Source organism: Streptomyces sp. NPDC045967 (assembly GCF_056430495.1).
This window is the reverse complement of record NZ_JBWKLE010000001.1, coordinates 1-369,155: the sequence shown is the minus strand read 5'-3', so window position 1 is coordinate 369,155 and position 369,155 is coordinate 1. Positions and strand designations below refer to the sequence as shown.

General features: G+C 71.9%; 363 protein-coding genes, 9 tRNA genes and 3 pseudogenes. 108 read left to right on the top strand and 267 right to left on the bottom strand.

Features of this window, described 5'->3' with window-relative positions:
• Positions 1–169 precede the first annotated feature (169 nt).
• Both AC07FY_RS01875 and AC07FY_RS01870 read right to left on the bottom strand, forming a co-directional pair.
• A complete protein-coding gene (locus tag AC07FY_RS01875; RefSeq protein ID WP_478999131.1) occupies positions 170–403 on the bottom strand; it encodes a ferredoxin in 234 nt (77 codons plus the stop codon).
• Positions 403–1,866 (bottom strand): aldehyde dehydrogenase, encoded by a 1,464-nt coding sequence (locus AC07FY_RS01870; protein ID WP_478999130.1) that lies wholly within the window; start codon positions 1,864–1,866, stop codon positions 403–405. The genes AC07FY_RS01875 and AC07FY_RS01870 overlap by 1 nt, the downstream gene beginning before the upstream one ends.
• A gap of 202 nt (positions 1,867–2,068) precedes the next feature.
• Here AC07FY_RS01870 and AC07FY_RS01865 point away from each other — a divergent pair, with 202 nt between their 5' ends.
• The 7 genes from AC07FY_RS01865 (at position 2,069) to AC07FY_RS01835 (ending at position 10,399) form a co-directional block, all read left to right on the top strand.
• Complete coding sequence (locus AC07FY_RS01865) at positions 2,069–3,205, top strand: MBL fold metallo-hydrolase (protein ID WP_478999128.1); 1,137 nt, start codon at positions 2,069–2,071, stop codon at positions 3,203–3,205.
• Between the two features lie 283 nt (positions 3,206–3,488).
• Positions 3,489–4,742 carry a prenyltransferase/squalene oxidase repeat-containing protein gene (locus AC07FY_RS01860; RefSeq protein ID WP_478999126.1) on the top strand — a complete coding sequence of 418 codons (1,254 nt, stop codon included), beginning with the start codon at positions 3,489–3,491 and terminating at the stop codon, positions 4,740–4,742.
• On the top strand, positions 4,742–5,407 hold the full coding sequence (locus AC07FY_RS01855; RefSeq protein ID WP_478999124.1) for an SCO2322 family protein: 666 nt from the start codon (positions 4,742–4,744) through the stop codon (positions 5,405–5,407). The genes AC07FY_RS01860 and AC07FY_RS01855 overlap by 1 nt, the downstream gene beginning before the upstream one ends.
• A complete protein-coding gene (locus AC07FY_RS01850) occupies positions 5,404–6,687 on the top strand; it encodes an energy-coupling factor transporter transmembrane component T (protein WP_478999122.1) in 1,284 nt (427 codons plus the stop codon). The genes AC07FY_RS01855 and AC07FY_RS01850 overlap by 4 nt, the downstream gene beginning before the upstream one ends.
• On the top strand, positions 6,684–8,765 hold the full coding sequence (locus AC07FY_RS01845) for an ABC transporter ATP-binding protein (protein WP_478999120.1): 2,082 nt from the start codon (positions 6,684–6,686) through the stop codon (positions 8,763–8,765). Before AC07FY_RS01850 ends, AC07FY_RS01845 begins: the two co-directional genes overlap by 4 nt.
• Positions 8,762–9,643: an ECF transporter S component gene (locus tag AC07FY_RS01840; RefSeq protein WP_478999118.1), complete on the top strand. Its 882-nt coding sequence runs from the start codon at positions 8,762–8,764 to the stop codon at positions 9,641–9,643. Before AC07FY_RS01845 ends, AC07FY_RS01840 begins: the two co-directional genes overlap by 4 nt.
• 351 nt (positions 9,644–9,994) lie before the next feature.
• Complete coding sequence (locus AC07FY_RS01835; protein ID WP_478999116.1) at positions 9,995–10,399, top strand: aggregation-promoting factor C-terminal-like domain-containing protein; 405 nt, start codon at positions 9,995–9,997, stop codon at positions 10,397–10,399.
• A 241-nt stretch (positions 10,400–10,640) separates the two neighbouring features.
• On the opposite strand, the gene AC07FY_RS01830 is transcribed toward AC07FY_RS01835, so the two are convergent.
• On the bottom strand, positions 10,641–11,810 hold the full coding sequence (locus tag AC07FY_RS01830) for a steroid 3-ketoacyl-CoA thiolase (protein ID WP_478999115.1): 1,170 nt from the start codon (positions 11,808–11,810) through the stop codon (positions 10,641–10,643).
• A 243-nt stretch (positions 11,811–12,053) separates the two neighbouring features.
• Here AC07FY_RS01830 and AC07FY_RS01825 point away from each other — a divergent pair, with 243 nt between their 5' ends.
• Both AC07FY_RS01825 and AC07FY_RS01820 read left to right on the top strand, forming a co-directional pair.
• On the top strand, positions 12,054–13,298 hold the full coding sequence (locus AC07FY_RS01825; protein ID WP_478999113.1) for a cytochrome P450: 1,245 nt from the start codon (positions 12,054–12,056) through the stop codon (positions 13,296–13,298).
• Between the two features lie 150 nt (positions 13,299–13,448).
• Positions 13,449–14,885 (top strand): FAD-binding oxidoreductase, encoded by a 1,437-nt coding sequence (locus AC07FY_RS01820; RefSeq protein ID WP_478999111.1) that lies wholly within the window; start codon positions 13,449–13,451, stop codon positions 14,883–14,885.
• Between the two features lie 65 nt (positions 14,886–14,950).
• Here AC07FY_RS01820 and AC07FY_RS01815 read toward each other — a convergent pair whose 3' ends face one another.
• On the bottom strand, positions 14,951–17,002 hold the full coding sequence (locus AC07FY_RS01815) for a bifunctional glycosyltransferase 87/phosphatase PAP2 family protein (RefSeq protein WP_478999109.1): 2,052 nt from the start codon (positions 17,000–17,002) through the stop codon (positions 14,951–14,953).
• A gap of 118 nt (positions 17,003–17,120) precedes the next feature.
• Here AC07FY_RS01815 and AC07FY_RS01810 point away from each other — a divergent pair, with 118 nt between their 5' ends.
• Positions 17,121–17,495 (top strand): antibiotic biosynthesis monooxygenase family protein, encoded by a 375-nt coding sequence (locus tag AC07FY_RS01810; RefSeq protein ID WP_478999108.1) that lies wholly within the window; start codon positions 17,121–17,123, stop codon positions 17,493–17,495.
• A gap of 266 nt (positions 17,496–17,761) precedes the next feature.
• Here AC07FY_RS01810 and AC07FY_RS01805 read toward each other — a convergent pair whose 3' ends face one another.
• Positions 17,762–18,157: a nuclear transport factor 2 family protein gene (locus AC07FY_RS01805; protein WP_478999106.1), complete on the bottom strand. Its 396-nt coding sequence runs from the start codon at positions 18,155–18,157 to the stop codon at positions 17,762–17,764.
• A gap of 306 nt (positions 18,158–18,463) precedes the next feature.
• On the opposite strand from AC07FY_RS01805, the gene AC07FY_RS01800 reads away from it, so the two are divergent.
• Positions 18,464–18,892 carry a GNAT family N-acetyltransferase gene (locus AC07FY_RS01800; RefSeq protein WP_478999827.1) on the top strand — a complete coding sequence of 143 codons (429 nt, stop codon included), beginning with the start codon at positions 18,464–18,466 and terminating at the stop codon, positions 18,890–18,892.
• A gap of 60 nt (positions 18,893–18,952) precedes the next feature.
• Here AC07FY_RS01800 and AC07FY_RS01795 read toward each other — a convergent pair whose 3' ends face one another.
• Positions 18,953–21,025 carry an MDR family MFS transporter gene (locus tag AC07FY_RS01795; protein WP_478999104.1) on the bottom strand — a complete coding sequence of 691 codons (2,073 nt, stop codon included), beginning with the start codon at positions 21,023–21,025 and terminating at the stop codon, positions 18,953–18,955.
• A gap of 1,062 nt (positions 21,026–22,087) precedes the next feature.
• Between AC07FY_RS01795 and AC07FY_RS01790 the strand changes: the two genes are divergently transcribed.
• The 3 genes from AC07FY_RS01790 to AC07FY_RS01780 all read left to right on the top strand — a co-directional run bounded on the left by AC07FY_RS01790 (position 22,088) and on the right by AC07FY_RS01780 (position 24,122).
• Positions 22,088–22,582, top strand: a complete 495-nt coding sequence (locus AC07FY_RS01790) for a peptidoglycan-binding domain-containing protein (protein ID WP_478999103.1) — start codon at positions 22,088–22,090, stop codon at positions 22,580–22,582.
• A 107-nt stretch (positions 22,583–22,689) separates the two neighbouring features.
• Positions 22,690–23,043 (top strand): DUF5713 family protein, encoded by a 354-nt coding sequence (locus AC07FY_RS01785; RefSeq protein WP_478999824.1) that lies wholly within the window; start codon positions 22,690–22,692, stop codon positions 23,041–23,043.
• A gap of 377 nt (positions 23,044–23,420) precedes the next feature.
• Complete coding sequence (locus AC07FY_RS01780) at positions 23,421–24,122, top strand: HAD-IA family hydrolase (RefSeq protein WP_478999101.1); 702 nt, start codon at positions 23,421–23,423, stop codon at positions 24,120–24,122.
• Positions 24,123–25,051: 929 nt separating this feature from the next.
• Here AC07FY_RS01780 and AC07FY_RS01775 read toward each other — a convergent pair.
• Positions 25,052–25,633, bottom strand: coding sequence for a TMEM165/GDT1 family protein (locus tag AC07FY_RS01775; protein WP_478999099.1), 582 nt, complete (start codon positions 25,631–25,633; stop codon positions 25,052–25,054).
• Between the two features lie 498 nt (positions 25,634–26,131).
• On the opposite strand from AC07FY_RS01775, the gene AC07FY_RS01770 reads away from it, so the two are divergent.
• The 4 genes from AC07FY_RS01770 to AC07FY_RS01755 all read left to right on the top strand — a co-directional run bounded on the left by AC07FY_RS01770 (position 26,132) and on the right by AC07FY_RS01755 (position 30,236).
• The gene (locus AC07FY_RS01770; protein WP_478999821.1) at positions 26,132–26,776 is read left to right on the top strand and encodes an HNH endonuclease family protein; all 645 of its coding nucleotides are present in this window, start codon (positions 26,132–26,134) and stop codon (positions 26,774–26,776) included.
• A gap of 118 nt (positions 26,777–26,894) precedes the next feature.
• Positions 26,895–28,553: an alkaline phosphatase D family protein gene (locus AC07FY_RS01765; protein WP_478999097.1), complete on the top strand. Its 1,659-nt coding sequence runs from the start codon at positions 26,895–26,897 to the stop codon at positions 28,551–28,553.
• 247 nt (positions 28,554–28,800) lie between these two features.
• A complete protein-coding gene (locus AC07FY_RS01760; protein WP_478999095.1) occupies positions 28,801–29,463 on the top strand; it encodes a DedA family protein in 663 nt (220 codons plus the stop codon).
• Positions 29,464–29,660: 197 nt separating this feature from the next.
• Entirely contained in the window at positions 29,661–30,236 is a 576-nt protein-coding gene (locus AC07FY_RS01755; RefSeq protein WP_478999093.1) for a hypothetical protein, read from the top strand.
• A 32-nt stretch (positions 30,237–30,268) separates the two neighbouring features.
• Here the strand turns inward: AC07FY_RS01755 and AC07FY_RS01750 are convergent, their stop codons facing one another.
• The 3 genes from AC07FY_RS01750 to AC07FY_RS01740 are packed head-to-tail and all read right to left on the bottom strand — an operon-like array spanning position 30,269 to position 31,709.
• Positions 30,269–30,493 carry a DUF2277 domain-containing protein gene (locus tag AC07FY_RS01750; RefSeq protein ID WP_478999091.1) on the bottom strand — a complete coding sequence of 75 codons (225 nt, stop codon included), beginning with the start codon at positions 30,491–30,493 and terminating at the stop codon, positions 30,269–30,271.
• A gap of 15 nt (positions 30,494–30,508) precedes the next feature.
• On the bottom strand, positions 30,509–31,150 hold the full coding sequence (locus AC07FY_RS01745; protein WP_478999089.1) for a TRADD-N-associated membrane domain-containing protein: 642 nt from the start codon (positions 31,148–31,150) through the stop codon (positions 30,509–30,511).
• Between the two features lie 28 nt (positions 31,151–31,178).
• Positions 31,179–31,709 (bottom strand): hypothetical protein, encoded by a 531-nt coding sequence (locus tag AC07FY_RS01740; protein WP_478999088.1) that lies wholly within the window; start codon positions 31,707–31,709, stop codon positions 31,179–31,181.
• Between the two features lie 233 nt (positions 31,710–31,942).
• Here AC07FY_RS01740 and AC07FY_RS01735 point away from each other — a divergent pair, with 233 nt between their 5' ends.
• Positions 31,943–32,551: a hypothetical protein gene (locus tag AC07FY_RS01735; RefSeq protein ID WP_478999087.1), complete on the top strand. Its 609-nt coding sequence runs from the start codon at positions 31,943–31,945 to the stop codon at positions 32,549–32,551.
• A 72-nt stretch (positions 32,552–32,623) separates the two neighbouring features.
• Here AC07FY_RS01735 and AC07FY_RS01730 read toward each other — a convergent pair.
• A tRNA-Val gene (locus AC07FY_RS01730) sits at positions 32,624–32,695 on the bottom strand.
• Between the two features lie 117 nt (positions 32,696–32,812).
• Here AC07FY_RS01730 and AC07FY_RS01725 point away from each other — a divergent pair.
• The 3 genes from AC07FY_RS01725 to AC07FY_RS01715 all read left to right on the top strand — a co-directional run bounded on the left by AC07FY_RS01725 (position 32,813) and on the right by AC07FY_RS01715 (position 35,545).
• The gene (locus AC07FY_RS01725) at positions 32,813–34,057 is read left to right on the top strand and encodes a hypothetical protein (RefSeq protein WP_478999085.1); all 1,245 of its coding nucleotides are present in this window, start codon (positions 32,813–32,815) and stop codon (positions 34,055–34,057) included.
• Between the two features lie 501 nt (positions 34,058–34,558).
• Entirely contained in the window at positions 34,559–35,281 is a 723-nt protein-coding gene (locus tag AC07FY_RS01720; RefSeq protein WP_478999083.1) for a DUF4383 domain-containing protein, read from the top strand.
• Between the two features lie 33 nt (positions 35,282–35,314).
• Entirely contained in the window at positions 35,315–35,545 is a 231-nt protein-coding gene (locus AC07FY_RS01715) for an FmdB family zinc ribbon protein (protein ID WP_478999081.1), read from the top strand.
• Positions 35,546–35,626: 81 nt separating this feature from the next.
• On the opposite strand, the gene AC07FY_RS01710 is transcribed toward AC07FY_RS01715, so the two are convergent.
• The 4 genes from AC07FY_RS01710 to AC07FY_RS01695 are packed head-to-tail and all read right to left on the bottom strand — an operon-like array spanning position 35,627 to position 40,911.
• Positions 35,627–36,286 carry an O-methyltransferase gene (locus tag AC07FY_RS01710; protein WP_478999080.1) on the bottom strand — a complete coding sequence of 220 codons (660 nt, stop codon included), beginning with the start codon at positions 36,284–36,286 and terminating at the stop codon, positions 35,627–35,629.
• On the bottom strand, positions 36,255–37,124 hold the full coding sequence (locus AC07FY_RS01705) for an HAD family hydrolase (protein WP_478999078.1): 870 nt from the start codon (positions 37,122–37,124) through the stop codon (positions 36,255–36,257). The genes AC07FY_RS01710 and AC07FY_RS01705 overlap by 32 nt, the downstream gene beginning before the upstream one ends.
• On the bottom strand, positions 37,121–39,736 hold the full coding sequence (locus tag AC07FY_RS01700; protein ID WP_478999076.1) for a phosphoribosyltransferase: 2,616 nt from the start codon (positions 39,734–39,736) through the stop codon (positions 37,121–37,123). Before AC07FY_RS01700 ends, AC07FY_RS01705 begins: the two co-directional genes overlap by 4 nt.
• An 8-nt stretch (positions 39,737–39,744) precedes the next feature.
• A complete protein-coding gene (locus AC07FY_RS01695) occupies positions 39,745–40,911 on the bottom strand; it encodes an HpcH/HpaI aldolase/citrate lyase family protein (RefSeq protein ID WP_478999074.1) in 1,167 nt (388 codons plus the stop codon).
• A 193-nt stretch (positions 40,912–41,104) separates the two neighbouring features.
• Here AC07FY_RS01695 and AC07FY_RS01690 point away from each other — a divergent pair, with 193 nt between their 5' ends.
• Positions 41,105–41,872, top strand: coding sequence for a TerD family protein (locus AC07FY_RS01690; protein ID WP_478999073.1), 768 nt, complete (start codon positions 41,105–41,107; stop codon positions 41,870–41,872).
• Positions 41,873–42,008: 136 nt separating this feature from the next.
• Here AC07FY_RS01690 and AC07FY_RS01685 read toward each other — a convergent pair whose 3' ends face one another.
• The 6 genes from AC07FY_RS01685 to AC07FY_RS01660 all read right to left on the bottom strand — a co-directional run bounded on the left by AC07FY_RS01685 (position 42,009) and on the right by AC07FY_RS01660 (position 46,538).
• On the bottom strand, positions 42,009–42,752 hold the full coding sequence (locus AC07FY_RS01685; protein WP_478999071.1) for a TerD family protein: 744 nt from the start codon (positions 42,750–42,752) through the stop codon (positions 42,009–42,011).
• Positions 42,753–42,862: 110 nt separating this feature from the next.
• Positions 42,863–43,975: a DUF475 domain-containing protein gene (locus AC07FY_RS01680; RefSeq protein WP_478999818.1), complete on the bottom strand. Its 1,113-nt coding sequence runs from the start codon at positions 43,973–43,975 to the stop codon at positions 42,863–42,865.
• 34 nt (positions 43,976–44,009) lie between these two features.
• Positions 44,010–44,585, bottom strand: coding sequence for a TerD family protein (locus AC07FY_RS01675; RefSeq protein WP_478999069.1), 576 nt, complete (start codon positions 44,583–44,585; stop codon positions 44,010–44,012).
• A gap of 157 nt (positions 44,586–44,742) precedes the next feature.
• Positions 44,743–45,318 (bottom strand): TerD family protein, encoded by a 576-nt coding sequence (locus AC07FY_RS01670; protein WP_008739115.1) that lies wholly within the window; start codon positions 45,316–45,318, stop codon positions 44,743–44,745.
• A gap of 171 nt (positions 45,319–45,489) precedes the next feature.
• Positions 45,490–45,948: a peroxiredoxin gene (locus tag AC07FY_RS01665; protein WP_478999067.1), complete on the bottom strand. Its 459-nt coding sequence runs from the start codon at positions 45,946–45,948 to the stop codon at positions 45,490–45,492.
• Positions 45,949–46,106: 158 nt separating this feature from the next.
• Entirely contained in the window at positions 46,107–46,538 is a 432-nt protein-coding gene (locus AC07FY_RS01660) for a DUF3052 family protein (protein ID WP_478999066.1), read from the bottom strand.
• 458 nt (positions 46,539–46,996) lie between these two features.
• Between AC07FY_RS01660 and aceE the strand changes: the two genes are divergently transcribed.
• Both aceE and AC07FY_RS01650 read left to right on the top strand, forming a co-directional pair.
• The gene (aceE, locus tag AC07FY_RS01655) at positions 46,997–49,729 is read left to right on the top strand and encodes a pyruvate dehydrogenase (acetyl-transferring), homodimeric type (protein WP_478999064.1); all 2,733 of its coding nucleotides are present in this window, start codon (positions 46,997–46,999) and stop codon (positions 49,727–49,729) included.
• Between the two features lie 93 nt (positions 49,730–49,822).
• The gene (locus AC07FY_RS01650; RefSeq protein ID WP_478999062.1) at positions 49,823–50,632 is read left to right on the top strand and encodes a potassium channel family protein; all 810 of its coding nucleotides are present in this window, start codon (positions 49,823–49,825) and stop codon (positions 50,630–50,632) included.
• On the opposite strand, the gene AC07FY_RS01645 is transcribed toward AC07FY_RS01650, so the two are convergent.
• Positions 50,613–50,993 carry a peptidase inhibitor family I36 protein gene (locus AC07FY_RS01645; RefSeq protein ID WP_478999060.1) on the bottom strand — a complete coding sequence of 127 codons (381 nt, stop codon included), beginning with the start codon at positions 50,991–50,993 and terminating at the stop codon, positions 50,613–50,615. The two genes, AC07FY_RS01650 and AC07FY_RS01645, sit on opposite strands and share 20 nt — an antisense overlap.
• A gap of 389 nt (positions 50,994–51,382) precedes the next feature.
• Between AC07FY_RS01645 and AC07FY_RS01640 the strand changes: the two genes are divergently transcribed.
• From AC07FY_RS01640 to AC07FY_RS01630, 3 genes are all read left to right on the top strand, one after another.
• Entirely contained in the window at positions 51,383–52,078 is a 696-nt protein-coding gene (locus tag AC07FY_RS01640; RefSeq protein ID WP_478999058.1) for a TetR/AcrR family transcriptional regulator, read from the top strand.
• A 98-nt stretch (positions 52,079–52,176) separates the two neighbouring features.
• The gene (locus tag AC07FY_RS01635; RefSeq protein ID WP_478999815.1) at positions 52,177–53,406 is read left to right on the top strand and encodes an alpha/beta hydrolase; all 1,230 of its coding nucleotides are present in this window, start codon (positions 52,177–52,179) and stop codon (positions 53,404–53,406) included.
• Between the two features lie 75 nt (positions 53,407–53,481).
• On the top strand, positions 53,482–54,336 hold the full coding sequence (locus tag AC07FY_RS01630) for a DUF4429 domain-containing protein (protein ID WP_478999056.1): 855 nt from the start codon (positions 53,482–53,484) through the stop codon (positions 54,334–54,336).
• A gap of 63 nt (positions 54,337–54,399) precedes the next feature.
• Here the strand turns inward: AC07FY_RS01630 and AC07FY_RS01625 are convergent, their stop codons facing one another.
• Positions 54,400–55,449, bottom strand: coding sequence for an aldo/keto reductase (locus AC07FY_RS01625; protein WP_478999054.1), 1,050 nt, complete (start codon positions 55,447–55,449; stop codon positions 54,400–54,402).
• Entirely contained in the window at positions 55,446–55,838 is a 393-nt protein-coding gene (locus tag AC07FY_RS01620; RefSeq protein WP_478999053.1) for a MerR family transcriptional regulator, read from the bottom strand. Before AC07FY_RS01620 ends, AC07FY_RS01625 begins: the two co-directional genes overlap by 4 nt.
• A gap of 52 nt (positions 55,839–55,890) precedes the next feature.
• Between AC07FY_RS01620 and AC07FY_RS01615 the strand changes: the two genes are divergently transcribed.
• A complete protein-coding gene (locus tag AC07FY_RS01615) occupies positions 55,891–56,709 on the top strand; it encodes a serine hydrolase domain-containing protein (protein ID WP_478999051.1) in 819 nt (272 codons plus the stop codon).
• An 11-nt stretch (positions 56,710–56,720) separates the two neighbouring features.
• Here AC07FY_RS01615 and AC07FY_RS01610 read toward each other — a convergent pair whose 3' ends face one another.
• Positions 56,721–57,377, bottom strand: coding sequence for a pirin family protein (locus AC07FY_RS01610; RefSeq protein ID WP_478999049.1), 657 nt, complete (start codon positions 57,375–57,377; stop codon positions 56,721–56,723).
• Between the two features lie 82 nt (positions 57,378–57,459).
• On the opposite strand from AC07FY_RS01610, the gene AC07FY_RS01605 reads away from it, so the two are divergent.
• The 5 genes from AC07FY_RS01605 (at position 57,460) to AC07FY_RS01585 (ending at position 62,369) form a co-directional block, all read left to right on the top strand.
• Positions 57,460–58,677 carry a PucR family transcriptional regulator gene (locus tag AC07FY_RS01605; protein WP_478999047.1) on the top strand — a complete coding sequence of 406 codons (1,218 nt, stop codon included), beginning with the start codon at positions 57,460–57,462 and terminating at the stop codon, positions 58,675–58,677.
• An 89-nt stretch (positions 58,678–58,766) separates the two neighbouring features.
• A complete protein-coding gene (locus tag AC07FY_RS01600; RefSeq protein ID WP_478999045.1) occupies positions 58,767–59,684 on the top strand; it encodes an ACP S-malonyltransferase in 918 nt (305 codons plus the stop codon).
• Between the two features lie 19 nt (positions 59,685–59,703).
• The gene (locus AC07FY_RS01595; RefSeq protein WP_478999043.1) at positions 59,704–60,708 is read left to right on the top strand and encodes a beta-ketoacyl-ACP synthase 3; all 1,005 of its coding nucleotides are present in this window, start codon (positions 59,704–59,706) and stop codon (positions 60,706–60,708) included.
• Between the two features lie 55 nt (positions 60,709–60,763).
• Positions 60,764–61,012 carry an acyl carrier protein gene (locus AC07FY_RS01590; RefSeq protein WP_361760513.1) on the top strand — a complete coding sequence of 83 codons (249 nt, stop codon included), beginning with the start codon at positions 60,764–60,766 and terminating at the stop codon, positions 61,010–61,012.
• Positions 61,013–61,091: 79 nt separating this feature from the next.
• Positions 61,092–62,369: a beta-ketoacyl-[acyl-carrier-protein] synthase family protein gene (locus tag AC07FY_RS01585; protein ID WP_478999041.1), complete on the top strand. Its 1,278-nt coding sequence runs from the start codon at positions 61,092–61,094 to the stop codon at positions 62,367–62,369.
• Positions 62,370–62,442: 73 nt separating this feature from the next.
• Here the strand turns inward: AC07FY_RS01585 and AC07FY_RS01580 are convergent, their stop codons facing one another.
• Positions 62,443–62,937, bottom strand: coding sequence for a DUF3145 domain-containing protein (locus tag AC07FY_RS01580; RefSeq protein WP_478999039.1), 495 nt, complete (start codon positions 62,935–62,937; stop codon positions 62,443–62,445).
• Positions 62,938–63,186: 249 nt separating this feature from the next.
• Between AC07FY_RS01580 and AC07FY_RS01575 the strand changes: the two genes are divergently transcribed.
• Positions 63,187–64,080: an SGNH/GDSL hydrolase family protein gene (locus tag AC07FY_RS01575; RefSeq protein ID WP_478999037.1), complete on the top strand. Its 894-nt coding sequence runs from the start codon at positions 63,187–63,189 to the stop codon at positions 64,078–64,080.
• A gap of 109 nt (positions 64,081–64,189) precedes the next feature.
• On the opposite strand, the gene AC07FY_RS01570 is transcribed toward AC07FY_RS01575, so the two are convergent.
• A complete protein-coding gene (locus AC07FY_RS01570; RefSeq protein WP_478999035.1) occupies positions 64,190–66,670 on the bottom strand; it encodes a glycoside hydrolase family 3 protein in 2,481 nt (826 codons plus the stop codon).
• 203 nt (positions 66,671–66,873) lie between these two features.
• On the opposite strand from AC07FY_RS01570, the gene AC07FY_RS01565 reads away from it, so the two are divergent.
• Together AC07FY_RS01565 and AC07FY_RS01560 are read left to right on the top strand one after the other, a co-directional pair.
• Entirely contained in the window at positions 66,874–67,452 is a 579-nt protein-coding gene (locus AC07FY_RS01565; protein ID WP_478999033.1) for a TetR/AcrR family transcriptional regulator, read from the top strand.
• Between the two features lie 39 nt (positions 67,453–67,491).
• Positions 67,492–68,208 (top strand): carbon-nitrogen hydrolase family protein, encoded by a 717-nt coding sequence (locus tag AC07FY_RS01560; RefSeq protein WP_478999031.1) that lies wholly within the window; start codon positions 67,492–67,494, stop codon positions 68,206–68,208.
• Between the two features lie 120 nt (positions 68,209–68,328).
• Here AC07FY_RS01560 and AC07FY_RS01555 read toward each other — a convergent pair whose 3' ends face one another.
• From AC07FY_RS01555 to AC07FY_RS01535, 5 genes are all read right to left on the bottom strand, one after another.
• Positions 68,329–69,915 carry a DUF2142 domain-containing protein gene (locus AC07FY_RS01555; protein ID WP_478999029.1) on the bottom strand — a complete coding sequence of 529 codons (1,587 nt, stop codon included), beginning with the start codon at positions 69,913–69,915 and terminating at the stop codon, positions 68,329–68,331.
• Positions 69,916–69,928: 13 nt separating this feature from the next.
• Positions 69,929–71,623: a hypothetical protein gene (locus AC07FY_RS01550; RefSeq protein ID WP_478999027.1), complete on the bottom strand. Its 1,695-nt coding sequence runs from the start codon at positions 71,621–71,623 to the stop codon at positions 69,929–69,931.
• A 244-nt stretch (positions 71,624–71,867) separates the two neighbouring features.
• On the bottom strand, positions 71,868–72,701 hold the full coding sequence (locus tag AC07FY_RS01545) for an EI24 domain-containing protein (RefSeq protein WP_478999025.1): 834 nt from the start codon (positions 72,699–72,701) through the stop codon (positions 71,868–71,870).
• Positions 72,702–72,767: 66 nt separating this feature from the next.
• Positions 72,768–73,190: an organic hydroperoxide resistance protein gene (locus AC07FY_RS01540; protein WP_478999023.1), complete on the bottom strand. Its 423-nt coding sequence runs from the start codon at positions 73,188–73,190 to the stop codon at positions 72,768–72,770.
• 64 nt (positions 73,191–73,254) lie between these two features.
• Positions 73,255–74,277, bottom strand: a complete 1,023-nt coding sequence (locus AC07FY_RS01535) for an NADP-dependent oxidoreductase (protein WP_478999021.1) — start codon at positions 74,275–74,277, stop codon at positions 73,255–73,257.
• A 96-nt stretch (positions 74,278–74,373) separates the two neighbouring features.
• On the opposite strand from AC07FY_RS01535, the gene AC07FY_RS01530 reads away from it, so the two are divergent.
• Positions 74,374–74,796 (top strand): MarR family winged helix-turn-helix transcriptional regulator, encoded by a 423-nt coding sequence (locus tag AC07FY_RS01530; protein ID WP_478999019.1) that lies wholly within the window; start codon positions 74,374–74,376, stop codon positions 74,794–74,796.
• 23 nt (positions 74,797–74,819) lie between these two features.
• On the opposite strand, the gene AC07FY_RS01525 is transcribed toward AC07FY_RS01530, so the two are convergent.
• Positions 74,820–75,569: an SCO2400 family protein gene (locus AC07FY_RS01525; protein WP_478999017.1), complete on the bottom strand. Its 750-nt coding sequence runs from the start codon at positions 75,567–75,569 to the stop codon at positions 74,820–74,822.
• Between the two features lie 153 nt (positions 75,570–75,722).
• Here AC07FY_RS01525 and AC07FY_RS01520 point away from each other — a divergent pair, with 153 nt between their 5' ends.
• Positions 75,723–76,250: a hypothetical protein gene (locus AC07FY_RS01520; protein WP_478999812.1), complete on the top strand. Its 528-nt coding sequence runs from the start codon at positions 75,723–75,725 to the stop codon at positions 76,248–76,250.
• Here the strand turns inward: AC07FY_RS01520 and AC07FY_RS01515 are convergent.
• Positions 76,247–76,957, bottom strand: coding sequence for an esterase/lipase family protein (locus tag AC07FY_RS01515; protein WP_478999015.1), 711 nt, complete (start codon positions 76,955–76,957; stop codon positions 76,247–76,249). The genes AC07FY_RS01520 and AC07FY_RS01515 overlap by 4 nt on opposite strands.
• 221 nt (positions 76,958–77,178) lie before the next feature.
• On the opposite strand from AC07FY_RS01515, the gene AC07FY_RS01510 reads away from it, so the two are divergent.
• Complete coding sequence (locus tag AC07FY_RS01510) at positions 77,179–78,216, top strand: rod shape-determining protein (RefSeq protein ID WP_478999014.1); 1,038 nt, start codon at positions 77,179–77,181, stop codon at positions 78,214–78,216.
• Entirely contained in the window at positions 78,213–79,766 is a 1,554-nt protein-coding gene (locus AC07FY_RS01505; RefSeq protein ID WP_478999013.1) for a GAF domain-containing protein, read from the top strand. The genes AC07FY_RS01510 and AC07FY_RS01505 overlap by 4 nt, the downstream gene beginning before the upstream one ends.
• Positions 79,767–79,870: 104 nt before the next feature.
• Here AC07FY_RS01505 and AC07FY_RS01500 read toward each other — a convergent pair whose 3' ends face one another.
• The gene (locus tag AC07FY_RS01500; protein ID WP_478999010.1) at positions 79,871–80,308 is read right to left on the bottom strand and encodes an Lrp/AsnC family transcriptional regulator; all 438 of its coding nucleotides are present in this window, start codon (positions 80,306–80,308) and stop codon (positions 79,871–79,873) included.
• Between the two features lie 69 nt (positions 80,309–80,377).
• Between AC07FY_RS01500 and AC07FY_RS01495 the strand changes: the two genes are divergently transcribed.
• Together AC07FY_RS01495 and AC07FY_RS01490 are read left to right on the top strand one after the other, a co-directional pair.
• Positions 80,378–81,052: a hypothetical protein gene (locus tag AC07FY_RS01495; protein ID WP_478999009.1), complete on the top strand. Its 675-nt coding sequence runs from the start codon at positions 80,378–80,380 to the stop codon at positions 81,050–81,052.
• Between the two features lie 21 nt (positions 81,053–81,073).
• Positions 81,074–82,429 carry a carboxyl transferase domain-containing protein gene (locus AC07FY_RS01490; protein ID WP_478999007.1) on the top strand — a complete coding sequence of 452 codons (1,356 nt, stop codon included), beginning with the start codon at positions 81,074–81,076 and terminating at the stop codon, positions 82,427–82,429.
• On the opposite strand, the gene AC07FY_RS01485 is transcribed toward AC07FY_RS01490, so the two are convergent.
• Positions 82,415–83,677: an MFS transporter gene (locus AC07FY_RS01485; protein WP_478999005.1), complete on the bottom strand. Its 1,263-nt coding sequence runs from the start codon at positions 83,675–83,677 to the stop codon at positions 82,415–82,417. The two genes, AC07FY_RS01490 and AC07FY_RS01485, sit on opposite strands and share 15 nt — an antisense overlap.
• A gap of 216 nt (positions 83,678–83,893) precedes the next feature.
• Here AC07FY_RS01485 and AC07FY_RS01480 point away from each other — a divergent pair, with 216 nt between their 5' ends.
• The gene (locus tag AC07FY_RS01480) at positions 83,894–85,075 is read left to right on the top strand and encodes a carboxylate-amine ligase (RefSeq protein ID WP_478999003.1); all 1,182 of its coding nucleotides are present in this window, start codon (positions 83,894–83,896) and stop codon (positions 85,073–85,075) included.
• A gap of 26 nt (positions 85,076–85,101) precedes the next feature.
• Here AC07FY_RS01480 and AC07FY_RS01475 read toward each other — a convergent pair whose 3' ends face one another.
• The 4 genes from AC07FY_RS01475 to AC07FY_RS01460 form a co-directional block, all read right to left on the bottom strand.
• Positions 85,102–85,452, bottom strand: a complete 351-nt coding sequence (locus AC07FY_RS01475; RefSeq protein ID WP_478999001.1) for a hypothetical protein — start codon at positions 85,450–85,452, stop codon at positions 85,102–85,104.
• 182 nt (positions 85,453–85,634) lie between these two features.
• Positions 85,635–86,696 (bottom strand): hypothetical protein, encoded by a 1,062-nt coding sequence (locus AC07FY_RS01470; protein WP_478998999.1) that lies wholly within the window; start codon positions 86,694–86,696, stop codon positions 85,635–85,637.
• A 449-nt stretch (positions 86,697–87,145) separates the two neighbouring features.
• Positions 87,146–88,789, bottom strand: coding sequence for a site-specific integrase (locus tag AC07FY_RS01465; protein ID WP_478998997.1), 1,644 nt, complete (start codon positions 88,787–88,789; stop codon positions 87,146–87,148).
• Between the two features lie 67 nt (positions 88,790–88,856).
• Positions 88,857–89,438 carry a helix-turn-helix domain-containing protein gene (locus AC07FY_RS01460; protein WP_478998995.1) on the bottom strand — a complete coding sequence of 194 codons (582 nt, stop codon included), beginning with the start codon at positions 89,436–89,438 and terminating at the stop codon, positions 88,857–88,859.
• 102 nt (positions 89,439–89,540) lie between these two features.
• Between AC07FY_RS01460 and AC07FY_RS01455 the strand changes: the two genes are divergently transcribed.
• Positions 89,541–89,795 carry a DNA-binding protein gene (locus AC07FY_RS01455; protein WP_478998993.1) on the top strand — a complete coding sequence of 85 codons (255 nt, stop codon included), beginning with the start codon at positions 89,541–89,543 and terminating at the stop codon, positions 89,793–89,795.
• Positions 89,796–90,111: 316 nt separating this feature from the next.
• The gene (locus AC07FY_RS01450; RefSeq protein ID WP_478998991.1) at positions 90,112–90,792 is read left to right on the top strand and encodes a pentapeptide repeat-containing protein; all 681 of its coding nucleotides are present in this window, start codon (positions 90,112–90,114) and stop codon (positions 90,790–90,792) included.
• Between the two features lies 1 nt (position 90,793).
• On the opposite strand, the gene AC07FY_RS01445 is transcribed toward AC07FY_RS01450, so the two are convergent.
• The 7 genes from AC07FY_RS01445 to AC07FY_RS01415 form a co-directional block, all read right to left on the bottom strand.
• On the bottom strand, positions 90,794–91,366 hold the full coding sequence (locus tag AC07FY_RS01445; RefSeq protein WP_478998989.1) for a MazG-like family protein: 573 nt from the start codon (positions 91,364–91,366) through the stop codon (positions 90,794–90,796).
• Positions 91,367–91,395: 29 nt separating this feature from the next.
• Complete coding sequence (locus AC07FY_RS01440; protein ID WP_478999809.1) at positions 91,396–92,109, bottom strand: exonuclease/endonuclease/phosphatase family protein; 714 nt, start codon at positions 92,107–92,109, stop codon at positions 91,396–91,398.
• Positions 92,054–92,824 (bottom strand): dTMP kinase, encoded by a 771-nt coding sequence (tmk, locus tag AC07FY_RS01435; protein ID WP_478998987.1) that lies wholly within the window; start codon positions 92,822–92,824, stop codon positions 92,054–92,056. Before tmk ends, AC07FY_RS01440 begins: the two co-directional genes overlap by 56 nt.
• Positions 92,821–93,936: a radical SAM/SPASM domain-containing protein gene (locus AC07FY_RS01430; protein ID WP_478998985.1), complete on the bottom strand. Its 1,116-nt coding sequence runs from the start codon at positions 93,934–93,936 to the stop codon at positions 92,821–92,823. The genes tmk and AC07FY_RS01430 overlap by 4 nt, the downstream gene beginning before the upstream one ends.
• Positions 93,937–94,090: 154 nt before the next feature.
• Positions 94,091–94,300, bottom strand: a complete 210-nt coding sequence (locus tag AC07FY_RS01425) for a hypothetical protein (protein WP_478998983.1) — start codon at positions 94,298–94,300, stop codon at positions 94,091–94,093.
• 115 nt (positions 94,301–94,415) lie between these two features.
• The gene (locus AC07FY_RS01420) at positions 94,416–94,961 is read right to left on the bottom strand and encodes a hypothetical protein (protein ID WP_478998981.1); all 546 of its coding nucleotides are present in this window, start codon (positions 94,959–94,961) and stop codon (positions 94,416–94,418) included.
• Positions 94,958–95,482 (bottom strand): hypothetical protein, encoded by a 525-nt coding sequence (locus AC07FY_RS01415; RefSeq protein WP_478998979.1) that lies wholly within the window; start codon positions 95,480–95,482, stop codon positions 94,958–94,960. The genes AC07FY_RS01420 and AC07FY_RS01415 overlap by 4 nt, the downstream gene beginning before the upstream one ends.
• Before the next feature lie 241 nt (positions 95,483–95,723).
• On the opposite strand from AC07FY_RS01415, the gene AC07FY_RS01410 reads away from it, so the two are divergent.
• Positions 95,724–97,031 carry an XRE family transcriptional regulator gene (locus AC07FY_RS01410; protein WP_478998977.1) on the top strand — a complete coding sequence of 436 codons (1,308 nt, stop codon included), beginning with the start codon at positions 95,724–95,726 and terminating at the stop codon, positions 97,029–97,031.
• On the opposite strand, the gene cutA is transcribed toward AC07FY_RS01410, so the two are convergent.
• Entirely contained in the window at positions 97,028–97,357 is a 330-nt protein-coding gene (gene cutA / locus AC07FY_RS01405; RefSeq protein ID WP_478998975.1) for a divalent-cation tolerance protein CutA, read from the bottom strand. The two genes, AC07FY_RS01410 and cutA, sit on opposite strands and share 4 nt — an antisense overlap.
• Before the next feature lie 152 nt (positions 97,358–97,509).
• On the opposite strand from cutA, the gene AC07FY_RS01400 reads away from it, so the two are divergent.
• Genes AC07FY_RS01400 through hemC form a run of 3 tightly spaced genes read left to right on the top strand, consistent with a single transcriptional unit; the run spans position 97,510 to position 100,005 of the window.
• Positions 97,510–98,484, top strand: coding sequence for a hypothetical protein (locus AC07FY_RS01400; protein ID WP_478998973.1), 975 nt, complete (start codon positions 97,510–97,512; stop codon positions 98,482–98,484).
• Positions 98,477–99,055 (top strand): O-methyltransferase, encoded by a 579-nt coding sequence (locus AC07FY_RS01395; protein ID WP_478998972.1) that lies wholly within the window; start codon positions 98,477–98,479, stop codon positions 99,053–99,055. Before AC07FY_RS01400 ends, AC07FY_RS01395 begins: the two co-directional genes overlap by 8 nt.
• A gap of 17 nt (positions 99,056–99,072) precedes the next feature.
• Positions 99,073–100,005 (top strand): hydroxymethylbilane synthase, encoded by a 933-nt coding sequence (hemC, locus tag AC07FY_RS01390; protein WP_478998970.1) that lies wholly within the window; start codon positions 99,073–99,075, stop codon positions 100,003–100,005.
• A gap of 42 nt (positions 100,006–100,047) precedes the next feature.
• On the opposite strand, the gene AC07FY_RS01385 is transcribed toward hemC, so the two are convergent.
• From AC07FY_RS01385 to AC07FY_RS01335, 11 genes are all read right to left on the bottom strand, one after another.
• Positions 100,048–100,425, bottom strand: a complete 378-nt coding sequence (locus tag AC07FY_RS01385; protein WP_478998968.1) for a hypothetical protein — start codon at positions 100,423–100,425, stop codon at positions 100,048–100,050.
• A complete protein-coding gene (locus AC07FY_RS01380; RefSeq protein ID WP_478998966.1) occupies positions 100,422–100,655 on the bottom strand; it encodes a holin in 234 nt (77 codons plus the stop codon). Before AC07FY_RS01380 ends, AC07FY_RS01385 begins: the two co-directional genes overlap by 4 nt.
• An 18-nt stretch (positions 100,656–100,673) precedes the next feature.
• Positions 100,674–101,594 (bottom strand): N-acetylmuramoyl-L-alanine amidase, encoded by a 921-nt coding sequence (locus AC07FY_RS01375; RefSeq protein WP_478998964.1) that lies wholly within the window; start codon positions 101,592–101,594, stop codon positions 100,674–100,676.
• Complete coding sequence (locus AC07FY_RS01370; RefSeq protein ID WP_478998962.1) at positions 101,594–101,860, bottom strand: hypothetical protein; 267 nt, start codon at positions 101,858–101,860, stop codon at positions 101,594–101,596. The genes AC07FY_RS01375 and AC07FY_RS01370 overlap by 1 nt, the downstream gene beginning before the upstream one ends.
• A 188-nt stretch (positions 101,861–102,048) precedes the next feature.
• Positions 102,049–103,026, bottom strand: a complete 978-nt coding sequence (locus AC07FY_RS01365) for a glycine-rich domain-containing protein (RefSeq protein WP_478998960.1) — start codon at positions 103,024–103,026, stop codon at positions 102,049–102,051.
• A gap of 2 nt (positions 103,027–103,028) precedes the next feature.
• A complete protein-coding gene (locus AC07FY_RS01360; RefSeq protein ID WP_478998958.1) occupies positions 103,029–103,319 on the bottom strand; it encodes a hypothetical protein in 291 nt (96 codons plus the stop codon).
• Positions 103,316–104,467 (bottom strand): hypothetical protein, encoded by a 1,152-nt coding sequence (locus AC07FY_RS01355; protein ID WP_478998956.1) that lies wholly within the window; start codon positions 104,465–104,467, stop codon positions 103,316–103,318. Before AC07FY_RS01355 ends, AC07FY_RS01360 begins: the two co-directional genes overlap by 4 nt.
• Before the next feature lies 1 nt (position 104,468).
• On the bottom strand, positions 104,469–105,710 hold the full coding sequence (locus tag AC07FY_RS01350) for a hypothetical protein (RefSeq protein ID WP_478998954.1): 1,242 nt from the start codon (positions 105,708–105,710) through the stop codon (positions 104,469–104,471).
• A 1-nt stretch (position 105,711) separates the two neighbouring features.
• A complete protein-coding gene (locus AC07FY_RS01345) occupies positions 105,712–108,963 on the bottom strand; it encodes a phage tail protein (protein WP_478998953.1) in 3,252 nt (1,083 codons plus the stop codon).
• Between the two features lie 95 nt (positions 108,964–109,058).
• Positions 109,059–109,268, bottom strand: a complete 210-nt coding sequence (locus AC07FY_RS01340) for a hypothetical protein (protein ID WP_478998951.1) — start codon at positions 109,266–109,268, stop codon at positions 109,059–109,061.
• A gap of 5 nt (positions 109,269–109,273) precedes the next feature.
• Positions 109,274–109,816, bottom strand: coding sequence for a hypothetical protein (locus tag AC07FY_RS01335; RefSeq protein ID WP_478998950.1), 543 nt, complete (start codon positions 109,814–109,816; stop codon positions 109,274–109,276).
• 204 nt (positions 109,817–110,020) lie between these two features.
• Here AC07FY_RS01335 and AC07FY_RS01330 point away from each other — a divergent pair, with 204 nt between their 5' ends.
• Complete coding sequence (locus tag AC07FY_RS01330; protein WP_478998948.1) at positions 110,021–110,911, top strand: hypothetical protein; 891 nt, start codon at positions 110,021–110,023, stop codon at positions 110,909–110,911.
• A 2-nt stretch (positions 110,912–110,913) separates the two neighbouring features.
• On the opposite strand, the gene AC07FY_RS01325 is transcribed toward AC07FY_RS01330, so the two are convergent.
• The 48 genes from AC07FY_RS01325 to AC07FY_RS01090 all read right to left on the bottom strand — a co-directional run bounded on the left by AC07FY_RS01325 (position 110,914) and on the right by AC07FY_RS01090 (position 156,611).
• On the bottom strand, positions 110,914–111,291 hold the full coding sequence (locus AC07FY_RS01325) for a hypothetical protein (RefSeq protein ID WP_478998946.1): 378 nt from the start codon (positions 111,289–111,291) through the stop codon (positions 110,914–110,916).
• A gap of 9 nt (positions 111,292–111,300) precedes the next feature.
• Positions 111,301–111,465, bottom strand: a complete 165-nt coding sequence (locus tag AC07FY_RS01320; protein WP_478998944.1) for a hypothetical protein — start codon at positions 111,463–111,465, stop codon at positions 111,301–111,303.
• Positions 111,462–112,058: a hypothetical protein gene (locus tag AC07FY_RS01315; RefSeq protein ID WP_478998942.1), complete on the bottom strand. Its 597-nt coding sequence runs from the start codon at positions 112,056–112,058 to the stop codon at positions 111,462–111,464. The genes AC07FY_RS01320 and AC07FY_RS01315 overlap by 4 nt, the downstream gene beginning before the upstream one ends.
• Positions 112,049–112,855 (bottom strand): hypothetical protein, encoded by an 807-nt coding sequence (locus tag AC07FY_RS01310; protein ID WP_478998940.1) that lies wholly within the window; start codon positions 112,853–112,855, stop codon positions 112,049–112,051. Before AC07FY_RS01310 ends, AC07FY_RS01315 begins: the two co-directional genes overlap by 10 nt.
• The gene (locus AC07FY_RS01305) at positions 112,855–113,565 is read right to left on the bottom strand and encodes a hypothetical protein (RefSeq protein ID WP_478998938.1); all 711 of its coding nucleotides are present in this window, start codon (positions 113,563–113,565) and stop codon (positions 112,855–112,857) included. The genes AC07FY_RS01310 and AC07FY_RS01305 overlap by 1 nt, the downstream gene beginning before the upstream one ends.
• Before the next feature lie 2 nt (positions 113,566–113,567).
• Positions 113,568–114,194 (bottom strand): hypothetical protein, encoded by a 627-nt coding sequence (locus tag AC07FY_RS01300; protein ID WP_478998937.1) that lies wholly within the window; start codon positions 114,192–114,194, stop codon positions 113,568–113,570.
• A 230-nt stretch (positions 114,195–114,424) separates the two neighbouring features.
• Complete coding sequence (locus AC07FY_RS01295; protein WP_478998935.1) at positions 114,425–114,577, bottom strand: hypothetical protein; 153 nt, start codon at positions 114,575–114,577, stop codon at positions 114,425–114,427.
• A gap of 10 nt (positions 114,578–114,587) precedes the next feature.
• Entirely contained in the window at positions 114,588–115,955 is a 1,368-nt protein-coding gene (locus tag AC07FY_RS01290; protein ID WP_478998933.1) for a hypothetical protein, read from the bottom strand.
• A gap of 62 nt (positions 115,956–116,017) precedes the next feature.
• Positions 116,018–118,039, bottom strand: a complete 2,022-nt coding sequence (locus AC07FY_RS01285) for a glycosyltransferase (RefSeq protein WP_478998931.1) — start codon at positions 118,037–118,039, stop codon at positions 116,018–116,020.
• On the bottom strand, positions 118,036–118,341 hold the full coding sequence (locus AC07FY_RS01280) for a hypothetical protein (protein WP_478998929.1): 306 nt from the start codon (positions 118,339–118,341) through the stop codon (positions 118,036–118,038). The genes AC07FY_RS01285 and AC07FY_RS01280 overlap by 4 nt, the downstream gene beginning before the upstream one ends.
• A complete protein-coding gene (locus AC07FY_RS01275; RefSeq protein ID WP_478998927.1) occupies positions 118,338–118,832 on the bottom strand; it encodes a hypothetical protein in 495 nt (164 codons plus the stop codon). The genes AC07FY_RS01280 and AC07FY_RS01275 overlap by 4 nt, the downstream gene beginning before the upstream one ends.
• Positions 118,833–118,834: 2 nt before the next feature.
• A complete protein-coding gene (locus AC07FY_RS01270; RefSeq protein WP_478998925.1) occupies positions 118,835–119,299 on the bottom strand; it encodes a hypothetical protein in 465 nt (154 codons plus the stop codon).
• A gap of 17 nt (positions 119,300–119,316) precedes the next feature.
• Positions 119,317–119,769 carry a hypothetical protein gene (locus AC07FY_RS01265; RefSeq protein WP_478998923.1) on the bottom strand — a complete coding sequence of 151 codons (453 nt, stop codon included), beginning with the start codon at positions 119,767–119,769 and terminating at the stop codon, positions 119,317–119,319.
• Between the two features lie 75 nt (positions 119,770–119,844).
• The gene (locus tag AC07FY_RS01260) at positions 119,845–122,652 is read right to left on the bottom strand and encodes a hypothetical protein (protein ID WP_478998921.1); all 2,808 of its coding nucleotides are present in this window, start codon (positions 122,650–122,652) and stop codon (positions 119,845–119,847) included.
• 44 nt (positions 122,653–122,696) lie between these two features.
• Positions 122,697–126,335 (bottom strand): hypothetical protein, encoded by a 3,639-nt coding sequence (locus tag AC07FY_RS01255; RefSeq protein ID WP_478998919.1) that lies wholly within the window; start codon positions 126,333–126,335, stop codon positions 122,697–122,699.
• A gap of 117 nt (positions 126,336–126,452) precedes the next feature.
• Positions 126,453–126,899: a hypothetical protein gene (locus AC07FY_RS01250; RefSeq protein ID WP_478999806.1), complete on the bottom strand. Its 447-nt coding sequence runs from the start codon at positions 126,897–126,899 to the stop codon at positions 126,453–126,455.
• Positions 126,900–126,904: 5 nt separating this feature from the next.
• The gene (locus AC07FY_RS01245) at positions 126,905–127,744 is read right to left on the bottom strand and encodes a cupin (RefSeq protein WP_478998917.1); all 840 of its coding nucleotides are present in this window, start codon (positions 127,742–127,744) and stop codon (positions 126,905–126,907) included.
• Between the two features lie 78 nt (positions 127,745–127,822).
• On the bottom strand, positions 127,823–129,460 hold the full coding sequence (locus AC07FY_RS01240) for a major capsid protein (RefSeq protein ID WP_478998915.1): 1,638 nt from the start codon (positions 129,458–129,460) through the stop codon (positions 127,823–127,825).
• 123 nt (positions 129,461–129,583) lie between these two features.
• Positions 129,584–129,769 carry a hypothetical protein gene (locus AC07FY_RS01235; RefSeq protein ID WP_478998913.1) on the bottom strand — a complete coding sequence of 62 codons (186 nt, stop codon included), beginning with the start codon at positions 129,767–129,769 and terminating at the stop codon, positions 129,584–129,586.
• Between the two features lies 1 nt (position 129,770).
• A complete protein-coding gene (locus AC07FY_RS01230; RefSeq protein WP_478998911.1) occupies positions 129,771–133,244 on the bottom strand; it encodes a phage minor head protein in 3,474 nt (1,157 codons plus the stop codon).
• Complete coding sequence (locus AC07FY_RS01225; RefSeq protein WP_478998909.1) at positions 133,237–133,563, bottom strand: hypothetical protein; 327 nt, start codon at positions 133,561–133,563, stop codon at positions 133,237–133,239. Before AC07FY_RS01225 ends, AC07FY_RS01230 begins: the two co-directional genes overlap by 8 nt.
• A complete protein-coding gene (locus AC07FY_RS01220) occupies positions 133,556–133,798 on the bottom strand; it encodes a hypothetical protein (RefSeq protein WP_478998907.1) in 243 nt (80 codons plus the stop codon). The genes AC07FY_RS01225 and AC07FY_RS01220 overlap by 8 nt, the downstream gene beginning before the upstream one ends.
• Positions 133,795–135,540, bottom strand: coding sequence for a hypothetical protein (locus tag AC07FY_RS01215; protein WP_478998905.1), 1,746 nt, complete (start codon positions 135,538–135,540; stop codon positions 133,795–133,797). Before AC07FY_RS01215 ends, AC07FY_RS01220 begins: the two co-directional genes overlap by 4 nt.
• On the bottom strand, positions 135,540–135,878 hold the full coding sequence (locus AC07FY_RS01210) for a DUF1360 domain-containing protein (RefSeq protein ID WP_478998903.1): 339 nt from the start codon (positions 135,876–135,878) through the stop codon (positions 135,540–135,542). The genes AC07FY_RS01215 and AC07FY_RS01210 overlap by 1 nt, the downstream gene beginning before the upstream one ends.
• A gap of 130 nt (positions 135,879–136,008) precedes the next feature.
• Positions 136,009–136,254: a hypothetical protein gene (locus AC07FY_RS01205; protein ID WP_478998901.1), complete on the bottom strand. Its 246-nt coding sequence runs from the start codon at positions 136,252–136,254 to the stop codon at positions 136,009–136,011.
• A 49-nt stretch (positions 136,255–136,303) separates the two neighbouring features.
• Entirely contained in the window at positions 136,304–136,654 is a 351-nt protein-coding gene (locus AC07FY_RS01200; protein WP_478998899.1) for a hypothetical protein, read from the bottom strand.
• Between the two features lie 58 nt (positions 136,655–136,712).
• On the bottom strand, positions 136,713–137,081 hold the full coding sequence (locus tag AC07FY_RS01195; RefSeq protein ID WP_478998897.1) for a DUF6292 family protein: 369 nt from the start codon (positions 137,079–137,081) through the stop codon (positions 136,713–136,715).
• A 209-nt stretch (positions 137,082–137,290) separates the two neighbouring features.
• Positions 137,291–138,868: a terminase large subunit domain-containing protein gene (locus tag AC07FY_RS01190; protein ID WP_478998895.1), complete on the bottom strand. Its 1,578-nt coding sequence runs from the start codon at positions 138,866–138,868 to the stop codon at positions 137,291–137,293.
• Positions 138,865–139,374, bottom strand: coding sequence for a hypothetical protein (locus AC07FY_RS01185; protein WP_478998893.1), 510 nt, complete (start codon positions 139,372–139,374; stop codon positions 138,865–138,867). Before AC07FY_RS01185 ends, AC07FY_RS01190 begins: the two co-directional genes overlap by 4 nt.
• Positions 139,375–139,538: 164 nt before the next feature.
• The gene (locus AC07FY_RS01180; RefSeq protein WP_478998891.1) at positions 139,539–140,474 is read right to left on the bottom strand and encodes a ParB N-terminal domain-containing protein; all 936 of its coding nucleotides are present in this window, start codon (positions 140,472–140,474) and stop codon (positions 139,539–139,541) included.
• A complete protein-coding gene (locus tag AC07FY_RS01175) occupies positions 140,471–141,823 on the bottom strand; it encodes a putative antirestriction adenine methyltransferase (RefSeq protein ID WP_478998889.1) in 1,353 nt (450 codons plus the stop codon). Before AC07FY_RS01175 ends, AC07FY_RS01180 begins: the two co-directional genes overlap by 4 nt.
• A gap of 136 nt (positions 141,824–141,959) precedes the next feature.
• Positions 141,960–142,033 (bottom strand) — tRNA-Gly (locus AC07FY_RS01170).
• 69 nt (positions 142,034–142,102) lie between these two features.
• Positions 142,103–143,047 carry a phosphoadenosine phosphosulfate reductase domain-containing protein gene (locus AC07FY_RS01165; RefSeq protein ID WP_478998887.1) on the bottom strand — a complete coding sequence of 315 codons (945 nt, stop codon included), beginning with the start codon at positions 143,045–143,047 and terminating at the stop codon, positions 142,103–142,105.
• A gap of 204 nt (positions 143,048–143,251) precedes the next feature.
• Entirely contained in the window at positions 143,252–143,947 is a 696-nt protein-coding gene (locus AC07FY_RS01160; RefSeq protein ID WP_478998885.1) for a hypothetical protein, read from the bottom strand.
• A gap of 88 nt (positions 143,948–144,035) precedes the next feature.
• Positions 144,036–144,995, bottom strand: a complete 960-nt coding sequence (locus tag AC07FY_RS01155) for a magnesium chelatase domain-containing protein (protein WP_478998883.1) — start codon at positions 144,993–144,995, stop codon at positions 144,036–144,038.
• 136 nt (positions 144,996–145,131) lie between these two features.
• Entirely contained in the window at positions 145,132–145,434 is a 303-nt protein-coding gene (locus tag AC07FY_RS01150; protein ID WP_478998881.1) for a hypothetical protein, read from the bottom strand.
• Between the two features lie 61 nt (positions 145,435–145,495).
• Positions 145,496–145,885 carry a hypothetical protein gene (locus AC07FY_RS01145; RefSeq protein WP_478998879.1) on the bottom strand — a complete coding sequence of 130 codons (390 nt, stop codon included), beginning with the start codon at positions 145,883–145,885 and terminating at the stop codon, positions 145,496–145,498.
• A 35-nt stretch (positions 145,886–145,920) separates the two neighbouring features.
• On the bottom strand, positions 145,921–146,235 hold the full coding sequence (locus AC07FY_RS01140) for a hypothetical protein (RefSeq protein WP_478998877.1): 315 nt from the start codon (positions 146,233–146,235) through the stop codon (positions 145,921–145,923).
• Between the two features lie 104 nt (positions 146,236–146,339).
• Entirely contained in the window at positions 146,340–148,091 is a 1,752-nt protein-coding gene (locus AC07FY_RS01135) for a DNA cytosine methyltransferase (protein ID WP_478998875.1), read from the bottom strand.
• Positions 148,092–148,257: 166 nt separating this feature from the next.
• Positions 148,258–148,677 (bottom strand): hypothetical protein, encoded by a 420-nt coding sequence (locus AC07FY_RS01130; protein WP_478998873.1) that lies wholly within the window; start codon positions 148,675–148,677, stop codon positions 148,258–148,260.
• A 100-nt stretch (positions 148,678–148,777) separates the two neighbouring features.
• On the bottom strand, positions 148,778–149,239 hold the full coding sequence (locus AC07FY_RS01125; protein ID WP_478998871.1) for a hypothetical protein: 462 nt from the start codon (positions 149,237–149,239) through the stop codon (positions 148,778–148,780).
• 83 nt (positions 149,240–149,322) lie between these two features.
• A complete protein-coding gene (locus AC07FY_RS01120; RefSeq protein WP_478998869.1) occupies positions 149,323–150,255 on the bottom strand; it encodes a hypothetical protein in 933 nt (310 codons plus the stop codon).
• Between the two features lie 83 nt (positions 150,256–150,338).
• Positions 150,339–150,782 (bottom strand): hypothetical protein, encoded by a 444-nt coding sequence (locus tag AC07FY_RS01115; protein WP_478998867.1) that lies wholly within the window; start codon positions 150,780–150,782, stop codon positions 150,339–150,341.
• 188 nt (positions 150,783–150,970) lie between these two features.
• Positions 150,971–151,801, bottom strand: coding sequence for a methyltransferase (locus tag AC07FY_RS01110; protein WP_478998866.1), 831 nt, complete (start codon positions 151,799–151,801; stop codon positions 150,971–150,973).
• Between the two features lie 209 nt (positions 151,802–152,010).
• A complete protein-coding gene (locus AC07FY_RS01105; RefSeq protein ID WP_478998865.1) occupies positions 152,011–154,962 on the bottom strand; it encodes a ParB/RepB/Spo0J family partition protein in 2,952 nt (983 codons plus the stop codon).
• A 65-nt stretch (positions 154,963–155,027) separates the two neighbouring features.
• Positions 155,028–155,327, bottom strand: a complete 300-nt coding sequence (locus AC07FY_RS01100) for a hypothetical protein (RefSeq protein ID WP_478998863.1) — start codon at positions 155,325–155,327, stop codon at positions 155,028–155,030.
• Between the two features lie 106 nt (positions 155,328–155,433).
• Positions 155,434–155,874, bottom strand: a complete 441-nt coding sequence (locus AC07FY_RS01095) for a hypothetical protein (RefSeq protein WP_478998861.1) — start codon at positions 155,872–155,874, stop codon at positions 155,434–155,436.
• 62 nt (positions 155,875–155,936) lie between these two features.
• The gene (locus AC07FY_RS01090) at positions 155,937–156,611 is read right to left on the bottom strand and encodes a hypothetical protein (protein ID WP_478998859.1); all 675 of its coding nucleotides are present in this window, start codon (positions 156,609–156,611) and stop codon (positions 155,937–155,939) included.
• Between the two features lie 180 nt (positions 156,612–156,791).
• Between AC07FY_RS01090 and AC07FY_RS01085 the strand changes: the two genes are divergently transcribed.
• Positions 156,792–157,088: a sigma-70 family RNA polymerase sigma factor gene (locus tag AC07FY_RS01085; RefSeq protein ID WP_478998857.1), complete on the top strand. Its 297-nt coding sequence runs from the start codon at positions 156,792–156,794 to the stop codon at positions 157,086–157,088.
• A 63-nt stretch (positions 157,089–157,151) separates the two neighbouring features.
• Here AC07FY_RS01085 and AC07FY_RS01080 read toward each other — a convergent pair whose 3' ends face one another.
• The 7 genes from AC07FY_RS01080 to AC07FY_RS01050 form a co-directional block, all read right to left on the bottom strand.
• A complete protein-coding gene (locus AC07FY_RS01080) occupies positions 157,152–157,595 on the bottom strand; it encodes a hypothetical protein (protein ID WP_478998855.1) in 444 nt (147 codons plus the stop codon).
• A gap of 267 nt (positions 157,596–157,862) precedes the next feature.
• The gene (locus AC07FY_RS01075; RefSeq protein ID WP_478998853.1) at positions 157,863–158,636 is read right to left on the bottom strand and encodes a hypothetical protein; all 774 of its coding nucleotides are present in this window, start codon (positions 158,634–158,636) and stop codon (positions 157,863–157,865) included.
• Positions 158,637–158,671: 35 nt separating this feature from the next.
• Positions 158,672–159,331: a hypothetical protein gene (locus AC07FY_RS01070; protein ID WP_478998851.1), complete on the bottom strand. Its 660-nt coding sequence runs from the start codon at positions 159,329–159,331 to the stop codon at positions 158,672–158,674.
• Between the two features lie 17 nt (positions 159,332–159,348).
• Entirely contained in the window at positions 159,349–160,206 is an 858-nt protein-coding gene (locus AC07FY_RS01065; protein WP_478998849.1) for a hypothetical protein, read from the bottom strand.
• Complete coding sequence (locus tag AC07FY_RS01060; protein ID WP_478998848.1) at positions 160,203–160,556, bottom strand: hypothetical protein; 354 nt, start codon at positions 160,554–160,556, stop codon at positions 160,203–160,205. The genes AC07FY_RS01065 and AC07FY_RS01060 overlap by 4 nt, the downstream gene beginning before the upstream one ends.
• A 217-nt stretch (positions 160,557–160,773) precedes the next feature.
• Positions 160,774–161,286, bottom strand: coding sequence for a hypothetical protein (locus AC07FY_RS01055; RefSeq protein WP_478998846.1), 513 nt, complete (start codon positions 161,284–161,286; stop codon positions 160,774–160,776).
• A gap of 64 nt (positions 161,287–161,350) precedes the next feature.
• The gene (locus AC07FY_RS01050) at positions 161,351–162,205 is read right to left on the bottom strand and encodes a hypothetical protein (protein WP_478998844.1); all 855 of its coding nucleotides are present in this window, start codon (positions 162,203–162,205) and stop codon (positions 161,351–161,353) included.
• Between the two features lie 145 nt (positions 162,206–162,350).
• On the opposite strand from AC07FY_RS01050, the gene AC07FY_RS01045 reads away from it, so the two are divergent.
• Complete coding sequence (locus AC07FY_RS01045; protein ID WP_478998842.1) at positions 162,351–162,623, top strand: hypothetical protein; 273 nt, start codon at positions 162,351–162,353, stop codon at positions 162,621–162,623.
• A gap of 9 nt (positions 162,624–162,632) precedes the next feature.
• Here AC07FY_RS01045 and AC07FY_RS01040 read toward each other — a convergent pair whose 3' ends face one another.
• From AC07FY_RS01040 to AC07FY_RS00990, 11 genes are all read right to left on the bottom strand, one after another.
• Positions 162,633–162,773: a hypothetical protein gene (locus AC07FY_RS01040; RefSeq protein WP_478998841.1), complete on the bottom strand. Its 141-nt coding sequence runs from the start codon at positions 162,771–162,773 to the stop codon at positions 162,633–162,635.
• A 125-nt stretch (positions 162,774–162,898) separates the two neighbouring features.
• Entirely contained in the window at positions 162,899–163,078 is a 180-nt protein-coding gene (locus tag AC07FY_RS01035; RefSeq protein ID WP_478998839.1) for a hypothetical protein, read from the bottom strand.
• Between the two features lie 89 nt (positions 163,079–163,167).
• Complete coding sequence (locus AC07FY_RS01030; RefSeq protein ID WP_478998837.1) at positions 163,168–164,550, bottom strand: hypothetical protein; 1,383 nt, start codon at positions 164,548–164,550, stop codon at positions 163,168–163,170.
• Positions 164,550–164,957, bottom strand: a complete 408-nt coding sequence (locus AC07FY_RS01025) for a hypothetical protein (RefSeq protein WP_478998835.1) — start codon at positions 164,955–164,957, stop codon at positions 164,550–164,552. Before AC07FY_RS01025 ends, AC07FY_RS01030 begins: the two co-directional genes overlap by 1 nt.
• A gap of 29 nt (positions 164,958–164,986) precedes the next feature.
• The gene (locus AC07FY_RS01020; RefSeq protein WP_478998833.1) at positions 164,987–165,973 is read right to left on the bottom strand and encodes a hypothetical protein; all 987 of its coding nucleotides are present in this window, start codon (positions 165,971–165,973) and stop codon (positions 164,987–164,989) included.
• Between the two features lie 5 nt (positions 165,974–165,978).
• Complete coding sequence (locus tag AC07FY_RS01015) at positions 165,979–166,653, bottom strand: nuclease-related domain-containing protein (protein WP_478998831.1); 675 nt, start codon at positions 166,651–166,653, stop codon at positions 165,979–165,981.
• Entirely contained in the window at positions 166,650–167,807 is a 1,158-nt protein-coding gene (locus AC07FY_RS01010) for a hypothetical protein (protein WP_478998829.1), read from the bottom strand. Before AC07FY_RS01010 ends, AC07FY_RS01015 begins: the two co-directional genes overlap by 4 nt.
• Positions 167,808–167,885: 78 nt before the next feature.
• The gene (locus AC07FY_RS01005) at positions 167,886–168,125 is read right to left on the bottom strand and encodes a hypothetical protein (RefSeq protein WP_478998827.1); all 240 of its coding nucleotides are present in this window, start codon (positions 168,123–168,125) and stop codon (positions 167,886–167,888) included.
• On the bottom strand, positions 168,122–168,247 hold the full coding sequence (locus AC07FY_RS01000) for a hypothetical protein (RefSeq protein WP_478998825.1): 126 nt from the start codon (positions 168,245–168,247) through the stop codon (positions 168,122–168,124). The genes AC07FY_RS01005 and AC07FY_RS01000 overlap by 4 nt, the downstream gene beginning before the upstream one ends.
• Positions 168,247–168,393, bottom strand: a complete 147-nt coding sequence (locus tag AC07FY_RS00995) for a hypothetical protein (protein WP_478998823.1) — start codon at positions 168,391–168,393, stop codon at positions 168,247–168,249. Before AC07FY_RS00995 ends, AC07FY_RS01000 begins: the two co-directional genes overlap by 1 nt.
• Complete coding sequence (locus AC07FY_RS00990; protein WP_478998822.1) at positions 168,393–168,944, bottom strand: hypothetical protein; 552 nt, start codon at positions 168,942–168,944, stop codon at positions 168,393–168,395. Before AC07FY_RS00990 ends, AC07FY_RS00995 begins: the two co-directional genes overlap by 1 nt.
• A gap of 159 nt (positions 168,945–169,103) precedes the next feature.
• Here AC07FY_RS00990 and AC07FY_RS00985 point away from each other — a divergent pair, with 159 nt between their 5' ends.
• Positions 169,104–169,448, top strand: a complete 345-nt coding sequence (locus AC07FY_RS00985) for a helix-turn-helix domain-containing protein (protein WP_478998821.1) — start codon at positions 169,104–169,106, stop codon at positions 169,446–169,448.
• 114 nt (positions 169,449–169,562) lie between these two features.
• Here AC07FY_RS00985 and AC07FY_RS00980 read toward each other — a convergent pair whose 3' ends face one another.
• The 10 genes from AC07FY_RS00980 to AC07FY_RS00935 form a co-directional block, all read right to left on the bottom strand.
• Entirely contained in the window at positions 169,563–169,733 is a 171-nt protein-coding gene (locus AC07FY_RS00980) for a hypothetical protein (protein WP_478998820.1), read from the bottom strand.
• 156 nt (positions 169,734–169,889) lie between these two features.
• On the bottom strand, positions 169,890–170,480 hold the full coding sequence (locus tag AC07FY_RS00975; protein WP_478998819.1) for a hypothetical protein: 591 nt from the start codon (positions 170,478–170,480) through the stop codon (positions 169,890–169,892).
• Positions 170,481–170,503: 23 nt separating this feature from the next.
• Positions 170,504–170,854, bottom strand: a complete 351-nt coding sequence (locus AC07FY_RS00970; RefSeq protein WP_478998818.1) for a hypothetical protein — start codon at positions 170,852–170,854, stop codon at positions 170,504–170,506.
• The gene (locus AC07FY_RS00965) at positions 170,851–171,303 is read right to left on the bottom strand and encodes a hypothetical protein (protein ID WP_478998817.1); all 453 of its coding nucleotides are present in this window, start codon (positions 171,301–171,303) and stop codon (positions 170,851–170,853) included. The genes AC07FY_RS00970 and AC07FY_RS00965 overlap by 4 nt, the downstream gene beginning before the upstream one ends.
• Entirely contained in the window at positions 171,300–171,854 is a 555-nt protein-coding gene (locus AC07FY_RS00960; RefSeq protein WP_478998816.1) for a hypothetical protein, read from the bottom strand. The genes AC07FY_RS00965 and AC07FY_RS00960 overlap by 4 nt, the downstream gene beginning before the upstream one ends.
• 162 nt (positions 171,855–172,016) lie before the next feature.
• The gene (locus AC07FY_RS00955) at positions 172,017–172,370 is read right to left on the bottom strand and encodes a hypothetical protein (RefSeq protein WP_478998814.1); all 354 of its coding nucleotides are present in this window, start codon (positions 172,368–172,370) and stop codon (positions 172,017–172,019) included.
• Entirely contained in the window at positions 172,364–172,690 is a 327-nt protein-coding gene (locus tag AC07FY_RS00950; protein ID WP_478998812.1) for a hypothetical protein, read from the bottom strand. The genes AC07FY_RS00955 and AC07FY_RS00950 overlap by 7 nt, the downstream gene beginning before the upstream one ends.
• Positions 172,687–172,917, bottom strand: a complete 231-nt coding sequence (locus tag AC07FY_RS00945; RefSeq protein WP_478998811.1) for a hypothetical protein — start codon at positions 172,915–172,917, stop codon at positions 172,687–172,689. The genes AC07FY_RS00950 and AC07FY_RS00945 overlap by 4 nt, the downstream gene beginning before the upstream one ends.
• Positions 172,914–173,417: a DUF6011 domain-containing protein gene (locus tag AC07FY_RS00940; RefSeq protein WP_478998809.1), complete on the bottom strand. Its 504-nt coding sequence runs from the start codon at positions 173,415–173,417 to the stop codon at positions 172,914–172,916. The genes AC07FY_RS00945 and AC07FY_RS00940 overlap by 4 nt, the downstream gene beginning before the upstream one ends.
• Positions 173,414–173,860, bottom strand: a complete 447-nt coding sequence (locus AC07FY_RS00935; protein WP_478998807.1) for a hypothetical protein — start codon at positions 173,858–173,860, stop codon at positions 173,414–173,416. The genes AC07FY_RS00940 and AC07FY_RS00935 overlap by 4 nt, the downstream gene beginning before the upstream one ends.
• Before the next feature lie 83 nt (positions 173,861–173,943).
• Between AC07FY_RS00935 and AC07FY_RS00930 the strand changes: the two genes are divergently transcribed.
• The gene (locus AC07FY_RS00930) at positions 173,944–174,291 is read left to right on the top strand and encodes a hypothetical protein (protein ID WP_478998806.1); all 348 of its coding nucleotides are present in this window, start codon (positions 173,944–173,946) and stop codon (positions 174,289–174,291) included.
• Positions 174,292–174,994: 703 nt separating this feature from the next.
• Here the strand turns inward: AC07FY_RS00930 and AC07FY_RS00925 are convergent.
• Entirely contained in the window at positions 174,995–175,591 is a 597-nt protein-coding gene (locus AC07FY_RS00925; protein ID WP_478998805.1) for a hypothetical protein, read from the bottom strand.
• A 78-nt stretch (positions 175,592–175,669) separates the two neighbouring features.
• On the opposite strand from AC07FY_RS00925, the gene AC07FY_RS00920 reads away from it, so the two are divergent.
• Positions 175,670–175,879: a type II toxin-antitoxin system Phd/YefM family antitoxin gene (locus tag AC07FY_RS00920; protein WP_478998803.1), complete on the top strand. Its 210-nt coding sequence runs from the start codon at positions 175,670–175,672 to the stop codon at positions 175,877–175,879.
• Between the two features lie 8 nt (positions 175,880–175,887).
• Here AC07FY_RS00920 and AC07FY_RS00915 read toward each other — a convergent pair whose 3' ends face one another.
• From AC07FY_RS00915 to AC07FY_RS00850, 14 genes are all read right to left on the bottom strand, one after another.
• Positions 175,888–176,205 (bottom strand): hypothetical protein, encoded by a 318-nt coding sequence (locus tag AC07FY_RS00915; protein WP_478998801.1) that lies wholly within the window; start codon positions 176,203–176,205, stop codon positions 175,888–175,890.
• Between the two features lie 86 nt (positions 176,206–176,291).
• Positions 176,292–176,594, bottom strand: a complete 303-nt coding sequence (locus AC07FY_RS00910; RefSeq protein ID WP_478998799.1) for a hypothetical protein — start codon at positions 176,592–176,594, stop codon at positions 176,292–176,294.
• Positions 176,591–176,884: a helix-turn-helix domain-containing protein gene (locus AC07FY_RS00905; RefSeq protein WP_478998797.1), complete on the bottom strand. Its 294-nt coding sequence runs from the start codon at positions 176,882–176,884 to the stop codon at positions 176,591–176,593. The genes AC07FY_RS00910 and AC07FY_RS00905 overlap by 4 nt, the downstream gene beginning before the upstream one ends.
• A gap of 199 nt (positions 176,885–177,083) precedes the next feature.
• A complete protein-coding gene (locus tag AC07FY_RS00900) occupies positions 177,084–177,230 on the bottom strand; it encodes a hypothetical protein (RefSeq protein ID WP_478998795.1) in 147 nt (48 codons plus the stop codon).
• Positions 177,231–177,321: 91 nt separating this feature from the next.
• A complete protein-coding gene (locus AC07FY_RS00895) occupies positions 177,322–177,669 on the bottom strand; it encodes a WhiB family transcriptional regulator (RefSeq protein ID WP_478998794.1) in 348 nt (115 codons plus the stop codon).
• A gap of 291 nt (positions 177,670–177,960) precedes the next feature.
• Positions 177,961–178,185, bottom strand: coding sequence for a helix-turn-helix domain-containing protein (locus tag AC07FY_RS00890; RefSeq protein WP_478998792.1), 225 nt, complete (start codon positions 178,183–178,185; stop codon positions 177,961–177,963).
• Positions 178,182–178,529 (bottom strand): hypothetical protein, encoded by a 348-nt coding sequence (locus tag AC07FY_RS00885; protein WP_478998790.1) that lies wholly within the window; start codon positions 178,527–178,529, stop codon positions 178,182–178,184. Before AC07FY_RS00885 ends, AC07FY_RS00890 begins: the two co-directional genes overlap by 4 nt.
• Positions 178,526–179,026, bottom strand: a complete 501-nt coding sequence (locus AC07FY_RS00880) for a RusA family crossover junction endodeoxyribonuclease (protein WP_478998789.1) — start codon at positions 179,024–179,026, stop codon at positions 178,526–178,528. The genes AC07FY_RS00885 and AC07FY_RS00880 overlap by 4 nt, the downstream gene beginning before the upstream one ends.
• A gap of 53 nt (positions 179,027–179,079) precedes the next feature.
• Positions 179,080–179,229 (bottom strand): hypothetical protein, encoded by a 150-nt coding sequence (locus AC07FY_RS00875; RefSeq protein WP_478998787.1) that lies wholly within the window; start codon positions 179,227–179,229, stop codon positions 179,080–179,082.
• 302 nt (positions 179,230–179,531) lie between these two features.
• A complete protein-coding gene (locus AC07FY_RS00870; protein WP_478998786.1) occupies positions 179,532–180,257 on the bottom strand; it encodes an exonuclease domain-containing protein in 726 nt (241 codons plus the stop codon).
• Between the two features lie 100 nt (positions 180,258–180,357).
• Positions 180,358–181,359: a recombinase RecT gene (locus AC07FY_RS00865; RefSeq protein WP_478998784.1), complete on the bottom strand. Its 1,002-nt coding sequence runs from the start codon at positions 181,357–181,359 to the stop codon at positions 180,358–180,360.
• Between the two features lie 3 nt (positions 181,360–181,362).
• Entirely contained in the window at positions 181,363–182,430 is a 1,068-nt protein-coding gene (locus AC07FY_RS00860; RefSeq protein ID WP_478998782.1) for a YqaJ viral recombinase family nuclease, read from the bottom strand.
• On the bottom strand, positions 182,427–183,503 hold the full coding sequence (locus AC07FY_RS00855) for a hypothetical protein (RefSeq protein WP_478998780.1): 1,077 nt from the start codon (positions 183,501–183,503) through the stop codon (positions 182,427–182,429). The genes AC07FY_RS00860 and AC07FY_RS00855 overlap by 4 nt, the downstream gene beginning before the upstream one ends.
• Positions 183,504–183,754: 251 nt before the next feature.
• Positions 183,755–184,102 carry a helix-turn-helix domain-containing protein gene (locus AC07FY_RS00850; RefSeq protein WP_478998779.1) on the bottom strand — a complete coding sequence of 116 codons (348 nt, stop codon included), beginning with the start codon at positions 184,100–184,102 and terminating at the stop codon, positions 183,755–183,757.
• 352 nt (positions 184,103–184,454) lie between these two features.
• Between AC07FY_RS00850 and AC07FY_RS00845 the strand changes: the two genes are divergently transcribed.
• Both AC07FY_RS00845 and AC07FY_RS00840 read left to right on the top strand, forming a co-directional pair.
• On the top strand, positions 184,455–184,715 hold the full coding sequence (locus tag AC07FY_RS00845; RefSeq protein WP_478998778.1) for a hypothetical protein: 261 nt from the start codon (positions 184,455–184,457) through the stop codon (positions 184,713–184,715).
• Positions 184,716–184,883: 168 nt separating this feature from the next.
• Positions 184,884–185,666, top strand: a complete 783-nt coding sequence (locus tag AC07FY_RS00840) for a hypothetical protein (RefSeq protein ID WP_478998777.1) — start codon at positions 184,884–184,886, stop codon at positions 185,664–185,666.
• A gap of 183 nt (positions 185,667–185,849) precedes the next feature.
• On the opposite strand, the gene AC07FY_RS00835 is transcribed toward AC07FY_RS00840, so the two are convergent.
• The 3 genes from AC07FY_RS00835 to AC07FY_RS00825 form a co-directional block, all read right to left on the bottom strand.
• A tRNA-Ile gene (locus AC07FY_RS00835) sits at positions 185,850–185,923 on the bottom strand.
• 184 nt (positions 185,924–186,107) lie between these two features.
• A tRNA-Asn gene (locus AC07FY_RS00830) sits at positions 186,108–186,180 on the bottom strand.
• 5 nt (positions 186,181–186,185) lie between these two features.
• A tRNA-Asn gene (locus AC07FY_RS00825) sits at positions 186,186–186,258 on the bottom strand.
• 145 nt (positions 186,259–186,403) lie between these two features.
• Here AC07FY_RS00825 and AC07FY_RS00820 point away from each other — a divergent pair.
• The 4 genes from AC07FY_RS00820 to AC07FY_RS00805 all read left to right on the top strand — a co-directional run bounded on the left by AC07FY_RS00820 (position 186,404) and on the right by AC07FY_RS00805 (position 192,031).
• Positions 186,404–186,706 (top strand): YtxH domain-containing protein, encoded by a 303-nt coding sequence (locus tag AC07FY_RS00820; protein WP_478998775.1) that lies wholly within the window; start codon positions 186,404–186,406, stop codon positions 186,704–186,706.
• A 49-nt stretch (positions 186,707–186,755) separates the two neighbouring features.
• On the top strand, positions 186,756–188,204 hold the full coding sequence (locus AC07FY_RS00815) for an FGGY family carbohydrate kinase (protein ID WP_478998773.1): 1,449 nt from the start codon (positions 186,756–186,758) through the stop codon (positions 188,202–188,204).
• A 174-nt stretch (positions 188,205–188,378) separates the two neighbouring features.
• Entirely contained in the window at positions 188,379–190,112 is a 1,734-nt protein-coding gene (locus AC07FY_RS00810) for an ABC transporter ATP-binding protein (RefSeq protein ID WP_478998772.1), read from the top strand.
• Positions 190,109–192,031 carry an ABC transporter ATP-binding protein gene (locus AC07FY_RS00805; RefSeq protein ID WP_478998771.1) on the top strand — a complete coding sequence of 641 codons (1,923 nt, stop codon included), beginning with the start codon at positions 190,109–190,111 and terminating at the stop codon, positions 192,029–192,031. The genes AC07FY_RS00810 and AC07FY_RS00805 overlap by 4 nt, the downstream gene beginning before the upstream one ends.
• Before the next feature lie 118 nt (positions 192,032–192,149).
• Here the strand turns inward: AC07FY_RS00805 and AC07FY_RS00800 are convergent, their stop codons facing one another.
• The 4 genes and pseudogenes from AC07FY_RS00800 to AC07FY_RS00785 form a co-directional block, all read right to left on the bottom strand.
• Positions 192,150–193,202, bottom strand: coding sequence for an RNA polymerase sigma factor (locus AC07FY_RS00800; RefSeq protein WP_478999803.1), 1,053 nt, complete (start codon positions 193,200–193,202; stop codon positions 192,150–192,152).
• A 792-nt stretch (positions 193,203–193,994) separates the two neighbouring features.
• Positions 193,995–196,073, bottom strand: a complete 2,079-nt coding sequence (locus AC07FY_RS00795; protein ID WP_478998769.1) for a molybdopterin oxidoreductase family protein — start codon at positions 196,071–196,073, stop codon at positions 193,995–193,997.
• Between the two features lie 132 nt (positions 196,074–196,205).
• Positions 196,206–196,518, bottom strand: a pseudogene (locus AC07FY_RS00790) (SDR family oxidoreductase); the annotation flags it as partial.
• Between the two features lie 189 nt (positions 196,519–196,707).
• On the bottom strand, positions 196,708–197,502 hold the full coding sequence (locus tag AC07FY_RS00785) for a SanA/YdcF family protein (RefSeq protein WP_478998767.1): 795 nt from the start codon (positions 197,500–197,502) through the stop codon (positions 196,708–196,710).
• A 329-nt stretch (positions 197,503–197,831) separates the two neighbouring features.
• Between AC07FY_RS00785 and AC07FY_RS00780 the strand changes: the two genes are divergently transcribed.
• The 4 genes from AC07FY_RS00780 to dnaG all read left to right on the top strand — a co-directional run bounded on the left by AC07FY_RS00780 (position 197,832) and on the right by dnaG (position 203,232).
• Positions 197,832–198,578, top strand: coding sequence for a sirohydrochlorin chelatase (locus AC07FY_RS00780; RefSeq protein WP_478998765.1), 747 nt, complete (start codon positions 197,832–197,834; stop codon positions 198,576–198,578).
• A 36-nt stretch (positions 198,579–198,614) separates the two neighbouring features.
• Positions 198,615–199,931 (top strand): deoxyguanosinetriphosphate triphosphohydrolase, encoded by a 1,317-nt coding sequence (locus AC07FY_RS00775; protein ID WP_478998764.1) that lies wholly within the window; start codon positions 198,615–198,617, stop codon positions 199,929–199,931.
• A 93-nt stretch (positions 199,932–200,024) separates the two neighbouring features.
• Positions 200,025–201,299 carry an NAD(P)/FAD-dependent oxidoreductase gene (locus AC07FY_RS00770; protein WP_478998762.1) on the top strand — a complete coding sequence of 425 codons (1,275 nt, stop codon included), beginning with the start codon at positions 200,025–200,027 and terminating at the stop codon, positions 201,297–201,299.
• Positions 201,300–201,333: 34 nt separating this feature from the next.
• Positions 201,334–203,232 (top strand): DNA primase, encoded by a 1,899-nt coding sequence (dnaG, locus tag AC07FY_RS00765; RefSeq protein ID WP_478998760.1) that lies wholly within the window; start codon positions 201,334–201,336, stop codon positions 203,230–203,232.
• Positions 203,233–203,239: 7 nt separating this feature from the next.
• Here the strand turns inward: dnaG and AC07FY_RS00760 are convergent, their stop codons facing one another.
• On the bottom strand, positions 203,240–203,683 hold the full coding sequence (locus tag AC07FY_RS00760; protein ID WP_478998758.1) for a gamma-glutamylcyclotransferase family protein: 444 nt from the start codon (positions 203,681–203,683) through the stop codon (positions 203,240–203,242).
• Positions 203,684–204,020: 337 nt separating this feature from the next.
• Between AC07FY_RS00760 and AC07FY_RS00755 the strand changes: the two genes are divergently transcribed.
• Positions 204,021–204,563, top strand: a complete 543-nt coding sequence (locus AC07FY_RS00755; RefSeq protein WP_478998756.1) for a hypothetical protein — start codon at positions 204,021–204,023, stop codon at positions 204,561–204,563.
• 131 nt (positions 204,564–204,694) lie between these two features.
• Complete coding sequence (locus AC07FY_RS00750; RefSeq protein ID WP_478998754.1) at positions 204,695–205,321, top strand: class F sortase; 627 nt, start codon at positions 204,695–204,697, stop codon at positions 205,319–205,321.
• A 48-nt stretch (positions 205,322–205,369) separates the two neighbouring features.
• On the opposite strand, the gene AC07FY_RS00745 is transcribed toward AC07FY_RS00750, so the two are convergent.
• Both AC07FY_RS00745 and AC07FY_RS00740 read right to left on the bottom strand, forming a co-directional pair.
• Positions 205,370–206,146, bottom strand: a complete 777-nt coding sequence (locus AC07FY_RS00745) for a sulfite exporter TauE/SafE family protein (RefSeq protein ID WP_478998753.1) — start codon at positions 206,144–206,146, stop codon at positions 205,370–205,372.
• 461 nt (positions 206,147–206,607) lie between these two features.
• Positions 206,608–207,903, bottom strand: coding sequence for a ferredoxin reductase family protein (locus AC07FY_RS00740; RefSeq protein WP_478998751.1), 1,296 nt, complete (start codon positions 207,901–207,903; stop codon positions 206,608–206,610).
• A gap of 157 nt (positions 207,904–208,060) precedes the next feature.
• On the opposite strand from AC07FY_RS00740, the gene AC07FY_RS00735 reads away from it, so the two are divergent.
• The 3 genes from AC07FY_RS00735 to nirD are packed head-to-tail and all read left to right on the top strand — an operon-like array spanning position 208,061 to position 212,158.
• Positions 208,061–209,302, top strand: coding sequence for an NAD(P)/FAD-dependent oxidoreductase (locus tag AC07FY_RS00735; RefSeq protein WP_478998749.1), 1,242 nt, complete (start codon positions 208,061–208,063; stop codon positions 209,300–209,302).
• 1 nt (position 209,303) lies between these two features.
• A complete protein-coding gene (nirB, locus tag AC07FY_RS00730; RefSeq protein WP_478998747.1) occupies positions 209,304–211,829 on the top strand; it encodes a nitrite reductase large subunit NirB in 2,526 nt (841 codons plus the stop codon).
• Positions 211,826–212,158: a nitrite reductase small subunit NirD gene (nirD, locus tag AC07FY_RS00725; protein WP_478998745.1), complete on the top strand. Its 333-nt coding sequence runs from the start codon at positions 211,826–211,828 to the stop codon at positions 212,156–212,158. The genes nirB and nirD overlap by 4 nt, the downstream gene beginning before the upstream one ends.
• A gap of 6 nt (positions 212,159–212,164) precedes the next feature.
• Here the strand turns inward: nirD and AC07FY_RS00720 are convergent, their stop codons facing one another.
• Together AC07FY_RS00720 and AC07FY_RS00715 are read right to left on the bottom strand one after the other, a co-directional pair.
• Complete coding sequence (locus AC07FY_RS00720; protein ID WP_478998743.1) at positions 212,165–212,575, bottom strand: VOC family protein; 411 nt, start codon at positions 212,573–212,575, stop codon at positions 212,165–212,167.
• 143 nt (positions 212,576–212,718) lie between these two features.
• Complete coding sequence (locus AC07FY_RS00715; RefSeq protein ID WP_478998741.1) at positions 212,719–213,180, bottom strand: group III truncated hemoglobin; 462 nt, start codon at positions 213,178–213,180, stop codon at positions 212,719–212,721.
• Positions 213,181–213,417: 237 nt separating this feature from the next.
• On the opposite strand from AC07FY_RS00715, the gene AC07FY_RS00710 reads away from it, so the two are divergent.
• Entirely contained in the window at positions 213,418–214,578 is a 1,161-nt protein-coding gene (locus AC07FY_RS00710; protein WP_478998740.1) for an alkaline phosphatase PhoX, read from the top strand.
• Positions 214,579–214,624: 46 nt separating this feature from the next.
• On the opposite strand, the gene AC07FY_RS00705 is transcribed toward AC07FY_RS00710, so the two are convergent.
• The 3 genes from AC07FY_RS00705 to dusB form a co-directional block, all read right to left on the bottom strand.
• Positions 214,625–215,677 carry an ArsR/SmtB family transcription factor gene (locus AC07FY_RS00705; RefSeq protein WP_478998738.1) on the bottom strand — a complete coding sequence of 351 codons (1,053 nt, stop codon included), beginning with the start codon at positions 215,675–215,677 and terminating at the stop codon, positions 214,625–214,627.
• A gap of 386 nt (positions 215,678–216,063) precedes the next feature.
• The gene (gene ppdK / locus AC07FY_RS00700; protein ID WP_478998736.1) at positions 216,064–218,772 is read right to left on the bottom strand and encodes a pyruvate, phosphate dikinase; all 2,709 of its coding nucleotides are present in this window, start codon (positions 218,770–218,772) and stop codon (positions 216,064–216,066) included.
• 364 nt (positions 218,773–219,136) lie between these two features.
• Positions 219,137–220,297: a tRNA dihydrouridine synthase DusB gene (dusB, locus tag AC07FY_RS00695; RefSeq protein WP_478998735.1), complete on the bottom strand. Its 1,161-nt coding sequence runs from the start codon at positions 220,295–220,297 to the stop codon at positions 219,137–219,139.
• Positions 220,298–220,330: 33 nt separating this feature from the next.
• Here dusB and AC07FY_RS00690 point away from each other — a divergent pair, with 33 nt between their 5' ends.
• From AC07FY_RS00690 to AC07FY_RS00680, 3 genes are all read left to right on the top strand, one after another.
• Positions 220,331–221,785 (top strand): MFS transporter, encoded by a 1,455-nt coding sequence (locus tag AC07FY_RS00690; RefSeq protein WP_478998733.1) that lies wholly within the window; start codon positions 220,331–220,333, stop codon positions 221,783–221,785.
• 408 nt (positions 221,786–222,193) lie between these two features.
• Complete coding sequence (locus AC07FY_RS00685) at positions 222,194–223,138, top strand: aldo/keto reductase (RefSeq protein ID WP_478999800.1); 945 nt, start codon at positions 222,194–222,196, stop codon at positions 223,136–223,138.
• A 20-nt stretch (positions 223,139–223,158) separates the two neighbouring features.
• Positions 223,159–223,752 carry a TetR/AcrR family transcriptional regulator gene (locus AC07FY_RS00680; protein WP_478998731.1) on the top strand — a complete coding sequence of 198 codons (594 nt, stop codon included), beginning with the start codon at positions 223,159–223,161 and terminating at the stop codon, positions 223,750–223,752.
• A 237-nt stretch (positions 223,753–223,989) separates the two neighbouring features.
• Here AC07FY_RS00680 and AC07FY_RS00675 read toward each other — a convergent pair whose 3' ends face one another.
• Positions 223,990–225,372 carry a glycine--tRNA ligase gene (locus tag AC07FY_RS00675; RefSeq protein WP_478998729.1) on the bottom strand — a complete coding sequence of 461 codons (1,383 nt, stop codon included), beginning with the start codon at positions 225,370–225,372 and terminating at the stop codon, positions 223,990–223,992.
• Positions 225,373–225,527: 155 nt separating this feature from the next.
• On the opposite strand from AC07FY_RS00675, the gene AC07FY_RS00670 reads away from it, so the two are divergent.
• From AC07FY_RS00670 to AC07FY_RS00655, 4 genes are read left to right on the top strand one after another with little or no spacing between them, the layout of a single operon-like run.
• Positions 225,528–226,517, top strand: a complete 990-nt coding sequence (locus AC07FY_RS00670; protein WP_478998728.1) for a metal ABC transporter substrate-binding protein — start codon at positions 225,528–225,530, stop codon at positions 226,515–226,517.
• 30 nt (positions 226,518–226,547) lie between these two features.
• A complete protein-coding gene (locus tag AC07FY_RS00665) occupies positions 226,548–227,339 on the top strand; it encodes a metal ABC transporter ATP-binding protein (protein ID WP_478998726.1) in 792 nt (263 codons plus the stop codon).
• Positions 227,339–228,202 carry a metal ABC transporter permease gene (locus AC07FY_RS00660; protein WP_478998724.1) on the top strand — a complete coding sequence of 288 codons (864 nt, stop codon included), beginning with the start codon at positions 227,339–227,341 and terminating at the stop codon, positions 228,200–228,202. Before AC07FY_RS00665 ends, AC07FY_RS00660 begins: the two co-directional genes overlap by 1 nt.
• Positions 228,203–228,244: 42 nt before the next feature.
• Entirely contained in the window at positions 228,245–228,673 is a 429-nt protein-coding gene (locus tag AC07FY_RS00655) for a Fur family transcriptional regulator (protein ID WP_478998722.1), read from the top strand.
• Positions 228,674–228,831: 158 nt separating this feature from the next.
• On the opposite strand, the gene AC07FY_RS00650 is transcribed toward AC07FY_RS00655, so the two are convergent.
• From AC07FY_RS00650 to leuA, 5 genes are all read right to left on the bottom strand, one after another.
• Entirely contained in the window at positions 228,832–229,653 is an 822-nt protein-coding gene (locus tag AC07FY_RS00650) for an isoprenyl transferase (RefSeq protein WP_478998720.1), read from the bottom strand.
• Positions 229,654–229,664: 11 nt separating this feature from the next.
• Positions 229,665–230,411 (bottom strand): DNA repair protein RecO, encoded by a 747-nt coding sequence (gene recO, locus AC07FY_RS00645; protein ID WP_478998718.1) that lies wholly within the window; start codon positions 230,409–230,411, stop codon positions 229,665–229,667.
• Positions 230,412–230,497: 86 nt separating this feature from the next.
• Positions 230,498–232,141, bottom strand: coding sequence for a nucleobase:cation symporter-2 family protein (locus AC07FY_RS00640; protein ID WP_478998717.1), 1,644 nt, complete (start codon positions 232,139–232,141; stop codon positions 230,498–230,500).
• Between the two features lie 586 nt (positions 232,142–232,727).
• On the bottom strand, positions 232,728–233,423 hold the full coding sequence (locus tag AC07FY_RS00635) for a TerB family tellurite resistance protein (protein WP_478998715.1): 696 nt from the start codon (positions 233,421–233,423) through the stop codon (positions 232,728–232,730).
• Positions 233,424–233,630: 207 nt separating this feature from the next.
• Complete coding sequence (gene leuA, locus AC07FY_RS00630; protein WP_478998714.1) at positions 233,631–235,394, bottom strand: 2-isopropylmalate synthase; 1,764 nt, start codon at positions 235,392–235,394, stop codon at positions 233,631–233,633.
• Between the two features lie 364 nt (positions 235,395–235,758).
• Here leuA and AC07FY_RS00625 point away from each other — a divergent pair, with 364 nt between their 5' ends.
• The 4 genes from AC07FY_RS00625 to AC07FY_RS00610 all read left to right on the top strand — a co-directional run bounded on the left by AC07FY_RS00625 (position 235,759) and on the right by AC07FY_RS00610 (position 238,860).
• Entirely contained in the window at positions 235,759–236,859 is a 1,101-nt protein-coding gene (locus AC07FY_RS00625; RefSeq protein WP_478998712.1) for a M4 family metallopeptidase, read from the top strand.
• Between the two features lie 9 nt (positions 236,860–236,868).
• Positions 236,869–237,138, top strand: coding sequence for a protealysin inhibitor emfourin (locus AC07FY_RS00620; RefSeq protein ID WP_478998710.1), 270 nt, complete (start codon positions 236,869–236,871; stop codon positions 237,136–237,138).
• Positions 237,139–237,191: 53 nt separating this feature from the next.
• Positions 237,192–238,025, top strand: coding sequence for a GNAT family N-acetyltransferase (locus AC07FY_RS00615; RefSeq protein ID WP_478998708.1), 834 nt, complete (start codon positions 237,192–237,194; stop codon positions 238,023–238,025).
• A 178-nt stretch (positions 238,026–238,203) separates the two neighbouring features.
• Positions 238,204–238,860, top strand: coding sequence for an SAM-dependent methyltransferase (locus AC07FY_RS00610; protein WP_478998706.1), 657 nt, complete (start codon positions 238,204–238,206; stop codon positions 238,858–238,860).
• Positions 238,861–238,910: 50 nt separating this feature from the next.
• On the opposite strand, the gene era is transcribed toward AC07FY_RS00610, so the two are convergent.
• The 4 genes from era to AC07FY_RS00590 form a co-directional block, all read right to left on the bottom strand.
• Entirely contained in the window at positions 238,911–239,861 is a 951-nt protein-coding gene (era, locus tag AC07FY_RS00605) for a GTPase Era (protein WP_478999797.1), read from the bottom strand.
• A gap of 401 nt (positions 239,862–240,262) precedes the next feature.
• Positions 240,263–240,835 (bottom strand): hypothetical protein, encoded by a 573-nt coding sequence (locus AC07FY_RS00600; protein ID WP_478998704.1) that lies wholly within the window; start codon positions 240,833–240,835, stop codon positions 240,263–240,265.
• Positions 240,832–241,410: a WxL domain-containing protein gene (locus tag AC07FY_RS00595; protein ID WP_478998702.1), complete on the bottom strand. Its 579-nt coding sequence runs from the start codon at positions 241,408–241,410 to the stop codon at positions 240,832–240,834. Before AC07FY_RS00595 ends, AC07FY_RS00600 begins: the two co-directional genes overlap by 4 nt.
• Positions 241,411–241,419: 9 nt before the next feature.
• Entirely contained in the window at positions 241,420–242,583 is a 1,164-nt protein-coding gene (locus AC07FY_RS00590) for a GlxA family transcriptional regulator (protein WP_478998700.1), read from the bottom strand.
• A gap of 71 nt (positions 242,584–242,654) precedes the next feature.
• On the opposite strand from AC07FY_RS00590, the gene AC07FY_RS00585 reads away from it, so the two are divergent.
• Positions 242,655–243,965, top strand: coding sequence for an MFS transporter (locus AC07FY_RS00585; RefSeq protein ID WP_478998698.1), 1,311 nt, complete (start codon positions 242,655–242,657; stop codon positions 243,963–243,965).
• 12 nt (positions 243,966–243,977) lie between these two features.
• On the opposite strand, the gene AC07FY_RS00580 is transcribed toward AC07FY_RS00585, so the two are convergent.
• From AC07FY_RS00580 to hrcA, 12 genes are all read right to left on the bottom strand, one after another.
• Positions 243,978–244,331, bottom strand: coding sequence for a cytidine deaminase (locus AC07FY_RS00580; protein ID WP_478998697.1), 354 nt, complete (start codon positions 244,329–244,331; stop codon positions 243,978–243,980).
• Positions 244,332–244,387: 56 nt separating this feature from the next.
• Entirely contained in the window at positions 244,388–244,750 is a 363-nt protein-coding gene (locus AC07FY_RS00575) for an MmcQ/YjbR family DNA-binding protein (protein ID WP_478998695.1), read from the bottom strand.
• The gene (locus AC07FY_RS00570; RefSeq protein ID WP_478998693.1) at positions 244,747–246,048 is read right to left on the bottom strand and encodes a hemolysin family protein; all 1,302 of its coding nucleotides are present in this window, start codon (positions 246,046–246,048) and stop codon (positions 244,747–244,749) included. Before AC07FY_RS00570 ends, AC07FY_RS00575 begins: the two co-directional genes overlap by 4 nt.
• A complete protein-coding gene (gene ybeY / locus AC07FY_RS00565) occupies positions 246,045–246,542 on the bottom strand; it encodes an rRNA maturation RNase YbeY (protein WP_362593749.1) in 498 nt (165 codons plus the stop codon). Before ybeY ends, AC07FY_RS00570 begins: the two co-directional genes overlap by 4 nt.
• A gap of 13 nt (positions 246,543–246,555) precedes the next feature.
• The gene (locus AC07FY_RS00560) at positions 246,556–247,599 is read right to left on the bottom strand and encodes a PhoH family protein (RefSeq protein WP_478998691.1); all 1,044 of its coding nucleotides are present in this window, start codon (positions 247,597–247,599) and stop codon (positions 246,556–246,558) included.
• Positions 247,600–247,794: 195 nt separating this feature from the next.
• The gene (locus AC07FY_RS00555) at positions 247,795–248,892 is read right to left on the bottom strand and encodes a carbohydrate kinase family protein (RefSeq protein WP_478998689.1); all 1,098 of its coding nucleotides are present in this window, start codon (positions 248,890–248,892) and stop codon (positions 247,795–247,797) included.
• 209 nt (positions 248,893–249,101) lie between these two features.
• Complete coding sequence (locus AC07FY_RS00550) at positions 249,102–250,013, bottom strand: ribonuclease Z (protein ID WP_478998687.1); 912 nt, start codon at positions 250,011–250,013, stop codon at positions 249,102–249,104.
• 3 nt (positions 250,014–250,016) lie between these two features.
• Entirely contained in the window at positions 250,017–250,376 is a 360-nt protein-coding gene (locus AC07FY_RS00545) for a histidine triad nucleotide-binding protein (RefSeq protein WP_478998685.1), read from the bottom strand.
• A 93-nt stretch (positions 250,377–250,469) separates the two neighbouring features.
• Positions 250,470–251,213: a 16S rRNA (uracil(1498)-N(3))-methyltransferase gene (locus tag AC07FY_RS00540; protein ID WP_478998683.1), complete on the bottom strand. Its 744-nt coding sequence runs from the start codon at positions 251,211–251,213 to the stop codon at positions 250,470–250,472.
• A complete protein-coding gene (locus tag AC07FY_RS00535) occupies positions 251,210–252,301 on the bottom strand; it encodes a nitronate monooxygenase (protein ID WP_478998681.1) in 1,092 nt (363 codons plus the stop codon). The genes AC07FY_RS00540 and AC07FY_RS00535 overlap by 4 nt, the downstream gene beginning before the upstream one ends.
• A gap of 145 nt (positions 252,302–252,446) precedes the next feature.
• Entirely contained in the window at positions 252,447–253,586 is a 1,140-nt protein-coding gene (gene dnaJ, locus AC07FY_RS00530; RefSeq protein ID WP_478998679.1) for a molecular chaperone DnaJ, read from the bottom strand.
• On the bottom strand, positions 253,587–254,603 hold the full coding sequence (gene hrcA, locus AC07FY_RS00525; protein WP_478998677.1) for a heat-inducible transcriptional repressor HrcA: 1,017 nt from the start codon (positions 254,601–254,603) through the stop codon (positions 253,587–253,589).
• Between the two features lie 146 nt (positions 254,604–254,749).
• Here hrcA and AC07FY_RS00520 point away from each other — a divergent pair, with 146 nt between their 5' ends.
• Together AC07FY_RS00520 and AC07FY_RS00515 are read left to right on the top strand one after the other, a co-directional pair.
• Positions 254,750–255,469, top strand: a complete 720-nt coding sequence (locus AC07FY_RS00520; RefSeq protein ID WP_478998676.1) for an MBL fold metallo-hydrolase — start codon at positions 254,750–254,752, stop codon at positions 255,467–255,469.
• A 34-nt stretch (positions 255,470–255,503) separates the two neighbouring features.
• The gene (locus AC07FY_RS00515) at positions 255,504–256,304 is read left to right on the top strand and encodes a DUF3097 domain-containing protein (RefSeq protein ID WP_478998674.1); all 801 of its coding nucleotides are present in this window, start codon (positions 255,504–255,506) and stop codon (positions 256,302–256,304) included.
• Positions 256,305–256,349: 45 nt separating this feature from the next.
• Here AC07FY_RS00515 and hemW read toward each other — a convergent pair whose 3' ends face one another.
• The 3 genes from hemW to lepA form a co-directional block, all read right to left on the bottom strand.
• Positions 256,350–257,582: a radical SAM family heme chaperone HemW gene (gene hemW / locus AC07FY_RS00510; RefSeq protein ID WP_478998672.1), complete on the bottom strand. Its 1,233-nt coding sequence runs from the start codon at positions 257,580–257,582 to the stop codon at positions 256,350–256,352.
• Positions 257,583–257,639: 57 nt separating this feature from the next.
• On the bottom strand, positions 257,640–259,529 hold the full coding sequence (locus AC07FY_RS00505) for an AMP-dependent synthetase/ligase (protein WP_478998670.1): 1,890 nt from the start codon (positions 259,527–259,529) through the stop codon (positions 257,640–257,642).
• Positions 259,530–259,768: 239 nt separating this feature from the next.
• Complete coding sequence (lepA, locus tag AC07FY_RS00500) at positions 259,769–261,634, bottom strand: translation elongation factor 4 (RefSeq protein ID WP_478998669.1); 1,866 nt, start codon at positions 261,632–261,634, stop codon at positions 259,769–259,771.
• A 221-nt stretch (positions 261,635–261,855) separates the two neighbouring features.
• On the opposite strand from lepA, the gene rpsT reads away from it, so the two are divergent.
• The gene (gene rpsT / locus AC07FY_RS00495; protein ID WP_030384651.1) at positions 261,856–262,122 is read left to right on the top strand and encodes a 30S ribosomal protein S20; all 267 of its coding nucleotides are present in this window, start codon (positions 261,856–261,858) and stop codon (positions 262,120–262,122) included.
• 206 nt (positions 262,123–262,328) lie between these two features.
• Here rpsT and holA read toward each other — a convergent pair whose 3' ends face one another.
• Positions 262,329–263,321, bottom strand: coding sequence for a DNA polymerase III subunit delta (gene holA / locus AC07FY_RS00490; protein ID WP_478998667.1), 993 nt, complete (start codon positions 263,319–263,321; stop codon positions 262,329–262,331).
• A gap of 76 nt (positions 263,322–263,397) precedes the next feature.
• On the opposite strand from holA, the gene AC07FY_RS00485 reads away from it, so the two are divergent.
• Complete coding sequence (locus AC07FY_RS00485; RefSeq protein WP_478998665.1) at positions 263,398–263,640, top strand: hypothetical protein; 243 nt, start codon at positions 263,398–263,400, stop codon at positions 263,638–263,640.
• A 14-nt stretch (positions 263,641–263,654) separates the two neighbouring features.
• Here AC07FY_RS00485 and AC07FY_RS00480 read toward each other — a convergent pair whose 3' ends face one another.
• From AC07FY_RS00480 to AC07FY_RS00415, 14 genes and pseudogenes are all read right to left on the bottom strand, one after another.
• Positions 263,655–264,536, bottom strand: coding sequence for a YceI family protein (locus AC07FY_RS00480; protein ID WP_478998663.1), 882 nt, complete (start codon positions 264,534–264,536; stop codon positions 263,655–263,657).
• 142 nt (positions 264,537–264,678) lie between these two features.
• A pseudogene (locus tag AC07FY_RS00475) lies at positions 264,679–267,057 on the bottom strand (ComEC/Rec2 family competence protein); the annotation flags it as partial.
• On the bottom strand, positions 267,054–268,061 hold the full coding sequence (locus AC07FY_RS00470; protein ID WP_478998662.1) for a ComEA family DNA-binding protein: 1,008 nt from the start codon (positions 268,059–268,061) through the stop codon (positions 267,054–267,056). The pseudogene AC07FY_RS00475 and the gene AC07FY_RS00470, both read right to left, overlap by 4 nt.
• A gap of 164 nt (positions 268,062–268,225) precedes the next feature.
• Complete coding sequence (locus AC07FY_RS00465; protein ID WP_478998660.1) at positions 268,226–269,071, bottom strand: DegV family protein; 846 nt, start codon at positions 269,069–269,071, stop codon at positions 268,226–268,228.
• Between the two features lie 198 nt (positions 269,072–269,269).
• On the bottom strand, positions 269,270–270,064 hold the full coding sequence (locus AC07FY_RS00460) for a hypothetical protein (protein WP_478998658.1): 795 nt from the start codon (positions 270,062–270,064) through the stop codon (positions 269,270–269,272).
• 122 nt (positions 270,065–270,186) lie between these two features.
• Positions 270,187–273,057, bottom strand: coding sequence for a leucine--tRNA ligase (leuS, locus tag AC07FY_RS00455; protein ID WP_478998656.1), 2,871 nt, complete (start codon positions 273,055–273,057; stop codon positions 270,187–270,189).
• A 343-nt stretch (positions 273,058–273,400) separates the two neighbouring features.
• A tRNA-Ala gene (locus AC07FY_RS00450) sits at positions 273,401–273,473 on the bottom strand.
• Positions 273,474–273,602: 129 nt separating this feature from the next.
• Positions 273,603–273,836, bottom strand: a complete 234-nt coding sequence (locus AC07FY_RS00445) for a hypothetical protein (protein ID WP_007264019.1) — start codon at positions 273,834–273,836, stop codon at positions 273,603–273,605.
• Between the two features lie 144 nt (positions 273,837–273,980).
• A tRNA-Ala gene (locus AC07FY_RS00440) sits at positions 273,981–274,053 on the bottom strand.
• Positions 274,054–274,175: 122 nt separating this feature from the next.
• On the bottom strand, positions 274,176–274,832 hold the full coding sequence (locus AC07FY_RS00435; RefSeq protein ID WP_478999794.1) for a histidine phosphatase family protein: 657 nt from the start codon (positions 274,830–274,832) through the stop codon (positions 274,176–274,178).
• Positions 274,829–275,275: a ribosome silencing factor gene (rsfS, locus tag AC07FY_RS00430; RefSeq protein WP_030008628.1), complete on the bottom strand. Its 447-nt coding sequence runs from the start codon at positions 275,273–275,275 to the stop codon at positions 274,829–274,831. Before rsfS ends, AC07FY_RS00435 begins: the two co-directional genes overlap by 4 nt.
• Before the next feature lie 119 nt (positions 275,276–275,394).
• Positions 275,395–277,095: an LCP family protein gene (locus tag AC07FY_RS00425; protein WP_478998653.1), complete on the bottom strand. Its 1,701-nt coding sequence runs from the start codon at positions 277,093–277,095 to the stop codon at positions 275,395–275,397.
• Between the two features lie 26 nt (positions 277,096–277,121).
• Positions 277,122–277,739, bottom strand: coding sequence for a nicotinate-nucleotide adenylyltransferase (gene nadD, locus AC07FY_RS00420; protein ID WP_478998651.1), 618 nt, complete (start codon positions 277,737–277,739; stop codon positions 277,122–277,124).
• Between the two features lie 55 nt (positions 277,740–277,794).
• Complete coding sequence (locus AC07FY_RS00415; RefSeq protein WP_167739571.1) at positions 277,795–277,962, bottom strand: hypothetical protein; 168 nt, start codon at positions 277,960–277,962, stop codon at positions 277,795–277,797.
• 140 nt (positions 277,963–278,102) lie between these two features.
• Between AC07FY_RS00415 and AC07FY_RS00410 the strand changes: the two genes are divergently transcribed.
• Positions 278,103–279,197, top strand: a complete 1,095-nt coding sequence (locus tag AC07FY_RS00410; RefSeq protein WP_478998649.1) for a M48 family metallopeptidase — start codon at positions 278,103–278,105, stop codon at positions 279,195–279,197.
• Here the strand turns inward: AC07FY_RS00410 and AC07FY_RS00405 are convergent.
• The 7 genes from AC07FY_RS00405 to AC07FY_RS00375 form a co-directional block, all read right to left on the bottom strand.
• Complete coding sequence (locus AC07FY_RS00405; RefSeq protein WP_478998647.1) at positions 279,181–280,359, bottom strand: SCO2583 family membrane protein; 1,179 nt, start codon at positions 280,357–280,359, stop codon at positions 279,181–279,183. The two genes, AC07FY_RS00410 and AC07FY_RS00405, sit on opposite strands and share 17 nt — an antisense overlap.
• Positions 280,360–280,426: 67 nt before the next feature.
• Positions 280,427–280,975, bottom strand: coding sequence for an SCO2584 family spore wall biosynthesis protein (locus AC07FY_RS00400; RefSeq protein ID WP_478998645.1), 549 nt, complete (start codon positions 280,973–280,975; stop codon positions 280,427–280,429).
• 76 nt (positions 280,976–281,051) lie between these two features.
• Positions 281,052–282,335 (bottom strand): glutamate-5-semialdehyde dehydrogenase, encoded by a 1,284-nt coding sequence (locus AC07FY_RS00395; RefSeq protein WP_478998643.1) that lies wholly within the window; start codon positions 282,333–282,335, stop codon positions 281,052–281,054.
• Positions 282,336–282,425: 90 nt separating this feature from the next.
• Positions 282,426–282,830: a hypothetical protein gene (locus AC07FY_RS00390; RefSeq protein WP_478999791.1), complete on the bottom strand. Its 405-nt coding sequence runs from the start codon at positions 282,828–282,830 to the stop codon at positions 282,426–282,428.
• An 84-nt stretch (positions 282,831–282,914) separates the two neighbouring features.
• The gene (proB, locus tag AC07FY_RS00385) at positions 282,915–284,042 is read right to left on the bottom strand and encodes a glutamate 5-kinase (protein WP_478998641.1); all 1,128 of its coding nucleotides are present in this window, start codon (positions 284,040–284,042) and stop codon (positions 282,915–282,917) included.
• A gap of 77 nt (positions 284,043–284,119) precedes the next feature.
• Complete coding sequence (locus AC07FY_RS00380; RefSeq protein WP_478998639.1) at positions 284,120–284,554, bottom strand: GtrA family protein; 435 nt, start codon at positions 284,552–284,554, stop codon at positions 284,120–284,122.
• Entirely contained in the window at positions 284,551–285,546 is a 996-nt protein-coding gene (locus AC07FY_RS00375; RefSeq protein ID WP_478998638.1) for a glycosyltransferase family 2 protein, read from the bottom strand. The genes AC07FY_RS00380 and AC07FY_RS00375 overlap by 4 nt, the downstream gene beginning before the upstream one ends.
• A 177-nt stretch (positions 285,547–285,723) precedes the next feature.
• Between AC07FY_RS00375 and AC07FY_RS00370 the strand changes: the two genes are divergently transcribed.
• Both AC07FY_RS00370 and AC07FY_RS00365 read left to right on the top strand, forming a co-directional pair.
• Positions 285,724–288,603, top strand: coding sequence for a bifunctional glycosyltransferase/CDP-glycerol:glycerophosphate glycerophosphotransferase (locus AC07FY_RS00370; RefSeq protein ID WP_478998636.1), 2,880 nt, complete (start codon positions 285,724–285,726; stop codon positions 288,601–288,603).
• Positions 288,600–289,748: a glycosyltransferase gene (locus AC07FY_RS00365; protein WP_478998634.1), complete on the top strand. Its 1,149-nt coding sequence runs from the start codon at positions 288,600–288,602 to the stop codon at positions 289,746–289,748. Before AC07FY_RS00370 ends, AC07FY_RS00365 begins: the two co-directional genes overlap by 4 nt.
• Positions 289,749–289,829: 81 nt before the next feature.
• Here AC07FY_RS00365 and galE read toward each other — a convergent pair whose 3' ends face one another.
• The 20 genes from galE to AC07FY_RS00265 all read right to left on the bottom strand — a co-directional run bounded on the left by galE (position 289,830) and on the right by AC07FY_RS00265 (position 318,370).
• The gene (galE, locus tag AC07FY_RS00360; protein WP_478998633.1) at positions 289,830–290,831 is read right to left on the bottom strand and encodes a UDP-glucose 4-epimerase GalE; all 1,002 of its coding nucleotides are present in this window, start codon (positions 290,829–290,831) and stop codon (positions 289,830–289,832) included.
• Between the two features lie 79 nt (positions 290,832–290,910).
• Complete coding sequence (locus AC07FY_RS00355; RefSeq protein ID WP_478998631.1) at positions 290,911–292,527, bottom strand: glycosyltransferase family 2 protein; 1,617 nt, start codon at positions 292,525–292,527, stop codon at positions 290,911–290,913.
• Between the two features lie 69 nt (positions 292,528–292,596).
• Positions 292,597–294,042, bottom strand: a complete 1,446-nt coding sequence (obgE, locus tag AC07FY_RS00350) for a GTPase ObgE (RefSeq protein WP_478998629.1) — start codon at positions 294,040–294,042, stop codon at positions 292,597–292,599.
• A 167-nt stretch (positions 294,043–294,209) separates the two neighbouring features.
• Entirely contained in the window at positions 294,210–294,464 is a 255-nt protein-coding gene (rpmA, locus tag AC07FY_RS00345) for a 50S ribosomal protein L27 (protein WP_069920265.1), read from the bottom strand.
• A gap of 13 nt (positions 294,465–294,477) precedes the next feature.
• On the bottom strand, positions 294,478–294,798 hold the full coding sequence (gene rplU, locus AC07FY_RS00340) for a 50S ribosomal protein L21 (RefSeq protein WP_030013082.1): 321 nt from the start codon (positions 294,796–294,798) through the stop codon (positions 294,478–294,480).
• Positions 294,799–295,064: 266 nt separating this feature from the next.
• Positions 295,065–299,147: an Rne/Rng family ribonuclease gene (locus AC07FY_RS00335; protein WP_478998627.1), complete on the bottom strand. Its 4,083-nt coding sequence runs from the start codon at positions 299,145–299,147 to the stop codon at positions 295,065–295,067.
• Positions 299,148–299,382: 235 nt separating this feature from the next.
• Positions 299,383–300,162 carry a TIGR03936 family radical SAM-associated protein gene (locus tag AC07FY_RS00330; RefSeq protein WP_478999788.1) on the bottom strand — a complete coding sequence of 260 codons (780 nt, stop codon included), beginning with the start codon at positions 300,160–300,162 and terminating at the stop codon, positions 299,383–299,385.
• A gap of 129 nt (positions 300,163–300,291) precedes the next feature.
• Positions 300,292–301,581 carry a hypothetical protein gene (locus tag AC07FY_RS00325; RefSeq protein ID WP_478998625.1) on the bottom strand — a complete coding sequence of 430 codons (1,290 nt, stop codon included), beginning with the start codon at positions 301,579–301,581 and terminating at the stop codon, positions 300,292–300,294.
• A gap of 117 nt (positions 301,582–301,698) precedes the next feature.
• Positions 301,699–303,624: a TIGR03960 family B12-binding radical SAM protein gene (locus AC07FY_RS00320; protein ID WP_478998623.1), complete on the bottom strand. Its 1,926-nt coding sequence runs from the start codon at positions 303,622–303,624 to the stop codon at positions 301,699–301,701.
• Between the two features lie 72 nt (positions 303,625–303,696).
• Positions 303,697–305,235: a CYTH and CHAD domain-containing protein gene (locus tag AC07FY_RS00315; RefSeq protein WP_478998621.1), complete on the bottom strand. Its 1,539-nt coding sequence runs from the start codon at positions 305,233–305,235 to the stop codon at positions 303,697–303,699.
• A 49-nt stretch (positions 305,236–305,284) separates the two neighbouring features.
• Positions 305,285–306,484, bottom strand: coding sequence for a rod shape-determining protein RodA (rodA, locus tag AC07FY_RS00310; protein WP_478998619.1), 1,200 nt, complete (start codon positions 306,482–306,484; stop codon positions 305,285–305,287).
• A 13-nt stretch (positions 306,485–306,497) separates the two neighbouring features.
• Positions 306,498–308,672 carry a penicillin-binding protein 2 gene (mrdA, locus tag AC07FY_RS00305; RefSeq protein ID WP_478998617.1) on the bottom strand — a complete coding sequence of 725 codons (2,175 nt, stop codon included), beginning with the start codon at positions 308,670–308,672 and terminating at the stop codon, positions 306,498–306,500.
• Between the two features lie 13 nt (positions 308,673–308,685).
• Complete coding sequence (gene mreD / locus AC07FY_RS00300; RefSeq protein ID WP_478998615.1) at positions 308,686–309,381, bottom strand: rod shape-determining protein MreD; 696 nt, start codon at positions 309,379–309,381, stop codon at positions 308,686–308,688.
• A 13-nt stretch (positions 309,382–309,394) separates the two neighbouring features.
• Positions 309,395–310,342: a rod shape-determining protein MreC gene (gene mreC, locus AC07FY_RS00295; RefSeq protein ID WP_478998614.1), complete on the bottom strand. Its 948-nt coding sequence runs from the start codon at positions 310,340–310,342 to the stop codon at positions 309,395–309,397.
• Between the two features lie 136 nt (positions 310,343–310,478).
• Positions 310,479–311,498, bottom strand: coding sequence for a rod shape-determining protein (locus AC07FY_RS00290; protein WP_008738981.1), 1,020 nt, complete (start codon positions 311,496–311,498; stop codon positions 310,479–310,481).
• Between the two features lie 289 nt (positions 311,499–311,787).
• Positions 311,788–312,198 (bottom strand): nucleoside-diphosphate kinase, encoded by a 411-nt coding sequence (gene ndk / locus AC07FY_RS00285; protein WP_478998612.1) that lies wholly within the window; start codon positions 312,196–312,198, stop codon positions 311,788–311,790.
• Between the two features lie 64 nt (positions 312,199–312,262).
• Positions 312,263–312,631, bottom strand: coding sequence for a DUF4233 domain-containing protein (locus tag AC07FY_RS00280; protein ID WP_478998610.1), 369 nt, complete (start codon positions 312,629–312,631; stop codon positions 312,263–312,265).
• A gap of 2 nt (positions 312,632–312,633) precedes the next feature.
• Entirely contained in the window at positions 312,634–314,181 is a 1,548-nt protein-coding gene (gene folC, locus AC07FY_RS00275; protein ID WP_478998608.1) for a bifunctional tetrahydrofolate synthase/dihydrofolate synthase, read from the bottom strand.
• A 248-nt stretch (positions 314,182–314,429) separates the two neighbouring features.
• Entirely contained in the window at positions 314,430–315,581 is a 1,152-nt protein-coding gene (locus AC07FY_RS00270) for a sensor histidine kinase (RefSeq protein ID WP_478998606.1), read from the bottom strand.
• 167 nt (positions 315,582–315,748) lie between these two features.
• Positions 315,749–318,370 (bottom strand): valine--tRNA ligase, encoded by a 2,622-nt coding sequence (locus tag AC07FY_RS00265; RefSeq protein WP_478998604.1) that lies wholly within the window; start codon positions 318,368–318,370, stop codon positions 315,749–315,751.
• Positions 318,371–318,498: 128 nt separating this feature from the next.
• Between AC07FY_RS00265 and AC07FY_RS00260 the strand changes: the two genes are divergently transcribed.
• On the top strand, positions 318,499–319,407 hold the full coding sequence (locus AC07FY_RS00260; protein WP_478998602.1) for a hypothetical protein: 909 nt from the start codon (positions 318,499–318,501) through the stop codon (positions 319,405–319,407).
• 69 nt (positions 319,408–319,476) lie between these two features.
• On the opposite strand, the gene clpX is transcribed toward AC07FY_RS00260, so the two are convergent.
• From clpX to AC07FY_RS00235, 5 genes are all read right to left on the bottom strand, one after another.
• The gene (gene clpX, locus AC07FY_RS00255) at positions 319,477–320,763 is read right to left on the bottom strand and encodes an ATP-dependent Clp protease ATP-binding subunit ClpX (protein WP_384538810.1); all 1,287 of its coding nucleotides are present in this window, start codon (positions 320,761–320,763) and stop codon (positions 319,477–319,479) included.
• A 153-nt stretch (positions 320,764–320,916) separates the two neighbouring features.
• The gene (locus tag AC07FY_RS00250) at positions 320,917–321,588 is read right to left on the bottom strand and encodes an ATP-dependent Clp protease proteolytic subunit (protein ID WP_478998600.1); all 672 of its coding nucleotides are present in this window, start codon (positions 321,586–321,588) and stop codon (positions 320,917–320,919) included.
• A gap of 52 nt (positions 321,589–321,640) precedes the next feature.
• The gene (locus AC07FY_RS00245) at positions 321,641–322,258 is read right to left on the bottom strand and encodes an ATP-dependent Clp protease proteolytic subunit (protein WP_478998599.1); all 618 of its coding nucleotides are present in this window, start codon (positions 322,256–322,258) and stop codon (positions 321,641–321,643) included.
• A gap of 275 nt (positions 322,259–322,533) precedes the next feature.
• Positions 322,534–323,922 carry a trigger factor gene (gene tig, locus AC07FY_RS00240; protein ID WP_478998597.1) on the bottom strand — a complete coding sequence of 463 codons (1,389 nt, stop codon included), beginning with the start codon at positions 323,920–323,922 and terminating at the stop codon, positions 322,534–322,536.
• Between the two features lie 188 nt (positions 323,923–324,110).
• Positions 324,111–324,187, bottom strand: a tRNA-Pro gene (locus AC07FY_RS00235).
• A 189-nt stretch (positions 324,188–324,376) separates the two neighbouring features.
• Here AC07FY_RS00235 and AC07FY_RS00230 point away from each other — a divergent pair.
• Positions 324,377–324,447: transfer RNA gene (locus AC07FY_RS00230), tRNA-Gly, on the top strand.
• Between the two features lie 69 nt (positions 324,448–324,516).
• On the opposite strand, the gene AC07FY_RS00225 is transcribed toward AC07FY_RS00230, so the two are convergent.
• From AC07FY_RS00225 to AC07FY_RS00175, 11 genes and pseudogenes are all read right to left on the bottom strand, one after another.
• Positions 324,517–325,680: a tyrosine-type recombinase/integrase gene (locus AC07FY_RS00225; protein ID WP_478998595.1), complete on the bottom strand. Its 1,164-nt coding sequence runs from the start codon at positions 325,678–325,680 to the stop codon at positions 324,517–324,519.
• On the bottom strand, positions 325,680–325,883 hold the full coding sequence (locus AC07FY_RS00220; RefSeq protein ID WP_468804994.1) for an excisionase family DNA-binding protein: 204 nt from the start codon (positions 325,881–325,883) through the stop codon (positions 325,680–325,682). Before AC07FY_RS00220 ends, AC07FY_RS00225 begins: the two co-directional genes overlap by 1 nt.
• Positions 325,876–327,252 (bottom strand): replication initiator protein RepSA, encoded by a 1,377-nt coding sequence (repSA, locus tag AC07FY_RS00215; RefSeq protein WP_478998593.1) that lies wholly within the window; start codon positions 327,250–327,252, stop codon positions 325,876–325,878. The genes AC07FY_RS00220 and repSA overlap by 8 nt, the downstream gene beginning before the upstream one ends.
• On the bottom strand, positions 327,249–327,434 hold the full coding sequence (locus AC07FY_RS00210) for a hypothetical protein (protein ID WP_478998592.1): 186 nt from the start codon (positions 327,432–327,434) through the stop codon (positions 327,249–327,251). Before AC07FY_RS00210 ends, repSA begins: the two co-directional genes overlap by 4 nt.
• Positions 327,435–327,524: 90 nt before the next feature.
• The gene (locus AC07FY_RS00205; protein ID WP_478998591.1) at positions 327,525–327,863 is read right to left on the bottom strand and encodes a SpdD-like protein; all 339 of its coding nucleotides are present in this window, start codon (positions 327,861–327,863) and stop codon (positions 327,525–327,527) included.
• 22 nt (positions 327,864–327,885) lie between these two features.
• Entirely contained in the window at positions 327,886–328,044 is a 159-nt protein-coding gene (locus AC07FY_RS00200) for a hypothetical protein (RefSeq protein WP_478998589.1), read from the bottom strand.
• A gap of 16 nt (positions 328,045–328,060) precedes the next feature.
• Complete coding sequence (locus AC07FY_RS00195) at positions 328,061–328,252, bottom strand: mobile element transfer protein (protein WP_478998588.1); 192 nt, start codon at positions 328,250–328,252, stop codon at positions 328,061–328,063.
• A 9-nt stretch (positions 328,253–328,261) separates the two neighbouring features.
• Complete coding sequence (locus AC07FY_RS00190) at positions 328,262–328,885, bottom strand: DUF2637 domain-containing protein (RefSeq protein ID WP_478998586.1); 624 nt, start codon at positions 328,883–328,885, stop codon at positions 328,262–328,264.
• 77 nt (positions 328,886–328,962) lie between these two features.
• Positions 328,963–330,325 (bottom strand): annotated as a pseudogene (locus AC07FY_RS00185) (FtsK/SpoIIIE domain-containing protein).
• A gap of 2 nt (positions 330,326–330,327) precedes the next feature.
• Entirely contained in the window at positions 330,328–330,666 is a 339-nt protein-coding gene (locus AC07FY_RS00180) for an SCO3933 family regulatory protein (RefSeq protein WP_478998584.1), read from the bottom strand.
• Between the two features lie 139 nt (positions 330,667–330,805).
• Positions 330,806–331,588: a GntR family transcriptional regulator gene (locus tag AC07FY_RS00175; RefSeq protein ID WP_478998582.1), complete on the bottom strand. Its 783-nt coding sequence runs from the start codon at positions 331,586–331,588 to the stop codon at positions 330,806–330,808.
• Positions 331,589–331,606: 18 nt separating this feature from the next.
• Here AC07FY_RS00175 and AC07FY_RS00170 point away from each other — a divergent pair, with 18 nt between their 5' ends.
• Both AC07FY_RS00170 and AC07FY_RS00165 read left to right on the top strand, forming a co-directional pair.
• Positions 331,607–332,071: an NUDIX hydrolase gene (locus AC07FY_RS00170; protein ID WP_478998580.1), complete on the top strand. Its 465-nt coding sequence runs from the start codon at positions 331,607–331,609 to the stop codon at positions 332,069–332,071.
• Positions 332,068–332,277, top strand: coding sequence for an e9imm peptide (locus AC07FY_RS00165; protein ID WP_478998578.1), 210 nt, complete (start codon positions 332,068–332,070; stop codon positions 332,275–332,277). The genes AC07FY_RS00170 and AC07FY_RS00165 overlap by 4 nt, the downstream gene beginning before the upstream one ends.
• 368 nt (positions 332,278–332,645) lie before the next feature.
• Here the strand turns inward: AC07FY_RS00165 and AC07FY_RS00160 are convergent, their stop codons facing one another.
• The 3 genes from AC07FY_RS00160 to AC07FY_RS00150 are packed head-to-tail and all read right to left on the bottom strand — an operon-like array spanning position 332,646 to position 336,324.
• Complete coding sequence (locus tag AC07FY_RS00160) at positions 332,646–333,725, bottom strand: hypothetical protein (protein ID WP_478998576.1); 1,080 nt, start codon at positions 333,723–333,725, stop codon at positions 332,646–332,648.
• Positions 333,726–333,736: 11 nt separating this feature from the next.
• Positions 333,737–334,336, bottom strand: coding sequence for a hypothetical protein (locus AC07FY_RS00155; protein WP_478998575.1), 600 nt, complete (start codon positions 334,334–334,336; stop codon positions 333,737–333,739).
• Complete coding sequence (locus AC07FY_RS00150; RefSeq protein ID WP_478998573.1) at positions 334,333–336,324, bottom strand: AAA family ATPase; 1,992 nt, start codon at positions 336,322–336,324, stop codon at positions 334,333–334,335. Before AC07FY_RS00150 ends, AC07FY_RS00155 begins: the two co-directional genes overlap by 4 nt.
• 272 nt (positions 336,325–336,596) lie before the next feature.
• Between AC07FY_RS00150 and AC07FY_RS00145 the strand changes: the two genes are divergently transcribed.
• Positions 336,597–337,928 (top strand): hypothetical protein, encoded by a 1,332-nt coding sequence (locus AC07FY_RS00145; protein ID WP_478998572.1) that lies wholly within the window; start codon positions 336,597–336,599, stop codon positions 337,926–337,928.
• Between the two features lie 242 nt (positions 337,929–338,170).
• On the opposite strand, the gene AC07FY_RS00140 is transcribed toward AC07FY_RS00145, so the two are convergent.
• From AC07FY_RS00140 to AC07FY_RS00125, 4 genes are all read right to left on the bottom strand, one after another.
• Entirely contained in the window at positions 338,171–338,497 is a 327-nt protein-coding gene (locus AC07FY_RS00140) for a hypothetical protein (protein WP_478998570.1), read from the bottom strand.
• Positions 338,494–339,222 carry a GntR family transcriptional regulator gene (locus AC07FY_RS00135; protein ID WP_478998568.1) on the bottom strand — a complete coding sequence of 243 codons (729 nt, stop codon included), beginning with the start codon at positions 339,220–339,222 and terminating at the stop codon, positions 338,494–338,496. Before AC07FY_RS00135 ends, AC07FY_RS00140 begins: the two co-directional genes overlap by 4 nt.
• Before the next feature lie 7 nt (positions 339,223–339,229).
• Positions 339,230–339,454, bottom strand: a complete 225-nt coding sequence (locus tag AC07FY_RS00130; RefSeq protein WP_478998566.1) for a hypothetical protein — start codon at positions 339,452–339,454, stop codon at positions 339,230–339,232.
• Between the two features lie 251 nt (positions 339,455–339,705).
• Positions 339,706–339,984: a hypothetical protein gene (locus AC07FY_RS00125; RefSeq protein WP_478998564.1), complete on the bottom strand. Its 279-nt coding sequence runs from the start codon at positions 339,982–339,984 to the stop codon at positions 339,706–339,708.
• A 79-nt stretch (positions 339,985–340,063) separates the two neighbouring features.
• On the opposite strand from AC07FY_RS00125, the gene AC07FY_RS00120 reads away from it, so the two are divergent.
• Entirely contained in the window at positions 340,064–340,819 is a 756-nt protein-coding gene (locus tag AC07FY_RS00120; RefSeq protein WP_478998563.1) for a GntR family transcriptional regulator, read from the top strand.
• Between the two features lies 1 nt (position 340,820).
• Here AC07FY_RS00120 and AC07FY_RS00115 read toward each other — a convergent pair whose 3' ends face one another.
• The 6 genes from AC07FY_RS00115 to AC07FY_RS00090 form a co-directional block, all read right to left on the bottom strand.
• Positions 340,821–341,294, bottom strand: a complete 474-nt coding sequence (locus AC07FY_RS00115) for a DUF4240 domain-containing protein (protein WP_478998561.1) — start codon at positions 341,292–341,294, stop codon at positions 340,821–340,823.
• A 29-nt stretch (positions 341,295–341,323) separates the two neighbouring features.
• Entirely contained in the window at positions 341,324–341,668 is a 345-nt protein-coding gene (locus tag AC07FY_RS00110; protein ID WP_478998560.1) for a hypothetical protein, read from the bottom strand.
• 375 nt (positions 341,669–342,043) lie between these two features.
• Positions 342,044–342,238, bottom strand: a complete 195-nt coding sequence (locus tag AC07FY_RS00105; protein ID WP_031145493.1) for a hypothetical protein — start codon at positions 342,236–342,238, stop codon at positions 342,044–342,046.
• Positions 342,239–342,329: 91 nt separating this feature from the next.
• Positions 342,330–342,875 carry an HD domain-containing protein gene (locus AC07FY_RS00100; RefSeq protein ID WP_478998558.1) on the bottom strand — a complete coding sequence of 182 codons (546 nt, stop codon included), beginning with the start codon at positions 342,873–342,875 and terminating at the stop codon, positions 342,330–342,332.
• The gene (locus tag AC07FY_RS00095) at positions 342,872–344,263 is read right to left on the bottom strand and encodes a pyridoxal phosphate-dependent decarboxylase family protein (RefSeq protein ID WP_478998556.1); all 1,392 of its coding nucleotides are present in this window, start codon (positions 344,261–344,263) and stop codon (positions 342,872–342,874) included. The genes AC07FY_RS00100 and AC07FY_RS00095 overlap by 4 nt, the downstream gene beginning before the upstream one ends.
• Before the next feature lie 117 nt (positions 344,264–344,380).
• Positions 344,381–345,523: a SpoIIE family protein phosphatase gene (locus tag AC07FY_RS00090; protein WP_478998554.1), complete on the bottom strand. Its 1,143-nt coding sequence runs from the start codon at positions 345,521–345,523 to the stop codon at positions 344,381–344,383.
• Between the two features lie 117 nt (positions 345,524–345,640).
• On the opposite strand from AC07FY_RS00090, the gene AC07FY_RS00085 reads away from it, so the two are divergent.
• Entirely contained in the window at positions 345,641–346,876 is a 1,236-nt protein-coding gene (locus AC07FY_RS00085; RefSeq protein ID WP_478998553.1) for a GNAT family N-acetyltransferase, read from the top strand.
• 31 nt (positions 346,877–346,907) lie between these two features.
• Here AC07FY_RS00085 and AC07FY_RS00080 read toward each other — a convergent pair whose 3' ends face one another.
• Both AC07FY_RS00080 and AC07FY_RS00075 read right to left on the bottom strand, forming a co-directional pair.
• The gene (locus tag AC07FY_RS00080) at positions 346,908–347,714 is read right to left on the bottom strand and encodes an Fpg/Nei family DNA glycosylase (RefSeq protein ID WP_478998551.1); all 807 of its coding nucleotides are present in this window, start codon (positions 347,712–347,714) and stop codon (positions 346,908–346,910) included.
• A 66-nt stretch (positions 347,715–347,780) separates the two neighbouring features.
• Complete coding sequence (locus AC07FY_RS00075; RefSeq protein WP_478998549.1) at positions 347,781–348,266, bottom strand: ribose-5-phosphate isomerase; 486 nt, start codon at positions 348,264–348,266, stop codon at positions 347,781–347,783.
• Positions 348,267–348,487: 221 nt separating this feature from the next.
• On the opposite strand from AC07FY_RS00075, the gene AC07FY_RS00070 reads away from it, so the two are divergent.
• Complete coding sequence (locus AC07FY_RS00070; protein WP_478998547.1) at positions 348,488–349,924, top strand: amino acid permease; 1,437 nt, start codon at positions 348,488–348,490, stop codon at positions 349,922–349,924.
• 100 nt (positions 349,925–350,024) lie between these two features.
• On the opposite strand, the gene AC07FY_RS00065 is transcribed toward AC07FY_RS00070, so the two are convergent.
• Positions 350,025–350,609: a biotin transporter BioY gene (locus AC07FY_RS00065; protein WP_478998546.1), complete on the bottom strand. Its 585-nt coding sequence runs from the start codon at positions 350,607–350,609 to the stop codon at positions 350,025–350,027.
• Positions 350,610–350,894: 285 nt separating this feature from the next.
• On the opposite strand from AC07FY_RS00065, the gene AC07FY_RS00060 reads away from it, so the two are divergent.
• The 3 genes from AC07FY_RS00060 to AC07FY_RS00050 all read left to right on the top strand — a co-directional run bounded on the left by AC07FY_RS00060 (position 350,895) and on the right by AC07FY_RS00050 (position 354,734).
• The gene (locus tag AC07FY_RS00060) at positions 350,895–352,292 is read left to right on the top strand and encodes an amino acid permease (protein ID WP_478998544.1); all 1,398 of its coding nucleotides are present in this window, start codon (positions 350,895–350,897) and stop codon (positions 352,290–352,292) included.
• Between the two features lie 198 nt (positions 352,293–352,490).
• Entirely contained in the window at positions 352,491–353,906 is a 1,416-nt protein-coding gene (locus AC07FY_RS00055; RefSeq protein ID WP_478998542.1) for an amino acid permease, read from the top strand.
• Between the two features lie 171 nt (positions 353,907–354,077).
• Complete coding sequence (locus AC07FY_RS00050) at positions 354,078–354,734, top strand: superoxide dismutase (RefSeq protein ID WP_478998540.1); 657 nt, start codon at positions 354,078–354,080, stop codon at positions 354,732–354,734.
• Between the two features lie 120 nt (positions 354,735–354,854).
• Here the strand turns inward: AC07FY_RS00050 and AC07FY_RS00045 are convergent, their stop codons facing one another.
• Entirely contained in the window at positions 354,855–355,502 is a 648-nt protein-coding gene (locus tag AC07FY_RS00045) for a mycothiol-dependent nitroreductase Rv2466c family protein (RefSeq protein ID WP_478998538.1), read from the bottom strand.
• A 127-nt stretch (positions 355,503–355,629) separates the two neighbouring features.
• Here AC07FY_RS00045 and pepN (AC07FY_RS00040) point away from each other — a divergent pair, with 127 nt between their 5' ends.
• Together pepN (AC07FY_RS00040) and AC07FY_RS00035 are read left to right on the top strand one after the other, a co-directional pair.
• The gene (gene pepN / locus AC07FY_RS00040; RefSeq protein ID WP_478998536.1) at positions 355,630–358,206 is read left to right on the top strand and encodes an aminopeptidase N; all 2,577 of its coding nucleotides are present in this window, start codon (positions 355,630–355,632) and stop codon (positions 358,204–358,206) included.
• Between the two features lie 182 nt (positions 358,207–358,388).
• Positions 358,389–359,348: a hypothetical protein gene (locus AC07FY_RS00035; RefSeq protein ID WP_478998534.1), complete on the top strand. Its 960-nt coding sequence runs from the start codon at positions 358,389–358,391 to the stop codon at positions 359,346–359,348.
• Here AC07FY_RS00035 and AC07FY_RS00030 read toward each other — a convergent pair.
• Together AC07FY_RS00030 and AC07FY_RS00025 are read right to left on the bottom strand one after the other, a co-directional pair.
• The gene (locus AC07FY_RS00030; RefSeq protein WP_478998532.1) at positions 359,324–360,214 is read right to left on the bottom strand and encodes a pyridoxamine 5'-phosphate oxidase family protein; all 891 of its coding nucleotides are present in this window, start codon (positions 360,212–360,214) and stop codon (positions 359,324–359,326) included. The two genes, AC07FY_RS00035 and AC07FY_RS00030, sit on opposite strands and share 25 nt — an antisense overlap.
• Positions 360,214–360,672, bottom strand: coding sequence for a VOC family protein (locus AC07FY_RS00025; RefSeq protein ID WP_478998530.1), 459 nt, complete (start codon positions 360,670–360,672; stop codon positions 360,214–360,216). The genes AC07FY_RS00030 and AC07FY_RS00025 overlap by 1 nt, the downstream gene beginning before the upstream one ends.
• A 127-nt stretch (positions 360,673–360,799) precedes the next feature.
• On the opposite strand from AC07FY_RS00025, the gene AC07FY_RS00020 reads away from it, so the two are divergent.
• The 4 genes from AC07FY_RS00020 to pepN (AC07FY_RS00005) all read left to right on the top strand — a co-directional run bounded on the left by AC07FY_RS00020 (position 360,800) and on the right by pepN (AC07FY_RS00005) (position 368,993).
• A complete protein-coding gene (locus AC07FY_RS00020) occupies positions 360,800–361,360 on the top strand; it encodes a CGNR zinc finger domain-containing protein (RefSeq protein ID WP_478998528.1) in 561 nt (186 codons plus the stop codon).
• A gap of 272 nt (positions 361,361–361,632) precedes the next feature.
• On the top strand, positions 361,633–364,965 hold the full coding sequence (locus AC07FY_RS00015) for a S8 family serine peptidase (RefSeq protein ID WP_478998527.1): 3,333 nt from the start codon (positions 361,633–361,635) through the stop codon (positions 364,963–364,965).
• Between the two features lie 222 nt (positions 364,966–365,187).
• Positions 365,188–366,216 carry an aspartate-semialdehyde dehydrogenase gene (locus AC07FY_RS00010; RefSeq protein ID WP_478998525.1) on the top strand — a complete coding sequence of 343 codons (1,029 nt, stop codon included), beginning with the start codon at positions 365,188–365,190 and terminating at the stop codon, positions 366,214–366,216.
• A 188-nt stretch (positions 366,217–366,404) separates the two neighbouring features.
• Positions 366,405–368,993, top strand: a complete 2,589-nt coding sequence (pepN, locus tag AC07FY_RS00005; RefSeq protein WP_478998523.1) for an aminopeptidase N — start codon at positions 366,405–366,407, stop codon at positions 368,991–368,993.
• Positions 368,994–369,155: the final 162 nt, after the last annotated feature.

The following is a 369,155-nucleotide window of genomic DNA, read 5'->3' as shown; positions in this document are numbered from 1 at the left end:
AGTACGACTGTGACTCCAGGTACGCCGACCAGCTCTGGAAACTCTGACACCACCCCTGAAAGCCACTCCCCGCCGCACGTGGGGGGTGGCTTTCGGCACTGTGGGCCGTCTCCCACACAGCGGCCCGGCGGAACCTGAGCACACGTCGTGCCGTCGTGCGGTTCCGCGCCTATTCCTCCGGGGGGAAGACCGGTTCGCCGGTTGCGGCCAGGGTGATCGTGATGGCTTCCACCGGGCAGCCCTCCGCCGCCGTCAGGACCGGCTCGTTGGCGTCCGGGTGCGGGGTGCGGGGGTGGGACTGGCGGGCCGCGTCCAGGACGAAGCCCTCCGGGGCGTGGTTGACGCACATGCCCGAGCCGATGCAGACGCCCCGGTCCACCTCGACCTGCCAGCGGTCCCCCATCAGGCACCCGCCCCGTAGCCGGCGGGCAGGTGGATCATCTTGTGCTCCAGGTACTCGCCCAGGCCCTCCGGCCCGAACTCCCGGCCCAGGCCGCTGTTCTTGTAGCCGCCGAACGGGCCCAGCATGTCCAGGCTGAAGGTGTTCACGTTGAAGGTGCCGGTGCGGACCCGCCGGGCGAAGCCGATGCCGTGCTCCACGTCTGCCGTCCAGACGCTGCCGCTCAGGCCGAACTCCGAGTCGTTGGCGACCCGTACCGCCTCCGCCTCGTCCCCGTAGGGGATCAGGCAGACGACCGGTCCGAAGATCTCCTCGCGGGCGATCCGCATGGAGTTGTCCACGTCCCCGAACAGGGTCGGCTCCACGTACCAGCCCCGGTCCAGGCCCGCCGGGCGGCCGCCGCCGGACAGCACCTTCGCCCCCTCCTCCTGGCCGATGCGGATGTAGTCCAGGGAGCGCTGCTGCTGGCGCCGGGCGACGAGCGGGCCGAGTTGCGTCGCCGGGTCCAGCGGATCGCCGACGACCAGGGCGCCGGCCGCCGCCGCGAGGGCCTCGGCCACCTCCTCGTACCGGCTGCGCGGGGCGAGGATCCTGGTCTGCGCCACGCACGCCTGGCCGTTGTTCATCCAGGCCGCCGGGACGATCCCGGCGACCGCGCTCTCCAGATCGGCGTCCGGCAGGATCACCGCGGCGGACTTGCCGCCCAGTTCCAGGGTGACCCGGGTGAGGTTGCGCGAGGCCACCTCCATCACGCGCCGGCCCGCGGCGACCGAGCCGGTGAAGGCGACCTTGTCGATGCCGGGGTGGCCCACCAGATACTCGCTGACCTCCCGGTCGGCGGGCAGGATCGACAGCACACCCTCCGGCACCCCGGCCTCGCGCGCGATCTCGGCGAGGATGTAGGAGTCGAGGGGAGCCTCCGGGGAGGGCTTGAGGATGACGGTGCAGCCGCTGAGCAGCGCGGGGGCAAGCTTGGCCGCCGCGACGAACTGCGGCACGTTCCACGGGATGACGGCCGCGACGACCCCGACCGGCTCGCGCCGCACCAGGATCGGGCCGAGGGCGCCCTGGCGGTGCTCCTCGTAGGGGTAGGCGCGCGCGACGGTGATCGCGGCGTCGTAGACCATCATCGGCCCGAGCGCCTGGGCCAGCACGCTCCAGGAGTAGGGGGAGCCGTTCTGGGAGCTGATCGAGCGGGCGATCTCCTCGTGCCGGACGGCTATCGCGTCCTTGATCCGGGAGACGACGGCGATGCGCTCCTCGAGGGTCATCCGGGGCCAGGGCCCCTCGTCGAAGGCCCGGCGGGCGGCGGCCACGGCCCGGTCCACGTCCCCGCGGGAGGCGTGCGGGACGGAGCCGATGACCTGCTCGGTGTGGGGCGAGACGATCCGGATCGTGTCGGTGCCCAGCGGATCCGTCCATTCCCCGCCGATGAACAGTTGTCCGTGTTCCACGAGCTCGGTCATGGCTGAGGCCTCCTGCGGCTTGGGCGTTGCAGAACTGATACCAGTTCTAGTTGGAGGAGTCCACGGCCAGGACGGAACCGCCCGGGAGGCGGTCCGGAAGATCGAACGACTAGTCAGGGGAACGGGAAAGTGGTCGACTTGGGCTACTACTGAAACAAGTTCTCGTGAGCGGGTCGAGCAGCACGAGCGGGCAGGAGATCGCATGCCAACGGACGAGACACCGGGTACGCGGCAGCATCCGGAAGGGGCCACCGAGCCCGGCACAGCCCGGCAGCCGGACGCGCCGCCCCCCGCACCCCCCGTCACCGATCACGGCGGCGGAGTGTGGGGGATCAAGGTGCCCATCCCCGACAACCCCCTCGGCCACACCCTCGTCCACGTCCTCGACACCGACCGCGGGCCGGTCCTCGTCGACACCGGCTGGGACGACCCCGACTCCTGGGACGCCCTCGCCGCCGGCCTCGCCGCGCTCGGCATCCCCGTCGCCGACGTGCACGGCGTCGTCATCACCCACCACCACCCCGACCACCACGGCCTGTCCGGGCAGGTGCGCGAGGCATCCGGTGCCTGGATCGCCATGCACGCCGCCGACACCGAGGTCGTCGTACGGACCCGCTCCGCCGAGCCGGGCGTGTGGTTCGACTACATGAGCGAGAAGCTCGCGGCCGCCGGAGCCCCCGAGGAGCACATCGCCCCGCTGCGCGCCGCCCGCGCGAGCGGCCGGCTGCGCACCCTGCCCGGGCTGCGCGCGGCCGTCCCCGACCGGGAGATCGTCCCCGCCGAGCTGCTCCCCCTCGCCGGCCGCCGGCTGCGCGCGATCTGGACGCCCGGCCACACCCCCGGCCACGTCTGCCTGCACCTGGAGGAGGCCCATCCGGCGAACCTCCCCGGCAACGGCCGCCTCTTCTCCGGCGACCACCTGCTGCCCGGGATCTCCCCCCACATCGGCCTGTACGAGGCCCCGGACGAGAACGGCGTCACCCGCGCCACCGACCCCCTCGGCGACTACCTCGACTCCCTCGAACGCATCGGCCGCCTCGAACCGGCCGAGGTGCTCCCGGCCCACCAGCACGCCTTCACCGACGCCGCCGCCCGCGTACGGGAACTCCTCGCCCACCACGAGGAGCGCCTCGCGGGCCTGCGGGAGCTGCTGGCCGAGGCGCTGACCCCGTGGGACCTGGCCGAGCGGATGGAATGGAACCGGCCCTGGGAGCAGATCCCGTACGGCTCGCGCAACATCGCCGTCTCCGAAGCCGAGGCCCACCTGCGGCGGTTGGTGAAACAGGGCCGCGCCGAAGCCGTCCCGGGCAGCGACCCGGTGACGTACCGCGCGCTGTAGCGCCGGGCCCGCGCCCCGGCCGCGCACCCTACGGGCCGGTAGAGTGAAGGCGTCGTCCACACTTCCGTACGGGGGAAAGCCGGTGCGAATCCGGCACTGACCCGCAACCGTGACCCGCCCCGGCCCGCCCGGCGGCGGGGAGTCGGAACGCCCCGTGTCGGAGGTGCGCGGCTCGCGCCGCCGGAAGCCTCCGGCGGCCGGCACCGTCGAGGTATACGGGGCCGGAGCCCGGTGCCCCAGCGTGCCTGCCTCCGGCTCCCCAGCAGGAGAGGCACCCGCCCCCATGAACGTCCGCCGCAGCGCCGCCGCGCTCGCCGCCTCCGCCGTGCTCTGCGCGGGCGCCGCCCCCGCAGCCCTCGCCGACACCGCGCCGCCCGCCTCCCCCTCCGCCCCGCCGGTCGTCCCCTCCGGGCTGTACGGCAAGAACGACCCGACCTACGACGGCGTGTGGCGGCAGTCCTTCGCGCTGCTCGCCCAGCACGCCGTCGGCCTGCGGCCCGCCGCGCAGGCCGTGGACTGGCTGGAGGGCCAGCAGTGCGCGAACGGCGGGTTCGCCTCCTTCCGCGCCGAGCCGGGTGGGGCGTGCGCGGCGACGACCGTGTTCGACACCAACGCCACCGCCGCGGCCGTGCAGGCTATGAAGGCCCTCGGCGACCGGGACGCGGCCGTCACCCGGGCCGTGGACTGGCTCAAGTCCGTCCAGAACGAGGACGGCGGCTGGGCCTACGTGCCCGGTTCCCCCAGCGAGGCCAACTCCACCGCCCTGGTGATCAGCGCTCTCGCCGTGGCCGGCGAGAAGCCGGCCGAGGTCAGGTCGAAGGCGGGCAGGTCCGCCTACGAGGGTCTGCTCGCCTTCCAGCTGGGCTGCTCCGCCGAGCCGGCCGCCGACCGCGGCGCGTTCGCCTACCAGCCGGTCGACGGCAAGCTGCTCGCGAACGCCGACGCGACGGCCGCCGCGACCCTGGCCGGCCTCGGCAAGGGCACGGCCGTCGTCCCGTCCACCACCGACACCCCGGCCGCCCCGCTCGCCTGCCCGGCGACCGGCGCCGCGGACCCGGCGGCCGCCGCGCAGGGCGCCGCCGGCCACCTGGCGCGGGCGCTGGAGAAGGACGGTCACCTGACGGCCGTGACCCCGGGCGCCGAACAGCCGACACCGGACACCGGCAACACCGCCGACGCGGTCATCGCCCTGGCCGCGGCCGGCCACAAGCAGTCGGCGACCGGCGCGCTGGAGTGGCTGAAGACCCATTCCGCGGAGTGGTCGAAGGGCAGCCCGGCGGCCCTGGGCACGCTGATCCTCGCCGCGCACGCGACCGGCACCGACCCGAAGTCCTTCGGCGGCACCGACCTGGTCGCGGCGCTGAACGCGACGGGCCCGGCCCCGCAGGGCGCGGACACCTCCGCGACGACGGTGGACAGCGAGAAGGACAAGCCGTCCGGCGGCCAGAGCGTGTGGTGGGTCGTCGGCGCGGGCACTGCCGCCGGCATCGGCATCGGCATCCTGCTGAGCGGCCGCCGCAAGAAGAACCAGCTCTGATGGGCGGCCGCCGTCTCCTCGCCCTCGCCCTCGCCTTCGGCGTCGTCCTGGCCGTACTCGCGGCCGGGCCGGCCGCGGCCGCGAGCTACCGCTACTGGTCGTTCTGGGACGGCGCCGGCGGTACGTGGGCGTACGCCACCGTCGGGCCCTCGATGGCCCGCCCGGCGGACGGCTCCGTGCAGGGCTTCCGCTTCGCGGTGAGCAGGGACGCGGCGGCGGAGGCGGCGCGGCCGCGGGCGGCGGCGGACTTCACCGCGATCTGCGGAGCGACCCCGGCGGCCGAGGGCCGCAAGCGCGTGGCCCTGGTCATCGACTTCGGCCTCCCCGAGGACGCCCCGCAGGACGAGGCCGCCCCGCAGGCGCAGCCGCGAACGGCCTGCGCCCAGGTGGCCCCCGACGCCACGGCCGCCGAAGCCCTGGCCTCGGCGGCCGCACCGCTGCGCTACAACAGCGCCGCCCTGCTGTGCGGGGTGTCGGGCTACCCGAAGCAGGGCTGCGGCGAGCCCCTCCCGGACACGCCCGCGCAGCCGGAGACCGCCGAGGACGCCAAGGCCGCGGAGGACGCCGGCGCGGGCCCGTCGGCGGGCCTGCTGGCCGGCCTCGCGGCGGTGGCGGTCCTCGCCGCGGCCGCCGTCCGGCAGTCCCGCCGCCGCACCCGACGATGACGAACCCCCCACCCCCGGACCGCACCGCCGACCCGAACACCCCCACGGCCGCACCGGACGACCCGACCCGCGCCCGGCCCGCCCCCACCGGCCCCGCCACCGGACCGGCACCCGGCGACACGACCCCGACCCGGCGGAGCCGGCCCGGGGCGCAGCGTCCCGAGCCCCGGTCGTCGTACGAGAAATGGCGGGCCCCGCTCGCCCGCCGCGCCACCGCCCTGCACGCCGGGGCCTGGTGGCTGTGGGCCCTCGGGCTGGCCACCGCCGCCTCGCGGACGACCAACCCGCTGCTCCTCGGGCTGATCACCGCCGTGGCCGGCTACGTCGTCGCCGCCCGCCGCACCAGCGCCCCCTGGGCCCGCTCCTACGTCGCCTTCCTGCGGCTCGGCCTCTTCGTCATCGGCCTGCGCCTGCTCTTCTCCATGCTCCTCGGCTCCCCCATCCCCGGCTCTCACCTCCTCTTCACCCTCCCCGAGGTGCCCCTCCCCGCCTGGGCGCAGGGCATCCGCTTCGGCGGCCGGGTGACCGCCGAGCAGTTGGTCTTCGCCTTCTACGACGGCGCGAAGCTGGCCACGCTCCTCGTCTGCGTCGGCGCCGCGAACGCCCTCGCGAACCCGGCCCGGCTCCTGAAATCGCTCCCGGCCGCCCTGTACGAGGCGGGGGTCGCCGTCGTCGTCGCGATGACCTTCGCACCGAACCTGGTCGCCGATGTGGTCCGCCTGCGGACCGCCCGGCGGCTGCGCGGCCGCCCCACCGGCGGGATCAAGGCCGTCCTCCAGATCGGCCTGCCCGTCCTGGAGGGCGCCCTCGAACGCTCCGTCGCGACCGCCGCGTCCATGGACGCGCGCGGCTACGGCCGCACCGCGCAGGTCCCGCCCGCCGTCCGGCACACCACCAACGTCCTCACTCTCGGCGGCCTGCTCGGCATGTGCGCGGGCACGTACGGGCTGCTCGCCGCCGAGGGCGCGGTGTACGGCCTGCCCGTCCTCCTGATCGGCCTGGCGCTGGCGCTGGCCGGGCTGCGCCTGGGCGGCCGCCGGTCGGTGCGGACCCGCTACCGGCCCGACCGCTGGGGCGCGCGCGCCTGGCTGGTCTCCGGATCGGGCGCGGCCGTCGCCGCGCTCCTGATCCACGCGGGCAGCGTCGACCCCGCCGCCCTGCACCCGGGCGTGGTCCCGCTGGCCGCGCCCGCGTTCCCGCTGTGGCCGGCGGCCGCGGTCCTGATCGGCCTGCTGCCCGCCTTCGTGGCACCCGTACCGCCCGAGGAGGCGTCCCCGTGATCCGGTTCGAGCAGGTCTCGGTGACGTACGAGGGCGCGGCCCGGCCCTCGCTCCAGGGCGTCGACCTGGTGATCCCGGAGGGCGAACTGACCCTCCTCGTCGGCCCGTCGGGTGTCGGCAAGTCGACTTTGCTGGGCGCCGTCTGCGGTCTGGTCCCCCATTTCACCGGGGGCAGGCTGCGGGGGCGGGTCACGGTCGCGGGCCGTGACACGCGCACGCACAAGCCGCGGGAACTCGCGGACGTGGTCGGCACGGTCGGCCAGGATCCGCTCGCGCACTTCGTGACGGACGTGGTCGAGGACGAACTCGCGTACGGGATGGAGTCGCTGGGCCTGGCCCCCGCGGTGATGCGGCGGCGGGTCGAGGAGACCCTGGACCTCCTTGGCCTGAACGAGCTGCGCGACCGCCCCATCGCCAGTCTGTCCGGGGGCCAGCAGCAGCGGGTGGCGATCGGTTCGGTCCTGACCCCGCACCCGAAGGTCCTGGTGCTGGACGAACCCACCTCCGCCCTCGACCCGGCGGCGGCGGAGGAGGTCTTGGCGGTGCTCCAGCGGCTGGTGCACGACCTCGGCACGACCGTCCTGATGGCGGAGCACCGGCTGGAACGGGTGGTCCAGTACGCGGACCGGGTGCTGCTCCTGCCGTCCCCGGGCGCGGCGCCGGTACTGGGCACGCCGTCGGAGATCATGGCCGTCTCCCCGGTCCACCCGCCGGTGGTGGCCCTGGGCCGCCTGGCGGGCTGGTCCCCCCTCCCCCTCTCCATCCGCGACGCCCGCCGCGAGGCGGCCCCCCTCCGCACCCACCTGTCGGCTCCCACCGGGGCCCCGCGCCCTGCCTCGGCTGCGACCGGCGCGTCTCCCGCCACGGCTTCCGCCGGAGTCCCGCGCCCTGCCTCGGCTGCGGCCGGCGACTCCCAGGGCTCCGCCCCGGACCGCGCGCCTCAAACGCCGGCGGGGCCGGAATCCCCCTCCGGGCGCTCAGCCGACGTCCGGCCGGGGCCCCACCCAGCCTCGCCGGCGTTTGAGGCGCGGGTCCGGGCGGAGCCCGGTTTCGGGAAGGGGCGGGGTGGGGAAAGCCGCCCGCAGGGCCCCCACCCCACCCCACCGGCGCCCGAGGCGCAAGGCTCCAGGGACCGGACCCGGACCGGCCACGGCGCCGCCCGACTGCTCGCGCGGCTCCTCCGCCGCGCCACGCCCAGCCCGGACCCGACCACGCCCCCGGCCACACCCCCCGGCACACCGGTAGCCACGGCCCGCGGCCTCGGCGTCCGCCGCACCCGCACCGACGTGCTCCGCGACATCGACCTCACGGTGGCTCCGGGCGAAACCATCGCCCTCATGGGCCGCAACGGCGCCGGCAAGTCCACCCTCCTGGCCGCCCTCACCGGCACCCTCGCCCCCTCCACCGGCACCGTCACGGTCGCCGGCGCCACCCCCCACACCACATCCCCCGCCCGGATGGTCCGCCGCGTCGGCCTCGTCCCGCAGGAGCCCCGCGACCTGCTGTACGCGGACACCGTGGCGGCCGAGTGCGCGGCCGCGGACTCCGACGCCGCCGCGCCCCCCGGCACCTGCCGGGACCTGGTCTCCGCCCTGCTCCCGGACGTACCCGACGACACCCACCCCCGGGACCTGTCCGAGGGCCAGCGCCTGGCCCTGGCCCTGGCGCTGGTCCTCACCGGCCGCCCGGCCCTGCTGCTCCTCGACGAGCCCACCCGCGGTCTGGACTACGCGGCCAAGGCCCGCCTGATCGACATCCTGCGGACGCTCTCCGCGCAGGGGCACGCCGTCGTGCTGGCCACGCACGACGTGGAGCTGGCCGCCGAGCTGGCCCACCGGGTGGTGATCCTGGCCGGCGGGGAGATCGTCGCGGACGGCCCGACCGCCGAGGTCGTCGTCTCCTCCCCCGCCTTCGCCCCCCAGGTCGCGAAGATCCTGGCCCCCGGCCACTGGCTCACGGTGAGCCAGGTCGCAGCCGCCCTCGCGACCGCACCGACCCGCACCACCCCCCGTACTCCGCCCCCCGGCGCCTCCCCCGACGAGGCCCCGGGTGCCGCCCCCGGGCAGGCCCCCGCATGAGCCGCGCCGCGACCGGCGCGTCCCGCCCGGCCCCGTCCCGCCCGGCCCGCCCCGTCCGCATCGGCCCCCGCGCCGCCGCGGCCCTGGTCCTGGTCACCCTCATCGGTGTCGCCGCCTTCGGCTGGCCGCTCCTCGCCGACCGGCAGTCCGGCCTCGCCCACTCCCAGGACGCCCCCTGGCTGTTCGCCGCGCTGCTGCCGCTGCTCGTCGCCGTCGTCGTCGCGACCATCGCCGACGACGGCATGGACGCCAAGGCGGTGGCGATGCTCGGCGTGCTGGCCGCCGTCGGGGCGGCGCTGCGGCCGCTCGGCGCGGGCACGGCCGGCCTGGAACCCATGTTCTTCCTGATGGTGCTCAGCGGCCGCGTCCTGGGCCCCGGCTTCGGCTTCGTGCTCGGCTCGGTGACGATGTTCGCGTCCGCCCTGCTGACCGGCGGAGTCGGACCGTGGATGCCGTTCCAGATGCTGGCCATGGGCTGGTTCGCGCTGGGCGCCGGCCTGCTTCCCGGCCCGGGTCGCATCCGGGGCCGGGCGGAGCTGCTGATGCTGGCGGCGTACGGCTTCGGGGGCTCCTTCGCGTACGGCACGATCATGAACCTCCAGGGCTGGGTGCTCCTGCAGGGCATGGGCCAGGGCATCTCCTTCCACCCCGGTGACCCGCTCGGCGCGAACCTGACGCGCTTCGCCGCCTACTGCCTGGCGACCTCGGTGGGCTGGGACCTGGGCCGGGCGGCGCTGACGGTCGTACTGACCCTCGCGCTCGGCGGGACGCTGCTGCGGGCGCTGCGCCGGGCGACGCGCAAAGCAGCGTTCGACGCCCCTGTCGCCTTCGATTCGGGGGCGGAAGGTGGCCCGCACCACACCGACAAAAGGCATTAACCGGACACATAGGGTGAGATCGGGGCGGCCTGGCGGTGACCCGCCCCACAGGACCCACGTCACATACGAGCCGCGGTAGTAGCCGCGGCAGGTCCCTCACCGGCCCCCGTGCACGCCCCGCCGCCTGCCCGGCATCGACTTCCCCGCCGAGGGGCCATCGGCCCCCTCCTGCGAGGCCGGGTAGTAACAAAGCTCGTTGCCAGCGGGGTGGGCGGTCGGTAGAACTGGATGAGTCGCACGGCGGCCGGGGTGCTCCACTCCCCGCCGACGAACCCCTCTCCTTCGCGTGAGTGGCTCACGCATGCCTCGGCATGCCGCGACCGCCCCCGTCCCCTTCGGAAGGTCTCCTCCGTGTCCCACGCCGTCATCCGCCGCATCGCCGCTTCGAAGAAGGCCCTCGCGGGCAGCGCCCTCGCCCTGGGCGTCGCCGGCTCCATGCTGGCCGCCGTCCCCGCGCAGGCCGCTCCCACCAGCGCCAAGGCGATCGCCCGGCAGATGATCAAGGACCCGGCCCAGTTCGCCGCCTTCGACAAGATCATCTCGCGCGAGAGCGGCTGGAACCACACCGCCACGAACTCCTCCTCCGGCGCCTACGGCCTGGTCCAGGCCCTGCCGGCCTCGAAGATGGCCTCGGCGGGCTCGGACTGGAAGACCAACCCGGCCACCCAGATCAAGTGGGGCCTGACCTACATGAACGAGCGCTACGGCAGCCCCGTCGGCGCCTGGAAGTTCTGGTCCGCCAACCACTGGTACTAAACCGCCGGCCGGCAGCCCCGCACCCGCGCCGCCCCGCCCCGCCGATCAAGCACGCGGCGCACACGAAGGCCCCGGCGGCCGACCTCCCCAGGTCCGGCCACCGGGGCCCTTTCGCATCCCATCCCACGGGGTCTGCGGGCAGCGCCTCTCGGGCCACAGGCGCTGGCCTCGGCGGCCACAAGCGCTGGCCTCTGCGGCCACAGGCACTGGTCCAGGTGGCTACAGGCACGGGTCTCGGCGGCTACAGGCGCTGGATGATCGTTCCGGTCGCCAGCGCGCCGCCCGCGCACATGGTGATGAGCGCGAACTCCTTGTCGCGGCGCTCCAGCTCGTGCAGCGCGGTGGTGATCAGCCGGGCGCCGGTGGCGCCGACGGGGTGGCCCAGCGCGATGCCCCCACCGTTGACGTTGACCTTCTCCAGATCCTGGTCGAAGACCTGCGCCCAGCTGAGGACGACGGAGGCGAACGCCTCGTTGATCTCGACGAGGTCGATGTCCTTGAGCGACATGCCGGCCTTGCCCAGCACGGCGCGCGTCGCGTCGATCGGCCCGTCCAGGTGGAAGTGCGGGTCGGCCCCCACCAGGGTCTGGGCGACGAGCCGCGCGCGGGGCCGCAGCTTGAGGGCGCGGGCCATCTTGCGCGAGGCCCACATCACGGCGGCGGCCCCGTCGGATATCTGCGAGGAATTCCCCGCCGTGTGCACGGCAGTCGGCATGACGGGCTTGAGCCGGGCCAGCGCCTCCATGGAGGTGTCGCGCAGCCCCTCGTCCCGGTCGACCAGCCGCCACATGCCCTGTCCGGCGGCCTGCTCCTCCTCGGTCGTCGGCACCTGCACGGCGAAGGTCTCGCGCTTGAAGCGCTCCTCGGCCCAGGCGGCCGCGGCCCGCTCCTGCGAGAGCAGTCCCAGCGCGTCGACGTCCTCGCGGGTCAGGCCCCGGTGGCGGGCGATCCGCTCCGCCGCCTCGAACTGGTTGGGCAGGTCCACGTTCCACTCGTCCGGGAACGGCTTGCCGGGCCCGTGCTTCGATCCCGACCCCAGCGGTACGCGGCTCATGGCCTCGACGCCGCAGGCGATGCCGATGTCCATGACACCGCCGGAGATCATGTTGGCGACCATGTGGTTGGCCTGCTGGGAGCTGCCGCACTGGCAGTCCACCGTGGTCGCGGCGGTCTCGTACGGCAATCCCATGGCGAGCCAGGCGTTGCGGGCGGGGTTCATCGACTGCTCGCCGGCGTGGGTGACGGTGCCGCCGACGATCTGCTCGACGCAGTCGGGCTGGATTCCGGTACGCGCGAGGAGCTCCCGGTAGGTCTCGCCGAGCAGGTAGGCGGGGTGGAGGTTGGCGAGCGCGCCCCCGCGCTTGCCGATGGGGGTGCGTACGGCTTCGACGATGACGGGTTCCGCGGCCATGAGCTCGTCCTCTCCTGCACTGCGACAGCGCGGCGGGCCGTCCCGGCGCCCCGCCTTGAACTAGTACGCGTTCTAGTTCTCCCCGCAGTCTTATGACCTCAAGCCCCGGCACGCAAGGGTCTTGCACGCGCCCTGCACGTATTCCCCACGCACCAGTTGGCGCGCGGACCCTTGTCACTTGTAGAACTCGTTACTACCTTCAAGCCAAACTTCTGATGGGCCGTCAGACTTTGGAGTCGCCCGATGTCCTGCCCCGCGCTGCCCGAAGGCTTCGACGCAACCGACCCCGACCTGCTCCAGAGCCGGGTCCCGCTCCCGGAGTTCGCGCAGTTGCGGCAGACCGCCCCCGTCTGGTGGTGCCCCCAGCGCCGCGGCATCACCGGCTTCGACGACGAGGGCTACTGGGCCGTGACCCGGCACGCGGACGTCAAGTACGTCTCGACGCACCCCGAACTCTTCTCCTCCACCACCAACACGGCGATCATCCGCTTCAACGAGCACATCCAGCGCGACCAGATAGATGCCCAGCGCCTGATCATGCTGAACATGGATCCGCCGGAGCACACGCGCGTGCGCCAGATCGTGCAGCGCGGATTCACCCCGCGGGCCATCCGCGGGCTGGAGGCCGCCCTGCGCGACCGGGCCCACAAGATCGTCGAGGAGGCGGCGGCCGGGGCGGAGGACGGCAGCTTCGACTTCGTCACGCGTGTGGCCTGCGAGCTGCCGCTGCAAGCCATCGCGGAGCTGATCGGCGTCCCGCAGAAGGACCGCACCAAGATCTTCGACTGGTCCAACAAGATGATCGCCTACGACGACCCGGAGTACGCGATCACCGAGGAGGTCGGCGCCGAGGCGGCGATGGAACTCATCGGCTACGCCATGAACCTGTCCGCCGAGCGCAAGGAGTGCCCGGCCCAGGACATCGTGACCCAGCTGGTCGCGGCGGAGGGCCAGGGCAACCTCGGCTCCGACGAGTTCGGCATGTTCGTCCTGCTCCTGGCGGTCGCGGGCAACGAGACCACGCGCAACGCCATCAGCCACGGCATGCACGCCTTCCTCACCCACCCCGAGCAGTGGGAGCTCTACAAGGCGACCCGGCCCGCGACGGCGGCGGAGGAGATCGTGCGCTGGGCCACGCCGGTGGTCTCCTTCCAGCGCACGGCCACCCAGGACACCGAAGTGGGCGGCCAGAAGATCAAGGCGGGCGACCGGGTGGGCCTGTTCTACTCCTCCGCCAACCACGACCCGGAGGTCTTCACCGACCCCGACGTCTTCGACATCACCCGCGACCCCAACCCCCACCTGGGCTTCGGCGGCGGCGGCCCGCACTTCTGCCTCGGCAAGTCCCTGGCCGTCATAGAGATCGACCTGATCTTCAACGCCCTGGCCGACACCCTGCCCGACCTCCGCCTGACCGGCGAACCCCCGCGCCGCCTGCGCGCGGCCTGGCTCAACGGCATCAAGGAACTCCGCGTCAGCCCCTCCTGACACACCCATCCCGAACCGGCAGGGCCCCACCTCCCACGCCCGGGCCCTGCCACCCCGGCCGGCCCGAGCCGATCCCGGCCGAGCACGACCGACCCGGGTCGATCCCGACCGACCTCGGGCCGCCGGGCCGAAACGTGCCAGACTGAAACCATGACCACGCTCAGCCAGTCCTTCCGGGGGCGGCTGGTGCAGCCCGGGGACCCGACCTACGACGAGGACCGCCGGGTCTGGAACGGCTCCGTCGACCGCTCCCCCGCCCTCATCGCCCACTGCACGGGCGTCGCGGACGTCATCGAGGCCGTGCACTTCGCGGCGGGCCCCGCCGCCGGCCTGCCCGTCGCGGTCCGCGGCGGCGGACACAGCTTCCCCGGCCAGTCCGTGTGCGACGGCGGGATCGTCGTCGACCTCTCGCCCATGCGCGGCATCCGGGTGGACCCCGACGCCCGGACCGTCCGGGCCCAGGCCGGGGTCCTGCTGGGTGAACTCGACCACGAGACACAGAAGTTCGGGCTGGCCGTACCGGCCGGGATCGTCACCCACACCGGCCTCGCCGGGCTCACCCTCGGCGGCGGGATCGGCTGGCTGATGCGCAAGTACGGACTCACCGTCGACCAACTGCTCTCGGTGGACCTGGTCACCGCGGACGGCTCCTTCCTCAAGGCGAGCGCCGACGAGAACCCGGACCTCTTCTGGGGCGTCCGCGGCGGCGGCGGGAACTTCGGGATCGTCACGGAGTTCACCTTCCGGCTCAACCCGCTCGGCCCGGTCGTACTCGCCGGCCCCGTCATCTGGCCGATGGAGGAGTCCCCGCGGCTGCTGCGCTTCTACCGCGAGTGGATCACCGCCGTGCCGGACGAGCTGACCACGGCCGTCATCCACCGCAAGGCGCCTGCGACCCCGTACCTGCCGGCCCGCCTGCACGGCAAGCCGGTCGTGATGGTCGTCTGCTGCTACGCGGGCCCGGTCGAGGAGGGCCAGGAGGTACTGCGGCCACTGCGCGAGGACGCGGGCACGGCGCCCCTCCTGGACCTGTGCACGCCCAAGCCGTTCACCGAGCACCAGGCGATGTTCGACCCGTCCTTCCCGCACGGCCGCTGGTACTACTTCAAGTCGTGCGACGTCGCCCGGCTCACCGACGAGGTCATCGACCGCACGGCCGAGCACGCGGCCCGTATCGCCTCCCCGCTCACCGCCTTCCCGATCTTCCAGCTCGGCGGGGCCGTCGCCCGCGTCGGGGAGGAGGAGACCGCCTTCGGCGGACGCGGCGCCGGACACACCTTCAACATCAACGGCACCACGGAGGGCGCCGAGGGCTTCGAGCGGGAGCGGGCGTGGGCGCGCGGCCTGTGGTCGGCGCTCGCACCGCACCACACCGGGGTCTACCCCAACTTCCTGATGGAGGAGGGCGCGGAGCGGGTCGAGCAGGCGTACGGCCCGGAGAAGTACCGGCGCCTGCGCGAACTCAAGCGCCGCTACGACCCCGGCAACCTCTTCCGCCTCAACCAGAACATCCCACCCGCCGCCCCGGCGACCACCCCGGCCACCCCGACCTCCCCGCCCGCCCGGCGGACGGCCGGCGCGGGCTGATCACGGCTGATCACGGCTGATCCGGCTGCCTGATCCGGGCTGATCCGGACCGAAGCTCGCGCGGACTAGGAGGCTCGCACGCCCGCCGGAGCCTTGAGTCCCGGTCCCGTCCCGCCGTCCGGGTCGCCGCCGCCCGCCGTGCGCTGCGCGGGCAGCGGCGCCCGCAGCCGCCGCGGCCCGGAGAGCGCGTACACCAGCCCGAATCCGGCGCCGACGACGACCGCGCCGCCCACCGCGTCGAGGACCCAGTGGTTGGCGGTGGCGACGATCGCGCACACCGTGATCAGCGGGTGGAGCACGCCGAGCAGCTTCTGCCAGCCCTTCGGCGCCAGGACGACGATCACGATCCCGCACCACAGCGACCAGCCGAAGTGCAGCGAGGGCATCGCCGCGTACTGGTTGGAGATCGCGGTCATGGCCCCGTACGACGGGTTGGCCAGATCCTGCGGACCGTGGACGGTGTCGATGAAGCCGAGGCCGGGCATCAGGCGCGGCGGCGCGAGCGGGTACAGCCAGAAGCCTATGAGAGCCAGGACGGTCGCCAACCCCAGCGAGGCCCGGGCCCAGCGGTAGTCGCCCGGGCGGCGCCAGTACAGGACGGCCAGGATCGTCAGCGGGACCACGAAGTGGAAGGAGGTGTAGTAGAAGTTGAAGAACGCCTCCAGCCAGGGAGTGCCGACGACCGCGTGGTTCACGGCGTGTTCGATGTCCATGCCCAGGGCCCGCTCGATCCCGAGGATCTGGCTGCCGTTGCCCTCGGCGAGGTCGCGGCTGGTGGGCGCGGCGGCCCTGATGTGCGAGTAGAGCGAGTAGCCGACCCGTATCAGCAGCAGTTCCAGCAGCAGGTTGGGCCGGGAGAGCACGCGCCGCCAGAACGGCAGCAGCGGCACCCGCTGCCACCGGGCGGCCGCGGGCTTCCCGTACGCCGTCGGTACCGGCTCGCGCCAGTACGTCGAGGAGCGCGGCAGGAACGGTACGGCGCAGGCGGCGGCCAGCGCGGCGAGCAGCAGCACGTTGTCGCGTACGGGCGCCAGCGCGGCCAGGTTGGGCAGCAGCACCGCGCTGGGCAGGGTCATGATCAGGACGACGGCGACGGGCCACACGGGCCGGTCGGCGGCGCGCCTGCCGACCTTGCCCGCGACGGCGAGGAGCACCCACAGCAGCTGGTGGCGCCACCCGGCCGGGGACACCGCGACGGCCACGCAGCCGGTGATCGCGACGGCGAGCAGCAGCTGCCCGTCGCGGGCGTAGCGGACGGCGCGCCGCAGCCCGACGAAGGCGATGCCGGCCGCGAGGGCGGCGTAGAGCACGATCTCGGCGGGTCCGGTCAGGCCGAGGCGCAGCAGGGCGCCGTGCACGGACTGGTTGGCGAGGCTGTCGGGGCCCTCGCCGAGGCCGGTTCCGGCGAGGTGGTGGATCCAGTAGGTCCACGAGTCGCGCGGCATCGCCGCCCAGGACAGCGTGGTGGCTCCGGCGAAGGTGACGGCGGCGGCCCCGGCGGCGGGCCGGCGGCCGGTCAGCCACAGGAGCGGGGCGAAGAGCAGCAGGGCGGGCTGGAGGGCGGCGGCCAGACCGATGAGGAAACCCGCCTGCCGCCCGCCGCCGGGGACGCGGAAGACGCCCAGGAGCACCAGGAGTACGGGCAGGACGGCGGTCTGGCTCGGTGAGGCGGCGTCACGGACGGGCAGCGACACCATCATCAGGGCGGTCAGCACCGGCGCGGCGAGCAGGGCGGTGCGGCGCGGCACGGGGTCGGGCAGACCCCGGGCGGCGACCAGGCCGACCGCGGCGACGAACAGCAGCGTCAGGGAGATCCAGGCGACCTCCAGGGACGGCGCGGCGAGGGCTACGAACGGTTTGAGGACCAGCCCGGCGAAGGGCGTGCCGGTGAAGTGGCCGGAGTCGTAGAGCGAGCCCGGAAGACCGCCGGGGAGGTGGAAGCCGCTGAGCCACTGGCCCGGTGGGACGCTCAGCACGACGGCGGCCTGTCTGACGGCGAGTGCGCCCGCCAGCGCCCACAGCAGGAGGCGCGCCGCCCCCAGTCTGCTGTCGTCCCCGCTACCGCCTATGACTCCGGCATGTCCGTGCCCACCACCGTGCTCCGCCGCGTTAGCCACGCCTCGCCGGCCTCCCGCCCTGTTGACGCAACCCCGACTTCGCCCGGCTGCCGCGTTTCGTGCCCCGTTCCGTTACGGGGACGACGATATCCCGCGCGCGATACCTAGGATGGCCCGCATGAGCATCGTGAAGATCAACGCACTGACCGTGCCGGCCGAGCAGCGGGAGGTCCTGGAGCAGCGTTTCGCCTCGCGGGCGGGAACGGTGGAGAACTCGGACGGGTTCGAGTGGTTCGAGCTGCTGCGGCCCGTGGAGGGCACCGACCAGTACCTGGTCTACACGCGGTGGCGCTCGGAGGAGGACTTCCAGGCGTGGATGGAAGGGCCGATGAAGGCGGCGCATCAGGGCGGCGGCGGTGCGGGGGCCGGGGCTGGTGGTGCGGGTGCGGGTGCGGCCGGTGGCGAGGGCGCCGGGCGTCCGAAGCCGGCGGCCACGGGTTCGTCGGTGTGGTCGTTCGAGGTCGTGCAGCAGGCGGCGCCGAAGAAGGTGTGACGGTGGGGTGAGGAGCGGCGGGGCTTGTGACGGCCCCTCGGGCAGGGGCGCGCGAGCGGCTCTGGCCAGGGTGGCCGGGTCAGGCGGAGGCTTCGGGCCGGGCGGGCCGGGGCTACGGGTCGCTCCTCCTCCGCAGCTGCCGGCCGATCGGGGCTTCGGCCCGTCCGGCTGCCGTTCACCCCCGGTGGGCTGCCGGCCGGCAGCAGTCAGCTGTCGGCTTTGTCGGCTGTCAGGTTTGTCAGCCGTCAGCTGTCAGCTGTCGGCTGTCAGCTCCAGAAGGTGTCTTCCTCGTCGAGGTCGGCCGTGCACTGGTCGATGTCGGTGATCTTGTGGCCGACGATGGTGAAGAACAGGCCCTGCCGGATCTCGATGCCGCGGTCGCCGCGGTCAGCGCGCGCCGTGTGGAAACTCATGACGTGGCCGCGGCCGTCGGCGAGGACCGACTCGAGGTGGAGGTCGAGGGTGCCGCCGGTCTCCTCGCCGAGGCGGCGGTAGAGGTCCATGACGTTCTCCCGCCCCTTGTGGTGCCCGGAGAGCGGGTTGTCGCCGGGCACGTGGTGGATGACGTCGGCCGTCATCAACGAGGCCAGCACGTCCATGTCGCCCCGGGCGAAGGCCTCGTAGCCGCGGCGGATCAGGGCACAGTCGGGATGCTCGGACATGGTGTGTCACACCCTCCGGAACGCATGGTTTATCCGTTTTTCCCATCATCCGCCCGCGCCTGTGGATATTGCACGCCAGAGATCCGCAGCGAACTCCACAATGACGCCATGACCACACACAGCGAACACCCCGCACAGTCAGGTACGGGCGCGGCCCCTCTGACGGGCACGGCCCCTCTGACGGGCACGACCCCTCCCCCAGGGACCCCTCCCCCAGGGACCCCTTCCTCATGGACCCCTTCCTCATGGACCCGTTCCTCATGGACCGTCGCCCCCGAGTCCTTCACCACACCCGCCGCCACGAGCCTGCGCCGCGCTTACTACGCCGAGGTCGCCGGACGCTACTGGAAACGGTCCGTCACGGAGGCCGAGATCGATCAGGGGCTCCTGGACTTCCCCGACGAGGGCCTGGCCCCACCCACGGGGCAGTTCGTCGTGGGCCGGTTGGAGGGAGAGCCCCTGGCGTGCGGCGGCATACGCCTCATCGACCCGATCACCGCCGAGCTCACCCGGGTGTACGTCGACCGGCGCGCCCGCGGTACCGGCGGCGGCGCGGCCCTGCTCGAGGTCCTGGAGGAGCAGGCCCGCGCGCTGGGCGCCGAACGGATCCGGCTGGACACCAGGTCCGACTTGGTGGAGGCCCGAGCCCTGTACGCGCGGCAGGGGTATGCGGAGATACCGGCGTACAACTCGGGCCCGTATGCGGAGCACTGGTTCGAGAAGCACCTGGTCTGACGCTTCGCGGCCCTCCGCGGCCGGTCGAGCCGAGCCCCGGCCCGGCCCGCCCTCGACCGGCTAGTGCGCGGCGTGGTCGCGGCGCGACGCGGCGCGGTAGGGCTCCTCTTCGTCCGACCCGCACAGCTCGGCGTTGATCTCGTGGACGAGCTTGACCAGGTCGGTCGGGCGGTCGGGGCCCCACCAGTCGCCGAGGAGCTCGGCGAGGGACTCCTCCCGTGCGGCGGAGAGCCTGGCCGCCGCCTCGCGCCCCTGGTCGGTCAGGGTCAGCGCGAGCCCGTCCCGTACCGCCAGGTGGCGCCCCTCGACCTGGCGGGCGGCTTCGGTGATGGTCTTCAACGGCACGATGGTGCGCTCGGCCAGTACGGCGGGCTCCGCCGACCCGTACTTGTTGATCCGCAGCAGCAGCCAGCTCGCGGCGGGCAGCAGGTCGTAGCCCGCCTTCTCGGTGATCTTCTCGTACACGTGCCGACGGCCCTCCCTGGTGCCGAGCACCGACAGCGCCCGGGCGACCTCGTCCCGGGAAGACCGCTCGACGGGGTTCGAGGCGAGGGTCTCCGTCACATCGGGCGCGGTGACCGAGGCGCGCAGCTTGTCCTCCTTGAGGAACCAGGCGATCACGAACGCGATGAGGACGACGGGCACAGCGTAGAGGAAGACATCGGTGATGGAGGTGGCGTAGGCGTCGAGCACACGGGGTCTCGCTTCGGCGGGGAGCGCACTGATGGCCCGCGGGTCGGCCTCCAACTGCGCCGCTCCCGCACCGGGCGGCAGCGGGACACCCGCGAGGGCGGTGGCCAGCTCGCCGGCGAGACGGTTGGTGAAGATCGTGCCGAAGATCGCGACGCCGAAGGAGGCGCCGATGGAACGGAAGAAGGTCGCCCCGGAGGTGGCGACGCCGAGATCCGCGTAACTGACGGAGTTCTGCACCACCAGCACGAGCACCTGCATGACCAGGCCGAGTCCCGCACCGAAGACGAAGAAGTAGACGCTCATCTCCCAGGTGGAGCTGGTCCGGTGCAGTTGGTGCAGCAGCAGCAGGCCGACGGCGGTGACGGCGGTTCCGGTGATGGGAAAGACCTTCCACCGCCCGGTACGGCTGACGATCTGACCCGAGGCCGTGGAGGAGATGAGCATGCCGAGCACCATCGGCAGCATGTGGACCCCGGACATCGTCGGCGAAACGCCCTGGACGACTTGGAGGAAGGTCGGCAGATAGACCATCGCGCCGAACATGGCGAAACCCACGACGAAGCTGATCACCGAGCAGAGGGTGAAGGTGCGGATGCGGAACAGCTTCAGCGGGAGCACCGGCTCCGCGGCCCTGCGCTCCACGAGGACGAAGGCGACGAGCAGCACCGCGCCGAGCACGGCGAGCCCGATGATCTGGACCGAGCCCCAGTCCCAGGTGGTACCGCCGAGGGAGGCGACCAGCACCAGACAGGTGGCGACGGACGCGATGAGGAAGGTGCCGAGGTAGTCGATGGTGTGCTTGGAGGAGCGCACCGGAATGTGCAGCGCGGTGGCGATGACGGCGAGCGCGACGAGACCGATCGGGAGGTTGATGTAGAACACCCAGCGCCAGGACAGGTGGTCGACGAAGAGGCCGCCCAGCAGAGGGCCCAGCACACTGGTCGCACCGAAGACACCACCGAACAGGCCCTGGTACTTGCCGCGTTCACGCGGTGGCACGATGTCGCCGACGATCGCCATGGACAGCACGATCAGTCCGCCACCGCCCAGTCCCTGGAGCGCTCGGAAGCCGATGAGCTGCGCCATGTCCTGGGCGATGCCGCACAGGGCGGAGCCGACGAGGAAGAGCACGATGGCGTACTGGTACAGCTTCTTGCGCCCGTACTGGTCGCCGAGCTTGCCCCACAGGGGGGTGGCGGCGGTCGAGGCGAGCATGTAGGCGGTGACGACCCAGGACAGGTGCGCCATGCCGCCCAGCTCGCTGACGATGGTCGGCAGGGCGGTGGAGACGATGGTCTGGTCGAGAGCGGCGATCAGCAAGCCCAGCAGCAGGGCGCCGATGGAGACGAGAACCTCACGGGAGGCGCGCTCGGCGGCGGGTCCGGAGTTCTGCGGGCCCCGGCCGTGGCCCGCGGCATCCGTGGTCACATCCTGAGCCATCGATTCCTCCTCAGGGCGGATCAACATCTCCATCGTGCGCGGTGTGTCCGGTTATGGCCTGTCGGCGGGGCGGGCGGAGGGTTGGGAGCCGCCCGGCGGGTCTGCATAATGCCTGGCAGTGTCCAGGGAGGGATTCCAGTGAACGGTGAGCACTGTCCAGATTGCGGCGCCCGCAGTGCGCGCTGCCGGTGCGTGCCGGGTGCGGGTTTCGACCCCTTGCGCATCCGCCCGTACGTCTCGCTGCCCGACCCGGGCGAACCACACGCCGAGGACGAGCTGCCGCCACCGCCACCGATAGCCACCCCGATACGACCCGTCCGACCCGTCCAGCCCGTCCGACCCGTCGTGACGTCGGCCTCCGAGGCCGACACCCCGGTACACGGAACACCGGCGTTCCCCGGACCCCAGGCGCACCGGCCCTGGCCCGACATCGAGCCTGACGACCGCCGCCACGCCAAGGCCGAGACCCCACGGCACGACACCGAGCCGGGCCGGCGCGACGCCGAGGCCGAGGCCGGGCCGCGTGACGCCGGGGCCGAGGCCGGTCCGCGCGGGGCCGGGGGCGAGGCCGGGCCGCGTGACGCCGAGGCCGGGCCGCGCGGGGCCGGAGCCGGGCCATACGAGGGTCGGGCTGCGGAGGGCTGGCAGGACGGGAACGTCGGACGTGCCGGGCACGCCCCGGGCGACGGGCCCGCCCCGCGCGAGGCCGGGTACGCGCCGGACGCGAGCCAGGGGCTCGGGGCCGGGCAGGCGCCGCACGGAGGGCAGGAGCCGCCTGCGGGACAGGTACCACACGGCGGCCATGGGCCGCATGCCGGGCAGGCGCCACACGGTGAGCAGGCGCTGGACGCTGGGCAGGCGCCGCACGCTGGGCAGGCGTTGGACCCGGCCGAGACGATGCAGCTCCGTGCTGTCCCGGAGTCCGGGACGGTCCCGAGCGCATTCGGGGGCGGGGGGAGGGGAGGGGGAGGGGGCCCCGAGACGCGGACCAGCCCCGCCTTCCGCCGACTGCTCCCGCTCCTCATCGCCGCAGCCGCGGTGGTCGTCCTCGGGGGGACGGCCATGGCCCTGTGGGCGCTCCCGGGCTCCGCGGAGAAGGACACCGCCCTCCTGGACGCGAAGGCGTCGACCCCCGTGACGAGCGCCGCCCAGGCCGCCCCGTCCCAGAGCCCGACCACCACCGGCTCCGCCAGCCCCTCCCCCTCGGCCTCGGCTTCGCCGTCCCCGTCGCCCAGCGCGTCCAAGTCGCCCTCACCCTCCGCGAGCGCATCCCGCTCGTCGGCACCGCCTTCCCCCAGCGCCTCACCGAGCACCAGCCCGACCCCCAGCCCGACACCGCCTGCGGCGGCCCCCACCCTGCGCTACGGAGACTCGGGCGCCGAGGTCGAGAAGCTTCAGCGCCTCCTGGCCGCGAGGGGCATGTACACCGGCAAGATCAACGGCAGGTTCGACTGGAGGGTGGAGAACGCCGTGTCGACCTTCCAGTACCAGAACAACATCGACGACGAGGAATGGGGCGTCTACGGCCCGATCACCCGCAAGGCGCTGGAGGGCTGAGGTCCCCGCCGAGCGAGCACCGGCCACGCGCTCCTTTCGGGCCTACCGGGCCCGGCGGCGTTGTCAGTGGTGGCGTGCAGGATCAGGGCGTCAGTATTTCTGCGGAGATGGGAAGCGCCACGCCGATGACGAACCAGTTGGTAGCGGGACACACGTTTCTGCGGGAGATGTACCAGGACTCGTACTTCCCCGATCACATCGTCGACCGGGGTGCGGCGATCCTGTTGCGCCTCTGCGAGCGGGTTGAAGCTGAGCAGCCGTCGGACCTGGAGGCCCTCTACGCGCTCACGCAGGCCGCGACGGAGGAGTTCAACCTGCTGGACGCGGAGTTCGCGGCAGCCGGCAGCGGGATCGAGACGACGGCGCGTGAGGCGATCGCCGAGGGCTTCTGGTTCGTCGCGTCGGCGTACGGATTCGCTGACGCGGATGTCGAAAAGCTGATCGCCACCCGGGACTGGTGAGGACCGGAAGGCTGTTTGCCCGACCGGACGAGCTCACAGGTTGAGGGCAGCTCCGATCAGCATGCCGTTGTGGGGCTGACGGGCCTGCGGCACTTCCACCACCAGCCACCACCACCGCCATGGGCGCTTCCCATGCGCCCCCTCCTGCCCCCGGCCTGACCTCGCTTCCGCTCCCGCTCCTGGACACCACCGGCTGCGGGGGTTCCGAAGCCCGAAACGACAGGGCCTCAGGCCAAAGGGGACCGGCGTCACACCTCCGGTGGTGGCGCCGAGCGCCAGTATTTTGTATCGTGGAGGAACAAAGTGGTTCCGTCCTCACTCCCTGACCGGGGGACGGAACCACTTGTTCTCCTTTCCCACCCGTCTGGAGCCCGCCGATGCCGGCCAGCACCACCGCCACCAACGCCCCCACCACCGCACCCGTCGTCCTTACCGCCAAGGCCTTGCTGCTGGACATGGACGGCACCCTGGTGAATTCCGATGCGGTGGTCGAGCGTTGCTGGCGGGAATGGGCGGTGTCGCACGGCCTTGATCCGGAAGAGGCCCTCAAGGTGGTGCACGGCCGGCAGGGCTACGCGACCATGGCGATCCTCCTGCCGGACCGCCCCATGGAGGTCAATCACGCGGAGAACGCCGTGATGCTGGCGCGCGAGACCGCCGACACCGACGGCGTGGTACCGGTTCCCGGCGCCCCGGACTTCATGGCGTCCATCGCCGACCTGCCGCATGCCCTGGTCACCTCCGCCGACCTGGCCCTGGCGACGGCACGGATGTCCGTCGCGGCCCTGCCGATGCCGGCGGTACGGGTCACCGCCGAATCCGTCCACGCCAGCAAGCCCCACCCCGAGGGCTTCCTCAAGGGGGCCGCCGCCCTCGGCATGGACCCGGCCGACTGCATCGTCTTCGAGGACTCGGCCGCAGGCATCGCGGCCGGCCAGGCGGCGGGCATGCGCGTCATCGGCATCGGCCCCCGCGCGGCGGCGCACCACCCGACGGCCCACGTCCCGGACCTCACATCCCTCCGCGTCACGGCGGCGGCAGACGGCTCGATCGAGATCACGGTCCACGCGGGGGCCTGAGCGGGACGGGTGTGCGCCGGCGGGCATGAGCCGGTCGCGGGTGGCCTTGTTTCACTCGAGCCTGGTCAGCGAGGGTTCGGGATTTCCCGCCCGTCCCACTGCCTCGCCAGGTCGGGCCACCCCGCCAAGGGCGCTGCTCCTTCGTCGTCGCGTCGCTGCGCGATGGCCTGCGGCCGTCCTCGACAGGCCGTCCCGCCCCGGAACGACGAGGACAGGCGGGAACCCCCCAAGGAACGGTCCATTCGTGGAATCACGAAGGCACATCAGGGACCTACGCCTGGCTCCGGGGAGACAGCCGCCAGAATCCCGGCTCGGGGCGACAACCACCCGCTCCCGGTCGGGGCGCCCCAACCGCGCCTGGCCTCGACGAGATGCCCTTGGCAGCGAGGCAGCGGGGCGACGTGCGCGTCCGACCGCTGGGTGATTCTCGTCGCTCAACGTCCGAGGGCCGCCCTGGGCATCGGAACGGGGCTGCCTCGGATGACCGTGCGGCGGGTGAGGTGATCCGGCAGCGGTCAGTGCGGAACGGGCCGAGACGGGCGACGCCACGTGCGGTCATGGGGGCGTTGTGGATGACCGCGCCGGGGAGGACGTCCGCCTCATTCCGGCTTGGTACGTCGGGTTACCTGACGGATCCAGGGAGGCCGCCCGGGCTCCTGAGCAGGTAACCGTTCTGGTGCGTCCAGGCGCGTATGCGCGCGTGCTCCGCTGACTCCGGCTCACAGCGCAAGGATGTCGCCTTGACGGCTGAAGACCCGTCACCCCGCGTGCGGGCCTGCTGCTTCGCGTCCGTTGGTCGCTGATCGGTCATGTGTCGACCGTACGGGTTGGCACTGACAACGGGGCCGGGTGCGGGTGGGGGTGGGGCCGGCTGGGGCCGGGGGGGCCGGGGGGCCGGTTGCCGATGGTCCGGCCCCCGCCGCGCGGCGTCAGCCTGCGATGGCCTCGTAGAGCGAGAACGCCGCCAGGGCTGCCATGACAGCCGCCGCGATCTTGGTGATCAGGCGCAGCGGGACGTACTTCATCAGGGTGCGGCCGCCCAGGATGCCGATGCCCGCGACCGCCCACAGGGCGAGTACGGCGCCGATGCCGACGGAGACGGGGTTGTCGTAGCGGGCGGCCAGGTTCGCCGTCATGATCTGGGTCAGGTCGCCGAACTCGGCGACCAGGATGAGCATGAAGCCGGCACCGGAGACCTTCCAGAAGGACTGGTCGGCGGGCGGCTTGACCTCCTCTTCGCCGTCGTCCTTCTTCCACAGCAACATGGCCGCGCCCGCGAGGAAGAGGACGCCGACGACGGCCTGCACGAGACGGTGCGGGAGCAGGGTGAGGACGCTTCCGGCGGCGATGGCGAGGGCGACGTGGACGGCGAAGGCGGCCGCGACGCCCGCGAAGACGTACGAGGCGCGGTAGCGGGTGCCGAGCATCAGGCCGGCGAGGGCCGTCTTGTCGGGGAGCTCGGCGAGGAAGACGACGCCGAAGGCGATCGCCGTGACGCTGAAGCTGAACACGGGGTGGAACCTCAATCGGTCGGGCGGGGGCGCCGTCTTACCGAGAGACCTGGTGGTGCGTGTGCCAGGGGTCGCTTCGGCTCGGCGGCGCCCTGGCTGCGTATGCGCGCATACGCGTGGACAGGACACTGCGGCCGAAGGTCTCGCTGGCCGGCCGCTGTGCGGCCTGCCTCCGGGCGCCGGCTGGGGTGACCCAGCAGTATGTCGACGGTCCGGCGAAGAGCTACTCCCCTTCTGCTCGGACCAGGGTACGCGACGTCGGGGGGCGCCCGGAATGGGCCCTTGGTCCTGCTCTATACGCGGCATCGAGCCCCACGGCGACGGAATCCCAACTTCCGCTTGAAAGAACCGGGTTGCTTGGCTTGATCTGACGTGCCCATGTCGCCAGGCTGTCACCCGGCGCCCCTCCCCGCGACACCTGGCGCCGCGATCATGGCCGCGCCCCGCCGGGGCCGCACGGCCACACCCCCCGCACCCAGGGAGCCCCTCATGGCACTCATACCCACCGTCTACGCGCGTCGAATTGGCGTGTTCGCATCAGCCGTCGCTCTCGCGTCCCTCACCTCCCTCGTCAATGCCCCCGCCGCCCAGGCCGCCCCGCCGGCTCCCATCAGCGCGTCGGCCGCCCGCTCGTACCTGGCGACGGTGACCCCGCGCGCGGAAGGGTCCAGCAGTGGTTACAGCCGCGACCTCTTCCCGCACTGGAGCACGGTCTCCGGCAGCTGCAACACCCGCGAGACCGTCCTGAAGCGGGACGGCGTGAACGTCGTACAGGACTCCTCATGCGCCGCGGTGAGCGGATCCTGGTACTCCGAGTACGACGGCGCCACCTGGACGGCCGCCGCCGACCTGGACATCGACCACGTCGTGGCGCTTTCCGAGGCCTGGCGCTCCGGCGCCGCCTCCTGGACCACCGCCAAGCGCCAGCAGTTCGCCAACGACCTCACCCGCCCGCAGCTCATCGCGGTCACCGACAACGTGAACCAGGCCAAGGGCGACCTCGACCCCGCCGAGTGGATGCCCTCGCGCACCGCCTACCGCTGTACGTACGCGCGGATGTGGGTGCACGTGAAGCAGTACTGGGCCCTCAGCATGGACTCGGCGGAGAAGAACTCCCTTGTGAACGTCCTCAACGGCTGCTGATTCCGGGCGGGCAGGCCCCCTCCCCCGGGCGGGGGAGGCTTTCCCCCGCCAGGGGGAGGCTAGGCTCCCCCTCCACGTCGTACCGTGATCAAAGGGGCTACGGAGGAGGGGGAGTTACATGGCCGGATTGCGTCTGGGGCCGCTGCTGCGCCACGTCGATTGGGACACGGGCGGATCCGCCACGATATGGGTCGAGGCGGACCGCCCGTGCACGGCCGAGGTGCGGTGTGCGGGCGGGGCCCGAGGCAGTGCGCGCACCTTCCAGGTCGCCGGTCACCATTACGCGCTGGTACCGGTGACCGGCCTGACTCCCGGGACGTCCACGGCGTATGAGGTGCTGCTCGACGGGGTCCGGGTGTGGCCGCTGGAGGGCAGCGGATTCCCGCCGAGCACGATCACCACTCCTGGCATGTCCGGGAGCGATCCTGGTCTGCGCGTCACCTTCGGATCCTGTCGGCAGGCCGCGCCGCCCGCCGGGAAACGCGGGCCGCACGGGGCGGACGCGCTCGACACCCTCGCGGCGCACCTGGCCGCCGACCCGGAGGCGGTGCGCCCGGACGTCCTTCTGCTGCTGGGGGACCAGGTGTATGCGGACGCGCTGTCGCAGGAGACCCAGCAGTGGCTGGCGGCCCGGCGGGACTTGCGGGATCCGCCGGGCGCGCAGGTCGCGGACTATGAGGAGTACACGCGGCTCTACTACGAATCCTGGCTGGATCCGGAGATCCGCTGGCTGCTGTCGACGGTTCCGAGCCTGCACATATTCGACGACCACGACGTCATCGACGACTGGAACACGAGCGCGGCGTGGCTGGCGGAGATGCGGGCGACGCCGTGGTGGCAGGAGCGGGTCATCAGCGGACTGATGTCGTACTGGGTGTACCAGCACCTGGGCAACCTCTCCCCCGCCGAGCTGGAGGCCGACGGGTTGTACGGGGCGGTGCGTGACGCCCCCGACGGCACGGATCTGCTGCGCTCGTTCGCCTCCGCGGCCGACACCGACCCGGCGACGGTGAGCTGGAGCTACCGGCGGGACTTCGGCCGGACGCGGCTGCTGATGGTGGACACCCGCGCCGCGCGCGTGCTGGCCGAGGACGATCGGGCGATGCTCGACCCGGCGGAGCAGGGGTGGTTGCGGGAGAACGCGCTCGCGGGGCTCGGAGGATTCGACCATCTGCTGATCGGGTCGTCGCTGCCGTGGCTGATGCCGCCGTTGATCCATGACGCGGAGACGTGGAACGCCGCGCTGTGCCGCGGGGAGCGGGGGCCTCGGTGGGCGAGCATCGGTGAGAATCTGCGGAGGCGCAGCGATCTTGAGCACTGGGCGGCGTTCCCCGCCTCGTTCGCGGCGCTGACCGATCTGGTCGAAGAGGTCGGGACGGGGCCTCGGGCGCCGGCGACGGTGTGCGTGCTCTCGGGGGACGTGCACCACGCGTATGTGGCCGAGCCGCTCATACCCAGCACGGCGCGGGTGTTCCAGCTGACGTGCTCGCCGGTGCACAACTCCATCCACACGGCGGTGAAGCTGGGCTTCCGGCTGGGCTGGTCGCGGTGGGGGCGGTGGCTGGGGCGCGGCTTCTCGCGGCACGGGCGTACGGGGCGGCCGCCGGTGAGCTGGCGGCGTACGGGCGGGCCGTGGTTCGGGAACCAGTTGATGACGCTGGCGCTGGCGGGTCGGACGGCCCGGTTGCGGCTGGACCAGGCGCGCGGGGGCGACCGGAAGCAGGGCGGTGCCCGGTTGGTGACGGTACTGGACCGGGAGCTCACCGGGGCGGAGTAGGGTGCGGGCCTGCCGGAGGTGTCGCGCCGGGTGTGGGGTGCCGGGCGGGTGGTCTGCCGGGTGCGGTGTGCCGGTGTGACAGCGAGGTCTGACGCACCGGAGGTCCGGGGGCGCCCCGGGCATCCGGTGGGTGGACGCCGGGCGTACGCTGTGTGGCTGTCAAGCCGCTCCTGCCGCTCCTGCCGCTCCCCCGCGTCGTCGCGGCGCTTCATGCCGCTGCACGTCAACCGGACTGGGGAGTCCCGCTTTGTTTGAGACTCTGGGGTCGCTGACCGCGAGCCCATGGATCTACGCCGTGGTGGCGCTGTCCGTCGTGCTCGACGTGTTCCTTCCGGTTCTGCCGAGCGGGGTTCTGGTGATCACCGCTGCGGCGGCGGCCGCGGCCGCCGGGGCGGCGGGGCCGGTGGGGCCGGTGGGGCCGGTGGCGGTGCCCGCGCAGGTGCCGGACATCCTGGCGCTGCTCGTGATCGCCACGACGGCTTCGGTGCTGGGTGACATGGCCGCGTACCGGCTGGCTCGGCGCGGGGGTGCCCGCCTGGACCGGGCCATCGCCCGTTCCCGCCGGCTGTCCCGGGCCCACGAACGCCTCGGTACGGCGCTGGCCCGGGGTGGCGGCGCCCTGGTGGTGATCGCCCGCTTCGCCCCGGCCGGGCGCTCGGTGGTCTCGTTGGGCGCGGGCAAGACGCACCGCAAGGTGAAGGAGTTCCTGCCCTGGTCGATGCTGGCGGGAATGGCCTGGGCGGGGTACAGCGTGGCCCTGGGCTATTTCGGTACCCAGTGGCTGGGGACGCAGTGGCTGGGGACGGCCGTCTCCATCGTGGCGTTGTTCGCGGCGGGTGCGCTGGCGGCGTTCCTCGTACGGCGCCCGGCCGCGCCGGCGGCAGCAGCCGCAGCGGCGCCGGCGGCATAGACGGGAACGGACTCGACGGCCCCAGGGCGGGTGAGTGCTCGAGGCTCCCTCGGGTGGAGTAGTGGCTCACCCGTTCACCCGGCCCCGATCGCCTCCCCCGTCCTGGGCTTCTAGCGTCCAGAGCACGGTGCGCAAACGAAGCCGCGTCACGCCCGTGCCGTGGCCGCGCCGCGTCGAGGAGCCGAGGAGTTCTCTCCATGCCCGCCAAACCGCCCGCCACACCCCTCGCCGAGCCGTCCGTCCACCCGGCCGCCGATCCGGCCGTCCTGCCGTCGGTCCTGCCGTCGGTCCCGCGTGGCACGGGGGCGCGCCGCATGCTGGCCGCCGCGGCAGCGGCGCTCGCCGTCACCGCCGCCGCCCCCGCCACGCTGGCGTACGCCGCCCCCAGCGCCACCGTCGCCCCCAGCACCGTCGCTCCGGGCGGCCGGGTGTCCCTGAACCTCGAGGGCTGCGGCACGACGGTCGGCCGGGCCACCTCCCGAGCGTTCGGGGAGGTACGCCTGACCCCCGCGAACGGCCGGTCCAACAACCTCACCGGGAGCGCCACCGTCTACGGCAACGCCGGCCAGGGCATCCACCCCGTCACCTTCGAGTGCGCGCCCGGCGGTCTGCGCGTCACCGTGTCCCTGACGGTCGCCCCGGGCGGGGCCCGCGGCGGGATGGGCGGAAGCATCGGCTCCAGCAGCACGGGGCAGATCGCCGTGGGCGGCGCCCTCGCCGCGGGCGCGCTCGGGGCAGGAGTCTGGGTCCTGCGGCGACGCGCGTCCGCCTGACCGCGCGTTTCGCGGAACTGGCCGCCGCCCGGTCATGCGGAGGCGGCCTGCCCCCGTACGTGCATCCCGTCGAGCAGCGCGGCGGTGGCTTCGGCGATGGCGTCCACGGCGGCGTCGAACACCTCGCGGTTGTGGGCGGCGGGTGCCCGGAAGCCGGACACCTTCCGTACGTACTGCAGCGCGGCGGCGCGGATCTCCTCCTCGGTGGCCTTCTCGGGGATGACGGGCGGGCGCAGGGTCTTAATGGAGCGGCACATACTCCTACTATCCCGCTACCGGGGCAGCTCGGCCCCGGACAACTTCATGATCAGCCCGGCCTGGAGGCGGCTGCGGAGCTCCGGGTCGGCGACCTCGTCCAGCAGTCCGATGGCCTGCTGCGTGGTCTCGGCGGCCCGCCGGTCGTCGCGCAGCGAGGCGGTCTGGGCGGCCATGTGCCTGAGTGCGATGTCGGCGCGCCGGTGGAAGAGCTGTCCGACCAGGGTGGTGACCAGCCCGACGGAACTGGTCACCACCCCGAGGTACAGCTCGCCGCCGCTTTCCGCCTTCCAGACGGCCAGGGCGATCCCGGCGAGCAGGATCGCCGCGCCGACGCCGGCGAACCGCTGGCTGGTGGCGAAGCTGCTGCGGGCCTGGGTCAGCCCGTAGGCGTAGTACTCGACAAGGATCGGCGTGAACTCGTCCCGCCGGTCGCCGAGTTGGCCGACCGCCGGGTGCTGGATGCCGCCGACGTCATCGAACTTCGGATGCCCGGGCGGGCGGGCGGCGGGTTCGGCTACGTGCGCGAGCAGTCTGGACCTCTCCTCGGCCCGCTTGCGCTCGAAGCCGGCGCTGGCCGCCCGCTCCAGCATCACCAGTGCCGCCGACGCCGCGGCGACCGCCGCGACCACCCCGCCCCACGCGAGCCACTCGCCCATCCCCCGAGGTTCCCACGGCGGAGACGTCCTAGTAACCCCAGCGGGGCTGGCCGCCGTCCTGGCGGCAGTGGATGATGCGCCCGTTCGCGGCGTGCGTGGACCGTCCGACGTCGACCTTGCGGCAGAACTGGCCCGCGCTGTAGCAGTTACCGGCGTTGGAGACGATCTCGCACTCCACGTCGGCGGGCTGGGTTGCCGCCCTGGTGGGCGCCTGGGTCGGGGCCTTGGTCGTCGGCTTCGGGGCGGGCTTGGTGGCGACCGGTGCCACGGGCGCGGCGCCGGGCGCCTTCTGGTCGACCGTGGGCGACACGGTCGCCACGGGCGGCGGAGTGGGCGAGGGGGGCGGAGGGGTCGGGGTGGGGGTCGGCGATGCGCTGGTCGGCGCCGCCGAGGTGACGACGGGCGGCGGCGCGGACACGCCGGACCCCCCGCCCCCGGGCGGCCCGCACGCGACGGCGGCCCCCGCCACCACGACCACGACCACCGCCCGCCGCACGGCCCGCCCGACCCGCCCGGCCGGTCTGCTCCCTCTGCCGCCCTCACCGGTGTCGTTGCTCATCGGTACCCCCACCCTAGAAACGGTTCACACTTCAACGAAGGGCCACATCCTACGAACACCCGCACGACTCCGCTGACTTTTCCCGAAATCCCGCGAACTTCCCCACTCCCGACCGCAGTCGGGCCATGCGCGGCCCGCGCCCCCGTGCCCCCTTGCGCGCCCGCCCAGCCGCCCTCACCGTGTGAAAAGGGAACGCAGCTCGGCGTTCCGACCGCGCAGGGGGAGGGCGAGGCATGGTGAGTCCGGCGACGCAGTGGGCGACGAAGACGTTCGGCGCCGTGGCCGGCCGACTGGCCGAGACCGTACCGGCCTGCCTGGTGCAAGCCCATGCCCGGGCCCGTCACGCCCACGAAGGGGTCCACACCCAGACCCTGGAGGCGTACGGCCACGGTCTCCACGCGGCGCAATATGAAGCCCTCGCCGCGGGCCTGACCCCGATCGAGGGCACGAGCACCCGTCGACTACAAGGCCGCACCGTGGTGCTCGTCGGCAACAACGTCCTCTACCCGATCCGCTACGCGAAGCGGGACGTGCCGGTCACCGAGGCCCGCCTGCGCAAGGCGGCCGGCTTCCGAGCCGACCTGATCCGCCGCCACGGCCCGGAACCCATGCAGCAGGCACTCGACCTCGGCCTCGACGAACTGGACGAAGAGCACGTACACCCGGATGTGGCCCTGCTACCGCCCGACCTACGCCTGATCATCGTCGCCTACGCCTGCTCGATGGAGCGCGGCGTCATGCGCATCGAATGGGGCTCGGCCGAACTCCGCCGCGACGACCGCTACCTCCTGTGGCACCACCACGAACCCCTCCACCCCCCAACCCCCCGCCAGGCCGCCTGACCGCCCCCTCAAGCAACCACGCAAACGCCGGAAGGCCCCCGACCAAGATCGGTCGAGGGCCTTCTGATGCGGTGGGCGCGGACGGTTTCGAACCGCCGACATCTGCTTTGTAAGAGCAGCGCTCTACCCCTGAGCTACGCACCCGTGGATGAGTGGACAGCCTACATGCCGGGCGCACCCCCGACGCAAACCCCTTCGCTTGGGGGAGAATGGTCCGGGGCATGGTCCGGGGCATTGCGGACGCGGTACGGGAGAGGGATTGTGACGACGGCATCCCGGCGGTGGTTCGGTGGGCGGGACGAGAGTCGGCGGGCCGAGGCGCAGGCCGCGAAGGATGCCGCCGCCGCGGCCTTCTACGAGCTGGACAGTGCGCAGCGGGATCTGCGGATCTCGATCGAGACGATCGCCGCGGCGGATGGTTCGCCCGCCGGGCGGCAGGCGCGTGAGGGGTTCGCCGCGCTCGGGCAGCGGATCGACCAGGTCAGCCAGGTGTACATCGAGGCGGTCGACGCGCACGACCTGGACCGGGTGGATCTGGAGGCGTCCGCGGCGTCGCGGGCGCGGGAGGAGCTGACCCGGGCACGCGAGGAGCTGGTGCGGGTCCAGGGGGAGCTCGACCGGTTCGCGCAGGGGTTGCAGCCGCTGCTGGACAAGGCCGAGACGCAGCTCGCGCGGGTCGCGCCGGCTCGGGAGCGGGCGAAGGCCGCGCTGCTGGCGGCGAGTGACGCGCTGGATGGCGTACGGGCCAAGGGGATGCGGGCCGATGATCTGGCGGCTCGGCTGGCGGCGCTGGGTCCCGAGTTGACCAAGCTGAACGAGGGCGCGGGCCGGCACGGGGTGCAGGAGACCGTGCAGCGGGCCGACCGGATCCTGCGGGACGCGGAAGGCGTGCGGGCGGAGGCCGCGCGGCTGCCGGAGCGGGCCGCGGAGATCGACCGGCGGCTGGTGAGTCTGCGGACGCGCGCCCAGGCCCTGCGCAACCGGGCGGATCGGGTGGAGCCGGTCCTGAGCGAGCTGCGCCGGCGGTTCAGTGCGGCGTGCTGGCAGGACCTGCAGCAGGTGCCGGACGAGGCGATACAGGATGTGGCGAAGGCGGAGGACCGGTTGCGGGAGGCGTCGCGGGCCCGGGACGAGCAGCGCTGGGCGGATGTGGCGGTGCTGATCGACGCGGTCCGGGATGCGTTGGAGGCCACGGACGAAGCGGTGTCGGCGGCGCAGGACCGTCTGACGCGGCTCGAGGAGGTGGCGCGCGATCCGCGGGCGGAGGTGGACCGGACGCGGTTCGCGATCCGGGACGCGCAGCGGCTGGCGATGGCGGGCCGCAGTGTGCCGGATCCGCGGCACGCGCGGCCGCTGGACGAGTCGGTGGCCCGGGTGGAGCGGGCGCTGGCCGGGCTGGAGGGGCGGCATCCGGACTACTGGGCGTTCCTGCTCGAGATGCAGGACGTACGGGAGGCCGTGAATCGCGTGGTGAACGGGATCCGTGCTGAGCGGGGCCACGGCTGAGCCTGTAGGCCTTCCTGCCCCCTGCCATTCCGATCAGTCGCGTCGGGTGACGGGTAGGGCGCCGGGCTCCGGTGGGTCGGGGCTCGGCGACCGGCCGACGGGCGGTGAAGGCGCGACCGGCCGCTGCGACGGAGCCCGAAGGACTCCGGCTCGAGCCGAGTCGACCGGCCGGGGGCAGCGGCGGCATCCGACCGGCCGGCCGGCCGGGGTGTGCGAAACCGGCCGCTGGTGATGCCGGCGGCACATAGTCACACATAGCCGGCTGACCGGAACCGGCGGCGCCCGAAACCGACCCATGGGGGCGGGAGGGCACGGCCGGTCGCCGGAAAGCGGGGCTCGCAGCCGGCCGCTGGGCGGGCCCCAGCCGCCGGCCTGAGCCGAGCCGAGCCGGTCAGCTCGAACCGGGCCCGCCGGCTTGAGCAGGCTTGCCGCCGGTCGGGTTGTTTCCCTCGGGGTGGCGGCGGATGCTGGAGGGGCCTGGTATGAGCAGAGGAGGGCGCGATGGCTGCCCACACGTCGCCTAGGCGCAAGCACGACCTCCCGTCCGAGCATCCGCGCGGGGCGTACGCGCCGCACGCGCTCTACGGGTGTACCGAGCCCCACGAGTCCTACGCGCCCTACGTACCGCACGAGCCCTCCGCGCCCCGCGCGCCGCAGCAGCAAGGGCCCGGACTGTTGCAGCGCGCCCTGCACCCGGTCAACGCCCGGCTCGACGAGCATCTGCCGGTCCATCACAAGCTGAGCACCGTCTACCGGGTCGGGGCCGGTCTGACCGGGCTGCTGCTCGTGGTGTTCGGGATCCTGGGGCTGATCGACCGGGTCGGGTTCTTCGACACCGGCGGGGACACCGTGCTGACGCTCAACACGAACGGCGCGCTGAGCGTCCTGTCGATCGTCATCGGGGCGTTGCTGTTCGCCGGGACGGTGATCGGCGGGACGTTCGCCTCGACCCTGAACATCACGTTGGGCCTGCTGTTCATCGCGAGCGGGTTCGTCAATCTCGCGCTGCTGGACACCGAGCTGAACTTCCTGGCCTTCAAGATCCCCAACGTGCTGTTCAGCTTCGTCGTCGGCGTGATGCTGATGTGGTTCGGGATGTACGGACGGGTGGGCAGTGCGCTGCCGCACGACAATCCGTACTGGCGGGCCCGCCATCCCGAGCAGGCCGCCCGGGAGGACAGGGGCTACCGCCCGTACCGGGGACCCGCGCCGGGTCGCCCGTAGCCGTCGGGGCCGCGGCGGCATAGCCTTGGCCGCATGCCTCGATACGAATACCGCTGCCGGACCTGCGACGACACCTTCGAGCTGAGCCGGCCGATGGCCGAGTCCTCCGCGCCCGCCGACTGCCCCGCCGGTCATGCCGACACCGTCAAGCTGCTGTCCGCCGTCGCCGTGGGCGGGACGGGGAGCGGCAGTGCCCCCGCGCCCGCTCGTGCCATGGGCGGCGGGGGCGGCGGGGGCTGCTGCGGCGGGGGCGGTTGCGGCTGAGCGCTCACGGCGCCGGAGCCCCCCGGTCGCAGGCCCGGCGCTTCCCGCTCGCGGACAGCGCCCCGCAGCCGCCGGCCCGCGTTACCGCTTCCGGGACAGCGTCAGCCCGTCCGAGATCGCCAGCAGGATGGACTCCATTCGCGGATCCGCCGAGACGTGGTCGTTGAACGCGCGGACGCCGGCCGCCGAGCCGGTGGCCGACTCGTCGAGGACCGAGCCGTGGAAGAGCGTGTTGTCCGTGACGATCAGGCCGCCGGGACGCAGCCTCGGCACCAGTTCCTCCCAATAGGCGATCTGGCTCTCCTTGTCGGCGTCGATGTACGCCATGTCGATGTGCGGCTCGCCGGGCATCGCGCGCAGGGTGTCCAGGGCGGGCGCGATCCGCAGTTCGATGCGGTCCGCGACGCCCGCCGCCTCCCAGGCCGCCCTGCCGTACGCCGTCCACTCCTCGGAGACATCGCAGGCGATGAGGCGGCCGTCGGCGGGCAGTGCCTGGGCCATCGACAGGGAGGAGAAGCCGGTGAAGGTGCCCACTTCCACGATGTGGCGGGCGCCGGTCAACCGGACGAGGAAGGCCAGCAGCGGTCCCTGCTCCTGCGCCGACTGCATCCCGGCGACGTCGGGGAACTTCGCGTAGGTCGTCTCCACGAGCCCCCGCTGGACCTCGTCCAGCGGGGGGTTGTGGGCGAGCATGTACTGGTAGAGCTCGTCAGTGATCTTGGTGCTGTTGCCCTTGGTCATGCGGCCAGTCTCGCAACGCGGCGGCCGCGCGTGCGGTCGCTCGGCCGAATTCGCGGACGATTTCCTCGCCCGCCAGGACTCCCGCCGCGGCCAGGGCGGTGACGTTCGGGGCGTGCCACCGGGCGTCGGCGAGTTCGCCGTGGCCCGGGCGCCATGCCGCGTCCGCCGCGAGCAGCAGGTCGGCGTCCAGCAGGGAGTCGCCGGCGGCCAGGGTCGTGGTGGCGCCCGTACGGCGGGCCACTTCGCGCATGGCCGCGCTCTTGGTCAGCGGGCGCGGTACGGCGTAGATCTTGCGGCCCTGGAGGGACACCGTCCAGCCGCGCGGCTCGGCCCATTCGACCAGGGCCTTGAGCCAGGTGTCGGGGACGAGCGCGCGTTCCACGACGAGGTAGGCGAAGAGGTCCTCGGCCAGTCGCGCCTTGCGCAGCCAGGCCGGGTCGGCCGTGGTCAGCAGGTGGGCGTGGACCTCTTCCAGCGGGGCGCACTCCGAGGCGAGGCGGGCCGCTACCTGCCGCCGCCAGTCCCGGTCGGGCACCCCGTCGACCAGCAGCTGGCCGCCGTTGGCGCAGATGGCGTACGTGGCGGGGCGGCCGGGGAAGCGGATGCGCTGGTACTGCTTGCGGGTCCGGGTGGTCGTGGGGACGAACACGACCGAGGGGTCGGCCGTCAGGTCCGCCAGCAGTCCCGCCGCCGTCTCCGTCATGTAGGACAGCGGCTTGCTCTCGTGGACCTCGACGCACAGCAGCCGGGGGGCCACCGGGTCGGGCATGGTCAGTGCGAGGGCCGCCGCCGAGTAGATGAGCGTACGGTCGAGATCACTGGCTACCAGGACAGTCACTTCGAGGCCACAGCCTTTCCGTCGGCGCCGGTGGCGCCGCGCGTGTATCGGGGGTGGATGAGCCCGACGCAGCTGTAGGGCAGGCCGTCGACCTCCTCCACCGGGACCCCGCGCTGCTCGGCGAGCAGCCGTACGTGGTCCAGGTCGGCGCCGGCGCCGCGCTGGGCGAGGATCTTCCACGGCACCCGGCGCAGCAGGACGCGGGTGGTCTCGCCGACTCCGGGCTTGACGAGGTTGACGTCGTGGATGCCGTACTCCTCGCTGATCCGCTCGACGGCGGCCCAGCCCTCCCAGGTCGGGGTGCGGTCGGCGGCGAGGAGTTCCCCGACCTCCTCGGCGACGGCGCCGGCCACCTCGTCGAAGTGGGCGGCGACAGTGTCGACGAAGGCCGTGGAGACGTCGGCGCCGGCGAGTTCGCGGTAGAACTTCGCGCCGTGGAAGTCGGCGGGCCCGACCAGGTCGGACCGCAGGACCGTGCGCGAGATGAGGCCGGAGACGGTGGAGTTGAGGCAGGCGGAGGGGATCAGGAAGTCCTCGCGGGTGCCGTACGTCCGCACGCAGGAGCCGGGGTCGGCGAGGACGACGATCTCCGGGTGGAAGCCGGGGTACTCGGCGAGGGCGGCCGTCAACTCGCGGGTGATGGCGCCCTTGCCCGTCCAGCCGTCGACGAAGACGACGTCGGCCGGGTCGTGCCGGTCGGCCAGCCAGCGCACGGCGTTGGCGTCGATGCCGCGGCCGCGCACGATGGAGACGGCGTAGTGCGGCAGGTCCAGGCCGTGGCGGACCTGCGCCCAGCGGCGCATCAGGACGCCGACGGGCGTGCCGGCGCGGGCCAGGGAGACCAGGACCGGGGAGGGGCGGGGGCCGTTCCCGCGCCGGCCGCGGCGCAGGGGGACCTCGGCGAGGACGGTCTCGGTGACGATGCCGACGGCCCGGGCGATGCGGGCTGCGGAGGCGGTCAGGGCGCTCTGGTAGAGCTCCTGGTACTGGGGGGACGGCTGGTACTCGACGGGCAGGGACTCGGCGTAGTGCGCGCCGCCCGCCTGGATGGCCTCCTCGCGTTCCTCGGTCGGGGCTTCGAGCTCGACGTCGGAGAGGTCCTGCAGGAGCCAGCCGACGTCCTCGGGGGCGTAGGAGGAGAACGCGGGGCCGCGCAGCGGCTCGGGCAGGGGCTCGCGCCGGGAGGTGCCCGCGGTCGGGTCGGTCATGGTCGGCTCGTGCTCCTGCCGGTGGGGTGTGTAGGAGGGTACGACGGCCAGCAGGACCCGGCCGGTGTGCGGGGCGAGGCTCGCGAGCAGTCCGGCGTGCAGCTCGGGGGTGTCGCCGGTGGAGTCCACGACGGCGACGACGGCGTCGAAGCCGGCGCCGGCGACGTTGTAGGCGTACCGGTCGCCGGGGCCGTCGGCCGCGGGGGCGGCCCCGGCGGTGGCCGGGCCGTCGGCCGTGGCGGTGCCCCCGGCGGTGGACGGGGGTGCGTCGTGGGCGGGGAAGACGAGCCGGGTGCGGATGGCGTAGCCGGGGTCGTCCACGGCGAGGACGGGCGAGCGGGTGGTGGTGGAGAAGCGGACCTCGCGGGCGGCGCCCGCCTCCTCCAGGGCCTGCGCGAGGCGCAGGGGGGTGTACATCAGTTCCTCGGTGCCGAGTACGAGGACGCGGCCGGGGTCGTCGCCGAGGGCGGCGCCGAGCCGGGCGGCCAGGTCCGGCAGGGCCTTGTCGAGGGCCGCGCGGTGGGCGGGGGTGTAGCCGTGGCGGCCGCCGTCGGGCAGGTCGGCCGGCCAGGCCAGGTCCACGCGGGTGACGGGCCGCGGGCTCCGCTCGGTGCAGACGGCGGTGGCCGGGGTGCCGGTGGCGGCGGCCCGGGCTTCGTACTCCTCGACGAGCGCCTGCCCCTTGGCCAGCACCCCGTCCGGGAGGGTGACCGTGCCCGAGGCCAGGGATATGAGGTCGACGCGGGCGCCGAGGTCGGCGGCGAAGGCGGTGAGGCGGTCGCGGTCGGCGGGGGAGCGCATGTCGACGAGGGCGACGACCACGTAGTGGGTGCGCGGGTGGCGGGCGTGCAGGTCGCGGATGGTGTTCAGGACCGTGTTGCCGGTGGAGAACTCGTCGTCGACGAGGACCAGCGGGCCGCTGCCCGCGAGCAGCTGCGGGTCCTCGGGCAGCAGCAGGTGGGAGGTGGCGTGCGAGTGCGCCTCCTCGAAGCCGCCCGCGGGCCGCACGCCGGGGACGGGGCGGCGGGTGGAGTGCAGGTAGGGGGCGCTGCCCAGGCCGTCGGCGACGCAGTGGCCGAGGCCGGTGGCCGTCTCGGCGTATCCGAGGACGACCGCGCGGGCGGCGCCGTCGGCGCCGAGCAACGCGCGGACGCGTTCGCCGAGCCCGTACCCGGCGGCGTAGACGGTCGCCGGGGACTGCGGCACGTGCTTGCCCAGCACCTGCGAGACGAGCAGGTGCGCCCGCTTGGGATTGCGCCGCAGCGCCAGGCCGAGCAGTTCCTTGAGCCGCGGTGAGCCCGCGGTGGCGGCCTCCTCCAGGCTGACGCCCAGCCGGTCCGCGACCCAGGTTCCCGTCCACTGCGCTTCGATCGTCTTGCCTTTCCTCGTCGTCGATGCCGTCACCAGCGGGTTCACACCTGGAGTCCGGCCGTGAGGAGGTCGACGAAGCCGATCTCCTCCCTCGCCACACCGAAGACCTCGGCGCGGCGCATGGTGCGCTCGGCCCAGGCCCGGTGGGGCTTCACCTCGTTCATTTTGTTCGTATAAGCGGACCGCATGACGCCGCCGCCGCCGCGTTCGGGGCGCAGGATGTCCTCGGCGTCGCAGTACTCCTCGTGGGAGACCACGGACAGGGCGTGGACGGGCGGGACGTGGGCGGGGTGGATGCAGGTCTTGCCGAGCAGCCCGTTGGCCCGGTCGAGTTCGATCTCGCGCAGCAGCCCGTCCAGGTCGTGTTCGATCAGCGCGGTGCGCAGTTCCTCCACGCCCTCCGCGAGGAAGGGGCTGCGGCGCAGCTGGGGCTTGAAGAGGCGCTGCTGGCTGCGGAAGTACTCCCAGACGGGTCCGGTGACGGTGAAGCCGGTGCCGTCGGCACGACTGAGGACGTTGACCACGTCGGCGATGACGCCGGCGACGATCTGCACGTCGTAGGCGGTCATGTCGGGGGTGCGGCGCAGGCCGTAGGCGGAGCAGAAGTCGGTGACGCCGAGCCGCAGGGCCAGGACCCGCTCGCGGTGGCTGCCGACGGTGCGGGCGATGCCTGCGAGCGTCGCGGCGCGGGTTTCGAGGTGGAGCAGGTCCGGGGTCTCCAGAACGGGCATGGCGTACAGGCGGGCGTGGCCGCCGACGGCCTCGGCCTGCACCAGGGCGTCGAGGAAGGCGCTGCCGCTGCTCTCGTTGAACTTGGGGAGTACGAATCCGGACAGCCGGTGCGCGGAGCCGCCGAGGCGGCGCACCAGGTCCGGAATCTGCTCGGGGGTGCGGACCCGGATGAACAGCAGCGGCAGCTCGGTGCTGTCGGTGTCGAGGTCGGCGAACTGCCGGACGAGGTTCTCCTCGGCTCCGGCGACATCGCCGTCGCTGATGGAATCCTCCAGGCAGAGGACCATGGAGACCACTCCGCGGCCGGCCTGCTTGCGGATGTCGCGGGCGAGCTGGGGGCGGGTGGCGGGGCTGTAGAGGGTGGCTCCGAGGGCTGCGGCGAGGGTGTGGGCGGGGGAGGCTCCGGTGAATTCCGCCGGTTCCTGGTGGAAGAGGTCCTTACGGACCGTGGGCGATATGTGCCCAAAGTGACGCATGTGCTTCCCCCGTACTGCTCGGCGGCCCTACTGGCATGGCCGGTAATAGTACGTACGAACTTGAGTCAAGAGTTCCTCAAGCACATGAAGTTCAGATAACCCTCTTGCACCATGCCCAGCTCTCGCGTTCGGGACACGGCCGTACGGGGGGCCGCATTGTCCCGCCCGACCCGGGGAGGGCAGGATGACGGGCATGACGCACGCGATGCAGAAGGGCTCGAACATCCCGGTGGCCGCCGCAGCGGTCCGGGCGGTGCTGCGCTGGACTACCGGCCCCGAGGTGCCCGACGTGGACGCCTCCGCGCTGCTCGTGGGCTCCGACGGCCGGGTGCGTTCGGACGAGGACTTCGTCTTCTACAACCAGCCCCGCCACCCGTCGGGGGCCGTCTGGCGGCTGGGCAAGAAGCAGCTGGGCGAGGCGGTCACCGACGCCGTCCAGGCTGACCTGCGGACGGTGACCCCGGCCGTGGACCGGATCCTGGTGGTCGCCTCGGCCGAGGACGTGCCCTTCGAGCGGGTCCGCGACCTGCGGATCCTGCTGTACGACGCCACCGCGACCGGCGGCGCCGAACCGCTCGCCTACTTCGACGTACGCCCCGAGACCGGCGCGGAGACCGCGCTGATCTGCGGGGAGATGTACCGCAGGGGCGAGGGGTGGAAGTTCCGCGCGCTCGGCGAGGGCTACTCCGACGGGCTGGTGGGGCTGGCCACCGACCACGGGATCTCGGTCGACGAGAACGCCCCGGGCGCCGACGGCGCCGGGAGCCCGGCGGCCGGAAGCCCGGCGGCCGGGCCCACCGCCGACCAGACGGCCGCCATGGCGCCGCCCACCCAGGCGCCGCCGTCCTTCCCGCCCGCCTACGGCTACCCGCAGCCGGTGTCCCCGGCGCCGCTGCCCGGTCCGGGCGCCGACCCGTCGTTCCGGCTGCCGGTGCAGGGCCCGCAGTTCATCCGCCGCTGAGACCGCCGAGGCCGCCGAGACCGCTGAGGCCGCTGAGGCCGCTGAGGCCGCCGAGACCGCTGAGGCGACTGAGGGAATGCGCGAATGAGGCGAATGAGGCGACTGAGGCCGCGGCACCGCCACCGAGGGGCTTGCGTCAGGCCTTGGTGCTCTTGTAGCCCCGGCCCCACTGGAGCCCCCAGCCGTACAGCCGGTCCAGCTCGGCCTGGAACCCGTACACGAACTTCACCTCGCGCCGGACGATGAACTCCCCCTTGACGTGCTCCAGGGAGACCACCGCGCAGGAGCGGGCCTGCGGATGCCGCTCCTCCAGGGGGATCTCGACGCGCGGGCCGGTGACGGGGAACAGCGTGACCATGGCATGGGTGCGGTCGAACGCCGGGGTCTGGTCGTAGATGTAGACGAAGACCAGCAGTCGCTTGATGTCCCCGGCGTGGTCGAGGTTGACGTAGAGGGTCTCCCCGGACGCCGAGCCGAACCGGTCGTCCCCGCTGAGTTTCACGTACGGCGGGTCGTTGATGTCGCCCAGCAGGTTGCCGAGCGGCTGGACGACGCCCCGGGAACCGTCGTTCAGCTCGTACAGGCAGCCCATGTCGAGGTCGACGTTGACCACGCCCTGGGTGTGGGCCTGCACCATGTCGGGTTTGAACAGCTTGAACGGGTGGCGCAGCAGACTGCCGCTCTGCCCGTGGCTGCCCCCTCCAATGTCGGAGGTGCGCATGCGCCAGGACAGGTTCACGCGCAGATTGCCGTGCACCGCCCCCTGTTTGGTCAGTGACACCGTCGGCTGCCGCTTGGTCAGCTCGATCGCGTGCGACGAGGTGCTGCCCGACTGGAACTGCCTGGCCCGGCTGCCCATGATCCCGTCGAAGAATCCCATTCCCCTACCCCCCTGGTTCCCCTGCACCCACTACGGAAGCGGGGCGGCCCGCCGGATCCGTGGACCCGGCGGACCGCCCCGCCATGGAGCGTTCCGCATTACCGGCGCCGTCATGCCTCGGCGGCGGAACCCTCCCGCTCCAGGCGCTTGTTGCGGCGCACCGAGGACCAGAAGGACGCGGCGATCAGCACCACGCCGATGAGGCCGGTGATGATCTCGCTGATCTCGTGCTGGATGGTGATCAGCAGGATGACCGCGAGCGCGCCGATGGCGTAGTGCGCGCCGTGCTCCAGGTAGACGTAGTCGTCCAGCGTGCCCTGGCGGACCAGATAGACGGTGAGCGAACGGACGTACATGGCGCCGATGCCGAGACCGAGCGCCATCCAGAAGATGTGGTTGGTGATGGCGAAGGCGCCGATGACCCCGTCGAAGGAGAACGAGGCGTCGAGGACTTCGAGGTAGAGGAACAGGAAGAAGGCGGCCTTGCCGGCCAGGCCGACGGCGGAGACGGGCTTGCCCGCGGCCTTGGCCTTCTCCTCCTCCTCGTGCTCGCGCTCCTCTTCCTCCTCCAGCTTGTCCTCGAAGTACGAGGACAGGCCGCCGACGACGAGGTAGGTGATCAGGCCGGCGACGCCGGCGAGCAGCACGGTGGCGGACTTGTCCGCGTGGCCGGTGCTGGTGTGGGCGTGGACGGCGAAGGTCATCGCCGAGACCAGCAGCGCGATCAGGGCGATGCAGACCGACAGCATGTCGACCTTGCCGAGCTTGGCCAGCGGGCGCTCGAGCCAGGAGAGCCACTTGTGCTCCCGCTCCTCGAAGATGAAGTCGAGGAAGATCATCAGCAGGAACATGCCGCCGAAGGCCGCGATGGCCGGGTGGGCGTCGGTGACCAGCGCCTCGTACTGCTCGGGGTTGTCCAGCGCGAGCTGGACGGCCTCGATGGGACCGACCTTGGCACTGATGGCGACGATCGCCACCGGGAAGACCAGCCGCATGCCGAACACGGCGATCAGAATGCCGACCGTGAGGAAGATCTTCTGCCAGAAGGCGTTCATCTTCTTCAGGATTCCGGCATTGACGACCGCGTTGTCGAAGGACAGCGAGATCTCGAGGATCGACAGGATCAGTACGACCCCGAACGCCTCCCACCCCCACTGCCACGCGGCAAAGGCGAGGCCGAGCGCCGTGATGGCGAACGACCAGCCGAAGGTTTTCAGAACCACTGGCACCTGGCACCCCATGCGTCTTGTTGCGGCTTTACGAAACGTTGACCCCGAAGTCTAGAGCGATGCCCCTCAGGCCCGACGCGTACCCCTGCCCCACTGCACGGAACTTCCATTCACCTCCGTACCGGTAGACCTCTCCGAAGATCATCGCGGTTTCGCTGGAGGCGTCCTCGGAGAGGTCGTAGCGGGCCAGTTCCTGGCCGTCAGCCTGGTTCACGACCCGGATGAAGGCGTTGCTGACCTGCCCGAAGCTCTGCCGGCGGCTGTCGGCCTCGTGGATCGAGACCGGGAAGACGATCTTGTCGACACGCTCCGGCACCTTGGTGAGGTCGATGATGATCGACTCGTCGTCGCCGTCACCCTCGCCGGTGAGGTTGTCGCCCGTGTGCTCGACCGAGCCGTCGGGGCTCTTCAGGTTGTTGTAGAAGACGAAGTACTCGTCCCCGAGCACCCGGCCGCTGTTGCACAGCAGCGCGCTGGCGTCGAGGTCGAAGTCCGCGCCCGTGGTCGAGCGCGCGTCCCAACCGAGGCCGATGAGGACCCGGGTCAGGTTCGGTGCGGCCTTGGAGAGGGAGACATTGCCCCCCTTGGCGAGTGTGACGCCCATGTTGTGGTCCTCCCCGAACGACGGTGTGCCTGCGTGACGGTATGGCGGTGTGGCGGTATGGCTGCGTACGGCGTGCTGCCGGTCCGAAACGGGCCGCAAAGCCGGTCCGGCGCCGTACACACAGTGCACGGCGCCGGACGGACGAACTGCCTTGGGCTCAGACGTTGACGCCGAAGTCCTGCGCGATGCCGCGCAGGCCCGAGGCGTAGCCCTGGCCGATGGCGCGGAACTTCCACTCCGCGCCGTTGCGGTACAGCTCGCCGAAGACCATGGCGGTCTCGGTCGAGGCGTCCTCGGAGAGGTCGTAGCGGGCGAGCTCGGTGTTGTCCGCCTGGTTCACGACGCGGATGTAGGCGTTGCGGACCTGGCCGAAGCTCTGCTGGCGGCTCTCGGCCTCGTAGATCGAGACCGGGAATACGATCTTGGCGACGTCGGCCGGGACGCCGGCGAGGTTGACCTTGATCGCCTCGTCGTCGCCCTCGCCCTCGCCGGTGGTGTTGTCACCGGTGTGCTCGACCGAGCCGTCCGGGCTCTTGAGGTTGTTGAAGAAGACGAAGTTCGCGTCGCTGGCGACCTTGCCCTGGTCGTTGGTCAGGATCGCGCTGGCGTCGAGGTCGAAGTCGACACCGGTGGTGGTGCGAGCGTCCCAGCCGAGACCGACGATGACCGCCGTCAGGTTAGGCGCGGCCTTGGTCAGCGAGACGTTGCCGCCCTTGCTGAGGCTGACTCCCACGGGTCCTCCATTGGGTTCTGTGTGTGGGGCGGTGCCCCGTCGTGCACTGGCCCCCCGGCCGCGGCCGGGGGAGCTACCGGATCAACGTGTCGATCCTAGTGACGGGTTCCCGCCTGTATACGGTTTTCGCGACGGAACTGCGGCGAGGGGCCCGAGGGCCCCTCAGCGGCTTCAGAGGCTGTCGAGCGCCTTGATGTACTCGTTCAGGTCACGCGCGTCGGGCAGTCCGTTGACGACGGTCCAGCGGACGACGCCGTCCTTGTCGATGATGAAGGTGCCGCGGACCGCGCAGCCCTTGTCCTCGTCGAAGACGCCGTACGCGCGCGAGGTCTCCCCGTGCGGCCAGAAGTCCGACAGCAGCGGGTAGTCCAGGTTCTCCTGCTCCCCGAAGACCCTCAGGGTCGGCACGGAGTCGTTGGAGACGGCGAGCAGCTGGACGTCGTCGTTCTGGAACCGCGGCAGCTGGTCGCGCAGCTCGCACAGCTCGCCGGTGCAGACGCCGGTGAAGGCGAACGGGTAGAAGAGCAGCACCACGGCCTTCTCCCCCCGGAAGTCGGAGAGCCGTACCGTCGCGCCGTGGTTGTCCTTGAGCTCGAAGTCCGGGGCCTTGTCGCCGACCTCGATCGCCATCTGTCGCATCCCTTCGTTCCCGGGTTCCCCCGGATCGCCCCCGGTGGGCCGTTCGGGTGAGGCACAGCCTAGGCGGGGCGGGGCCGGGAACGCACACACCCCGCCGACCGGGGGCGACGGGGTGCGAAACGTGTCCGCCGGGAAGCGGAGGGCGCGGCTTAGCGCTTGGACTTGACGGCCGACTTGGGCGTCACCAGCTTGGTGGCGCCCCACTCCTTGCCGACGGGCAGCCCCTTGGCCAGCGAGAGCCCGGCGGTCTCCGCGGCCTCCTTGATGTCACTGGCCTCGACGTAGCCGGGGCGGCCGGTCTTGGGGGTCAGCAGCAGGATCAGTGCGCCGTCCTCGATCAGCTCGGTGGCATCGACCAGGGCGTCCGCCAGATCGGCGTCGTCGTCCTCCCGGAACCACAGCAGTACGGCGTCGGCGACGTCGTCGTAGTCCTCGTCGACGAGCTCGCCGACGAGGTCCTCGACGACGTCACGGAAATCCTGATCGACGTCGTCGTCGTAGCCGATCTCCTGGACCACCTGTTCGGACTGGAAACCCAGCCGGGCGGCCAGGTTCTCCGCGTGGTCCGCGGTCGCGCTCACGGGGTGCCTCCTGCTCATGTTCGGTGATTGTCTTCTGGCGGCGCGCGTACGCGCAGCATGGGACGTAGTCCACACGGGCGCGGCGGATCGCGCAAGTACCCGGCCGCCGAGACCGTCGAAACGGTGACGATTGCGGCCGTCTCGCCGCAACTTCCAGCCTTCCCGTACGGGGCTCTGGTGATTCATCCCACACCATTGCGGGTCATTCGGCATCATCGGCAACGCCTCGGGACTTTCCTACCTGTTTGAGGGACGAACGTCCTGCCCGGTTCGCCGGCCGGCGCCGACCGGCTTGGGCGTAAGGTTGCGATTTGGTCGGACCGCCTTCTGATCGCCGGTTCCGACTTCCTGCCGCCTCCAGGGATTACCCAGCGGTAAAGATGACGATTTCGGCCCAGCGTAAGACCATGGGAGGCGGCGAACCCAAGGCACGACTCCCCCGACAGCGAAGGAACAGCGTGGTTTCCGCATCCGATCGCAACCCGATCATCATTGGCGGTCTGCCCAGTCAGGTCCCGGACTTCGATCCGGAGGAGACGCAGGAATGGCTCGACTCGCTGGACGCGGCGGTCGACGAGCGGGGCCGTGAGCGTGCCCGTTACCTGATGCTGCGGCTGATCGAGCGGGCTCGCGAGAAGCGCGTGGCCGTGCCCGAGATGCGCAGCACGGACTACGTCAACACGATCGCCACCCGGGACGAGCCGTTCTTCCCCGGCAACGAGGAGATCGAGCGCAAGGTCCTCAACGCCACCCGGTGGAACGCGGCCGTGATGGTCTCGCGCGCCCAGCGCCCGGGCATCGGCGTCGGCGGCCACATCGCGACCTTCGCCTCCTCCGCCTCCCTCTACGACGTGGGCTTCAACCACTTCTTCCGGGGCAAGGACGAGGGCGACGGCGGCGACCAGATCTTCTTCCAGGGCCACGCCTCGCCCGGCATCTATGCGCGCGCCTACCTCCTGGACCGGCTCTCCGAGCAGCAGCTCGACGCGTTCCGGCAGGAGAAGTCGAAGGCGCCGTACGGCCTTTCGAGCTACCCGCACCCCCGGCTCATGCCGGACTTCTGGGAGTTCCCGACCGTCTCGATGGGCCTGGGCCCGCTGGGGGCGATCTACCAGGCCCGGATGAACCGGTACATGGAGGCGCGCGGGATCGCGGACACCTCCAAGTCCCACGTCTGGGCGTATCTCGGTGACGGCGAGATGGACGAGCCGGAGTCGCTCGGCCAGCTGTCGATCGCCGCTCGCGAGGGCCTGGACAACCTGACCTTCGTCGTGAACTGCAACCTGCAGCGCCTCGACGGGCCGGTGCGCGGCAACGGCAAGATCATCCAGGAGCTGGAGTCGCAGTTCCGCGGCGCCGGCTGGAACGTCATCAAGCTGATCTGGGACCGCTCCTGGGACCCGCTGCTGGCCCAGGACCGCGACGGCATCCTGGTCAACAAGATGAACACCACCCCCGACGGGCAGTTCCAGACGTACGCCACCGAGTCGGGCGCGTACATCCGCGAGCACTTCTTCGGGGACGACCAGCGGCTGCGCGCGATGGTCGAGAACATGACCGACTACCAGATCCAGCACCTGGGCCGCGGCGGGCACGACCACAAGAAGGTGTACGCGGCGTACGCGGCGGCCAAGGCCCACAAGGGCCAGCCGACGGTGATCCTGGCCCAGACGGTCAAGGGCTGGACGCTGGGCCCGAACTTCGAGGGCCGCAACGCAACGCACCAGATGAAGAAGCTGACGGTCGACGACCTCAAGCGCTTCCGCGACCGCCTGCACATCCCGATCACCGACCGGCAGCTGGAGGACGGCGCGCCGCCGTACTACCACCCGGGCCGCGACTCGCCCGAGATCCAGTACATGCACGACCAGCGCAGCTCGCTGGGCGGCTACGTGCCGACCCGTGTGGTGCGCGCCAAGCCGCTGCAGCTGCCGGGCGACGCGACGTACGCGGCCGCCAGGAAGGGCTCGGGGCAGCAGTCGATCGCCACCACGATGGCCTTCGTCCGCATCCTGAAGGACCTGATGCGGGACAAGGAGATCGGCAGGCGCTTCGTGCTGATCGCGCCGGACGAGTACCGCACCTTCGGCATGGACGCCTTCTTCCCGAGCGCCAAGATCTACAACCCGCTGGGGCAGCAGTACGAGGCCGTCGACCGCGAGCTGCTGCTGGCCTACAAGGAGTCGCCGACCGGCCAGATGCTGCACGACGGCATCTCGGAGGCGGGCTGCACGGCCTCGCTGATCGCGGCGGGTTCGGCCTACGCCACGCACGGCGAGCCGCTGATCCCGGTCTACGTCTTCTACTCGATGTTCGGTTTCCAGCGGACCGGCGACCAGTTCTGGCAGATGGCCGACCAGCTGGCGCGCGGTTTCGTCCTGGGCGCGACCGCCGGCCGGACCACCCTGACGGGTGAGGGCCTCCAGCACGCCGACGGCCACTCCCAGCTGCTGGCGTCGACGAACCCGGGCTGCGTGGCCTACGACCCGGCCTACGGCTACGAGATCGCGCACATCGTCAAGGACGGTCTGCGGCGGATGTACGGTCCGGACTCCGAGGACGTCTTCTACTACCTGACCGTCTACAACGAGCCGATCCAGCACCCGGCGGAGCCGGCGGACGTGGACGTGGAGGGGATCCTCCAGGGCGTCCACCGGGTGTCGCAGGGCACCGCGGGCACCATCCCGGCCCAGCTGATGGCCTCGGGCGTGGCGGTGCCGTGGGCGCTGGAGGCGCAGCGGATCCTCGCCGAGGAGTGGGACGTCCGGGCGGACGTCTGGTCGGCGACCTCCTGGAACGAGCTGCGGCGCGAGGCCGTGGAGGTGGAGGAGCACAACCTGCTGCACCCGGAGGAGGAGCAGCGCGTCCCGTACGTGACGCGCAAGCTGTCGGGTGCGCAGGGCCCCTTCGTGGCGGTGTCGGACTGGATGCGGGCGGTCCCGGACCAGATCTCGCGCTGGGTGCCCGGCCCCTACACCTCGCTGGGTGCGGACGGCTTCGGTTTCGCGGACACCCGCGGCGCGGCCCGGCGCTTCTTCCACATCGACGCCCAGTCGGTGGTGCTGGCGACGCTCACCGAGCTGGCCAAGGCGGGTCAGCTGGACCGTTCGGTGCTGAAGCAGGCCGTGGACCGCTACCAGCTGCTGGACGTCACGGCGGCGGACCCGGGCGCGGCCGGCGGCGACGCGTAGGCGCCGTCGCACCGGGGCGCCGGGAGCGCGGGTGCCGGTCCGGCTGAGCCGGGGCGGCGCCCGCGCTCCGTCGCGTTCCTTACGATGCTCGGCATGAAGGAACCCACCTCCCAGGCGCGCTGGGAGCGCCGCACCCAGGCTCCGCTGCTGGTGCTCGCCGTGTGCTTCGCCGTCGCGTACGCCGTGCCGATCGTCGTGCCCGACGCGCGTCCGTGGGTGCACCGGGCGTGCACCTACGCGGAGTGGGTGGTGTGGGCGGCGTTCGCCCTCGACTACCTGGCGCGGCTCGGCCTCGCCGCGGACCGCCGGCACTTCGTGCGGACGCACTGGCTGGACCTGTGCGCGGTGGTGCTACCGATGGTGCAGCCGCTGCGGCTGCTGCGGCTCGTCTCGACGCTGCTGCTGGTGGGCCGGCGGGCCCGGATGGCTCCGCAGATCCGGCTGACGACCTATGTCGCCGGCGCCGTCGTGGGGCTGCTGATGTTCGGCTCGCTGGCGGTGCTGAGCGTGGAGCGGGACGCTCCCGAGGGCAACATCAGGAACCTGGGCGACGCGGTGTGGTGGTCTTTCACCACGATGACGACGGTCGGGTACGGCGACCACTCCCCCACCACGGGCCTCGGCCGCGTCCTGGCCGTCGGGCTGATGCTGTCGGGGATCGCCCTGCTCGGTGTGGTGACGGCGAACATCGCCGCCTGGTTCATCGCCCGGTTCGAGCGGGACGACCGGGTGGAGCGGCTGCAGCTGGCGGCCATCGAGGAGCTCCACGCGGAGGTGCGGGCGCTGCGCGCGGAGGTGTCCCGGCTGGGCGGTCCGCAGGCCGGGCGGCCGGCGGCCCCGGCGCCGCGCGAGGCGCCGACGGGTCCCCCGGCCGGTCTCGGCGCTAGCTCTCCCACACCTTGAACGCCCTGACCTGGTAGGGGGACAGCGGGAGCCAGACCCCGTCGCCCGGGTAGGTCTGGAACTCGCCGGTCTCCGCGCACACGGCCGACTGGTAGGTGGTCACCGGGCGCCCGGTGCGGTTGGCGAGCGACTGCGCGCTGGTCCCGGCGGGCAGCGCGGTGCAGCTGTCGATCTCCAGGGTGCTCAGTTCATGGGTCTGCCGGGTTCCTTTGAACTCGGGTTTCGCCCACAGGCACAGCTGGCCCGTGGCGCATGTCCCGAGCGCCGCCCGGCCCGCGGCGTGCGCGGAGCCGGCCGTGCTCGGGATGAGGGCGGTCAGGGCGAGGGCGAAAGCGGCGAGAGGGGTGCTCCACGTACGCATGACGGATCGACTCCTTGTGGACGGGCGGCGCCCGGACCGTTTCCGGGGCTTCGCCGACACCACGCTGACCTGCGCGGACACCCGGGCGGAAGGGGGCTCGGCCGGGTCCACCCTGATAGGCGACGGCCCGGCCGGAACCGTCCGGGGGGCCCGGGTGCGCACGGAGTTGACGCCTCCGCGAGACCGCCGCCGGGCCCGCTCCCCCGGCGCCCGCCGGACCGCGCCGCGCTGCCGGCCGGCCCCGCCCCCGCTGCCAAAGGGACCGCACCGCGAGCCGGCCGTCCCCGAACGGGTTGCCGCCCCTTCACCAACGGCGCAACGGGACGGCCTGCGCTGGCGAGGTCACCGGTAGCCTGACCGCCCACCCGGCGTCAGAGAGGAGCCCCGCGGTGAGGACCTACGAGCGGACGGCACCGGCCCGACCGGCGGGGGGACTGCGCGAGCGCAAGAAGCGGCGCACTCGGGACGCGCTGCTGCGCGCCGCCCTGCTGCTCTTCGTCTCCCAGGGGTACGAGCGCACCACCGTCGAGGAGATCGCCGGCACGGTGCACGTCTCGCAGCGGACCTTCTTCCGGTACTTCGCGAACAAGGAGGAGGTCGCCTTCGCCGTGCAGGACCTGGTCGAGGCGCGCTTCCTCGCCGCCCTGAAGGCCCGGCCGGGCGCGGAGGGCCCGCTCGAAGCGCTGCGCGGTGCGGTGCTCGCAACCTGGGACACCCTCGACGAGGCCCTGGGCGGGGTGGTGCCCGTCGAGCTGTACATGCGCGGCTGCCGGCTGATCGAGCGCACCCCGGCCCTGCTCGCCGTGCACCTGCGCCGGTCCACGGCTCTGGAGGAGCGGATCTCCCGGCTGCTGGCCGCCCGGGAGGGCCTGGACGTGGACGCGGATCCGCGCCCGCGCGTCGCGGCCGCCGCGTTCTGCGGCGTGATGCGGGTCACGGGGCGGCTGTGGGGGCAGGGGGAGGACACCGGCGTGGCCTCGATCCGGCGGATGACCGAGGTCTACCTGGACCAGATCCGCCCGGCGGTGGCCGCCGACTGGCGCGACGCGCCCACCCGGTGCACGGCCGGGCCGGCCGGCCGCTGATCGGCAACTCGCCGTGTGACCGTCCCCGTTCGGCCGTGAGACCCGTCACCCGGCGCGCCCCGGCCGGAAACGGTCTCCTACGCTGGTCCCTAGTGAACCTGCCCGGCCTCGCCCTCCCCACCGCCCCCGGCGCCGACGCGCGCCCCGCCGCCCTGCGCACCCTGCTCGTGCTCGCGGTGGTCTTCATCATGCTGGCGACGACCGGCTGGACGGCCGTGCACCGCCCCGAAGGCGGTACGCCGCTGCGCGCCGCGGCCCTGGCCGCCTGGGCCGGCGCCCGTATCGGCGGCCGGCCGGTGCCGCCCGCGGACGCCCCCGCGGCGACGGTGGCCCGTTTCTTCGGCGGGCTCGACGGAGCCCAGCGGGCCCGGCTCGCCGACGGCTACCCGCTGGTCGTGGGGAACCTCGACGGGGCCCCCGCCACCACGCGCTACCGCGCCAACCGGCGCGGCCTGGAGCAGGCCGGCCGGGTCGAGGAGTCCCGCAGCCGCGACGTGGCGCTGGCCCCGGCCGACCGGGTCGCGGCCGCCCGCCGCGCCCACCGCTTCGCCTCGCTCGCGGAGCCGGGGCGGCAGATCCTCGCCTTCGACCCCACGGGCGGCGGCCTCGTCGCCGAGGTCTTCGGGGACCTGGACCGGGCCCGCCGGGTCTCGGTGGTCGTCCCCGGCGTCGACACCGACGCGGTCACCTTCGAGCGGACGCAGCGCCGGTTCAGCGCACCGGCCGGCATGGCCCGGTCCCTGTACGACGCCCAGCGCGCGACCGCCCCGGCCGGGCGGACCGCGGTCATCGCCTGGGCCGGGTACAGCGCGCCCGCCGGGGTCGGCGTGGACGCCGCCACCGGCCGCATGGCCTTCGTCGGCGCCGTCCGGCTGAAGTCGCTGACCACCGCGCTGCCCGGGCACTCCACGGTGGCGCTGTTCTGCCACAGCTACGGATCGGTGGTGTGCGGGGTCGCGGCCCACGAACTGCCGCGCCGGGTGACGGACGTGGTGGTGGCGGGCAGCCCCGGGATGCGCGCGCAGAACGTCGCCGGGCTGCGCACCTCCGCCCGTGTCTGGGCGACCCGGGACGAGGGCGACTGGATCGCGGACGTGCCGCACCTGGAGTTCGGCGGGCTGGGCCACGGAGCCGACCCGGTCTCGGCGGAGTTCGGTGCGCGGCTGCTGTCCTCGGCGACCGCCCGGGCCCACACCGGCTATTTCGAGCCAGGGACCGATTCGGTGGACAACTTCGCCAAAATCGGAACCGGCGCATTCGGTTCCGTCATGTGCGCGACCGGGGACGATGCCTGCCGGGACGGCCTGAGCGGCGCGGAGAGCGCCTGACGCGCGTAGAGGCCCGAAAAGTGGGGCCCGCGCCGAGGGGGACGCGCGAGGGGCCCGCCCTCTACCATGTGCCGCATGGGTGACGTACTGGCCGGAAACCATGCCGTCTGGGAGTTCGACTCGGACTCGGTGCTCATCCGCTTCGCACGGGGGATACGCACGCCGAGACAGCCGAGACTCCTGCACGCCCTGGGCGCGCGCCGGATCCCCCTGGAAGCGGTGTCCGAGGTGACCGTGACCGCGGGCAAGCGGGACACGGTGGTGGTGCGTGCCGTTCCGCGGCCGGGCGCCGATCCGCTGGTGGAGGCCGCCGCCGGGCAGCTGAAGGAGGTCTGCGACCCCTACCGGCTGGTGCTGCCGGCCGGTCGGGCGCCGGACGCGGAGGTCTTCGCCGAGACGCTGCGCTCCCGGCTCGGCCCGCGGGCCGCCGAACCCTGCGAGCACTTCCTGGTCGACGTCCCGCCGCCGCCGCTCCAGCTGAAGGCGTACGACGCCCGCGTGGCCTTCGACGGCTCGGCCGTCACCTTCCACTGGTCGCGGACGGGCGCCACCAGCACCAAGTGGAAGGCGGGCGACCAGTGTTACCCGCTGGCCGACCTCGCCGGCGTGGAGTGGAGCTCCCCGGACGGCCCCGGCGGCCACCTGCGGCTGCTGCCGCGCGAGCCCCGGGGCACCGGGGCCGATCCCCGTCCCAGCCACGACCTCGCGACGGCCGTCTTCGCGCTCGGCTACGGCTCGGTGCACGAGTCGCTGCCGTTCGCCGCGGCCGTGCTCGCCGCCCTGCGCGGCCGCACGCCCGTCGCCGCCCTGCCCGCGTCCCGGCCCGCCGGCGACCGGCTGGAGCACCTGAGCGAGCTGCACTCCGCCGGCCTGCTGACGGACGCGGAGTACGTGACGCTGCGGGACCGGTTCACCGCGGGCAGGCCCTGAGGGGCGGGGGCGGGGCCGCACTCACCGGGCGGTCCCTCGCCGCCGCGTTCCCCGCCCGGATCCTCAGACCTCCGCCTCGCGGGACGCCGAGGTGAAGGTCATGTCCGGGTACCGGTCCCCCGCCACCCGGGACGCGATCGGCTCCAGCAGCGCCAGCTCGGCCGCCGTCAGGGTGATCCGCGTCGCCGCCGCGTTCTCCCGCAGCCGCGCCGCCCTGCGCGTGCCCGGGATCGGGACGACGGCCAGGCCGTGCACCCGCGCCCGCTGGTGCACCCAGGCCAGGGCGATCTGCGCCGGGCTCGCCCCGTGCGCCGCGGCGACCTCCCGCACCGGTGCCAGCAGCGCCGCGTTCGCCTTCGCGTTCTCGCCGGTGAACCGCGGCTGGTGACGGCGGAAGTCCCCGGAGGCGAGGTCCGCCCCGGCGTCGGTGAAGGCCCCCGCCAGGAAGCCCCGGCCCAGCGGGGAGTACGGCACGAAGGCCACGCCCAGCTCGGCCGCCGCGCCCACCGCGCTGCGCTCCACGTCCCGGCTGAACAGCGACCACTCCGACTGCAGCGCGGTGATGGGGTGCACGGCGTGCGCCTCGCGCAGTTCCGCGCCGGTGACCTCGCTGAGCCCGAGGTGGCGCACCTTGCCCTCGCGCACCAGCTCCGCCATGGTGCCCACCGACTCCGCGAGGGGCACGGCCGGGTCGCGGCGGTGCATGTAGTACAGGTCGATGACCTCTGTGCCGAGCCGGCGCAGGCTGCCCTCGACCGCCTGCCGGATGTGGGCGGGGTCGTTGCGCACGCCCCGGTAGTGCGGGTCCTCGTTGCGCTCCACGGCGAACTTCGTCGCCAGGGTGATCTCGTCGCGGTGCGCGGCCACGAAGGGGGCGAGGAACTCCTCGTTGCGCCCCAGCCCGTAGGTGTCGGCGGTGTCGAAGAGGGTGACCCCGGCGGCCAGCGCCGCGTCCAGGGTCCCCCGGGCCGCCGCCTCGTCGGTGTCCCCGTAGAACTCGCTGATGCCCATGCACCCCAGGCCCTGGACGCCGACCAGCGGGCCGCCCTTGCCGAGTTCGACCTGCTCGACGGGTGTGCCGTCGTATTCCCGGACGGTTGTCGTGGCTGTCATGTCCTGCCCTTCCCCGCGACCGTGTTCATCGCATAAAGATCGATCTTGTAGTCCAGCACGGCGAGCGCGTCCGTCAGCTCCGAGATCCGCGCCCGTACGTCGCGCCGCGTGGCCTCCAGCAGTTCGCGGCGGTCGTCGCGGGTGTGCTCGCCCTCGCGGACCAGTTCCGCGTAGCGGACCATGTCCGCCACCGACATCCCGGTGGCGCGCAGCTTGCCCACGAAGGCCAGCCAGTCGAGGTCCTGCTCGCTGAAGCGCCGCTGCCCCGAGTGGGAGCGGTCCACGTGCGGCATCAGGCCGATCCGCTCGTACCAGCGCAGCGTGTGCTGGGTCAGACCGGTCCGGGCCTCGACCTCGCTGATCGTGTACCGCGTCTGCGTCAGGCTCATGGGCCACACGCTAAAACCCTTGAGCGCACTCCAAGCAAGTAGGCTCAACGCCATGCAGAGCTTGCGGATCATCGAGAACTGGCCGGTGCCGACGGCCGCCGCGGCCGTCGTACGCGCCGACGGCGCCCTGGCCGGCTCCCACGGACCCGTCGACCACCGTTTCGCACTGGCCTCGGTCACCAAGCCGCTCGCCGCGTACGCGGCCCTCGTCGCGTACGAGGAGGGGGCGATCGAGCTGGACGAGCCGGCCGGGCCGGAGGGTTCCACGGTCCGCCACCTGCTGGCGCACACCAGCGGGCTGGCCTTCGACGAGCACCGGGTGAGCGCGCCGGCCGGGCAGCGCCGGCTGTACTCGAACGCCGGTTTCGAGGTGCTCGGCGACCACATCGCCAAGGCCACCGGCATTCCGTTCGCCCAGTACCTGCACCAGGCGGTGTGCGAGCCGCTGGGGATGACCTCGACCACCCTCGAGGGCTCGCCGGCCAAGGACGGCGTCTCGACCGTCGCCGACCTCGTACGGTTCGCCGCCGAGCTCCAGGCGCCCCGCCTGCTCGACGTGCGCACGGTCGCGGAGGCCACCTCCGTCGTGCACCCCGGCCTCAAGGGCGTCCTGCCGGGCTACGGGCACCAGTCGCCCAACGACTGGGGTCTGGGCCTGGAGATCCGCGACGGCAAGTCCCCGCACTGGACGGGAACCTCCTCCTCCCCGCGCACCTTCGGCCACTTCGGGCAGGCCGGCACCTTCCTGTGGGTGGACCCCGACGCCCGCGCCGCGTGCGTGGCGCTGACGGACCGGGCGTTCGGGCCGTGGGCGGTGGAGGCGTGGACGCCGTTCACCGACGCGGTCCTCGCCGAGCTCCGCGCCGGCTGACCGGCTGCCGGTCAGGCCGGCAGTTCCCAGATGAGCAGCTCTCCGGGGGAACCGGCGACGATCTCCAGTCCCTTCTCGCCCGTGATCCGGGCCGCGTCACCCGGACCGAGCTCCTCGCCGTCCAGGCGCAGATCCCCGCGCACGACGTGCAGGTAGACGTGCTCCGCCGCCGGTACGGTGACCCGCTCGCCCGCGCCCGGCCGGCGCACGTGGAGCACGGCTCCCGCCCCCGGGACCTCGTAGGGCGTGCCGTCGCCGATGCCCCTGACCACCTCGTACGCGGGTTCGCCGCCCGCGGCGAGCGGCGCGAGCCAGGTCTGCACGAAGCGCAGCCGGGCCGTGCCGTCGTTGCGTTCCACGTGCCGGGCGCCGGATCCGGCGCTGAGCCGCTGCACGTCGCCGGGCCGGACCACGCCCTCCTCGCCGGTGTCGTCGCGGTGGGTGAGCTCGCCCTCGACCACCCAGGTGACGATCTCGGTGTGGCTGTGCGGGTGCTCGTCGAATCCGGCGCCCGGGGCGAGGGTCTCCTCGTTGCAGGCCAGGACCGTGCCGAAGCGCAGGTTGTCCGGGTCGTAGTGGGGCCCGAAGGAGAAGGCGTGCCGGGTGGTGATCCCGGCCGCCGGATCCCCGCCCTCGTACCGGTCGGCGCCGCGGCGTACATCAATCATGGGGGCCACCGTAGCCGCCGGGCAGGGGCCGGGCGCGGGGACCGGACTCCGCGCGGCCGTGCCGATAAGGCAGTCTTGTCCCGTGCCCCAACCCGAACGTGAGCATTCCCCCGCCACACAGACCGCGCATCCCGCTCCCGCGCATCCGCACACCGCGACGCTGCGCCGACTGGAGAAGTCCTCCGGCCGGCTCGCCGCGAACGCGATCGCGCGCATGGACGAGACCCTGCCGTGGTACCGGGCGATGCCCCCGGAGAACCGGTCGTGGATCGGCCTGGTCGCCCAGGCCGGCATCGCCGCGTTCACGGAGTGGTTCCGGCACCCCGAGACCCCGCAGGCGATCTCCACGGACGTGTTCGGGACGGCTCCGCGCGAGCTGACCCGGGCGATCACCCTGCGCCAGACCGTCGAGATGGTCCGCACCACGATCGAGGTCATGGAGACCGCGATCGAGGAGGTGGCGGCCCCGGGCGACGAGCAGATCCTGCGCGAGGCGCTGCTCGTGTACGCGCGGGAGATCGCCTTCGCGACGGCCCAGGTGTACGCGCAGGCCGCCGAGGCCCGCGGGGCATGGGACGCGCGCCTGGAGTCGCTGGTCGTCAACGCGGTGCTGTCCGGCGAGGCCGACGAGGGCGCGCTCTCCCGGGCCGCGGCGCTGGGCTGGAACTCGCCCGAGCACGTGTGCGTGGTGCTCGGCACGGCGCCGGAGGGGGACAGCGAGCTGACGGTCGAGGCGATCCGGCGCGCGGCCCGCCACCACAAACTCCAGGTCCTGACGGGGGTGCTCGGTGACCGCCTGGTCGTCATCGCGGGCGGCAGCGACAACCCGATGCGGGTGGCGAAGTCGCTGATCGGGCCGTTCGCGGCGGGTCCGGTGGTGGCCGGCCCGGTGGTGTCCGACCTGCTGAACGCGACGAAGTCGGCGCAGGCCGCGGCGGCCGGCTTGAAGGCCTGTACGGCGTGGCAGGATGCTCCGCGCCCGGTTCTGGCGGACGATCTGCTGCCGGAGCGGGCGATCGCCTCGGATCCCGCTGCACGGGAGCAGTTGGTGGAGGAGATCTACAGACCGCTGGAAGAGGCGGGCTCGGCGCTGCTGGAGACGCTGAGTGTTTATCTGGAGCAGGCGAGCAGTCTTGAGGGCGCGGCCCGCATGCTGTTCGTGCACCCGAACACGGTGCGCTACCGGCTGCGACGTGTGACCGACGTCACCGGATGGTCTCCTTCGGATGTCCGCTCGGCGTTCACGCTGCGGATCGCCCTGATTCTGGGGCGTCTGGCCGACGGCGATCCCCAGTCCTAGACTTTTGTCGGACATCAACAATTACCCCGACGGTTCTTGGTCCCTGTCCCCACGGGCGGCAGGGACCATCCACAAGAGAGAGTGTGAGGGTGCTCGTACTCGTCGCTCCCGGCCAAGGCGCTCAGACGCCCGGCTTCCTGACTCCCTGGCTCGACCTGCCCGGCGCCGCTGACCGCGTCGCCGCCTGGTCGGACGCCATCGGGCTCGACCTCGCCCACTACGGCACCAAGGCCGACGCGGAGGAGATCCTCGACACCGCCGTGGCGCAGCCGCTGCTGGTGGCCGCGGGCCTGCTGTCCGCCGACGCGCTGGGGCCGTCCTCCGTGTTCGGCGCCGTCGCGGGCCACAGCGTCGGTGAGTTCACCGCCGCGGCGTACGCCGGTGTCGTCTCCGACGCCGACGCGCTGTCGCTCGTGCGCACCCGCGGCCTGGCGATGGCCGACGCCGCCGCCGTCACGCGGACCGGCATGGCCGCGGTCCTCGGCGGTGACCGCGACGTGGTGGTCGCGCACCTGGAGGCGATGGGCCTGACCCCGGCCAACATCAACGGCGCGGGCCAGATCGTGGCCGCCGGCACCGCGGAGCAGATCGCCGCTCTGGTCGCCGAGAAGCCCGAAGGTTCCACCAAGGTCGTCGCCCTCAAGGTCGCGGGCGCCTTCCACACGCACCACATGGCCCCGGCGGTCGCCACGCTGCAGAAGGCCGCCACGGCCCTCTCCCCGGCGGACCCGGCCCTGAAGTACGTCTCGAACAGGGACGGCCTCGTCGTCGCCACGGGCGCCGACGTCCTCGCCCGCCTGGTCGGCCAGGTCGCCAACCCGGTCCGCTGGGACCTGTGCATGGAGAGGTTCGCCGAGCTGGGCGTCACGGGGATCATCGAGCTCTGCCCCGGCGGCACCCTGACGGGTCTGGCCAAGCGCGCGCTGAAGGGCGTACCGAACGTGGCGCTGAAGACCCCGGACGATCTCGACAAGGCCGCGGCGCTCATCGCCGAGCAGACGGCCTGAGAGAAGGAGCCCACACAGCATGTCCAAGATCAAGCCGGCCAAGGGCTCCCCGTACGCCCGCATCCTCGGCGTGGGCGGCTACCGCCCCGTCCGTGTGGTGCCCAACGAGGTCATCCTCGAGACGATCGACTCGTCCGACGAGTGGATCCGCTCGCGTTCCGGCATCGCCACCCGGCACTGGGCCTCGCCCCAGGAGACCGTCGCCGCGATGTCGGTCGAGGCCTCCGGAAAGGCGCTGGCCGACGCCGGCGTCGCCCCGGAGCAGATCGGTGCCGTGATCGTCTCGACGGTCTCGCACTTCAAGCAGACCCCGGCCGTGGCGACGGAGATCGCGCACCGGATCGGCGCGGTCAAGCCCGCCGCCTTCGACATCTCCGCGGGCTGCGCCGGCTTCGGCTACGGCCTGACGCTGGCCAAGGGCATGGTGGTGGAGGGTTCCGCCGAGTACGTGCTCGTCATCGGCGTGGAACGGCTCTCGGACCTGACCGACCTGGAGGACCGCGCGACGGCCTTCCTGTTCGGTGACGGCGCCGGCGCCGTGGTCGTGGGCCCCTCCAAGGAACCGGCCATCGGACCCACGGTGTGGGGTTCGGAGGGCGACAAGTCCGAGACCATCAAGCAGACCGTGCCGTGGGACGAGTTCCGCAGCAAGGACAGCGCCGAGAAGTTCCCGGCCATCACGCAGGAGGGCCAGGCGGTCTTCCGCTGGGCCGTCTTCGAGATGGCCAAGGTGGCCCAGCAGGCGCTCGACGCCGCCGGGATCACCGCCGACGACCTGGACGTCTTCATTCCGCACCAGGCAAACATGCGGATCATCGACTCGATGGTGAAGACTCTGAAGCTGCCGGAGCACGTCACGGTCGCCCGTGACGTGGAGACCACCGGCAACACCTCGGCCGCCTCGATCCCGCTCGCTATGGAGCGGCTCCTGGCGACCGGAGCGGCGAAGAGCGGCGACACCGCGCTCGTCATCGGCTTCGGGGCGGGACTCGTCTACGCCGCGACGGTCGTTACCCTCCCCTAGGGTCCGGATCCAGCATCCGGACCGAATACCCAGTTACCCAGAGAAGGAGCGCCACATGGCCGCCACCCAGGAAGAGATCGTCGCCGGTCTCGCCGAGATCGTCAACGAGATCGCCGGCATCCCCGTCGAGGACGTCCAGACGGACAAGTCGTTCACCGACGACCTCGACGTCGACTCCCTCTCCATGGTCGAGGTCGTCGTCGCCGCCGAAGAGCGCTTCGACGTCAAGATCCCGGACGAGGACGTCAAGAACCTCAAGACGGTCGGCGACGCCGCGGACTACATCCTGAACCACCAGGCCTGAGCCTGACGAGCGTTTGTCGCCACCCCGCGGTGGCGCCGTGACAATTCAGCACCCCCTGAGACGTGGAGAAAGAATTCCTGTGAGCCCGACCAATCGCACCGTGGTCGTCACCGGTATCGGCGCAACCACTCCGCTGGGTGGCGACAGCGCTTCGACCTGGGAAGGTCTGCTCGCCGGCCGTTCCGGCGTCAAGCCCCTGGAGGGCGAGCGCTTCGCCGAACTCCCGGTCCGCATCGCCGCAGCCGCCGCCGTGGACCCGAGCGAGGTCCTGCCCCGGCCACTGGCCCGCAAGCTCGACCGCTCGGCGCAGTTCGCCGTCATCGCCGCCCGCGAGGCGTGGGCCGACGCCGGCTACGCCGACCCGGCCGGCGCGGAGACGACGACGGGCGCGTCCATCGCCCCCGAGCGCCTGGGCACCGTGATCGCCTCCGGCATCGGCGGCGTGACGACCCTGCTCGACCAGTACGACGTGCTGAAGGAGAAGGGTGTGCGCCGGGTCTCCCCGCACACCGTCCCGATGCTCATGCCGAACGGCCCGTCCGCCAACGTCGGCCTGGAGGTCAACGCCCAGGCGGGCGTGCACACTCCGGTCAGCGCCTGCGCGTCCGGCGCCGAGGCCATCGGCTACGCCGTCGAGATGATCCGCACCGGCCGCGCCGACGTGGTCGTCGCCGGCGGCACCGAGGCGGCGATCCACCCGCTGCCGATCGCCGCGTTCGCCAACATGATGGCGATGTCCAAGAACAACGAGAACCCCGAGCGGGCCTCGCGCCCCTACGACAAGGGCCGGGACGGCTTCGTCCTGGGCGAGGGCGCCGGCGTCGTCGTCCTGGAGTCCGCCGAGCACGCCGCCGCGCGCGGCGCCCGGGTCTACTGCGAGGTGCTGGGCCAGGGCCTGTCCGCGGACAGCCACCACATCGCGCAGCCGGAGCCGACCGGCCGCGGTGTCGCGGCCGCGGTGCAGAACCTGCTCGACAACACCGGCCTGGACCCGGCCGAGCTGGTGCACCTGAACGCGCACGCCACGTCCACCCCGCAGGGTGACACGGCCGAGCTGAAGGCCCTGCGCAAGGTGCTGGGCGATGACCTCGACCACATCGCGATCTCCGCGACCAAGTCGATGACCGGCCACCTGCTGGGCGGTGCGGGCGGCATCGAGACCGTCGCGACCGTGCTGGCGCTGTACAACCGGCAGGCCCCGCCGACGATCAACGTCGACGAGCTGGACGACGACATCGACGCGGACATCGTGCGCGACGAGCCGCGCAAGCTGCCGGCCGACGGCCCCATCTCCGCGATCAACAACTCCTTCGGCTTCGGCGGCCACAACGTGAGCCTCGCGTTCCGGTCCGTCTGACCGTCCGTCTGCCCCCGTACGCGAGAAGGGGCCCGGACCGGCAGTTGCCGGTCCGGGCCCCTTCTCGCGGGCTTCAGACGACCTGGTGGAGCCAGCGCACCGGCGCGCCCTCGCCCGCGTGGCGGAAGGGCTCCAGCTCGTCGTCCCAGGGTTTGCCGAGAAGCTTGGCGATCTCCGCCTCCAGGTCCGTCTCGCCCCGGCCGGAGCGGGCGAGGGCGGCGCGCAGCCGGTCCTCGGGAATCAGGATGTCGCCGTGCAGGCCGGTGACGGCGTGGAAGATGCCGAGCTCCGGGGTGGAGCTGTAGCGCTCGCCCTCGGCGGTCGGACAGGGTTCCGCGGTCACCTCGAAGCGCAGCAGGTGCCAGCCGCGCAGTGCGGAGGCGAGCTTCGAGGCGGTGCCCGCCTCGGCCTGCCAGGAGAACTCGGCTCTCCAGGTGCCGGGGGAGGCGGGCTGCCTGATCCAGTCGAGGTTCACCCGCACCCCGAGCACGCCCGCAACAGCCCATTCCACGTGCGGGCAGAGCGCGCGCGGTGCGGAATGCACGTACAGAACTCCACGTGTCGTCACCGGGACCTCCAGTGTGGGACGAGGTCGGGAATAAACTCCAGAAAACGGACAGTATGTGACGTGATGTAATGTAACGGAAATTTTCTGACATTGCGCCACGGGACCTGCGGCCGAAACGCCACGGGAAAAAGCTACCGTGCGTCAGGGGTCTCGGTGTGACGTACGGTCTCTCAGAGGCCGGTGAACACAGAGCTTTCACTCAGCAGGACCCCCCGGACGGCACGGGGGTGTCGAGGAGGAGACCAACCGATGCGCACCACCGCTCCGCGCCTCCGCGCGAGCCGGACCCTCGCGGGCGCGGGAGCGGCGGCGGTCGTGCTGGCCGGGGCCCTGACGGGGTGCGGGCCGGGCGGTTCGGACGAGGCCGGGCGGGGGGCGCACGCCGCGCCGCGCTGGAACACGGCGCCCACCTCGATCGCGGCCGTCGGCGACTCCATCACCCGCGGGTTCGACGCCTGTTCGGTCCTCGCCGACTGCCCGGAGGTCTCCTGGGCCACGGGGAACGACCCGGCGGTCCGCTCCCTGGCCGCGCGGCTGATCGGGGAGGCCGAGGCACCCGCCCGCAGCTGGAACCTCGCGGTGACCGGGTCGCGGATGGCGGACCTGGCGGGGCAGCTGTCGCAGGCGGCGTCCTACGGGCCCGACCTGGTCACGGTCATGGTGGGCTCGAACGACGCCTGCCGGCCGACGGCTTCGTCGATGACGCCGGTGGCGGATTTCCGGGCCGGTTTCGAGGCCGCCCTCGCGCAACTGCGGGCCGCGTCCCCCAAGACCCAGGTCTACGTCTCCAGCGTGCCGGACCTGCAGCGGCTGTGGGAGCAGGGCAAGGACGACCCGATGGTGCGCAGGGTGTGGAGCCTCGGCATCTGCCAGTCGATGCTCGCCGACCCGCTGTCGGCGGGGCCGGGGGCCACGACCCGGCGGGAGCAGGTCCGGGCGCGCGTGGTGGAGTACAACGAGGTGCTCCGCGAGGTGTGCGCGAAGGACGAGCTGTGCCGCTATGACGGCGGCGCGGTCTTCCAGTACCCCTTCTCGACGGATCAGCTGAGCCGCTGGGACTGGTTCCATCCGGGCCGGGAGGGGCAGGCACGGCTCGCGGAACTGGCGCACCGACAGGTGACGGCGGCGCAGCCGCCACGTTGACGCGGTGGTCCGGAGGCGGGAGTCAGGGCCCGCCTCCGGACCGGCTTCGAGGGACAAGGCAGGGGTTATTTCCGGCCATGTCGCTCTTACGGCGTGTCGTAACGCTGTGTCACGATATGTCGAGTGCGGCGGTGAGGCGCGTGTCGCCGTGGGCGTGGCTGGCGCGGACCTCGTAGTCCCCGGTGACGCGCTGCCAGCGCTGGGCGTCCTCGTCCCAGACCTCGAAGGCCCGGGCGGGCAGGGCGACCACCGCCTCGACGCTCTCGCCCGGGCCCGCCTCGACGCCCGCGAAGGCGGCGAGCCAGCTGGCCGGCCGCTCCACGTCCGCACCCCGCGGGCCGCCGGACGCTGCGGCCGTGGGCGCGAGGTAGAGCTGGACGACCTCGCGGCCGGGCCGGGCGCCGGTGTTCCTGAGGCGGACGCGGGCCGTGGTGGGGGTGACCTCCAGGGACTCGTACGCCCAGTCGGTGTAGCCCAGCCCGTGCCCGAAGGGGAAGGCCGGCTCGATGCCCTGCCGTTCGTACGCCCGGTAGCCGATGAAGAGCCCCTCCCGGTACTCCAGGCGTCCGTCGGCGGGCACGACCTCGGTGACCGGCGCGTCGGCGAGCCGGGCGGGCCAGGTGGTGGGCAGCCGCCCGCCCGGTTCCGCGTCCCCGAGCAGTACGTCGGCCAGCGCGGCGCCGCCCTCCTGCCCGGGGAACCAGGTCAGCAGCACGGCGGCGACGTCCTCGCGCCAGGGGAGCTCGACCGGCGAGCCCGCGTTCACGACCACCACGGTGTTCGGGTTCACCGCGGCGACGGCACGCACCAGGTCGTCCTGACGGCCCGGCAGGGTGAGGTCCGTGCGGTCGAAGCCCTCGGACTCCACCCGGTCGGTGGTGGCGACGACCACGACGGCGGTGTCGGCGGCGCGGGCGGCCGCCACGGCCTCGGCGATCAGCTCGTCGGGGTCGGCCCGGGGACCGAGGTGCAGCAGCGAGAACATGATCGCCTTGAGCGGCAGCGCGGTCATGTCGGGGACGTGGAACGTCAGCGAGACCTCGACGGTCTCGCCGGCGGTCAGGTGCGCCGTGGCCCGTTCGCTGGGTGCGCCGAAGAACGCCTCGAAGGGGTCCGCCTCGTCGCCCGCCTCCTGGACGCCCTCCCAGAGCGTCCGCCCCCCGACGGCGAGGGTGAAGGCACCCAGACCCCTGGTGCCGAAGGCGTGCTCGCCGCTCTCGCGCGGCGTGAAGGTGCCGGTGACCTCGACGGCCGCCAGGGTCTCGTACGTGACGCCCGCGGGCAGGTCGCCGCCGATCCACTGGACCTGGCCGGTCGGCAGGCTGCCCTCGCCGAGGACGGCGCCGGAGGCGTCGCGGCAGACGGCGCGCAGCGAGAAGCCCTTGCCGGCGGGGGCCGGTTCGTCGGAGGGGTCGGCGCCGACGCGGTAGGTCAGCGCCCCCTCGGGGAGCGCGGCGGTGAGGCCGTCGAGCGGGGAGACGACCCGCTCGGGGAAGACGGTCGCGGAGCCGCCGCCGAGGACGCGGGCATCGCGGGCGGCGGCGCCGAGGAGGGCGACGGTGCGCCCGGCGGAGGCGTCGAGGGGCAGGGCGGGGCGGCCGCCCGGAGCGGTTTCGTTGCGCAGGAGGACGAAGCCGCGGGCGGCGAGCTCGCGGGCCAGCGCCTGGCCGTCGACCGGGGCGGGGAGCTCGGTGACGGCCGCGGGGGCGCCCTGCAGAGCGCCGACGCGGGCGGCGAGGCGCAGCGCGTTGCGCACGGCCCGGTCCACCGCGGACTCGGGGACCTCGCCGGCGCGTACGGCCTCGGCGAGGGCGGGTCCGTAGACGGTCTGCGGTCCGGGCATGGCCACGTCCAGGCCGCCCCCGATGCCCCCGGTGGTGGAGCGGGCGGCCATCCAGTCCGAGACGTTGCAGCCGTCGAAGCCCCATTCGCCGCGCAGGACCTCCTCGACCAGGTGGCGGTGCTCGGTCATCGTCATGCCGTTGACCTGGTTGTAGGCGGTCATCACGCCCCAGGGGCGGGCGCCGGCGACGATGGCCTCGAAGGGGGCCAGGTAGAGCTCGCGCAGGGGGCGCGGGGCGATGACGCTGTCGACGGTGAACCGGTCGGTCTCGGCCTCGTTGCCGGCGAAGTGCTTGACGGTGGTCGCGACCCCGCCGTCCTGGACGCCGCTCACGTACCCGGCTCCCACGGCGCCGGTCAGGTACGGGTCCTCGGAGTAGCACTCGAAGTGGCGGCCGCCGAGCGGGGAGCGGTGCAGGTTGACGGTGGGGGCGAGGAGGACGTGGACGCCCTTGCGGCGGGCCTCCTGCGCCAGGAGCCGGCCGGCCCGGCGGGCGAGGGCCGGGTCCCAGGCGGCGGCGAGGGCGGTCGGGGAGGGCAGGGCGACCGAGGGGTCGTCGGCGGTCCAGCGCACGCCGCGCACCCCGATGGGGCCGTCGGACATGACCAGGGACGCCAGCCCGATCTCGGGGACGGCGGGCAGGGACCACATGTCGTGGCCGGCCAGCAGGCGGGTCTTGGTGTCGAGGTCCAGCTTGCCGAGCGCCTCTTCTACGACGCTGCTGCGGACCTGATCGGCATCGGTCACGGCCGTGCCTCCTCATGGGGTGCGGGGCGGGTGCGGGGCGGGGCTGGTGCGGGTGCGGGCGAGCGGAATGCAGGCGCGGTGCGCGCGGTGCCCCCATGGTGGACCCGCTACCTGTAGAGCGGTAGGTCTCGTAATGTTTTCGTGATATTTAGATGTCGTACGGTGCTGTCGACGGGCGCGGACGGAAATGGGGTGCCGGGGCGATGGCCAGGGCGAGGAGCGAGGAGCGGCGCGAGGACATCGTGCGCGCGGCGGTGGAGGTCATCGCGGAGCGCGGCTACCGGGGTGCGTCGCTCGGTGCGGTCGCCGAGCGCGTCGGCCTGACCCAGCAGGGCCTGCTGCACTACTTCCCCACCAAGGAGGCCCTGCTGGTCGCGGTACTGCGGGAACGCGACCGCTGGGACACCGGCGGCGGTTCACGCGCCTCGGCGGACACCTGGCGCCTGGACCTGCTGGCCTCCTTGGTGGAGTACAACGCCATGCGCCCGGGCATCGTGCAGACCTTCTCCGCGCTGCTGGGCGAGAGCGTCACCGACGGGCACCCCGCGCGGGAGTTCTTCGCCGAGCGCTACGCGCAGGTCCGCGGTGAGATGGCGGCGGTCCTGCGCGCCGAGTTCGGCGAGCGCCTGCCCTCGGGCCTGACCCCCGAGGAGGCGGCCCCGCTGCTGACCGCGGTGATGGACGGCCTCCAGTACCAGTGGCTCCTCGCCCCCGAGTCCGTGGACATGCCGGCGGCGTTCCGCTCCTTCCTGGCGCTACTGCGGGGGCCGGCGGCGGGCTGATCCGGCCCGATCGACAAGACGCGCCCTAGGCTGAGCCGGGTGAAGATCGCCGCAGCGCAGCTGACCTGCATACCCGCCGACATCGCCGCCAACGCCGCACAGGCCGCCGCCCTCGCGGTCCGGGCCCGCGACCAGGGCGCCGGACTCGTGGTGTTCCCCGAGCTCACCCTCACCGGCTACGAGCCGGCCGCGCTGAGCGCCGACCCCGGGCTGTGGACGGCCGCCGGCGATCCCCGGCTGGACCCGTTGCGCTCCGCCGGCATCGCCACCGCCGTCAACGTCGCCGTGCCGGCCGGCGACGGGCGGCCCGCCCTCGCGACGCTGGTCCACGACGCGGACGGCGCGCACGTGACCACCTACCTCAAGCAGCACCTCTACCGGCACGAGCAGGACGTCTTCATCCCCGGCGACCGCGACGGGCGGTTCGAACTCGGCGGGATCCGCTTCTCGCTGGGCATCTGCTTCGACAACCACTTCCCCGAGCTGTCCGCCCGGGGCGCCGCCGACGGCTGCCGGGTGCACCTCGCCTCGTCCCTGTACGGGACGGGCGCGGGCGTGCGGGAGCGCGCGAGCGTCCACCCGGAGATCGCCCGCCGCCACGGTCTGTACGTCGTCCTGGCCAACCACGTCGGCCCGGCGGGCCCGTGGACCGGCTGCGGCGGCGCGGCCGTGTGGGCCCCGGGCGGGGCCCTGCTGGCCGAGGCGGACGACCGGACGCCGTCGGTGGTGACCGCCGAGATCCCCGGCGCCGTCTGACGGGAGCGGGTCGGTCGTCGGGCGTCAGGCGGGCGCCCGTCAAGCGGCGGACGTCAAGCGGGCGTCAGGCAGACGTCGAGCGGGCGCCCGCCGAACGGCGGGCGCCGGGGCTCGCGTCCCTCAGGCCGGCTCCGGCACCCGCGCGTGGCGGTCGGGCCGCGGGGTGTCGAGGTCCCGGGGATGCGGCAGGGCGGGCGCGCGGTCCGACATCAGGGCGACCACCACGACGGCGAGCGCCGCGGCGGTGTACACGCCGGTCCACAGGACCCAGCCGCCGGGCGGCGCCCAGTGGGCGTGGGTCGCCACCCAGGAGCCCTTGGTGCCGACGGCGAAGCGGCGCAGCGTCCAGTAGAACGACGCCGCGTTGGCCACCGCGAGGCCGACGACGGCGAAGCCGACCAGGCGCCGCCACGGGAAGCCCGGCCCGGGAGCGCGCGTGGCACAGACCAGCACCGCCATCAGGGGCAGGCCGACGGCGAACGGCAGCAGGTAGCGGCCCTGCCACACCATGCCGATCCGCTCCGCTTCCGAGGCCTGGGCCGCCACCGGGACCAGCACAATGGCGGCCAGCATGCCGAGGAGCGCCACCACGTCCCGCTTGCGGCCGAAGACCAGCGCCAGCACGGCGAGCGTGGCGAGCACCGCCATCCACACCATGTACACCAGGGCCGGGGCCGGGGTGTCGAGCCAGCCGAAGAAGCCGATCATCTGCTTCACGTACCAGTCGGTGTTGCCCATGGTGCGCTTCGCCGCCACCCCCGCGGTGAGCGTGTCGGGGATGCTTATCCGCGAGTTGTCGGGGTGCTTCGCCGCCCAGTACAGCGCCCCGGCCGTGGCCAGGCCCAGCAGGGCCGTCCACATCCACAGGGCCTTGCGGCGCAGCACCGGTCCGAGCACTCCGCGCCGCTGGGTCAGCAGCACGCAGAAGACCACGGCCCCGGCGAACCAGATCAGGCCGAGCGGCCGGATGTTGATCAGCACCAGTCCGCCGACGCCCAGCCGGGCGAGCCGGCGGTTCAGCAGCCGCGGATCGGGGGACAGCACGATCGCCAGCAGGGCCGTCCACACCAGGATCCCGGCGGCGATCTCACCGCCGCTGGGGTTGACCATGCCGGCCATGTACAGGGTCATGGGCGTGGCCGCGGCGAGCACGCCGAGCACCGCCAGCGAGCGCCGCCGCCACTCGGCGGCCGTGACCACCGCGCTGGCCAGCAGGGCCGCGCAGAGGAGCGCCGACACGAAGCGCATCAGGTACAGCCCCTTGGGGCCGTCGACGAGCAGGCTCGGCCAGCCGGTCGCCAGGTAGTAGGCCGGGTGGTAGCGGCCGGCCGCCGTGGTGGTCTGCACGGTCTTCTCGGAAGTGCCGAGCGGGGGCGCGCACGACGCGGGCCGCGACTGCTTCCAGGCGTAGCACTCGTGGACGGCCGGCAGGTTGCCGTACCACTCGGGGAGCCGCACGCCCGCTTCCGCGAACTGCCCCTCGATGCCCGCCACGGTGTGCGGGACCATCACCTGGGGCCCGCTGATCTGCCCGCGGGCGACGGCGGCGGCGCGGATGAAGTGGGCGTGCTCGTCGGGGGAGCTGCCGATGGGGCTGGCGGCGGACCAGGAACCCGCGAGCGCGCAGAACAGCGCGAAGGAGACCAGCCAGAGCCGTTTGGGCGTCCTGGCCGACCAGTCGGCCAGCCGCGTCAGTGCGGGGATCATCGGTTCCCTCGAGTCATCGGATGAAGCTCAGCCAGGTCTGGTCGCCGTCCTTGGAGCAGGTGCCGCCGGGTGCGTACTTCGGGCAGCTCCCGTCCTGCTCCGTGATGGTGTGCGAGACCCAGGGCAGGATGCGGTAGGTGTTCTCCTTGGCGGGCATGTAGCGGTCCGCCATCGAGGAGGAGACCGTGCCCAGGAGCAGCAGCAGGGCGCACAGCGCTCCGATCACGGCCCCTTCGCGGCTCGGGGAGCCGGGGCCCACCGCACTCCCCGCCGCGGACCCGGCGGCCTCGCCGTCGGCCGCGGCCCCGGCCCTGCGCGCGACCAGCCGCTGCGAGACCAGGTGGGCGACGAGCGCGCACAGCAGCAGCCCGCAGTAGAGCAGCTGGTTGTTGGTGCGGGTGTAGAGCTGCACGGTCTGCGTCTCGTACATGTGCGAGGCGATGTACATGCGCATCACCCACGCGCTGATGAACATGGCCGCGACGGTGACCACCATCGGCCTGCGGATGCCCAGCCAGATCGCGGCGCCCAGGCAGACAAAGGTGACGAGCGCGAACAGTCCGACTCCGCCGTACTCGCCGGGCGGCGGCCAGTCCCCCACCTTGCCCGGCATGTCGGTGCGCCACATGAGGTAGTAGGCGGGGTCGGTGAAGTTGTCGAACCGGAAGTTGTAGTCCTTGGTGGTCTGGCCCTCGGTCAGCATGACCGCCAGGTACCGTCCGGCGACCGCGAGGAAGGCCGCGAGGGTGGCGGCGAGGAAGCCCGCGCCCTTGAGCCGGCCGGAACGGCCGGTCCGCCAGGGGAAGTAGAGCAGCGCGGCGAAGAACACCCCGGCCGCGCTCCACAGGAACCAGCCCGAGTAGGTGAGGAACAGCAGGCCGAGCAGCGCGCCGAACCCGGCGCCCTTGACCAGGAGCGGCCGCCAGTGCTGCGCGGCGCTGCGGCTCAGCGACACCACCAGCGCCACCAGGACCGGCACCAGCACGACGAGGACGGTCTGGCTGTAGGGCTTGTAGGCGTCGATCAGCGCGAAGGCCGGGGCCACGCCGAAGGCGAGGGCCCGGACGGGGCTGAGCAGCATGCGCCAGCACAGGTAGACCAGCGGCCCGAAGGCGGCGGCCCCGAGGATCTGGAGGTCCTTGAAGGCGTACGCGGTGTTCCCGCCGCGGAACCACTCGGCGTAGTGGCCGAGGGTGTACAGGGGGGCCGGCGGGTAGACCGGGGAGCCCGAGGGGCGGCCGTTCGCCACCGCGTGGGCCCACTCCACGATGCGGCCGCTGTCGCCGTTGAGGCCGAACATCGGCCAGGGCGTGCCGTGCAGGGCGACGACCGCGCCGGCGGCGACGAAGCCGCTGGCCAGGCCGGCGATGGCGGCGGCCGCGATCCGGGCGGCGAGGTCGAAGTGCCGGCCTGCGCGCAGCCGCAGCGCCAGTCCGACCGCGGCGATGAACAGCAGTCCGACGAGCGCGAACCGCAGCTGGATCGCGGCGAGCCCGCTGACCTGGGCGATCCGGTCCAGGGGGTCGAGCCGGAAGCCGCGGGCGAGCAGCGGGAGCACCAGGGCGGCGGCGAAGGCGACGACGGCTTCGAGGAGCAGGAGGGTGCCGCGGGAGCCCGGCCTGCGCCGGGCGGCCGGTATCGGGCGGGCGGACGCGGCCGGTCCGCCCGGGGGCAGCACGGTCACCGTGCCCTCGGTACTGACTGTCACTGCTGGGTCCCTACTGCTGGTCGGTCCTCGGCCCGACGGCCGGTCCTTGCTCGGCAAGCCGCTGCCCGGCTCCGGCACCCGCGCCGAAGCTTCGGGCCCGGGCGGACTCAAGGGCAGTGGGAGACGGCCTCGGCAGTTGCTGCCCTGCATACTACGGGCCGCCGGTGGGTAGGGCAGGGCCCGGCACCGAGGACACCGCGGGGGCACCCGCCGTGTCCGAGCGCGCCCGGTGCGGCCGGGAAGCCTAGGAGTACGCGGGCGGCGGCGGACCGAAACCGCCCTGAGGGGTGCCCTCGCCGGCCGCGACGGTCCCGTCGCTCGTCCCGGTCCCGGCGGCGCCGTCGGCTCCCATCAGGTCCCGGGCCATCAGCGTGGCACCGGCCACCGCTCCCGGCATCAGGAACACCGCGACCAGCGGCACGACGAACGCCAGCACCAGCGGCACGCCGAAGCCCAGGACCAGCATCCGGCGCGACCGCAGCAGCGCCAGCCTCTCGGCCAGGTCCACCTTGCGCCGCTGGAGGGCGACGGCGGTGAGCTCCTGGGTCAGGAAGAAGCCGGAGACGCAGAACCCGAGGACGGGGACCGCGGTCTGCCCGACCAGCGGGATGAAACCGAGGGCGAACAGCACGATCCCGTACAGCAGCACCCGGCCGAGGACCCTGACGCTGTCGCGGGCCGAGATCCACAGTTCCCGCCACAGCGGCAGCCCCGACTCGGGGACGGAGCCGCCCTCGCTCCGGTCGACCTGCTCCGAGAGGGACTCGTAGAAGGGCTGGCCGATCAGCAGGGTCACGGCCGTGAAGGTGATGACGGAGAGGAAGAGGCCGAGGCAGAAGACCAGCCCGGTCAGGAAGCCCCGCAGCAGCCCGCCCCACGGCGCGCTCCAGCCGTCGGCGAAGGGCGTGGCCCAGGAGGCGAAGTCGTCGGCGCCGTAGCCGAGCCCGATGAGAGCGCCGGCGTAGAGGACGAGCGAGACCAGCCCGGGCAGCAGCCCGAAGCCCAGCCAGCGGCCGTGCCGCAGCACCCATCGCTGGCCCGCCAGCAGATACCGGAATCCCCCCGCAAGATCACGCATGGCGCCAGTCTACGACGAAGGCCGCACCCCGGTCCGGGGTGCGGCCTTCGCCCAGCGGCGGCCTGATCAGACGGCGAGCTCGACGGTGATGTTGCCGCGGGTGGCCTTGGAGTACGGGCAGACCTCGTGGGCCTTCTCGATGAGCTCCTTGGCGGTGGCGGCGTCCACGTTCGGGATCACGGCGGAGATCTTGACGATCAGGCCGAAGCCGTCGTCGTTCTTGCCTATGCCGACCTCGGCGGTGACGGTGGAGCCGGAGATGTCGGCGTTCACGTTCTTCGCGACGACACCCAGGGCGCCCTGGAAGCAGGCGCTGTAGCCGGCGGCGAACAGCTGCTCCGGGTTGGTGCCGGCGCCGCTGCCGCCGAGCTCCTTCGGCGGGTTCACGACGACGTCGAGCTGGCCGTCGTTGGTGGCGACGCGGCCGTCACGGCCGTTCTCGGCGGTGGCGACAGCGGTGTACGCGACGTCGGACTGCGTGATGGACATGAAGAAAATCCTCCAGATGAATCGCCGTGACTCGCGCCCACGACCACAGCGGTGTGGGGTGAGCCTAACCGGTGAAGGAAACGATCATCTTTCCGGTGTTCTCGCCGCGCAGCATGCCGAGGAAGGCGGAGGCCGCGTTCTCGACGCCCTCGACGACCGTCTCGTCGTAGCGGAGCTCGCCGGAGCGCAGCCAGCCGGCCACGTCCTGGACGAACTGCGGCTGGAGGCCGGCGTGGTCGTTGACGAGGATGCCCTGCAGGCGCAGGCGCTTGCCGATGACCTGCATCAGGTTGCGCGGGCCGGGGGCGGCCTCGGTGTCGTTGTAGTGGGCGATGGCGCCGCACAGGGTGGCCCGGCCGCCCACCTTCATCGAGGAGATCGCGGCCTCGAGGTGGTCCCCGCCGACGTTGTCGAAGTAGACGTCGATGCCGTCGGGGGCGGTGGCGCGCAGCTGCTCGCCGACGGGGCCGTTCTTGTAGTTGAAGGCGGCGTCGAAGCCGTACTTCTCCGTGAGGAGCGTCACCTTCTCGTCCGAGCCGGCGGAGCCGACGACCCGGGACGCGCCCTTGATCTTCGCGAACTGGCCGACGAGGCTGCCGACCGCTCCCGCGGCACCGGAGACGAAGACGGCGTCGCCCTCCTTGAAGGAGGCGACCTCGAAGAGGCCGGCGTAGGCGGTCAGGCCCGGCATGCCGAGCACGCCGAGGTAGGCGGAGAGCGGGGCGAGCGAGCCGTCCACCGCGGTGGCGTGCTGCGCGTCGAGCTCCGCGTACTCGCGCCAGCCCAGGCCGTGCAGGACGTGGTCGCCGACCGCGAAGCCCTCGGCGGCGGACGCCACGACCTCGCCGACCGCCCCGCCGTCCATCGGCCGGTCGAGCTGGAAGGGCGGAATGTAGGACTTCACGTCGTTCATCCGGCCGCGCATGTAGGGGTCCACGGACATGTGGAGGTTGCGCACGAGGATCCGGCCGGGGGCGGGCTCGGCGGAGACGGGGACCTCGCGCAGGGCGAAGTCCTCGGCGACGGGCCAGCCCTGCGGGCGGCGGACGAGGTGCCATTCGCGGCTGACGGCGGGGATCTGGGACATGCGGCGCTCCTCGTAAGAACGAAAATTGCTTCACTAGGTGAAACAACCATGCGCCTGGATATTTCATGTTGTCAAGTAAATGGGTACGCTGGTTCCATGCCCAGTCGTCGCGTAGACCCAGTGACCGTCGAGGTCGTCGAACTCATCGGCGACGTCGTGGCCCGCTACCACATGGAGTACGAGCACGCGGCCGCCAGCCACCAGCTGACCGGCGCCCAGGCCCGGGTGCTGAACCTGCTGGCGCTGGAGCCGCTGCCGATGCGCCGGATCGCACAGAAGCTGAGGTGCGAGCCCTCCAACGTCACCGGCATCGTGGACCGGCTGGAGACCCGCGGCCTGGTGGAGCGCCGCCCGGACCCCGCCGACCGGCGGGTCAAGCTGGCGGCCCCCACCGAGGCGGGCGTGCAGACGGCGGACCGGCTGCGCGAGTCCCTGGACTTCGCACGCGAACCACTGGCCGGCCTGTCCGCCGAGGAGCGGACGGCCCTGCGGGACCTGCTCAGACGGATGCTGGGCTAGGGCGCGTCCTTCGGACACACGACTCAGTCACCCCAGCACAGGAAGCCCAGGAAACCGCAGTCCTTGGGCGGCGGTTTCGGCGTGGGCCCGGGGGCGGGCGTCACGGAGGTGGACGTCGGGGAGGCCGTCGGGGAACCGCTCTGCGTCGACTGCCCCGACGCGGTGGGCCGTACGGAGCCCCGCGGACCGGGAGTGCCGGAGGCCGGCCCCGAGGAGGCCGAAGGCGCGGGGGCGGACGACGTGGGCGCGGGCTGCGTGACGGCCCCCGCGCCCGCCGCGGGCGCGCCCGTCGCCGGGGCGGCCCCGGTGGCCTTCCCGGCGCCCGACGCCTTGGCCGAGGCGGCCGGGGCGGGGGCGCGCGGGGTCGAGGCGTCCGGCAGGGGCGCGGGCTCCTGCGGGCCGTCATCGGTCAGCACCACCGTGGCGGCCCGGTCGCTGCGCTGCCCGTCGGCGGCCAGCCTGGCCACCGCCAGCGTGCCGGCGGTCGCCAGCAGCAGCCCGAGCCCCATGGTCAGGACGGTCCGGCGGCGCCGCCGGTGGACGGCGCGGCGCCTCGCTCCGGGCCGGCGCTCGTTCGGCGCCGACAGCACCACGAGCGAATCGGCGTACACCCCGGCCAGCGTGGACTGCGGCTCGGGTCCGGCGGCCCCCGGGGCGGCGGGCGCCTCGGGCGCGGCGTGCGGCGCGGGCATCAGGTATTCGGCCGGGGTTCCGCACCCGGCGCACGCCAGTGCGCCGTTGAGGTGCCTCCGACAAGCGGGGCAGTAGTTCATAGCGCCCGCAGGCTACGTGGTGCGCGGCAACATCCGGATCCCGCAAACGTAAGGATCCTGTGTGGAATCGTGGACTCCGTGACAGGGACATCCCCTCCGGGCGCCCGGGCGCCCTTCGGGCCGGGCGCCTTCCAGCTGGTGCTGCTGCGCCGGATGGCGGACTTCCAGCCGGACCTCGCCGAGGAGGCCCGGCGGCGGCTCGGCGCCTCGCTCGCGGAGCAGCGGGAGGCCAACAAGCGCTGGCAGGCCATGGTCCGCTCACCCCGGTCCCGCGGTGCGCTGGCCCGCTACCGCTCGGTCCTCGGCCCGCCCGAGTCGGCCGAGCCCCGGCGGATCGGGGACCTGGAGTGCGAGGCGCTGCTGTGGCCGGTGCCGCTCTGGCCGGACCTGCGCTTCGAGGTGCTGGCCGCGCCGGACGGAGCGGTGTGGAACGAGTGGCTGGTACGGGCACCCGGCGCGCGGGGACCCGTTCTGGCCTCGGCGTCGGACCTGCGGCCGTGGGCGGCGACGGTGGACGAGGTGGCGCGGGCCTTCGCGCCGGTCCGGCCGATGGAGGGCACCGCGCCGACCCGCTGGCGCCTGGCGTTCACCGCCGCCGGCAGGCCCGTGGTGGCGGAGTTCACCTACGGCCTGCTCCAGCGGGTCACCGTGGCGGAGGGCCGGCGGGCCGACACACCCTAGGAGGCGAGGAAGGCCCGCACCCCGGCCGAGGTCGCGTCGTCCCCGAGCAGGTCGTTGTGCTCCAGGCAGCCGACCGGCGTGTTGGCGGCTCCGGCCAGCGGCACGCTGTCGTCCGGATTGACGATCTCGTCGCAGTTCGACCAGAAGGTGGCGTACGCGACCGTGCCCGGGGTCTCGTCCCCGGCGTTCAGGTTCCGCACCACGTACGAGCCGGGGGTCATGTCCCGGCACGCCTGGTCCCACAGGGCGCAGGCCCAGGCGGTGGAGGTGCCGCGGTTGGGCCCGGCCAGGGACACCCAGTGGGCCACGGTGGACTGGCCGCCCCCGAACTTCACGTACCAGCGGCTCACCAGCGAGCCGAAGGAGTGCGCGACCACGTCGACCCGGGCGGCGCCGGTCTGCCGGCGGATCTCGTCGACGTACGCGCCGAAGCGCCCGGCCAGGACCTCGTTGACGGACTGGTGGGTGTCGTAGCCCCAGGAGAACAGGTCCGATTCCGCGTACCCGGCGGCCCGCAGGTCCTCGCGCAGGCCGCCCCAGACCCCCGGATCGGCGTTGTAGCCGTGCACGAAGACCACCGGAGTGCGCGATGACGCCCGGTCAGGGCCTGCCGCCGTCCCCCGGTCGGCGGCATGGGCGGAGAGGGGCGCCAGGAGCGCCGGGCAGATCGTCAGGAGTGCCAGCAGTCTCTGGCGTGCCGTCAGCATCGGGTCCCCTTTACCTTGTTACGGGTGAGTAGCGCGGGCGGTGCGCGCATGCTGCGGCCTGTCGGTACAGAAATCCACCCCCATGCAGGTGCGGAACGGCGCACGGAACCCCCGGCCGGAGCAGCCCAACGGGCAATAAGTCTGAAATGTCCGCGATGATATGAGCAGTGACCGGCATTTCCGCCGGTCCTCTTGCGTCAGCGCTCTCGGGAGGATCTGCCGTGACCGTCAGTCTTGAGCAGTTGCGCCGCTGCCACGTCGCCGTCGACCTGGGGGCGGCCCGGACCCGCGTGTACGTCAAGGGCGCCGGCCTCGTGGTCGACGAGCCCAGCGCCGCCGCGGTGAACACCCGGACCGGCGCGCTCATCGCCGTCGGGACGTTCGCCGAGCGGATGACCGGCCGCACGCCCGACTACATCCGGGTCGTACGCCCCGTCTCCGGCGGCACCGTCGTCGACATCGAGATGGCCCAGCGGATGCTGCGCCACCTGCTCGGCGAGAAGCTGCGGCGGGCCCTGCGCCGCAAGCCGCGGCTGCGGGCCGCCGCCTGCACCCCGCACGACGCCGACCCGCTGGCCCAGCGGGCGGCCGTGGAGACGCTCGTCGGGCTCGGCGCCCGGCGCGTCGAACTCGTCGACACCCTGATCGCGGCGGCCGTCGGCTGCGGACTGCCCGTGGAGCAGCCGACCGCGACGATGATCATGGTGTGCGGGGCCGCGGCGACCCAGGTGGCCGTCCTGTCCCTCGGTTCGATCGTCACCGCCGAGCGCATCCCCGTGGGCGGCGAGGCCATCGACCACGCGGTGGTCCAGCACCTGCGCCACGCGCACGAGCTGATGCTGCCCAGCCAGGCGGTCCGGCCGCTCCAGCTGGCCCTGCACGGCAACGGCATCACCGCCGAGGGGCCGGCCTCCACCCTCATCCACGGCCGCGACGTGGCCACCGGACTGGCCCGTTCCGTCCAGGTCGACACGGCGGCGGTGCGCGACGCCATCCACACCCCCCTCACCGCCGTCCTCGACGGGATCGGCAAGGTGCTGCGGGACTGCCCGCCGGACCTGGTCGCGGACCTGACGGACCGGGGAATCATGATGGTGGGCGGCAGCGCCCTGCTGCCCGGCCTCGACCAGATGCTCCGCGACGCCACCGGGATGCCCGTCGCCATCGCCGAACGGCCGGACGTGTGCGCCGTGCTCGGCCTCGGCGCGATGCTGGAAGGGAAGATCGCCCCCATGGTCCTCAACCCGCTGTCCGGATGACGGCTTCCGAGCCGGAGCAGTCGAGCCTCCCCGTCCTGCTGGAGGCGGTGCTGAGCGTCGGCTCCGAGCTGGAGCTGCGCTCGACGCTCCAGCACATCGTGGAGTCCGCCGCCGAGCTCTGCGCGGCGCGCTACGGAGCGCTCGGGGTCGTCGACCCCGAGCGCTCCCGGCTGTCCGAACTGTTCACCACGGGGATGAGCGAAGCCGAGCGGGCCGCACTCCCGCGTCTGCCCGACGGGCACTCCGGCGTCCTCGGGGCCCTGATCGACGACCCGCGCCCGCTGCTGCTGGACGACCTCGGCCGGGATCCCCGCTCCGCGGGCTTTCCTCCGGGCCACCCGCCGATGCGCAGCTTCCTGGGGGTGCCGATCCGGGTGCACACGGAGGTCTTCGGCAACCTCTACCTGACGGAGAAGCGCGGCGGCGGCCCGTTCACGGACACCGACCTCGCGCTGCTGCGCGTCCTGGCCGCGCAGGCGGGGATAGCGATCGGCAACGCCCGGCTCTACGAGACCGCCCGCCGCCGGGAGCGCTGGATCGAGGGCGCCGCCGCCGTGACCACGACCCTGCTGACCGGGCGCCCCGCCGCGGACGCGCTGAGGTGCGTGGCGGAACGGGCCCGGCTGCTCGCCGACGCGGCCGCCGGGGTGGTGCTCCAGCCCACGCCGGAGGGCGGCATGGAGATCGTGGCCGCCTCCACGCACGGGGACCCCGGGGGCCTGCTGGGGACGGCCATCGCCCCCGGTTCGCCCGTGCTGGAGCAGCTGCTGGGCGGCGAGGCGGTGTTCATAGAGGACTCGGCCACGGACCCCCGGATGACCACGCACGTCCGGGAGCGGTTCGGGCCCAGCATGATGCTCCCCCTGCAGAGCGGCGGCCAGCTGATCGGCACCCTGGCCCTGCCGCGGGCCCGGGGCGGGCGCCCGTACGACGCCGTGGACCGGCTGCTGGCCTCGCAGTTCGCCTCCCAGGCGGCGCTGGCCCTCGTCCTCGCGGACGCGCAGCACGACCGGGAGCAGCTCGCGGTGTACGAGGACCGCGACCGGATCGCGCGGGACCTGCACGACCTGGTGGTGCAGCGGCTGTTCGCGACCGAGATGATGCTGGAGAGCACCCGGCGCCGCTCCTCCAACGCCCCGTCCGGCGATCCGGTGGGGGACGACCTCAGCCGGGCCGTCGATGAACTGGACTCCACGATCCAGGAGGTCCGGACGGCCATCTTCGCCCTCCAGCAGCCGCCGACCGACGCCCCGACGACGTTCCGGGGGCGGGTCCTGCGCGAGACGGGCGGCGCGGCGGTGCTGCTGGGCTTCCAGCCCTCGGTGAAGTTCGCCGGCGCCGTGGACGCGCTGCTGCCGGAGCCGGTGGCGGGCGACCTGCTGGCCGCGCTGCGCGGCGCCCTGGCCGCGGCGCACCGGCGCACCGGCGTCACCTCGATCGAGGTGGAGGTGGACGCGAACCCCGCCGAAGTGCGGCTGACGGTGGTGGACGACGGGCGGACGGAGGCGGGGGCGCGGGGCACGACCCTGACGTGGTCCTCGGCGCTGTAGCCCTCCGGGGCGGGGCGGCGCCCCGGCCTCCGGCGGCCGGAACGAGATCCCCGGCCCGCCGCGCGACCTCCCCGGTGCCGGGCGGGGACCGTGCGGGACACCGTCTACGGCAGGGACGGCCTGGCGGCGCGGAGGGCGATGCGGGTGTGGGACTGGGCGACGCCCGCCTCGCGTTTCAGGCGGCGCAGCAGGGTGTCCAGGGCGGCGGGATCGGCGGCGCGGGCGCGTACGAGGTAGTCGTGCTCCCCCGTCACGTGGACCACCTCGGTGATCCCGGAGAGCCGGGCGGCCTGCCGCTCGAACTCCTCGTTGGTGGTGTCCTGGCGCAGGGTCACATCGATGAACACCACCAGCCCGCCCGCGGTGTCGGCGGCCGGATCCACCACCACCGTGAAGGCCCGGATCACGCCGTCTCGGCGCATCCGGCGCACCCGGTCGGCGGTGGCGTTGGCGCTGAGGCCGACGCGGACGCCGAGGTCGCGGTACGAGATCCGCGCATCCTGCTGGAGGATGCCGAGGATTTCCCTGTCGAGGCGGTCCATACCGCGATTCTCGCAGTCCGGGCCGATATCCGCGCCCGTTCGGCGGTTCACGGGCCGGACGCTCCCCCCATGGACGAACTGATGACGCCGGCCCTGGCCGGGGCGGCGGCGGGCCTGGGCGTGGCGATGCCGATGGGTGCGATGAGCGTGCTGCTGCTCCAGGAGGCGATGCGCCACCGCCGGACCGCGATGGCCGCCGCCGCCGGCGTCGCCGCGGTCGACTTCGGGTACGCGGCCCTGGCCACGGCCCTGGGACCCTGGGTGGCCTCCCGGGTCTCCCCGGTGGAGCCCTGGGTCCGGCTGGCCTCGGCGCTGATCCTGCTGGCCATCGCGGCCCACGGCCTGGCGAGGTCCCGCGGCGCCGCGCCCCCGGTCCGGGCCGCGGCGCACGGAACCGGCGCCGGAGACGGGCCCGGAGCAGGCCCCGCAAACGCGGCCGGCTCCCACCCCCGGCCGGGCCGTGCCTTCGCCCGGTACGCCGGCCTCACCGCGGTCAACCCGACCACCGCCCTGTACTTCGCTGCGCTGACGACCGCGCAGGGCGCGGCCCTCGGCAGCGGCACGGCCGGGGCGGCCTTCCTCGCCGGCGTCGGCGCCGCCTCGCTCCTGTGGCAGCAGACCCTCGTCGCGCTCGGCTCCCTCGCCGGGAGCCGGATCTCCGGCGCCGCCCGCGCCTGGACCTTTCGGCTCGGCTACGGCCTGGTCGCCGCGTACGCCCTGAGGATCGCCCTGCCCCTGCCGTGAGGCACCACCTAGGGTGACCCCGTGACGAACCGCCCCTCGGCCCGCGCGGCCATCGCCTCCGTGACCGACCCCGGCAGTTTCACCGAACTCCCCTCGCCGCCACGGAACTCGCCCGCCGACGGGCCCCTGGCCTGGACCGGCTACGACGATGCGCGCGCCCGCGCCGAGGCCAGGACCGGTGAGCGGGAGTCGGTCGTCACCGGCACCGCCCGTATCGGCGGCCGCGAAGCCGTGGTCGTCTCCTTCGAGTTCGGCTTCCTCGGCGGCTCGCTCGGGCAGCGCACCGGAGACCGGCTCGAAGCCGCGTACACCCACGCCCGCACCTGGCGCCTCCCCCTGGTCTCCCTCATCGCCACCGGCGGCTCCCGCATGCAGGAGGGCATGCTCGCGCTGACCCAGCTCCAGCGCGTGGCCCGGCAGAGCGTCCTGACCCGGGCCGCCGGGCTCCCCCAGATCGCCGTGCTGCGCGATCCGACCACCGGCGGCGGCTGGGCCACGCTCGGCGCGGGGGCGGACGTGGTCCTCGCACTGCCCGGAGCCCAGGTCGGCTTCGCCGGCTCCCGGGTGCGGCCGCCCGACGCGGACCCGGCCGCCTACTGCGCCGAGGGCCAGTTCGCGGCCGGTCACGTGGACGCCGTCGTGCCCCCGGCCGAGCTCCCCGGGACCCTGTCCGACTGGCTCCGCGTCCTGACCGCGCCCCGCGCCGACGGTCCTGTCGAGCCGCCGGCCGCGCTGGCCGGCGTCGCGGAGCCCGCCACCGGCTGGGACGCGGTCCTGCGGGCCCGGCATCCGGACCGGCCGCGCGCGGAGGCGTACCTGGACGCCTACTTCGCGCTGCGGCTGCCCCTGTCCGGGGACCGGGCGGGCGGCAGGGACCCGGGCGTGCTGTGCGGATTCGGGCTGCGGGAGGGCCGTGCCGTGGCGTACGCCGCCCAGTGCGGCACCGCCACCCGCCCGGCGGGATACCGCACGGCCGCCCGCCTCATCCGCCTCGCGGACCGGCTCGGCGTCCCCGTGCTCACCCTCGTGGACACCCCGGGCGCCGCCAACGACGCCGCCGCCGAACACGCGGGCGCGGGCGCGGCCATCGCGGACGCCTTCGCGGCGCTGGCCGAGGCCGCCGTCCCCGTCACCACCCTGCTGATCGGCGAGGGCGGCTCGGGCGGCGCCCTCGCCCTGGCCGCGCCGGGGAACACCTGGGTCACCCCGGACAGCTACTTCTCGGTCATCGCCCCGGAACTGGCGGCGGCCATCCTCAAGCGCCCTGCGGAGCAGGCCCCCGCCACCGCGGACCAGCTCCGCGTCCGCCCCCAGGACCTGGTGGACCTGGGGGTGGCCCGCGGAATCGTCACTCCCCCGCCGTCACGCCTGGGGTGAGCGCGCGTCGTAGTGGGCGAAGCCCCGCCACCGCAGGGCGAGGAGGCCCAGGACGAGGACGCAGGCGAGGCCGCCGCCGGTGATCGCCACCGCCGGGGAGGCCAGGTCCGCGGCCGATCCGGCGAGGAAGTCCCCGAGCCTGGGCCCGCCCGCGACGACCACGATGAAGACGCCCTGGAGGCGGCCGCGCATCTCGTCCGGGGTGCCGGCCTGGAGCATGGTGGTCCGGAACACCATCGAGACGGTGTCCGCGCACCCGGCCAGGGCCAGGAAGAACAGCCCGAGCCACAGGTTCCGGGTGAGCCCGAAGACCGCGATGGCCAGCCCCCAGGTGCCGACGGCGCACAGGATCGCCAGCCCGTGCCGGCGGATGCGGCCCTGCCAGCCGGAGAACAACCCGCCGAGCAGCGCGCCGACGGCGGGCGCGGCCACCAGCAGGCCGACCGTCTTGGCGTCGCCGCCGTACCAGAGCACGGCGACGGCCGGGAAGAGCGCCCGCGGGTGCGCCAGCACCATGGCGGCCATGTCGGTGAAGAAGGTCATCCGGACGTTGGGCCGGGTTCCGAGGAAGCGCAGGCCGTCGGCGACGGAGGCCCGCCCCCGCGTTCCCTCCGCGCGGTCGGGCTTCATGGACGGCAGCCGCCACATCGCGTAGAGGGCGGCGAGGAAGGTGACGGCGTCGATCAGGTACGCCGCCTGGTACCCCCACCAGCCGACGATCAGCCCGCCCAGCATTGGGCCCGCCATCGTCCCCGAGGTCATCGTCACGGAGTTCAGCGCGTTGGCGGCGGGCAGCTGCCCGGCCGGCAGCAGCCGCGGGATCATGGCGGCCCTGGCCGGCCCGGAGAGCGCCCCGCACACCGCCTGGAGGGCGACGACGGCGTACAGGAACCACACGCGGTGGTAGTCCAGGAGCGCGGCGGCGGCCAGCGCGATCGACAGCGCCGCGGCGCCCAGCGAGCTGTAGAGGCCGAGCGTGCGGCGGTCGACGGTGTCGGCGATGGCCCCGCCGTAGAGCCCGAAGGCGACGAGCGGGACGAGGGAGAACAGACCGACCAGGCCGACGGCGAAGCTGGACCGGGTGATGTCGTAGACCTGGAGCGAGATCGCGAGGGCCGTCATCGCCTGGCCCACCCAGGAGATGGTCCCGCCGACCCACAGCCGCCGGTAGTCGCGGGAGGTGCGCAGGGGGGTGAGGTCGGCGAATATGCGCCGCTGCGGGCGATCGGGGGCGGCGGTGGGGGTCACAGCGGATGATAACCGGCGGCCGGCGGCCTCCCCCGGGGATTTCCGCCGGGGCCCACCCCACCGGCACCAGTCACCCCACCCGGAACCGCGGCCCCATTCCGGACCGCTTCTTGCCGGTAAATCGCCACTATCGCTTGCTTTTTGACCGAATCGGCGTGCGCTCCTCCCCCGGTGCTCGGCTCATGATGAAAAGACTCGTATGTCCAGGGAGGCGCAGTGATCGAACCTGGCACCAGCACCACGAGCACCGGCACCGGCACCGGCACCGGCACCGGCACCGGACGGCAGGCGGCGCACCCCACCGCGCCCCTCACCGTCGGCGTCGAGGAGGAGTTCCTCCTCGTAGACGCCCGCACCCTCCGGCTGGTCCCGGCCGCCCCGCTCGTCCTCGCCACGGCCGCCGGCCTGCCGGGCGAGCTGCACCCCGAGGGCACCCGCTACCAGGTGGAGATCTCCACCCCGATCGCCCGGTCGGCGGCCGCGCTGCGCGAGGAGCTGGCCACCCTGCGGCGCACCCTCGGGCGGGCCGCCCGCGCCCACGGCTGCCGCCTGCTGGCCGCCCCCTCGCCGGTGGTGGCCGTGGAGGGGCCGCTGCACCTGACCGACGACGAGCCGCGCCAGCGGGAGCAGCACCGCCGCTTCGGCGCGCTGACCGACACCCTGGTGACCTGCGGCCGCCACATCCACGTGGGCACCCTCGACGTGGACACGGCGGTCGCGGTGTCCAACCGGGTCAGGCCGTGGCTGCCGACCCTGATCGCGCTGGCCGCCAACTCGCCGTTCTGGGGCGGCCGCGACACGGGCCACGCGAGCTGGCGGGCGATGGCCTGGGCGGGCTGGCCCTCGGCGGGGCTGCCGCCGCACTTCGCGTCCACGGCGCACTTCCGGCGCTCGGTGCAGACGCTGCTCGACTCGGGCGCGGCACTCGACACGAAGATGGTCTATTGGGACCTGCGGCCCTCGGGGCACTGGCCGACGCTCGAGATCCGGGCGTTCGACATGTCCCCGCGCCTCGACACGGCCGTCCTCCAGGCCGAGCTGGTCCGGGCCCTGGTCTCCACGGCGCTGCGCGAGATCGCGGAGCAGCGGCCCGATCCACCCGTACGGGACGACGTACTGCGCCTCGCGCGCTGGCGGGCGGCCCACGACGGCCTGGAGGGCTTCGGCCTCGACCCGTACACCGGAGCCGAACTCCCGGCGGCCGGCCTCGCGGAGGCCCTCCTGGACCTGGTGGCCCCGGCCCTGGCCGCCTCGGGCGACCTCGACCACGCGGCCAAGACCCTGGCGGATCTGCTGCGCGACGGCTCCGGCGCCCACCGCCAACGCGCCGCGTTCGCCCGCCGCCAGGACCTGACGGACGTCCTGCGCCACCTCACGGACGAAACGGAGGACTTTTAGCCCACGGCCGACGGAGACGTGACGCGTCAGTCGACCCCTCTCAGATAGACCCGGCTGCTCCGTTCGTCGATCTGTACCACTGCCACCTTGAGCCAGTTCAACTCGCCCTTGCAGGGAGCGCACACCTGTCCCTCCCTGACCTTGGGGAGGGAATCCGGTTCCGGGAGTCCCAGGCGTGCGAACGGCGTGGCCGGTGTCGCCTCCGCTGCGAAGGGCTGCTCGCGCAGCATGAGAGGCCGCTCCGGATTCAGCTGGGTGAGGAAGGGGTCCACGGCGTCCGCCGGCAGGACGAAGGACAGGATCAGCCCGTCGTCTTGGAAGCCCCTGCGGTGCGCTGCCCCGATTTGCGTGGCTGTCGAGGGAACCTGTACCTGCAAGGTTCGGGCGACGGAGTCCGCCGTGGCGCCCTCTTCCCACCCAGAGGGCCCCGTCTTCGCCGAGCGGCCGCCTTCCCTGCCGCTCGTAGCATCGGATGCCCCGGAGCATCCGGCGCCAAGCCCACCGAGCAGCACCGCTGCCACAGCGAGCGCCGGAGCGCGTCCAGGGCGTCGCGCGCGGATCATCGGGCGGCCGAGTTACGGCCGATGTCCGTGCGGGTGCCGTCCCGCCCGGTGGCCTCGGGTGCGGGCCAGGATCCTCCGGCCGACAGGTCGTGCCGCTGTACCGAACTGCTTCCTCGCATGTCGAACTCCCTGGCCAGTCCTGTCGTGTGCATACGGGCCATGTCGGCGTCGGTGACGGTGGTCGGTCCGATCGGCGTCGCCTTGCCCGGGTCCCAGTTGTAGCGGTCCCACACGTTGACCTGGTAGTCGATGCTGACCTGCGGCTTCCCGTCGGGTCCGGGGACGGCCGTGACCACCCCGGTCGTGTTGGTCATGCCGCTGCCCACGGCCAGGTACCAGTTGTTCGTGCCGTCCGGCCCCAGTTCGTGTTGGTATCCGCTACTACTCGATTCCACGGGGACGGCAACGGGCTTGCCCCCTGACTTCTCAAAGGCTTCCAGTGCCTGCTGCCGCCACTCGTCCTGCTCCGCGGCCCGGATCCGTGCCACCTCGTCTCGAAGCGCCGGGTCGTCCGCCAGCATGCGATCGACGTCCAGATCGAGCGTCTTGCCGCTGCCGTTGAGGTAGTGATCCATGTGTCGGGCCGCGTCGGTCTTGCCGATCACATCGCCGGAGTTGGAGATGCCGTTGGCCTGAATCTCCTTCCAGTAGTCCGATACTCCTGGCGATTTGACGTCATACGGTCCAGCGCCGTCGTCCGCGGCAACCTGCTTGACTTGGGGCCGGAGCAGGCCGGCCGCCAGGAGGTCGTCCCGGTGCCGGCTCCACAGCTGGGACCGGGCCTCGGGCCCAAGGGACTGCCAGAGCCGCTGCAGCTCCTTGCGCTGCTCGGCGTTGGCCTCCTCACCGAGTGCGGCCAGTTTCAGCGCCCGGGGGAACATGTCCTCGTCGAGGGAGGCGTATGTCCCATGGCCGGCGTTGTACGGATCCGCACCGTGGCTGCCGCGCAAAGCGCGTACGGCAGCGGCATCGACCTCGGCCGCGTGGCTCACCACTCCGCTCAGGGTGTCGGCGTACCAGCCCATGAGGTCCCGCTTGCGCTGGCCGGGACCGTCCACCTCGCAGATCAGGGGCGCGGGACGAAACCACCCACCCGTAACGGGCGGGAATCCGCCCCCTGGCGCGTCCCCTGGAGTATCAGAGAGGCACTCGTGAGGCCATGAGCCGGGACAAGCCCGGTTCCAGGCGGGTTCAGAGTCGCAAAGCTGCAGGCCAGAACGTTCCTGCAAGCTCGCGACGTGGTGGGGCGGGTGGGACTCGAACCCACGGCCGACGGATTATGAGTCCCCTGCCGGGTGACTCCCCCTCATGTCGGCTCGTGACACCTCATGTTAGCCACTGCCGGTAAGTGCTGGTCACGGGCCCGTTCCCCGGGAGCCCGCCTCCGCCTCCATGTCGGCTCGTGTTACTCCGTGACACTCCATTACGGGAAGTTCGGGCGAGCACGGGGCGAGCAGAGACCCCACGCGACCTGCACGGATACCCCCCTCCGGCGACACCCACGACCCTACTCGCCCGGGCCCGCGGGCGAGCCCTCCGGACCGTCCCCGGCCTCCTCGGCGGGCGCCGCCGGCGGCTCCTCCACGGGCGGGTCCAGGGGTCTGCGCGCCCGCGGTACGAGCCCGGCCGCGCGCTCCGCGATCTCCTGGTCAACCTGCGTCAGCAGAGACGTGTACGTGTCGCCGGCGAGCTGGATGGAGGAGTGCCGCAGCGTCTCCTTCACCGCGTGGAGGTCACCGCCGCCGCCGTGGATGAGGGTGGCCGCGCAGTGCCGGAGATCCCGGAGGTTGATCGGCGGGAGGTCGGCCCGCCGGCAGATCCGGCGGAACTCGTCGGACACCTTCTCCGGGTGGAGCCAGGAGCCGTCAACGTCCACGAACTCCTTCCCGGTCTCCTGCCAGTCCCGGGTGTCCTTCCCCTCCGCCCGGTCCTTCGCGGCCTGGATGTTCCAGGCCTCCCGCTCGGCGGCCTTCCGCCGGCGGTGCTCCCGCAGGACGGCCACGTTGAGGGAGTCCAGGGCGATCGTCGCCGCGCTGCCGTCCGTTTTCGGCGTGTCCTCGAACACCTCCCAGTTGTCCACCACGATCTCCGCCGCGATGGTGATGGCGCCGGCCTCCAGGTCCACGTTCCGCTCGTCCTGGCCCACGCCCTCCCCGCGGCGAAGGCCCCGGAAGGCGATGAGGTGAAAGAACGCGTAGAGCCGGGACTCCTCCGCGGCGTCGAGGAAGGCGCCGATCTGCGCCGGCGTCCAGACCATGACGGCGCTCGGTTTCTCGCCCGTCTTCCGCCAGTGCTCCACGTGCCGGTCCAGCCACAGCACGGCTTTCGGGCGCTTCCCGGACTCCAGCTCCACCCAGGCAGCCGGGTTGAACGTGATGTACTGCCGGCGGATCGCGGCGTTCAGCGCCGTCCGGAGCGTCGCCCGGATGCGCTGCTTCGTCGCCGGCCCCGTGATGAGCCGGTACGGCGGCATCGCCGCCAACTTCTCCCGCTCCACGGCCAGGCGCGCGGACTCGGCGGCCGGCGGCCGGGAGTTCTTCCCCCACTTGCACCGGGCCTCCTGCTCCCGGCGCGCGGCGTTCTCCGCGGTGATCGTCTCGTTCTGCTCGGTGATCCCGTCGAAGAACGCTTGGCAGTGGGCCACGTTGAAGCGGTCCAGCCGGTAGTGGCCGACGCCCGGTTTCAGGTGGACGCGGATGTGCGACCGGTAGCCGGCGGTGGTGGTGCGCTTCGTCTTCTTCGACTCCACCCATGTCTGGAGCCAGTCCCCTACGGTCAGGGAGACGTCCATGGGCACGCCGCCTGCCAGGCGCCGCTTCACGTCGGCGGTATCCGGGATCGGCTCCCGGTCCCGCATGACGGCCACCAGGAGGTCACCCACCCGGCGAGCCGCGTCCTCGTCGTCCTCCGCGAGGTCGAGGATCGCGCGGATCTTGTCCAGGTCGCTCTGGGCGTCCTTCACTTGGGCGTACCCGGTCCGCCGGAACGTCCGCCGGGTGCCCTTGTCATCCGGCGGCAGCTCCTGCCTCAACTGGTGGCTGCCGTGCGCCCTCTTCGACAGCTGCGGGCACTTCGTGCCGAGCCGTTTCCCTGCCTCGTCGCGGCACTCGCACCGCTTGGTGATGCCGCCGGCACGCCGTGCTCCGGGCATGGCTATCCCTCCGTAGGACCCAGGCGCGTCCCGCGCCCGAACGTGGCGGGCCGTCCCCGCCTGGACGCTAGGCCGGTCGGTCCAGCCCGCTGAGCGGGGGCAGGACCAGGCCGCGGCCGGCGATCTCGTCGCGCAGCTCGTGGAGGTCGCGGGTCAGCTCCTCCGCGACCTCCCGGGCCGCGCTGGCCTCCGGGCCTCCCGGCTCCCCGTGCCACCGGTAATCCGCGATGGCCGTCTCCCAGATCTGCTTGTAGAGCCGCCGGATCTGGGACTCCAGGCGGCGGTGCTTGCGGAGCAGGGTCAGGGCCCATTCCTCGTCGGCCCGCTCCCCGTTCCACCAGTCGGCTGCCTCCAGGGGCGTGGCCGCCTTGCCGGGCAGGTGCTCGACCTCAGCTTCGTACCCGACGGGGAAGACCAGGGCGGCCGGCGGCACCTCGAGTGCAGCGGCGAGGATCATCACCTCGGCCACGGTGACGTTGCCGCGTCGCCCGTTCTCGATGTTGGAGATCACGGTCCGTGGGAGGTTTCCCCCCAGTCGCTCGCACGCGTCCGCGAGCTGCTGCGCGCTCAGGCGCCGGGCCGTGCGGTGCCGACGCACCTCCTGCGCGATCGTCTTGCTGACTCGGGCCGACCACTCCAGTTGCTCCACGATGACCCAAAGTACAGAGGGTGTTGTGCCGTATCAACCCATGTCGTACAGTGCGTCAGAAGGACACAGCAGGCCCTGATTCTGACCCGGAGTTGCGCCGATATGACCCAGACCGCAGCGCCCGCACAGGCCGTGACCACCCGCGACCTCCTGGACCTCCCCCCCACCATCGACCTGGAGACCGCCGGTCGTGCCTTCGGGATCGGACGCACCACCGCCTACTCCCTCGCCCGCACCGACGACTTCCCGTGCAAGGTCATCCGCACCGGACGACTGTTCCGGGTCGTGACGGCCGACATGCTTCGCGTTCTCCAGCTCTCCCCCCCGCAGGAGAACGCCGCCGCGCCCGCCGCGTAACCCCCCACGCGGCGGGCAACCACCGCCCCGGCACCAGTCACCTGGTCGCCGGGGCGGTGGTGTGTCCGGGCCCGGGTCGGCCGAGGTTCAGGCCCCCGCCCCGCGGACCCACCAGCTTGCGGAGCACAGTTGCCCGCAGAGCCGCCACCCTCCCCAGAGGCGACGGCTCAGCACCCCTTCCGGACCTGGCCGGAAAGGGTGCCTCCGTCTTGTCTACCGTGATCGAACGCGCGCGATTAGCCCAAGAGGCAACATTGGTATCGAGGCCCACGCTCCTCACATAGGAAGGCCTCCCCCGCTGCTAGGCTCCGGCGCCATGCCTCCCGCGACCGCCGCTGCCCTCCACCCCCGCAATCCCACCGCCCCGCGCAACAAGGCGGTCACGCTGCGGCCCGCGCGGATGCCGGATGACGGCCTGGTCGAGGACGCGATGATCCGGGGCGTCGAGTACGCCGGGGCTGTCTTCGCCGGCCAGCACCTGGAGCTGGTGGAGGTCGAACAGGCCCGCTTCGACAACGCGCGCTTCACTGGCACCCGCACGCGGCAGGTGATGTTCGCGGACACCTCGTTCGAGACCTGCGACTTCGCCCAGCTCCGGGCCGAGGACACCTCATTCGTCCGCACGGCCGTCTCCACGAGCCGCGTCACCGGCGCTTCGTGGTCGAAGTCCCACTTCGCCGACGTCCGCTTCGACAACTGCCGCAGCGACATGTCGCTGTGGCGGCACTCGAAGTTCAAGAGCGTCGTCTTCGCCGGCTGCAACCTGACCCAAGCTGACTTCCAGTGGGCCGAACTCCGCGACGTGCGGTTCACCGGCTGCAACCTGACCGGCGTCCAGTTCGCCCACGTCAAGGTGCAGCGCATCCGGTTCGAGAACTGCACCTTGGTCGACATCGGGGGCGGTACTTACCTCTCCGGGGCGACGGTGCAAGGGCCCGGCGCGATGGAACTCGCCCAGGCCCTCGCACGGGACGCCGGCATCCGGATGGAGCCGTAGCTCAGGCCGCGACCCGCTCCACGAGGAAGCGCAGCCGCTCGTCCACCGTGTCCCAGGCGTCGCCGGTGAGGTCATCCAGCGCGTCCGCGGCCGTGAGGATGAGCCCGGCGAGACGCGTCTCCACGTCCTCCCAGGTGTGCGTCACCTCGGCTACCTCGCCGCGCGGGCCGGTGCCGAGCGCGCCGTACACGGCGGTGGCGAGCTGCCCCATGTCCTCGCTGATCGCGAGGACCTGGAGGAGCCGGATGTCCCCGGCCGCCGCCGGCTCCTCCACCGTGCGGTCCTGGAGTAGGGTCTCCACCACCTTCGCGCCGTCCCCGCTCACGGTGTCCAGGGCGACCGCAGCGGTCACCATGACGTCCGCGAGCTCCTTCGCCACGTCCCCCCACCCATGTGACGCGCCCTTCCTCGGGTTGGCGCCGAGCGCCCCGTGCAGGGCCTCCGCGACCTCCCCCAGCTCCTCACTGATCTTGAGCACGCGTAGGAGCCGGGCGTCCTCCACTGACGTCGGGGCCGCGTCCGTGTCGAGCCACGTCCGCAGCCTCGTCACCTGGTCCCAGGTGTGTACCTTCATGCCGTCCTCCTCGGGCGGGTCGTGCGGGGTCAGAACAGCGCCGGCGCCGCGAGCTCCACGGCGGCCGGGTCGGTCACGTCCAGCGGCACCCTGGCGGTGAGCGCCAGGGCAACCGTCAGGGCGGAGTGGTCCGTGAGCCGGTCCAGCATCGTGCGTGGCTCGTGGACGTACGAGCAGGCGGTCAGGCGGTCCGCGAGGTGGCCGGAGACGTGGGCGTGGTCGTATCGGTAGCCGTCGCCGGTCCGGCCCACCCATGAGTAATCCAGTTCCTTCGGGTGCAGGCGCCGGAACGCGTCCTCGTAGCCAGCCGCCCCGAACCAGTTGTAGAACTCGTACTCGAACGGGCTGAAGAACCGGTAGCGCGGGACGTGCCCCGGCTCCACCACGTTGTAGTCGCCGAGCACGAGCCGCATCGCGTCGCCCTCGCCATGGGGGAGCTTGTAGCGGCACTCCTGCAAGAAATTCCGCTTCCGCTCCGTCTTCACTTCCGTGGCGTTCCGCGAGGGCACATACAGGCCGATGACATCGACCGGCCCCTCGTGACTGTTCACGGTGACTCCGACCGCCCGGTGCGGGAGGTAGGACACCCCGGTTTCCAGCGGCGAGGTCTCCAGGCGGCTGACGATCATCGCGCCTCGTTCACCGCGCTGCTCGGGCCGAGGGAATGTCACCGAGTACCCGGCCGCCTCAAACCGCTCCGCCAGGAACTCGCACCCCGCGCTGCGCGCCGTCTCGGTCAGCACCAGCACCGACTCCGGCCGACCCGCCAGGTAGCGGAGCTGCTTCTCCGCGCGCTCCCGGGACGGATTGTTGAGGTTGAACGTGAGCACGTCCAGCATGGTGCGGTTGGTCCTTCCGGAGTCGGGTGATCGCGGTGACGATCGTGCGGGCGACCTCTTCGGCCGGCGTCTCGGTGGCGTCCACGTCCAGGACGCGATGTCCCCTGCCGCGTAGGAACTTAGCGGCCTCGGCGAAGTAGGCGCATTCCACGCGGCTGGAGCCGTCCGCGCGTTCGTACCGCGAGTGCGCGCCCCGCGCGGTGAGCCGGGCCTCGATCACTTCCGGGTGACCGGTCACCAACACGGTCAGGTCCGGTTGGATCTGCCGCTCGTTGAGGAGCCACACGAACTCGCGGTCCACGCCGTCCATGCACTGGAGCGCGAGGCTACTGGCGATGTACCGGTCACAGACCACGACGTCCCCGCGCTCCAGGGCGGGCCGGATCTCCTCGCCGTGCTTGAAGCGGTCGGCGGCGATCAGGCACGCCATGACCTCGCCCTGGTAGTCGTCCGTGCCGTGCCTCGCGAGGTTGCCCAGGGTGGTGTCCGTGGGCTCCCGGGTCGCGAGCACCGGCACGCCCTCCGCCTCGAGGAGCTGGGCGACGAGATCCGTGACGGTTGACTTCCCGACCCCGCCCGGCCCCTCGATAGCGACCAGGAGGCCGCGGCGCCCGGTCACGAGACACCGACCAGAGGAAGGACGCGGGTCTGGGGCGGCACCACCGGGCACTGCTCGGTGTCCACCGCGCCGATCCGCTCGCCGGCGGCCACCACGGCGGCCGGACAGCCCTTCCCGCACGAGGAGGACAGGGAGCACGCGCCGCACGTCGGGTTCCCGCCGAGGTCCCACCGGTCGGAGAACTTCCCGTACGCGTCCAGGCGGGCCGCGATGTCGTCGTGCTGCCACACGTTGCCCACGAGGAAGTCGGTGTCCGGGTGCTGGGAGGCGATCGTGCGGGCGGCGAACACCAGGTACGGGCAGATCGCCACCCCGCCATCCGTGAACACGTAGATGATGTTCCCGGCCTCGCACCCGGCCAGGGGCTTGCCCTCCTCGTTCGGGAACCGGATGTTGACCATCTCCAGCGGGCCGGCCACCTCCGCCGTCATGGCGGCGATGTCCCGCATCCGGTCGTCCGGCGTGCGGAGCTTGCCCTGCGCCTTCTTCGACGCTCCCCGGCCCATCGAGCCGAGCGGGTTCATGAGGACGTACGTGGCGCCCTGCTCCCGGGCGAACTGGACCAGCTCCCGGTACTCCCGGTCCTGGGCCAGGCTGTTCGGCGTGCACAGGAGGCCCTGGAGGATGCCGGCGCGGGCGAACCGCTTGATGGTGTCCACGGTCTCCGCGAAGCACCCTTCGAGCTTGCGGAAGGTGTCGTGCGACTCCGGCGCGAAGCCGTCCAGCGACACGTTCATGTGGACGTCCATCTCCGCCAGGGCGGCGATCGTCTCGTCGGAGCACATCGTGCCGTTGGTGCACACGCCCACCGACATGCCGGCCGCGCGGAAGTGGGCGACGATCTCCAGGAGGTCCGGGTGCATCATCGGCTCCCCGCCGGTGATCGTGACCTTCGTGACGCGGGCCTCGGTGAGCTGCGGCACCAGGCGGTCACGGATGTCGTCCACCGGCATGTAGTTGCCACGCTTCGTGGCGACCACGAAGCAGTGGTCACAGCGGGCGTTGCACGGCTCGCAGATCTGTACGAGCGCCTTCCGGTGGGGTGCGTCCACGGTCGTGCGGAAGTAGCAGGAGGCGGCCTGGCCGCCGTTCAGGATGGGGCGCGCGCTCAAAGCGGTCTCCCTCGTGGGTGGATGGTGCCCGGCCCGCCTTGGGCCGGGGTTGGCCGTCCTGCCCGTCACAGCAGGAGCGGCGCCGCCCTCGGGTGCGCCCGGCGTGAGCCGGTACCAGGCGCGCGGGGAAGGGTCCCCGCCCGGGGCGGAAGTCTCAGGTGTCTCGTCCGGCGCCGTACTCGGCCACCAGGGCCTCCAGGCGCCGGATGCACGGCTCGCAGGCGTGGAAAGGGCCGGCGCCGTGGTCCTCGCTGTGGACCGGGCCGAGCCACATGACCGGGACGCCGGCGGTGTCGCACCTCCAGCACTGGCCGATGACCCACACCATCCGGCGCCCGGTGTCCGGTGGGTCGGGGAGCCTCACCGAAAGATCCCGTAGGCCAGGGCGCAGATGAGGCCGACCAGCACGACCAGGTACCCGATCACGTGTCGGCGCCGCACGGCCCGCGGGTCGCGGCGGGCCCAGTCGTCGGGGAGCATCACCGGCCGGCCTCCGCCCCAACGAGCCCGGCCCAGGCCGCCTCCGCACGGAGGTCGATCGGGCGGACAGTGTTGAGCAGCGTGCGCCGCCAGGCGGTCACGCCGGTCCACAGCTCCCCGGCCTCGGCCATGTCGGCCAGGTATCGGTGGACCGCGACCACGCCGCCGCCGAGCTCGCGCCGGGCCAGGCCCACGGCCACGTTGACGCGCCCCCACCGCTGGGCCGTGCTGTACCAGGTCGGCGGGTAGGGCACGTTCAGCATGGCGGCGCGGTGCCCATAGTCGAGGCACGCGATGCCCCGGACCAGGACGAGGCCGAGGCCGAGCCGGTACGGCTCATCCGGCCGTCCCAGGCCGAGGCCGCGGGCGATGCCGAGGAGCCCGGGCCGGTAGTGCTCCACGCTCTCGGCCAGCCGCGGCCGAGCGGGGGTGAGCAACACGTGGGCCTCGGGGCCGAGGAGCCCGCGCTCCACCCAGGCCGCCACGGAGACGCGGTCCATGAACTCCGGCCCCGGCGGGGCGTAGCGCGCGGAGAGAACGGTCACCGGCCCGCCTCCGCTTCCTTCATGGCCACGCGGTGGCCGGCGAGGACCAGGCCGGCGACATCGTCCGGCGCGCACAGGGCGCCGGGGCCGTCCATGGGGAGCACCCAGTAGGCCGGATAGCGGGGGTCGAACTCATGCAGGTTTGTGGCCGGCACGCCTAGGAAGGTGTCGCTGTCCAAGCACTCCGCGACCGTGAGGCGCCAGTGGCGCGGAGCACTCGCCGGGGTTAGGGCGTAAAACTGTCGGCCACCGGCGTCATGAAAGATCGGTCCGCCGTCCAGGACCTCGGCGAGGAAGGCCCGGACCTGCTCCAGTTCCTCGGTGCCGGCCGCCGCATAGACCAGGTCCGCCGGGATGCGTACGACGGAGAACAGGCTCCCGCACCGGAGCAGAGCCACCCGATAGGTCTCCCACTGCCAGCGGGCCTCCTCGGCGCTACGCGCCGCCAGGACCAGCCACGAGGAGGCGGCCAGCTCCCGGTCGCTGCGCGGGTGCACCAGCACCCCCGGGGCGGCCTCCACCGGCCGAGGCATCGTTCTGCGAGCAACTTGCCTGCCCCCCACGGGCAGTTGGGTACCCTCGTGCACGGCGACTCCTCAACAGTCGTCCACGCCCCGGGGCGGCACACCACTGCGCCCGGGGCCTCGTCGTAGAGGGTGGAGTTCCGGCGAACACCGCGCGTCCTCATGCCGGGTATCCCCATGATGGGTACACACGCCGTAGAGCAGGCGTGCAGCCTTGCAAGGCAGGAAGAGACCGCCGATGAGCTTTCAGCCTCCGACCGCGCTCCCGCGTGACCTCCTGGACGACGACGCCATGCAACGAGCGTTGTCCACCCACGATTTCGGCACCGTGTTCCGACTCGCGCGTCAACGGGCCGGGATCAGCTACTCCCGGATCGCCGTCGAGTGCGACATCAAGCCGGAGCGGGTGGGCACGCTCGCGCGCGGCCTGGGCCGGATCAGCAGCTTCGGCAAAATCGTTCAGATCGCGGACGCCTTACGGGTGCCGGGCCACATGGTCGGTCTCGCTCCCCGACCGTGGGAGGCGGACCTCGCTCCTGCTCCGCAGGACTGGACTGGACCGACCATGCACCGCCGTACCGTTCTCCAGGTGGCCACCGCGAGTGGCCTCGCCGCCGCCCTCCCCGCCCTCCACCACGCCGCTCCGCCGGCCCGCATCACGGACTCTTACGTAGACCGCCTCCGGGAGCGCACCGCCCGCCTCCGGCGCCTGGATGACATCCTCGGCGGTGGCGACACCTACCGGGTCTTTCTCGGGGAGGTGCAGCGCACGAAGGCCGTCCTGCAGCGCGGCTCCTTCGCTGGGGAAGACGTCCGCCGCCGGCTCACGGCCCTCCTGGCCGAGCAGGCCCAGCAGGCGGGATGGGCGGCCTTCGACGGAGGCCGTGGGAAGGAGGCGGCCTCCCTCTACGAGGAGAGCCGCGCCTATGCCCAGGAGGCCGGTGACGCCGACCTCTTCGGTAACTCCCTGGCCTTCCTGGCGTACGGCGCCCTCGCGCACGACCGGCGTACGGCGGTCACCTTCGCTCACGACTCCTGCGCCACCATCACGGACCGCACGCCGGCCACCGTCCGGGCCCTGCTCTACGAACGCCTCGCGTGGGCCTGCGCGGTGGACGGGAAGGCCTCCGGGACGGAGGCCGCGCTCGACTCCGCCCGGGAGGCACTGGAGACGGCCCAGGACGGGGAGCCGCAACCGGACTGGTCCGTCTGGGTGGACCAGACCGAGCTGGGCATCATGACGGGGCGCTGCTGGACGGAGCTTGCCCGCCCGCTCCGCGCCGTCCCCGCGCTCACGGACGCACTCAGCCGCTACCCGGACGAGTACGCACGTGACAAGGCCCTCTATCTCTCCTGGCTCGCGGAGGCATTCCTCACGGCCGGGGAGGTGGAGCAGGCCGCAGTGACAACGGACCGAGCCCTGGACCTCGCCACGGGCGTCGCGTCCATCCGTCCCATGCAGCGCCTTGCGCCCGTCCTGGAGAGCCTGCGCCCCCACGGGCAACTCCCCGTCGTGCGGGCAGTCCTCGAGCGCGTGGCCCCCTAGTCCTGCTGCGGGCTCACGGAGCCTCGGATCCACTCCAGGGCCCCCGCGGAGCCGGCCGTGATCGGCACGGCGGTCAGCTCCGGGTTATCCCACGGGTGCTCCGCCAGGAGGTGCGCCTCCAGCTCGGGGTACCGCTCCGCCGTGGTCGAGAGGAGGACTTTGTACTCCTGGCCGGTGCCGTACTCCCCGAGGTGCCAGAACACGCTGGTGACGGGTCCGATGACCTGGGCCCCAGCGGCGAGCCGGGCCTTAACCGCGGAGCCGGCCAGGGCCACGGCCTGGTCCTCGGTGGGCGTGGCGGTCGATACCTGCACGTATTCGCTCATGGCCGGGAGCCTAGCCACGCGGCCCCGGCTGCCACTAGATCACTTCCGGCAACAGCGCCTTCGGGGCGCATGGTTGGCGCCGTTCACGCCCCCACGGTGGGTATCCCCGGCGGGGTCTATTTGCCGGCCTCGCGTCGGGATGTACTCCACCCATGACCGTCCTCTTCGAGCGCTCTGCGCCGACACCCGATGGCATCAACCCCTCCCGCGCCCGTGACGTCGTACGGGCCCTCTACAGCCGTCCGCCGCTCACGGCCGCGGACCTCAGCGCACCCCTACTCTCCCTCCCCGACGGCAACACGGGGGCGACCTCGCTGCCCGGCGCCGTCCAGCTCTCCGACGTCCCCGCCACGGTGGCCCGCTGGGCGGACCTCGGCATCCGCGGCGTCAAGGTCTTCGCCTTCGGGCACGACCGCGACGGACACGCCACCGGCGCCACGGCCCCCGACAACCGGATGATCCGGACCGTCCAGGCCGTGAAGGAGGCCGCGCCGACCACGGCCGTCACGACCGAGGTGTGCGGCTGCTCGTGGACGGACCACGGGCAATGCGTGCTCCGCACCGACGCCGGGGACATCGACCTGGAGGCGACGTACCGCCTCATGGGCGCCATGGCCGTGTTGCACGCGGAGGCCGGCGCGGACTGCGTGTCCCCCACGGCCATGCTGGAAGGCTCGATCCGGGCCGTCCGCCAGGCACTCGACGCCGCGGGCCACCGCGACGTGGGGGTGAACCCCAACCTGGCCATCCACACCAGCCTCTACGGCCCGTTCAAGGCCCTCATGAACACCGACCCCCGGGCCGGCCACCGGCGCGGCCTCCAGCTCGAACCCGGCCGCGCGGACCGGGACACGATCATCCAGGCCCGCCGCTGGATCACGGAGGGCGCCGACTCCCTCACCCTCCAGCCCGTCATGACCGCCGTGGACGTCCTCGTGCGGCTCCGCGACGACCAGCGCGTGCCGATCGTCGCGTACTCCACGTCCGGGGAGTGGGCCGCGCTCCAGGCTCTCGGCACGTCCGGGATGGTGGAGTACCTGACCATGCTCAAGCGCTCCGGCGCGGACCAGGTCCTCACCTTCGCCGCCGAGGCAGCGGCCCAGTACCTGGAGGCCGGCCGTGCATGACGCGCCCCATACCCGCCCGCCGCGGCTGGACGCGATCCTCGCGGACGCCGCCCACGCCGACTTCTCCATGTCCTGCGAGGACCGCACCGGTTCCCTCCTCGCCACCCTCGCCGCGTCCAAGCCCGGCGGCCACTTCGTGGAGTTGGGTACGGGCGTGGGGGCCGGGGCCGCGTGGCTGGCCGCCGGCATGACCGCCGACGCTCGCCTGACGACGGTGGAGGCGGACAAGGACGTCCAGGCCATCGCGCGGCGCCATTTGGGCGACGACCCTCGGATCGAGTTCGTCCATGCGGACGCGGATGCCTGGCTCACCGAGCAGCAGTCGGCGCCCACGTTCGACTTCGCGTACGTAGATTGCAGGCCCGGGAAGTACCTCCGTCTGCCGGATCTCCTGGCTCTGCTCAAGCCGGGCGCCCTGTACGTGGTGGACGACATGCTGCCCCAGGCCACATGGCCGAAGGACCACCAGCCCAGGGTGGACGGCTTCCTCGAACGGCTGCCCGAAGTTCCCAACTGGCGCGCCACGCCCATGAACTGGGCCTCCGGGCTGGTGGTCGCCGCCCGGATCTGAGGGTCTATCGTGCCCTCATGCCCAGTGATCTGATTCGCATCGTCTCCCGCGATTCGCCGATGGCACTCGCCCAGGTGGAGCGTGTCCGCGCCGAACTGGCCGCGCTCCACCCCAACGTCGAGACGACCGTGCTGCCGGTCAAGACGACCGGCGACAAATGGATGGGCGACCTGGCCCAGGTCGAGGGCAAGGGCGCGTTCACCAAGGAGGTCGACGCCGCCCTCATCTCCGGGGACGCGGACCTCGCGGTGCACTGCGTCAAAGACGTACCCGCCGACAGGCCCCTCCCGGCCGGAACGGTCTTCGCGGCCTTCCTCAAGCGCGACGACATCCGGGACGCCCTGATCCACCCCGGCGGCCTCACCCTGGACGAGCTGCCGCCCGGAACCCGGATCGGCACCTCCTCCGTACGCCGCATCGCCCAGCTCGCCGCCTCCCACCCGCACCTGGGCTGCGTCCCGATGCGCGGCAACGCCAACCGGCGCCTGGAGAAGCTGGAGGCCGGCGAAGCCGACGCGCTGCTCCTGGCCGTCGCCGGCCTGGAGCGGATCGGCCGTACGGACGTCATCACCGAGATCCTGTCGGCAGAGGCGATGATGCCGCCCATCGGCGCCGGGGTCCTGGCACTCCAGTGCCGCGAGGGCGACACAGAGCTGATCGACCTCATCAGCGGGCTCGGCGACCGCGACGCCTATCGGGAGACCCAGGCAGAGCGAATGCTCCTCCACGTCCTCCAAGGTCACTGCAACTCCCCGATCGCCGGGTACGCGCGCGTGGAGGGCAGCGGGGAACTGTCGCTGCGGGCCTGCGTGTTTTCCCCGGACGGCAAGACCGTACTGAACGCCCACGAGTGGGCCGGCCGCCTCGATCCGGCCACGTTGGGGACGTCCGTGGCGGTGGCCCTACTCCGACAGGGCGCGCGCGACGTGATCGACAGCATCGCGCACTGAGCGAGGGCCCGCCCCCCGGAGTCGTAGGGGGCGGGCCCTCGGTCACGGGCTGAGGGTCGGGCCCGGCGGTGGATCGCACTCTTGGTCCGACTGGTCCAGACAGAGGCGTGCGAGTCGTTCGTTCGCCTGGTCCACGGCATCCCGCAGCGACCCGCCCGAGTTCGGATACAGCTCGTGCTCGACGCGCCCGAGACGCTCCTCGATCCCACTCACGCGTTCAAGGACGCCGGGGCGGCCGGGCACCCCGGGACGCTGATCCTCGCCGTACCAGTCGTCCATGAACACGTCCATACGGCGGCCGAGTTTGAGCGCCCCAGACAGCAGCCGCCAGCCAACGGTGCCAAGGGCGGTGACGAGGGAGAGCGCACCGCCCCAGACCAGCGCCGTATCGAGCGCAGGGATGCCCGTCTCCATGCTCACCGGCCGGCATTCACCGCGTGGCGCGGCGTGTGCTTGGCCTTCCACCCGGCGACGAACGTGATCGCCGTGGGGATGAGCGCGAGGAGGAACGGGCTCAAGCCGTCGGGCACCCACTCGATCAGCCGGGCGTTGTCCTGGACGGCGGCGAGGCTGGCCAGGAGGCCAGTCGATCCGAGGTAGGCGGCAGCGGATGCCGCAGTGACCTTCTTCTCAACAGGTGCATTTGCCATGATCGTGTCCTTTGCAGGTCAGTTGATGACGTCGAAACCGTGCTTGTCGCCGAGCCGGGTGAGAGACGACCGGCCGGGTATGCCGTCTGCGGCCTGGCCGGGGAGTCGGCCGCGGTACCCGCATGCCTCCTGCCACCTGCTCATCGCCGTGACTGTGGTGGAGCCGTAGTGCCCGTCCTGGAGCCGCTTCGCCAGAAGCCCCTCGTCCACTAGGGCCGCCTCGACGGTGAGGACCCCGGCGTAGGTGACCGGGGTACCGGCCATCGCCGGGTTCGACTTCGCGGCAGCGATGAGGCGGGACAGGGAGACCTTCGGGCGGACCGGCGTGGGGGGCTGGCCGGGCGCGGCGTGCCCGAGTCGGGCGGCGATGCGCTGCCGCATCGACGCCATGGTGAAGCCCTTCGGGTCGACCTTCCCGGGCTGCCACTCCAGGTGCCCAAGGACGGAGGCGGCCGACCAGCCGTGCACGCGGCAGAGCGCGGCGGCCGTCCGCTCGATCGCATCGAGTTGCGCCACCGGCCACGGGTCGACGCCGTCGCCCTCGTTCTCGCACTCGAAGCCGTACAGATGCCGGTTCCCGTCGACCGTTGCCTCGTCGTCCGTAGGCAGGGGCCGTTCAGCGATGACGGCCGCCAGGACGTCGGGGTCCCCCAGGCCGGCGTGGTTCGTTCGGCCGTAGCCAACGAGGTGGACGCGACCGTCCTTCGCGATCATGCCGTGGCACAGTGGCCCCGGCAGCCCGGTGTACCCCCGCTGTACGAGGCCCACGGTGTGCGCCGTTCCCCGGGTGACGGTGTGGTGGATCATCACCCCGTGCACCGGCCCCCACGGGCCGCGCGAGTTCCTGTTGTGGTGCTCCCAGTCCCCGACCTCAACGACGATCACACCTTCATCGATGAGAGCCTGGACGAGACGGGCAGCGGTCATAGGAGGAGCCATCACACACGCTCCGGCCAGTGCCAGGACCCGGCGATCTGGCCGCCGGAATCGGCCAGCACGCACCCGCCGGCCGACAGCGGGTGAAAGAGCGTGCCGGTCGGGTTGAGCTCGGCGAGTCCGACGCGGCCCGGGTCGTCGGCGTCGACCTCGGTGATGATCGCGGCGCGGCACTGCGCCGGGAATGCCTGGGAGCCGTCGCTACGCACGGGAGTCCCGTGCGAGACGTAGTGGACTATGCGGCCGACGGCCGCATTGGGTTGAGACATGAGGACCTCCAGCGGAGCGGGATCAGCGCGTCCGGACACTGTCCGGACAGTGGTTGCGGGCGTGTCCGGACACGGGTCCGGGCTCCGAGCCCTAGGGCCCTGACCTGCGCGGACACTGTCCGGACACTGTCCGGACACGGGGTGTCCGGGGCTCGCGGTGACCCTCGCCGGAGGGACGGGTTTCTGGCTCATCCGTGCAACTCCACGATGACGATTCCGCTACCGCCCGCCCGGCCGGCCTGGCCCGCTCCGTTCGCGGAGGCGGAGCCTCCCGCGCCTCCGCCGTAGCCGCGCGGGACGATGCCCACGCCCGCTGTCGCACGCGAGGCGCCGCCATAGCCGAGGTGGGATGCGCCGCCCGCACCGCCGAGACCGGCGTTTCCGGTCAGCCGGATCGCGCCCTCTCCGGAACCGCCGCCGATGGCGAACTGTCCGGCGCCCGCAGCAGGACCGGCCGTGCCGCTCGTGGTGGTCACGGTGGCCCCCGTGGGCATCGACGCCGCCGCACCGCCACCGCCGAGCGCGGTCGCGTGAGTGCCGAAGCTGGAGTTGCCGCCCGCCCCGCCAGCACCGTTAGCGGCGGCCCCCGCGGCACCACCGGCCCCGACGACGATGTTCTCCACGGCCGCGAGCGCCGCGACGTCGACCAGACTCTCCGAGTAGCCGCCACCCGCACCGCCCGCACCCCAGATCGACTGACTGGCAGCGGCAGCAGCACCCGCCGACCCTCCGCCGCCCGCCTGGACCTTCACCCGGACCCGGGCCAGCCAGGGATACGTCGCCTTCGTGAACTGGAACGACCCCGCCGTGTCGAACGTGAGGATCTGCCGGAGCCCCATCGACCCGGGCTTGAGGCAGATGTCCCCGGCGACGTCCGTCGTGAAGTACTCATCGCACAAAGCGATCGGACCACCGGCGCCGCCGCTGAACGTGAAGAGGCCGTTATCTGCGCCGAACGTCGTCGCGTTGCCCGGGTCCGTGGACAGGGACACGCTGATCGTCCCGGTCGCCGGGTCGTACGTGATCCCGGGCCCCGCCTGGAGCAGTTCCTCCAGGTCCACGCTCACCACGAACGGGGTGGAGGCCGAGCCGTTGCCGGTGACGTTGACGGCGCCCGCACCTTGCAGGGCGCAGGAGCATCCCCCTTGGCATCCGCATCGGGCCATGTCTATCCCTGCCTTTCCTGGGTGTCGGTCTCGGGGTCCTGGTCCTCACCGGGCGGTGGGCATTGGCCGAGGCAGCGGCCGGCGCACCCGCACGCGAGGGTCCGGGGCTGCGCCTGGTGACCGGGCTCGGCGGTGAGGTCCACGTCGAAGTGGGCGCCGTCCACCCACCCGAACCCGGCCGTGGCCGCGAGGCCGCCGGTGCCGGCCTGGGCGGAGCGGCCCAGGGCCCGCTGGGTGGAGGTCATGGCGCGTACGGTGCGCTGGGCGGCTCGCTGGCCGGGGAGGGCGGTCACGGGGGGTCTCCTACGAAGGGGTCACCGAGCGGGATGAGGGAGACGCCGACGTTTTCGCCGTTGTCGCCCCAGTCCACGTCCACGTCCGAGAGGCGGTAGGGCTGGGACACGCCCATGCACATGCCGGTGGCGGCCACGTCGATCCGTACGCCGGGCACGAGTTGGCGCATGGTCACCGGCGCCGTCGTGGCGAGGCCGGCGCCGTCCGGGATGCGCAGGCTCGTGGGCACCGGGTTGCGGCCGGTGTAGGAGCCGCGGGCGATCTGCCACAGGTCGTAGGCGGTCAGGCCCTCGGCGTTCGTACGGATGAGGTGGTCCAGCCGGCCGTACACGCCGGAGACGACCCCGGACACGCCGAACTGCTTGCCAGTGATGTCCTGATCGTCTTGATTGGTGACCCAGACGAGGCTGGCGGCGTTCGTGCCGTCCCGGACGATCTCCACGTCACCGGCGAACGCGTCGAGGGTCAGGCGGGCCTGGGCCACGTCGGCGGTCGTCTGCGGCCGGCCGAGGACCAGGGCGCGCCCCACGGTGGTGTACTCCAGTCCGCGCGGGACCAGCTCCTCATCCAGGATTCGGAGGATGGGCACGATCCAGATTTCGGTATCGGCCGATCCGTCTTTCTCGAAACGGACGTTGACCGTGTCGTCCTGGCGGACGATGTAGGGCACCATCCGCGGCCAGTCCGGGCTGGAGGCGAACAGGCCGCCGAGCAGGTTCTCCCGGATGATGGACTCCGCGATCTGCTGGACCGGCGCCTGGCGCTTCGGGTCGGCCGCGTTGGTGCTGACGTAGCGGAGCAGGGTGGTGTTCACGGTGCGGGCCAGCCACTCCGTGACGTCCCGTGCCTCCACGACGAACCGGGTCCGGTTCTCCGTCACCCGGAGAACCGGCCCCTGCCACACCAGCTCCGAGTCCCGGTAGATCGAGAGGTCATGGGCGAAGGGCTCGATACGGCCGAGGTCCGCGCAGCACGCCGCGCCGGCCGCCCCCTTGGCGATCGTGATGGACGCCTCCGCCGTGTCGTTCAGCGTCCGGTTCCAGGAGACGGCGGTGAGCGAGGCGACGCCCGGCGACGTGAACGGCAACGAGCCGCCCCGCCAGTGGATGACGGCCCGGTACTCCTGTGCGCACCCGAGGACGGCCATGTCAGCCCACGTCCGATCGGGGGACGAGGAGCACTCGGGCCCGTGCGTCCGCGGCCGTGGTCGCCGCGGTGGACAGGATCTCGATGCACACGCCGGTGGGGCAGGAGAAGACGGGCCACTCAAACGACTGCCCCAGGGGCCCGTACAGCGTCGGGGCGCTCACGGAGGCATCCAGGGACCCCGCCCCGCACTCCACCTCCGCCGTCTGCGTACGGCCGTCCACGACCAACTTCGCCCCGGCTGGCAGGTAAGGAATCTGGATGTCGGTGCAGGCCGCGCAAGGGTCCGCGACCTCCGAGCAGTCCCCGCCGAGCGGGTTGGCCCAGAACCGGACCACCAGGCGGCGCAGCGCGCTCCCGCCGGTGTCCAGCTCCAGGACCGGCACGGCCTCCAGCCACTCCGGTTGATCCTGCGGGGAGAGCGCCAACACCGAGCGGCGGAACTCGGCGCTCCCGGTGGGGTAACACGGGTCCACCGGCACGGGCGCCCGGATCGGTAGCGGCGGCGGCGGACACAGCGGGTCCTGGAGGCACGGGTCCGCCTCCACGCAGTCCCCGTATATCTCGTCGGGGTCCACGGTCACCAGGGCGCCGGCGGCCAGGTCCACCCAGTCCGTGAGCGTCTGCAACGGCTCCCGGTAGATGTACGGCACGGAGGCCGCCAGGGTGAAAGTCGCCTCCGCGATGATCCCCTCCGGGTAGTGCCGCACGGAGGTGATGGAGGGGCCGTTCATGAGGCCGACGCCGAAGAGGTGCCGGAGCTCCGCCGTGCCGTCCCCGGTCGGGCAGCACGCGAACACGCCGAGCTCATCCCCGCCACAACTCCCCTCGCACGGCGCGCCGCGGAGCGCGGAGGCCAGCCACTCCAGGGCGTAGGCGAGGGCGGACTCATCCAGGGCCAGGAGGAGGACGGTGTACGTGATCTCCCGGTGGGAACGCCGGGCGACGCCGAGCGCGGCACCGTCGCCCACGAGCTGGACCGGGTCCCGGGACAGCGTGGACTGGGAGAACCCGGAGACCTCCATGCCCATGACGCCCAGGAAGTCAGCCGACTCCGGGACTGCGGAGTCGTACCAGGGCGCCGGGTCAGACACCGGGTCCACGTAGGGCGGATCGTTCAGGACGGTCGCCAGGTCCGGGCACGGGGCGCAGCTCGTCAGCAGGCACGACGGTTCCGCGTAGGCCGCGGCCCTGGCGGAGTTGATGATCTCCGTACATCCGAAGTCGGCGTAATCGCTGATCACGTCACACCCCTGCCGCTCGTGCCATCTGCCCGTACAGGTACTCGGCGAGGACCCGCGAGTCCTGCGCCGGCGTCGAGATGTTCCAGGTGTGCGTGACGTGCCGGTCTCCGGCGACGGTCGCGGAGCGGCCCCCGCTGTCGATCGCTCCACGCCTGGCGAGGAGGTCGAGCAGGCCGGACTTCTGGGCGAGTTCGACTGTCCGCGCCGGCCGCGTGAGAGGCAGGACGACTTCCTTGCCCGCCTCGCCGATCAGCGCGGCTGTCGGCTGCGTGACGATGCCGCCGTTGGCGAACGGGAGCAGGTTCCGCACCGCTGACGGCAGCCCACCCTTGATCTTCGAAACGATGCGGGCGCCGATGTTCCCCAGGCTGCTGACGATCCGGCCGGGCAGCGTCGAGAAGAGTTCGACCACGCTGGAGATCAGCGAACTCACGGCGGACCGGGCGGAGCCGACCGCGCTGCGGAACGCCCCAGCGATCCGCGAGCCGATCGAGCTGAGCGCGGAGGCGATCCGGCCGGGCAGGCCCGAGAAGAAGCTGACCACCGACGAGCCGAGCGACTGGGCCGACGACAGCGCGGAGGAGCCGGCCGAGGTGAACATCGCCCGCACCCGGCCCGGCAGCGCGGCCAAGGCGGACGCCACCCGGCCGGGGAGTTGGGAGAAGAACGAGGCCGCCTGCGACAGGAACGACGAGATCGCCGCGCGCGCCGAGTTGAAGGCGTTCCCGAAGGCCGTGAGGATCCGCGAGCCCAGCGACACGAGTGCGTTGTAGACCCGCCCCGGCAGCTCGGTGAAAATGAAGATCACGGCGGCCACGGCGGTGAGCAGCGCGATACCGACGGCCGCGACCGCGTTCACGAACAGATCGACCAGCAGGCCAGGCAGGGCCGCCAGCCCGGCGAGGATCCGGCCCGGCAACAGCACGAAGAAGTTGACCACCGCGTTGAAGCCGGTGGTCAGGGCGGCGCCGAGGGTCGTGAACAGCGACGAGAAGAAGCCGGTCACGGCCGACGCCATCGTGCTCAGGGCGGAGGAGATCCGGCCCGGCAGGTTGATCAGGAATGTGATCGTCGCCGACAGTCCGTTGACCAGCCCGGCGAGGACGGCGACGACGGCCTGGATGATCGGGACCGTGACGTTGATCGTGGTCCAGGACGCGAATGCCGCCGCGACCTGGATGACCGGGACGAGCATCCGCAGCAGCATCGCGCTCAGCGGAGCGATCGCCTCGACCAGGCCGGCGATCGGCGGGAGCAGCGGCAGGAGCGCGCTGACGACGGCGTTGAAGGCGTCGACCAGCGGCGGCAGGGCGGGCAGCAGCCCGGCAATGACAATGCTGATCAGCGGCACCCAGGCCGCCACCAGCCGAGTGACCACGCCGACCAGGCTCGTCAGCAGCGGGGCCAGCCCGCCGATCATCTCGGCGAGGGCCTGGCCGATGCCGACCGCCAAGGGGGAGATCGCTTTGACCAGCGCCGAGAAGGCAGCCGCCAGCGGCGGCAAGATCGGCATGAGCGCGCCGACCAAAGCGGTAATAATCGGGGCAAAAGCGGCGGCCAGGGTTGAGAGGACCGGAGCCAGCGCCTGCGCCAGGACCGCGACGAGCTGACCGGCCAGCGGCAGCAGCGGGGCCAGCGCGTTGATCACCGCAGCAATGGACGCACCGAGCGGGCCGAGGCTCGGGCCGATCGCGGCGAAGGCGCCGGCCAAGGCACTCGCGACGGACTGGAGGCTGGGCGCGATGGCCGCCAGCGCGGGGCCGAGCGCGTTGACCAGGCCGACGATCGCCGGGCCGAGGGTGGAGAAGACGGGGCCGAGGGCGGGCGCGATGGCACCGACCTGGGTGACCACCGCAGCGAGGATCGGGCCGAGCTGCGCCGCGATCGTGGCGACCGTCTGGAACAGGCCGGTGATCGCCGTCTGGCCCTGGGCCGAGTTGACGAACGCCGCGAACGACCGGGTGATCTCCTGGATGTTGCCGAGGAGCCCGCCGCCGGACACCTGCGCGGCGCCGAAGACGCCGGACAGGATCGAGCCGACGTTCCCGATGATGTCGCCGAGCTGGGCGAAGACGGTCAGCGCCTGGTCGACCCAGCGCACCGCGTCGCCGCCCGACGCGATCCGCTGGAGGAACAGGCCGAACCGCTCACCGACGCCCGAGATCCCCGACGCCAGCTCGGCGCCGAACCGGTCGCTGATGACGGCCGCGACCTGGAGGACGCCCGCGGTGAGCTTGTTCGTGGTCGTCGCGAGGCCGCCGACGGCCGCTTCCGCGCCGCCGAGGATGCTTTTGACGTTGGCGACGCCCTTCGCGCCCTGGAGGTAGCCGGTGACCCCCAGCGCCGCCCGCCCCCAGGCCGACGCGATGCCGGTCAGGCCCGACTGGAGCGGGCCACGCAGCGCCGACGCGACCTTGGTGATCTCCCCCTTCAGCTGCGAGAAGAACGCTTCCTGGACGCTCTTGCGCAGGGCCTCGAAGGCGGGCTTGAGGGCCCGGACCTCCCGCGCGGCCGACTGCGCCGCCGGAGACAAGCCCTCGAGGGACTTCTGAAACTGCTCGGCGGTGCCGGTCAGCGCCGCGCCGAACGCCTCCTGGACGCCGGACAGGGCCAGCTTCAGCGCGCCGAGCGCAGCCTGAACGCCGAGGGCGACCGCCGGGTATGCGGCGAGGATGCCGACCGCCGGGGCGAGAGCCGCCGCCAGGCCGATGAAACCCTGCGCGGCGCCCGCCGCGGCGATGCCGATCGCGCCGATCCGCAGCAGCCCGCCGAGCGCCCCCGCCGCCCGGCCAGCGATGCCGCCGAGGCCGGACAGGGCCCGGGAGAGCCGGTTGGTGTCGACGTCGACGCCGACCGTGACGTCCGGCGCGTTGTGCGCCCGGATCCGCTCGTTCAGGTCATCGAGATCCGGGACGACCCGGATCGAGACCTCTTCGCCGGCGAGGAGCGCGCGGATGCGCTCGAGGAACCCCGTCAGGTCGGGGGCGACCGGCAGGTTGATGGACTCCAGCGACCGCAGGCCGGTGAGGAGCGCCGAGTCGAAGCGGCGCAGGTCCGGCAGGACGGTGACGCTGACGGCCGCACGGTTCAGGCCGTTCTGGATGTTCCGTCGGATCGCGGTGCCGACGTTGCGGGTGCTGCGGTCGAGCGCCCGCTGAATGCGGATGCCGAGGTCGCGCGCGTCGGCGACCGCATCGGCGTCGTCAAGGACGATGCGGATGCGGCCGACGCCATAGTCCTCGTCCTCGGCCAAGGCAACCTCACGCGAAAGCGGTGGTTGCCCGGCCCAAAACCAGCGGCGATGACCAGACTAGCTGGTGGGAGTGGTGCCCCCTCGGGGCGAAGCTGCTATCCGGCCCCGAGGCGGGCGTCTTCCGCCGCGAGACGGGCCATCATCGCCTGCGCGTCGCTCCGGTCCATGGCCATGGCCGGAGGCCGCAGACGGCGGCCCTGCGGGCGGGAACCCTTCGGCGGCGCGTACAGCTTCGCCCGGTTCCTGGCCCGCTCGTTGTCGTCCTCCGCGCTCGCGTCGATGGACGCCTCGGCGGCACTGAGCATGACCCTCAGCGGCCACGCGTGGACATCGACCCCCTGGAGCGCGAGCCCGCCCTCCCACTCGGTCCAGGACTCGATGATGCTGGCGCAGAGCCGCTGGACGACGTAGGAGGGCGCTGGCCGCCTCCGTACAGCTCGACTACCCACTCCAGCAGCTCGACCAGGACCCGGTCGGGCAGCCGCATCCCCGCGTCCACGACCTTGGCGTTCTTCTTCGTCTCCGCCGCCTCGCGGGCCTCGTCCGGGTCGGAGTGGCTGCTGACGACCTTCGCCCCGACCTTGACCTCCCAGCGGGCGAACTTCTCGGCGGACTCCGGCAGCATCAGCTTCGCCAGGAAGACGCGGAGCGCCTGGGTCGTCTCGCGGACCTGCGCCAGGTCCACGTTCGCCATGTCCGACAGGTCGATGCTCAGGCGCTTCGTCGTGTCCTGGAGGCTGGCATAGGTGTCCAGGAACTCGTCGCCCATGACCTCGGGCAGGAACTGGAGCGTGACGTCGCCGATCTCGGCTTCGTGGGGAGACGTGTTGAGTGCGAACTGCTTCTTGGCCACGGGTAGCCCTTCTCTCACCGCGCGGACGCCCGGCCCAAAACCAGCGGCGTACGGCGAAGGGTAGAACACCCGACAAACCGCACTGGCGGGCCGAGCCGCCCTGCCATGAGGCAGGGGCCCCGGCCATTTCCCGGTCAGCGGCCCTGGCGCAGGGCGCGACCCATTCAGGTGCGGTGCTGTCCTCGCCTACGGCACGATCAGCCCATGGATCTTCAAGGAATCGGTGCTCTCGCAGCCGCCGGCGTCGCTCTGGCCAGTGTCCCAGTCGTTCTGATCTCCAGCCGCTGGCAGATGCAAGCCACGCTGAAAACTGCCGAGGCGGGCATCGAGCAAGCACAGGCCACGTACAGCGCGGCGCTGGACGCGGTGACAGCTCAAGCGGCGGCATCTCACAGCCAGTGGCGGCGCGGCACCCAGCGAGACGCCTACGCGGCCTTCCTCCTGGCGGATCATCAGGCCCGCGAGGCTGCCGCCCAGCTCATAACGGAGGTGAGTTCCGACCGCTCCACCCTGGCCACGCTCATGGCAGAGGTCGAGAGAACCAAGGCCGCGCTGCGCGCCGCCTACGTCGTCGTGGACCTCGAAGGCCCCAGCGACCTCGCGTTCACCGCAGACAGCATCCTCACCCACGCCTTTCTTGTGGCTGAGGCCCATCAGAGCGAAGCGGTGATGGAGCGGGCCTGGCAGCAGCTGGTCGAGATGAGTGAGGGGAACTGGGCGGGTGACGCCTCCGCCCAGCCGATCGAGCCGCGGCGCCCCGGGGACCTGAGCGAATCCGCCCAGCGAGCCCGCGCATTCCTTGAGAGTCTCGTGCGCGTACAAGTGGCCATCATGAACGGCTCCTATGACGGCGATCCCAGATACGCGCCCGGCGAGTTGGACGACGGGTTGGCTGAGCTCACGGCCGAAGCCTACGGTGCGATGAACGGGCTGAGTCCTGAGCTCAACCACAGAGACCGGCAGGTTCTGCTCACCATGCACTTTCGCGGGCGCCCTCGCCTCCGGAGCGACTACGAGGTGTGGACCGCCGAGTTGGAGCGGGCGCGAAGCGAATTCGTGCGCGCAGCCCGCGAAGAACTCGGCGGCTCAATCTGATCTCAGCGCCCCATTCGCAGTGCTCTGGCCAGGAAGTTGTTAGCCCGGGTGCCGGGGTGGCGGACATAGGCGGCGAACACCTCGCGGCCACGGATCTCGAACCGCAGGACCTTCTTGCGGCGCGGCCGGATGATGTGCGGCCGGGTCCCGTCGAGGACGAAGCGAGTCGCCGGGTGGTCGCAGACGATGACGCCCTGCAGGCCCGTCGGCCCGCTCTCCACCTTCCACGTGATGTACCGGCCCATCGTGCCGGGGGCCTCGCGCTCCGCGATCCGCGCCGTCCGCTGCGTGCGCTCCGCGAGCCGGCGGGCCACGACGCCGTTGCGCAGCCGCAGCGTCCGCGCGATGCGGCCCGGGTCGATCCTCACCTCAACAGGCACAGCAGCCTCCTACGGGCGGAGCAGGGCGTACGTCTCGCCCGCGCCGTTCGTCTCGACCTCGGGCGTCTCGACCGGCGACGGGCTGATGTCGGAGTAGTCGTACGCCCGGACCTCCAGGTCGCCGTGCTCCTCCCACATTCGGTGAAGGCGGGCGATCACTTCGCTGATCTTCACGGCGACTCCTCGGCCGGGCACGGGGCGCAGCCTGGCAGGGCCACGGTCGCGCGCTGCTCCAGGCCGACGCAACCGCCTTCCGGCCCGACCGTCCGCTGAACGCCCATCACGAAGCGGCGACCGCGCCGCCGCTGCTCCGTCCCGGGCAGGCAGCACAGCAGCGCGTTGTAGACCGTGACCATGTCGACGTGCAGGGCCTGGGCCGCCGCCGACAGTTCGGTGCACGAGGGCGGACAGCCCTGCTCGCTGAAGGTGGGCGCGCACCGGAGCAGGGTGACCACGACCTCCAGCGCGGTGATTGGAGGCGGGACACAGCCGCGCACGCCCTGCACGATCCGCGACTCGCCGGGGAAGTCCAGGTCGCTCGACGGGTAGATGCGGGCCACCGACACGGTGAGCTGCCCGCCGGCCGCCTCGTCGCTGCACGGGTCGTCGCACGTGTCCCACGCCGGCTGCCCCGGCACGACGCAGGCCCGGCACGAGGGGCAGCCGGGTTGCCCGTCGACCAGGGCCGCGGTCTGGTCGAGCGCGACGCAGACGCAGCCGAGGACCGCTTCCGTCAGCTCGTGGATCGCCAGCGGGGTCAGGGCCACGTCGTCACCCTCGGCCTCTTGTAGTCGGGGCTGTAGACGCGGCTTGGGCTCGTCAGCCGGTACGGGTTGACCATCGCGAGCCACATGTCCGTCAGCGGGAGACCCGTCCGGCCCTCGCTGTAGATCAACGTCGGATCGGGCATCTCCATCTCCATGCCCTGCCGCACGATCCGGGTCAGGTTCCTGTTCGTCTTGCACCCGCAGGACCCGCCCGGCGCGCACCCCTTGAGGAGGTGGCACGTCAGCTCGCTCACGGCCGCGATGGCCGCCTCATCGAGCGGCAGACCCCACCGGTACGTCACCGCGAACGTGCCGGGCTCGGTGACCGGCGCGGCCATGTCCTGGCAGTCCGGCCAGCACTCGCCATCGGTGCGCACCAGCTTGCCGGGGGCGTCGACCCGGTACTGCTCGGGGACCAGGACCTCGCCGTCGACCCGGACCTCCACGACGTCGTACACCGGGCCCGGCAGGTAGACCTCGCACAGCTCGCCGCAGGAGCAGTCCGACTTGCAGCCGCAGCCGGAGGCGTTGCGCCACATGCCGTCGACGCCGATGTACGGCACCCACGGGCCGGTGCCGACGCCGGCCTGGAAGCTCGTCACGGTCGATTCCACGCACGAGCGGCGGCACGGGCGCACCGTGACCGGGCACGGCCCCCAGCGGCGCCCGGACAGGCCCCACAGGATGATCGAGGCTACGAGCGTCCACCGCTCGACGTCCGCCTCCTCCACCCCCTCAGGGATGTCGCAGCACAGCTCGGTGGGCCACGCCTCGCACGGGCCGACTTGGAGCGGCATCAGCGCCTCCCTGGAGCTTCGTACCGGGACGGCTCGGGGAACGTCCGGCGGATGTACTGCCCGACATGCCCGTGGCTGAACGAGTCGGGCATGGTCGACAGCCACGGCGAGTCGGCCGGGAATCTCGGCGCGCGGTGCAGGATCTTTACGTCCTCGATCTGCTCTCCGCCCAGGCTGGCGAGGACGCCGTACATCGTCCGCTTGTGCAGCACGTCCAGGTGCCGGCCGATGTCGAGGGCCTTCAACATGCCGGTCTTGTCGACGGGCAGCGGGACGTGCAGCTCGTACGACATCGGCTCCCGGTGGCCCAGCTCGGCCAGGAGCGCGGCCGTCTCCCGCATCCCCCGCAGATACAGGCCGTTGGCGCGGGCCGCGTAGTACCGCTCGACGTCGCGGACGGGGCCGCGGTGCAGCACCGGCATCCCGTCCGGGTGTGGGCGCATGGCGAACATGTCGTCGTTGCAGAGCAGGAACGTCTCGCTGACCTCGGGGTGCTCGCACGCGGCCCGCACCGCCGCGGTGGTGTTCTGGTACTTCGTGCCCGTCTGCCGGGTGGGCAGGTGCCGGACATCGTGGAGCCACGGCGGCTTGTGGCCCACCACCCACACGCGACCGTGCGGGAGGTTCGCCGCCCACGACCGCAGCGCGAACCGCAGTTGCGGGTTGACGGGCCCCTCCCGCACGGGGACCACGATGTCCGGCGCGCCCACGGTCAGGACGCCAGGCAGAGGCCGCCGGTGACCGGCGTGTAGTCGCAGACCGGCTCGGGCGGCGGGGTCGTGGTGACGAACGTCCGCCGGTGGCAGGTCGGGCCGAGCGGGGTGAGGAGCGGCCCGGCGGTGCCGGCCGCGTTGATCGGCATGACGTCGTACGGCCCCGTACCCCAGCCGCCGCCTGCCCGGGTGTTGCCAGTCAGCGTCAGCGCCGCAGCCTCGGACCCGATCTCCAAGTCGCCGAGCTGGCCGTTGCTGACCCACGGCATCAGGAAGTAGATCCACGCGCCCTCGCCGGCGCCCTCGGCGGCACAGGCGTCAGCACCCAGCACCTCGGCCCACAGCTCGATGGCGAAGCCGGAGTTGCACTGGACCGAGCAGTCGTCGTAACCGATCGGCTGCCCGTCGAAGCCGTAGACGACCGGGTTGCCGGTGGTGATCTCGATGAACTCCGGGCTCACGGAGAAGAACGACAGCTCCAGGTCGAAGCCCCGGAACGAGGGGCAGCCACGCTTGAAGCCGCAGATCCGGCCGTTCGCGGCCTTGTACTCGACGTCCTCGCCTTCCTCGACGTTCGGGTTCATCGCGAGGGTGGCGAAGCAGTCGAAGACGAATCCGTTGTCCACACCGCAGATTGGGCGACCACAGCCGTCAACCCGGGTGACGCGGATCGTGTCCGCGTTGGCGATCAAGGGACAGGGCACTGGGGGCCTCCAACAGTCTTGCGTTGGTGGCCCGGCCCAAAACCAGCGGCGACGCGTCCAGCATAGCCGCGCACCGCCCGCCACCACCGGGCCGAGCACACAAGCGGCGCCGCCCCCTTGGAGGGAGACGGCGCCGCAGAGCGCTGGCCGGCTCAGCCCGTCGGCGCGGGCAGGAAGATGGTTCCGGCCGCCTCGTGGAACTCGGCCTCGTCCACCTCCCGGTAACCGTCGGGGACGATCGGAAACGCGTCGGCATCCCCGCCGACGGACATCCACCCGCCGCTGTCGTTGATGAAATAGCGCACGTCAGTCTCCTTACCGGGTCATGGCGATCAGGTCGGTGTCGGTGATCCACTGGTTGAACGTGACGGTCCCGGCCATCACGCGGACCGCCGGGTAGACCCGCGCCGCGTAGCTCGTGTGCGGGGGCAGCACGGCCGCCTGGGAAACGCCGAAGCTGTACCGCTCCCGCCGGGCCGGACCAGCGACGTAGACGCCGTGGGTAACCCGCACGGCCAGGCCGCCGCCGTTGATCTGTACCGCGTAGCCCAGCTCGAACTGGGCGTTCGCCGGCCAGGTCAGTTCGACGTGCCCCATGAACCGCGTCGAGAACGTGATCCCACGGCAGGCGCTCAGGCTGTCGGCGGTGTAGGCGCCCTCCGCCCAAGCCGACGGGTCCACGATGACGAAGCCGGTCGTGACGCCGACCGTGGGCGTGCCCAGCGGGTGGTTCTGCTGGATCGTGACAGCCGCGCTGGTGTGCTCGGGCGGCGTCCACAGGGCGCCCGTGGACGGGTCACAGTGCAGCGTGGAGTTCGCCGCAGCGTCACAGGTCCAGTCGGTAACCCACGCGCGGTCACCCGCGATCGGGAACGCCTCGATCGGGGCCCCGGCCGAGCCGTCGCCCTGGAGGCCACAGCCCACCTCCGGGGCGGCCGGAGCGGGAACGAACAGCCCTCCGTCGCCACCGAAGACGACGGTGTTCCCGGCGTCGGCGGACAGACGAGCGTCGATTTCACCCGTGGTGTCGTCGTACGCCGCGCCGTCCCCGGCGGTGAAGCAGCCCCGCACCTGCTCGCACTCCAGGAACAGGCCCTCGGGCCCCTCCTGAATAAGGTTCGCGCCGCCCCCCGGAGGCGTGGGGTCGAGGATCACCGCCCCGGTGACGTTGTACGGGTCGCCGGGGGCGCCGGTGCCGGTGAGCGTCAGGTCCAGGGTCGTCGAGTCGGTGACGGTGAGCGGGGTCGCCGCCGGGGCAGGGGTGAGCAGTCCTCCGTCGGTGCCGAAGGTCGTGCTGTTCCCCGGGTCGTTGGAGAGGCGGGCGGAGACGACACCGGTCGCCGGGTCGTACGCGGCGCCGTCCCCGGCGGAGATGCAGCCGCGAACCTGCTCGCACTCCAGGAACAGGCCCTCGGGCCCCTCCTGGATGAGGTTCGTTCCCCCGCCGGGCGGAGTCGGGTCGAGGATGACGTCGGCCGTCACCGTGTACGGGTCGCCGGCCGCGCCGGTGCCGGTCAGCCCAAGGTCCACCGTCGCGGAGTCGGTGACGGCGAGCGCGGTCGTACCGCCGCCGGTAGAGCTGATGACGTAGGGGGCACCGGGCGAGCCGTTGCCGTCGACCGTGACGCCCGGTCCGGCCGTGACCCGGCAGGTGCACCGCTCAGCGCCGCAGCACTTGCTCATGGGGGTTCCTTCTCCGTCGACAGGAGCGGCCCGGCCCAGAACCAGCGGCTACACCAGCGAGTCTAGCGGCGCGACCCCGGCGCACCCCCGGGGTGGGCCGCGGTGCTCACCATCGCTTCGACCCACAACTCCAGCTCACGGCGGGACTGCTCGGCGAGGAACGCGCTGCGTTCGCCCGCCGCCGCCACCATCCGCGCCCGCTCGGGCCCGTCGCGGTACAGCGTCCGGATCGCCGCCGTCCACGCGGGGACGTCGGCCCGGTCCACGAACGTCCCGGCCTCTCCAAGGGCTTCACGCAGACCGGGGGTCGGGTGGGCGATGACCGGGATACCCGAGGCCAACGCCTCCACCGCCGCCATGCCGAACGACTCGTAGATGCTCGGCGCGGTCAGGACCCGCGTCCGCTCCCACACGTCGCGCCGCATGTTCGACGTCTGCGCGATGATCCGCACGTTCCGGCTGGCCGGGCGGGTCACCTGCACACCGTGCGCGCCCGTCACCCCGAGGAACGGCAGCGTTCCCAGCATCGCCGCAGCCCGCCGCCAGGTGCCGACGCCCTTGTGCCGGTTCAGGTTCACCAGCGTGACGTGCTTGCCCGTCCTCGGCGCACGGTGCTCCTCCGGGATCACCGGGGGATGGACCACGAGCGCGGGGACCTGGTCGAGCCGCGGGTGCTGCTCCGCGAGCGACTGCCGCACCCACTCGGTGTTGTAGACGCACAGGTCGGGGGCGAGCCGCAAGGCCGGCTGCTCGTGGTCGTTGTGCACCAGCAGCACCGACCGGGCGCCCACGCTCCGGGACAAGATGATGGCCGTCGAGGCGTAGTGATGGTGCGTCACGAGGGACTTCGGCCGCATCTGGCGGATCAGGGGCTCCGCAGCGTCCGCGCTGAGCTGGACGTACGGGACGCCGTCAACGTCCCACGTGGCGGGTGCCTCGGGCATCTCGGAGCAGATCACCAGGACGCTGGTGCCCGCCTCCGCGAGGGCCCGCATCATCGTGTGCAGCATCGTTTCCGACCCTGCCCGCCGGTACGGGACGCCGTAGTGCACCCACGCCACCACGTCCGCCGCATCCGGGGGCCCGGCGGGGCGGACGCGCGCCACAGGCCGCGGGGCGCGGTCTCGGCGCAGCTTGGCGGGCAGCAGGCCGAAACACGCTTCCTCGAGGCCGCGCAAGCTCCCCGCATGGTCGACGGTCGCTGCGTGGGCGAGGGCGGTGGCGGACGCCGCCGCGTACGCGTCCGGGGCGGACAGACGGCGGATCTCCTTCACCCACCGGGCGACGTCGCCCCTGCCGATGTACGTCGCGGCCCTGCCGAGCGCTTCCTTCATCCCCGGCAGCGGCGCGGCGAGGACCGGAATACCCGACAGCATCGCTTCCACGCCGACCCGCCCGTACGACTCCGACATGGACGGGGCGAGCAGGATGCGGGTCCGGGCGTACACCTCCCGGGGGTCGGTCCGGTCGATCAGCTCGACGTTGCCGGGCACCAGCGGGTCCTCGCGGCGCGGGGTGCGCACCATCAGGAACCGGGTGTCGGGCATCCGGGCGGCGATCCCGGCGACGACGTCGGCACCCTTCGCCGGCGTCGACCCGTTCACGGTCACCAGGTCGCCGGGCGTCGTCCGATACAGGCGGGGGGCGACCGGCGGGGGCAGCACCACGACGGGGCCGCGGTAGTCCGCGTAGTGGGCGCGGCAGGCCCGCGAGGGGAACCAAGCCAGGTCCGGGCGGCCGAGGTCCTGGTCCTCGGACATGCCGTGCACCATCAGCAGGTGCGGTACACCCGGCGTCTGGGCGACGATCCGCGCGCCCTTCGGGTCCCGGTGGTGCGAGACGATCACCTGCGGCCGTGCGGCGCGTACGGCACGCCGCCAGTACCCCAGCGGCCACACTCTCACCCCGTCCTCCGCGCGCGGCTCGGCGTCCGGCTCCTTCACCGTGGTCACCACATCGACCGCATGGCCGGCCGCGACCAGGTGCCGGACGTACTCGCGGGTCGTGACGAACGCGCCCGCCGGTGGCACCTGGTCGTAGACCGAGGTGACCACCAGGAGGCGCATGGCGATCTTCCCCCTCATGGCGCCACCGCGTGGGCGTGGACGGTGACCCCGGGAGCGTTCGCGCCAGCCGCCAGGACGCCGATGCCGAGGAGCGTGACGCCGGAGGCGGCCAGGACGTGGACGGTGGTCTGGGTGGCCGTGTTGGAGGCGATCCGGGCCGAGCGGAACCCGTCGCCGGCCTCCACGGCGATCGTGACGACCGGGGGCGCGCTGAACGCCCCGGCCGACCAGTTGAAGGTGGCCACGCCGTTGGCGGCGGTGACGGCGGTCGCCCGCTCCACCCGCCGCTGGGGTGCCTCGTAGTCTCCGGCCGTGCTCATGCCGGGGTGTCCCCAGGTGGGGCGATCCAGTGGGCGGAGATGTAGCTACGGCCGTCCCCGTTGCTCACCACGGAGGCCGTGCCGGTCTGGCCGACGCGGTACGCGGCGAGTTGGATCGTCTGCCCTGCGGTGAAGCTGTGGACGAACCGCCTGGTGCCGGTGGCCTGGACCTGTGAGATCGGCTCGTTGGCACCGGTGGCGTGGAAGGCGGTCATCACCTCCGAACCGCCGATCAGCGTGCCGTCCTTGTAGAGGCCAGCGACCACGCCGAGGCCCTGGGCGAGCGCCATGTTGGCCGGGAGCTGGACGACTCCGCGTACCTGGAAGTCCACCACCCACACCCCGGCGCGCGGGATCGTGATGGCGGGCAGCTCGGTGACGGCCTCCCACACGCGGTCCGCGCCGGTGAGGGGGCGCGTCATGGCCACCACGGGGGTCTGCGCCCACGAGCCGTCCACCGGCCTGGTGACGCTCCCGTCCGTCCCCGTCACACTCACACCTCCCGGGTGGACGTCACGAGGAAGTCGCTGCCCGCGACCCCGGTGAAGGCGTAGGCGTCCTGGAGGGATTCGCCCGTGTCGCCGCCTCGGTCCACGCCCCACGTGAGGGAGGTCCCGGCCGGGACGGTGACGGCCGCGCCGCCGCCGATGGAGACGGCCGCTGTCCCTGCGAGGACGACCAGCGTCACGGACCGGGCGCCTGCCGGGACCGTCACCGTGCCCGCGCCGGTCTGCCGCTGGAGCGTGCCGTCCAGGACGGGGTTCGCCGCAGCCGTCGCCTCGCAGCGCCCTACGGTCCCGGTGACCGCGTACGTGTTGCCGTCCAGGTCGGTGTCCACGGGCACGGTGACGCCTGCCCCGTCGACGGTGTACCGGCGCAGGAACGCGCCGTTGTCGTCACAAAGGATCTCGAACTCGCGGTCCGTGGCGAGGGAGACGCCGCCGCTGGTGCCTGCCATGGGTCTCTCCAGAGGGGTCAGGTGATGCGCTTGAAGCGGAAGCAGTGGGCCCAGAGGGCTTTGCCGCTGGTGGTACCGGCGTCGGTACGCCACGAAGCCTCCACCCGGAGCGTCCTCGGGCCTGCCACCTGGTAGAGCGCTGCGGCGGTGGCGTTGGCCTGGATGCTGCGCAAGACCGGCTCGGTGGAGTGGTCGGAGAAGAGGATCACGCGCCGTCCCGCCATCGGAACGACGGCACCGGCGGTGATGTCGTAGATCCGGGCGTCGATGATCGCGTTGGAGTAGGAGCCCGTCCCGCCGATGGACCCCTGCACGTCGGCGGTCACCTCGTAGAGCCCGGCCGCCGGCAGCACCAGGTCCGTCCCGGGGACGGGGGTCCAGGTGTTCGCGGGCGCGGCGTCCAGGCCCACGACGCCGGACGCCTGCCCGGTCGGCGGGGTCGGTCGCAACGTTCCGGCGGTGCCCGTCATGCGCTCGCCTCCTTCGTCTGCTCGGTGCTATCGGGGAGAGACGGGGCCACCAGATCGGCGGCCCCGCGCTCGCGGTCAGGAGGCGTAGGTGAACAGCAGCAGGTACGCGGTCCCGGCGTCGGCGCCCGCGAACGAGGCCGCGGCGAGGGCCGTGTCCTGGTCCCTGGTCACGGACCACGTCACGTTGGCCCCGGCCGGGATCGGCACGTTCGCGCCGTTGGTGAGGGTGGCCAAGACGCTGCCGGAGGAGACGAGGAGGGTCACCGACTGGAGGCCGGGGAACTCGCCCGCCAGGTTCACGGGGGCGGTGCCGGTGACGCTGCGGGCCCCGGTGGAGACGACGGCTGGCGTGCCGTCGTCGCTTTCGGCCGTGGAGCCGCCGCAGGGGGCTACGTGCCAGCCGTCGGGGACGCTGTCCTGCCGCTGTCCGTCCTCGTCGATGTAGTAGACCGAGTCGTCGCAGCACACCATCCGGGTCCAGGACCGAGTCTCCGGGATCACCTCGTAGAACACCTTGAGGTGCACCATCAGCCCAGCGCCGCCGCCGACGGTCTCCTCGACGTCCAGGTAGAGGTAGTTCCGTCCGGCCGTGGCACCGGGGATGGTGTCGGGGCCGAAGGTGTACGTGACCCCGTTGTGCGTGGCCGTGGCGGGGAGGGTCTGCCACGCGCCGCCATTGAGACGGAAGGCACGCCCGATCTGGTCGGCGTTGAACACTGTCGCCTGGACCTTGATGGTTGCCGGGTCGGCGTTGTCCGGCAGGTCGAAGTGCGCGCGCGGGTACCAGTGGGCGTTGAGCAGCGACGGGCCCTCGTTCGGCCGGGCCGGGCTTGCCTGCGCCGACGCGCCGAAGGGGTGCGGGCTCACCCACCACGCCGGGCGCTCCGTGTCGGAGTCCGTCGCGCTCCAGGCGCCGGAGTATTGGTACTGGTACATGTCGTACCAGGGCGGGTTGGCCGCGTTGAGGTCCGTGGTCCACTTCCACACCGGGTCCACGGTGTTGTCGTTGCGGTGGTCCTCGTTGGAGATGAACTCGGCCGACTGGACCGGATCCTGTTGGATGCAGACCTGGACGGGCTTGCAGCAGTCGTCATTGCAGTGGCCGACCGTGCCGGTGCCCACGGCGAAGAGGGTCGCGCCGTCGAGGCGGGTGTCCTTGATGGCGGACATGGCGCCGGTGTCGGCGTTGTAGGTGATGTGCCGGAGGAACTGCGTCACGGTGCCGTCCGCAGCCGTGTGGCACAGGAGCAGCGGCTCCGTGTCGGCCCCGGGGGGCTGCTCCTGCGACGGCTGGCACATGCCGACCTCGCCCGGTGGCGCGTACACGGTGGTGCCGTCGAGGAGGGTGTCCGTCGTGCTGGTGACCGTGCCCTCGCAGTCGCGGCAGATCCGGCGGAGGAACTGCACGCTCGCGGTAACCTCCAGCGCACCGACCCAGGCCGTGCGGAACGCCCCGCTGACGGCCCTACGGGGGCCCAGGTACCGGGTCGTCAGGGTGGACACCGGGCCAGGGGTGCGGAACCGGGCCGACACAGCGACGGTCGGGTTGGCCATGTTGGCGCCGGTCGGGTCGGCGGCCTGCATGGAGTTCACGCACACCATGCCCGTGGCCGCGTTGTAGACGAACCCAGCGGGGAGGCTGACGACCTCGAGGCCGGCCGGGAGCTGCATGCAGTTGTCGTCTGTCTCCGGCGCGGGGCTGAGGTAGCCCATGTAGACGGAGAACTCGACGACCGACGGCCGGTCGAAGGTGAACGTGTACGGGGTGACGCTGGGATTCGGGAAGGTCGCGGTGTTGCCCCACCATGCGCCGTCGCCGTTGCTGTGGGCGCTCGGGGTGGGGGTGGCGGTGCCCTTCACCTGCCACGTCACGCCGTTGGCGAGCGTCCCGGAGGAGAGTCCCTGGCCGGTGATGGTGGCGGGGTCCTCCGCGCACAGGAGCAGCGTCTCGCAGTCCTGGCACGTCTGCGGCTGGCAGACACCGACCGTGCCGGTGGTCGCCGGGTACGGGGAGCCGTCCAACAGGTAGTCCGTGTGCCCCACGATGACGCCGAGCTCGTCGCGCCGGTAGTCCCGCACGAACTGCGTGACCGTGCCGTCCGCCTGGACGTCGCACAGCACCACGGCGTCCTGCTCGGGCTGCTGCACGTCGGCCGGGCAGGTGGTGACGGTGCCCTGCGGGGTGTAGGTGGTGCCGGTGACGGCGTCGACCAGGCGCACCGAGGAGATCGCCCCGGTGTCGTCGTAGCTGTACTCCACCAGGACGAGGCCGGCGACCGTGCCGTCCGGCAGGACGTCACAGAAGGTCCCCGAGACCTGGATCGAGCGGGAGTCACCGCACGCGACGGTCCCGGCTGGGACGGCACCGGCCGACCATGCCCCAGTGTTGAGGTTCAACCAGCCTTCGGAGGTGACCGCGCCGGAGCAGTCTCGGACGATCGTCACGGCGATGGGCGTACCGTCCGCGAGGCACAGGCCGACGCTGGTGACGGGGGTCGTCGGCGAGGCGCAGTCCTGGGTGGGGTCGCAGACGCCTACGACGCCTTGCACGGCGTAGGTGGTGGTGCCGTCCAGGGCGGTGTCGGTCACCGTGGCGGTGCCGGTGCAGGTGCGGCAGATGGTCCGAAGGAACGGCGTGGAGGCGCCGGCCGGCTCGATGTCGCACAGCAGGACCGTCTCGCACGTGCAGGAGTCCGGCGGCGGGCAGGGCTGGAGCGTGCCCACCGGGGCGTAGGCGGCCCCGGTCGCCGGGTTCACGGTCCGGGTGCCGACGCGGTCGCCGCTGGTCGTGTCGTAGACGGCTTCCACGAGGGCCTGGCCGGCGATCGTGCCGTCCGCCAAGACGTCGCACAGGAGCGAGCCTTCGACGTCGACTCGGGGCACCGGCGGCAGGCTGGTGATGATCGGGCTGGGCCCGCAGCATCCGCTCACAGCGTGATCTCCTTGGTGTACGTGACGGTCACGGTGCCGTCTGTGGCGGTGATCAGGAGGGGCCCGACCAGTCGGGCGTGCACGTCTCTGGCGACGGTCCAGGCGGCTTCCTCGCCGTCCAGGAGAGGGCTCGTGCCGTCGGTGGTCGTGACGGTTCCGGTGCCGCCGGACGCGCGGACGGTGACCGCCTGGAGCGTCGGCACGGTCGACCCGTCCCAGGACGCGCCGGGAGCAAGGACCACCCGGCCGGCCTGGACACCGATCGAGGGGGGCGCACCCAGCTCCGCGCCCGTGTCGCAGTCCATCGGGGCCACGGGCTCGTACGGGGCGGAGTAGTCCGGCAGGTAGGTGCCGACGCTGGAGAGGGTGCCGGTGCAGTCGACGGCCAGCAGCTCCACGTACGCGACTTCGGGGACGCCGTCCCCGTCCGCGTCGTCGCACCGGCACGCCTCGATCACGTTCTGCGCGTCGCACGGTGTGACGGCCCCGGCGGCCCCGCCGTCGGCGGTGCACACCCCGGCCTCGCCTTCCACGGCGTACGGGGTGGTGCCGTCCAGGCCCGTGTCCTGGGTGGAGGCGAGGACCCCGTCGCAGTCGTAGGTGAGGCGCCGCAGGAACGGGGTGCGGGTGAGGGTCAGGACCGCCGTCCGCACCTCCATCGGCATCAGGTACAGGTCGCGGTCGTTGACCGCGCCGCCGGTGGTCTGGTCGGTGAACCGGATCGTGACCGCGCCCGTGGCAGGGGCGATGAACCCGAGGGGCGGCAGGTCCTCGGTCATCACGCCGCCCGGGAACGCGTTCGACCCGTTGGAGACGTTCCGCGTCCTGGTGGCGAGCACCGTGGCGCCGTCGAGGACGTCCAGCCGGTAGATCGCGGCGTTGCCCACCGGGTCGCCGCCGCCCGCGCCGACCCACGCGGACGCGAACCGGAACTCGTACAGCGTGGCCGGGAGCAGCCCGCTCACGGTCAGCTCCGCTACGCCGGTCGCCGGCTGGTTGGCCTGGGCGAACCACAGCGTCGTGCCGTTGTTGGCCGCGATCACGTTCCCGGTCAGCGCGAAGTCGCCCGCCGGGGTCGGGATCGGGGCCTGCGGGTCGTAAGTCAGGTCACAGAGCTGGACGACCTCCGTGTCCCCGCACGGCTCGCCGGCCGTGCCGCCCCCGGCCGGGACGCACTGCCCTGGCTCGCCGGTCAGGTCGTACGGGGCGCCGTCCAGGGTGGTGTTCGTGACGGACAGGACCGCGCCGGTCTCGCAGTCCACGGTGACGGTGCGGAGGAACTGCGGGGCGCATCCGGTCTGGTCGTAGACCACCGTGGCGTCGAACCCGGAGAGCTCCCACCCGGTGCGGCGCGGCGGGGGGCAGGTAGTGCCGCTGTCGTCGTAGGCGTCGAACGCGAGCGCCACGGCGATGTTCCCGGCGGCGAGGTCATCGGCCGGGACGTCCGCCTCGGCGGTGAGCGTCCCAGTCCACCCGGCGGGGGTGTCGGGCGGGGCGAGGGCGAGGGCGATCCGGGATGCTTCGCCGGTGCCGTTGTAGAGGGCGAGGAACCCGGTGGCCCGGCACCCGTTGTCCGGACCGAGCTGGGTGACGTCGACCTGCACGGTGACGTGCGCGGTACCGGCGTCACAGGCCGGTCGCGGGGCTTGGACGACCGCCGCGGCCGTCCGTACGGTGCCGCCCGTGCCGGGCTGCGGACCGGCCGCGGCCGGGAGGGTCAGCGTGCCGCCGTCCCACAGGGCTTGAGCCCCGGCCGCCGGTACGCCCGTGGTGTACGGGTAGTACGGCCCTGCCGGGGTGTCCGTGACGGTCGAGGCCGGCGCCCCGTCGGTGGGCAGGTCGCACAGCAGGAGCGTGCTCGCGTCGCGGCACGGCTCCTCGGGGCAGCAGGCTCCGCCGCTCGCGGTGCACTGGCCGACCTCGCCGGCCGGGGTGTACGGCTGGCCGTCGAGGGTGGTGTCCGTGACAGCGGTGACCTCGCCCGTCTCGCAGTCCACCGTGACGTTCCGGAGGAACTGGGTCTCGCAGTCGGTCTGGTCGTAGACGACGCTGGTGGCGGCCTGGTCCACGATCCAGCCGCCGACGTGGGCGGCGGTCTGCCAGGTCTCCAGCATGGCGGCGAGGTGGACGTTCCCGGCGGCGAGGTCGGCGGCCGGGACCTGCCCGGACACGGTGAGGGTGCCGGTGTAACCGACCGGCGTGTTGTCCGGGGTGGTCACGATGGCGACGCGGGTGCTGCCCGCCCACAGGGCCCACAGGCCGTTGCCGCCCAGCGCCGAGGAGGGGCCGGTGCGCTGGACGCGGATGCTGGCGGTGACGGTGGCGGTGCCGGTGTCGCAGCCGGGCCGCGGTGCCTGGACGTTCGCCGCGATCGAGCGCAGGTGCTGGTTGATGTGGCCGGGGCCGGCCGCGCTGTCCGCAGGGACGGTGATGGCGCCGCCGGCCCACAGGTTCGCGGCGCCGCCCGGGAGCGGCTCCGCTCCAAGTCCGGTCCCCTGGTAGGGGGTGGGGTCGGTGTCGCTGACCGTGGGCGTGGGCTCGCCGCCGGTCGGCAGGTCGCACACGAGGAGCGCGCTCGAATTGCGGCACGGCTCCGGGGCGAGGAGCCCGCACTGGCCGACCTCACCGGTGGGTGCGTACGCGGAGCCGTCCAGGGCGTAGTCGGTGTGGCCGTTGATCTGCCCGCTCGCCGGGTCCCGCCGGTAGTCGCGGAGGAACGCCGTGGTGGTGCCGTCCGCCGCGGTGTCGCACAGGACGGTCAGGTCCTGCTCCGGCTGTGTCTCGGTTCCGCCGGGGCAGCGCCGTAGCTCGCCCTGGAGGCTGTAGGTGGCGCCGGTGGCCGGGTCGACCAGGCGGACCGAGGCCAGGGAGCCGTCCGGGTTGTAGGCGTACTCCACGAGGACCAGGCCGTGCACGTCACCGGTCGCCGGATCGACGTCGCACAGCAGGCCGGCCAGCTCAAAGGCGCGGGAGTCCCCGCACGCCTGGGCGCCGACGGGCGGTGCGCCCGCGCTGTACGTGCCGGTGGTGAGGTTGATCCAGCCGTCTCGCGTAACCAGGCCGTCGCAGTCGCGGCTCATGATGACGGCGATCGGCGTGCCGTCTGCGAGGCACAGGCCGAGTGTCGCGGCCGGGGTCGTCTGCTCCGCGCACCCGCCGTCGCCGGCGCAGACACCGACCGTGCCGGTGACGACGTGCGGCGTCCGCCCGTCGAGCGCGACGTCCTCGTACGACGCGGTGCCGTCGAGGAAGGTGTACCGGCGCAGGAACGGACCGCTGTCGTCGCATAGCGTCACCGTCTCGGTCTGGGGGCAGCCGTAGGTGCAGTCGACCGGCGCGACCGGGGTGTACGGGACGCTCGGGTCGTCCTGGTAGGTGAGAACGAGCTCGGCCGTGCCGTCGGCGCGGACACACCACAATTCGCTGTACGTGGCGTCCGCCGCGCCGTCGCCGTCGGTGTCGTCGCACAGCTGGCGGCACACGGTGTCGACGCACCCGGCGTCACACGGGCCGACGTCGGCAGGAAGCGCGCCCGGCGTGAACGCGCCGGTGGCGGCATCGATCCAGCCGACCGTCTCCGGGTCGGGAGCCGCCTCACCGCATTCGACGCAGCCGGACCGCACGACGAGGAGCACCGTCGTGCCGTCCGCGCGACATAGGGCCGTTGAGGCGATCGACGGGGCGCAGCACGTGGTGACCTCTACCGGGGTACCGCCGCCCGGCTCACAGGGAATCGGCTCAACGGGCACCGGTCAGTCCTCCGGGTGCTTCTGGCGGCTGTGCGTGTCCCGGCCGCGCTCGGTGGTGAACTCCTTGTCGCAGCCAGAGCAGGGGAACAGGCCCTCTGGCTTGTCGCCGGCGGGCTCGTCGGGCTCGGGGGCGGGCAGCGGCGTCGAGTTGGCCCCGTACGCCTCCGGGGGCACCCCGGGCAGCGGCTCACCAGGGACGGCTTCCCGTTCCTCGGTGAAGCCCGCCGCGGTGGCGACGCCGAGGAGTTCGGCGGCCTGGTCCTCGTCGGGCGACACGTACCGGTGGCCGTCCACGATGGCCCCGATCAGCACCGACTCGGGCATGTCGCCGAACAGGGCGGGCGGGACGGCGAACAGGGAGGGGCCGACGGTGCGGATCTTCGGCGTCTGGGCGACCGCCCACCGCGCGAAGTCGACGCGCCGCTCCTTGGTCGGCTGAACCTCGATCATCTCGGTCACGGACAAGTCACCACCTGGATGGCACACACGACACAGGTCGTGGCGACGACGTACGTGCGCTCGACCAGCACGCGCCGGTCGTTGGTGCGCGTGTTCACGGAGGCCCCGGGCCGGTCCGGGATGGTCATGGTCGGGCCGCGGCGGATGACGACCGGGCCGGTGATGTAGAGCCACGCCGTGCCCGGGTCGGCGGGCAGGTTCCCCGGGCCGGTGTTCATCGCGGAGTAGCCGGCGCCGATGATCGCGCAGTTCCCGGCGAGGGTGGTCAGGTTGCCGGTGGCCGGGTCCTCGCGGACGACGTTGCAGCAACCGAGGAGCGCGGCGACGCCGGCCGGGACGTGCAGGACGCCACGGCCGCCGTACTGCTCGGCCAAGCACCCTTCGAGAGCGGCGACGCCCGCGGCGATGTTCACCGGCCCGGCGTCCGGGGTGAGGTCTTGCGCCGTGGCGGCCAGGTGGTCGGCCCAGAACCCGGCTTCGACGGCTTCCTGCTCGCCGAGGGCCAGGGACGCTTCGGCGTGGGCGCGGGCCTCCGCGTACGACCAGCCCATGGTGGAGCACTCGGCACCGGAGTAGACGGTGATCGGGTCGGCGTGCTCGGTGGTGGGGCGGCAGAACTCCTTCTGCAGCGGGCCGGGCGATTCGTCGCCTGGGGACTCGTCGCTGACGCACGGGTCTCGCCAGACGTTGACCGGGCAGCAGCCCAGGGCCAGCCACTCGATGCCGAGGAGTTCGTGGACGTCGTCCACGTCGCGGATGTCGGTGCAGGCGCCGAGGATTCCGTGGGGCAGTGGCTCGCCGGGGATCGGTTGGACGTACTTCCTCATGCCCGCCATTGCTCGCCTCCGTTCTCAACTTGGTTGCGCCGGGCCCGGTTCAGGTCACGGGCCCGGCACGACTGGGGCGGGCGAGGGTCAGGCGATCGGGCAGGTCAGTGCCGTCTGCCCGCCGGTGGTGCCGGACGGGCAGATCGGGATGGTGATGGCGCGGGTGTCGACCGAGCGATCGACCAAGGCGACACATTCCTCCGCGAACAGGGCGGTGTAGTCGTTGGTCGAGAACTTCGTGCTGTCGTGGATGACGCCGAGGTTGACCTCTTCGCCACGGCCGATCTGGAGCGAGCCCGCCGGGTACATCAGCACCTGCATGGTCGCCGGCCAGTCCGTCGCCGGCGTCGGTGCGCCGATGTCGGTCGGGACGCCCGGGGGCAGGTTCCGCGCCCACTGGATGCGGACACCGAGGCGGCTGAAACTGTCCTGGATACAGTTCGGGTCGATCTCGCAGACGTCCCGCCCGTTCTGGCGGGCGATGTCCGCGAGGAACGCGTTGCGACTCCACCAGGGGAAGACGACCTCGAGCGCGGTGGTCTCACAGAGGCTGTGACGCTCGATCATGTCGGCGGCCTGGAGGGCGATCGCCGCGTACACGGCCGACAGCGCGCCGAACGTGGGAGGCAGGACGACCGGCGTCGCCGTGTCGAGAGCCTGCTGGTACAGCACGGACCTGATGCGGATCTCGTGCGCGACCATGGCGTTGCGCAGGTACCAGGCGACCAGCTCGGGGAAGTGCCTCTGCGTCAGGATGCCTGCTTCGAGACACACGCCGACCGCGTCACAGCGGACCTCGACCGGGTCGGGGCACGGGATGCGGAAGCACGGCTTGGTCGCGCCGCTGATGTCGTCGGCCTCGGTGTGCACCCACGTCATCGCGGACACGTCCAGACTCAGCGGCTTGTAGTACCTGAGTCCACCGCGGGCGAGCTGGATCTCGGGCGCGTCCCACAGCATGTCGGGGCACGAGGTGTCGGTCAGCTCGTAGATCGTCTCCGAGGGTGCGCACCAGCCGCCGGACGCGACGAGGTCCTGCTGCGGCAGGCGCAGCTGGCTGGACGCGTGGAGCGCCACGGTGGTGCCCTCCGGCGCCGACGAGGAGTCGGTGACGATCAGGTCCTCGGGGTACGGATGCCGGTAGCTGATGACCTGACCCACGCCACCACCGGCCGTTTTCAACGCATTTGCGCGGGAGATGATGCCCGCCGTGATGCCCTCGAAGTTGAGGGCCTGGCCGGGGGCGTACCCGGGGACGTCGACCGCCGCGGTGATGCTCGTGCCTGGGGCGGGCGGCTCCGGGAGGACGCGCGGCTGACGCCGGCGGACGCCGGACAGGTCCAGGGCCGGACGGGAGACGACCGAGGCGGTGACCTTCGGGGCGGGCTCGGGCTCCGGCTCCTCGACCACCGCGGCGGCGGTCTCCTCGCTCTCCGTGCCCTCCGCCCCCTCGGCCGGCTCGGCGGGGGCCTCGGGGCCGCGCACCTGGGCGGCGAGAGAGTCGATCTCGGCGGCGGCCTGCTCGGCTGCCTCGCGGCGGGACGCCTGCTCGGAACGGATCGTGTCGACGCAGGTCGCCAGGGAGCGCAGGGACTCCAGGTCCTTCGTCGTGACGGTAGTGGACTGCGACTTGGCGTCGAACGCCTCGACAGCGCCGGAGAGCGCCTGGTTCAGCTCGTCGTCGGAGAGAGCGGAGACGTCTTCCGGGATTTCGAAGTCGGCCATGGCCTGGGCACTCCTGTGATCGATCTTGGAGTTGCCCGGCCCAGAACCAGCGGCGATGTGAGAAGCATAGCCCGATGCCGACGGCCGACATCGGGCTAAGTCAAGGGGACACCTACGACGGGTTCATGCCTTCTTGGCGGTGGTGGCTGCCTCCTTCGCCTTCTCTCGGACGACGCTGCCTTCGTACCGCTTCGATACGGCCTTGGCCGTGGCCTCCGAGGACGAGGGGCCGAACAGCACCTTGCCGTTCCCGCCGTCGGCGACGACTTCCCACTGCTGCCGCTTGCCCTTGTTGCAGGCGCATCCCATGTCAGGCTCCCTCTCCGGTGGTGGTGTGGCCGGCCGCGATCTCTTCGCGGGCCGGTGCGATGACGGAGGCGGCGAGTCGTGCGGCCTCTTCCTTCGCGGCTTCTCGCTGCTCCTGGTGGCGGTCGAGGGCCGTCACGAGGACTTCCAGGAACGGGACGCTGGACAGCAGGGCGGAGGCGACGGCGTCCACATCGCTGCCCGCCAGGTGCGTTGTCCGGACAGCGTCCGGACGGTTGTCCGGACGCTGTCCGCCCTGTTCAGAGGCGGTGCGCGTGTGTGTCTCCTCATGGTGTCCGGACGTGTCCGCCGGGTTGTCCGGGAGTTGTCCGGACACGTCCGGATCGGTGTCCGGGTCGCCGACGGCCAGCGCTGCCGACGCCGCCAGAGCGAGGTTCGACCGCTCCGCCACGGCGGTGGCGAGCAGCGGCGACGAGTGGCCGGGGACCGGCACCGACAGGACCGCGCGGAGCTGCCACTGACCGGTCGGCCCGGCCTTCATGTGGTACGACGGCTGGCACGCCGCGAAGACGTTCCGGTCCCACTCCGACAGCCACGGGGCCGCCGCGCCGCTGAACCAGAGGCCGCCCGCGTTCTGGCCGACCGTCACGATTCCCGCGACGCTCCTCGTGTCATCGAACTGGCACGCCGCGGTCTCGCACTCCGCGCCGTCGCGGTGGTGGCCGACGTTCATCGTGAAGGCCCCAGCCTTGACGAAGGTGCCGTCATCGAGCTTGAACCGGGCGCGGAGGAAGTGGGTCAGGTCGAGCTTGCCCAGCGACTCGACCGTCAGCTTCTTGCCCGGGTAGCCGGCGTGCGGCTCACCGGCCTGTGCCACCCAGCCGTAGACCCTGCCGTTGGCGTAGTGCACGCCGCCGGAACCCGGGGGCAGCTCCTCGGCGGTGGGCTCGCGGAACCAGGTGGCGGGCATCGGGTCGGCGTCCTGCATCGCGGTCCAGGCGGACGCGACCAGCTCGCGCATCGCCTCCGACTCGTCCTCGTCGCCCAGGGGCTCAAGGGGCATGGCGTCGGTGTCGGCGGAGGCGATCACCGACATGTCGGTGGACGGGCCGACGTACAGACCACGGGCGAGGCGCACGATCAGACCGGCCTTCGCCGCCTTCGCGAGGTGGCCGCGCGGCGTCTCCATCTTGATCCGCAACCCTCGGGCGACGTCGCGGGCACCGACCGGGGCCGGGGCCGACTTCACGAAGTTCACGACCTTGAGCTGAGCAGGGGACGGGCCGGCTGCCGCCCACCACTCCTCGTCTTCCTCGACCGGGGCGGGCTCGGGCTGTTCGTCCAGCACGATCCGCGCCTGGTCGTACGCGGGCATCGCCACGAGGGTGGCGCCGCGCAGCCGAGCCCGGGTGACCCGCATCAGCAGGTCGCCGGACGACTCGCGGTGCACGACGGTGCCCTCGCCCTGGTCGTCGGGGTCGCCGGCCGCCGCGGTGAGCGTGCCCGTCGCGGCGAACGCGGCGTGCACGGCGTTGGCGGACACCCGGCCGTCGGGGCCGGTGATGAGCTGCGAGGCGTTCGCCTGGCGGGTCAGGTAATCCCCGCACGCGGTGAAGCCGGTCGTCTCCGTCGCGGACAGCGACCACGAGCCGTCGCTCATGCGGAACAGCGACGCCGAGGGTAGCGACGCCAGGAGCACGACCGCGCCCTCGTCCTCGCTGCGCCGGGAGCGGTCCACGAACTCCACGCTGACGTCGTCCAGGTCGACGCTCACGCCCAGGGGGCCCTTCTGCTCCAGGACCATCAGGGCGTCGGACCCGGCCGCCAGACCGGGGTAGAGGACGCCGCTGCCGGTGATCCGGTCCCCGGCCCGGCCCATGCTCTGGATGGACCCGGCCAGCTCTGCGCCCTGGTGGCCCATCAGCATCTCGTCGGCGTATTGCAGAGGCCACGGACCAGCGCCGGACCAGTACAGCGACCCGGGCCGGAACACCCTGCCGTCGCCGGTCTCGGTGTTCTCGAAGGCCAAGGCCGTGTCGTCGGGGGTGGACCAGGACCGGGCCGCGAGGGGGCCGGTGGTCACCTGCTCGTCTTCGTCCATCGTTGTCTCCTGGTCCCGGCCGAGCGGGATGTCGGTGTGCTCGCCGGCGAACGCGACCCGCAGCCTGTCGAAGCGGATCGGGCCGAGGCGCTGGTTCATCGCGGTCAGCAGGGACGGACTGCGGGTGTAGGCGGCGCAGACGTGGGGCTGCCACGGCGTGTGCTGCGTCGGCAGGTCGGGCTGGCGGTGCATCTCCTCCAGCGCGTACGTGGCCGACCAGCGGGCCCTCTCCAAGGTCGGCGCGTCCTGGGGGCGGTCGCGGTCGTCGCCGACGGACCACACCCAGCACGGGGCATCGCCGTCCGAGTTCCACTGGTTCGCGCCGAAGACTCGGGCGGCGATCGGCTCGCCGAGGTCGGGTGCGCGGGAGCGGAGCAGGCTGATGAGGTCGGCGCGGGACTCCTCGTCCCAGTCGGCCCCTTCGCCGAGGTAGAACAGCGTCAGGTGCAGCTCGCCCGCCGGCTCGGAGCCGGTGGCGTTGAGGGCCAGGCGCTCGGCGTCCTCAGCGGTGGGCATCAGGGCGATCATCGCGCCGGTGTGCCCGCCTACTGATGCGGTCACCGGCTGGGGGACTTCCACACTGCTCTCCTCAGATTCCAAGACGCGACCCCGCGCGGGGTCCTTCGGTTCGTAGGCAGAGGCGCGTTGTTCGGGGGCCACTCCGAGGCGGCATCGGCAGTGGATGACCAGGGACGGCGGCGCGGTCGGGTCGCCGGGGGCCTGCATTTCCACACCGGCCACGACGAACGGCTCGGCCAGGAGCCGGATCTGACCGTCCACCTGATCGTGTGCGGTACGCACCCGCGCGTCGTGCCGGGTGATCCACTGCTTCACCACCGGCCGGTCAGGGCCGGTCGCGGCCTCGGCCGCAGCGAGGGTGGCCGTGTTCCACGCGCGGGTCGCCTCGGTCTGTGCGATGCGCCGTTCCCGTACGGGGCCCAGGTGCGCCCCTTCCCGGTTGAACACGTTACGCAGCCGGGCCCGTAGCTGCTCGACGTCCTCACCGGCCGCAACGCCGGCCGCCAGCTCGGCGCGGGTCGCCTCGGCGAGCCGGTCACCGACCGCCCGCAACAGATGCTCGGTGGTCGTGACGTACTGGGCGATGTCCTCGGGGAGTTCACGGCCGTCGTCGTACCGGCCGGGCAGGTCGTCCCAGCCGTCCGGCAGCTCCCCGCCGACGTCCTCGGCTGCGGCGACCGCGGCCCGCCCCGAGGTGCCCAGCAGGCGACGCACCAGGCCGGTGACCCGGTTGTTCCACATGCGGGCGATCCGGCCCACGGAGAAGCGCGCGGCGACCAGCTCGGTGGCGTCCTGGACGGCGTCGGCGAACTCGTCGGCCGTCGCGGTGAGCGCTGCGGCGACCGCTTCGCCGAAGTCCGCCTCGGCCTGGTCGAGCTGCCGGTTGCGGTCAGCCATGAGTGGCCTCCTCCGTCACGTCGTCGCAGTGAAGGCAGTGCGCCCACCCCGCGACCTTTCGACGTCCCGCGCGGGTGCGGATCGTGACCTCCGCGGTGACGAGCGATTCCGTCCCTCCGCACTTGGGACAGTCGCTGTACGCCAGGGGCATGGCGAGGGGCGGGTCGTCGTCGCTTTCGGCGGCGTGCCGGTCGGTCTCTTCCATGCGCCAGGCGGCGACTTCCTCGGCCAGGCCGTGGTCCGGGCAGTGCGAGCACCAGCCGTGGACGCGGTGAGCCGAGATGCTGTGGCCCAGCGGGGCGGTGGAGGTGTCAGCCACGGTCGATCCTTCTTGCCGGGAGCGGGTTCGTGGGGTCCTCGCAGACCTCGCACCAGGTGAGGGCGCCCGACGTGGACACGCCTTCGGTGGTCAGCAAGTGCAGCTCGCAGGTGATGCCGGTCCACGCCCGGCAGCAGGAGCACCACGCCTCGCGGGTCGTACCGGGGTGGAGGACCGGCCCGCCGTGGCCCTGCTGCTCGGTGGCGGCCGGGCGGGGGCCGCGAGGGCGCGTCATGCCGCTGTCCCGAAGCACGAGGTGAGGACGGTCGGGACAAGCCGGTACTCGTGCTCAACCCCGGCCGCGATCAGCTCGCGGGCGTAGCCGTCGAGCGAGGCGGTCAGGCACTCGGCGTCGAGGCCGTACCGTCCGGCGATCTCGGGGGCGCGGGACCAGGCGCCATCGAGGAGACGCCACTGCTCGACCTGGGCGGCGTCGACCGGCAGCAGCGTGTGGAGGCGCGCCGAGTCGATATCGCGGGCCTTGCCGCGCTCGCTGCGGGGGCACGCCGGGGTCTTGCGGAGCTTGTCCCCGGCCGCGGTGAGCGCACCCCAGATCAGGCCGTCAGCGGCAGCGAGCAGGCCGTCACCGGGACCGGCCGAGGAGGCGAGCGTGTCCGGGGGCGCTTCGGACTCGTCCACGGGCAGCTCGGGCGGCGCCGGGGGCGTCTCCGTGTCGGGAGTCTCGTCGCCTTCACCCGGGGCGGGCGCAGGGTTGCGGCGGGCCGTCTCCTCGGCGGTGGGGGCGTCGGACTCATCGAACCCGGTCTCGCGGCGCAGGGCCTCGTCCGAGATGACGCCCCGGTCGTGGGCCTGCAACGCCGTCTCGGAGCGGTTGGTGCGCACCCGCAGCGGGCTGGTGTCGTACCAGACCATCCAGCGGTGCCAGTCCTCGACGTTCTCGGATTCGAGGATCGGGCGCAGCCACTGCTGCGTGAGGGCGTACGAGATCGTGGCGAGCTTCGGTTCGATGCCGAGGCGGATCGCCTCGCTGGTCAACGCCCAGGCTCCCCAGTGGTTCACGTCGCCGAGGCCGAGCAGGATCTCGGCCGGGATCTCCAGGCCGGTGGCGAAGCGGCGCACCGCCTCCTCGCGGAGCTTGATGGCGAGTTCGTCAAACTCCGACTCGAACTTGATCAGCTTGAAGTCGGCGATCGTGTCCGCTGGCAGTTCGAGGATGATCGGGACCGTCGCGGCGGCCGACTCGGGGTCACGGATCGCCGTCTCGGCGATGGCCATGAACGTCTCGATCAGGTCGTCCTCTGCGCCGCCCTGGGTGCCGGACGTCGGGAACCTGGTGCCCTTCGGGATGAGGAGCAGCCCCCGGCCGGTGATCCGCGACCGGGCGATGGCCTTCACGGCGGCGTTCAGCAGCAGGAGTTCTTCCAGCAGTTCCAGGCTGGAGCGGACGGGGCTGTCGGCCTCGATGGCGCGCTCGGGGTCCGGCTCCCACACCCGGATCGCCACGGGTCCGTCGGGGTCCATCGTCTCGGGGTCGCCCTCGGGGATCGGGACTTCTTCGCCGTCGATCTCGGCCATCAGCTTGCCGGACTGCTGCTTGACCTCCTTCACCGACAGGACGCGCCAGTCGTGTCCGTCCTCGGGGCTGTACGGCGAGAGGACTTCGTCGTTGGGGCGGACGACGATCCAGCCCTCGCCGGGAACGGTCAGGTGCCGGCCGAACGCGCCGAGCATCTTCGACTGCCCGTCAGGGCCTCCGGCGATCTGCGAGACGATCTCGTGCGCGCGGTGGCCCTCGGGGGCCGGTTCGATCGTGCCGTCGTCGGCGCGGCGGCCCGCGTAGAGCCTGGCGCCGGACATGGCGTTGCCGATCCAGGAGGCGGCGAACCGGACCTCGGGGACCTGGTGGTACATGTCGTAGGCGCGGCTCTGCCAGGACTGGTTACCGGCCCCGCGTCCCCGGATCTTCCGCGAGGTGTACCGGGAGGCCGCCGCGGTGATCGTGCGGGGTGCCGCCATCAGTGGTCGTCCTTGCGGGAGTCGTCCCAGCGGTTGAGGAGGACGGCCGCGCCGGCGACGGCCAGCCACTCGAAGCCGTGGACCACCACGGGGGTGCCGGACCAAGTGCCGGTGACGAGAAGCCAGACGAGGAGCAGCAGGCCGCACACCCAGAACCCGGAGCAGTAGACGCAGGAGATCAGCGTCACGATCGCGTCGCGGAACGCGGAGGTCGGGCGGCGCTGCTGCCAGGCGTCGATCCGGGCGCGCACCGGATCGAGGATCGAGTCATGGACGACGAGCTGCGTGCCGCGGTATCCGGCGAGCGCGAGGAAGGCGAGTACTACGAGACTGATCATTTCCGTACCCCGATGGCAGATCATCCGGCCGAGTCAGGCGGGGATGATAGGCCATCCAGAACAGTGGGGTCCGGCGAGATCTGTGCAGGTCAAGCCCGGTTTTTAGATCAAAAACTGTGCGGGGCCGCGATCAGAACAGGGCCATCGCGTCTTCCTCGGGGGCCGTCTCGGGCTCCTCGATGGCGATCTCCATCTGCCCGTACGGCAGGTCCACGATCTCCAGCGATCCGGCGCACGACAGCAGGTGGCCGTCGGCGTCGCGGCGGGCGTCGGGGGCGTCGTGCCGCCAGATCCGGCCCTTGCTGAGGCGGCCGGCGACCAGACCGGCCGCGATCTGCCGTGTGCAACTGGGGCACTCCACGCGGGGCAGCTTCATCACAGGTTCAGTGTGACCGGGCCGGCCCCGCCGCGTACAACCGTTGTGGTCACAGGGTGCTGGCGTGCACCGCACCGTGCGCCATGAGCTGCTTCATGGTCTCGTCGCTGACGTGCACCATGCCCTGCTCCATGAGCTTCTCCACGGTCTCGGTGCGGGCCCGCATCCGGGCGTTGGCCTCGTCAGTGCCCAGGCAGTCGGCGATGAGGCGTGCACCGATGCGGTGGCGTGCCGCGTCGTCCAGGCCCTCGGCGGCCAGGGCGACGTCGAGGTGGCCGAGGACCTGGCGCAGCCGGTGAGTCTCGGCAGCGAACTCGGGGGCGTGGAGCGCCGCGTGCTGCGCCTGCGGGTTGCGGTCCAGGTGCTCGTCCAAGGGGGCGTCACTGAGGGTGCGGTTCACTCCGGCAGTGTCCCACCGGGCTGGCGGTCACCGCGCGCACAAGGCTCGCGGGTGTGGTTCAGGCGTGGCGGCGGCGCCGGCCCACGCGGAGCACGGCCGTGGCTTCGGCTGCCACATCAGCAGGGGTTGGCAGGACCGCCGGGGTCAGCGGGTGCTTCGACTCGATGCGCTTCGCGTCCGGGTGGAAGACGTAGAGATCCCATCCGGTGTCCTCGCTCCATGCCGCCCACAGCTCACGGCCTGAGCGAGTGGCTGCCGTCGTGGCGACGTCGATACGCGCGAGTCCGCGCCGGTGCGGATCGGTGTCGGCATACAGGTCGTCGAAGAAGTCGACTTCCGTGACGGTGAGACCGGACTCGGCGAGTGCTGCGGCGACCGCGTGAACGTAAGCGCGGTGCGATTCCTGCACGGAGGTGCCGAGCGGCATAGGAACTCCTGTGCGTTCACCTCTCGCCCGGCCCATAGCCAGCGGCGTGGAGGTGCGCCGTCGAAGCGGCGATTTAGATCACTGTAGCAGGTCGAGCGCGGACGGTGACGAAGTCTCCTGCCCGTGCTGCTCTACCGCCACGCGGAGGACGGGCAGCACGCCGACGGAGGCAGCTGTTCATCCCCCGCGCACTCCTCGGCGACTGGCCCTCACTTTCCGATGCGCCGGCCGTACGGTCCCGCCGACGGTGGCGCCTGACGGCTGTTCGGCGTCGGGGCCTGCGGCAGCGGGGCGTGGACGATGGCGCCCTTGTTCGCCTCGGGGATCAGGCCGTACACGAGGATGCACGAGGCGTCGATCCGGCCAGGGCTCTCGGGGTCGGACGGCATCCACGTGGCCCACTCGCGTTCCAGGTCGGTGAACACGCCGCGCAGCCGTACGCGGTCCTGGACCATCTGCTGCGCCACGGGCTCCGCGCGGAGCAGCTTGCCTTGCTTGGCGCGCACCGGGGCGATCTGCGGCATGAGGACGTCGGCCGAGATCTCGCCCTCGTCCACGAGCTTCTGCCACGACGTCTCGATGGCCAGCACGCACATGTCGCGGCCGTAGTTCCACTCCACGTAGATCACTGCCGCGTTCGTCTGGTGCGCGAGGCGGCAAGCCGCGGTGGACCAGTCCGCCGACGACATCGGCGCCGAAACGTCGTGGGTGATCCACACGCGCTTGTCGTCGCCGAAGAAGCCGCCGACGACGCCGGCGACATCCCGGCCGCCACCGGACGGGTCGATCGCCACAGCGATCTTCTGCGGCTCGACCTTCGTGGTCGTGTCCCGCAGCATCCGCAGCAGCTCGTCCGACACCAACGCGCCTTCGGCCGGCTGCGGATCGCCCTGGGCGAGGCTGTGCCAGTCCCGCACGATCGACGTGGCCTTCATCTCCGCCCACCACGCCTTGAGCTTCTTCCGGTTCCGCGTCGGGATCTTCGGGTGCGGCAGCGGGTCACCGGGGGCGCGGCCGAGCGGGTCGGGCCCGAACTTCGGGTCGGCGACCGCGGGGAGGTGGATCACCTTCCACCGGCCGCCGTTCTCGATCCGCCCTTCCTCGGCGAGACGCCGGCCGGCCCAGTCGTCCGGGTGCCAGCGCGTCTGGATGCCGACCACGGCGTTGCGGTCGGCCTGGAGGCGCTTGAGCGCGGTGGACGAGTACCAGTCGTGCAGCGCCCGCCGGGACGCCTCGCTCTCGGCGTCGGCGCGGTCCTTGTGCGGGTCGTCCACGATCAGCAGGTTCACCGGGTGGCCGGTCAGACCCTTGCCGACCGACACCGAGCGGACACCGCCGCCCTTCGTGAGCAGCCAGTCCTGCATCGCCCCGGATCCTGGCTGCATGAACAGCTCGTACTCGTCGCCGTACTCCTCGACGTAGCTGCGGATCGTCTTGCCGCGCCTTAGCGCCAGGTCGTCACCGTACGAAGTCACCGCGACCCGGTCCATCGGGTACAGGGCCAGCCACCAGAACGGGAACCACTCGGCCACCGTGGTGGACTTGCCGACCTGCGGCGGGGTCAGGATCAGCAGCCGGTCCAGCTCGCTCCTGCCGACCTCGGCCAGGGCGTCGCCGATCACCCGCAGGTGCGGGCGCATCCGGTACGAGCCGTCCAGGCCCCGGGCCAGGGTCACGGGATCGCGGAGCAGGTCCCGGCTCATCGACTTCTTGGCGGCCTCCAACTGCTGGAGCACCCCCGCGTCGTCAAGGTGGTCCAGCCCGCCGGGGGCCTGGTGCGCCCTCACTCCTCGCCGCTCTCCCCGTCCCCGCCGGATGCCGGGTACGTCTCCTCGTCGCTGTCGTCGTCCTCGCCGGCCGCCTCAACGCCGTCGTCCTCGTCGTCGCTGCCATCGACCGCCCGCAGCCGCCGGTTGACCGCCTCGGCCAGGTCGGCGAGGCGCACGCGACGCAGCTCCTCGGGCATCTGGGCGAACTCGGCGAGCTGCACGGCGAGCGGGTTCCCGCCCTGCCCCGTGACCGCGATCGTCTCCGTGGGGTCGCCGAACAGGACGCGCCGGTGCCGCATGGCCACGTCCATCAGCCGGATGAAGTCGCCGGCCGACAGCTCCTCGGCGCGCAGGGTGCCCAGGCGCTGCGCCAGCTTCCCGATCGCCGCCCCGAGGATCTTCGCGTCGGACTCGGCGGCCTTGCGGCGCTCCTCCAGCCACGTGGCCTCGTACAGCCGGTCCAGGTGCCGGTCCCACGCCTCGACGCGCTCCCGCCACCGGTACTCGGACGCCGTGTTCCTCACGTGCCCGTGCGCGAGTGTCAGGGTCTCCGCAGCCTTCGCAAGGGTGCGGGCCCGCCCGAGGTCCCGGTACGTGATGAACTGTCCGTGTTTGTGGGCTGACTCTCGGGGCTTCTGTCGTTCCCAGGGGTCGAGGGAGGTGCTGAGCGTGATCGGGGGGTTCGTGGTCACGGCTGACCGTCCGGGTCGTAGTTAGGGCCGGACAGGTACTCCCCCGCGAGGCGTTCCAGGAGCTTCCAGCCCTGCCCCTGCTCGATCTCGCCGCGTCCCTCTGCTGCTGCGATGGCCTTGTTGATGGTGACGGCCGCGGGTGCCGGGAGAGTGCGGGCGCCGATGACGGTCTCGAGGCCGACGTGCCCGGTGTGTGCGGGGGTGCCGTCTTCGTGGGTGTAGCCGGCCTGGAGGTCGGTCAGGTGGGCCTCGGTGATGGCGAGGATGGCGTGGAGGGCGGTGGCCACGTTGCCGACCTTGTGGGCGGCGTGGGTGGAGGCGAGGGTGTCTAGGGTCTGCTCGTAGTCCGCGCGTGCGGCGAGCCAGCTCTCGTTCTGCCCGAGGCGTGCTTCCTCGAAGGCTGTGCGGGCGGCTTCCAGCTCGGCGGGCAGGAAGATCAGCGACACGGTGGCGAAGTCGAGGTTGGCTTCCGACAGGCCCTCGGGGCTGACTTCGGCGAGGAGCTTGAGCTGGTCGTCGTCCAGGCCGGAGTAGGCGCGCCAGTCGACGTCGTCCAGTTCCTCGTAGAGCTGCTTGAGGGTGGCGGGGTCGTCCTCGCCCGCGATGGCGTTGTGCGAGAGCTGGATCGCGACGAGCTGCTGCCGCGTCAGGGCCTCTTCGATCAACATGCAGTCGATCTCTTCGAGGCCGGCGTCGACCGACGCCATCGTGCGGTGGTTCCCGGAGAGGACGAGTTCGCGGCCCTCTTCGTACTCGCCGCCGGAGTAGATCAGCGGGGTGGAGGTGAGGCAGCCGTCGCGGCGGACGTTCTCCACCAGGCGGTCGTACTCCTCCTTCCGCATGTACCTCGCGTTCACTTCGAGGCGGGTGAGGAGCCGCGGGTCTCGCCGGACGAGCCGGGGCCGGAACAGGGGGGTGGTGGTGTCGATCATCGCTCGTCCTTACCGTGCTTGGTCTTCCACAGCTCCAGGGCGCCGGCGAGGTCGTACTGGCCGAGGGGCCCGCCGTACTGGAGCTGATAGCGGTGGATGCCGTCGCCCGGGTCCTTGGGGGTGGCCTCGGTGCGCTTCTGCAGTTTCACGCCGGGGATGCCCCGGCCGTACTTCGCCGAGTTCGGCCGGTCCGTGAACGCGGTGGTGGCCCAGCCGGTGATCCGCTTCGACAGGGACCGCTGGATGAGGAGCTGCGCCTCCTTCGTGGAGGCCGCCATCACGATCAGCTTGGCCAGGCGCCGGTACCGGGTCCACGACACCGGGAAGTCGGACATCAGGTAGGCGGTGTTCGGGTCGAACTTCGGCGGCAGGTACGCGAACGCGCCGATCAGTTTCCCGTCGACCGCGACGCCGCACGCGATGAGCGGGCTGCCCGGCTTGATCGTCTTGGACATGAACTGTGAGCGGACGGCCGCGAACTGGCCGCCGGTCAGGATGTGCAGGGTCATCCGGTCGCCGAGGACGTCGTCCTTGCCGATCTTCGGCATCGGGATCGGCTCGACGGGCTGGCGGGGCCGCACGATGCGCCGGGGCCCGGCGGCGGCGTACACGTAGATCGGCAGGCCGCGGTTCGCGGTCTGGACGACGCCGGCGAGCTGGCGGCGCAGCTCGGGCCGCTCGATGTGCAGGCCGAGGACCCAGTTGGGCCGGTCCTGGACCTGCTCGATGATCCGTTCCTTGCCGTCCTCGTCCAGCTCGCCGAACGTCGGCTCGGGCCAGTCGAAAGCCGCGTCGATCGGCGCGAACTGGCTGGTGTAGTCCCCGGAGTAGAACGGCGGGAAGAGGACCACGGGGGCATCGGCCGGGGCCTGGTCGAGGTAGTCACGGACGTCGCCGGCGAAGAACGAGCCGAGGCGGGTCTCCAGGCCCCGGAGCTTCGTAGCCGTCTTCTCGTGCATTCGCGGCCACTGCTCGCGGGTCGCGGCCATCATCCGCCGGTAGTACACGCCGTCCTTGCCGACGTACTGGAGGAACCGCGTCCCGAGCATCAGCGTCGCCATCAGGTCGGCGCGGTCCTCCAGGTACGGGTGGAGCCAGCCCAGTTCCTCCTCGTACTCCTCGCGCAGCGTGTACTCCAGCGGGTCACCGGCGAGGTACCAGCCGAGCGCGCACGAGTACGCCTGGATGTCATTGCCGTGCACCGGGCGGGAGCTGCCGAACTTCTCGTGCAGCACCCGCTCGATCGTCATGTTCCCGGAGCAGCCGACGTAGATGTCGCCCTCGGGCCAGGTGCCGGCGTGCTCGTAGATGATCGACCGGAGGGGCGCGGGAATCGAGCCGTGGAACATGGGGCCGCTCCTGTGACGGGTCGCTGAGGGGGCGCGATGGTAGCCGACCCGAACGGCTCACCTTCGGGGCATCGGCGCAGGCCAGGGCGGTACGACGAAGCCCCCGAGCGGCCGGGGCCGGTCGGGGGCTTCGTGGTGGAGCGCCGGCCTGGATTTGAACCAGGACCTCCCACCCGGAAGGTGGGTGTGCTGCTGTTGCACTACCGGCGCGTGCGGTCGGCTGCGCCGCTGCTCAGGACAGCCGACCACGGAGAGGGATGATACACATACGCCCAGTGGTCACCCCTCCCAGCAGGCGACCGCCGCGACCTGGGGCGATGCCTCGGCCTCGGCGATGATCTCGGCCATCGACACGTCCAGACGGAACCGGTGGCCCGTCTTGGCCTCCACCGCGGCGTACCGGGCGGCCAGGGCGGGCTGGAGCTGGGCGGCGCGCACGAGCGCTGACCGGGACGCCAGGACGCAGAACACGCACGACAGGCGGGGCATCCCGGCCGCGTACGCGGGGTGGACGCGCAGGCCCGACGCCTGCACCGCCGTCCAGACCTCGGTGGTCGACCAGGAGTGCACCGGCAGCCAGGTGTCGACGTACCGCAGCGTGTTCGATGCCCCCCAGCCCGGGTTGGCGTGCTTCGGCACCGGCAGCTTGCGGGCCTTGTACCACTTCGCTTTGCGCTGGCGCCGCTCGCACTCGGCGCACGGGCAGGTCCACGAACCGTCGTGGGTGAACGCGAGGAGCTTGCGGCGGGCCGGGGACTCCTCGGCGCGCAGTCCCATGACGTTGAGGATGCGCACGGGTCCGGCGTGGCCGGCTGCTTCGGCCTCGCGAACCAGGGCGGTGATCAGGCGCCTCACCGGGCCTCGCTTGAAATCCGAGGTACACCACCGGTTGTCTGCTGACGGGAACATGCCGCGTTCTTCGATGCGTTCGAGGAGGCCGGAGCCGGTGCGGGCCACGACTTCGAACCGCAAGCCGTAGAACGCCGCGTGCTCGGCGGCCAGGTCGCGGGTGCCTTCCCACTCGGCCTCGCCGAGGTCGGCGTGCACGACGACGATCCGGTCCGCGACGCCGGCCGCCGTGGCGTGGAGCATCAGCTCGGCGAGCATCGCCATGCTGTCCTTGCCCGCGCTGACGTTGGCGATGATCCACCGGTACGAGGTCAGGTCGGGAACCTCGGACCCGAAGCCCGGTAGGGCGATCTCAAGCTGTCCGCTGGTAACCATGCGGGGCCTCTCTGGTGGGGTGGGGAGGGTAAGGAGTCCGGGCACTGTCGGCCCATGGGTGGGCCTGTGGCCGCCTGGTTGCCGCCGCTTGAGGGGTAGTGAGCTAGGACCGGTGAAGCCCTTAGAACCGCAGGTGGGGCCGTGACCGGAGTTCCGGTCACGGCCCCACGAGGCGAGCGGCGGCTACTGGGCGGGCTCGGCCGCCTAGTCCTCGTCCTCCTGCTGCTGGTCTTCGGCCGCGGGTGCGCCCGGGGAGTCGGGGCAGACCGCCCAGACGGTCAGCTCCTCGCGGACGTGGTCCAGGGCCTCGGTCTCGTTCTCGAACTGGTGGGCCATGTCCGGGTCGTGGCCGCACCGGATGTGCAGGACGCCGACCTCCAGGGTCCGCAGCTCCACGTTCTCCCCGGCCTCGATGACGTACGCGCCGCTGCCGTCCGGGTCGGTCACGTGGTAGTTGGCCGGGTGCCCGAAGTCGGTCGCCTCGATCCGGACCAGGTGGGCGATGGCCTGCGGGGTCAGGACGAGGGTCACGCTGTCGGTGACCTCGACCGCGTACGGGGGGACGGTCTCCAGGCCGCACAGGTGGCGCGCGTTGGCGATGTCGGCCGCGCGGTAGCGGCGCTTCCGGGCGATCCCGTGGAACGCGAGGCCGGCCGCCACTCGCCGGGTGGGGCCGACGCCCCAGACCTTCCGGTCGCCGTTGACGTCCCGCGCCTCCCACTCGCCGTGCTTGCGGTAGACCGCCATCTCCCAGTCGGTCACGTTGGTGTGGGCCGGGGTGTCCTCCGGGAAGCTGCCGGGGACGGTGAACAGATAGCCGCGCCGGGCGAACGGCAGGTGCTCGGCGAAACGGCCGGGGCCGTACGCGGTGAACTGGATCTGATCAGCGTTGGCGCTCATGGTGGTGCTGCCCTTCCGTTGCATTTCGGGTGGTGGTGGAGGGGAGGCGCCGGGCGGGCCAGTGCAGGGCCCGCCCGGCGCCCGCCGGTCAGATGCCGACCGGGGTGATGCCGTCCGAGCAGCAGGCCGGGCAGGGCTCCTGGTAGGTGCACGTCTGGTGCGGGCCGTCTTCGTCCTTGCAGTGCACGCAGGTGTCCGGGTGGTGCCAGTGGCCGGTGAGCACGGCCAGGGCCTCGTTCAGGTTCGCGGCCCCGATCACCCGGACTCCCGCGGTGGCCACGTCGTCCACGGCCGGGGTCGGGACGACGATCGTGGTGCTGCCGCCGGAGGCCGCGGTGTGCACCACGCGGGTCAGGTCGTACGGAACCCGCAGGGTGCCGTCGAGGCCGAGTTCGCCGACCAGGGTGACGCCCGCCAGGCAGTCCGCGGGGACCTGGCCGGCCGCCGCGAGGACCGAGCAGGCGACGGCCAGGTCAAGGCCGCTGGTGCCGACGCTGCTTCCGTCCTCCCGGGTGATCGGGGTGAGCCGGACGAGCACGTTCGCCATCGGCCAGTCCAGGCCGCTGTTGATGACCCCGGTTCGCACCCTGTCCCTGGTCTCGTTCGGGTGCCGGATCGGCAGGCCCTCCACGTGGAAGACGGGAAGGCCGGGGGTGCTGCTGGCGTGGACGCGGTAGCCGCTGTCCCGGGTGGCCGACAGGGTGTGCGCGCGGCCGAACGGCTCGGGCTCGTCGGTGGCCGGCTGGGCGGCCGGGGCAGCGTTGTAGTTGTCGAGCTGGCTGTCGTCGGCCAGGCCGTACGAGCCGATCCCGGACTGTTCGCGCAGGTCGTTCACGAGGCGGTCGACGGCCTCGCGGGCGCTGGTGGCGTGCTCGGTGTGGACCGAGCCGAACGCGTCGTACGCGTCGATGCCGATTTCCTCGAGCGCGATGGCGCGCTTCGTGGGGTCGGTCGGGGCGAGGGCGACGTCCCAGAGCTGGAAGCTGGTGCCGCGCTCCTGGCCGACGATGATGAACTCGCGGGTCTTGGTGGTGGTCTCGGTGCTCACGCGTTCCTCCACTGATCTGAATGGGCGGTACGGTGGGCCTCACGCGCCTGGTTGGGTTGTGAGGCCCTTCGGTTCTGGGCTGCGTATGGCGGCCGGTGGGATTCCCTCGCTTACGCGCCCCACCGGCCGCGCCGAGCTAGCAGACCTTCGAGTAGGTGCAGCTCCGGGCGGTCTCGCCGCGGTGGGTCCAGCGGATGACGACCTCGGACGGGTCGTTCTGCTCGATCTCGCCGGTACCGACCGCCAGTTCCAGGACGATCGCCTCGCGGACTGCCGCACCGGCCATGACGTCCTCGGTGATCTCGTCCTTCTGGCCGGGCTGCAGGGTGACGTCCAGCAGGTAGTACAGGGCGGTGTCCTCGATCGCGATGTCCTGGGTGAGGGCTCGCATGGTGACCTCCGGGGTGGGGTGGTGGGTGAGTGGATCTACTTCCATCATTCCCGTAGTCGATTTAGCTAAACCGATTACGGGAAATGGATCGCGGAAGTTGCCTTGCAGGTCAGAAGCTGACCTGGGGCTGCTCGTCTTCGCGGATCGAGAGCGCGTACCGCTCGGCGTGCCGCGCGTTGCGGAAGTCGCCGCGCAGCCAGCGGTTGAGCATCAACTGCTGGTTCGACTCGCTCAGCCAGGCGATGCACCCGGCCAGGTCGACGGGCAGGAGCCCTTCGCTCAGCGCACCCTTGGCCGCGTCGACCAGGTCGCGGAGCGCCAGGCGCCGGTCGACCTCGTCCCACTGGGCGCCGGTGAAGCCGGCGATCTCCCGGGTGCTGTATCCGGCCTGGGCCAGGACGCTGAGCACCTTCGATTGCCGCAGCGGGTTGGACGCGTGCTTGGCGGCTTCCTGCGCGATGGCCGCCGCGATGCTGGCGGGGATGAGCTTGCTGGCCATGAGGAGTGTCCTTCCGAAGGGGGGCGTATCGGAGGTCAGATGGCGCGGGCGATCCGGTCGGCCGCGTCGGCCATGAAGGCGGGCATGCGCAGCGAACGCGCCTCGCGGGCCAGGGAGCGCATCTCACGGCGAACCCACTGCTCGTGGCTCGCGGCGTCCTCGGCGATGGTGTTGGCGAGTCGGCGCAGGGCGTCACGGTCGAGCTCGCCCTTGATGACCGCGCGCCGGACGTCGATCGCGCGCTTGGTGTTGCCTCGGCGGATGAGATCGCGGGAGAGGTCGAGAGCATCGCCGGCGTCTCCGGCTTCGGCGATCAGGGCGATTTCCTCGATCAGGGACTGGATGCTCATGGAGGACTCCTTGAAGAGTGGTCTTAGTGGGTGGACACTATGACTAACGCGGGGGGACCCCTGGGGTACCGGGGGCACCCCAGGGAATCGGAAGAAATCGCAGGTCAGGCGGCCAGCAGGACGGACAGCGGGCCGCGCCCCTCCGCGAAGCGCGACAGCTCCTCGCCCGTGATCGCCTCGTACAGCGCGCAGTACAGGTTCTCCGCGACGCCGGGTGTAACGGCGTTGCCGAGCTGGCGCACCTGGTGCCGCTTGGAGCCCATGACCTTGTAGCCCTTGCGGAACGCCATCGCCCGCGCGATTTCCTTGGGCTGGAGCATCCGGAACAGGACGTCGTCCAGGTTGAAGCTGCCCTTCACCAGCGCGTACCGGTCCCGGGTCGGCAGGGCGCCAATCGGCTCGCTGAGCTGCCGGGCCTGGCCGTTGCCGTAGTACGGCACGAGCAGGTGCTCGGACGCGGTCACCAAGCCGTGGTGGTTTCCGCCGGCCGAGACCGTGTGGAGCGGGGCGCTGATGTGCCGGGCCTTCTCCTTGTCGCCGCCGCCCCGCATCGGGATCACGAACGGCGCGTACGCGATGGCGGTCTCCAGACGGGCCGTCTGGGTGCGCAGCGGGTCGGCCAGGCTCATCGGCTTCTTGCCGTCGCGGCCCTCGCAGGGCACGAGGAAGGGCGGGAGGGCCAGGCCGTCGGTCTCGACGGTCGTACGGGTGGACATCGGCCGGTCGAGCGTGACCGCGTGGTTCCGCCACGTCCCGCCGGTCGGGACGAGGAGCGGACCGGCCTCGACCGGGGCCGCGGTGGACGTGTCGCCGAACAGCGAGTCCTGGCCGTCGTCGGCGATCTCCTCGCCCCAGCCCCAGAACTGCTTGAAGCCGGCCCGCATCCGGGCGATGGTCGCCGGGGCCAGGCCCTCGGGGCACTCCTCGCTCTTGGGGCGGTCGCCGATCGGCGTCCCGGGGATCGACCAGTCGATCGCGGCCGAGGCGGGCATCACCATCGGCTCGACGATCGCGCTGCACTTCTTGTTCGGGCACCGGTAGTCGTAGCTCTGGCGGTACCGGCCCATGTCCTTGCCCGCCTTGCGGAAGACCTGGACGGCCTCCACCTTCTGGTCGCAGTCGAAGCAGAACGCCTCGGGGCGCAGGATCCACTTGTCCCACTGGGGGGTGCGGCCCAGGCTCCTGTGCCAGTAGGCGACGTACAGCCGGTCACGGCTCTGCGGAATGTGGTCGAGGCTGCGCGGGTCGACGTGCATCGAGTTGATCGCGCACACCTTGGTCTCGTAGCCCATCTTGTCGAACTCGGCCATCCACCGGTCCCAGTCGTCCCAGTCGCGGCAGTCGATGACGTTCTCGACCACCCCGGCCTTGACCAGGCCGCCCCTGGCGATCACGCCGCGCAGGTACATCGGGACTTCTTCCATCAGGGCGCGCGAGCGCTCCTCGGCTGCCCGGCGCTCCCTGTCGCTCTTGAACTCGGGCTCATCGAAGTCGATCTGGCCCTGGAGCGTCTTGTCGAAGTCGCGCTTCACGCCCCGTGCCGCCGACCACTTGGGGCACTCGGGCGAGGCCCAGAAGATGTCGCACACCGGCCATTTCTCGACCGGGGCCCGGCGGATGTCGCCCTTCCAGACCTCGCAGTGCGGGTTGTTCCAGGCGTGCGTGGCGAGGGCCACGTCCCAGTGGTTCGCGGCCCGGGTGACCCTCACGTTGGGGACCGCGTCCGCGCCCTGCGTGTCGCCGCCCGCGCCGCAGAACCAGCTCATGACGGTCAGCTCGGACCCGTCGTGCTTGTAGGCAGAGGCCGAACCGGAGCCGGAGCCCCAGCCGATGGTGGTGGAGTCGATGTAGGCCATGCGCGATCTCCCTGTGAGGCTGGTCGGTTCCGGCCGGGTGAGCGGGGATTCCCGCCCCCGCTCACCTGGCCGGTGGGGTGTTGCTTAGTGGGTGGACACTATGACTAACTTCCGAACACCCCTGGGGTACCGGGTAGAACGCAGGGAATCGGGAAGTTTTCGCAGGTCAGACGGCCCGCTGTTCAGGGAAGGGCGGCAGCGGCTCCCGCTTCACCTGAGGCGGGATCACCGGGGTCAGGCTGTCGTCCAGCATGTACCAGCACCAGTCGAACCCGCCGATTGCGTACCGGCCGTCCTTGGGCTGGCAGACCTCCACCGCCTCCTGGTGCTTCTCGCCACCCAGGAACATCCAGCAGATGTTCAGGACTACCGCGTGGGCCTGGCCGGCGACCTGGCCGGTGAGGACGTGCACGGTGTCCACCGAGCCGTGGCTGAACCGGGCCGCGTCGTCCTGCGTGTCGGCCGCGATGCGCTGGACGGTCTCCAGGTCGAACCAGGGCTTCACGTACCCGTCGTGGTGCTCGTCGGGGTCGACCAGGGCCGGGTACCGCTGGGTGTCGTTGCAGCTGACGAGAACTTCGATCATTGGTCTCTCCTCGGTGAGGTCTTCTCGGTTGGGCAGACGTCGACCCCGGGACGGGCGGGGACTCCCGCCCTCGCCCGTCCCAGGGCCAGGGGTGAAGCGGTCAGTCGAGCGGCAGGGCCGCAGCCTTGGCCAAGTCGAGGCGGTAGACCTTCTGGCCGCCGCGCGCGGGCAGCTCCTCGACCAGGGGCTTCCAGACCTTCTCGTTGTCGTAGCCCAGGTACGGCGTCCACTCGTTCATTCCGAAGACGCCCATCCCGGCGTCCTGCTCGCCGATCGCCTCGGTGAACGAGGTCTCGGTGCCGTCCGCCGTCCAGTACCGGCCGGTGCCGTGCAGGGAGCCGTCGGCCGCCTCGATCAGCTCGGCGTGCGCCGCGTCGAACGGGGCGTCGTGGTCGTTGTCCGTCAGGATGTCGCGCACGGCCGCCGCGGTGACGACGGCCATCACGCGGCCGAGCCGCTCGACCGCCGCGAAGTGGGCGTTCAGCGCCTCGGTGGCTGCGGTGCTGATCGCGCGGCCGTCGGGCAGGGGGTAGGCCGGGCTCTGGGGGCTCTGGGTGGTCATGTGACGCCCTCGTTCGCTCTGGGTGGGGTGGAGGAGGGGGCCCGGGACGGGCGCTGAGAGCGCCGCGTCCCGGACCGGTCCGACTACGGGCGCAGGGCCGGGAAGGTGATCCGGTAGAGCTGCGCCGACTTGGCGTCGGGGATGTGCTCCCATCCGGCGTCGGTGACGTCGCCAGGCCCGGAGTCGTCCATGCCCTTACGCAGGATCTCGTCGGCCTCGCCGAGGGTTTCGGTGTCGAACACGCCGCCGTCGTCGGCCGTGTCGATCTCGGTGTCACCGGCGAAGACGCCGACCACGTAGGGCGGGCCGGTCAGGTCGACCGTCGCCGACGTCGCCTCGGGGGCCAGGCGCCGCAGGGTGGCGCCGGCCGCCCAGGTGGCCACGGCCAGTGGGGTCTTCGGGTTCTCGTCGCGGTTCATGCCGCACGAGTCGCACTCGGTGTCGTGCCAGTCGCTGCCCTGACCGCACACGCACCACCAGGAGGCGAAGCTCCAGCACCATTCCCAGCCGCCGATGGAGTACAGGCCGTCCCGGTTCCGGATGATGCTGGCGGCCGTGTCGCTGCCCTCGCTCAGGTACATCCAACTGATGTGGACGACGACCGCGCGGGCCGCGCCCCGGCCGGTGCCCTTGCTGCGCCGGGCGGCCTTCCGAGCGGCCGGGGTGGCGCTGGAGACCGTGGCGCTCGCGCCTTGGTCCAGGGACCGCCAGGGGACGCGCACGGCGACCGCCACAGGCTCGCGGTCGCCCTCGTCGTTCACCTCGCGGGTCAGGCCGCTTTCGATGATGTGGACCGTGTCCCGGCTGTCCGCGCGGCCGTCGATCACGTGGATCGTGTCGACGCTCTCGTAGCCGTACTCGTCGGCCATCTGGAGCGTCTGGGCGGACACCTCGCGGGCGACGGGGAGGGTGAACCTAGGGCTCAAGAACCCGTTCCAGCGGTTGTGCGGGTCGAGCTGGCAGTCGAACGGGCCGAAGTCGTCAATGCAGACGCGGGTCTGGATCTCGCGGGCCATGATGGCCTCCTTGCTGTGAGGTCGGTTCTGGGGGCCCGGATGGGCGGGGATTCCCGCCCCCGCCCATCCGGGGTGTGGCCGGCTTACAGGTCGAACAGCATGGGGATCGGCGCGGCCGGGGCCGCCGACTTGCCGCCCAGCTCGGGGACTTCCTGCTCGGTCTGCTCGGTCCACCACTTCGCGAAGTGCGACCGGTGGCACCAGTTGTCCGGCGGGGTCAGCCGGTCGAGGCGGTCGAAGCAGAGCAGCACGAGCGGGCTGTCCAGGTTGTTGGCGCCCGCAATGGCCATCAGCTCGCGGCGGATGTTGTCGAGGCCGTTGCCGTTGAGCAGCCGCCGGTAGCTGAACTCGTAGGCGTCCTGCGCGTTGATCTTGAGCAGGTCGCGCGTGGGGGTGATGAGCTTCGCGTGGCCGCCGAGCTGGTACGAGAGGGCGAAGCGCGGGTGGCCGACCGTCGTGCGGACCGGGGTGCCCATGTGCGGGGCGAACTCCTGGTACGTGCAGGTCGCCAGTCGCAGGTCGCTCATCCTGGGACTTCCTTTCACTGGGGTGGCCGGCCGGGCCCGGGTGGCCCGGCCGGGGGGTGAAGTTAGCCGTGGCAGATGCAGGTCTCCCGGGTTCCGGGCTTAGTGGGTGGACACTATGACTAACGGGTGAGCCCACCTGGGGTACCGGGTGCGACCAGGGAAATCGGAGAAAGTTGCAGGTCGGGGCCCTACGCGGCGAAGTCGAAGAGGTCGAGCTGCTTCGGCTGCCGCCGGAGCCAGTCGTGCGTACGGAGCGGGCCACCCGCGTAGCCCGGGATGTACACCAGGCACGTCTGAATGTTCGTCCCGCACATCGCGAACGAGTCGTCGGGCAGCTTCTCGATCTCGCCGCCGACCTCTTCAACCATCGTGCGGAACTCGACGCTGGCCTTGTCGCTCCACCACATCAGCGACTGGATCATGACCGAGACAAGGATTCCGTCGTCCTTCATGAACCCGATCGCGTGCTTGATGTGGTCGAGGCCGCCGGTGAACGGGGGGTTCATCACCACCCGGTCGAAGCCTTCCGCGTAGTCCAGCGGGTCCAGGTCGAGGAAGTTCCCGCCGATCACCTTCCGGGAGTCGCCCTGCTCGCGCAGTACCTCGACCCTTCGGGCGTCCAGCTCGACGGCGTCGACCAGGCCGCCGCGGCGGGCGATCTCGGACGTCATCGCTCCGGAGCCGGCGGAGGGCTCCAGGACGGTCATCCCGGGGTAGATCCCGGCCAGGTCGCAGATCTGCATGACCAAGCTCGGCGGGGTCGGGAACCAGCCCTGCTCGTACTTCGACGGGTACTCACCGGCCGCGAGGCACTGCCGCATGAACTCCTCGATCCGGTACGGGAAGACGTGCGCGCGGATGGCCTTGCGGTTGTTCCAGACGGCGCCCATCTCCTTGAGGATGGCGTTCATTCGCCTCCAGACCTCCAGCTCGAACTGGAACGGGACGTGGACCCGGTCGTCGCGGATGACCGTGCGCGGGTCGGTGAGGACGGCCAGGACGTCGGTGGGGAAGCGCATGGGGGCTCCTTCGGTTCGCTGTCGGGTGGGTGGTGGTGCCCGTGCCGCTGGGCTGGGGGTGGTGAGGCTGTGAGTCCCGCTGTGGCCGCCGCGATGAGCGGGGCGGGGGTGAGGGAGGGGGCGCCACGTACTCCCGTGAGGGGCGCGCTGACCCTCCCTGCCCGGACCTTAGTGTCTGGGCACTAAGGTCCGGGCCTGCCGAAGGGAGGTCAGGCCGCCGCCTCGGTCTCCGCGTTGTCCTCGGCCGCCTCCGAGGCGACCGCGTCCGGGTTGATCGCGATGCCACCGGCCCGCACCGAGGCGATGGCCTGCGCCTTGGTCAGGTTCGCGATCACCTGGGTGGTCAGCTTCCGCAGGTGCCCGATCCGCTTGCTGTGGGCGTCGACGCCTCCGGCGGCTCCGGCCAGCAGGAGGGCCAGTTCCTCCGGGTCCGCGGTGGCCAGCTCGGCCAGGATGTCGCCGGCGACCGACAGGCGCTCGATCTTCTTCGTCAGCTTCGACCGCTCGGAGATGATGCGCTCGCGCTCCTCCTCGGGGACGTCGTGGTCTCCGAGGATCGACTCCTGGACGTCGCCCTTCTTGCCCGGCGTCTCCTCGGTCAGGACGAAGAACGAGCCCTGGGACTCGCGGCGCTCCTCCTCGGTGCGGCACGCCTTCACGAATGCCTCCGCGTCCCGGTCGTTGGCGAATGCGCCCTGGGTGTACCGGCTGAGGAACCGCATCTGGTTCTGCGGACTCAACTGCGCCGCGTACCAGGCCAGGTTGACACCGAGCAGGCCCTTGGCGAGCGCGTCCTGCGCCGAGTCGCACAGCTTGAGCAGGTCGATCCGCCAGCCGACGTAGGCCGGGGACCGGCCGCACATCTCGCCGATCTCCTCGATCGTGTACTCGGCCTTCTCCAGGTCCTTGAAGGACTTCGCCTCTTCCATGGGCGTCATGTCCGCGCGGCCGACGTTCTCGGCAACCTGCTTGGCGAGGAGTTCGCGGGAGCCGCCGACCGCGCCGTGCAGGACGAGGGCGGTCATCTCGGTGAGGCCGGCCATCTTGGCCGCGCGCCACCGGCGCTCGCCCATGATGATCGTGTACCGCCGGGTGCCCGTGTCGTACCGAACGCTGATCGGCTGGAGCTGGCCGAGCTTGCGCATGGAGCCCGCCAGCTCCTCCAGCTTCGCCTGGTCGAACAGTTCGCGCGGCTGGTTCGGGTCGCGGTCGATCCGCTCAATCGGGATCGTCTTCTGGACCGTCTTGTTCTTCTCGGCCGCCTCGGTGGCCTTCTCGGCGACGACCTCGCGGCGCTTGCTGACCTTGGTCGGCTCGACCACCTTCTTCGAGGCCGGGGCCTTCTTCGCGACGGCCTTGGTCCGGGTCGCCTTCTTCCCGGGGGCCGTCTCGGTGCCCTCGGCGGTGGGGGTGACGGTGGTGGTGGTGTCGGTCATGGTCTCCGGCCTCTCACTGTGCGGTGTAGGGCTTAGTGGGTGGACACTATGACTAACTTCGGAAGACCCCTGGGGTACCGGGTTGCTCGGAAGAATTCGCAGGTCAGAGGCAGTTTTTTCGGCCCGCTCCGGCTCGACCTCTGTCCCCTCCGGGGTCGTCTCGACCGGCGCCAGGGCCTCGGCCTCCGCCATCTCGGCGGCCGTCCTGCGGCCGGTCACCTCCTCGCGTGCGGGCTCCTCCGCCGGGGGCTGCTCCTCGATGGCGGGCTCAGCCGCCGGGGGCTCCTCCTCGGCCGCGGGTGCCACCGTCTCCTCGACGGCGGGCTCCGGGGCCGGCGGCTCGGGCTCCGCCGTCGGCTTCCTCTCGATGGGCCGGACGAAGCCGCTCCGGTCCGGGGAGACCGCCCAGTCGCGCTCGCCGCACACGTAGCCGTGCTCGCCGAGGATCCTGTCGATCTCGGCCTGGAGCGACCGCGACCACACCGCCTGGCCGAACTTCTCGCCCTCCCGGGGGGTGATCTTCACCGGCTCGAAGTCCTTGTGCGGTCGGCTGCCCCCGTTCAGCCACGTAAGCGTCGCCTCCGCCCCGCCGTACGGGCAGGTGACGTAGATCCGCTTCGCCACCTTCGGGTCGGTGCGCTTCTTCGGCGTCTTCTTCTTCGCCGCTTCCTGGGCCTCGCGCACCGCGCTGGCCGGCTGCTCCTCCGAGGCCGCGCGAGCCGACTTCGTGCCGGGCACCTTGCCCTCGGCGAGGAAGGCGAGCATCGCCGCTTCGGGGCATCGCGCCCGCGCGTTCGTGTAGTCCGCGGTGTGCGTCCAAAGCTGGCCGTCCTCGAAGGTGGCGTCCTCCAGGGTCATCACCGGCTTGGGGGCCAGGCGCAGGTTCCACGCGATCGACAGCGTCTTGGGGTTGACCCGGGCGATCTGGTACCAGGACCCGGAGTAGAGCACGAAGTCCTTGGGCGCGAAGTCCTCGGGGCGCCAGATCTTGACGCCGTCCTCCTCCGCCTTCTTGACGATCTCCTCCCAGTACTCGATCTCCTCCTTGTAGTCGCGGATCAGCCGGGCGTGCCGCTCGACCGAGTCCCAGCCCTTCTTGACGGCTTCCGCGTGGTGGCGCTCCTGCTGCCGCAGGTCGGCGCCCAGCCGCTCCAGGCGGCGCAAGGTGCGGTACGGGTCCTTGCGGTGCTTCGCGTAGTTCTCGGCCGCCCCTGCCCGGTTCGCCCAGTACCCGGCGCGGTCGCGCTCCTCGAACGACTTCCGCATGTTCGTGTCGATCCGCGCGGCGTCGCGGCGGGCGCGGCCCTCGCTGTGGTGGCCGACGAGGATGGGCTGGCCGAATTCGAAGCGCTTCGAGATCTGGTCGGCGGTCGCTCGCCGGGCGTCGGCCGAGGCGACGGCCCGGCCCGCGCGGTCATCGAACCGTTCGGCGCGCTCCTCGGCGCGCTCCTCGCGGTCGGCCTCGATCTCCGCGAAGGAGCGGCGCTCCTCCTCGTTGATCGTGACCGTCACCTCGTGGCCGGCCTCGCGCAGGGCGTCCGCCGCGCGGTTGATGCGCCAGGTGTCCGCTTCCTTGTCCCGCGAGTGCTTGAGGAAGAGGCCGGTCACGTTCCGCGAGAACCAGAAGCCGCAGGGCCGCACGATCTCGAAGATCCCGTCCCCCTTGCGGGAGCCGTGGAGGAGCGTGCCTTCCGCTCGCGTGTGGGTGATCGTGATGTCCGTCAAGGTCGTGTCTCCGTTCGGGTATGGGGACGGCCCGGCGGTTGCCGGGCCGTCGGTGGTCAAGCTGGTCAGTTCGCGCCGCCCATGTCCCAGCCCTCGCCCATCCGGTCGCGGGCCTGCTCGCGGCGGCGGGCGGCGAGCCGGGCGTCGCGGTCCTGCTCGCTCTCCTGCCAGATCTCGATGTCCGCGAAGGGGCCCTCGTGGCGGAAGCCGCGAGCGATGGCCGCTGCCGCTTCCTGGGGCGGCAGGTTCTCCTCGTCGTTGTTCAGGTAGGTGGTGTTGAACTGGCGGCCGTTGCGCGCGTAGGGGTCGGAGGACGGGTACGAGTAGCGGATCTGCCAGCGCTGGGAGTTGAGAAGGGCGGACATGGCGGGCTCCCGAGGTATGGGCTTTAGTGGGTGGACACTATGGCTAACTTCCGAACACCCCTGGGGTACCGGGTGGAACGCAGGGAATCGGGGAAGTTTTCGCAGGTCAGGCGGTCGACCAGGGCGCCGGGCGCTCGCCCGTGTGCCACGCGTCGTGGTGGCCCTGCCGGGCCTCCGCGACGTCGCAGACCTCGGTGCCGCACCAGCAGAGGACCATCGGCCCCCACGGGTTCGCCTCCGGCCCGGCGGCCTTCTCGTGGTCGAGCTGGGCGCGGGTCTCGAGGCGGGCCGCAGCCCAGGCGTGCATCAGGGCCGCGCCCGCTTCGCCGGCCGCCTCGCCGGGGGTCTTGCCCTCCTCGATGGCGGCCACGAAGCGGCGGCCGATGAACCGCACGGCGCGGCCGTCGGAGAAGCGGTCGACCAGGTCCTCCAGGTCGAGGTGCGGGAAGGACTCATGGAGGGACATGGCCGCGAAGGCCGCAATCTCGCCGATGGCCTCGCCGAGGTCGCTGGCCTCGCGGGCGGTGGGGGTCGTGGTGGCGCGCATGGGTGGGCCCTTCTGGAAGGAGGAGGGCGGGGCCGGTTGGCCCCGCCCCGGGGTGCTTCCGGTCAGCCGGCGAGGATCGCCTCGCCGACCGCGGTGAGGGCGACCGGCTGCCCCTGGAACAGCGAGCGGGAGGTGTCGGTCGTGGCCCAGCCCTTCGAGATCACCCACTGGACCATGTCCTTGCGGGGGCGGTAGCCCTGTGCGACCTCGACGGTCGTGCGGCCGACCCTGAACTCCTGGAGCTTGACGCCGTTGTCGCGGATGGCCGCCAGGGTGCGCTTCTGGGCCGGGGTCGCCTTCGGGATCTCCACCGGGGCGGGCGGAGTCGGCTCGGGTGCGGGCTCCGAGGTGACCTCCTCGGCCGGGGTCTGGTCCTCGTCGATCTCCATGCCGTCGGTGGTCGACAGGAAGCGGCGCAGGCCGTCCTGCTCGGCGATCCGCTGTGCGTTGCTGACCATGCTCGTGCTCATCGAGAAGCCCCACTGAAGCAGGCTCTCCACGGCCTCTTCGCGCTGCTTGGCCAGGGCCTCGCGGACGCCGTGGCGCTTGATGCGCTTCATGAGCTGGTGCCACGGCTTCGCCTTGCCCGCGCTGGCCAGCACGGTGTCCATGAGGCCGTCGAGGTGAGCACCGTCGATCGCGAGTGCCTTGGTCAGGCGGGTGCGGGCCGCCTCGTCCTCTTCGAAGACGTGGTTCGCGCGGCTGGTGAGGACCTGGAGGGCGAGGCTGGCGTCCATGACTGACTCCTTGGAGGGTGGTTTTAGTGGGTGGACACTATGACTAACGCGGGTAACTCCCTGGGGTACCGGGGCGACGGGAAGAAATCGGGGAAGTTTTCGCAGGTCAGAGCCCTTTGCCGTCAACCTGGGGCGTCGGGCTTGACGCCTCTCATAGTGGGTGGGCACTAGCCTGCTGGCATGAGCCGCCACGAACTCCCCGAAGTCTTCGCCGCCCTCGCCGAGCTGGCCGGCGAGCCCACCGTCGAGCGCGCGCAGATCCTCGGCCGCGCCCTCAAGGCCACGCCCGACCTCACGGCTTGGCTCCGCGAGCAGAGGCAGGTCACCGTCCGCGCCCTGCTCGACATGCCGCAGCACAGCGCCAAGACCCTGTCCGGCCCGCTGGAAGTCACCCCGCAGCGAGTCCACGACATCGCCGCCGGGCACCGCGCCCCCGAGAACAGGCGCCGCGCTGCCGCCAAGACGACCACCGACTGACCCCCGGACGCGAGAGGGCGCCCCGCACGCTGTCGTGTGGGGCGCCCTTCGCATAGCCGGGGGTCAGCCGTCGAGCCGCTGGAGGTCGGCGAGGATCGGGCCGACGTCTTCGTACCCGAACTCGATGTGGCTCAGCTCGGGCGCGTCCGGCAGCTCCTCGTACCGGTGCGAGTTCGGGGCGGCCACCAGCGCGTGACCGTCCAGCACCTCGGCACCCGCGTCACCGGCGTGGCTGCCGGTGCGCACCCACTCCCGGTACGCGTTGTGCTCGGCGATCTGCCGGAGCGCGCTGGCCAGGGCCTTCGGAGTGCCGGGCGCGCGCAGCACGTGCTCGTCCAGGGGCACCCAGGCCGCCGCCCGCTCCTCGTCGGTGATGTCGCCTTCGCCGGCCCTCTGCCGGTAGTACGCGCGGATGTAGGTCGTCGCGGTCACGTACGCCGACTCGCGCCGGACTTCGACGTTGAACCAGGGCTCCATGTCGGGCCGGGGTTCGAGGATGGCTCCCATGCGGGGTCTCTTTCTGATCGGTTACCGGCGGTGGATCCGCCGCTCATTGTGATGCGTACGTGGTTAGTGGGTGGACACTATGACTAACGTCGGGAGGTCCCTGGGGTACCGGGTACGACCCGGGAAGTGGGAAGGAATCCACGGCTCCGGACATGTCCGGACGGCGTCCGGACAACCGCCCGGACATGTCCGGAGCGTCCCGCACGCTAGTCGCGTTCCCGCTGGTCAGCGTGTCCGGACATTGTCCGGACGAGGCTGTCCAGCGGCTCACTCGCCCCGGTCGTACACGTCCGCCCAGTACCGGCGGTCTTCAAGGCCGACCTCGCGCGCCGAAGGCTCAGCCGGTGCCGTGACCGCGTCGGTGAAGTTGACGGGGAGGTCGGCGACGAAGGCGGCGGCCACGTCGTGGCGGTGGCGGCGTGCCAGGTTCCGCGCCTCGGTGCGGTCGCCGCCGAAGGCGCTGAACTGTCCGCACGAGCAGGAGGCCGCGCTGGCCGGCTGGCGGACCATCCCGGCGCGGCGGCCGGGCCGGTTCAGTCCGGCCGTGACGAGCTGGCTGTCCGAGGCCCGCGTCCAGCCCTCGGGCTCGGTAGTCGTCGTCCGGTGGGCGGCAGCCAGCAGGCCGAGGCGCGCGGTGAGGGTGAGCCGGACGTTGCCGCGCTCGTCGGCGGTCACGAGCCGACGGGCGCGCAGGGTCGCGGTGGCCATCGCGCTGATCTCGGTGAGCCCGGCGAGGATGATCCGGCGCCCATAGTCGTTGTCCATGTACTGGACCGGGCGCAGGTCGCGGATGTCCGTCAGGTCGAGGATCACCGCCTCGGTCAGGGTGCCGACCGGCATCTCCGGGATGAAGGTGATCGAGCGGTGCACGATGCCGCCCCGGAGTTCCCGACGGGTCCAGGTGATGAGCGCGCCGCCGTTCCGGGTGGCCTCGATGGCGTAGCCGCGCCGGAGGGCCCGGCGCAGGGTCAGCAGGGCGTGCGACTCGCTGGCGGTGCCTTCGGTGGTGTCGCCTGCGTGGGTGATGATCTCGCGGAACATGCGCGGGTTCTCCTCTGTGGTCGGGGTCGGTGGGATCAGGCGGCGACGAGCTGGCGGGCGGGCGCGGTGTCCCGGATGAGCTGCCAGATGTCGCCGGGGGTAATGCCGTACGGCACGTTCAGCTCGGCGAGGATCTGGCCGCCGTCGAAGACGGTGAGCCGGCCGGGCAGGTGCTGGGCGGTGCGCGTGCCGGTGTGCGGCCGGTAGACGCTCGGGAGCGCGTCGGCCCGTCCATGGGTCTTGACCTCGGCGGCCAGCGCGGCGTGCGCGGCGTGGATGTCGAGAAGGCCGACCAGGGCGGCCGTCACCTCCTGGTCGTCGCTGCTGCCGAGGAGGCCGGAGCCGAGGACTTCGAAGAGGCGGGCGCGCAGCGCGCGCTCGCGGTGGACGTGCGCCGGGTCGGCGGGCATGAGGTCATCCAGGCCCGGGAGGTGGCCGCTCAGCGGTGCCTGGACGTAGCCGATGACGTGCGCCGGGAAGCCCTCGGGGGCGGCCATCCGGGCGCGCCACAGGATCGCCTCGGCGCGGTCGGCGACGTCGTGGTCTCCGCCCAGGCCGCGCAGGACGGCGCTCGCCTGGCCGAGCTGGCGGGCGACGAAGCGCAGGGCCTTGGCCTCGGGGTGGCCGGTGGCGTGGCCACGGACGATTCCGGCGAGGAGGCGTGCGCGCTGGGCGGCGGTCGTGTGCTGGTCCATCTCGGTGTCCTCTCGGGTCAGGCGGTCGCCGGCCGGGTGGCCGGGTGGTTGTCGATGACGTCGAGCACCAGGGGGAGGGCCCGACCGGGGAAGTACTCCTTGCCGCGCACCGGCGTCTCGCGGGCGTCCCGCAGTGCGCCGAGCACCATCAGCTCCATCGCGCGGGCCACGCCTTCGGGCAGACCGACGAGGAGCCGCACGACCTGGTCCAGGCCGTCACAGCGGTGGTCGTTCAGCCGGGGCCGAGGGTCGCCGGACGTGATCCCGACCTTCACGACCTCGGCCGCTTCGTCGGTGACGACGTACAGGACGTCCCAGAGGCTTCCGGCGCAGGTGCCGCAAATCCCCTGTCCTTGTAGGACTGCGGTCGGCCAGGGCTTGCCCTCGTGGCCCTTCGCGCACCGCACGAGGTGGGCGACGTGGCTACCGAGCCAGTTCGGTTCGAGGAGGACACCGCCGAGTTCGGCGAGCCGCGCCCGGAACGCTGCCTCGGTCGCCTCGGCGTCGCGCCCGGCGCAGGTCCGGCAGATTCCCTGTCCGCGCTGTACTGCGTTCGGGTACGGCGTGCACTCGTGGCCCTGCGCGCAGCGGACTCGGTGCGTGGTCTTGCTGCCGAGCCATGCCGGTTCGAGGAGCACGGCGCCCAGCTCGGCGAGCCGGGCCCGGAACGCCAGCTCGGCGACCTTCGGGTCCTGGCCGACGCAGGCCCGGCAGATCCCCTGCCCCTTCTGGACGTGGTTGGGGCGCGGGGTGCAGTCGTGGCCCTGGACGCAGCGGACTCGGTGTGGCGTCTTGCTGCCGAGCCATGCCGGTTCGAGGACAGTGCCGCCGAGGTCCTGTACCCGCGCCTTGAAGGCATCCCATGCGCGGCTCATGCGGAGGCCACCAGGAGAGCAGCCGCACCGTGGTAGCAGAGCGACGTGGCCCGCAGGCCGGCCGGGCAGTTGCACTGGCCGGTGGCCGCGGTGCGGTAGACCTCGCTGCCATCGTCGGAGACCGCGAGGAAGATGCGGTTCGCGCGGAGGGGGATGAGGCCGCCGGACTCCAGAAGCTCCATGGCCTTGGCCAGCTGGTACGGCTTGTACGCGGCCGGGGGGCTGAGCCGCGCGGTGCGGCGCACCTTCGCCCGGCACTTCGGGCCGTAGCCGTCGGGGCTGGGATTGCGGAGGATCCTGCGGCACTTGAGACACCGGGCGGGGTGGGTGGTGGTGTCCGGTGCGCTCATGGCCTCGTCCTCTGGTGGGTGGTGAGTGGTTACATCAACATCATTTCCTGAATCCATTTCGGACAACCCATTACGGGAAAGAGATTTGGCAAAGGGTTGGCAAAGAGTGCAGGTCCGGAGGTGTTCAGCGAACATCGCTGAACACCGGCGAACACCGCTGAACAGCAGGGCGCCCCGCCCTCCACCAGGGAGAGCGGGGCGTCCGGACGTGTCCGGCCTACTGTCCGGACGTGTCCGGCTCGGCCGATGGCCGCTTGCACGACCCGTGGGTGTCGCAGTTGCAGCGCCCGCAGGCCGCGCACATCTGGTCGGCCTCCAGGCCGCAGGCGCCGCATCCGCCGGACTCGTCCAGGTCCTCGTCGTCCAGCGCGGACGCCAGGCGCATCAGGGTGTCGCGGCTGAACCGCAGCCGGGGCACGCACGAGCCGTCGCAGGTCACGCTCTCGCCCAGGCCGACGTACAGGCTCTCGTGGCCCTCGCACGCGTAGTCGTTCTCGTTCTCGGCGGGCTTCACCTGCACCGTCAGGTCGTAGACCTCGATCAGGCCGACGCCTTCGATGTCGGCGCGGGAGCGGACGTCGCCGACCTCGGCGACCAGGTCGCGGTCCCAGGTCGGCTGCTTGCCCTGGGCGCGGGCCACGCCGTAGACCAGGGTGCGCAGCTCGCCGCCGTCCTTCGCGGTGAACGTCTTCTCCGCGAAGGCGGGGTGCTGGATGGTGACCTCGTACATGGCGATCTCCTCGTGTGCGGGGGAGGGGGGAGGGCCGGGCGGCCCTCCCCGGGGTGGTGCGGGGTCAGGTCGCGGGGGTGCCGTGGAAGGCGCGGAGCCACTGGTCGACCTCGCGGGCGCAGCGGGCGGCGTCGGCGCCGGCGTTCAGGCGGCCGGAGAAGTTCGGGCCGATCGTGGCCACGTAGTCGCCGTCCGCGCCGTGCAGGTGCGCGGACCACGGCTCGATGTGCTTCCAGGCGGGCCGGTCGGCCTGCTCGCCGGCGTACATCAGGACGTGCGGGCGACCGTAGGGGAACGTCGGGTCGTCCGGTGCGTCCGGGGCGGCGGCCATGATCAGGTACGAGACGCCGCCCTCGCCGCCCGGGTAGGCGTGGCGGCCGAGCTTGGCGAGTTCGGCGATCAGCACGTCGCCCTCGGTCGGCTTGGCGCCCAGTTCGTCGGCGACCTCCTGGGCGGCCGACTGGATCGCCTCGGAGGTCACCGGGTCGTGCTCGCTCAGGAAGGAGAGGGAGACCGTCAGCCGCTCCAAGGCGGCCTGCCACTCGGGGTCCTCCGGGTTGGGGTCGGTGCGCACCCGAGCCCCGGACTCGTTCGCGGCCTGGCGCATCTCATCGACCCGGGCGCGGCCGATCGCTTCGGCGGCCCGCTCGCATGCGGTGCAGAGCAGGGACACGCGGGCCGCCTGTTCGGCGTTCAGCACGCGGTAGACCTGCTGGGCGCACACCGCCGTTCCGCTGTCCGGTCGGGCGAAGTGCGGGTCGAAGTCGTCGGGGCTGTGGACCAGGACGAGCCCGGCGCGGTCGCCGAGCCGGGCGATCTGCTCCTTGCGGGCGCTGGGCTCGGCCAGGTCGCCGAGGGCGAGCGCTGCGGCGGCCAGTGGAGAGGAGGAGGCCAGGCGCTCCGCGTAGCTGTCGGTCATGTGGGGCCTTTCGGGTGGGGTGGTGAGTGGGTACACCTCCATTCTTTCCGTAATGGATTGAGGGAAACCAGATAACCGAAATATATTTAGGGAATCACTTGTCCGTACCAGGTTTGCCGTAACCGGCTTGTGGAACACTCGGGGCATGAGCCGAACCGGACCGCGCAACACGTACGCCGACTACCAGCCCAGCGAGACGATGCTGGCCGCGATCAAGGAGTGGGAGGACGCCGTCAAGGCCGAGGAGGAGAAGCGGCACGCCGCCCGCGCGGCCGTCGCCGAGGAGCTGCGCACGGCTCAGATCTCTCACGGCGCACTGGCTCCGCACACGCCGTGGACCGAGGGGACGATCACCGGCATCGCCCGGGAGTACAAGGTCCCCGGGCTCCGCCAGCGCAAGACGACCGACGAGGACTGACCGGCCGGGTCAGCCCCGCCGGGCCGGGTCGACCCGACCGGCATTCGCCTGGATCCGCGCGATCTCGACCTTCGCTCTGGCAACGACCGCGACGACCGCGACGATGCAGCCGCCGAGCAGAACCCACACGAACGCCGTTGTTCCCGCCATGACGTCACCTTCCGACCGTGCTGTAGGGGCGGGGAGCGTACCCCCTCCGGACATGCCAGAGGCCGCACACGAATCGTGTGCGGCCTCTGCTCGTTCTGGCCCGGCTCGGGGTTGGGCCCGGAGTTCTATCCGTGGCGGACGAAGAGGAGGACGGCGATCACGGCGAACATGATCGTGCCGCCGATCCACTGGTTGCGCGGGATGTCGGCGAGGTCGGCGAGGCGGAACGGCTCCCGCTCCGGCGCGGCGTCCGCCCGCGCGCAGCAGCAGCACTTCACCGGGTGAGCGTGCTGGTCGTGGCTCATGGCCGTCCCTTCCATATTTCAGATCACCTCCATCATGGCCCATCCCGCAGATCCATCGCTACGCCCTGATCACATTCAGGCACCGTGCGTCAACCCCCGGGCCACCGCTCGATCTTTGACGCGGTCGGTCCGCGCTCCGGGTCCGGGACCGATCGGAAGCCGCGCTGGACCTGCTCCCGCGTCCACTCGGTGGGGTATGCACCCAACCCCTCTCCGGGGGCGTTGGCGGTGTTGTTGGCGTTGGCGTTGGCAGCCTGACCTGCAACAACATCGGTCCCCTGGGGGGTCCTCTGCGAGAAGGGAAGAGGCGGGATGTCGTCGCGGTGCACGCCGGGCCCATTCCCGGCCGGTGTGCGCACCCCCTGGCGGTGGGGGATCTCCACCTCTCCCAGCACCTCTTTCAGGGCCCGGGTGTCGGCCGTGGAGAGGTGGTCGGAGAGCACCGTGAGGAGCACCCCGGAGCCCCCTCGGTAGAGGTGATGGAGAGCCCCGATCACAGCCTCCCGGGAGGGGGTGGGCGGGGCCTCGACGGAGGTCTCCTCCTCGGCTTCGTCGGCCTCTTCCTCGATCTCCCCGGGGGAGCCGGCCGGAGGGTCGGCGGGGGACCCGGCGGGGGCCTCTGCGGGGGACGCCGGGCGGCGGAGGAAGCGGGCCACCCACGACGCGCGGGGAGCCTCGGCGGGGGCCTCCTTCGACACCTCGGGGATCTCCTCGACGCCTTTCTCCGCGCCCTTCTCGGCCGCGGCGGCCTTGCCCTTCGCGGGGGTCTTCGCGTCCTTCTCCTTCGTCCCCTTGGTCTTCCCCTCGCCCTTACCGGTCTCCTTCTTCGCGGGCTTGCTCTCGGGAACTTCGATGTGGCCACCGGCCGCCAGGGCGACAGCGACGATCAGCACGCCGAGGGTGATCCACGAGGCGTACGCGTACTGCGTGGACAACTTGGCGACGGCGTAGATAAGGAACGCGAAGCCGCCGAGGCGGGCACCGATGCTGCCCTTGCCGAACTTCCCGGACAGCCATCCGGCGAGGAGGACCAGGAGCACCCCGATCCCCCGGCCGTACCAGGCGGTCAGCTGGACGAGCCTGCGCAGGAGCCGTCCGATGCCTCGCAGGAGCAGCGGGCCGGCCGTCTTGCTGGCCTCAACAACGATCGGGCCGAGTTCGGCGAGCGGGCGGACGTCGTAGTACGGCTGGAGTTCGGCGAGCAGGCCGCGCCGCTCGTCGTTCTCCTCCCCCTCGTCGTCCGCGTCTTCGGGCTCGTCCTCCCACTCCCCTTCCTCCGGGCTGTCCGGCTGGTCGGGGCTGTCCGGTACGTCGGGCAGATCAGGCTGGTCCGGCTCGTCCGGGAGGTCGGGCCGGTCCGGCTGGTCGGGGATGTAGGGGAGGAGGGCGGCGACCAGGGTGACCCGCCGCTCCCCCGGGGCCTCGTCGGGCTCAGGCTCGGGGTCGGGGACGGCGTGCAGGTGGGCGGCCATCAGGCGAACCTCTGCATGATGACGTCGATCTTGTCGGCGAGGAGGGAGTACGCGCCGCCCGCGCCGGACGCGACGTACCAGAAGATGATGCCGATCACCATCACCTGGCGGGTCGACAGCTTCTTGTAGAGGATCACGCTGGTGAGGAACAGGGCGATGCCCGCCATGGTGGCTTTGGGAACGACCTCGCCGAAGAGGCCGAGCCCGTCGTTGACGAGGCTGGACACGAGGTCGAAGGGCGTTCCGGCCGCCTTGTACGACGCTCCGGCGACCATGGCCAGGAAGAGGGTCCACCACCAGCCGAGGGGCTTGACCTTGCCGCCGGTGGATGTGCCGAACCAGAGGATGCCGGTCAGGCCGAGGGCGAGGCCGGCGGCGCCGAAGGCGGGGATCAGGCTGCTGCTCATGCTTCTTTCCGTTCAGGGGTGAGAGGTGGTCAGGCGGCCGGATTGCCGTAGAGCAGCACGCCGACGATCATCGAGACGAGCGGGATGCGGGCGGCCAGCGCGAAGGGCGGGAACCAGTTCCGGGTGCGGTAGTCGATCACCCAGATCCCGACCGCGACGCCGTACCAGATGCACACGTAGAAGTCGGTCCACGAGCCGTAGGTGTCGACCAGGTAGACGACCTCGGCGGTCCAGAACTGCGGGACGCCGATCCAGAAGCCCGCGCCGAGCGCGGCCCCGTTGTAGAGCAGGTGCCGGGTCTTCTTCGGCATCCCGTTCCAGGCTTCGATCCCGGACTTCTTCCGCTCGTCCGAGGTTTTGCCGTACACCGGACGTGAGTACGTCTTCTTGCCGTTGCCGCGCATGGACCAGCGGTGGCGGATGGATGCCGGGACCTTGTCGACGGGCTTCCCGTCCTCGCCGGCCTCTCCCCCGTCGCCTTCCTCGGTGACGTCGGTGAGTTCGTCGTAGTCGTCAGGGACGTCGAGCTGCGTCTCGCAGTCGGCGCACCAGAACGCGACGAGCTGGCCGGTGACCTTGTTGCGGACCTCGTGCGGGGTCGGGTGCTCGCACTTCGACGCGGGGACGTGGCGAGGAGCGCTATCCACCTGCAGCGGGTTGCCCCTGGGCTTGTTCTCCGTACCGTCGGGGGCAAGCTCGGTGTCGCAGTCCGGGCAGTGGTAGGGGATGGGCTCGGTCTGCCCCTCCATCCGGAAGGTGCGCGGGTTGGGGTGCTTGCAGGCGGCGCCGAGGATGACCGGCTTCGGATCCCACCAGTTCGGGGCCCGGTCGCCGGGCCGCAGCGCGGTGGCCTGGGCCGAGACCGTGGCGGCCGGGGCGGGCTCGGGTGCCTGTTCCGTCTCCTCCGCCTCGGGCTCGTCTTCGGCCTTGGGCCGACGGAAGGCGAACACGTCGCGGACGCGGAACGGAGCCGGGGCCTCTTCCTTGGGCTGGTCGTCGGTCGTGGTGCTGTCCACGCTGGTCACTTCCTTCGGTACGGCTTGAAGAGGGCGGCGGCGCGCTGGCCGGGGTGCTCCCCCACGGCGCGGCGGCGGCGGGCGATGGAGCGGAGGACTGCCACGGCTTGGTCGGCGGGGACGATGCGGATGCCGTCGAGCACCAGCTGGTCGCCGTCGAGCGGGGCGCCTTCCATCGAGACGATCGGGATGACGGGGCAGCCAAGGGCCTGCGAGACCGCGCGGGCCTCGTGGCGGATGCCGTCGAGCCGGCTGGTGACGTCGCGTTCGACGTGATCGCGGCCGACCTGGAGGAGACGACCGCCGACGATCCGCAGCCGGTAGCGGGAGGACCAGCGCTTGCTGTCGAGGACGAACACGACGCCGCCGGGGCTCACCAGGAGGTGATCGACGTTCGCGCGGCCGGTGAGGAGCGCGCGGTCGTGGAGGACGGTCCAGCCCTGGCGGGCGAGGACCCTGAGGCGGGCGGCGGTGGCCTTCTCCCCCGCTGCCCCTGCGGCCCACTGCTGCGCCTGGCGACCGCGTGCGGTCTCGAGGCCGACGAGGTCGGCGAGGCGGACCAGTGGACTGCGGAGGCGACGGGCCTGAGCGGCGGCCGAGGAGCCCGCGCCGGGGCGCTGCCGCCCCTGGAGGTACCAGGCGACGACAGCGGCCACGGCGAGAATGACGATGAGGGTCACGAGACTTTCCGGGTCTTTCGGGTCGGGTCGGCGCGCTGTGCGCTGCGGCGCACGGTGTCAGCGAGCTGCGGCGTGCTGGGGTGGCGGGCCGCGAGGACCGTGGCAAGCAGCTCGGCGTCCGTGACCTCCGCGTTCTTGCCGATCTCCGTGCGGCAGATCGACATGATCGACGGGCGGGTGATCTCGGCGACCGGAGGGACGGGGGTCTCCTGCTCGTCGCCCTGGTCGTGCTCCTCGTCCGCCGGAGGGACCGGAGGGACTGAACTTCCGGAGTGCGTAGGAGGGATGACGGGGGCGGAGGCCGCGGGAACGACCGACGGAACGGGCGGAGCGGCCGGAGCCGGGGCGGGCTGCGGCGCGGGGACCGGCTGAGGCGCCGGTGCGGGGGCGGGCTGGGCGACCGGTGCGGGTGCAGGGGCAGGCTCCGCGACGGGCTCGGCTGCGGCCTCGGGGAGGCTGCGCCGGGTCTCGGCGTGAGTCAGCATGGCGTCGGCCGCCTGGAACTCGGCTCCGCCGACGGCCCGCTGGTACGCGGCCCGCCGGTTGAGGCGGCGGACCCGGCCGGCGAGGAGCGCCCGCCCGGCCAGCTTCTGCTCTTGGTCCTGCACCCAGTGCGCGATGCCCGCGTCGAGCGGGACCGCGTACTCACGGAGGAGGAGCCACCACGAGCCTTTGGCGATCAGGTCGACGCACGCGCCGAAGCCGCCCGCCCACTCCTGGTTGAGGGTGTGGCCGTACGCGGCGACCGCGCCCATGCTGAGCAGCAGGAAGAACCACCCGGCGATCTTGGCGGGGCGGGCGCGGTCGGGTGCGGTCCGGTTCAGCCACTCGATCGCGAGGCAGTACAGCCAGGCGATGGCGAACACGGAGCCCATGCCGTACGCGAAGACGGAGGGGACCAGGGGGTCGAGGAGGCCGCCGAGGCTTGCGGTTCCGCCCGCTACCGCGATGGCCGTGAAGGCGATCGCGATGCCGGTGACGCCGCGCAGGATCAGCTCGTCCCACTCGCGCGGCGGGACCGGCTCCCAGCCGTCGTAGGCGACTCGGCGGGTGGAGGCGACGCCGTCGATCTCGGTCGTCTCCGACCGGTACAGCCGTACCTTGCGGTACTTCACGCCTTCGACGCGTGGCTGCTGCTGGGTGGCCTGGTCCATCGGTCTTACCTCTCTGTCGACACGGGGATGGCCGGCCCGCCCCGGAGGAAGGGGGGCGGGCCGGCTGCGGTGCCGCCGTCAGCGCCTTTCGCGCTCGCGGCGGCGGTCTTCGTCCTCCCACGCCTGGCCCTTGCGGGCGGCGTCGCGGACGTCGATCGCTCGCGCGATCCGGGACTTCGCCTGCCTCTTCGCGGCCTTCTTGTCGGCGGCGGCCTGCCGGGCCTCCGCCGCCTTGGCCGAGGCGGACGGGCGGCCCGCGTACGTGGTGGCGGCGAGCTTGCGATCGTTGCCGCCGCCGAGCCAGCTGAGACCCTTCATCGGCCCAACTCCGGGCGCTGGCCGTACTGCTCCTGGGCCTTGCGGTCCTGCTCGGCGCGGGCGAGGAGTTCCGCCGCCGTGGCGGTCGCGTCGCCGTCCTGGGGGTTGATCGTGTTGCTCATCAGCCCCTCGCCTTCCGGGCCTCGGTGGCGTGCTCGGCGGCCTTCGCGGTCGCGGCGGCCACGGCCTGGGGGTCCCGCTGGGGGGCGCTCTGGGTGTACGTCTTGCGCGCCTCGGCGAGGAGCTGCGCGGCGGTCTCGTTCACCATCAGACCGTCGCCTCCTCGACCGGGGCGGGCACGAGGACCAGGGCGGCACGGCCGGTGTCGTTCCAGCCCTTGCACCTGCCGCACACCCACTGCGAGCCGTCGCGGCGCATCGCCCGCCCGCAGCACGTCGGCGCGGCCGACTGGTCCGGGCCGGGCTGCTGAGGAACCTTCGCGGGGATCGGCTCCTTGCGCGGGCCGGGGATGCCGGTGATCCGCGGGATCGCCGGGTCGTTGTCCCCGTCCGGCCAGTCGTGGCCGGCGGACACGACGACGTCCCGGACGTGCAGCATGTACTCGCCGCGCGTGATGCCCTCACGCAGCTCCGGCATGAGGGCCATCGCCGCCCTCGAGAGGGCCGGAGCGTTCCGGGCCTGGCGGCGGTCCACGAGGTTGTACGCCTCGGCACCGACGCATACCAGGAGGTTGGCGTTCTCCAGGACGTCGGTCGGGTTCACCGTGCGGAAGTGCTCGCCGACGGCGACGAGGACGGCCGCGGTGAACGCGTCCAGGGCCGTGGCCTCTTCGGTGTTCAGATCAGTAGGGTTGTGCACAGCGTCAGCTCCTGGATGGCAGGTGTCTGGCGCGGCCCCCGGTCGGCGTTGTCTAGGCCCCGACCGGGGGCCGACTTGTACGTGCAACGTGGTGTTGCTTGCCCGACTGTATGGGACTCCCATACAGTCGGGCAAGCGGCTATGGCGGATTGGAACCGAATGGCCGAAGAACCGGCAGGTGGCGGGGAGGAGGCGCAGCGCGTGTTTGACGCCCTAAGAGCCCTCAAGGGCATCGAGGACGAGGAGGCCCGCGCCCGCGAGATCAGCGCGTTCCTCCGGGCGTACGGCCCGGAGATCAAGGAACTGAGCGATATCCGGCGGGACTACGTCCTCGGGCAGCGACAGGAAAACGTCTCTGTGCGGAAGCTCGCGGCGAAGCTGGGCGTCTCTCCCTCAACTGTTCAGGACATCGAGCGCGGCTACTCCGGGTCCGGCAAGACCCGGCCACGGAAGGCGAAGGATGACGACAACGGAGATTCCGGCCCAAGCCAGGCAGACAACTAACACTGCGCGGGGAACGATCGTCCACCCGGTGGGGCGCTGACCCCATGACGACGGCCCCCTATCCGCAGCGTGCGGGAGGGGGCCGTCGTCGTGTCCGGACAATGTCCGTGCCGGTCAGGCGGGGGCGATCTTCTTCGCTCGGAGCGCTTCAACCCGCGCGCGGCAGGTGGGGCAGAGGGGGTTCCCGCCGACACCGTAGCGCTGGGTGGTCTGGTGGCACTTCGTGCAGGGGCCGGCCTGGCTGGAGGCGTAGACCGGCGGCGGGGATGGGATGGGTCTGCTCATGATCGATCCTGTCGTGGAGGCGGTGGACGGACACCGCCCCACAAGAATAGAACCCGCGTTCCTATTGCTGTGGAGGCGCGCAGGGCGACCCCCTTCCCGCAGAGGGAGAGAGGCCGCTGCGCGTCTGGACAGGTGTCCGGACGGCGTCCGGGCAGGTCAGGAGCTTGTCCGGACAGCGGGCGCGAGTGAGCCGGCTGCCGGGGGCGCGCTGGTGTCGGTCGACAGAAACACGCTGGTCGCCCGCTCGACGTGGTACTCGCCGTCACCGGTGCGCGGCCAGCTGCGGGCCTCGCGGGTGGACATGGCCTGACCGAGCGCGAAGAGGTGGTGCTGCGGCGGGGTGGCCAGTTCGTGCTCGTCCAGGAGAGCGCGCTTCCACAGGGGGACGAGGAGGTACAGCGTCTCGCCGTCGGGGGTCTTCGACCAGGCGTCGATGGCGAGCGGCGCTCCCGTCTGCGGCGGGTACAGCGCGCTGGCGAATGGGGTGAGGGTGCGCGGGTCGGGGTGGTCGTCGGGGGCGGTGAAGCCGACCAGGCCGGGCGCGGCGGGGGCGTACGGGAACGGGCCGGTGGAGGCGTACAGGGCGGGCTGCCGCGTCCGGTAGGCGTGGGCGAACATCACCGGCGTCTCGAAGTGGTAGGTGACCGCTGCCGCGTGGTCGGGCTCGTCGCCGGCGTACGGGGTGATCCGTACGGCCTGGCATGGGGCGTAGGTCGGGGGGTACGTCTCGATCTCGTCATCGGGCATGCGATGACTCCTTTGGGTGGTGGTCAGCGGCGGCGGGGCGGCGGGCCGTACGGCGTGGCCCAGGCGGGTCGGTCGCGGCGGGAGGCTGTGGCTGCGGGGGCGGACTTCCGCAGTGCGCGGCCGAGTTCGGCCATCGCCGCGGCGGCGGCCTGGGCCACCGGCTTCATCGCTTCGATCATCTTCCGGATCGGGGCGAGCGCTTCGGTCATGACGGCGTGGGCCTCGGCGACGACCAGGTGCGTGTGGGGGCCGTCCTCACGGCGGCGGCGCTGGGCGACCGCGGTGACGGCCTCCTCGACGGTGAGGCCGCGCCGTTGGACGAGGCGGCTGATCAGGATGAGGGCGGCGTGGGCGCTGGCCTGCTCGGGGGTCACGTGCGGGGGTCCTTCCGAAGGAGGTCGGCCTGGCGGGCGGCGGCGCCCACCTTCGCGGCGGCGGCCTGGGCGCGCCGGTCGGCGGGGACGGGTTCGCCGTTGGCGCAGGGCCAACAGAACAGGTCGCCCTTGTAGTTCTCGTAGCCGCTGGGCTCGCCGCACACGCAGCACACGGTCGCCTTCGGCGGCTCGGGCTCCGGTTCGGGGTGCAGCTCGGCGGCGAGGTGGCTGAACGCCTCGGCGAAGGCGGCGCCCATCAGGTGGCGGGGCACGGTCGCCCGGTACGCGAACCGGACACCCGGGTCGCTGTCCGGACTGCCGTCGTCCGGACGTGTCCGGACGGTGTCCGCCCTGGTCGGGAGGGGTCCGCAGTCCTGCGTCTCTCCGATGTCCAGGGGTGTCCGGACGATGCCGCCGGACACGTCCGGACGCTGTCCGGGCGTGGTCACGCGTCAGCCGTCCGAGGGTCGGCGGTCGGCCCGGCGGGCGGCTGCTCAGGCAGGAAGATGGGCACGCCCGACGTCAGACCCATGCCGTCCTCGGGGATCGCTGCCGACGGGGGCGGAACGAGGAGCGGGCGGCCGGGGCGCGGCAGCCACATCGGGTGGTCGAGGCGCACCAGGAGGTGAAGCATCTCCGCGAGCCGGTCGGCCATGTACCGGGCGCACTCCGGGGGCAGGTGGGGCGCCCACCCGGCGTGGGACTGCTGCAGCGCGTACGCGATCTCCTGAGCAGTCGCGGGGCGGACCCCGGGAGCCGGGTTGAGCGCTTCGTCCCACTGGTAGTCACAGCGCTGGCAGCGGCGTTCCAGCCGCTTGGGGAGTGGGCCGCGCCGCTCCCGCCGGCCGTTGTACTCCTCGATCGCCTGGGAGACGGCGGGCCGGAAGACGGTGAACGCCTGGGGATACGAGCACATGGCGCACTCGGTCTCGTCGCCGGAGAACGGCGGCAGCTCCACGGGCTGCTGCTCGGGGGCCTTGGCGAATTCAGGGTTAGTCATCTGCGGTTCCTCACGTATCTGCGTGGGCGGCGGGCCGCACGAGGAGCCGCCGCTCCTCGTGCGGTGCCGGGGGATGGTAAGGGGTTCAGCAGGGTGCCGTTCCGCGCATTCGGGGAGCCCTCGCCTCCGCGCGACGCCCGTACACGGGGTGACGCCTTCGGGTCAGGGCAGGGTGCGGCCGGTGCGGAGCACGCGGATGATCTGCGCCGCGATGCTCGCCGGCTCGTCGGGCGGGGCCAGGAGCAGCGCCAGCGTTCCGCCGGCGGGCGCGGCGGGGTGGGCGGTGCACCAGGACCACTCGGGACGGTGGCCGCCCCACAGCACGTACAGGTGCTCACCCCGGGCCGCCGCGTCGGGCAGGCCGAAGGCGCGGCCGTCGAGCGGGACGACGATGCTGTGCTCGGTGGCGCGGGTCCCGGCCCAGCCGCAGCCGAGAAGGTCGGCGACGACCGCCTCGGTGAGCGCGGCGGGGACCTCGTCCCACTGCTGCGGGTCGCCGTACGGGCCGGTCACCATGTCCGGCCCGCCGGGGTGGGAGCGGCCGGCGGCAGCTCGGAGCCGCCGAGCGGGCCGTCGGCGACACAGGCAGCCTTGGGGGCCGCTTCGAGCTGGCCGGTCGCGGCCAGGCACGCGGCGATGACCACGCGGTCCGGGATCTCGCTGAGGAAGGGCACGGACACGCCGAACATCTCCAGCGCGCAGTCTCCGGGCTCGGTCAGCACCGCCCAGACGACGCCGGACGGGTGCTTGAGCAGCCCGCGGGGGGCAAGGGTGTCACCGGTCCATCCGGCCTCGTCCAGGGCCTCGGCGACGCCGATCCGCTCATTCCAGGTCATTGGTCGATCTCCAGTTCTTGCAGGGGCCGTTCGGCGTCGATGTGGGCGTGCAGGGTGCGGAGCCGGGACAGGGCCATGCCGTCGCGCCGGTTCAAGGCCCGACGGGCGGGCTCGGGCAGAGCGGCCCAGCAGCCGCCGCACAGGTACCAGCGAGACGGCTTCGGGGTGCGGCACGACCGGCACGGGGTGGCGGTGTACGCGCCGCGCGGCAGCGACTGGCCGGTCACCGGTCTGCCTCGGGGAGGGCGGCGCGGAGCGCGGCCAAGTGCTGGGCGTGAGCCTTGCCGACCTCCGGTGTGCAGTACCGAGCCAGCGCGGCCGGATCCATGCCGCTGCGGCACTCCGGGCCGATACCGAGCGTCTTCGACGTCTGATCGCGCAGGGTCCGCCCGCAACTCCAGCAGCGGGTCCGCAGGTCGGCGAAGCACCGGGCGGCAGCTTCGGGGCTGATCGCGATGTCGGCGATGACCCTCTCCAGGTACGCGCGCCGCTGCTTCGACCAAGCCGACACGAACTCGACGCGCTCGATGGGGTCCTGCGGGAGCTGTGACCGCTGCGGGATCGGCGGCCCGTACCTCGCCCTCGCCGGCCAGGCCCGCAGCGCATTCACCCGCGGCGTCCGCACACGCCGCCAGTACGTGACCGTGCCCGCACCGTCGGGGTCGAGGATCGCGTAATACCCGTCCTCCACGGCGTCCAGCTCAGGCCAGTCGATGTTCGCGGTCATCGGGTGAGATCTCCTTCGTCGTCATCACGCTCGGCCGCCGGGGCGGCGAGCTGCTGCTTTGAGGGGTGACGGCCGCCGAGGACGAGCGCGCGGGTGACCGCTTGCGCCCCGTACCGTTCGGTGGCCGCGTCTTGGCCGTGCTCCTCGAGGAACCGCAGGACCTCACCGGGCACGAAGTCTTCGGGAACAGGGCGGGCCGGCCGCCGTACCGCGTTGCCACACAGCAAGCAGCCGTTCGGCGCGTCCGGGTCGACCGGGCAACCGGGATGCCGGGGGCAGCGGTTGGCGCGGGCCTGGCCCCGGGCGGAGGCGACCAGGGAACGCGCCCGCTCCAGCTCGGCGGCGATGTCGGCGAGGGTGCCGTCATTCACCTCGTGCCGGGCAGCGAACGCCCCCAGGGCCCGCAAGGAGCCCGCCAGCGGCGGCAGGAAGTCAGGGTTCACGCGCGCCTCACCGCTTCCAGATCAAGCCGCTGCTCCTCGGCGGCAACCACACAGGCCGGGCAGCGGTCGGAGTCCCGCAACCGGTGCTGACGGCCACAGCCACACACCCGCGGTGCCACGGCCGGGTCCTCGGCGGGCCACTGGACCCGCTCCCGGCGGGCGGCGGGAACCCCCTGACCGCCACCCTCCAGCGGAAGCAGGAACGCGCCCTGGACGGGCTTCTGCGGCTCCTGCTCCCCCGCAGCCTCACGCCGCAGACAACCGCCACAGCGATCCCGGTCAGGACGGACGATGCGGCCCCCGCCACAGGCACAACGGCGGGCAACGATCCCGCCCCCCTCGCCGGGCCGCGCAGCGGCTACCGGCTCGACCTGCTGCTGAGCAAACTCGCCTTCGCCTCGCGCGCCCACGCGCTGCTGTGGCTGAGGTGAAAGCCCAACCAGTTCTTTGTCGGTGTGGGGGTCCCTACCGGAGGTAGGGGGGACTTTGTAGGCCCCCGCCATGGACGCTGTCCGGAACGCGTCCGTGGACGCTGTCCGGGGGCGTCCATGGACGCTGTCCGGATCCTCGCCGGAAGCCTCGGAACCACCGCCATGGACGCTGTCCGGATCACAGCCATGGACGCTGTCCGCCTCTTCCCCCACCACATCCCGGACCGCGTCCATGGACGCCTTCCGGACCACCTTCGCGGCGGCCTCCGCCTTCTTCTTCGCGTGGGCCTTCCGCTGCCGGGTGTCCGTGTAGTGATGCAGGTGCTGCTCCCACGGCAGCCCGCCAGGCAGGAACGCGATCGGCAGCAACTGATACATGGATGACGAGTTCGGCCGCCGCTTCCGAGCCAAAGCCCCAACGCCCATAAGGACCCTCACGGCCCGCGTCACGGTCTCCTCAGAGCAGCCGGCCAGACACGCCAACGTGTCCCGCCCAGGGAAGGAATTCGAGCCGTCAGCGTCCGCGTACGTGGCGATCCAGATGCCGACGCTGACCACCTTGGCCACCTCCGGAGTCCGCTTCCCAACGCGCAGCACCTCAGCCCGCATCGCGTTGATCCACGCGGTGCGAGGTGCCTGCTGGTGATCGGTGGTACTCATCGCGCCTCTCAGGTCCGGGCAAGCCGGTGGGGTGTGGTGGAGGTCAGGCCGTCTCGCTCGGGCGCCGCGGATCTGGCGGAGGCGTCGGCTGGGGGAAGCGCTCCCGTGCCGACAAGGAAGCCGCGAGGGCAGCCACGAACTCCGGGTCGGCGGCGGCGTGGAGCTGGGCAGCGGCGGCTTCTGCGTCACCGTGGAGGTGCAGCCGGGCGTAGGCCGGCCCGCGTACGCCCTGCTTGTTGAAGCGGGGCTTCTCGTTCCGCAGCGCCGCCTTCTCCGCCTCGGCAGCGGCCTCCGGGGTCGCATAGACCGAGATCGCGACGTACTCCGCGAGCGGCCACCACGGCGACGTCTTCCGGTGTTGAGCCAGCCGCACCGCGAAGCACGAGCTGATGCCGATGTAGAGCGGCTCCCTGTCCGCGTCGTAGTACCGGTACAGGTACGGCCACAGGTGCATGAACCAGCGGGGGCGCCGCTCGCTGGGCAGCAGGAGGTCACCGTTCGGCGCGTCGCGGTCTACCCGGCGAAGGGCCAGATGCAGCGGCATCGTCGCCTTCGTCTCCACCGTGGCGGCCAGCCACTCGCTATCCCTGGGCCGCATCCGGGCGTGCGGAGGCAGCTCGTTCTCATGGTCCTTGATCACCCTCGAATTGTACAACCCGACGGGTTTGCCAATACGACGGACATGCATACTCGTCTGGGCGTCATGTACGCTTCCCTTATGAGTCAGTCGCAAGAAGTCCAGATGGGCGTCTCCGATGCCCGAGCGAACCTGACCGAGGTCATCGCCAAGGTCCGCCTCCTGGGGCAGCAGGTAGTCCTCACGCGGCGCGACAAGCCGCAGGCTGTCCTCGTCTCGCCCGAGTTCTACGAGCGCGCCCTTGCCGCCCTCGGCGACACGGCGCACCCCGGCCAGCAACAGACCGGCTGAGTCCAACTTCATGGCCGGCCCCCCGCCTTGCGGCGGTAGGCGGCCAAGTCGAGCACGCCCGGCGGCAGGACCGCCGGGCGTTTCTGCGTGGGCGTGCGAGTCCGGGCCGGGCAGGTGGCCACGTGAGGGATGTGCAGCTTCTCCCAGGCCATGCGGGGCAGTTCCTCGGAAGGGCGGCGGGACCGGTACGTGCCGAGCCCGTCGCGGTAGACCGCGCTGTTCCCGGTCTCGTCCGGCTCGGGGTCCACGGCGAGCCGTTTCCCGGCGTCGGTGATGGTCCACAGCACTTCGCGGTGGCAGTCCATACAGATGGAGCGTCTGGCCATCCGCGTTCTCCTTCCAGGGGCGGGTGTGCCTGCGCCGCCCCACCAGGGCGGTGGGGCGGCGGGCAGGGTGTGGTCTTCCTTCTCGGTCAGTCGCACAGGTCGAAGTCGACGCCGCGGTGATGGCCGGGCTTCTTGCCGGTCGGCGTCGGGGTGGAGGCCGGCCGGGGCGCGCGGGCCGGAGTCGAGGCCCGCGGCGGGTCCTTGCGGACCGAGGGCGCCGGGGCCTTCGTCTTCATGGCGGCCGGGGCGGCGGCGAGCGAGAACCAGTCGCACCCGCCGTCGTCGTCATCTCCGCTGACCGCCTGGCATCCGCCCACCAGGAGCAGCAGCACGGCAAAGACGATCAGGGCGCCGGTCACCGCCCCGGTGAGGCGCTGGCGTTCGTTCACTGGTTGGTCGCCTTCGGGCGGCGCCGGCGAGAGCGAAACTCGACCTTGGCCTTCGGGCGGCGCCGGCGAGAGCGAAGCTCGACCTTGGCCTCCAGCAGCAACGTCCGCGTCAGGCCGTACGACAGGTCGTATTCGGCCGCGAGGTCCCGGATCGACGCGTCCGCTTCGTACTTCTTGGCCAGCTCCGAACGGACCCGCTCGCGGTCTTCGCCGCTCAGCCTCGGCCGCCGGATCAGCTCACGCCGGGCTCCGTGCCGCTCCTGGGGAGGGGTCGTCTGGTCAGTGCTCATCGTGCTCAGTTCCCTTCGGGGGATGGTGTTGGGCGGTGCGAGCGTCCGGCTCGGCCGCCGCCGCGAGGGCGGTCATGTGAAGGCGCCTGGTGACCGCGTGGTGATCGCGCCGGCCAGGTCGTCGTCTCCGGCACCAGCGGCCTCGAGAGCTTCGGCGCCCAGTGCGTCAGCACTTCCGGGCTCGGCACGCCGGCCCCGGTCACAGGTGTTCCTGGGTGCTGTACGCCTGGACGATCCCGGCAATGTCGGCCAGGGCTTCCTCGGCGCACACCTTGTCGGCTGGGACGCCCTTGTCGTCCCGCAGGTGCGTCGGGTATCCGCAGTACCGGCAGGGTCGTTCCTGCACAGACCAGTGCGTGGACGAACCCCAGTCGAGGAGTCCGTTCACCGGCAGCGGCGACGGTTGGAGCTTTGGAACCGCCTGCTTGGGAGCGGCCTTACGCCGCCGAGGTGGCATCGGCCTTCTCCTGCTCCCGCTCCCGGCGCCGCTGCTTCTCCGCCGACCGGCGGGCCTGCCGTAGCAGTTCGGCCCGCTCGTCCTCGTCCAGGCCGCCCCACACCCCGTAGTCCTCGCGTTCCGTCAGGGCGTGCGTCAGGCACTCGGGCCGGACCGGGCAGCCGACACAGAACGATTTGGCGTAGCTGGCGTTCACAGAGGCCGGGACGCCGCCCTTGCCGACGGGGAAGAAGGCGGACGTGTCGATGCCGGCGCACGCCGCGTCATCGCGCCAGTCGTACGGGCGGGGCATGGTCAGGTGATCGTGAGGGCGGGGGATTCGCGGCATGGTCGGCTCCTTGCTTCGTCGTCGTGTCCCGGTAGGGGGCGCGGACATGTCCGGACGCGTGTCCGCGCTGGTCAGGGCTGGAGGGGGGTGCAGCAGGTTTCGTGTCCGGCGGGGCGTCGTCGTCCTGTCCGGACGTGTCCGGACGTGTCCGGCGGTGCTGTCCGCGGCGCGGAAGGCGGCGCACCCCCCAGGCGAGGGAGGCCGTGCCGAGGAAGGCCGGCCCCCATACGTGGGCCGTCGACAGGACGGCGTCGACCGTGCGGCCGTAGGCGGAGAGCAGCTCGACCCAGATCACCGCGTCAGCCCCATGTCGTCCCGCCAGCGGTCGATCGTGCGGGCGGGCCGCCCGAGCCGCTTGCCGATCACGGCGGAAGACTTTCCGGCCTCCACCATGACCTTCACGGCCCGCCGCTCCTCCTCGTCGGTGAGCGGCGGGCACTTCCCCCGGCACAGCGCGGCGCGCTCGACCGCGACCAGGTCGATGCCCTTGTCCCATGTCGAGCCGTGGAGGATCACGCCGTGCCTCCTTCACGGATCACCCGGTCGGCGAGATGTCCGCCGGCCACGCAGCACGGGTAGTCGCACGTCGGCCGCACGTTGCCCTCGGGATCCCGGCCGTGGTGCCAGCGGAACGCGCATCGGTATGCCGTCTCGACCTGGCCCCGCCACGCCAGCACGGGCGTACCGCGGTGGCCGGTCGCACCGCTCCAGTGGAGGTGACCGCCATCGACGGCGACGGTCCGCTCCGCGAACGCGTGCTGCCATGTCGCCGAAGCCGGGCGGCCCCTGCCGGGCGCCGAAACGCCCGGCAGGGGCTCGCTGGCGGAGTCGAGCCCCGCAGTGATCTCGCCCGATGTCACCGCGACCCCCTCGGCTTCCGGGGCGTCTTCACGACCACGTCCGTCCGATCAAGCGACGACGCGTGGCGGGCGACCACGACCACGGTGCGCGGGTGCTCGGCGTCCAGCTCGACCACCCCGTATGTGGCGGTGATCTGAGCGTCGTCCTCCCAGGCGATCTTGTTACCGGCGTCGCAGACGTGCTTGAGCAAGTTGTCCGCGTCGATCCGCTGACGGTTCGCCCGGAAGAAGACGCAGCCGACGGCCAGGTTGCCGGTCCACGGCGTCCGGAAAGCCGCGCGGAGCTTCCACCCCGTGCGCTTCTCCGCCCAGGTGTCCGCGTCGGTCTTGTACGCCCGTCCCTCCTTCGTGAACCGGGGCCGGGCCTTACTCGCCGGATCGCCGTCGAGGACGATCACCTTGTAGTCGCGGACGCCCGGAGCGAGCGCGGCAGCCAGAAGCCGCGCCCGGTCCTGGTCCAACTCCCGGCCACCGGCGGGCAGGAGACTCGACGCCACGGGGGCAGGGGCTTCTGCAGGCGCTCCAACGTCGGCCCGCTGCTCTGGGATGCTCATTCGGCGTCACCGCCGCCCGTGGGCATCCAGCCGACCGGCATCGGCGCGGAGTTACGGAAGCCGGTCAGCACCAGCCGGTCGGCGTCGTCGGCGTCGCAGTCCGGCTGCGCGGGCCGGACGTACTCCGGACCGAACGGCTCATCCATGGGTTTCTCCTGACGTCGGTGTTGGGGTGACGGTCTTGCAGGAGCGACACCGGCGAGCGCCGGCGTCGAGCGTGTGCGGCGTGTCGCGGTCTTCGGCCGGGCACCAGGCGAACAGCGGGCCGCGCCGGAACGACGCACCGTCCTGGCCTCGCCGGTGGGGCGAGCGCAGTGCCCGCACCACGGGGACCAGGACGCCGACAGTGGCGAGAACCGCCAGGACGCCGGAAAGCAGGTGTCTCACCACTGGACACACCCCAACCGGCGGGACGAGCGGCCTGGCCACGAGGGCCGGTACTGGTCGCTCACCGCCCGACTCCGACCCTCGGAGCGGGGACGAGGGGCCAGTCCAGCCGCACCGACGCGGCCAATTCCCGCTTGCCGTCAGTCCGGGCGAAGTACTCCCGGAGCCCTTCCGCCTGCTCCCTGGCCCAGCGGACTTGCTGCTCGTGGAGGTCGTCCAACTCCAGGCGCGTGAGCCACTGGTACCGGCCGGCGAGCTTCCACGTGACCGCACAGGCCGCGACCGCGTCGGCCTCCGCCGTGTGCGCCTGGTCGAGCTGGACCACGTAGTGACGGCACAGGTGGGTCAAGGTCCGGCCGCCCCTGCGGTACCGGTCGACCTTCTTGTCCAGGACGAGCGGGTCGATCACCCGCGGGGCCGCGCGGTCGAACAGCGGCGTCACGCCGTGGCGCCGTGCCTCGCGGTCCAACATCGTCAGGTCGAACTGGGCGTTCATGGCCACGATGGGCAGGCCAGCGTCCACCGCCTCGGTCAGGGCGTCGATGATCTCCGCGATGACCTCAGGGGCCGGGCGGCCGGCAGAGCGGGCCGCCTCGGTGGTGAATCCGTGCACTGCTGTGGCCTCGGCCGGGATCTCGACACCGGGGTCGGCGATCCAGGACCGGCAGGTGGTCGGCTGGCCACCGCCGTAGCGGACGACCGAGCCGGTCACGATGCGGGAGGTCTCCGGGTCGAGCCCGGACGTCTCAAGGTCGAAGCCGCAGAAGGGCTTCTGGTGCCAGCTCATGGGGTTCCTTCCGGGGTGCGCAGACCGGGGCCCCCGCGGGGACCCGCCACGGCCGGGTGGCCGTGGCGGGTCCCCGTGGGGAGGGGTTTAGGGGCCGGACTCACCGGCGCGACCCCTTGCGGTTCTTGCGGGTCGACCGCTTCGGCTGGACCCGCTTGCGCGGCAGCGTCCGGGTACGGGTCTCCTGCGGGTCCTGCGAGTCCTCGGCCCGCTCGTGGGCCTCATCGGCCTCGGCCTGGAGGTTCTCCTCCTCGACCGGGGCGTGGATGATCTGGACCTCGCCGGCGTCCCCGGCGTCGTCGGCCTTGAGCAGGGCAACCAGCTCAGCGGACATCGGGACGACCTTGTGCAGGCGGCGCAGCGCCGACTTGGCCCACATCTTGTTGAAGTCGGTGTGCCAAAACGAGTCGTTCGCCCCGGACTCCTTCGCGCGCTGGTACGCCGAGCTGTACTCGTCGCGGATCTCCTCGGCGTCCTCGCGGCTCAGCACGATCACCTGCGACCGGACACCCGACGTCATCCAGCAGAAGGCGTAGGCCAGGATCGCCGGGCCCCGGTCCTTCTTCGACTTGGTCACGGCGGGCTTGTGGGTGAAGTCGAGCGGCGATGGGGCGGTGGGCTCGTAGTTCCACTCGTCGCCCTCGTGGATCATCCCGACGTGGACGGAGCCGACGCGGCCCGAGCGGTACATCAGCTCGACGTAGCCCTGGGCCATCGGCACGAACACCGCCGTCTTGCCCTCACGCTTGATCACCGCGTGGCGGCCGTCCGGCACCAGACCGAACCTCGCGCAGGTCAGGAGCGCCTGACGGAGAGACGCCGGGGTGCAGTAGACCAGCCCCGGCAGAGCGGCCCGCACGGCGGACAGGAACGCCTTGACGTCGATGTGCGACGGCAGGGCCTTCGTGAAGTCGCCGCCGTACTGCTCCAGCCACGACAGGGCCATGTCGGCGGCCTCGTCGCCCTCGGCCTGGGCCGACGTGTGGAGCTGAGCCGGGATCGACCCCTTGGTGTCCTCGGTGAGCCTCTGCACGGTCGCATCAGCGGCCGGCTGCTCGGTGGTCGCCGCGATCACGCGGGCCTTGAGGGTGGACAGCGACATGGGTCAGATTCCCTTCGCGGGGACGAGGAGCGTGCGAGAGCGGTACCTGGCGAAGACCTCGGGCTTCTCGGTCTTCAGTCGCTCGCGATCGACGGCGGGGACCAAGTGCGTGTACTCAGCGGCCAACTCGGGCTCAGCTTCGGCGAACTGCCGCTGCGCGAAGTTCCCGGCCCTCCACGTCCACGCGGGCATACCGCCCGCCTTCGCGATCTCGTTCTCGCCGGTGAGCAGCTTCATCTCGTTCTCTACGAGACGGAGTTCTTCCTTGATGGCCTTCTCGCGGGCCTTCACGTCGGCGTGCCGGGCGCGCAGCTCCTTGGCCTTCGCCACGTCGATCTCGGCGATGGTTTCCGCCTTGACGGACCACAGCTTCGCCAGCAGGTTGGTGGTCGCTTCCAGGCCGTCAGCCGGGGGCTCGATCCCCTCCACCACGTGGCGCTGGAACCACTTCCCGCAGTAGTCGATCAGGTACTCGATCATTTCCTCGTCGCGCTCCAGGCGGACCCAGCGGAACTTGTTGCCGCCGACGAGCGCGGCCACGAAGCCGTGGTCCCAGCCGCCGACGGCCATGCCCCAGTGGCACTGGATCGCGGGGGCGTCCGGGACGGCCCCGTTCTCCCACTGGTCCGCCTGGTACTCGCTGCGACTCTTCAGCTCCAGCACCCCGGAGGCCGGGCCCGGACGCTCGAAGGTGAGCCGGTCGACGTTCACCCGCATCCACGGGTGATCGACGTGGACGAGCGTGCCGGGCGCCTCGGCCGTCCTGATCCCCGACCGCTTCGTGAACAGGTGGGCCAGGAACGGCTCGATCTCCGTGCCGATCTCGGCGGCCTCGTTGCCCTTGAAGGTGCTCCGGCCGTGCTTCTCCTCGAAGACGTGGCGCGGGCCGGTGTACTTCCCGCCCAAGCCGAGGATCCCGGCGACGTCCGCGCCGCCGATCCCGAGCCGGCGAGTGGCCTTCCACACGTCGCGCGGAGCGTCGGCGGGGAGCAGCAGGCGCGCGGTGGGCGCGTCGGCCAGGTGCGCGATCTCGTCCGGCACGTCGAACAGGGTGGGCTCGATGGTCGTCACTTCGCGTCCTTGCGGGTGTTGGAGAGGCGGCGCAGGCCGGCCAGGGCCTCGATCTCGGCGGCGGTCTTGACCGGGTCCGCGGCGGTCCATCCCGCGGTGGCCGGGTCCTCCCCCTGCTCGATGGCGGTGAGCGTGCGGGCCATCCCGGCTTGGAACCGCCAGGGGCTGTTGCTGGTCTGGATGCGGGCCTGGGCGACGACTCCGATTGGCCGGGTGTCCTTCTGGAGCCGCCGGGCCTTCTTCGGGGCGGGCGGCTTCTCTACGACCGGCGCCTGGCTTTCCGGGACGGGCTGCTCGGTGAAGGTCCCTGCGACGAGCGCGGCACCGGCCTCGGCGAGCCAGACGGCGGCCTGCCGGGCGGACCAACGCTCTCCGGCCCGCCGTCCAAGCTCCTCTTCGAGGAGGCGGGCCGCTTCGTCGTGGCCGTGCCTGCCGAGGTACTGGGCGGCCTGCCGGGCGGTGAGGCCGCGCAGTTCGACCGCCGCTGCGTTCAGCATCACCACCGCGCCGGTGAGAGGGCCTGCGTCGACCGGCCCGGCCTTGAGCGCGCGGGCGGCTTCCTTCTGCTCCTCCGCCTCCAGCACCTCCTGGCGGCGGCGGTGCTCCTGGAGAATCGCGGCGTACATGTCGACGTGGCCGCACGGGTTGGTCCAGCGGCTGACGTCGTACCACTCGCCGTCTTCGCCGAACCGGAACGGGGTGGCCTCGCCGCGGGGGCCGCCACACGTCGGGCATTCGGCCGCGACGGTAGCGGTCACGACCCGGATACCGACGTACTCGCGACCCGAACCCCGGTCGCACACGCGGTAGGTCATCGACTCTGGACGCGGCTTGAGGTCCCGCACGAACGCCACGAAGCGCGTCCAGACGGCCCAGCGGTCCCCGGCCATGGCGCTGTATGCCTCGAAGGTCCCACCCGGGGCATATGCGGGCATCTTCTCTGCCTTGCGGATGCTGTTGACCATGGTGGCCGCGTTCGCGGAAGCCGGGTACGTGCCGGCGAGCACCCACTGGCCGGGCAGGGCCTTGGCGGCCTCCGCAACCGCCTGGTGGTTGAAGGATTTGCGGGCCATCAGCTGGCACCGCCGTTCCCACGGCCCGTGACGTTGTCCAGCGGCGTGCGCGGCGTCGGCAGGTCGGTCAAGGCACGGCGCGCCTTGGCGTGCGCCGGGTGCCGCAGCCGAGCGCACAGACGGCAGCTCCGGGGGTCATGCGGCGAAGTACAGTTCCTACTCACGGTCCCTCGATTCACTGGGGTTGAGGTGACTGGGGTTGGCGGGGCTGGTCGGACCCGGCACGGTCCGGTCGGCCCCGTCCGCCGCTCTTACGCGGCGCGAAAGCCCTTTGGCGGGGATTCAGAACTCGCCATATTCGGCGTCGAGTTGGGGCTCTCACCCCCCTCGTTGGCCCCACTGGTCTCGCCGCTGGCAGGTACGCGCTTCGCCTCCAGGACGACCACGGGGCAGTTGAGCGCGGTCGCGAACTTGAGCAAGTTCTGAGGGGTGGCGTTACGCCGACCCGCCTCGATGTCGCCCATCAGTTGCTCGCTGATTCCGCACTTCGCAGCCAGGGCCCGTTTGGTGAGGCCCGCTTTCTCGCGGGCGTACGTCACGGCCTCCGGCGCATGGTTGAGAGGGGCACCCTTACGGCGCCGCTTGCGCGGGTGGTTCATGATTCGAAACTAGCGCGTAGTAGCGCGTAGTGCAAGGTAATGCGTAGTACTGCACTCAGGGGCGTGAAACTACGCGCTCGCGCGCCCCCAACACGCCACCTACCACGGGTCCGCTAGCGCAGTAGCGCGTAGTCATGCGAAGCTGCTGCGCATGAATGACCAGCCGCGACCCGAAGCCCCACCAGAGGCCGCGCTCATCGCAGCCGGCCTCAAGGGAACCCGTCTCTCCGCAAGGAAGGCAGCCGCCGAGGCCGGCCTTAGTGACGCTCGTTGGCGACAGATCGTCAGCGGGTACCAGTCAGTGGCCGGATCCCGGGTTCCCGTACGAGCCCCGGACGAGACACTCGCCCGCATGGCGCGCGTCGTCGGCGTCACCCCTGCCCAGCTCCGGGACGTGGGGCGCCCCGAAGCTGCCAGGGAGCTGGAGGCGTTGACCCCGCCGCCGCGCCCCAAGGCGACGGGCCAGTACGCGCCCCCCGTAGACGCGGTGACCGCCATCATGGCGGCCCTCACCGTGGAGGAGCAGGAGGAGGTGATCCGCCGCCTCAGACACGGCATGCCCGGCAACCCCTCACGCGATCGAGGAGCCGAACAGCACCGTAAAGCCGGTTGACCCATGTCACAGTAGGGTCACGGAATCGCTTTAGGTCTGAAAAGTCGCCCTTGGCGAACAATCATCCACAGCACGTAACAATCCCGTGAACAGGGGGCTGCTGTGGCAGATCTTGTGCTGGCCGGAGTCCTTGGAGCCGTTTCCTTGGCGGTACTCCTCCTCTACAACATGTCTAAGAAGAACCGGGAGATCATCACCCAGCTCCGTGCGGAACTCGCGGCGCAGAAGATCGCCCAGCTCACCCAGGGCGGACCGACCTCCCTTCCGGACGAAGAAGAAAATCCGGAACCGGTCCGCCGCAAGCGGCACCTCTCGCTCTACATGGGGGGTGGCCTCGCCGGGTTTCTCGCCGCCTTCGGCACCCGAGGGCGGCACGCGGTCCGCAAGCACCGCACCGCTACTGCCACTGTCACCATGACAGCCGCGGCTTCCGTCGCCGTCGCCGCCGGCCTGGTGCTCACCTCCAGCGACAGCGCCCAACCGTCAACGTCCGTCCCGCACGCCGCGGCGCCAGACCTCGGGCGCGGGGGCACCGAGAGCGACCCGACGAATCCAGCGGACCGGACGCCCGTTCGCGACTCTGCCGCTGAGGGGTCTCCCACTGACCGCACGTCGGCCAGCGATCCGACCGGCAACCTCCCCCGCCCTGCGGCCGGCATAGCCGTCACGGCCGAGCCCAAGCCGGGGGCCAGCGGCAGTGCACCCGTTCCCGGCGGCGAGCAGGAACCCACCCCCGACCGGAGCACCCCGGCCGGGCCTGGTGTTCCGAAGCCGACCACTCCGACCCCCACCAAGCCCACCCCGACAACGCGGGCCCCGACCACGCGGGCCCCGACCACGCAGGCGCCGACACCCAAGCCGCCGACGCCCACCCCCCAACCCACCCAGAAGCCGGGTGACGACGGGGCCGCCTGCATCACCCTGCCCCCGCTGCTGAGCCTCTGCCTGTAGCCCTGCGCTCACCAGTGCGAGTCAGATCCCCCGAAAGGGGCGGGACCAAGCGGGAGATGGCCCCGACACTTCGGGCGAGCATTGGGCGAGCTAACGATCATGAAGACACAGAAAAGGCCCCCGCCTCAGCGGGGGCCTGCCTGTTGCTCCTGGTCAAACGGGTGAACCTGGAGCGTGTCGCTGTGGGGCGGGTGGGACTCGAACCCACGGCCGACGGATTATGAGTCCGCTGCTCTAACCGGCTGAGCTACCGCCCCTTCACGGCGTGGCGCGTACATGTGTGCGCGCCGTCTGCCGCAGCATAGCCGCTCATACGATCTCCTGCCTCGGATGCCTCGCGTGATCGGCTTCGCCCGTTCAGAGAGACCGCGCTGACGCCTGCCCGGTTCCCGGGCGGGGGGCAAAAAAGAAGAGGACCCGCGATGGGCCCTCTTCTCGTTGCTCCCCCGGCTGGACTCGAACCAGCAACCCTCCGGTTAACAGCCGAATGCTCTGCCAATTGAGCTACAGGGGATCGCGCTCCCCCGACTGGACTCGAACCAGTAACCTGCCGGTTAACAGCCGGCTGCTCTGCCAATTGAGCTACAGGGGATTGCTGCGGTGCACCGAACGGCCCACCTCCGGCCTTGCCGGAGGGCGATCGCCCGTTGCGAGACATAGATTAGCGCAAGCAGGGGGGTGCTCCGCCAATCGGTATCGGCAGCCGGCCGGGCACCACACGACGAAGGGTGGCAGGCATGCGGTACAAGGTCACGTTCGTGGTCGGACTGGCCCTCGGGTACGTCCTGGGAACCCGGGCCGGGCGCGAGCGCTACGAGTCCCTGAAGAAGTCCGCGCGGGAGATCGCGCAGAACCCGGCGGTGCGCAACGCCGCCGAGACGGCCGGGCAGAACGGGCGCGCGTTCGCCGGGAAGGCGTTCGCCACGGTGAGCGAGAAGGTGGGCGACGCCGTGCCCGCCTCGCTGGCCGGACGGGTGCGGGGACTGCGCGACCGCGTCGGCGGTGGCGGCGAGGACGAGTGGGGGACGACCAACACCTGAGGCGTCCGAGGCGGTGGAGACCGGCCCGGCGTGCGGCAGAATTCTCCCCATGGGGATAGTCGCCGGGCTGGACAGCTCTTCCGCCTTCACTCGCATCGTCGTCTGCGACACCGACACCGGTGCCGTGCTGCGCCAGGGGTACGCCCCCCATCCGCAGCCCACCGGCGAGGCCGACGGCTCGAGCCCCTACGAGACCGACCCGCAGGCCTGGCTGCTCTCGCTGGGTGAGGCGGCCGGCGGCGGGCTCCTCGAAGGGGTCCAGGCGATCGGGGTCTCCGCGCAGCAGCACGGCCTGCTGCCGCTCGACGCGCAGGGCGGGCTCGTGCGGCCCGCCCTGGTCGGCAACGACAAGCGCGGGCAGGTCGCCGCCGCGGACCTCGTCGAGGCGCTCGGCGGCCGGGGGGCCTGGGCCGAGGCGGTGGGCTCGGTCCCGCACGCCGCCCAGCCGCTGGCGAAGCTGGCCTGGCTGGCCCGCACCGAACCCGAGGCCGCCCGCCGGGTGGCCGTGGTGTTGTCCGCGCACGACTGGCTCGTCTGGCAGCTGCTGGGCCGGCCGGCCCGGCGGACGACCGACCGCGGCGGAGCCTCCGGCACCGGCTACTGGTCGGCCGCCACCGGTTCCTGGCGGCCCGACCTGGTCGAGCTGGCGCTCGGCCACCGGGCGCTGCTGCCCGAGGTGCTCGGTCCGGCCGACGCCGCCGGCACCACCCCCGAGGGGCTGCTGATCTCGGCGGGCACCGGCGAGACGATGGCCGCCGCACTCGGCCTCGGGCTCGGCCCCGGCGACGCGGTGGTCTCGCTGGGTGCCTCCGGTTCGGTGATGGCGGTGCACCACGAGGCGCTGTCGGAGCCGGGCGGCCTGATCACCTCCCTGGCCGACGCCACCGGCATGCACCTGCCGGTGGTGAACACCTCCAACGCCGTACGGGCCCTGCGCGGCACCGCCGAACTGCTGGGCACCGACCTCGAGGGGCTGTCCGAGCTGGCGCTGAAGTCGACGCCCGGTGCGCACGGGCTCGTGCTCCTGCCGTACCTGGAGGGCGAGCGGACACCGAACCTGCCGCACGCCGCCGGGACCCTGTCCGGGCTGCGCCGGGACTCGATGAAGCCGGAGCACCTGGCCCGGGCCGCCTTCGAGGGCATGCTGTGCGGGCTGGTGGACGCGCTCGACGTGCTGCGCTCACGCGGGGTCGAGATCCGCCGGGTGTTCCTGCTGGGCGCGGCGGCCGAGCTGCCCGCCGTGCAGGCCGCCGCCCCGGGGCTGTTCGGGACGCAGATCGTCGTCCCCGCGCCGGCCGACTACGCGGCGCTGGGCTCGGCGCGCCAGGCGGCGTGGGCCCTCGGCGTGGCGCAGGGCACTCTGGCACCGCACACCCCGCCGGTGTGGCCGGCCCCGGCGGCGCAGGTGTTCGAGCCGGACGAGGAGTTCCCGGCCTGGCAGGCCGTGCGCCAGCAGTACATCGCGACGCGCGAGGAAATCCACCCCGGCGCGTTCTAGCCGGCGAAGGGAGCGGGCCGGGACGCGCCGTTACCACGGCGCCACGGGCCTGGGCCGGGAGTCGCGGAGAGGTCTCCTCCTTTTGACCGGCCTTTGCGAAAAGCGCTGGGGATCGGGGCTCGGGGTGGCCGAAGATGGGGTGAACCCCTCGATCTTGCCGACCGGAGCCTGCGCGTGCTCATACGACTTCTGCGGACCCATCTGGGTCCGTACCGCAAACCCATCGCCCTGCTGGTGCTGCTGCAGTTGCTCCAGACCAGTGCGAGCCTCTACCTCCCCACGCTCAACGCGGACATCATTGACAACGGTGTCGTCAACGGCGACACCGGTTACATCCTGCGCTTCGGCGCGCTGATGCTCGGCGTCTCGCTCGTCCAGCTGGTGTGCAACGTGGGCGCCATCTACTACGGCGCCCGCACGGCGGCGGCCTTCGGCCGGGACGTGCGCGCCGCCGTCTTCGACCGCGTGCAGAGCTTCTCCGCGCGCGAGCTCGGCCAGTTCGGCGCCCCGTCGCTGATCACCCGGACCACGAACGACGTCCAGCAGGTCCAGATGCTGGTGCTGATGACCTTCACCCTGATGGTCTCGGCGCCCATCATGTGCGTCGGCGGCATCGCCATGGCGCTGTCGCTGGACGTGAAGCTGTCGGGCGTGCTGCTCGCCGTGGTTCCGGTGCTCGGCCTGGCGGTCGGGGCGATCGTCTACCGGACCCGCCCGCTGTTCCGCCTGATGCAGGAGCGCCTGGACACGGTGAACCGGGTGCTGCGCGAGCAGATCACCGGCAACCGCGTCATCCGCGCGTTCGTCCGCGACGACTACGAGAAGGACCGCTTCCGGGAGGCCAACGCCGAGCTCACCGGGGTCTCGCTGGCCACCGGCAAGCTGCTGGCCTACATGTTCCCGACCGTCATCGTCGTCGTCAACGTCTCCAGCGTCGCCGTCATCTGGTTCGGTGCGATGCGCGTCGACAGCGGAGGCATGGAGATCGGCCAGCTGACGGCGTTCCTCGCCTACCTGATGCAGATCGTGATGTCCGTGATGATGGCCACCTTCATGTTCATGATGGTGCCGCGCGCCGAGGTCTGCGCCGAGCGCATCCAAGAAGTCCTGGACACCGACTCCAGCGTGGTCCCGCCCGCCGACCCGGTGCGCGAGCTCACCCGCAGCGGGCGCCTGGAGCTGCGCGGAGCCGACTTCCGCTACCCGGGGGCCGAGGCCCCGGTGCTGCGGGGCATCGACCTGCTGGCCCGCCCCGGCGAGACCACGGCTGTGATCGGCTCCACCGGAAGCGGCAAGTCCACGCTGCTGGGCCTCGTTCCGCGGCTGTTCGACGCGACCGGCGGCGAGGTGCTCGTCGACGGGGAGGACGTGCGCCGGCTCGATCCGGACCTGCTCGCCAGGACGGTCGGGCTGGTCCCGCAGAAGCCGTACCTGTTCTCCGGGACCGTCGCCTCCAACCTGCGCTACGGACGGCCCGACGCGACCGACGAGGAACTGTGGCAGGCGCTGGAGGTGGCCCAGGCCAAGGAGTTCGTCTCCGCGCTGGAAGGCGGCCTGGAAGCGCCCGTCACGCAGGGCGGAACCAATGTCTCCGGCGGGCAGCGCCAGCGCCTGGCCATCGCCCGCACGCTGGTGCAGCGCCCGGAGATCTACCTCTTCGACGACTCCTTCTCGGCCCTGGACTACGCGACGGACGCGGCGCTGCGCGCGGCGCTGGCCCGGGAGACCGAGGACGCGACCGTGGTGATCGTCGCCCAGCGGGTCTCCACGATCCGCGACGCCGACCGGATCATCGTCCTGGACGAGGGCCAGGTCGTGGGTGAGGGGCGCCATCACGAGCTGATGGCCGGCAATGAGACCTACCGGGAGATCGTGCTCTCCCAGCTGACGGAGGCGGAGGCCGCATGAGCGGGCCCGGAGGACGGATGATGGCGGGACCGGTCCAACGGTCCATGGACTTCAAGGGGTCCGGCAAGCGGCTGCTCGGCCAGCTCGCGCAGGACCGGCTCCGGCTGTGGGGCATGGTCGGGGCCGTGGTCGGCAGCGTCGGCTGCGCGGTGGTCGGCCCGAAGATCCTGGGCGACGCCACCGACCTGGTCTTCGCGGGGATCGTCGGGCGGCAGATGCCGGCCGGGATCACCAAGCAGCAGGCGCTTCAGGGCCTGCGCGCCAAGGGCCAGGGCGGCATGGCGGACATGCTCTCGGGTACCGACTTCACGCCGGGTCGGGGCATCGACTTCGGCGCGGTCGGGGTCGTGGCGCTCTGGGCGCTGGTGGTGTTCACCCTCGCGGGGCTGCTGATGCTGGTCGCCACGCGGATGTCGAACCACGTCATGAACGGCACGCTCTACCGGATGCGCGAGGAGCTCCAGGGAAAGCTGTCGCGGCTGCCGCTGTCGTACTTCGACCAGCAGAAGCGCGGCGAGGTGCTCAGCCGGGCCACCAACGACATCGACAACATCGGGCAGACGCTCCAGCAGACGATGGGGCAGCTGCTGAACTCACTGCTCACCATCCTGGGCGTGCTCGCGATGATGTTCTGGATCTCGCCGCTGCTGGCGCTGGTCGCGCTGGTGACCGTGCCGATCTCGGTCGTCGCCGCGGCGAAGATCGGAAGGAAGTCGCAGCCGCAGTTCGTGGCGCAGTGGAAGAACACCGGCGTGCTCAACGCGCACATCGAGGAGATGTACTCGGGCCACGCACTGGTCAAGGTGTTCGGGCGGCAGCGGGAGTCCGCGGCCGTCTTCGCCGAGCAGAACGAGGCGCTGTACCGGGCGTCCTTCAAGGCGCAGCTGGTCAGCGGCATCATGCAGCCGGTGATGTTCTTCATATCGAACATCAACTACGTGCTGATCGCGGTCGTCGGCGGGCTCCGGGTCGCCTCGGGCACCTTGTCGATCGGTGATGTGCAGGCCTTCATCCAGTACTCGCGGCAGTTCTCGATGCCGCTGACGCAGGTCGCCACGATGGCGAACCTCATCCAGTCCGGCGTCGCGTCGGCAGAGCGGGTGTACGAGCTGCTGGACGCGCGGGAGCAGGAGCCGGACGCCGAGGTTCCGGAGCGGCCGGAGAAGGTCCGCGGCCAGGTCACCCTCGACAAGGTCGCCTTCCGCTACGAGCCGGACAAGCCGCTCATCGAGAACCTCTCGCTGTCGGTCGAGCCCGGGCACACGGTCGCGATCGTCGGCCCGACGGGCGCGGGCAAGACCACACTGGTCAACCTGCTCATGCGGTTCTACGAGGTCACCGGCGGCGAGATCGCCCTGGACGGGGTGGACATCGCGAAGATGACGCGTGAGGAACTGCGCGGCTCCATCGGGATGGTGCTCCAGGACACCTGGCTGTTCGGCGGCACCATCGCGGAGAACATCGCCTACGGCGCTTCGCGCGAGGTCACGCGCGCCGAGATCGAGGAGGCGGCGCGGGCGGCGCACGCGGACCGGTTCATCCGCACCCTGCCGGACGGCTACGACACCGTGCTGGACGACGAGGGCGCGGGTGTCAGCGCGGGTGAGAAGCAGCTGATCACCATCGCGCGGGCGTTCCTCTCCGATCCGGTGATCCTGGTGCTCGACGAGGCCACGAGCTCGGTGGACACCCGTACCGAGGTGCTGATCCAGAAGGCGATGGCCCGGCTGGCGCACGGGCGGACGTCCTTCGTGATCGCGCACCGGCTGTCCACGATCCGCGACGCGGACGTGATCCTGGTGATGGAGAACGGCTCGATCGTGGAACAGGGCTCGCACGAGGAGCTGCTGGCGTCGGGCGGCGCGTACGCGCGGCTGTACGCGGCGCAGTTCGCGCAGGCGGTGGCCGAGGTGGACTAGCCGGCGAGGGCCGGACGGCGGGGTGGGGGCGTCCTTCGGGGCGCCCCCTTTCCGCTGCCGGGCCCCGGTCCGGGCTCCCCGCGGGGAGGACCGGACTCCCCCCGGGTGGGCCGGGGCCTCAGTCCAGGTAGCCCCTCAGCTGGTCGGCGAAGGCGTGGTCGCGCAGCTTGTTGAGGGTCTTGGACTCGATCTGGCGGATCCGCTCGCGCGTCACGCCGAAGATCCGGCCGATCTCCTCCAGGGTGCGCGGGCGTCCGTCGTCGAGGCCGTAGCGCAGTTGGACGACCTTGCGCTCGCGCTCGCCGAGGGTCGACAGCACGGCTTCCAGGTGCTCGCGCAGCAGGAAGAACGCGGCGGATTCCACGGGCGAGGCGGCGTCGCCGTCCTCGATGAGGTCACCGAGCGCGACGTCGTCCTCCTCGCCGACCGGGGCGTGCAGGGAGACCGGCTCCTGGGCGAGGCGGAGCACTTCGAGGACCCGCTCGGGGGTCAGTTCGAGGTGGGCGGCGACCTCTTCGGCGGTGGGTTCGTAGCCGCGCTCCTGGAGCATCCGGCGCTGGACGCGCACCACGCGGTTGATGAGCTCCACGACGTGGACGGGCACCCGGATGGTGCGGGCCTGGTCGGCGAGGGCCCGGGACATCGCCTGGCGGATCCACCAGGTGGCGTAGGTGGAGAACTTGAACCCGCGGGCGTAGTCGAACTTCTCGACGGCGCGGATGAGCCCGAGGTTTCCCTCCTGCACGAGGTCGAGCATCGTGAGCCCGCGGCCCACGTACCGCTTCGCGACGGAGACGACGAGGCGGAGGTTGGACTCGATGAGCCGGCGTTTGGCCATGCGGCCCATGACGACGAGCTTGTCGAGGTCGAAGGCGAGCTGGGAGTCGAGGTCCGGGGTGCCGGCGAGCTTCTCCTCGGCGAAGAGGCCCGCTTCCACGCACCGGGCGAGGTCGACCTCCTCGGCGGCGGTCAGCAGCGGGATCCTGCCTATCTCGCGCAGGTACTGCCGGAACAGGTCGGCGGAGGGCCCTGCCGCCCCCGCCCCGCCGTCGCGGCGTGCGCGCGGGACCGGCACCTGCTCGATCTCCTCGATCCGGTCGACGAGGTCGGGGGGCTCCGGCTCGTCGTCCACGGCCTCGGCCTCGGGTTCGGGCTGCTCGGTCACGCTCATCGTGGCGGTCCGGGCGACGGTCGGGGGCTGCGTCTGGGTCTGCACGGGGGCGACCTCCAGGGGTCCGAGGACTCAGGCACCGCACCTCAGTGTGGGGTACGACACATCGCTGTCACGAGGGGCGTGCGGACACTTTCTGAGACCGGTGCGTGACCGGATGGCTACCCCCGGCTGCCGCGCGCGAAGCGGCCCGCACCCATGTCCGATCCCCGGCCGCGGCGGGAGCGGGGTCCGCCGGCGGGTGGTGTGGACGGACCGGTGCGATGCTGAACGACACGGCTGTCGTCGAAGCCGCAGGCAGGCCACCGGCCCGGACCGCGGGCGTCTCGGCGCTGGTGGTCGTCGCCCTGGTGCTGATCCGTCCGGGCCCGGGCGGCGGCGGTGGCACCGGAGGCGAGCGGAGCGCGCCGGCTGCGACGCCCGTCGCCGGGACGTCCCCGCCGGCGCCGCCGGCTTCGGCGCCGGCGGAGTCCGGGCGGCGGAGTCCGGGGCGGTGGACCGGGGCCGGTCGGTGACGTGCGGATCACCTGGTGCGCCGTGGACCCGGCCACCCGCTGGCCCTCCGCCGAGCTGGTGATCACGAATCGCGGCTGCGGCACCGGTACGTACATCGTCGGCGTCGAGTTCGTCGACGCCTCCTCCGGCGTCCGGCTCGCCGAGGGCGCGGCCGTCGGCAACCACCTCGCGCCGGGGCAGCGCGCGCAGGTCACCGCCACGGCCCTCGAAGAGGTGCGGGGTGACCTGCACGGTGATGAAGGTGGACCGGTTCGCGCCCTGATGCGCGGACCGGCCTCAGAGCGTCTCGACGCGGACCGCGCAGACCTTGAACTCCGGCATGCGGGAGACCGGGTCGAGTGCGGGGTTGGTGAGGGTGTTGGCGCGGCCCTCCCCCGGCCAGTGGAAGGGCATGAAGACGGTGTCCGCGCGGATGGAGTCGGTGATGCGGGCCGGAGCCACGGACCGGCCGCGGCGGGAGACGACCGCCAGCGGGCTGCCGTCGACGGCGCCGATGCGGGCCGCGAGGCGCGGGTGGAGTTCCACGAAGGGGCCGGGGGCCGCCGTGTTGAGCTCCTCGACGCGGCGGGTCTGGGCGCCGGACTGGTACTGGGCGACCACCCGGCCCGTGGTCAGGAACAGCGGGTACTCGGCGTCGGGGACCTCGGCTGCGTCCCGGTGCGAGACGGGGACGAACCGGGCCCGGCCGTCTTCGGTGGCGAAGCGGTCGAGGAACAGGCGGGGCGTGCCCGCGGCACCCTCCGGGCAGGGCCAGAAGACGCCCTGTTCGGCCTCGATGCGGGCGTAGCTGATGCCCGAGTAGTCCGCCGGGCCGCCGGCGGAGGCCCGGCGCAGTTCGTCGAAGACCTCCTCCGGGGCGGTGGGGAAGCCCTTCTCCACTCCCAGGCGGGCGGCGAGTGCGTGGAGGACCTCCAGGTCGGTGCGGACGCCGGGCGGCGGGGTCAGTGCGCGCCGGCGGAGGAGGACCCGGCCCTCCAGGTTGGTGGTGGTGCCGGTCTCCTCCGCCCACTGGGTGACCGGCAGGACCACGTCCGCGAGGGCGGCGGTCTCGGAGAGGACCACGTCGGCCACGGCGAGGAAGTCCAGGGAGCGGATGCGGTCCTCGATGTGGCCGGCGCGGGGGGCGGAGACCACCGGGTTGGAGCCCATGAGGAGGAGGGCGCGGACGTCGGTGCCCAGGGCGTCGAGGAGTTCGTACGCGCTGCGGCCGGGGCCGGGCAGGGAGTCGGGGTCGACGCCCCAGACCTGCGCCACGTGCGCCCGGGCCGCCGGGTCGGTCAGTTTGCGGTAGCCGGGGAGCTGGTCGGCCTTCTGGCCGTGCTCGCGGCCGCCCTGGCCGTTGCCCTGGCCGGTGAGGCAGCCGTAGCCGGAGAGGGGCCGGCCGGCCCGGCCGGTGGCCAGGCACAGGTTGATCCACGCCCCGACGGTGTCGGTGCCCTTGGACTGCTGCTCGGGGCCGCGGGCGGTGAGGACCATCGCGGAGGACGGCGCGCAGAACATCTCGACGGCCTGCCGGAGCCGGGGCACCGGGACGCCGGTGATGCGTTCGACCAGCTCGGGCCAGTGGGCCATGGCGGCGGCCCGGGCGGCCTCCCAGCCGGTGGTCCGGTCGGCGATGAACTCCTCGTCCGTGCGCCCTTCGGCCACGACGAGGTGGAGCATGCCGAGGGCGAGCGCGAGGTCGGTGCCGGGCCGCGGGGCGAGGTGCAGGTCGGCCTGTTCGGCGGTGCGGGTGCGGCGGGGGTCGATGACGATGAGGGTCCCGCCGTTCTCCTTCAGCTCGGTCAGGTAGCGCAGCGCGGGCGGCATGGTCTCGGCGAGGTTCGAGCCGACGAGGATCACGCATCCGGTACGGGGGATGTCCTCCAGCGGGAACGGCAGGCCCCGGTCGAGCCCGAAGGCCCGCTGGTGCGCGGCGGCCGCCGAGGACATGCAGAACCGGCCGTTGTAGTCGATCTGCGAGGTGCGCAGCGCCACCCGGGCGAACTTGCCGAGCGCGTACGCCTTCTCGTTGGTGAGGCCGCCGCCGCCGAAGACCCCGACGGCGTCCGGTCCGTGGGCGCGGCCCGTGCGGGCGAGGCCCTCGGCGACGGCGTCGAGGGCCTCCTCCCAGGTGGCCGGTTCGAGCCGCCCCGCGCGGGTACGGACGAGCGGCCCGGTCAGGCGCACCCGGGAGGAGAGCACGGCGGGGGCGGTGCGTCCTTTGCCGCACAGCGCGCCCCGGTTGACGGGGAACTCCGCCCGCTCCTCCACCGCGACGCCTTCGCCGCCCGGTGTAGGGCGGAGGTTCATCCCGCACTGCAGTGCGCAGTACGGACAGTGCGTGGCGGTGGCGGCTGCTTCCGGGGTGTGCATACGGCCCAGCCTGCGACGGCGGTGTTACACGGGCCGCCGCCCCGCGTTACGTCTCGGGGTGCTCCACCTCAGCGCGCGCCCGCGCCCCCGGTGAGGCGACGGCGTCCAGGGGCGGGCGCCGCAGGGTGGGCACCGGCCGGTCTGGTGTTGCACGGTCGGGCCGGCCGTCCAGCCGCCGTCCACGGCCGGTTCGGCTCCCGTGCTGCAGCCCGCGGCATCCGAGAGCGGGAACGGGACGGCGGCGGCGACCTCCTCGGGGACTCCGACGCGGCCCATCCGCGTGCGGGGGTGGCCGCCCTCGCCGGCCCGGATGCCGACGGGAGCGGTCATCGGTCATCGGTCATCGGGTCGTGCCCGGGTGTACGGAGTCCACCCGGATCCGGGCCTCGGCGAGCTCGACCGGGCCGATCTCGGACCGGCCGCGCACGCCCCACTTGGCCGCGCCGCCGTTCGCCCGGGGCAGGAGGACGGCCGTCTTGATGCCACCGCGGCCCGCGCCGCGGAGGCGCCCGGGCCGCGGGCTCCGCCGGTGACGACGACGGCCTTGCCGCTGAGATCGATCACAGCCGCGGTGCACACCTCTGCCCGTACGGACCGACGGCCCACATGACTCATCGGCACAGCCGACGGCGCGTCAGTCCGCCAGAGCCCCCAGAGCCTTCGACACCCCCTGCTCCCTGGGCCCCAGGAACCGCGGGTCGGGCTGGAAGGCCGCGTCGAGCGCGGCCTTGCCGGCCGCGAAGACCTCGCGCGTCCCGCCGTAGTACCAGGTCGCGTCGTGTTCGTCGGGCACCCCGACCCCGTACGACTCCACCCCCGCCGCCTGGCACAGGGCGACGGCTCTGCGTATGTGGAAGCCCTGGCTGATCAGCACGGCCCGGTCGACCCCGAATATCCGCTTGGCCCGGACGCACGAGTCCCAGGTGTCGAAGCCGGCGAAGTCGCTGACGATCCGGCCGTCCGGCACTCCCCGCCCGGTCAGGTATCTGCGCATCGCGTCGGGCTCGTCATACTCCCTGCGGCTGTTGTCCCCGGTGACCAGGACGACCTTGACCTTGCCGGCCCCGTACAGCTCGGCCGCCGCATCGAGCCGGGCGGCCAGGTATGGGGTCGGCCGGCCGTTCCACAGCCCCGCCCCGAACACCACGGCCACCTCGGCGGGCGGTGCGTCGGCCGTGCTCCGCAACCGGTCCGCGGCCGCCGCGTGCGTCCACGCCGCCGGGAGCAGCGCCAGCGCGCAGCCCGCCACCACGACCCGCACGGCCCGGCGCCGCGCCCGCACCCCGCGCGGCCCCGGCCGCCGGCCGCCGACGGCCCGAGCCGCCCCCCGCACCGTCACCCGCGCCGCCGACCCCGCCAGCACCCCGGCCCTCGCCGCCGTGCGCCTCGCCGTCCGTGCCGCCCGCCCTGCCCAGCCGTCCCTCTTCATGACCGCCCCCTCCACGCCCCACGCTTCCCATCCCGTTCGCACGGATTGACGAACGGGCCCCCGGCCCCAGTTCCGCGCTCCCCTCCTTTCACCCGCACGAATGACCGAGCGGGTGGGTGAGCACCCGGAAAACACCCGTCACCGCGGCGCAACGCGGCCGCAACGTCCGGCGCGCAGGATCGGTCCATGACGGAGCCGGTGCACCCTCCCGACATCCCGCCCCACCCCTTCGGCAGCGCCGCCGAACTGCTGTCCCGGATCACCGCCCAACTCGGCACGCAGCTGAGCGGCGTACGCCCGCCGCGCGCCCGGCCCCACGGAGCCCACCCATGCAGCAGCCCGCCCTCGTCGCCGTGGCCCACGGCAGCCGCGACCCGCGCGCCCTCGACACCGCGCTCGACCTCCTCGCCCGCGTCCGCGAGCTCCGCCCCCACCTCGACGTCCGGCTCGGGCACATCGAGCTGAACCGGCCGCTGCTCGGCGACACCCTGCGGGAGCTGCGGGGCGCGGCCGTCCTCGTCCCGCTGCTCCTCGGCCGAGGCCACCACGTCAAACACGACCTGCCCGCCGCGGCCGCCGCCGCCCCGCACCTGCGGGTCGCCCTCGCCGCGCCGCTCGGCCCGCACCCGCTGCTCGTCGAGGCCCTCCGCGACCGCCTGGTGGAGGCGGGCTGGACCCCCGGCACGGCCGTCGTGCTCGCCGCCGCCGGCTCCCGCGATCCCGACTCCGCCGCGGACACCCGCCGCACCGCCGCCCTGCTCTCCGAGCGCCTCGGCGGCGTCCCGGTGGTCCCCGGTTACGCCTCCGCCGCCTCCCCGACCGTCCCCCAGGCCGTGCGCGCCCTGGCCGCCCGGGGTCACCACCGGCCCGCCACGGCCTCGTACTTCGCCGCGCCCGGCCGGTTCGCCGCCCAGGCCGCCGCGGTCGCGCCCGCCCTCGCCGCCGCGCCCCTGGGCGACCATCCCGCGCTGGCCCGACTGCTGCTCCACCGTTACGACCGGGCGCGCACCCGGTCCCACCAGGCCGCCCCCGGCGCCCTCCGCGGCGCCGGACGGCCGGAACTCCTCTCCGCCTGATCCCGGTTTGTCAGAGGTTCCGGTTACCGTCTCTTCATGGAAGGCACCGCGTACACCCCGGCAGACGACCTGTACGACTCCAGCGCCACCGAACGCTGGGCCCCAGAACCGGACAAGCGGCCCGGGCGGACGGCCTTCCAGCGCGACCGCGCCCGCGTGCTGCACTCCGCCGCCCTGCGCCGCCTCGCCGGGAAGACCCAGGTGGTCACCCCCGGCACCCGCTCCTACGACTGGGACGCGAGCCCCCGCACCCGCCTCACGCACTCCCTGGAGTGCGCGCAGGTCGGCCGGGAGCTGGGCGCCGCGCTCGGCTGCGACCCGGATCTCGTCGAGGCCGCCTGCCTCTCCCACGACATGGGGCACCCGCCGTTCGGGCACAACGGCGAGGAAGCGCTCAACGAGTTCGCCAAGGACTGCGGCGGCTTCGAGGGCAACGCCCAGTCGCTGCGCCTGCTGACCCGCCTGGAGCCCAAGCGGTTCGTCCCCGATCCGGCCGGCGGCCCACCGGTCAGCGTCGGGCTCAACCTCACCCGCGCCTGCCTGGACGCCGCCACCAAGTACCCGTGGGCGCGCGGCGATCACCCCACCGACCCCGGCTCGGTCAAGTTCGGCGCCTACCAGGACGACCTGCCGGTCTTCGCGTGGCTGCGCCTCGGCGCGCCCGCGGACCGCAAGTGCTTCGAGGCACAGGTGATGGACTGGGCGGACGACGTCGCCTACTCCGTCCACGACTTCGAGGACGGGCTGCACGCGGGCCACATCGACCCCAACATGCTCTTCGCCGAACCGGAGCGCACCGCGATCTGGCGGGTCGCCATCGGCCGCTACGTGCCCGCCGACACCGGCCCGGAGGAGCTGCGCGCCGCCCTGGACCGGCTGATGGAGCAGGAGTGGTGGCCGCACGGGTACGACGGCTCCGCCGTGGCCCAGGCCCGGCTGAAGGACGCGACCAGCCAGCTCATCGGCCGTTTCTGCCTGGCCGCCGAGGGCGCCACCCGCGAGGCGTACGGGTCCGGCCGCCTCACCCGGTACGGCGCCGAACTGGTGGTGCCCCGCGAGGCGCGCAACGAGTGCGCGGTCCTGAAGGCGGTCGCCGACCTGTACGTCATGCAGCGCGACGAACAGGAGCGGATCCGCGCCGACCAGCGCATCGTCCTGGCCGAACTCGCGGAGGCGCTCAGCGCCCGCGCCCCCGAGGGCCTGGATCCGCAGTTCCGAGCCGTCTTCGACACCGCGCCGGACGACAGGGCCAGGAAACGGGCGGTCGTCGACCAGATCGCGTCCCTCACCGACGCGTCCGCCCGGTCCCTGCACGCCCGCCTCGCGCGGCGCACGCGACGCGCCGAGGGGTGAGCTGATCGGGCCACTCCCCCTTCACGCGGCAGGCTCATTGCGGGACGCTCGCATGTGGTCGCATGTGGCGGAGAGGTTATGAGGAGGCATCAGGTGGTCGACGCAGACCGGACGTTCGTCATCGTGGGCGCGGGGCTGGCCGGGGCAAAGGCGGCCGAGACGTTGAGGTCCGAGGGGTTCACGGGGCGGGTGATCCTGATCGGCGACGAGCGCGACCATCCCTACGAACGGCCACCGCTGTCCAAGGGCTACCTGACGGGCAAGGACGACCGCGACAGCGTCTTCGTCCACGAGCCCTCCTGGTACGCGGCCTCCGACATCGAGCTGCACCTCGGCCAGCCCGCCGTCCACCTGGACCGGGACGCCAAGAAGGTGGTCCTCGGCGACGGCACCGCCCTGCACTACGACAAGCTGCTGCTGGCCACCGGCGCCGAGCCGCGCCGGCTGGACGTCCCCGGCACGGGCCTGGCCGGTGTGCACCACCTGCGCCGCCTCGCGCACGCCGAGCGGCTGCGGGGCGTCCTGGCCGGGCTCGGCCGGGACAACGGCCACCTGCTGATCGCGGGCGCCGGATGGATCGGCCTGGAGGTCGCCGCGGCGGCCCGCGGCTACGGCGCGGAGGTGACGGTCGTCGAACCGGAGCCGACACCGCTGCACGCGGTGCTGGGCCCGGAGATCGGCCGGCTCTTCGGGGACCTGCACACCGAGCACGGGGTGCGGTTCCACTTCGGGGCCCGGCTGACCGAGATCGTCGGCCACGACGGCATGGTGCTGGCCGCCCGCACCGACGACGGACAGGAGCATCCGGCGCACGCGGTGCTCGCCGCGATCGGGGCGGCGCCGCGCACCGCCCTCGCCGAGACCTCCGGGCTGGCACTGGTCGACCGGCAGCACGGGGGCGGGATCGCGGTGGACGCCTCCCTGCGCACCTCCGACCCCGACGTGTTCGCGGTGGGGGACGTGGCCGCCGCCCACCACCCGGCCCTCGGCACCCGGCTGCGGGTGGAGCACTGGGCCAACGCGCTGAACGGGGGCCCGGCCGCCGCGCGGGCGATGCTGGGCCGGCCGGTCTCCTACGACAGGGTGCCGTACTTCTTCTCCGACCAGTACGACGTGGGCATGGAGTACTCGGGTTACGCGCCGCCCGGCAGCTACGACCAGGTGGTGATCCGCGGGGACGCCGCCAAGCGCGAGTTCGTCGCGTTCTGGCTCTCGGAGGGGCGGGTGCTCGCCGGAATGAACGTCAACGTGTGGGACGTCGCCGAGCACATCCAGGCCCTGATCAGGTCGAAGGAGCCCGTGGACCGCGAGAAGCTGGCGGACCCCTCGGTTCCGCTCGCGTCGCTGCCGGCACCCGAGGGGGCCTGACCGGTTCGCCCGCGCGCGGCCGTAGACTTCACGCGTGGCAGGACGGATCAACGACGACGACGTGAAGGCGGTACGGGACGCGGTCCCGATCGACGCCGTGGTCTCCGACTACCTCCAGCTGCGCAACGCGGGCGGCGGCAACCTCAAGGGCCTGTGCCCCTTCCACGACGAGAAGTCCCCGTCCTTCCAGGTCAGCCCCAGCAAGGGTCTCTACCACTGCTTCGGCTGCCAGGCGGGCGGGGACACCCTCGACTTCATCATGAAGATCGACCACCTGTCCTTCTCGGAGGCGGTGGAGCGGCTGGCCGGCCAGGCCGGCATCACCCTGCGGTACGAGGAGGGCGGCTACACCGCCGGCACCAGCGGCCGCGGTGAGCGCATCCGGCTGGTCGAGGCGCACAAGGCGGCCGCCGAGTTCTACATCGACCAGCTGGGCGGACCGGAGGCCGAGATCGGGCGGGCGTTCCTCGCCGAGCGCGGCTTCGACCAGGCGGCCGCCGAGCACTTCAGCGTGGGCTACAGCCCGGCCGGCTGGGACCACCTGACCCGGTTCCTGCGCGGCAGGGGCTTCAGCGACAAGGAGCTGATCACCTCCGGGCTCGCCCAGGACAGCCGCAGCGGCAAGCCCATCGACCGCTTCCGCGGCCGGCTGATGTGGCCGATCCGCGACATCAGCGGCGAGGTGGTCGGCTTCGGTGCGCGCAAGCTGCGCGACGACGACAACGGCCCCAAGTACCTGAACACGCCCGAGACCCCGATCTACCGCAAGTCCCAGGTCCTCTACGGCATCGACCTGGCGAAGAAGGAGATCGCGAAGACCTCGCGGGCCGTGGTGGTCGAGGGCTACACGGACGTGATGGCCTGCCACATGGCCGGGGTGACCACCGCGATCGCCACCTGCGGCACCGCCTTCGGCGGGGACCACATCAAGATCCTGCGGCGGCTGCTGATGGACAACGCCACCGCCGAGGTGATCTTCACGTTCGACGGTGACGCGGCCGGCCAGAAGGCGGCGCTGCGGGCCTTCGAGGACGACCAGAAGTTCGCCGCCGAGACCTCGATCGCGATCACCCCCGGCGGCATGGACCCCTGCGACCTGCGCCTCGCGCAGGGGGACGCGGCCGTCGCGGGTCTCGTGGACTCGCGGACCCCCCTCTTCGAGTTCGCGCTGCGCCACATCGTCGCCCGGCACAACCTGGAGAACCCGGCGGGCCGCGCGGCCGCGCTGGACGAGGCCGCCCCGGTCGTCGCGAACATCAAGAACATCGCGATCCAGCACGAGTCCGCCGTCCAGCTGGCGGGCATGCTGGGCATCCGCGACGAGCAGTTCGTCGTCAAGCGCGTGGCGCAGCTGGCGCGCTGGGCCCGCGAGCGCGGCGGCCAGCCCCAGCAGCACGGCCGCGGCCGGCCGTCCTACGAGGCCGCCGCGCCGGCCGCCCGGCCGGCGGGCGGGCCCGCGCTGAACCTGCGCAGCCCGGCCCACCGCACCGAGCGGGAACTGCTGAAGCTGGCCCTGCAGCGCCCGGCCCTGGTCTCCCCGGCGTTCGACGCGTACGGGATCGACGAGTTCACCGCCCCGCCCTACGCGGCCGTGCGCCAGGCCATCCAGGACGCCGGCGGCGCCTCGCCGGAGACCGAGGACTACCTGGCGCGGGTGCGCGAAGCCGCACCGAACGACACCGTCCGCGCACTGGTCACGGAGCTGGCGGTCGAGGCCATCCACGCCAAGACGGTGGACGAGGTCTACGCCGGGGTCCAGCTGGTCCAGGTGCGGCTGCGCGCCGTCGACCGCCGGGTGCACGAGATCCAGGGCACCTTGTCACGGCTCGGTCCGCAGGCCCCGCCCGAGCAACTGGCCGCGGTGCAGGAGGAGCTGTGGGTGCTCCAGCAGTACGGCCAGCGGCTGCGCAACCGCGGCGCCGAGGGGCTGTAGCGGGCGGTCAGCGGCGCAGCCAGTCGCCGCCCGGTATCCGTGTGCCCGACTCCCGCAGGTCGCGGGCGAGCAGCGGGGAAGCCAGGTAGACCCAGGCCCGCACAGGGGTGCCGTCGGCGCGCAGGGCCTCGCGGGCGATCCGGTCGTAGACGTTCCCCGGGCGGTGCGGGCCGCCGTACTCCTCCAGCACGTCCAGCGCCGCCAGCAGGCCCGCGTACGCGTCCGGGGCCGCCGTGATCAGCTCGCCGGCCACCGCGCAGCCCGGCCGGTCGACCGCGAAGGGGTAGCCGGGGCCGTCGTAGAGCGCGGCGCCCGGGAGGGTCGCGGGTTCCTCGGCGACCGTGCGGCCGCGCAGGAACAGGGCGTGGTTGACCTCCCCCGGGCGCAGTGTCCCGTAGACGAAGAACGGGAGCGGAGCGCTCGGGTCCTGCGGCCGGACGACCGGTGTCATGGGGCCCTCCCTGGGCTACGCGGAACGCGGGGCGGGCCGGGCCGAAAGTCCGACCCGGCGGCGCCCACCCCACCGTACGCACCGCTGTGACACCACCTGGCGGCCCCGGTGGCCCGGGCCGTCCAGCGCCGGTTCCCGTCTGCCCGCACCGCCGTGGCGATCCCCGCGCTCACCCGGACGGCGAAGACGGCCCGGATGGCCGAACCGGGGGCTGTGACCTGCGGGAACCGGCCGCCCGGGGAGCACCCTCGACGACACCTGACGGGACATCAGGAGGCGGGCGCCGGGTCGGCCCGGTTATCTCGGAAGCACGACCCCGCGCCTCCAGGGAGTTCCCATGCGCCGACGTACAGCTCACGTGCTGACTGCCGCCGCGCTGGCCTGCGCCGCTTCCACCGGGCCGGTCGCCGGTGCGGCGGCCGCCGTGGACCTCGGCCAGGCGGCTCTCGCCCCCGGTGACTTCGCCCCGCTGGAGGTGTGGCCCAAGTCCGCCGCCCCGGGCGCCACCGTCACGGTGAACACCACCGCGTGCGGGCCCGGCAGCCACGCGGAGGGTGATGCCACCACGGTGGGCGGCGGCCGGTTCAAGCTGGTGCCGGGCACCCGCAAGGAGGTGGTCGTGGGTCAGTTCCGGCTCGCCCGCGGCACCCGCCCCGGCACCTACGCCATCGGGGCGACCTGCGCGAACGGCAAGTTCGCCACCGGCGACCTGGTGGTCACCGAACGCGGCCCCCAGGGCCATGTGCAGACCGGGGTGGGCGGTGGCACGACCACCACCGGCGACCCCGCCAAGATCGCGGCGGGAGCGGCAGTACTGGCCGCGACCGCCGTCGGCGGTACCTGGCTCCTGCGTCGCCGGGCGAGCGGCACGCAGAGCTGACGGACGCCCACCGCGGCTGTCGGCCGCGGTCCGACCGGTACCGTCCCCCGTCGCCCGCCCCGCGAGGTCCCCCCGTTCGCGGGGCCGGGCGACGGCCAGTCACCCCGGAACGTCGAGCCGAGGGGGTACGCATGGGTGGCGATGTCAGCAGGGCCCGCCACGGGGGTTTGGTGGCCCTCGCCGCCTGCATCGGCATCTGGCTCGTGACCAGCGGCTCCCGCGAGCCCATCGGACCCCCGCTGCCCTCCCCCGCCGAGGCCCTGACCGCCGACGGCGCGGGCGGCGCCGGTATCGCGCCGCTCCCCGGATCGCCGCCCCGGCGGATCCGGATTCCCTCCATCCGGGTCGACGCCCCACTGACCGGGCTGGGCCTCCGGCCGGGCGGCAGCCTGGAGGTGCCGCCGCCCGACCGGCGGGACCTGGCCGGCTGGTACCGCGACGGCACCACCCCGGGCGCCACCGGCACCGCCGTCATCGCGGGACACGTGGACGACGCCGCCGGGCCGGGGGTCTTCTACCATCTGGGCGCCCTGCGCAAGGGGACCGCCGTGGAGGTCACGCGCGCGGACGGCCGCACCGCCGTGTTCACGGTCCACGCGGTCGAGGTCTACGACGCCAAGGCCTTCCCGGACACCCGGGTGTACGGCCCCTCCCACCGCGCCGAGCTGCGGGTGATCACCTGCGGCGGCGGCTTCTCCCCGCGGACGGGCTACCGCGGCAACGTGGTCGTCTTCGCGCACCTCACCGGGACGTATTAGTGCTGTAGGACCTTCCCGGTCACAGCAGCTGTTCCGCGGGGCGGCGGGCTACCCCCACTGCTCGAGGCCGAGCTTGACCACCAGCGCGCCCACCACGGTCAGCAGCACCCCGCGCACGAAGCCGCTGCCCTTCCTCAGGGCCATGCCGGCGCCGACCATGCCGCCGGCCAGGTTGAAGGCGGCCATCAGGGCGGCCAGCTGCCACAGCACCATGCCCTGGTAGGCGAACATCGCGAGCGCCCCGGCGTTGGTGCAGACGTTGACGATCTTCGCGGTGGCGGAGGCGGTGACCAGGTCGAGGTGGAGCAGGGCGGTGAGGGCGAGCACCAGGAAGGTGCCGGTGCCCGGTCCGATGAGGCCGTCGTAGAAGCCGATGCCGAGGCCGGCGAGGCCGATGGCGAGGAACACCCGCCGCCGGCTCACGGGCGAGGAGCTCGGGGCGGTGCCGAAGGCGGGCCGCAGGAGCACGAAGGCCGCGACGACCACCAGCACCACCATGATCATGGGGCGCATCGCGTCCTTGCTGATGCCGCCGGCCAGCGCGGCGCCGCCCACCGATCCGGCGAGGGCGGCGACGCCGATGCGGACGGCGAGCTTCACGTCCACCGTGGCCCGGCGGAGGTAGGTGACGGCCGCGCCGGTGGTGCCGACGATCGCGACGGCCTTGTTCGTCCCGAGGACGGTGGCCGGGGCGGCGCCGGGCAGGCCGAGCAGCAGCGCGGGAAGGAGCAGCAGGCCACCGCCGCCCACCACGGCGTCGATCCAGCCGGCGGCCGCCGCGGCCACGCACAGCACGATGATCACACTCAGGGAGATGTCATGCACAACCTGACCCTATGGTCCTGTCGTACGGCGATCCATCAATCCCCGGAAACTTGCGCAAAGGTTGAGCTTTGCCGGGTCGGCACCCGATCGGGGGCCACCGGAGCCGCCGGGTCCACGACCGCCGTCAGCAGGCTGGCAACCAGCACACTGGCCAGCCCCAGGCCCGCGGCGAGCACCGGGGGCCGCCGGGGTCTGCGGTGCCGGGCCCCGGCCGGGGGCACCGCGGGAGGTGCGGCCGGTGGGGATGCGGCCGGTGGGGACGGTGCAGCGGGTGGAGCAAGGGGCACGGTGATGTGCAGGGGATGGCGCATGGCGCGGTGACCCTCTCGGAGAACGGACGGCGGAAGAGAAGAAGGGGGGCGGGGCACGGCTGCTGAGCTACAGGTCAGCGGCCGTCACGGCCGGCAGAAGCCGTCACGGCTCGCCGGGGCCGTCACGTCTTGCAGGACGTGACGGGGCCGTCACGGGCCGAAGCATTCGGCGTGGATGCGTCCCGCCGGCACCCCGGCCCGCAGCAGCCCCGTCCGGGCCGCCTCGGCCATCCCCGGCGGCCCGCACAGGAACACGTCGTGCGCGGCCAGATCCGGCACCAGCCCGGCCAGCGCCTGCGGGGCGAGCGGATCGTACGCGGCCCCCGAGGGCCCGAGCAGGTAGTGCAGCCCGGCCTGCCGCTCGGCGGCGATGGCCTCCAGCTCGGCGCGCAGGACGAGCTGCTCCTCGGCCGCGGCCCGGTAGAGGAGGGTGATGTCCCCGGGCCCGCCGGGCAGCGTCTCGAACAGGGCCCGCATCGGTGTGATCCCGACCCCGCCCGCGATCAGCAGCACCTTGGGCCGGGTCCGCCGGGCGGCGGTCAGCGCCCCGAACGGCCCGGTGGCCAGCACCCGCGTGCCCGGCCGCAGCCGGCGGATCCGCCGGGAGTGGCCGCCGAGCCCCTTGACGGTGATGCGCAGGGTGTCACCGCGCACGGGTGCGGACAGCGAGAACGGCAGCGCGGTGTGCCACAGCCGCCGCTGCAGGAACCGCCAGCGCAGGAACTGGCCCGGCGCGGCGCGCAGTTCCGCGAGGTGCTCCCCGTGCACGACGACCGAGACCACCCCGGGCCCCTCGGCCCTGACCTCCGCGACCCGCAGCGCGTGCCGCAGGGCCTGCCGCACGGGGACCACGGCCCGGTACCAGACCAGCAGGACGCCGACCCCGGCGTGGGCGAGCGCCCAGAACCAGCCGGCGGCGGCGAGATCGGGCCCGGCGAGCTGGTGGCCGAAGGCGAGGGCGGCGGCCAGGTAGACGCACAGGTGCACACCGCGCCACGTTTCGTGGGACACGCGGCGGCGCACCGCGCGGGCTGAGGTCGCCCCGACCGCCGCCAGCAGGGCGGTCCCGGCCGTGGCGGCGGCGAGCGCGGGGTAGCCGAGCAGCTCCCGGACGGCCGAGAGCAGGTCGGTCCCCTCGTGCACGGCGTACCCGAGCAGGGCGAAGAGCCCGTGCCCGAAGCACAGCAGCAGCACGTGCCGGCCGCCGAGCGCGTGCCAGCGGGCGAGGCGGTCGGCGCCGATCCCGTGCTCGACGGCCGGGACCCGCGCCATCAGGAACAGCAGCACCAGGACCCCGTAGCCGGCGAGCAGGCCGGTCAGGTGGGCGGCGGTGGCGAACAGCGCGTCGGGCCGGGCCGAGGGGCGCACCTGCACCGCCCAGAGCAGGACGACCGCCCCCGCCCCGCCCGGCACACCGCCCCTGACCAGCCCCGCCACATCTCGCATACGGCCCACGCTAAGGGGCCTCCGGGCGGGTTCGGTGATCCTTAAGACCGCCTTGAGAGGGGCCTCACCGGCGCTTAAGCCCTGCGCTGAGGGCGGCGTTCCGTCGGGGTAACAACAGCGATGCCGGGGGGAAACAGCCGACCCGCAGGCTCGGGGCATGACCTCGAAGCAGCGTGTGGTGGTGATCGGCGGCGGCCTGGCGGGCCTGCGGCTCGCCGCGCGGCTGACCGGCGGCGCGGCGGTGACCGTACTCGGCGAGGAGCAGCACGTCCCGTACAACCGGGTGCTGCTCGCCGAGGTGCTGGCCGGCCGGTACGCGCCGGAGGTGGCCGCCCTCCCGGCGGCCGGTCCGGAGCTGCGGCGGGGCGTGCGCGCGGTCCGCGTCGACCGCGCCGACCGGACGGTCCACTGCGACGACGGCGCCGCCCTGTCCTACGACACGCTGGTGCTGGCCACCGGCTCCAACCCGGTGCTGCCGCCGCTGCGGGGCCTGTTCGAGCCCGGCGGGCGGGAACTGCCCGACGGTGTCCACGCGTTCCGCACGATGGACGACTGCCTGGCCCTGTCGGCCGCCGTACGCCCGGGTGTCCGGGCGGTGGTGATCGGCGGCGGCCTGCTGGGCGTCTCGGCGGCCAGGGCGCTGGCCGCGCGGGGGGCTCAGGTGGTCCTGGCGCAGCAGGCGGCGCGGCTGATGGAACGCCAGCTGGACGCCGAGGCCTCCACGCTGCTGCACGCGCACCTGACCGCGCTCGGGGTGGAGATCCACACCGAGTGCCGGGTCCGCGGCCTGACCACCTCGCCCGTCGCGCCCGTCCGCGGCGCACCGGGCCGCCGCGAGGTCACCGGCGCCGAGCTCGCCGACGGCTACCGCCTGGAGGCGGACCTCGTCGTGCTCGCCTGCGGTGTACGGCCCCGCACCGGACTGGCGCAGGCCGCCGGGCTCGAGGTCCGCAAGGGCGTCGTGGTCGACGACCGGCTGCGCACCAGCGACCCGCGGATCCACGCCGTCGGCGACTGCGCCGAGCACGCCGGCCAGGTGTACGGGCTGGCCGGCGCCGCGCTGGAGCAGGCCGACGTCCTCGCCGACGTCCTCCGCGGCGCCGAAGCCGCGTACACCGGCACCCGCGCCCTCACCCGCCTGACCCTCGCCACCGGCGGCGACGGCCCCTTCGACCTCGCCTGCTTCGGCGAGACGACCCCCCGCCCCGGCGACGACGTGGTCCGCTTCGCCGACGCGACCCGGCGGACCTACCGGACGGTCGTCGTGCGCGACGACCGCCTCGTCGGCGGGGTCCTGCTCGGCGAGCTCTCCACGGTGGGCGCCGTCGCCCGCACCTGGGAGGGCGGCGAGTCACCCCTCGACCTGTTCCACCTGCTCACCGACGACGGAGGCCACTGACATGACCAAGCCCCTGCCCGCGATCGTGCTCATCGGGCACGGCATGGTCGGCCAGCGCTACCTGGAGGCGCTCGCCGAGCGCGGTGCCACCCGGACCCACCGGATCACCGTGCTCTGCGAGGAGCCCCGGCCCGCCTACGACCGCGTCCACCTGACCTCGTACTTCTCCGGCAGCACCGCCGAGGACCTGTCCATGACCCCGCCCGGGTTCATGACGGAGCACGGCATCGCGCTGCACCTCGACGACCCCGCCGAGCACATCGACCGGGCCGCCCGCACCGTCACTTCCCGCTCGGGGCGGGTGTTCCCCTACGACGTCCTGGTCCTGGCCACCGGCAGCTACCCCTTCGTGCCGCCGGTCCCCGGCAAGGACGCCCCCGGCTGCTTCGTCTACCGCACCATCGAGGACCTCCTCGCCATCGAGGAGTACGCGCAGGGCCGAGCCAGCGGTGCCGTCGTCGGCGGCGGCCTGCTCGGGCTCGAAGCCGCCGGCGCCCTGCAGGGGCTCGGGCTCGCCACCCGCGTGGTGGAGTTCGCCCCGCGCCTGATGCCCGTCCAGGTCGACGAAGGCGGTGGCGCCGCCCTGCTGCGCACCATCGAGTCGATGGGCCTCACCGTCCACACCGGAGTCGGCACCCAGGAGGTGCTGACCGGCGAGGACGGCCACGTCAGCGGCATGCTGCTGTCCGACGGATCCGCCGTCGACACCGACCTCGTCGTCTTCTCCGCCGGCGTCCGCCCCCGCGACCAGCTGGCCCGCGCCTGCGGCCTGGACGTGGGCGAGCGCGGCGGTGTCGCCGTGGACTCCCGCTGCCGCACCTCCGACCCGCACGTCTACGCCATCGGCGAGTGCGCGCTGGCCTGCGACGGCCGGGTCTACGGCCTGGTCGCCCCCGGCTACGAGATGGCGGAGACCGCCGCGGACGACCTCCTGGGCCGCGAGAAGGAGTTCACCGGCGCCGACCTGTCCACCAAGCTCAAGCTGCTCGGCGTGGACGTGGCCTCCTTCGGCGACGCCCACGGCGCCGCCGAAGGCAGCCTCGACGTGGTCTGGTCGGACTCCCGCTCCGGGGTCTACAAGAAGCTGGTGGTCTCCCCGGACGGGGTCCTGCTCGGCGGCGTTCTCGTCGGCGACGCGGACTCCTACGGCCTGCTGCGCCCGCTCACCGGCAGCGTGCCGCCCGTCGCGCCCGAACAGCTCGTCCTGCCGGCCGGTGTCGGCGCGCCCGTCGCGCTCGGCCCCTCCTCGCTCCCCGACGACGCGGTGATCTGCTCCTGCCACAACGTCACCAAGAAGGCGATCACCGCCTGCGCCACCCTCCCCGAAGTGAAGAAGTGCACCAAGGCGGGCACCGGTTGCGGCAGCTGCGTCAAGGTGATCGGACAGCTGCTTCCCGCCACGACCGACAAGGGCCTGTGCGGCTGCTTCCCCTTCAGCCGCGCCGAGCTCTACGAGATCGTCCGCACCCGCCGGCTGGCTTCGTACCGGGACATCCTCGACGGCCACGGCCGCCCCGAGGCCCGCGGCGGTGAGGGGTGCGAGGTGTGCAAGCCCACCGTCGGCTCGATCATCGCCTCGCTCGCCCCGGTCCTCGGCGCGAGCGGCTACGTCCTGGAAGGGGAGCAGGCCGCCCTGCAGGACACCAACGACCACTTCCTCGCGAACCTCCAGCGCAACGGCTCGTACTCGGTGGTCCCGCGCATCCCCGGCGGTGAGATCACCCCGGACAAGCTGATCGTGATCGGCGAGGTGGCCCGTGACTTCGGCCTCTACACGAAGATCACCGGCGGTCAGCGGATCGACCTGTTCGGCGCGAGCGTCGACCAGCTGCCGCGGATCTGGGCCCGGCTCGTCGACGCCGGGTTCGAGTCCGGTCACGCGTACGGCAAGGCCCTGCGGACGGTGAAGTCGTGCGTGGGGCAGACCTGGTGCCGCTACGGGGTGCAGGACAGCGTACGGATGGCCATCGATCTGGAGCTGCGCTACCGGGGGCTGCGCGCCCCGCACAAGCTCAAGTCCGCGGTCTCGGGCTGCGCCCGCGAGTGCGCCGAGGCCCAGAGCAAGGACTTCGGGGTCATCGCGACGGCCGGCGGCTGGAACCTGTACGTGGGCGGCAACGGCGGGGCCACCCCGCGCCACGCCGACCTGCTGGCCCAGGACCTGTCGGACGCCGAGCTGGTCCGGCTGATCGACCGGTTCCTGATGTTCTACATCCGCACCGCCGACCGCCTGGAGCGGACCTCGACCTGGCTGGAGCGGCTGGAGGGCGGCCTGTCCCACCTGCGGGACGTGGTCGTGCACGACTCGCTGGGGCTGTGCGCGGAACTGGAGGCGCTGATGGCCGACCACGTGGCGCACTACCGGGACGAATGGGCCGAGACGCTCCAGGACCCGGAGCGGATGCGGCGGTTCGTGTCCTTCGTGAACGCGCCCGGAGCCCCCGACCCGACCGTGAAGTTCGTCCCCGAGCGCGACCAGGTCAAGCCCGACCTGGTCGTCCTGACCCTAGGAGGAGCCGTCCGATGACCGTGGAACTGAGGGTGGCCGAAGGCTGGCTGACGGTGTGCGAGCTGTCCGCGCTGATCCCCGGGCGCGGGGTCGCGGCCCTGCTGCCCGACGGGAGCCAGGCGGCCGTGTTCGTCGACCGCGCGGGCCGCCCGTACGCCATCGGCAACCAGGACCCCTTCACCGGCGCGCACGTGCTGTCGCGGGGGCTGCTGGGCAGTGCGTCGGGCCGGCCGTTCGTGGCCTCGCCGCTGCTCAAGCAGCGCTTCGACCTGGAGTCGGGGCGCTGCCTGGACGACGAGGAGGTGGCGGTCCGGACCTATCCGGTGCGGACCGCCGCGACCTCGTAGCCGGCATCAGCCCTCGATGGCGGCCGGGTCCATCCAGACGTACTCCCACACGTGGTGGTCCAGGTCCTCGAAGGCGCGGCCGTACATGAAGCCCATGTCCATGGCGGGCCGCGGTTCGGTGGCGCCCGCCGCGAGGGCGGCCTCGACGATCTCGTCGACCTTGGCGCGGCTGTCCGCGCTGAGGGCGACCATCACCTCGGTGGTCTTCGCGGCGTCGGCGACCGGCTTGGTGGCGAACCCGGCGAACTTCTCCTCGGTCAGCAGCATCGCGAAGATGGTGTCGCTGATCACCAGGGAGGCGGCGGTGTCGTCGGAGAACTGCGGGTTGAAGGAGTAGCCGAGCTTCTCCCAGAAGGCCCTGGCGGCGGCCAGGTCCTTGACCGGCAGGTTGACGAAGATCATCTGGGGCTGGGACATCTCGGTCTCTCTTCTCTCGTCTCCGGCGCGGTGGCCGCTGCTTTCGAGGGGTAGACCGGGGGCGGGAGGGAAACTCATCGCCCCGGCCCGAAGTTCTCCGGAGTTTCCCGTCGCCGCTCCACCCGGGGAGAAGACGCCGCAGGTCAGGCGACCGAGCGCAGCTCCAGGGCGGCCAGCGGGACGAAGCCGAGGCCGTCCTCGGCCCGCAGGGAGGACCGGTCGCCGCCGAGCCGCTTGTGCAGGGCCAGCGCGATCCGCTCGCCCTGGTCCTTGGCCCGCTGGGCGTTCGGCCCCCGGTGCCGTCCGTCGACGGCCGCGTGCCACAGCTGGACCCAGCGGCCGAAGTCGGCGGCGGTCAGGGCCCGCGCCGAGTGCAGGGCCGCGTGCGGGGCGAAGGCGTCCCGGCGGTAGTCGGCGGTGCGGAAGAGCGCCCGCTCCCAGAAGTCGGTGATCCGGGGCAGGTGGGCCTCGAGGTCCGTGCCGGCGATCTCGGTGAAGAAGGGCCCGAGCCGGGGGTCGGCGAAGGCGGCCGTGTAGAAGCGGCGCAGCACGACGGCGAGGTCGGCGCGGCCCGTGATGTCGTCGGCGACGGCGAAGTGGTTCATCGCTCCACCATCTTTCCCCATGCGGGCCCGCTCCAGGGGCAGAGGTCCCGCAGTTCGTCCCCTCGTGCCCCCGTGCGCCCCTCGGGTTCCGAAATCCACGCCGGGGGGATTGAACCTGACCGGTCGCTCCCGCGTAATGAGGAGTTGGCGCCCCGGCCACGGGCGCCTCCTAGGTTCCTCGACGCGTGCGACCCCGCGTCCGACCGGCCGCGGGGCCTTCCTCCCACAGGAGTGACCGTGGAACGTCGTACCTTCCTGCGCGGCGCGGTGATCGGTTCGTCGGCCGCCGCCTTCGGCGGAACGCTGATGCACGGGGCCGCCTACGCGGCGCCCGCCCAGCCCGGCGCCGGACCGTACGGAGCACTCGGCGCGGCGGACGCGAACGGCATCCAGCTGCCGGCCGGGTTCACCAGCCGGGTCGTCGCCCGCTCCGGCCAGACCGTCAGCGGCACCTCGTACACCTGGCACAACGCCCCGGACGGCGGCGCGTGCTTCGCCGACGGCACGGGCTGGATCTACGTGTCGAACTCGGAGATCAACCCCTCCGGAGGCGCGAGCGCGATCCGCTTCGCCTCCTCGGGCGCCGTGACGGGTGCCTACCGGATCCTGTCGAACACCCGGCAGAACTGCGCGGGCGGCAAGACCCCGTGGAACACCTGGCTCTCCTGCGAGGAGGTCAGCCTCGGCTACGTGTACGAGACCGACCCCTACGGCGTGAACGCGGCCGTCCAGCGGCCCGCGATGGGCCGCTTCAAGCACGAGGCCGCCGCCGCCGACCCGGTCCGCAAGGTGGTCTACCTGACGGAGGACGAGACGGGCGGCTGCTTCTACCGCTTCGTCCCGACCACCTGGGGAAACCTTTCCTCGGGCACCCTCCAGGTCCTCAAGGCCGGTACCGCCTCATCCGGTTCCTTCACCTGGGCCGACGTCCCGGACCCGGACGGCTCCCCGACCGCGACGCGCAGCCAGGTCTCCGGCTCGAAGAAGTTCAACGGCGGCGAGGGCTGCCACTACGCGAACGACACCGTCTGGTTCACCACCAAGGGCGACAACCGCGTCTGGCAGCTCAACCTCACGAACAACACGTACGAGCTGGCCTACGACGACTCGCTGGTGCCGGGCGGCGCGGCCCCGCTGACCGGTGTCGACAACGTCACCGGCTCCTCATACGGCGACCTGTACGTCGCCGAGGACGGCGGCACCATGGAGATCTGCGTGATCACCCCGGACGACGTGGTGGCGCCGTTCCTGCGGATATCGGGGCAGTCCTCCTCGGAGATCACCGGCCCGGCCTTCTCCCCGGCCGGGGACCGGCTCTACTTCTCCAGCCAGCGCGGTACGAGCGGCAGCTCGTCGGCCGGCATCACCTACGAGGTGCGGGGCCCGTTCCGCACCTGAGGCGCACCGCCGCGGCCCCCGGCGCTCAGCCGGGGGCCGGGGCGTCTCACGAGGCCGCGGCGCCGCCCTTGAGCAGCGCCGCGCCCAGCGGGGTCACGGTGTGCAGGACCGCGTTGCCGTGCCGCAGGGTCGTCACCAGGCCCGCCTCGCGCATCACGCAGGCGTGCTGGCTGGCCGAGGCCAGCGAGACCCCGGCCCGGCGGGCCAGTTCGCTCGTGGTGGCGCCGTCGCCGATCGCCCGCAGCACCACCGAGCGGGTGTGCCCCACCAGCTTGCCCAGCGTGCGCTGGCGCTGCTCCTCGACGTGCACCGGGCGCGCCGCCTCGCCGCCCGCGGGGGCCGAGGCCAGGTGCGAGGCGGCCGGGTAGACCAGCACCGGCGGCAGCTCCGGGTCGTGCAGGGTCACGGCGGTGCGCCGGCAGAAGAAGGACGGCTGGAGCAGCAGCCCGCGCCCGCGCAGCCGTACGTCCCGGTCGACCGGGTAGTCGCATTCGAGCACCGGGGCCCGCCAGCGCAGCATCGGCGGCAGCGAGGCGAGCAGTTCGTCCGCGCCGCCGTCCAGCAGGGCCCGGCCGCGCGCGGCCCGCTCGGCCTCTATTTGGGCCTGGATGTGGGTCCAGTAGGGCTCCACGGCCGCCCGGTGGTAGGCGCGCAGCTCGCCGAGGAGCCTCGGCAGGTGCTTGGTGCCGCCGTCGATGAACTCCCGCAGCCGCGCCGCGGGCGACGCTCCGGTTCCGCCGCTCGCCACCGCGCCGGCGCCGGTGCCCGCGCCGGGCCCGCCGCCGAGCAGCACGAGCTCGCGCCGCAGCCGCTCGGGCCGTATCCCGCGCAGCGCGTCGAGCGCCACGTCCCACCCGTACTGCCCTTCCACGGGCGTCAGGAAATCGGGAAAATATCCGCGCGTCGGTATGAGCATGCCGAGCATGCGTGTTTCACCATTCAACCTGCTTCGCGTTTCCGTCCGCCATTCACCGAACAACCGGGCATCACGCCGGTCCCTTAACCGGTGAAAGCTGAGAATCGTTTCCCACAACGCATCGGGACGCCCTGCCATCCGTACGCGTGCCAGGTCCACTCCAGTGAAATGGATACGCAGCACCGAACCCCCACCTGTGCAACCGCAATCCCCCCGCCCCATGAGTATGCATGCCGTCACACGTGGTCACCACGCCCTTTCGGCCACAGTTGAAACCCCTTTCGGCAGGAGCGTGACAACCGAAATCCTGTACTCCGCCGGGCACACTCCGATGCGACCGAAACGCTCCGCGAAGGCCGTGGGGGGCTTTGCGGGGCCTGGCGGTCGGTCGCACGGGAAGCGCCGACGTGCCCGGCAGAATGACAGCGGCGGTGGACGGGTGGGGATCCGTCCACCGCCTGCTGGCGTAAAGATTTGTTGAACACAAAAAAATAGGCGCGCCCACCCGCGGGCAGTCAGGGAACCCGGGGGTGGGCGCGGTCCGTGGGGCCCCTCGCGGGGGCCGGGGGTCAGCGGCTGTCGCTGCCCTTCGACTCGGCGGCGGCGCGGCCGGCCTCCAGGCGCGCGACCGGAATCCGGAACGGCGAGCAGGAGACGTAGTCCAGGCCGACCTCGTGGAAGAAGTGGACGGACTCGGGGTCACCGCCGTGCTCGCCGCAGACACCGAGCTTGAGGTCGGGGCGGGTGGCCCGGCCCTGCTCGACCGCGTGGCGGACCAGCGAGCCCACGCCGTCCTTGTCGATGGTCTCGAAGGGCGAGACCCCGAAGATGCCCTTCTCCAGGTAGGCGGTGAAGAAGCTGGCCTCGACGTCGTCGCGGGAGAAGCCCCACACCGTCTGGGTCAGGTCGTTCGTGCCGAAGGAGAAGAACTGCGCGGCCTCGGCGATCTGGCCGGCCGTCAGGGCGGCGCGCGGCAGCTCGATCATGGTGCCGATGGAGAGCTTGAGGTTGGTGCCGGTGGCGGCCTCGACCTCGGCGATGACCTGGTCGGCCTCCTCGCGGACGATCTCCAGTTCCTGGACGGTGCCCACGAGCGGAATCATGATCTCGACGCGCGGGTCGCCCTTGGCGTTCGCGCGCTCGGCCGCGGCCTCGGCGATCGCCCGCACCTGCATGGCGAACAGCCCGGGGATGACCAGGCCGAGACGGACGCCGCGCAGACCCAGCATCGGGTTCTGCTCGTGCAGCTTGTGCACGGCCTGGAGCAGGCGCAGGTCGTTCTCGTTGGCGTCCTTGCGGGACTCGGCGAGGGCCACGCGCACCGACAGCTCGGTGATGTCGGGGAGGAACTCGTGCAGCGGCGGGTCGAGCAGGCGGACGGTGACGGGCAGGCCGTCCATCGCCTCGAACAGCTCGACGAAGTCCTTCTTCTGCAGCGGCAGGAGGGCACTGAGTGCCTCCTCGCGCTCCGAGTCGGTGTCCGCGAGGATCAGGCGCTCGACCATCTCGCGGCGGGCACCGAGGAACATGTGCTCCGTACGGCACAGGCCGATGCCCTGGGCGCCGAAGCGGCGGGCGCGCAGCGCGTCCTCGGCGTTGTCGGCGTTGGCGCGCACCCGCAGGCGGCGGACCCGGTCCGCGTAGGCCATGATCCGGTGCACGGCGGCGACCAGTTCGTCGGCGTCGTCGGCGCCGGCGTGCATGCGGCCCTCGAAGTACTCGACGACCGGGGAGGGTACGACGGGTACCTCACCGAGGTAGACCTTGCCGGTGGAGCCGTCGATGGAGACGACGTCGCCCTCTTCGATGACCGTGTCGCCGACCGTCATGCGGCGGCGCTTGGTGTCGACGTCGAGCTCCTCGGCGCCGCAGACACAGGTCTTGCCCATGCCGCGGGCTACGACGGCGGCGTGCGAGGTCTTGCCGCCGCGCGAGGTCAGGATGCCCTCGGAGGCGATCATGCCGTCCAGGTCGTCCGGGTTGGTCTCGCGGCGGATCAGGATGACCTTCTCGCCCGAGCGGGACCACTTGACGGCCGTGTACGAGTCGAAGACCGCCTTGCCGACGGCCGCGCCCGGGGAGGCGGCGATGCCGCGGCCGAGCAGCGTGGTCTTGGCGTCCTCGTCGAAGCGCGGGAACATCAGCTGCGCCAGCTGGGCGCCGTTGACGCGCTGCAGGGCCTCGGCCTCGTCGATCAGGCCCTGGTCCACGAGCTGGGTGGCGATCCGGAAGGCGGCGCCGGCGGTGCGCTTGCCGACACGGGTCTGGAGCATCCACAGCTGGCCGCGCTCGATGGTGAACTCGATGTCGCAGAGGTCCTTGTAGTGGGTCTCCAGCGTCTCCATGATCGTCATGAGCTGGTCGTACGAGGCCTTGTCGATGGTCTCCAGGTCCGCGAGCGGCACGGTGTTGCGGATGCCCGCGACCACGTCCTCGCCCTGGGCGTTCTGGAGGTAGTCGCCGTAGACGCCCTGGTGGCCGCTGGCGGGGTCGCGGGTGAAGGCGACGCCGGTGCCGGAGTCCGGGCCCAGGTTGCCGAAGACCATGGAGCAGATGTTGACGGCGGTGCCCAGGTCGCCGGGGATGCGCTCCTGGCGGCGGTAGAGCTTGGCGCGGTCGGTGTTCCACGAGCTGAAGACCGCCTCGACGGCGAGGTCCAGCTGCTCGCGGGCGTCCTGCGGGAACTCGCGGCCGGCCTCCTTCGCCACGATCTTCTTGAAGTGCTTGACCAGCTTCTTCAGGTCGGCGGCGTCGAGGTCGGTGTCGACGGTGACCTTCTTGGCCGCCTTCGCGTCGTCCAGGGCGTCCTCGAAGAGCTCGCCGTCGACGCCGAGGACGGTCTTGCCGAACATCTGGATGAGGCGGCGGTAGGAGTCCCACGCGAAGCGCTCGTTGCCGGCCTGGGTGGCGAGCCCCGTGACGGACTCGTCGGAGAGGCCGATGTTGAGGACCGTGTCCATCATGCCCGGCATGGAGAACTTGGCGCCGGAACGGACGGAGACCAGCAGCGGGTCGTCCGACTGGCCGAGCTTCTTGCCCATCTTCGTCTCGAGGGCGGCAAGGTGGGAGCTGACCTCGTCGCGCAGCTCGGCGGGGGCCGTGCCGCTCTCGAGGTAGACCTTGCAGGCCTCGGTGGTGATGGTGAAGCCGGGAGGGACCGGCAGACCCAGGTTGGTCATCTCGGCGAGGTTGGCTCCCTTGCCGCCGAGAAGGTCCTTGAGGTCGCGGTTGCCCTCGGTGAAGTCGTAGACGAACTTCTGATCTTTGTTTTCCGACACGGGTCTCGACTCCTCGAGGCTCGGTGGCTGCCCTGACGGCCAGGAACATACCCAGATCGAAGGCTTCTGGGTACGTCCACTTGGTCGTCATACGGCTGTAACCACCCGTGCGCCAGCGGTTCGAAAGTAACTCATGGGTAATCAGAAGGTACGAAGAGCCTTCACCTCCCGAAGGGAGAGGTGCCTTCTGAGGCGTAAAGCCGCTCCGATGAGCGATCATCGATACATTTGCGTTCAACTCTTGAACGCAGAAAGGGTGGCACCCAGTGCCACCCTTTGAAAGTCTTATCCGTGACTTCTGCGCTCATCTGAGCGAAACCCCTCCCATGCGTGGCGTATATCACGCGACACGGAGGGCGATATGTCAGCCTCCGGACGTGTCCAGTTCCGCTTCCTCGCTGATGCCCGCACAGTCGTACGGGTCCTTCAGCCAGCCCTCCGGCAGGACAACCCGGTTGTTTCCGGACGTCCGGCCCCGGGGACCGTCCGCGCTCTCCGGCCACGCCTGATCCAGATCCAGCTCGCTCAGATGAGCGTCCAGCTCGGCCAGGGAGGAGGTGACCGCCAGCTTCTTGCGCATCTCGGAACCGACCGAGAAGCCCTTGAGGTACCAGGCGACGTGCTTACGGAAGTCGATCACCCCGCGCGTCTCGTCGCCGATCCACTCACCCAGCAGCTGGGCGTGCCGGTGCATGGTGGCCGCGACCTCGCGCAGCGTGGGCTTGTGGAAGTCCTCCGGGCGGCCCTCGAACGCGGCCACCAGGTCGTTGAACAGCCACGGCCGGCCCAGGCAGCCGCGCCCCACGACCACTCCGTCGCAGCCGGTCTCGCGGACCATCCGCAGAGCGTCCTCGGCGCACCAGATGTCGCCGTTGCCGAGGACCGGGATCTCCGGCGCGTGCTCCTTGAGCCGCGCGATGGCCTCCCAGTCGGCGGTGCCGCCGTAGTGCTGGGCGGTGGTGCGCCCGTGCAGCGCAATCGCGGTGACGCCCTCCTCGACGGCGATCCGCCCGGCGTCGAGGTAGGTGAGGTGGTCGTCGTCGATGCCCTTGCGCATCTTCATCGTGACCGGGAGGTCGCCGGCGCCGGCGACGGCCTCGCGCAGGATGGCGCGCAGCAGGTTCCGCTTGTACGGGAGCGCGGAGCCGCCTCCCTTGCGGGTGACCTTGGGGACCGGGCAGCCGAAGTTGAGGTCGATGTGGTCGGCGCGGTCCTCTTCGACGATCATGCGGACCGCCTTGCCGACGGTCACCGGGTCGACGCCGTACAGCTGGATCGAGCGGGGCTTCTCGGTCTCGTCGAAGTGGATCAGCTGCATGGTCTTGTCGTTGCGCTCGACCAGGGCGCGGGTGGTGATCATCTCGCTCACGAACAGCCCCTTGCCGCCGGAGAACTCGCGGCAGAGGGTGCGGAACGGGGCGTTGGTGATGCCGGCCATCGGCGCGAGCACCACCGGGGGCTGCACGGTGTGCGGGCCGATCGCGAGCGGCGGGGGGAGCGTGGTCATCCGCCCATTGTCCCGCATGCCGAGGGGGTGCGGCGGACGTAGCATCGCGGCATGACCGAGCCGAGCCAGCCGAGCCGCCGGCAGGGCGTGCTCGTCCTGGCGATCTGCTGCATGAGCCTGCTGATCGTCAGCCTCGACAACACCGTGCTCAACGTCGCGCTCCCGTCGATGCGCCGTGATCTCGACGCCTCGGTCGCCGGGCTCCAGTGGACCATCGACGCCTACACCCTCGTGCTGGCCTCGCTGCTGATGCTGGCGGGCTCCACGGCCGACCGGATCGGCCGCCGGAAGGTGTTCGTCGCCGGCCTGCTGGCCTTCACCGCCGGCTCCCTGCTGTGCTCGCTCGCCCCCAGCCTCGACTGGCTCATCGTCTTCCGGATGGTCCAGGCGATCGGCGGCGCGATGCTCAACCCGGTCGCGATGTCGATCATCACCAACACCTTCACCGATCCCGCCGAGCGCGCGCGGGCCATCGGCGTCTGGGGCGCGGTCGGCGGCGTCTCCATGGCCGCGGGCCCCCTGATCGGCGGTGTCCTGGTGGACACCGTCGGCTGGCGCTCGATCTTCCTGATCAACCTGCCGATCGGGCTGGCGGCGCTGGTGCTGACCCTGCGCCACATCCCCGAGTCCCGGGCGGCCCGCCCGCGCCGGCCCGACCCGGTGGGGCAGGTCCTGGTCGTGGCCCTGCTCGGCAGTCTGACGTACGGGATCATCGAGGCCCCGGCCGCCGGCTGGCGCTCGCCGCTGATCACGGGGTGCGCGGTGGTGGCCGTCGCCTCGTTCGTCGGGCTGCTGGTCTACGAACGGCGGCGCACGGAGCCGTTGATCGACCTCCGGTTCTTCCGCAGCGCGCCGTTCAGCGGATCGACCGTCATCGCGATCAGCGCCTTCGCGGGACTGGCGGGCTTCCTCTTCCTGAACACGCTCTACCTCCAGGACGTGCGGGGGCTCAGCGCCCTGCACGCGGGGCTCTACATGCTGCCGATGGCGGCCCTGACCGTGGTGTTCGCGCCGGTCGCCGGGCGCCTGGTGGGCTCCCGCGGGCCCCGGATCTGCCTGCTCATCGCGGGCGTGGCGATGGCGGCCAGCGGGCTGCTCTTCGCGCTGTTCGAGGCCGAGACCTCCAACCCGCTGCTCTTCACCGGCTACGTGCTCTTCGGGTTGGGCTTCGGCATGGTGAACGCACCGATCACCAATACGGCGGTGTCCGGGATGCCGCGTTCCCAGGCGGGTGTCGCGGCCGCCATCGCCTCCACCAGCCGGCAGACGGGCGGCACGCTGGGCGTCGCGGTCATCGGTTCGGTGCTGGCCGCGGGGCTGGCGGGCGGCTCCGACTTCGCCGGGGCGGCCCAGCCGGCCTGGTGGATCATCACCCTGTGCGGGCTGGCGGTGCTGGTCGTGGGCGCGGTGACGAGCGGCGGCTGGGCCCGCGCGACGGCGGAGCGCACGGCCCGCAGCCTGCAGGACCCGGTCGGCCCCGCCGCGGTGAAGGAGTCGCCGCGGTGAAGGGGTCGCCGCGCGCCTGACCGTACGGCCGGCCCCGCGAAGACGCCGTCCTCGACCTCGTCGAGGGCGGCGTTCGTCTTGCGAGGCGGCCTCCTCCGCGGGCGTGACGGCCACGTGCGGCCCGGCGGCGGGCCGGGCCCCCGTGGTGTTCGGCGAGGCCCCCCGCCCTTCAGGTCGTTCACGCTGCCGCCACCCTGACGAGTGACAGATATTGAAATCTGTCACTCGTCATGTCACTCTCGTTGCATGACGAAGAACGAGAGCACTTCCGGCAACCGACTCGGCAACCCCGGCAGCGGCAGCGACGCCGGCGACCACGTCCCCTCCGAGCGCCCCGCCCGCGGGGGCGCCGCCCGGCGTCGGCTGGGCACCACCGGGCCGTCCGTCTTCCCGCTCGGCCTCGGTTGCATGGGCATGTCCGCCCTGTACGGGGAGGCCGACCGCGCCGAGTCCGTGGCCACCATCCACGCCGCCCTGGACGCGGGCGTGACCCTGCTCGACACCGGCGACTTCTACGGCATGGGCCACAACGAGCTCCTGATCAACGAGGCCCTGCGCACGGCGCCCGCCGCGGCCCGCGAGCGGGCGCTGACCAGCGTCAAGTTCGGCGCCCTGCGCACCGTCGAGGGCGGCTTCACCGGCTATGACGGGCGGCCCGAGGCCGTCAGGAACTTCCTGGCCTACTCGCTCCAGCGGCTCGGCCGCGACCACATCGACGTCTACCGCATCGCCCGGGTGGACCCGGACGTCCCGATCGAGGAGACCGTCGGGGCCATCGCCGAAGCGGTCGAGGCCGGGCACGTGCGCCACATCGGCCTGTCCGAGGTCGGCGCGGAGACCCTGCGCCGGGCGGTGGCCACTGCCCCGATCGCCGATCTGCAGATCGAGTACTCGCTCATATCCCGCGGCATCGAGGCGGAGATCCTGCCGACCGCCCGCGAGCTCGGAGTGGGCCTGACGGCGTACGGGGTGCTGTCCCGCGGCCTGATCAGCGGCCACTTCACCCGCGACCGCGCGCTCGCACCCGGGGACTTCCGAGGGATGAGCCCGCGCTTCCAGGGCGGGAACCTCGACCGCAACCTCGACCTGGTCGACGCGCTGCGCAAGGTGGCGGACGGCAAGGGCGTGAGCGTGGCGCAGACCGCCATCGCCTGGGTGCTCTCGCGCGGTGAGGACATCGTGCCGCTGGTCGGCGCCCGGCGGCGGGACCGGCTGGCCGAGGCGCTGGGCGCCCTGGACATCACCTTGAGCACCGCGGATCTGGCCGCCATCGAGGAGGCGGTGCCCGCCGGCGCCGCCGCGGGCGAGCGGTACCCGGCCGCGCAGATGGCCCATCTCGACAGCGAGCACTGAACGGGCGGTACGGTCGACCCATGCCACCCGCTGCCGCCGAGCCCCTGACCCCCGAGCGCATCCTCGAGACCACCGAGGAGGTGCTGCGCCGCTTCGGCCCGACCAAGGCGACGGTGGTGGACGTGGCGCGCGCGCTGGGCGTCAGCCACGGCAGTGTGTACCGTCACTTCCCGTCGAAGGCGGCCCTGCGCGAGGCCGTCACGGACCGCTGGCTCGCCAAGAGCGTGGTCGCACTGGAGGAGATCGCCTCGGCGCCCGCCGAGAGCGCCCCCTCCAAGCTGGAGTCGTGGCTGGAAGCGCTGTTCGAGGCGAAGCGCCACAAGGCGGGTGACGATCCGGAGCTCTTCGCGACCTACATCGTGCTCTTGGACGAGAACAGTGACGTGGTGGAACGGCACCTGAGCGAGCTGATCGACCAGCTGGCCCGAATCATCGCCGAGGGGGTCGCGGCGGGCACCCTCGCGGCCGAGGACGTGCCGGGCGCCGCCCGCGCCGTCTTCGACGCGACCGGCCGCTTCCACGATCCGCTGTACGCGGCCGACTGGCTCTCGCCCACGATCTTCACGGAGTTCGAGGCGGTCACCGCTCTGATCATCCGGGGCCTGCGCGCCTGACGCGGGCGCCGGCGTCCGGAAGCGCTCACGCTCACTCCGGACACCTTGCTCCTCACACCGATGAGGCCCGCGCTGATCACGCCCAAGCGGCCCGCGCCCTGCTGAGGTCGCCCGGGCGGCAGAGGGCACCCGCCCCGGCCGGTCGGCGGTCGCCGGTTTCCCCGCCTGCGCCCGGACAGACCTGTGGCCCGGTGCGGTGTCCGCACCGGGCCACAGGTCCTTGGGAAGGGGCTGTGCCTAGCAGCCGAGCAGGCGGCTGCCGAGGTAGCTCTGGATCTGGTCCAGGGAGACGCGCTCCTGCTTCATGGTGTCGCGCTCGCGCACGGTCACCGCGTTGTCGTCCAGGGTGTCGAAGTCGACGGTGACGCAGAACGGGGTACCGATCTCGTCCTGGCGGCGGTAGCGGCGGCCGATGGCGCCCGCGTCGTCGAACTCGATGTTCCAGTTCTTGCGCAGGTCGGCGGCCAGCCCCTTGGCCTTCGGCGACAGCTGCGCGTTGCGGGACAGCGGCAGCACGGCGACCTTGATGGGCGCCAGGCGCGGGTCGAAGCGCATCACGGTGCGCTTCTCCATGGCGCCCTTGGCGTTCGGGGCCTCGTCCTCGTTGTACGCGTCGAGCATGAAGGCGAGCATCGCGCGGTTGACACCGGCGGCGGGCTCGATGACGTACGGGGTGTAGCGCTCACCGGACTCCTGGTCGAGGTAGGTGAGGTTCTGGCCGGAGGCGGCCGAGTGCGCCTTCAGGTCGAAGTCGGTGCGGTTGGCCACACCCTCGAGCTCGGAGAACTCGTTGCCGCCGAAGTTGAAGCGGTACTCGATGTCGGCGGTGCGCTTCGAGTAGTGGGACAGCTTCTCCTTCGGGTGCTCGTACCAGCGGATGTTCTCCTCGCGGATGCCGAGGCCGCGGTACCAGTTCCAGCGCTCCGCCATCCAGTACTCCTGCCACTGCTCGTCCTCGCCCGGCTTGACGAAGAACTCCATCTCCATCTGCTCGAACTCGCGGGTGCGGAAGATGAAGTTGCCGGGCGTGATCTCGTTGCGGAAGGACTTGCCCATCTGCGCGATGCCGAACGGCGGCTTCTTGCGCGAGGTGGTCTGGACCTGGGCGAAGTTGGTGAAGATGCCCTGCGCGGTCTCGGGGCGCAGGTACGCCTTGGAACCGGTGTCCTGGGTCGGGCCGAGGTGGGTCTCCAGCATGCCGGAGAACTGCTTGGGCTCGGTGAACTGGCCCTTCACACCGCAGTTGGGGCAGTTGACGTCGGCGAGACCGTTGGCGGGCACGCGGCCGTGCTTGGCCTCGTACGCCTCTTCCAGGTGGTCCGCACGGTGACGCTTGTGACAGGAGGTGCACTCGGTCAGCGGGTCGGAGAAGGTCGCGACGTGGCCCGAGGCCACCCAGACCTCCGGCGCCAGGATCACGGACGAGTCGATACCGACGATGTCCTCACGCCCGGTGACCATCGCCTTCCACCACTGGCGCTTGATGTTCTCCTTGAGCTCGACACCGAGCGGGCCGTAGTCCCAGGCGGCCTTGGAGCCGCCGTAGATCTCACTGCACGGGAAAACGAAGCCACGGCGCTTGCTCAGGCTGACGATGGTTTCGATCTTGTCGGCGGCCACGGTGCTCTCTTCATTACGAGGACGAACGGCGAATGCCTCAGGTTACCGGCGCCCGCACCCCCCCTTTCAAATCGGATCCCCCTCTCCGGGCCCGCCCACACCCCTCCCACCAGGGTTTTTGACAACCGTTTCCATTTTTGATGAAAATGGATGTCATGAACGTACGACGCCTGATACCCGCCGCCGCCCTCGCAGGAGCCGTCGCCCTCGGCGCCACGGCCCTCACCGCCTGCTCCGGAGCCGGGGCCGGGGATGCCGCCGCCGGTTCCGGTTCCGCCGGCGCGGACGGCAAGCTCGACGTGACGGCGTCGTTCTACCCGATGCAGTTCCTCGCCGAGCAGATCGGCAAGGACCACGTGAAGGTCACCACCCTCACCAAGCCCGGGGTCGAGCCGCACGACCTGGAGATCACCCCGAGGCAGACCGCGCAGCTCGCCGAGTCCGATGTGGTCGTCTACCTCAAGTCCCTGCAGCCCGCCGTCGACAAGGCCGTCGCCCAGTCCGGCGTGAAGAACGTCGTCGACGCCGCCACCCTCACCGCGCTCGAGGCCCACGCCGCCTCCGGCCACGACCACGAGGCCGAGGCAGGAGCGGGTCACGACGACCACGGCCACGGCGAGGCCGGCGGGGACCCGCACGTCTGGCTCGACCCCGCCAAGTACGCGGAGATCGCCAAGGGCGTCGGCGCGGCCCTGGCCGAGTCCGACCCCGGCCACGCCGCGGATTACCGCAAGAACACCGACGAGCTCGTCGCCAAGCTCACCGCGCTGGACACCGAGTTCAAGGACGGCCTGGCCAACACGGCCGGCAAGACCTTCATCACCACCCACGCCGCCTTCGGCTACCTCGCCGAGCGCTACGGTCTGGAGCAGGAGGGCATCTCCGGCGTCGACCCCGAGTCCGAGCCCAGCCCCGCCCGGATGAAGGAGCTCCAGGAGATCGCGCGGAAGGACAACGTCTCCACCGTGTTCTTCGAGACCCTGGCCAGTGACAAGACGGCAAAGAGCCTCGCCGGGGACACCGGCCTGAAGACCGATGTCCTCGACCCGCTCGAGGGAATCACCGACACGTCCCAGGGCGCTGACTACTTCGAGGTCATGCGGTCCAACCTGAAGAACCTCCAGAAGGCGCTCGGAGCCAAGTAGATGACAGCAGCAGTTACGGAGGCGCGAGCCATGCAGTCCTTGCCCCGGCAGACAGCTGATCAGCCCGTCATATCCCTGCGCGGGGCCACGGCCTCGCTCGGCTCGCGCCCCGTGCTGCGCGGCGTCGACCTCACCGTCCGCCCCGGTGAGGTCGTCGCGCTGCTCGGGGCCAACGGCTCCGGCAAGTCCACGGCCGTCCGCGCGATCGTCGGCCAGGTCCCCCTCACCGACGGCTCGCTGTCGCTCTTCGGCACGGACCTGAGGCGCTTTCGCGACTGGGCGCGCATCGGGTACGTGCCGCAGCGCACCACCGCCGCCGGCGGCGTCCCGGCCACCGTCCGCGAGGTCGTCTCCTCCGGCCGGCTGGCCCGCAGCCGCTTCGGCCTGCTGCGCAAGGCCGACAGGGCCGCCGTCGACCGCGCGCTGGCCCTGGTGGACATGGACGGGTACGCCGACGCCTCCGTGGGCGCCCTCTCCGGCGGTCAGCACCAGCGGGTGCTCATCGCCCGGGCGCTCGCCGGCGAGCCGGAGCTGCTGCTCATGGACGAGCCGATGGCCGGTGTCGACCTCGCCAACCAGGAGGTCCTGGCCACGGCCCTGCGCGAGCAGGTCGCCGTCGGCAGCACCGTCCTGCTCGTCCTGCACGAACTGGGACCGCTGGAGCCGCTGATCGACCGGGCCGTCGTGCTGCGGGACGGCTGCGTCGTCCACGACGGCCCGCCCCCGCAGGCCGTGGGCCAGCACGCGCTGCCCGGTCACGACCACGTACACCCCCACGCGGCGCACGGCGCCGAGCCTCTGCGGACGGGACTGCTGAGCTGATGGACCTCTTCGACCACGCCTTCATGCAGCGGGCGCTGATCGCCGCCGCCCTGGTGGGCGTCACGGCGCCCGCCATCGGCACGTACCTGGTCCAGCGCCGCCAGGCGGTCATGGGCGACGGCCTGGGCCATGTCGCCATGACCGGTGTCGCCCTCGGCTTCGTGCTCAACGCCAGCCCGGTGTGGATGGCCACCCTGGTCGCCGTCGTGGGCGCCGTCGGCATGGAGCTGATCCGCTCCCGGGGCAGGACCAGCGGCGACGTCGCCCTCGCGATGCTCTTCTACGGCGGCCTCGCGGGCGGCGTAATGATCATCAACGTGGGCGGCGGCTCGACGACCAACCTGCTCAGCGCCATGTTCGGCTCGATCACCACCGTCGCCGCCGAGGACGTCACGGCGATGGCGATCCTCGCCGCCTTCGTCCTCGCCGTGACCGTCGGGCTGCGCCGGCAGCTGTTCGCCGTCTGCCAGGACGAGGAGTTCGCGAAGGTCACGGGCCTTCCGGTGCGCGCCCTGAACCTGCTGATGGCGGTCACCGCCGCCGTCACCGTCACGGTCGCGATGCGCATCGTCGGCCTGCTGCTGGTCAGCGCCATGATGGTGATCCCGGTCGCCGCCGCCCAGCGCCTCACCCGCGGGTTCGCGGCCACCCTGGGCCTGGCCGTCGCCATCAGCCTGGCCGTCTCGCTGACCGGCACCGCCACCACCTACTACGTCAACGCCCCCTCGGGTGCCATGATCGTGCTGCTCGCCATCGCCGTGTTCATGGCACTGACCGCGCTGTCCGCCCCGCTGGCCCGGCGCCGGGCCAGAGCCTCGGTGGCGGCGGAAGAGGTCTGCACCGGGGACGATGTGAAGGTCTAGCGGGCTGGCACAATGGCCGCAGGCCGATACGAGGAGGAACCGGTGGCGACTGCGCCTGGCGAGACGAATGCCGCGCCAGTACGAGGACGATCCACCCGGCAGCGGGCCGCCGTGGCGGCGGCGCTGGACGAGGTGGACGAGTTCCGCAGTGCCCAGGAACTCCACGACATGCTCAAGCACCGCGGTGATTCCGTGGGCCTGACCACGGTGTACCGCACCCTCCAGTCGCTCGCGGACGCCGGCGAGGTCGACGTCCTGCGCACCAGCGACGGCGAGTCCGTCTACCGGCGCTGCTCCACGGAGGACCACCACCACCACCTGGTCTGCCGCAAGTGCGGCAAGGCGGTGGAGGTGGAGGGCCCGGCCGTGGAGAAGTGGGCCGAGTCCATCGCGGCCGAGCACGGCTTCGTGAACGTGGCCCACACCGTGGAGATCTTCGGCACCTGCGCCGACTGCGCGGCCACCGCTTAGAGGCCGGCTCGGGTTCCGGTCCGGGACCACTCGAGCCGGCCGACCTCGGCCGGTCCTGAGCCGCCCCGCTGCGGGAGGCCCGGCGCCGCCCCGCAGGGCCGGCAGCGGGAGCCCGGCGGCGCACCCGCACCGACCCCCGCTGCCTGCGCCGGCCGGGTTCAGCCGGCGGGCGCCTCGGGCTGGTTGGGGACGGCGCCGCCGAAGCGGCGGTCGCGCTGGGCGTACTCCAGGCATGCCTGCCAGAGGTTGCGCCGGTCGAAGTCCGGCCACAGCACGTCCTGGAAGACCATCTCGGCGTACGCGCTCTGCCAGAGCAGGTAGTTGGAGGTGCGCTGCTCGCCGCTCGGCCGCAGGAACAGGTCCACGTCCGGCATGTCCGGGTAGTACATGTACTTGGCGAAGGTCTTCTCGTTGACCTTCGACGGGTCCAGCCGGCCCGCCGCCACGTCCCGCGCGATGGCCTGCGCCGCGTCGGCGATCTCCGCCCGGCCGCCGTAGTTCACGCAGAAGTACAGGGTCATCGCGTCGTTGTCGACGGTCTGCTCCTGGGCCACCTGGAGCTCCTGGACGACCGACTTCCACATCTTCGGCATGCGGCCGACCCAGCGGATGCGGATGCCCAGCTCGTTCATCTCGTCGCGGCGGCGCCGGATGACGTCGCGGTTGAAGTTCATCAGGAAGCGGACCTCGTCGGGCGAGCGCTTCCAGTTCTCCGTCGAGAAGGCGTACAGGGACAGGTTCTTGACGCCCATCTCCAGGCAGCCCTTGAGCACGTCGAGCACGACGCCCTCGCCGACCTTGTGGCCCTCGGTGCGCGGCAGTCCGCGCTCCTTGGCCCAGCGGCCGTTGCCGTCCATGACGACCGCGACGTGGTTCGGCACCAGCTCGCCGGGGATCCTCGGCGGCCGCTCACCGGACGGGTGCGGCTCGGGAACCTTGTACTCGCGGCGAGAGCGTCCCAGAATCCCGCGTCGTGCCATGTGCCCAGCTCCTATTTCTCGACGTATCGCAGGGAGCGTAGCCCGCGCTCCAGATGCCAGTGCAAATAGGCCGAGACCAGCCCGCTGCCCTCGCGCACGTGGCGCGCCTCGCACGCGTCGGCGTGGTTCCAGTCGCCGGTCAGCAGGGCGCTGAGCAGGGCGATGGCCTCGGACGAGGGTACGACGCTGCCGGGCACCCGGCAGTCCCCGCACACCACCCCGCCCGCCGCGACGGAGAAGTGCCGGTTGGGCCCGTGGATCCCGCACTTCGCGCAGTCCTGGAAGCTGGGCGCGTAGCCGTTGACGGCGAGGGAGCGCAGCAGGAACGCGTCGAGGATGAGGTGGGGTTCGTGTTCGCCGCGGGAGAGCGTGCGCAGGGCGCCGACGAGCAGCAGGTACTGCTGCACCGCGGGTTCGCCCTCGTTCTCGGTGAAGCGCTCGGCGGTCTCCAGCATGGCGGTGCCGGCGGTGTAGCGGGGGTAGTCGGTGACGATACCGTTGCCGTACGGAGCGATGATCTCGGTCTGGGTGCAGAGCGGCAGGCTGCGCCCGACCAGCTCGGAGCCCCGGGCGAAGAACTGCACGTCCGCGTGGGAGAAAGGTTCCAGCCCGGCGCCGAACTTGGACTTCGTACGCCGCACTCCGCGGGCGACCGCCCGCACCCTGCCGTGGCCGCGGGTCAGCAGCGTGATGATGCGGTCCGCCTCACCCAGCTTCTGGGTGCGCAGCACGATGCCGTCGTCGCGGAACAGACTCATGCGCCCATTGTCTCCCGCGCCGGGGACAGCGACGGCCCCCCGCCCGGACAGGAGTCCGCACGGGGGGCCGGCACCCCTTGGGAGGATCAGGGGGCGGGGGTCTGCGCCCCGTCGGCTGCCACGGCCTTCTCGGGCTGAGCGGCCTGCCCGGGGTGGTCGGCCTTCTCGGGCTGAGCGGTCTGCTCGGCGTGGTCGGCGTGCTCCGACCCCCCGGCCTTCCCGGCCACGTCCGGCCGCTCCGCACCGTCCGGCCCCTCCGCACGGTCGGCCGTCTCGGGCTGCCGGGAGTCGTCCGCCTTCTCCGCGCCCGCCGGAGCCGCCGCCGACTGGGCGGGCAGCCCGACCACCGGGACCTCCGAAACCACCGGAACCTCGTCCTTGGCCAGGCCGTTGAAGATCAGGTTGAGGACGATGGCGGCCGTGGCACCGAGGGTGACACCGCTGTTGAGCAGCGAGGACAGGTCCGCGTCCATGTGCTGGGTGAAGAACACCGGGACGGTCGCGGGGAGCAGGGCGAAGGCGAGGGAGACGCCCACGATCAGGGCGTTCTTCTCCTCCTTCAGGTCCACCTTGCCCAGGGTCTGGATACCGGCGAGGGCGACCATGGCGAACATGACCGTCGCGGCGCCGCCGAGGACTCCGTGCGGGACGGCCGCGACGATCGCGGCGGCCTTGGGCAGCAGACCCAGGATGATCATGAAGACACCGGCGGCCACGACCACGAACCGGCTCTTGACCTTGGTCATCCTCACCAGGCCGACGTTCTCGGCGAAGGCGACGTAGGGGAAGGAGTTGAGGACACCGCCGAGGGCGGTCGCCGCGCCGTCGGCGCGCAGGGCGCGGGCCACGGTCTCGCTGTCGACGTCCTTGCCGACGATGTCGCCGACCGCGTAGGTGTCACCGGTCGTCTCGACCATGGTGATCAGCATGACGATCAGCATCAGCACGATCGGGAACCACTCGAACTTCGGGACGCCGAAGTGGAAGGGGGTGGTGACGCCGATCCAGCCGGACTGGCCGACACCGCCGAACTTCGCGTCCCCGAGGAGGAACGCGACCGCCGTGCCGGCGACCAGGCCGACGAGGATCGAGATGCTGGAGAGGAAGGGCTTGCCGAGCTTCATCAGGATGAGGATGAAGAGCATCGTGCCGCCGGCGTAGGCGAAGTGCTTGGGGTCGCCGAAGTCGGGGCTGCCGAGTCCGCCCGCCGCGTCGTTGAGGCCGACCGGGATCAGGACGATGCCGAGGACCGTGATGACGGTGCCGGTGACGACGGGCGGGAAGAGCCGCATCACCGTGCGGAACGCCTTCGCGGGCAGCCAGGCGAAGGCGAAGGTCGCGATGCCGGCGGTGATGACCGCGCCGTAGATGACCAGCAGCGCCGCGGTTCCGCCGCCCGCGCCGAGGCCGATGGCGATCATCGGGGAGACCGCGGTGAAGGTCACGCCCTGGATCAGCGGCAGCCGGGCGCCGATCCGGCCGATGCCCCAGGCCTGGATGATCGAGGCGATACCGCAGGTGAAGAGGTCCGCGTTGATCAGGTAGACCAGCTGCTCAGGGCTCAGCTTCAGCGCGTTGCCGACGATGATCGGAACGATCACCGCGCCGGCGTAGAACGCGAGTACGTGCTGGAAGCCGTACAGCGCGAGCTTGGGGAGGGGGAGCACCTCGTCGACCGGGTGGGTGCTCTGCTGTCCGTCGTCGGAAAGCCGGGCGGCGACACGTGCCATCTCTGCCTTGCCCTTCAAGAGGTGAGGTGAGTGAGAGGAGATCTGGTTGCCCCTGGACGGAGTGGGTCGCTAACCCGTTGGTCCGCCCGGGGTTGTCAGTGCGTTCACGTGGATCGAAGCCCCGGTCTGCCGACTCGGTGGGCCTCTTGGCGTGTGACCGGAATTGAACGCCTGTGAAGGGCCTCACAGATATCGTCGACTTCTACAAACTGTTGATGATCTCTGTACCCAGATCTGTGGGTTTCTCCAGTGGTGATACGCAGGGCGGAGGCGTAAGGGAGGACGGCGCACAGGCGGCCGCTCCGGCTCCGCAGGGGACCAGCCATTCGCCACTGACCTGCGGATTCACCCCGCTCCGAGCGGCGCGTCGACAGCCGTCAGGGGCTCGTTCCAGCCGCCCGAGGGGTGGACGGCCCGGCCGGGGAGTGACCGCCTCCGCGGTTCGGCGGACCGGCGGAAAGCGGCCAGAACGGCCCCGCGTGGCCGGATCGTTACGCGTGGAGCGCCCTTTTCGGCCCACTCCGTGGACAGCGGGGCGGCACCGGCCGTATCGAGGGCCGGTGCCGGCGGGTGGGCGGGAGCCGGGCTACGGCGCGCGCACCGCCGACAGCAGCCTGGCCACCTCGTCCGCGTCGATGCGCAGCGCCGCCCCCACGGTGGAGAGCACCTCGCGTTCGGCCGGGAGGTACGGGCCGTCCGCGAGCGCGATCCGCGCGCCCTGGAGCAGGATCGACTCGCGGCCGGGGCCCGCCAGGTGCGGGGCCAGCGGCTCCAGCGCCTCGTGGAGCTCGATCGACAGCGCCGCCCCGCAGCACTCCGGGACGCCGTAGAGCCCGAGCCGCCCCTCCTCGGTGGACAGCGCCTCCACGAGGGACTCCAGCTGCTCCTCGGTGCATTCGGGGAAGCCCGCGTCCCGTACGGCGCCCACGGCGGCCTCCAGCACGCTGCGCGAGCCCGTCCCGCCCGCGGCGAGCACGGCCAGCGCCACGGTGTGCACGGCGTCGCGCAGCATGGCGGTGAAGCGGGTGGTGGTGAGCTGGTCCAGGACCTCGGTGGCGAAGCGCTCCCGGCAGCCCTGGCACTCCACGACCGGTCCGGCGCTGCCGCGCGGCACCATCGGCACGCCGAGGACGGTGAAGCGGTGGCGCCCTGTCCGCTTGCGGTAGTTGCGGTCCCCACCGCAGGCGGGGCAGAAGAACTCCCCGTCGCCCACGGTGCTCCAGGTGGTGCGGATGCCCCAGACCGTCAGCTTCCGGCCGTCCCCACCCCGAACTGGCAGCACGTCGCACCTCCGTCACCGTCCGGCAGCATCGCCGGTTGGCGTGATGTTAGCCACATCGGTGAGGATGCGTCAGTCGTGTGACCGGACAAGATGTCGCCGGACGCGGACTTGGCCGATCTGCGCCCCCGTGATACCCGTGCCGGGACCGGCCCGCGGCGGCGGAAGCCCGCTCCTGCGGCCGCGGGAGCGGGCTTCCCGTACGAGCGGTCAGCGGCCCGCGCGGTTGACGGCGGAGATGACCGCCTTCAGGGAGGCGCGGGTGGTGTTGGCGTCGATGCCGATGCCCCACAGGACCCGGCCGTCGATCGCGCACTCGATGTAGGAGGCGGCGACGGCGGAGGCGCCCTCGCTCATGGTGTGCTCGGTGTAGTCCAGCAGGCGGGCGTCCACGCCGATGCCGGCCAGCGCGTCGAAGAAGGCCGAGATCGGACCGTTGCCGGTGCCGCTCAGGACCGTCTCCACGCCGTCGACGACCGCCTCGACGGTCAGCGTGTCCGTGCCGTCCTTGTCGGTGGCCGTGGAGCCCGAGCGCAGCTGGACGCGGCCCCACGGGTTGTCGGGGTTGGGCAGGTACTCGTCGCAGAACACCTCCCAGATGGCCTTCGGGGTGACCTCGCCGCCCTCGGCGTCGGTCTTGGCCTGGATGATCCGGGAGAACTCGATCTGCATGCGGCGCGGCAGGTCCAGCTTGTGGTCGTTCTTCAGGACGTAGGCGATGCCGCCCTTGCCGGACTGGGAGTTGACCCGGATGACCGCCTCGTAGGAGCGGCCGACGTCCTTGGGGTCGATCGGCAGGTAGGGAACCGCCCACTCGATGTCGTCCACGGTCTTGCCGGCGGCGGCCGCGTCGGCCTCCATGGCGTCGAAGCCCTTCTTGATGGCGTCCTGGTGGGAGCCGGAGAAGGCGGTGTAGACCAGGTCGCCCGCGTAGGGGTGGCGCGGGTGGACCTCCATCTGGTTGCAGTACTCGCTGGTGCGGCGGATCTCGTCGATCTGCGAGAAGTCGATCTGCGGGTCGATGCCCTGGGAGAACAGGTTCATGCCCAGGGTGATCAGGTCGACGTTGCCGGTGCGCTCGCCCTGGCCGAACAGGCAGCCCTCGATGCGGTCGGCGCCGGCCATCAGGGCCAGCTCGGCGGCGGCGACGGCGGTGCCCCGGTCGTTGTGCGGGTGCACGGAGATGCAGATGTGCTCGCGGCGGGTCAGGTGGCGGGCCATCCACTCGAAGCGGTCCGCGTGGGTGGAGGGCGTCGAGCGCTCCACGGTGGCGGGCAGGTTGAGGATGATCTCCCGGCCCGCGGCCGGCTGCCAGACGTCGCAGACGGCCTCGCAGACCTCCAGGGCGAAGTCCAGCTCGGTGTCGGTGAAGATCTCCGGGCTGTACTGGTAACCGAAGACGGTCTCGGGGCCCAGCAGCTTCTCCGCGTACTCCATGACCAGGCGGGTGCCGTCGACGGCGATCTGCTTGATCTGCTCCTTGGTCCCGCGGAAGACGACCCGGCGGAAGGTGGGGGCGGTCGCGTTGTACAGGTGCACGGTGGCGCGCTTGGCGCCGACCAGGGACTCCACGGTCCGCTCGATCAGGTCCTCGCGGGCCTGGGTCAGTACGGAGATGGTGACGTCGTCCGGGATCGCGCCCTCTTCGATGATGGAGCGCACGAAGGCGAAGTCGGTCTCGCCGGAGGACGGGAAGCCGACCTCGATTTCCTTGTAGCCCATGCGCACCAGCAGGTCGAACATCTCGCGCTTGCGGGCGGGGGTCATCGGGTCGATCAGCGACTGGTTGCCGTCACGCAGGTCGGTGGACAGCCAGCGGGGGGCCTTGGTGACCCGGGCGTCCGGCCACGTGCGGTCCGGGATCTCCACCTGCTCGTAGAAGCCGTACTTGTGGATCGGCATCCCGGAGGGGCGCTGGGTGTGGGTCGCGTTCGTGATGGGCGTGGGGCGACCGATGAAGGGCTGCTGGCTCATGGCGTGGGGCTCCTCGCGTGTCCGCGGTAGTTCGCTGGGACGGCCGACGGCGGTCGCAAGAACCGCAGCACCGAACTCCGCGGGGAGGGGGCCGGCCTACGACTACAGACCCTCGCCGCGGCAGCTAAGGAGAAGCAGCCCGAAACGCATGATGGGCCGAGCCTAGCCGAGCCGCGCCGTAACGCGAGGACCTGTTCCAGTATGCAAGACCGGTGGGCCCGATTTGTAATGAATGCACACAAAGCCTATCTGCTAACGAAAAGTCCGTTCGATCCGTCAACCCCCCGCCACCCCCTTCAGACAAGTGAATGAATCATGGTCGCACCTGGTGACATAACCATGACGCACTGTCACAGTGCCGGGCATGGATGCCTCCCGTGCCCCCCGCCACCCCGTCTTCTGCACCGTCGTACCCCCGCACCTCCTGGACCGGATCGCCCTCTCCCGGGACCCCCGGCGCGCCCGTGCCGCCCTGAGCACCCTGGAGCGCGACTCCCTCCTGCGCACGCGTCGCCGGGTCACCACGGTGCAGGGGCTCGCCCCCGCCCCGGACGCCCCCGCCTCCACGTCCGCCTCCCCTTCCGTCTCCGAGGAGCCGGACCGCACCGTCTACGACGCACAGCACCGCACCCGGCTGCCCGGCACGAAGGTGCGCGCGGAGGGCGACCCCGCGGGCCAGGACGCCACCGTCAACCGGGCGTACGCCGGGCTCGGCGCGACCTTCGAGCTCTTCCTGAAGGGCTTCGGGAGGCACTCGATCGACGACGCCGGGCTGGCCCTGGACGCGACGGTCCACTACGGCGAGGACTACAACAACGCCTTCTGGGACGGCCGCCAGATGGTCTTCGGCGACGGGGACGGGGACCTCTTCCTCGACTTCACGGTGTCCCTCGACGTCATCGGACACGAACTGGCCCACGGCGTCACGCAGTACACGGCGAACCTGGAGTACTACGGGCAGTCCGGAGCTCTCAACGAGTCGATGTCCGACGTCTTCGGCTCGCTGATCAAGCAGTACTCCCTCGGTCAGACGGCGCAGGAGGCGGACTGGCTGATCGGGGCGGGGCTGCTCGGTCCCGCCGTCGACAGCGGCCAGGCCCTGCGGTCGATGAAGGCACCCGGGACCGCGTACGAGGACGACGAGCTCGGCAAGGACCCGCAGCCCGCGACGATGGACGACTACGTGCGGACCTCCCGCGACAACGGCGGTGTGCACATCAACTCCGGCATCCCCAACCACGCCTTCTACGTGCTGGCGACCGAGCTGGGCGGCAAGGCATGGGAGCGGGCCGGGCGGATCTGGTACGACACCCTGACCGGCGGGGAGCTGGCGGCGGACGCCGACTTCGCGGACTTCGCCCGGCTGACCGCGGCGGCGGCCGTGAGCCGGTTCGGGGAAGCGGGCGACGAGCACCGGGCCGTCCAGAAGGCGTGGTCGACGGTGGGCGTCCCGCTGGGCGGGTAGACCGTCCCCATGGTGATCGAAGTGGTCAGGACGGGCGGTTTCGCGGGCATCGAGCGCCGGGCCGAGGTGGACACCTCGGGCCGGCCCGACGAGGCCGAGTGGCGGGCCCTGGCCCGGTCGGCGCTGCGAGCCGTCCCGCCCGGCGCCGGCGGCGGACCGGTGCGGGACGGCTTCTCGTACCGGATCACGGTCGACGGGAGCACGCTGTGCTGCCGGGAGCCCGACCTGTCGGACGCCCAGCGGGAGCTGGTCTCGCGGATCCTGAAGGAAGGCGCCTGAGCGGGGGCCGTAACCCGGATGCCCGGACACGGCCCCTTTGCTTGGATGGCCGGATGACCGACCACATGATCGATTCACTGCTGTCCGAGCTGGAGCGCTACTACGACACCGTTCCCCGGGTGGGCGGGGCGCGGGCCGAGGACTTCGGGCCGCTGACCCTGTTCGTCCAGGAGGGCGGGGGCTGGCCGTACTACGCGCGGCCCGCGCTCGACGCCTCCGAGGGGGCCGCGGCCACCGCCGCCGACGTGGAGCGGGTGCTGGCCCGGCAGCGGGAGCTGGGGGTGCCCGAGTCCTTCGAGTGGGTGGCCGAGACCACTCCCTCGCTGCGGGCCGCCGTGGAAGCGGCGGGACTCCACGTGCACGCCCACCCGCTGATGGTCCTGGACGCCGCGGCGGCGGCCGCGGCCGCGCCCGCTCATCCGGACGTACGGCTGCTGAGCGCGGACGACCCGCTGCTCCCGGCGGCGGTGACCGTCCCGGCGCTGGCCTTCGGGGCGCCGGGGACGGCCGTCGGCGAGGCCGGGCCGGAGCAGCTCGCGGAGGCTCTGTCCGGCCCGGAGGCGGCGGAGCGCACGGCGGGGGTGTCCGCGATGATCGCGTCCGGCCGGACCGTCATGGCGGCGGCCGTGCGGGACGGCGTGGTGCTGTGCGCGGGCCAGTACAACCCGGTGGGCGACGTGGCCGAAGTAGTCGGCGTCGGCACGCTGCCGTCCGCCCGGCGCCAGGGCCTGGCCCTCGGGGTGACGGCGGCGCTGGTGGCGCGGGCCCTCGAAAGCGGCGCCCGTACGGTCTTCCTCTCCGCGGGGGACGAGGACGTGGCCCGGGTCTATGGGCGCGCCGGTTTCCGGCGGGTGGCGACGGCACTGATCGCGGAGCCGGCGGCCTGAGGTCCGACGGGTTTGCCGGAATGGCAAGGATATTTGCCCCGTGGGCGGCACCGGCGCAGCATCGGCCGGGTCGGCCGCACCCGGCGCACCCGGCGACGCGGTCGGCGCGTCCGGCGTGATCGCCCACCGGCCCTGCCGGCAGACCCGTGGACCCGTACAGGAACAGGAAGAGGTACCCATGTCCGAGCAGCACCACCGCCACTCCGAGCAGGAACCCGCCGCCGGCGAGGAGTTCTGGGACGCCCGCTACAGCGAGAGCGACCGCATCTGGAGCGGCAGGCCCAACGACGTCCTGATCCGCGAGGCGGCGGACCTCGCCCCCGGCCGCGCGCTCGACATCGGCTGCGGAGAGGGGGCCGACGCGGTGTGGCTGGCCCGGCAGGGCTGGCAGGTCACCGGCACCGACATCTCCGGGGTGGCCCTGGAGCGGGCGGCGCGGCACGCCGAGGAGGCGGAACTCGCCGACCGCATCGCGTGGGAGCGGCACGACCTCGCGGAGTCCTTCCCCGCCGGGGAGTTCGACCTGGTGTCCGCGTGCTTCCTGCACTCGTACGGGGACTTCCCCCGCGAGCGGATCCTGCGCACGGCCGCCGCGGCCGTGGCCCCCGGCGGGGTGCTGCTGGTCGCGGGCCACGCCGGCGGGCCCTCGTGGGACCCGGACAGGCACGCGGACATCCACTTCCCGACCCCGCGGGAGGTCCTGGCACAGCTGGAGCTGCCCGGGGACGACTGGGAGGTCCTGCTCGCCGAGGAGCACGACCAGCCCATGACCGCCCCCGACGGCAGTCCCGGCAGCCGCCGGGACAACGCGCTGAAGGTCCGCCGGGTGCGCTAGGTCCTGTCACAGGGCCTAGGGGGTGTCGGTCCCCCGGGGCCCGGCCCGGGTCAGAAGCCGAGCTTGCGCAGCTGCTTGGGGTCCCGCTGCCAGTCCTTGGCCACCTTCACGTGGAGGTCGAGGAAGACCGGGGTCCCGAGCAGCGCCTCGATGTGCTTGCGCGACTTCATCCCGACCTCCTTCAGCCGGGCGCCCTTCGGGCCGATGATGATGCCCTTCTGGCTCGGCCGCTCGATGTAGACGTTCGCGTGGATGTCGAGCAGCGGCCGGTCCGCCGGGCGGTTCTCGCGCGGGATCATCTCCTCGACGACCACGGCGATGGAGTGCGGGAGCTCGTCCCGCACGCCCTCCAGGGCCGCCTCACGGATCAGTTCCGCGACCATGACCATCTCGGGCTCGTCGGTGAGGTCGCCCTCCGGGTACAGCGGCGGGCTCTGCGGCAGCATCGGCGCGATCAGGTCGGCCAGCAGCTGGACCTGGGTGTCGCCGACCGCGGAGACGGGCACGATCTCGGCCCACTCGAAGCCCAGCTCCTCGGCGAGCTGGTGCACGGCGATGAGCTGCTCGCCCACCACCTTGGACTCGACCAGGTCGGTCTTGGTGATGATGGCGATCTTGGGGGTCTTCTTGATCCCCGCGAGCTCCTTGGCGATGAACTTGTCGCCGGGGCCGAGCTTCTGGTCGGCGGGCAGGCAGAAGCCGATGACGTCGACTTCCGACCAGGTCGCGCGCACCACGTCGTTGAGGCGCTCGCCGAGGAGCGTGCGCGGCTTGTGCAGACCGGGGGTGTCCACGAGGACGAGCTGGGCGTCGGGGCGGTGCACGATGCCGCGGACGGTGTGGCGGGTGGTCTGCGGCCGGTTGGAGGTGATCGCGACCTTGGTGCCCACGAGTGCGTTGGTGAGGGTCGACTTGCCGGCGTTGGGGCGGCCGACGAAGCAGGCGAAGCCCGCACGGTGCGGGCCGGTGGACTCGGGGGAACGATCGCTCATACGGGCCATTCTCCCCGATGCGGCTCCCCGCGCCGACCAGGCCGTGGCGGCGAGGAGGGTCCCGCCCGCGAGAAGCGTGGCGATAAGGGGGTGCGCGACGTAGGCGGCGCGGCCCTGAGCTGTGGTTCCGCCGTCCGCGGCGCGGACCGTCAGCTCCGCGTGTTCCATGGCGGGCGCCCCCTCCCAGCGGGCCTCGAGGCGGACTTCCCGGCCGGGCGGCAGTTCGGTGGGCAGCCCGGTCAGCACCCTGCCGGGCAGCGGTCTGCCGAGGGCGCCGGAGGCGGTCAGGACGGCGCGGGGGCGGAGGGTGACGTTGCCGGTGTTGCGGAGCGTGTAGGCGACGCGGGCGCCCGAGCCCTCGCGGCGGACGGAGACGTCCCGGACGGCGAGGGCGGGAGCGGCGGGCCCGGTCACCCGCAGGTGGAGGCGGGCGGCGACGGCCTGCTGGACGCCGATGCCCCCGGCGTGGCGGCGGGCCGGTCCTCCAGGGCCACGATGGTTCCGGGGTGGTCGCCGGGTTCCGCCCGGTCGGGGACGGTCAGGGTGAAGGCGACGCTGACCGCGCCGCCGGCCGGGACGGTGACCCGCTCCCGGTCGAGCCGTGTCCACGCCGCGGCGGCCAGCCGCGGCTCCTCGGGGCCGCGGACGGCGAAGCCGCCGTCCCGGGGGGGGTGGTGGGCATCGGCGGGATAGAGCCGGAAGGTGCGGGGCCGGTCGGTGCGGTTGGTGACGGTCACCGCGTCGGTGACGGACCGGCCGGGGGCGGCGTTGAGGTGGAAGTACGGGCGCCGGCCGAGGGCGCCGGCGGCGGGGAGCACCGACCACCGGCCGTTGTCCGCGGCCCGCGCCGGCCCGGCCGCGCCCGGCCACACCGCGGCGAGGACGGCCGCCACCAGCACGGCCGCCGCGAGCGCGGGCCCGCGCCCGGCCGCCGCCGCGCGGAGCCCTGCCCGCCCGGTCCGGCGCCGCCCGCGGGCCGTCACGACAGCGTCAGCGTCAGGACCGCCGCGTAGGCGCCGGGCGGAGTGAACCGCGGGACCTGGAGGGTGACCTCGGCGTCGATGGTGAAGGTGCCGCCCGCCGGCGCTGCGTCCGGGCCGGAGGCCGGCACCGCCCCCTCCGGGCCGACCGGGCCCGCGCTGCCCGCCGCGCAGGGGCTGCGGCCGCCCGCCCCGGCGGTGCAGGTGGGCGTCCAGGAGAGGGAGGCGCCGGGGATGCGGACTCCGCCCGGTCCGGTGAAGTCGGTGACCTTGCCGGTGAGGGGCCAGCCCGCCGGACCCCCGCGGGTGTCCGTGACGGTGACGGTCCCGATCCGGCCGGGCGCGGCCCCGCCCGCTCCGTACGGGACGGCGCCGAGGGCGATCCGCTCCCCGGCCTGGGTCATGCCGAGGGCGCCCGACTCGGGCGCGGCGGTGAGCACGTGGGTGCCGGGCGGTGGCGGTGGCGGGGCGACGACCGCGTACGCGGCCGGGCCCGAGCCCCGCCCCGACAGGGGGCCATTGACGAGCGGGCGGCGGAAGAAGTCAATGCGCGGGCCGGGCATCGCCTGATGGACCATCGGAAGATGTCAGCGAGGGGGCGCTTGGCCGGGCCGGGGCGGCGGCGCGCCGGCCTCCCGGAACGTGCGCCGGTAGGCCGTCGGGCTCACCCCCAGTGCCGCCTGCACGTGCTTGCGCAGCGACTGCGCCGTCCCGAAGCCCGCCTCCCGCGCCACCTGCTCCATCGGCAGGTCCGTCCGCTCCAGCAGCCGCCGGGCCCGCTCCACCCGCTGGCCGAGGATCCACTGGCCCGGACTGACCCCGGACTCCTCGCGGAACCGCCGTGTGAAGGTGCGCACGGACACGGCCTCCTGGCGGGCCAGGTCACTCAGACGCAGCGGTTCGTGCAGCCGGTCCAGCAGCCGTGCGCGGACCGCCGCGGTGCCGGCGCGCTGCGGATGCGGCATCGGCCGCTCGATGAACTGCGCCTGCCCGCCGTCCCGGTGCGGCGGTACGACGGTCCGCCGGGCCACGTCGTTGGCGACGGCCGCGCCGTGGTCGCGGCGGACGATGTGCAGGCACAGGTCGATGCCGGCGGCGACTCCGGCGGAGGTGAGCACGTCCCCGTCGTCGGTGTAGAGGACGTCCGGGTCGACCCGGACGGCCGGGAACAGCCGCTGGAAGTGGTCGGCGGAGGCCCAGTGGGTGGTGGCGCGGCGCCCGTCGAGGTACCCGGCGGCGGCGAGCACGTAGCCGCCGGTGCAGATGGAGACGAGCCGCGTGCCGGGCCGGATGTGGGCGAGGGCTGCGGCGAGTTCCCCGGTCAGCCTGCCGTGCTCATGGACCGGCCCGAGTTCGTAGGAGGCCGGAACGACCACCGTGTCCGCGGTGGCCAGCAGCTGCGGGCCGTGCTCCACGTGGACCGCGAAGTCGGCGTCGGTCGGCACCGGGCCGGGGGCGAGCCCGCAGGTCAGGATGGCGTACAGCGGCCGCCCGGCCGGGTCCTTGGCGCGGCCGAAGATCCGGTGCGGGATGCCGAGTTCGAAGGGGAGCAGCCCGGCGAGGGCGAGGACGACGACGCGATGGGGGGCGGCGGGCGGCGCGGCCCGGTCGCCCCTGCTCCGGCCGCCCCCGCTCCGGTCGTCCCTGGTCCGGTCGCCCGCGTCCCCCTCACCGGTGTCCTGACCGCCCGCGTCCCGCTCGCCAGTGTCCCGATGGCCGGTGTCCCGATCGCGCGTGCCGTGGTCCTCCATGGCCCGATCGTATCGAAGCATGTCGGTCAGGCCACTGTCGTGGATCACCGCCGGCGCCGGAAGCTGGGCGGGTGACGCAGACAGCACCCTCCTCCAAAGCCGCCCCGTGCCCGCCCCGGCGGGCCGGGCGCGTCCACCGCGCCTGGTCCGTCGCGGCGGTCGCCTTCGTGACGATCATCGGCTCCGCCGCCTTCGCCTCGCTGCCCGGACTGCTCATCGAGCCCCTGCACGAGGAGTTCGACGGGTCGCGCGGGACGATCGGCTTCGCCGTCTCCGTCAACTTCGCGCTGTACGGGCTCACCGCGCCCTTCGCGGCCGCGCTGATGGACCGTTTCGGCATCCGCCGGGTCGTGGCCCTGGCCCTGCTGGTCATCGCCGGCGGCTCGGTCGCCACCGTCTGGATGACCGCCGCGTGGCAGTTGGTGCTCTTCTGGGGCGTCCTGGTGGGCCTGGGCAGCGGCTCGATGGCCCTGGCCTTCGCGGCGACGGTGACCAACCGGTGGTTCACCGCACGGCGCGGCCTGGTCACCGGCATCCTGACGGCGGCCGGGGCCTCCGGCCAGCTGGTCTTCCTGCCGCTGCTGGCCTGGCTGGTCCAGCACCACGGCTGGCGCCCGGCGGCCGTCACGGTCTGCCTCACCGCGCTCGCCGTGGTCCCCTTCGTATGGCTGCTGCTGCGCGACCACCCGGCGGACGTGGGCCTGGCGCCGTACGGCGGTACCTACGCGCCGAAGCCCGCCCCGGTGCCGGGCGCCGCCCGCCGGGCGCTCACCGTGCTGTCCCGGGCGGCCCGGACCGGCCCCTTCTGGCTGCTGGCGGGCACCTTCGCGATCTGCGGGGCCTCCACGAACGGCCTGGTCAAGACCCACTTCGTACCGGCGGCCCACGACCACGGGATGCCGGTGACGGCAGCGGCCGGGCTGCTGGCGGTGATCGGCGTCTTCGACGTGGTCGGCACCGTGGCGTCGGGCTGGTTCACCGACCGCTTCGAGGCGCGGCGGCTGCTGGCGGTGTACTACGCCCTGCGCGGGATCTCGCTGCTCTTCCTGCCGATGCTGCTGGCCCCGGCCGTGCGCCCGCCCATGGTCTTCTTCATCGTCTTCTACGGCCTGGACTGGGTGGCCACCGTCCCGCCGACCATCGCCCTGTGCCGCGAGCACTACGGCGAGGACGGGGCGATCGTCTTCGGCTGGGTGCTGGCCTCGCACCAGGTGGGCGCGGCGGCCGTCGCCTTCCTCGGCGGGCTGGCCCGGGACGTCTTCGGCTCGTACGACGTCGTCTGGTACGCCTCGGGGGCGCTGTGCGCCGTGGCGGCGCTGATGTCGATGGTGATCCGCCGCCGCCCCGCTCCGGCCGCGACGGCCGTCCCGGCCGGAGCGTAGGGGCCGGGGCGTTCAGCCGGCGGGGGTGGTGGACTTCAGGGTGCCGTCCGGACCGGCCAGCAGCACCGGGGTGTCCGGGCCGCCCAGGTCGCGGACGGCCGCGCGGTCCGCGTCGGCCGGGGCGTCGGCGGAGCTGACGACGGCGGCGGCCTCGAGCGAGCGGGCCCCGCTCGCCACGGCCATCGCGACGGCGGTCCGCAGGGCGCTCAGCTTCAGGGAGTCCAGCTCCACCGTGCCGGCGACGTAGGTGCGGCCGGTCTCGTCGCGCACCGCCGCCCCTTCCGCCACGCCGTTGCGGGCTCGGGCGCTGCGCGCCAGCGTGATGATCTTGCTGTCCTCGGGGTCGATCCCGGTGGTGTCGGTCATGGGCGAAGCATAGGGAGCGCCCGGGCGGGGTCGTACGACGGCCCCGCCGGGGGGCGTCACGGCCGGTCGAGCCGCAGCCGCTCCGCCTTGGGCAGACCCGCCACGACCAGGTCGTAGGAGTCCTCCACGAGCTCGCGGACCAGCGCGTCCGGCAGGCCGTCGGGGCCGCCCACGGTCACCGTGTTCCAGTGCCTCTTGTTCATGTGGTAGCCCGGCACGATCGCCTGGTGCTCCGCGCGCAGCCGTACGGCCAGCTCCGGCTCGCACTTGAGGTTGACCTTCAGCGGCTCGGCGTCCAGCACCGTGAGCGCGAACACCTTGCCCAGCACCTTGAAGACCGAGGTCTCCGGGGTGAAGGGGAACTCCTCCACCGCGGCGTTGAACGCCAGACAGAACTCCCGCAGCTGCGCCGGGGTCATCCCGCCTCCCCCGCCGTCTCCTCCTCGGCCACCGGCTCCACCAGCACCGTCACGATCTTGTTCCGCCGGCCGGCCGGGGATTCCGCCGTCAGCCGCAGCGGACGCCCGTCCGGCAGCTCCACCAGCGCCGTGGCGCCCGCGATGGGCACCCGGCCCAGCGCCTTGGCCAGCAGGCCCCCGACCGTCTCCACGTCCTCGTCGTCGAAGGCCTCGACCTTGAACAGCTCGCCGAGGTCGGTGATGTCGAGGCGTGCCGTGACCCGGTAGCGGTCCTCGCCGAGGTCCTCGACGGGCGGCAGCTCACGGTCGTACTCGTCGGTGATCTCACCGACGATCTCCTCCAGGATGTCCTCGATCGTGACGATCCCGGCCGTGCCGCCGTACTCGTCGATGACGACCGCGACGTGGTTGCGCACCTGCTGCATCTCGCGCAGCAGGTCGCCCGCGTTCTTGGTGTCCGGCACGAAGACCGCCGACCGCATGACGGTGGAGACCAGGTCGGACTCCGACTCGCGGCTGACGTGGGTCTTGCGGACCAGGTCCTTCAGATAGACGATGCCGACGATGTCGTCCTCGTTCTCGCCGGTCACCGGGATGCGCGAGAAACCGGAGCGCAGCGCGAGCGTGGTGGCCTGGCGGACCGTCTTGTACCGCTCGATGCACACCAGGTCGGTGCGCGGCACCATCACCTCGCGCACCAGGGTGTCGCCCAGCTCGAAGACCTGGTGCACCATCCGGCGCTCGTCGTCCTCGATGAGCGATTCCCGTTCCGCCAGGTCCACCATCGCGCGCAGCTCGGCCTCGGAGGCGAACGGCCCCTTGCGGAAGCCCTTCCCGGGCGTGAGCGCGTTGCCGATGAGGATCAGCAGCTGCGGGATCGGCCCCATCACCCGGGCGAGGGGTACGAGGACGTACGCGGCGGCCGTCGCGGTGTTCACCGGGTGCTGGCGGCCGATCGTGCGCGGGGAGACGCCCACGGCGACGAAGGACACCAGCACCATCACGGCGATGGCCGCGAAGACCGCGGTCCAGGTCTTTCCGAACTCGTCGAGGCACACGTAGGTGACGAGCACGCCGGCGGCCATCTCGCAGGTGACCCGGACCAGCAGCGCCACGTTGAGGTACCGGGTGAGGTCGCCCGCCACCTGGGCGAGCTTCTCGCTGCCGCGCCGGCCGTCCCGTACGGCCTGCTCGGCACGGAAGGTGGAGATCCGGGCGAGCGCGGACTCGGCGCACGCCGCGAACCAGGCCACCACGACCAGCAGGACGGCGCCGGTGATCAGTTGCGGGGCGTTCACGAGACGGTGGGGGCGGGCGACGGACCGGTCATGCCGCGCTCGGCGCGCCAGCCGTCGACGATGGCCGCCTGGAGACCGAACATCTCGGCCTTCTCGTCGGGCTCCTCGTGGTCGTACCCGAGCAGGTGCAGCACCCCGTGGACGGTCAGGAGCTGGAGCTCCTCGTCCATGGAGTGCTGCGTCGGGGCGTCCTCGCCCTGCTTCTTGGCGACCTCGGGGCAGAGCACGATGTCGCCGAGGAGCCCCTGCGGGGGCTCCTCGTCGTCCTTCGCCGGCGGACGCAGCTCGTCCATCGGGAAGGACATGACGTCGGTGGGTCCGGGCAGGTCCATCCACTGGATGTGGAGCTGCTCCATGGCGTCCTCGTCGATGACGATGACGGAGAGCTCCGAGAGCGGGTGGATCCGCATCCGGGTGAGCGCGTAGCGGGCGATGTCGAGGATCGCCTGCTCGTCGACCTCGGTTCCGGACTCGTTGTTGACGTCGATCGACATGGTGCGCTGGGTTCTACTTCCGCTGGTGGCCGTTCGCGGCCTGCTGGCCGTCGTCGTACTTCTCGTACGCGTCGACGATACGGCCGACCAGCTTGTGGCGGACGACATCCTCGGACGTGAGCCGCGAGAAGTGGATGTCCGGGACGCCCTCCAGGATGTCCTGCACCTGGCGCAGACCGCTCCTGGCCCCGCCCGGCAGGTCGACCTGGGTGATGTCACCGGTGATGACGATCTTGGAATCGAACCCGAGGCGGGTCAGGAACATCTTCATCTGCTCGGTGGTCGTGTTCTGCGCCTCGTCGAGGACGACGAACGCCTCGTTGAGGGTGCGCCCGCGCATGTACGCCAGCGGGGCCACCTCGATGGTCCCGGCGGCCATCAGCCGGGGGATCGAGTCCGGGTCCAGCATGTCGTGCAGCGCGTCGTAGAGCGGACGCAGGTAGGGGTCGATCTTGTCGAAGAGCGTGCCCGGCAGGAAGCCGAGCCGCTCCCCCGCCTCGACGGCGGGCCGGGTCAGGATGATGCGGCTGACCTGCTTGGACTGCAGGGCCTGGACCGCCTTGGCCATGGCGAGGTAGGTCTTGCCCGTACCGGCGGGGCCGATGCCGAACACGATCGTGTTCTTGTCGATGGCGTCGACGTACCGCTTCTGGTTGAGGGTCTTGGGCCGGATCGTGCGGCCACGGCTGGAGAGGATGTTCTGGGTGAGCACCTCGGCGGGAGTCTCCTGCGGACCGCCCTCACTGCCGTTGCCGCTCGCCTTGAGCATGGCGATCGAGCGTTCCACTGCGTCCTCCGTCATCGGCTGCCCGGTGCGGAGCACCAGCATCATCTCGTCGAACAGGCGCTGGATGAGAGCGACTTCCGCCGCCGCCCCGACCGCGCTGACCTGGTTGCCCCGTACGTGGATGTCGGCCTGCGGAAAGGCCTTCTCGATCACGCGCAACAGGGCGTCACCGGAACCGAGGACCGTCACCATCGGGTGCGTGGCCGGAACGGTGAAGTGGGCTCGCGCCTGGCCCGGCGCGGGGATGTGGGCTGTCGGTGTCTGAGTCATGGGCCGGCACTGTGGCCTGCGCATACCTCCCGCTGAGGGGCCGCGCCGATCGACGACCTCCGGACTACAAGGGTACGTCGCCCCGGCGGCATCCCCGAGGGGTTTTCCACCGGCGCTCGACCGGCCGGGGCCTGCCTGGGGGGCGGGGGCGGTCCGCGGCCCGCCGGGCCCGCTCCGGCGTGTCGGCCCCGCGGGCTAGGCGAAGTGCCGGAACCCGATGGTGGGCACCGCCCGGCGCCGGGCGGCGGGGGTCGAGGGGTGCGGGACCAGGTCGTCGAGGAACGCGTAGCGGCCGCGCAGCCCGGCCGGGGCGGTCCGCCACCAGTGGGCCACCTCCGGCCAGCCGGGGGCCGAGAGGGAGCCGCCGAACTCCTGGACCGACAGGGCCGCCGTCAGCCCCGCGAAGGCCAGCCGGTCCGCCAGCGGCCAGCCCGCCAGGGTGCCCGTGAGGAAGCCCGCCACATACACGTCGCCCGCGCCGGTCGGGTCGAGCTCCTCCACCGCGATCCCCGGGACGTGGGCCGTCTCGCCCGTCCGGCCGTCCACGGCGTACGAGCCCTCCGCGCCCATCGTCACCACCGCGATCGGCACCAGTTCGGCCAGCGCCCGGGCCGCCGCGCGCGGACACTCGGTCCGCGTGTACCGCATGGCCTCGCCCGCGTTCGGCAGGAACGCCTCGCAGTGCGCCAGGTCGATCAGGGCCCCCAGGTCCCACTGCCCGCTCTCGTCCCAGCCGACGTCCGCGAAGACCCGCGCGCCGCGCCGGGCCGCCTCCCCGATCCACGGCTCGCCCCGCCCGGGCGCCAGCGCGGCCACGGCCGCCCGGGCCCGCGGCGGGCACTGCGGGAAGGGGGCGGGGCCGGCCGGCGGCGGTGCCTCGTGGCCGTGCGAGACCATCGTGCGCTCGCCCTCGTACGCCATCGAGACGGTGACGGGGCTGTGCCAGCCGGGGATCGTCCGCGACATGGACAGGTCGATGCCCTCGCCCTGCTCCAGGGCGTCCCAGCAGTACTCGCCGTAGTGGTCGTCGCCGAACGCGGCGGCGAGCGAGGTGCGCAGGCCGAGGCGGGACAGGGCGGTGGCCATGTTGGCGACGCCGCCCGGGCTGGAGCCCATGCCGCGGGCCCAGGACTCGGTACCGCGCACCGGGGCCGAGTCGAGGCCGGTGAAGATGATGTCGAGGAAGACCGTGCCGGTCAGGAACACGTCGCAGGCCGGCTCCTGAGGGGTGCGCAGCGGGCCGAGCGGGTCCAGGGCTGCGGTACGGCGGTCGACGTGGTCCCGACTGGTCACGCGGTACTCCCCGTGGGCTTGGAGGGTCGTTCGTTCCCGTAGGTTCTCGGAGCGCTGCTTTCCGGCGGAAAGATCCCAGCCATTCCCGGCCCGCCCGAGTCCCAACCCAGTGTGTCCCAGATCACTGCAGAACGGCTCTCCTCCCGCTCTCGGGCGACTTGACGAGAGGGGGCCCGCGGGCCGCGCGCCTCGGCCCTTGGCCAGAGGCCTCAGCGGCGCTTCGGCAGCGGTACGCGCGCCAAGTCCTCCGCCACGGTCAGCTCGCCCTCGAAACCGGCCGCGCGGGCCTGGCGCGCGAACTCGGACGGGTCGGTGTAGCGCTGCGAGAAGTGCGTCAGCACCAGGTGGCGGACACCCGCGTCGCGCGCCACCCGCGCCGCCTGCCCTGCCGTGAGGTGCCCGTGCTCGGTGGCCAGCGGCGTGTCCTCGTCGAGGAAGGTCGACTCGATCACCAGCATGTCGCAGCCCTCGGCCAGCTCGTCGACGCCCTCGCACAGCCGGGTGTCCATGACGAACGCGAACCGCTGCCCCGGCTTCGGCTCGCTGACCTGCTCCAGGGTGACGTCGCCCAGCCGCCCCTCGCGCTGGAGCCGGCCCACGTCCGGCCCGAGGATCCCGTGCCGCGCCAGCAGCTGCGGGATCATGCGGCGCCCGTCGGGCTCGGTGAGCCGGTAGCCGAAGGACTCCACCGGGTGCGAGAGGCGCCTGGCCTCCAGCACGTAGGAGTCCCCGCGCGCCAGGACCCGCATGCCCTCCCCGGCCACCGGCTCCTCGGCCAGCGCAACCGTCTCGCGGTAGGCGGTGGCGTAGCGCAGCCGGTCGAAGAACTGCTGCCCCGAGGCCGGGTAGTGCGCGGTGACCGGGTGCGGGACCCGGTCGAGGTTGATCCGCTGGATCACCCCGGCCAGGCCGAGGCTGTGGTCGCCGTGGAAGTGGGTGACGCAGATCCTGTTGATGTCGTGCGCGGCCACCCCGGCACGCAGCATCTGGCGCTGCGTGCCCTCGCCCGGGTCGAAGAGGACGCCCTCGCCGTCCCAGCGCAGCAGGTAGCCGTTGTGGTTGCGGTGGCGGGTGGGCACCTGGCTGGCGGTGCCCAGCACCACGAACTCGCGTACGGACACGGGCTATCCGGGGGGCCACTGGAGGCCGCGGCCCCCGAGGACGTGCGCGTGGGTGTGGAAGACGGTCTGACCGGCGCCGGCGCCGGTGTTGAAGACGATCCGGTAGCCCTGGTCCTCGACGTTCTCCTCGAGGGCGATCCGGCCGGCCTCGACGAGGAGGTCGGCGGCGACGGCCGGCTCGGCCGCGGCGAGCGAGGCCGCGTCCGGGTAGTGCGCCTTGGGGATCACCAGGACGTGCGTCGGCGCCTGCGGGTTGATGTCCCGGAACGCGGCGGTCGTCTCGGTCTCCCGGACCAAGGTCGCCGGGACGGTCCCCGCGACGATCTTGCAGAACAGGCAGTCGGCCTGCGGTTCCCCGGCCATCGCTTCGCCTCCGTGTCGTTGATCGCTCCGGGCATCGTATCCCCGCCGGGACGGGGGGAGTTCCGGCCGGTGGCGTCGCCGTCCCAGGTCGGCCTAGGACCAGCGCCCGGTACGGGCCAGCAGGACGGCCGTGGCCGCCGTGCCGGCCGTGGAGGTGCGCAGGACGGAGCGGCCCAGGCGGTAGGGGTGCGCTCCGGCCCCGGCGAAGGCGGCCAGTTCGTCCGGGGAGACCCCGCCCTCCGGACCGACCACCAGCACGACGGACCCGGCCGCCGGCAGCTCGGCGACGGCCAGCGCCTCGGAAGGGGTGTCGCGGTCCTCGTGCAGGACCATCGCCAGGTCGGCGCCGGCCAGCAGGGCCGCCACCTGCTTGGTGGACATGGCCTCGGCCACCTCCGGGAAGCGGACCCGGCGGGACTGCTTGCCCGCCTCCCGGGCGGTGGCACGCCACTTCGCCAGAGACTTGGCCCCCCGCTCGCCGCGCCACTGCGTGATGCACCGGGACGCCTGCCACGGCACGATGGCGTCCACGCCCGTCTCGGTCATGGTCTCCACGGCCACCTCGCCCCGGTCCCCCTTGGGCAGGGCCTGGACCACGGTGATCCGGACGGCCGGTTCGGGCTCTTCGAAGGCCCCGGACACCGTCACGACCAGCCTGTCCTTGCCCTCCGCCGCCTTGACGACCGCCTCCGCCCAGCCGCCCCGGCCGTCCGTGAGGACCACCGCCTCGCCCGGGTTCAGCCGCTTCACCGACACCGCGTGCCGGCCCTCCGGGCCGTCCAGGACGAACTCCGGTCCGGCCGGGACCTCTTCGACCACGAACACCGGGGCGGTCATGACGCACTCCTCATCTGCATTGCCTTCAACGTGCTCTGTGCCTCGGCCAGTTCGGCCGCCAGCACTTCCATCAGCTCCCCTGCGGGCAGCGCCCGCGCCAGCCGGTGCCCCTGGCCCGCCCACAGGGCCATGCCCTGCGGGTCCCCGGCCGCGGCGGCCGCTTTGCGCAGCCCCGCGGTCAGGTGGTGGACCTGCGGGTAGGCGGCCGGGGCGTACGGCCCGTGCTCGCGCATGAACCGGTTGACCAGGCCCCGCGCCGGCCGCCCGGAGAAGGCCCGGGTGAGCTCGGTGCGGACGAACAGCGGGTCGGTCAGCGCCTTCTTGTGCAGCGGGTCCGCCCCCGACTCGGGGCAGGCCAGGAAGGCCGTGCCGAGCTGGGCGGCCTCCGCGCCCGCCGCGAGCAGGGCGGCGATCTGCGAGCCCCGCATCAGTCCGCCCGCGGCGATGAGGGGCAGCGCCACCGCCTCCCGCACCTGGGCCACGAGCGCGAGCAGGCCCACCGAGGCCGTGCCGTCGGTGCGCGGGTCGTCGCGGTGCGTGCCCTGGTGGCCGCCGGCCTCCACCCCCTGGACGCAGACGGCGTCCGCCCCGGCCTGCTGCGCGCGGCGGGCCTCCTCGACGGAGGTCGCGGTGACGACGGTGTACGTCCCCGCCCTGCGCAGCGACGCCAGGACCGCCGGGGCGGGGACGCCGAAGGTGAAGGAGACCACGGGGACCGGGTCCTCCAGGAGGATCGCGAGTTTGGCGTCGTAGCCGTCGTCGCAGGTGCCCATGACGTCCTCGTCGGCCAGCGAGACCTCGTACCAGCTCGCCTCGCCGGCCAGCTGCCCGCGGTACGCCTCGACGGCGGCCGGGTCCACGTGACCGGTCTGCGGCACGTGCAGGTTCACCCCGAAGGGGCGCCGGGTGAGGGCGCGCACCTGCTTGATCTCCTGGTACATGCCGTCCGCGGTCTTGTACCCGCCCGCCAGGAAGCCCAGTCCGCCCGCCTCGCACACGGCGGCGGCGAGCCGGGGGCAGGAGGCGCCGCCCGCCATGGGGGCCTGCACGATCGGGTATGCGCAGAGACCGTTCGCTGCCGAGGACATGCCCTGCATCGTGCCATGTCCCGCTCAGGGGGCCGAATCACGGCATTCGCCTGGCATAGTCCGCTTGCCGGCGCGGCCGGAACACACGGGACGAGCCCGGTCGGGGCATCCCCGGCCGGGCTCGTCCACAAGAGGTCGCAGGCGGTCAGCGGCCGTTGAAAGCGTCCTTCAGGCGGCTGAAGAGCCCCTGCTGGCCCGGCGCGAACTGGCCGGTCGGCCGCTCCTCGCCGCGCAGCTTCGCCAGCTGGCGCAGCAGCTCCTCCTGCTGGGCGTCCAGCTTGCCCGGGGTGGTCACCTCGACGTGCACGATCAGGTCGCCCCGCCCGCCGCCGCGCAGGTGGGTGACGCCCCGCCCATGCAGCGGGATGGACTGCCCCGACCCGGTGCCGGGCCGGATGTCGATCTCCTCCATGCCGTCCAGCGTCTCCAGCGGGCACTTGGTGCCGAGGGCCGCCGCCGTCATCGGGATGGTGACCGTGCAGTGCAGGTCGTCCCCGCGCCGCTGGAAGGTCGGGTGCGGCAGCTCGTGGATCTCCACGTACAGGTCGCCGGCGGGGCCGCCGCCGGGGCCGACCTCGCCCTCGCCCGCGAGCTGGATGCGGGTGCCGTTCTCGACACCGGCCGGGATCTTGACGGTGAGGCTGCGCCGGGAGCGGACCCGGCCGTCGCCCGCGCACTCGGGGCACGGGGTCGGGACGACGGTGCCGAAGCCCTGGCACTGCGGACAAGGCCGCGAGGTCATGACCTGGCCCAGGAAGGACCGGGTGACCTGCGAGACCTCGCCGCGGCCGCGGCACATGTCACACGTCTGCGCGGAGGTGCCGGGGGCGGCGCCCTCGCCGGAGCAGGTGGTGCAGACGACGGCCGTGTCGACCTGGATGTCCTTGGTGGTCCCGAAGGCCGCCTCGTCCAGCTCCAGGTCCAGGCGGATCATGGCGTCCTGGCCGCGCCGGGTCCGCGAGCGCGGGCCGCGCTGCGATGCCTGGCCGAAGAAGGCGTCCATGATGTCGGAGAAGTTGCCGAAGCCGCCCGCCCCGAAGCCGCCCGCGCCGCCACCGCCGCCGGAGGAGGACAGCGGGTCCCCGCCCAGGTCGTAGACCTGCTTCTTCTGCGGGTCCGAGAGCACCTCGTAGGCCGCGTTGATCTCCTTGAAGCGCTCCTGCGTCTTCGGGTCCGGATTCACGTCCGGGTGGAGTTCACGCGCGAGGCGCCGGAAGGCTTTCTTGATCTCGTCCTGCGATGCGTCGCGGCGCACGCCGAGAACGGCGTAGTAGTCCGTGGCCACTTACGACTCCGCCAGGATCTGTCCGACGTAACGTGCCACTGCGCGTACCGCTCCCATCGTTCCGGGGTAGTCCATGCGGGTCGGTCCGACCACGCCGAGTTTGGCGACCGTTTCGCCGCCCGAACCGTAACCGACCGAGACGACCGACGTGGAGTTCAGCCCCTCGTAGGCGTTCTCGTGCCCGATCCGTACGGCCATTCCCGACTCGCCGGCCTCGCCCAGCAGCTTGAGGAGCACGACCTGCTCCTCCAGCGCTTCGAGCACCGGCCTGATCGTCAGGGGAAAATCGTGTCCGAAGCGGGTGAGATTGGCGGTGCCGCCGATCATCAGCCGCTCTTCGGCTTCCTCGACCAGGGTCTCGAGGAGCGTCGAGAGCACGGTCGACACCGTGCCCCGGTCGTCCGCCTCGAAGGACTCCGGAAGGTCCTGGACGAGCGGCGGGACGTCGGTGAAGCGGCGCCCGACGACCCTGCTGTTGAGCCGCGCCCGCAGGTCGGCCAGCGATGCCTCCCCGAAGGGGCCGGGGCAGTCGATCAGCCGCTGCTCGACGCGCCCGGTGTCCGTGATCAGTACGAGCATCAGGCGCGCGGGAGCCAACGAGAGCAGCTCCACGTGCCGGACGGTCGACCGGGTCAGGCTCGGGTACTGGACGACGGCGACCTGCCGGGTCAGCTGCGCGAGCAGCCGCACCGTGCGGCCGACCACGTCGTCGAGGTCGACGGCGCCGTCGAGGAAGTTCTGGATGGCACGCCGCTCGGGACTCGACAGCGGCTTGACCCCCGCCAGCTTGTCGACGAAGAGGCGGTAGCCCTTGTCGGTGGGGATCCGGCCGGCGCTGGTGTGGGGCTGGGCGATGTAGCCCTCCTCCTCCAGCACGGCCATGTCGTTGCGCACGGTGGCGGGCGAGACGCCGAGCCGGTGCCGCTCGGTGAGCGCCTTGGAGCCGACCGGCTCCTCCGTCCCGACGTAGTCCTGGACGATGGCACGCAGCACTTCGAGTCTGCGTTCGCTGAGCATGCGCACACCTCCAGCTCTGGTCCGTTGCCGTGTTCGTGGTCCGCTGACTGGCACTCTGGCCGTTCGAGTGCCAGGGATCCCCCGCTCAGTGTACGGCCGGGTGGTCCGGCCCTGGCAAGGGAGGCCCGCCAGGGTAGCGTCGCGGCATGGACGTGCGATGGGAAGAGGCGGGCTGGGAAGGGCTGACCGCGAGGACCGGCCGGCGGCGGCTGCCGGTGTGGGACTGCACCGTGGGACTGGTGGTGGGGGACGATTCCGTGCTCCTGGTGGACCCGGGCTCCTCGCTGCGCGAAGGTGCGCGGGTGCGGGCGGAGGCGGAGCGGCTGACGGGCCGGCACGTGACCCATATCGCATTCACCCACGGACATTTCGACCACGTACTGGGCGCGGCCGCCTTCCCCGGCGCCGAGGTCTTCGGCGCGGTCGGGCTGGACGCGCTGCTCGCCACGGGCCGCGAGGAGCTGCGCGGGGACGCGGTGCGCCACGGCCTGGCCGAGGCGGAGGCCGCGGAGGCGGTGGAGCTGCTCGTGCCGCCGAAGCACCTGGTGTCGGGCGAGTGGACGCTGGAGCTGGGCGGGGTGCGGGTGCTGCTGGCCAACGTGGGCCCCGGGCACACGCGCCACGACCTCGCGGTCTTCGTGCCGGGCGAGCGGGAGACGGTGTTCTGCGGGGACCTGGTCGAGGAGTCGGGCGAGCCCTCGGCGGGCCCCGACGCGGCGCCCCGGCAGTGGCCCGCGGCCCTGGACCGGCTGCTGGCCCTGGGCGGGGACGACGCTCAGTACGTGCCGGGTCACGGAGCGGTGGTCACCGCCGCCTTCGTGCGGGGGCAACGCGCCGCACTGGCCGCCCGTTTCGGCGTGTCGTAGCCATGAGCGCGGTGCCTCTCCTACGCTCGGCCGGATGCGCGAGTACTCCCCCGACCTGACCCCCCAGTGGAAGCGCCCGAAGGCCGTGCCCGAGGTGGCGGCGGAGCCCGATCTGGTCGTCGAGGCGGCCGGTACGGACTTCTGCGGCGCGGTGGTGGCCTGCGAGGCGGGCACGGTGACCCTGGAGGACCGCTTCGGCAAGCGGCGGGTGTTCCCACTGGAGCCCCGTGGCTTCCTGCTCGACGGGGCCGTGGTGACCCTGGTCCGCCCCTCGCGCGGCCCCGCCGGGCCCCGGCGCACCGCTTCCGGCTCGATCGCCGTCCCGGGGGCCCGGGCGCGGGTGGCCCGGGCCGGGCGGATCTACGTGGAGGGCCGCCACGACGCCGAGCTGGTGGAGCGGGTCTGGGGCGACGACCTGCGGATCGAAGGGGTGGTGGTGGAGTACCTGGAGGGCATCGACGACCTCCCGGCCATCGTCGCCGACTTCGGCCCGGCCCCGGACGCCCGCCTGGGGATCCTGGTGGACCACCTGGTGCCGGGGTCCAAGGAGTCCCGCATCGCGGCGTCGGTGACCTCTCCGGACGTCCTGATCGTGGGCCACCCGTACGTGGACGTCTGGCAGGCGGTGAAGCCGTCCGCCCTGGGCATCGCCGCGTGGCCGGTGGTCCCGCGCGGCCAGGACTGGAAGACGGGTGTCTGCCGCGCGCTGGGCTGGCCGGAGAACACCGGCGCCGCCTGGCAGCACATCCTCTCCCGGGTGACCTCCTACAAGGACCTGGAGCCCACCCTGCTGGGCTCGGTGGAGCACCTCATCGACCACGTGACGGCTCCCTAGCACTGCCCGGGCCGGCGGGTGCCGGGGCCGGGGCCGGGGCCGCGGTCAGTCGACCAGGTCCCGGACCACCGCGTCGGCCAGCAGCCGCCCCCGCAGGGTCAGCACGGCGCGTCCCGCCCCGTACGGCTCCGCTTCCAGCAGCCCGTCCGCCAGGGCGCGGCGGGAGGCCTGGAGTCCCGCCGGGGCGAGCAGCGACAGCGGCACGCCGTCCACCAGCCGCAGCTCCAGCAGGATCCGCTCGACCCGCCGGTCCTCCTGCGACAGCAGCTCGCGCCCGGCCCCGGGGGACCGCCCCTCGGCCAGCGCGGCGGCGTAGGCCCCCGGGTGCTTGACGTTCCACCAGCGCACCCCGCCCACGTGCGAGTGCGCGCCCGGCCCCGCGCCCCACCAGTCGGCGCCGCGCCAGTAGAGCTCGTTGTGCAGGCAGCGCCCGGCCTCCGAGGCTGCCCAGTTCGACACCTCGTACCAGGAGTAGCCGGCCTGCGCCATCACCGCGTCCGCGATCAGGTAGCGGTCCGCGTGCACGTCGTCGTCCGTCATCGGGACCTCGCCCCGGCGGATCCGCCGCGCCAGCTGGGTGCCCTCCTCCACGATCAGCGCGTAGGCCGAGATGTGATCCGGTCCGGCGCCCAGCGCCGCGGAGAGCGAGGCCCGCCAGTCCTCGTCGGACTCACCGGGCGTGCCGTAGATCAGGTCCAGGTTGACGTGCTCGAAGCCCGCCTCCCGGGCCTCGGCGACGCAGGCCTCCGGGCGCCCGGGGGTGTGCGTGCGGTCCAGCACCTTCAGGACGTGCTGCCTGGCGCTCTGCATGCCGAAGGAGATCCGGTTGAAGCCGCCGGCCCGCAGCTCGGCCAGGTAGCGCGGGTCCACCGACTCCGGATTGGCCTCGGTGGTGATCTCCGCGTCCTCGGCCAGGCCGAACTCGTCGCGGATCGCCCCGAGCATGCGGACGAGGTCCCCGGCGGGCAGCAGGGTCGGCGTGCCGCCGCCCACGAAGACCGTCCGCACGGCCCGGGGGTCGTCCCCGAGCACCTTGCGGGCGAGGCGGACCTCGTCGATCAGGGTGTCGGCGTAGTTCTCCCGCGAGGCGAGCACACCGCCGGTGCCCCGCAGCTCGGTGGCCGTGTAGGTGTTGAAGTCGCAGTAGCCGCAGCGCGTGGCGCAGTACGGAACGTGCAGGTAGAAGCCGAGCGGCCGGTCACCCGCGCCCGCCAGGGCGTGCGGCGGCAGCGAGCCGTCTGCGGGCATGGGTTCACCGTCGGGCAGTGCGGAAGGCATGACCCCATCATCCCGCACCGCCCCGTGCTCCTCGACGCCGCGCGCGGCGCCCCCGGGCTACTGCTCGCGCGCCCCTTCGTACATCTCGTCGATCAGGTGCTTGAACTCACGCTCGACGACCGGCCGCTTCAGCTTGAGGCTGGGCGTGAGGTCGCCGTGCTCGACGTCGAGGTCGCGCGGCAGGATCCGGAACTTCTTGACCGTCTGCCACCGCTGGAGGCCCTCGTTGAGGGTCTGCACGTACGTCTCGATCAGGCGGTTGGTCTCCGGCGCGGCCACCACCTCGGAGTAGGTCTTCCCCGACAGCCCGTTCTCGACGGCCCAGCCCAGGATCGACGGCTCGTCGAGCGCGATCAGGGCGGAGCAGAAGTTCCGGTCGGCGCCGTGCACGACGATCGACGACACGTACGGGCAGATCGCCTTGAACTGGCCCTCGATCTCGGCCGGGGCGACGTACTTGCCGCCCGAGGTCTTGATCAGGTCCTTCTTGCGGTCGGTGATGCGCAGGTAGCCGTCGGGCGAGAGCTCGCCGATGTCGCCCGTGTGCAGCCAGCCGTCGGACTCCAGCACCTCGGCGGTCTTCTCGGGCTGGCCGTGGTAGCCCTGCATGATGCCGGGGCCGCGCAGCAGGACCTCGCCGTCGTCGGCGATGCGGACCTCGGTGCCGGGGAGCGGCTTGCCGACGGTGCCGGTGCGGTAGGCCTCGCCCGGGTTGACGAAGGAGGCGGCACTGGACTCGGTCAGGCCGTAGCCCTCGAGGATGTGGATGCCGGCGCCGGAGAAGAAGTAGCCGATCTCGGGTGCCAGGGCGGAGGCGCCGGAGACGGCGGCGCGCAGGTTGCCGCCGAAGGCCTCGCGGAGCTTGGAGTAGACCAGCGCGTCGGCGATCTTGTGCTTGGTGGTGAGGCCGAAGGGGGCGGTCGCGTGGCCGGTGCGGCGGAAGTTGTCCTGGGTGACCTTGGCGTACTCGCGGGCCACGCCGGCCGCCCACTGGAAGATCTTGTACTTGGCCCCGCCGCCGGCCCGGGCCTTGGCGGCGACGCCGTTGTACACCTTCTCGAAGATGCGCGGGACGGCCGCCATGTAGGTCGGCTGCACGATCGGCAGGTTTTCGATGATCTTGTCGATCCGGCCGTCGACGGCGGTGACGTGGCCGACCTCGATCTGGCCGGAGGTCAGCACCTTGCCGAAGACGTGGGCCAGCGGCAGCCACAGGTACTGGACGTCGTCCTTGGTGATCAGGCCGGTGGCGACGGTGGCCTTGGCCATGTACGACCAGTTGTCGTGCGGCAGCCGGACGCCCTTGGGGCGGCCGGTGGTGCCGGAGGTGTAGATGAGGGTGGCGAGCTGGTCGGCGGTGATGGCCCCGATCCGCTCCTTGACCGCCTCGGGGTGCTTGGCCAGGTACTCCTTGCCGCGCGCCTCCAGATCGGCGAGCGAGAGCACCCAGCCCTCGGGGTCGCCGTCGGCGGCGACCGCGTCGGCGCCCTCCACGACCACGACGTGCGCGAGGTGGGGCAGCTCGGCGCGGCGCTCGCGCGCCTTGGCCAGCTGTGCGCCGTCCTCGGCGATGAGGAACCGGCTCTCGGAGTCCGCGAGGATGTACGCCGACTCCTCCGCGTTCGTGGTCGGGTAGATCGTGGTGACCGCGCCGCCGGCGCACATCACGCCGAGGTCGCCGAGGATCCACTCGACCCGGGTGTTCGAGGCGAGCGCGACCCGCTGCTCCGTCTCCAGGCCCAGGTCGATCAGGCCGGCGGCGATGGCGAAGACCCGCTCGGCCGCCTGCCCCCAGCTCAGCGACTTCCAGTCGTCGGGCCCCTGGCCGGCGGCCGCGGGCACCGGGTACCGGTACGCCTCCGCATGGGGCGTGGCGGCCACGCGCTCAAGGAAGAGGGCCGCCACCGTGGGCGGGCGGTTCTCGATCAAGGTCTGTGTGTCGCTCACGACATCCTCCGGACCGGACCACGCGGGCAGTGCGTGGGCGTGGGGCGCTTGGCGGGGCGCATCGGGACAGGCGGGGTTTGAGACGTAACCAGCAGGTGACTGGCGAGTAACCATCGAGCAGTGATCAGACTAGAGGCCGTCCGCCGCCTGCGTAAGGGCTCGCAAGCGGCCGCTTCATAACGAAAGAGGCCCCCGCGCCGGAGCGCGGGGGCCTGCTTCCGGGGCGGTCGCGGGCGCGGTTACTTCTTCTTGCCGCCGGACTCGTCACTGGAGAGGACGGCGATGAAGGCCTCCTGCGGGACCTCCACCGAGCCGACCATCTTCATCCGCTTCTTGCCCTCCTTCTGCTTCTCCAGCAGCTTCCGCTTACGGGAGATGTCACCGCCGTAGCACTTGGCGAGGACGTCCTTGCGGATGGCGCGGATCGTCTCGCGGGCGATGACGCGGGAGCCGATCGCGGCCTGGATCGGCACCTCGAAGGCCTGCCGCGGGATGAGCTCGCGCAGCTTGGCGACCAGGCGCACGCCGTAGGCGTAGGCCGCGTCCTTGTGGGTGACGGCGGAGAAGGCGTCGACCTTGTCGCCGTGCAGCAGGATGTCGACCTTGACCAGGCTGCCGGACTGCTCGCCCGTGGGCTCGTAGTCGAGGGAGGCGTAACCGCGCGTCTTGGACTTCAGCTGGTCGAAGAAGTCGAAGACGATCTCGGCGAGCGGGAGGGTGTAGCGGATCTCGACCCGGTCCTCGGAGAGGTAGTCCATGCCGAGGAGGGTGCCGCGGCGGGTCTGGCAGAGCTCCATGATCGCGCCGATGAACTCGCTGGGCGCGAGGATCGTGGCGCGCACGACCGGCTCGAACACGTCCGAGATCTTGCCCTCGGGGAACTCGCTCGGGTTGGTGACGCTGACTTCCTTGCCGTCCTCCAGGACCACCCGGTAGACGACGTTGGGCGCGGTCGCGATCAGGTCGAGGCCGAACTCGCGCTCCAGGCGCTCGCGGACCACGTCCAGGTGCAGCAGGCCGAGGAAGCCGACGCGGAAGCCGAAGCCGAGCGCCGCCGAGGTCTCCGGCTCGTAGACCAGCGCGGCGTCGTTGAGCTGGAGCTTGTCCAGGGCCTCGCGCAGGTCCGGGTACTCCGAGCCGTCGAGCGGGTAGAGCCCCGAGAAGACCATGGGCTTGGGGTCCTTGTAGCCGCCGAGCGCCTCGGTCGCGCCGTGGTGCAGGCTGGTGATGGTGTCACCGACCTTGGACTGGCGGACGTCCTTGACGCCGGTGATGATGTAGCCCACCTCGCCGACGCCGATGCCGTCGGCCGGGGTCATCTCGGGCGAGGAGACACCGATCTCCAGCAGCTCGTGGGTGGCGCCGGTGGACATCATCCGGATGCGTTCGCGCTTGTTGAGCTGGCCGTCGACCACACGGACGTAGGTGACCACACCGCGGTACGAGTCGTAGACCGAGTCGAAGATCATGGCGCGGGCCGGGGCGTCCTTGGGGCCGACCGGGGCCGGGACCGTGGCGACGATCTTGTCGAGCAGCGCGTCCACGCCGAGACCGGTCTTCGCCGAGACGCGCAGGACGTCCTCGGGCTGGCAGCCGACCAGGTTCGCGAGCTCCTCGGCGAACTTCTCCGGCTGGGCGGCCGGCAGGTCGATCTTGTTCAGGACGGGGACGATCGCGAGGTCCTTCTCCATCGCCAGGTACAGGTTGGCGAGGGTCTGCGCCTCGATGCCCTGGGCGGCGTCCACCAGCAGGACCGTGCCCTCGCACGCGGCGAGGGAGCGCGAGACCTCGTAGGTGAAGTCGACGTGCCCGGGGGTGTCGATCATGTTGAGGACGTGGGTGGTGCCCTGGCCCTCGCCCTCGGTCGGCGCCCAGGGCAGCCGGACCGCCTGGGACTTGATCGTGATGCCGCGCTCACGCTCGATGTCCATGCGGTCGAGGTACTGGGCACGCATCTGCCGCTGGTCGACCACCCCGGTGAGCTGGAGCATCCGGTCGGCAAGCGTCGACTTGCCGTGGTCGATGTGCGCGATGATGCAGAAGTTGCGGATCAGCGCCGGGTCGGTACGGCTCGGCTCGGGCACGTGGCTGGGGATGGCGGGCACGCAGTGTCCTGATTCTCGGGTCTCAGTCGGGGGCGTGATCGATCCTGGGCGGATCACTGGGATCTCTACGCTGACTCCCATGGTCCCATGGACCGGGCAGTGCGCTCGGTTTGGGCCGCCCCGAGCGCGCCTGGTAGCCTGGGCAGCTGTGTCTCGTATGCCCTCTCAGCTGTCGGGACACAATCCGAAGAACAAAACTCTGAACCTGAAAAGGCTCTTTCGTGGCGAACATCAAGTCCCAGATCAAGCGGAACAAGACGAACGAAAAGGCGCGCCTGCGCAACAAGGCCGTCAAGTCCTCGCTCAAGACCGCGATCCGCAAGGCCCGCGAGGCCGTCGTCGCCGGTGACGTCGAGAAGGCCACCGTGGCTTCCCGTGCCGCCGCGCGTGCGCTCGACAAGGCTGTCTCGAAGGGTGTCATCCACAAGAATGCCGCCGCCAACAAGAAGTCGGCGCTGGCCACCAAGGTTGCCTCCCTGCAGGGCTGAGCTCTCGATGTGAATCGCCGGTAGGGACCAAGCGGGCCCTCTCTTCCGCTCCTTCACCGGCACACCGCGCCGCACGCGGCCTGCGTTCGCCACGCGGGTGCGGCGCACACAAGCAGTGCGAGCAGTAACCGAAGGCCCCTGCCACCACCCTTCCCCAGGGCGGCGGCGGGGGCCTTCGCACGTCGTCGGCGGCGCTTCGTTCGTCGTCAGCGGCGCGGCGCACGGGCGGCGCGGGCCACGGCCACGACCGCCTTCTCCAGGGCGTACTCCGGATCGTCGCCGCCGCCCTTGACCCCCGCGTCGGCGGCGGCCACGGCGCGCAGGGCGTCCGCGACCCCGTCCGCCGACCAGCCGCGCATCTGCTGGCGGACCCGGTCGATCTTCCAGGGCGGCATCCCGAGGTCCCGCGCGAGGTCGCCGGGGCGGGCTCCCCGCGGGGCGGAGGCCAGCTTGCCGATCGCCCGCACGGCCTGGGCCAGGGCGCTGGTGATCAGCACGGGCGCCACCCCGGTGGACAGCGACCAGCGCAGGGCTTCGAGGGCCTCCGCCGCACGTCCTTCGACGGCGCGGTCGGCGACGGTGAAGCTGGAGGCCTCGGCACGGCCGGTGTAGTAGCGGCCGACCACGGCCTCGTCGATGGTGCCCTCGACGTCCGCGCACAGCTGCGCCGCCGCGCTCGCCAGTTCCCGCAGGTCGCTGCCGATCGCGTCGACCAGGCTCTGGCACGCCTCGGGAGTCGCCGACCGGCCCAGCGTGCGGAATTCACCCCGTACGAAGGACAGCCGGTCCGCCGGCTTCGTCATCTTGGGGCAGGCGATCTCCCGGGCCCCCGCCTTGCGGGCCGCGTCCAGCAGGCCCTTGCCCTTGACCCCGCCCGCGTGGAGGAGGACGAGGACGATCTCCTCGTAGGGCGCGTCGAGGTACGCCTTCACCTCCTTGACCGTGTCGGCGGACAGGTCCTGCGCGCCGCGCACGATCAGGACCTTGCGCTCGGAGAAGAGCGAGGGGCTCGTCAGCTCGGCCAGCGTGCCGGGCTGGAGCTGCTCGGAGGACAGGTCGCGGACGTCGGTGTCGGCGTCGGCGGCACGGGCTGCCGCCACCACCTCCCGCACGACGCGGTCGAGCAGCAGGTCCTCCTGCCCCACCGCGAGGGTGAGCGGGGCGAGCGGATCGTCGGTGGGGTTCTTCCTGGTGGCCATCGGCTCCAGCATCCCACGCCGCACTGACAGCCCCCGGCCCGGCGGCCCCCCTGACCCCGTGGGTGAGAATGATCGCGTGAACGTGCGACATGTACTCGTCCTGCCCGACCGCGACTCCGCCGAGGAGGTTGCCCGGGAGGCCGCGGACCGCTTCGGCCTCCCGGAGGAACCGCAGTTGGTGCGCGACGCCCTGGCCGGTGAGGACGACGCCGAGGACGCCCAGTGGCTGGTGGTCGTCGAGGACCCCCGGGACCTGCTCGACACCGCCGCGCTCGACGCCCTCGCCGCCGAGTACGAGGGCTGGCTGGAAGCCCCGTAGGACTCCGGCCGCGCTCAGGCCTTGTGGACGATCTGCACGTCCAGCTCCACTTTCACGCTCGAACCGATGGCCGCGATGCCGTGCGCCAGCACCGACTGCCAGTTCAGGGTGAAGTCCTCGCGGTGCAGTTCGGCCGTGGCCCGGCAGGCGGCGCGCGGCTCGCCCTGCAGGCCCGTGCCCACGCCCAGGTACTGGGTGTCCAGGGTGACCGAACGGCTCACCCCGTGAAGGGTGAGGGCCCCGGCGACGGCCCAGCGGCTGCCGCTGCGGTGGATGAACCGCTCGCTGTAGAACTCCACGGTCGGATGGCGGGCCGCGTCGAGGAAGTCCCCCGACCGCAGGTGGTCGTCCCGCAGCCGTACGCCGGTGTCGATGCTCGCCGCGTCGATGATCACGTGCATGGAGGAGTCCTCCATGCGGTCGGCTATCCGCACCGCTCCGGCGAAGGTGTTGAACCGGCCGACGATCCGGGCGAACCCGATGTGCCGGGCCGTGAACGCGATGGACGAGTGCGTCGGGTCGAGCTCCCAGTGCCCGGGTTGCGGCAGCAGCGGCGGCTCCACCGCGTCGAGGACGATCTCCGCGGTCCCGGGCTGGGCCGGGTCCCCCACGAGCGTCGCCCCGTGGAACGGCGCGTACCCCTCGGCGGTGACGGAGAGCCGGTACTCCCCCTCCGGCACCGTCACCGTGAAACCGCCGTACGGATCGGTCTCGCCCCGCACGATCCGCCGCCCGATCGGGTCGGTCACCTCGAACGCCGCCTGCCGGACCGGCTGGTGGACGGTGTCGAGGACCCGGCAGCTGAGCAGACCCGCCGCCGGTGGCAATGTCAGTGTCGCGGATGTGTGCGGGCCGGGACTTCCGACCGTCTCCATCCCCCGTCGGCGTCCGAACATGGCTGATGCACCCCCGTGCTGTGTGGACTTGGACTTGGACCGTTCTGGCGGAAACGCATTCGATCATGCTGTCGGGTCGGGGGCAAACAGAAGGGCCGCACGCGGCTCGGCCGTGTCGCCCCCGCCGCCTGCCGGCCGGAAACACGCGCAACCCGGGGCCCCCGCCGGACACCGCGACCGACCCGTCGGTGTCGGTCCGCAGGACGGCCGCCCCCGAGGCCCGCAGCCGGGCGAGCGTACCGGGTGCGGGGTGTCCGTAGCGATTGGCCGCACCCACGGGAATGACGGCGACCCTGGCCCTGATCCGCCCGTACAGCTCCGGGTCCTGGTGTGCGGAGCCGTGGTGCGCCACTTTCACCACATCGACCGGACCCAGCCGCGGATGCTCCCTCAGCAGGGCCTGCTGGGCGGGCGGTTCGAGGTCCCCGAGCAGCAGAAGGGTCAGCCCCGCGCCCCGGACCAGCAGGGCGACGCTCGCGTCGTTGGGCCCCTCGGGCGGCGGCCCGGACGCCGGCGGCCAGAGCACCTGCCACTCCAGCGGACCGGCCCGGCGCCGCTCCCCCGCCACCGCCCGCACCACGGGGACGCCCGCGGCGGCCGCCGACCGGTGGACCATCTGCGCCTGCCCGGCGGGCTCTTCCAGCGCCGTGGTCTGGATCACACCCACCGACCGGCCGCGCAGCACCCCGGACAGGCCCCCGACGTGGTCGGCGTGAAAGTGCGTCAGCAGCAGCATCGGCACCCGGTGCACGCCCAGGGCGCGCAGGCAGGCGTCGACCGGACCGGGATCCGGCCCGGCGTCCACCACCAGGGCTTCGCCCGGGCCGAGGGCGAGCACCGCCGCGTCCCCCTGCCCCACGGCGCACTGCACGTAGCTCCAGTCGGGCGGGGGCCAGCCGGTGAGCGTACGGGTGAGCTGCGGCGGCCTCAGCACCGCCAGGAGCAGCAGCACCGCCAGGGCGCAGCAGACCCACCGGTGCCTGCCGAACCGGGCTCCGAGCAGGACCAGGCCCACTGTCGCGGCGGCCAGCAGCAACCCGCCGGTGAGCCCGCCCGGCCAGGCCAGCTCCGCCCCCGGCAGCCGCGCGCCGGCCCGGGCCACGCCGGCGATCCACCCGGCGGGCACCCCCGCGCACCAGGCGAGCACCCGCGCGGCGTCCATCCACACCGGGGCCGCGGCGAGCGCCGCGAAGCCGAGGACCGTCGCCGGACCGGCCGCCAGCTCGGCCAGCAGGTTGCAGGGCACCCCCACCAGGCTGACCCGGGCCGAGAGCACCGCGACCACGGGCGCGCACACCGCCTGCGCGGCCGCGGCAGCGCCCAGCGCCCCCGCCGGCCCCGGCCGCATCCCGCGCCGCCGCAGGGCCACGCTCCACCGGGGCGCGAGGGTGAGCAGCGCGCCCGTGGCCAGGACGGACAGCAGGAACCCGTAACTGCGCGCCAGCCACGGGTCGTAGAGGACCAGCAGCAGTACGGCGGCGCCCAGGGCCGGGATCAGGGACCGGCGCCGACCGGTGGCGAGGGCCAGCAGCGTGACCGCCCCGCAGGCCGCGGCGCGCAGCACGCTCGGCTCCGGCCGGCACACCACCACGAACGCCAGGGTCAGAGCCGCCCCGCACAGGGCGGTGGCCCGCAGCGAGAGCCCCAGCCGGGGCGCCAGCCCGCGCCGCTCCGCCCGCTGCGCCCGGGCCGGGGGTCCGATGAGCAGGAACAGCACCACGGTCAGGTTGGACCCCGACACCGCCAGCAGGTGCAGCAGGTCGGTGGTCTTGAACGCCTCGTGCAGGTCCGGCGGCACCCTGGACGTGTCACCGACAACCAGCCCCGGCAGCAGGGCCCTGGCATCCGGCGCGAGCCCCTCGGTGGCCTCGCGCAGCCCCGCCCGCAGCCGCCCGGCGAAGCGCTGCGCGCGGTCCGGGCCACCGGTCACCGCGGGCGGGGCGTCCCCGGCCGGCCGCAGCAGGGCCACGGCCCGCTCGCCGTCCCCGGTCGGCGCCAACCGGGCGACGACCTCGACCCGGGTGGAGGGCAGCAACCGGGCCCATCCCGGGTGCCCGGCCAGCACCCGCGCCGGGGTCTCGACCCGGGTCCGCGCCCCGTCGGGCCCGGTCACGCCCGTCACCACCGCGTCCAGCACCACCACCGGCGGCCCGCTCCCCCGGCCGTTCCCGGCGATCCGCGGATCGGAGCCGACGGTGAGCTCCGCGAGGACCCGGGCATGCTCGCGGGCCAGTCCCGGCACCGGCCCCGCCCGAGCCTCGGCCCGCTGGAGCCCCGCCACACCGGCTCCCGCGCAGGCGCAGAGCAGGGCCACGGCCAGGGCGGGTGCGGTCCGCCACCGGGGCTCCGGCCTCCAGCGCCCGACCAGGAGCAGCATCCCCGCGCCGGCCGCGCCGGCTCCCGCTCCCGCGGCGGTCAGCCCCGCGGGGGCGTCCAGGGCAAGGGCGGCCGCCGCCCAGGCGGCGAGCGCCGGCGCGACCAGGCGCAGGTCCGCCGGCCGCGCACCCTCGGGGCGGCTCACGGCCGCACCAGCGTGCGCAGGTCGGCGAAGCGCCGTTCGCCGATGCCGTTGACCTGCCGGAGCTCCTCGACGGAGCGGAAACCCCCGCGGGCGGTGCGGAAGTCCACGATGTGCTGCGCCAGCACCGGCCCGACCCCCGGCAGCCCGTCCAGCTGCTCGACGGTCGCCGTGCCGAGGCTGAGCGGCCCCGGGCTCGGACCGCCACCGGCCGGCGGGGGTGGCGCCGGGGCTCCCACCAGGACCTGCTCGCCGTCCACCAGCACCCGGGCCCGATTCAGCCCGGAGGTGTCCGTACCGGGCCGCACACCCCCGGCGGCGGCCAGTGCGTCCTCGACCCGCGAGCCGGCCGGCAGCCTGCGCACGCCCGGCTCCCGGACCTTGCCGCCGATGTCGACGACGATCCGGGCCGCGCCCCCCGCGAGGGCCGGCGCCGTGGCCGACGCGGGCACCGCGGCCGGGGCGACCACCGCCGGCGCGGTCACCGGCCGGGGCCGGGCGGACCAGAACTGCTGGGCGGCGAAACCGACCGCCACGGCCAGCACCACCCCGACGGCTGCCACCGTGCGCGGCTCCACCCCGCAGCGGGCCTGGAACCACACCGGCAACCGCTCGCGCAGCGCGAGCCCCCGCGCCGCGGAGGAGGACAGCCCGGCCGCCTCCCCGACCGCGCCCCCGCTCCCCGCCTCGGGCGGCCCTGGCTCCGGCCCCGGCGCAAGCCCGGGGCCCGGCTCCGGTGCAGGCCCGGGACCTCCCTGGCCCGGCAGCCCGGGATCCACCTCGGGCGGAGGCCCTGGCTCCGGCCCCGGGGCGGGCCCCGGCGGGCTGCTGCCGCTCAGCAGGGCCTCGGCGCGGCGCCGCACGGCGGCCGGGTCGGCAGGCAGGGCGTGGTGGCCTCGGCGGACACCGGGGCCGCGGCGGTGCCGCAGACGGCCGTCGGAGAGACGGTTCCGGCCCGGGCCGCTCGTGGCGCCCGACGGAAGTGGAGTACGCGTTCGAAGAGTCATGCCACGACGGTAGGGGCGCATCCCTCCGCCCGTTCGGAGCCCTCAATTCCGGTGGACAACCGCCCCGTTGTGGACAACGCCGCCACTCGTTCCGGTGAAGGAGGCGCTCACCGCCACCGCATCCGCCACCACCGCGCCCCGCCGGACCCGGCCGCCGCCATCGCTCAGCGCGGCGAGACCACCGCCGCCAGCAGCCCCGGCCCGGTGTGCGCGCCGATCACCGCCCCCACCTCGCTGACGTGCAGTTCGACCAGCCCCGGAATGCGCTCGCGCAGCCGTCGCGCGAGCTTCTCGGCCCGTTCCGGCGCCGCCAGGTGGTGCACCGCGACATCGACGCTGCCCGCTCCCGCGCGGTCCACGGCCAACTCCTCCAGGCGCGCGATGGCCTTGGAGGCCGTGCGCACCTTCTCCAGCATCTCGATCCGGCCCCCCTCCAGGGTGAGCAGCGGCTTGACGGCCAGCGCCGAGCCGAGGAGCGCCTGGGCGGCACCGATCCGCCCGCCGCGGCGCAGGTAGTCGAGGGTGTCGACGTAGAAGTAGGCGGACATGTCCGCCGCCCGCTTCTCCGCGGCGGCCACCGCGTCGTCGACGGAACCGCCCGCCTCGGCCGTCTCGGCGGCGGCGAGGGCGCAGAAACCCAGCGCCATGGCGACCATGCCGGTGTCCACGACCCGGACCGGCACCGGCGCGGTCCGCGCGGCGACCACCGCCGCGTCGTAGGTGCCGGAGAACTCGGCGGACAGGTGCAGGCTCACGATGCCGGTCGCACCGGCGTCCGCGGCCCCCTGGTAGGCCCGGGTGAACTCCTCCGGGCTGGGCCTCGAGGTGGTGACGGAGCGGCGCTTCTGCAGGGCCAGGGCGAGGCTGCGCGCCGAGATCTCGGTGCCCTCCTCCAGGGCCTCGCCGCCGAGTACCACGGTGAGCGGGACGGAGCTGATTCCGTGCCGCGCCATGGCCGGTGGGGGCAGGTAGGCCGTGGAATCGGTGACGATGGCGACATGGCGGGACATGAGCCGGAGGTTACCGCCAGTGGAGACCGCGCGGCAGCCCGGTCCCATGGGCAGGGCCTCAGCAGTCCCCCACCGACAGCCGTCGGCGGACGCTCGACAGGACCATCGACCGACCTCGGCACGGCCTCGCCGACCCCTCAGCGGAGCCAACACGCCGGCACGACGACGAGCAGAGCGTACGCGGTCACCCGCCCCGGGTCAGGTCGTGTTCTCCGGCCGACGCGTCTTCTGCCACGGGTACTCGTGCGCGGGAGCCGCCGGACTCAGAGCCGCCGGTCCCTGCCCGTTCCCAGACCCCTGACCGTTCCCGGACCCCTGACCGCTTCCCTGGCCCTGAGCCTGACCCTGGGCCTGCCCCTGCGCCGCACTCCGCGCACCCGACGCGTGGGGCCCGGCCTCCTGCGCCGCGTCCCAGGCCGCGGCCGCCGCCGCCAGGTCGTCCACCGGCTCCCGCGACCAGTCGCGCAGCGCCCCGGACTCCATCTCGATCTGCGTCGACAGCGTGGACAGCTCGTCCTCCGCGAAGCGCCGGGCCCGGTCCCGGGCCGCCCAGCGCAGCGAGTCCGCGGACCCGACGATCCTGGCGGTGCGCTCCCGCAGCTCCGGAAGGAGCTCGCCGGTGCGCTGCCGGTCCGGTTCCTGCTCCAGCCGCTTCAGCTCGGCGTCCAGTTCCCGGCCGTGCGCGCTCAGCCGCTGGAACAGGCCGAGGGACTCCTTCAGCGAGGCGTCCACCCGGGCGCCCTCGGACAGCGCCTGCTCCGTGGCCCGCATCGACGTCCGCAGGTCGAGGCGCAGCTGCGCCAGAGCCCCCGCCACGCCCACCTGGCCGAAGCTCTTGGCCCTCAGCGCGGTGTCCTCCACCGTGCGCCGCGCCTGGACGACCGTGCGCTCCACGCCCCGCTTGGCCGCACCCACCGCCTTGACCGTGAGATACGCGCCGAGGCCGACGAAAGCCAGCAGCATCAGCGCGAAGATGATCAACGCGGCCTCCATGGTGGCCCCTTTCCCCGGGCTCGGCTGTTCCTCTCCACCGTAAACGCCGCGGGCAGGCCGGGGGTTCCCTTCGAACCCCCAACCTGCCCGTACGGGATCTCCCCCATGGGGAGCCGGCGCCGTCAGACGACGATGTTCACCAGCTTCGGCGCACGCACGATGACCTTGCGGATCTCCGCACCGCCCAGGGCCGCGACCACGGCCTCGTCGCCGACCGCCAGCCGCTCCAGCTCCGCCTCCGAGATCGTCGGCGGCACCTCCAGGCGGGCCTTGACCTTGCCCTTGACCTGCACCACGCAGGTCACGGTCTCGTCCACGACGTACGCCGGGTCCGCGACGGGGAAGTCCTGGTGGACCACCGAATCGGTGTGGCCCAGCCGGTGCCAGAGCTCCTCGGCGATGTGCGGGGCCAGCGGGGCCACCAGCCGCACCAGGGCCTCGGCGACGGACCGCTCGAGCGGCCGCCCCGCCTTGGTCAGGGTGTTGTTCAGCTCGGTGATCTTCGCGATGGCGGTGTTGAAGCGCAGGGCGGCCATGTCGGCGCCGGCTCCGTCGATCGCCTTGTGCAGGGCGCGCAGCGTGTCCTCGCCCGGCTCCCCGTCCACGACGGTGACCCGGCCGGTCTCCTCGTCGACGATGTTGCGCCACAGGCGCTGCAGCAGGCGGTACTGGCCCACCACGGCCCGGGTGTCCCACGGACGCGAGACGTCCAGCGGACCCATCGCCATCTCGTACAGGCGCAGCGTGTCCGCGCCGTACTCCTCGCAGATCTCGTCCGGGGTGACGGCGTTCTTCAGGGACTTGCCCATCTTGCCGTGCTCGCGCCTGACCTGCTTGCCGTCGTGGAAGTACGCGCCGTCCCGCTCCTCGACCTCGGCCGCCGGAACGTACACACCGCGCTCGTCGGTGTAGGCGTACGCCTGGATCATGCCCTGGTTGAACAGCTTGTGGAACGGCTCCGCCGACGAGACGTGACCCAGGTCGAACAGCACCTTCGACCAGAAGCGCGCGTACAGCAGGTGCAGCACCGCGTGTTCGGCGCCGCCCACGTACAGGTCGACACCGCCGTGCGGAGCGCCCTCGCGCGGACCCATCCAGTACCGCTCGATCTCGGGGTCGACCAGCGCCGAGGCGTTGTTCGGGTCCAGGTAGCGCAGCTCGTACCAGCAGGAACCGGCCCAGTTGGGCATGGTGTTGGTCTCACGGCGGAAGGAGCGGACACCGCGCCCGTCGCCCAGGTCCAGCTCGACGTTGACCCAGGCCGCGTTGCGGGAGAGCGGGGTCTCCGGCTGGGAGGTCGCGTCGTCCGGCTCGAAGGTGCGCGGCGAGTAGTCCTCGACCTCCGGCAGCTCCAGCGGCAGCATCGACTCGGGCAGCGGATACGCGACGCCGTCCTCGTCGTAGACGATCGGGAAGGGCTCGCCCCAGTAGCGCTGACGGCTGAACAGCCAGTCGCGCAGGCGGAAGTTGACGGTGCCCTGGCCGATGCCGCGCGACTCCAGCCACGCGGTGATCGCGGCCTTGGCCTCGGGGACGTCCAGCCCGTCCAGGGAGACGCCCTCGCCCACGGAGTCGATCAGTACGGCGTCGTGCGCCACGAACGCGTCGTCCCACTGGGCCGGGTCGGTGCCGCGCCCGTCGGTCGGGGCGACGACGCAGCGCATCGGCAGCTCGAAGGCGCGCGCGAACTCGAAGTCGCGGCTGTCGTGCGCCGGGACGGCCATGATCGCGCCGGTGCCGTAGCCCATCAGCACGTAGTCGGCGATGAAGACGGGGACCTTCTCGCCGCTGACCGGGTTGACCGCGTACTCCCCGGTGAAGACACCGGTCTTGTCCTTGGCCTCGGCCTGCCGCTCGACGTCGGACTTCGAGGCGGCCTGCTTGCGGTAGGCGGCGACGGCCTCGGCCGGGGTGGCGTGGCCGCCGGTCCACACGTCGTGGGTGCCCTCGGGCCAGGCGGCCGGGACGAACTTCTCCACCAGCGGGTGCTCGGGCGCCAGCACCATGTAGGTGGCGCCGAACAGGGTGTCCGGACGGGTGGTGAAGACGGTGATCGCCTCGTCGCCCAGCGGGAAGTCGACGCGCGCGCCCTCGCTGCGGCCGATCCAGTTCCGCTGCTGCAGCTTGATGGCCTCGGGCCAGTCCAGCGCGTCCAGGTCGTCCAGCAGCCGGTCCGCGTAGGCGGTGATGCGCATGTTCCACTGGCTCAGCTTGGCCTTGAAGACGGGGAAGTTGCCGCGCTCGGAGCGGCCGTCCGCGGTGACCTCCTCATTGGCCAGTACGGTGCCGAGCCCCGGGCACCAGTTGACGGGCGCGTCGGAGGCGTAGGCCAGCCGGTACCCGTTCAGGACGTCGGCGCGCTCGGCCGCATCCAGCCCGGCCCACGCCCGGCCGCCGGGAACCTCGCGGGAGCCGCTCTCGAAGTCCGCGACCAGCTCGGCGATGGGGCGGGCCTTGCGGGCGTCCGCGTCGTACCAGGAGTTGTAGATCTGCAGGAAGATCCACTGGGTCCACTTGTAGTAGTCCGGGTCGATCGTCGCGAAGGACCGGCGCTTGTCGTGGCCCAGGCCCAGGCGGCGCAGCTGGACCTTCATGTTCTCGATGTTCGCCTCGGTCGACACGCGCGGGTGCGTGCCGGTCTGCACGGCGTACTGCTCGGCCGGCAGGCCGAAGGCGTCGAAGCCCAGGGTGTGCAGGACGTTGTGCCCGGTCATCCGCTGGTGGCGGGCGAAGACGTCGGTGGCGATGTACCCGAGGGGGTGGCCGACGTGCAGCCCCGCGCCGGACGGGTACGGGAACATGTCCATGATGAACTTCTTGGGCCGCGCGACCACGGCCGGGTCGCCGGCCAGGTCACCGGTCGGGTTCGGGGCCTCGTAGGTGCCCTGCGCGTCCCAGGCGTCCTGCCAGCGTGCCTCGATGTCGGCGGCCATGGCAGCCGTGTAACGGTGCCCCTCGGCCGCCTCGGGGGCCGGGGTGTTCGTCTCGCTCATGATTTCTACAAGCTCCATCGATCGTCTCTGCCGTCTCTGCCTGCCCAAACGAAAAAACCCCTCGCACAGGAGGGGGCGCCGCGCCGATGCCGACCGTCTCGCAGGTCGGTACTGATCAGCGCGGCTCGGTAAGCAGAAGGCGTACGGCACGCATGGCGTCAGAGTACCGCAGCGGTCGCAACCGCCGCCCGGTCCGTCCGCGCTCCGGCGGGCCGGACGCCGCGCCGGCAGCGGGTTGCCGAGCGGCTCGGGCACCGTCCCGCAGGCCGCCACACCCGGCCGCGGCGGCCGTCGGCAGCACGAGAAGCGGGCCACCCGATCCGGGTGGCCCGCTTCTTCACTGTGGAGCTAAGGAGAATTGAACTCCTGACCTCCTGCATGCCATGCAGGCGCTCTACCAACTGAGCTATAGCCCCTTGTCCTGCTTGCCGCGGGCTTCCGTTTCCGGCTCTCCCTGGCGACGTCCCAAACATTACACGGTCATGGCCCGGGTCCAAAAATCGGTTTCCGTCGACCGCAGGCCATGCCCGATTTGACCTATTCCGTCACGCTCTCGCGAACTGGTAGAACCTCTTGAGCGTGCAGTGCTCGTCGAGCAGCCGGCCGTAGATCGGCTCCCCCTCGAGCTCCCGGTACGTCTCGATCGGGTCGCCCTTTATGATCAGCGCCCGCGCGCATTCCTCGCACCAGTACTGGTAGTCGGGGTTGACCGGTTCCATGTCCCGCACGATCGGCGTGCCGTTGTTGCACCAGTCGCACCGCCGCCGGTGTGCACCCATCCGTCAGCGACTCCCTCCCGCATCGGGCCGTCGTCTCCCCCTCCGGCCGTCCGATTCTGTCATGCCGGTACCGGCCGGGTCAGCAATCGCAAAGGGTACAAAAGCAAGGATCCCGCCCCCTGTTAGGGGACGGGATCCTGATTGTGGAGCTAAGGAGAATTGAACTCCTGACCTCCTGCATGCCATGCAGGCGCTCTACCAACTGAGCTATAGCCCCGCTCTCCGCCGCGCTCCCCCCGTCTCCGGCGTTCCGCGCTGCGAACAAGAAGAACTCTAGCCTGGGACCAGCCGGAAAGTGAAATCCGGCTGCGGGCCCCGGGGGAAGCGGCGCGGAGCCGCTCAGTCGTCGTCGCCGAGCACCGGCTCCGGCAGCGTGCCGGCGTTGTGCTCCAGCAGGCGCCAGCCGCGCGCGCCCTCGCCGAGGACGGACCAGCAGCAGTTGGAGAGCCCGCCCAGGCCCTCCCAGTAGAACGACTCCAGGCCCAGCAGGCGGCCGATGGTCGTACGGATGGTGCCGCCGTGGCTGACGACCACGAGGGTGCCGCCTTCCGGCAGCCGCCCGGCGTGCTCGAGCACCACCGGCGCGGCGCGGTCCGCGACCTCGGTCTCCAGCTCACCGCCGCCGCGGCGGACGGGCTCCCCGCGCTTCCACGCCGCGTACTGCTCGCCGTACTTGCCGAGGATCTCGTCGTGCGTGAGGCCCTGCCACTCACCGGCGTACGTCTCGCGCAACGCCGTGTCGTGCGTGACGGGCAGTCCCGTGACAGACGCCAGCTCGGCGGCGGTGGCCGAGGCGCGCCGCAGGTCGGAGGCGACGATGGCGTCCGGCTTCAGCGAGGCGAGCAGTCGGGCGGAGCGGCGCGCCTGCGCCACGCCCGCCTCGGTCAGCTCGATGTCCGTGGAGCCCTGGAAGCGGCGCTCCAGGTTCCACGAGGTCTGGCCGTGCCGCCAGAGGACGATCTTCCTGCCGGTCCTGCCCGAAGTGCTCGCGCTCAGAACAGATCACCGTCCAGCTCGTCGTCGCCGGCCGCCTCGCGCAGCTTGGCGTGCTCCTCGGCCTTGCCGATGGTGAGCTTGGCGTCCTCGGGGAGCTCGATCTCGGGGCAGTCCTTCCACAGGCGCTCCAGCGCGTAGAAGACCCGCTCCTCGCTGTGCTGGACGTGGACGACGATGTCGACGTAGTCCAGCAGGATCCAGCGGGCGTCGCGGTCGCCCTCGCGGCGCACCGGCTTGGCGCCGAGCTCCTTGAGCAGGCGCTCCTCGATCTCGTCCACGATCGACTTGACCTGGCGGTCGTTGGGCGCGGAGGCGAGGAGGAAGGCGTCGGTGATCGACAGCACGTCGCTGACGTCGTACGCGATGATGTCGTGCGCGAGCCGGTCGGCCGCGGCCTGGGCGGCGGCGGTGATGAGCTCGATGGAGCGGTCCGTGGCGGTCACTGGCCATGCTTTCGGGTTGGCGGGCAGATCCTTACAAGGGTCTCATGTACCGCCGACACCGCCCGCGCGGAACGTTCCGCGCGGGCGAACCCGCCTGTCAGAGCCTGGCGAGGCACGGGTCAGGACGCCTTGTAGTCCTTGCCCAGGACCACCACGACATCCGCGTTCACGGCGTTCTCGGCCTTCTTCACGACCGTCTCGGGCAGCCCCAGCGTCTTGGCCACCTCGATCGCCCGGTCCCTCTGCGCGTCGTCCTGGTAGGTGATCTGCGAGGCCGCCGCGGTCCTGTCCGCCTTGCCGCCGTCCACGAAGTCGTAGCCGCCGTTCAGCAGCGCCGCCTTGGCCGCGACCTGCGTCCTGTCGTCGCCCGTGGCGTCCTTGAGCCCCACGCGCGGGGCGGCCCCCGGCTGCGCCGCCGCGACCGAGCCGCCGAGGACCTCCTTGACGACCTTCTGCGTGGCCTCGTCCGTCAGGCCGCCGTCGGCCTTCACGGCGAGGACGTCGGTGCGGTAGGCGCCCACCTTGGCGTGCGCGCCGAGCCGTGACAGCAGGGCGCCGAGCGTCTGCGCGTTCAGGGCGGGGTCGAGGATCTGGCCCATGCTCTCGACCGTCACCGCGGCCGCCTTCGGGTCGCCGGGGACCTTGCGCAGGACCGCGTGCAGCACCTTGCCCAGCCGCTCCAGCTGCCTGGCCTCCGGTTCGCCCTGGCCCCGGTGCATGGCGTAGGCGACGGCCATCGGGCCGCTCAGGCTCTGCTTCGGGCCCTGGCCGACCGCCGGGGCCTTGGCCGCGTCGTCGGCGGGGACGGCCGTGTCGGTGTCGACCTCGATGCCGCCGACCAGCTCGACCAGGTTCTCCAGGAAGGGGGTGTCCAGCCGCCAGGTACCGCCGATGTGCGTCCCGAGCACGGAGTCGAGCGCCTCGCGGGTGCCGGTTCCGCCCTCCACGGCCTTGCCGAGGCCGGTGGCCGTCCCGTCGGCGCCGGGGACGCCGAGGGTGTTGGGCAGCAGGACGGTCGCGCCCTGCTCGGCGGTGACGTTGTCGACGAGCAGCGCCGAGGAGGTGCCGCCCTTCTTGGTGTTGTGCACGTGGACGACGATCATGTCGCGCTTCTGCGGCCCGGCGGGGGCACTCGCGGCGCCGCCCTTCGCGCCGGGGCCGTCGAGGAAGGGCAGCTTCCCCGCGTACCAGAGGTAGCCGAGGCCCGCGACGACGAACAGCGCGAGGACGACGACCAGCGCCACGACCCGGTTGCGGCCGCGGCGGCGGGCCTCCTCGCGGCGCTCGGTGCGGCTCTCGGTGAACTTGAGCCAGTCGATGACGTCCTCGGAGTCCTCGTCCGGCTGGTCGATGAAGGCGAACATCTCCGTGCGGTAGTCCCGCCCGGCCTGCGGCTCGTCGTCGGACCTGCGCGGCTCGGGGACCTGCCGGCTCCGCTGCGGCTCGGGCCCGGGATCGGCTTCCGGCCGGTACGGGGCTTCGGGGGCCGCCTGCTGGGGGATCCACTGCTGGGCCTGCTGGGCCTGCTGCTGCGTGTCGTACCCGTAGCCCGGGGTCTGCTGGGCGTGGCCCTGCGCCGGGTCGGCGTAGTACTGCTGCGGGGGCCGGCGGTCGTAGTCCTGCGCCGGGTACGCGTAGCCGTACTGCTGCTGGTCGTAGTCCTGCGCGTACTCCTGCGCGTACTCCTGGGCGGGCGGGGCGGGCTGCTGCGCGGGCGCCTGGCCGTACACCGGCCGGCCGTACGCGTCGTAGCCGAGGAGCTGCTGCTCGTGGCCCGCGGGCGGGTCGTAGCGGCCGTACTGGTCCTGTCGGTCGTTCACCGCGGGGCCCCTCTCTTCCGGAAAGCTCAGGCTCCCCGGTACAGCTCACGCTTGTCGATGTAGCGCACCACGCCGTCCGGCACCAGGTACCACACCGGGTCCCCTTCGGCGACCCGCGCGCGGCAGTCCGTCGAGGAGATGGCCAGCGCCGGCACCTCGACCAGGGAGACCCCGCCCTCGGGCAGTCCGTCGTCGGTGAGGACGTGGCCGGGCCGGGTGACCCCGATGAAGTGGGCGAGGGAGAACAGCTCCGCGGCGTTGCGCCAGGTCAGGATCTGGGCGAGCGCGTCGGCACCGGTGATGAAGAACAGGTCGGCGTCGTCGTTCAGCGCCTTGAGGTCCCGCAGGGTGTCGATCGTGTATGTCGCCCCGCCGCGGTCGATGTCGATGCGGCTCACCGAGAACTGCGGGTTCGACGCGGTGGCGATGACCGTCATCAGGTAGCGGTCCTCGGCGGGCGAGACCGCTCGCTGGGACTTCTGCCAGGGCTGGCCCGTCGGTACGAACACCACCTCGTCGAGGTGGAACAGCGCGGCCACCTCGCTGGCGGCCACCAGGTGCCCGTGGTGGATCGGGTCGAATGTGCCGCCCATCACCCCGAGCCGGCGCTTGACCGGGCCGGTAGGCGTCTCCTGCTCTCCCATGAGCGCAGAGCCTACTGGCCCGGACGGCCCGGCGGTCCAGCGGTCGGCGCGGACCTCAGCGGTCGCGGTTCAGGCGCGTGGTGACCCAGAGCATGAGCAGCAGGATGACGAGCGCGCCGCCGCCGGTCAGGTAGGGGTTGAGACTGTCGTGGTTGCCGCCGTGCTGCCCGGCCCCCTCCGAGGCGAGGACGACCAGGTTGTGGGCGGTGGAGGAGAGGCTCATCAGGCAGGTACCTATCGAGTCGGGGAGCGGGCGGAGACTTCGCTCACATCGTATGCGGGGGCCTGGGGCACGCTCACGCCGACTCAGGCGTTGGAGAGGATAGACGCAGGGCCACACCGGCCGATCCAGGGGAGGGCGCAATGACGCAGACGGGCTTCGAGAAGGTGCCGGCGCGGGACCGCAGGAGGTTCCCCGGCATCTCCTCGCGGGCGTACGAGCACCCGGCGGACCGCTCGGCGCTGGTCGCGCTGCGCAGGCTGAGCGGCTTCGACACGGTGTTCAAGGCACTGAGCGGGCTGCTTCCGGAGCGCAGCCTGCGCCTGCTGTTCCTGTCGGACTCGGTGCGGGTCGGGGAGACGCAGTTCCCGCACCTGCACGAGATGCTCCGCGACGCCTGCCACATCCTGGACCTGGAGAAGGTCCCGCAGATGTACGTGCAGCAGGACCCGAAGCCCAACGCCATGTGCATCGGGCTGGACGAGCCGATCATCGTGGTGACGACGAGCCTGGTCGAGCTGCTCGACGAGGAGGAGATGCGGGCGGTGGTCGGCCACGAGGTGGGCCACGCGCTGTCCGGGCACGCCGTCTACCGCACCATCCTGCTGTTCCTGACGAACCTGGCGCTGAAGGTGGCGTGGATCCCGCTCGGCAGCATGGCGATCATGGCGATCGTCACCGCCCTGCGGGAGTGGTTCCGCAAGTCGGAGCTCTCGGCGGACCGGGCCGGCCTGCTGGTCGGGCAGGACGTGCACGCCTCGATGCGGGGGCTGATGAAGCTCGCGGGCGGCAACCACCTGCACGAGATGAACGTGGACGCCTTCCTGGCCCAGGCCGAGGAGTACGAGTCGAGCGGTGATCTGCGCGACTCCGTCCTGAAGATCATGAACATGCTGCCGCGGACGCACCCCTTCGCCACGGTGCGGGCCGCCGAGCTGAAGAAGTGGTCGGAGAACCGCGACTACCAGCGCATCATGGACGGCCACTACCCGCGGCGGGAGGAGGACAAGGACGCCTCGGTCTCCGACTCCTTCCGCCAGTCCGCCGCGCACTACACCGACTCGGTGCGCACGAGCAAGGACCCGCTGTTCAAGCTGGTCGGCGACCTCGCGGGCGGCGCGGCCGACATGGGCGGCAAGCTCCGCGACAGGTTCACCGGGTCCGGCAGCGGCGCCGCCGACGGCAAGGGCGCCGGCACCGGTCCGCAGGGCAGGGACGGGGCTACGGGCCAGGACTGACCCGGGTCGCCGCCGGAGGTTCGGCCGCGGGCCCGCTCGCTTCCGGGGTCGCCTGCGGGGCCAGTACGCCGCACAGCCCGGCCGTGCGCCGCGGCCGGCCGGTGGCGTAGGGGTCGGTGGCCGCCGGACCCACGGTCGTCGGGGCGGAGCCGGCCGGCAGCGGGCGGAACGCGTCGGCCGGGTCGCTGGAGCACGCCTGCGGCCCGGCCAGGACATAGGCCGCGGCCAGCTCCGCACGCCGGGCCCCCAGGTCCTCGCGGTCGAAGCGCAACCGCAGCTCGCGGCGGACGGTGAAGAGCGAGGCGCCGTCGACCGGGGCGGCGGCTCCGGTGGCCGGGCGGACGGCGTACACGAAGGTGTGGTCGGTGAGCACCTCCAGCACGCCCGGGCTGACCTCGGCGAAGGCGAGGGTCCCGCTCACCCGTACCCGGGAGTCGGCCAGGACGGCGGTGGCCGGGTCGAAGCGGACCAGCCAGCCGGTGGCGGCGTGCCTGCCGTCGCCGGAGGGCGCCCCGATGCTGCGGTCGAACTGGTCCAGCTGGTCGGGGTCGAGCAGGACCCGCACCGGCCGGGAAGCGGTTCCGGCCAGCACGTCGGGGTCCAGCGAGGACTGCACCAGGTAGTCCTTGGCGATGGACAGCGCGGCGACGACCTGCGCGTCGGTGAAGTGCTGGGTGCGGCGCACGGCCGGCAGGGTGATCCCGGCCGCCCCGACGCGGTAGTCGGCCGCCGGGCTGTCCGCGTACAGGTCGGCGGGCCGCCCCCCGGGCACGGCGGCGGCGGGCGCGAGCGGCACGACGGTACTGCTGAGCGGCTCGGCGGGACCGCCGGGCGTCGGGACGTAGGGGTTGCGCAGGCCCATGTACACCGCGCAGGCGAAGGCCGTGGCGATGAGCACCACGAGCAGCATGCCCTGGCGGGCGGCCCGGCCGGGGGCGCTGGTGCGCCGGGGGTGTCCGCCGCCGCCGGACCACATGGAGCGGCTGCGGACGGCCCGGGCGTGCTCGCCCATGCGCTCCTGCGCGGAGAACTCCTGGAGGCGGGCGGCGCGGACGAACTCCTCGTCGAACACCACCGAGCGGAGCTCGTCCGACCGGAATTCGTCATCAGGCCCGCCGGCGCCCTCGGGGGTGCCGTCGGGTGGGTCTCCTGGCACGGCCATCGCTTCTCCCCGCTGTCCCCGCTTCAGAGAAGCCCCCGGCGACGCGAACGCGCATGGGGTCGTACTTTCAGGGTTGGCGGCCGGAGGGGTACGTAAACGCGCCGACGCCGGTGACTTCCCGCAGCGGCGTGCTGGCGGGCGCGGGGGCGGGCTCCGCCTCGCCCGCCGCGCTGCGGTAGACGGCGCTGAAGGCGAGCGCGATCATGCCGAGGCCCATCACGAAGGCGAGCACCCAGGCGACGGGGCGCAGCCAGGGCGAGCGGCCGCGGTAGGGGCGCAGGCTGCCGCCGTAGGCCCCGTACGGGCCGTGGGAGCCGTCGGCCGGGCCGTGGCCGCGGTCGTGGTCCCAGCGGTCGTCGAGGCCGTAGCGGCCGTAGGCGTGGCCGTCGTGGTCGTCGTCGCCGGGCCAGCCTCCGGCGACGGCGCGGGCGGCTTCGGCCTCGGCGCGCGCCCGGTCGGCGGCGCGCTGGCGCTCCGCCGCGCTGGGTTCATGGATCTCGGCGCTCCGGACGAAGGCCTCGTCGAACACCACGGAGGCGAAGTCCTTGTCCGCGCCTCCGCGGTCGTCGTCGGGCTCCCCGTCGTCCGGGAACTTGCCCCCCACGTCGTCCGGCACGCCACCAGCGTAGACCTGGGGGGCCGCTTTGGGCAGGGTGTACGCCGCAATCCGGCCACACCGTGCCTGTGTGCGACTACCTGATGTGACCGTCGCCGGTGACGATGTACTTCGTGGAGGTCAGCTCGGGAAGGCCCATCGGGCCCCGGGCGTGCAGCTTCTGGGTGGAGATGCCGATCTCGGCGCCGAAGCCGAACTGGCCACCGTCGGTGAACCGGGTGGAGGCGTTCACGGCGACCGTGGTCGAGTCGACCAGCTGGGTGAACCGGCGCGCGGCGGCCTGCGAGGTGGTGACGATCGCCTCGGTGTGGCCGGAGGTCCAGCGGCGGATGTGGGCGACGGCGTCGTCGAGGGAGTCCACGACTCCGGCGGCGATGTCGTAGGACAGGTACTCGGCGGCCCAGTCCTCGTCCGTGGCCGGCAGCGCGGTGGCCTTGGTGTCCGCGGCGGCGGCGAGCACCCGGGCGTCGCCGTGCACGGTGACGCCCGCCTCGGCGAGGGCCTCGAGGGCGCGCGGGAGGAAGGCGTCGGCGATGTCGCGGTGGACCAGGAGGGTCTCGGCGGCGTTGCAGACGGACGGCCGGCTGGCCTTGGAGTTGATCAGGATCTCCACGGCCGTGTCGAGGTCCGCCCGGGCGTCGACGTAGACGTGGCAGTTGCCGGTGCCGGTCTCGATCACCGGGACGGTGGACTCCTCGACCACGGTCTTGATGAGGGAGGCCCCGCCGCGCGGGATGAGGACGTCGACGAGGCCGCGGGCGCGCATCAGCTCGCGGACGGAGTCGCGCGACTCGCCCGGGACGAGCTGGACCGCGTCGGCCGGCAGCCCGGCGGAGGCGACCGCGTCGCGCAGGATGCCGACGAGCGCGGTGTTGGAGGCGTACGCGGAGCTGCTGCCGCGGAGCAGGACGGCGTTGCCGGACTTGAGGCAGAGCGCGGCGGCGTCGACGGTGACGTTGGGGCGGGCCTCGTAGATGATGCCGACGACCCCGAGGGGGACGCGGACCTGCCGCAGGTCGATGCCGTTGGGCAGGGTGCTGCCGCGGACGACCTCTCCGACCGGGTCGGGGAGGGCGGCGACGTCGCGGACGTCGGAGGCGATGGCCGCGATCCGCTCCGGGGTCAGGGTGAGCCGGTCGATGACGGTCTCGCTCGTGCCCGCGGCGCGCGCCTTGTCGGTGTCGACGGCGTTGGCCGTGATGATCTCGGCCGTACGGGCCTGGAGGGCGTCCGCGATCGCCAGCAGGGCCGCGTCCTTGGCGGCCCGCGGGAGCGGGGCGAGGGCGGCGGCCGCGGTACGGGCGGCCCGCGCGGTGGCGAGGACGGGCGAGGTGGCGGGGGCGTCGTCGAGCGAGGTCATGTCGCCAGGGTAGTCCCCGGCCGGTGCCCGGTCGCCGGGGTTTCCACCCCCCGAGACGCGGGCGCGGCCCGCGGCTTCGCCCCTCGCGCGTCAGTAGGGGTGGACGCCGACGGGATGGGCCGGGGGCGGCCCGTACCCCTCGGCCACCCGCTGGTGGTAGGTGGCCCGGTCGATGACCTCCAGGCCGACGATCTCCCAGGGCGGCAGCTGCGCCGACGCGCGGTGCTCGCCCCACAGCCGCAGGGCGACGGCCGCCGCGTCGTGCAGGTCGCGGGCCTCCTCCCAGTACCGGATCTCGGCGTGGTCGTCGGCGTAGCGGCTGGTCAGCAGGAAGGGGTGGTCATGGGCCAGTTGCTCCAGTCCGCGCCGGACGTCCGACAGCGGGGCCGGCTTGCCGGAGACACTCAGGGTCACGTGCCACAGGCGCGAGTCGTGGTCCTGTCCGCCCCCGCCGCCGTCCCCCGGACCGACACTGGTCAGCGCTCGCCTCACCAGCCGCCTCCTGTCTCCGCCACGCGTGTCGCCCGCCCTTCACAGTTGACCAGCCCACGGCCCGCCGCGCGGCGGTTTTGCCGAACCTCAGCCCTGCAGCAGGACCAGATCGTCCCGGTGGACGACCTCCCGTTCGTACGCGGGTCCGAGTTCCCGCGCGAGCTCTCGGGTGGAGCGGCCGAGGAGCTGCGGGAGCTCCTTGGCGTCGAAGTTGACCAGGCCCCGGGCCACGGCGCGCCCGTCGGCGGAGCGCAGTTCCACCGGGTCCCCGGCGACGAAGTCGCCTTCGACGGCCGCGATCCCGGCCGGCAGCAGCGAGCTGCCGCGCTCGGTGACCGCGCGGACCGCGCCGTCGTCGAGGACCAGGTGCCCCTGGGGCGTGGAGGCGTGCTGGAGCCAGAGCAGCCGGTCCGCCGAGCGGCGGCCCGTGGCGTGGAAGTGCGTGCCCGTGGGGCGTCCGGCGAGCGCGTCGGCGGCCTGGCTCGCGGAGGTCAGGACCACGGGGATGCCGGCGGCCGCGGCGATGCGGGCCGCCTCGACCTTGGTGACCATGCCGCCGGTGCCCACGCCGGCCTTCCCCGCGCTGCCGATGGAGACGTGCGCGATGTCCTGCGGGCCGCGCACCTCGTCGATGCGCGTGGTGCCGGGCAGGGACGGGTCGCCGTCGTAGAGGCCGTCCACGTCGGAGAGCAGCACCAGGAGGTCGGCCCGGACCAGGTGGGCGACCAGGGCCGCGAGGCGGTCGTTGTCGCCGAAGCGGATCTCGTCCGTGGCGACGGTGTCGTTCTCGTTGACGACCGGCAGCGCGCCCATGGCCAGCAGTTGGTCCAGGGTCCGGTAGGCGTTGCGGTAGTGCGCCCGGCGGCTGGTGTCGTCGGTGGTGAGCAGGACCTGGCCGACGCGGACGCCGTACCGGGCGAAGGAGGCCGTGTACCGGGCGACGAGCAGGCCCTGCCCGACGCTGGCGGCGGCCTGCTGCCGGGCCAGGTCCTTGGGGCGGCGGCGCAGCCCGAGCGGGGAGAGCCCGGCGGCGATGGCTCCGCTGGAGACGAGGACGATCTCCTTCTCGCCGCCGCTGCGCGCCTTGGCCAGGACGTCGACGAGCGCGTCCACCCGGTCGGCGTCGAGCCCCCCGGCCGCGGTGGTCAGGGAGGAGGAGCCGACCTTGACCACGATCCTGCGGGCTTCCACGACGCCTTGCCTAGCCGCTGACACGTCTGTCCCCTTGCCCCTTGCCGAAATGCCTGCCTGCTCAAATCTACGGGGTGGCCGGGGACGGCCGCGCGGGGGTTTCAGACCCTGGACCGGCCGGCCCCCGCGGGCTCGGACTCCTCGTCCCGGGCGGTGCCCGGGACGAGGATCCTGCGCGAGATCAGGAAGGTGAACGGGATGGCCACGACCGCCGCGACCAGCGGGGCGATCCTGGTGTCCATCCCGGCCCAGGCCACCAGGGCGTAGAGGCCGACCGACTGGACCAGGTAGTTCGTGACGTTCGTCAGCGGGAAGAGGAGGAACTTCTTCCATGTCGGCCGGGTCCGGTAGGTGAAGTACGTGTTCATGAAGAACGAGCCGATCATCGCCAGCACGAAGGCGAGCGAGTAGGCGGCGAAGTACGGCATCCAGGGGTGCAGGAGCAGGTAGATGCCGAAGAAGGTGCCGGTGTTGACCCCGCCGACGAGGGCGAAGCGGAAGACCTGGCCGAGCTGCTCCCTGCGGTTGCCGTTCACCGTGCGCCGCGCTCGACGCGTTCGGCCACGGCGGTGCCCCCGGTACGGACGCCGCCGTCCGCGCGCTCCGCTCCGTGCGCCTCCTTCACCAGGAAGTGCGGCCGGCGCTTGGTCTCGTAGTAGATGCGCCCGATGTACTCGCCGATCAGGCCCAGCATGATCATCTGGACCCCGCCCAGGCCGGTGATGATCGCCACGAGCGTGACGTAGCCCGGGGACTCGACGCCGTTGGTGATCGCCATGGCGGTGATCCACAGCGCGTAGAGGCCGGTCAGGGCGACCAGCGACACGCCGAGCCAGATCCCGATGCGCAGCGGCCGGTTGTTGAAGGAGATCAGGCCGTCCATGCCGTAGTTCAGCAGGGAGCCGAACTTCCACTTCGTCTCGCCCGCCTCGCGCTGCGCGTTGCGGTAGTCGAAGTGGACGGTGTCGAAGCCGATCCAGGAGAACAGGCCCTTGGAGAAGCGGTTGTACTCGGGCAGGGACAAGAGCGCGTCCACCGCGGGCCGCGAGAGCATCCGGAAATCGCCGACCCCGTCGGTGAGTTCGACGTCGACCCAGCGGTTCACCCCCCGGTAGTACAGGCGGCTGAACGCCGAGCGGACCTTCTTGTCCCCCTCGCGGGTGCGGCGGGCGATGATCTGGTCGTGGCCCTGGCCGTAGAGGTCGAGCATGGTCGCGATGAGCTCCGGCGGGTGCTGGAGGTCCGCGTCCATGATGACCACGGCGTCGCCGGTGGTCTCACGCAGACCCGCGAGCATCCCGGCCTCCTTGCCGAAGTTGCGGCTGAAGGAGACGTACCGCGTCCGCTCGCCGTGCACGGCCGCGATCTTGCGGAGTCTGCCGAGGGTGCCGTCGCGGCTGCCGTCGTCGACGTAGCAGACCTCGTACTCGACGGGCAGGGCGTCGAGCACCTTGCGGATCTCCACGTCGAAGCTGTCGATGACGGCCTCTTCGTTGTAACAGGGGACAACTACGGACAGCTTCGTCATGAACACTTCCTGCGGAGTCCGAACGGGTGATTGTCGGCAACCGGCCCCGCCACTCACCTCTTCCCAAGAAGTATGCATGGCGGGAGTCGGCTCGCCGGAGACGAGCGCGGCGCACGGTAGCGTGGTCGGGATAAGCGGAATGAGCCGAACGAAACGCAGCGAATCGAAGGGATCGAGGTGCACGTGCCCGACGTCTCCGTGGTCGTCATCGTCTACAACGACGCAGAGCGTCTGTCGACAGCAGTCCAGTCGGTTTTGGACCAGACCCTGCACGGGGTCGAGGTCGTGATCGTGGACGACTGCAGCAAGGACCGGTCCTACGCGGTCGCCCAGGAACTGGAATCCGCGCATCCGGGAAGGGTCCGTGCCTTCCGGCTCCCGGAGAACAGCGGCGGCTGCGGTGCGCCCCGCAACCACGGCATCCAGCAGGCCACCGGCACCTACGTCATGTTCCTGGACAGCGACGACGTCCTCGAGCGCAACGCCTGCCGGAACATGCTGGACGCGGCCGAGCGCACCGGCTCCGACCTGGTCTCGGGCATGTGCGTCCGGGTGCACGTGGACAACCGGTGGGCGAAGACCACGGAGTGGTACCCCTGGATCTACGCGCACACCCGCACCCTGGATTCGATCACCGAGTTCCCGGACCTGCTGGTCTACGACACCCTCTCCACGAACAAGTGCTACCGGCGCGCGTTCCTGCTGGAGCAGGGCCTTCAGTTCCCGGTCGGCATCCACTACGAGGACCTGCTGTTCTCCGCGCAGGCGTACGTCGCCGCCCGGCGCATCACGCTCATCCCGAACCACGTGTACTTCTGGAACGTGGTCGAGAAGGCCGCCTCGAAGTCGATCAGCAACCGGCGCCACGAGATCGAGAACTTCGTCCACCGGATGGAGATCCACCGCCGCGTGGACGAACTCCTCGCGGCCAAGGGCCACACGGACATCAAGTCCGCGAAGGACGCCAAGTTCCTCAAGCACGACCTCGTCCTGCACCTGCGCGACCTGCCCCTGCTGGGCGACGCCTACCGCCAGGAGTTCGCCCGGCTCGCCAACGGCTACCTCGCCGAGATCGACCCCGCCGCGTACGAGAACGTCACGTACCTGCAGGCCATCTGCGCCTACCTGCTCGCCAAGGAGGACTGGGACAACCTGATCCCGGCCGCCGACGCGATGACCAACAAGGGCCGTCTGACCTCCCCGCTCGCCGAGCGCGACGGGCGCGTCTACTGGTGCGCCGCGCACATCGACGACCCCGCCGACACCGAGGCCCGGCGGATACTGGACGTCACCGAGCAGGGCTTCCACACCACCCCGCTCACCTCCCTGACCCTGGGCAACCGGCTCACCGGCTACGAGGACGACGGGCGCGGCAGCGTCACCCTCTCGGGCTCCGTCGTCAACCCGCTCGGCCGGATCCCGGCCGACACGGAGCTGAAGGCCTCGCTGGAGTTCCGGGCGCGCCGGCAGATCGGGGTGCGCTCGTTCAGCTTCCCGGTGGCAACCGTCCGCCACGCCGGTGACACGATCGAGTGGACCGGTACGGCCGACATCGCCGGCACCGTCCGCCCGCTCGGCATCATCGACGCCGTCTGGGACGTCCGGCTGAAGTTGACCGCCGGGCGCGACAGGATCGTCACCCGCGTCTCGGTCGGCGGCGTCGACCTGGACTCGGCGGCCCGCCTGCGGGTGCGGCCGCGGCTGACCCGGCTGGTCTCCGACCGCTTCGAGCCGGAGGTCACCAAGAAGGGCAACCTCTCCTACGTCCTGGCCGCGGAGGGCGCGGTCGCCGTCCGCACCCAGAACCTGCTCAACAACGCCATACAGGGCAGGGCGGCGAACGTGGTCAAGCGGGGCCTGCGCAAGGCCCTGCGGGTGCGCCGGAGCATGGGCTCGGGCGAGCAGAAGGTGAAGGTCTACCACGAGGTCTTCTCGAAGCTGCCGGTCAAGAAGGGCACGGTCGTCTTCGAGAGCCACATGGGCAAGCAGTACAGCGACAGCCCGAAGGCGATCTACGAGGAGCTGGTGCGCCGCGGCGCCCCGTTCGAGGCGATCTGGTCCTACGCGGGCGCCCGGCCCACCGGGTTCCCCGAGGAGGCCACCCTGGTGCGCCGCTGGAGCTGGCCCTACCTGCGGGCGCTGGCCCAGGCCGAGTTCTGGGTCGACAACCAGGGCTTCCCCCTGGCCCTCGCCAAGCGGCCCGGCACCACCTACATCCAGACCTGGCACGGCTCGGCGCTGAAGCGGATGGGTTTCCACGAGCCGCGCACCAAGGCCCAGGGCCGCGCGGGCCAGGCCCGTTTCCAGGCCGCCGTCGACCGCTTCGACCACTTCCTGATCCGCTCCGAGCACGACGCCCGCACCCTCGCCAAGGCCTTCAGGCTGCGTGACGAGGTGCTGCTGCGCACCGGTTACCCGCGCAACGACGCCCTGGTGGCGGCCTACCGCGAGGAGGCGGACAGCGGGGAGCGGGTGCGCGGGCCGCTGGCCGCGGAGCTCGGTCTCGACCCGGACAAGAAGGTCCTGCTGTACGCGCCGACCTTCCGGGCGGCCGCGGACGGCTCGGTGGAGGGCTTCGCCTTCCCCTTCGACGTGGAGGAGTTCGCGGACCGGCTCGGCGACCGCTTCACGCTCCTGGTGCGCACCCACTACCTCAACAGCGTCTCGCTGCCGCCGTCGGTCGCGGGCCGGGTCGTCGACGTGTCCCGGCACCACGACATCACCCCGCTGCTCGCCCTCGCCGACGGACTGATCACGGACTACTCGTCGGTGATGTTCGACTACGCGGTCCTGGACCGGCCGATGCTGTTCTTCGCCTACGACTACGACACCTACGCCAACGACATCCGCGGCACCTACTTCGACCTCAAGGAGAAGGCGCCGGGCCCGGTGGTGGCGACGGCGGACGAGCTCCTGCAGGCGCTCTCCGCCTTCGAGGAGGCGGACGCGAAGTACGCGGAGGCGCGCCAGCGCTTCCTCGCCGAGTTCGGCGAGTACGACCGCGGGGACGCCGCCCGCCAGATCGTCGAGAAGTTCTTCACCAGGAGCGCCAAGTGAGCCGGGACATCTTCATCGTCTCCAACAGCGTCGACGAGATCGGCGGGGTGACCACCTGGTCGCACCAGATGGCCCGGCTGTTCACCGAGCGCGGGCACCGGGTCCACATCGTCGGCATCGCCCCGGTCGACGAGGAGATCCGGCAGAAGCTGCCCGCGGACCTGCCGTACGGGACGACCACCCTGTACGACGCCCACCCGCCGGCCGCGCGGCGGCTGCAGGGGATCAAGGGCCGGCTGAACGCGCCCGAGCGGCGCCGCCAGGCCGCCCGGCGGGCGGGGATGCGGGCCAAGGCGGAGACGCTGAGCGGGCTCTTCCGGGCCGCCGGGCCCGGTGGCGTGGTCATCGTCACCCAGGTCTGGGCGATGGAGTGGGTGGCGCTCGCCGACACCAAGGGGCTCAGCGTCATCGGCATGAGCCACGAGTCGTTCGAGGCCAGCAAGAAGTCCACCCGCGGCGAGCGGGTCCGCCGCCACTACCCGGAGGTCGACCGGCTGCTGGTGCTGACCGCCGAGGACGCGGACCTGTGGATCCGGGCGGGCATGGAGAACGTCGGCAGCATGCCGAACCCGCTGCCCTTCATGCCGCAGTCCCCCGCCCCGCGCACCGGCAAGGTCGTCGCCAGCGTCGGCCGGCTCGCTTTCGAAAAGGGCGTCGACCTGCTGCTGGACGCCTGGGCCGACGTGGCCCCGCACCACCCCGACTGGGTGCTGCGGATCTACGGCGCGGGCCTGGAGGAGGCGTCGCTGCGGGCGCACTGCACCGGGCTGGGGCTGGACGACTCGGTCCGGTGGATGGGCAGCACGGATGACGTCCTGGGCGCCCTGCGCGACGCCTCGGTCTTCGCCCAGGCATCCCGGGCGGAGGGGTTCCCCATCACCCTGCTGGAGGCGATGGCGGCGGGGCTGCCGGTGACCGCCTTCGACTGCGCGCCGGGGGTCCGCGAGATCGTCACGCACGGCGAGGACGGGCTGCTGGCCCGGCTGGGCAACACGATGGAGCTGGCGGGGCACCTGAACGCCCTGATGACGGACCGCGAACTGCGCGACCGGCTCGGCGACACCGCCTTCCGGTCGGTGAAGCGGTTCTCCAGCGCCGAGATCACCGACCGGTGGGAAGCCCTGTTCGCGTTCCTGGAGCGCTGACGCCCCCGGCCGCCCGCACGCGACGAAGCCGCCCGCCCCGGACAGGTCCGGGGCGGGCGGCTTCGTGCCGGGACGGTGGTCTCAGACCCGGCGGGCGTCCCCGCGGGCGGCCTTGTTGGCCTCCCAGCCCGCCCAGGCGGAGGTGACCATCTCGCGGACGTCGTGCCGGGCCTTCCAGCCCAGCTCACTGGTGATCTTGTCGGCCGAGGCCACGACCTTCGCCGGGTCGCCGGGACGGCGCGGGCTGATCACCGGGGCGATGTCGTGCCCGGTGTTCACGTTCAGCAGCTCGACCATCTCGGCGACGGACACGCCCTCGCCGCGCCCGATGTTGACGGTGAGGTCCTTGTAGTCCTCGGCCGCGGCCCATTCGGCGAGCTTGCGGGCGGCCGCCACGTGGGCCTCCGCCAGGTCCTCGACGTGGATGTAGTCGCGGATGCAGGTGCCGTCCGGGGTCGGGTAGTCGTCACCGAAGATCTTGGCGCCCTGGCCGGCGTCGTAGCGCTCGAAGACCATCGGAACGAGGTTGAAGACGCCGGTGTCGGCGAGCTCGGGGGTGGCCGCGCCGGCCACGTTGAAGTAGCGCAGGCAGGCGGTGGAGATGCCGTGCGCCCTGCCCGCGGCGCGCACCAGCCACTCGCCGGCCAGCTTGGTCTCGCCGTACGGGCTCAGCGGCGCGCACGGGGTGTCCTCGGTGACCAGGTCCACGTCGGGCATGCCGTACACGGACGCCGAGGAGGAGAACAGGAAGTTGCGGATGCCCGCGGCCGCCACGGCCTGGAGCAGGACCGTCAGGCCGTGGACGTTCTCGTGGTAGTAGTGCAGCGGCTTCTCGACGGACTCGCCGACCTGCTTCTTGCCCGCGAGGTGCACCACACCCGTGATCTTGTGCTCGGTGATGGTCTTGTCGAGGACCAGCCGGTCCAGGACGGAGCCGACCACCAGCGGTACGCCCTCCGGGACGCGGTCCTCCTTGCCCGTGGAGAGGTCGTCGAGGACGACCACCTTCTCCCCGGCGAGCAGCATCGCGCGGACGACGTGCGCGCCGATGTAGCCGGCGCCACCGGTGATCAGAAACGTCATGTGTATCTCCCTGGTCCTGTCCGAGTTCGGTGGGAAGAGCTCGGTGTGCAGCGCTTCCCGTGGGGGAAGCGGTCGGTCTTCAGCCCGCCCCGTGGCCTGCCCGGGCCCGGTTGAGGCGGTTGCGTACGAGGTACAGAGCGCCCTCGGCGCCGGGCGCGAGGCGCAGCGCGAGCGCGCCGGCCCCCGTGCGGTAGGGCTGCGCCAGCAGCACACCGTACCGGCTGCTGGGCAGGGCCCGGCGTCGCAGCAGCCGGCCGCGGGGGCGCAAGGAGGTGAACAGCGAGCTGCCGTCGGCGCACCGCACGCCCACCTCCACGTTCCACGCCTGCATCCGGCGCAGTCCCCGGCGGCGGCCGGTGGTGGCCACGTCGCCGAGGCGGAACGGCACCAGCGCGGACCAGCCGCCCTGCGGGTCGGGGCGCAGCTCGACGGACCGGGCGAGGACCGGCTCGCCGCCCGCGCGGGGCAGGAAGCGCAGCTGCGCGCTGCTCGGACCGGCCTCGGCGAGGCGTCCGTACAGGTCGTGCAGGCGGATCCGGACGGCTCCGCGGCCGGCCGGCTCGGCGTCGACGGTGACGGGCAGCCGGTCCGTCGGCAGCCCGGCCAGCCCGTCCAGCACGACCGGGAGTTCCTCGCTCCACACCGGGGTCCCGTCGGCGGCGGCGGCGTACGGGGGCAGCAGGCGCGGCGGTTCGGCGGCCAGCCGGGTGAGCCGCTCGATGTCGGACGGCGGGAGCTCACTGGCGCGCAGCACCCGCACGATCCAGCGGGCGTGGGGCGCCGCGGCCTCGATGTCGGCCTCGGCGAAGGTGTCGAGGTACGCGCGGGTCAGGCTCCACCAGGCGGCCTGGTAGTCGCGGTCCCGGCCGAGTTCGCGCAGGTACATGCGCAGGTCGTACTCGAGGAACTTCACCTGGCAGGCGCTGCCCAGCGCCGGGGAGGCCGCGGCGAGGGTGCGGGAGGCCGCGCGGTGGGCTTCGATGCGGGAACGCCAGTTGGAGACGTCCCTGCGGTCCAGGGAGATCGACACCTGGGCGGCGGAGCGGCGCACGTGCCACACGTAGACGAGGTCGCCGATGACGGCGATGCGCGGGGCGGCGGCCAGCACCCGGGCGGTGAAGACGAAGTCCTCGTAGACGAACCGACCGTCGGGGAAGCGCAGTTCGTGCTCCGCCAGGAAGGCCCGCTCGTACAGCTTGTTGACGCACAGGGTGTCCCGGACGAGCTCCGGGCGGTCGGCGGGGCGCTCGATGACGTCGCCGGGGGTGTAGAGGCCGGGCATCCACGGCACGTCGTGGTGCAGGGGCAGCTCGCGCCGCACGGCGGCGCCGACGGTGACCGGCGCCCCGTGCCGCACCGCCGCGCGCACCAGCGCCTCGGCCGCGCCCGCCGGCAGGACGTCGTCGCTGTCGAGGAACAGGACGTACGGGGCGGTCGCGACGGCGATCCCGTCGTTGCGCGGGGTGCCGCACCCTCCGCTGTTCTCGGTGCGGTGCACGACCTTCAGGCGGGGGTGCGCGGCGGCCAGTTCGTCCAGCACCCGCGCGGTGCCGTCGGACGAGGCGTCGTTCACCGCGATGACCTCGGCGACGACCGGGCCCTGGGCGAGGGCCGAGGAGACGGCCTCGCCCACGAGCCCGGCGTCGTTGTACGCGATCACCACGACGGAGACGGTGGGGAGGTTGGTGCTGTTCACCTGGTGGATCCTAGGCGACCGGCGTAAAGACGCCTTCAAGGCCGCCGGGCGCCCCCTGGGGAAAGGGGACTAGAACGGCCGGAACTCGTCGTACTCCTGCTGCGCCGAGTCCCCGCGCTTGGCTTCCTTCTCCTTGCGGCGCGTGGTGGCCGGGCGCGGAGCCTCCAGACGGTGGTCCTCACCGCGGCGGCCCAGCATCTCGGCGCCGGCCATCATCGTCGGCTCCCAGTCGAAGACGACCGCGTTCTCGTCGGAGCCGATGGCCACGCCGTCACCGGCGCGGGCGCCGGCCTTCTTCAGGGCGTCCTCGACGCCGAGGCGGTTGAGGCGGTCGGCCAGGTAGCCCACGGCCTCGTCGTTGTTGAAGTCGGTCTGGCGCACCCAGCGCTCCGGCTTCTCGCCGCGCACGTTGTAGACGTCCTCGACCTCGTCGTAGGTAACGGTGAAGCCGGCGTCGTCCACGGCCTTCGGGCGGATGACGATGCGGGTCGCCTCCTGCTTCGGCTTGCGGGCACGGGCCTTGGCGATGACCTCGGCGAGGAAGAAGGAGAGCTCCTTCAGACCCGTACGGGCGACCGCGGAGACCTCGAAGACCTTGTAGCCGCGCGCCTCCAGGTCCGGGCGGACCATGTCGGCGAGCTCTTGGCCGTCCGGGATGTCGACCTTGTTCAGGACGACGAGGCGCGGGCGCTTCTCGAGTCCCCCGCCGTAGAGCCTGAGCTCCTCCTCGATGACGTCGAGGTCGGCGATCGGGTCGCGGTCGGACTCCAGGGTGGCGGTGTCCAGCACGTGCACGAGCACCGAGCAGCGCTCGACGTGCCGCAGGAACTCAAGGCCCAGCCCCTTGCCCTGGCTGGCTCCGGGGATCAGGCCGGGGACGTCGGCGATCGTGTAGACGGTCGAGCCGGCGGTGACGACGCCCAGGTTCGGGACCAGGGTGGTGAAGGGGTAGTCCGCGATCTTCGGCTTGGCCGAGGAGAGCACCGAGATCAGCGAGGACTTGCCGGCGCTCGGGAAGCCGACCAGCGCCACGTCGGCGACGGTCTTGAGCTCCAGGACGATGTCGCCGGTGGTGCCGGGGACGCCGAGGAGCGCGAAACCGGGGGCCTTGCGGCGGGCGGAGGAGAGCGCGGCGTTGCCGAGGCCGCCGCGGCCGCCCTCGGCGGCGACGTAGGTGGTGCCCTGGCCGACGAGGTCGGCGAGGACGTTGCCCTCCTTGTCGAGGACGACGGTGCCGTCCGGCACGGGCAGGACCAGGTCCTGGCCGTCCTTGCCGGAGCGGTTGCCGCCCTCGCCGGGCTTGCCGTTGGTGGCCTTGCGGTGGGGGCTGTGGTGGTAGTCCAGCAGGGTGGTGACCGCCTGCTCGACGACCAGGATCACATCGCCGCCCCGGCCGCCGTTGCCGCCGTCGGGGCCGCCGAGCGGCTTGAACTTCTCCCGGTGAACGGAGGCGCAGCCGTGGCCCCCGTTACCCGCGGCGACGTGCAGCTCGACGCGGTCCACGAAGGTGGTCATGGGTGTTCCTCCAGATACATACGGGAATGTCCCGGGCAGGCCTTGCTGCCCATTAAACGTGTCTATGTGACAACGCGCCGAGGGCGGACCTCTCTTCCCGGCTGGCGCCGGAAAGAGCTGAGATCCGCCCTCGGGAAGTTACGAACGCTCGATCAGCAGGAGCTTGATCAGGCGGCCGGAACGATGTTGACGACCTTGCGGCCACGGTGCGTGCCGAACTCGACGGCACCGGCCTGCAGCGCGAACAGCGTGTCGTCGCCGCCACGGCCGACGCCCGCGCCCGGGTGGAAGTGGGTGCCGCGCTGGCGGACGAGGATCTCACCAGCGGAGACGACCTGACCGCCGAAGCGCTTCACGCCGAGCCGCTGGGCATTGGAGTCGCGCCCGTTCCGGGTGGACGATGCGCCCTTCTTGTGTGCCATGTCTCAGTCCCTCTTACTTCGCAGCCGCGGGGATACCGGTGACCTTGATCGCCGTGTACTGCTGGCGGTGACCCTGGCGACGGCGGTAGCCGGTCTTGTTCTTGTAGCGCAGGATGTCGATCTTGGCGCCCTTGTGGTGGTCCACGACCTCGGCCGTGACCTTGATGCCGGCCAGGACCCACGGGTCGCTGGTCACGGCTTCGCCGTCGACAACGAGCAGGGTCGAGAGCTCGACCGTGTCGCCAACCTTGGCAGTGGAAATCTTGTCAACCTCAACGATGTCGCCGACAGCAACCTTGTGCTGGCGACCACCGCTGCGCACGATGGCGTACACGCGGATCTCTCTCTCACTCGGGACGGATGCTCCTGAAGCCAGCCGCTCAGTCGGGCCGGGGCCCGCGCTGATCCGGAATGGACGAGCGGCCTCTCCCGCGCGGTGCTCAGCGGGAGGAAGGTGCTCAGGAGCGCGGCGCACGCTGTACGGATTCGTACAGGACACGCCGACGGTTCAGGTTACGGGCCCGGTTCCAAGGGGTCAAACCGGGTCCCGCACGACCCCGTGGGCCCCGCCGCGCGGCGGGGCCCACGGTCGCGGACGGATCAGGCTTCGGTCGGAGCCGAGACGGACGGCGGCGTCTGCTGCTCGGCCGCCGCGGTCTTCTTCGTCGCCCGCTTCGTCGCGGTCTTCTTGGTCGTGGCCGCCTTCTTGGCCACGGTCTTCTTGGCCGCCGCCGCCTTCGTGGCGGTGGTGGTCTTCTTCGCCGCGGTCGCCTTCTTGGCCGGGGCCTTGCGGGCGGCCTTCTTCACGGGAGCGGCCTCCTCGACGGGAGCCGCCTCCTCGACGGGCTCGGCGGCCTCGGCCACCGGGGCCTCGACGACCACCACGGCGGCCTCCGCCGCGCCCGCCGGGGAACCGGCCGGTGCGGTGGCCTTACGGGTGGCACGCCGGCGCGGACGGGCCGGCGCGGCCTCGGCCGCGGGGGCCTCGGCGACGGGCTCGGGCTCGGGCGCCGCGGCGACCGGCTCGGGCTCCACGACCGGCTCGGGCTCCGCCGCCGCGACCGGCTCCGGGGCCGCCTCGGCCGCGGGGGCCGGGGCACCCGCCGGGGCGGTGGCCTTGCGGGTCGCCCGGCGACGGGTACGGCCCTTCGGCGCGGCCTCGTCGACCGGGGCGGGCACGGCCTCGACCGTCTCCACCGCGTCCACGGCCTCGGCGACGACCTCGGCGGGCGGCTCCAGGACCGTGTCGGCCGGCACGGTGACCGGCTCGGCCTCGACGACGGGCGCCGGGGCCGGGTCCGCGACCGGAGCCGGAGCCGGAGCCTGGGCGGCGGCGCCGCGCGGGGCGCCCGCCGGGGCGGTCGCCTTGCGGGTGGCGCGGCGACGGTTGCGACGCCCGCTCAGACCCGCGGCGGCCTCCGCCTCGGCCGGGCTGCTGTACAGCTCCTCGTCCGCGACGAACTCCGGCTCGGGCAGGGCCCGCGGCGCCGCGACCTCGGCGGCCAGCTCCTCGACGGTCTCGAACTCCGCCTCGGCCGTCTCGACCGCCTCGACCTCGTGGTCGTGGTCGTGCTGGTCGGCCTCGGCCTTGCCGCCGCGCCGCTTCGCACGCTTGCCGTTGCCGCCGCCGCCGATCGCGGTCGGGGTCTCCAGGTGCACGATGACGCCGCGGCCGTTGCAGTGGACGCAGGTCTCGGAGAAGGACTCCAGCAGGCCCTGGCCCACCCGCTTGCGGGTCATCTGGACCAGGCCCAGCGAGGTGACCTCGGCCACCTGGTGCTTGGTGCGGTCGCGGCCCAGGCACTCCAGCATGCGCCGCAGGACCAGGTCGCGGTTGGACTCCAGGACCATGTCGATGAAGTCGATGACGACGATGCCGCCGAGGTCGCGCAGCCGCAGCTGGCGCACGATCTCCTCGGCCGCCTCCAGGTTGTTCCTGGTGACGGTCTCCTCGAGGTTGCCGCCCTGACCGGTGAACTTGCCGGTGTTGACGTCGATGACGATCATCGCCTCGGTCTTGTCGATCACAAGCGAACCGCCCGAGGGCAGCCACACCTTGCGGTCGAGCGCCTTGGCGAGCTGCTCGTCGATCCGGTACGTCGCGAAGACGTCGACCTCGGAGGTCCAGCGCGACAGCCGGTCGGCCAGGTCCGGGGCGACGTGGTCCACGTAGCCGTGGATGGTCTCCCAGGCGCTGTCACCGCTGACGATGACCTTCGAGAAGTCCTCGTTGAAGATGTCGCGCACGACGCGGACGGTCATGTCCGGCTCGCCGTACAGCAGGCTCGGCGAAGAGGTCGAGATCTGCTTCGCCTTCTTCTGGATGTCCTCCCACTGGGCCTGCAGACGCTCGACGTCGCGGCGCAGCTCGTCCTCGCTCGCGCCCTCGGCGGCGGTGCGCACGATGACGCCCGCGTCCTCGGGGACGATCTTCTTGAGGATGGTCTTCAGGCGCGCGCGCTCGGTGTCGGGCAGCTTGCGGCTGATGCCGGTCATCGAGCCCTCGGGCACGTAGACCAGGTAGCGGCCGGGCAGCGAGACCTGGCTGGTCAGGCGGGCGCCCTTGTGGCCGATCGGGTCCTTGGTGACCTGCACCAGGACCGACTGGCCGGACTTGAGGGCGGATTCGATGCGGCGCGGCCCGTTGGCCATGCCGAGCGCCTCGAAGTTGACCTCGCCGGCGTAGAGGACCGCGTTGCGGCCCTTGCCGATGTCGATAAAGGCGGCCTCCATCGACGGCAGCACGTTCTGGACCTTGCCCAGGTAGACGTTGCCGACGTAGGAGGTGGCCTCTTCCTTGTTGACGTAGTGCTCGACGAGCACGTTGTCCTCGAGGACGCCGATCTGGGTGCGCTCGCCGGACTGGCGGACGACCATCACGCGCTCGACGGCCTCCCGGCGGGCCAGGAACTCGGCCTCGGTGATGATCGGCACGCGGCGGCGGCCCTGCTCGCGGCCCTCGCGGCGGCGCTGCTTCTTCGCCTCCAGGCGGGTCGAGCCCTTGATGGACTGGACCTCGTCGGAGGAGGTGGACTCGGCGCGCTCGCGGGCCGGGCGCGGCTCGCGGACCTTGACGACGGTGCGGACCCCGTCCTCCTCGCCCGCCTCGGCGGACTCGGCTGCGGTGTCCCCGCTGCGGCGGCGACGGCGACGGCGGCGGCGGCTGGAGCTGGAGCCCAGCGCCTCGGCGTCCTCGCCGTCCTCCTCTTCGCCCTCTTCGTCGTCGGCCTCCTGCTCGGCGGCCGGGGCGGCGGTCTCCTCCTCGGCTGCCTCGTCGAGCTCGGCGGCCTCGCCGCGGCGGCGGCGGCGCCCACCCCGGCGGCGGCGGCGCGACGGGCGCTCGCCCGACTCGTCGCCCTCGTCGAACTCGGCGCCCTCCTCCTCGAGCTCGGCGGCCTCCGCCTCGGGCTCCTCCTCGGCGAGCACCTCGGGCAGCGACACCGGCGCGCTCTCGGCGGCGGCGCCGCGGCCACGCCGGCGGCGGCGGCCGGCCGGCTGCGGCGCGGGGGTCTCCACGACCTCGGCCTCGACCTCGGTCTCGGCCTCCTCCTCCTCGGCCTCGCCGGCGGCAGCCGCCGCGGCGGCCATGGCGGCGGTCTCGGGGGTCTGGAACATCGGCTCGGCGAACACCGGCGCCTGGAACACGGCGACGGCGGGGCGCGCGGCGCGGCGGGCACGGCCCGGGGCGGCGGGCGCCTCGGGCTCGGCGGCGGGCTGCGGCGCGGCGGCCGGCGCGGCCGGTGCCGGTGCGGCCGGCGCGGCGGAACGGGTGGCGCGCCGGCGGCCGCCGCGCTTCGGGGAGTCCACGGCGTCGGCGACGGTCACGGGGCGGGTGGCGGCCCTGGGGGCCTCCTCCACCCCCGCGGGGGTCTCGTCCTCGGTGGGGACCTCCGCCGGAGCGGCCGCAGCGGCCGGCGCGGCGACGGCGCGGGTGGCGCGGCGGCGGGTACGCGGGGCAGGAGCGGCGGGCTCCTCCTCCACCGGCACGGCCTCGGCGACCGGGGTCTCGGCGGCAGGGGCCTCCACGACCTCGGCGGCCTGGGAAGCGGGGGCGGCCGGCGCGGCGACGGCGCGGGTGGCACGGCGGCGGGTACGCGGGGCGGGAGCGGCGGGCTCCTCCTCCACCGGCACCGCCTCGGCGACCGGGGCTTCGGCGGCAGGCGCCTCCACGACCTCGGCGGCCTGGGAAGCAGGGGCGGCCGGCGCGGTGACGGCGCGGGTGGCGCGGCGGCGGGTACGCGGGGCGGGAGCGGCGGGCTCCTCCTCCACCGGCACCGACTCGGCGACCGGGGTCTCGGCGGCCGGGGCCTCGGGAGCGGCCACGGCGCGGGTCGCACGGCGGCGGGCACGCGGGGCGGCAGCGGTGGGGGCCTCCTCGACGGCGGCCGGTGCCTCGGCAGCGGCCGGGGCCTCGGCGACGACGGCTTCGGCGGCCTGGGTCTCGGCGGCGGCCGGGGCGGCCACGGCGCGGGTGGCGCGGCGGCGGGTCCGGGCGGGGGCGGCGGCCGGAGCGGCCTCCTCCACGGGGGCGGCCGGAGCGGCCTCGGTCACCGGGGCGCTCTCGGCGGCCGGGCCGCCGGGCGGGCCGGCGGGCCGGGACGCTGCGCGGCGACGCCTGCGCGGGGGCAGGTTGTCGCTCGGACCGGTGCGGTCTGCGGTGTTCTCGTTCTCGTTCTGGGGCATTGCGGGCGGTTCTCCCGTCACGCTCCCGGGCGCCGCGGCTGACTTCCGGTCCGGCGCGGCTCCGCGTATTGGGCGCGGAGCCGGCCTCCGGGGCGCGTTCGCCACACGGGAGCTCTAGTCCATGGCCGCCGGTTCCGTACGTGTTGTCCGTACGGCCTGGCGGAAGTCTTCAGGTCAGTGCGCGGCCCGACCCAGGTGGCTCCCGAGTGCCAGGGCTGCGCGGCGACGACGATCCCTACGCGGCGGGACCTTCCGGCGCCTTCGCGTCGGCGGCTACGGCGGCCGTGGGTGGGGCGGCCGTATCAGCCTCGCGGTCGGGCGCGAGCGGGTCGGTCACCGTGCCGGACTCCTCGTCGAAGAGCCCCTGCGCCAGCCTGGTCACCGCTGAGGGGACCGGCGGCGCCAGGTCGGCCACAGCTCGGAGACCGGACAGGACGTCGTCGGGTCGCACGGCAGGTGTCAGATGCCGAACAACCAGGCGCAGTATCGCACAAGCCTGGTCCAGGGGCCTATCAGCCGGGGCGGGAACCGCCTCGAGACTGACTACAGCGCCGCGCGTGTCGAAGCTCCTTACGCCGTTCTTGGTCCGTCGCTGCACCTCCACGGTCTCGGCGGCCAGGAAGGCCGTCACCGCGCGCTCGGCCTCGGCCACCTCCACGCCGTCCAGGCGCAGCTCCCACACGGAGGCCGTGAGCCGGTCGGCGAGGCCCGAGGTGCGGGCTTCCACGGCGTCGACGATGTCGAGCCCCGCCGGCATCGACTCGTCGAGGAGCTCGCGGAGCTTCTCGGGGTCGCGGGGCGCGGCGAGTGCGATCTCCAGGTACTCCGCCTCGCTGCCGGTCCCGGTCGGGGCGGCGTTCGCGTAGGAGACGCGGGGGTGCGGGGTGAATCCGGCCGAGTACGCCATCGGCACCTCGGCGCGGCGCAGAGCCCGCTCGAAGGCTCGCTGGAAGTCGCGGTGGCTGGTGAACCGGAGGCGGCCGCGCTTGGTGTAGCGCAGTCGGATGCGCTGCACCACGGGTGCGGGAGGCGGGCCTTCGGGCTGTCGCTTGCCCAGTGGTTCTTCTCCTTGTGCGGGGCTCCGCGTCTCGCGCGTCGCCCTGAGCGTCTGGGGGCCTGCGGGCCGCCGCGCCCTGCCGCCGGCTCACCCCTGGCCTTCGCGCAGGGAGATCTCGGGGGCGGGCGTGTGGCCCTTGGCTGTCGTACTACCCAGAGTACGCGCCCGTGACCTCGCCGGTTCCCGCGGAGGAGGACCGAAGAGCGCCTGGCGCACCCCGGCGCGGGCGTCCCGGACGGCGGCGCACGCGCTCTGCCACACCTCGGCCCCCGCGGTGCGCGAGGTGCGCCATGCCGCGCGGGCCGCGCCCCGGGACGCCCGCCACGCCCCGCGGACCAGGTGGCCGACGGGCGCGGCCACCCGCCGGTGCACCCACGCGGCGGGGCGGACGACGCAGCCGCGCCAGAACCACAGCAGGCCGCGGCCCAGGGCGCGGCTGACGTGCCCGGCCAACCGCCAGGTCGCCGCGGCGAAATGGCCGAGGGGTGTCAGGACGCAGCGGTACAGGCCCCGGGCCAGGCGGGCGAGGCCGCGACCGAGCGGGGCCAGCAGCAAGCGGTGGGTGCCGGTGGCGGCGGGGACGAGGACGTACCACCACAGCGCCGCCCACGGCCGGACGAACACGGCGGCGAGGGCGCGCGGCAGGAACCACAGCAGGGCGCGGCCGGCCGGAGCGAGCACGTGGAGGTGGAGCGCGCGGACCAGCCGGGCGGCGCCCCGGACCGGCGGCACGAGCAGGTACCGCCACACGGCACCCACCGTCCAGGCGGCGGCCGCACCGGCCGGTTTCAGCAGGTACCGGACCGCGGCCAGGACCGCCCATGCGAGCCCGCGGCCGGTCGGCCGCAGCAGGTGGCGGTGGAGCGCGGCCCCGGCGGGGAGGAGCGCGTACCGCCACAGGGCCGTCCACGGCCAGACGAACAGCGCCAGGGCCAGTCGGCCCCGCGCGACGGCGACTCCCCGCCCCAGGAGTAAGGCCCCCTGCCCGAGCGGTACCAGGACCCGGCGCCACAGGGCGCCCCCGGCCGGCGCGAGCACATACCGCCACAACCCGGCCCAGGGCCAGTGGAAGACGGCCAGGGCCGCCCATTTCAGCAGCAGCCCGGCACCCCGCGCCAGCCAGGTGAGCGCGTGCCCGGCCGGAACCAGCCCGTACTGGAGGAGCCAGGCGCAGGCGCGGGCCACCGCGTCCCCGGCGGGGCGCAGGGCCCGGCGGTGGACGGCGCGCGCGCCGAGGGCGAGCAGGTCCCAGACCAGCCGTACGGGCAGCACGACCGCCACGGCCAGGATCCGCACCGGTATCCGGACCACCGCGTACACACACCCCTGTCCCGCGGGTGGTGGTGGCTCGTGCCCGCCGTGCTTCTCCAGGTCCATGCCCTCGACGACGCAGGACCGGCCCCGGCCGTTGCACGCGAAGGGCCGCCCCCGGACGCGAAGCGCCCCCCGCCGTGTCCGGCGGGGGGCGCTTCGAGGGCCCGGCTCAGCCCGCGGTCACTTCACGACCGTCAGGGGGAGCAGCTTCTTGCCCGTCGGGCCGATCTGGATGCTGGTGTCCATCTGCGGGCAGACGCCGCAGTCGAAGCACGGGGTCCAGCGGCAGTCCTCGACCTCGGTCTCGTCGAGGGCGTCCTGCCAGTCCTCCCAGAGCCAGTCCTTGTCGAGACCGGAGTCGAGGTGGTCCCAGGGCAGGACTTCCTCGTACGTGCGCTCGCGGGTCGTGTACCAGGCGACGTCCACGCCGTGGGCGGGCAGCGTCTTCTGCGCCGCCTCCATCCAGCGGTCGTAGCTGAAGTACTCGCGCCAGCCGTCGAACCGGCCGCCCGACTCGTACACGGCCAGAATGACGTCGCCGATGCGGCGGTCACCGCGGGAGAGCAGGCCCTCGACGATGCCCGGCTTGCCGTCGTGGTAGCGGAAGCCGATGGAGCGGCCGTACTTCTTGTCGGCGCGGATCTTGTCGCGCAGCTTGCCCAGGCGCGCGTCCGTCTCCTCGGCCGACAGCTGCGGCGCCCACTGGAACGGGGTGTGCGGCTTGGGCACGAACCCGCCGATGGACACCGTGCAGCGGATGTCGTTCTGGCCGGAGACCTCGCGGCCCTTGGCGATGACGTTGACCGCCATGTCGCCGATCTGCAGCACGTCCTCGTCGGTCTCGGTCGGCAGGCCGCACATGAAGTACAGCTTCACCTGGCGCCAGCCGTTGCCGTAGGCGGTGGCGACGGTGCGGATCAGGTCCTCTTCCGAGACCATCTTGTTGATGACCTTGCGCATGCGCTCGGAGCCGCCCTCGGGCGCGAAGGTCAGGCCGGAGCGGCGCCCGTTGCGGGTCAGCTCGTTGGCCAGGTCCACGTTGAAGGCGTCCACCCGGGTCGAGGGCAGGGACAGGCCCACCTTGTCGTCCGTGTAGCGGTCCGCGAGGCCCTTGGCGATGTCGGCGATCTCGGTGTGGTCCGCCGAGGAGAGGGAGAGGAGGCCGACCTCCTCGAAGCCGGTCGCCTTCAGGCCCTTCTCCACCATCTCGCCGATGCCGGTGATGCTTCGCTCCCGCACGGGGCGCGTGATCATGCCGGCCTGGCAGAAGCGGCAGCCGCGGGTGCACCCGCGGAAGATCTCCACGGACATCCGCTCGTGCACCGTCTCGGCGAGCGGGACCAGCGGCTGCTTCGGGTACGGCCACTCGTCGAGGTCCATGACGGTGTGCTTCGACACCCGCCACGGCACGCCGGAGCGGTTGGGCACGACCCGGCCGATGCGGCCGTCCGGCAGGTACTCGACGTCGTAGAAGCCGGGCACGTAGACGTTGCCGGTCTTCGCCAGGCGCAGCAGGACCTCTTCGCGCCCGCCCGGCCGCCCCTCGGCCTTCCAGGCGCGGATGATCCCGGTCATGTCGAGGACGGCCTGCTCGCCGTCGCCGATGACGGCGCAGTCGATGAACTCCGCGATCGGCTCGGGGTTGAAGGCCGCGTGGCCGCCCGCGAGGACGATGGGGTGGTCGACCGTGCGGTCCTTGGACCGCAGCGGGATGCCCGCGAGGTCCAGGGCCGTCAGCATGTTCGTGTAGCCGAGCTCCGTGGAGAAGGACAGCCCGAACACGTCGAAGGCCGAGACGGGGCGGTGGCTGTCCACGGTGAACTGGGGCACCCGGTGCTCGCGCATCAGGGCCTCGAGGTCCGGCCACACGCTGTAGGTGCGCTCGGCGAGCACGCCCTCGCGCTCGTTGAGCACCTCGTAAAGGATCATGACGCCCTGGTTGGGCAGCCCGACCTCGTACGCGTCCGGGTACATGAGCGCCCAGCGGACGTCGCAGCTCTCCCACTCCTTGACCGTGGAGTTGAGTTCACCGCCGACGTACTGGATGGGCTTCTGCACATGCGGAAGCAGAGCCTCAAGCTGAGGGAAGACCGATTCGGTCATCACGCGACTTTCGTGAAGCGGGCAGGGGGCAGCTCTCAAGCGTACCTCCAGGGCCGGCCGCCCCCACCCACATGATCATTCCAGGGCGGCCCGCAGCCTCCGCCGGGAGGTCTTCTCCCAGACCCGGGGCAGCTCGCGTTCGCAGCGCTCGGCCAGGGCTTCCTCCCGGGCATAGAGCAGCCCCCAGGTGAAGGACGGCTCACCCGCCTCGGCCGCCTGGTCGCCAAGACCGCGCAGGGCCTCACGGGCGACCACGCTGTCCTGGTGCTCGCCGAGCAGGGTCTGGACGTTCTGGACGGCCTTGGCCAGGCGTTTCGCCGGTTTGCCGGCGGCCGGCACGGCCGCCTCCGCCGCATAGCGGGCGCGCTTGGCCGCCTTGCGGGCCTCGTGCAGGGCGACGTCGCGTTCCGCGCCGGGCTCCTGGGCGAGCGCGCTCTCCACCCGGCCGGCCAGCCGCTCGTCATCGCGCAGCACCGCCTTGGGCAGGACGCGCTCCGCGTGCCCGCCGGCGGCCTTGCGCAGCGGCGGCGCGGCCAGCAGGGCGTCGAGGGAGTCCAGCAGGGCGAGGTGGCGGGCGCTGTCCAGCGCGGCCAGGGCCCGGCGGCGGGACGCGGTGCGGCGACCTTCGTCCCACGTCCGCAGCCGGTCGCGGACCGGTCCCGCCAGCAGCTCGGGCGGCAGCTCGGCCACGTGGGCCCGGATCCGCTCGGCCAGGACCTCCTGGTCGCGCTCGACGCCGAGTTCCGCGGCGAGGAAGCGCAGCTCCTCGCCGACCGGGTCGGTGACGGCCCGGTCCAGCACCTTGCGGTAGGTCTTCAGGGCGCTGCGCAGGCGCCGGGTGGCCACCCGCATCCGGTGGACGGAATCCGGCAGCCCGCGCCGCACGGCGGGGTCCAGGGCGACCAGGGCGTCGCGCTGTTCCCGCAGGTAGGCCAGCACGTACGCGCCCGCCGTACCGTCCGCGGGATCCCCCGCGGGCGGGAGCGGCGGCCCGGCGGCGGCCCCTGCCGCGCCCCCGGTCTCGGCCAGGGCGCGGGCGAGTTTGGACGGGGAGTCGGACACCCGCAGCCCGGCCTTGCGGAAGACCTTCTCGACCGCGTCCAGCAGCCCGGGGTCGGTGCCGTCGGCGAGTTCCACCTCGACCTCGGTCCAGGCGGCGGTGGCCCCGTCCCGCTCCGCCAGGACCGTGTCGGTGCTCAGCTCCGCGAGGAGGGCCCCGTCGGCGTCCAGGAGGTGGCCGACCTTGCGCGAGGAGAGCAGCCGGACCCGCGGCTCCAGCGCGGCGCCGCGCACCCGGGAGCGCAGGAGGGCCCTCAGCCGTTCGGGGACGGTGTCGCCGGGCTCGGCCCCGATCTCGTCGCGCACGCCCGGGGAGACGGGCAGTTTGAGGTGCCAGCCCGCGTCGGCCCCGCCGGTTCTGCGCCGCAGGGTGATGCCGTCCGCGGCCAGCCGGTGGTCGGGGGTGTCGTAGTAGACGGCGTCCAGCTCGACCGTGCCCCGGTCGGAGACGGCCGCGACCGCGGCCGTGCCCGTCAGGTCCGGGACCCCGCGCCGGGCCGCCGCCGCATCCGTGAACTCGAATTTCCGCTCGATCTCGCGCTTCGTGTCCGCCATGGGATCGAATCTAATCCCGAACCGATCACGAGCGCAGGACGAGCCGCGGTCAAGCCGACAACGGCCGCTGCACCTTGATCGACTGGAGGAGGCCGATGGCCACCCACACGGCGAACATCGACGATCCTCCGTAGGAGACGAACGGCAGCGGGAGCCCGGCCACCGGCATGATCCCGAGGGTCATCCCGATGTTCTCGAAGGACTGGAAGGCGAACCAGGCGATGATCCCGGCGCACACGATCGTCCCGTAGAGCTCGGTGGTCTCGCGGGCGATCATGCAGGCCCGCCACAGCACCACGCCCAGCAGGACGAGGATCAGCCCGGCCCCGACGAAGCCCAGCTCCTCCCCCGCGACCGTGAAGACGAAGTCGGTCTGCTGCTCCGGCACGAACTGGCCGGTGGTCTGCGAGCCCTTGAAGAGCCCGGAGCCGGTCAGCCCGCCGGAGCCGATCGCGATGCGCGCCTGGTTGGTGTTGTAGCCGACGCCCGCCGGGTCGAGCTCGGGGTTGGCGAAGGCCGCGAAGCGGTTGATCTGGTACTCGTCGAGCACGCCGAGCTGCCATATCAGGACGGCGCCGGCCGCCCCCGAGCCGATGAGGCCGAACACCCATCGGTTGGAGGCGCCGGAGGCCAGCAGCACGCCGAGCACGATGACGACCATGACCATGACGGAGCCGAGGTCGGGCATCAGCATGACGATGCCCATGGGGGCCGCCGCCAGGCACAGGGCCTTGACGACCGTGCGGTGGTCGGGATGGGTGAGGTCACCCGCGTCCACCCGCGCCGCCAGCAGCACCGCCATGACCAGGATGATCGTGATCTTCACGAACTCGGAGGGCTGGAGGGAGAACCCGCCCCCGAGGACGATCCACGCGTGGGCGCCGTTGATGGTGGCGCCGAGCGGGGTGAGCACCGCGAGGATCAGCAGGAGCGAGATCCCGTACAGGACCGGCACCGCGCCGCGCAGGGTGCGGTGGCCGAGCCAGATGGTGCCGATCATCAGCACCAGCCCGATGCCGGTGTTCAGCGCGTGGCGGGCCAGGAAGTAGTAGGGGTCGCCCTGGTTCAGGGAGGTCCGGTTGCGGGTCGCCGACCACACCAGCAGGGCGCCGATGAAGGACAGCGCCAGCGAGGCGAGGAGTATCGGCCAGTCGAGCCGGCGCACCACGGAGTCGCGGGCGGTGAGCCTGGCCATCGCCCCGCGCTGGGGCGCGTACCGGGAGACGGAGAACTTGTTGGCGGTCTGCATGCGGTATCGGTCCTCAGTCGTGCTGCGCGGGACGGGGCGGGCCGGCGAGCACGGGCGGCGCCAGCTCCTCCGGGGACGGCGGCACGTACGGCCGGATCTCGGGGGAATCGATGGAGCCGTCGGGGCGGATCCTGGGGAGTTTCGTCTCGGGCTTCAGCAGCAGGGCCTTCTTCACGTCCTGCTTGCCGGCCATGTCGAGACCGTAGATGGCGTTGTAGATGTTGCGGACCGCGGGGCCCGAGGCCCCCGAGCCGGTGCCGCCCTGGGAGATGGTCATGACGATCGTGAAGTCGTCGGTGTAGGTCGCGAGCCAGGAGGTGGTCTGCTTGCCGTAGACCTGGGCGGTGCCGGTCTTGGCCCGCATCGGGATCTTGTCCAGCGGCCAGCCGCCGAACCGCCAGGCGGCGGTGCCGCCGGGTTCGACGACCATCCGCAGGCCCTTGTCGAGGTTGCGGACGGTCTGGGCGTCGATCGGCAGCCTGCCGTGGGGCCGGGGCTTGATCATCTCGACGCGCTTGCCGTCGGGGCTGATCACGGCCTTGCCGACGGTGGGGTCGAAGAGGGTGCCGCCGTTGCTGATGGCCGCGTAGGCCGTGGCCATCTGGATGGGGGTGACGAGCACGTCACCCTGCCCGATGGCGAAGTTGATGCTGTCGAACGCCTTCAGCTGGTTGCCTTCGAGGCAGCTCTCGTAGGCGATCTGCTCGACGTAGGTCCCGCCCTTCTTGCCCTGCTTGCACCAGGAGTCCTTGTTGGCCGCCCAGAAGCTCTTCTTCCACCGGCGGTCGGGGATGCGCCCGGTGACCTCGTTCGGCAGGTCGATGCCGGTCTCGGAGCCGAGCCCGAACTCGCGGGCGGTGCGGTAGAACCAGTCGTGGGCGTCCTTCTTCGGCTTGATGCCGCCGTCGCGCTGCCACTCCTTGTGCCCGAGGGCGTAGAAGACGGTGTTGCACGAGAACTTGAGGGCCTCGCCGAGGGTGATGGGGCCGTGCCCCTTGGACTCGAAGTTCGCGAAGCTCCGGTTGCCCATGCTGTAGGAGGCGCTGCAGTTGTACTTGTCGTCGAAGGCGTAGCCGGCGCGGACGGCCGCGCTGGCCGAGACCACCTTGAAGATGGAGCCGGCCGGGGCCTGCCCCTGGATCGCCCGGTTCAGCAGCGGGTAGTTGGAGCCCTTGCTGGTGAGCCGTGCGTAGTCCTTGGCGGAGATGCCGCCGACCCAGGCGTTGGGGTCGTAGTCCGGCTGGGAGGCCATCGCGACGACGCGGCCGGTCTTGGTCTCCATGACGACGACGGCGCCCGAGTCCGCCTCGTACTTGCGGCCGGTGATCTTGTCGGTCTCCTGGCGGACGGTCTTCATCGCCTGCTGGAGCTCGTACTCGGCGACGGACTGGACCCGGGCGTCGATGCTGGTGATCAGGGTCGAGCCGGGCACTCCGGGGTCGGACTCGGTCTGGTGCATGACCCGGCCGAGGTTGTCGACCTCGTAGGAGGTGACCATCGCCTTGCCGCGCAGCTGCTTGTCGTAGGTGCGCTCGATCCCGGAGCGGCCGACCTGGTCCGACCGCAGGTGCGGCGAGTCGGAGTCCTTCGCCTTCTGGATCTCCTCGTCGGTGACCGGCGAGAGGTAGCCGAGCACCTGGGCCGTACGGGCCCCGCCGGGGGCCGGGTAGCGGCGGACGGCGGTGGGCTCCGCGGTGATGCCGGGGAAGTCCTCGGGGCGCTCCCGCAGTTGCAGCGCCTGCTGCGTGCTGGCTTCCATGGTGATGGGGATCGGCTGGTAGGGGGAGCCGTTCCAGCAGGGCTTGGGGGTCTGGGAGTCGCAGAGCCGGACCTTGTCCATGACGTCCTTGGGGCTCATGCCGAGGACGTCCGCGAGGCGCGTCATGACGCCTTTGCCCTTGTCCTTCATCTTCATCAGCGCGGTGCGGCTCGCCGAGACGACCAGGCGGGTCTCGTTGTCGGCGAGCGGGACGCCGCGGGCGTCGAGGACCGGGCCGCGCACGGCCGGCCGGACGACCCGCTGCACGTGGTTGCTCTTCGCCTCGTGGTAGTACTCCTCCCCGTTGCGGACCTGGAGGTACCAGAGGCGACCGCCGAGGGTGACCAGCATCGAGAGGATGAGCACCTGCATGATGACGAGCCGGATCTGCACACGGGAGGTGCGGCCGGTCTCCGGAACATTGGTCACGTCGGCTCCTCCCTCACAGCTTCTTCACGCTCTTGACGGCCTTGACCCCCTTTATGCGGACGGCCTTGTTGGCGCGGCCCCGTGCGGTCCTCAGACGCAGGCCGCCGCGCTGGCTGCCGATGCGCAGGCCGGTGCCGCCCGCGAGCCAGCCGGAGGACACGTCCTTGCCCTGCGGCGGTCCGCCGCCGGCCTCGACGGCCATCGGGTCGCTCTCCGCGCGCCGGGCCAGCGCCATGATGAACGGCACGGTGAAGGGCGCGAGCAGCAGGTCGTAGAGGGTGGCGGTGAACAGCAGCCCGGTCAGGCCGACGTGGCGGGCGGCCGTGTCGCCGACGAGGGCGCCCACCCCGGCGTACAGCAGGGTGGAGCCGATCGCCGCCGCGACGACGGTGAGCAGGGGGCCCCAGGCGGAGCGGAACCGTCCGTTGTCGGGGCGCACCAGCCCGGCCAGGTAGCCGATGAGGCACAGGACGAGGGCGTACCGTCCGGCGGCGTGGTCCGCGGGGGGTGCCAGGTCGGCGAGGAGGCCGGCGGCGAACCCGATGAGCGCGCCGCTGACGTGCCCGTAGACGAGTGCGAGGGCGACGACGGTGAGCAGCAGCAGGTCGGGCACCGCGCCGGGCAGCTGGAGCCGGCCGAGGACGGTGACCTGGACGACGAGGGCGACCACGACGAGCGTGGCCGAGAGCAGGATCCGGTTGAAGCGCATGGTCGGTCTGCTCCTACTCGTCGGCCGGCTTGGCGGGCACGCTGGCGGACCCGGACGGGGTGACCGTGACGGTGACCGTCGGGGTGGGCTTGGGAGCCTCGGGCTTGGGCGGCAGGACGGCGTCGCGCGGGTCCTCGCGCGGCGGCATCACCACGACGCCGACGATGTCCAGGCGGGAGAAGCCGACGAACGGCCGCACCCAGACGGTGCGGGTCAGGTCGCCGCGGGCGGCGTCGACCTTGACGACCTCGCCGATCGGCACGCCGGGCACGAACGGCTTGTTGCCGTGCGAGCCGAAGGTGACGAGGCGGTCCCCGGGGGCGATGCGGGCCTTGCCGTTGAGCATCTGCACGGACAGCGCCCGGTCGCCCTGCCCGGTGGCGAAGCCGAGTTCACCCGTCTTCTCCAGGCGGGTCCCGACGGTGAAGTCGGGGTCGTTGGCGAGGACGACGGTGGCGGTGTCGGGGCCGACGGTGGTGACCCGGCCGACGAGTCCGTCGCCGTTGAGCACGGTCATGTCGCGCTCGATGCCGTCCTTGCTGCCGGCGTCGATGGTGACGGTCCAGGAGAAGCCCTGGGCCGCTCCTATGGCGATGACCTCGGCGCCCTTGATGCCGTACTGGCCGGCGCCGGCCCGCTTGAGCATCTCGTCCAGCTCGTGGATGCGGCTGCGGGTCTGCTCGTCGCTGCCGAGCTTCGCCTTCAGGGCCGCGTTCTCGCGTTCCAGTACGGCGATCCGGCTGTGGCGCTCGCCGGAGTCGCGTACCGCCCCTATGGCGTGGGCGACCGGGTCGACGGCGGTGGCCACGCCCTCCTCGACCGGGCCGAAGACCGCCGCGGCGGCCTGCCGGGCACCGTCGACCGGCGAGTCCTCGCCTGCCCTGATGTCCACCGTGATCAACGCGAACGCGATGGCGATCAGAAGCACCAGGAGCAGCCGGCTTTCTCGTGTGTCCCTCACGTGCGGCGGCCGTGCCTTCCTCGTCGGAATGTTGTTTTGCCTGTATATCAACGATCCGCCGCACGGGCCCGGTAGCACCCGTACGGCGGATCCTTGTGTGTTGCGCGTGCTTCGACCCGCCCGGAGGGGCGCGGTGTCAGCGGCGGGGCTGGGCGTCCAGGACCTGCTGGAGCGCCTCGAACTCCTCGACGCACTTGCCGGAGCCGAGCGCGACGGAGTCGAGCGGGTCCTCGGCGATGTGGATGGGCATGCCCGTCTCGCGACGCAGCCGCTCGTCGAGGCCGCGCAGCAGGGCGCCGCCGCCGGTGAGGACGATGCCCCGGTCCATGATGTCGCCGGAGAGCTCCGGCGGGCACTTGTCCAGGGTGGTCTTGACGGCGTCCACGATGGCGTTGACGGGTTCCTCGATGGCCTTGCGGACCTCGGCGGCCGAGATGACGACCGTCTTGGGCAGACCGGAGACCAGGTCGCGGCCGCGGATCTCGGTGTGCTCGTCCTTGTCGAGGTCGTAGGCCGACCCGATCGTGATCTTGATCTGCTCGGCGGTGCGCTCACCGAGGAGGAGGGAGTACTCCTTCTTGATGTGCTGGATGATCGCGTTGTCGAGCTCGTCGCCGGCCACCCGGATGGACTGTGCCGTGACGATTCCGCCGAGGGAGATGACGGCGACCTCGGTGGTGCCGCCGCCGATGTCCACGACCATGTTGCCGGTGGCCTCGTGGACGGGCAGGCCCGAGCCGATGGCGGCGGCCATGGGCTCCTCGATGATGTGCACCTGGCGGGCGCCGGCCTGCGTGGACGCCTCGATGACGGCGCGCCGCTCCACTCCGGTGATACCGGAGGGCACGCACACCACGACGCGCGGGCGGGCCAGGTAGCGGCGCTTGTGGATCTTGAGAATGAAGTACCGGAGCATACGCTCGGTGATCTCGAAGTCGGCGATGACGCCGTCCTTGAGGGGCCGTACGGCGACGATGTTGCCGGGCGTGCGCCCGATCATCTTCTTCGCCTCGGAGCCGACCGCCAGGATGCCGCCGGTGTTCGTGTTGATGGCGACCACGGACGGCTCGTTCAGGACGATCCCCCGGCCCCTCACGTACACCAGCGTGTTGGCGGTCCCGAGGTCGATCGCCATGTCACGGCCGATGAACGACATGTTGTTCCCCTTGTTCCCCATGAGGAGCGTCTGGCCTTCCAGTTGATAGCGGCTGCTGTCAGGTCGGCGAGGTGGTGGGTGGGTGGAGGCCCCATCGTAGTGCCGCGGGTCCGCGGACCGCGCGACGGGACTGCCGGTAATCCCGCCGGAATGGATACCCGCCCCCATCAGTGGTGACGACGTGTTCTGCCCAGGCGTTCCCGCTCCTGCGGGGAAATACCGAAGGGCGACCGAAATTACTTCGGTCGCCCCAGGCCATGAGCGCTATTCGGCTGATGTCACGTCAGGATCAGAGCGCCGGGAAGAAGAGCTTCAGCTCGCGCTGCGCGGATTCCTCCGAGTCCGAGGCGTGGATCAGGTTCTCCCGGACGATGGTGCCGAAATCCCCCCGGATGGAGCCCGGCGCCGCGGCGATCGGGTCGGTGGGACCGGCCAGCTGGCGGACGCCCTCGATCACCCGTTCCCCTTCGACGACCAGCGCCACGACCGGGCCGCCGGACATGAAGCCCACCAGCGGCTCGTAGAACGGCCGGCCCACGTGCTCGGCGTAGTGCTGCTCCAGGATGCTCCGGTCGAGCGTACGCATCTCCAGCGCCGGGATGCTCCAGCCGGCCTTGCGCTCGAAGCGGCCGATGATCTCGCCCACCAGACCCCGACGGACGGCGTCGGGCTTGAGCAGGACGAGGGTGCGCTGGGTCATGTCGTGGCTCCTTGCGGCATACGAGTGCGGTGGGACGAATCTACAGGGCCGTTCGGGGCGGCCGTCACGCAGCGTCAGGCGCCCCGGGGGCGGCCGGCGCCTCCGCCGCGGCGGCCCAGCGGGCCTTGATCGCGTCGATCCTGCGGCCGTAGTGCACCGAGCACCACCACAGCCCCGCGAACACCGCGCCCAGGAAGAACATCGTCGGGACGACGAACCCGCTCAGGACCAGACCGATCTGCAGGGCCCAGCCCAGCTGCACCGCGCCCGGACGCGAGAGCATCCCGCACAGCAGCACCGAGAGCAGCATGGTGACCCCGCAGACCGTCCACACCGCGGTCTGGGTCAGGTCGGGGTTCTTCATGGCCACCAGGCCCGCGAACCCGATCACGAAGAACTCGCCGATCAGCGTGCTCGCACACAGCGTGCGCATCCTCAGCCCCTCTTCAGCAGCAGGCGGGCCTCGCCCACCGTGATCACGGAACCGGTCACCAGGACGCCGGCCCCTCCGTACTCGGCCTCTTCCTCCGCCAGGGTGATCGCCGCCTCCAGGGCGTCGTCCAGCCGCGGCTCCACCTGCACCCGGTCCTGGCCGAACACCTCGACCGCGACCGCGGCCAGTTCGTCAGCGCCGATCGACCGGTGGCTGGAGTTCTCCGTCACCACCACCTCCGCGAAGATCGGCTCGAAGGCCTCGAGCACCCCGCGGACGTCCTTGCCCTCGCTCGCGGCCACCACACCGATCAGCCGGCTGAAGCCGAAGGACTCGGTGACCGCCTCCGCGGTGACCGCCGCCCCGGCCGGGTTGTGCGCCGCGTCCAGCACCACCGTCGGACTGCGCCGTACGACCTCCATGCGGCCCGGCGAGGTCACCGAGGCGAACGCCTTGCGCACGGTGTCCGCATCCAGCTCCCGCGCCTGCTCCGGGCCACCGGTCCCGACTCCGAAGAAGGCCTCGACCGCGGCCAGCGCCACCGCCGCGTTGCGCGCCATGTGCGCCCCGTACAGCGGCAGGAAGATGCCGTCGTACTCCCCGCCGACCCCGCGCAGCGTCAGCTGCTGGCCGCCGACGGCGACCTCGCGCGCAACCACGCCGAACTCCATGCCCTCGCGGGCCACCGTGGCGTCGACCTCGACGGCCCTCTTCAGCAGCGTCTGCGCCGCGTCCACGGGCTGCTGCGCCAGGATCACGGTGGCGCCCTGCTTGATGACGCCCCCCTTCTCCCGGGCGATCTCGCCGGGCGTGGTGCCGAGCCGGTCGGTGTGGTCCAGGCTGATCGGGGTGACCACGGCGACCGCGCCGTCGATGACGTTGGTCGCGTCCCAGGTGCCACCCATGCCGACCTCGACCACGGCCGCGTCCACCGGGGCATCCGCGAAGGCCGCGTAGGCCATCCCGGTCAGGACCTCGAAGAACGACAGCCGGTACTCCTCGGCGGCGTCGACCATCTCCACGTACGGCTTGATGTCGTGGTAGGTCTCGACGAACCGCTCGGCGGTGATCGGCGCCCCGTCCAGGCTGATCCGCTCGGTGACCGACTGCACGTGCGGGCTGGTGTACCGGCCGGTGCGCAGCTCGAAGGCGTTCAGCAGGGCCTCGATCATGCGGGCCGTGCTGGTCTTGCCGTTGGTGCCGGTGACGTGGATGGACGGGTACGCGCGCTGCGGCTCGCCGAGGAGGTCCATCAGCGCGGCGATCCGCGAGACCGACGGCTCCAGCTTGGTCTCGCCCCAGCGGGTGGCCAGCTCCTGCTCCACCTCCAGCAGCGCCTTGGCGACCTCCGGGTCGGCGGGCCGGGCGGGCACCGGATCGCCCTGGGGCGGTCCGGCCTGGGCGCGCAGGGTGCGGCTGCCGGCCTCGATCACCGCCAGGTCGGGGTCGCGGTCGGACTCTTCCGCCACGATCTGGTCGAACTCGTCGGGCGCGCCGGACTCGTCGAAGCCGAAGTCGCGGTCGTGGCTCTCGGGCTGCTGCTCACTCACGGGGCCAGTCTACGGACGAGGAGCGGCAGGACCTTCGGCCCGGGCGTTGCGGGACGTTCGACCGCCCCGGCGACCAGATCGTTAGCGAGCCCTGCGGGCAGGAGAGGCGGAACGATTGCCGCAGGCCGGCAGCCGAAACACGCCGGTCGACGCACGGGGCCGCGGCATCGTGCCCGATGAGCCGTCCGTGGTCGCGGTGCAAGCGGGGACCACGACCGCGCCGGCCATCGGGACGGAGGAGGCACCGCCTAACCACGCGGAAGGGTGGCGACGACCTCGTACGCGTCGCCCGTCCGCCGCGCCGTCAGCTCACCGCCCAGGCTGCGTACGCGCTCCCCCATGCTGGCCGTGCCCGAACCCGCCGAGACGGGCTCCCGGCCCGGCGTCCGCGCGGGCAGGGCGTTGCTGACGGCGATCCGCAGCCTCGGCCCGTCCACCGCGATCGACACCTCGACGGTCTCACCGCCGGCGTGCTTGGCCGCGTTCGTCAGGCACTCCTGCACCACCCGGTAGACGGCCGCCTGCCGCAGCGGCGACAGCGCGTGCGCCTGCGGGTCCATGACCAGCCGTACGGGCGAACCGGCCCGCCCGCTCTCCTCGGCCAGCGCGGCCAGCCCGTCCACCCCCGGGGTCGGGGCCCGCTCCCCGCGCTGCACGATGATCTCGTTGAGCACGAGATGCGCGCGGCGCGCGGTGTCGGCCAGTTCCTCGAAGTCCTTCGCGTACGCCGTCTCGCGGGCCCGGACCGACAGCACCTCGGAGCGCACCGTCAGCAGCGTCAGCTCCCGCCCGACGAAGTCGTGGACGTCCCGCGCGACCGAGGTGCGCTCCTCCTGGACGGCCTGGAGCAGGGCGGACTCGGCCCGCCGTGCGGTCAGTTCCGACACCAGGTCGTGCCGGTAGGCGGCGATGCCGGCGGCCGAGGCGAGCACCCCGACCGGCACGACCACGGCGAGCAGACCGCTGAACGTCTCCGCCCAGGACGCGGGCCAGTCCGGTACGCCGTGGAACAGGGCCACCGCGAAGGCCACGTAGCCGGCGGTGGCGAGGATCCCGGCCCGGCGCCCCCGGTAGCGGCCGACGGAGTAGAGGGCGAACTGGATCAGGGTCAGCTCGTGCAGCCAGCCGACGAAGAGCAGGGCCGCCAGGTACGAGAGCCAGGGCAGCCGGCGCCGCACCAGCAGGCTCGCGCAGCCCGCGGCGAGCACGCCGGCGGCCAGCGGCCCGTTGAGGGAGTTGTCGGCCGACGCGAGGCCGGGGAGGTCCAGCGCCATCAGACCGAGGCAGCCGAGCGCCGTGGCGACGTCCAGCCCCCGGGCGGAACCGGCCCAGCCCTCGGTGACCCGGCGGCCGGCGGCCACGGCCCGGTGGAGAGCCGGGGCGAGGGGCTTGGCGTGCATGCCCTCCATCATCCGTGGTCGCCTCCGCGGACCGGGATCCGGGGCGAGGGGTCGACGGGACACCGCGCGGCACCAGGCACTTCGCAAGAGGAAGGCCCCCGCGCCGGACTGCGGCGCGGGGGCCTCCCCGTACGTCTGGCGGGCGTGCTCCCCCGGCTTGCTCCCGCCTACTGGGCGGGAAGGGCGTCCAGCTGGGCCCGGATCCGAGTGATGTCCGCCTCGGCCTTCGCGAGCCGCCCCTTGATCTTGTCCACGACGTTGTCGGGGGCCTTGGCCAGGAAGGCCTCGTTCCCCAGCTTGCCCTCGGCCTGCTGCTTCTCCTTCTCGGCGGCGGCCAGGTCCTTGCTCAGCCGCTTGCGCTCGGCGGCCACGTCGATGGTGCCCGACAGGTCGAGCGCGACGGTGGCGCCGGCGACCGGGAGCGTCGCGGTGGCGCTGAAGGAGTCGCCCTCCGGCTGGAGGCGCAGCAGCTGGCGGATGGCCGCTTCGTGCGCGGCGAGCGCGGTACCGGTGAGGTCCAGTCGGGCCGGGACCTTCTGACCGGGCTGCAGGCCCTGGTCGGCCCGGAACCGGCGGACCTCGGTGACGACGGCCTGCAGGTTCTCGATCTCGGCCTCCGCGGCCTCGTCGCGGAAGCCGCTGTCCTCGGGCCAGTCGGCGACGACCAGGGACTCCCCGCCGGTGAGCGTGGTCCACAGCGTCTCCGTGACGAACGGGACCACCGGGTGCAGCAGGCGCAGGGTGGTGTCCAGGACCTCACCGAGCACCCGGCCGGAGACCTCGGCACCCTCGCCGCCCGCGAAGAAGGTCGTCTTCGACAACTCGACGTACCAGTCGAAGACCTCGTCCCACGCGAAGTGGTAGAGCGCCTCGCTGAGCTTGGAGAACTGGAAGTCCTCGTAGTAGGCGTCCACCTGTGTGACCGTCTTGTTCAGACGGGACAGGATCCAGCGGTCGGTCGCCGACATCCGCTCGACCGGCGGCAGTTCGCCCTCGATCGTCGCGCCGTTCATCAGCGCGAAGCGCGTGGCGTTCCAGATCTTGTTGGCGAAGTTGCGCGATGCCTGGACCCAGTCCTCGCCGATCGGGACGTCGGTGCCGGGGTTGGCGCCCTTGGCCAGGGTGAAGCGGACGGCGTCGGAGCCGTACTTGTCCATCCAGTCCAGCGGGTCGACGACGTTGCCGAAGGACTTCGACATCTTCTTGCCGCGCTCGTCGCGGACCAGGCCGGTCAGCGCGATCGTCTTGAACGGGACCTCGCCGTCCATGGCGTACAGGCCGAACATCATCATCCGGGCGACCCAGAAGAAGATGATGTCGTGGCCGGTGACCAGGACGTCGGTGGAGTAGAACTTCGCCAGGTCCGGGGTCTTCTCCGGCCAGCCGAGCGTGGAGAACGGCCACAGGCCGGAGGAGAACCAGGTGTCGAGGACGTCGGTGTCCTGCGTCCAGCCCTCGCCCGCCGGTGCCTCGTCGTCCGGTCCGAGGCAGACGACCTCGCCGTCCGGGCCGTACCAGACCGGGATGCGGTGGCCCCACCACAGCTGGCGCGAGATGCACCAGTCGTTGAGGTTGTCGACCCAGTCGAAGTAGCGCTTCTCCATCTCCTGCGGGTGGATCGCGACGCGGCCGTCGCGGACCGCGTCACCGGCGGCCTTGGCGAGGGTCTCGACCTTCACCCACCACTGGAGGGACAGGCGCGGCTCGACGGTGGTGCGGCAGCGCGAGCAGTGTCCGACGGAGTGCAGGTACGGGCGCTTCTCGGCGACGATGCGACCCTGCGAGCGCAGGGCGCCGACGACGGCGTCGCGGGCCTCGTACCGGTCGAGGCCCTCGAACGGCCCGTGGACGGTGATCACACCGCGCTCGTCCATGATCGTCATGTTGGGCAGGCCGTGGCGCTGCCCGATCGCGAAGTCGTTCGGGTCGTGCGCCGGGGTCACCTTGACGGCGCCGGTGCCGAACTCCGGGTCGACGTGGGTGTCGGCGACGACCGGGATCGTGCGGTCGGTCAGCGGCAGCTTGATCTGCCGGCCGACCAGGTGCCGGTAGCGCTCGTCGTCCGGGTGGACGGCGACGGCGGTGTCGCCGAGCATCGTCTCGGCGCGCGTGGTGGCGACGACGAGGCTGTCCTCGCCCTCCCCGTAGCGGATGGAGACGAGCTCGCCCGCGTCCTCCTGGTACTCCACCTCGATGTCGGAGATGGCCGTCAGACAGCGGGGGCACCAGTTGATGATGCGCTCGGCGCGGTAGATCAGCCCGTCGTCGAAGAGCTTCTTGAAGATCGTCTGGACGGCCTTGGACAGGCCCTCGTCCATGGTGAACCGCTCACGGCTCCAGTCGACGCCGTCGCCGAGACGGCGCATCTGGCCGAGGATCTTGCCGCCGTACTCCTCCTTCCACTGCCAGACCCGCTCGACGAACTCCTCGCGGCCCAGGTCGTGGCGGGACTTGCCCTCCTCGGCGAGCTGCTGCTCGACCTTGTTCTGGGTGGCGATGCCGGCGTGGTCCATGCCGGGCAGCCACAGCGACTCGTAGCCCTGCATCCGCTTGCGGCGGGTCAGGGCGTCCATGAGCGTGTGCTGGAAGGCGTGACCCAGGTGCAGGGAGCCGGTGACGTTCGGCGGGGGGATGACGATGGTGTACGGGGGCTTCTCACTCGCGGGATCCGCCGTGAAGTACCCACGCTCCACCCAGCGCTCGTAGAGCTTCCCCTCTACCTCGGCCGGCGCGTACTGGGTCGGCAGTTCGGAGTCGGGGGCGCTGGGTGTCTGCGTGTTCTCGGTCACGAGCCACAGTTTAGGGCCGTAACAGTCCAGTCATGAAACCGGTTGTGCGGTCCCCCGGGGGGCTGTGCGCCCAGCGCTTCCGACAGGATGTGTGAAACGCATAAGCAACCTTCATTGGGGGACGCGGAATGAGCTACAACCAGCCAGGGCCCTACGGACAGCAGCCGCAGCAGCCGCAGCAGCCCGGACCGTACGGGCAGCAGCCCCCGCCGCCGGGTCCCTACGGCCAGCCCGCGCCCCAGCCCGGCTACGGCTACCCGCAGCAGCCGGGCGTCCCGCCGCAGGGCTACCCCCAGCAGCAGCCGGCCTACGGCTACCCGGCGCCCCCGTACGGCGGGGTGCCCCCGCAGCAGCCGCCGAAGAAGTCCAAGGCCGGCGTGGTCATCGGCGTCGTCGTCGCGATCGCGGTGATCGCGGGCGGCGGCTGGTACTTCCTGGGCGGGGGCGGGGGCGGCGCCATCGCGGCCGACACCAAGGGCTACAAGCTGGTGGCCCCGGAGGCGGTGGACGACTTCAAGAAGGACCCGGCGTACAAGGACAAGGAATTCACCGAGAAGGACAAGAAGGAGGCCGAGGCCGCGGGCGTCAAGAACGCGACCCAGGTCGGCATGAACTACCGGTCGGGCGACCCCAAGAACCCGCTGACGGCCAAGGGGCTCAACTTCTCCGGTGTCTACGGCGACATCGCCGACCCGGAGAAGGCGGTGGACGGCTACTTCGCCAAGGCCCGGATGGAGGCCGCGAAGGACGGCAAGTCCGACGTGCAGCTCGTCGGCAGCCCCAAGGAGATGTCCCCGCCCAACTTCAAGGGCGCTGTGATGAAGTGCCAGGACATCAAGTTCACCTCGAAGGACACGAGCACGAAGGGGCCCAAGGAGGCCACGCTTCCGTTCTGCGTCTGGGGTGACTACAGCACCCTGAGCATGGTCAGTGCCTCGGACGTGGCGTCCATCCTCGCGGGGAAGCCGGGCTACACCCAGGAGCAGGCCGCGGAACTCGCCGCCAAGCTCTACAACACGGCCCGCGTCAAGAAGTAGCGGTCCGGCAGGACCTGCAGAAGGGGCGCCCCCGGTCGGGGGCGCCCCTTCTGCGTGGCGTGTGTGCGGCTACGCCGACTTCTCGTGCGGGCCCTGGTCCTTCGGGACGATCCGCGGGACCAGCGTCGGGTTGACGTTGGAGCGGACCACATCGGCCGTGATGACCACGCGCGCCACGTCCTTGCGGGACGGGACCTCGTACATCACCGACATCAGGACCTCTTCCATGATGGCGCGCAGGCCGCGCGCGCCGGTCTGGCGCAGGATCGCCTGGTCGGCGATCGCCTCGAGGGCGCCCCGCTCGAAGTCCAGCTCCACGCCGTCGAGTTCGAACAGCCGCTGGTACTGCTTCACCAGCGCGTTGCGCGGCTCGATGAGGATCTGGAGCAGGGCCTCGCGGTCGAGGTTGTGCACCGAGGTCAGCACGGGGAGGCGGCCGATGAACTCGGGGATCATCCCGAACTTCACCAGGTCCTCCGGCATGACCTCCTGGAACTGGTCGCTCGCCTCGATCTCGCGCTTCGAGCGGATCGTCGCCCCGAAGCCGATGCCCTTGGCACCCGCACGCGACTCGATGATCTTCTCCAGGCCGGCGAAGGCGCCGCCCACGATGAAGAGCACGTTCGTCGTGTCGATCTGGATGAACTCCTGGTGCGGGTGCTTGCGGCCGCCCTGCGGGGGGACGGACGCCGTCGTGCCCTCGAGGATCTTCAGCAGGGCCTGCTGGACGCCCTCGCCGCTCACGTCACGCGTGATCGACGGGTTCTCGCTCTTGCGGGCGACCTTGTCGATCTCGTCGATGTAGATGATCCCGGTCTCGGCCTTCTTGACGTCGTAGTCAGCGGCCTGGATCAGCTTGAGCAGGATGTTCTCGACGTCCTCGCCGACATACCCCGCCTCCGTCAGCGCCGTCGCGTCGGCGATGGCGAACGGGACGTTCAGCATGCGCGCGAGCGTCTGAGCGAGGAGGGTCTTGCCGGAGCCGGTGGGGCCCAGCAGCAGGATGTTGGACTTCGCGAGCTCGATCGCGTCCTCGCGGCCCTGCGCGCCGCCGTTCTCGCCCGCCTGCACCCGCTTGTAGTGGTTGTAGACCGCCACCGAGAGCGCCTTCTTCGCCGGCTCCTGGCCGACGACGTAGCTCTCCAGGAACTCGTAGATCTCACGGGGCTTGGGGAGTTCCTCCCACCGGACCTCCGAGGTCTCCGCGAGCTCCTCTTCGATGATCTCGTTGCAGAGGTCGATGCACTCGTCGCAGATGTACACACCGGGTCCTGCGATGAGCTTCTTCACCTGCTTCTGGCTCTTTCCGCAGAACGAGCACTTGAGCAGGTCGCCGCCGTCACCGATGCGTGCCACGAGGTGCTTCCCCTTCGCCTGGGAGACGCCTGGTTCAGCGCTCCTGGTGCCTCATATCCGACGGTACCTTGCCGGGGGCCCCGTGCGGGGCCCCCTTGACGTGGTTCACATCGCCGAATGCGGCGGCGCGTCCACGCCAATTGGCGGCAAGGGTCAGTGCGAACTCTTGCGGGTCGAGATGATCTGGTCGATCAGGCCGTACGCGAGAGCGTCCTCGGCCGTGAGGATCTTGTCGCGCTCGATGTCGTCGCGGATCTTCTCGATCGGCGTCGTGGAGTGCTTGGCCAGCATGGTCTCCAGCTGGTCGCGCATGCGCAGGATCTCGTTGGCCGCGATCTCCAGGTCGGAGAGCTGCTCGCGGCCGGTCCCGCCGGAGGGCTGGTGGATCAGCACGCGGGCGTTCGGCAGCGCCATGCGCTTGCCCGGGGTACCGGCGGCCAGCAGGACCGCGGCGGCGGACGCCGCCTGGCCCATGCAGACCGTCTGGATGTCCGGCTTGACGAACTGCATCGTGTCGTAGATCGCCGTCAGCGCGGTGAAGGAGCCGCCGGGGCTGTTGATGTAGATCGAGATGTCGCGGTCCGGGTCCATCGACTCCAGGCACAGCAGCTGCGCCATGACGTCGTTGGCGGACGCGTCGTCGATCTGCACGCCGAGGAAGATCACGCGCTCCTCGAAGAGCTTCGCGTAGGGGTCGTACTCGCGCACGCCCTGCGAGGTGCGCTCGACGAAGCGCGGGATGACGTAGCGGTTGTCCACCTGCGGGCCTGAGTAGAGGCCGCTCGCGGAGAAGTTGTTCTGCATCTGCATCTGGGTGTTCACCATCCTGGTGGCGTTCTGCGGGCTGTCGTCTGCTCGGTCTGGCGGTGGCCGGGGATCAGGCCCCGGTGCCGCCGCCGCCCGGCACGTTGGACGCGGCCGAGATGATCTCGTCGATGAGGCCGTACTCCTTGGCCTCCACGGCGGTGAACCAGCGGTCGCGGTCGCCGTCGCGGATGATCGCCTCGACGGTCTGGCCCGAGTGGAACGCGGTGATCTCGGCCATGCGCTGCTTGGTGCGCAGCAGGTACTGGGCCTGGATCTTGATGTCCGACGCGGTGCCGCCGATTCCGGCGGAGCCCTGGTGCATCAGGATGTCGGTGTTCGGCAGCGCGAAGCGCTTGCCCTTGGCGCCGCCGGTGAGCAGGAACTGGCCCATGGAGGCCGCCATGCCCATGCCGATGGTGACGACGTCGTTCGGGATGTACTGCATGGTGTCGTACACCGCCATGCCCGCCGTCACGGAGCCGCCGGGGCTGTTGATGTACAGGTAGATGTCCTTCTCGGGCTCGGCCGCGAGGAGGAGGAGCTGCGCCGTGATCTTGTTGGCGATGTCGTCGTCGACCTGCTGGCCGAGGAAGATGATGCGCTCGCCGAGCAGCCGGTTGTAGACATGGTCGCCGAGGCCGCCACCGATGGACGGCTCACCCGCGGCGTAAGGCTTCAGATTCGTCACGTATCCACCTGCTCGTCTCCGACGGCCATGTGCCGTCTCAGCGTCTCGTTCTGGGGCACGGCCCAGCCGTGCGGACGAGTCCGCCGGCATTCCGGTACTCCCGTGCCCTCGTATTCATGGACCCTAACGCGCAGGTAGGACAACGCCATCCCGCTTCCCGAACTGTTCGCTCGGAGCGCAAGGTCCCGGACCCGTGCGGGCGCACGTCCGAAGGGCCCGGACGCGCCGGCGTCCGGGCCCTTCGGGGCACTGCTCAGTGGGCTTCGCCCGGGGTGTTACTTGGCCTCGTCGGCCTTGTCCTCGGCGGCGTCGGCGTCGGCGTCAGCGGCGGCCTCGACCGTCTCGGCCTCGTCCTCGTCGGACAGGTCGATGACCTCACCCTTGGTGTCGACGACCTTGGCGGCCTCGACGACGACCGCGAGGGCCTTGCCGCGGGCGACCTCGCCGACCAGCATCGGGACCTGGCCGCCCTCGACGACGGCCTGGGCGAACTGGTCGGGGGACATGCCGGAGGAGGCGGCGCGGCGCATGAGGTGCTCGGTGAGCTCCTCCTGGTTGACGCCCAGCTTCTCCTTGTTGACCAGCGCGTCGAGGACGAACTGGGTCTTGATGCCCTTGACGGCCTGCTCGGAGGTCTCGGCGTCGAACTCCTCGACCGTCTTGCCCTGGAACTCCAGGTACTTCTCGATGGTCAGGCCCATCTGGCCGAGCTGGTGGTGCTCCAGGTTGTGCTTGCGGGTCTGGACCTCGTCCGCGAGGAGCTTCTCGGGGATCGGGACCTCGACGAGCTCCAGCAGCTTCTCCAGGACGCGCTCCTGGGCCTGCGTGGCCTGGTCGTACTGCTTCATGTTCTCGAGGCGCTTGCGGCTGTCGGCCTTCAGCTCCTCGAGGGTGTCGAACTCGCTCGCCATCTGGGCGAACTCGTCGTCCAGCTCCGGCAGCTCACGGGCGGAGACCTTGGTGACCTTGACGGTGACCTCGGCGTCCTTGCCCTCGGCGGAGCCGCCCTTCAGCTGCGACGTGAAGGTGGCCTCGCCGCCGGCCTCGAGGCCCGTGACGGCCTCGTCGATGCCCTCGAGGAGCTCGCCCGAGCCGATGGTGTAGGACACGTCGGAGGCGACGCCGTCCTCCAGCACCTCGCCGTCGACCTTCGCCTCGAGGTCGATGGTGACGACGTCACCCTCGGCGGCGGCGCGCTCGACGTCCTTGGTGGAGGCGAAGCGGCCGCGCAGCTGCTCGACGGACTTCTCGACGTCCTCGTCGGAGACCTCGATGGCGTCGACCTCGACCTCGATGCCGGAGTAGTCCGGGATCTCGATCTCGGGACGCACGTCGACCTCGGCGGTGAAGGCCAGCAGCTCGCCGTCCTTCAGCTCCGTGATGTCGACCTCGGGCTGGCCCAGCGGGTTCAGGTCGGCCTCGTTGACCGCCTCGGTGTAGAACTTCGGGAGGGCGTCGTTGACGGCCTCCTCCAGCACCGCACCGCGGCCGAAGCGCTGGTCGATGACGCGGGCCGGGATCTTGCCCTTGCGGAAGCCCTTCACCGTGACCTGCTGGTTGATCTTCTTGTAGGCCGCGTCGAGGCTGTCCTTGAGCTCCTCGAAGGGCACCTCAACAGTGAGCCGAACCCGAGTCGGGTTCAGGGTCTCCACGGCGCTCTTCACGGTTCGGTCTCCTTGTGGCTGACTGCTGGGGATTCTGCCGTCACGCTGCGATTCAGCGGTTCAGCGGACTTCGGCCCGGTACATCAGACACACGGGCACGCAGCTTGCATAGTAACCGCAAGCGGCAATCAGCCCACAACGCGATCTTGTGGAGGGCCCCCGGGGGACGTCGAGGGGGACACTGCTGTTGGTCGGGGTGGCCGGATTCGAACCGACGACCTTCCGCTCCCAAAGCGGACGCGCTACCAAGCTGCGCCACACCCCGTCGGTGCGACACGTAGGGTACATGCCCGGAGACCCTCCGATGCGCGGGGTTTGCAGGAGTTCCCCGCGCCGGCCGGCGCCGCGGCCGCGCGGCGCGCTCACGCCACGCTCGAAATGCGGTGTGCACTCCCCCGGCGCAACCCGCTAGGATGCTGTCCGTGCCGCGGTCCCCGGACCTGCGGTGCGCGGTGCGGGTGTAGCTCAATGGTAGAGCACTAGTCTTCCAAACTAGCTACGCGGGTTCGATTCCCGTCACCCGCTCTGAAGCGCAAAGGGCCAGGTCAGAGGACATCTCCTCGACTTGGCCCTTCGTCGTTCCAGGGGCTCCGATCAGCTCCGCGTGCCCCCTGCGTGCCCCTTGCGCTGTGGATCTGTTTTCGTGCCCTTGGCGGTTTTGCGGCCCTTCTTCACAAGCCCGCTCAGCGCGTTGGCGATCAGCCGGTCCCGGTCGGCGCTGGCGTGCTGGTAGATCAGCGCGGCGCGGGCGGTGCTGTGACCCATGCGCGTCATCAACTCCCGTGTACTGGCACCTGTTGAGGCGGCGAGCGTGTTGCCCGTGTGCCGGAGGTCGTGGAAGTGCAGCCCCTTGACCCCCACCTCGCCACACGCCTTGTGCCAGAGCCGGTTGAAGTGGTTCCGGCGCGGAGTCGCCCCCTTGGCGCCGACGAAGACACGCCCGTCGGCGCCGGCCTCGGCGTATCGCTTCAGGTGCTGGTGGATGTCCGGGAGGATCACCCCGGGGATGGAGACCGTCCTCTTACCTGCGGCACTCTTCGGAGCCTTGATCTCCCGCTGCCCATTGCTCAGCTCGGCGACGGCCCGCCGGACGCGTACGGTCCCGCGCTCCAGGTCCACGTCCCGCCGGTGGAGGCCGATCAGCTCGCCCCAGCGCAGTCCGAGGAAGCCGGCCATGAGGACGAGGGCGCGGTAGCGCGGCTGGATCGCCTCGGCCAGCGCGTAGACCTCGTTGACCGTGGCGGTCGGACGTTCTGGGGTGTGCACGGAGCTGGCGCCTTTGACCTGGCAGGGGTTCCGCCGGATCAGCTCGTCGGACACGGCCGTGCCGAGGATGGCGCGGAGCAGGGCGTATGCCTTGGCCACCGTGGTGGGGCCGGTGCCGGCGGCGAGCTTGTCGGCACGCCAGCTGCGTACGAGGGGTGGCGAGATGTCCGCCAGATTGACGGCGCCGAGAACCGGCTCCAGGTGGTGCTTCAGAAGCGAGCCGTAGAGCTGCCGCGTGGTGCTGGTCAGCTCGCGCTCTTTGATCCAGGCGACGGCGTACGGACCGAACGCGACCTTCCCGGCGTCCGGGTCGTGCCAGTCCCCCCGGCGCATCTCGGTCTGCTTGTCGGCGAGCCAGTCGTCCGCGTCCCGCTTGGTCCGGAAGGTCTCCGGGGCGGGACGGAGCTGGCCATCCGGGCCGAGGTACCGGGCCTGGTACCGGCCGGAGGGAAGTTTGCGGACTCGGCCGAATGGACGTCGCTTTCCGGCCATCAGGCAGCCACCCCCAGACGGCTCCGACGCGGCTCGACGGTGTGAGCATCGATGTACGCCCGTACGGCACTCTCGGGAATCCGCACGTGTCGCCCGACTTTCACGTAGGTGATCCGCCGCTCTTCCACGAGCCGTCGGGGGAATCGGACCGTGGTGCCGAGCAGTTCGGCGACCTGGACGACGCTGAGGTAGCGCTCATTCATGCTGCTCTCCTTGCAGGGCTTCGCGGGCGGTCTGGCGGTTCAGCTGAATGTCGCGGGCGATGGTGGCGGCCAGTACCGACTCCCCCGGGCTGTGGCCGTGGCCGGCGTACTGCCAGGAGGCGAGGACGAGCACGCTGTCCGGCTCCACGTCGTCCAGGCCCCGGGCTTCGCGTTCCTGGGCGGCGCGATAGTCGGCGCGGGTCCGGCGCAGGGCACCGAGGGTGGTGGAGTACCGGCGGGACTTGGTGGAGAAGTGGCCGCGGAAGCCGAGCATGTGCGACCAGGCCGCGAGGCGGCGATCCGGGTAAAGCGGGTCTAGGTCGAGGCAGGCCGCGACCAGGCGGGCGGCGTGGTCTGGGACATCGAGGAGGACCAGGGCCTCGCGGTTGCCGATGCGGCGGTCGAGGGTGCCGGTGTTCTCGGCGGCCTTGGTGGCGTACTTGGCTACGTACGAGGCGACGGCCTGTTCGGTGATGTCCGAGCCGTCGCCGAAGGCCTTGATGGGGCGGACGTCCAGCTGCGTGCCCCAACGAAAGGTCCGGGCGGGCTGGTCGGCGGCCGCCGGGACCGTGACCGAGGTGTACGTATGGGCGACGGCGGCGCGGACGGAGCGGTCGAGGAGTCCGGTCGTGGCCCAGGCCGGCGGCGGAGTGTCCGGGCCGCTGGGTCCGTCGACGCGGATCACGGCGTGGAAGTGGACGGCGCCGCGCTTCTGGAACTCGGCAACCTTGCCGTAGGAGATCCGAGCCTCCTCCTTGATTTCGCGTTGAGTCAGTCCGGCGCGGGCGGCGATCTCGCGGCGAAGCCGGGTGGTAAAGCGCTGCCAAAGCTGACCGGCGTGGTTGTTGAAAAGGACGGCAGCGGCGTAGTCGTACGTGGCCGGGTCGAGGGCGGTACCCAGTTCGGGCGCGTCCTCCTGGTGGTGCTTGCCGCAGCGGCACGGGCGGCCGGCGGGGCGGTTGTGAACCGGGCCGAAGGACGGCGCGGTGAGGGTGGCGAAGACGCGGGGGTGCTCGCGGACGGCGGCGGGGATGTCGCGACGGTCGTCTCCCGCGAGCCCGGCCCGGATCAGGTGGTAGGTGTCCCCGGAGTAGGTCCAGGCGCAGGCAGGGCAGCGGGAGGCTCGACGGTTGCCGCAGGCGATCCGGAGTCGGGCGCCCGGTTCGTTCTCGGTGGAGTAGCGGTGCAGGATCGCACCGGACGTCTTGTCTTTGGCGACGGTCCATCCGGTGATGTGGATCGGGTCGGAGCAGCCGCCGGTGCGGCGGATCTGGTCCTCCCACCGGGCGTAACCGGGAGCCCCGGCCACCTTCAGCATGTCGCCGAGGAGGCCGGGATCCAGGTCCGCGAGGGTCGCGGAGTCGGTCACGCGGTCACCTGCCGGTCAGCTCGAGCAGGGCGGCGCAGGCCGACGCCGTGGCAGGCGGGGCAGTGGGCGGTGATGGTGAGCAAGGCACCGGTGCGGTCCCGGCCGCCGAGGGAGATCCTCACGGCGGGGAAGCCGTCACAGTTCGGGCAGACCTGAGTCGGGGCGTGGTGGTGCTGGGACATGATGGTGCTTCCTTCCGGATCATCTGTTTCGGGCAGGAGCGCGGCGCCGGGACGGCGGAGACTTGGCGGTTGAGGCCGTCCCGGGGCCGGTCAGCGGTGGAGTCGGCCGTTGAGCAGCGAGCGCAGGACGACTGCGCAGACGGCGACCGAGGCGCCGGTGATGGCGACGGCCAGGAGCATCGAGACGACCACCGCGCCGACGACGAGGACCAGGCCCGCCCCAGCGGCGACGGCGGCAACGAGGCCGGCCGGAGTGAGACGGACGGAGGGCAGTTGCACGCGGGAGGCCGGCTGGCCGGGAGCAGGGGTCTGGGGGCAGTCGCAGACCGGGGCTGTGCCGCGGTGGGACTCAACAGTGGCGATCGGCTGGACGAGCGGGGTGACGAGGCCGGTCGGGAGCGGGTTGACCGGGATCTTGGGCCGGATCATGTGGTTCTCCTTCCGGGTCGGGTTACTTGTTGATCGCGGTGTCGATGGCGGAGGCGAGAAAGCTGTCCGCGAGGAGGAAGCCGCCGAGGAGGATCACGGCGACGAGCCAGAGCGGCGGGCGGATCAGCTTGTAGCCGAGAACGCCGACGACGATCAGGGCGAGCCAGAGCGGGACGTCCACGAGAGCTCCTTCGGGGTCAGCTGACGCGGCAGCGGTGGGAGCGGGCGGCGAGCTGGGCGGCGGTCGAGGAGCTGTAGTCGGAGGACCAGCCGCAGCCGTCGGAGGTGCAGACGGCGGCGTCCTTGGTGCGGCCGTGGCGGTCGCAGTACGTGCCGATCTGAACCGGGCCGATCTTCATGAGCGAGCGAAAGTGGATCCGGGCGGGCATCGAGCCTCCTCAGACGAGCTGGGCAGCGATGGCTTCGGCCATCGGGGACGGGACGCCGAGCCGGGAACGCAGGGTCTCGGTGTCGATGTCCGAGCCGGTGCGGGTGCGGTGGTCGGCGGCGATCTTCTGGGCGTGGGCTACGAGAGCGGGCGGAACGGTGTCGACCGGCTCAGGCACGGGCAGGGCGGGGAGCGGGTCGGCCTGTACGCCGGGTTCTGTCGCCCGGTCAACCACGGGCGGGGGCTCCGGATCGCTGGGTGGCGTAGGCCGGTGAACCAGGAGCGTTCCGCCGAGGAAGGCGAGCGCGGGCCACCCGGCAACGAGGATCCGGAGCCAGTCCGGGACGTCGCGCAGGTCTAGAAGGCCGGCGGTGGCAACGTTCGCGCCGAGCGAGGCGGCGAGGGCGACGGCGAACCAGGACCAGGCCGCCCGCGAGGGCTCCCCCGCGTCCCGCAGGCTGCGCAGACGGTGCCAGGCGGCGACGAGGAGCAGGTCCACGCTGACCGGATAGGCCCAGGCCTTCCAGCCGTGCTGTCCGGCGGCTTCGGCGAGGTCGTGCAGGTGGGCGAAGGAGAGCGCTCCGGCGATGACGGCCTGGACGAGGACGGCGTCCGGACGAACCAGGCGGGTCATGGTCTCCACCTCCTTTCAGGCATGGGGCGGGTAGGGACGTGGCGCGTGAGGCCGCGCCGACCGGATGGGACAAGTGCTTAGAAGGCACCTGCTGTAGTGGCCCTCGGCTGGACCTTGCCGATGAGGACGCGGACCGGGGCCGCGGGCCGGAAGGGCTCCAGCTCCGGGATGCTCGGGGTGCGGTGCGCGTGGGCGTTGCAGGTGTCCACGGCCTGCCGGAGCGTGGTGTGCGGGGCCCGGATGCGGGACCAGCCGCCGGAGGAGTCACCGGCCACGGCGGTGCCGGGGCGGTCCTTGTCGATCTGGACGGCGGCGAGGACGGCGTCCGGGGAGATGTCCCCGAAGGCCATGTTCGCGGAGGTCTCGTCGTTGACGCGGTGTGCGGTCCGGCCAGTGAGCTGGGCGCGGAGCATGGTGATGCCCTTGCCGAGTTCGGAGCCGAATCGCTGCCCGCAGATCTCCAGGTAGATGCCGGCGGCGCGGCCGAGCTGGGAGAGCCGGACGAGGTAGGTGACGATCTGATCCCGCCGGGCTTCATCCGCCCTGCTCGCGGCGAGGGCCAGCTCCGCTACCTCGTCCACCAGGAGCACGACGGGCACGGGCCGCAAGTGCGCGGGCAGATCCCAGATATCGGCGGTGATCTCCGCATCCGGCAGGCTGACGCTGATGCGCTGCTCGGCACGTATGAGCTGGTAGACGCGACCCATGTACTCGACGAGAGCGGCCAGCAGGTCAACAGCGGCGCCCGGGTTGTCCGCCAAAGCAGTGAACCTCGCTGCGAGCGGCGCGAGCTCCACACCGTTCTTGCAATCGATGCCGACTAGAGCGACGTTCTGCGGCGCGAGCCCGGCGACGAGGGTGCGCTGATAGACGGACTTCCCTGACTGCGTCGCGCCGACATTCAGGGCGTGCGGAACCTGCCGGTAGTCCCGGTAGTGCACTTCCCCGTCCTCCCGCAGCGCGACCGGCACACGGAGCCCCTCAGCGGGAACGACCGCCGGCATGCGCACCCGTCTGAGTACGTCGTCCGGTCATCCGCAGCTCGACCACGCCGGAACGGATCTCCCGCGAGACGACGTTGTGGAGGGCGAAGGAGTGCCGCAGGCGGTCGGAGGATGCGGAGAAGTCGAATGCGTCCTGGCCAGGCCGGAGTTTTAACCGCAGCACCAGACCGGTCGCCGTGGGGCGAAGCCGCAGGATGCGGGGCGGGCGCGCCTCGGGAACAGGGCGGTTGGCTGCCCGAGCGAGTGCCAGCCGCCAGCGGGAGGGCGGAACGGTGAGCCCGCATGCATCCATCACCGAGCGATACCTGATCAGGACGCGGACCACCGCGAAGGTGACCCCGAAGGTCATCCAGTACCAGGTGGGCCTCAGCCAGCGCAGGACGAGCACGAGTGCCACGGCGACGACCACCAGCAGCGCGATCCATAAGGCGTCCATGCTCATCCCGCCTTCGCGAGCGAGGTGACGGCCACGGCGCGGAAGCTGATGCCGTGCCGCTTCTGGCCGTTGAACTCGTTCTCCCACGGCCGGGCGACCAGGCCGGTCAGTGCAACCGGCGTACCCATGCCCAGCTCACCCGAGATGTCGGGCTCCGCCACCGTCACCGGAATGACCTCGGCGTTGCCGTTCATCACGAACAGCACGTCAACGGTCATGAGGTTGTTGCCGGTGTCGCCGTCCAGGGCGATCTGACCGGTCTTCTTGTCCCGCATCTTGAGCTGCGGGGGCTGGGCGACCATCACGGTCGCGCCGGAGGTGTCGACGGGAATCTGACGCACAGCAGATCACTCCTCTATAGAGGTCGAGCTCCTTCACTCCTGTATAGGAGTTACAGGAAGAAGAGTGCCCGACTCCTATACATGAGTCAACCCGCCGCGAAGAGAAACTCACGGCGGGCTGTGGGGAGTTGAGCGAGCGTCAGTCGCGCGCGGGGATCCGGTACTCGAAGACGAACTGGTCAGCAGCCATGAGGGTTTCGCAGACCTCGACCACGCGCCCCTCCTCCGTGACCGCGTTCCGCAGCAAGTGGACGACCGGGGAGCCAGGGCTCAGCGAGAGCTCGGTGGCTTCGGCCTTGGCGGCCGGCCGGGCCTGGAGTGTCTCCACGAACTCCGCGAAGACGTGACCGTGATCCTCCAGCCTGGCATAGATGCCGCCGGGTCCCGGGTTGTCGGCGAACAACTCGGGGATGTCCTTCGCCACGTCCCACGGCAGGTACGAAGTAGCGGTCTCCACCGGCGTGCCGTCCCGGAAGTACAGCCGCCGCCGGGCGAGCACCTGAGTCCCCACAGTCACCCCGAGCCGCTCAGCGATCTCCTCCGGCGCCTCCATCGGCCCGCGGAAGAGCATGCTCACCGAGGCCTCAGCCCCGGACTGAGCCGACTCGGCAAGGTACGCCGCCTTGCCCTCCTGGCGGTGCGTACGCCGGAAGCGGTCCGAGGACCGATGCCTGACGGGCGGCCGGGCCTTCACAAACGAGCCCTTGCCATGCCGCGTCTCGACCAGGCCACTCGCGCGGACCTCCAGCATTGCCTTGCGGACAGTCCCGCCGGCGACGCCGTAGCGCTCGACCAACTCGGACTCACTCGGCACCATGTCGCCGGCCTTCAATGCCCCGGCCCGGATCTGCTGAACGATGTCGTCAGCGATCTGCACGTAGCGCGGCACAGCCCCTCGGCCACCTCCTACTGCGGTTCCCATAGTCCTTCTCTTCCTCCTATGCTCCTGTACATGAGTACGGGTTCCCCGCAGGCCAAGTCAACGCCACTGCACTCCGTGTCCGTAGCCGGGGCAGTGCTCCGCGAAGACGGCCGGCTCCTGGCGATCCGCCGAGCGGACAACGGAACCTGGGAGCTGCCGGGCGGAGTCCTCGAACTCACCGAATCCCCGGAGGCCGGCGTCCGCCGCGAGGTCTTGGAGGAGACCGGCATCGAGATCCAGGTCCAGGAGCTCACCGGGGTCTACAAGAACACCACCCGAGGCATCGTCGCCCTGGTCTTCCGCTGCAAGCCCTCAGGCGGGACCGAACGCACCTCGGAGGAATCAACCGCGGTTGCCTGGCTCACCCCCGACGAGGTAGCAGCCCAGATGTCCGAGGTCTACGCGATCCGCCTCCTGGACGCCTTGGATGCCGCGGGTCCCCACGTCCGCAGCCACGACGGCCGCCATCTCCTCACGACATGACACGCGACGAAGCCGTGAAGCTCGTGCAACGTCTCATGGACGGCAGCATCACCGACGAGGGCGAAGCCGACGCAGCACTAGTCTCCCTCGAGGTAGGACTCAGATGCCCCCACATCAGCGACTACATTTACTGGGACTTCGACCTTGGCCTGAGCGCCCAGAAGGTCGTGGATCGAGCAATGGCATACGAGCCCTTCGCGCTCTGAGCCAGGCAGCGCGATAAGAGTTTCCCTACTTCATCAAGGCACCCGCCGCGCATGGCGCGGCGCGCGCGGCCCGTCGCCCGGGCCTGCGCTCCTGTCTCCGCCCCGCTCCAGCCCGGCCGGCGCCCGGGCCGCGCTGAGAGCAGCCAGCCACTTGATGCCAGAGAAGGGGTACTTCGCGGCCGGGGCGGTCGGCTCCACGGCTTTAGGCAGCCACTTTGGGGCGAGCCTCGAAGATCATGGCCCCAACGTCGTGCTTTAGCGGGCAGGTCCACAGACTGCCCGACTCGCCGGAAGCTTAAGGGGCCATGATCACTCGCCCCAAAGCAGCTCCCGCCCAAAGCCGCTCCACCGACCTAAAGCGACTCCTCTTACGCCCGACTCGGGCTCGAGGCTCTACCAATTCGAGGCTCACAGAAGCAACGAATCGGATCGGCTATGTCACTTCGCCCCACTAGGGCACGGTCAAAGACTATATGGGCATCCTGATACTTCCACGCATCCTGATATGAGAGCGTGCGGCTATCAGCCTTCACCCGAGCCCTACGACCATCGAAGATAAACAAGAATCCGCGACGATCATACGTGGCTGCTCGATCCCTGGTCCGATCCAGGTATTCGGCTATCTGACGCAAACCCTCATGAGCTCGACTCTCAGAATACCTACCCGTTATCCGCGGCTTATCGCCCAGGACACCACTGAGCCCCAACCACTTGATTTCAATTAGGCCAATCCTGTTCGAATTCTCCCACTTCACTTCAATATCTACAGGATTGCGTTCATCGACGTTACTCTCGGGCCGAATATCTGGATTTCCCTCACGAAGGCTGCTCACCAGATGCTGAACGAGCGAATCACGCATCGTGTCTTCAGGTGCGGCTTTCCACATGATTCGGTCTTCTTCGCGCCACAAGCCAGCCAAAATGCGGCACTGACTGGGCCTCGCGAGCTTTAGAGCGTAATGCTCCAGACAGTCAGCAAGGTCGTCGAATTTCGAAATTCCAAAAATACGGGCGAACCCAACTGAGGGCGGGACATCACCGAGCTCACCATTTACCCAGAACTCTTCAATCCTACCTGGAACATAGTGGTAGACGACTGCGTCGTGGGCCAACGTTGCTGGTTCGCACTTCTCCTTCCAGACCCAAAAATCCCCGCCCTCTCCAACTTCGACGGTCAAAACACCATCGTTATGGAGCGCGAGTCTGCCAGCGTCTGTAACCTTGTAAGCCTGGTCGTGGTCGAGCGGTTTTTTATCGGAATTCGTTCGATAGAAAACCGTCAGAGCCACATTGATCGACTCATAGTCGACCGCCCGGTGAATTTCCTTCAATCTGGGAAGAAAATTACGCAGGATTTCCGGAGCCGCTTGCCCGAGATTTTCAGAGGCTACATGAATGTAGTGCCCTCTGGCCATTTCGGCAAGCCGTTCCTTGTCAGCCTGGTTCACGCTACCCCCTCCTAGCGCTCTACTTTAGTAGCCTGCTCCAGTAGAAAACTGAGCCAGACTACGGCTGGCACCATGTAGTCAGGAATATCGCTACCCAGAGTGGCCTTAAGCACGGAAAATTGATCATAGACCTGCTTCAAGTTGGCGTCCTCAAGCAGCTCTTGAGGAACGTCCAACTCAACTGCGCGAGCCAGATGCGGCTCACGAGAAACACCCTCTTCAACGGAAGATACCGGCATAGCGGCTGACGCCCCGGTGGCCCCCCTCAGATAGGGCACACGATCCGAAAACCGCCCCAGACTCATCCAAAGCTCCAACTCTTTTTTGCCAGTTGGAGTCAGCCTAATTTTCTCTTCGTCGGCCGCAAGTAGGCGTTTCGATTTCAACCACTCCACGGCATTGTACAGCTCCATACTCCAGGGCGAAGAAGCAGGAGTGGACAGAAACTTGTAGCCCCAACTCGCCACGGCCTTCCTGTCGTAGAGACCCAAAAGACAGGCGAGATAGATAAAAATCTGAACGGCGCTGAGGGTAACTTCTTCACCCTCCCTAGAGAGTTCCGATGCAACAAAAAGCGCGTCGAAAGAAGCCTCAGGAGCGGCCTGATTCAAAACATTCTCCCATCCAAGCTAGCCTGAATAGCGGCATATGACTGGTCGAAGAGCTCCTCAGCTTGAGCCTGCACCTCGCTCAGAATTGACCAGTTGGTCATACGCTCCACATGCATCGTCTCTCGCCCACAGACCCGCGCCAGCTCCAAAACCAGCCTGTTGGAATTGAGGTTCGCAGTCATAATGAGCCTGTTGTTGCGACGAACAAATGCCCCAAACATTTCCCCTGCGCGACTTTCGTACGCGATGTCAAGGGATCCCTCAGGTGTGTCGATGAGAAGACAAGCCGGCGAGCGCCCACCTAGCATGTGCTCGGTCAAGGCCATTCGTAGAGCTATGTCAATAAAATAGCGTTGACTTTCGGATAGAGCATCTTGATCGCGACGAGTCTGCCCATTGACTGTGACGATAAGGAGCGGCCCGCGGGCACGCTGCTCGAGACGACAATGGAGATCCATTCCAAGGAACGCTCGAGCCAGACTTTGGAAACGTGGCAGGAACTCAGTCTCAGCCTCTGCATAGGCTTCGGTCAGTTCTTGCGCTACAGGGGCTACGAGGGCTTGGTACTCATCACGCTTTTCCCGGAACTTATCGCGACGCTCTTCAGCACTCCTCTGTTCTGCTTCCAATTGCTTGATAACGTCTGAAAGACCAGAGTTTGCACTCTTGTTCCGGACCCACTCAGAATTGTCCTCCTCGAACTCACTCAGGGCTCGAGTAGACTCGCGAAGTTCCTCCTGCGCTTCGGTCAGTCGCTCCGTTGCCCTCTCGAGATCCTCCTGGACAGACCTGAGATAGGAGCTGCTTTCCTGGAGCTGCTGATCAAGCTCTCTCAAGGTGTCGAAATCCTCGTCACCCTCTTGCTCGGCCACGTAACTGCGGCACAAAGGGCACTGCTGCGAACCCAGCAGGTCAGTGACTACCTTGATGTCAGTGATGCCCGAAGTGCCGCAGACGCCGCACTCCTGCTCATGCAACAGCCGCAGAAGTAGCGGATGATCGCTCATGCCGCTCTCTGGGTTAAGGCGATCATTGAAAACTCGGTTGTACTGAATCGTGAGCGCATGGTGATCCGCAGCAGCGATGCCGACGGTCAGTCGTGCGTCCTTCTCTTGCGCGACCCTTCTATCAACGACCTCGACACATTGGTCTCGAACCTCCGTCAGCCGTCGCTGCTTCTCTTCCAAGTCTTCGTTGTACTCAATAGGAGAGCCGCTTCTCTCCAGCAAATCACGAATCTGCGACCTGGCGGACGTAGCTTGATACTGTGCGTTTCTTGCTTGAGACTCCAAACGATCTGCTTTCCTTTGCCACTCCCCCGCTGCGTCTGCTCGAGCCGTATCTAGCCCAAATGCAAGGAAGAGAGAAAAGCGAGTGACTTCCGGATCCCAGAAGAGCAAATGCCGTCGCTCATCAAAGGTTACGAGGAAATGTTGGATGTAGACCAGTTGATCGAACTTCGCCAGGCCACAATGTCGCACGGCGTTGACCTCGAAGATTTCAAGAAGCTCCTCACCCTCCGCGCCTTCGTCGACATCAACCGACCGCTCCAGCTGTACGTCGGGGCCTTGGATTCTAAGGTACTTGAGTTCACCAAGCTGAAAGAATCCGCGAGTGAGTTTGTAGTCATGAGGGCCGATACTGAACTCGATAGTTACATCGGCGATGTCTCGATCTGCCGGAGAAATTCGCCCATTGAAATAATCCGGCGTGTTGCTTACCGCGCGTTTTCTATACTCAGCGAGCGACTGCACCTTGGGGTCAGGATGCGCAACTGCGCCCGTCAGCGAGTAATTCAAAATAGCCAAGAATGTCGACTTGCCAAGACCGTTAGCGCCGGACAAGCAGAAAACGTCTTTGTCAAAAGCAACTACATTCTGACTACGGTTTCTGTAAAGAGAAAAATGAGAAATCGTAAGCCGTTTGACTTGCGGCAACACGATCCCGCGTGAGCCCTCGCTCATCGCACCTCCCTGATGGGCCGTCATGAGGGCGTACTGTAGTAGCGCAACGTCGCACCCGCTAGATAGACTCCCGCATCCAGGCGAGGCTTCCACCACCGCCAGCTGGCATGTGACTGACGCACTCACGTGCTGAGCGCTCCTGTTTCGACAGCAGAGAGCGCGCTTTGTGATACCGTTCCGCAGTTGTGTGGCTCACGCATGCCTTGCGGCCTCGCCCCATCGTGTCCGTCACCTGCGCGACCAACGGAGCCGCGCTCACAGATCTGATGAGCCACGAGGACCCACGAGGAGTACCCATGGCTCAGGCCGGCGCGAGTGCGCTGACCTCGCACTACCGCCACTTGCAAGGTAGCTGGAAGGTGTCCAGCAGCGCCCAATATCAGCGGCTCGTGGTGCCTAATGGAAATGCCTCACAGCCATTTCATCGTTGGTTTCACCTAAAAGAGGCCTACTCCTCGCAGCTACTGCCTCAACTCATGGCTGACAGCTCCTACGTTCCGAGCGAGAATCTGGCTGTCTTTGATCCGTACAGTGGCAGCGGGACGACCCTGTTGAGCGCCTTGGATATGGCTACGCGTCATGATGTTCCGGCTCGAGTTAAAGGAGTCGAGCGGAATCCATTCCTCTGGGAGCTTTCTCGCGCAAAAGTCTACGGACGAATCCACGGGCGAGAAGCAGCTAAGGCCTTTGATGTAGCTCTGGACTCCGTGACTGATGCATTCCATGACGCCAGCAAGGAATCACTGCCTATTCCTGATCAGAGTACTCTCCGAAACGAGACGTACTTTCCAAGGAAGAATGTGCAGGATCTGGTGGCCATCCGCAGTTCCATTGATTCGTGCACCGATGGCGAAATTCGCTCGCTCCTGAGAGTCTGCCTCGCCGCAGCAGTAGAGAGCTGCGGGCGCTTGCGTAGAGACGGCCGCGCCTTGCGGTTCGCGCCTAACCGGAACCCGAAGGATGCTTGGGGTTCATTCAACGAACGGGCGGGTGCCGTGCTCCAAGACCTCCTCCTCTGTGAACCAGTTGAGAGCTCCGGAGAGGTGCTTTTCGGGGACGGCAGAGAAGGAGTCAGCGAAACAGCAGGATTTGACTGGATCGTCTTCTCTCCGCCCTACCCGAATAATATTGATTATACAGAAGTATACAAAACTGAGGCATGGATGCTGGGCTGCTATGAAACCTCCGCTGAAATGCGCGCACAAAGGCAGCTAACTGTGCGCAGTCACCCAAGCATCCGATTTAATCAAGACTATGCATTTTTGAACAGCAGCGTAGCTGGAGAAGTCCAATCTGCGATTGATCCCATTTTGGAAGCAGTCCCTTCTGACCGCTATAGCTCTGGTCGCGTGGAGCTCATAAAGGGATATACGGATGACATGCTTCTAACCCTGCAAAAATGCAGGCAGAGCATTGCTTCCGACGGACATCTTGCCTTCATTGTCGGAAACTCGGCACATGGCGCGGGAGACGAATCATTCGTTATCGCAGCCGACGTCCTAATGGGTACGCTGGCCGAGCTGGCCGGCTGGCGAGTCGAAGAGGTGCGAATCGCAAGACAACTGAGCCGCAGAATTTCCGACGATGAATTTCTTCGGGAGAGCGTGGTTCTTCTCAGGCCGGTATAATCCGCACCCCCGGCGTCTGCCGAACTTGTTTCGCAGTGGGGTTATGGGAGACCGTCAATCGCAGCCTCGATAGCGGTGGCGTCGATTCGTGGACCATCTGTGGACGGCGCTACTCTGGCAGGCGGGTTGCAGCTCTCTGACCAGTGACTACGCGGTGACTGGCAATCCCCTCAGGAGCCGTGTGTGCAGAAGCGGCCCCTGACTGTGTCTGGGGCCGCTTCGTCATTTCGTGCGAGCTCTTGCTAGTTGGGGTGCGCCGGCGGTCCTTCGTGGGCGGAGTGGGCTTGGCGTGGGAGGCGGTGGCCGCGGCTGGTTGCTACTCGGAGCATGTCCCGGAGGGCGCCGGTGAGGTCTGCTGCCAGGAGGCGGAGTTCCTCTGGATCCGAGTCCACGTCGGCCAGTACTTCGGCGGCGTGGGCTAGGAGCTCGGATCCCAAGCCGAGCTGTATGTCTTCGGTGTTGTCGGCCAGGCGGGATAGGTAGCCGGTGGTGGCATCTGCGCTGAGGTAGCAGGGCTTCTCGTCGGGGCCCGCCCATGGAAGCAGGCGCAGTTCGTTGCTCGCGGTCATCCCTTTGGGGTCCTCTCCTCGGTCGTGGTGCGGGTGATGAAGAGGGCGTCTGCTCTGTCGCCGGGGAGGATGAGGAGGGCGGCCTCGACCACGTGGCCGGTGGTGTCGGTTGCTACGCGGGTGAGTGCGAGGACGGGTAGGGACGGGCTGATGCGGAGGGTCGTTGCTTCCTCCTGGGTGGGGAGGCGGGCGCTGAGCCGCTCTTGGACCTCGGCCAGCGGTAGGCGTGGGTCTTCCCGCACAGATATCTGCCCGGCTGAGGGTGAGGGCCCAGGAGGGTTCGCCGGCGCCGGGGCGCGGGGCACGTAGATGTGGGCCAGGCTGTGGGGCGTTGTCCCGTCGTGAGCTGTGTAAAGCACCTCGGTCAGGGGGCTGTGGGGTGGCACGTTCAGCAGTGCCGTCAGGGGGCCGTGCGCCTTGAGATTCGTGGTGCGGGCGGTCACTCGTAAGGGAGCGGAGAAGGTGGGCCAGAGAGCTGCCTCGCAGCCCCCTCCGGTGTACGTGATCCTGCGGAGGGGGTGGCGGACGAAGTTGCCGCTGCCGTGGATCTTCTCGACCAGGCCCTCGCCCTGGAGGAGCGCCAGGGCGCTTCGCAGGGTTGGCGTGCTGACCATGTAGCGGGTGGCGAGTTGAGTTTCCGAGGGGAGGCGTTCGCCGGCCTTGAGGTGGCCTGTTGAGATCTGGTGACGGAGGTCGTCGGCGATGGCGTGACGGAGAGAGGGCACAGGCGGGTCACCACTTCCTCGTCAGCCGAAGGGCGATGAGTCGGCTCCGGGCGTGCATCGTCAGCACCTCGCCCGACTCGAAGAACAGGCGTTTGGCGCCAGCGGGCAGCTGGACGAGATCGGCGACGCGGCACGGCTGGCCTCCGATCTGGATGACGTCGCCGCGTCGCACGCTGATAGAAGTGATCTCGATGTTGGCGGCGAGCGCGCCGCTGGGAGCCCAGGCGTTCACTGGTTCACCTGCCGCGGTGCCGGCGCAGCGTCCGGGGTGTGGCAGGGGCAGTCGCAGGCTTCATAGGTCACCGGGACGCCAACGGGTGCGGTGGCAGGGGACGACTGGGCGCATTCCCCGTGCGTGCCGATGGCACACGAGCTCGAACGGTAGGGGACCGTAGTGCGCGTCGCAGCTGGGGGTGCGGGGAGGTGTCGCCCACTGGTGCGGGCGGGAGTGGGGCCCATACGGTTGTGCACGCTGATCAGCTCCTATCGCTGATGGCCAGGTCTCCGGACGTCGCCCGTCGCGGGGACCGCTTTGTTTACGGCGGCCCAGAGGGTGCGGCCGGTCAAGCTGCTGGCGAGAAGCCCGAATCGGTCTGCCTTCGCCAAGACTTCTAGGACCTCCCGCCACGATTCGGCGGGCAGCCTTTCCGGTACCTCCGCTTCGATCGACGTGTATGCGGTATGCGGCTCCACACGCGTGGTCAGCCCGAGGGCGGACAACCGGGCGGCGAGGTCCTCGGCCCTTGCTTCCGAAGCGGGCACAGGAGGGCCTCCGTCGCCAGTCGATCACGTTGAGTAAAGCTAGTTAACTAGATTAGAGCTAGTGGACTAGATTTTCCACATGCCTGAGCAGCCGCCTTATCTCCGTATCGCCGACGTCCTGCGGCAGCGGATCGCGGAGCACGTGTGGACGGCCGGCGATCGGCTGCCCTCTCGCACTCAGATCGCTGAGGAGTGCGGTGTGGGCGAGAACGTGGTCCGTCGGGCGCAGGAGCTGCTGATCTCTCAAGGTGTGCTCGAGGGGCGGGCGGGTTCAGGTACGTATGTCGCCGAACCTCGGCGGCGCGTGCGGGTGGTCCGGTCCTCGGCACGCGAGCAGCCCGGCGGTTCGCCGTTCCGGGCGGACATGCAGGTCTTGGGCAAGAAAGGCAACTGGGAGAGCCGGACCGAGGCGAAGGTGCCGGCCCCGGCCGAGATCGCGGCGCGGCTCGGGATCGCCGAGGGTGATCTGTGCGTGCGTACGGTTTATGAGTTCCTCGCCGATGGGCGGCCAGTGCAGCTGTCGACGAGTTGGGAGCCATATGAGCTCACCGCCGGCACGCTGGTTGTCCTGCCGGAGGGTGGGCCGCATGCCGGCGTTGGAGTCGTGAATCGGATGGCCGAGATCGGGATCAGGGTCAGTCACGCCGTCGAGCAGCCGGAGCCGAGGCAGGCCAGCGCGGAGGAGGCGTCGCTCCTCGGGATTCAGAAAGCCGCTCTAGTCACCCACATCCGGCGGACGTACTACAGCGACGAGGGGCGCCCCGTAGAGACGGCGGACATCGTTGTTCCCGTAGCGCTGTGCGAAATCGTCTATGAGATCCCCATCAGGGGGTAGTTCAGGCCTGCAGGTGAGGCCAACCGTCCCGGTTGGAGCAGCTCTCGAAGCAGTAGCGCGTCAAACGGTCCCACTCGTTACCAGTGGCCAGCTCGTACGCCCGGTCCGGCACGTACAGCAGCCATTCGCCGTCGCACTCGGTAGAGGTGTACGGGGCGAACTTGTCGACATCGGAGAAGACGCTCTCCCATACGGACTGCCCCGCGGCCACCACAGCGCAGCGTGCGTACAGAAAGCCGTCGGACGACTGCGGGAACGGCCTGCCGTCGCGAACCGTCAGGTCGATCACGGGAAGGACGCCGAACTTCTCCTGGTCCAGGCGGTAGAGGGCCTCAGCATGGCGTTCCGCGAATCCGATGATGTCGGGGACAGGGCGACGGCTCAGCTCCTCCGCCAGGTGTTGACAGCTCTCTTGGGTGGCCTCGCCGTTCAGGGTGGCTATCAGTGCCCAGAAGTCGGCCCATGTCGTGTTCACGGGCGCAGGATTTCAGGGCGGTCTGACATCTACCCCTGGGCCCGTCGTACGCTGGCGCAGGCCACCAGCGCGCTGCCGTCTTCCGTAAGGAAGATCGTGTAAATCCATGACCTGTCGGGGGCTGCGATCTGCCCGATGCGGATGGGCTGAGCGTGCTCACGGAGGAGTTCCAGCGCTCGTTCCCAACCCAGGTTCTCGGCCCCCTTCCGCTGCATGCATCGATGCCGGATCGCGAAGACCCCTGCATGGCCGTCCGAGCGCCTCGACCCGCCCTCCCATACGACGTAGTCGGCACCGTCGGCGAGGGCCGCCAGGGCAGCCTTGGACGGCTCCTCGTCGCCGGCCAGCAGTCGCATCAGCTGATGCCGTTCCATAGCCCCTCCCCGGTTGGCATCCTGCGATGCGGCAGGGATGTGCCGCAACCGCGTATACCGCTCGCCGCTGCTGTCTCCCAGGGCCCAGCGGGCCGTGTCCCCCGCGTGCCCGAGCGGGCGGTCTCCGGCGGGGAATGTCGGGGAAACGCGGGGAGGCGGGCAGCAAGGTGCAGGTCGGAGACTTGGCCGGTGGGCAGGGAAGTGCGTACGCGGTCTTCCAAACTAGCTACGCGGGTTCGATTCCCGTCACCCGCTCTGAAGCACAAAGGGCCAGGTCAGAGGACATCTCCTCGACTTGGCCCTTCGTCGTTCCCGGGCTTCGCCGGGCGTCCCGCGAACCCGCCGCGGCGGGCGGCGGGTTGGTGGCCGGGGCGGTCAGAGTTTGATGTTGGCGATCATCGTCGCCAGCGAGTTGAGGAACCGGTTCACGTCGTCCGCGATCGAGCTCGACGCGAGGAAGAAGCCGAAGAGGGCCGCTACGATCGCGGGGCCCGCCTTGATGTGGTTGCCGCGGATCAGCACCACCAGGATGACCCCCAACAGAACCACCACTGACAGCGAAATGGCCACAACTGATCACACCTTCGGTCGTCCCCTGGTCGGCCCGGGGCATGCGGCAGCGCACACCCACATGGACCATCCTCCCACCAACGGGCCCCGCCTATCCGTCCTGTGACGAATCACCACCGTTCGGTTTCCACCGGCCCTCCCCGCGGCGGGGCCCGGCGGGGGCCCGGCTCGATCCGAAAGGCGTGCCCTGGGCGAGGCCGAGGAGCGAGCGGACATACGCGTACTTCGCGGACAGCCGATCCCGGGTGGGGGCGTCCAGTACGGACAGGCGTACGGGGTCGGCGTTGTGCGCGAGGTCGGCCTCCTTGACCAGGAGCGCGCCCGGGGTGGCGAGGATCCGGGCCGCGTACTGCTCGACCGGTTCGCCGGGGCGCTTGGTGAGGGCCAGCACCATGTCCTTGACGGGCTCGGGCAGGGCGGCGGAATCCAGCCAGGTGAGGCTGAGCGCCTCGTCCTCGATGGCGTCGTGCAGCCAGGCCGCCGCCTGCTGCTCCGGGGTGCCGCCGCGCAGCCTGACGCCCTCGGCGACGGCCTCCAAGTGCTCGGCGTAGGGGCGGCCGGCCTTGTCGGTCTGGCCCTCGTGGGCGGCGCGGGCCAGCGCCTCGACCTCGATGAGGGTCAGGTGGCTGCTCGTCATGCGATCTCCCGTGCCGCTGTCCGGAGGGCCTGCGCGGCCCGGTCCACATCCGCCCGCGTGGTACGCCAGTTGGAGAACGCGGCGCGCAGGGCGGCGGTTCCCCCGTGGACGGTCGGGGTGACGAACACCTCGGCCGCGGCGGCCTCGCGCAGGGCCGCCAGCCGGGCGGGGGTGGGGTCGGTGGCGAGGGTGAAGCAGACGACGTTGAGGCGGACCGGGGCCAGCAGGGTGAAGGCGGGGTCCGCGTCGAGCCGCTCGCCGAGCGCGCGGGCGCAGGCGATGTCGCGTTCGACGATCTCCCGGTGCCCTGCGCGGCCGTACGCGCGGAGCGTGAACCAGGCGGCGAGCGCGCGCAGCCGGTGGGAGTTCTCCGGGGTGAGGTGGACCAGGTCGGGATGGTCGCCGAGCGGGCCGAGATAGGCGGCGGAGTTCTGGAAGACCCGGGCCTGGAGGTCGCGCCGGCGGGTGAACTGGACGGCGCTGTCATAGGGGACGTTGAGCCACTTGTGCAGGTCGACGCAGAGGGAGTCCGAGGCGTCGAGGCCGGCGGCGAGGTGGGCGTGGTCCGGGGAGAGGGCGGCGAAGGCGCCGAAGGCCGCGTCGGTGTGCAGCCAGAAGTCGTGGCGGTCCTTGAGGGCGGCGACGGCCCGGAGGTCGTCGAAGTCGACCGTGTTGACGGTGCCGGCGTTGGCGACGACGACGGCGGGTCCGGGGGTGTCGGCGAGTGCCCGGTCCAGGGCGGCCGGGTCGACGGCCTCGCGGCCGGGCAGGGTCGGGACCTCGACGAGGCTGCGCCGACCCAGGCCGAGGACGGCGAGGGCCTTGGCGATGGAGGAGTGCGGGGCTCCGGAGAGGACGCGGACGGGACCGAGGGCGGCCGCGCCGTCCTCCGCCGGGGAGACGCCGAGGCGTTCGCCGAGCCATTCGCGGGCGATGGCCAGCCCGGTGGTGTTGGACATGGTGGCGCCGCTGACGAAAGTGCCGGAGTGGGCGGGCGAGAGGTGGAAGAGGGCGCGGAGCCAGCCGACGGTCTCGCGTTCGAGGTCCTGGCCGGCGCCGTCGAGGGCGGAGTTGGAGTTCTGGTCGTGCGCGGCGGTGAGCCAGTCCCCGGCGAGGGCGGCGGGGGTGGCGCCGCCGGTGACGAAGCCGAGGTAGCGGGGCCCTGCGGAGGCGGACAGCCGGGGCTCCCAGCGCGCGCGGAAGGCCGCGAGGGCGGCCTCGGCGCCGGCGCCGCGCTCGGGGAGCGGTTCGGGCTCGGCGTCCGGGCTTCCGGCGGGCGGTAGGACGGGACGCGCGTCCAGGCAGGCGAGCGCGTCGGCGGCGGCGCGGCGGGCGGTGTCGAGGAGTTCGGGGAGCCGGGCGAGGTCGGCGGCGAGCGTGCGGTCCATGGGGGCACGGTAGGGGCCGCCGCGGACGCGGCGGACCGTCCAATCCCCACCAGGTGGCCCGTCGTGCCGCCCCGGCGGACCGGGTGGGGGCCGCTGGGGGTCGGACGCGGCGGACCGTTACGGGGAGCGGCGGATGAGGAGGAGGGCTCGGTCGTCGTTGACGTCCTTGGCCACCTTCTCGATCAGGTGCCACGCCGCGCCCTCCCAGCCGGCGGCGACGTAGCGGTCGGCCTCGCCCGTGAGGCGGTCGATGCCCTCGCTGATCTCGCGGTCGGCCGTCTCGACGAGGCCGTCGGTGAAGAGCATCAGGACGTCGCCCCGGCGCAGGTTCCCCCGGGCGGGAGTGAATTCCGCGCCGTCGTAGACGCCGAGGAGGGGGCCTTCGCCGGACATCTCCTGCCAGCGGCCGGTACCGGCGGAGAGCTGGAGCGCGGGGAGGTGGCCGGCGGAGAGGAGTTCGTAGTCGCCGGTCCGCAGGTCCAGCACGAGGTGGATGGAGGTGGCGAAGCCCTCGTCCCAGTCCTGGCGCAGCAGGTAGCCGTTGGCGGCGGGCAGGAAGCCGTGCGGCGGGAGGGCGCCGAGCAGGCCGCCGAAGGCGCCGGAGAGGAGGAGGGCGCGGGAGCCGGCCTCCATGCCCTTGCCCGAGACGTCGGTCAGGACGATCTCCAGGGTCCGGCCGCCGTTGGTGCGGGCCGCGACGACGAAGTCGCCGGAGAAGGACTGGCCGCCGGCCGGGCGCAGGGCCATCTCGCGGTGCCAGCCGCGCGGCAGGGGCGGCAGTTTGCTCTGGACGCGGATCCGCTCGCGCAGGTCGAAGAGCATGGTGCCGCCGCGCCGCCAGGGCACGCCGACGCGGCTGCGGAACTGTGCGATGACCAGCCCGAAGAAGCCGCAGGCGGCGACGACCAGGACGGTGCCGGGGGTGACCCGGGCCGGCCCCAGGGTGTAGGGGCCGAGGACGACGGCCTCGACGATGAGGGCGGCCGCGGAGGCCCCGTACAGCCCGAGGAGGCTGGCGGGGCGCAGCAGCAGCCCGCCGGCCACGATCGGCAGGACGAGGGCCGAGGGCGAGAACCAGACGGGCAGCACTATCGTGCCGCAGGCGATGGCGGGGACGGTGAGGAGCAGTCCGACGAAGGCGAGCCAGTCGGAGGCGTCCCCGCGGAAGTAGTCGACGGCGGATTTGCGCAGGGAGGTGCGGGCCCGGTGCGACGCCATGCGCATCCGGGCCAGGAGGGTGTCCACGCGTGCTCCGGCCATTGCTTCGGGACCCTATCCATCCCGGCTGTGGATGCGCAGCGGTACCCCTGGTCCCGCGGCGGGAGACCGCCGGAAAACCCTTCGACCGGGACCGGGCACCCTGGTAGGGATGGTCATATGGCCCTTGACATACGCGTGTTGCAGCGGGATGAGTGGGATGCCTGGTTCGATCAGCTGGAACTGGCGTTCGGTGGAGTGGCCGACTCGCCGCAGAGCCGGGAGCTCCACCGGTCCTTGACCGAGCCCGACCGCTCCCTCGGTGTCTGGGACGGCGAGGAATGCGTCGGCTCGGCCTCGGCGTTCAGCTTCCGCCTCTCGGTTCCGGGCGGCGCGCTGGTGCCCGCGGCCGGGGTCACGATGGTGGGCGTCTCCCCCACGCACCGGCGGCGGGGGCTGCTCAGCTCGATGATGCGGCGCCTGCTGGACGACGTACGGGCGGCCGGTGAGCCGCTCGCCGTGCTGACGGCGTCCGATCCGGCGATCTACGGGCGGTTCGGCTACGGCATCGGCGCCTACGCCATGGGGCTGGAGATCGACACGGCCCGCGTCCGGCTCTCGCTGCCGGCGGGGGTGGAGGCGGTACGCGTACGGCTCGTCGATCCGCTAAAGGCACTGGCCGACTGCGAGCGGGTGTACGCCGAACTGCTCGGCCGGCGGCCGGGCATGTTGGCCCGGCGGCCCGGCTGGGAGCGGTACGTCATCTCGGATCCGCCGCAGGACCGCGCCGGGGCCTCGCCCCTGCAGTGCGTGGTCGCCGAAGGCCCGGACGGGGAGGTGGCCGGCTACGCCCGCTATCGGGTCGCACCCCACTGGAACACGTCCGGCTCGGAGGGGGAGGTCGAGCTGGTGGACCTCGACGCGCTCGATCCGGTGACGACGGCGGCGCTGTGGCGCCACCTGTTCGGGATCGACCTGACCTGGACGGTACGGGCCGGCAGGCGGCCGGTGGACGACGCGGTGCTGCACCTGGTCACCGACGTGCGGCGGTCGAAGCCGCGCGTGCGCGACGCGCTCCACGTACGGCTGGTGGACCTGCCGGCGGCGCTCTCAGAGCGGACGTACGGGGCCGGGCTGGACGTGGTGCTGGAGGTCGAGGACGCGTTCTGCCCGTGGAACGCGGGCCGGTGGCGGCTCACCGCCGACGGGTCGGGCGCGGCGCTCTGCGTGCGGACCGCGGATCCGGCGGACCTGGCCCTGTCGGTCCGGGAGCTGGGGGCGGCGTACCTGGGCGGGACCGCGCTGACGTCGCTGGCGGCGGCCGGGCTGGTCCGGGAGCTGCGGCCGGGCACCCTGGTGCCGGCCTCGCGCGCCTTCGCCGGGGACGTCGCCCCGTGGCTGCCGCACAGCTTCTGACGGGGACGGAGGCCCGCCGGAGCGACAGGACCTAGCGGACCTGGCAGCCGGGGCACCAGAACAGGTTGCGGGCGGCCAGCCCGGCGGTGCGGATCTCGCCGCCGCAGAGGTGGCAGGGCATGTTCGCCCTGCGGTAGACGTACACCTCGCCGCCGTGGTCGTCGACGCGGGGCGGCCTGCCCATCGCCTCGGGCAGGTGCTCGTCGCGGACGGTGTCGATGCGGTTCTTGCGCACGCCTTCGCGCATCAGGACGCCCAGGTCCTGCCACATGGCGTCCCATTCGGCGCGGGTGAGGTCCTTGCCGAGGCGGTAGGGGTCGATGCCGTGGCGGAAGAGGACCTCGGCCCGGTAGACGTTGCCGACGCCCGCGACGACCTTCTGGTCCATCAGCAGGGCGGCGATGGTGGTGCGGGAGCGGGAGATCCGCTGCCAGGCCCGGTCGGGGTCGTCGTCCGGCCGCAGCGGGTCGGGGCCGAGCCGGTCGTGTATCTCCCTCTTCTCGGCCCCGCCGATCAGTGCGCAGGCGGTGGGCCCGCGCAGGTCGGCGTAGTGGTCCTCGTTCTGGAGCCGCAGTCGGACGGTGTCGGTCGCGGGCGGCGCCGGGGCGGGGCCGAAGCCGAGCTTGCCGAACAGGCCGAGGTGGATGTGGATCCAGTCCTCGCCGAGGCCGAGGAAGAGGTGCTTGCCGTGCGCCTCGGCGCTCTCCAGCTCGCGCCCGTCGAGCAGGGCCGCGCTCTGCGCGAAACGGCCCTGGGGGCTGCTGACGCGGACCGGGCGGGCGGCGAACCGCTCGGTGTGGTCCCGGGCGAGGCGGTGGATCGTATGCCCCTCGGGCACGGCGGACTCCTGGAGACGGGAACGGCCGCGCCGCCCCCGGCGGGGAGCGGCGCGGCCGGAAGCGGATCAGCCCTGGGGGTGGTGGGCCGGGATCGGGGGCAGCTCGCCGGTCTGCTCGTACGCGGAGAGCATGTCGATGCGGCGGGTGTGGCGCTCCTCGTCGGAGTACGGGGTCGCCAGGAACGCCTCGATGAAGGAGACGGCCTCCTCCTGGGTGTGCATCCGGCCGCCGACCGAGATCACGTTGGCGTTGTTGTGCTCGCGGCCGAGCTTCGCGGTCTCCACGCTCCAGGCGAGGATGGCGCGCACGCCCTTGACCTTGTTCGCGGCGATCTGCTCGCCGTTGCCGGAGCCGCCGATCACGATGCCGAGGCTGCCGGCGTCCGCGGCCGTCTTCTCCGCGGCGCGGAGGCAGAACGGCGGGTAGTCGTCCACCGCGTCGTAGATGTGGGGCCCACAGTCGACGGGCTCGTGGCCGTTGTTCTTGAGCCAGTCCACCAGGTGGTTCTTGAGCTCAAAGCCGGCATGGTCGGATCCGAGGTACACGCGCATGGTCCGAGTGTGGCACGAGGGGGCCCCGCGACCGGCAACGGGGTGTCGCGTAGGTCACGTCCCAAGCTCAAGTAAACCCAAAGAACGCAGATGGGACACGGCGGGAGCAAGGTCCGGAGCGTTCGCCCGAAGGCAACGATCCGGATTTGGGCCTTCCGTCCTGCGTTCATCTCAGGTTTGAATGCCCGGGCCTCGCAACCCGAGAACCTAAGGATCCGTCCATGAGCACCACGACGACCCTTCAGAAGGCAGGAGACCCCGCCGGCAACCCCGGTCCGGGCCAGCCCTCCGACGGTCTGAAGGCCGGTCTCAAGAACCGCCACCTTTCCATGATCGCCATCGGCGGCGTCATCGGCGCCGGCCTCTTCGTCGGCTCCGGCGGCGGCATCGCCAAGGCCGGTCCCGCCATCCTGATCTCCTACGCGCTGGTCGGCGCGATGGTCGTCTTCGTGATGCGGATGCTCGGCGAGATGGCCGCGGCCAGCCCGAACTCGGGTTCCTTCTCCGCCTACGCCGACCGCGCGCTCGGGCGCTGGGCCGGCTTCTCCATCGGCTGGCTGTACTGGTTCTTCTGGGTCGTCGTCCTCGCCGTGGAGGCCACCGCCGGCGCCGCCATCCTCGAGAGCTGGATCCCGGCCGTCCCGCAGTGGGCCTGGGCCCTGATCGTGATGGCGGTCCTGACGGTCACCAACCTCGGCTCGGTCGCCTCCTACGGTGAGTTCGAGTTCTGGTTCGCGGGCATCAAGGTCGTCGCCATCGGCGCCTTCGTCGTCGTCGGCCTGCTGGCCGTCTTCGGCGTGCTGCCGGGCTCGGACAACCCGGGCGCGGGCTTCGCGCACCTGACCGACGCGGGCGGGTTCTTCCCCAACGGCTACGGCGCGGTCCTCACCGGTGTGCTGATGGTCGTCTTCTCCTTCATGGGCAGCGAGATCGTCACCCTCGCCGCGGGCGAGTCGGAGAACCCCCGCAAGGCGGTCACCCAGGCCACGAACTCCGTCATCTGGCGGATCGGCGTCTTCTACCTCGGTTCGATCTTCGTCGTGCTGACGCTGCTGCCGTGGAACGACAAGTCGATCACCGAGAAGGGCTCGTACGTCGCCGCCCTCGACTCGATCGGCATCGCCAACGCCGGCACGATCATGGAGGTCATCGTCCTGACCGCCGTGCTGTCCTGCCTGAACTCGGGCCTCTACACCGCCTCCCGCATGGCCTTCTCGCTCGGTGAGCGCGGCGACGCGCCGAAGGCGTTCGCCAAGGTCAACTCCCGGGGTGTGCCGGTGGCCGCGATCCTGGGCTCCACGGTCTTCGGCTTCGTCGCCGTCTACTTCAACTACGCGTTCAAGGACACGGTCTTCAACTTCCTGTTGAACTCCTCGGGCGCCATCGCGCTGTTCGTCTGGCTGGTGATCTGCTTCACCCAGCTGCGGATGCGCGGGATCCTGGTCCGCGAGGCCCCGGAGAAGCTGACCGTGAAGATGTGGCTCTTCCCGTGGCTGACCTGGGCCACCGCCGCCCTGATCACCTTCGTGATCGGCTACATGTTCGTGGACGACGCGAACCGCGAGGTCGTCACGCTGTCCACGCTGGTCGCGGGCGCCGTCGTGCTCGTGGGCGTGGTGCTGGACGTCCGCCGCAAGCGGGCCGCCGTCCAGGGCTGATCCCGCCCGTGCACCGACGCCGGAGCCCGGCCCGCCTGTGACGGCGGGCCGGGCTCCGGTGCTTGCGCGGGTCCGCTCGGCAGCGGCGGACCGGGGCCGCTCAGCCGCGGCGGCCGGCCAGCTTCCAGGCGGCCGGCAGGGCGCCCATCGCCAGGGCGGCCTTGAGCGCGTCGCCGATCAGGAACGGGGTCAGGCCCGCGGCGACGGCCGCGCCCAGGGACATGCCCGTCGCGCCCATCAGGTACGGCACGCCCACCGCGTAGATCACCGCGGAACCGGCCGCCATCGTGCCCGCGGTCCGCAGGACCGAGCGGTCGGCGCCCCGGCGCGCCAGGGCGCCGACGAGGGTGGCGGCGAGGAGCATGCCGAGCACGTAGCCGAAGGAGGCGCCGGACGCGCCGGAGGTGCCGCCCGCGAACCAGGGCATCCCGGCCGCGCCGAGGACGGCGTAGAGCCCGAGGGCCAGGAAGCCGCGGCGGGCACCGAAGGCGGCGCCGACGAGCAGCGCCGCGAAGGTCTGGCCGGTGACCGGAACCGGGGAGCCGGGCACCGGCACCGCGATCTGCGCGGCCAGTCCGGTGAGCGCGGCTCCGCCGACGACGAGCGCGATGTCGCGTACGCGGCTCGCGGGCAGCAGGTCGGCGAGGACGGCGCCGGGCCGGAAGGAGACGGAAGCGGTGCTCATCGAGGGGCTCCGGGAGGTCGTGGTGACGGGACGATCACCGACGTTAGTCCGCGGCCCCCGGTGCCCCCACCGCCGCCCGGCACAAAGGCGTACTCCTCGGTTTGGTGGAGACCGCACAAAGACCCGCACCACCGCCCCGGGGCGCGTGATCCGCGTCACGGGGAAGATCCGACAACACATCCGTTTTGCACACGAGCCCGCCGCTCGGTGAGACTGTAGGGTCCCGCCAATCCGGATGCGGAGCCCCTACCGCCGCTGGGCCGAACGAGAGTACGAGCACCCCTCATGCGCGACCGCCTGCCCGAAGCTCCCCCGACCCCGGGCGACCTGCCCGCGGAGCCCCTCAGCCACAGCCTCAAGCAGCGCCACCTGACCATGCTGGGCCTCGGCGGCGTGATCGGTGCGGGGCTCTTCGTCGGCTCCGGCGCCGGCATCGGCATCGCCGGCCCCGCGATCATCTGCTCCTACCTGCTCGCGGGCGTGCTCGCGATGCTGGTGATGCGCGCGCTCGGCGAGATGTCGGCGGCGATGCCCGCCTCCGGGTCCTTCTCGGTCTACGCGGAGAAGGCCCTGGGCCGGTGGGCCGGGTTCTCGGCCGGCTGGCTGTACTGGTTCCTGCTGGTCGTCGTGCTCGCCGTGGAGGCCACCGGCGCCGCGAAGATCGCGGCGGGCTGGGTGCCCTCGGTCGACCAGTGGGTCTGGGTGCTGCTCTTCATGGTGGTGTTCACCGTCAGCAACCTGGCGGCCGTGCGGAACTTCGGCGAGTTCGAATTCTGGTTCGCCGCACTGAAGGTCGGCGCGATCGTGCTGTTCCTGGTCCTCGGCACCCTGGCGATCTTCGGCCTGCTCCCCGACACGGACCCCGTCGGCATGGCCAACCTCACCGGCCGGGGTGGCTTCTTCCCGGCCGGCATGGGCGGGGTCGTGGCGGGCATGCTCGCGGTCGTCTTCGCCTTCGGCGGGCTGGAGGTCGTCACCATCGCCGCAGCGGAGTCCGACGACCCGGCCCGCTCCGTGTCCCGCGCGGTGCGCAGCGCCGTGTGGCGCATCCTCTTCTTCTACGTCGGCTCGATGGCGGTCATCGTGGCCCTGCTGCCGTGGGACTCCCTCGAGGCGGGTCAGAGCCCGTACGTCGCGGTCCTGGACTCCATCGGCATCCCGGCGGCCGGCCAGATCATGAACATCGTGGTGTTCGTGGCGCTGCTGTCGGCACTGAACGCCAACCTGTACGGATCCTCGCGCATGGTGTTCTCGCTGGCCGAGCGCGGCGAGGCGCCCCGGGCACTGCTGAAGGTCTCGGGCAGCGGGGTGCCGCGGCGCGCGGTCTTCGCCTCGGTGGCCTTCGGCTTCGTCTCGGTGGTGCTGAACCTGCTGTGGCCGGACACGATCTTCCTCTACATGCTGAACGCGGTCGGCGCGGTGCTGCTGTTCGTGTGGGCGCTGATCGCGGTCTCGCAGCTGAAGCTGCGCCGCCGGATCGAGCGGGACATGCCGGAGCGGCTCACCCTGCCGATGTGGCTGTTCCCGTACGCGACCTGGGCGGCGCTGCTCGGCATGGCGGCGGTCCTGGTGCTGATGCTGTTCGACGACGCGGCCCGGCCGCAGTTGCTGTGGTCCACCGGCGCCGCCGCCGCGGTGCTGCTCGTGGCCTGGGTGCGGGAGGTCCGGGCCCGTCGGCTCTGACGGTTCACGGCGTATGCGGCAGGGCCCGGGACAAGGTCCCGGGCCCTGCGGCGTACTCGGTTTCGGTTCTCGGCGTACTCGGTTCTCGGCGTGCTCGGTTCGGCGCTGTGCGGGCGGGTGATCACGTCGCGTGAAGCAGGCGTCCGGATGATGGACGCGCTCCGTCCGACTATCGGACGGTTCGGCAGACTGACCCCCATGAGCCAGAGCACCGTCACACCCCCCGGAACCGAGCAGCCACCTCCGCCTCAGGCCGGCGGCGGGTCCCCCCTCGGCAACGGACTCAAGCAGCGCCACCTCTCGATGATCGCCCTCGGCGGGGTCATCGGCGCCGGGCTCTTCGTCGGGTCCGGCGCGGGCATCGCCGCCGCCGGTCCCTCGATCGTGCTCGCGTACGCGGCGTCCGGGATCCTGGTGATGTTCGTGATGCGGATGCTCGGGGAGATGTCGGCGGCCAACCCCGCCTCCGGCTCCTTCTCCGTCCACGCCGAGCGGGCCATCGGCCCCTGGGCCGGGTTCACCGCCGGCTGGATGTTCTGGACGCTGCTGTGCGTGGGCGTGGCCATCGAGGCCATCGGTGCGGCGCACATCATGACCGGCTGGTTCCCGGGCACCCCCTCCTGGATGTGGGTGCTGCTCTTCATGGCGGTCTTCTGCGGGTCGAACCTGGCCGCCGTCTCCCACTTCGGCGAGTTCGAGTTCTGGTTCGCCGCGCTCAAGATCGGCGCCATCGGGCTCTTCCTGGGTCTCGGCGTGCTGGCCGTGCTCGGCGTGCTGCCCGGCGCCGGCTCCCCCGGCGCCGCCAACCTGCTGCACGACGGCGGGTTCCTGCCCAACGGGGTCGAGGGCCTGCTGGTCGGTCTGCTCACCTCGGTCGTCGCGTACGGCGGGCTGGAGACGGTGACCATCGCGGCCGCCGAGTCCGAGAACCCCGTCAAGGGCGTGGCCAGGGCCGTGAAGACGACGATGTGGCGGATCGCGGTCGTCTACGTCGGCTCCATGCTGGTGATCGTCACCCTGCTGCCGTGGAACGACCCGGCGGTCGCGGCGGACGGCCCCTACGCCGCCACCCTGGACCACCTGGGCATCCCGGCCGCCGGCCAGATCATGAACGTGGTCATCCTGATCGCCCTGCTGTCCGCGATGAACGCCAACATCTACGGGTCCTCGCGGATGGCCTACTCCCTCGTCGCCCGCGGTCAGGGCCCGAAGGCGCTGGGCAAGGTCACCGGCCGCGTGCCGCGCCGCGCGGTGCTCGCCTCCTGCGGCTTCGGCTTCGTCACCGTCCTGCTGTCGTACTGGTACCCGGACACCCTGTTCGCCTGGCTGCTCAACATGGTCGGCGGGGTCATCCTCGTCGTCTGGGGCTTCATCGCCGTCTCGCAGTTCGTGCTGCGCCGCCGGCTGGAGCGGGAGGCCCCGCAGAAGCTGGTCGTGCGGATGTGGGGCTTCCCGTACCTGACGTGGGTGGCGCTGGCGGGCGTGGCCGGAGTGCTGGTGCTGATGGCACTGGGCGAGGACACCCGGATCCAGGTGGTCTTCACCGGCGGCCTGACCGTCGCCCTCGCGGTGACCGGCCGGATCCTCCAGAAGCGGACCGCCGCCCGCGCCTGACGGACCGGAGACGACGGAGGCGGGCCCCGTGCGCGAGCACGGGGCCCGCCTTCTTCGCATGCCCTCGCACTCAGGGACCCTTACGTGTGACCAGCCATAGATACTGCTAGCGTGCAGTTGCGCATAAGTTGCAATAAGCAGTCGGACCGCCGAGGGGACCGGATCACACGCATGGCCATCTACACGCTTCCCGAGCTTCCGTACGACTACGCGGCGCTGGAGCCGGTGATCAACCCGCAGATCATCGAGCTGCACCACGACAAGCACCACGCTGCCTACGTCACGGGCGCCAACACCACGCTGGAGCAGCTGGCGGAGGCGCGCGACAAGGAGAACTGGGCCGCCCTGAACGGCCTCGAGAAGAACCTCGCGTTCCACCTCTCCGGCCACATCCTGCACAGCATCTACTGGCACAACATGGCCAGCCCGAAGACCGGAGAGGGCGGCGGCGAGCCCACCGCCGCCGACGGCCTGGGCGACCTGGCCGACGCGATCACCGAGTCCTTCGGCTCCTTCGCGAAGTTCAAGAAGCAGCTCACCTTCGCCTCTTCCGCCACCCAGGGCTCGGGCTGGGGCGTGCTCGCCCACGAGCCGGTCAGCGGCCGCCTGGTCGTCGAGCAGGTCTACGACCACCAGGGCAACGTGGGCGTGGCCAGCACCCCGATCCTCGTCTTCGACGCCTGGGAGCACGCCTTCTACCTGCAGTACAAGAACCAGAAGGTGGACTTCATCGAGGCGATGTGGAACGTCGTCAACTGGCAGGACGTCTCGAGGCGCTACGCCGACGCCAAGGCCAACACCCCGCTGCTGATCCCCACCACGGGCTGATCGCACCCCCAGCCCGTCCGCCTCGTGATCGTCTTCTCACCTGTCACCGGCGGGCGTGTCCAGCGGAAGACCCCCGTGAGGACGTGACTCACGGGGGTCTTCCTGCGTGCAGGGGCCGGACTACTCGAAGGACGGCTCCGCGGTGCGGGTGCGCTTGATCTCGTAGAAGCCGGGGATGGAGGCGACGAGCAGGGTGCCGTCCCACAGCCGGGCCGCGGCCTCGCCGCGCGGGGCCGGGGTGACGACCGGGCCGAAGAAGGCCACGTCCTCGCCGTCGGCGCCGGGCACCGAGATCACCGGGGTGCCGACCTCCTGGCCGACCCGGTTGATGCCGTCGTCGTGCGAGGCCCGCAGCACCTCGTCGTACTCGTCGGAGTCGGCATAGGCGAGCAGCTCGGCCGGCAGGTCGAGGGCCGCCAGCGCCTCCGCGATGGCCTCGCGGGTCGGGCCCTTGCCCTCGTTGTGGATGCGGGTGCCGAGCTCGGTGTAGAGCTTGCCGGTGATCTCGTCACCGAACTTCTGCTGGGCCGCGACCACCACGCGCACCGGCGCCCAGCCCTTGGGGCCGAGCAGCTCGCGGTAGCGCTCGGGCAGTTCGTCGAGCTTGTTCTCGTTCAGGACGGCCAGGCTCATCACGTGCCAGCGCACCTCGACGTCGCGCACCTTCTCGACCTCGAGCATCCACCGGGACGTCATCCAGGCCCAGGGGCAGAGCGGGTCGAACCAGAAGTCGACCGGGGTCTTCTCGCGCACCTGGGTGTCGGACATGTCTCTCCCTCGTCACTCTCACGGCATCGTTCACGGTGTCCCCCTCGCCAACCAGCGCGCCTTCGCACGCATTCCCCCCATGGGAGGATTCGAGCGAAGGAACGCGACCACGCACGAAGGAGTGCACGTGCCCGGAGAGAATCTGTCCCGCGACGAGGCCCGGACGAGGGCCGAACTGCTGTCCGTCGACGGGTACGAGGTGGTCCTCGACGTGAGGTCCGCGGTGGACGAGGCCGAACCGGCCGAGGGCCCCCGGACCTTCCGCTCGGTGACCACGATCCGCTTCCGGGCCGCGGCGCCGGGCGCCGCCACCTTCGCGGACCTGATCGCCCCGTCCGTGAACTCCGTCACCCTCAACGGCCGCGAGCTGGACGTGGCGGCCGTCTTCGACGGCGCGCGCATCGCCCTGGACGGCCTGGCCTCGGAAAACGTGCTCGTGGTGGACGCGAACTGCGCCTACAGCCGGACCGGGGAGGGCCTGCACCGCTTCGTGGACCCGGAGGACGGCGAGGTCTACCTCTACACCCAGTACGAGCCGGCCGACGCCCGGCGGGTGTACGCGAACTTCGAGCAGCCGGACCTGAAGGCGCCCTACCGCTTCGAGGTGTCCGCGCCCGACGGCTGGCAGGTGTGGAGCAACGGAGCCGAGGAGTCCCGGGAGGCGGGGGTGTGGCGGTTCGCCGAGACCGCGCCCATCTCCACCTACATCACCTGCGTGGTGGCGGGCCCCTACCACTACGTCACGGACTCCTACACCCGCGGGGAGCTGACGATCCCGCTCGGCGCGATGTGCCGCAAGGGGCTCGCCAGGCACTTCGACGCGGACGACGTCTTCCTGGTCACCAAGCAGGGCTTCGACCTCTTCCACGAGATCTTCGACTACCCGTACCCCTTCGGGAAGTACGACCAGGCGTTCGTGCCGGAGTACAACCTCGGCGCCATGGAGAACCCGGGGATGGTGACCTTCCGCGAGGAGTACATCTTCCGCGGCAAGGTGACGCAGGCGTCCTACGAGCGGCGCGCCAACGTGATCCTGCACGAGATGGCGCACATGTGGTTCGGCGACCTGGTCACCATGAAGTGGTGGGACGACCTGTGGCTGAAGGAGTCCTTCGCCGACTTCATGGGCTCCTTCGGTCTGGTGGAGGCCACCCGTTTCGACCAGGCGTGGGTGACCTTCGCCAACAGCCGCAAGGCGTGGGCCTACCGCGCCGACCAGCTGCCCTCCACGCACCCGATCACGGCCGACATCCGCGACCTGGAGGACGCGAAGCTGAACTTCGACGGCATCACCTACGCCAAGGGTGCCGCCGTCCTCAAGCAGCTGGTGGCCTATGTGGGGCGGGAGGCGTTCCTGGAGGGCGCCCGGCGCTACTTCAAGGCGAACGCGTACGGGAACACCACGCTGGACGACCTGCTGTCGGTGCTCGCGGAGGTCTCCGGGCGGGACATGGCCGAGTGGTCGCGCGCCTGGCTGCAGACGGCCGGGGTGAACGCGCTGACGCCGTCGGTGACCTGTGACGCGGGTGGGCGCGTGACGGAGCTGGCGGTACTGCAGGACGGCGACGAGCCTCGGCCGCACCGGGTGATGGTCGGCCTGTACCGGCTGGAGTCCGACGGCACGCTGGTGCGCTACGCGCGGGCCGGGACGGACGTGTCGGGTGCGCGGACGGCGGTCCCGGAGCTGGCGGGCCGGGAGCGGCCGGACCTGGTGCTGGTCAACGACGAGGACCTCACCTACTGCAAGGTCCGCTTCGACGAGCGCTCGCTGACCACGGTGCGGGCCCACCTGGGGGACCTGACGGATCCGCTCGCGCGGGCGCTGAGCTGGTCGGCGCTGTGGAACATGACGCGGGACGGGCTGATGCCCGCGCGTGACTTCATCTCGCTGGTCCTCGCGCACGCCGGGCGGGAGACGGACGTCGGCGTGCTGCAGATGCTGCACGCGCAGGCGCTGACCGCGATCACCCACTACACGGCGCCGGGCCGGCGCGAGCAGGGCGGCCGGGAGCTGGCGGCGGGTGCGCTGCACGAACTGCGGCTGGCGGAGCCGGGATCCGAGCACCAGCTGACCTGGGCGCGCTTCTTCGCGGCGAGCGCGTCGAGCGAGGGCGACTTCCAGCTGCTGCTCGGGCTGCTGGAGGGGTCCGCGCGGATCGACGGGCTGGAGGTGGACCAGGAGCTGCGCTGGGACTTCCTGCTGCCGCTGGCCGCGCACGGCGCGGTGGACGAAGGCGTGCTCAGCGCCGAACTGGCGCGCGACGACACGGCGTCGGGCAAGCGGCACCAGGTGCGCTGCCTGGCGGCGCGGCCGTCGGCGGCGGTGAAGGACCAGGCGTGGGCGGCGGTGGTCGAGTCGGACGCCCTGTCGAACGCGCTGGCCGAGGCGACGATCGCCGGTATGCAGCAGCCCGCGCAGCGCGGCCTGCTGGCGGCCTACACGGGGCCGTACTTCGAGGCGATCGAGCGGGTGTGGGCGGACCGGTCGATCCAGATCGCCATGGACGTGGTGAAGGGGCTCTACCCGTCGCTCCAGGACCCGGAGCCGACGCTGGCCGCCACCGACGCCTGGCTCGCCGCCCACGCGGACGCCGCCCCGGCCCTGCGCCGCCTGATCCTGGAGTCCCGCGACGACCTGTCCCGGGCCCTGCGCGCGCAGCGCTGCGACGAGGCGGCGGGCAGCCAGGCCCTGTCGTCAAGGTAGCGCCCGCCCGGGTGCGGGAGCCGTCCTGGGACGGCTCCCGCGTCCCGCGGGGCGTTCGAGCTGCGGGACCCGGCAGGCTATCGGCAGTCGAACGTCCGTACTTTAGCCCCGGCTTGTCCCGATTTGCCGACGGGCGTGTAACAGGGGTTAGCAAGGTCATGGCCTGAGGGAATCACTGCGTCATGAACCACAACGCACCCCTCCCCCTCGCCCACCTCACCGGCAGCCGCCCCCGCGTGCTGACCCTGGCGCAGCTGCGCGAGCACGGCGTCACCGCCTCCGACGCCGCCGGGCGGCCCTGGCAGCAGATCCTGCCCGGGGTGTTCCTGCTGCACGCGGGGCCCGCGACGAGCGAGGAGCGGCTGCACGCCGCCCTGCTGTACGCGGGCCGGCGCGGCGGCGAGGCCATGATCACCGGGCTGGCGGCGCTCGCCCTGTACCGGTTCGGCTCCGCGCCCGCGCTGCTCGCCCTGTCCCACATCGACGTACTCGTTCCCGGCACCCGGCGGCTGCGCTCCACCGGCGACGTACGGATCGTGCGCGCGCACACCCCGCCCAGGCCCCACGAGGTGACCGGCCTGCCGGTGGCCCCCGTCGCCCGGGCCGTCGCCGACGCCGTCGTCCGGCTCGACGACGCCGCCGCCGTACGCCGCGTGCTCAGCGAAGCCGTCCGCGGCGGGCACTGCGAACCGGCGGCCCTGGTGCGGGAGCTGACGGTGGCGCGGCTGCTGAACCGGCCGCACGTGGTCGGCGCCGTCGAATCGCTGCTCGCCGAGGGGCGCGCCATGGCCGAGGACCGGCTCTACCACCTCGTACGGGGCTACGACCTCCCCGAGCCCGTCTGGAACGTGGACCTGCGCCTGCCCGGCGGCCCGCACCTCGGCGGGGTCGACGCGTTCTGGCCCGAGCACTCCGTCGCCGTGGAGATCGACACCCGCGCCCCGCGCCAGGGCGAGGACGAGCAGTGGTCCGAGTGCGTCCGCAAGCGGGAGACCCTGGAGCGGCTCGGGGTGACCGTCATCCACATCACCCCGCGCAAGCTGCGGGACTGGCCCGAGCAGCAGGCCGCGGTCGTCCGGACCGCGCTGGCGGCGTCGGGCGACCGCGATCCCGCCTCCTATCTGGTGGTGCTGCCCAGGTGAGGCGAGTACTCCGGGGTGCTCCACCGCAGCCGCCCCGGATGCAGACCCTCCACCACCGACTCCACACGGAAGCGCACGCGCCGCTCCCCGCCGCCGCCGAACTCGGTGCGCGCCCGGCCGCTGAGCTGGAGCAGGGCCCCGCTCTCCCAGTCCGGGAACAGCAGCCCGGCCCGTGGATCGGCCGCCAGGTTCCCCAGGGTGAGGAACATGGCGTTGCCCGCGTAGTCCGGCCAGGACAGCTCCCCGGGCGAGGAGACCTCCACGAAGCCCGGGAGCCCGCCCCGGTGGCTGGCGTCGACCCCGTCCGCCTCCGCCGTGGTGGCCACGAAGAAGGTGTCGGCGGCCCGGACGGCCCGCTCCTGGCCGGGGGTGAGCGCCTCCCCGCGCCGCAGCACACCGGGGCCTTCGGCGGCGCGGTCCAGCGGCTCGCGCTTCTGCAGGTACTTCGGGCAGTTTGCGAAGACCTGTTCGGCGTGCACCGCGAACCCGCCCCCGGTCACCTCGAGTGTTCCGTTCAGCCGCATCCGGCGCCGGGTGCGCGGGTCGAGCGCGATCGTGCCGACCCGGGTTCCCGCGGTGCCCAGCGCCCGCGTGAGGGGGTCGCCCGCGGGTGGTCCGCCCGTGACCGCGATGCGGTCCGGCCCGGTGGCCCGTACGAAACCGGGCGGCCCCGTGAGCAGCGAGGCCCACATCCGGCCCGCGCCGTCGGCGGCGCCGACGACCAGGTGGGGCTGGAGGCCCAGGAACGCGGCGGCCACGTCCCGGATGCCCGTGCCGATCGAGCGGCCGACGTGTTCGGCCTGCTCCCGCACGCCGACCCGTTCCTGCACGGCCAGCGGCCCTTCGTGGTAGGCGCCGGTGCTCATCAGAAGAATCCGCAGGTGGGAGCGGACTCCACGGGGGCGGGCGCACCGTCGGCGCCCTCCGGTACGGAGATCTCCAGCCGGGTGCCGTCGGGGTCGTGGAAGAAGATGCCGCCGGAGGCGGACCCCTCGCCGTGGGCGACGACCCCCTCGTAGGCGAACTCCACGCCCAGTGACTTCAGGCGCTCCTCGTAGGCCCGCACCTCTTCGAGGGCGCCGGCCGAGAAGGCCAGGTGGTGCAGACCGGCCGAAGCGGGGGCGAAGGCGCCGTCGGCCTGCTGCCACAGGGTGAGGACGAGTTCGCCGTCCTGGCCGAGGAAGGCGAAGCGGCGGCCTTCCTCCTTGCCCTCGCCCAACGGCCGGAAGCCGAGGGTGTCGCGGTAGAAGGCGAGCGAGCGGTCGAGATCGGTGACATTGAGACCCACGTGGCCCGTGCGGAGCTTGCCGATGGCGCTCGTCATGGACGTACCTTCCCCAGAGGATTGCGGCTAACCTTCTAAATTAACGTTAGTGGTTAGTACGCCGAGCGTCAACCAGCCACGTACCCTTGAGGGGTTAGCAGGTGATCGGCGTGAAGGTGCGAGGGACATGACGGCGGCGGACCCACGACCCCTGACCGGGGAGCCGGTCGCCCTCGACCTGCTGAACACCCGCTGGGCCGGCGACGGCGGACCGCACGACCTCTTCGCGGGAGCGGCCGGGCTCTCCCGGCTCGAAGGGCTCGCGGTCTGGCTGGAGAGCACCGGCCTGGCCGGCCGCTTCCGGGCGGACGCCCCGACGCTCGTCCACCTGCTGACCGCACGCGAGGCCCTGGCCCGCGCGGTGGCCGACCCCGCCGACGAGAGCGCGCGGGCCCTGGTCGACGCGGTGCTGGAGCACGGCCGGATCCGACCCACCCTGACCGCCGAAGGACCGGGCGAGCGGGCCGAGTTCGACGACCGGACCTGGGGGCCGGCCTGGACGGCCGCCCGCAACTACCTGGAACTCCTGGGCACCGCGCCCGACCGGATCCGCAAGTGCGCCTCCGCGGCCTGTGTCCTGCACTTCCACGACGTCTCGCGCAACGGCACCCGGCGCTGGTGCTCGATGGCCGTCTGCGGAAACCGGGCGAAAGCCTCCCGCCATTACGCGCGCACGCGCGAGCGCTGAAACCGCGGAAGTTGTCACACCTGATCCGGCACGGAGCCCCGCACCACCCGTGACGCACGGCCGGTAAGTCTACAAATCCACTCTCCAGCCCGCCCGGTCGTCCCAGTCCGTCCCGGTACGGCCGTGCTGGCGCATGCTGCGCGCTGGCGAGAGTCCGCCATGTCAGGTCTCGGTAAATAACAACTTCCCCCAAAGACCTTGCTCTTGCGCAAAGCTGACCGGTCATCCGGCACCGAAATCCGGACCGTTTCTTCCACTGACCAGGGATGCAGATGACCCTCGAATCCCCCAGCTCCATACGCGGGGCCAGACGTGCCGCGCGCGTCGCGGCCGCGGCCGGCCTGGTGGCCGCCCTCGCGGCCACCGGCTCCGCACCCGTCTTCGCGGCCACCGGCACGGACACCCCGGGCGCCAAGGCGGCCGTGAAGTCCGCGGACAAGAAGCTCGGTTCGGCCGACGCCGAACTGCTCCAGGCCGCCAAGACCAAGGGTGACGCGAACGTCACCGTCATGGTCGCGACCGCCCCCGGCCAGACCAAGCAGGTGGCCGACCAGCTCGACGCCGTCCCGGGCGCCTCGGTGGGCCAGACGTACGACAAGCTCGGCTACGTCCGCGCCACCCTGCCCACGGGCAAGGCGGAGGCCGCGCTGAAGGCGGCCGCCAAGCTGTCCTCGGTGCACGGCATCGACCTGCGTCACGAGATCCAGCTGCCCGACCCGCGGCCCGACGCCCACGGCGCAGCGGGCGCGGGCCGGACGAACGCGGCGGAGGCCTACCCGGCCCCGGGCAAGGACACGCCGGCGAAGAACCCGTACAACCCGTCCTTCGAGACCGGCGCGGTCGACTTCGTCGAGAAGAACCCGCAGGCAGACGGCCGCGGCGTGACCATCGGCATCATGGACTCGGGTGTCGACCTCGGTCACCCGGCCCTGCAGAAGACCACCACCGGCGAGCGCAAGATCGTCGACTGGGTGACCGCGACCGACCCGATCACCGACGGCGACGCCACGTGGCGCGCCCAGATCACCCCGGTCACCACGGCGGCCGGCGCCTTCTCCGCGGGCGGGGCGAGCTGGAAGGCGCCCGAGGGCACCTTCCAGTGGAGCCGGTTCAGCGAGTCGATCACCGCCAACGGCGACATGAAGGGCGACGTCAACCGGGACGGGGACACCACCGACCGGTTCGGCATGCTCTACGACGTGGCCGCCGGCACCGTCCGCGTCGACACCGACCAGGACAACGACTTCACGAACAACGAGCCGATGAAGCCGTACAAGGACGGCTACCAGATCGGCTACTTCGGCACGGACGACCCGGCGACCGAGGTCGCCGAGCGCATCCCGTTCGTGATCGAGATCCGCAAGGACGTCCCGATGGACCCGCTGGGTGGTGACTGGGTCGGCAAGAAGGCCGACTTCGTCAACATCGGCATCATCGAGTCCGAGCACGGCACGCACGTCGCCGGCATCACCGCCGCCCACAGCCTCTTCGGCGGCAAGATGAACGGCGAGGCGCCCGGCGCCAAGCTCGTCTCCTCGCGCGCCTGCTCCTGGTCCGGCGGCTGCACCAACATCGCGCTGACCGAGGGCATGATCGACCTGGTCGTCAACCGCGGCGTCGACATCGTCAACATGTCGATCGGCGGCCTCCCGGCGCTGAACGACGGCAACAACGCGCGCTCCGAGCTGTACAAGAACCTCATCGACACCTACGGCGTCCAGCTCGTCATCTCGGCGGGCAACGAGGGCCCGGGTGTCAACACGATCGGCGACCCCGGCCTCGCGGACAAGGTCATCTCCGTGGGCGCGTCGGTCTCCAAGGAGACCTGGGCCGCCAACTACGGCGCCGGCGTGGCCAAGAAGTACAACATGTTCCCCTTCTCCTCGCGCGGTCCGCGTGAGGACGGCGGGTTCACCCCGACCATCACCGCCCCCGGCTCGGCCATCAACACCATCCAGACCTGGCTGCCCGGCGCCCCGGTGAAGGAGGCCGGCTACCAGCTCCCGGCCGGTTACGGCATGCTGCAGGGCACCTCGATGTCCTCGCCGCAGGCGGCGGGCGCCGGCGCCCTGCTGATCTCGGCCGCCAAGCAGCACAACATCAAGCTGACCCCGGCGAGCCTGCGCGTGGCGCTCACCAGCACCGCGAAGAAGATCGACGACGTCCCGGCGCACGCCCAGGGCGCCGGTCTGATCGACGTCCTCGGCGCGTGGGACTCCATCCAGGGCGACGCGAAGGCCAACGAGTTCACCGTGAAGGCCCCGGTCGACACCGCGATCGACCAGTTCCTGAAGACCCCGGGCTTCGGCACCGGCGTGTACGACCGCGAGGGCGGCCTGAAGGTCGGCCAGAAGAAGGTCTACGACGTCGTCGTCACCCGCACCACGGGCGTCAAGTACGGCACCCGGCACAACCTGAGCTGGCGCAACAACGACGGCACCTTCAAGGTCATCGGCGGCTACGACTACGTCACGCTGCCGCTGAACAAGCCCGTCACCATCAAGGTCGAGGCCAAGGCCACCTCGGCGGGCGTCCACAGCGGCATCCTGCAGCTGGACGACGAGACCACCGAGGGCATCGACAAGCAGATCCTGACCACGGTCGTCGCCGCCGCGCCGCTGGCGAAGCCGTCGTTCACGCTGTCGGACACCTCCTCCGTGCAGCGCAACAGCCACAAGTCGTACTTCGTGACCGTCCCGGTCGGCGCCAAGACCCTCGAGGTCGCCCTCGGCGGTCTGAGCGCCGGCAGCCAGACCCGCTTCATCTCGATCCACCCGTACGGCCTGGGCGTCGAGGACAGCGCCACCACCCAGTGCTACCCGAACTACGACAACCCGGCGAACGCCTGCCGCCCCGACCTGCGCTCCTACGCCGACCCGCAGCCGGGCGTCTGGGAGATCGAGGTCGAGTCGCGCCGTACGTCGCCGCTGCTGGACAACCCCTTCAAGCTGGACGTCTCCGTGCTCGGCGCGGCCTTCGACCCCGCGGTCAAGGTCCTGCCCGAGGTCACGCAGGGCACCCCGGCCCCGGTCCAGTGGACCGTGAAGAACGACGCCGCGGCGATCTCCGGCGGCAAGCTCCAGGGCGGCCCGCTCGGTTCCGCGAAGGTCGCCAAGCCGACCATCGCGAACGGTGAGACCCACACCAGCGAGGTCACCATCGGCGAGGGCGTCTCCCGCCTCGACATCGCGATCGGCAAGGTGTCCGACACCGGCGCCGACCTGGACCTCGACGTGTACAAGGACGGCGTCAAGGTCGGCAGCTCCGCCGACGGCGACTCCGAGGAGAGCGTGAGCCTGGTGAACCCGGGCGCGGGCACCTACACCATCGAGGTGTTCGGCTACGCGGTCCCGGCCGGCTCGACCACCTACGACTACCGCGACGTGTACTTCTCGGCCGCCCTGGGCTCCGTCCAGGTCGACGGGGCCGCCGCGGTCAACCTCGCCAACGGCGCCTCCACGGCCGTCGCGGCGAACGTCCTGGTCAACGCCGCGGCCCCCGAGGGCCGGCAGTTCTTCGGCGAGGTCCGGCTGCTGAACGCCCGCGGCACCGCCGCCGGCACCGGCAGCGTGCAGATCGAGAAGGTCCTCCCCGTCACCCCGTGACCCCGTGAACCCGGTCACCCGGGGCCGCGGGACCGGAGGGGTGGTGCCCGTCATGGCGGGCACCACCCCTCCGGGCGTTTCCCACCCCGTGCGACCAGGCAAAACGAGGTCCACGTCCCGGTCGCCGTCCGTTCCTCGGACAATGGATTGGACAAGGCTCGTGGTGTCGAACGCATGATGGCCTCACGCGCGCCCGCGTCGTACGTACCAAAAGGAGTCACCGTGAGGGTCGGAATCGTCGGAGCCACCGGACAGGTCGGCGGAGTCATGCGCGGCATCCTCGCCGAGCGGAAGTTCCCGGTGGACGAGCTGCAGCTGTTCGCCTCCGCCCGCTCCGCGGGCTCCACCCTGGAGTGGGAGGGCCGGGAGATCACCGTCGAGGACGCCTCCGCGGCCGACTACTCCGGCCTGGACATCGTGCTCTTCTCCGCGGGCGGCGCCACCTCGAAGGCCCTCGCCGAGAAGGTCGCCGCGCAGGGCGCCGTCGTGATCGACAACTCCTCCGCCTGGCGCAAGGACCCCGAGGTCCCCCTGGTGGTCTCCGAGGTCAACCCGCACGCGATCAGGAACCGCCCCAAGGGCATCATCGCGAACCCGAACTGCACCACCATGGCCGCGATGCCGGTGCTGCGCCCGCTGCACGCCGAGGCCGGCCTCGCGGCGCTGGTCGCCACCACCTACCAGGCGGTCTCCGGCTCGGGCGTGGCCGGTGTCGCCGAGCTCGACGGCCAGGTCAAGGCCGTCGCCGAGCGGGCCGCAGGGCTGGTGCACGACGGCGGGGCCGTCGACTTCCCCGAGCCGGGCGTGTACAAGCGTCCGATCGCCTTCAACGTGCTCCCGCTCGCGGGCTCGATCGTCGACGACGGCTCCTTCGAGACCGACGAGGAGCAGAAGCTCCGCAACGAGTCCCGCAAGATCCTGGAGATCCCGGAGCTCAAGGTCTCCGGCACGTGCGTGCGCGTGCCGGTCTTCTCCGGCCACTCCCTCCAGATCAACGCCCGCTTCGCCCGCCCGATCAGCGTCGAGCGCGCCCTTGAACTGCTGAAGGACGCCCCGGGCGTCGAGCTGTCGGAGATCCCGACCCCGCTGCAGGCCGCGGGCCGCGACGCCTCGTACGTGGGCCGCATCCGCGCCGACGAGACCGTCGAGAACGGCCTCGCCCTGTTCGTGTCGAACGACAACCTGCGCAAGGGCGCGGCCCTGAACGCGGTCCAGATCGCGGAGCTGGTCGCCGAGGAGCTGCGCGGCTGACCCGCCGGCGACGACCGGAGGGGCGGCACCGCGGGGGTGCCGCCCCTCCGGCGTGTCCGGAAGCGCCGGCCGCTGCCGCTGCGGCCGGGCCGCCGGCGGCCGCGTTCGCCCACGGATTACTCCGACGCGGTGGGCGGGGCCCGCGTGGAAGGATGGCCGGCAACGTCACCATCGAAGGAGATGACCGCGTGCCAGGCACGAATCTCACCCGTGAAGAGGCCCAGCAGCGGGCGAAGCTGCTCACCGTCGACTCGTACGAGATCGAACTCGATCTCAGCGGCGCGCAGGAGGGCGGCACCTACCCCTCCGTGACCACCGTGCGCTTCCAGTCGGCCGAGGCCGGGGCCGAGACCTTCATCGACCTGGTCGCCCCGGCCGTGCACGAGGTCGTCCTGAACGGCAAGGCGCTCGACGTCGCCGCCGTGTTCCGCGACTCGCGCATCGCCCTGAAGCACCTGGCGGCCGGGCCCAACGAGCTGCGGGTCGTCGCGGACTGCGCCTACACCAACACCGGCGAGGGCCTGCACCGGTTCGTCGACCCGGTGGACCAGCAGGCTTACCTGTACACCCAGTTCGAGGTGCCGGACGCCCGGCGGGTCTTCGCCAGCTTCGAGCAGCCCGACCTGAAGGCCACGTTCCAGTTCACCGTGACGGCGCCCGAGGGCTGGACGGTCATCTCGAACTCCCCACGCGACGTCTCCCGGGGGGCCGAGCCCGGGGACCGGGTCTGGGTGTTCGAGCCGACCCCGCGCATCTCCTCCTACATCACCGCGCTGATCGTCGGCCCCTACCACGCGGTCCACAGCACCTACGAGGGACCGGACGGGCAGTCCGTGCCGCTCGGCATCTACTGCCGGCCCTCGCTCGCCGAGTTCCTCGACGCCGACGAGATCTTCGACGTCACCCGGCAGGGCTTCGACTGGTTCCAGGAGAAGTTCGCCTACGCCTACCCCTTCGCCAAGTACGACCAGCTCTTCGTCCCGGAGTTCAACGCGGGCGCCATGGAGAACGCGGGCGCCGTGACCATCCGCGACCAGTACGTCTTCCGCTCGAAGGTGACGGACGCGGCGTACGAGGTGCGTGCGGAGACGATCCTGCACGAGCTCGCGCACATGTGGTTCGGCGACCTGGTCACCATGGAGTGGTGGAACGACCTGTGGCTGAACGAGTCGTTCGCCACCTACACCTCGATCGCCTGCCAGGCGTACGCCCAGGGCTCGAAGTGGCCCCACGCGTGGACCACCTTCGCCAACTCCATGAAGACCTGGGCGTACCGCCAGGACCAGCTGCCCTCCACGCACCCGATCATGGCGGACATCCGCGACCTGGACGACGTCCTGGTCAATTTCGACGGGATCACCTACGCCAAGGGCGCCTCGGTGCTCAAGCAGCTCGTGGCCTACGTCGGGCAGGACGCCTTCTTCCAGGGCGTGCAGGCGTACTTCAAGGCGCACGCCTTCGGCAACACGCGCCTGTCGGACCTGCTGGGCGCCCTGGAGAAGACCTCGGGCCGCGACCTGACCGCCTGGTCCACGGCGTGGCTGGAGACCGCCGGCATCAACGTCCTGCGCCCGGAGATCGAGACCGACGCGGACGGTACGGTCACCGCCTTCGCGATCCGCCAGGAGGCCCCGGCGCTCCCGGCGGGCGCCCAGGGTGAGCCCGTGCTGCGCCCGCACCGCATCGCGGTCGGCCTCTACGAGCTCGAGAACGGCGCCCTGGTGCGCACCGACCGGATCGAGCTGGACATCGACGGCGCGCTGACCGCGGTGCCGGAGCTGGTGGGCCGCGCCCGCCCGGCGGTCGTGCTGCTGAACGACGACGACCTGTCCTACGCCAAGGTACGCCTGGACGAGGTCTCCCTGGCCAACGTCACCGCGCACCTGGGCGACTTCACCCAGTCCCTGCCGCGGGCGCTGTGCTGGGCCTCGGCCTGGGACATGACGCGGGACGGCGAGCTGCCCACCCGGGACTACCTCGCGCTGGTGCTGTCCGGCATCGGCAAGGAGTCCGACATCGGCGTCGTCCAGACGCTGCAGCGCCAGGTGAAGCTGGCCGTGGAGCTGTACGCCGACCCGGCCTGGCGCGAGGAGGGCCTGGCGATCTGGACCGGGGCCGCGCTGGAGCACCTGCGCGCGGCCGCGCCGGGCAGCGACCACCAGCTGGCCTGGGCCCGCACCTTCGCGGCGGCGGCCCGCACCGAGGACCAGCTGGCCTACCTGTCGGCGCTGCTGGACGGCTCGGCCGAGCTGGAGGGTCTGGCGGTCGACACCGAGCTGCGGTGGACCTTCCTGGAGCGGCTGGTCGCGATGGGCGCCGCCGACGAGCAGGCCATCGCCGACGAGCTCCGGCGGGACTCCACCGCGGCGGGCGAGCGCCACGCGGCGACCTGCCGGGCGGCGCGCCCGACGGCCGAGGCCAAGGCCGAGGCGTGGGCCTCGGTGGTCGAGGCCGACGACCTGCCGAACGCGGTGCAGGAGGCGGTGATCGGCGGCTTCGTGCAGGCCGACCAGCGCGAGCTGCTGGAGCCGTACGCGGAGAAGTACTTCGCGGTGGTCAAGGAGGTCTGGGACAGCCGCAGCCACGAGATCGCGCAGCAGATCGCGGTGGGCCTGTACCCCTCCCTGGCCGTCTCCCCGGCGACGCTGGACGCCACGGACGCCTGGCTGGCGTCGGCCGAGCCGAACGCGGCCCTGCGCCGCCTGGTCTCGGAGTCCCGCGCGGGCGTCGAGCGCGCCCTGAAGGCACAGGCGGCCGACGCCGCCGCCGCCTCCTGACGGGTCGGACCCACAAAAAAAGGGGGGCGGGGGGGGGGGGGGGGGGGGGGGGGGGGGGGGGAGGGGGGGGGGGGGCGGGGGGGGGGGAGGGGGGGGGGGGGGGGGGGGGGGGGGGGGGGGGGGGGGGGGGGGGGGGGGGGGGGGGGGGGGGGGGGGGGAGGT

Bases quoted from the DNA above. Each gene is read 5' to 3' on its own strand.
- AC07FY_RS00665 (WP_478998726.1), top strand. From the start codon at position 226,548: ATGCAGTCCTTGCCCCGGCAGACAGCTGATCAGCCCGTCATATCCCTG.
- dusB (WP_478998735.1), bottom strand. From the start codon at position 220,297: ATGCGGGACAATGGGCGGATGACCACGCTCCCCCCGCCGCTCGCGATC.
- hemC (WP_478998970.1), top strand. From the start codon at position 99,073: ATGCCCAGTGATCTGATTCGCATCGTCTCCCGCGATTCGCCGATGGCA.
- AC07FY_RS01115 (WP_478998867.1), bottom strand. From the start codon at position 150,782: ATGAGCGACCTGCGACTGGCGACCTGCACGTACCAGGAGTTCGCCCCG.
- AC07FY_RS01050 (WP_478998844.1), bottom strand. From the start codon at position 162,205: ATGACCGACAGCTACGCGGAGCGCCTGGCCTCCTCCTCTCCACTGGCC.
- AC07FY_RS00950 (WP_478998812.1), bottom strand. From the start codon at position 172,690: ATGACCTGGAATGAGCGGATCGGCGTCGCCGAGGCCCTGGACGAGGCC.
- AC07FY_RS00050 (WP_478998540.1), top strand. From the start codon at position 354,078: ATGGCCATCTACACGCTTCCCGAGCTTCCGTACGACTACGCGGCGCTG.
- AC07FY_RS00120 (WP_478998563.1), top strand. From the start codon at position 340,064: ATGCCTGAGCAGCCGCCTTATCTCCGTATCGCCGACGTCCTGCGGCAG.
- AC07FY_RS01765 (WP_478999097.1), top strand. From the start codon at position 26,895: ATGGCCGGATTGCGTCTGGGGCCGCTGCTGCGCCACGTCGATTGGGAC.
- AC07FY_RS00850 (WP_478998779.1), bottom strand. From the start codon at position 184,102: ATGAACCACCCGCGCAAGCGGCGCCGTAAGGGTGCCCCTCTCAACCAT.
- AC07FY_RS00680 (WP_478998731.1), top strand. From the start codon at position 223,159: ATGCCACCCGCTGCCGCCGAGCCCCTGACCCCCGAGCGCATCCTCGAG.
- AC07FY_RS01455 (WP_478998993.1), top strand. From the start codon at position 89,541: ATGACCCAGACCGCAGCGCCCGCACAGGCCGTGACCACCCGCGACCTC.
- AC07FY_RS00090 (WP_478998554.1), bottom strand. From the start codon at position 345,523: ATGGCCGGAGCACGCGTGGACACCCTCCTGGCCCGGATGCGCATGGCG.
- AC07FY_RS00590 (WP_478998700.1), bottom strand. From the start codon at position 242,583: ATGGAGGACCACGGCACGCGCGATCGGGACACCGGCCATCGGGACACT.
- AC07FY_RS01195 (WP_478998897.1), bottom strand. From the start codon at position 137,081: ATGCCGCTCGGCACCTCCGTGCAGGAATCGCACCGCGCTTACGTTCAC.
- AC07FY_RS00750 (WP_478998754.1), top strand. From the start codon at position 204,695: ATGGGTGGCGATGTCAGCAGGGCCCGCCACGGGGGTTTGGTGGCCCTC.
- AC07FY_RS00895 (WP_478998794.1), bottom strand. From the start codon at position 177,669: ATGCCGCGAATCCCCCGCCCTCACGATCACCTGACCATGCCCCGCCCG.
- AC07FY_RS01625 (WP_478999054.1), bottom strand. From the start codon at position 55,449: ATGACAGCCACGACAACCGTCCGGGAATACGACGGCACACCCGTCGAG.
- AC07FY_RS01870 (WP_478999130.1), bottom strand. From the start codon at position 1,866: ATGACCGAGCTCGTGGAACACGGACAACTGTTCATCGGCGGGGAATGG.
- AC07FY_RS01180 (WP_478998891.1), bottom strand. From the start codon at position 140,474: ATGATCGACACCACCACCCCCCTGTTCCGGCCCCGGCTCGTCCGGCGA.
- AC07FY_RS00395 (WP_478998643.1), bottom strand. From the start codon at position 282,335: ATGACCTCGCTCGACGACGCCCCCGCCACCTCGCCCGTCCTCGCCACC.
- holA (WP_478998667.1), bottom strand. From the start codon at position 263,321: ATGGCCACCAGGAAGAACCCCACCGACGATCCGCTCGCCCCGCTCACC.
- AC07FY_RS00465 (WP_478998660.1), bottom strand. From the start codon at position 269,071: ATGTCCCGCCATGTCGCCATCGTCACCGATTCCACGGCCTACCTGCCC.
- AC07FY_RS01685 (WP_478999071.1), bottom strand. From the start codon at position 42,752: ATGGGATTCTTCGACGGGATCATGGGCAGCCGGGCCAGGCAGTTCCAG.
- AC07FY_RS00760 (WP_478998758.1), bottom strand. From the start codon at position 203,683: ATGACACCGGTCGTCCGGCCGCAGGACCCGAGCGCTCCGCTCCCGTTC.
- AC07FY_RS01250 (WP_478999806.1), bottom strand. From the start codon at position 126,899: ATGATCGAGGTTCAGCCGACCAAGGAGCGGCGCGTCGACTTCGCGCGG.
- AC07FY_RS00280 (WP_478998610.1), bottom strand. From the start codon at position 312,631: ATGCGCACGCTGTGTGCGAGCACGCTGATCGGCGAGTTCTTCGTGATC.
- AC07FY_RS00560 (WP_478998691.1), bottom strand. From the start codon at position 247,599: ATGACTCAGACACCGACAGCCCACATCCCCGCGCCGGGCCAGGCGCGA.
- AC07FY_RS00100 (WP_478998558.1), bottom strand. From the start codon at position 342,875: ATGACGAGCAGCCACCTGACCCTCATCGAGGTCGAGGCGCTGGCCCGC.
- AC07FY_RS01265 (WP_478998923.1), bottom strand. From the start codon at position 119,769: ATGACGGGCACCGCCGGAACGTTGCGACCGACCCCGCCGACCGGGCAG.
- AC07FY_RS00020 (WP_478998528.1), top strand. From the start codon at position 360,800: ATGACGGCGGCGGACCCACGACCCCTGACCGGGGAGCCGGTCGCCCTC.
- AC07FY_RS01675 (WP_478999069.1), bottom strand. From the start codon at position 44,585: ATGGGCGTCACACTCGCCAAGGGGGGCAATGTCTCCCTCTCCAAGGCC.
- AC07FY_RS01710 (WP_478999080.1), bottom strand. From the start codon at position 36,286: ATGACCAAGGGCAACAGCACCAAGATCACTGACGAGCTCTACCAGTAC.
- AC07FY_RS01375 (WP_478998964.1), bottom strand. From the start codon at position 101,594: ATGGCTCCTCCTATGACCGCTGCCCGTCTCGTCCAGGCTCTCATCGAT.
- AC07FY_RS01865 (WP_478999128.1), top strand. From the start codon at position 2,069: ATGCCAACGGACGAGACACCGGGTACGCGGCAGCATCCGGAAGGGGCC.
- AC07FY_RS00915 (WP_478998801.1), bottom strand. From the start codon at position 176,205: ATGGCCAGACGCTCCATCTGTATGGACTGCCACCGCGAAGTGCTGTGG.
- AC07FY_RS01285 (WP_478998931.1), bottom strand. From the start codon at position 118,039: ATGAGGGGGAAGATCGCCATGCGCCTCCTGGTGGTCACCTCGGTCTAC.
- AC07FY_RS01380 (WP_478998966.1), bottom strand. From the start codon at position 100,655: ATGGCAAATGCACCTGTTGAGAAGAAGGTCACTGCGGCATCCGCTGCC.
- AC07FY_RS00145 (WP_478998572.1), top strand. From the start codon at position 336,597: ATGGCTCAGGCCGGCGCGAGTGCGCTGACCTCGCACTACCGCCACTTG.
- AC07FY_RS01785 (WP_478999824.1), top strand. From the start codon at position 22,690: ATGGGAAGCGCCACGCCGATGACGAACCAGTTGGTAGCGGGACACACG.
- AC07FY_RS01715 (WP_478999081.1), top strand. From the start codon at position 35,315: ATGCCTCGATACGAATACCGCTGCCGGACCTGCGACGACACCTTCGAG.
- AC07FY_RS00800 (WP_478999803.1), bottom strand. From the start codon at position 193,202: ATGAGCGTGACCGAGCAGCCCGAACCCGAGGCCGAGGCCGTGGACGAC.
- AC07FY_RS01590 (WP_361760513.1), top strand. From the start codon at position 60,764: ATGGCCGCCACCCAGGAAGAGATCGTCGCCGGTCTCGCCGAGATCGTC.
- AC07FY_RS00870 (WP_478998786.1), bottom strand. From the start codon at position 180,257: ATGAGCTGGCACCAGAAGCCCTTCTGCGGCTTCGACCTTGAGACGTCC.
- AC07FY_RS01445 (WP_478998989.1), bottom strand. From the start codon at position 91,366: ATGAAGGTACACACCTGGGACCAGGTGACGAGGCTGCGGACGTGGCTC.
- AC07FY_RS00575 (WP_478998695.1), bottom strand. From the start codon at position 244,750: ATGACCCCGGCGCAGCTGCGGGAGTTCTGTCTGGCGTTCAACGCCGCG.
- AC07FY_RS00220 (WP_468804994.1), bottom strand. From the start codon at position 325,883: ATGAATGAGCGCTACCTCAGCGTCGTCCAGGTCGCCGAACTGCTCGGC.
- AC07FY_RS01215 (WP_478998905.1), bottom strand. From the start codon at position 135,540: ATGGCGGCACCCCGCACGATCACCGCGGCGGCCTCCCGGTACACCTCG.
- AC07FY_RS01005 (WP_478998827.1), bottom strand. From the start codon at position 168,125: ATGAAGGGTCTCAGCTGGCTCGGCGGCGGCAACGATCGCAAGCTCGCC.
- AC07FY_RS00175 (WP_478998582.1), bottom strand. From the start codon at position 331,588: ATGGGAACCGCAGTAGGAGGTGGCCGAGGGGCTGTGCCGCGCTACGTG.
- AC07FY_RS00445 (WP_007264019.1), bottom strand. From the start codon at position 273,836: ATGGGTGCACACCGGCGGCGGTGCGACTGGTGCAACAACGGCACGCCG.
- AC07FY_RS00140 (WP_478998570.1), bottom strand. From the start codon at position 338,497: ATGACCGCGAGCAACGAACTGCGCCTGCTTCCATGGGCGGGCCCCGAC.
- AC07FY_RS01465 (WP_478998997.1), bottom strand. From the start codon at position 88,789: ATGCCCGGAGCACGGCGTGCCGGCGGCATCACCAAGCGGTGCGAGTGC.
- AC07FY_RS00325 (WP_478998625.1), bottom strand. From the start codon at position 301,581: ATGGACCTGGAGAAGCACGGCGGGCACGAGCCACCACCACCCGCGGGA.
- AC07FY_RS00960 (WP_478998816.1), bottom strand. From the start codon at position 171,854: ATGACTAACCCTGAATTCGCCAAGGCCCCCGAGCAGCAGCCCGTGGAG.
- AC07FY_RS00290 (WP_008738981.1), bottom strand. From the start codon at position 311,498: ATGTCGTTCATCGGCCGTGACATGGCGATCGACCTCGGGACCGCCAAC.
- AC07FY_RS01805 (WP_478999106.1), bottom strand. From the start codon at position 18,157: ATGTCCGAGCATCCCGACTGTGCCCTGATCCGCCGCGGCTACGAGGCC.
- AC07FY_RS01205 (WP_478998901.1), bottom strand. From the start codon at position 136,254: ATGAAGCTGCCCCGCGTGGAGTGCCCCAGTTGCACACGGCAGATCGCG.
- AC07FY_RS00535 (WP_478998681.1), bottom strand. From the start codon at position 252,301: ATGTCCTCGGCAGCGAACGGTCTCTGCGCATACCCGATCGTGCAGGCC.
- AC07FY_RS01000 (WP_478998825.1), bottom strand. From the start codon at position 168,247: ATGAGCAACACGATCAACCCCCAGGACGGCGACGCGACCGCCACGGCG.
- nadD (WP_478998651.1), bottom strand. From the start codon at position 277,739: ATGGGAGAGCAGGAGACGCCTACCGGCCCGGTCAAGCGCCGGCTCGGG.
- AC07FY_RS00920 (WP_478998803.1), top strand. From the start codon at position 175,670: ATGAGTCAGTCGCAAGAAGTCCAGATGGGCGTCTCCGATGCCCGAGCG.
- AC07FY_RS00795 (WP_478998769.1), bottom strand. From the start codon at position 196,073: ATGCACACCCCGGAAGCAGCCGCCACCGCCACGCACTGTCCGTACTGC.
- AC07FY_RS00580 (WP_478998697.1), bottom strand. From the start codon at position 244,331: ATGACCGACACCACCGGGATCGACCCCGAGGACAGCAAGATCATCACG.
- AC07FY_RS00855 (WP_478998780.1), bottom strand. From the start codon at position 183,503: ATGGCCCGCAAATCCTTCAACCACCAGGCGGTTGCGGAGGCCGCCAAG.
- mreD (WP_478998615.1), bottom strand. From the start codon at position 309,381: ATGCGCTTCAACCGGATCCTGCTCTCGGCCACGCTCGTCGTGGTCGCC.
- AC07FY_RS01355 (WP_478998956.1), bottom strand. From the start codon at position 104,467: ATGGCCGTCCTCGGGTGCGCACAGGAGTACCGGGCCGTCATCCACTGG.
- AC07FY_RS00210 (WP_478998592.1), bottom strand. From the start codon at position 327,434: ATGTCCCAGCACCACCACGCCCCGACTCAGGTCTGCCCGAACTGTGAC.
- AC07FY_RS00775 (WP_478998764.1), top strand. From the start codon at position 198,615: ATGGAAGGCACCGCGTACACCCCGGCAGACGACCTGTACGACTCCAGC.
- AC07FY_RS00625 (WP_478998712.1), top strand. From the start codon at position 235,759: ATGGATGCCTCCCGTGCCCCCCGCCACCCCGTCTTCTGCACCGTCGTA.
- AC07FY_RS01040 (WP_478998841.1), bottom strand. From the start codon at position 162,773: ATGGCGGGAACAACGGCGTTCGTGTGGGTTCTGCTCGGCGGCTGCATC.
- AC07FY_RS00660 (WP_478998724.1), top strand. From the start codon at position 227,339: ATGGACCTCTTCGACCACGCCTTCATGCAGCGGGCGCTGATCGCCGCC.
- AC07FY_RS01370 (WP_478998962.1), bottom strand. From the start codon at position 101,860: ATGTCTCAACCCAATGCGGCCGTCGGCCGCATAGTCCACTACGTCTCG.
- AC07FY_RS01245 (WP_478998917.1), bottom strand. From the start codon at position 127,744: ATGGCGGGCATGAGGAAGTACGTCCAACCGATCCCCGGCGAGCCACTG.
- AC07FY_RS01535 (WP_478999021.1), bottom strand. From the start codon at position 74,277: ATGTCCCAGATCCCCGCCGTCAGCCGCGAATGGCACCTCGTCCGCCGC.
- ybeY (WP_362593749.1), bottom strand. From the start codon at position 246,542: ATGTCGATCGACGTCAACAACGAGTCCGGAACCGAGGTCGACGAGCAG.
- AC07FY_RS00940 (WP_478998809.1), bottom strand. From the start codon at position 173,417: ATGACCGCGAACATCGACTGGCCTGAGCTGGACGCCGTGGAGGACGGG.
- AC07FY_RS00035 (WP_478998534.1), top strand. From the start codon at position 358,389: ATGAACCACAACGCACCCCTCCCCCTCGCCCACCTCACCGGCAGCCGC.
- AC07FY_RS00520 (WP_478998676.1), top strand. From the start codon at position 254,750: ATGGACGTGCGATGGGAAGAGGCGGGCTGGGAAGGGCTGACCGCGAGG.
- AC07FY_RS01665 (WP_478999067.1), bottom strand. From the start codon at position 45,948: ATGGCGATCGAGGTCGGCGACAAGGCCCCGGACTTCGAGCTCAAGGAC.
- AC07FY_RS01410 (WP_478998977.1), top strand. From the start codon at position 95,724: ATGAGCTTTCAGCCTCCGACCGCGCTCCCGCGTGACCTCCTGGACGAC.
- AC07FY_RS01750 (WP_478999091.1), bottom strand. From the start codon at position 30,493: ATGTGCCGCTCCATTAAGACCCTGCGCCCGCCCGTCATCCCCGAGAAG.
- AC07FY_RS00190 (WP_478998586.1), bottom strand. From the start codon at position 328,885: ATGACCCGCCTGGTTCGTCCGGACGCCGTCCTCGTCCAGGCCGTCATC.
- AC07FY_RS00735 (WP_478998749.1), top strand. From the start codon at position 208,061: ATGACCTCGAAGCAGCGTGTGGTGGTGATCGGCGGCGGCCTGGCGGGC.
- AC07FY_RS01165 (WP_478998887.1), bottom strand. From the start codon at position 143,047: ATGGTTACCAGCGGACAGCTTGAGATCGCCCTACCGGGCTTCGGGTCC.
- AC07FY_RS00720 (WP_478998743.1), bottom strand. From the start codon at position 212,575: ATGTCCCAGCCCCAGATGATCTTCGTCAACCTGCCGGTCAAGGACCTG.
- AC07FY_RS01850 (WP_478999122.1), top strand. From the start codon at position 5,404: ATGACGAACCCCCCACCCCCGGACCGCACCGCCGACCCGAACACCCCC.
- AC07FY_RS00690 (WP_478998733.1), top strand. From the start codon at position 220,331: ATGACCGAGCCGAGCCAGCCGAGCCGCCGGCAGGGCGTGCTCGTCCTG.
- AC07FY_RS01620 (WP_478999053.1), bottom strand. From the start codon at position 55,838: ATGAGCCTGACGCAGACGCGGTACACGATCAGCGAGGTCGAGGCCCGG.
- AC07FY_RS00540 (WP_478998683.1), bottom strand. From the start codon at position 251,213: ATGACCGCCCCGGTGTTCGTGGTCGAAGAGGTCCCGGCCGGACCGGAG.
- AC07FY_RS01575 (WP_478999037.1), top strand. From the start codon at position 63,187: ATGCGCACCACCGCTCCGCGCCTCCGCGCGAGCCGGACCCTCGCGGGC.
- AC07FY_RS01010 (WP_478998829.1), bottom strand. From the start codon at position 167,807: ATGGACCAGGCCACCCAGCAGCAGCCACGCGTCGAAGGCGTGAAGTAC.
- AC07FY_RS00595 (WP_478998702.1), bottom strand. From the start codon at position 241,410: ATGGTCCATCAGGCGATGCCCGGCCCGCGCATTGACTTCTTCCGCCGC.
- AC07FY_RS00975 (WP_478998819.1), bottom strand. From the start codon at position 170,480: ATGCCCGATGACGAGATCGAGACGTACCCCCCGACCTACGCCCCATGC.
- AC07FY_RS01065 (WP_478998849.1), bottom strand. From the start codon at position 160,206: ATGAGCCGCGCATGGGATGCCTTCAAGGCGCGGGTACAGGACCTCGGC.
- AC07FY_RS00460 (WP_478998658.1), bottom strand. From the start codon at position 270,064: ATGGAGGCCGCGTTGATCATCTTCGCGCTGATGCTGCTGGCTTTCGTC.
- AC07FY_RS01340 (WP_478998951.1), bottom strand. From the start codon at position 109,268: ATGCTCAGTGCCGCCGAGGCGTCCATCGACGCGAGCGCGGAGGACGAC.
- AC07FY_RS00055 (WP_478998542.1), top strand. From the start codon at position 352,491: ATGAGCCAGAGCACCGTCACACCCCCCGGAACCGAGCAGCCACCTCCG.
- AC07FY_RS01030 (WP_478998837.1), bottom strand. From the start codon at position 164,550: ATGGCCGCCCACCTGCACGCCGTCCCCGACCCCGAGCCTGAGCCCGAC.
- AC07FY_RS01645 (WP_478999060.1), bottom strand. From the start codon at position 50,993: ATGCGTACGTGGAGCACCCCTCTCGCCGCTTTCGCCCTCGCCCTGACC.
- AC07FY_RS01365 (WP_478998960.1), bottom strand. From the start codon at position 103,026: ATGGCCCGATGCGGATGCCAAGGGGGATGCTCCTGCGCCCTGCAAGGT.
- AC07FY_RS00095 (WP_478998556.1), bottom strand. From the start codon at position 344,263: ATGGACCGCACGCTCGCCGCCGACCTCGCCCGGCTCCCCGAACTCCTC.
- AC07FY_RS01595 (WP_478999043.1), top strand. From the start codon at position 59,704: ATGTCCAAGATCAAGCCGGCCAAGGGCTCCCCGTACGCCCGCATCCTC.
- AC07FY_RS01875 (WP_478999131.1), bottom strand. From the start codon at position 403: ATGGGGGACCGCTGGCAGGTCGAGGTGGACCGGGGCGTCTGCATCGGC.
- AC07FY_RS01270 (WP_478998925.1), bottom strand. From the start codon at position 119,299: ATGGCAGGCACCAGCGGCGGCGTCTCCCTCGCCACGGACCGCGAGTTC.
- AC07FY_RS00195 (WP_478998588.1), bottom strand. From the start codon at position 328,252: ATGCCCGCCCGGATCCACTTTCGCTCGCTCATGAAGATCGGCCCGGTT.
- AC07FY_RS01090 (WP_478998859.1), bottom strand. From the start codon at position 156,611: ATGGACGCCAGCCTCGCCCTCCAGGTCCTCACCAGCCGCGCGAACCAC.
- AC07FY_RS01630 (WP_478999056.1), top strand. From the start codon at position 53,482: ATGGGTGACGTACTGGCCGGAAACCATGCCGTCTGGGAGTTCGACTCG.
- AC07FY_RS01690 (WP_478999073.1), top strand. From the start codon at position 41,105: ATGACGCACGCGATGCAGAAGGGCTCGAACATCCCGGTGGCCGCCGCA.
- AC07FY_RS01080 (WP_478998855.1), bottom strand. From the start codon at position 157,595: ATGGGAGCCATCCTCGAACCCCGGCCCGACATGGAGCCCTGGTTCAAC.
- AC07FY_RS01045 (WP_478998842.1), top strand. From the start codon at position 162,351: ATGAGCCGAACCGGACCGCGCAACACGTACGCCGACTACCAGCCCAGC.
- AC07FY_RS00740 (WP_478998751.1), bottom strand. From the start codon at position 207,903: ATGCGAGATGTGGCGGGGCTGGTCAGGGGCGGTGTGCCGGGCGGGGCG.
- AC07FY_RS00410 (WP_478998649.1), top strand. From the start codon at position 278,103: ATGACGCAGACGGGCTTCGAGAAGGTGCCGGCGCGGGACCGCAGGAGG.
- AC07FY_RS01525 (WP_478999017.1), bottom strand. From the start codon at position 75,569: ATGAACTACTGCCCCGCTTGTCGGAGGCACCTCAACGGCGCACTGGCG.
- AC07FY_RS01860 (WP_478999126.1), top strand. From the start codon at position 3,489: ATGAACGTCCGCCGCAGCGCCGCCGCGCTCGCCGCCTCCGCCGTGCTC.
- AC07FY_RS01790 (WP_478999103.1), top strand. From the start codon at position 22,088: ATGGCCCTGTGGGCGCTCCCGGGCTCCGCGGAGAAGGACACCGCCCTC.
- AC07FY_RS00865 (WP_478998784.1), bottom strand. From the start codon at position 181,359: ATGTCGCTGTCCACCCTCAAGGCCCGCGTGATCGCGGCGACCACCGAG.
- AC07FY_RS01150 (WP_478998881.1), bottom strand. From the start codon at position 145,434: ATGATGGAAGTAGATCCACTCACCCACCACCCCACCCCGGAGGTCACC.
- AC07FY_RS00270 (WP_478998606.1), bottom strand. From the start codon at position 315,581: ATGCACGCCAAGCCCCTCGCCCCGGCTCTCCACCGGGCCGTGGCCGCC.
- AC07FY_RS00840 (WP_478998777.1), top strand. From the start codon at position 184,884: ATGTCTAAGAAGAACCGGGAGATCATCACCCAGCTCCGTGCGGAACTC.
- AC07FY_RS01500 (WP_478999010.1), bottom strand. From the start codon at position 80,308: ATGGACCGCCTCGACAGGGAAATCCTCGGCATCCTCCAGCAGGATGCG.
- AC07FY_RS01075 (WP_478998853.1), bottom strand. From the start codon at position 158,636: ATGTTCCGCGAGATCATCACCCACGCAGGCGACACCACCGAAGGCACC.
- AC07FY_RS00785 (WP_478998767.1), bottom strand. From the start codon at position 197,502: ATGAAGAGGGACGGCTGGGCAGGGCGGGCGGCACGGACGGCGAGGCGC.
- AC07FY_RS01650 (WP_478999062.1), top strand. From the start codon at position 49,823: ATGAAGGAACCCACCTCCCAGGCGCGCTGGGAGCGCCGCACCCAGGCT.
- AC07FY_RS00875 (WP_478998787.1), bottom strand. From the start codon at position 179,229: ATGGATGAGCCGTTCGGTCCGGAGTACGTCCGGCCCGCGCAGCCGGAC.
- AC07FY_RS01505 (WP_478999013.1), top strand. From the start codon at position 78,213: ATGACGGCTTCCGAGCCGGAGCAGTCGAGCCTCCCCGTCCTGCTGGAG.
- AC07FY_RS00905 (WP_478998797.1), bottom strand. From the start codon at position 176,884: ATGAGCACTGACCAGACGACCCCTCCCCAGGAGCGGCACGGAGCCCGG.
- AC07FY_RS01720 (WP_478999083.1), top strand. From the start codon at position 34,559: ATGGCTGCCCACACGTCGCCTAGGCGCAAGCACGACCTCCCGTCCGAG.
- AC07FY_RS00845 (WP_478998778.1), top strand. From the start codon at position 184,455: ATGGCGCGCGTCGTCGGCGTCACCCCTGCCCAGCTCCGGGACGTGGGG.
- AC07FY_RS00515 (WP_478998674.1), top strand. From the start codon at position 255,504: ATGCGCGAGTACTCCCCCGACCTGACCCCCCAGTGGAAGCGCCCGAAG.
- AC07FY_RS01735 (WP_478999087.1), top strand. From the start codon at position 31,943: ATGGTGAGTCCGGCGACGCAGTGGGCGACGAAGACGTTCGGCGCCGTG.
- AC07FY_RS01290 (WP_478998933.1), bottom strand. From the start codon at position 115,955: ATGAGCAAGTGCTGCGGCGCTGAGCGGTGCACCTGCCGGGTCACGGCC.
- AC07FY_RS01235 (WP_478998913.1), bottom strand. From the start codon at position 129,769: ATGGGATGCGCCTGCAACAAGGGCAAGCGGCAGCAGTGGGAAGTCGTC.
- AC07FY_RS00150 (WP_478998573.1), bottom strand. From the start codon at position 336,324: ATGACGGCCCATCAGGGAGGTGCGATGAGCGAGGGCTCACGCGGGATC.
- AC07FY_RS00070 (WP_478998547.1), top strand. From the start codon at position 348,488: ATGAGCACCACGACGACCCTTCAGAAGGCAGGAGACCCCGCCGGCAAC.
- AC07FY_RS00610 (WP_478998706.1), top strand. From the start codon at position 238,204: ATGTCCGAGCAGCACCACCGCCACTCCGAGCAGGAACCCGCCGCCGGC.
- AC07FY_RS01310 (WP_478998940.1), bottom strand. From the start codon at position 112,855: ATGCCGCTCCAAGTCGGCCCGTGCGAGGCGTGGCCCACCGAGCTGTGC.
- AC07FY_RS01520 (WP_478999812.1), top strand. From the start codon at position 75,723: ATGGCGGACTTCCAGCCGGACCTCGCCGAGGAGGCCCGGCGGCGGCTC.
- hrcA (WP_478998677.1), bottom strand. From the start codon at position 254,603: ATGCTCAGCGAACGCAGACTCGAAGTGCTGCGTGCCATCGTCCAGGAC.
- AC07FY_RS00480 (WP_478998663.1), bottom strand. From the start codon at position 264,536: ATGTTCGGACGCCGACGGGGGATGGAGACGGTCGGAAGTCCCGGCCCG.
- nirB (WP_478998747.1), top strand. From the start codon at position 209,304: ATGACCAAGCCCCTGCCCGCGATCGTGCTCATCGGGCACGGCATGGTC.
- AC07FY_RS00955 (WP_478998814.1), bottom strand. From the start codon at position 172,370: ATGGTGACCGGCCCGTACGGCGACCCGCAGCAGTGGGACGAGGTCCCC.
- AC07FY_RS00815 (WP_478998773.1), top strand. From the start codon at position 186,756: ATGGGGATAGTCGCCGGGCTGGACAGCTCTTCCGCCTTCACTCGCATC.
- AC07FY_RS01780 (WP_478999101.1), top strand. From the start codon at position 23,421: ATGCCGGCCAGCACCACCGCCACCAACGCCCCCACCACCGCACCCGTC.
- AC07FY_RS01515 (WP_478999015.1), bottom strand. From the start codon at position 76,957: ATGCTGACGGCACGCCAGAGACTGCTGGCACTCCTGACGATCTGCCCG.
- AC07FY_RS00780 (WP_478998765.1), top strand. From the start codon at position 197,832: ATGCAGCAGCCCGCCCTCGTCGCCGTGGCCCACGGCAGCCGCGACCCG.
- AC07FY_RS00650 (WP_478998720.1), bottom strand. From the start codon at position 229,653: ATGGCACGACGCGGGATTCTGGGACGCTCTCGCCGCGAGTACAAGGTT.
- cutA (WP_478998975.1), bottom strand. From the start codon at position 97,357: ATGAGCGAATACGTGCAGGTATCGACCGCCACGCCCACCGAGGACCAG.
- AC07FY_RS01035 (WP_478998839.1), bottom strand. From the start codon at position 163,078: ATGAGCCACGACCAGCACGCTCACCCGGTGAAGTGCTGCTGCTGCGCG.
- AC07FY_RS00335 (WP_478998627.1), bottom strand. From the start codon at position 299,147: ATGCCCCAGAACGAGAACGAGAACACCGCAGACCGCACCGGTCCGAGC.
- AC07FY_RS00315 (WP_478998621.1), bottom strand. From the start codon at position 305,235: ATGGCGGACACGAAGCGCGAGATCGAGCGGAAATTCGAGTTCACGGAT.
- AC07FY_RS01055 (WP_478998846.1), bottom strand. From the start codon at position 161,286: ATGTACGAGGTCACCATCCAGCACCCCGCCTTCGCGGAGAAGACGTTC.
- AC07FY_RS00110 (WP_478998560.1), bottom strand. From the start codon at position 341,668: ATGGAACGGCATCAGCTGATGCGACTGCTGGCCGGCGACGAGGAGCCG.
- AC07FY_RS01840 (WP_478999118.1), top strand. From the start codon at position 8,762: ATGAGCCGCGCCGCGACCGGCGCGTCCCGCCCGGCCCCGTCCCGCCCG.
- AC07FY_RS01130 (WP_478998873.1), bottom strand. From the start codon at position 148,677: ATGATCGAAGTTCTCGTCAGCTGCAACGACACCCAGCGGTACCCGGCC.
- AC07FY_RS01795 (WP_478999104.1), bottom strand. From the start codon at position 21,025: ATGGCTCAGGATGTGACCACGGATGCCGCGGGCCACGGCCGGGGCCCG.
- hemW (WP_478998672.1), bottom strand. From the start codon at position 257,582: ATGCCTTCCGCACTGCCCGACGGTGAACCCATGCCCGCAGACGGCTCG.
- AC07FY_RS01830 (WP_478999115.1), bottom strand. From the start codon at position 11,810: ATGGCCGCGGAACCCGTCATCGTCGAAGCCGTACGCACCCCCATCGGC.
- AC07FY_RS00615 (WP_478998708.1), top strand. From the start codon at position 237,192: ATGACCGACCACATGATCGATTCACTGCTGTCCGAGCTGGAGCGCTAC.
- AC07FY_RS00250 (WP_478998600.1), bottom strand. From the start codon at position 321,588: ATGGTGAACACCCAGATGCAGATGCAGAACAACTTCTCCGCGAGCGGC.
- AC07FY_RS01695 (WP_478999074.1), bottom strand. From the start codon at position 40,911: ATGCGTCACTTTGGGCACATATCGCCCACGGTCCGTAAGGACCTCTTC.
- AC07FY_RS01755 (WP_478999093.1), top strand. From the start codon at position 29,661: ATGCCCGCCAAACCGCCCGCCACACCCCTCGCCGAGCCGTCCGTCCAC.
- AC07FY_RS01100 (WP_478998863.1), bottom strand. From the start codon at position 155,327: ATGTCCGCCCTTCTCAACTCCCAGCGCTGGCAGATCCGCTACTCGTAC.
- AC07FY_RS00755 (WP_478998756.1), top strand. From the start codon at position 204,021: ATGCGCCGACGTACAGCTCACGTGCTGACTGCCGCCGCGCTGGCCTGC.
- AC07FY_RS01745 (WP_478999089.1), bottom strand. From the start codon at position 31,150: ATGGGCGAGTGGCTCGCGTGGGGCGGGGTGGTCGCGGCGGTCGCCGCG.
- AC07FY_RS00980 (WP_478998820.1), bottom strand. From the start codon at position 169,733: ATGAGCAGACCCATCCCATCCCCGCCGCCGGTCTACGCCTCCAGCCAG.
- AC07FY_RS01025 (WP_478998835.1), bottom strand. From the start codon at position 164,957: ATGAGCAGCAGCCTGATCCCCGCCTTCGGCGCCGCCGGCCTCGCCCTC.
- ndk (WP_478998612.1), bottom strand. From the start codon at position 312,198: ATGACCCAGCGCACCCTCGTCCTGCTCAAGCCCGACGCCGTCCGTCGG.
- AC07FY_RS00170 (WP_478998580.1), top strand. From the start codon at position 331,607: ATGCTCCTGTACATGAGTACGGGTTCCCCGCAGGCCAAGTCAACGCCA.
- AC07FY_RS01530 (WP_478999019.1), top strand. From the start codon at position 74,374: ATGCCCAGTCGTCGCGTAGACCCAGTGACCGTCGAGGTCGTCGAACTC.
- nirD (WP_478998745.1), top strand. From the start codon at position 211,826: ATGACCGTGGAACTGAGGGTGGCCGAAGGCTGGCTGACGGTGTGCGAG.
- AC07FY_RS01210 (WP_478998903.1), bottom strand. From the start codon at position 135,878: ATGATCAGTCTCGTAGTACTCGCCTTCCTCGCGCTCGCCGGATACCGC.
- AC07FY_RS01145 (WP_478998879.1), bottom strand. From the start codon at position 145,885: ATGGCCAGCAAGCTCATCCCCGCCAGCATCGCGGCGGCCATCGCGCAG.
- leuA (WP_478998714.1), bottom strand. From the start codon at position 235,394: ATGAGCCAGCAGCCCTTCATCGGTCGCCCCACGCCCATCACGAACGCG.
- AC07FY_RS01220 (WP_478998907.1), bottom strand. From the start codon at position 133,798: ATGACGCGCCCTCGCGGCCCCCGCCCGGCCGCCACCGAGCAGCAGGGC.
- AC07FY_RS00205 (WP_478998591.1), bottom strand. From the start codon at position 327,863: ATGATCCGGCCCAAGATCCCGGTCAACCCGCTCCCGACCGGCCTCGTC.
- leuS (WP_478998656.1), bottom strand. From the start codon at position 273,057: ATGAGCGAGACGAACACCCCGGCCCCCGAGGCGGCCGAGGGGCACCGT.
- AC07FY_RS01175 (WP_478998889.1), bottom strand. From the start codon at position 141,823: ATGTTCCACGGCTCGATTCCCGCGCCCCTCCGGTCGATCATCTACGAG.
- AC07FY_RS00165 (WP_478998578.1), top strand. From the start codon at position 332,068: ATGACACGCGACGAAGCCGTGAAGCTCGTGCAACGTCTCATGGACGGC.
- AC07FY_RS00045 (WP_478998538.1), bottom strand. From the start codon at position 355,502: ATGTCCGACACCCAGGTGCGCGAGAAGACCCCGGTCGACTTCTGGTTC.
- AC07FY_RS01280 (WP_478998929.1), bottom strand. From the start codon at position 118,341: ATGAGCACGGCCGGAGACTACGAGGCACCCCAGCGGCGGGTGGAGCGG.
- AC07FY_RS00375 (WP_478998638.1), bottom strand. From the start codon at position 285,546: ATGACGAAGCTGTCCGTAGTTGTCCCCTGTTACAACGAAGAGGCCGTC.
- AC07FY_RS00805 (WP_478998771.1), top strand. From the start codon at position 190,109: ATGAGCGGGCCCGGAGGACGGATGATGGCGGGACCGGTCCAACGGTCC.
- AC07FY_RS01125 (WP_478998871.1), bottom strand. From the start codon at position 149,239: ATGACCACCCAGAGCCCCCAGAGCCCGGCCTACCCCCTGCCCGACGGC.
- AC07FY_RS01060 (WP_478998848.1), bottom strand. From the start codon at position 160,556: ATGAGCGCACCGGACACCACCACCCACCCCGCCCGGTGTCTCAAGTGC.
- AC07FY_RS00405 (WP_478998647.1), bottom strand. From the start codon at position 280,359: ATGGCCGTGCCAGGAGACCCACCCGACGGCACCCCCGAGGGCGCCGGC.
- AC07FY_RS01495 (WP_478999009.1), top strand. From the start codon at position 80,378: ATGGACGAACTGATGACGCCGGCCCTGGCCGGGGCGGCGGCGGGCCTG.
- AC07FY_RS01820 (WP_478999111.1), top strand. From the start codon at position 13,449: ATGACCACGCTCAGCCAGTCCTTCCGGGGGCGGCTGGTGCAGCCCGGG.
- rodA (WP_478998619.1), bottom strand. From the start codon at position 306,484: ATGCAGACCGCCAACAAGTTCTCCGTCTCCCGGTACGCGCCCCAGCGC.
- AC07FY_RS00715 (WP_478998741.1), bottom strand. From the start codon at position 213,180: ATGAACCACTTCGCCGTCGCCGACGACATCACGGGCCGCGCCGACCTC.
- AC07FY_RS01855 (WP_478999124.1), top strand. From the start codon at position 4,742: ATGGGCGGCCGCCGTCTCCTCGCCCTCGCCCTCGCCTTCGGCGTCGTC.
- recO (WP_478998718.1), bottom strand. From the start codon at position 230,411: ATGAGTCTGTTCCGCGACGACGGCATCGTGCTGCGCACCCAGAAGCTG.
- AC07FY_RS01555 (WP_478999029.1), bottom strand. From the start codon at position 69,915: ATGATCCCCGCACTGACGCGGCTGGCCGACTGGTCGGCCAGGACGCCC.
- AC07FY_RS01110 (WP_478998866.1), bottom strand. From the start codon at position 151,801: ATGCGCTTCCCCACCGACGTCCTGGCCGTCCTCACCGACCCGCGCACG.
- AC07FY_RS00640 (WP_478998717.1), bottom strand. From the start codon at position 232,141: ATGGCACGTGTCGCCGCCCGGCTTTCCGACGACGGACAGCAGAGCACC.
- AC07FY_RS00030 (WP_478998532.1), bottom strand. From the start codon at position 360,214: ATGAGCACCGGCGCCTACCACGAAGGGCCGCTGGCCGTGCAGGAACGG.
- AC07FY_RS01070 (WP_478998851.1), bottom strand. From the start codon at position 159,331: ATGGACCAGCACACGACCGCCGCCCAGCGCGCACGCCTCCTCGCCGGA.
- AC07FY_RS00075 (WP_478998549.1), bottom strand. From the start codon at position 348,266: ATGCGCGTGTACCTCGGATCCGACCATGCCGGCTTTGAGCTCAAGAAC.
- AC07FY_RS01120 (WP_478998869.1), bottom strand. From the start codon at position 150,255: ATGGCCCGCGAGATCCAGACCCGCGTCTGCATTGACGACTTCGGCCCG.
- AC07FY_RS01140 (WP_478998877.1), bottom strand. From the start codon at position 146,235: ATGAGCATCCAGTCCCTGATCGAGGAAATCGCCCTGATCGCCGAAGCC.
- AC07FY_RS01230 (WP_478998911.1), bottom strand. From the start codon at position 133,244: ATGGCTGACCGCAACCGGCAGCTCGACCAGGCCGAGGCGGACTTCGGC.
- AC07FY_RS01330 (WP_478998948.1), top strand. From the start codon at position 110,021: ATGGATCTTCAAGGAATCGGTGCTCTCGCAGCCGCCGGCGTCGCTCTG.
- AC07FY_RS01540 (WP_478999023.1), bottom strand. From the start codon at position 73,190: ATGTCCATCACGCAGTCCGACGTCGCGTACACCGCTGTCGCCACCGCC.
- AC07FY_RS01825 (WP_478999113.1), top strand. From the start codon at position 12,054: ATGTCCTGCCCCGCGCTGCCCGAAGGCTTCGACGCAACCGACCCCGAC.
- AC07FY_RS00545 (WP_478998685.1), bottom strand. From the start codon at position 250,376: ATGGCCGGGGAACCGCAGGCCGACTGCCTGTTCTGCAAGATCGTCGCG.
- AC07FY_RS00225 (WP_478998595.1), bottom strand. From the start codon at position 325,680: ATGGCCGGAAAGCGACGTCCATTCGGCCGAGTCCGCAAACTTCCCTCC.
- AC07FY_RS01450 (WP_478998991.1), top strand. From the start codon at position 90,112: ATGCCTCCCGCGACCGCCGCTGCCCTCCACCCCCGCAATCCCACCGCC.
- AC07FY_RS01740 (WP_478999088.1), bottom strand. From the start codon at position 31,709: ATGAGCAACGACACCGGTGAGGGCGGCAGAGGGAGCAGACCGGCCGGG.
- obgE (WP_478998629.1), bottom strand. From the start codon at position 294,042: ATGACCACCTTCGTGGACCGCGTCGAGCTGCACGTCGCCGCGGGTAAC.
- AC07FY_RS01240 (WP_478998915.1), bottom strand. From the start codon at position 129,460: ATGGCCGACTTCGAAATCCCGGAAGACGTCTCCGCTCTCTCCGACGAC.
- AC07FY_RS00025 (WP_478998530.1), bottom strand. From the start codon at position 360,672: ATGACGAGCGCCATCGGCAAGCTCCGCACGGGCCACGTGGGTCTCAAT.
- galE (WP_478998633.1), bottom strand. From the start codon at position 290,831: ATGACGTTTCTGATCACCGGTGGCGCCGGCTACATCGGCGCGCACGTC.
- AC07FY_RS01160 (WP_478998885.1), bottom strand. From the start codon at position 143,947: ATGAGCGCCAACGCTGATCAGATCCAGTTCACCGCGTACGGCCCCGGC.
- AC07FY_RS00470 (WP_478998662.1), bottom strand. From the start codon at position 268,061: ATGACTCTTCGAACGCGTACTCCACTTCCGTCGGGCGCCACGAGCGGC.
- rpmA (WP_069920265.1), bottom strand. From the start codon at position 294,464: ATGGCACACAAGAAGGGCGCATCGTCCACCCGGAACGGGCGCGACTCC.
- AC07FY_RS01085 (WP_478998857.1), top strand. From the start codon at position 156,792: ATGAGCCGCCACGAACTCCCCGAAGTCTTCGCCGCCCTCGCCGAGCTG.
- AC07FY_RS00820 (WP_478998775.1), top strand. From the start codon at position 186,404: ATGCGGTACAAGGTCACGTTCGTGGTCGGACTGGCCCTCGGGTACGTC.
- AC07FY_RS00415 (WP_167739571.1), bottom strand. From the start codon at position 277,962: ATGAGCCTCTCCTCCACCGCCCACAACCTGGTCGTCCTCGCCTCGGAG.
- AC07FY_RS00685 (WP_478999800.1), top strand. From the start codon at position 222,194: ATGGGCATGTCCGCCCTGTACGGGGAGGCCGACCGCGCCGAGTCCGTG.
- AC07FY_RS00995 (WP_478998823.1), bottom strand. From the start codon at position 168,393: ATGGTGAACGAGACCGCCGCGCAGCTCCTCGCCGAGGCGCGCAAGACG.
- AC07FY_RS00670 (WP_478998728.1), top strand. From the start codon at position 225,528: ATGAACGTACGACGCCTGATACCCGCCGCCGCCCTCGCAGGAGCCGTC.
- AC07FY_RS01400 (WP_478998973.1), top strand. From the start codon at position 97,510: ATGACCGTCCTCTTCGAGCGCTCTGCGCCGACACCCGATGGCATCAAC.
- AC07FY_RS01095 (WP_478998861.1), bottom strand. From the start codon at position 155,874: ATGCGCGCCACCACGACCCCCACCGCCCGCGAGGCCAGCGACCTCGGC.
- AC07FY_RS00015 (WP_478998527.1), top strand. From the start codon at position 361,633: ATGACCCTCGAATCCCCCAGCTCCATACGCGGGGCCAGACGTGCCGCG.
- AC07FY_RS01810 (WP_478999108.1), top strand. From the start codon at position 17,121: ATGAGCATCGTGAAGATCAACGCACTGACCGTGCCGGCCGAGCAGCGG.
- AC07FY_RS00060 (WP_478998544.1), top strand. From the start codon at position 350,895: ATGCGCGACCGCCTGCCCGAAGCTCCCCCGACCCCGGGCGACCTGCCC.
- AC07FY_RS00620 (WP_478998710.1), top strand. From the start codon at position 236,869: ATGGTGATCGAAGTGGTCAGGACGGGCGGTTTCGCGGGCATCGAGCGC.
- AC07FY_RS00085 (WP_478998553.1), top strand. From the start codon at position 345,641: ATGGCCCTTGACATACGCGTGTTGCAGCGGGATGAGTGGGATGCCTGG.
- AC07FY_RS01545 (WP_478999025.1), bottom strand. From the start codon at position 72,701: ATGCGTGATCTTGCGGGGGGATTCCGGTATCTGCTGGCGGGCCAGCGA.
- AC07FY_RS00065 (WP_478998546.1), bottom strand. From the start codon at position 350,609: ATGAGCACCGCTTCCGTCTCCTTCCGGCCCGGCGCCGTCCTCGCCGAC.
- AC07FY_RS01610 (WP_478999049.1), bottom strand. From the start codon at position 57,377: ATGATTGATGTACGCCGCGGCGCCGACCGGTACGAGGGCGGGGATCCG.
- AC07FY_RS01615 (WP_478999051.1), top strand. From the start codon at position 55,891: ATGCAGAGCTTGCGGATCATCGAGAACTGGCCGGTGCCGACGGCCGCC.
- AC07FY_RS01565 (WP_478999033.1), top strand. From the start codon at position 66,874: ATGGCCAGGGCGAGGAGCGAGGAGCGGCGCGAGGACATCGTGCGCGCG.
- era (WP_478999797.1), bottom strand. From the start codon at position 239,861: ATGGCCCGTATGAGCGATCGTTCCCCCGAGTCCACCGGCCCGCACCGT.
- AC07FY_RS01135 (WP_478998875.1), bottom strand. From the start codon at position 148,091: ATGGCCTACATCGACTCCACCACCATCGGCTGGGGCTCCGGCTCCGGT.
- AC07FY_RS00985 (WP_478998821.1), top strand. From the start codon at position 169,104: ATGGCCGAAGAACCGGCAGGTGGCGGGGAGGAGGCGCAGCGCGTGTTT.
- AC07FY_RS00260 (WP_478998602.1), top strand. From the start codon at position 318,499: ATGAGCTACAACCAGCCAGGGCCCTACGGACAGCAGCCGCAGCAGCCG.